Origin of the sequence: Arthrobacter sp. NPDC056691 (genome assembly GCF_042791415.1) — a bacterium.
Classification (GTDB): Bacteria; Actinomycetota; Actinomycetes; order Actinomycetales; family Micrococcaceae; genus Arthrobacter.
Genome location: NZ_JBHTXX010000001.1, coordinates 4296 through 354724, shown reverse-complemented (window position 1 = coordinate 354724; position 350429 = coordinate 4296). Strand labels below are relative to the sequence as shown.

General features: G+C 66.9%; 320 protein-coding genes, 4 tRNA genes and 2 pseudogenes. 198 read left to right on the top strand and 128 right to left on the bottom strand.

All coding sequences use genetic code 11. From position 1 onward, the window contains the following. Nucleotides 1–129: 129 nt before the first annotated feature. Nucleotides 130–1113 (bottom strand): ABC transporter substrate-binding protein, encoded by a 984-nt coding sequence (locus ACFRAU_RS01655; protein WP_377998516.1) that lies wholly within the window; start codon nucleotides 1111–1113, stop codon nucleotides 130–132. Between the two features lie 340 nt (nucleotides 1114–1453). Here ACFRAU_RS01655 and ACFRAU_RS01650 point away from each other — a divergent pair, with 340 nt between their 5' ends. From ACFRAU_RS01650 to ACFRAU_RS01640, 3 genes are all read left to right on the top strand, one after another. Next, nucleotides 1454–3997 (top strand): alpha-L-arabinofuranosidase C-terminal domain-containing protein, encoded by a 2544-nt coding sequence (locus ACFRAU_RS01650; RefSeq protein ID WP_377998515.1) that lies wholly within the window; start codon nucleotides 1454–1456, stop codon nucleotides 3995–3997. A gap of 107 nt (nucleotides 3998–4104) precedes the next feature. Continuing rightward, the gene (locus tag ACFRAU_RS01645; RefSeq protein ID WP_377998514.1) at nucleotides 4105–7179 is read left to right on the top strand and encodes a beta-L-arabinofuranosidase domain-containing protein; all 3075 of its coding nucleotides are present in this window, start codon (nucleotides 4105–4107) and stop codon (nucleotides 7177–7179) included. Nucleotides 7180–7261: 82 nt separating this feature from the next. Then, nucleotides 7262–9517 carry an immunoglobulin-like domain-containing protein gene (locus ACFRAU_RS01640; protein ID WP_377998513.1) on the top strand — a complete coding sequence of 752 codons (2256 nt, stop codon included), beginning with the start codon at nucleotides 7262–7264 and terminating at the stop codon, nucleotides 9515–9517. A gap of 137 nt (nucleotides 9518–9654) precedes the next feature. Here ACFRAU_RS01640 and ACFRAU_RS01635 read toward each other — a convergent pair whose 3' ends face one another. Then, complete coding sequence (locus ACFRAU_RS01635; RefSeq protein WP_190605760.1) at nucleotides 9655–9870, bottom strand: AsnC family protein; 216 nt, start codon at nucleotides 9868–9870, stop codon at nucleotides 9655–9657. 268 nt (nucleotides 9871–10138) lie between these two features. Between ACFRAU_RS01635 and ACFRAU_RS01630 the strand changes: the two genes are divergently transcribed. The 3 genes from ACFRAU_RS01630 to ACFRAU_RS01620 all read left to right on the top strand — a co-directional run bounded on the left by ACFRAU_RS01630 (nucleotide 10139) and on the right by ACFRAU_RS01620 (nucleotide 11855). Then, nucleotides 10139–10321 (top strand): hypothetical protein, encoded by a 183-nt coding sequence (locus ACFRAU_RS01630; protein WP_377998512.1) that lies wholly within the window; start codon nucleotides 10139–10141, stop codon nucleotides 10319–10321. Nucleotides 10322–10389: 68 nt separating this feature from the next. Then, nucleotides 10390–11301, top strand: a complete 912-nt coding sequence (locus ACFRAU_RS01625; protein ID WP_377998511.1) for an arginase family protein — start codon at nucleotides 10390–10392, stop codon at nucleotides 11299–11301. Beyond that, nucleotides 11298–11855: a GNAT family N-acetyltransferase gene (locus ACFRAU_RS01620; RefSeq protein ID WP_377998510.1), complete on the top strand. Its 558-nt coding sequence runs from the start codon at nucleotides 11298–11300 to the stop codon at nucleotides 11853–11855. Before ACFRAU_RS01625 ends, ACFRAU_RS01620 begins: the two co-directional genes overlap by 4 nt. Here ACFRAU_RS01620 and ACFRAU_RS01615 read toward each other — a convergent pair. From ACFRAU_RS01615 to ACFRAU_RS01605, 3 genes are all read right to left on the bottom strand, one after another. After that, complete coding sequence (locus ACFRAU_RS01615; RefSeq protein WP_377998509.1) at nucleotides 11821–13119, bottom strand: MFS transporter; 1299 nt, start codon at nucleotides 13117–13119, stop codon at nucleotides 11821–11823. The genes ACFRAU_RS01620 and ACFRAU_RS01615 overlap by 35 nt on opposite strands. After that, the gene (locus ACFRAU_RS01610; protein WP_377998508.1) at nucleotides 13116–13577 is read right to left on the bottom strand and encodes a MarR family winged helix-turn-helix transcriptional regulator; all 462 of its coding nucleotides are present in this window, start codon (nucleotides 13575–13577) and stop codon (nucleotides 13116–13118) included. Before ACFRAU_RS01610 ends, ACFRAU_RS01615 begins: the two co-directional genes overlap by 4 nt. A gap of 101 nt (nucleotides 13578–13678) precedes the next feature. Next, complete coding sequence (locus tag ACFRAU_RS01605) at nucleotides 13679–14515, bottom strand: helix-turn-helix transcriptional regulator (RefSeq protein ID WP_377998507.1); 837 nt, start codon at nucleotides 14513–14515, stop codon at nucleotides 13679–13681. Nucleotides 14516–14600: 85 nt separating this feature from the next. Here ACFRAU_RS01605 and ilvD point away from each other — a divergent pair, with 85 nt between their 5' ends. Further along, the gene (gene ilvD, locus ACFRAU_RS01600; RefSeq protein ID WP_377997218.1) at nucleotides 14601–16460 is read left to right on the top strand and encodes a dihydroxy-acid dehydratase; all 1860 of its coding nucleotides are present in this window, start codon (nucleotides 14601–14603) and stop codon (nucleotides 16458–16460) included. 85 nt (nucleotides 16461–16545) lie between these two features. Here ilvD and ACFRAU_RS01595 read toward each other — a convergent pair whose 3' ends face one another. Both ACFRAU_RS01595 and ACFRAU_RS01590 read right to left on the bottom strand, forming a co-directional pair. Further along, nucleotides 16546–17007 (bottom strand): MarR family winged helix-turn-helix transcriptional regulator, encoded by a 462-nt coding sequence (locus tag ACFRAU_RS01595; RefSeq protein ID WP_377998584.1) that lies wholly within the window; start codon nucleotides 17005–17007, stop codon nucleotides 16546–16548. 83 nt (nucleotides 17008–17090) lie between these two features. Beyond that, nucleotides 17091–18185, bottom strand: coding sequence for a LacI family DNA-binding transcriptional regulator (locus ACFRAU_RS01590; protein WP_377998506.1), 1095 nt, complete (start codon nucleotides 18183–18185; stop codon nucleotides 17091–17093). 117 nt (nucleotides 18186–18302) lie between these two features. Here ACFRAU_RS01590 and ACFRAU_RS01585 point away from each other — a divergent pair, with 117 nt between their 5' ends. The 7 genes and pseudogenes from ACFRAU_RS01585 to ACFRAU_RS01555 all read left to right on the top strand — a co-directional run. Next, nucleotides 18303–19241 carry a carbohydrate ABC transporter permease gene (locus ACFRAU_RS01585; RefSeq protein ID WP_377998505.1) on the top strand — a complete coding sequence of 313 codons (939 nt, stop codon included), beginning with the start codon at nucleotides 18303–18305 and terminating at the stop codon, nucleotides 19239–19241. Between the two features lie 2 nt (nucleotides 19242–19243). Next, nucleotides 19244–20191, top strand: a complete 948-nt coding sequence (locus ACFRAU_RS01580) for a carbohydrate ABC transporter permease (RefSeq protein ID WP_377998504.1) — start codon at nucleotides 19244–19246, stop codon at nucleotides 20189–20191. Nucleotides 20192–20233: 42 nt separating this feature from the next. After that, the gene (locus ACFRAU_RS01575) at nucleotides 20234–21577 is read left to right on the top strand and encodes an ABC transporter substrate-binding protein (protein WP_377998503.1); all 1344 of its coding nucleotides are present in this window, start codon (nucleotides 20234–20236) and stop codon (nucleotides 21575–21577) included. 121 nt (nucleotides 21578–21698) lie between these two features. After that, nucleotides 21699–23738: a beta-galactosidase gene (locus tag ACFRAU_RS01570; RefSeq protein ID WP_377998502.1), complete on the top strand. Its 2040-nt coding sequence runs from the start codon at nucleotides 21699–21701 to the stop codon at nucleotides 23736–23738. Between the two features lie 19 nt (nucleotides 23739–23757). Continuing rightward, nucleotides 23758–26832, top strand: a complete 3075-nt coding sequence (locus ACFRAU_RS01565) for an Ig-like domain-containing protein (protein ID WP_377998501.1) — start codon at nucleotides 23758–23760, stop codon at nucleotides 26830–26832. A 123-nt stretch (nucleotides 26833–26955) separates the two neighbouring features. After that, nucleotides 26956–27461, top strand: a pseudogene (locus tag ACFRAU_RS01560) (SDR family oxidoreductase); the annotation flags it as partial. 54 nt (nucleotides 27462–27515) lie between these two features. After that, nucleotides 27516–27611 (top strand): annotated as a pseudogene (locus ACFRAU_RS01555) (permease); the annotation flags it as partial. 43 nt (nucleotides 27612–27654) lie between these two features. On the opposite strand, the gene ACFRAU_RS01550 reads toward ACFRAU_RS01555, so the two are convergent. The 5 genes from ACFRAU_RS01550 to ACFRAU_RS01530 form a co-directional block, all read right to left on the bottom strand. Continuing rightward, nucleotides 27655–29064 carry a phosphotransferase gene (locus ACFRAU_RS01550; protein WP_377998500.1) on the bottom strand — a complete coding sequence of 470 codons (1410 nt, stop codon included), beginning with the start codon at nucleotides 29062–29064 and terminating at the stop codon, nucleotides 27655–27657. Continuing rightward, nucleotides 29057–29929, bottom strand: a complete 873-nt coding sequence (locus ACFRAU_RS01545; protein WP_377998499.1) for a GHKL domain-containing protein — start codon at nucleotides 29927–29929, stop codon at nucleotides 29057–29059. The genes ACFRAU_RS01550 and ACFRAU_RS01545 overlap by 8 nt, the downstream gene beginning before the upstream one ends. Then, nucleotides 29926–31704, bottom strand: a complete 1779-nt coding sequence (locus ACFRAU_RS01540) for an AAA family ATPase (protein ID WP_377998498.1) — start codon at nucleotides 31702–31704, stop codon at nucleotides 29926–29928. Before ACFRAU_RS01540 ends, ACFRAU_RS01545 begins: the two co-directional genes overlap by 4 nt. 440 nt (nucleotides 31705–32144) lie before the next feature. Then, on the bottom strand, nucleotides 32145–33371 hold the full coding sequence (locus ACFRAU_RS01535) for an ROK family protein (RefSeq protein ID WP_377998497.1): 1227 nt from the start codon (nucleotides 33369–33371) through the stop codon (nucleotides 32145–32147). Nucleotides 33372–33381: 10 nt separating this feature from the next. Continuing rightward, entirely contained in the window at nucleotides 33382–34665 is a 1284-nt protein-coding gene (locus tag ACFRAU_RS01530) for an FAD-binding protein (protein WP_377998496.1), read from the bottom strand. 215 nt (nucleotides 34666–34880) lie between these two features. On the opposite strand from ACFRAU_RS01530, the gene xylA reads away from it, so the two are divergent. The 4 genes from xylA (at nucleotide 34881) to ACFRAU_RS01510 (ending at nucleotide 40909) form a co-directional block, all read left to right on the top strand. Further along, nucleotides 34881–36071 (top strand): xylose isomerase, encoded by a 1191-nt coding sequence (xylA, locus tag ACFRAU_RS01525; protein ID WP_377997209.1) that lies wholly within the window; start codon nucleotides 34881–34883, stop codon nucleotides 36069–36071. A gap of 13 nt (nucleotides 36072–36084) precedes the next feature. Further along, nucleotides 36085–37554, top strand: coding sequence for a xylulokinase (gene xylB / locus ACFRAU_RS01520; RefSeq protein WP_377998583.1), 1470 nt, complete (start codon nucleotides 36085–36087; stop codon nucleotides 37552–37554). 237 nt (nucleotides 37555–37791) lie between these two features. Further along, a complete protein-coding gene (locus ACFRAU_RS01515; RefSeq protein ID WP_377998495.1) occupies nucleotides 37792–39600 on the top strand; it encodes an HNH endonuclease in 1809 nt (602 codons plus the stop codon). 457 nt (nucleotides 39601–40057) lie between these two features. Further along, nucleotides 40058–40909: a hypothetical protein gene (locus ACFRAU_RS01510; RefSeq protein WP_377998494.1), complete on the top strand. Its 852-nt coding sequence runs from the start codon at nucleotides 40058–40060 to the stop codon at nucleotides 40907–40909. Nucleotides 40910–41046: 137 nt separating this feature from the next. On the opposite strand, the gene ACFRAU_RS01505 is transcribed toward ACFRAU_RS01510, so the two are convergent. Genes ACFRAU_RS01505 through ACFRAU_RS01475 form a run of 7 tightly spaced genes read right to left on the bottom strand, consistent with a single transcriptional unit; the run spans nucleotide 41047 to nucleotide 48327 of the window. Next, nucleotides 41047–42177 carry a Gfo/Idh/MocA family protein gene (locus ACFRAU_RS01505; RefSeq protein WP_377998493.1) on the bottom strand — a complete coding sequence of 377 codons (1131 nt, stop codon included), beginning with the start codon at nucleotides 42175–42177 and terminating at the stop codon, nucleotides 41047–41049. Continuing rightward, nucleotides 42162–42860 (bottom strand): ThuA domain-containing protein, encoded by a 699-nt coding sequence (locus ACFRAU_RS01500; protein WP_377998492.1) that lies wholly within the window; start codon nucleotides 42858–42860, stop codon nucleotides 42162–42164. The genes ACFRAU_RS01505 and ACFRAU_RS01500 overlap by 16 nt, the downstream gene beginning before the upstream one ends. Nucleotides 42861–42919: 59 nt before the next feature. Then, nucleotides 42920–43924 carry a sugar phosphate isomerase/epimerase family protein gene (locus ACFRAU_RS01495; RefSeq protein WP_377998491.1) on the bottom strand — a complete coding sequence of 335 codons (1005 nt, stop codon included), beginning with the start codon at nucleotides 43922–43924 and terminating at the stop codon, nucleotides 42920–42922. Between the two features lie 26 nt (nucleotides 43925–43950). Continuing rightward, on the bottom strand, nucleotides 43951–45174 hold the full coding sequence (locus ACFRAU_RS01490) for a Gfo/Idh/MocA family protein (protein WP_377998490.1): 1224 nt from the start codon (nucleotides 45172–45174) through the stop codon (nucleotides 43951–43953). 21 nt (nucleotides 45175–45195) lie between these two features. Continuing rightward, a complete protein-coding gene (locus ACFRAU_RS01485) occupies nucleotides 45196–46098 on the bottom strand; it encodes a carbohydrate ABC transporter permease (RefSeq protein WP_377995324.1) in 903 nt (300 codons plus the stop codon). Next, entirely contained in the window at nucleotides 46098–47000 is a 903-nt protein-coding gene (locus ACFRAU_RS01480; protein WP_377998489.1) for a carbohydrate ABC transporter permease, read from the bottom strand. Before ACFRAU_RS01480 ends, ACFRAU_RS01485 begins: the two co-directional genes overlap by 1 nt. Nucleotides 47001–47004: 4 nt before the next feature. Continuing rightward, the gene (locus ACFRAU_RS01475) at nucleotides 47005–48327 is read right to left on the bottom strand and encodes an extracellular solute-binding protein (protein ID WP_377998488.1); all 1323 of its coding nucleotides are present in this window, start codon (nucleotides 48325–48327) and stop codon (nucleotides 47005–47007) included. A 280-nt stretch (nucleotides 48328–48607) separates the two neighbouring features. Here ACFRAU_RS01475 and ACFRAU_RS01470 point away from each other — a divergent pair, with 280 nt between their 5' ends. The 5 genes from ACFRAU_RS01470 to ACFRAU_RS01450 all read left to right on the top strand — a co-directional run bounded on the left by ACFRAU_RS01470 (nucleotide 48608) and on the right by ACFRAU_RS01450 (nucleotide 53602). Next, on the top strand, nucleotides 48608–49702 hold the full coding sequence (locus ACFRAU_RS01470; RefSeq protein WP_377998487.1) for a LacI family DNA-binding transcriptional regulator: 1095 nt from the start codon (nucleotides 48608–48610) through the stop codon (nucleotides 49700–49702). Between the two features lie 131 nt (nucleotides 49703–49833). Then, a complete protein-coding gene (locus ACFRAU_RS01465) occupies nucleotides 49834–51543 on the top strand; it encodes a sensor histidine kinase (protein WP_377998486.1) in 1710 nt (569 codons plus the stop codon). Between the two features lie 54 nt (nucleotides 51544–51597). Then, nucleotides 51598–52416, top strand: a complete 819-nt coding sequence (locus ACFRAU_RS01460; RefSeq protein WP_377998485.1) for an HAD family hydrolase — start codon at nucleotides 51598–51600, stop codon at nucleotides 52414–52416. Between the two features lie 107 nt (nucleotides 52417–52523). Continuing rightward, nucleotides 52524–52766 (top strand): hypothetical protein, encoded by a 243-nt coding sequence (locus tag ACFRAU_RS01455; protein ID WP_377995318.1) that lies wholly within the window; start codon nucleotides 52524–52526, stop codon nucleotides 52764–52766. A gap of 23 nt (nucleotides 52767–52789) precedes the next feature. Continuing rightward, nucleotides 52790–53602, top strand: a complete 813-nt coding sequence (locus ACFRAU_RS01450; RefSeq protein ID WP_377998484.1) for a glycerophosphodiester phosphodiesterase — start codon at nucleotides 52790–52792, stop codon at nucleotides 53600–53602. A 9-nt stretch (nucleotides 53603–53611) separates the two neighbouring features. Here the strand turns inward: ACFRAU_RS01450 and ACFRAU_RS01445 are convergent, their stop codons facing one another. Further along, a complete protein-coding gene (locus tag ACFRAU_RS01445; RefSeq protein WP_377998483.1) occupies nucleotides 53612–53902 on the bottom strand; it encodes a hypothetical protein in 291 nt (96 codons plus the stop codon). A gap of 172 nt (nucleotides 53903–54074) precedes the next feature. Between ACFRAU_RS01445 and ACFRAU_RS01440 the strand changes: the two genes are divergently transcribed. From ACFRAU_RS01440 to ACFRAU_RS01430, 3 genes are read left to right on the top strand one after another with little or no spacing between them, the layout of a single operon-like run. Next, nucleotides 54075–54302, top strand: coding sequence for a DUF6480 family protein (locus tag ACFRAU_RS01440; RefSeq protein ID WP_377995315.1), 228 nt, complete (start codon nucleotides 54075–54077; stop codon nucleotides 54300–54302). Nucleotides 54303–54325: 23 nt separating this feature from the next. Continuing rightward, the gene (locus ACFRAU_RS01435; RefSeq protein WP_377998482.1) at nucleotides 54326–56161 is read left to right on the top strand and encodes a thiamine pyrophosphate-requiring protein; all 1836 of its coding nucleotides are present in this window, start codon (nucleotides 54326–54328) and stop codon (nucleotides 56159–56161) included. Nucleotides 56162–56215: 54 nt separating this feature from the next. Beyond that, nucleotides 56216–57340, top strand: a complete 1125-nt coding sequence (locus tag ACFRAU_RS01430; RefSeq protein WP_377998481.1) for a glycerate kinase — start codon at nucleotides 56216–56218, stop codon at nucleotides 57338–57340. Nucleotides 57341–57348: 8 nt separating this feature from the next. On the opposite strand, the gene ACFRAU_RS01425 is transcribed toward ACFRAU_RS01430, so the two are convergent. Continuing rightward, nucleotides 57349–57846 (bottom strand): DUF6328 family protein, encoded by a 498-nt coding sequence (locus tag ACFRAU_RS01425; protein WP_377998480.1) that lies wholly within the window; start codon nucleotides 57844–57846, stop codon nucleotides 57349–57351. Between the two features lie 183 nt (nucleotides 57847–58029). On the opposite strand from ACFRAU_RS01425, the gene ACFRAU_RS01420 reads away from it, so the two are divergent. After that, the gene (locus ACFRAU_RS01420; protein ID WP_377998582.1) at nucleotides 58030–58578 is read left to right on the top strand and encodes a hypothetical protein; all 549 of its coding nucleotides are present in this window, start codon (nucleotides 58030–58032) and stop codon (nucleotides 58576–58578) included. Nucleotides 58579–58701: 123 nt separating this feature from the next. Here ACFRAU_RS01420 and ACFRAU_RS01415 read toward each other — a convergent pair whose 3' ends face one another. After that, complete coding sequence (locus ACFRAU_RS01415) at nucleotides 58702–60054, bottom strand: uracil-xanthine permease family protein (protein WP_377998479.1); 1353 nt, start codon at nucleotides 60052–60054, stop codon at nucleotides 58702–58704. A gap of 272 nt (nucleotides 60055–60326) precedes the next feature. On the opposite strand from ACFRAU_RS01415, the gene ACFRAU_RS01410 reads away from it, so the two are divergent. Further along, complete coding sequence (locus ACFRAU_RS01410; protein WP_377998478.1) at nucleotides 60327–60932, top strand: malonic semialdehyde reductase; 606 nt, start codon at nucleotides 60327–60329, stop codon at nucleotides 60930–60932. A 264-nt stretch (nucleotides 60933–61196) separates the two neighbouring features. On the opposite strand, the gene pgm is transcribed toward ACFRAU_RS01410, so the two are convergent. After that, nucleotides 61197–62858, bottom strand: coding sequence for a phosphoglucomutase (alpha-D-glucose-1,6-bisphosphate-dependent) (gene pgm, locus ACFRAU_RS01405; protein ID WP_377995308.1), 1662 nt, complete (start codon nucleotides 62856–62858; stop codon nucleotides 61197–61199). Between the two features lie 400 nt (nucleotides 62859–63258). Here pgm and ACFRAU_RS01400 point away from each other — a divergent pair, with 400 nt between their 5' ends. After that, a complete protein-coding gene (locus ACFRAU_RS01400) occupies nucleotides 63259–64098 on the top strand; it encodes an NERD domain-containing protein (protein ID WP_377995307.1) in 840 nt (279 codons plus the stop codon). 105 nt (nucleotides 64099–64203) lie between these two features. Continuing rightward, nucleotides 64204–64743 carry a DUF4190 domain-containing protein gene (locus ACFRAU_RS01395; RefSeq protein WP_377995306.1) on the top strand — a complete coding sequence of 180 codons (540 nt, stop codon included), beginning with the start codon at nucleotides 64204–64206 and terminating at the stop codon, nucleotides 64741–64743. Nucleotides 64744–64761: 18 nt separating this feature from the next. Here ACFRAU_RS01395 and ACFRAU_RS01390 read toward each other — a convergent pair whose 3' ends face one another. Beyond that, entirely contained in the window at nucleotides 64762–66189 is a 1428-nt protein-coding gene (locus ACFRAU_RS01390) for an amidase (protein ID WP_377998581.1), read from the bottom strand. Nucleotides 66190–66360: 171 nt separating this feature from the next. Here ACFRAU_RS01390 and ACFRAU_RS01385 point away from each other — a divergent pair, with 171 nt between their 5' ends. From ACFRAU_RS01385 to ACFRAU_RS01375, 3 genes are all read left to right on the top strand, one after another. Beyond that, entirely contained in the window at nucleotides 66361–66687 is a 327-nt protein-coding gene (locus ACFRAU_RS01385) for a rhodanese-like domain-containing protein (RefSeq protein ID WP_377995305.1), read from the top strand. A gap of 77 nt (nucleotides 66688–66764) precedes the next feature. Beyond that, a complete protein-coding gene (gene pheA / locus ACFRAU_RS01380) occupies nucleotides 66765–67745 on the top strand; it encodes a prephenate dehydratase (RefSeq protein WP_377998477.1) in 981 nt (326 codons plus the stop codon). A gap of 92 nt (nucleotides 67746–67837) precedes the next feature. Continuing rightward, nucleotides 67838–68044 (top strand): hypothetical protein, encoded by a 207-nt coding sequence (locus ACFRAU_RS01375; protein ID WP_377995303.1) that lies wholly within the window; start codon nucleotides 67838–67840, stop codon nucleotides 68042–68044. A gap of 18 nt (nucleotides 68045–68062) precedes the next feature. Here the strand turns inward: ACFRAU_RS01375 and ACFRAU_RS01370 are convergent, their stop codons facing one another. Continuing rightward, nucleotides 68063–69130 (bottom strand): diacylglycerol/lipid kinase family protein, encoded by a 1068-nt coding sequence (locus ACFRAU_RS01370; protein ID WP_377995302.1) that lies wholly within the window; start codon nucleotides 69128–69130, stop codon nucleotides 68063–68065. A gap of 55 nt (nucleotides 69131–69185) precedes the next feature. Here ACFRAU_RS01370 and serS point away from each other — a divergent pair, with 55 nt between their 5' ends. Both serS and ACFRAU_RS01360 read left to right on the top strand, forming a co-directional pair. After that, nucleotides 69186–70466, top strand: coding sequence for a serine--tRNA ligase (gene serS, locus ACFRAU_RS01365; RefSeq protein WP_377998476.1), 1281 nt, complete (start codon nucleotides 69186–69188; stop codon nucleotides 70464–70466). 124 nt (nucleotides 70467–70590) lie between these two features. Then, a complete protein-coding gene (locus ACFRAU_RS01360) occupies nucleotides 70591–71436 on the top strand; it encodes an HAD family hydrolase (RefSeq protein ID WP_377995300.1) in 846 nt (281 codons plus the stop codon). A gap of 25 nt (nucleotides 71437–71461) precedes the next feature. On the opposite strand, the gene ACFRAU_RS01355 is transcribed toward ACFRAU_RS01360, so the two are convergent. After that, a complete protein-coding gene (locus ACFRAU_RS01355; RefSeq protein ID WP_377995299.1) occupies nucleotides 71462–72061 on the bottom strand; it encodes a hypothetical protein in 600 nt (199 codons plus the stop codon). Between the two features lie 257 nt (nucleotides 72062–72318). Then, a complete protein-coding gene (locus ACFRAU_RS01350; protein ID WP_003799714.1) occupies nucleotides 72319–72807 on the bottom strand; it encodes an inorganic diphosphatase in 489 nt (162 codons plus the stop codon). Nucleotides 72808–72961: 154 nt separating this feature from the next. On the opposite strand from ACFRAU_RS01350, the gene dacB reads away from it, so the two are divergent. The 4 genes from dacB (at nucleotide 72962) to hpt (ending at nucleotide 77448) form a co-directional block, all read left to right on the top strand. After that, nucleotides 72962–74476 (top strand): D-alanyl-D-alanine carboxypeptidase/D-alanyl-D-alanine-endopeptidase, encoded by a 1515-nt coding sequence (gene dacB / locus ACFRAU_RS01345; protein WP_377998475.1) that lies wholly within the window; start codon nucleotides 72962–72964, stop codon nucleotides 74474–74476. Nucleotides 74477–74533: 57 nt separating this feature from the next. After that, a complete protein-coding gene (locus ACFRAU_RS01340) occupies nucleotides 74534–75652 on the top strand; it encodes a zinc-dependent metalloprotease (RefSeq protein ID WP_377998474.1) in 1119 nt (372 codons plus the stop codon). Nucleotides 75653–75817: 165 nt separating this feature from the next. Then, complete coding sequence (gene tilS / locus ACFRAU_RS01335; protein WP_377998580.1) at nucleotides 75818–76867, top strand: tRNA lysidine(34) synthetase TilS; 1050 nt, start codon at nucleotides 75818–75820, stop codon at nucleotides 76865–76867. 29 nt (nucleotides 76868–76896) lie between these two features. After that, complete coding sequence (hpt, locus tag ACFRAU_RS01330; protein WP_003799723.1) at nucleotides 76897–77448, top strand: hypoxanthine phosphoribosyltransferase; 552 nt, start codon at nucleotides 76897–76899, stop codon at nucleotides 77446–77448. Nucleotides 77449–77585: 137 nt separating this feature from the next. Here hpt and ACFRAU_RS01325 read toward each other — a convergent pair whose 3' ends face one another. Further along, nucleotides 77586–78419 (bottom strand): DUF559 domain-containing protein, encoded by an 834-nt coding sequence (locus ACFRAU_RS01325; protein ID WP_377998473.1) that lies wholly within the window; start codon nucleotides 78417–78419, stop codon nucleotides 77586–77588. Nucleotides 78420–78799: 380 nt separating this feature from the next. On the opposite strand from ACFRAU_RS01325, the gene ftsH reads away from it, so the two are divergent. The 11 genes from ftsH (at nucleotide 78800) to ACFRAU_RS01270 (ending at nucleotide 89531) form a co-directional block, all read left to right on the top strand. Further along, nucleotides 78800–80866: an ATP-dependent zinc metalloprotease FtsH gene (gene ftsH / locus ACFRAU_RS01320; protein WP_377996601.1), complete on the top strand. Its 2067-nt coding sequence runs from the start codon at nucleotides 78800–78802 to the stop codon at nucleotides 80864–80866. Nucleotides 80867–80876: 10 nt separating this feature from the next. Continuing rightward, nucleotides 80877–81515: a GTP cyclohydrolase I FolE gene (gene folE, locus ACFRAU_RS01315; protein WP_377996600.1), complete on the top strand. Its 639-nt coding sequence runs from the start codon at nucleotides 80877–80879 to the stop codon at nucleotides 81513–81515. A gap of 10 nt (nucleotides 81516–81525) precedes the next feature. Next, nucleotides 81526–82446 carry a dihydropteroate synthase gene (gene folP / locus ACFRAU_RS01310; protein WP_377998472.1) on the top strand — a complete coding sequence of 307 codons (921 nt, stop codon included), beginning with the start codon at nucleotides 81526–81528 and terminating at the stop codon, nucleotides 82444–82446. Nucleotides 82447–82470: 24 nt separating this feature from the next. Continuing rightward, the gene (gene folB, locus ACFRAU_RS01305; RefSeq protein WP_377996598.1) at nucleotides 82471–82830 is read left to right on the top strand and encodes a dihydroneopterin aldolase; all 360 of its coding nucleotides are present in this window, start codon (nucleotides 82471–82473) and stop codon (nucleotides 82828–82830) included. Beyond that, nucleotides 82827–83426 (top strand): 2-amino-4-hydroxy-6-hydroxymethyldihydropteridine diphosphokinase, encoded by a 600-nt coding sequence (gene folK, locus ACFRAU_RS01300; protein ID WP_377998471.1) that lies wholly within the window; start codon nucleotides 82827–82829, stop codon nucleotides 83424–83426. Before folB ends, folK begins: the two co-directional genes overlap by 4 nt. Next, nucleotides 83423–83950, top strand: a complete 528-nt coding sequence (locus ACFRAU_RS01295; RefSeq protein ID WP_377996596.1) for a DUF3180 domain-containing protein — start codon at nucleotides 83423–83425, stop codon at nucleotides 83948–83950. Before folK ends, ACFRAU_RS01295 begins: the two co-directional genes overlap by 4 nt. Next, on the top strand, nucleotides 83931–84443 hold the full coding sequence (locus tag ACFRAU_RS01290; protein ID WP_306920422.1) for a PH domain-containing protein: 513 nt from the start codon (nucleotides 83931–83933) through the stop codon (nucleotides 84441–84443). Before ACFRAU_RS01295 ends, ACFRAU_RS01290 begins: the two co-directional genes overlap by 20 nt. After that, nucleotides 84440–85996, top strand: a complete 1557-nt coding sequence (locus ACFRAU_RS01285; RefSeq protein WP_377998470.1) for a PH domain-containing protein — start codon at nucleotides 84440–84442, stop codon at nucleotides 85994–85996. The genes ACFRAU_RS01290 and ACFRAU_RS01285 overlap by 4 nt, the downstream gene beginning before the upstream one ends. Then, nucleotides 85989–86933 carry a Rossmann-like and DUF2520 domain-containing protein gene (locus tag ACFRAU_RS01280; RefSeq protein WP_377998469.1) on the top strand — a complete coding sequence of 315 codons (945 nt, stop codon included), beginning with the start codon at nucleotides 85989–85991 and terminating at the stop codon, nucleotides 86931–86933. The genes ACFRAU_RS01285 and ACFRAU_RS01280 overlap by 8 nt, the downstream gene beginning before the upstream one ends. Before the next feature lie 35 nt (nucleotides 86934–86968). After that, on the top strand, nucleotides 86969–87898 hold the full coding sequence (locus tag ACFRAU_RS01275) for a 4-phosphopantoate--beta-alanine ligase (protein ID WP_377996593.1): 930 nt from the start codon (nucleotides 86969–86971) through the stop codon (nucleotides 87896–87898). A 118-nt stretch (nucleotides 87899–88016) separates the two neighbouring features. Continuing rightward, entirely contained in the window at nucleotides 88017–89531 is a 1515-nt protein-coding gene (locus ACFRAU_RS01270; protein WP_377998468.1) for a DHA2 family efflux MFS transporter permease subunit, read from the top strand. Between the two features lie 101 nt (nucleotides 89532–89632). Here the strand turns inward: ACFRAU_RS01270 and ACFRAU_RS01265 are convergent, their stop codons facing one another. Both ACFRAU_RS01265 and ACFRAU_RS01260 read right to left on the bottom strand, forming a co-directional pair. Then, nucleotides 89633–90469 (bottom strand): alpha/beta fold hydrolase, encoded by an 837-nt coding sequence (locus ACFRAU_RS01265; RefSeq protein ID WP_377998467.1) that lies wholly within the window; start codon nucleotides 90467–90469, stop codon nucleotides 89633–89635. A 43-nt stretch (nucleotides 90470–90512) separates the two neighbouring features. After that, on the bottom strand, nucleotides 90513–91493 hold the full coding sequence (locus ACFRAU_RS01260) for an alpha/beta fold hydrolase (RefSeq protein ID WP_377998466.1): 981 nt from the start codon (nucleotides 91491–91493) through the stop codon (nucleotides 90513–90515). Between the two features lie 139 nt (nucleotides 91494–91632). Between ACFRAU_RS01260 and lysS the strand changes: the two genes are divergently transcribed. The 6 genes from lysS (at nucleotide 91633) to ACFRAU_RS01230 (ending at nucleotide 99750) form a co-directional block, all read left to right on the top strand. Further along, nucleotides 91633–93171: a lysine--tRNA ligase gene (gene lysS / locus ACFRAU_RS01255; protein WP_377998465.1), complete on the top strand. Its 1539-nt coding sequence runs from the start codon at nucleotides 91633–91635 to the stop codon at nucleotides 93169–93171. A 2-nt stretch (nucleotides 93172–93173) separates the two neighbouring features. Beyond that, nucleotides 93174–93359 carry a hypothetical protein gene (locus ACFRAU_RS01250; RefSeq protein ID WP_377996586.1) on the top strand — a complete coding sequence of 62 codons (186 nt, stop codon included), beginning with the start codon at nucleotides 93174–93176 and terminating at the stop codon, nucleotides 93357–93359. Between the two features lie 138 nt (nucleotides 93360–93497). Then, complete coding sequence (locus tag ACFRAU_RS01245; protein ID WP_307099115.1) at nucleotides 93498–93824, top strand: Lsr2 family protein; 327 nt, start codon at nucleotides 93498–93500, stop codon at nucleotides 93822–93824. Nucleotides 93825–94313: 489 nt separating this feature from the next. Beyond that, nucleotides 94314–96806: an ATP-dependent Clp protease ATP-binding subunit gene (locus ACFRAU_RS01240; protein ID WP_377996584.1), complete on the top strand. Its 2493-nt coding sequence runs from the start codon at nucleotides 94314–94316 to the stop codon at nucleotides 96804–96806. A gap of 278 nt (nucleotides 96807–97084) precedes the next feature. Beyond that, complete coding sequence (locus tag ACFRAU_RS01235) at nucleotides 97085–99205, top strand: S9 family peptidase (protein WP_377998464.1); 2121 nt, start codon at nucleotides 97085–97087, stop codon at nucleotides 99203–99205. 35 nt (nucleotides 99206–99240) lie between these two features. Then, on the top strand, nucleotides 99241–99750 hold the full coding sequence (locus tag ACFRAU_RS01230; protein ID WP_377996580.1) for an amino-acid N-acetyltransferase: 510 nt from the start codon (nucleotides 99241–99243) through the stop codon (nucleotides 99748–99750). Here ACFRAU_RS01230 and ACFRAU_RS01225 read toward each other — a convergent pair. After that, entirely contained in the window at nucleotides 99737–100021 is a 285-nt protein-coding gene (locus tag ACFRAU_RS01225; protein WP_377998463.1) for a hypothetical protein, read from the bottom strand. The two genes, ACFRAU_RS01230 and ACFRAU_RS01225, sit on opposite strands and share 14 nt — an antisense overlap. Next, nucleotides 100018–101400 (bottom strand): glycosyltransferase, encoded by a 1383-nt coding sequence (locus ACFRAU_RS01220; RefSeq protein WP_377996576.1) that lies wholly within the window; start codon nucleotides 101398–101400, stop codon nucleotides 100018–100020. Before ACFRAU_RS01220 ends, ACFRAU_RS01225 begins: the two co-directional genes overlap by 4 nt. 326 nt (nucleotides 101401–101726) lie before the next feature. On the opposite strand from ACFRAU_RS01220, the gene dhaK reads away from it, so the two are divergent. The 3 genes from dhaK to dhaM are packed head-to-tail and all read left to right on the top strand — an operon-like array spanning nucleotide 101727 to nucleotide 104124. Continuing rightward, nucleotides 101727–102728: a dihydroxyacetone kinase subunit DhaK gene (gene dhaK / locus ACFRAU_RS01215; RefSeq protein WP_377998462.1), complete on the top strand. Its 1002-nt coding sequence runs from the start codon at nucleotides 101727–101729 to the stop codon at nucleotides 102726–102728. 2 nt (nucleotides 102729–102730) lie between these two features. Further along, nucleotides 102731–103357: a dihydroxyacetone kinase subunit DhaL gene (gene dhaL, locus ACFRAU_RS01210; protein WP_377996608.1), complete on the top strand. Its 627-nt coding sequence runs from the start codon at nucleotides 102731–102733 to the stop codon at nucleotides 103355–103357. Further along, nucleotides 103354–104124 (top strand): dihydroxyacetone kinase phosphoryl donor subunit DhaM, encoded by a 771-nt coding sequence (gene dhaM, locus ACFRAU_RS01205; RefSeq protein ID WP_377998461.1) that lies wholly within the window; start codon nucleotides 103354–103356, stop codon nucleotides 104122–104124. Before dhaL ends, dhaM begins: the two co-directional genes overlap by 4 nt. Before the next feature lie 41 nt (nucleotides 104125–104165). On the opposite strand, the gene ACFRAU_RS01200 is transcribed toward dhaM, so the two are convergent. The 3 genes from ACFRAU_RS01200 to ACFRAU_RS01190 all read right to left on the bottom strand — a co-directional run bounded on the left by ACFRAU_RS01200 (nucleotide 104166) and on the right by ACFRAU_RS01190 (nucleotide 106247). Beyond that, nucleotides 104166–104642, bottom strand: a complete 477-nt coding sequence (locus ACFRAU_RS01200) for a hypothetical protein (RefSeq protein ID WP_377998460.1) — start codon at nucleotides 104640–104642, stop codon at nucleotides 104166–104168. Nucleotides 104643–104794: 152 nt separating this feature from the next. Then, nucleotides 104795–105613: an A/G-specific adenine glycosylase gene (locus ACFRAU_RS01195; RefSeq protein ID WP_377998459.1), complete on the bottom strand. Its 819-nt coding sequence runs from the start codon at nucleotides 105611–105613 to the stop codon at nucleotides 104795–104797. A 184-nt stretch (nucleotides 105614–105797) separates the two neighbouring features. After that, nucleotides 105798–106247, bottom strand: a complete 450-nt coding sequence (locus ACFRAU_RS01190; RefSeq protein ID WP_377996566.1) for a hypothetical protein — start codon at nucleotides 106245–106247, stop codon at nucleotides 105798–105800. 161 nt (nucleotides 106248–106408) lie between these two features. Between ACFRAU_RS01190 and ACFRAU_RS01185 the strand changes: the two genes are divergently transcribed. After that, on the top strand, nucleotides 106409–107131 hold the full coding sequence (locus ACFRAU_RS01185) for a hypothetical protein (RefSeq protein WP_377998458.1): 723 nt from the start codon (nucleotides 106409–106411) through the stop codon (nucleotides 107129–107131). A 131-nt stretch (nucleotides 107132–107262) separates the two neighbouring features. Here ACFRAU_RS01185 and disA read toward each other — a convergent pair whose 3' ends face one another. Next, the gene (gene disA, locus ACFRAU_RS01180) at nucleotides 107263–108339 is read right to left on the bottom strand and encodes a DNA integrity scanning diadenylate cyclase DisA (RefSeq protein WP_306920444.1); all 1077 of its coding nucleotides are present in this window, start codon (nucleotides 108337–108339) and stop codon (nucleotides 107263–107265) included. Nucleotides 108340–108668: 329 nt separating this feature from the next. On the opposite strand from disA, the gene ACFRAU_RS01175 reads away from it, so the two are divergent. Together ACFRAU_RS01175 and ACFRAU_RS01170 are read left to right on the top strand one after the other, a co-directional pair. Continuing rightward, a complete protein-coding gene (locus ACFRAU_RS01175) occupies nucleotides 108669–110282 on the top strand; it encodes a peptide chain release factor 3 (RefSeq protein WP_377998457.1) in 1614 nt (537 codons plus the stop codon). A 146-nt stretch (nucleotides 110283–110428) separates the two neighbouring features. Continuing rightward, nucleotides 110429–111613, top strand: a complete 1185-nt coding sequence (locus ACFRAU_RS01170) for a beta-ketoacyl-[acyl-carrier-protein] synthase family protein (RefSeq protein WP_377998579.1) — start codon at nucleotides 110429–110431, stop codon at nucleotides 111611–111613. A gap of 2 nt (nucleotides 111614–111615) precedes the next feature. Here ACFRAU_RS01170 and ACFRAU_RS01165 read toward each other — a convergent pair whose 3' ends face one another. Further along, on the bottom strand, nucleotides 111616–112416 hold the full coding sequence (locus ACFRAU_RS01165) for a YcnI family protein (RefSeq protein WP_377998456.1): 801 nt from the start codon (nucleotides 112414–112416) through the stop codon (nucleotides 111616–111618). Between the two features lie 117 nt (nucleotides 112417–112533). Then, a complete protein-coding gene (locus ACFRAU_RS01160) occupies nucleotides 112534–113187 on the bottom strand; it encodes a hypothetical protein (RefSeq protein WP_377998455.1) in 654 nt (217 codons plus the stop codon). A 240-nt stretch (nucleotides 113188–113427) separates the two neighbouring features. Between ACFRAU_RS01160 and ACFRAU_RS01155 the strand changes: the two genes are divergently transcribed. Both ACFRAU_RS01155 and ACFRAU_RS01150 read left to right on the top strand, forming a co-directional pair. Then, entirely contained in the window at nucleotides 113428–114057 is a 630-nt protein-coding gene (locus ACFRAU_RS01155; RefSeq protein ID WP_377998454.1) for a hypothetical protein, read from the top strand. Nucleotides 114058–114200: 143 nt separating this feature from the next. After that, entirely contained in the window at nucleotides 114201–114989 is a 789-nt protein-coding gene (locus ACFRAU_RS01150; protein ID WP_377996556.1) for a YcnI family protein, read from the top strand. 81 nt (nucleotides 114990–115070) lie between these two features. Here the strand turns inward: ACFRAU_RS01150 and radA are convergent, their stop codons facing one another. The 11 genes from radA to ACFRAU_RS01095 form a co-directional block, all read right to left on the bottom strand. Next, nucleotides 115071–116450, bottom strand: coding sequence for a DNA repair protein RadA (gene radA / locus ACFRAU_RS01145; RefSeq protein WP_377998453.1), 1380 nt, complete (start codon nucleotides 116448–116450; stop codon nucleotides 115071–115073). Between the two features lie 28 nt (nucleotides 116451–116478). After that, nucleotides 116479–117603 carry an aromatic acid exporter family protein gene (locus ACFRAU_RS01140; protein WP_377998452.1) on the bottom strand — a complete coding sequence of 375 codons (1125 nt, stop codon included), beginning with the start codon at nucleotides 117601–117603 and terminating at the stop codon, nucleotides 116479–116481. 112 nt (nucleotides 117604–117715) lie between these two features. Then, nucleotides 117716–119128, bottom strand: a complete 1413-nt coding sequence (locus tag ACFRAU_RS01135; protein ID WP_377998451.1) for an aldehyde dehydrogenase family protein — start codon at nucleotides 119126–119128, stop codon at nucleotides 117716–117718. 146 nt (nucleotides 119129–119274) lie between these two features. Beyond that, the gene (locus ACFRAU_RS01130; RefSeq protein WP_377998450.1) at nucleotides 119275–120672 is read right to left on the bottom strand and encodes an MFS transporter; all 1398 of its coding nucleotides are present in this window, start codon (nucleotides 120670–120672) and stop codon (nucleotides 119275–119277) included. A gap of 49 nt (nucleotides 120673–120721) precedes the next feature. Then, complete coding sequence (locus ACFRAU_RS01125) at nucleotides 120722–122242, bottom strand: NAD-dependent succinate-semialdehyde dehydrogenase (RefSeq protein ID WP_377998449.1); 1521 nt, start codon at nucleotides 122240–122242, stop codon at nucleotides 120722–120724. Between the two features lie 95 nt (nucleotides 122243–122337). Next, entirely contained in the window at nucleotides 122338–123153 is an 816-nt protein-coding gene (locus ACFRAU_RS01120) for an HpcH/HpaI aldolase/citrate lyase family protein (protein WP_377998448.1), read from the bottom strand. Further along, a complete protein-coding gene (gene hpaH / locus ACFRAU_RS01115) occupies nucleotides 123138–123923 on the bottom strand; it encodes a 2-oxo-hept-4-ene-1,7-dioate hydratase (protein ID WP_377998447.1) in 786 nt (261 codons plus the stop codon). Before hpaH ends, ACFRAU_RS01120 begins: the two co-directional genes overlap by 16 nt. A 3-nt stretch (nucleotides 123924–123926) precedes the next feature. Then, a complete protein-coding gene (gene hpaD / locus ACFRAU_RS01110; protein ID WP_377998446.1) occupies nucleotides 123927–125015 on the bottom strand; it encodes a 3,4-dihydroxyphenylacetate 2,3-dioxygenase in 1089 nt (362 codons plus the stop codon). Nucleotides 125016–125113: 98 nt separating this feature from the next. Beyond that, complete coding sequence (hpaE, locus tag ACFRAU_RS01105) at nucleotides 125114–126628, bottom strand: 5-carboxymethyl-2-hydroxymuconate semialdehyde dehydrogenase (RefSeq protein ID WP_377998445.1); 1515 nt, start codon at nucleotides 126626–126628, stop codon at nucleotides 125114–125116. A 22-nt stretch (nucleotides 126629–126650) separates the two neighbouring features. After that, on the bottom strand, nucleotides 126651–127355 hold the full coding sequence (locus ACFRAU_RS01100; protein ID WP_377998444.1) for a GntR family transcriptional regulator: 705 nt from the start codon (nucleotides 127353–127355) through the stop codon (nucleotides 126651–126653). Further along, on the bottom strand, nucleotides 127352–128833 hold the full coding sequence (locus ACFRAU_RS01095; RefSeq protein WP_377998443.1) for a fumarylacetoacetate hydrolase family protein: 1482 nt from the start codon (nucleotides 128831–128833) through the stop codon (nucleotides 127352–127354). Before ACFRAU_RS01095 ends, ACFRAU_RS01100 begins: the two co-directional genes overlap by 4 nt. A gap of 226 nt (nucleotides 128834–129059) precedes the next feature. Between ACFRAU_RS01095 and ACFRAU_RS01090 the strand changes: the two genes are divergently transcribed. Further along, on the top strand, nucleotides 129060–130955 hold the full coding sequence (locus ACFRAU_RS01090; protein WP_377998442.1) for an FAD-binding monooxygenase: 1896 nt from the start codon (nucleotides 129060–129062) through the stop codon (nucleotides 130953–130955). 89 nt (nucleotides 130956–131044) lie between these two features. Here the strand turns inward: ACFRAU_RS01090 and ACFRAU_RS01085 are convergent, their stop codons facing one another. Next, nucleotides 131045–131338 (bottom strand): hypothetical protein, encoded by a 294-nt coding sequence (locus ACFRAU_RS01085; protein WP_377998441.1) that lies wholly within the window; start codon nucleotides 131336–131338, stop codon nucleotides 131045–131047. Nucleotides 131339–131574: 236 nt separating this feature from the next. On the opposite strand from ACFRAU_RS01085, the gene ACFRAU_RS01080 reads away from it, so the two are divergent. Then, complete coding sequence (locus tag ACFRAU_RS01080; protein WP_377998440.1) at nucleotides 131575–133071, top strand: APC family permease; 1497 nt, start codon at nucleotides 131575–131577, stop codon at nucleotides 133069–133071. On the opposite strand, the gene ACFRAU_RS01075 is transcribed toward ACFRAU_RS01080, so the two are convergent. Next, nucleotides 133027–133755 (bottom strand): AmiS/UreI family transporter, encoded by a 729-nt coding sequence (locus tag ACFRAU_RS01075; RefSeq protein WP_377998439.1) that lies wholly within the window; start codon nucleotides 133753–133755, stop codon nucleotides 133027–133029. The two genes, ACFRAU_RS01080 and ACFRAU_RS01075, sit on opposite strands and share 45 nt — an antisense overlap. Before the next feature lie 198 nt (nucleotides 133756–133953). Between ACFRAU_RS01075 and gdhA the strand changes: the two genes are divergently transcribed. Next, on the top strand, nucleotides 133954–135291 hold the full coding sequence (gene gdhA, locus ACFRAU_RS01070; RefSeq protein WP_377998438.1) for an NADP-specific glutamate dehydrogenase: 1338 nt from the start codon (nucleotides 133954–133956) through the stop codon (nucleotides 135289–135291). 44 nt (nucleotides 135292–135335) lie between these two features. On the opposite strand, the gene ACFRAU_RS01065 is transcribed toward gdhA, so the two are convergent. The 3 genes from ACFRAU_RS01065 to ACFRAU_RS01055 all read right to left on the bottom strand — a co-directional run bounded on the left by ACFRAU_RS01065 (nucleotide 135336) and on the right by ACFRAU_RS01055 (nucleotide 138225). Then, nucleotides 135336–136295, bottom strand: coding sequence for a helix-turn-helix domain-containing protein (locus ACFRAU_RS01065; protein WP_377998437.1), 960 nt, complete (start codon nucleotides 136293–136295; stop codon nucleotides 135336–135338). Between the two features lie 153 nt (nucleotides 136296–136448). Then, nucleotides 136449–137510, bottom strand: a complete 1062-nt coding sequence (locus tag ACFRAU_RS01060) for a D-TA family PLP-dependent enzyme (protein WP_377998578.1) — start codon at nucleotides 137508–137510, stop codon at nucleotides 136449–136451. Nucleotides 137511–137634: 124 nt separating this feature from the next. After that, nucleotides 137635–138225, bottom strand: coding sequence for a TetR/AcrR family transcriptional regulator (locus ACFRAU_RS01055; RefSeq protein WP_377998436.1), 591 nt, complete (start codon nucleotides 138223–138225; stop codon nucleotides 137635–137637). 120 nt (nucleotides 138226–138345) lie between these two features. Between ACFRAU_RS01055 and ACFRAU_RS01050 the strand changes: the two genes are divergently transcribed. The 3 genes from ACFRAU_RS01050 (at nucleotide 138346) to ACFRAU_RS01040 (ending at nucleotide 141855) form a co-directional block, all read left to right on the top strand. Further along, nucleotides 138346–140301, top strand: coding sequence for a primary-amine oxidase (locus ACFRAU_RS01050; RefSeq protein ID WP_377998435.1), 1956 nt, complete (start codon nucleotides 138346–138348; stop codon nucleotides 140299–140301). Between the two features lie 9 nt (nucleotides 140302–140310). Further along, entirely contained in the window at nucleotides 140311–140814 is a 504-nt protein-coding gene (locus ACFRAU_RS01045) for a hypothetical protein (RefSeq protein ID WP_377998434.1), read from the top strand. 87 nt (nucleotides 140815–140901) lie between these two features. Continuing rightward, nucleotides 140902–141855, top strand: a complete 954-nt coding sequence (locus tag ACFRAU_RS01040) for an Lrp/AsnC family transcriptional regulator (protein ID WP_377998433.1) — start codon at nucleotides 140902–140904, stop codon at nucleotides 141853–141855. Here ACFRAU_RS01040 and ACFRAU_RS01035 read toward each other — a convergent pair. Further along, nucleotides 141839–143272, bottom strand: a complete 1434-nt coding sequence (locus ACFRAU_RS01035) for an amidase (RefSeq protein WP_377998432.1) — start codon at nucleotides 143270–143272, stop codon at nucleotides 141839–141841. The two genes, ACFRAU_RS01040 and ACFRAU_RS01035, sit on opposite strands and share 17 nt — an antisense overlap. A 299-nt stretch (nucleotides 143273–143571) precedes the next feature. Between ACFRAU_RS01035 and ACFRAU_RS01030 the strand changes: the two genes are divergently transcribed. Both ACFRAU_RS01030 and ACFRAU_RS01025 read left to right on the top strand, forming a co-directional pair. Then, the gene (locus tag ACFRAU_RS01030; RefSeq protein WP_377998431.1) at nucleotides 143572–144306 is read left to right on the top strand and encodes a DUF5058 family protein; all 735 of its coding nucleotides are present in this window, start codon (nucleotides 143572–143574) and stop codon (nucleotides 144304–144306) included. Between the two features lie 83 nt (nucleotides 144307–144389). Beyond that, nucleotides 144390–145133, top strand: a complete 744-nt coding sequence (locus ACFRAU_RS01025; protein ID WP_377998430.1) for a hypothetical protein — start codon at nucleotides 144390–144392, stop codon at nucleotides 145131–145133. A 98-nt stretch (nucleotides 145134–145231) separates the two neighbouring features. Here ACFRAU_RS01025 and ACFRAU_RS01020 read toward each other — a convergent pair whose 3' ends face one another. Continuing rightward, entirely contained in the window at nucleotides 145232–145780 is a 549-nt protein-coding gene (locus ACFRAU_RS01020) for a flavin reductase family protein (RefSeq protein ID WP_377998429.1), read from the bottom strand. 260 nt (nucleotides 145781–146040) lie between these two features. Here ACFRAU_RS01020 and pstS point away from each other — a divergent pair, with 260 nt between their 5' ends. From pstS to pstB, 4 genes are all read left to right on the top strand, one after another. After that, nucleotides 146041–147162, top strand: coding sequence for a phosphate ABC transporter substrate-binding protein PstS (gene pstS / locus ACFRAU_RS01015; protein WP_377998428.1), 1122 nt, complete (start codon nucleotides 146041–146043; stop codon nucleotides 147160–147162). Nucleotides 147163–147284: 122 nt separating this feature from the next. Then, nucleotides 147285–148217: a phosphate ABC transporter permease subunit PstC gene (gene pstC, locus ACFRAU_RS01010; RefSeq protein ID WP_377995438.1), complete on the top strand. Its 933-nt coding sequence runs from the start codon at nucleotides 147285–147287 to the stop codon at nucleotides 148215–148217. After that, a complete protein-coding gene (gene pstA / locus ACFRAU_RS01005; protein ID WP_377995437.1) occupies nucleotides 148218–149327 on the top strand; it encodes a phosphate ABC transporter permease PstA in 1110 nt (369 codons plus the stop codon). It begins immediately after the preceding gene. Between the two features lie 84 nt (nucleotides 149328–149411). Next, nucleotides 149412–150191 carry a phosphate ABC transporter ATP-binding protein PstB gene (pstB, locus tag ACFRAU_RS01000; RefSeq protein WP_377995436.1) on the top strand — a complete coding sequence of 260 codons (780 nt, stop codon included), beginning with the start codon at nucleotides 149412–149414 and terminating at the stop codon, nucleotides 150189–150191. Between the two features lie 84 nt (nucleotides 150192–150275). On the opposite strand, the gene ACFRAU_RS00995 is transcribed toward pstB, so the two are convergent. The 3 genes from ACFRAU_RS00995 to ACFRAU_RS00985 form a co-directional block, all read right to left on the bottom strand. Further along, complete coding sequence (locus ACFRAU_RS00995) at nucleotides 150276–151292, bottom strand: anion permease (protein ID WP_377998427.1); 1017 nt, start codon at nucleotides 151290–151292, stop codon at nucleotides 150276–150278. A gap of 1 nt (nucleotide 151293) precedes the next feature. Further along, nucleotides 151294–151911: a DUF47 domain-containing protein gene (locus ACFRAU_RS00990; protein ID WP_377998426.1), complete on the bottom strand. Its 618-nt coding sequence runs from the start codon at nucleotides 151909–151911 to the stop codon at nucleotides 151294–151296. Nucleotides 151912–152167: 256 nt separating this feature from the next. Next, nucleotides 152168–152827 carry a hypothetical protein gene (locus tag ACFRAU_RS00985; protein ID WP_306920479.1) on the bottom strand — a complete coding sequence of 220 codons (660 nt, stop codon included), beginning with the start codon at nucleotides 152825–152827 and terminating at the stop codon, nucleotides 152168–152170. 234 nt (nucleotides 152828–153061) lie between these two features. Here ACFRAU_RS00985 and ACFRAU_RS00980 point away from each other — a divergent pair. Then, nucleotides 153062–153134, top strand: a tRNA-Lys gene (locus tag ACFRAU_RS00980). Between the two features lie 86 nt (nucleotides 153135–153220). On the opposite strand, the gene ACFRAU_RS00975 is transcribed toward ACFRAU_RS00980, so the two are convergent. Next, entirely contained in the window at nucleotides 153221–154540 is a 1320-nt protein-coding gene (locus tag ACFRAU_RS00975) for a glutamyl-tRNA reductase (RefSeq protein ID WP_377998577.1), read from the bottom strand. Nucleotides 154541–155019: 479 nt separating this feature from the next. On the opposite strand from ACFRAU_RS00975, the gene ACFRAU_RS00970 reads away from it, so the two are divergent. From ACFRAU_RS00970 to ACFRAU_RS00930, 9 genes are all read left to right on the top strand, one after another. After that, entirely contained in the window at nucleotides 155020–156027 is a 1008-nt protein-coding gene (locus ACFRAU_RS00970; RefSeq protein ID WP_377998425.1) for a LacI family DNA-binding transcriptional regulator, read from the top strand. A gap of 96 nt (nucleotides 156028–156123) precedes the next feature. Further along, complete coding sequence (locus ACFRAU_RS00965; protein WP_377995413.1) at nucleotides 156124–156426, top strand: urease subunit gamma; 303 nt, start codon at nucleotides 156124–156126, stop codon at nucleotides 156424–156426. An 8-nt stretch (nucleotides 156427–156434) separates the two neighbouring features. Continuing rightward, complete coding sequence (locus ACFRAU_RS00960) at nucleotides 156435–156791, top strand: urease subunit beta (protein WP_377998424.1); 357 nt, start codon at nucleotides 156435–156437, stop codon at nucleotides 156789–156791. Further along, a complete protein-coding gene (ureC, locus tag ACFRAU_RS00955) occupies nucleotides 156788–158530 on the top strand; it encodes an urease subunit alpha (RefSeq protein WP_377998423.1) in 1743 nt (580 codons plus the stop codon). Before ACFRAU_RS00960 ends, ureC begins: the two co-directional genes overlap by 4 nt. Nucleotides 158531–158539: 9 nt before the next feature. Further along, nucleotides 158540–159016: an urease accessory protein UreE gene (gene ureE / locus ACFRAU_RS00950; RefSeq protein WP_377998422.1), complete on the top strand. Its 477-nt coding sequence runs from the start codon at nucleotides 158540–158542 to the stop codon at nucleotides 159014–159016. Then, nucleotides 158997–159680: an urease accessory protein UreF gene (locus tag ACFRAU_RS00945; protein ID WP_377998421.1), complete on the top strand. Its 684-nt coding sequence runs from the start codon at nucleotides 158997–158999 to the stop codon at nucleotides 159678–159680. The genes ureE and ACFRAU_RS00945 overlap by 20 nt, the downstream gene beginning before the upstream one ends. A 45-nt stretch (nucleotides 159681–159725) precedes the next feature. Beyond that, nucleotides 159726–160343: an urease accessory protein UreG gene (gene ureG, locus ACFRAU_RS00940; RefSeq protein WP_377995408.1), complete on the top strand. Its 618-nt coding sequence runs from the start codon at nucleotides 159726–159728 to the stop codon at nucleotides 160341–160343. Nucleotides 160344–160417: 74 nt separating this feature from the next. Further along, entirely contained in the window at nucleotides 160418–161203 is a 786-nt protein-coding gene (locus tag ACFRAU_RS00935; protein WP_377998576.1) for an urease accessory protein UreD, read from the top strand. Continuing rightward, nucleotides 161203–162243: a HoxN/HupN/NixA family nickel/cobalt transporter gene (locus ACFRAU_RS00930; protein ID WP_377998420.1), complete on the top strand. Its 1041-nt coding sequence runs from the start codon at nucleotides 161203–161205 to the stop codon at nucleotides 162241–162243. The genes ACFRAU_RS00935 and ACFRAU_RS00930 overlap by 1 nt, the downstream gene beginning before the upstream one ends. A 6-nt stretch (nucleotides 162244–162249) precedes the next feature. On the opposite strand, the gene ACFRAU_RS00925 is transcribed toward ACFRAU_RS00930, so the two are convergent. Both ACFRAU_RS00925 and ACFRAU_RS00920 read right to left on the bottom strand, forming a co-directional pair. After that, a complete protein-coding gene (locus ACFRAU_RS00925; RefSeq protein WP_377998419.1) occupies nucleotides 162250–162774 on the bottom strand; it encodes a hypothetical protein in 525 nt (174 codons plus the stop codon). 91 nt (nucleotides 162775–162865) lie between these two features. Next, complete coding sequence (locus tag ACFRAU_RS00920; RefSeq protein ID WP_377998418.1) at nucleotides 162866–163474, bottom strand: TetR/AcrR family transcriptional regulator; 609 nt, start codon at nucleotides 163472–163474, stop codon at nucleotides 162866–162868. Nucleotides 163475–163631: 157 nt separating this feature from the next. Between ACFRAU_RS00920 and ACFRAU_RS00915 the strand changes: the two genes are divergently transcribed. After that, entirely contained in the window at nucleotides 163632–165089 is a 1458-nt protein-coding gene (locus tag ACFRAU_RS00915; protein ID WP_377998417.1) for an APC family permease, read from the top strand. Continuing rightward, the gene (locus tag ACFRAU_RS00910; RefSeq protein ID WP_377998416.1) at nucleotides 165079–166734 is read left to right on the top strand and encodes an amidohydrolase; all 1656 of its coding nucleotides are present in this window, start codon (nucleotides 165079–165081) and stop codon (nucleotides 166732–166734) included. Before ACFRAU_RS00915 ends, ACFRAU_RS00910 begins: the two co-directional genes overlap by 11 nt. On the opposite strand, the gene ACFRAU_RS00905 is transcribed toward ACFRAU_RS00910, so the two are convergent. The 5 genes from ACFRAU_RS00905 to ACFRAU_RS00885 form a co-directional block, all read right to left on the bottom strand. Continuing rightward, complete coding sequence (locus ACFRAU_RS00905) at nucleotides 166731–167117, bottom strand: VOC family protein (protein WP_377998415.1); 387 nt, start codon at nucleotides 167115–167117, stop codon at nucleotides 166731–166733. The two genes, ACFRAU_RS00910 and ACFRAU_RS00905, sit on opposite strands and share 4 nt — an antisense overlap. Nucleotides 167118–167122: 5 nt before the next feature. Further along, entirely contained in the window at nucleotides 167123–168121 is a 999-nt protein-coding gene (locus ACFRAU_RS00900) for a carbohydrate kinase (protein ID WP_377995401.1), read from the bottom strand. A gap of 117 nt (nucleotides 168122–168238) precedes the next feature. Next, entirely contained in the window at nucleotides 168239–169033 is a 795-nt protein-coding gene (locus ACFRAU_RS00895) for an ATP-binding cassette domain-containing protein (RefSeq protein WP_377998414.1), read from the bottom strand. Next, nucleotides 169030–170076 (bottom strand): ABC transporter permease, encoded by a 1047-nt coding sequence (locus ACFRAU_RS00890; RefSeq protein ID WP_377998413.1) that lies wholly within the window; start codon nucleotides 170074–170076, stop codon nucleotides 169030–169032. The genes ACFRAU_RS00895 and ACFRAU_RS00890 overlap by 4 nt, the downstream gene beginning before the upstream one ends. A 21-nt stretch (nucleotides 170077–170097) precedes the next feature. Further along, entirely contained in the window at nucleotides 170098–171216 is a 1119-nt protein-coding gene (locus ACFRAU_RS00885; RefSeq protein WP_377995398.1) for a substrate-binding domain-containing protein, read from the bottom strand. A gap of 166 nt (nucleotides 171217–171382) precedes the next feature. Here ACFRAU_RS00885 and ACFRAU_RS00880 point away from each other — a divergent pair, with 166 nt between their 5' ends. Both ACFRAU_RS00880 and ACFRAU_RS00875 read left to right on the top strand, forming a co-directional pair. After that, nucleotides 171383–172381 (top strand): LacI family DNA-binding transcriptional regulator, encoded by a 999-nt coding sequence (locus ACFRAU_RS00880; protein ID WP_377998575.1) that lies wholly within the window; start codon nucleotides 171383–171385, stop codon nucleotides 172379–172381. 60 nt (nucleotides 172382–172441) lie between these two features. Beyond that, the gene (locus ACFRAU_RS00875; RefSeq protein ID WP_377995397.1) at nucleotides 172442–172735 is read left to right on the top strand and encodes a putative quinol monooxygenase; all 294 of its coding nucleotides are present in this window, start codon (nucleotides 172442–172444) and stop codon (nucleotides 172733–172735) included. Between the two features lie 41 nt (nucleotides 172736–172776). Here the strand turns inward: ACFRAU_RS00875 and ACFRAU_RS00870 are convergent, their stop codons facing one another. After that, nucleotides 172777–175470, bottom strand: a complete 2694-nt coding sequence (locus tag ACFRAU_RS00870) for a GH32 C-terminal domain-containing protein (protein ID WP_377998412.1) — start codon at nucleotides 175468–175470, stop codon at nucleotides 172777–172779. 225 nt (nucleotides 175471–175695) lie between these two features. Between ACFRAU_RS00870 and ACFRAU_RS00865 the strand changes: the two genes are divergently transcribed. Further along, a complete protein-coding gene (locus ACFRAU_RS00865; RefSeq protein WP_377995395.1) occupies nucleotides 175696–176034 on the top strand; it encodes a hypothetical protein in 339 nt (112 codons plus the stop codon). Nucleotides 176035–176224: 190 nt separating this feature from the next. Then, on the top strand, nucleotides 176225–178450 hold the full coding sequence (gene malQ, locus ACFRAU_RS00860) for a 4-alpha-glucanotransferase (RefSeq protein ID WP_377998411.1): 2226 nt from the start codon (nucleotides 176225–176227) through the stop codon (nucleotides 178448–178450). Between the two features lie 79 nt (nucleotides 178451–178529). Here the strand turns inward: malQ and ACFRAU_RS00855 are convergent, their stop codons facing one another. Beyond that, entirely contained in the window at nucleotides 178530–181391 is a 2862-nt protein-coding gene (locus ACFRAU_RS00855; protein ID WP_377998410.1) for an alpha-amylase family glycosyl hydrolase, read from the bottom strand. Nucleotides 181392–181551: 160 nt separating this feature from the next. Then, nucleotides 181552–182595, bottom strand: coding sequence for a lactonase family protein (locus ACFRAU_RS00850; RefSeq protein WP_377998409.1), 1044 nt, complete (start codon nucleotides 182593–182595; stop codon nucleotides 181552–181554). Between the two features lie 224 nt (nucleotides 182596–182819). Here ACFRAU_RS00850 and ACFRAU_RS00845 point away from each other — a divergent pair, with 224 nt between their 5' ends. Continuing rightward, complete coding sequence (locus ACFRAU_RS00845; RefSeq protein ID WP_377998408.1) at nucleotides 182820–183650, top strand: putative protein N(5)-glutamine methyltransferase; 831 nt, start codon at nucleotides 182820–182822, stop codon at nucleotides 183648–183650. 26 nt (nucleotides 183651–183676) lie between these two features. On the opposite strand, the gene ACFRAU_RS00840 is transcribed toward ACFRAU_RS00845, so the two are convergent. The 5 genes from ACFRAU_RS00840 to ACFRAU_RS00820 all read right to left on the bottom strand — a co-directional run bounded on the left by ACFRAU_RS00840 (nucleotide 183677) and on the right by ACFRAU_RS00820 (nucleotide 188726). Beyond that, nucleotides 183677–184303, bottom strand: coding sequence for a hypothetical protein (locus tag ACFRAU_RS00840; protein WP_377998407.1), 627 nt, complete (start codon nucleotides 184301–184303; stop codon nucleotides 183677–183679). A 23-nt stretch (nucleotides 184304–184326) separates the two neighbouring features. Further along, entirely contained in the window at nucleotides 184327–186591 is a 2265-nt protein-coding gene (locus ACFRAU_RS00835) for a DUF222 domain-containing protein (protein WP_377998406.1), read from the bottom strand. 313 nt (nucleotides 186592–186904) lie between these two features. Next, entirely contained in the window at nucleotides 186905–187372 is a 468-nt protein-coding gene (locus ACFRAU_RS00830) for a hypothetical protein (protein WP_377998405.1), read from the bottom strand. 112 nt (nucleotides 187373–187484) lie between these two features. Then, nucleotides 187485–187748 (bottom strand): GlsB/YeaQ/YmgE family stress response membrane protein, encoded by a 264-nt coding sequence (locus tag ACFRAU_RS00825; RefSeq protein ID WP_236806325.1) that lies wholly within the window; start codon nucleotides 187746–187748, stop codon nucleotides 187485–187487. A gap of 147 nt (nucleotides 187749–187895) precedes the next feature. Then, a complete protein-coding gene (locus ACFRAU_RS00820) occupies nucleotides 187896–188726 on the bottom strand; it encodes an aldo/keto reductase (RefSeq protein ID WP_377998404.1) in 831 nt (276 codons plus the stop codon). A gap of 184 nt (nucleotides 188727–188910) precedes the next feature. On the opposite strand from ACFRAU_RS00820, the gene ACFRAU_RS00815 reads away from it, so the two are divergent. The 3 genes from ACFRAU_RS00815 to ACFRAU_RS00805 all read left to right on the top strand — a co-directional run bounded on the left by ACFRAU_RS00815 (nucleotide 188911) and on the right by ACFRAU_RS00805 (nucleotide 190317). Further along, nucleotides 188911–189609: a CDP-alcohol phosphatidyltransferase family protein gene (locus tag ACFRAU_RS00815; protein ID WP_377998403.1), complete on the top strand. Its 699-nt coding sequence runs from the start codon at nucleotides 188911–188913 to the stop codon at nucleotides 189607–189609. A 153-nt stretch (nucleotides 189610–189762) separates the two neighbouring features. Continuing rightward, nucleotides 189763–189972: a hypothetical protein gene (locus tag ACFRAU_RS00810; protein ID WP_377998402.1), complete on the top strand. Its 210-nt coding sequence runs from the start codon at nucleotides 189763–189765 to the stop codon at nucleotides 189970–189972. Nucleotides 189973–190125: 153 nt separating this feature from the next. Further along, nucleotides 190126–190317 carry a hypothetical protein gene (locus ACFRAU_RS00805; RefSeq protein WP_377998401.1) on the top strand — a complete coding sequence of 64 codons (192 nt, stop codon included), beginning with the start codon at nucleotides 190126–190128 and terminating at the stop codon, nucleotides 190315–190317. A 102-nt stretch (nucleotides 190318–190419) separates the two neighbouring features. Here ACFRAU_RS00805 and ACFRAU_RS00800 read toward each other — a convergent pair whose 3' ends face one another. Both ACFRAU_RS00800 and ACFRAU_RS00795 read right to left on the bottom strand, forming a co-directional pair. Then, entirely contained in the window at nucleotides 190420–190632 is a 213-nt protein-coding gene (locus tag ACFRAU_RS00800; protein ID WP_003799328.1) for a dodecin, read from the bottom strand. A 75-nt stretch (nucleotides 190633–190707) separates the two neighbouring features. Then, nucleotides 190708–191409: a FadR/GntR family transcriptional regulator gene (locus ACFRAU_RS00795; protein ID WP_377998399.1), complete on the bottom strand. Its 702-nt coding sequence runs from the start codon at nucleotides 191407–191409 to the stop codon at nucleotides 190708–190710. Nucleotides 191410–191567: 158 nt separating this feature from the next. Here ACFRAU_RS00795 and ACFRAU_RS00790 point away from each other — a divergent pair, with 158 nt between their 5' ends. From ACFRAU_RS00790 to ACFRAU_RS00765, 6 genes are all read left to right on the top strand, one after another. Next, nucleotides 191568–193043, top strand: coding sequence for a four-carbon acid sugar kinase family protein (locus ACFRAU_RS00790; protein WP_377998397.1), 1476 nt, complete (start codon nucleotides 191568–191570; stop codon nucleotides 193041–193043). 22 nt (nucleotides 193044–193065) lie between these two features. Beyond that, nucleotides 193066–193974 (top strand): NAD(P)-dependent oxidoreductase, encoded by a 909-nt coding sequence (locus ACFRAU_RS00785; RefSeq protein WP_377993939.1) that lies wholly within the window; start codon nucleotides 193066–193068, stop codon nucleotides 193972–193974. Continuing rightward, nucleotides 193974–194843: a class II fructose-bisphosphate aldolase gene (locus tag ACFRAU_RS00780; protein ID WP_377998395.1), complete on the top strand. Its 870-nt coding sequence runs from the start codon at nucleotides 193974–193976 to the stop codon at nucleotides 194841–194843. The genes ACFRAU_RS00785 and ACFRAU_RS00780 overlap by 1 nt, the downstream gene beginning before the upstream one ends. Nucleotides 194844–195007: 164 nt before the next feature. Beyond that, a complete protein-coding gene (locus ACFRAU_RS00775) occupies nucleotides 195008–196321 on the top strand; it encodes an acyltransferase (protein ID WP_377998393.1) in 1314 nt (437 codons plus the stop codon). Beyond that, nucleotides 196318–196671 carry a GNAT family N-acetyltransferase gene (locus ACFRAU_RS00770; RefSeq protein WP_377998391.1) on the top strand — a complete coding sequence of 118 codons (354 nt, stop codon included), beginning with the start codon at nucleotides 196318–196320 and terminating at the stop codon, nucleotides 196669–196671. Before ACFRAU_RS00775 ends, ACFRAU_RS00770 begins: the two co-directional genes overlap by 4 nt. 261 nt (nucleotides 196672–196932) lie before the next feature. Then, nucleotides 196933–197241 (top strand): hypothetical protein, encoded by a 309-nt coding sequence (locus ACFRAU_RS00765; protein ID WP_377998389.1) that lies wholly within the window; start codon nucleotides 196933–196935, stop codon nucleotides 197239–197241. Nucleotides 197242–197293: 52 nt separating this feature from the next. Here the strand turns inward: ACFRAU_RS00765 and ACFRAU_RS00760 are convergent, their stop codons facing one another. Then, nucleotides 197294–197797, bottom strand: coding sequence for a hypothetical protein (locus ACFRAU_RS00760; RefSeq protein ID WP_377998387.1), 504 nt, complete (start codon nucleotides 197795–197797; stop codon nucleotides 197294–197296). A 356-nt stretch (nucleotides 197798–198153) separates the two neighbouring features. On the opposite strand from ACFRAU_RS00760, the gene ACFRAU_RS00755 reads away from it, so the two are divergent. From ACFRAU_RS00755 to ACFRAU_RS00735, 5 genes are read left to right on the top strand one after another with little or no spacing between them, the layout of a single operon-like run. After that, nucleotides 198154–199809 carry a pyridoxal phosphate-dependent decarboxylase family protein gene (locus tag ACFRAU_RS00755; RefSeq protein WP_377998386.1) on the top strand — a complete coding sequence of 552 codons (1656 nt, stop codon included), beginning with the start codon at nucleotides 198154–198156 and terminating at the stop codon, nucleotides 199807–199809. After that, entirely contained in the window at nucleotides 199806–201182 is a 1377-nt protein-coding gene (locus ACFRAU_RS00750) for a lysine N(6)-hydroxylase/L-ornithine N(5)-oxygenase family protein (RefSeq protein WP_377998385.1), read from the top strand. The genes ACFRAU_RS00755 and ACFRAU_RS00750 overlap by 4 nt, the downstream gene beginning before the upstream one ends. After that, nucleotides 201179–201733 (top strand): GNAT family N-acetyltransferase, encoded by a 555-nt coding sequence (locus tag ACFRAU_RS00745; RefSeq protein WP_377998383.1) that lies wholly within the window; start codon nucleotides 201179–201181, stop codon nucleotides 201731–201733. Before ACFRAU_RS00750 ends, ACFRAU_RS00745 begins: the two co-directional genes overlap by 4 nt. Further along, nucleotides 201730–203565 carry an IucA/IucC family protein gene (locus tag ACFRAU_RS00740; RefSeq protein ID WP_377998382.1) on the top strand — a complete coding sequence of 612 codons (1836 nt, stop codon included), beginning with the start codon at nucleotides 201730–201732 and terminating at the stop codon, nucleotides 203563–203565. The genes ACFRAU_RS00745 and ACFRAU_RS00740 overlap by 4 nt, the downstream gene beginning before the upstream one ends. A 57-nt stretch (nucleotides 203566–203622) precedes the next feature. Continuing rightward, on the top strand, nucleotides 203623–204423 hold the full coding sequence (locus ACFRAU_RS00735; protein ID WP_377998380.1) for an SDR family NAD(P)-dependent oxidoreductase: 801 nt from the start codon (nucleotides 203623–203625) through the stop codon (nucleotides 204421–204423). Here ACFRAU_RS00735 and ACFRAU_RS00730 read toward each other — a convergent pair. Beyond that, nucleotides 204362–205447 (bottom strand): FUSC family protein, encoded by a 1086-nt coding sequence (locus ACFRAU_RS00730; RefSeq protein WP_377993928.1) that lies wholly within the window; start codon nucleotides 205445–205447, stop codon nucleotides 204362–204364. The two genes, ACFRAU_RS00735 and ACFRAU_RS00730, sit on opposite strands and share 62 nt — an antisense overlap. A gap of 182 nt (nucleotides 205448–205629) precedes the next feature. Beyond that, entirely contained in the window at nucleotides 205630–207228 is a 1599-nt protein-coding gene (locus ACFRAU_RS00725) for an MFS transporter (protein WP_377998378.1), read from the bottom strand. Nucleotides 207229–207623: 395 nt separating this feature from the next. Here ACFRAU_RS00725 and ACFRAU_RS00720 point away from each other — a divergent pair, with 395 nt between their 5' ends. Together ACFRAU_RS00720 and ACFRAU_RS00715 are read left to right on the top strand one after the other, a co-directional pair. Continuing rightward, on the top strand, nucleotides 207624–208130 hold the full coding sequence (locus ACFRAU_RS00720) for a hypothetical protein (protein ID WP_377998377.1): 507 nt from the start codon (nucleotides 207624–207626) through the stop codon (nucleotides 208128–208130). 256 nt (nucleotides 208131–208386) lie between these two features. After that, on the top strand, nucleotides 208387–208647 hold the full coding sequence (locus ACFRAU_RS00715; RefSeq protein ID WP_377993925.1) for a hypothetical protein: 261 nt from the start codon (nucleotides 208387–208389) through the stop codon (nucleotides 208645–208647). A 90-nt stretch (nucleotides 208648–208737) separates the two neighbouring features. Here the strand turns inward: ACFRAU_RS00715 and ACFRAU_RS00710 are convergent, their stop codons facing one another. Next, nucleotides 208738–211326 carry an ATP-dependent DNA ligase gene (locus tag ACFRAU_RS00710; RefSeq protein WP_377998375.1) on the bottom strand — a complete coding sequence of 863 codons (2589 nt, stop codon included), beginning with the start codon at nucleotides 211324–211326 and terminating at the stop codon, nucleotides 208738–208740. A gap of 40 nt (nucleotides 211327–211366) precedes the next feature. On the opposite strand from ACFRAU_RS00710, the gene ACFRAU_RS00705 reads away from it, so the two are divergent. After that, nucleotides 211367–212449 (top strand): Ku protein, encoded by a 1083-nt coding sequence (locus ACFRAU_RS00705; RefSeq protein WP_377998374.1) that lies wholly within the window; start codon nucleotides 211367–211369, stop codon nucleotides 212447–212449. Between the two features lie 40 nt (nucleotides 212450–212489). On the opposite strand, the gene ACFRAU_RS00700 is transcribed toward ACFRAU_RS00705, so the two are convergent. The 7 genes from ACFRAU_RS00700 to ACFRAU_RS00670 all read right to left on the bottom strand — a co-directional run bounded on the left by ACFRAU_RS00700 (nucleotide 212490) and on the right by ACFRAU_RS00670 (nucleotide 218174). Next, complete coding sequence (locus ACFRAU_RS00700) at nucleotides 212490–212756, bottom strand: Rho termination factor N-terminal domain-containing protein (protein ID WP_377993922.1); 267 nt, start codon at nucleotides 212754–212756, stop codon at nucleotides 212490–212492. 2 nt (nucleotides 212757–212758) lie between these two features. Then, on the bottom strand, nucleotides 212759–213226 hold the full coding sequence (locus tag ACFRAU_RS00695; protein WP_377993921.1) for an SRPBCC family protein: 468 nt from the start codon (nucleotides 213224–213226) through the stop codon (nucleotides 212759–212761). Nucleotides 213227–213503: 277 nt separating this feature from the next. Next, complete coding sequence (locus tag ACFRAU_RS00690; RefSeq protein WP_003799274.1) at nucleotides 213504–213782, bottom strand: HPr family phosphocarrier protein; 279 nt, start codon at nucleotides 213780–213782, stop codon at nucleotides 213504–213506. A gap of 51 nt (nucleotides 213783–213833) precedes the next feature. Then, nucleotides 213834–215867: a fructose-specific PTS transporter subunit EIIC gene (locus ACFRAU_RS00685; protein WP_377998372.1), complete on the bottom strand. Its 2034-nt coding sequence runs from the start codon at nucleotides 215865–215867 to the stop codon at nucleotides 213834–213836. Between the two features lie 2 nt (nucleotides 215868–215869). Continuing rightward, nucleotides 215870–216874, bottom strand: a complete 1005-nt coding sequence (locus tag ACFRAU_RS00680; RefSeq protein ID WP_377993919.1) for a 1-phosphofructokinase family hexose kinase — start codon at nucleotides 216872–216874, stop codon at nucleotides 215870–215872. After that, on the bottom strand, nucleotides 216871–217677 hold the full coding sequence (locus ACFRAU_RS00675; protein WP_377998370.1) for a DeoR/GlpR family DNA-binding transcription regulator: 807 nt from the start codon (nucleotides 217675–217677) through the stop codon (nucleotides 216871–216873). Before ACFRAU_RS00675 ends, ACFRAU_RS00680 begins: the two co-directional genes overlap by 4 nt. A gap of 239 nt (nucleotides 217678–217916) precedes the next feature. After that, on the bottom strand, nucleotides 217917–218174 hold the full coding sequence (locus tag ACFRAU_RS00670) for a DUF6458 family protein (protein WP_377993917.1): 258 nt from the start codon (nucleotides 218172–218174) through the stop codon (nucleotides 217917–217919). A 168-nt stretch (nucleotides 218175–218342) separates the two neighbouring features. On the opposite strand from ACFRAU_RS00670, the gene ACFRAU_RS00665 reads away from it, so the two are divergent. Beyond that, a complete protein-coding gene (locus tag ACFRAU_RS00665; RefSeq protein WP_377993916.1) occupies nucleotides 218343–218960 on the top strand; it encodes an alpha/beta hydrolase in 618 nt (205 codons plus the stop codon). Between the two features lie 348 nt (nucleotides 218961–219308). Here ACFRAU_RS00665 and ACFRAU_RS00660 read toward each other — a convergent pair whose 3' ends face one another. Next, nucleotides 219309–219464, bottom strand: a complete 156-nt coding sequence (locus ACFRAU_RS00660; RefSeq protein ID WP_377998368.1) for a hypothetical protein — start codon at nucleotides 219462–219464, stop codon at nucleotides 219309–219311. Between the two features lie 86 nt (nucleotides 219465–219550). On the opposite strand from ACFRAU_RS00660, the gene ACFRAU_RS00655 reads away from it, so the two are divergent. Beyond that, nucleotides 219551–220297, top strand: coding sequence for an HAD family hydrolase (locus ACFRAU_RS00655; protein WP_377993915.1), 747 nt, complete (start codon nucleotides 219551–219553; stop codon nucleotides 220295–220297). A gap of 98 nt (nucleotides 220298–220395) precedes the next feature. Next, nucleotides 220396–222762: a glycoside hydrolase family 65 protein gene (locus ACFRAU_RS00650; RefSeq protein WP_377998367.1), complete on the top strand. Its 2367-nt coding sequence runs from the start codon at nucleotides 220396–220398 to the stop codon at nucleotides 222760–222762. A 54-nt stretch (nucleotides 222763–222816) separates the two neighbouring features. Here the strand turns inward: ACFRAU_RS00650 and ACFRAU_RS00645 are convergent, their stop codons facing one another. Continuing rightward, nucleotides 222817–224157, bottom strand: a complete 1341-nt coding sequence (locus ACFRAU_RS00645; protein ID WP_377998365.1) for an MFS transporter — start codon at nucleotides 224155–224157, stop codon at nucleotides 222817–222819. Nucleotides 224158–224218: 61 nt separating this feature from the next. Between ACFRAU_RS00645 and ACFRAU_RS00640 the strand changes: the two genes are divergently transcribed. The 3 genes from ACFRAU_RS00640 (at nucleotide 224219) to ACFRAU_RS00630 (ending at nucleotide 226497) form a co-directional block, all read left to right on the top strand. Continuing rightward, on the top strand, nucleotides 224219–224809 hold the full coding sequence (locus ACFRAU_RS00640) for a hypothetical protein (RefSeq protein ID WP_377998363.1): 591 nt from the start codon (nucleotides 224219–224221) through the stop codon (nucleotides 224807–224809). Nucleotides 224810–224954: 145 nt separating this feature from the next. Continuing rightward, complete coding sequence (locus tag ACFRAU_RS00635; protein ID WP_377998574.1) at nucleotides 224955–225764, top strand: hypothetical protein; 810 nt, start codon at nucleotides 224955–224957, stop codon at nucleotides 225762–225764. Further along, a complete protein-coding gene (locus tag ACFRAU_RS00630) occupies nucleotides 225748–226497 on the top strand; it encodes a LamB/YcsF family protein (RefSeq protein WP_377998362.1) in 750 nt (249 codons plus the stop codon). The genes ACFRAU_RS00635 and ACFRAU_RS00630 overlap by 17 nt, the downstream gene beginning before the upstream one ends. A gap of 40 nt (nucleotides 226498–226537) precedes the next feature. Here ACFRAU_RS00630 and ACFRAU_RS00625 read toward each other — a convergent pair whose 3' ends face one another. Then, nucleotides 226538–227911, bottom strand: a complete 1374-nt coding sequence (locus ACFRAU_RS00625; RefSeq protein WP_377998360.1) for a DUF445 domain-containing protein — start codon at nucleotides 227909–227911, stop codon at nucleotides 226538–226540. 50 nt (nucleotides 227912–227961) lie between these two features. Here ACFRAU_RS00625 and ACFRAU_RS00620 point away from each other — a divergent pair, with 50 nt between their 5' ends. From ACFRAU_RS00620 to ACFRAU_RS00605, 4 genes are all read left to right on the top strand, one after another. Beyond that, nucleotides 227962–228891 (top strand): glycerophosphodiester phosphodiesterase, encoded by a 930-nt coding sequence (locus tag ACFRAU_RS00620; RefSeq protein WP_377998359.1) that lies wholly within the window; start codon nucleotides 227962–227964, stop codon nucleotides 228889–228891. 12 nt (nucleotides 228892–228903) lie between these two features. After that, a complete protein-coding gene (locus ACFRAU_RS00615) occupies nucleotides 228904–229716 on the top strand; it encodes an AzlC family ABC transporter permease (RefSeq protein WP_377998357.1) in 813 nt (270 codons plus the stop codon). Then, nucleotides 229713–230024 carry an AzlD domain-containing protein gene (locus ACFRAU_RS00610; protein WP_377998356.1) on the top strand — a complete coding sequence of 104 codons (312 nt, stop codon included), beginning with the start codon at nucleotides 229713–229715 and terminating at the stop codon, nucleotides 230022–230024. The genes ACFRAU_RS00615 and ACFRAU_RS00610 overlap by 4 nt, the downstream gene beginning before the upstream one ends. Nucleotides 230025–230158: 134 nt before the next feature. Beyond that, on the top strand, nucleotides 230159–230824 hold the full coding sequence (locus ACFRAU_RS00605; protein ID WP_377993906.1) for an SIS domain-containing protein: 666 nt from the start codon (nucleotides 230159–230161) through the stop codon (nucleotides 230822–230824). A gap of 89 nt (nucleotides 230825–230913) precedes the next feature. Here the strand turns inward: ACFRAU_RS00605 and ACFRAU_RS00600 are convergent, their stop codons facing one another. Next, nucleotides 230914–231111, bottom strand: a complete 198-nt coding sequence (locus ACFRAU_RS00600; protein ID WP_377998354.1) for a hypothetical protein — start codon at nucleotides 231109–231111, stop codon at nucleotides 230914–230916. Nucleotides 231112–231376: 265 nt separating this feature from the next. After that, nucleotides 231377–231997 (bottom strand): TetR/AcrR family transcriptional regulator, encoded by a 621-nt coding sequence (locus ACFRAU_RS00595; RefSeq protein WP_377993904.1) that lies wholly within the window; start codon nucleotides 231995–231997, stop codon nucleotides 231377–231379. Nucleotides 231998–232109: 112 nt separating this feature from the next. Here ACFRAU_RS00595 and ACFRAU_RS00590 point away from each other — a divergent pair, with 112 nt between their 5' ends. Continuing rightward, the gene (locus ACFRAU_RS00590; protein ID WP_377993903.1) at nucleotides 232110–232457 is read left to right on the top strand and encodes an MTH1187 family thiamine-binding protein; all 348 of its coding nucleotides are present in this window, start codon (nucleotides 232110–232112) and stop codon (nucleotides 232455–232457) included. A 43-nt stretch (nucleotides 232458–232500) separates the two neighbouring features. After that, nucleotides 232501–233178: an O-methyltransferase gene (locus ACFRAU_RS00585; RefSeq protein ID WP_377998353.1), complete on the top strand. Its 678-nt coding sequence runs from the start codon at nucleotides 232501–232503 to the stop codon at nucleotides 233176–233178. A gap of 129 nt (nucleotides 233179–233307) precedes the next feature. Here ACFRAU_RS00585 and ACFRAU_RS00580 read toward each other — a convergent pair whose 3' ends face one another. Continuing rightward, nucleotides 233308–235461 carry an FG-GAP-like repeat-containing protein gene (locus ACFRAU_RS00580; RefSeq protein ID WP_377998352.1) on the bottom strand — a complete coding sequence of 718 codons (2154 nt, stop codon included), beginning with the start codon at nucleotides 235459–235461 and terminating at the stop codon, nucleotides 233308–233310. Between the two features lie 362 nt (nucleotides 235462–235823). Between ACFRAU_RS00580 and ACFRAU_RS00575 the strand changes: the two genes are divergently transcribed. The 6 genes from ACFRAU_RS00575 (at nucleotide 235824) to ACFRAU_RS00550 (ending at nucleotide 241988) form a co-directional block, all read left to right on the top strand. Next, entirely contained in the window at nucleotides 235824–237428 is a 1605-nt protein-coding gene (locus ACFRAU_RS00575) for a multicopper oxidase family protein (RefSeq protein WP_377998351.1), read from the top strand. A gap of 113 nt (nucleotides 237429–237541) precedes the next feature. Then, nucleotides 237542–237991 carry a signal peptidase I gene (gene lepB, locus ACFRAU_RS00570; RefSeq protein ID WP_377998350.1) on the top strand — a complete coding sequence of 150 codons (450 nt, stop codon included), beginning with the start codon at nucleotides 237542–237544 and terminating at the stop codon, nucleotides 237989–237991. Nucleotides 237992–238106: 115 nt separating this feature from the next. Continuing rightward, nucleotides 238107–238586 (top strand): Dps family protein, encoded by a 480-nt coding sequence (locus ACFRAU_RS00565; RefSeq protein ID WP_377998573.1) that lies wholly within the window; start codon nucleotides 238107–238109, stop codon nucleotides 238584–238586. Nucleotides 238587–238631: 45 nt separating this feature from the next. Next, nucleotides 238632–239846 (top strand): hypothetical protein, encoded by a 1215-nt coding sequence (locus tag ACFRAU_RS00560; RefSeq protein WP_377998349.1) that lies wholly within the window; start codon nucleotides 238632–238634, stop codon nucleotides 239844–239846. Next, a complete protein-coding gene (locus tag ACFRAU_RS00555; protein WP_377998347.1) occupies nucleotides 239840–241222 on the top strand; it encodes a PIG-L family deacetylase in 1383 nt (460 codons plus the stop codon). The genes ACFRAU_RS00560 and ACFRAU_RS00555 overlap by 7 nt, the downstream gene beginning before the upstream one ends. After that, entirely contained in the window at nucleotides 241209–241988 is a 780-nt protein-coding gene (locus tag ACFRAU_RS00550) for a glycosyltransferase (RefSeq protein ID WP_377998346.1), read from the top strand. Before ACFRAU_RS00555 ends, ACFRAU_RS00550 begins: the two co-directional genes overlap by 14 nt. Before the next feature lie 6 nt (nucleotides 241989–241994). On the opposite strand, the gene ACFRAU_RS00545 is transcribed toward ACFRAU_RS00550, so the two are convergent. Further along, a complete protein-coding gene (locus ACFRAU_RS00545) occupies nucleotides 241995–243095 on the bottom strand; it encodes a YihY/virulence factor BrkB family protein (protein WP_377993894.1) in 1101 nt (366 codons plus the stop codon). A 129-nt stretch (nucleotides 243096–243224) separates the two neighbouring features. Then, nucleotides 243225–243452 carry a hypothetical protein gene (locus ACFRAU_RS00540; RefSeq protein WP_377998345.1) on the bottom strand — a complete coding sequence of 76 codons (228 nt, stop codon included), beginning with the start codon at nucleotides 243450–243452 and terminating at the stop codon, nucleotides 243225–243227. Nucleotides 243453–243655: 203 nt separating this feature from the next. Between ACFRAU_RS00540 and ACFRAU_RS00535 the strand changes: the two genes are divergently transcribed. Both ACFRAU_RS00535 and ACFRAU_RS00530 read left to right on the top strand, forming a co-directional pair. Then, nucleotides 243656–244246, top strand: coding sequence for a hypothetical protein (locus ACFRAU_RS00535; protein ID WP_377998343.1), 591 nt, complete (start codon nucleotides 243656–243658; stop codon nucleotides 244244–244246). Nucleotides 244247–244577: 331 nt separating this feature from the next. Beyond that, on the top strand, nucleotides 244578–245447 hold the full coding sequence (locus tag ACFRAU_RS00530; RefSeq protein WP_377993892.1) for a sigma-70 family RNA polymerase sigma factor: 870 nt from the start codon (nucleotides 244578–244580) through the stop codon (nucleotides 245445–245447). A gap of 46 nt (nucleotides 245448–245493) precedes the next feature. Here the strand turns inward: ACFRAU_RS00530 and ACFRAU_RS00525 are convergent, their stop codons facing one another. After that, complete coding sequence (locus ACFRAU_RS00525; RefSeq protein WP_377993891.1) at nucleotides 245494–246438, bottom strand: glycosyltransferase family 9 protein; 945 nt, start codon at nucleotides 246436–246438, stop codon at nucleotides 245494–245496. Nucleotides 246439–246553: 115 nt separating this feature from the next. On the opposite strand from ACFRAU_RS00525, the gene ACFRAU_RS00520 reads away from it, so the two are divergent. Genes ACFRAU_RS00520 through ACFRAU_RS00490 form a run of 7 tightly spaced genes read left to right on the top strand, consistent with a single transcriptional unit; the run spans nucleotide 246554 to nucleotide 253418 of the window. Further along, nucleotides 246554–247105, top strand: coding sequence for a D-glycero-alpha-D-manno-heptose-1,7-bisphosphate 7-phosphatase (locus ACFRAU_RS00520; RefSeq protein WP_377998341.1), 552 nt, complete (start codon nucleotides 246554–246556; stop codon nucleotides 247103–247105). Next, a complete protein-coding gene (locus ACFRAU_RS00515; protein ID WP_377998340.1) occupies nucleotides 247102–248178 on the top strand; it encodes a glycosyltransferase family 9 protein in 1077 nt (358 codons plus the stop codon). Before ACFRAU_RS00520 ends, ACFRAU_RS00515 begins: the two co-directional genes overlap by 4 nt. Next, on the top strand, nucleotides 248175–249314 hold the full coding sequence (locus tag ACFRAU_RS00510; protein WP_377998338.1) for a glycosyltransferase: 1140 nt from the start codon (nucleotides 248175–248177) through the stop codon (nucleotides 249312–249314). Before ACFRAU_RS00515 ends, ACFRAU_RS00510 begins: the two co-directional genes overlap by 4 nt. Then, nucleotides 249311–250564: a glycosyltransferase gene (locus tag ACFRAU_RS00505; RefSeq protein WP_377998337.1), complete on the top strand. Its 1254-nt coding sequence runs from the start codon at nucleotides 249311–249313 to the stop codon at nucleotides 250562–250564. Before ACFRAU_RS00510 ends, ACFRAU_RS00505 begins: the two co-directional genes overlap by 4 nt. Next, a complete protein-coding gene (locus ACFRAU_RS00500) occupies nucleotides 250561–251286 on the top strand; it encodes an SIS domain-containing protein (protein WP_377998335.1) in 726 nt (241 codons plus the stop codon). Before ACFRAU_RS00505 ends, ACFRAU_RS00500 begins: the two co-directional genes overlap by 4 nt. Then, the gene (locus tag ACFRAU_RS00495) at nucleotides 251283–252656 is read left to right on the top strand and encodes a PfkB family carbohydrate kinase (RefSeq protein ID WP_377998334.1); all 1374 of its coding nucleotides are present in this window, start codon (nucleotides 251283–251285) and stop codon (nucleotides 252654–252656) included. The genes ACFRAU_RS00500 and ACFRAU_RS00495 overlap by 4 nt, the downstream gene beginning before the upstream one ends. 60 nt (nucleotides 252657–252716) lie before the next feature. Then, on the top strand, nucleotides 252717–253418 hold the full coding sequence (locus tag ACFRAU_RS00490; RefSeq protein WP_377993884.1) for an SDR family oxidoreductase: 702 nt from the start codon (nucleotides 252717–252719) through the stop codon (nucleotides 253416–253418). Here the strand turns inward: ACFRAU_RS00490 and ACFRAU_RS00485 are convergent. After that, nucleotides 253384–254688: a glycosyltransferase family 9 protein gene (locus ACFRAU_RS00485; RefSeq protein ID WP_377998332.1), complete on the bottom strand. Its 1305-nt coding sequence runs from the start codon at nucleotides 254686–254688 to the stop codon at nucleotides 253384–253386. The two genes, ACFRAU_RS00490 and ACFRAU_RS00485, sit on opposite strands and share 35 nt — an antisense overlap. A gap of 265 nt (nucleotides 254689–254953) precedes the next feature. Here ACFRAU_RS00485 and ACFRAU_RS00480 point away from each other — a divergent pair, with 265 nt between their 5' ends. From ACFRAU_RS00480 to ACFRAU_RS00470, 3 genes are all read left to right on the top strand, one after another. Beyond that, nucleotides 254954–256381 (top strand): aldehyde dehydrogenase family protein, encoded by a 1428-nt coding sequence (locus ACFRAU_RS00480; protein WP_377998331.1) that lies wholly within the window; start codon nucleotides 254954–254956, stop codon nucleotides 256379–256381. 80 nt (nucleotides 256382–256461) lie between these two features. Then, entirely contained in the window at nucleotides 256462–257994 is a 1533-nt protein-coding gene (gene rfaE2, locus ACFRAU_RS00475) for a D-glycero-beta-D-manno-heptose 1-phosphate adenylyltransferase (protein WP_377998572.1), read from the top strand. Nucleotides 257995–258100: 106 nt separating this feature from the next. Beyond that, nucleotides 258101–259150, top strand: coding sequence for a spermidine synthase (locus ACFRAU_RS00470; RefSeq protein ID WP_377998330.1), 1050 nt, complete (start codon nucleotides 258101–258103; stop codon nucleotides 259148–259150). On the opposite strand, the gene ACFRAU_RS00465 is transcribed toward ACFRAU_RS00470, so the two are convergent. Beyond that, nucleotides 259129–260070 (bottom strand): LysR family transcriptional regulator, encoded by a 942-nt coding sequence (locus ACFRAU_RS00465; protein WP_377998571.1) that lies wholly within the window; start codon nucleotides 260068–260070, stop codon nucleotides 259129–259131. The genes ACFRAU_RS00470 and ACFRAU_RS00465 overlap by 22 nt on opposite strands. A 168-nt stretch (nucleotides 260071–260238) precedes the next feature. On the opposite strand from ACFRAU_RS00465, the gene ACFRAU_RS00460 reads away from it, so the two are divergent. Continuing rightward, nucleotides 260239–260988: a 3-hydroxybutyrate dehydrogenase gene (locus tag ACFRAU_RS00460; RefSeq protein ID WP_377998570.1), complete on the top strand. Its 750-nt coding sequence runs from the start codon at nucleotides 260239–260241 to the stop codon at nucleotides 260986–260988. A gap of 28 nt (nucleotides 260989–261016) precedes the next feature. Here the strand turns inward: ACFRAU_RS00460 and ACFRAU_RS00455 are convergent, their stop codons facing one another. The 4 genes from ACFRAU_RS00455 to ACFRAU_RS00440 all read right to left on the bottom strand — a co-directional run bounded on the left by ACFRAU_RS00455 (nucleotide 261017) and on the right by ACFRAU_RS00440 (nucleotide 264063). Next, nucleotides 261017–261655 (bottom strand): LysE family translocator, encoded by a 639-nt coding sequence (locus ACFRAU_RS00455; protein WP_377993878.1) that lies wholly within the window; start codon nucleotides 261653–261655, stop codon nucleotides 261017–261019. 93 nt (nucleotides 261656–261748) lie between these two features. Continuing rightward, the gene (locus ACFRAU_RS00450; RefSeq protein ID WP_377998328.1) at nucleotides 261749–261967 is read right to left on the bottom strand and encodes a helix-turn-helix domain-containing protein; all 219 of its coding nucleotides are present in this window, start codon (nucleotides 261965–261967) and stop codon (nucleotides 261749–261751) included. A gap of 45 nt (nucleotides 261968–262012) precedes the next feature. Then, nucleotides 262013–262267: a hypothetical protein gene (locus ACFRAU_RS00445; protein ID WP_377998327.1), complete on the bottom strand. Its 255-nt coding sequence runs from the start codon at nucleotides 262265–262267 to the stop codon at nucleotides 262013–262015. A gap of 257 nt (nucleotides 262268–262524) precedes the next feature. Further along, nucleotides 262525–264063, bottom strand: coding sequence for an amino acid permease (locus tag ACFRAU_RS00440; RefSeq protein WP_377998326.1), 1539 nt, complete (start codon nucleotides 264061–264063; stop codon nucleotides 262525–262527). Between the two features lie 198 nt (nucleotides 264064–264261). Between ACFRAU_RS00440 and ACFRAU_RS00435 the strand changes: the two genes are divergently transcribed. Then, nucleotides 264262–265785, top strand: coding sequence for a DUF222 domain-containing protein (locus ACFRAU_RS00435; protein ID WP_377998325.1), 1524 nt, complete (start codon nucleotides 264262–264264; stop codon nucleotides 265783–265785). A 9-nt stretch (nucleotides 265786–265794) separates the two neighbouring features. Here the strand turns inward: ACFRAU_RS00435 and ACFRAU_RS00430 are convergent, their stop codons facing one another. Further along, nucleotides 265795–266712, bottom strand: a complete 918-nt coding sequence (locus ACFRAU_RS00430) for an SDR family oxidoreductase (protein ID WP_377998323.1) — start codon at nucleotides 266710–266712, stop codon at nucleotides 265795–265797. A gap of 230 nt (nucleotides 266713–266942) precedes the next feature. Here ACFRAU_RS00430 and ACFRAU_RS00425 point away from each other — a divergent pair, with 230 nt between their 5' ends. The 4 genes from ACFRAU_RS00425 (at nucleotide 266943) to ACFRAU_RS00410 (ending at nucleotide 271867) form a co-directional block, all read left to right on the top strand. Next, nucleotides 266943–267785: an IclR family transcriptional regulator gene (locus tag ACFRAU_RS00425; protein ID WP_377993872.1), complete on the top strand. Its 843-nt coding sequence runs from the start codon at nucleotides 266943–266945 to the stop codon at nucleotides 267783–267785. Between the two features lie 257 nt (nucleotides 267786–268042). Then, complete coding sequence (locus ACFRAU_RS00420) at nucleotides 268043–269746, top strand: urocanate hydratase (RefSeq protein WP_377993871.1); 1704 nt, start codon at nucleotides 268043–268045, stop codon at nucleotides 269744–269746. Between the two features lie 72 nt (nucleotides 269747–269818). Further along, nucleotides 269819–271465 carry a histidine ammonia-lyase gene (gene hutH / locus ACFRAU_RS00415; RefSeq protein WP_377998322.1) on the top strand — a complete coding sequence of 549 codons (1647 nt, stop codon included), beginning with the start codon at nucleotides 269819–269821 and terminating at the stop codon, nucleotides 271463–271465. Between the two features lie 165 nt (nucleotides 271466–271630). Then, the gene (locus ACFRAU_RS00410; protein ID WP_377993950.1) at nucleotides 271631–271867 is read left to right on the top strand and encodes a hypothetical protein; all 237 of its coding nucleotides are present in this window, start codon (nucleotides 271631–271633) and stop codon (nucleotides 271865–271867) included. Nucleotides 271868–271977: 110 nt separating this feature from the next. On the opposite strand, the gene ACFRAU_RS00405 is transcribed toward ACFRAU_RS00410, so the two are convergent. Further along, nucleotides 271978–272238: a hypothetical protein gene (locus ACFRAU_RS00405; RefSeq protein WP_377993869.1), complete on the bottom strand. Its 261-nt coding sequence runs from the start codon at nucleotides 272236–272238 to the stop codon at nucleotides 271978–271980. A 212-nt stretch (nucleotides 272239–272450) separates the two neighbouring features. Here ACFRAU_RS00405 and ACFRAU_RS00400 point away from each other — a divergent pair, with 212 nt between their 5' ends. Both ACFRAU_RS00400 and ACFRAU_RS00395 read left to right on the top strand, forming a co-directional pair. Continuing rightward, entirely contained in the window at nucleotides 272451–273755 is a 1305-nt protein-coding gene (locus ACFRAU_RS00400; protein WP_377998320.1) for a cation:proton antiporter, read from the top strand. Between the two features lie 74 nt (nucleotides 273756–273829). Further along, nucleotides 273830–276049 (top strand): transglycosylase domain-containing protein, encoded by a 2220-nt coding sequence (locus ACFRAU_RS00395; RefSeq protein ID WP_377993867.1) that lies wholly within the window; start codon nucleotides 273830–273832, stop codon nucleotides 276047–276049. Between the two features lie 30 nt (nucleotides 276050–276079). On the opposite strand, the gene hutG is transcribed toward ACFRAU_RS00395, so the two are convergent. Both hutG and ACFRAU_RS00385 read right to left on the bottom strand, forming a co-directional pair. Then, nucleotides 276080–277087: a formimidoylglutamase gene (gene hutG, locus ACFRAU_RS00390; protein WP_377998319.1), complete on the bottom strand. Its 1008-nt coding sequence runs from the start codon at nucleotides 277085–277087 to the stop codon at nucleotides 276080–276082. Between the two features lie 80 nt (nucleotides 277088–277167). After that, nucleotides 277168–278607, bottom strand: a complete 1440-nt coding sequence (locus tag ACFRAU_RS00385) for an NCS2 family permease (protein ID WP_377998317.1) — start codon at nucleotides 278605–278607, stop codon at nucleotides 277168–277170. A 110-nt stretch (nucleotides 278608–278717) separates the two neighbouring features. Between ACFRAU_RS00385 and ACFRAU_RS00380 the strand changes: the two genes are divergently transcribed. Next, nucleotides 278718–279347, top strand: coding sequence for a copper resistance protein CopC (locus ACFRAU_RS00380; protein WP_377993864.1), 630 nt, complete (start codon nucleotides 278718–278720; stop codon nucleotides 279345–279347). Nucleotides 279348–279411: 64 nt separating this feature from the next. Here ACFRAU_RS00380 and ACFRAU_RS00375 read toward each other — a convergent pair whose 3' ends face one another. Then, on the bottom strand, nucleotides 279412–280038 hold the full coding sequence (locus ACFRAU_RS00375) for an FAD-dependent monooxygenase (RefSeq protein WP_377993949.1): 627 nt from the start codon (nucleotides 280036–280038) through the stop codon (nucleotides 279412–279414). A gap of 445 nt (nucleotides 280039–280483) precedes the next feature. Here ACFRAU_RS00375 and ACFRAU_RS00370 point away from each other — a divergent pair, with 445 nt between their 5' ends. Both ACFRAU_RS00370 and ACFRAU_RS00365 read left to right on the top strand, forming a co-directional pair. After that, the gene (locus ACFRAU_RS00370; protein ID WP_377998315.1) at nucleotides 280484–281521 is read left to right on the top strand and encodes a universal stress protein; all 1038 of its coding nucleotides are present in this window, start codon (nucleotides 280484–280486) and stop codon (nucleotides 281519–281521) included. A 3-nt stretch (nucleotides 281522–281524) separates the two neighbouring features. Continuing rightward, a complete protein-coding gene (locus ACFRAU_RS00365; RefSeq protein WP_377998314.1) occupies nucleotides 281525–284266 on the top strand; it encodes a PEP/pyruvate-binding domain-containing protein in 2742 nt (913 codons plus the stop codon). A 39-nt stretch (nucleotides 284267–284305) separates the two neighbouring features. Here the strand turns inward: ACFRAU_RS00365 and ACFRAU_RS00360 are convergent, their stop codons facing one another. Next, complete coding sequence (locus ACFRAU_RS00360; RefSeq protein ID WP_377998312.1) at nucleotides 284306–284965, bottom strand: DedA family protein; 660 nt, start codon at nucleotides 284963–284965, stop codon at nucleotides 284306–284308. A gap of 154 nt (nucleotides 284966–285119) precedes the next feature. On the opposite strand from ACFRAU_RS00360, the gene ACFRAU_RS00355 reads away from it, so the two are divergent. Genes ACFRAU_RS00355 through ACFRAU_RS00345 form a run of 3 tightly spaced genes read left to right on the top strand, consistent with a single transcriptional unit; the run spans nucleotide 285120 to nucleotide 288269 of the window. Beyond that, a complete protein-coding gene (locus tag ACFRAU_RS00355) occupies nucleotides 285120–286262 on the top strand; it encodes an outer membrane lipoprotein carrier protein LolA (RefSeq protein WP_377998311.1) in 1143 nt (380 codons plus the stop codon). A gap of 50 nt (nucleotides 286263–286312) precedes the next feature. Continuing rightward, nucleotides 286313–287386, top strand: a complete 1074-nt coding sequence (locus ACFRAU_RS00350) for an ABC transporter ATP-binding protein (RefSeq protein WP_377998309.1) — start codon at nucleotides 286313–286315, stop codon at nucleotides 287384–287386. Further along, complete coding sequence (locus ACFRAU_RS00345; protein ID WP_377998308.1) at nucleotides 287373–288269, top strand: ABC transporter permease; 897 nt, start codon at nucleotides 287373–287375, stop codon at nucleotides 288267–288269. Before ACFRAU_RS00350 ends, ACFRAU_RS00345 begins: the two co-directional genes overlap by 14 nt. A gap of 28 nt (nucleotides 288270–288297) precedes the next feature. Here the strand turns inward: ACFRAU_RS00345 and ACFRAU_RS00340 are convergent, their stop codons facing one another. The 3 genes from ACFRAU_RS00340 to ACFRAU_RS00330 all read right to left on the bottom strand — a co-directional run bounded on the left by ACFRAU_RS00340 (nucleotide 288298) and on the right by ACFRAU_RS00330 (nucleotide 291492). Continuing rightward, a complete protein-coding gene (locus ACFRAU_RS00340) occupies nucleotides 288298–289827 on the bottom strand; it encodes a C40 family peptidase (protein WP_377998306.1) in 1530 nt (509 codons plus the stop codon). 288 nt (nucleotides 289828–290115) lie between these two features. Further along, entirely contained in the window at nucleotides 290116–290544 is a 429-nt protein-coding gene (locus ACFRAU_RS00335; RefSeq protein WP_377998305.1) for a metallopeptidase family protein, read from the bottom strand. 9 nt (nucleotides 290545–290553) lie between these two features. Next, entirely contained in the window at nucleotides 290554–291492 is a 939-nt protein-coding gene (locus ACFRAU_RS00330) for a DMT family transporter (RefSeq protein ID WP_377998304.1), read from the bottom strand. Nucleotides 291493–291733: 241 nt separating this feature from the next. Here ACFRAU_RS00330 and ACFRAU_RS00325 point away from each other — a divergent pair. The 10 genes from ACFRAU_RS00325 (at nucleotide 291734) to ACFRAU_RS00280 (ending at nucleotide 297541) form a co-directional block, all read left to right on the top strand. Next, nucleotides 291734–291806 (top strand) — tRNA-Glu (locus ACFRAU_RS00325). A gap of 93 nt (nucleotides 291807–291899) precedes the next feature. Then, nucleotides 291900–291973, top strand: a tRNA-Asp gene (locus tag ACFRAU_RS00320). Between the two features lie 48 nt (nucleotides 291974–292021). Next, a tRNA-Phe gene (locus ACFRAU_RS00315) sits at nucleotides 292022–292097 on the top strand. A 708-nt stretch (nucleotides 292098–292805) separates the two neighbouring features. Beyond that, nucleotides 292806–294401, top strand: a complete 1596-nt coding sequence (locus tag ACFRAU_RS00310; protein WP_377998302.1) for a glycoside hydrolase family 68 protein — start codon at nucleotides 292806–292808, stop codon at nucleotides 294399–294401. A 230-nt stretch (nucleotides 294402–294631) separates the two neighbouring features. Continuing rightward, nucleotides 294632–295099, top strand: a complete 468-nt coding sequence (locus ACFRAU_RS00305) for a hypothetical protein (RefSeq protein WP_377993853.1) — start codon at nucleotides 294632–294634, stop codon at nucleotides 295097–295099. 145 nt (nucleotides 295100–295244) lie between these two features. Then, nucleotides 295245–295700, top strand: coding sequence for an Asp23/Gls24 family envelope stress response protein (locus ACFRAU_RS00300; RefSeq protein ID WP_377993852.1), 456 nt, complete (start codon nucleotides 295245–295247; stop codon nucleotides 295698–295700). Further along, entirely contained in the window at nucleotides 295697–295888 is a 192-nt protein-coding gene (locus tag ACFRAU_RS00295) for a DUF2273 domain-containing protein (RefSeq protein ID WP_003799126.1), read from the top strand. Before ACFRAU_RS00300 ends, ACFRAU_RS00295 begins: the two co-directional genes overlap by 4 nt. A 14-nt stretch (nucleotides 295889–295902) precedes the next feature. Next, entirely contained in the window at nucleotides 295903–296286 is a 384-nt protein-coding gene (locus ACFRAU_RS00290) for a hypothetical protein (protein ID WP_377998301.1), read from the top strand. Then, complete coding sequence (locus tag ACFRAU_RS00285) at nucleotides 296283–296933, top strand: DUF6286 domain-containing protein (RefSeq protein WP_377998299.1); 651 nt, start codon at nucleotides 296283–296285, stop codon at nucleotides 296931–296933. Before ACFRAU_RS00290 ends, ACFRAU_RS00285 begins: the two co-directional genes overlap by 4 nt. After that, on the top strand, nucleotides 296930–297541 hold the full coding sequence (locus tag ACFRAU_RS00280; protein ID WP_377998298.1) for a hypothetical protein: 612 nt from the start codon (nucleotides 296930–296932) through the stop codon (nucleotides 297539–297541). The genes ACFRAU_RS00285 and ACFRAU_RS00280 overlap by 4 nt, the downstream gene beginning before the upstream one ends. Before the next feature lie 57 nt (nucleotides 297542–297598). Here the strand turns inward: ACFRAU_RS00280 and ACFRAU_RS00275 are convergent, their stop codons facing one another. After that, nucleotides 297599–299482, bottom strand: coding sequence for a glycoside hydrolase family 13 protein (locus tag ACFRAU_RS00275; RefSeq protein ID WP_377998297.1), 1884 nt, complete (start codon nucleotides 299480–299482; stop codon nucleotides 297599–297601). A 126-nt stretch (nucleotides 299483–299608) separates the two neighbouring features. On the opposite strand from ACFRAU_RS00275, the gene ACFRAU_RS00270 reads away from it, so the two are divergent. From ACFRAU_RS00270 to ACFRAU_RS00250, 5 genes are all read left to right on the top strand, one after another. Then, a complete protein-coding gene (locus ACFRAU_RS00270) occupies nucleotides 299609–300904 on the top strand; it encodes an ABC transporter substrate-binding protein (RefSeq protein WP_377993846.1) in 1296 nt (431 codons plus the stop codon). A gap of 7 nt (nucleotides 300905–300911) precedes the next feature. Beyond that, the gene (locus ACFRAU_RS00265; RefSeq protein ID WP_377993845.1) at nucleotides 300912–301949 is read left to right on the top strand and encodes a carbohydrate ABC transporter permease; all 1038 of its coding nucleotides are present in this window, start codon (nucleotides 300912–300914) and stop codon (nucleotides 301947–301949) included. Continuing rightward, nucleotides 301946–302845 carry a carbohydrate ABC transporter permease gene (locus ACFRAU_RS00260; RefSeq protein ID WP_377993844.1) on the top strand — a complete coding sequence of 300 codons (900 nt, stop codon included), beginning with the start codon at nucleotides 301946–301948 and terminating at the stop codon, nucleotides 302843–302845. The genes ACFRAU_RS00265 and ACFRAU_RS00260 overlap by 4 nt, the downstream gene beginning before the upstream one ends. Beyond that, complete coding sequence (locus ACFRAU_RS00255) at nucleotides 302842–303105, top strand: hypothetical protein (RefSeq protein ID WP_377993843.1); 264 nt, start codon at nucleotides 302842–302844, stop codon at nucleotides 303103–303105. The genes ACFRAU_RS00260 and ACFRAU_RS00255 overlap by 4 nt, the downstream gene beginning before the upstream one ends. A gap of 80 nt (nucleotides 303106–303185) precedes the next feature. Continuing rightward, entirely contained in the window at nucleotides 303186–304241 is a 1056-nt protein-coding gene (locus tag ACFRAU_RS00250; protein WP_377993842.1) for a LacI family DNA-binding transcriptional regulator, read from the top strand. A 54-nt stretch (nucleotides 304242–304295) separates the two neighbouring features. On the opposite strand, the gene ACFRAU_RS00245 is transcribed toward ACFRAU_RS00250, so the two are convergent. Beyond that, entirely contained in the window at nucleotides 304296–305195 is a 900-nt protein-coding gene (locus ACFRAU_RS00245) for a hypothetical protein (protein WP_377993841.1), read from the bottom strand. Nucleotides 305196–305228: 33 nt separating this feature from the next. Then, on the bottom strand, nucleotides 305229–306035 hold the full coding sequence (locus ACFRAU_RS00240; protein WP_377993840.1) for an exodeoxyribonuclease III: 807 nt from the start codon (nucleotides 306033–306035) through the stop codon (nucleotides 305229–305231). A 275-nt stretch (nucleotides 306036–306310) separates the two neighbouring features. Between ACFRAU_RS00240 and ACFRAU_RS00235 the strand changes: the two genes are divergently transcribed. From ACFRAU_RS00235 to ACFRAU_RS00210, 6 genes are all read left to right on the top strand, one after another. Beyond that, nucleotides 306311–307810, top strand: a complete 1500-nt coding sequence (locus ACFRAU_RS00235) for a CoA-acylating methylmalonate-semialdehyde dehydrogenase (RefSeq protein WP_377998296.1) — start codon at nucleotides 306311–306313, stop codon at nucleotides 307808–307810. Next, nucleotides 307810–308916 (top strand): enoyl-CoA hydratase/isomerase family protein, encoded by a 1107-nt coding sequence (locus ACFRAU_RS00230; RefSeq protein WP_377998294.1) that lies wholly within the window; start codon nucleotides 307810–307812, stop codon nucleotides 308914–308916. Before ACFRAU_RS00235 ends, ACFRAU_RS00230 begins: the two co-directional genes overlap by 1 nt. Next, complete coding sequence (gene mmsB, locus ACFRAU_RS00225; RefSeq protein ID WP_377998292.1) at nucleotides 308909–309847, top strand: 3-hydroxyisobutyrate dehydrogenase; 939 nt, start codon at nucleotides 308909–308911, stop codon at nucleotides 309845–309847. The genes ACFRAU_RS00230 and mmsB overlap by 8 nt, the downstream gene beginning before the upstream one ends. A 57-nt stretch (nucleotides 309848–309904) precedes the next feature. Further along, a complete protein-coding gene (locus ACFRAU_RS00220) occupies nucleotides 309905–310687 on the top strand; it encodes an enoyl-CoA hydratase (RefSeq protein ID WP_377998290.1) in 783 nt (260 codons plus the stop codon). Between the two features lie 71 nt (nucleotides 310688–310758). Then, a complete protein-coding gene (locus tag ACFRAU_RS00215; protein ID WP_377998569.1) occupies nucleotides 310759–311505 on the top strand; it encodes a type II CAAX prenyl endopeptidase Rce1 family protein in 747 nt (248 codons plus the stop codon). 211 nt (nucleotides 311506–311716) lie between these two features. Beyond that, nucleotides 311717–311980 (top strand): hypothetical protein, encoded by a 264-nt coding sequence (locus ACFRAU_RS00210; protein WP_377993835.1) that lies wholly within the window; start codon nucleotides 311717–311719, stop codon nucleotides 311978–311980. Nucleotides 311981–312051: 71 nt separating this feature from the next. Here the strand turns inward: ACFRAU_RS00210 and ACFRAU_RS00205 are convergent, their stop codons facing one another. Next, nucleotides 312052–312447: an ArsR/SmtB family transcription factor gene (locus tag ACFRAU_RS00205; protein ID WP_377993834.1), complete on the bottom strand. Its 396-nt coding sequence runs from the start codon at nucleotides 312445–312447 to the stop codon at nucleotides 312052–312054. A gap of 342 nt (nucleotides 312448–312789) precedes the next feature. On the opposite strand from ACFRAU_RS00205, the gene ACFRAU_RS00200 reads away from it, so the two are divergent. Next, entirely contained in the window at nucleotides 312790–313065 is a 276-nt protein-coding gene (locus ACFRAU_RS00200) for a YegP family protein (RefSeq protein WP_377998289.1), read from the top strand. Between the two features lie 18 nt (nucleotides 313066–313083). Next, nucleotides 313084–313782, top strand: a complete 699-nt coding sequence (locus ACFRAU_RS00195; protein WP_377998287.1) for a PAS and ANTAR domain-containing protein — start codon at nucleotides 313084–313086, stop codon at nucleotides 313780–313782. A gap of 49 nt (nucleotides 313783–313831) precedes the next feature. Here ACFRAU_RS00195 and ACFRAU_RS00190 read toward each other — a convergent pair whose 3' ends face one another. Together ACFRAU_RS00190 and ACFRAU_RS00185 are read right to left on the bottom strand one after the other, a co-directional pair. Continuing rightward, complete coding sequence (locus ACFRAU_RS00190; RefSeq protein WP_377993831.1) at nucleotides 313832–314338, bottom strand: MarR family winged helix-turn-helix transcriptional regulator; 507 nt, start codon at nucleotides 314336–314338, stop codon at nucleotides 313832–313834. Between the two features lie 3 nt (nucleotides 314339–314341). Beyond that, entirely contained in the window at nucleotides 314342–316129 is a 1788-nt protein-coding gene (locus ACFRAU_RS00185; RefSeq protein WP_377998286.1) for an AMP-binding protein, read from the bottom strand. 193 nt (nucleotides 316130–316322) lie between these two features. On the opposite strand from ACFRAU_RS00185, the gene ACFRAU_RS00180 reads away from it, so the two are divergent. Continuing rightward, nucleotides 316323–317456, top strand: a complete 1134-nt coding sequence (locus ACFRAU_RS00180; protein ID WP_377993829.1) for an acyl-CoA dehydrogenase family protein — start codon at nucleotides 316323–316325, stop codon at nucleotides 317454–317456. A 22-nt stretch (nucleotides 317457–317478) separates the two neighbouring features. Here ACFRAU_RS00180 and ACFRAU_RS00175 read toward each other — a convergent pair whose 3' ends face one another. The 6 genes from ACFRAU_RS00175 to ACFRAU_RS00150 all read right to left on the bottom strand — a co-directional run bounded on the left by ACFRAU_RS00175 (nucleotide 317479) and on the right by ACFRAU_RS00150 (nucleotide 322060). Continuing rightward, a complete protein-coding gene (locus ACFRAU_RS00175) occupies nucleotides 317479–318066 on the bottom strand; it encodes a DinB family protein (protein WP_377998285.1) in 588 nt (195 codons plus the stop codon). 219 nt (nucleotides 318067–318285) lie between these two features. Beyond that, nucleotides 318286–318489 (bottom strand): cold-shock protein, encoded by a 204-nt coding sequence (locus ACFRAU_RS00170; protein ID WP_003799085.1) that lies wholly within the window; start codon nucleotides 318487–318489, stop codon nucleotides 318286–318288. 183 nt (nucleotides 318490–318672) lie between these two features. Beyond that, nucleotides 318673–318993, bottom strand: coding sequence for a putative quinol monooxygenase (locus ACFRAU_RS00165; protein ID WP_377993827.1), 321 nt, complete (start codon nucleotides 318991–318993; stop codon nucleotides 318673–318675). A gap of 71 nt (nucleotides 318994–319064) precedes the next feature. Next, on the bottom strand, nucleotides 319065–320120 hold the full coding sequence (locus tag ACFRAU_RS00160; RefSeq protein ID WP_377993826.1) for a zinc-dependent alcohol dehydrogenase family protein: 1056 nt from the start codon (nucleotides 320118–320120) through the stop codon (nucleotides 319065–319067). Nucleotides 320121–320225: 105 nt separating this feature from the next. Beyond that, nucleotides 320226–320852 carry a response regulator gene (locus tag ACFRAU_RS00155; protein WP_377993825.1) on the bottom strand — a complete coding sequence of 209 codons (627 nt, stop codon included), beginning with the start codon at nucleotides 320850–320852 and terminating at the stop codon, nucleotides 320226–320228. Further along, nucleotides 320849–322060: a sensor histidine kinase gene (locus ACFRAU_RS00150; protein WP_377993824.1), complete on the bottom strand. Its 1212-nt coding sequence runs from the start codon at nucleotides 322058–322060 to the stop codon at nucleotides 320849–320851. Before ACFRAU_RS00150 ends, ACFRAU_RS00155 begins: the two co-directional genes overlap by 4 nt. A gap of 246 nt (nucleotides 322061–322306) precedes the next feature. Here ACFRAU_RS00150 and ACFRAU_RS00145 point away from each other — a divergent pair, with 246 nt between their 5' ends. Then, nucleotides 322307–322918 (top strand): heme-binding protein, encoded by a 612-nt coding sequence (locus ACFRAU_RS00145; protein WP_377993823.1) that lies wholly within the window; start codon nucleotides 322307–322309, stop codon nucleotides 322916–322918. A gap of 94 nt (nucleotides 322919–323012) precedes the next feature. Further along, the gene (locus tag ACFRAU_RS00140; RefSeq protein ID WP_377998568.1) at nucleotides 323013–323735 is read left to right on the top strand and encodes an ankyrin repeat domain-containing protein; all 723 of its coding nucleotides are present in this window, start codon (nucleotides 323013–323015) and stop codon (nucleotides 323733–323735) included. A gap of 65 nt (nucleotides 323736–323800) precedes the next feature. On the opposite strand, the gene ACFRAU_RS00135 is transcribed toward ACFRAU_RS00140, so the two are convergent. Both ACFRAU_RS00135 and ACFRAU_RS00130 read right to left on the bottom strand, forming a co-directional pair. Further along, nucleotides 323801–324478 carry a 3-oxoacid CoA-transferase subunit B gene (locus ACFRAU_RS00135; protein ID WP_377998283.1) on the bottom strand — a complete coding sequence of 226 codons (678 nt, stop codon included), beginning with the start codon at nucleotides 324476–324478 and terminating at the stop codon, nucleotides 323801–323803. Nucleotides 324479–324594: 116 nt separating this feature from the next. After that, entirely contained in the window at nucleotides 324595–325314 is a 720-nt protein-coding gene (locus tag ACFRAU_RS00130) for a CoA transferase subunit A (protein WP_377998282.1), read from the bottom strand. A 176-nt stretch (nucleotides 325315–325490) separates the two neighbouring features. On the opposite strand from ACFRAU_RS00130, the gene ACFRAU_RS00125 reads away from it, so the two are divergent. Together ACFRAU_RS00125 and ACFRAU_RS00120 are read left to right on the top strand one after the other, a co-directional pair. Next, nucleotides 325491–326285, top strand: coding sequence for an IclR family transcriptional regulator (locus ACFRAU_RS00125; RefSeq protein WP_377998281.1), 795 nt, complete (start codon nucleotides 325491–325493; stop codon nucleotides 326283–326285). 91 nt (nucleotides 326286–326376) lie between these two features. Then, on the top strand, nucleotides 326377–327291 hold the full coding sequence (locus ACFRAU_RS00120; RefSeq protein ID WP_377998280.1) for an NADP-dependent oxidoreductase: 915 nt from the start codon (nucleotides 326377–326379) through the stop codon (nucleotides 327289–327291). Between the two features lie 25 nt (nucleotides 327292–327316). On the opposite strand, the gene nadE is transcribed toward ACFRAU_RS00120, so the two are convergent. Beyond that, nucleotides 327317–328171, bottom strand: a complete 855-nt coding sequence (nadE, locus tag ACFRAU_RS00115) for an ammonia-dependent NAD(+) synthetase (protein WP_377998279.1) — start codon at nucleotides 328169–328171, stop codon at nucleotides 327317–327319. A 141-nt stretch (nucleotides 328172–328312) separates the two neighbouring features. Beyond that, on the bottom strand, nucleotides 328313–329329 hold the full coding sequence (locus ACFRAU_RS00110; RefSeq protein WP_377998278.1) for a LacI family DNA-binding transcriptional regulator: 1017 nt from the start codon (nucleotides 329327–329329) through the stop codon (nucleotides 328313–328315). A gap of 197 nt (nucleotides 329330–329526) precedes the next feature. Between ACFRAU_RS00110 and ACFRAU_RS00105 the strand changes: the two genes are divergently transcribed. The 16 genes from ACFRAU_RS00105 (at nucleotide 329527) to pyrE (ending at nucleotide 350286) form a co-directional block, all read left to right on the top strand. Further along, entirely contained in the window at nucleotides 329527–330372 is an 846-nt protein-coding gene (locus ACFRAU_RS00105; protein ID WP_377998276.1) for a sugar phosphate isomerase/epimerase family protein, read from the top strand. After that, nucleotides 330369–331379 (top strand): Gfo/Idh/MocA family protein, encoded by a 1011-nt coding sequence (locus tag ACFRAU_RS00100; RefSeq protein WP_377998275.1) that lies wholly within the window; start codon nucleotides 330369–330371, stop codon nucleotides 331377–331379. The genes ACFRAU_RS00105 and ACFRAU_RS00100 overlap by 4 nt, the downstream gene beginning before the upstream one ends. A gap of 246 nt (nucleotides 331380–331625) precedes the next feature. Next, a complete protein-coding gene (locus ACFRAU_RS00095; protein ID WP_377998273.1) occupies nucleotides 331626–333149 on the top strand; it encodes an ABC transporter substrate-binding protein in 1524 nt (507 codons plus the stop codon). A 6-nt stretch (nucleotides 333150–333155) separates the two neighbouring features. Next, nucleotides 333156–334097, top strand: coding sequence for an ABC transporter permease (locus ACFRAU_RS00090; RefSeq protein WP_377998272.1), 942 nt, complete (start codon nucleotides 333156–333158; stop codon nucleotides 334095–334097). Then, on the top strand, nucleotides 334094–335974 hold the full coding sequence (locus tag ACFRAU_RS00085; protein ID WP_377998271.1) for a dipeptide/oligopeptide/nickel ABC transporter permease/ATP-binding protein: 1881 nt from the start codon (nucleotides 334094–334096) through the stop codon (nucleotides 335972–335974). Before ACFRAU_RS00090 ends, ACFRAU_RS00085 begins: the two co-directional genes overlap by 4 nt. Beyond that, entirely contained in the window at nucleotides 335971–336855 is an 885-nt protein-coding gene (locus ACFRAU_RS00080; protein WP_377998270.1) for an ATP-binding cassette domain-containing protein, read from the top strand. Before ACFRAU_RS00085 ends, ACFRAU_RS00080 begins: the two co-directional genes overlap by 4 nt. Before the next feature lie 28 nt (nucleotides 336856–336883). Continuing rightward, complete coding sequence (locus ACFRAU_RS00075; protein WP_377998268.1) at nucleotides 336884–337753, top strand: sugar phosphate isomerase/epimerase family protein; 870 nt, start codon at nucleotides 336884–336886, stop codon at nucleotides 337751–337753. Between the two features lie 16 nt (nucleotides 337754–337769). Next, on the top strand, nucleotides 337770–338936 hold the full coding sequence (locus ACFRAU_RS00070; RefSeq protein WP_377998267.1) for a Gfo/Idh/MocA family protein: 1167 nt from the start codon (nucleotides 337770–337772) through the stop codon (nucleotides 338934–338936). Nucleotides 338937–339033: 97 nt separating this feature from the next. After that, on the top strand, nucleotides 339034–340095 hold the full coding sequence (locus ACFRAU_RS00065; RefSeq protein ID WP_377993808.1) for a LacI family DNA-binding transcriptional regulator: 1062 nt from the start codon (nucleotides 339034–339036) through the stop codon (nucleotides 340093–340095). A gap of 67 nt (nucleotides 340096–340162) precedes the next feature. Then, nucleotides 340163–341569 carry a glucuronate isomerase gene (uxaC, locus tag ACFRAU_RS00060; RefSeq protein WP_377998265.1) on the top strand — a complete coding sequence of 469 codons (1407 nt, stop codon included), beginning with the start codon at nucleotides 340163–340165 and terminating at the stop codon, nucleotides 341567–341569. Further along, a complete protein-coding gene (locus tag ACFRAU_RS00055; RefSeq protein WP_377998264.1) occupies nucleotides 341566–342984 on the top strand; it encodes a mannitol dehydrogenase family protein in 1419 nt (472 codons plus the stop codon). The genes uxaC and ACFRAU_RS00055 overlap by 4 nt, the downstream gene beginning before the upstream one ends. Before the next feature lie 268 nt (nucleotides 342985–343252). Further along, nucleotides 343253–344662, top strand: coding sequence for a glucuronide transporter (uidB, locus tag ACFRAU_RS00050; protein ID WP_377998263.1), 1410 nt, complete (start codon nucleotides 343253–343255; stop codon nucleotides 344660–344662). 49 nt (nucleotides 344663–344711) lie between these two features. Then, nucleotides 344712–345941 (top strand): D-mannonate dehydratase ManD, encoded by a 1230-nt coding sequence (manD, locus tag ACFRAU_RS00045; RefSeq protein WP_377998261.1) that lies wholly within the window; start codon nucleotides 344712–344714, stop codon nucleotides 345939–345941. Between the two features lie 28 nt (nucleotides 345942–345969). Next, the gene (locus tag ACFRAU_RS00040; RefSeq protein ID WP_377998259.1) at nucleotides 345970–348270 is read left to right on the top strand and encodes a gluconokinase, GntK/IdnK-type; all 2301 of its coding nucleotides are present in this window, start codon (nucleotides 345970–345972) and stop codon (nucleotides 348268–348270) included. 155 nt (nucleotides 348271–348425) lie between these two features. Beyond that, the gene (locus ACFRAU_RS00035; protein ID WP_377998258.1) at nucleotides 348426–349673 is read left to right on the top strand and encodes an FAD-dependent oxidoreductase; all 1248 of its coding nucleotides are present in this window, start codon (nucleotides 348426–348428) and stop codon (nucleotides 349671–349673) included. A gap of 40 nt (nucleotides 349674–349713) precedes the next feature. After that, nucleotides 349714–350286: an orotate phosphoribosyltransferase gene (gene pyrE, locus ACFRAU_RS00030; RefSeq protein ID WP_377993801.1), complete on the top strand. Its 573-nt coding sequence runs from the start codon at nucleotides 349714–349716 to the stop codon at nucleotides 350284–350286. Nucleotides 350287–350429 lie beyond the last annotated feature (143 nt).

Genomic DNA, 350429 nt, shown 5'->3' with positions numbered 1-350429 from the left:
AATAAATTCGTTTTGCGGTTAATCTCGACGCCGGGACGTTTTTGTTAAATCCTGGTTTTTTTCTGTTTTTGGGTGTGGGGGGGGGGGGGGGTCACCCGCCGCCCCACGGACGTTCAGGGGCGCCGCGGCCTAGTACGGGCGGCTGGCAAGAACCTGCTTGGCCTGCTCCTGCGTGAAGGTCGTCTCCTCGGTGACGACGCGCTCCGGCACGCTCTCGCCGGCAATAACCTTCTTCGCCAGATCCATGAGCTGGTCACCGAGCATGGGGCTGCACTCAACGATGTAGTTGATCTTGCCGTTGCTCAGCGCGGTCATGCCGTCCTTGACGGCGTCGATCGTAACGATCTTGATGTCCTTGCCCGGAACCTTGCCGGCGGCTTCGATCGCCTCGATGGCGCCGAGGCCCTCGTCGTCGTTGTGCGCGAAGACGACGTCGATGTCGGCGTTGTTCTTGAGGAAGGCCTCCATGACCTGCTTGCCGCCGCTGCGGGTGAAGTCGCCGCTCTGCGAGGCGATGATCTTCAGGTGCGGGTCAGCCTTGATGGCCTCGGCGAACCCTTCCTTGCGGTCGTTGGCAGGTGCGGAACCGGTGGTGCCCTGGATTTCGACGATGTTCACGGTGTCCGTTGCGGACTTGGAATCCTTGACCAGCCAGTCCCCGGCCTTCTTGCCTTCCTCGACGAAGTCGGAGCCGAGGAACGTCTTGTAGAGCGTCTTGTCCGAGGAATCCACGGCCCGGTCCGTCAGGATGACCGGAATCTTGGCGTTCTTGGCTTCCTTCAGCACCGTGTCCCAGCCGGACTCCACCACGGGAGAGAAAGCGATGACGCTGACCTTCTGCTGGATGTAGGAGCGGATGGCCTTGATCTGGTTCTCCTGCTTCTGCTGGGCGTCGGAGAACTTCAGGTCAACCCCGGCCTTCTTGGCAGAGTCCTGGACCGACTTGGTGTTGGCGGTCCGCCAACCGCTCTCGGCACCCACCTGGGCGAAGCCCATGGTGATCTTGCCATCGCTGGAGCCGCCGGCAGCACTGCCGGCGCCAGCCGTTCCGCCGCAGGCAGTGAGGGTCAGCATCGATGCGGCGGCCACCGCAATAAGGGATTTCTTAAACACAACATCCTCCCGGAAGCGTTAGTTACATGCAGGCGGGAGACTTCGAAACACCGCCATTGCTGCAAGTGAGCTGATGCGCTCTGCGACTCATTGTGAACGCTAACAATTGGGCCGTCAAGTAGCCCGGGTCACAATCTCGCGCTGGCCATCCATAACCTGTCGATTTTTGAGAAGGCCCTTTACAAGAGCGAAAAGATGTCGAATACTCGACTCCGGTCGGCACTTTGTTAGCGTTCACAACAAGCGGTTTGCAACGCAGCAGATCAACACGGACTGATCAACCCAGTCTGTTCAAACCGGTCGCCGGCGAACCGTTCAATGGAGAAAGGCCATCCCTTCCATGCCATCAAAACCCTCAAGTCCCGCCAAACGGACCTGCACCCTGGTGCTCACCGGGTCCCTGGCGGCCGCGCTGCTGACGCTGGCCCCCGCCCTGGGCGCCAATGCCGAGTCCGGCAGCAACCGGACCATCAGCATCAACGCCGCAGGGTCAGGTCCATCGATTGACCCGACGATGTACGGAGCCTTCTACGAGGACATCAACCAGGGCGCCGACGGCGGGATCTACGCCGAGCTCGTCCAGAACCGGTCGTTTGAGTTCAACTCTGCCGACAACCGCACCTACACTCCGATGACCGGCTGGGAAACCCTGAAGCGGGGCAGCGACGGAACGGTCGCCGTCGTCAATGACAGCAACCGGCTCAACGAAAACAACCGGAACTACCTGCAGATCGACGCCACGGCGGCCGGCGCGGGAACCGGCGCCGGCGTGGGCGTGCGCAACAGCGGCTGGAACGCCGGGCAGAAGCTCGAGGCGAAGAAAAAGTACAACTACTCCGTGTGGGCGCGCACCTCAAACCCGTCCGGTTCCACCCTCGCCGTGACGCTGGAGACGCCCGAAGGCGCCCGGCTGGACATCGCCACCATCAAGGTCAAGGGTGACCGCTGGGCCAAGTACGAGGTGACCCTGTCACCCAAGTCCTCCACCGGCGCCGGCCGGCTCACCACCCTTGTCCAGGGCACCGGCACGGTCCGCCTCGACATGGTGTCGCTGTTTCCCCAGGACACCTGGAACGGCAGGGAAAACGGCCTCCGCAAGGACCTCGCCGAGAAGATCGATGACCTGCACCCCGGCTTCCTCCGCTTCCCCGGCGGCTGCATCGTCAACACCGGAAGCTACGACACCTACTCGACCCCCAACTACACGCGAGCCCGGACCTACCAGTGGAAAGACACCATCGGCCCGGTGGAGCAGCGCCCGGCCAACCGGAATTTCTGGGGCTACAACCAGACCTACGGCCTGGGCTACATGGAGTACTTTCAGTGGGCCGAGGACATGGGAGCCGCCCCCGTGCCGGTTGTTCCGGTGGGTGTGACCGGCTGCGGCGACAGCAACCGTGCCCCGGACCAGGCCACCCTTGACCGCTACATCCAGGACACGCTGGACCTCATCGAGTTTGCCAACGGCGACGCCAGCACCCAATGGGGCGCCAAGCGCATCGCCTACGGCCACCCGGCGCCCTACCACCTGGACCGCATCTCGCTGGGCAACGAGGAGTACAAGCCGGAGTTCAAGCAGTACTTCACGCAGTTCTACAACGCGGTACGCAAGGCCCACCCGGAGATCAAGATCATCGGCAACACCGGGCCGTTCAGCCAGGGCCCGGAATTCGACGAACTCGCCAATTTCAACGCCCAGACCGGCGTGGACCTCGTCGACGAGCATTACTACAACACGCCGTCGTGGTTCCTGAACAACAACCACCGCTACGACTCCTACGACCGCAACAGCTACAAGGTGTTCCTCGGCGAATACGCGTCTCAGGGGAACAAGCCGGACAACGCCCTGGCGGAAGCCTCCTACATGACCGGCCTGGAACGGAACGCCGACGTGGTCAAGATGGCGTCCTACGCGCCGCTGATCGCCAACGAGGCCAACACGCAGTGGAGCCCGGACATGATGTTCTTCAACGGCACGTCCGTCCGGACCACCCCCAACTACGAGGTCCAGAAGCTGTTCATGAACAATGTGGGCACCCAGGTGGTGCCCAGCACGCAGGACAACCCGGCCTCCACCGTGGTGCCGATTTCGGGCAAGATCGGCCTGTCCACCTGGGCCACCTCCGCACGGTACGACGACGTCAAGGTGACCGGCAAGGACGGTGCCACCCTGTTCAGCGACGACTTCTCCGGAACGGCGGCTGCCTGGACCGGCAACGGGACAGGTTCCTGGTCCATCAAGGACGGCGGCTACGTGCAGTCCAGCACCACCGCGCAGAACACGATGGTGACCGCGGGCAGCGCCGACTGGAGTAACTACACGCTCAGCACCAAGGCCACCAAGCTGGCCGGCTCGGAAGGCTTCCTCGTCTCCTTCGGAGTCAAGGACACCGGAAACTACTTCTGGTGGAACCTGGGTGGCTGGAACAACTCAAAGTCCGTCGTCGAGAAGGCCGTCAACGGCGGCAAGACGAACGTCATCGAAAAGAACACCGTGATCCAGACCGGCCATGAATACGACATCCGGATCGAGGTCTCCGGACGCACGGCCAAGCTTTACCTGGACAACGTCCTGTGGGGCACGGTGGATGACACCCAGGCCGACCCCGTCTACTCCGTGGTCACGAAGGACGCCACGTCCGGCGACACCATCGTGAAGGTGGTCAACACCTCCGCCGACAAGGCGCCCGTGGACATCAAGGTGGCAGGCGGGGCCAACATCAGCGGCTCGGCTGCGGTGACCACCCTCACCCAGACCGCCGACGGGCAGAACCTGGCCCCGGCCGCGAGCACCTTCAGCGGCGCGGGATCCGACTTCACGTATGAGTTCGAACCGAAGTCGGTGACATTCATCCGGCTGGCGGACGCGGGCTCCCGCAAGTAGGCAACACCCCAAAGCCCTTGGCTTTGACCGGGAGGGGCCCGGCTGGATAGCGCAGCCGGGCCTTTCCCCTACGCGCCCCTTATGCGGACCATTCCTGAGGAGATCCAATGACGCATCACGTTTCCAGACGCAACATCCTTCGGCTGGGGGCGGCCACCGCCATCCTGCCCTGGCTGCCATCGCTCGCCGCGGGGGCGGCGAACGCGGAGGCCCCGGCCGCCGGTGCAGCGCTCGCCGCCGCCGCGCTCCACCCCTTCAAACTGTCCGATGTCAGCCTGGGGCCGGGCGTGTTCGCCCGGAAACGCGAGCTGATCCTGAACTTCGCCCGCGGCTACGACGAGCGGCGCTACCTCAATGTGTTCCGTGCCAATGCCGGACTGCAGCCGGTGGCCGGGGTGGTCCCGCTTCCCGCCGGCGGCTGGGAAGGGCTCGACGGCGAAGCCAACGGCAACCTGCGCGGGCACTTCACCGGGCACCACATGTCCATGCTTGCCCAGGCCTACGCGGGCACGGGGGAGGAGGTCTTCGGCACCAAGCTGCGGAACCTGGTGAATTCCCTGCACGAATGCCGCGAGGCGCTCGGCCGGGAACCCGTCATCCAGGCCACCGGCGGCCGCCTGTCCGGCACCGCCGTCGACCTCGCCCGCGGTGCGTATATCTACGGTCAGCTGCCCGCCGGCTCGGTGGACGGGCTGACGGCCATGACCTTCGCCGCATGGGTACGCCCGGCGGCAGCGGCGAACTGGGCACGGATCTTCGACTTCGGCAACGACACCAGGACGTACGCGTTCCTCGCCCAGCGCGACGGCGGCGGCCTGCCCAGGTTCGCCATCACCCGGAACTTTGCCGGCGGTGAGCAGACCATCGTGGGCGCCGCCCCGCTGCCGGTCAACGAGTGGAGCCACGTTGCGGTCACCCTGGACGGCCGGACCGGAACGCTGTACGTCAACGGAAAACAGGCCGGCCAGAACACTGCCCTGACCCTGACCCCGGCCCTGCTGGGAAGCATCGCCAACGTGTGGCTGGGCCGGTCGCAGTACAACGATCCCACCTTTGCCGGCGCCTACCAGGACGTCAACATCTGGCAGTCCGCGCTCACCGCGGCGCAGGTCGCGGAGCTGGCGGCAGCCCGCGCGTCGGACACCTCGGCCGGGAACGGCGACGTCGTCTCCCTCGCCTGCGGCGAGAGCAGCGGTTCCGTGCTGGCGGACGCTTCCGGCAAGGGCCGCAACGCCACCCTCCGGCGCACCTGGGGACTGCCCAGCCACCCCGGCTTCCTTGCGGCCTACCCGGAAACCCAGTTCATCGAGCTGGAGAGCAGGACCACGCCCGACTACCTCCGCGTCTGGGCTCCCTACTACACCGCCCACAAGATCCTGAAGGGTCTCCTCGACGCCTACACAGCAACCGCGGAACCGAAGGCCCTCGACCTGGCGGCCGGGCTCTGCGACTGGATGCACTCACGGCTGAGCAAACTCACCCCCGCGGTCCGGCAGCGCATGTGGGGGATCTTCTCGAGCGGCGAATACGGCGGCATCGTGGAGGCCATCCTGGAGACCCACGGCCACACGGGCAAGCCTGAGCACCTGGCGCTGGCCAAGTACTTCGACCTCGATTCCCTCATCGATGCGTGCGCCCAGAACAAAGACATCCTCGCTGGCCTGCACGCCAACCAGCACATCCCGATCTTCACCGGACTGGTGCTGATGTACAACGCCACCGGCGAGGAGCGGTACCTCACCGCCGCCCGCAACTTCTGGAGCATGGTGGTGCCCGCGCGCATGTTCAGCATCGGCGGAACCAGCCAGGGCGAATTCTGGAAGGAGCGGGACCGGATCTCCGCATTCCTGAACGCGACCGACGCCGAATCCTGCTGCGCGTACAACATGCTCAAGTTGTCGCGCGAGCTGTTCTTCAAGGACCAGAACCCCGCGTACATGGACTACTACGAACGGGCGCTTTTCAACCAGGTCCTCGGGTCCAAGCAGGACCAGGAGAGTGCGGAGCTGCCGCTGGCTACCTACTTCATCGGCCTGCAGCCCGGCGCCGTCCGCGACTTCACGCCGAAGCAGGGCACCACCTGCTGCGAGGGTACCGGCCTTGAGTCGGCCACGAAGTACCAGGATTCCGTCTACTTCACCGCCGGGGACGGCAGCGCCCTCTACGTCAACCTCTACATTCCGTCCACCCTCCGCTGGGCCGCGAAGAACGTCACCGTCACCCAGAAGACCTCCTTCCCTCTCGAGCAACGGACCTCGCTGCAGGTTTCGGGCTCCGGGCAGTTCGAGCTGCGGTTGCGGGTGCCGGCGTGGGCCACGGCCGGCTTCATCGTCAAGGTCAACGGTGCCCCCTTCGATGCGCCCGCCACGCCGGGCACCTACCTCAGCATCGCCAGGACGTGGACGAACGGGGACACCGTGGAGGTGGACATGCCCTTCACCCTCCGCGCGGAGCCGGCCCGGGACGATCCATCGGTGCAGACCCTCATGTACGGACCGGTGCACCTCGTGGCGCGCGACGGCCGCACCGCCCTTCTCCCGTTCAGCCTGTACGGGTCGGCCAAGCTCAATGGCGATCTCGCCCCGGCCGTCGGGCAGGTGCCTGGCAAGCCCCTGCACTTCACCCTCGCCGGCGTCGAACTGGCGCCGTTCCTCGAGGGAACCGAGGATGCCTTCCACTCCTACTTCCGGCGCGCCGAGCCATCAGTGGTGTTAGGCGGCGTGGACTCCGGGGTGGCAAACCCGGTGCGGGCCAACAAGACCACGTTGCTCGACGACGTCTGGCAGCCGGCACCGTTTGCCAACAAGCCGGAGCTTCTCCGGCGTGTCACCCAGGTGACGGACGCATGGGTTGCCGAAGGGGCGCTCAGCCGCGCGAACGCGGACCGCATTTACGGCGCGGCCCAGCGGGCGGCGTTCGGCAGCCCTGAAGGCGAAATCGACGACCTGCAGCTGATGGCGGACGCGGCGCTCGCAGCCGGCAGGATCACGGCCGAAACGGGCGACGTGCTCGGCGCCCGGCTGAAATCGGCCAGCAAGGCCCTCGCCCAGAAGACCACGGCCAAAGCGGTGCACTACCTCGGGCAGTACACCGATGGTGCCACCCGGGATATTGCCGACCAGTCGCTGCGGGACCTGCTGGTTAGCGGCGCGCAGGCGCTGGTGGCCAGGCTGAACGCCTGAGCCGGCCGGTCCGGCGTCGTCCGCTCCTATTGTTTCCAATTCCCAGCAGCGGCCTCCGGGCCGCCCGAACGAAAGTGTCTCAATGCTCCCAACACACTCACGGGCCCGCACGGGCCCGGCCATGACGGTGGCGGCCGCGCTGGCCGCTTCCGCCGCCCTGGCACTCGGCGGGCTGGTCGCCGCAGCGCCGGCCCACTCCGCCGTCGACGACGGACTGGTCCTCAAATACAACCTGACGGAAGCCGCCGGGACGGTGGCGGAGGACAGCTCCGGCAACGGCCGCAATGGCGTGATCAGCGGTGACGCCACCCCGCTGGGCGGCGAAGGCCTGCAGCTCGGCGGCACGAACGCCCACGTCCGGCTTCCTAACGACGTCATGCGCGGACTCGACTCCATCACCGTATCCACCGACGTGAAGATCGCCGCGGACCAGGGCGCCCCCTACTTCATCTGGGGGATGGGCAACACCACCAGCGGCACCGGCAACGGCTACCTCTTCACCACAGGCAACTCGTACCGGACCTCGATTGCCAGCGGCAACTGGGCCACCGAGCAGACCACCAGCGCCAACCGGGACCTGGCCCGCGGAGCGTGGAAAACCATCACCTACACCTTGAGCGGCGGCACCGCCGTCCTCTACGAGGACGGCACCGAGGTTGCCCGGAAGACCGGCGTCACCATCACGCCGGGCAGCATTGGCGGAGGAACGACGACGGCGAACTACCTTGGGCGGTCCGTCTACGCCGGCGACAAGTACCTCAAAGGCCAGGTCCGCGACTTCCGCGTCTACAACCGGGCCCTCTCGGCCGACGAGGTGCGCGAGCTCGGGTACGTGTCCCCGGAACAGCGGGTTGCCCTCGACCTGCAGGACCTGTCGCTGGGGGACACCTCCGCCGTAACAGCGGGCCTGAAGCTGCCCACTGCCGGGCCGAACGGCTCGGCCTACACCTGGTCCTCGTCGGACCCGGCCACCGTCTCAGCCCAGGGCGCGGTCACCCGCCCGGCTAACGGAACCGGAGACGCCACCGTGACGCTCTCGGCCACGGCAACATCGGGTGATGCATCGGCGTCGAAATCTTTCACCGTTACGGTGCCGGAAGACATCAGCGACGACCAGAAGGTCACTGAAGCTTCCGCAGCACTGAACGTGTGGGACGCCGATGCGATCCGCGGGAACATCACCCTGCCCACGGCGGGACTGCACGGAACCGCCGTGGAATGGAAGTCGAACGATGCCGCCGTCATCACTGCAACCGGCGAGGTCACCCGGCCCGCCTACGGGAGCAAGGCGGCCGTGCTCAACCTGCAGGCAACCGTCGCCCTGGGCAAGGCGAAGGCCAAGAAGAAGTTCCGCGTCACGGTGCTGCCGCTTCCCAAGGCCGAGGCCAAGGAGGGCTACGCGTTCGCGTACTTCACCGGCAACGATCTCGCCGGCGAGAACATCTACATGGCAGCCAGCCGCGGCAACGACGCGCTCAAGTGGGACGAGCTGAACGGCGGGAACCCCGTCCTCAAATCCGGCCTCGGCACCAAGGGCCTGCGCGATCCGTTCATCATCCGCTCCCCGGAAGGCGACAAGTTCTACATGATCGCCACCGACCTTTCCATCGGCAGCGGCACCAGCTGGGACTCCTCCCAGCGCCAGGGCAGCCAGTACATCGAGGTGTGGGAATCGACCGACCTGGTCACCTGGTCCGGGCAGCGGCACGTGAATGTCTCCCCGGACACGGCGGGCAACACGTGGGCGCCGGAAGCGCACTACGACGCGAAGATCGGCGCCTACGTCGTGTACTGGGCCTCCAAGATCTACGCGGAGAACGACCCCAACCACACCGGCGGAACCTACAACAAGATGATGTACTCCACCACCCGGGACTTCCGGACCTTCACCGAGGCCAAGGTGTGGAATGATCCGGGCAACTCGGTCATCGACTCCACCGTCATCAAGGAGGGCGACACCTACTACCGGTTCACCAAGGACGAGGGGCAGGTCTCGGGCTGCCTGGACATCATGCAGGAAAAATCGAGCGACCTGCTCGCCATCGACCTGCCCGCCACGAACCCGCGCAACTGGACACTGATGGGCAACTGCATCGGCAAGAAGGCAGGAACGGGCGGCGTGGAAGGGCCCACCATCTTCAAGTCGAACACCGAGGAGAAGTACTACCTGTTCGTCGACGAATTCGGCGGGCGCGGCTACATTCCGCTGGAAAGCACCAGCCTCGAAAACCCCGACTGGAAGCTGTCCACCAACTACGAGCTGCCCCGCGCACCGCGCCACGGCACGGTCCTGCCCGTCACCAAGACGGAGCTGGAGCGCCTGCACAGCCAGCTCTGACGCAGCCCGACTGTTGGAGTTTTTGTCCACGTAATGGCCTCTGAATGGCCTCCAACCCGCGGCATCTGGACAAAAACTTCTCCGCAGCGAGGGGGCCCCGCCTGAACTTCAATCAGTTCATGCGGGGCTCTTTGGCTTTACCTCTTGCCGTACTTCTTGTGGACGGCCTGCTTGCTGACGCCGAGCGCGTGCGCAATCGCCTCCCAGGACAAACCCGCCAGGCGGGCCCGCCGGACCAGGGCCGCCTCTGCCCGCCCGATCTCCCGGTGCAACTCGGCAACTGCCTGCAGGCCATTCACCGGATTGTCGCCGTCCATGGATCCCACTAAAGTCTTCAACCGGTCCACCTCCATTCCGTCAACGTTAGTTGACGAATCGCTTGGCGTCAACGAAGGTTGACGCCCCGGCTAACGCTAGCGACTCGCCGATTCGTCAACCGGTTGACCGATCAGGAATAATAGGTGGGGATCGAGTGTCCGGCGGAGCCGGGCACGGCCGCGAGGCGGCGCAGCAGACCGGCTGAAGGGCCGGCGTCGGACGCCTTACGCCTGGCCATTTCGGACTACCCCTGACATCAAATTTTTTTGACATCGCTCTGGAGAAAATATGCAAAGCGCCGGCATGATGGCCCTCTTCCTATCCCGCTCTGAAAGCCTGGCCACAAGCGCCCTGCCCGGAGCCCCGACCATCGTTGAGGAAGCGGCGCCCCGGCCTGCCGCCTGGACCACGTTCAGGGGCCGGACTGCCAGTTTCCTGCACCGCCTGGCGTGGGCTGTCGAGCCCAAGGTGACCGGCGGCCGCTGACCCCTTAGGGTCCGGATGTCACAGCGGGCCGCATCAAAGAACCCGGCCGTCGGCGATACACTCCAGCCATGACCCCTGCGAGTCCAACCCCCGGTACGCACCTTCGGCTTGTTTGGCCCGAGTGGCAAGGGGCGGGGACTTCCAGCGTCCGGGCGCTGGCGCCGGAGTTCCCCTTCGATGTTGCCCGCCGCGGCTATGCGGTGGGGACCAAGATCCTGCAGGCGGTGTTGCCCGAGCATGAAGGCCCGACGGCGGTGGTCCCGGTTGGGCTGGACGATGCCGGGCTCGAGGAGCGGGACGGTGTCGAGGCCAAGACTGCCGTCCTGGAACAGCTCGGTGCTGCCCTGGCACTCATCCGCGAGTACGACCCGGAGCGCATCACCACGCTGGGCGGCGACTGCGGCGTCAGCATGGCGCCCTTCTCGGCGCTGATCGACAAATACGGCGAGGACATCGCCATCCTGTGGATTGACTCCCACCCTGACATGGGAACGGCGGACAGCCTGTATCCGGGATACCACGCGATGGTGGTTTCTGCGCTGACTGGTCACGGCGACCGCGAGATTCTTGACCGGCTGCCGGCGACGATTTCCCCTGACCGGGTGGCGCTCGTCGGAATGCATGACTGGACCGACGACTCCCTGCCCGCGCTCGCGGACGAATGGGGGCTCACCGTGTTCCCGCCGGCCCAGCTGCGGACGGACAGCGCAGCCCTGGTCGAGTGGCTGCGCGGCACCGGGGCTTCGCGGGTCGCCATCCACTTTGATGTCGACACGATCGACGCGAACGAGATCCAGCTTGGCCTCGGTGCCGATCTGGGCGGCCTGACCAGCGCGCAGGCGCGCCGCGTCGTCGCCGACATCGCCGGTGAGGCGGACGTCGTCGCCCTCACCATCGCTGAGTTCATTCCCCGGCAAGTCATCCATCTGCAGCAGATTCTGGCCGGTTTCCCCCTCCTCGGGCAGGGGGTTTCTCCATGATCCGGAAGGCCGTCGCCGGAGACGCTGCCGCCCTGGCTGTTTTGGCGGCGGTCACGTTCCCGCTTGCCTGCCCGCCCGGGGCCTCGCCTGAGGACATCAGGCTCCACCTCAAACGGACGCTCAGTGAGGAAAAATTCGCGGAGTACCTCGCGGACAGCAAAATCGCCATCCTGGTGCTGGAGCAGGACGGCCGGCTTGACGGGTACACACTGCTCGTCGACCGGCAGTCAACGGACGCCGATGTGCTTCGCGCCCTCGGAGCACATCGGTCCGTTGGGCAGGACGCGAAGCGCTCGGTTGAGCTGAGCAAGTGCTATGTGCACCCGGACCACCACGGACGGGGCGCGGCCTTCACGCTCATGCGGGCCTCCCTGGACTGGGCCGCGGACCAGGGCGCGGCAAGCGTCTGGCTGGGCGTCAATAGCCAGAACGCCAAGGCGATCCGCTTTTACGAGAAGTCGGGATTCGCCAAGGTCGGGACGAAGTCCTTCGCCCTGGGCGCCTCGGTGGAGAGCGACTTTATCCTGGAGTACGCCCTCCCGGCGCAGGGCTGACTCGCGCGGCCGGCCCGGGGGTCTCGCGCTTCCTCGGGAAGGAGGCGGACAGTTGCTGCCGCCAGGTCAGCGGGTTCTTCCGGACCACCACGGCCACTGCGAGCAATCCGGCCAGCAGCACGACGGCGCCGCCCGCGGCCACCGACCAGCGGGCGCCGAAGGTGCTGCCCAGCCAGCCCATGAGCGGTGCCCCCAACGCGGTTCCGCCCTGCAGGGTTGCCAGGTAGAGGGCCAGCACCCGGCCCCTGAACTGTGGCTCCACAGAGAGCTGGATGCTCGTGTTGCAGCTGTTCAGGAAGGTCAGGGAGGCCAGTCCCACCGGGACCAGCACCGCGGCGTACAGCCAGAACGACGGCGAGACGCTGGCGATCAGTGTGAAGAAGCCCAGCCCCAGCGCCCCGCCGAGCAGGAAACGCAGCCGGGGGCCGGATCGGCGGGCAGCAAGCAGTGCTCCGGCCAGAGTCCCCACAGCCATGATGGAGCCCAGGAGCCCGAATTCGCCCGGCCCCATTCCGAACTCCGCTGTGGACATCAGTGCGTTGGTGATGGGGAAGTTCATGCCGAAGGCCCCCAGTATGCCCACGAGGACGAGGATCAGCACCAGGTCAGGACGCCGACGCACGTAGCGCAGACCTTCAACAACCTGGTGTTTGCCGCGGATTGCCAGGGTGGGGGGCCCGGATGCGCGGATCCGGGCAAGCGAGATGAGGACGGCGGCGAAACTGGCCGCGTTAAGAAGGAAGACGGGCCCGGTTCCCGCCCAGGCGATGAGGACGCCTGCGATCGCCGGACCTGTGAGCCTGGCGGTGTTGAAGGACGCGGAGTTCAGGGACACCGCATTGGCAATGTCGTCCTGTCCCACGAGTTCGGAGACGAAGGCCTGGCGCGCAGGCCCGTCAATCGCGCTGGTCAGGCCGAGGAACAAGGCGGCTGCGTAGACCTGCCACAGCTGCGCCGAACCGGTGACCACCAGGAGGCCAACCGTCAGCCCGCACAGGCCCATGGCCGACTGCGTCCACAGCAGGATCGCACGTTTGGAGTGCCGGTCTGCGAGGACGCCCGCGTACGGGCCAAGCAGGAGCATGGGAAGGAACTGCAGGGCCGTGGTGATGCCGACGGCGGTCCCGGAATGGTCCGTGAGGACGGTCAGCACCAGCCAGTCCTGTGCCACCCGCTGCATCCAGGTGCCGATATTGGACACCAGGGCGCCCCCTGCCCAGAGCCTGTAGTTGGGGTTCCGCAGTGCCCGGAAGGTGGCACTCATCGGGCGATCATCTCCTGCATGATGTGTGCGGCGCGGCTCAGGGTGAGCCGGTCCTCCGGGCTCAGGTTGGCCACGCGCTGGGCTAGCCAGGCCGTCCGCTGGCTGCGCGCTTCTTCCAGCGCAGCCTCCCCGGCAGGGGTGATACTGACCTGGACCTGGCGGCCGTCCGCCGGGTGGGCTGCCCGGGACACAAATCCATGCTCTGCGAGGGCGTTCACGATCCGGGTCATCGACGGCGCCTGCACGTGCTCCCGGTCGGCGAGTTCCCGCGGAGTGTGCGGTCCGCGGCTGTCTAGCTGGGCAAGAACCGAGTACTGGCCCGGAGTGATCACATCGCCGGTGGCCTCTACCCGGAGCCGGCGGGAGGTCTTCATGACCGCGGTCCGAAGGTCGATGGCCAGGGTGTCCGGGCCGATGGGCTCGGTATCTTCCGCGTCTGCTGCTTGGGTCGGTGGCATCTGGCGCCTCCTAAAGGTGGTGATTAGCGTCGCTAATTAGCATTGCTAACTATTGTTCCGCGAAATTGGCGGCGCGGCAAACGGGGTAGTGGATGCGGCGACTACCCTGTGGCGGACATGAGGCGCTGCATCTGGTCGGTGGCCTCGCTGCCGGGGGCCGGCGTGTAGACCACGAGGTGGAGATCGGGCCGGTCCGACGGCGAGAGCTGATGGTGCTCCAGCTGGAGTACTCCCACCGCCGGGTGGTGGAACAGCCGCTCGCGGGATTCGAAGCCGAGGATGTCGTACCGGTCCCAGCCGGCCCGGAATTCCGGGCTGGCTTCCTGGAGCCGTTCGACCTGGTACCTGATGTCCGGATCGCCGAGGCGCTGCCCGGTTTCGGCGCGGAACTCCGCCAGGAACCGCTTGCTCGTGACCTCCCAGTCGGGAAGCAGGTTCCGGACGTACGGGTCCGTGAAAACCAGCCACAGGAGATTGCGGTCCGGCGCGGGAACCGTGGCGATGTTGGGGTAGAGCGCCGCGTAAGCCGTGTTCCAGCCTGCCACGCCCCAGTCGGGGAAGAGCGCGAACGCCGGATTTGGATCCAACGCATCCAACAGGCGCTGAACGTGGGCCGGCGCCGTGGCAGCCGCGGGGCTGGCCGGAAGCGATGATGAGTAGCCGCCCAGCGACAGGACATACGCAAGGCCTGTGTCCGAAAGATGCAGGGCGCGGCAGATGGACTCCAGGACCTGCCGGGACGGGCTGATGTCCCTGCCTTGCTCAAGCCACGTGTACCAGGTGACGCTCACGCCAGAGAGGAAGGCGATCTCTTCGCGGCGAAGACCGCGTTCGCGCCTGCGGGCTATGGGCGGCAGGCCGTATTCGGCCCGGACCGCCTGGTCCCTCCGGGCCCTGAGGAAGAGGCCGAGTTCCTTGCGTCGTTCCGAACCTTGCACCGGTAAATACTATTACTCTGGTACTCCTACTACTAGTATCAGGACCGTCTTCCACTTGCCGGAAGGACCACGCAGGATGGTAACCATGCCTGCACTACGCTCTAAAACAGTCACCCACGGCCGCAACATGGCCGGAGCCCGCGCACTGCTGCGCGCCTCCGGCGTCGCCAACTCGGACATCGGCAAGCCCATCATCGCCGTCGCGAACAGCTTCACCGAATTCGTGCCCGGCCACACCCACCTCGCCCCTGTGGGCCGGATCGTCTCCGACGCGATCCTCGCCGCCGGCGCCGTGCCGCGCGAGTTCAACACCATCGCCGTGGATGACGGCATCGCCATGGGCCACTCCGGCATGCTCTACTCGCTGCCTTCCCGCGACCTGATCGCCGACTCCGTGGAGTACATGGTCAACGCCCACTGTGCCGACGCCCTGGTCTGCATCTCCAACTGCGACAAGATCACCCCCGGCATGCTCATGGCCGCGCTGCGCCTCAACATCCCGGTGGTGTTCGTCTCCGGCGGTCCCATGGAGGCCGGCCGCGTGACCCTGACCGACGGTTCCGTGCGCTCCCTGGACCTGGTGAACGCGATTGCCGACGCAGTGGACGAGTCCATCTCCGACGAGGACATCAACCTCATTGAAGAGAACGCCTGCCCCACCTGCGGTTCCTGCTCGGGTATGTTCACCGCCAACTCCATGAACTGCCTGGCCGAGGCCATCGGACTGGCCCTGCCGGGCAACGGCTCCGTGCTCGCGACCCACACCGCCCGCAAGGCGCTGTACGAGAAGGCCGGCGCCACCGTCGTCGATCTCGTGAAGCGCTATTACGACGGCGACGACGACTCCGTGCTGCCGCGCTCTATCGCCACCGCTGAGGCCTTTGACAACGCCATGGCCCTGGACATCTCCATGGGCGGCTCCACCAACACGATCCTGCACCTGCTGGCCGCGGCCCAGGAGGCAGGCGTGGAGTACGGCCTGGCCGAGATGGACGCCAAGTCCCGCCAGGTGCCCTGCCTGGCCAAGGTGGCCCCGAACGTCGCCAAGGACAAGACCTATTACATGGAGGACGTGCACCGCGCCGGCGGCATCCCCGCCCTGCTGGGTGAGCTGAACCGTGGCGGCCTCCTGCACAAAAACGTCCACTCCGTGCACTCCGCCGATCTGGACGGCTGGCTGGATGACTGGGACATCCGGGGCGGCAAGGCCACCGAGGAAGCGAAGGCGCTGTGGCATGCGGCTCCCGGTGGCGTCCGTTCCTCCACCGCGTTCTCGCAGTCGAACCAGTGGACCTCCCTGGACACCGACGCGGAGGGTGGCTGCATCCGCTCCGTGGAGCACGCCTACTCCAAGGACGGCGGACTGGCCGTACTTCGCGGCAACGTGGCCATCGATGGCGCCGTGGTGAAGACCGCCGGGGTGGACGAATCCATCTGGACCTTCTCAGGCCCGGCCGTCGTGTGCGAGTCCCAGGACGAAGCCGTGGAGAAGATCCTGAACAAGGGCGTCAAGGAAGGCGACGTAGTGGTCATCCGCTACGAAGGTCCGCGCGGCGGGCCGGGCATGCAGGAAATGCTCTACCCGACGTCGTTCCTCAAGGGCCGCGGCCTCGGCAAGAAGTGCGCCCTCATCACGGACGGCCGCTTCTCCGGCGGCACCTCCGGCCTGTCGATCGGGCACATCTCCCCGGAGGCTGCCTCCGGCGGCACTATCGCCCTGGTGGAGGACGGCGACATCATCAGCATCAACATCAGTCAGCGCTCCCTCCAACTGGAGGTCTCCGACGAGGTCCTCGCCGAACGCCGTGAGAAACTGCTGGTCAATGGCGGGTTCAAGCCCAAGGACCGGGAACGCCACGTCTCGGCGGCCCTGCGCGCCTACGCAGCCATGGCTCTGTCGGCGGACAAGGGTGCCGTCCGGGACGTTTCCCTCTTGGAAAACTAACCGGCAAAGATTGCTGAGAGGCCAGGCCCCGTTCGCTCAAGCGGACGGAGCCTGGCCTCTGTGTGTCGAATCCCGGGGTGGGGACTCAGCCTGTCCTGCCCCACAGGGCCTTGCGAAGCAATGCCCGCAATTGGCCGGCTTCATCGTCGGAAAGGGCGGCGAGCTGTTCATGTTCGCAGGCCTCGAGCGCGGCGCGGGCTTTGGTGTGGATCCGGCGGCCTTCCGCCGTCGATACGATGATCTTGGCCCGCCTGTCCTGCTTGCCGGTGGCTCGTTCCACGTGTCCCCGGCGCTCAAGATCGTCCACGAGGCTGACCACCTGGCTGGGGTCGAGGCTCAGGAAGTCGGCCAGTTCCCGCTGGGTCGGTTCCAGTCCGCTGCAGGCGACTGTCAGCACCGAGAAGGACCTTTCCCGTAGCCCGAAATCCCCGAGGGCCCGGTTGTTCAGCGCGGACCCCGCCGCGTGCAGTTTGGCCAGCAGCAGGCCGACGTCGTTGCCGATCGTGGCCGCCGCTAGCCGCGGCGTTCCGACTTTGGTGTCCTGCATAGCCACGCCAACTCCAGTAGTGCTCAAAACAATCATTGGATTTCTCAACAATCCATAATCGCATCGAGTACGGCGGGAGCCCGCTATCTGGGCCGTCCGGAAGTTCGCGGCGCCGCCGTGCTTGCCCGGACCACGAGTTCGGTGGGCACCAGCGTGACGCCAGGTTCGGTGGTGTGGGTGCGGATCTGCTGCAGGACGTTGTCGACGCACCGGTTGCCGACGTCGGCGAAGTTCTGGTGGACCGTGGTGAGCGGGGGAGCGTAGGAGGAGGCCTCGGGAACATCGTCGAAGCCGACCAGGCTGATGTCTCCCGGGACCGATTTCCCTTTTTCGCGGAAGGCCCGGAGCAGGCCCAGGGCCATGTGGTCGTTCGCGGCGAACACGGCGGTGCAGCCGGGTTCATCGGCGAGCCGAAGCCCGGCAGCGTAGCCGGAATCCGCGGACCAGTCGCCGCGGAGCACCGGCGGGACGGGCTTCCCCACGGCGGCGAGAGTGCTGCGCCAGGCGGCGGCCCGGCGCTCGCTGGCGAAGGATTCCTCGGGGCCGGCGACGTGCCAGACCGTCTCGTGCCCGAGGTCCAGCAGGTGCTGGACGGCCTTGCGTGCGCCGTCGGCCTGGTCGGTGTCCACCACGCTGTACTGTTCGCCAGCGTCGGAATCCACGACGACGACCTTCACTCCCGGGGGCAGCGTCACTGTCGCTGCGTCCAGGAGGTGGACCTCCATGATCGCGATCACCGCGTCGACGGCGAGTTCCCCCATCCGGGAGAACGCGCCCTGGATCCCGGCCTGGGTGGGGGCGGTGACCGGGATGAGAGTGATGGCGAAGTCCTGCCGGGCCGCGTGGAGCGCGATGGCCTCCAGGGTGCGCATGTTCCCCAGCGAGGAGAGCGAGAACGTGATCACGCCGATGGTCCGGAAGCTCCCGCGCTTGAGCGCCCGGGCGGCGCTGTTGGGCCGGTAGCCCAGCTCGTTCATCGCTGAGATGACCTGGCGCCGTGTGCTGTCGATGACGTCCGGGCTCCCGTTGGACACGCGGGAAACCGTTTGGGACGAGACGCCGGCGAGCTTGGCGACGTCGGCCATGGACACCTGCTGCTTGCGCCGCGGTGCGCCGCCTGCCGCCTGCCGTGCAGGGGACAAATTGTGGACCGGGGGTTGACCGGGTTCGTGCTCCATGTCACCATCGTACCAATCATGTTTGCGCAAACATTCACAAAAGTGCACATCAATGTTTACGCAAACAGAACACTTACCGTCACCCGTCAAGTGACGCAGCCCTACAGAGGACCTTTCATGACAACGACGTCCCCGCAAGTCGCGGCGCCTGCCGGAGCGGCCGCCCCGGCAGGCCGCACGAGCCGCCGTGCCAGCCGCCGTTCCTGGGCCGGCTGGTGGTTCATCGGCCCGTTCATGGCCGTGTTCGCCCTGGTTTTCCTGGCCCCGATCGGCTACTCCATCTACCTGAGCGTCTTCCGCAACCAGCTCATCGGCGGAACGGCGTTTGTGGGCCTGGACAACTACGCCCGGGCCTTGGGGGACCCGCAGTTCTGGTCCGCGCTGGGCCGGGTCTCGCTCTTCCTGGCAGTCCAGGTGCCGGTGATGCTTTTCATTGCCCTCGTGGTGGCCCTCGCCCTGGACAGCGGCAGGCTCTACGGAAGATCGTTCTTCCGGATCTCGATCTTCCTGCCCTACGCGGTGCCGGCCGTCGTTGCCACCCTCATGTGGGGCTTCATGTACGGCACCCGCTTCGGCCTGGTGGGCAACATCAACCAGGCCTTCGGCCTCAACCTGCCCAGCCCGCTCTCCTCGGAACTCGTGCTCGCCTCCATCGGAAACATCGTCACCTGGGAGTTCATCGGCTACAACATGCTGATCTTCTACTCCGCGCTGACCGTCATACCCAAGTCCCTCTACGAGGCTGCCGAGATCGACGGCGCCGGACAGCTCAGGGTCATCACCGCCATCAAGCTGCCGGCGATCAGGGGCGCCATCGTGGTGGCCGCCATTTTCTCCGTGATCGGCAGCTTCCAGCTCTTCAACGAGCCCAGCATCCTCAAGAGCCTCTCACCCAACACCATCTCGACCTACTTCACGCCCAACCTGTACGCCTTCTCCCTGTCGTTCTCGGGGCAGCAGTACAACTACTCCGCCACGGTGGCAATCATCATGGGGCTGATCACCATGGCCATTGCCTATGCCGTCCAGGTCCGCGGCATGCGAAAGGAGGGCTGACCATGAGCGTTCAGACAGCCGCCCGTCCCGGCAATGCCGGAGCAGCCACGTCCCCGGTGAAATTCCGCAGTCCGCGCCTTCGCTCCCCACGGACAGCCGGATCCCGGCGTTCCCGCCGCAGTGTGGCACTGACTCTCCTGATGGGCCTTGTCCTGCTGTACAGCCTGGCTCCGCTGTTCTGGCTGCTGGTCAACGCCACCAAAACCCAGGATGGCCTCCTGAACTCCTTCGGCCTGTGGTTCGACGGTGACTTCGCCCTCTGGGACAACATCGCCCGGACAGCAACATACGACGGCGGGATCTTCCTTCGCTGGTTCGCCAACACAGTTCTCTACGTCGTGGCCGGGGCCGGGGGAGCCACCTTCCTCGCCGTCCTCGGCGGGTACGCGCTGGCCAAGTTCGATTTTCCCGGTCGGAAAGCCGTGTTCGCCGTCGTCATCGGCGCGGTGGCCATCCCCGGCACGGCCCTCGCCGTTCCCACCTTCCTCATGTTCAGCCAGATGGGCCTCACCAACACCCCCTGGGCGGTGATCATCCCCTCGCTCATCTCGCCCTTCGGCCTCTACCTCATGTGGACCTTCGCCGCCGAGGCCATCCCCACGGAGATCATGGAGTCGGCCCGGATCGACGGTGCCAGCGAGGCACGCACCTTCTTCCAGGTCTGCCTGCCGCTGCTGACCCCGGGCATTGTCACCGTGCTGCTTTTCACCATGGTGGCCACCTGGAACAACTACTTCCTGCCCCTGATCATGCTGAAGAACCCGGACTGGTACCCCCTCACCCTGGGCCTGAACGCCTGGAACGCGCAGGCCGGCACCGCCGGCGGGGAAGCCATCTTCAACCTCGTCATCACCGGATCCCTGCTTACCATCCTGCCGCTGATCGCAGCGTTCCTGCTGCTCCAGCGCTACTGGCAATCCGGCCTTTCCGCCGGAAGCGTCAAAGAATAACGCCCGCCCCATCCTCACCGACAACGCAGTTAGAAGGAAGACATGATCAAGACCCTGACCCGCCGCGGCCTGTTGCAGAGCTCCGCCGTCGCCGCCGCACTCGCCCTCGGGCTCACCGCCTGTGGAGGCGGCGGCAACGCGGCACCGCAGCAGACGGTCAACAGCGACGCCGTCGAATCCGCCCTCCAAAAAGGCGGCAAGCTGACGGTGTGGGCCTGGGACCAGTCGCTGAAGAAGGTTGCCGAAGGCTTCGAAGCCAAGTACCCCAACGTGGACGTCAACCTGGTCAACGCAGGCACCGGCAACGACCAGTACACCGCCCTGCAGAACGCCATCTCCGCCGGCTCCGGCGTGCCGGACATCGCGCAGATCGAGTACTACGCACTCCCGCAGTTTGCCCTCAGCAAGTCACTGGCCGACCTCGGCCAGTTCGGCGCCAAAGACCTCGACGGCACCTTCACCGCCGGTCCGTGGTCCTCGGTGCAGGCGCAGGGCGGCGTCTACGGCCTGCCCATGGACTCCGGCCCCATGGCCCTGTTCTACAACAAGGAACTGTTCGACAAGTACGGCATCGCAGTGCCCACCACCTGGGATGAGTTCCTCGACGCCGGCCGCAAACTGAAGAAGGCGGACCCCAAGGCCTACATCGCCAACGACACCGGTGACGCCGGGTTCACCACCAGCATGATCTGGCAGGCCGGCGGCAAGCCGTACCAGGTGGACGGCACCAACGTCGGCGTGAACTTCTCCGACGAGGGGTCCGCCAAGTTCGCCGAAACCTGGCAGAAGCTCATCGATGAGGACCTCCTGGCCCCCATCAGCTCCTGGAGCGACGAGTGGTACAAGGGCCTCGGCAACGGAACCATCGCCACCCTGTCCACCGGCGCCTGGATGCCCGGGAACCTCGTCTCCGGCGTCGCCGACGGTGCCGGCAAATGGCGCGTCGCCCCGCTGCCGCAGTGGGAGAAGGGCGCCAACAGCAGCGCCGAAAACGGCGGCAGTTCGCTGGCCGTCCCCGCCGCCAGCAGCCAGGCAGCCTTGGCGTACGGCTTCCTGAAGTACTCCAACGTTGAGGAGGGCGTCCAGACCAGGATCGACGGCGGGGCGTTCCCCGCCACCTCAAAGGACCTCGCGTCCGAGAAATTCCAGAACACCGGGTTCAAGTACTTCGGCGGCCAGAAGGCCAACCAGATCTTCGCCGAATCAGCGAAGAACGTTCCCGCCGGCTGGTCCTACCTGCCGTTCCAGGTCTACGCCAACAGCATCTTCAACGACACCGCCGGCCAGGCCTATGTCTCCGGCACCAAGCTCAAGGACGGCCTGACCGCATGGCAGAAAGCCTCGGTCAAGTACGGCACCGAACAGGGCTTCACGGTCAAGGAATAAGGGCCCTTAACTACGCACGCATCTCCGCGGATGCGCCAGCCGGCCTGGCGCGTCCGCGGCCACCCCAAGCTTCGCGCCCAAGCTTCGTCGCCGCCCAAGCGCGCCCAAAAAGAGGAACCCCATGACCCACACCACCCGCCACCGCTGGCTGCGCTGGCCGTCCCCGGACACCAAGAGGCTGGCCTTCGGAGCCGACTACAACCCCGAGCAGTGGCCCCGTGAAGTCTGGGCAGAGGACGTGCGGCTCATGAGGGAGGCCGGCGTCAACATCGTTTCCCTTGCCATCTTCTCCTGGGCACGCATCCAGCCTTCGCGGGACAGCTGGGACTTTGCCTGGCTCGACCACATCATCGGCCTGCTGCACGCCAACGGCATCGCCGTGGACCTCGCCACCGCCACCGCCTCCCCGCCGCCGTGGCTCGCGGCCGAACACCCGGAAATCCTTCCGGTCACCCAGAACGGCGAAACCCTCTGGCCGGGCGGCCGGCAGCACTGGCGGCCCACATCGCCGGTGTTCCGCAAGCACGCGCTAACGCTCGTGCGCACCATGGCGGAGCGCTACAAGGACCACCCCGCCGTCTGCGCCTGGCACGTTTCCAACGAGCTCGGCTGCCACAACATCTATGACTATTCCGACGACGCCGCGGCCGCCTTCCGCCGCTGGCTCCGGGACCGCTACGGCACACTCGAGGAATTGAACACCGCCTGGGGGACCGACTTCTGGTCCCAGCGCTACGCGGACTGGAACCACATCTTTCCCCCGCGCAAGGCGGCGTCCTACCCGAACCCCACGCAGCAGCTCGACTTCAAGCGCTTCTCCTCGGACTCGCTGCGGGACTACCTCCGCGCCGAACGCGACGTCCTCAACAGCATCACGCCGGACATCCCCGTCACCACCAACTTCATGGTGATGGGGGAAACGAAGGGGATGGATTACGCCGCCTGGGCCGCCGACGTCGACTTCGTCTCCAACGACCACTACGTGGTCCCGGGCCCGCAGGACCATGACGAGCTGTCCTTCTCCGCGAACCTGACCGGCAACATTGCAGGAGGCAACCCCTGGTTCCTCATGGAGCACTCCACCAGCGCCGTCAACTGGCAGCCCGTGAACACGCCCAAGAAGCCCGGGGCCCTCGCCCGGGACTCGCTCACCCATGTGGCCCACGGCGCGGATGCGGTCTGCTTCTTCCAGTGGCGGCAGTCGCGCGCCGGGGCGGAGAAATACCACTCCGCGATGGTCTCGCACGCCGGCAGCAACAGCAGGCTCTTCCGCGACGTTACCGCCCTGGGCCGGACACTCGGTGAACTCGCGGGGATCACGGGCAGCCGGCGCGAGCCGGCACGGGCCGCGATCCTCTTCGACTGGGATTCCTGGTGGGCCAGCGAGCTTGACTCCCATCCGAGTGACCGGCTCCGCTACCGGCAGGAGGCGCTCGACTGGTACTCGGCGTTCCTGGCCAGCGGCATCCGCGCCGATGTCCTCCCGGTGGCGGCCTCCCTTGAGGGCTACCACCTGGTCATCGCTCCTGTCCTGCACGTGGTGCCGGCGGAACTGCGCTCCCGGCTGACCGCATTCGTCGAGTCCGGCGGGCACCTTGTCACCACCTACTTCTCCGGCGTCGTGGACCAGAACGACCACGTCTGGCTCGGCGGGTATCCCGGTGCCCTCAGCGATCTCCTGGGGATCCGGGTGGAAGAGTTCGGGCCGCTGGCCCCCGGCGAAGGGGCAACGCTCGACGACGGGTCAACCGGAACGCTGTGGGCGGACTCCGTTGCCACCACCTCAGGTGACACGAAGGTCCTGCGCCGGTTCACCTCCGGTGACCACGCAGGAGAACCGGCGGTGACCCGGCGCAGCGTGGGCAGCGGGTCCGCCGGCTATGTGGCCACGCGGCTCGGGCCCGACGGCCTGGTCCCGGTCCTGCGGGAATTCGCGGACCTGGCCGGCGTCGGGTCCGAATTGCCCGCGGACTTGCGCGGCGCCGTCGAAGTCGCCGTCCGCACGGGGGAAGACGGGCGCTTCCTCTTCCTGATCAACCGAACCGACCACGCCGTCGACATCTCGGCGGTGCCCGGAGCCGTGCTCGCGGGCACGGGACCGTCCGAAGGTACCGCCAAACTCGCCGCCCGCGGCGTGGCCGTCCTCAAAAGCCCCAAGTAATCGCACCGAAGGGAATTCAATGACGAACAGATCCAGGCGGCCCTGGGCCGTGGCCGCGGCAGGTGTCACCGCCGCGGTCTTCTCCGCAGGGCTCGTGGCGGGACCCGCTTCCGCCGCGCCCGCCACCGATGAACCCGTGCCGGCCGGCGCCGTGACCGTCCGGCCGGACCCCTCCTACCAGGGCGAGGCCTTCGAAGGATGGGGCACCAGCCTGGCCTGGTTCGCCAACGCCCCCGACGTGAAGGACTACCTCCGGGCCGGGGGTGCCGTCGAGGGCTGGTGGAAGGCCCCCGCCGGGACCACACGGGCGGACAAGGACTGGTGGGATCCGGCGAACCCGGCCGACTGGAACCTCGACGCCGACCAGACGCAGCGCTGGTGGGTGGACCGGATCAAGAAGGACATCACGCACTGGGAAGCCTTCAGCAACTCCCCGCCTTGGTTCCAGACGGTCAGCGGCTACGTTTCGGGCGGCTTCAACTCCTCCCAGGACCAGCTGCGGACCGAAAGCGTCGACGACTTCTCCTCCTATCTGGTGGGCGTCGTCAAGCAGCTCGAAAAAGCCCACGGCATCAAAATCGACACGATCGATCCCCTGAACGAACCGAACACGCCGTACTGGGGAACCAACCTCAATGCCGCGGGCCAGCCGGCCGGCGGGCGGCAGGAAGGCGCCCACATCGGCCCCGAACTGCAGCAGAAGGTGGTCCAGTCGCTGGCCAAGGCACTGGCCGGTGCCAACACCGGCGCCGTCATCAGCGCGATGGACGAGACCAACCCCTCGACCTTCGCCAGCAACTGGAACAGCTACTCCGCGGCCGCCAAGGCCAGCGTGGGGCAGCTCAACGTCCACACGTACGGCACCGGGCAGCGGACGGCCGTCCGGGACATCGCCAAGGGAGAAGACAAGCCGCTCTGGATGAGCGAAACAGGCGGCTCATGGCTGGACGGGCAGAACTTCACCAGCATGCAGCCCGGTCTTGGACTGGCCCAGCACATGGTGGACGACCTCCGTGAACTCGAGCCCGAGGCCTGGGTGTTCTGGCAGCCCGTTGAGGACTACAACAACATGAAGCCCGGCGGCGAAAGCGCCATCGGCTCCAACTGGGGCGAGATCCAGCTGCCCTTCAACTGCACTGCGGAGGACACCCTCCAAAGCTGCCCGATCTACACGAACACCAAGTTCAACACCGCCAGGAACTTCACGCACTACATCAAGCCCGGGGACCGCCTGGTCAAGGTGAACGACACGAACAGTGCGGCGGCAGTCTCCGACTCCGGAGCGACTGTGGTGCACGTGAACGACAGCAAGCAGCAGCGCCAGGTTGCCCTGGACCTGTCCGGGTTCGGTGCAATCCAGGGGAATGCCACCGTCACTCCGGTGACCAGCGACGCCTCGGGCGCGCTGGTGAAGGGTGAGCCTGTCGCCGTCGGCAAGGACAGCACCGCGGTCCTCGCGGTACCGGCAGAGTCGGTCACAACGTTCCTCGTCAGCGGTGTGCACGGCGTGGCCAAGGACGCCGCCGTGATTCAGGCGGACCACGTTTACAGCCTCCGGGGCGTCGAGAGCGGCAAGGCCCTCACCTCGGGAGCGGGCAGCGCCGCCGTCATCCGCGCCGGCGCCGGCGCCGACCAGCAGTGGAACATCCGCCGCCTCAGCGGCGGCGACAGCAGCCGTGCCCGCTACGCAATTGAAACGGCCGACGGCGGGCGGCAGCTCGCCGTCGTCGACGGAACCCCGCAGCTGGTTCCGGCGGAGGCAACGCCGGCTGACGCTTCCCAATGGACGATGTCCACCACCGGCGACGGCACCTACACCTTCGTCAATGCGGCCACCGGCAGGCTCCTCGAGGTGGGCGGGCACGCCACTGCGGACGGGTCCCCCGTGACCCTGTGGACCGCCAATTCCGGTGAGAACCAGCGCTGGCGCGTCGTCGACGAAACGGTCCAGGGGTTCCAGAACGTCGCGGCCTTCACCGTGCCCGGGACCACTCCGCAGCTGCCCGCCACGGTGGTCCCCGTTTACCGTGACGGAGCCAGAGGTGAACTGCCGGTGACCTGGGCGATGCCGCCGGACAGCCGGTGGAGCAAGCCGGGAACCGTTGACGTCCGCGGAACGGCGACCGACATCCTGGGCGTCACTCATCCGGTGACGGCCAAGGTCACCGTCGACACGCTGGTGGCGACGCTTCCGTCGAGGGCCAAGACCTACGCCGGCGGAACGCCCGCGCTGCCTGCCACCGTGACAGCGGTGACCGCCGGCGGCAGCAAGGTGGAGCGGCCGGTTGTCTGGGATGCGGCCGGACCGTTCACCCAGACCGGCGTGGCCATGGTTTCTGGCACCGCCGACGCCGCCGACGGGCGGACGCTGGCCGCCACAGTTCGCGTGCAGGTCACGGCGGGAACGGCCGACAACGTGGCCGATGACCCCGGAACCGCATTCAGTGCGACATTCACCGAGCCGGGTTACGGCACGGCGGGACTGGGCAACGGCAACCTTACCGACAAGGCCTGGTCCAACTGGAAATCGGGCACCAAGAACACCACCGACACCCTGTCCGTGGCGCTGGCCAGCCAGAAGACGGTGACGGGTGTGAAGGTCCACTTCTACCGTGACGGCTCCACCGACAGCTACGCCCAAAGCCTCCAGGTGCAGACCAAGGCGGCCGACGGCACGTGGAAGAACGCGGGCGCCGCGGTCCAGGTCCCCGGCGGCAGCCCCGCCCCGGTGGTCACGGTTCCGGTTGCCGGCGTGGACACCAAGGACGTGCGCGTGGTGCTCACCGCCCGGCCGAACACCCACATGACGGTCAGCGAAGTGCAGGTGCTGGCACAGGCCCCAGGCAAGTCCGCCGACGCCGCCGCGGCCGGCATCTCCGTCAACGGCGAGCCGCTGGCCGGCTTCGACCCGGGCGTCACCTCCTACCGGGCCGCGGTCCAGGGGCCGCGCCGGGAAATCACGGCCACCGCGGCAGACCCTTACGCCACGGTGACTGTGACGCAGGCGGACACGCAGTCCGGAACCGCCGTGGTGACGGTACGCAGTGAAGACGGAAGCCAGACCCGGACATACGAGGTCGTGTTCGGCCGCTAGTTGTTAGCCGCCCGGAGCGCAGCGGCACTGGCGGAAGCACGGCAAAAGGGCACCGGGTGCGTCCCCGAGGGACGCACCCGGTGCCCTTTTGGCCATCTCAGACCGCGTCTTCGCCAGGATCATGACGACTTCGCCCCCATCCACGAGGTTGACGACGACCTCTGGGACCGCGTCTTCCGGATCAACGTCACCGCCCTCTTGCGCCTGACCCGCGCCGTGGTCCCGCTGATGCTCGACGCCGGCGCCGGCTCCGTGGTCAGCGTCGCCTCCGAGGCCGGCCTGCGCGGATCCGCCGCCGGTGCCGCGTAGCGTCCAAGCACGCCGTCGTCGGCCTGATCAAGGACTCTGCCGTGATGTACGGGCCCAAGGGCCTGCGCCTCAACGCCGTGGCACCCGGCCCCACCATCACCAACATCGTGGCCAACGGGGGATCCCAGCTCGCGGCCGAACGCCTCGGTCAGCTGATGCAGGCCACCGTTCCCGCGCCCGCCACCGCGGCGCAGCTCGCCGCCTCCATCACCTTCCTGCTCAGCGACGACGGCACCAACGTCAACGGCGCCATCCTCGCGTCCGACGGCGCCGGGACCGTCCCGCCGTCGTCTCAACCGCCACTGCACACAAGTAGATGATCGCGGCGAATGGGCTCCCACGGGCTGGTGAACCTGATGATGAGGTTCTACGAGCAGATCGTGGAGCAGGGGGCGCACTCGGAGTTGCTAGCTACGGGCGGGGCTTTCGCTCGGCTGTATGCGGCTCAGTTCGCGGCTCCTGTGGCGGAGGCTCAAGCCCTGGCCTCAACTCGTCAACCCTGGTCAGCATGTCCTAGGATTCAAGGGCACTTGCGGCTTTCCGAGCTAACGCGATTGCCCGTCGTTTGACTTGGGGATTATCGAGCACGTCATCGTACTTCAACTGACGCATGGCATAAGCCAGAGTAAGAGCCCAGCGCTCATTTTCGCTGGTGAGCGCCTGTTCCACCCACCGTTGTGCAGCCGCGGTCCACTCGCGACAGGGACTTCCTTCAAGGAACGCATCCGTGTAAATCTCGGCGCACTGCTCTGGAGTTGGCCACTGAGATTTTCGAATGGGTGAGTCCGGATGAAAAAGCGGGGAGAGCAGAACTGTGATCGGATCAAGTAGGCGCGATGCGAAAACCTCATTGTCAAAGTCGATAAGAACCGGCGCATTCTCCGCTTCCAGAATGTTACCGGGATGAAGGTCGCCGTGCTGCGCCCCAATTCGTGTAGAGGCCCTCTTCTCACGGCGAGGAGGTAGTATGCCGTGCATTTCGGATAGCTCCAACAACTTGGGCCAGGATAGAAGTGGCTGCACCAAGTCCTCTAGATTTTTGGTGCAGGATCCCCCAACCGGAATCGATTGGATTGCATCAGTGATCACCGAAAGATGTTGCGCCGCAGATGCTTGGTTCTCATCCAGAAGCTTAAGAAGCGACGTCGGCGCTGGCCCCGCCACTTGCATCACCTGAGCACGTTTGCCGTCGCACAAGCCAGATATCAGGGCAACAGGGGCAGCCACAACTCCTGCGGGAAGAATCGTGTGTAGCCCACTTGCAGGAGGAGCTTTTGAACCGTCAGTTTGCTTGACGACCACCGATGCGACTTCATTGCCTGACGCATCTCTGATCCTGCAATGCCAAACGGGCAGATCAGTCTTACCGTCCGTTAGAGCCCTGACGGAGATGGAGTCGCCTCCGTAATGATGAGCAACCAGGCGCAGGAGTCGACGGCTGATGGTTAGATCGGCATCGTCCTCAACGAAACCGATAACTTCGAGGTCACCTAAGCTGTCAATTTCTTGCGAGAGCCGCTTTACATATTCGTCGAACTCCACCGCCTGACCTTTTTCATAGGCACATACGCGATCAAACGAAGTAGAACCAATGCTAATCGTACCGCGTTCACGGGTTGCGAATTGCTGGTGAAAGATGTCGGTATAACCTGTGAAAACGACAAAAACTGTATCCGGAAGTTCGGCGAGGAATTGCCCGAGCAGGACATCACCTACAGCATCGTTAGGTTCGTCTGTTTCTTCCTGTGGCAATTTCCTGTCGAGAATCACAAGATCGATGGGTCGATTAACGGATGCTATGCCGAGAACCGCTTCGCTGGCGTGCCCGAACGACGTAACGTCGAATCCGTGCTCAGCTAATATTCCTCTTGTAAAATAAATCTGCTGAATGTCATCTTCCACGATGATGGCGATTTTATTCATATCTACTTCCCCTGAGCGAAAAAGTGGCTGTGCCGCCAGCTGCTCTTAATTCGAATTCATATCCTAGGCGATCCGCTGCCAACTGGATCACCTGGGTGCCCAGTCCGCGATGGCCCTGCTTACTGGTTCGTCCAGAAGCGGCGACGCTTGAGAACTTGAATGACGCGCCAGAGAATCTGTTGCTAATGGTGACCCAAAAGCGGGAACCGTCGATGCTCGTTGATATAAGGACATGACCTTGCCCGTTGGGGATATCACGTGATGCGTCGGCAGCATTTTGGATGGCGTTGGCTAGAATGAGATCTAGCAGACCTCGGTCGGTGTAGATTTCATCGGACGGCTGGTCAGAACCCTCTAATTTAAACATTGAAGAAGGATATTCATCAGAGAGGCACCCTGTAATAGCTTCACTAAGCGACACAATTTGCCGAACAGGTAAACGATGAGCCGCTGCCAGGTTAGCTAGGCCATCAACACGACGCCTTAAGGCTTCGATAGCACGGTTTGTTGCACTTGCTTGAAAATCTGTCAGCTCTTTGTGGGCCGCGAGCCGAACCCATCCGATGGCTGGTTGCATCTCGTGTCGTATCATTCCCGCGAGCTCATTTAGAACTCCAGCGATTTCAGATTCAGACCCCGCTTTTGCTGCAGTTTCTTCTGGATGCAAACCTGAAGCGGAACGGATTGCATTAATGGCAAGAGAAATCGCATTTTGAATACGAGGCACGCTTTCACGTGACAAAGCTTCAGTTAGAACGCGCTCAAATTCCGGCTCTAGCTTGTTCTCCATTGCCCATTGAGCCGCCAGCATTCTTTCCGAAGGAAGGCGCGAGGCCAGGCTCGCTAAGAACTGATCACGGTTCACGTTAACAGTCCATGCGACTTATAGAACGAAGCGCGTCGACGAAATGCATCCTCGCCACCTTCCATGAGTGAAGTTATGGCTCGCACAATTTGAGGATGATCATAAGGTCCGAACCTGTCGACATATCCCCTTTTCCCATCACTCTTCAACAATACGACTTTGCTGGCCGAACCAAGGACTGGAATGTTGGCATTATGCGTTGCAATGATCGTTTGGGCTCGCGAGTCACTGCGATTATTGATGCCCACAATTACGTTTTCAACGAGGTATGCATTGTCTAAGTGGTCTTCTGGCTGATCCAGGACCAGAGCACGTGAATGCTCTGTCAGAAGGATGGGCAATGTAACCGCGCATTTCTGGCCCGTTGAAAGTTCATCGACATTCTTAAGTGTTGAACCGTCGACCAGCAAAAAGTTTGCAGAGTCATCAAGATTAACTGCTGTAAGGTTTGACAGGAAACTTGGGTCATTTAGATGGTTAAGTGCCCTGGATACTCGTTCCTCAGGTAACTCGGTGGCTGACGAAGCTGTGGCCACATCATTTGTTTCGATAAGACTCAGCAGTTGTCGAGGTAAAAGTGTTCGCGCAAAGATCTCTGCAATAGAGCTATATTTCAAACCGCTGCCTTGGAGTCCGGCACTGAGTAAGTCTCGGAAGACACTGTAATCAGCTAAGTGTTCGATGGAAACGGTGACTCGAGCCCCGAGATTTTGTGAAACCTCTGATGCCACGCGTTGACGTTTTTCATATCGTAATTCGTTTGCTGCTTCCAGCTCATTCAGGAGAGAGTCGCGCTCCTCGCGCAAAGCCGCGTAGCGGCCGTTCAGTTCTCGCAGGCGGTTCTGTTCCGCGGCCAGTACCGCTAGCTGTGACCTAATATTTCGCGCTTTAGCTGTCACTTCTCCGAGGCCACGTTCTGCATCATTGAGTTCGCTTCGAATCGGCTCGGCCTCGCCGCGCAGTTCTAGCTCCTTGCTAGCGCGGCGAGATGCAGATGCCTGGAGTGTTGCCTCAGCTTTCCTGATCGATGAAGTTACCTGATTCATGCCTTGCCTAGAATCACTGATCGTCTCCTCTACGATCGCTTTGTCTTCGCCTCCGAGCGGGATCGCGTCAAGCTCTCGGAGTTGACTGTCAAGTGTGGTTGTTAGGCGTTCAAGGTTTGACAGGACGGTAAAGGCAGCGACTGAGTGAGTTTCGCTGGTTTGAATATGCAGCAGCTCGGCTTCAATTTCCTGTAGTTTTTGTCGCTTCAAGCCCATTTCGGAAGACACGCGTCCCATAAGAGTTGCCTCTTCTGCGGCCAAAATTTCGAGGTCAGCCTGTAACAACGGCCGTTGGCGAGTTCGATCCTCCAGATCACTCAGTTCTTGCCGAAGTTCTGACAGCTGCGTTGTGATATCCGATGCAGGGTCGGAATGATCGTCGCGTGGCCCGATTTGAGCGCGCAGATCTATCAGGCGTCGGCGGCTTTCCGCGTCGGATGCAATGGCTTCGAGTTCATTTTGGCCAAGCATTAAGGCTAGGCTCGCCAATTCCGGCCTTCGGCCGCCACCCTCCGCGTCCACGACCAATCGATGAGATGTTTCGTTCTCTTCGAGGTCTAGAACCACTTCGCCATTCCCAAGCAGAGACCTAACGCGTTGAACCTCCCGCGCTGAGCGATTCTTATCGGCGTGTGGTGTGCCGAGAGCGTGCCTAATCAGCTCGAGAAGCGTAGTCTTACCTGCACCTCTGGGCCCGATGACAACGTTGAGCCCCGGATCAAAACTCACATCAATGTCAGCTAAGAAGCCACCAGTTACTCTAAGCCGGGATATCCACACTGTTCCATACTTACGTGCTTTGCTCGATCGGCCAATGCGCCACGCTGAAGGCAGGTCTTGCTTAGGCTGAATCGCTCAGGGTGCAATCGTCCCTGCCACAACAACTCGCAGTAATTGGCATGAGGCTCGCGAAAGCCGGGCTGCCGTGACTTTGAAGGTCTCCGGACGCGGCGCGAACCACCATCGGCGCCTCACCTCCTACCGGACCGCCGCCTAGGGGTCACGTCAGGCGGTCACCGCCACCGCGGCAGACCCCTACGCTGCGGTCACCGTGCAGCAGGGGAACCGGAGGCCGGAACGGCCGTGGTGACGGTACGCAGTGAAGACGGAAGCCAGACCCGGACATACGAGGTCGTTTTCGGCAAGTAGGAAGCTGGGTTCCGTCGTGGCTATTTCGCGACGGAACCCAGCCCCGTTGTCCCAAATCCGGTAGGGTCCGAGAGGAACCGGGCGAATCCCAGCTCCGCCGCGCCGATCATCATCAGGTTGGAGCCGAGTGCCGCGGGGTGCACCTTGGCCTGGGCGGCGGGGCCGTCCATCGCCTGGGACAGCAAGAGGTCGTCGAGGGCGGACGGCGCGAACGCGTAGAGGACCCCCAGGAAACCGTCGAGGATGATTACCTCAGGGTTGAAGGTGTTGATGGCGTTCCGCAGCGCGATGGCCAGGTAGCCCAGTTGCCGGGATATTTCCTCTGCGACGGCGGGGCTGCCTGACGCCCGGAGGGCCTGTTCCAGCTGGGGTGTGTCGCCGCCGCTGAGGCCAAGGAGCTCGAAGAGCCGTACTTGGGACACCTCGGTTTCCAGACAGCCTGTGGCGCCGCAGTGGCACTGTTCGCCGGCTGTGCGGACGAACGTGTGGCCCAGTTCGCCGGCGTAGCCGGAGGCGCCGCGGAGCAGCATGCCGTTGGAAATGATCCCGCCGCCGATGCCGCTGGCTCCGCCGTTGAGGTACACGAGGTTGTCCCGTCCGGCGCCGGCCCCGAAGATCAGCTCTGCCTCGGCCGCCAGTGAGGCATCGTTGGCGGCCTGGCAGGCGTAGCCCGTGGCCTCGCTCAGCATCAGGGCAACAGGCTCGCCCCGCCAGCCCAGGTGCGGTGCGTGGCGGACAGTCCCGTCGTCGGGGTTCACGAGGCCGGGCACCGCCACTCCGATGCCGGTGATCCGGTAAGAGTGCTCCAGTTCCGTGCGCATGCCCTCGATCACGGCAGCAGCGATATTGACCGCTTCCCGTGCCGTGGGAATCCGTTCGGTGGCGAACCGGATCTTCTTCTGGACAATGCCGCCGAGGTTGACCAGCCCGATGGTCACCGCGTCGATCTCCGGGTAGACAGCGAGCGCCGCAATGGAAGGGCTCGGACGCACCTCGGGGCTCGGCCTGCCCACCTGCGCTTCGCCGGTGGGTGCGGTCTCATACACCAGGCCGAGCGCCGCCAGCTGGCCGATCAGGGTTCCGACCGTTGACCTGTTGAGCCCGGTCCTTTTCGTCAGCTGCGCACGGCTGAGGACACGGTGGTGGTGGACCAGGGACGTGATCAGTGCCAGGTTGTTCCGCCGGGAGGGGTCCAGCTCGCTGGGCGGGGCGGTCGGGGCGGCCCGTTGGCGAGGGGAAGGCATCATCGGAACGATATCAGCTGCCGAAGACCTTGGTATCGAGGAAGCCGTTGCGGAACTTTCCCTCCGGATCGAGGCGACCGGCGAGGGCCTTAAACTCGGCGAAGCGCGGGTAAAGCGGCGCGAGGCGGGAGGCGCCGCCGTCGAACAGCTTGCCCCAGTGCGGACGTGCGCCGAACGGCGCCAGCTCGGCCTCGATCACCGGGAGCACTGCCTCGACAGCGGGCTGGTCCTGCCGCCAGGTGAGGTGCAGGCCGATGCAGTCGGTTCCGTAGTTGGGGCTCAGCCAGAGACTGTCCGCGGCCATGGTGCGGATTTCCGAGACCAGCAGCAGCGGAGTCACCAGAGGGGACAGCCGGCGCATCGCCTGGATGGCGTCTGCGGCGTGCTCGCGGGGGACCAGATACTCGCTCTGCAGCTCGTCGCCCTTGCTCGGAGTAAATTCCATCCGGAAGTGGGCCAGCCTGTCCGACCACGGGCCCGGGACGCCGAACTGCTGCGTACACGTGGTTCCGGGGACGCCGGCGATCGGATGCCGGGCTTCGGTTGCCGGGAGGCCGCCGTAGAAACTGGCGCGTTCCGCTGCTGCTGCCGCCTCCGTCCGGGACTTGAGCCAGGCCTGGCCGATCCGGTCCCCGCTCCAGTCAGTAAAAAGGCTGACACTGTACGCCGCAGAGGTGACGCCGTCGAAATTCTCCAGCACCCGGTCCCAGTCCAGGTCCTCGAACACTGTCTGCGCCACCGTGAATGCGGGCTCGATGTCCAGTGTCAGGCTGCTGACTACGCCCAGGGCGCCCAGGTTCACCACCATTCCGTCAAAGTCGGCGTCGCCGCGGCGGGTGGTGAGAATCCCGCCGTCGGCCGTGACCAGTTCAAGACCGGCGACGGCGGTGGCCAGGTTGCCGTTGCGGTCGCCCGATCCGTGGGTGGCGGTGGCGACGGCTCCGGCCACGGAGATGTGGGGGAGGGAGGCCAGGTTGTGCAGCGCGTAGCCCTGCCGCTGCAGCTCCGCCGCGAGCGTCCCGTAGCGGGTGCCGCCGCTCACGGTCACCGTCATGTTGGCGGCGTCCACCTCGATGGCGGGCGCGAGGTGCTCCAGCGAGACCAGGACGCCGTCAGTGTCGGCGACGCGGTTGAAGGAGTGCCGCGAACCGAGCGCGCGAAGCCGGGAAGCGCCGGCCACCAGGTCCTGAAGCTCCGGCACTGTGGCCGGTTCCCGCACCCCGGCGGCGGAGTACCTGAGGTTGCCGGCCCAGTTGTACTCCTCGGTGTGCAGCTCAGTTCCCGCTTCGCTAACCATTGCCAGCCCTTCGTTTGGTGTTTTAGAGAACATAACATCCGATTGGGCTGCTCGGGTAGGGGTTTTCCGGGTTCCTCTTTCGGCGTTGAGTCTTGAAGAAATGGTTGACAGTCCGGAAAAAGCGAATATGTTTGTTTGTGGAACATTTTACGGATCTTTCCCCCTTCGGGATTTTCTCGAGGGACAGGTCCCTCCAAACCAAACGGGAGCACTCAATGGCGATTCAGCCCACGCGTGATGACAAGTTTTCCTTCGGCCTGTGGACCATCGGCTGGGAGGCGCAGGACCAGTTCGGTTCCGCGACCCGCCCGCCGCTGGACACCGTGGAGGCCATCAACCGGCTCAGTGACCTGGGCGCCTACGGCATCACCTTCCACGACAACGACCTGTTCCCCTTCGGCTGCTCCGCGGCCGACCGGCAGCGGGAGATCGACCGTCTGACCGGTGCGCTGAAGGCCACCGGCATGGTGGTGCCCATGGTCACCACCAACCTGTTCAGCCACCCCGTATTCAAGGACGGCGGCTTCACCAGCAACGACCGCGGCGTGCGCCGTTTTGCGCTGCGCAAGGTCCTGGAGAACATCGACCTCGCCGCCGAACTGGGTGCCGAGACGTTCGTGATGTGGGGCGGGCGGGAAGGCAGCGAGTACGACGCCGCCAAGGACATCCGCGGTGCCCTCGAGCGCTACCGCGAGGCCGTGAACCTGCTGGGCGACTACGTGACGGACAAGGGCTACAACATCCGCTTCGCGATCGAACCCAAGCCCAACGAACCGCGCGGCGATATCCTGCTGCCCACCCTGGGCCATGCCCTCGCGTTCATCGAGACGCTGGAACGCCCGGAACTGGTCGGCATCAACCCCGAAACCGGCCACGAGCAGATGGCCGGGCTGAACTTCACCCACGGCATCGCCCAGGCGCTCTACCAGGGCAAGCTCTTCCACATCGACCTCAACGGCCAGCGCAGCATCAAGTTCGACCAGGACCTCGTCTTCGGCCACGGCGACCTGCAGAACGCCTTCTCGCTCGTTGACCTGCTCGAGAACGGTGGCCCGCAGGGCGGCCCCGCGTACCACGGCCCCCGCCACTTCGACTACAAGCCCAGCCGCACGGAGGACATCAACGGCGTCTGGGACTCCGCAGCCGCGAACATGCAGACCTACCTGCTGCTCAAGGAACGCGCCAAGGCCTTCCGCTCCGACCCCGAGGTGCAGGCTGCCCTGGAGGCGTCGCGCGTCTCCGAGATCAACGTTCCCACCCTCAACCCGGGCGAAGGCTACGAGCAGCTCCTCGCCGACAGGTCCGCGTACGAGGATTTCGACGCCGACGCCTACTTCGGCGGCAAGGGCTTCGGTTTCGTGAAGCTCCAGCAGCTGTTCATCGAGCACCTGCTCGGCGCCCGCTGATAGCGTGACCGCTATGTCCCTGGTTGCCGGGGTCGATTCCTCGACCCAAAGCTGCAAGGTTGTGGTGCTGGATGCGGAGACCGGCGCCCTGGTCCGGGAGGGCCGCGCCGGCCATCCGGACGGCACCGAAGTCCACCCGGACCACTGGTGGCGGGCGCTTTCCGTGGCGCTCGACGACGCCGGCGGGCTCGCGGGGGTCAGCGCGCTTTCCGTGGGCGGCCAGCAGCACGGCATGGTGCTGCTGGACCGGGACGGCAACGTCTTGCGGCCGGCCCTGCTCTGGAACGACACGCGCTCGGCGGACGCCGCCGCGGCCCTGATCGACGAAGTGGGCGCGGAGGATTATGCGAAGCGGACAGGCCTGGTGCCCGTGGCCTCCTTCACGGTCACCAAGGTCCGCTGGGTCCGCGACCATGAGCCGGACATTGCCAGCCGGGTGGCCGCCGTCGTCCTTCCCCATGACTGGCTGACCTGGCGTCTGCGGGGTTACGGCCCAACCAGTGCCAGCCCGCTGGGGCCCGACCTGGGGCAGCTCACCACGGACCGTTCCGACGCCAGCGGCACGGGCTACTGGAATCCTTCGACGGGCGGGTATGACCTGGAGCTGTTCGGTCTGGCTTTCGGCAGGGATGCCGTTGAAGCTGGGTCCGGTACTTCCGGTGATGCCGTGGTTCTGCCCCGGGTCCTGGAACCCGGTGCTTCGCCGGGTTCCGTCCACCCTGACATCGCGGGGGAGTCTGTTCTGCTTGGTGCCGGGGCGGGGGACAACGCCGCGGCGGCGCTGGGCCTGGGGGCCATGGCGGGAGACGTCGTCGTGTCCGTGGGCACCAGCGGGACGGTGTTCGCCGTTTCCGATGAGCCTCTTGGCGACCCGAGCGGAACCGTTGCGGGCTTCGCGGATGCGAGCGGCCTGTTCCTGCCGATTGCCGTGACCCTGAATGCTGCGCGGGTGCTGACGTCGGTCGCCGGACTTCTGGGCGTGGACTTCGACGAGCTGTCCCGGCTGGCGCTGGAGGCCGAACCAGGGGCGGGCGGCGTGGTGCTGGTCCCGTACTTTGAGGGTGAGCGGACGCCCAATCTGCCGCACGCCACCGCCAGCTTCTCCGGGCTGACCATTGCCTCGACCACGCGCAGCAACACTGCCCGGGCCGCCGTCGAAGGGATGCTGTGCGGACTGGCCGGCGGACTCGACGCGCTCCGCGGCCTGGGCCACCCGGCCGAGCGGCTTCTGCTGATCGGCGGTGCTGTGCAGAACCCCGCCGTCCAGCGGATTGCCGCCCAGGTTTTCGACCTGCCCGTGGTGGTTCCGAGCCCCGGCGAGTACGTGGCCCGGGGAGCTGCCGTGCAGGCGGCCTGGGCGCTGACGGGGGAGCGGCCGGACTGGAGGGTGGCGCTGGACAGTGCGCCCGAGCCCGACTTCCGGCCCTCCATTGCGGAACAGTACAGGGTGGAGCAGTCCAAGGTGGCGCAGCACGCGGGCTGAGCCCGTCGAAACCGCGGGTTGAGCCTGCCGAAACCGGAGCCTGTCGAAACCTGCGGCGCCTCTGCACGCCAACGGGCCCAACTGGGTACCAGATCAGGGCGTTCTCACCGCTGGGAACGCCCTGATCTGCGACGCAGTTTTTCGTCCTCGGGTGGATCCAAAAAACTTTTTTGGATCCACCCGCCTCGGGCGTCCGATGGGCCCTTTAATGTCAGTGCCTGTGGGCAGACTGTGTTCATGGAAGGCTTCGGGAATTCAGCACTGACAGGAGCGGCGCCGCACGGCGGCGACCTGTACGCTGCCGCTGTTCCCCAGGCCTTGCTTCCGGACGCGTTTTTTCGCTTTGACGCGATTCCCGCCGGTTGGTTCTCTGACGAGACTCTTCCGTTCGATGAGTTCGCGGACGACGGCTTCCTGGACGACGGAGTTCCATACGACGACGAGTATCCGGAATCCTTTCCAGTGGATCCGTTTCCCGAGGCACTGTTTTACGACGCGGTGTTCGCCGGCGGCGCGCCCTCCGTCGCTGATGCGCCTCGGCTGAGTCTCGACACAAGGCTCGCGGCGGCAGAGGTCATCTTGACGGCCGACCTCACCGCCGACGGTCCCGGACTGATCGACCAGACCCAGGCGCTGGAAAAATTCAAACGCTGGGCTACCGGGCAACAAGCCAGGCTTGCCGTCACCTTCGAAGCGAAACAGCGTCAGGAACAAGCTGAACTCGAAGCCGAGAGCAGTCCAGGTCATGGCAACCGCAGCGCTCTGTCGGCCGGGGACCTGGGCAAGCCACGCCCCAAAGAACAGACCATGGGCGCGGCCGAGCAGATCGCACTGGCCCGGGGCGAGTCACCACACCGCGGCGGCCGGCTGCTCGGCATGGCCAAGGCCCTGGTCACCGAGATGCCCCACACCCTCGGTGCACTGGACACCGGCCAGCTCAACGAAGAACGCGCCATGCATATGGTGAAAGAAACAGCATGTTTGAGTGTCGAGGACCGGACCGCCGTCGATGAGGAACTCGCCGCCGACACCGGAACCTTCACCGGCGTCGGAACGCGGACCGTCATCGCCGCTGTCAAGGCCGCCGCCACCCGGCGGGACTCCCGCTCCGTCACCCAGCGCGCCAGCCACGCCGCATCGGAGCGGTCTGTGAGCCTGCGCCCCGCCCCGGACTGCATGACCTACCTGACCGCGTTGCTGCCCGCCCATGAGGGAGTCGCGGTCTATGCGGCCCTGACCCGGCACGCAGACACCCTCAAAGCCGCCGGGGACCCCCGCAGCCTGGGACAGATCAAGGCCGACACCCTCGTCGAATGGACCACCGGCACGCCCGGCGGCATCACCGGCATCGACATCAGCCTCGTCATGACCGACCGCACCCTCCTCCAAGGCGATACTGAACCAGCACGCCTCGAAGGCTACGGCACAGTCCCCGCACCCTGGGCACGGGAGCTCCTCACCGATGCAGCAGCACCAGAACAAACACCAGAACACCGACAGGTGCAGGGACAAGAACCTCGGGCCGGAGGCTCAAACACGCCCGACCCAACCACCGGCCAGAAGGACGCAGGCCAGAAAGCCGTGCAGGAACTGAAGATCTGGCTCCGCCGGCTCTACACCGCCCCGCAGACCGGCGACCTCGTGGCCATGGACTCACGGCGCCGGCTCTTCCCGCCACCGCTGCGCCGCTTCATCCAAATCCGCGACAACACCTGCCGCACACCCTACTGCGACGCACCCATCCGCCACCACGACCACATCATCCCCTGGCACAACAACGGCCCAACATCCCTGACCAACGGCGCAGGCCTCTGCGAAGCCTGCAACCACACCAAAGAACTCCCCGGCTGGAAAGCAAAACCCAGACCCGGACCACGACACACCATCGAAATCACCACACCCACCGGCCACACCTACCACTCCACCGCACCACCACTACCGGGGACGTCGCTCCCCGGCTGCGGTCAGCCCGAACCGCCGGTGTGCGTCTCGCCAGCAGCAGCTAACGATCGTTGTCAGACCGGGACCACTATTCGGGCAGGATAAGCCCATGGACAATCTTCGTGAGCTTCTCCGGCCGACCAAGTCGGATTGGGCAGCGCTGCCAAGGCGTGGCTCAGGGATCCGGGTGACATTGATCGCGTGGGTCGCGGGCGCGGCCACGGTGGCCGGAGCCTTTGTGGCTGATCGGGGTTGGGAGGCTGCGCCCCCGCCGCCTCCGGACGCAGCTTTGCTACCTCTGGAAGTCGCAGCCATTGCGGCGACTCTTGCAGCTGTTTGCTTCGCGGGGTTGGGGTGGGCTGTGGGCAGGAAGGCGGTCTTCGCGTCGTTACTAGTTTTCACGGCATGCACGGCGCTTCACGCGATCGGCGGTTCGCTATCCACTCCTGTGTGGGCCGCGGGTGCCTTGGTGGGGTGGGTCTTGGCGGCTAGGGAGGTCAGGTTTTCCCTCGTGCAATTGAGGAAAATTCGCTCACTTGCGGCGCGCCTTCGGGATGGCGCCATGGTGCACGTGGGATCGAAAGCGCTGGCGGCGGAGCACCGCGCCCTGACCCGTGGACGCGGCGTCATGACGGCTCTGACAGTTGTTTCCCTTCTGTTGTGGGCGGCGTTCACAATGCAGTTGGCCAATGGCGGCGGCCGAATCACTTTGGCGCAGGAAACCATCTTTGCTCCGTCGACGGCCACCGCTGCAGCCATTGCAACAATGCTGACCGTTCTTTGGACGGTGCAGTATTGGTCGAGGTCTTGGGCGCACCGGAGGCTCTCAGGAACTGTGTGGCAGATTCCCGGTTCGGATGGGCCCGTCTGGACAGCAAACCTTGTTCGGTCGTACGGCGAAGGACTAACCCGCAGGGACAGTGAAACTCTCGGATGCATCTGCCTGGAGGAGGCAGAACGCCACGATATGGATGAGGGTCCCGAATGGACCGCCGGAACCATATCCGCCGATGACTACTGCCCCGTCCACGGAATCGACGCTGTGAACGCGTTGGACCATGGCGCCTTCCGAGATCTCGCCCGGGCCAACTGGTTGTGGGACGCCAGTTCCGCCCTCCCTCAGAGGGAAGCAGATACTCCGTATTCCGGTGCAGCGCTGCTCGCCTTTGCTGGCCATGCCTTCCGCGGAATTCCCGTATTTATGGAAGCTAACAACGTTGATGCTGTCTCCCGGTTTGTTGAGCCCGCCGTGGAACTGACGCGAGAGGAACGGGGAGGCCCACTCCAGTGGATTGAACCAGAATTCCTGCCACCCGCTGAGCACGGCGTCCTCGACGTCATAGACCTCGCGCCCGTCGGCCTGGCGGGTTCGGCGATCCGCTACCGCCACGGACGCGCGTGGCACCGTCTGTAGGCGACGCCTGGTGAATCGACGATTCCCGTTCAATACAAACGCACAGAACGAGGAAGGCTCAGTTCTCTAACGGGGCCTTCCTCGTTTCCGGCAGTCTCAACGTTTGTAGTGCAACCCGGCTGTGCGGTCCGGAGTATCTACGAGGTGACCTCCGCAACCTCCGCTGCCAGAGTCGTCAGTTCCACAGCCGCCGGACGTGGTGCCGTGCTCTGGATCTGCACCGCGGAGCCGGTCTGCGCTGAAGCAAGCACCGACTCCATCACCTCGAGTGCGTGATAGGCCAGCTGGCCGCCGGCGCGCGGCTCGGCGCCCGGCGGTGTGGCGGCGAGGTCGGCGATCCCGAAACCCCGGCCGGAATCCACGTAACCGGCCGAGACGGGAAGTGTCTGCCAGCGGTCGGCACCTTGCGGGAAGATCTGGACGTCGCCGTCGAAATGGTTCGGGTCCGGGACCACCAGCGAACCGTGTTCGCCATGGATTTCGATGTTGGGCGACTTGGACTTCACGGCGTCGAAGCTCATGAACAGGGTGGAGAGCACGCCCGAAGCGTGAACCAACACCCCTGTAACGTGGGAATCGATGTTCACCGGCACGGTCTCACCGGCACGCGGCCCGGACCCAATCGTGCGTTCGCTCCGGGTATGGCTCGCGGCCCCGATGACCGAGACCACCGGGCCCAGGAGCGTGACCAGCGCGCTGACGTAGTACGGGCCCATATCCAGCAGCGGGCCGCCACCGGGCTGGTAGTAGAAGTCCGGATTGGGGTGCCAGCGTTCGTGGCCGGGCGTCACCATCGTGGCTGTTGCGCTGATCGGCGCGCCGATCAGCCCGTCGTCGATTGCCTTGCGGGCGGTCTGGATCCCGGTGCCGAGCACCGTGTCGGGGGCACAGCCGACGGCGACGCCCGCCTCGCGTGCCGCCTCCAGCACCTGCCGCGCCTCGGCCGTTGTCGCCGCCAGCGGCTTCTCCCCGTAGACGCTCTTACCGGCGGCGATGGCCTTCAGGGCTACCTCGGCATGGGCGGCCGGAATGGTCAGGTTCAGGACGAGGTCGACGTCGGCCGCGGCCAAAAGCTCGTCGACCGAAACCGCGCGGACGCCGTCGTAATCGTCTGCAACGGCCTGGGCCCGAGCCCGGTCCAGGTCCGCCACGGCCACCAGTTCGATCTGGTCCAGCCGGCGGAAGTTGGTCAGGTACTGGGCGATGATGGCGCCGCAGCCAATGATTCCTACTCGTGTGTGCTCTCCTGCGTCTAGCGACTTGCCCACAGCAGGCCCCTTTCGATAATGGTGCGGACGTTGTTGTCCTGGAGGATGTCGACGTGGTGGCCGGGGGTAGCGACGAAGATCCGGCCCTTGCCCCACTGGCGGGTCCAGAGGGCCGGTGAGGTCACCTCGCGGTGCCAGGGGTCCCACTCGCGGACCTTCTGCGTGGTGGTGGCGAGGACGTCGATGTAGTCGTCGGCCAGCACCCAGTACTGCTCCGTGACGAGGTCAAAGTCAGTGAGGCCCTCGGTGATGGGGTGATCGGCGGCGGCCGGGAGCATGTTGACGGTGTACGGCACGTAGTTGTCCGACTGCTTGCCGATGCACTCATCAGGGTGCTTGCCGGGGTGGCAGGCGAACTGGCCGCCGATCAGGTGCAGGTAGTCCGAGTTGTTGCGGTACGAGTCGGCGATCCCGCCGTGCCAGCCAGCCAGGCCGGTGCCGTTTTCGACGGCGGCACGCAGACCTGCGAACTCGTCCTTTTCGATGGTGGTCATGGTCATGCACTGCATGATCAGGTCGACGCCGGCCATGTACCCGGCGTCTGCGTAGACCTTGGGCGATTCCTCCACCCTGACGTCGTAGCCGTTGTCTTTGAGATAGGGGATGAAGAGCTCGGTGGCTTCGAAGGGCTGGTGCCCGTCCCAGCCGCCGCGGACCACCAGGGCGGTCTTGCGTTCTGTCATGGGGTTCCTTTGCTAGGCGCCGGCCAGACGGCCAGCGGAAGTGTGAATTTGCTGCAGGTTCAGCGGGAGGCGAAGGCGGCGTCGAATGCCGCGGCCGGCGGGGCCATGGCCGCAAGGTCCTTGACCAGCTCGAGTGCCTGCGGGGCGCCAATTATCCGGTCCATGCCGGCGTCTTCCCATTCGATGCTGGTCGGTCCCGTGTACCCGATGGCGTTGAGGGTCCGGAAGATCCTGTTCCACTTCACATCCCCGTGCCCCGCGGTCACGAAGTCCCAGCCGCGGCGCGGATCAGCCCAGGCCAGGTGCGAGCCGAGCCGTCCGTTGCGCCCGTCGAGCTGGCGCACGGACTCCTTCACATGCACGTGCAGGATGTGTTCGGCGAAGTCCTGCAGGAACATCACCGGGTCCAGGTCCTGCCAGATGAAGTGGGAGGGGTCGAAGTTCAGGCCGAAAGCGGACCGGTGCCCGATGGCTTCCAGCGTGCGCTTGGTGGTCCAGTAGTCGTAGGCGATCTCGGAGGGGTGTACCTCGAGGGCGAAGCGCACGCCGACCTCATCGAAGACATCAAGGATCGGGTTCCAGCGGTCGGCGAAGTCCCGGTACCCGGCGTCGATCATGGACTCCGAAGCGGGCGGAAACATCGCCACGGCCTTCCAGATCGAGGAGCCGGTAAACCCGGTCACGGTCTTGACGCCAAGCCTGGCCGCCGCCCGGGCGGTGTCCATCATGGACTCCGCCGCCCTGGTGCGGACGCCCTCGGGATCGCCGTCGCCCCAGACCTCAGGGGTCAGGATGCCTTGGTGGCGCTCGTCGATCGGATCATCGCACACGGCCTGGCCGGTGAGGTGGTTGGCAATGGCGTAGACCCTGAGATTGTTCTTCGCCAGGATGTCCAGCCGGGACTGGAGATAGGAATCGTCCTCCGCGGCGCGGCGCGGATCGAGGTGGTCTCCCCAGCAGGCGATCTCCAGGCCGTCAAAGCCCCACTCGCCGGCGAGCCGGGCCACGTCCTCGAACGGCAGGTCGGCCCACTGGCCGGTGAAAAGGGTAATGGGTCGGGTCATCGGGGTTCCTTCTGCGCTCACGGTTCTCAGACTTTCTGCCATTGGCTGGAGTTGGCTGCGCTCGCCTCCACTGCGGCCAGCACGCGCTGGACCTGCAGGGCGTCCGCGAAGGAGGGCTCAGGCTGCGTGCCCTGCGCGATCGCGGTGACCAGGTCCACCACTTGGTGGGTGAAGCCGTGTTCGTACCCCAGGCCGTGGCCCGTGGGCCACCAGTTGCCGGCATACGGATGCTCGGGTTCGGTGACGAAGATCCGGCGGAAGCCGGCATCGGGAGACTCGGCGGCATCGTAAAAGGAGAGGGCGTTCATGTCCTCGAAGTCGAAGGCGAGCGACGCCTTGGTGCCGTTCAGTTCCAGCCGCATCGCGTTCTTCCGTCCCAGCGCGTAGCGCGTCGCCTCAAAGACGCCGACGGCGCCTGCCGCGGCAGCGCCGCCGTCGAACCCGCCGCCGTCGAACCTTGTGTCTTCAAAGCGGGCGCTAAAAATGGCGGCGTCATCCACGGTGACGGCTCCGCGCGGCGCATCCGCGCCGGCGTCGCCATGACCGCCCAGGCCCACGAGGTCCCCGGCCAGGGGACGCTCCGGAACGAACGTCTCGAGCAGTGCCGAAACGCCGGTGATCTTTTGCCCGGTGACCCACTGGGCAGCGTCAATGCTGTGCGCGCCGATGTCGCCCAGGGAGCCTGACCCGGACTTGGACTTGTCCAGCCGCCAGGTCATCGGGGCGTTCTCATCGGACAGCCAGTCCTGCAAGTACTGCGCCCGGACATGCCGGATGGTTCCCAGCCGGCCTTCGTCCACCATGCGCTTGGCCAGTGCCAGCGCAGGCGTGCGGCGGTAGCTGAACCCGCACATCGCAAACACGCCGCGTTTGGCGGCCGCCTCGGCTACGACGGTCATCCGCTCCGCTTCCTCGACGGAGTTGGCCAGCGGCTTCTCGCACAGGACATGCTTGCCGGCCTCAAGGGCGGCGATCGCGATCTCGGCGTGCGTGTTGCCGGGCGTGCAGATGTCGATCAGATCGATGTCCTCGCGGTCGATCAGGCGCCGCCAGTCCGTCTCGGTCGATTCCCAGCCGAGCTTGTCCGCGGCTGCCCTGACGCCGCTGGCATTCCGGCCGGCGACGGCGGTGAGCTGCGGCTGCAGTGGCAGGTCGAAGAACCGGGGCGCTGTCCGCCAGGCATGTGAGTGGGCGGCCCCCATGAAGGCGTAGCCCACCATGCCGACGCGGAGTGGCTTTGTGTGAGTCAAGAGTGGTCCTTTCGGGAGCATCTATTTGCTGAAGCCGGCGGTCAGCCCGCTGATCAGCTGGCGGCGGGCAACGATGTAAAGTACCAGCAGCGGCAGCGTGGCCAGCACCACCGAGGCGAGTACCGCGGGAATGTTGACGCTGAATTCGCCCTGGAACGTCCACAGCGACAGCGGCAGCACGCGCGTGGCCGGGCTCTGGGTGAGGATCAGCGGGAACAGGAAGCCGTTCCACACGTGGAGGGCGTTGTAGATACCAACCGTGATCACCGCAGGCTTGGTCATTGGCAGGGCCAGACGCCACAGCATGGCCCAGTCCGAGCAACCGTCCAGCCGCATCGACTCGAAGAGCTCATTCGGAACGTCCCGCATGAAGTTCGAGAGGATCAGGACGGACACCGGAATGGCGAACGCGATGGACGGCAGGATCAGCGCCAGCAGTGTGTCGTAGAGATGGGCGCGGGTGATCATCCAGTAAATCGGGATGATGGTGGCGTGGAGCGGAATGGCCAGGCCCAGGAGGAAGAGGTTGTTGGTCCAGTTCACGAACCGGCCCCTGCCCCGGACAATCGCGTACGCGGCCATGAAGGAGACAAACAGGGCGGGAATCACGGTTCCCAGCGTGACCACCATGCTGTTGACGAAGTACCGGGCGAAGTCGTTTTCCAGGACCAGCTTGTAGTTGTCCAGGGTGGGCTCGGCGGGCGGCAGCATAGGGTTGCTGGCGAAGAAACCTGCCTGGTTCTTCAGGCTGGTGACCACCACGTAGTAGATCGGCAGGACGATCACCGCCAGCCAGAGCCAGCCGCCGAGGCCGCCGGGAAGGTTCAGCCGGCGCCGTCCGGCACGCCTGGACTTCTGCCGGGGCTCTGCCTGCGGACGGGCCGGTGCCTCAGGTGCCGCGGGGAGCTGTGTCGTGGAAGCCATCAGGCTCCTTCCAATTGGCTGTCGTTCCGGTTCTTGCCGCCGAGGCGCTGCAGGAGCAGGGCCAGGCCCAGTCCGATGGCGATGAGGATGACGCCCAGGGCGCTCGCAGCGCCCATGTCATTGGCCTTGAAGCCGGTCAGGTACATGTGCAGCGGCAGCAGCCGGGTGCTGTAGCCCGGGCCTCCGCCGGTGAGCACGAAAATCAGGTCGAAGTAGGCAAGACTGCCCACCACCATGAGGGTGGAGGAGGTGATGATGGTGTATTTCAGCTGCGGCAGGGTGATGTTCAGGAACTGCCGGACCCGCCCCGCGCCGTCGATCTCCGCCGCCTCGTACAGCGAGGTGGGGATCTGCCGCACGCCACCTTGGTAGATAAGGGTGTGGAACGGGACGAACTGCCACGCGATGACGAAGACCACCACGAACAGGACCAGGTCAGAGTTTCCGAGCCAGTCCTGGATCAGGATGGGCACCTGAAGGCCGGGGCCCAGGCCGAAGTTCGGATCGAGCAGCGCCTTGAAGGCAATGGCGACGGCGGCCGAGGAGAGGAGGAGGGGCAGGAAGTACAGGACGGCGAGCGCTGCCCGGTACTTCTGTTTTCCGGCCGTGAAGACGCCGAGAAGCAGGCTGATCGGTGCCTGGACGATGAAGGAGAAGAACATGATCTTGGCGGTTACCAAGAGAGCGTTGCCGGTGACAGGGTCGGTAAGCACCGTGGTCCAGCTTGCGAGGCCCTCCAGCCGGATCTCGCGCAGTCCGTCCCAGCTGGTGAAGCTGAGGAGGACGACGCCGGCCAGCGGCACGACGGCGAACACCAGGAAGAAGACAAGGGCTGGCACTGCCAGCCACCCCGAGGGGCCCGCGTCGCGGACCCCACGGCGGATGGGACTGGTGGTGGTCACGCCGCTACTTCCCGATCGTGGCGTTCATCGTGGCGACGAACTGCTCGGGGGTGATCTTCTTGAGGAAGATCTGGTCAAGGTTGGACAGCATCGCGTCGCCCTGGGCCGGGCTCAGCGCCTGGTCCCAGGAGAGGGTGAAGCTCGGCGCGTCCTTGGCGAGACCGTAAATGAAGGTCAGGAAGTCCTTGTCGGGTGAGGCTTCGAGCTTGCTTTCGATGCCGTTGATCACTGGAACGGCTCCGGAGGCAATGAGGGCATCGGTATCGGCGCCGGTGAACATGCCGTCCTTGACGTACTCGAGGGCGGCCTTCTTCTGCTCGTCGGTGGCTTTCGCGGAGATCGACCAGAAGTTGGAGGGGTTGCCCACCACGTTGGCGGGGTCGCCCTTGCCGCCCTCAACGGTGGGGAAAGTGGTGAAGCCGAGCTTGCCTCCCGTGACGAAGCTGCCGGCGTCCTTCTTCATGCCCTGGTAGATCCAGCCGCCCTGCAGGACCATTGCCGCCTTGCCCGTGTAGAGCAGGGCCTGGTCCGCGTTGCTGTCCGCGGCGATGGAGGAGAAGCCGTTCACGAAGCCGCCGGCATCCACCAGTTGCTGGATCTTGGTCAGCGCCTCGGTCACTGCGGGATCCGACCACGCGTTGGGCTTGTCCGCGGCGATGTTCGCGAAGACCTCGGGCCCGCCGATGCGCTCAACGAGGTACTCCAGCCACATCAGGTCCGGCCACTTTGACTGGCCACCGAGGGAGAACGGGGCGACTCCGGCGTCCTTGAATTTGGGCACGAGTGCCATCAGTTCGTCCCAGGTCTTCGGCGGCTGCGCGCCCACCTTGTCGAAGACTTCCTTGTTGTAGTAAAGGACCACGGGCTGGACGTTGTTGTTGGGCAGGGCGTAGGTCTTGCCGTTGATCTCGCCGTTCTTCAGGACGGAAGGAAGATAGCGGTCCTTTACCCCGGGGTTCTCCTTGACGAAGGCCGAGAGGTCCTCCACCTGGCCTGCATCGACGTACGACTTCAGGACACCCCCGCCCCAGCCGTAGATAAAGGTGGGGCCTTCGCCGGCACCGACGGCGGTGCGGACCTTGGTCTTGTAGGCATCGTTGGCGAAGAAGTCCAGTTTGATGGACTGGTCGGAGTGCGCGCTGTTCCAGGCCTCGACGGATTTCTGCAGCACTGGCTGGTTTCCGCCCGTCAGGCCCCACATGGAGGCTGTACCGTCACCGCCGGCGGTGGATCCTGCAGGGCCGCTGGAGCCACAGGCGGCCAGGCTCACGGAGAGGGCGGCTGCGGAGATTGCCATCGCGACTGAGCGCAACTTTCGAGTTGTCATCTAAACATTTCCATTCATCCATCGGGCTCGACGCTGATAGCCCGGCTCTGCCTTACAGGAGCCCGCCTGGAGTCAGGCGGCACTGCCCATGAACTGTTAGTTGAGAGGTCCACCGTAGTTTCGAAATATTTCGATAAAACTTGCGGTGTGAGATAAAACATAACGAGGAGTCGTCGATGCGTCAAGGGTCAAACAGCGCATCCGAATGGCGACGGGCCGTTGACGAACCAGTAAGAAGCCTGCAGACTGAGGTCTCGAAATCTTTCGAAAAGGGAAATTGATGTCCAGGACCGAATCTCAAGGCAAGCTGACGTTGGCGGCCGTTGCGCGGGAGGCGGGCGTTTCCACGCCGACCGTCTCCAAGGTGATCAATGGCAGGGACGACGTCTCTGCGGACACTCGTGCGAAAGTGCTGACCGCGCTCGCGCGGACCGGGTACAAGTCGCCGCTGCAGAACCGCCGGAACGTCTCGGGCCGGCAAATGGTCGAGGTGGTCATCGATAACCTGGAATCCGGCTATGCCGTAGAAGTGCTCAACGGCGTGGTGGAGTCCGCAGCCGCCTCGGACATTGAGGTGCTGCTGAATGTCACAGGCAAGCAGGGCGCCTCGACCCTGACCCCGGAGCAGCGTGCCCAGCGGATCGTCGACGAGGGCCGGTGCGGCATGATCGTCGTGACTTCAGCCTTCGGGGACGCCCAGCTGGATGCCTTTCACCGGCGGAAAATCCCCGTGGTGGTCATCGATCCCCTGAATCCGCCGCCCGGGGACGTGGTCAGTGTCGGTGCGAGCAACTGGGCAGGCGGCAAGGCGGCCACCTCACACCTGCTGGAGCTGGGGCATCGCCGGATCGCTTTTCTCGGCGGGCCCGATGCGGCCGAATGCAACCAGGCGAGGCTGCACGGCTTTATGGCGGCCATGAGGTCGGCGGGGGTGGGTGTCGAAGACGACTATGTCCTGTCGGGCCAGTTCCGGTCGGAACACGGCGCGAAAGGCATGAAGCACCTGCTTGGACTCGACCAGCCCCCAACGGCCATCTTTGCCGGCAGCGACAGCATTGCCCTGGGTGTGCTCGCCGAAGCGCGCCGGCAGGGAATCCGGGTGCCTGAGGACATGAGCCTGGTGGGCTTCGACGGCACGTACCAGGCCGAGGAGTCGGTGCCGCCGCTGACGTCGGTTTCCCAGCCGCTGCAGGAGATGGGTGCCACCGCACTGCGGTTCGTCCTGCGCCAGATGCGCGGGGAGCTGCTGGACTCGCGAAGGGTGGAGCTTGCCACCCAGCTGGTGGTCAGGGAGTCCACCGCGCCGCCCCGGCAGGACAGCGACCGGGAGCACAGCGTCATGCAGCACAGCGCCCGGAAGGGATTGGCCTCGTAAGAACAGCCCGGTAAAGCCGGGATTGTCTCGCGCCAGCTTCCGCCCGGCTGCCTCTTGCAGGTTATTCTGTGACCAGTGCCCTTCAAGCAGCCGGAGGCTTTACTTCATGCTGCTCCGGGGGGAAGAGACTGATGAGTCGTGTAGCGGAACGGGACGTCCAGCCGGAGCTTCAGCCTGGCGGCGACGCTGGCACTGAACCGGCCGGTAAGGCTGATTCGGCCGGCAAGGCTGATCTGGCCGACAGGGTGGATGCATTCTTTGGCCGCCTTGGAGAGCGCGGCCGCGTCGTTGTCCGGCAGCTGCCCCTTTCGGTGACCGTTGTGCTGGTAATTGCCGCCGCCAGGGTCTTTCACCCCGAAACGCTGGCAGATCCGCGCTTCCAGCTCGCCTTGCTGGCCCATACCTCCCTTTTCGTGCTGAGCGTGGCCGTGCCCTGGGGCAGGCTGCCGAGGGGCGCCTACGCCGTGATTCCGGCGCTGGACTGCGTGGCCATCGGCTTCACGCGGGAGGCCGGCGGCCCCAACTTCAACGTTTTGAGTCTCCTGCTGGTTTTTCCCGTCATCTGGCTGTCCGTGGACCGCAACCGGGCCGGCGTCGTCCTCGCCGTGGCCGCCACCGTCCTCAGCACTCTGGTGCCGGCAGCGGCCCTCGGCACCCCGCCCACGCAGGGGTCGATGATCCGAACGATTTTCCTGCCCCTCGTCATGGCCGCGATTGCGGTCACGGCCCACGTGGTGGCGGGCACGCTCTACCGCCAGCGCCAGATCCTGGTCAGAAAGGACGAAGCCCTGGCCGAGACGGCTGCCGAGAGCATCCGCCGGCAGCGGCTGCTGGATGCTGTGCTCTCCACAGTCAATGTGGCTGTGTGGGTCGTGGACCAGGACGGAAAGGACGTGCTGACCAACAAGGCGCTGGAGACGGACGCGGCACTGTCCCGTCTTTCAGCCAACCAGCCGCGGCTGTTCCACGCCGACCGCACTACCCCGGTGCCGCCGGAACGCTTCCCGACGGCGCGTGCCGCCGGCGGCGAGACGTTCACCGACGAGCTGTACTGGGCGGGCGAGGGTGAGGAGATGCGCGCGTACTCCGTCACGGCCCGCAGCATGGTTTCCACCAATGGAAACCATGCAGGTGCCGTGATCACCTTCGCTGAAGTCACAGCACTGATCCGTGCACTGTCGGCCAAGGACAACTTCGTGGCCACAGTCTCCCACGAGCTCCGGACCCCGCTGACGTCCATCCTCGGCTACCTCGAGCTCGTCCTCGACGAGCCCGGCCACGAGGACATCGGGGAGGAACTGAGGATCGTGCAGCGCAACGCCCACCACCTGCTGGGCCTCGTGAACGATCTGATCGCCGTTGCCTCGGAGCGGATCGAACTGACCCTGCAGGACGCTGACGTGGCCACCCTGCTGGCCGGCGTCGTGGCCTCGTCTCACGCCAAGGCCGCCGTCAATGGTGTGGAACTCGTCCTCGACGTGGAGGAGCCCCTGACGGCCCGCGTCGATCCCGTGCGGATCCGACAGGTGTTCGGCAACCTGGTGTCCAACGCAATCAAGTTTTCGCCGGACGGGGGAAGGGTCATTGCCCGTGCCCACCGGGCGAACAGCAACGTTGTCTGCTCCATTGCTGACACCGGCATGGGCATGGACGGGCAGGAACAGGAGCAGGCGTTCACCAAGTTCTTCCGGTCCGCCCGCTCCCGCGACACTGCCATCCCCGGCGCCGGCTTGGGGCTGCCAATCAGCAAGACCATCGTGGAGGGCCATGGCGGTTCCATCAGCCTGCGGAGTGCGCCGGGCAAGGGGACCACGGTGACGGTGAGCCTCCCCGTCTCCTGAGGCGGTGTCTCCTGCCGCGGAGAGCATCCGGCCCGGCCCACGTAAACTGGCAGCATGCGGTTGGTAGCGAGTGACATAGACGGAACGATCCTTGGGCACGACGGAAGAATCAGTGACCGCACCGTCCGTGCCTTCCACGCCTGCCGGAGTGCCGGCGTCGAACTCGTCTTTGTCACCGGCCGCCCGCCGCGCTGGCTGCACCCGCTCGAGGAACAACTGGGCCACACGGGTACGGTGATCTGTTCGAACGGCGCCGTGGTGTGGGACCTGGAGGCGGACAAGGTTGTCTCGGCGCAGACCATGGCCATCAACGACATTTTCGAAATCCGGCGGATCATCAAGAACGTGCGCCCCACCGCCCTCTTCGCCGCCGAAACGCTCACCGGCTTCCACCTCGAGCCCGGCTTCATCGAAAACGGCTCGAGCGAGCTGCTTTCCGAATTCACCCCTGCTCCGCTGGCCTCGACGCTCACCGCGGAAGACGCCGTCGTCAAGTTCCTGGCGATTGTCCGCGAAGGCACGGCCGACGAGTTCCTCGCGGAGGTGGGCCCCGCCGTCGGGAACCTCGCATCGGTGACGCACTCGGCGCCCACCGTCGCCATGCTGGAGCTCGCTGTGCCGGGGATCAACAAGGCCGTCACTCTGGCTGACTACGCTGCCTCGCTGGGGATCGATGCCGCGGACGTCGTGGCGTTCGGCGATATGCCGAACGACATCGAGATGCTCCGCTGGGCTGGCCACGGCTACGCCATGGCCAGCGGGCATCCGGAGGCGATCCGGGCCGCCGGCCAGCAGGCGCCGCACTTTGACGACGACGGCGTGGCCCAGATTCTCGAGGAAAAGCTCGCCGCTCTGGGCCTCCAGCTGCCGTAAGCCGGCCGTCGTCTGCCTGCCACCGAACTCCCGGCTGGCAGTCAACTTGCGTTCATGTGCGCCCCATAGGGTGTGGCCTGTTGGGTGAGTGACCGATAGGGGACATCGTGGCCAGGAAAAAGACCAAAAATGCCGCCGAGGCTCCGCTGCGTCCCGTGGAGCCGTCCGCGCACTGGTCGGCGCTGCGCGAGGGTGACCGGGTCAGCGTCCGGCTGGCGCCGGGATTTGAAACCGGCGGCCGCGTATCGGCCGTCACGCCGGACCGTACCGTGGTGTGGGTGGATCTCGACGGCGGCCGCGGCCGCACGCTGCTGCACTGCAGCGACGGCGTGGAGATCCTGCCGGCCTGAGGGTGCTCCGTTAAGCTTCGGGGATGACGGGAACGCTGCCCTACTTCTCCGGACCTGTTCCCGGATCCGGAAACCCCGTGGCCATGGCACACCGCGGATTTTCGCTGGCGGGCCTGGAGAACACCCTGGCGGCGTTCCGCGCCGCCGTCGAGCTTGGTTTTTCCCACCTGGAGACGGACGTCCACACCACGTCCGACGGCGAACTGCTCCTTTTCCACGACCGCACCCTGGGCCGGGTCACCGACGGCCATGGCAGGATCCATGACCTCACCGCGGACGAGGTGCGGCGGGTGCGGATCGGCGGGACGGAGCCCGTGCCCACGTTCGACGAACTTGTGGCCGCGTTTCCGGATGCGCGGTTCAATCTTGACGTCAAGGACTGGCACTCCGTCCCCAGCGTCGTGGCCGCGATCGAGCGCCATCAGGTCCACGACCGTGTGCTGATCGCCAGTTTCTCCGACCGCCGGCGCCGCGCGGTTGTGAAGCAGCTCAGCCGCAGGACCGCAGCCTCTGCGGGCACCTTGGCGAACGCCCTCTTCCTGGTGCTGGGACCGCTGCTGTCCGTTCCCGCGCTGGGGTCTCCGGTGAGGGCCGTCCTGCGCCGGGCCCTGCACGGCGTCGATGCCCTGCAGGTGCCGGTCCGGTACCGGGCCATTCCCGTCGTCACGCCGGGATTTGTGCGCCGGGCGCATCAGCTCGGGCTGTATGTGCACGTCTGGACCATCAACAACCCCGCCGAGATGCACCGGCTGCTCGATCTCGGCGTGGACGGGCTCGTCTCCGACCGTGCCGACCTCCTGAAGGATGTCCTACAGTCGCGCGGACAGTGGGGTTAGCTAAGTGAACTAACCGCGTCCCAGGCCGGTGCCCGGGTCCTGGTCCCCTTCGGAAGGATCGGCCCGCAGTTCCTCCGGATCCGGGTCGGGGAGTCCTGCCGCGCCGATGCCGCCGGACGTGGGCGCCCCGGCTGACTCGTCGGCGGCGTTGGAGCCTTCGCTGATGGAGGAGTGGACCTGGATGCCGTCGTCCTCAGCTCCGGGCTCAGGAACATGGGCGTCATCAGTAGGATCGGACGTCTGCGCCAGGTCCTCCATCGCGTTTTCCGCTGCCTTGCCAATGCTGTCGCCGATTCCCATCAGTTTGCTCCTTCGATACGTTCCGGCGTGGCCGGACTGTGTGGCATCTGACTGTTCCGGAATTATCAGCATGCTTACAATTAGTCCAGTGTTGCCGGACCCCGGCAGCATGAGTCCGTTACAGAAGTCCGTCGCCACACCGGCGGCCTGAATCAAGGAGGACCGCAGGAACATGAGCAGCTACCACCCCGAGTATGACCCGGCCAATCCGGACCGGGACGCCGACAACAACCGGGACGCCGCGGACAGTAATGACGACGGCGGGGACTCGGCCGCCACGCCCAACCCCGACCCCTTGAACGGCAACGTCACGGGGCTCGAACCCGGCGGAGGCGTGCCGCCCGGGGAGACGCCGCCCGCAGAAGACCAGATGAGCGGCGACCAGGGGCACGACGAATAAGCGACTATCAGAAGGAGCGTGCGATGGCTGACCGGCTGGTTGCCGACGTAATGGTGGAGCGCCTCAAAGCCTGGGGCGTCAACAGGGTCTTCGGCTACAGCGGGGACGGCATCAACGGCTTCATGGGCGCCCTGCGTCGCAGCACTGGGGAGGTCGATGGTTCCGGCGTCGAATTCGTCCAGGCCCGGCATGAGGAAACGGCAGCGTTCATGGCCGTCGGGCATGCCAAGTACACCGGCCAGGTGGGCGTGGTGACATCCACCCAGGGGCCGGGCGCGGTGCACCTCCTCAACGGGCTCTACGACGCCAAGCTGGACGGCGTGCCGGTGGTGGCCATCATCGGCCAGCAGAGCCGCAGCGTGCTCGGGTCGGCCTACATGCAGGAAATCGACCTGCTCACCCTCTTCAAGGATGTGGCGGCGCAGTTTGCGCAGATGGTCAGCACCCCGGAGCAGCTTCCCATGGTGCTGGACCGCGCCTTCCGCACGGCCCTCGAAACCCGCACCCCGTGCGTTGTGATTGTGCCGCACGATATCCAGAAGGCCCCGGCGCCCGAGCTCGGCCAGGAACACGGCATCATCGTCACCGCGCCCGAATGGCAGCCCGCCAGGGTGCTGCCCCGCGATGACGACCTGGCCCGGGCCGCCGAGGTGCTGGCAGCCGGCAGCAAGGTGGCCTTCCTGTTGGGCCAGGGTGCCAAGAATGCCCAGGCTGAGGTGATCGCCCTGGCGGAACAGCTGGACGCCGGCATCACCACCAGCCTCCTGGGAAAGCCGTACATGGATGAAACGCTGCCGTTCGCGGCCGGCACCATGGGGCACCTCGGTTCCACGGCCAGCGCCCATCTGATGGGGAACTGCGACACCCTCCTGATCATCGGCTCCAACGACCCCTGGACCGAGTTCTATCCGAAACCGGGTGCTGCCCGGGCAGTCCAGGTGGATATCGACGGCCGGAAGGTTGGCAACCGCTACCCAGTCGAGGTGGGCCTCGTGGGCGATGCCGCCGAAACCCTTGCGAGGCTCGCCGGGCTGCTGAACGGCGCAGGCGGCCAGCCGGGCGGGCAGGCAAACGCGGAGGCCCGCAAGCAGTGGCGCGCGAACGTGGAGGAGCAGGTCCGCAGCTGGCGTGCCCTCGCCGAGGAGCGCTCCCGCGTTCCGGCCAAGCCCGTCAACCCCGAGCTCGTGGTCCGCGAGCTCAGCGGCCGGCTGCCGAGCAACGCCCAGGTTAGTGTCGACGTCGGGAGCTGCGTTTACTGGTACGCCCGCCAGCTGACCCTTCCGGCGGGAGTGCCGGCGCACCTTTCCGGGACACTCGCCAGCATGGGCTGCTCGGTTCCTTACGGGATCGCGGCCAAGCTGGCCCGGCCGGACAGGCCGGTGGTCGCCCTGGCCGGCGACGGTGCCATGCAGATGGCCGGCATCGCCGAGCTGGTCACCGTGGCACACCGCTGGCGGCAGTGGTCCGACCCGCGCTTCGTGGTGTGCGTCTTCAACAACCGTGAGCTGGCCGAGGTCACGTGGGAGCAGCGGGAAACCGAGTCCGAGCCGAGGTTCCCGGACAGCCAGGAAATCCCGGACTTCCCCTACGCCGGATACGCGGAGCTGCTGGGGCTGACGGGCATCCGCGTTGAATCACCGGAGCGGCTTGCCGGAGCGTGGGACCGGGCGCTCGCGGCGGAGCGCCCGGTGGTAATCGAGGTCCTGACCGACCCGGATGTGCCCCTTCTGCCGCCGTTTCCGGCCGGGGCGGAAAAGCTGGACGACATGCGGTCAGCCCTCGCCGAAGAAGGCGGATCCGGGGAGGGCGCGGCGGCATTGCTGGACGCCTATGCAGGTCAGGAGGAGTCCCGCAGCTGACCGCATGACGGAACGGGCAAGCGCATTCCCGTGTGGGAATGGCAGGATAGGGGCATGCGTATCCTCATCGCCCCTGACAAGTTCAAGGGATCCCTCACCGCCGTCGAAGCCGCCGCCGCCATCGCCGAGGGCGCGCTCCGCGTCTACCCGGACGCCGTGACCACCCAGTTCCCGGTGGCCGACGGCGGCGAAGGGACCCTGGAAGCCGCCGTCGCCGCCGGCTACGAGGAGCGGATCAACGCCGTCGTTGGTCCCATCCTGGCCCCGATCGGTGCCGCCTGGGCGCTTCGGAAGGACGGGTCCGGCGCCACCACCGCAGTCATCGAGACGGCACAGGCTTCCGGCCTGGCCCACATGGAGCCGACGCCGGAGAATTCCCTGCGGGCGCACAGCTACGGCTGCGGGCAACTCATCGCCGCTGCCCTCGACGCCGGCGCCACCGAAATCGTGCTGGGCGTCGGCGGCTCTGCCATGACCGATGGCGGCAGCGGCGCCCTGCGCGCGCTGGGCCTCAAGCCGCTCGACGCCGCCGGGAACGTGGTGCCGCTGGGCGGCGGCTCACTGGCCGACGCGGTTTCCCTGGACGTCACTGGGCTGGATCCGCGGCTCTCCGCCGTTCAGTTCCGGATCGCCGTCGACGTCCAAAGCCCGCTGTACGGACCCGCTGGCGCCGCGCACGTCTTCGGCCGCCAGAAGGGCGCCGACGACGATGCGATGGAGAAGCTCGACGCCGGCCTGCGCAACTGGGCATCCCTCCTCCGGGAGGCGACGGGCCGGGACGTCAACGTCCAGGGCGCCGGCGCCGCCGGCGGCTTCCCGGCGTCGTTCCTCGCCTTCACCCAGGCCACGCTGGAAGGCGGCTTCGCGCTGGTCGCCGGACTGACGGGGCTGGCCGAGAAGCTTGCCGACGCCGACCTGGTGATCACCGGCGAGGGCTCCATGGACTCGCAGTCGCTCACCGGCAAGGCGCCGATCGCGCTCGCCGAGGCCGCATGGGAGCGCGGCATCCCCGTGGTCGCGGTGGCCGGGCGGATCCTGGTCACACCGGAGGAGCTGGCCGAACACGGCGTGGTGGCTGCGGCGCAGCTGCTGGACGTCGCACCCAGCCCGCAGGAGGCAATCTCCGACGCCGGCAAATACCTCGCGTGGGCCACGCGCCAGGTGCTGGAAGGGGCCTGAGCGCCCGCTCAGACTCCTTCCTTCTTGGCCTGCCGGTGCAGGTGCATGGGAATGTACACCAGGAGGATGGCCAGTACCGCGAACAGAATGCCACCGGCGATCAAGCCCACCCTGCGCCCGGCCGTTACGTCGAACACCAGCGCGGCTGTTCCCACGCTGAGGGCGGCCACCCCGCCGAGGGCGATCTTGGTGATGTTGTCGGCGCTGGCCACGAGGGTTGCCTTGAGCCGCTTCCGGAACAGGCGGCGGTGGACGCTCACCGGCAGGAGGATGAACGCAGTGGTCAGCGCGGCAAGGGCCACATTCACGAGGTAGAGCGTGATTTGGAAGTCATCGAGGGTCTCAAAGCGCTGCTGGAACGGCAGTGTCAGCAGGAAGCCGGCAAGGATCTGGACGCCCGTCTGCAGGACCCGCAGCTCCTGGATCAGTTCCATCCAGTTCCGGTCCAGTTGCTCTTCGCGGGTCTCGTTCCGGCCGCTGCCGGCCGGGGCGTCCGGATCGGTCATGAAGCCTCCTCTGTCTGGCCTGCAGCGTGCGCACTTGCCTCAAACCTAGGCTCAAGTCTGCCCTAATTCAACAAATGCTAAGTTTACTGACTAGCTTTGCCTCAGGTGGTGGACTTGCTCCTCAAACCTGCGTTAGGTTCGAACAACCGGCAGCCCGAATTCCCCACCAAGCAGGAGGAACAGATGAGCCAGGACAACCAGCACGCAGCCCCTGAAGAGGAAGTGGGAGGCTACGGCACCCCCACCGTAGAACAGGAAGCCGGCGGCCAGCAGTTCGCCCAGCCGCGGGAAGAGGAAGACTTCGACGCGGCGGGCCTGAACCAGAACAGCCCGGAGGGAGAGACCTTCCAGACCGGCACGCCGAACCTCAGCCACTTCGCCGAGGAGGACCAGGACAGCTCGGGCGAGCCCGGGGCAGGACGCTTCGGCGGAACGGACGAGCAGCTGCACGCCGAGAGTGAGAGCACGGTGGCGGGCTTTGATCCGGTCCCCGGTGAGTCGCCGGTGCCGCGTGATCCGGACGCCTCACCGGGCGCGGGCGCCGAGGACGGGGACACTGCCGTGCCCTCGGCGGATGCCGAAATCGACGAGGGCAACGCTGACGAATCGGGCGCCGGGCAGTTTTCCTCGGAGCCGGACCAGGAGGCTGCGGGCATTCCGGACGGCAGCGGAAACGACCTGCCGAAGGAAAAGTCACCCAACGACGACGACGAAACGTTCGACGCCGGATAAACCCGCCCCGTCTGCTGCATTTTTGCACCACTTTGAAACCGGCGAGGCCGCGGCACCCTACCTCGAAACAGGGCGCCGCGGCCTTGCTGTTCGGGCCCAAGCCGCGAAAGTGGAGCAGAATTGCTAGCGCTTCTTGGGTTGCCTCTTTGCTGCGGCGTTGATGGCGGCCTTGGCGGCGGGCGGCAGGCCCTGCTGCTCCGTCTCCGGCTCGGCAGCAGTGCCCCGTGCCTTCGCGATGGCCCGCATGCCGTGGTAAATCACCAAGGCTGCGGCGGACCCGAGCGCGATGCCCGTGAACTTCAGGTCCCCGACGGTCCACGTGTAGTCCGCGATGCCGATGATAAGGGAGACGGCGGCCGTGGTCAGATTGACCGGGTTCGAAAAGTTGACCTTGTTCTGGACCCAGATCTTCACGCCGAGGACGCCGATCATGCCGTACAGCATGGTGGCGGCGCCGCCCAGCACGCCGGGCGGGACGGTGGCCACCAGTTCGCCGAACTTCGGGGAGAAGCTCAGCAGGATGGCGAAGATGCCGGCCACCCAGTAGGCGGCCGTGGAATAGACCTTGGTGGCGGCCATGACGCCGATGTTTTCCGCATAGGTGGTGGTGCCGGAGCCGCCGCCAAAGCCGGCGAGCACCGTGGCGGCGCCGTCGGCCATCAGGGCGCGACCGGAGACGCCGTCGAGGTTCTGGCCGGTCATGGCGGACACGGATTTCACGTGGCCGATGTTCTCAGCCACGAGGACCAGGACCACGGGAACGAACAGGCCCACCACGCCGAGGTGGAACTCAGGGGTCTGGAACTGGGGGAGGCCCACCCAGGCGGCGGCATCCATCTTGGAGTAGTCCACCTCGCCCCGGAGCATGGCCACGAGATAGCCCACCACCACGCCCACCAGGATGCTGAGGCGGCCAAAAATCCCGCGGAACAGCACACTCACCGCGATGATGGTCACCAGCGTCGCCAATGCGGTCACGGGGGCGGCGTCAAAGTTGTTCTTGGCTGCGGGCGCCAGGTTGAGCCCGATCAAGGCCACGATGGCGCCGGTGACAATCGGAGGCATCAGCCGGTTGATCCAGCCGGCGCCGAACTTCTGCACGATTGCACCGACGATGGCCAGGGCAGCGCCGGCCAGCACCACGCCGCCGAGCGCCCCGGGGATCCCAAACTGCTGCTGGGACGCCGTGATGGGTGCTATGAACGCAAAGCTCGAGCCAAGGTAGCTGGGAACGCGGCCCTGGGTGATCACGAGGAACAAAAGCGTGCCGATGCCGGAGAAGAAGAGGGTGGTGGCCGGCGGCATGCCGGTGATGATCGGCACCAGGAAGGTGGCTCCGAACATGGCCACAACGTGCTGCATCCCCACGCCGATGGTCAGCGGCCACGCGAGCCGTTCGCCGGGAGCCACCACCTCGCCCGGACGGACTGCCTTGCCGTTGCCGTGCAGCTTCCATTTGAATCCGAGCATGCTCATTGGCGGGGCCTTTCGGAGGGGAGTTTGCCCGCTCGCCGGGCTGGATCTTCAGGAGCAAGGATACCCCGCCGGACGCGGGCGCGAGAGGGCTTCCGGCCTGGGGCGTGTGCAGCACCGTTCAGCAAGGAAAGGACGCCGGTGTGTCAAACGTCACGCTGCCTATTTGGCTGTACGGGGAAGAGCGTGCCGCTAAATCCGGTTGGACCCAACGAAAGCAATCAGAACTGCCCGACGCCGCCCGCAGGGACGTCGGCCTAGTGAAAGGGGCGCGAATGACAATCGCCCATGAAGAAGCAGTGATCGATTCCGCCGCAGTGGATGCCATCTTCGCCGAAGCCCGCACCGCCAACGCGTTCACCGGCGAGGTCAGCGAGCAGCAGGCCCGCGCCATCTACGAGCTGACCAAGTTCGGCCCCACGGCCTTCAACTCCCAGCCGCTGCGCGTCACCTACGTACGCTCGGAGGAGGCCCGCGCCAAGCTGGTGCCCACGCTGTCCTCGGGCAACCGGGCCAAGACGGCCTCCGCACCCCTCGTGGCGATCCTCAGCTACGACACCGCCTGGCAGGAACAGTGGGACAGCTTCCTCCCCGGCTACAACGCCCCCAAGGCCATGTACGACGCTTCCCCGGACCTGGCCACCTCCACGGGCAACAACAACGCCCACCTGCAGGCCGGCTACTTCATCCTGGCCGTCCGCTCGCTCGGCTTCGCCGCCGGTCCGATGACCGGCGCGGATTTCGCCGCCATCGACGCCGAGTTCTTCCCGGCAGGCGACCAGAAGAGCTTCCTGGTGGTCAACATCGGCCAGCCCGGCCCCGAGGCCTGGGGTGCAGCGAAGCCCAAGTTCGCTTACGACGACGTGGTCCGCACGGTCTGATCGCCGCGCAAAAGCCCGGGGCTTATTGGGCTCCGGACGCGGAATGCCTCCGGCAATATGGGGGACATTCCGGAGGCATTCGGGACAGTATTTTTGCAGTTCAGAACTGCAAGGCATGCATCCGGGCCAATTCCAATAGTAGTCCTGTTTGGACCTGTTGAGCCGGTCCGTCCGGCCGCAGATGCGCCTGCACAGCAGCAAGAAAGCGCCGGATAACTGATGCCATCCGGCGCTTTCCGGTTCCGGGTTCAACCCAGCTGAGTCCTAGGAAATGACCCCGTCCACCAGCGCCTTGGCTTCGGCCTGGACCTGCTTGAGGTGGTCGGCGCCCTTGAAGGACTCGGCATAGATCTTGTAGACGTCCTCGGTGCCGGAGGGGCGGGCCGCGAACCATGCGTTCTCGGTGACCACCTTCAGGCCGCCGATGGAGGCGCCGTTGCCCGGCGCCTTGGTCAGCTTTGCCGTGATCGTCTCGCCGGCCAGTTCGGTGGCAGTGACATCCTCCGGTGACAGTTTGCCGAGTGCCGCCTTCTGGTCCCGGGTTGCGGCGGCGTCGATCCGTGCGTAGACCGGGGCGCCGAACTGGTCCGTGAGGCCCTTGTAGAGCTGGGACGGCGACTTGCCGGTCACAGCGGTGATCTCCGAGGCCAGAAGGGCCAGCAGGATGCCGTCCTTGTCCGTGGTCCAGACGCTGCCGTCGCGCTTGTTGAACGAGGCGCCGGCCGATTCCTCGCCGCCGAACGCGCCTTCGCCGGAGAGCAGGCCGGGGACGAACCACTTGAAGCCCACGGGCACCTCCACCAGCTTGCGGCCCAGCCCGCCCGCCACGCGGTCGATGATCGAGGAGGACACGAGGGTCTTGCCCACCACGGAGTTCGGGTTCCAGCCGCTGCGGTTGCGGTACAGGTAGTCGATGGCAACCGCGAGGTAGTGGTTGGGGTTCATCAGGCCGCCGTCAGGAGTAACGATGCCGTGCCTGTCGGCGTCGGCGTCATTTCCGGTGGCGACGTCGTAGGCGGCGGACCCGTCCGCACCAACAGACATCCGGTTGATGAGCGAGGCCATGGCCGACGGGGAGGAGCAGTCCATTCGGATCTTCTCGTCCCAGTCCAGGGTCATGAAGGCCCACTGCGGGTCCACCGTGGGGTTGACTACCGTGAGGTTCAGCTGGTGGCGTTCCCCGATTTCACCCCAGTAGTCCACGGACGCGCCGCCCATGGGGTCGGCCCCGATCCGCACACCGGCGTTGCGGATGGCGTCCAGGTCCAGGACGGAGGGCAGGTCGTCCACATAGCTGCTGAGGAAGTCGAACTTTCCGGTGGTTTCGGCCTCGAGGGCCTGGGCCAGCGGAATCCGCTTCACGCCGCGGAGCCCGTTCTCCAGCAGTTCGTTGGCCCGGTTGGCGATCCAGCCCGTCGCATCGGTGTCGGCCGGGCCGCCGTGCGGGGGGTTGTACTTGAAGCCGCCGTCGGCCGGCGGGTTGTGGCTGGGGGTGACAACAATGCCGTCGGCCTGCGGGGCCCCGGCAGGGGCGTTGCGGTTGTAGGTGAGGATGGCGTGGCTCAGTGCCGGGGTGGGCGTGTAGCCGTGCCGCGCGTCGATGAGGACGTTTACGCCATTTGCGGCCAGCACCTCGAGGGCGGAGTTCTGCGCCGGTTCGCTCAGTCCGTGGGTGTCCTTGGCCAGGAACAGCGGGCCGGTGATGCCCTGTCCGGCGCGGTACTCCACGATCGCCTGCGTGATCGCCACGATATGCCCTTCATTGAAGGACGCTTTCAGGCTTGATCCGCGGTGCCCGGAGGTTCCGAAGGCCACGCGCTGGCCGGGGTCCCCCAGGTCAGGCTTGACGTCGTAGTACGCGTCGAGCAGTGCGGTCAGGTCAACAAGGTCTTGGGGTTGGGCAACTGTGCCCGCTCGGCTAGCCATGGCACCAGCATGCCAGACGACGGCGAACGGCAACACGAAGTGTCCGGAATCCGGCCCCTGTGACGCGGAATGTCACCAATTCTTCCGGACTACTTGCATTTATCCGCGATAAAAAACTGAGTAGTGCTGAAAAGTACTTATATACCCGCCCCTGAAGGGGCTGTTACGTTCAAACGGCAGGAACGGCTGGTGCCATGTACGACGCCGGGTGTCCGGACCAGCGGAAACGTCCCGGAAGCCTGTGGCTGAATTTCAGCCGTGCCATCCGCTGGCAGGTAATTCGGCCCGTTTGGGCCGGCAATTTGTCCGGCCTTTCGGGCCGGGACATTTACAGCCGGGATTTGGTTCGTTGAATCGGGCCGGTCATTTGGAAGACGAGCGAGCAATGCAGAGGTGAACAATGGGGGCTGGAGATGCAGCATTCGAACGGACGAGGCTCGCCTCCGAACGGATCGCGCGGCTGAAGCGTGACCTCGCCCCCACCGGCCCCGTTGGTACGGGTCCTGCCGGTGCCGGCCTTGTAGGTGCGGAGCAAAGCCATCTCGTGGCCGAAAGGCTTGCCCAGCTGGGGCCGTACGGCTGGTTCCTCCTGCACGACGTCCATTGGCCCGGCCGCCCGCTGGCCCGGCTGGAGCATGTCCTGGTGGGACCCGGTGGTGTGGTGGTGGTCAGTGCCAAGAACTGGTCCGGGGATGTCGACGTCGTGGATGGCGCGCTCCGGCAGAACGGCCATGACCGGTTCCCGGCGGTGGAGACGGCGCTGGCGCAGGCCGCCGCCGTGGCCGCGGTCCTGCCGGCGCCGTGGCGGAGGCTGGTCCGGTCCCTGATCTGCCTGACGGCACAGCCGGACATGCAGGGCACCACCGGTTCGGGCATCGAGGTGCGGGGGATCGACTGCGTTGCTTCCGCCGTGACCGACCTGCCGGACGTGCTGGATGCACCTTCGGTCCTCAGGCTCTACGCGCAGCTGGGGCAGCTCCTTACCCGTCCGCAGGCGCCGGAGGCCGGCACTGTCCGGAACCCCGCGTACCGCCCGGCCGGGGGCCGCTCGGCCACACCCCGCCCGGCCACACCCCGCCCGGGCCGCGGGCGTCCTGTTCCACCGCACTACCTGTCCGGCGGGGAGCGGCGGCCGGGGACCGTGCTGCGGGTGGTGGGAAGGTCGCTCGTCGCGGGCCTCGTTTCCGCGGCACTGCTGGCGCCGCCCCTGTGGCTTTTGTGGGAGCTGCTCCCCAAGTGACCGGGCTTTCTCAAACGATCAGGCTTCCCAAGTCCTCAGGCCTCCCGAGCCATTGCGGTGGCGCCGGCGGTAATGTTCTGTTGAGGACCAAATGAGGGGAATTCCATGACAGAGCAGCGTCCCGGGTCCGGCGACGAGCAGGCACCGGACACCCACCAGCAATCGCCGTATAGCACCCAGGGCCCGGACATCCCGGCCCCGCCACTGTACGATCCGCCGCTGTATGCCCCGCCCGGCCAGCAGTACGGCGGCCAGCAGTATGGCGGCGGCCAGTATGGCGACGCCGGCCAGCAGCACAGCCAGCCGGCCAGCCCCTATGGCCAGCAGTACGGCTACCAGTACGGCCAGCAATACTCCAGCCCGTACGGCCAGCCGTCGTATTACGGCGCGGCACCCCAGCCCAAGGGCCTGAGCATCGCCAGCATGTGCTGCGGCATCGCCGTCTACCTGGGCTTCGGGGTCTTCATCCTGCCGCAGCTGGCCGCCGTGATCCTGGGCCATCTGGCGCTGCGCCGTGAACCGTCAGGCCGCGGCTTCGCCATTGCCGGCCTGGTGATGGGGTATCTCGGCCTGGTCCTGACCGTCCTCGCGATCGTGGGGCTCACCATCCTGGCCAGCGTCGCCAGCACGTCCAGCACCATCTGACCGGCTGGTACCCCCAACTCAGAACCCCAGCTGGGCTGCCACCTGCAGGAGCAGCGCCTCCGAGCCGGGCCGGCCAATCAGCTGGATGCCCATCGGAAGCCCAGCTCCCGGGCGGCCCCCGGTCCAGTGCACGGGGATGCTGACGGCCGGCAGGCCGCACACGTTGACCATGGACGACCACGGTGCGAATTCGCACTGCCTGCGGTAGTCGCCGTCGGCGTCGCCCGCCCATTCCGGTGACGGCCACCGGCCGTCACCGTGGCCCGACCCGGAGAACCAGCCCACCGGACGCGGTGTCTGGGCCAGCGCCGGCGTCAGGATCAAGTCCCAGGCTGAGTACTGCGCCAGCGTGTCGCGCTCGAATTGCCGCAGGAACGCCAGGCATTCGTTGAGTTTGGCGGCGCTCCGCTGCTGCGCCCGCCGCCGGAAGGTCCGCGTCAGCGGCGTCAGCAGCGCCTCGCGGTGCGGTGCGATCCGGGCCGCACCCACCCCGGCCGTCCAGGCAGTGGTGAACGCGTCGGGGTAACGGTTGTCGTACCGGATCTCAGCCTCGACGACGTCGTGCCCGGCACCTGTCAGCAGCCGGATGCCGGCGTTCAGCGCATCCAGTGCCTCCGGATCGGGGGTGAACGGGAAGATCCCGCCCCACGGGCTGTCCAGGCTGACGCCGATCCGCAGCGGAGCAGGAGCCCGGCTTACGGCATTCAGGTAGCCCACTCCGTCTGCGCTTCCCGCGCTGTCCGTGGCCGCGTCGGCGGGGGCCATGACATCCAGCAGCAGCGCGGCGTCGGCCGCGGAACGCGCCAGCGGCCCGGCCACCACCAGGCCGGCGGGATCCCCGCTGCTTTCACCCGCCGGGACCACGCCCCGGCCGGGTTTCAGGCCCAGCAGCCCGCATGCCGCCGCCGGAATCCGGATCGACCCGCCGCCGTCGGTTCCGGGCGCAAACGGCACCAGCCCAGCCGCCACGGCAGCGGCACTGCCGCCGGAGGAACCGCCCGAGCTCCGGCTCAGGGCGTAGGGATTGCGCGACGGCGGTGCGATGCGGTTTTCGCTGTAGGCCGTGAGCCCGAATTCGGGTACCTGGGTCTTACCGAGCGAAATGGCGCCTGCACCCCTGAGCGCCGCCGCGAGGGCGCCGTCGGCCGGTGCCGGACGCCGGTCCAGCGCTGCGCTGCCGTGGGTGGTGATTACGCCGGCAACATCGGTGAGGTCCTTGAACGCCACCGGCATCCCGTGCAACGGCGGGAGCGGCTGGTCCGGGCGGCGCCGGGCGAACAGGGCGTCTGCTGCGGCGGCCTCGGCCATCGCCCGTGGTCCGGTGACGGTGATCAAGGCGCCGAGCCTCGGGTTCGATTCCTCGATCCGCGCCAGGTAATGCTCCGTGACCTCGCGCGCGGAGAGTTCTCCGGAATGAAGCGCTGCCCTGAGCTGGACGGCCGGCATGCGGTGGATGTCTGCCAGGCGGGATGGGGCGGACACTGTGCTCCTTTGCTGTGCTCCCTTTTGAGCGGCTCGCGGGCTTCGGACCAGCGTAACCTGTGCCGGCCGGCGGGTGCGGGGGCAGTGCTGGCGATACGCTGGAGCTGAGAGCTTGAGGCCAAGGAGAGGACTCCCATGAGCGACTTCGATACCGTCACTGTGAAGGACGTCCCCGCGGACGCCACCATTCTGGACGTGCGGGAGGACTACGAATGGGTAGCCGGGCACGCTGAAGGCGCCCTGCACATCCCGATGGACCAGCTGCCCGGACGCCTGGACGACCTCGACCCGGACGAGGACCTGTATGTGATCTGCCGGACCGGCGGGCGCTCCTTCCGCGCAGCGCACTGGCTGGTGGGCCAGGGCTACTCGGCCGTGAACGTGGCCGGCGGCATGGACCAGTGGCTGGAATCGGGCAAGCCGCTGGTGTCCGACAACGGCCTCAAGCCCGTGGTTCTGTAGGCCGCATTAGCCCGGCCGCATTCGCTCGGCCCGGCCCGCCGTCGTCCTTCCCGTCCTATCCCCGCAAAGGAATATCCATGCCCGCCGCCCGCCGCACTTACACCTTCCTCGGCCCCGAGGGCACGTTTACGGAGGCGGCGCTTCTGCAGGTTCCTGATGCTGCCGAAGCCGTGCGCATCCCGTCCTCCAACGTCAACGCGGCGCTGGACAGGGTGCGGGACGGGTCGGTGGACGCCGCCATGGTGCCTATCGAGAACTCGGTGGAGGGCGGCGTCACGGCCACCCTGGACGCGATTGCCACGGGACAGGAGCTGCGGATCATCCGCGAAGCCCTGGTGCCCATCAGCTTCGTGCTGGTGGCGCGGCCCGGCGTCGGGCTTTCCCAGATCCGGCGGATCTCTACGCACGGGCACGCCTGGGCGCAGTGCCGGCTGTGGGTGGACCAACATATTCCCGGTGCAGAATACATTCCCGGTTCGTCCACAGCCGCTGCTGCAATGGGCCTGCTGGAGGACGACGCGCACTACGACGCCGCCATCTGCGCGCCGATAGTCGCCGCGGAGCAACCCGGGCTGAACGTGCTGGCCGAGAACATCGGTGACAATCCCGGCGCCGTGACGCGATTCATTCTCGTCAGCCGTCCGGGTGTCCTGCCGGCCCGGACCGGTGCGGACAAGACGACGGTGGTGGTGCCCCTTCCTGAGGACCGGCCGGGCGCCCTGATGGAAATCCTGGACCAGTTCGCCACCCGCGGCGTGAACCTGAGCCGCATCGAATCCCGGCCCACCGGGCAGTACCTGGGCCACTACTTCTTCAGCATCGACGCCGACGGCCACGTTGGCGACGCGCGGGTGGCCGACGCACTCGCCGGCCTGCACCGCATCAGTCCTGCCACGCGGTTCCTTGGCTCCTACGGCCGTGCCGATGCGCAGGCCCCCGTGGTACGGGAGCACACGACTGACGAGGCATTCCAGGCGGCGCATGCATGGGTCAAAGGGATACTCGCCAGCGACTCCCTGGGCTCGGAGACGCCGGTGGAAGCTTCGCCGTCAGCGTAGATAAATGCCCTGCGGGGCACTTCCCTGCCCCTGTTGCTGTGCGTATGCTTGCATGATCAACAAAGGGATGGCCCCAACGAAAGGAGTGGGTCATGTCGGACAAGAATGACAATGACGGCCAGGGAATGATCGTCAATCCCAAGCCCACAGCCGAGAACCAGGACTGGGACGGGGACGAGGCCGACCGTGCGGACCGCCTGCGTTTCGAAGAGGAGCAGGCCATGATCCGCGAACAGTCCGAAGCCAGGGCAGCCGCCAAGGCCGCTGCCGAGTCCGCCAAGCACGCCCAGTCAGCCTAGCCAAACTGCCCTGACGTTCTACGGGACGCGCGCGGTTTCTTCCCTGACGCGCACCAGCAGCGACCTCGGCTCCACCTGAACTGTCACCTTCGTGGCGTCGCCGGACGTGTCGCCGTCGAGCTGGGTGGGCATCGGTTCGGGGCACTTGATCACCACCTTGCCGGAGCGGTACACGCTCATGACGGGCAGGTGCCGCTTGTGCTTGAACAGGATCTTGGCATACATCGCCAGCCAGCCCACGGCGCTGCGGGGGCTCATGACCACCACGTCCAGCATCCCGTCGTCGATCATGGCCTGCGGGATAAAGTCGATGCCGCCCGGAACCAGCCCGCAGTTGGCAAAGAGGATGCTGCGGATCTTCCGCGACTGGTCAGGCTGGTCATCCAGTGAGATGGCCACCTTCTTCCGGCGCCCGGGAAGGTGACGGACGCCGGCCTCCGTGTAGGCCAGCCATCCGACGGCGCGCTTGAGGTCAGCGTTCGTGTCACCCACCACCTCGGCGTCCATGCCGATGCCGGCGATAACGAGGAACGAGTGGCTTGAGGAGTGCCCGGTGAGCGAGTTCTCGATCTTCATTCGGGCTGTGTCGATGAACCGCTGGTGGCCGAAGAGCGCGGTCTGGATGTTGCCGTACAGGTCGTAGACGTCCAGGTCCACGTTGCGGGCCAGCAGATTGCCGGTGCCCAGCGGGACCAGGCCCATCGCCACCCCGGTGTGCGCCAGGGCCTCGGCCGCCACGCGCACCGTACCGTCGCCGCCGCCCACCAGGACGACGTCGGCTCCGTACTCCAGCGCCGCCCGGACCTGGGAATGTCCCGGGTCCTCCGGCGTCGTTTCAAAGAACCGCGGCTCCTCCCAGCCGGCGGCCAAGCAGGCACGCTGGATGGTGGCACGGGCTTCATCGGCCTTGGCCTTGACGGGGTTGAGGATGACGGCGACGCGCTGGCGTTCCAGGCCGTGTTCGTGGGCCTCTTCGCGCACGGCGCTGCGGATGTGCAGGGCCTTCAGCCTGCGCACGCCCCACCAGCTGGAGACGGCGAAAGCCAGGGCTGCAGCGATCAGGACGTAAAGAAGCAGGTCGCTCATGGTGCTCCAACACTATCCCGCCCGGAGTGTCCCGCAGATTCGATACCCTTGTCTGGTGATCGACGTAAAAGACCTCAGCGAAAATCCGGACAAGTTCCGCGCCAGCCAGCGCGCCCGCGGTGCGGACGAAACCCTGGTGGACGCGATCATCGACGCCGACGCTGCCCGCCGTGCGGCGCTGATCGGCTTTGAAAACCTCCGCGCCGAACAGAACGTGTTCGGCAAGAAGGTGGCCCAGGCCAAGGGCGAGGAAAAGCAGGCGCTGCTCGCCGAGGTCCGCGAACTGGCGGGTGCGGTGAAGGCCGCCTCGGCGGAGGCCGACGCCGCCCAGGCAAAGCAGGAAGAACTGCTGCGCACCATCCCCAACCTCATTGAAGACGGCGTGCCGGCAGGCGGCGAGGACGACTATGTCGTGGTCAAGACCGTGGGCGCGCCGCGTGAATTCCCCGACTTCGAACCGCGGGACCACCTCGAAATCGGCGAGCTGATCGGCGCGATCGACATGGAGCGTGGGGCCAAGGTCTCCGGTGCGCGTTTCTATTTCCTCCGCGGCGTGGGTGCCCGGCTGGAAATGGCCCTGCTGCAGATGGCCATGGAGCAAGCCATCGAGGCCGGCTTCATCCCCATGATCACCCCCACGCTGGTCCGTCCGGAGACCATGCAGGGCACCGGGTTTGATGTAAAGCACGACGCCGAAATCTACCGACTCGCCGAGGACGACCTTTACCTTGTGGGCACCTCGGAGGTGCCGCTTGCCGGGTACCACGCGGACGAGATCCTGGACCTCTCCGCCGGCCCCATCCGTTTTGCCGGCCAGAGCTCCTGCTACCGCCGCGAGGCCGGCTCGCACGGCAAGGACACCCGCGGGATTATCCGGGTCCACCAGTTCAACAAGGTGGAAATGTTCATCTACACCACGGTGGAAGAGGCCGCGGCCGAACATGAGCGCCTGCTGGCCTGGGAAGAGCAGATGCTGGCCAAGTGCGAGCTTCCGTACCGCGTGATCGACACCGCCGCGGGCGACCTCGGCATGTCCGCGGCCCGCAAGTTCGACTGCGAAGCCTGGGTCCCCACGCAGGGTGCTTACCGCGAGCTGACCTCGACGTCCAACTGCACCACCTTCCAGGCCCGCCGCCTGAACATCCGTGAGCGTGTGTTCACCGAGGACGGCAGCCCCAAGGGCACCCGTGCTGTGGCCACGCTCAACGGCACGCTGGCAACCACGCGCTGGATCGTGGCCCTGCTGGAGCACCACCAGAACGCTGACGGCTCGGTCAACGTGCCCGCGGCCCTGCAGAAGTACCTCGGCGGGCTCCAGGTTCTTCCCGTTCTCTAAGCGGATTCTGCACAGCGGGTAAATACTCACACCGGGGACAACCTGTGAGTATTTACCCGCTGTTCACGCCCTGCTGTGCTCTGCGTCCTAGTGGGTGTCAGGGGCGTCTGCTCTACTAGGAAGCATGACTACACTGACTGAATCCTCAGCCGCCGGCATCGAAGACCGGCGAGACGCACAACAGAAGCTCATGATCGCCCTGGACGTGGACGGCACCCTCGTGGACCACGACGGCCACATGTCCGCTCCGGTCCGCGACGCCGCACAGGCCGTGGTGGCAGCCGGGCACGAGGTCCTGATCGCCACCGGACGTTCGCTCAACGCCACGCTCCCCATCATCGAACAGATCGGCCTGGACCGCGGCTACGCGGTCTGCTGCAACGGCGGCGTGACACTTCGCCTCGACCCGGGCCTGCCCAACGGCTACGACATCATCCACAAGGCCACCTTCGATCCCGGTCCCGCGCTCCGCGCCCTCCGTAAGCGCCTGCCAGCAGCCAAATACGCGCTGGAGGACGAGGACGGCAACTTCCTCTCCACCGAGCGCTTCCAGGACGCGAGCTTCGGCGTCGAGGCCATCGGTGTGGATTTCCAGACCATGCTCGAGGCCACGGCCGTCCGTGTCGTCGTCTTCAGCGCGGAGAACACGCCCGAGGAGTTCAACGAAGCCATCGGGCACATCGGCCTTGCCGGGGTGACCTATTCGGTCGGCTGGACCGCATGGCTGGACATCGCCGCGGCCGGCGTCACCAAGGCCAGCGCCCTGGAGAACCTCCGCGGCCTCCTCGGTGTTGATCCCGCCGCCACGGTTGCCATCGGCGACGGCCGCAACGACATCGAGATGCTCGGCTGGGCGGGCCGCGGCGTGGCCATGGGACAGGCTCCGGAGGAAGTGGTGGCCGCCGCGGACGAGGTCACCAAGTCGGTATACGACGACGGCGCCGCCCACGTGCTCCGCGGCCTCCTGTAGCGGGCGCCCCAGTTTAAGAGGCGCCCTAACGCACGTCGAGAATCAGCGCGAGCAGCCTGGCCGCCGCCGGCCGGGCTGCGTGCTCCTCGTTCCACTGCGACCTCGCCACAGCCTTGCTGACGGCCTGCGAGGTGATGCCGAGCTCGGCGGCAACGGTTTTCTGCTGGCCTCGCACCCCGGGGGTCATCAGGTCAAGCACGCGCCACTCGGCCTCGCTCCTGTCCCTGACGATGTAGCCCAGCAGGCGGAGCACCGACTCGGACTCGGCTGCCACGTCCGCCAGGGGACCCTCCACGGCCACGGGGATGCGCTCTTTGCTGTTGCGGAGGCGGTCCACGGCACGGCGGGCGTAGATGAGGCCGTGCCCGCTGGCGTCCTTGATCTGGTTGGGCAGCGGCTCGTTCACCGGGCCTACGCCGATCCCCACGTACCAGCTTCCGCAGCGGAGCGCGATCAGGGCCGCATCCACCGCCTGGTGCGGGCAATCCACGATGCCCTGCACCTCGTCCTCGACGGAGCGGTCAAAGTCCAGTCGCGCCGGGATATGTCGTAGGTCCTTGAGGAGATGCGGGACCCGGTCGCCGTCGCGCCGGCTGTCTGTTTGATTGATAGTCAGCGTGAACATGGTGGACATCAGACTACCCGGTGCCCACGTCGAGGCAAGCTGGGAGCCTACGGCACGTTACGGATCTCACTCCTGGCCCGAACTGGCAGCTGATGCCCTCAAAACCCGGATTTGAGGGCATCAGCTGCCAGTTCGCGCATTAAAGAACGACGGCGGTAGGTGGGGTTCTTGGCGAACCCCACCTACCTCCCCACCGCCTCCCTAACCTCGCTTCGCTCGGCAAGGGAACCCTGGCGGCGTGGGCCCAGTCGTGCTTGCTAGTGTGCTGCGGGCACGTAACGCTTGATGGAAGCCTCGAGTTCGGCTTCGGCAGCTGCGCGGTCGGCCCAGCCCTCGGCCTTGACCCACTTGCCGGGCTCCAGGTCCTTGTAGCGGGTGAAGAAGTGCTCGATTTCCTTGATCAGGAATTCGTTGACGTCGCTGACTTCCTGGATGTGGTCGAACCGCGGGTCGGCCGGAACGCAGAGGACCTTGGCGTCTCCGCCGCCGTCGTCGGTCATGTTGAAGACGCCGATCGGACGGGCCTCAACGATGACGCCCGGGTGCAGATCGAAGTCCTGCAGGAGCACCAGTGCGTCCAGCGGGTCGCCGTCTTCGCCGAGGGTGTTCTCGAAGAAGCCGTAGTGGGTGGGGTACTGCATGGAAGTGAAGAGGACACGGTCCAGGCGGACCCGGCCGGTCTCATGGTCGACTTCGTACTTAACGCGCGATCCCTTGGGGATCTCGATGGTCACGTCATGCTTCATGGAATGCTCCTCGACGATTGCTTGGTGTTCGCGGCACACGCGATGATCAACCAAAAATGGACTGTCGGTGCCGCCGACTACTATTGAGGATATAGCGAGAGGCCCAGGTTTCAGGAACTAATGGGGTAATTTCAGGACTTTGAGGACCAGCAGTATGAGCGGCACCAGGGGCACGGCCAATAGCCGCGGCAGGCTTTCCACAGGCAAATTTCACAAACTGGTCCGGAGCTGGCCTACCCTCGTCCTCACGGTGCTCCTCCTGGCACTGGCCCTTCCCGCCGGGATGCTCATTGCCCCCGCGCTGACGGGGCCGGCCCAGTCCACGGCCCAGCCGGCAGAGACCCCCGCCTGGCAGCTGGTCCCGGAACAACTGTCCGTCCCGCAGGGCATCGATCCGCTCAGCACCACGGCGCCGGTGCCGGTACCCGCCAATGTGGCGGCACGGCTGGACCCCCTCCTCAAGACCGACGGCGGCGGAACGTTCACGGCCGTGGTCCAGGACGCCGCCACCGGCAAAGTCCTTTACGACAGGGAAGGTGCCGCCAGGAGGATTCCGGCCTCCAACATGAAGCTCCTCACCGCCGTGGCCGCGCTGCGGGGGATCGGCCCCGAGGAACGGTTCAGCACCAGGGTGGTCGCCGGGCCGGCTGCCGCGGGATCTCCGGGGGCCGCAATGGGGTCAGTCGTGCTGGTAGGCGGCGGGGACGTCCTGCTCGGTGCCGGCGACTCCGCGGAGTCCAAGGTCCTGGGCCACGCTGGGCTCGCCACGCTGGCAAAACAGACCGTTGACTCACTGCGCAAGAGCGGCTTCAAGGGGCAGGTCCAGGTGCTGGTGGATGATTCCCTTTTCACCGGTCCGGCGCTGAACCCGGCCTGGAGCCCGGATGACGTTGCCGCCGGTGAGACTGCACCGATTTTCCCGCTGGCCCTCAATTCGGCGCGGTTTGACCCGGCAGACACCACAGCGCCCCGGCCCCAGGACCCAGCGATCGCCGCGGGGGAGGCGTTCGCTGCCGGCCTCAAAGCGGCCGGTGCCGCCGCCGGCCTCACCGTCGCACCCGCCGTCGTGCGTTTTGACGGAAAGACGACGACGGACGCCAAAGTCCTCGCCCAAGTGCAGTCCGCGACGGTCAGCCAGCAGGTGGACCTCATGCTGCAGACCTCGGACAACTATCTCGCCGAAACCCTGGGCCGCATGACCGCGGTCGCCGCCGGCCAGCCGGCGACGAACGAGTCGGCAAAAGCCGCCGTTCTTGGGCAGATCGCCGGGCTGGGAATCCCAACGGACGGAATGCTCGCCGCGGATGTGTCCGGCCTGGCCCTGGCCAACCAGGTGTCCGCCCGCCAGTTCTCGGAGGTGGTTCGGGCCATCACCAACGGCAAGGACGCCCGGCTCAGGGCCGCTCTGGCCGGATTCCCGGTGGCGGGGCTGACCGGCACGCTCGGTGACAGATACATCGACGAGTCCACGGCCGAGGGCGCCGGCCTGGTGCGGGCCAAAACGGGAACCCTGAACACGGTCATTGCGCTGAGCGGGTACGTGGTGGACGCCGACGGCCGGCTCCTGGTGTTCTCCTTCATCGGCAACGGCCTGACGCCGGGGGCCGAGGGCAACAAGCCGGCCCTGGACACGGCGGCCACGGCGCTGGCCGGCTGCGGCTGCAGTTAGTTCGCCGGTCAGCGAACTTAAGGCGCGCTGCAAGGCACGTATGTTCTGATGGAGCGTATGGAGTCCACTGCAAGCCAGTCATCCGCCCCTGCCCAGGCCCTCATCAACTGGGACCTCGCCGCGTCCGCAGCAGCACGGCTGGCTCCGCCCGGCCCGTCCCTGACCGCCGCCGAGATCGGCGACGCCGTCTCCCAGTTGAGGGAACTGGCAGACGCCTCCGTTCCGCACGTCCACCAGATCACCGGGCTGGAGGCTGCCCGCGACCTCCGGGACTCATCCGTCCTCGTTGTGGACCGGGCCTCCTGGGCGAAGGCCAACACGCAGAGCTTCGCCGTGATGCTGAAGCCTGCCATCGAAAAAATGCTGGAAAACCGCCGCGGCACCATCAGCCCCGGAGCCGCCACCGTCAGCGGCGCCATCACCGGCAGCCAGCTTGGCGCCGTGCTCGCGTTCCTCTCCAGCAAGGTCCTGGGCCAGTACGATCCTTTTGCCGCCCTCGCCGAAGGATCGCAGGCGCCGTCCGGCGGCCGCCTGCTGCTGGTTGCGCCCAACATCATCGCCGTCGAGCGCGAGCTCAATGTGAACCCCCAGGATTTCCGGCTCTGGGTATGCCTGCACGAACAGACGCACCGGGTGCAGTTCGCCGCGGCACCCTGGCTCCGGCACCACATGCTGAACGAGATCGACAACCTCAGCGGGCACCTGCTGGGCAACGTGGACTCCCTGATGGAACGCGCCTCGGCGGCGGCCCGCTCGCTCAAGGACCGGGCCGCCTCCGGTTCCACTCCGGGCCGCGGCGCCATCCTCGACCTCCTGCAGGACCCTGAGGAAAAGGCCTCGCTGTCACACCTCACGGCGGTCATGAGCCTGCTCGAAGGCCACGCCAACGTGGTGATGGACGCGGTGGACGCCAGCATCGTCCCGTCCGTGAAGACCATCCGGCAGCGGTTCAACGCCCGCGGCAAGGACAGGGGCGTCATCGAGAAGTTCATCCGCAGCCTGCTGGGGCTCGACGCCAAGATGAAGCAGTACAGCGACGGCGCCAAGTTTGTCCGTGCGGTGGTGGACGTGGCCGGCATGGAGGGCTTCAACCGGGTCTGGGAAGCTCCGGCGAACCTGCCCACCGAAGAGGAAATCCACAACGCCAGGATCTGGCTCGACAGGATGGGTTTCTAGGTTTCCGTGCAGCACCTCCCCAACACTGCCGGCGGTTCCCTTTCGGGCGGCCCGGTACCCGTCCCCGGCGGCCCCGTTCCCAGCGGCCCCGTTCCCGGCGGCCCCGTTCCCAGCGGAAGGCGGCGGCCGGGCCGGTTGGCGCCGGTACTCGGCACGGCCCGAAAAATGCTGCAGGATGCGCTGGCCGAAGCCGGCTATCCCGCCCGCGTCCTGGTGGCCTGCAGCGGCGGCCCCGACTCCCTGGCCCTGGCCGCTGTGGCCGCCTATTTCGCCCGGCGCGGCCACGTGGACGGCCGGCAGGTTGTCATCGGCGCGGTGGTGGTGGACCACCAGTTGCAGCCCGGTTCCGCTGATGTTGCGGCGGGAACCGCGCAGACCCTGCGGGACCTGGGCCTGGACCCGGTGCAGATCCGCACGGTCGATGTCGCGGCCACGGGTTTCGGGCCGGAAGCCGCGGCCCGCGATGCCCGCCATGCCGCACTCGACGCGGCGGCAGGGGAGTGGAAAGCCGGCGCCATCCTGCTGGGGCACACCCTCGATGACCAGGCGGAGCAGGTGCTGCTGGGCCTGGCCCGCGGCTCAGGCACGCGGTCCCTGGCCGGGATGCGGCCCGCCAGGGGGAAGCTGCTCCGGCCGTTCCTTGGCCTGCGCCGGGAGGACACCCTGGAGATCTGCAGCGCGGAGGAGCTCGAGCCCTGGCACGACCCCAGCAACGCCGATCCTGCCTTCGCCCGTTCAAGGACCAGGGTGGAGGTCATGCCGGTGCTGGAGGAAAAACTCGGTCCCGGGGTGGCCGAATCGCTGGCACGCACGGCCGCCATCCTGCAGCTGGATGCCGACTACCTGGAGGACGTGGCCAACAGCACGTACGAGTCGCTCGCTGAGTACGACGGCCCCGACACCAGCCTCCCGGAGGCTGCCCTGACCGACCTGGCCCCGGCCATCAGGTTCCGCGTGATCGCCAAGGCGGCTGCCGGCGTCGGCGGTCAACAGCCCAGCTACCAGCGCCTTTTGGCGGCGGAAGCACTGCTGCGGCGGAAGGGCTCGGCCGGTCCGGTGGAACTGCCCGGCGGGGTCAGCGTGTACCGTCTTTCGCTTGCCGAGCTGCAGGACCGGGAGCGTGCCCAGGGGCAGGGCGGGACGGAAGGCGTTCCCCGCGAGGCCGCCCGCTGTGGGAAGCTTGTATTCCGGCTTCATAAACCGTCCCGCAAATAGTCGCACCCGCATCTACACAGGAGCAATTGGTGGATTCATCCGACGTCCAGGCAGACCTCAAACACGTTCTCTACACCAAGGAACAGATCCAGCAGCGCATCACCGAGCTCGCGGCCCAGATCGACAAGGACTACGAAGGGCGCGAAATCCTTATTGTGGGCGTGCTCAAGGGCGCAGTCATGGTCATGGCAGACCTGGCCCGTGCACTGCACAGCCACATCTCCATGGACTGGATGGCTGTCTCCTCCTACGGCTCCGGCACGCAGTCCTCCGGCGTGGTGCGCATCCTCAAGGACCTCGACACCGACCTGATGGGCAAGGACGTGCTCATTGTCGAGGACATCATCGACTCCGGTCTCACGCTGTCCTGGCTGAAGACCAACCTCGAATCCCGCGGCACCGCATCGGTGGAAATCTGCACCGCCTTCCGCAAGCCGACGGCCGCCAAGGTGGAGATCGACGTCAAGTACGTGGGCTACGACATCCCCAACGAGTTCGTGGTGGGCTACGGCCTGGACTACGCCGAGAAGTACCGCAACCTGGACTTCGTCGGCACCCTGGCACCGCACGTCTACGAGTAGACGCCTCCCGCCTCCGCCGGCGGCCGCCGCATTTTTGCACCGCTTTCGGTGGCCGCGCCGCCGTCGAACCCTGACAACACGGGCTGGACGGCGGCGCGTGCTGCTTAACCCGAGCTGAAGTGGTGCAGAAATGCCGACTAGCAGGGCTGCCGCGGGGGCGTGGCCAGGGCCTGCTGGATCTGCGCCAGCATCTCTTCCGGCCTGTGCACCACATCCTCATACAGGTAGCGCAGCACTCTGTAGCCGCTGGCCGCCCCAACGTTGTTCCGGCGAATGTCCTTCTTGAACTGGGGCTTGTTCAGGTGGAAGCCCACGCCATCGATTTCCACAATCAGGCATCCGTTGAGCAGGAAATCCACGTAGCCGATTCCCTTCAGATAGACCTGGGTGCGCACATCGAAGCCGTGCCGCCGGAACAGGACCCGGGCCACCGTTTCCAGCAGGGAATCAGATCCGCATTCCACGAGGTGGAGCACTGCACGCGCTCGCCCGTTCCGCGCCCCGGGAAGAAGCCTGCGAAGGAAATCGAGGTCAATCTCACCGCGGCTGTAGGCGCATTCCACCATCACCAGGGCCTCAAGTTCGGGCAGGCACTGAAGTGCATGGAGCAGGACATCCTTCAGGGGGAGCACGGGCGGCTGCAGGGTCGAGATGTTTCCGCTGAACCTGTGGGACCGGATGCTGCGGGGCAGCCGGCGGTGGCAGGCGGCAAGGTGCGGCTGGCTGGGAGCCTGCAGGGTCCAGAGCGCATAGTGGCCCGCAGCCGAGACGCAGGTGACGGCGGCGTTGGCTTCGTAGGCCCGGACGAAGTCATCGTTCGCCTGCGGCAGACGGTAGACCCCATGCCGGCCATTCAGTATCAGCCCTGAGTCCACCGCGCGGCCAACCTCGCTTCGGCTGAAGCCTGCCCGGCGGAGGTGGGCCAGCCTGGCCACGCCACCGTGCCTGGCGAGAAATTCCGGGGGCTGCATGCCGTCCAGCGTGGCCCCGCGGTAATGCATCCCGGCAGAGGGACCCCGTCGTATGTGGATAAAGGCCTGTGCGGACAACGCAGCCCGGGCGTTTCTGCACCACTTTCGCGGCGCGGCGCGCGGCGCTGCCCGGCAATCCCGCGGGTGCTGTTTCCGGGCAGCCCGCAAAGAGGTGCAGAAACGCCGGCGCCAGCCTAAGGGGGGCGCGGGACAGTGCCGAAAGCCGCCCGACCAGCCACTACGCCCTGAGGGAACTTTTGTATTACACCGTGCGTGAATTACTCCTGACGGTGTATAGCTAGAAGCGACGCAGCACCACACGCGCGCAGTCCTCGCGCCGTGCAGCACTACCAGGAGGGACGGGGCCAGCCCCCGAACAGATGAAAGCTAAGAGTTTCTTCAAGGGCCCGGGCATTTGGATCATTGTTGTGGTCGGCATGCTCCTGCTGGCCTTTGCAACGTTGGCTCCGGGCGGCTCGACGCGCATCGACACGCAGCCGGGCCTCGAGCTCCTTGCCCAGAGCGGCAAGGTGGAACAGGCCAAGATCTTCGACGGCGAAAACCGCGTCGACCTGGTGCTGAAAGACAACCTCGTCATCGACGGCCAGGACAAGGGCAAGAACGTCCAGTTCTTCTTCGTCAATGACCGCGGCCCGGACGTCGTCAAGGCCGTGACTGCTGCCAACCCCTCCAAGGGGTACACGGACCAGCCGGTGGAGAGCAACTGGCTCTCGGGACTCTTCTCGCTGCTCGTGCCGGTGCTGCTGCTGGGTGTCCTGTTCTGGTTCCTGCTGTCCCGCATGCAGGGCGGCGGCTCCAAGGTGATGCAGTTCGGCAAGTCCAAGGCCAAGATGGTCAGCAAGGACATGCCCCAGGTGACCTTCGCGGACGTCGCCGGTGCTGACGAGGCCGTCGAGGAGCTTCAGGAAATCAAGGAATTCCTTGCGGAGCCTGCCAAGTTCCAGGCCGTGGGCGCCAAGATCCCCAAGGGCGTGCTGCTGTACGGCCCTCCGGGCACCGGCAAGACCCTGTTGGCCCGCGCTGTCGCGGGCGAGGCAGGCGTCCCCTTCTTCTCCATCTCGGGCTCGGACTTCGTTGAAATGTTCGTCGGTGTTGGTGCCTCCCGCGTCCGCGACCTGTTCGAGCAGGCCAAGTCCAACGCGCCGGCCATCATTTTCGTGGATGAAATCGACGCCGTCGGCCGTCACCGCGGTGCCGGCATCGGCGGCGGGAACGACGAACGCGAGCAGACCCTCAACCAGCTGCTCGTCGAAATGGACGGCTTCGACGTCAAGACCAACGTCATCCTGATCGCCGCCACCAACCGGCCCGACGTCCTGGACCCGGCGCTGCTCCGCCCCGGCCGCTTCGACCGGCAGGTCTCCGTGGAAGCGCCGGACCTCGTCGGGCGCGACCAGATCCTCCAGGTCCACGCCAAGGGCAAGCCGATCGCTCAGGGCGTTGACCTCAAGGCCGTGGCCAAGAAGACCCCCGGCTACACGGGTGCAGACCTGGCCAACGTGCTCAACGAGGCTGCGCTGCTGACCGCACGGTCCAACGCCAACCTGATCGACGACCGCGCACTGGACGAAGCGATCGACCGCGTCATGGCCGGCCCGCAGAAGCGCAGCCGCGTCATGAAGGAGCACGAGCGCAAGATCACCGCGTACCACGAAGGCGGACACGCCCTCGTCGCCGCGGCGCTGCGGAACTCCGCACCGGTCACCAAGATCACCATCCTGCCCCGCGGCCGCGCCCTCGGCTACACCATGGTGGTCCCGGAAAACGACAAGTACTCCGTCACCCGCAACGAACTGCTGGACCAGATGGCCTACGCCATGGGCGGCCGCGTGGCCGAGGAGATCGTCTTCCACGATCCGTCCACCGGCGCCTCGAACGACATCGAAAAGGCCACCTCCACCGCCCGCCAGATGGTCACCCAGTACGGCATGAGCGAACGTGTTGGTGCTGTCCGCCTGGGCCAGGGCGGCGGCGAGCCGTTCCTCGGCCGCGACGCCAGCCACGAGCGGAACTACTCCGACCAGATCGCCTACATCGTGGATGAGGAGGTCCGCCGCCTGATCGACCAGGCCCACGACGAGGCCTACGCCATCCTCACCGAAAACCGGGACGTCCTGGACCGGCTTGCCCTCGAACTCCTGGAACGGGAAACGCTGAACCAGGCCGAAATCGCCGACATCTTCAGCGACATCCGCAAGCGGGATTTCCGCGAGATCTGGCTGTCCAAGGAGACCCGGCCCGTCCAGATGGCCGGCCCGGTGGAGTCGCGGCAGGAGCGTGCCGAACGTGAAGCCCAGGAAGAAGCCAAGGAGGCCCGCCTCGAGGAACCGCTGGACGCGATTCCGCCGCACCCCCAGGGTGTTCCGGAGGACGCCTCCTTTCAGGGCGGAGTAACGGAAGCGGGACCAGACGGCCACCACGGCTAAGCTCTTTGGTGTGACTCACTTCGACGACGACGACCTCACCGCCACCGCCGACCCTTCGGCGGTGGACGGATCAGGCCACCACCACAAGGTGGATAGGCCCCGGATTGAAGCGGCCGTGCGGGAAATCCTGCTGGCGATAGGCGAGGACCCGGAACGCGGCGGGCTGCAGGACACGCCCAAGCGCGTGGCCAAGGCTTATGCCGAGGTGTTCGCCGGCCTGCACCAGGATCCGGGCAGCGTGCTCGGCACCACTTTCGACCTCGACCACGAGGAACTGGTGCTGGTGAAGGACATCCCGTTCTACTCCACCTGCGAGCATCACCTGGTGCCGTTCCACGGCGTCGCGCATGTGGGGTACATCCCCTCCCACGACGGCAGGGTGACGGGCCTGAGCAAACTGGCACGCCTGGTGGACATTTACGCCCGCCGCCCGCAGGTGCAGGAGCGCCTCACCACCCAGATCGTTGAAGCGCTGGTCACATTCCTCAAGCCGCGCGGAGCCATCGTGGTGGTGGAATGCGAACACATGTGCATGTCCATGCGCGGCATCCGCAAGCCCGGAGCCAAAACCGTCACAAGCGCGGTTCGCGGGCAACTTCATGACCCGGCCACCCGTGCCGAAGCCATGAGCCTCATACTCGGAAGGTAAAAAACAGACTATGGATTCCCTAGCTGCAGCACCTGGAACCGGCCCCGCAACATCACCCCTGCCCATCCTGCGCAAACCGCGGCCGGCAGCCAAGTTCGAAGCCCTGCCCACAGACCGCACGCTCGTCATGGGCATCCTCAACGTCACCCCCGATTCATTCAGCGACGGCGGCAAGCACGCGACGGCGGACACCGCCATCGCCGCCGGCCTCCGGATGTTCTACGCGGGAGCCGACATCATCGACGTCGGCGGTGAATCCACCCGCCCCGGCGCCGAGGAAGTCAGCCCCGAGGAGGAGCAGCGCCGGGTGGTGCCGGTCATCGAAGCCCTCGTGAAGGCGGGCGCCCTGGTCAGCATCGACACCACCCACGTCTCCACCGCCGAGGCCGCACTGAATGCAGGCGCGGCGATCATCAACGACATTTCCGGCCTCAGCATCGAACCCGGCATGGCCGAGCTCGTGGCGAAGACCAAGGTGCCCTACGTCCTGACCCACCGCCGCGGCGACGCCAAGACCATGACCGCCCTGACGGAGTACGACGACGTCGCGGACGACGTCGTCTCCGAACTGAACGGCGTCCGCGACAAACTGTATGCGGCCGGCGTCCTGCCGGAGCAGATCATCGTGGATCCGGGCATCGGGTTCTCGAAGACGGACGTGCAGAACTGGGAACTGCTGCGGAACCTCGACCGGCTCGACGCGATGGGCCACAAGGTGCTGGTGGGCGCGTCCCGCAAGCGCTTCCTCGGCACGCTCCTGACGGTCGCCGGCAAGGCGGCGCTCCCGGAGGAGCGCGACGCCGCCACGGCCGCCATCACCGCCATCAGCGCCGCCCGCGGCGCCTGGGCCGTGCGCGTGCACGACGTCGGACCCAGCCTTGACGCCGTCAAGGTGGCCGCCCGCATGGCGGCCCCGGACCACGGCCGCTGACCAGGAAGGCCTAGCAGAACAGCCATGGACAGGATCTCGCTGACCGGTGTCACCGCCACCGGCTACCACGGGGTGTTCGATTTTGAGCGCCGTGAAGGCCAGCCGTTTGTGGTGGACGCCGTCCTGCACCTGGATTTCAGCCAGGCGGCGGAGTCGGACGACGTCCGCGACACCGCCCACTACGGTGAGGTTGCCGGCCGGATTACCGAATGGATCACCGGCGAGCCGCTGAACCTGATCGAGGCTCTGGCGGTGCGGATGGCCGAGGGCCTGCTCAGGGAATTCAAGGTCCAGGCCGTGGAAATCACGGTGCACAAGCCGAAGGCGCCCATCGAGGTTCCCTTCGGCGACGTCGCCGTCAGCGTCTACCGGGAGCGGACATGAATCCGGCACCTGCACTGCATGAAAAGCCGGTGCATGAGAATCCGGCACCCGCCAAGACCGGCTACACGCGCGCTGTGCTGGCGCTGGGCAGCAACCTCGGGGCGCGGAACGAGACACTGTCCGAGGCCGTGGCGGACCTTGTGGACCGCCCCGAGGTACGGCTCCTGGCCGTCTCACCGATAGTGCAGACCAAGGCCGTCGGCGGCCCCGCCGGGCAGCCGGACTTCCTCAACATGGTGATTTCGGTCGAAACCTCGCTGGGGCCGCTTGACCTTCTCAGGCACTGCCAGTCGGTGGAAAACAAACACCACCGTGTGCGTGAGGTCCACTGGGGGCCGCGCACGCTCGACGTCGACGTCGTCATCTACGGCGACCTCAAGAGCGACGATCCGGTGCTAACCCTGCCCCACCCGTTCGCCGCAGTGCGGGCGTTCGTGCTCTTCCCCTGGGCCCAGATGGACCCCTCGGCCACCCTGAACGGGCAGCCGGTGGGGGAGCTGGCAGCCAGGGCCGCTGACTTCCCGGACCTGCAGCCGTTCGACGGTTTCGGGGACTTCGACGGCGTGCCCGACGGCGGGGCGGTGGAACAGCCGTGAAGCCCATGAGCCCGCTGCTGCTCGCAGTCGTGGGCATTGCCCTGGCCATCGCCGGCTGGTCCGCTGCCGTCCTGACCGTCCGCTACGGCATGGCCACGCCGGTGCTGCCGGCCACGGCACTGGTCACCATGGGCGTGATTGTTGCACTGACCCTGGTGCTGGGCATCCGCGTGCTCCGCTGGCGGAACGGCAAGAAGAAGAAAATGCTGAACCCCATCCTGGCGGCGTGGACGCTGGTCCTTGCCCAGGCCTGTGCCTACACCGGCGCGATGCTGCTGGGCTGGCACGCCGGGATCTTCCTGGACCAGTTGCGGTTCTGGAGCATCCGCAGCGGGCTGGACGTCACCTGGCTCGCCCTCGGCATGGCCGGCGGCGGGCTGGTCATGATCGTGGTGGGGCTCGTCGTCGAACGCTTCTGCAAGATCCCGCCGGAGGACGGCGAGACGGATGCCGGCGAAGGCCTTCCGGGCCACGGCAGGGGCAAGGCCAAGGGGGAAGGCGAGTATGCCTACCGCGGCGATTGATCCCCCCGGGATCACCTGGCTGCGCGTGTCCCCTAAGTACGTCACGGTCCGGCTCGTCGAGTGGGCCCTCGGCAACCTGGTCATGGTGGCCGTGCTGAGCCTGCCGCTGGTGTTCGTCCGGCTCGGCTGGTGGCGGTGGCCGCCGCTGTGGCTGGCCATCGGGGTTCCGGCCTTCATGCTGCTGCTGGCGCTGTGGCGCCTGGTCCTGATCCCGCGGCAGGTGCGTGCCATCGGCTACGCCGAGCGCGACGACGACCTCCTCATCCGCGGCGGCATCTTCTTCCAGCGTGTCATGGTGGTGCCGTACGGCCGCATGCAGTACGTGGACATCAGCGCCGGACCGGTGGAACGCGGGCTCGGGTTGTGCACCCTGAAGCTGCACACGGCCTCCGCCGGAACCAACGCAGGCATTCCCGGCCTTCCCGCCGAGGAAGGCGCCCGGCTCAGGGAACAGCTTTCGGCGCGCGGCGAAGCCAGGCTGGCCGGACTGTGAGCGCCGGCGGCCTCGCTTCCGGAAAGCCCGACGGCGAGTGGCTGCGCGTGCATCCGGCAACACCTTTCGTGCGGGGCTGGGTAGCGCTTGCCGCCATCGGCTACTTCTTCGGGCGTGACAGCTTTGAACGGATGCTGCAGGGCCAGCCGCTGATAGATGACCGCATCGCCGGCCGCGCCCCGTGGCTCCTGGGCGCCGGGGCATTGATGCTGGTGTTGTCGGTGCTCGGCTTCATCCTGTCCTGGTACTTCACCCGCTACCAGGTGGCGGAGGGCTACGTCCGGGTCAACACAGGCTTCCTGTTCAAGCAGCAGCGGCAGGCGCGGCTGGACCGCGTCCAGGCCATCGACATCGTCCAGCCGCTGCTCGCCAGGATCTTCGGCCTCGCGGAGCTCAAGTTCGAGGTCGCCGACGCCGGCGAGTCCGCCGTCCGGCTGGCCTACCTGCGCATCGGCGACGCGCGCCAGCTTCGCGCCACCATCCTCGCCCGCGCATCGGGCGTCCGGCTGGATCCCGAACACCCCGACGCAGCCGCCCCCGAGGCGCCCGAGCAGCAGGTGCTGCAGGTCCCGCCGTCGCGCCTGGTCGGTTCGCTCCTGCTCAGCGAGCAGAGCGTTTTTGTGGTCCTGGGTGCAGCGGCATCGGTGATGCTGTCAGCGCTCACCGAGAATAGGGCCTTTTTCCTGTACCTGATTCCCGCGGCGCTTGGCCTCATCGCCGCGTACTGGAACTCGTTCACCAAAGGCTACAACTTCACCGCGGCCATCTCCCCGGACGGCATCCGGCTCCGCTACGGGCTGCTCGACACGCAGGCGCAGACACTTCCGCCGGGCCGGATCCAGGCGCTGAAGGTGGCGCAGCCGCCGCTGTGGCGCCTCTTCGGCTGGTACCGGATGCAGGTCAACGCCGCCGGCTACGGGGCCGCCGGGGCCAACAACGGCGAGGCCGGTTCGCGCACCACGCTGCTGCCGGTGGGGAAGTGGGACGACGTCCTGAACATGCTGGCCCTCGTGCTGCCGGACCCGGGGACTGCCGATCCGCTGCGCGTTTTCTACCACGGTGTGAACGGGCTGGATTCCGACGCCGGATTCGTCACCACGCCGCGCCGCGCACGGCTCCTGGCTCCGCTGGGCTGGCGGCGCAACGCTTTCGCGTCCACGGACACGGCTTTGCTCATGCGCTCGGGCCGCTGGTGGCGGCAGCTCGTGGTGGTGCCGCACCAGCGGACGCAGTCGATTGCGCTGCAGCAGGGGCCCCTCGCGCGCCGGTTCGGGCTGGCGGACCTCGTGCTGCACACCACCGCGGGACCGGTGGCGCCGCGGGTGATCCAGGCGGACATCCGGGAGGCGCAGGCGCTCTTCGACGCCCAGGGAGCCCGCGCCCGCGCCGCCCGCCGGCGGCAGACGAGCGAACAGTGGCTGGCCCAGGTGGCCCGGGCCGGGCTCGCCGAGCAGGCCCCGCCGGCTGCGCTGGCCAAACCGGCTGAGCCCGTCGAAACCCTGCCCCGCGCGACTGCCCCAGCACCCCAACAGGAAGGCCAGCAACGTGGCTAAGCCAGGACGCCTCGGCGTCGGAATCATCGGAGCCGGCAAAGTGGGCGCTGTCCTCGGTGCGGCGCTCCGCGCGGCCGAGCACGCCGTCGTCGGGGTTTCCGCCGTCTCCGACGCGAGCCGGGAACGGGCCGAGACCCTGCTGCCCGGCGTTCCCGTCCTGGAGATCCAGGACATCGTGGAGCGCTCGGAACTGGTGCTCCTGGCCGTCCCGGACGATGCCCTCGGCGGGCTCGTGGAGGGGCTCGCCAAGCTCGGCGCGTGGCAGCCCGGCCAGCTCGTGGCGCACACGTCGGGCCGATTCGGCGTCGGTGTGCTGCATCCGGTCCGGGCGGCCGGTGCTGTCCCGCTCGCGCTGCACCCGGCCATGACCTTCACCGGGATGAGCCTGGACCTGACCCGCCTGCTGGACTGCACGTTCGGGGTTACTGCGGACGCTGCCATGCTTCCCATCGCGCAGGCGCTCGTCGTCGAAATGGGGGCTGAACCGGTGGTGATCGCCGAGGGCGACCGCATCATCTACCACGCGGCCCTTGCGCACGGTTCGAACCACCTGGTCACGCTTGTGGCGCAGGCTTCGCAGCTGCTGGCCGAGGTGGGCGTTGAGGCGCCGGACCGCATGCTCGGGCCGCTGCTGCGGGCCACCCTGGAGAACGCACTGGCCTCCGGTGAGTCGGCCCTGACAGGCCCGGTGGCGCGCGGGGACGCCGGAACCGTGGAGGCGCACGCCCGGGCGCTGCGGGAGCACGACGCCGGAACCGGCGGCGACATCCTCGAGGCGTACCTCGCCATGGCACGGGCCACGGCGAGGCGCGCTGAAGGGCGCGGCCTGCTGAAGCCGGATCAGGCGGACACTATTCGTATCGCGCTTGCGGGCACGGGTGACGGGGTCACCGACGACGACGGCCCGGACGAGGATGGCACCGATGACGGCCGCTGAGAAAACCGGCCGCAGGGCCAAGGGAGGACACTGACATGGCAATCCGACTCGTAACGACGGCGGACTCCCTTCGTGCACAAAGCCGGCTGCTGCTGACACAGAAGAACGGTTCGTCCCTGGGCCTCGTGCCCACCATGGGCGCCCTGCATGCGGGCCACGGGCGGCTGGCGCGGGCCGCCGTCGAACAGAACGACGTCGTGGTGGCCTCCATCTTCGTGAACCCGCTGCAGTTCGGCGAGGCGCAGGACCTGGACCGCTACCCGCGGACCCTCGAGGCGGACATGGCGCTGCTCGAGGAACAGGGCGTGGACCTGGTCTTCGCACCCTCGGTCGAGGAGATGTACCCGGGCGGGCAGCCGCTGGTCAGGGTCACGTCCGGTCCGCTGGGGGAGAAATGGGAGGGCGCGTCCCGGCCCGGGCACTTCGACGGCGCGCTTACCGTGGTGGCCAAGCTGCTGCACCTGGGCATCCCCGGCACCGGCCTTCCCGGCGGCAGCGCCTTCGTTGCCGGATCCGGCGGCGGGCTGCCGGCATACCGGGCCTACTTCGGGCAGAAGGACGCCCAGCAGCTGGCCCTGGTCCGCCAGATGGTGGCAGACCTGAACTTCCCCGTGGAGATCGTTGCCGTGCCAACCGCCCGCGCCACCGACGGGCTGGCGCTGTCCAGCCGGAACCGCTTCCTCTCCGACGAGGAGCGGGAGGCCGCGCTGGTCCTGTCCCGCGCGCTGCACCTCATCGAGGAGCGGGCGAACGCCAACGAGCCCCTTGATGTCGGCTCGGCCAGGGCCCTGATCGAGTCCCAGCCCCTGGTCCAGCTCGATTATCTCGACGTCGTGGATCCCGTAACGCTGGAGCCACTCGCCGAGAACTGCCAAGAGACTCCCTTCCGCGGTGAAGGGTTGGCACTGGTTGCCGCGAAGGTGGGCGCCGTGCGGCTGATCGACAACGTGCCGCTCAGTTCCTAAGTAACCCCCTGTGCGGGGACTGGGCAGTGTGCTGGGAATGGGCAGGGCCACTACACTGTTGGAGTCTGCAGCGGCGCTGACCGCCAGCCACCACGTCCAACTCCCCGGGGGCCCCGCCATGTCTACCAAAGTCACGTCCGATTCGTCTGGCGAACCTGCCCAGGAGCCTGCCGCTCCGGTTGTAACAACGGCCGGTGCGCCGACCTCCCCGGCCGCAGCACCGGCGTCGGACAGGATGTCCCGCGAGTCCGTGACGGTCATTGTCACGCTGCTGGTGGCCACGTTCGTGGTGATCCTGAATGAAACCATCATGAACGTCGCCCTGCAGCGGCTCATGGTGGACCTGCGCGTGGATGCCCCCACCGTCCAGTGGCTCTCCACCGGGTTCATGCTGACCATGGCCGTGGTGATTCCGACCACCGGGTTCATCCTCCAGCGGCTGTCGACGCGGTCCGTCTTCCTCCTGGCCATGGGCCTGTTCGCCGCCGGTACGGCGCTTGCCGCCGCGTCGCCCGGCTTTGAAGTCCTCCTGCTAGCACGGATCATCCAGGCCGGCGGCACCGCCATCATGCTTCCGCTGCTGATGACCACTATCCTCACGCTCGTGCCGCTGGCCCGCCGCGGCGCCGTGATGGGCAACGTCAGCATCGCCATCTCCGTTGCGCCGGCCATGGGGCCCACCGTCTCCGGGTTCATCCTGCAGCACTTCTCCTGGCGCTTCATGTTCATCTTCGTCCTGCCCATCGCGCTGGCGGCGCTGGCCATCGGTGCCAGGTTCCTGACGAACGTCGGCGAGACCGGGAAGTCCAGGCTCGACTTCCTCTCCGTGGTGCTGACCGTCCCCGCCTTCGGCGGCCTGGTCTACGGCCTCAGCCAGATCGGCGGCGGTTCCGGCACCAGCGGCGGCCCCGGCACGCTGGCCTTGGTGGCGCTGGTTCTTGGCGTCGCCGGCCTTGCCGCGTTCACGTTCCGGCAGCTCCGGCTGCAGAAGTCCGAGGCCCCGCTGCTTGACCTGCGGGCCTTCAACTTCCGGATGTTCACGGTCTCGGTGGCGCTGATGGTGGTGTCCATGGTGGCCCTGTTCGGCGCCGTGATCCTGCTTCCGCTCTACCTGCAGGAAATCCGCGGCCTGCAGTCCCTCGAGACCGGCCTGGCCCTGCTGCCCGGCGGCCTCGCCATGGGCCTGCTCGGCCCGGTGATCGGCCGGCTGTTCGACAAGATCGGGCCGTTGCCGCTCACGGTCACCGGTTCGTCGCTCATGGTCCTGACGCTCTGGCAGTTTTCAATGCTCGACGCCGGCACTCCGGTCTGGTGGATCGTCACCCTGCACGTCGGACTCAGCTTTGGGCTGGCGCTGCTCTTCACGCCCGCGTTCACCACCGGCCTCAACCCGCTCCCGCCGCACCTGTACTCGCACGGGTCGGCCATCATGAGCACCCTGCAGCAGGTGGCGGGCGCGGCGGGAACGGCGCTGCTCGTGTCCATCTTCGCGTTCGTTTCCGCGGGCTCCGGCCTCGTTGCGGGCATGAACGCCGCATTCCTGACGGCAACCGTCATTGCCGTTGCCGCCGTCGTACTCTCCACCATGATGCGGAAGACGGCAGGAGCCGAAGGCGCCCCCGCCGCCCACTGAGCGCGAGCGAACACTTAAGCCCCGCCCACCAAGCGCGAACGAACACTTAAGCCCCGGAAAGTGGGGCTCAAGCGTTCGTTCGCGCTGTGGTTACGGCGGGGCTAGCCGGCGAAGAAGTCGCTGAGCTCGGTGATGAGCCTGTCCGGTGCGCGGTTGGCGCCGTCGTGCCCGAAGCCCGGCAGGATGGTGTAGCTGGAGCCGGAGAGGACGTCGTGGATCTGGCCGCAGGCCACTCCGAAGTAGGCCGGGCTCTTCTCGCCCACGATGATGAGCGTTTCAAGCGGCAGCGCCAGGAACGGTTCGGCCGGCATGTCCGCGGCGATGATCGCCTTGATTTCCCGGACGCCGGTGCGCATCATCTCGCGCATCTGCTTGCCCACCGACGTTCCCGCCGTGAGCTTGTTGGCGAGGGTCATCATGGACAGGGGCATGCGGGAGGAGAAGGCGCTCTGGGCCTCAAGCCCGCGGAGCAGGACGGCGAGGGCGCGGTCGTCGTCCCCGGCCGCCGTCGCACGTTCGTATTCAGTGGTCCAGTCCGCCGTGACGCTGTGGTTGACGGAGACCGCGGGGTCGTACACGGCGAGCCGCTCCACCGGGAGGGTCCGCGCCGCGTGGATGGCCACGGCACCGCCGAAGCTGTGGCCGAAGACGTCGGTGCTGTCGGTGTGCTTCATGACGGCATCGAGGTCGCGGATGTCGACGTCCAGGGTGTAGTCCCCGGCCTGCTCGGAGGACGCGCCGCGGCCACGGCGGTTGAACGTGTGCACCGGCCGGCCGAGGGAGGCGCTGAGCTTCTGCGCGAAGCGGGTGTAGTCCGCCGCCGTCACCATGGAGGCCGTGACCACAACCACGCCGGAGCCGGCCGAGGCCAGTTCCTCGCCCGTGCTGAACAGCTCGAGCTTGCCGCCGTCGGGTGTGCTGATGATCTCGCGAGTCATGCTCCGAGCCTATCCGAGGCCGGCCCGTGCTGACAGCCGGCAGCTACCGGCGCCGGCGCTTCGTGCTCAGTGGCCGGACGGTTCCGTCGGTGCCGTTGAGGAAGCGCGCCATCCGGATGGCCAGGCGCTTGCCCGGCCGGATCGGCCCCTCGTGAAGCTGGCCCGGAACCACCGCGAAATCGATCGCCGGCACGGCCGACGCCAGTTGCCGTCCGGTGTCGGCAAAGTATCCCGGACTCCAGCCTCCGCTGAGCATCAGTGTGGGGGTGGTCAGTTCCGTGAAATCCGCGAGTTCCGCGTCGGCGTCGAGCACCGCCCGCATCTCCTGCACAGCCGTCGGCAGCAGTTCCCGCATTTCCGCACCGACGTTGGTCCGCGCCGACATGATGCTCAGCATCCGCAGCGCACCGAGAGGCAGATAGGACAACGGCCCGGCCGTGGCCAGCCCCTGCACCAGGTGCGCCCAGGCGTGGTTGAGCTGCCCTTCGGTTACGGCCTGCTCCAGTTCCGGCCGCCAGCGGTGGTTCAGGTTGCCGGAAAGGGACACCGCGGCGTCGTACGTGACGAGCCTGCGCAGCGGCATCTCGCGCGCCGCCTGGAGCGCCACGAATCCGCCGAAGCTGTGCGCCACCACGTCCTCCGACCCCGTCGCCTTCATCACGGCCGCCAGGTCCCGGATCTCGGTCGCGACGGAATAGTCGTCCGGCTGCGGCGCGGACCCGGCTCGGCCGCGGCGGTTGTAGCAGTGCACCGGCCGGCTCAGCAGGAGGCTCAGGTTGCGGGCGAACGGCCGGTACAGCGCGTCGGTCACCAGCGTTCCGTGGATAAAGACGACGCCGGGCGCCGTGACCGGAGCCGGGTCACCTTTTGCGGAGGTGCTGTGGGTGGAGTTGCCGCCGGGGTTGTGGGCGGGGTTGCCGGCGGCCGACGGGCCACGGTTGGCGGTGGTGAGTCCGGCGGGCCTGAAGGAGTGCACCTCAAGGCGGCCGCCGCCGTCGTCCGTCTCCACTGTCCAGGTCTCCACAGCCCGAGTCTATGCCCCACCTCCTCCGGAGTTTTTGTCCAGATAATGGCGCCAAATGGCCCCGGAAGTCCGAATATATGGACAAAAACTCCAAGGTGGGGGGTTCCGAACTCCGAGGCGTGAAGTCCCGGTAAACTTGATGACTGTGACTTCCCAAAACACCACCGCCCCCAAGAATGCCCCAGAACCGCTCGACGCCAGCGAACAGATGCGCATCCGCATGGAGAAGCGCGCCAAGCTGATCGAACGCGGGCAGGAGGCGTACCCGGTGGGTGTTGAGCGCACGCACTCGCTCGGCGAGATCCGCGAAAAGTACGCCCACCTGCAGGCCGACGAGACCACCGGGGACGTCGTGGGCATCACCGGCCGCGTGGTGTTTGTGCGGAACACCGGCAAGCTGTGCTTCGCCACGCTGCAGGAAGGCGGCGCCGACGGCAAGGGCACCCGGCTGCAGGCCATGCTCAGCCTGGCGAACGTGGGCGAGGAGGCGCTTGCCGACTGGAAGGCCCTGGTTGACCTGGGCGACCACGTTTTCATCCGGGGCGAAGTCATCTCGTCCCGCCGCGGTGAACTCTCCGTCATGGCCGAGTCCTGGTCCATGGCCTCGAAGGCGCTTCGCCCGCTGCCGGTGCTGCACGCCGAACTCAACGAGGAAACCCGCGTCCGGCAGCGCTATGTGGACCTGATGGTCCGCGACGAGGCCCGCGAGATGGTCTACACCCGCGCGGCCATCACCCGCTCCATCCGGGAGACACTGTTCCGCCACACCTACGTCGAGGTGGAAACGCCCATCCTCCAGCTGGTCCACGGCGGCGCCCTGGCCCGGCCGTTCGAAACGCACATGAACGCGTTCGACCAGAAGATGACCCTGCGCATCGCCACCGAGCTGTACCTCAAGCGCGCCGTGGTGGGCGGTATCGACCGCGTTTACGACATGGGCCGCGTGTTCCGCAACGAGGGCGTGGACTCGACCCACAGCCCCGAGTTCACCACGCTTGAATGCTACGAGGCCTGGGCGGACCAGTTCGTCATGGCCGAGCGCATCAAGGAGATCATCCTGGACGCCGCAGACGCCGTGGGGGCGGGACGCACGCTGCAGACCGAAGCCGGGGAGATCAATCTCGACGGCGACTGGGCCTGGGTTGCTGTCTACCCGGGACTTTCCGAGGCAGTGGGCCAGGAGATCACCCCGGACACCACGCTCGAGGAACTGCGGGCCGTGGCCGGGAAGCACGACGTCAAGGTCGACCCCAAGTGGGACGCCGAGAAGCTGGCCGTGGAACTCTTCGGCGAAATCGTGGAACCCACACTGCTGAACCCCACGTTTGTCTATGACTACCCGCCGTCCGCCCAGCCGCTGGCCCGCCCGCACCGCGAGGACGGCCGCCTGATCGAGGCCTGGGACCTGATCATCGGCGGCATGGAGCGCGGCACCGCCTTCTCCGAGCTCATTGACCCGGTCATCCAGCGCGAACGGCTCACTGAGCAGTCCCGGCACGCGGCAGCCGGCGACGTCGAGGCGATGCAGCTGGACGAGGACTTCCTCCGCGCGCTGGAGTACGGCGCACCTCCCATGGGCGGCATCGGCCTGGGCATCGACCGCCTGGTCATGCTCTTTACCGGCGCGGGCATCCGCGAAACCATTCTCTTCCCACTGCTCAAGCCCGAAGGCCACTGATCATGGATTACGTCGCCGTACTGCTGCCCTCGCTGGTAGTTGGCCTGCTCTTTTGGTTTGCCATGAAGTCGATCTTTAACGCGGACAAGGCAGAACGCCAGGCCGAAGCGCGCGCGCAGGCCGAAGCCGATGCCCAGGCCTCAGCCGGAGACGATTCCTCCGAACCGCCGAGTAAATCAGACAAATAGCAGGCGACTTTTAATATCGCCCGGTTATCCCCAAGGAACCATTGCGCGTTTTGACGCGTTGCCTTATTGGGGGAGATACTTCAGGTGGAAACATCCTGCTTTTCTGATTACACGTCCTTTCCAAAAGAGAGATTTTTGATGGCACAGAAAGTCAATATCGTCCTGGTGGACGATCTGGATGGGGGATCTGCGGACGAAACCGTTCGCTTCGGCCTGGATGGCGTCGGTTATGAAATTGACCTGTCCTCAGCCAATGCTTCAGAACTGCGGTCATCTCTGGAACGCTTTGTTTCAGCCGGCCGCAAAACGTCCGGCGGCCGCCCTACCCGTGCCAAGGCACCGGGTGGACGCAGCCAGGACTCTGCCCAGATACGCCAGTGGGCGCGGGATCACGGTTACACCGTAAACGCGCGCGGCCGTATTCAGGCGGAAATCCAGGAAGCCTACCAAAAGGCCAATTCCTAGGACGGCGCCCTGACAATCCGTTAGGGCGCAAAACCTTCTGAGCATATGTGTGGCGCCCCCGGCTGACGGGGGCGCTGCGCTTTAACCGGCCGATGCCGTCCGCATAAACGGAACAGCCGTTATTCGGAACCGCCGGCCACGCTAGTAATCGGGTCCGGTGGCCAACGGAATCGGAGAATGCCCTCCCGCGGGGAAACGAGCCCCGCGCCAATACCGCCGCTTTAGCGCCAACGATGTGCAAGCTAATCGCCGGCCATAGGGCATTATGCGCCGGTGATTTCCGACACTCCGTCAAGGGACGCGGGAATTGTCCGTCGGCTGGCAGCCGGATGCTATTCAGAGCCTTCTCGCGCATTGCGCCGGGAAGGCTGCTACGGCAGCTGCGCGGACCTGTGCAAGCCCCGCGGTTTCCCCTGTGGCGAACAAGCTCCCCAAGTCAGGGTTCCCCCACGTAGCATCAAAGTACGTCGTAGCTAGGAGTGTGGCGAAATGTTTGAGCGATTTACGGACCGTGCCCGTCGCGTAGTTGTGCTTGCCCAAGAAGAGGCACGCATGCTGAACCACAATTACATTGGTACCGAACACATCCTCTTGGGTCTGATCCACGAGGGTGAGGGCGTTGCCGCCAAAGCTCTTGAGTCCTTGAGCATTTCGCTCGACGGCGTCCGCGAGCAGGTGCAGGAGATCATCGGCCAGGGCCAGCAGGCTCCCTCCGGCCACATCCCCTTCACGCCGCGTGCAAAGAAGGTGCTGGAGCTTTCGCTGCGCGAAGCCCTGCAGCTCGGCCACAACTACATCGGCACGGAGCACATCCTGCTGGGACTCATCCGCGAGGGTGAAGGTGTGGCAGCGCAGGTGCTGGTGAAGCTCGGCGCCGACCTCAACCGGGTCCGCCAGCAGGTCATCCAGCTGCTCTCCGGCTACCAGGGCAAGGAAGCCACCGGCGCCGGCGTCGGCCAGAGCCAGGCAGAGGGTACCCCCGCCGGCTCTGTTGTGCTGGACCAGTTCGGCCGCAACCTGACACAGGCTGCCCGCGAGAACAAGCTGGATCCTGTGATCGGACGCGAGCAGGAAATGGAACGCGTCATGCAGGTCCTTTCCCGCCGCACCAAGAACAACCCCGTGCTGATCGGCGAGCCCGGCGTCGGCAAGACCGCCGTCGTCGAGGGCCTGGCCCAGGCGATCGTGCGCGGCGACGTGCCGGAGACCATCAAGGACAAGCAGCTGTACACGCTGGACCTTGGCTCCCTCGTGGCCGGCTCCCGCTACCGCGGTGACTTCGAAGAGCGCCTGAAGAAGGTCCTCAAGGAAATCCGCACCCGCGGCGACATCATCCTCTTCATCGACGAGATCCACACCCTCGTGGGCGCCGGTGCCGCCGAAGGCGCCATCGACGCGGCCTCGATCCTGAAGCCCATGCTGGCCCGCGGCGAGCTGCAGACCATCGGTGCCACCACGCTGGACGAGTACCGCAAGCACATCGAGAAGGACGCCGCCCTCGAGCGCCGCTTCCAGCCCATCCAGGTCAAGGAGCCGTCGGTTGCGCACGCGATCGAGATCCTCAAGGGCCTGCGGGACCGCTACGAGGCGCACCACCGCGTCACCATCACCGACGGCGCCCTCGCCTCGGCCGCTAACCTCTCCGAACGCTACATTTCGGACCGGTTCCTGCCGGACAAGGCGATCGACCTCATCGATGAAGCCGGTGCCCGGCTCCGCATCCGCCGCATGACCGCTCCGCCGGAGCTCAAGGAGATGGACGAGCGCATCTCCGAGCTGAAAATGGAGAAGGAGTCCGCGATTGACGCGCAGGACTTCGAAGGTGCTGCCGCGCTGCGCGACAAGGAGCAGAAGCTCATCACCGAGCGCTCCGAGAAGGAACGCCACTGGAAGACCGGCGGCATGGACGACATCTCCGAGGTGGACGAGGACCTGATCGCCGAAGTCCTCGCGAACTCCACGGGCATTCCGGTCTTCAAGCTGACCGAGGAAGAATCCTCCCGACTGCTGAAGATGGAAGACGAACTGCACAAGCGCGTCGTCGGCCAGGACGAGGCCATCAAGGCACTGTCCCAGGCCATCCGCCGCACGCGTGCCGGCCTGAAGGACCCGAAGCGTCCGGGTGGCTCGTTCATCTTCGCCGGCCCCACCGGCGTCGGCAAGACCGAGCTCGCCAAGGCCCTCGCGGAGTTCCTGTTCGGAGAAGAGGACGCCCTCATCACGCTGGACATGTCCGAGTACTCCGAGAAGCACACGGTATCGCGCCTCTTCGGTGCCCCTCCGGGCTACGTTGGCTACGAAGAGGGCGGGCAGCTGACCGAGAAGGTCCGCCGCCGTCCGTTCTCCGTGGTCCTGTTCGACGAAGTGGAAAAGGCCCACGCGGACCTCTTCAACTCGCTGCTGCAGATCCTGGAAGACGGCCGACTGACCGACTCCCAGGGCCGCGTGGTGGACTTCAAGAACACCGTGATCATCATGACCACGAACCTCGGTACCCGGGACATCTCCAAGAGCGTGGCCACCGGCTTCCAGTCCGGCACGGACACCCAAACCGGCTACAACCGGATGCGCGCCCGGGTCACGGAGGAGCTCAAGCAGCACTTCCGCCCCGAGTTCCTCAACCGTGTTGACGACGTCGTGGTGTTCCCGCAGCTGACGCAGGACGAGATCATCGAGATCGTGGACATGTTCGTGACGCGCCTGGAGAAGCGCCTCAAGGACAAGGACATGGGCATCGAGCTGACCAAGACCGCCAAGGTCCTCCTGGCCACCCGCGGTTACGATCCTGCCATGGGTGCCCGGCCGCTGCGCCGCACCATCCAGCGCGAGATCGAGGACCAGCTCTCCGAGAAGATCCTCTTCGGCGAACTGCACCCCGGCGACATCGTGGTGGTGGATGTGGACGGCGAAGGCGACGACGCGAAGTTCACCTTCGCAGGCAACGCCAAGCCGCGCATCCCGGAAATCGCCCCGAGCGCCTAGCCCCGAGCGCCTAGCCCCGGGCGCTTAGCCGCCAGCCGCACTCCAGCGCCAAGAGGCCCCGCCAGCCCCCGAAAGGGAGCAGGCGGGGCCTCTGCGTTGCGCCCTCCAGATCGCATGACCGGCCCGGACCCGCTTAACCGGCCTCGCGCGCGGCCGGTTGTGCTGGGGAGGGCCGGTTGTACCGTGTGTGGGGATGGGGGCAGCGAGGTCTGAAAGTACTGTTTCACTAATAGTGAACCCTCCTGTGATCCAGGGCACAGGGGGTGTTGAATCAGCACATGTCAACTGAAGATGCAGCGATCCTGCCTGAGCAACCGGCGACCCCTTTCCACGACCTCGACCACTACCTCGCGATCCCCCGCGTCAGTGGCCTGGCCCTCAGCCCCGACGGCCGGCGGCTGGTGACCACGGTGGCCACGCTCAACAGCAAGGGCACTGATTACGGAACGGCGCTGTGGGAGCTGGACCCGGCGGGCCAGAAGCAGGCCCGCAGGATCACCCGCAGTGCCAAGGGCGAAGCCGGCGCCGCGTTTGCGGCCAACGGCGATGTCTACTTCACGTCCGCCCGGCCGGATCCGGACAAGGAGGCCGACGGCGATCCCGTCAGTGCGCTCTGGGTGCTCCCGGCTGATGGCGGCGAGGCCCGCGTCGTGCTGTCGCGCGCCGGCGGCGTGGACAAGGTCATGGCGGCCAGGGACGCCACCGCGGCCTTCGTGACCGCCTCCGTTCTTGCCGGCTCCCGCGACGAGGAGGATGACGCCGGGCGACGCAAGAGCCGCAAGGACAACAAGGTGGCGGCCATCCTGCACACCGAATACCCGGTGCGCTACTGGGACGCGGACCTCGGCCCTGCCCAGCCGCGGCTCTTCGCGGTGGAGCCGGGGACGGGTCAGGAACCCGGCAAGCCCGCCACCGTGGACAGCACCGCGCCCCTTACCCTGCGCAACCTCACGCCGCAGGCAGGGTCCCGCCTCCGGGAAGCCGTCACGGTGATCAGTCCGGACGGCAAAACCCTCTACACCAGCCTGGTGAAGCCACTGCCGAAGGCGGACCTGCGCTCGGTCCTCGCCGCCATTGACGTTGCCACGGGGGCACTCCGGGTGCTCCTCGATGAGGAGGGCATCAACTTCTTCCCCGGCCCGGTCAGCCCCGACGGTGCCTCGCTCGCCGTCGTCAGTGAAAGCGACACGACCCCGCAGCAGGCACCGCAGGTCCGGCTCCACCTCCTCGACGTTTCCGGGGAAGCCGGGCCGGAGGACCTGCAGCCCTTGGCTCACGGGTGGGACCGCTGGCCCCACCCGGAGGCGTGGCTCCCGGACGGCTCCGCCTTCCTGGTTACGGCGGACGACGACGGCGCGTCGCCGGTTTTCAGGGTCAACGCGGCGGCAGGTGCCGCCCGGGGGAGCGTCACCCGGGTGACGCCGGACGCGGCGGCCTACACCGACGTCGTCGTTTCACCCGACGGGCGCAACGCTTACGCGCTGCGGAGCTCGTACGAGTTCCCCGCCGAGCCGGTCCGGATCGACCTCGGCACCGGGGACGTGACGCGGCTGCCGTCCCCGGCGGAGCGGCCGCAGACGGAAGGGGCACTGGAGCGGGTGGAGACGACGGCCGCCGACGGCACCCGCGTCCCTGCCTACCTGGCCCTGCCCGCCGGGGCTTCCGCCGAGAACCCCGCGCCGCTGCTGCTGTGGATCCACGGGGGCCCGCTGGGATCCTGGAATGCCTGGACCTGGCGCTGGAACCCGTGGCTGCTCACGGCCCGGGGCTACGCCGTGCTGCTGCCGGATCCTGCTTTGTCGACGGGCTACGGTCAGGATTACATCCAGCGCGGCTGGGGTGGCTGGGGGAAGGCGCCGTTCACGGATCTCATGGCCATCACTGATTCGGTGGTGCAGCGGCCGGACATCGACGAAAGCCGCACCGCCGCGATGGGCGGCTCCTTCGGCGGCTACATGGCCAACTGGGTGGCCGGCCAGACGGACCGCTTCAAGGCGATCGTGACCCACGCCAGCCTGTGGGCCCTGGACCAGTTTGGACCCACCACCGACGCGTCGCAGTACTGGCTCAAGGAAATGACGGCGGAAATGGCGCTGGAGAATTCCCCGCACCTGCACGTGGAGAAGATCCGGACGCCCATGCTGGTCATCCATGGCGACAAGGATTACCGGGTGCCCATCGGGGAAGGACTGCGGCTCTGGTATGAGCTGCTGTCCAAGTCCCAGCTCGCCTCCGACGGGAACGGGCAGACCAGCCACCGGTTCCTCTTCTACCCGGACGAAAACCACTGGATCCTGCAGCCGCAGCACGCCAAGGTCTGGTACGGCGTGGTTGAACACTTCCTGGCCAGGAACGTCCTCGGCAAGGACATCGCGCTGCCGGCGGATCTGGGTCTATAGGAGGCGGTGATGGCGCCCCCCGTAAGATGGGGCCTGTGACTGACTCCTTCACTGTTCGCCCCGCCCGGACCAGCGATGTGGCTGCCATCAAGAGACTGGTGGCGCCGCTGGCGGAAGAGCGAATACTGATGGCCAAGGAGACGGTGGCCTATTACGAGAGCCTGCAGGAATTCCTGATTGCCGAGTCGGCCGCGGGCGAGGTCATCGGCTGCGGCGCCCTGCATGTCATGTGGGAGGACCTTGCGGAGGTGCGCACCCTGGCGGCCTCGGATGCGTGGCGCGGCAAGGGCGTGGGGCACGTCCTGGTCGAGAGCCTCCTGAAGCAGGCCGGGGCGCTGGGCGTCTCGCGGGTGTTCTGCCTGACCTTCGAGGTGGACTTCTTCAAGCGGCACGGCTTCGAGGTGATGGCTGACCAGTCGGCGGTGGACCCGCAGGTGTACTCCGAGCTGCTGCGCTCGCACGATGAAGGCGTTGCCGAGTTCCTGGACCTTGCGCGGGTGAAGCCCAACACGCTCGGCAACACGAGGATGATCAAGGCTCTCTAGCGCCCGCCCCGACCTCCTCGCGGCCGGGCTCCTCGCGGCCGGGCTGCGGTTCCGTGTGCCCTTCCGGGTGGATGCCGCGGGGTTCGGACCGGTGGCCGCGCCTCCAGTCCGGCGGCTGCAGCTTCGGCAGGACCTTCGCCACGGCCAGCGCGGCATAGATCACCGTATTCACCGCCACGAAGGCCGCCATGACGCGGAACCAGCCGGTGAATAGCAGGGATTCGGGGAGAATCGCCCCCGCGGGTACTGCCAACCCGGCTGCTGCGATCATGCTCCGCCTGCCTTTGCCAGGTGCTTCCAGCTGGCCTCCCGGCCCGCGGACATGTCGATGATGCCCTTCACGTAGACCACATTGAGGAACATGTCGAACACCAGTTCCGGGATGACGGTCAGGGCGAGGAGGCGCGCCGGCCAGCCTCCGCGCCAGACGGTGACCATCCGCTCGAAGGAGAAAAGAACGCCCAGCCCCAGCCAGAAGGGGAACCAGATCCAGGTGTCGAGCGCGAGCACCGTCAGGAGAATCAGCAGCAGGTAGGAACTCAGGGCGATGACGCCGTAACCAAGGCCGAACTGCTGGGCCCAGTACCGGGCGGCCGGCGGTGTCAGGCCGTAAGCACCGAGGTTTTCCAGGGCGCCGCGCTGCCACCGCAGCCGCTGGGCCCAGAGGGTGCGCCACGTTGGCATGAGCTCGGTGACCACTGCGCATTCCGACGGCGAGACCATGAGCCCGCCGAGCGACTTCAGTGCGATGGTCAGCTCGTTGTCCTCGGTGAGCGCCCAGGTGTCGTAGACATCCCCGGCCACGCCGGGCAGGACCTTGCCGCGGTTCTCCGCCACGGCCCGCAGCGCGGCCGGCCGAAACACCGATGCCGTTCCCGTGAGCACAAAAACCCGGCCCCGCCGGCGACGCATGTCCCGCGCGTACCTGATGTACTCGTTGCGCTGGAACTGTCCGAGCAGCCCGTGCCCCTGCTCGCCGTAGAAGAGCCCGCCCACGGCCATGAGGGCCCTGTCCCGCGTGAAGTGTCCGATCGCGCAGGCCAGGAACCCGTCGTCGAGCAGCGTGTCAGCGTCCATCACCATGACCAGATCGTTGTCGCCCTGGCCGGGGAGCAACCGGTTCAGCGCCTGGTTCAGGGCGCCGGCCTTCTTTTGGCTGTTGCGCACCGTCTCCAGAACCTCGACGCCGGCCGCGCGTGCAACATCTGCAGTGGCGTCTGCGCAGTTGTCCGCCACGACGATGACCCGCTGCGGCGGGTGCGACTGGGCGAGAAGCGATGCAAGCGTCGAAGGCAGGGATGCGGCTTCGTTGTGCGCCGGGATGAGGACCGTGAGAGTGACCGGCCCGGCGTAGACGCCCCTGGTTTTCGCCATCACGATGCGGGGCGCCAGCGGCTGCGCCGGGTTTGCCGAACGCCGCGATTTGAGGGAAATGTGCCGGTCGGCCAGAGCGATTCCGGCAATAAGCAGGAAGGCGACGGCGATCGCCGTCGTTAGCAGCCACGGCGCCGGGGCCTCTGCGACGTAAAGTACGCCCCAGATCCCCAGCAGCATGCCGCGGCTCGGGGCGGTTACCGCCGTCGGCACGGTGGCGGTGACGGCCAGCCACAGCAGCGCGGCTGTCCCTGCCGCCGCCAGGGCGATCAGCACCCCGGCGGTTTTCTGCAGCGTGCGGTGGGGTTTGATGGCTCACTCCATCCGGTGCGGATTGACGTGGTCGGCGACCTGACCTACGCGATCGTTGCAGTGCCGTCCCGGTTTTGCCGCGGGAACTGATCAAGATCCGCTCAAAGTTGCACCACAATTTTCCTTCTGTTTTATCAATTTGTTGGATAAACTATCGGGGAACCGGAAGGGACAGCATTGGGGGCTGTCCCTTCCGCCGTTTCTGAACTACCGCGGAGCCGGTGCCGGTAGTAGGGTCAAAGCACATCCTGACCGATGTCAATGAAGCACCGAGAGCCCAGGAGCCGGCCGTGAAAAAGCTCATTAATGATCCCCGCGCTGTTGTCGATGAATCCGTGGAAGGATTCGGTCTTGCCCATGCAGACCTAGTGGCCGTCAGCGCCGACCCGAAGTACGTCACCCGCAAGGATGCCCCCGTTGCCGGCAAGGTCGGCCTGGTGTCCGGCGGCGGCAGCGGGCATGAACCGCTCCACGCCGGCTTTGTGGGACGTGGCATGCTCGACGCCGCTGTGCCCGGCGCCGTGTTTACCTCACCGACACCCGACCAGATCATCCCGGCCACGCTCGCAGTGAACTCCGGCGCAGGCGTTGTCCACATCGTCAAGAACTACACCGGCGACGTCCTGAACTTCGAGACGGCGGCCGAGATGGCCCAGGCCGAGGGTGTGGAAGTCCGCACCGTGCTCGTCAACGACGACGTCGCAGTGGAGGATTCGCTGTACACGGCAGGCCGCAGGGGGGTGGGTGGCACCGTGCTGGTGGAGAAGATCGCCGGGGCTGCGGCAGAGCGCGGCGACGGCCTTGACGCGGTGGCGGCCATCGGCGACCGGGTGAACCAGAATGTGCGGACCATGGGCGTCGCACTCACGGCCTGCACGGTGCCCCATGCCGGTTCGCCGAGCTTTGACCTCGAGGACAACGAGATCGAAATCGGCATCGGCATCCACGGGGAGCCGGGCCGGCACAAGATCGCCATGGAAAACGCCGACGGCATCACCAACCGCCTGCTGGAACCGATTCTCAGCGACCTCGGAACAGCATCGGGGGAGAAGGTGCTTCTGTTCGTCAACGGCATGGGCGGCACTCCGCTGAGCGAGCTTTACATCGTCTACCGCCGTGCCGCCCAGATCCTTTCGGAGCGGGGCCTCACGGTGGAGCGTTCCCTTGTTGGGAACTACATCACGTCCCTCGAGATGCAGGGCTGCTCCATCTCTGTGCTGCGGCTTGACGACGAGATGACTGCCCTCTGGGATGCGCCCGTGCACACGCCCGCCCTGCGATGGGGCGTGTAGCAGTGGGGCTGGACGTGACCTGGGCCGTCAAGTGGCTGACGCTGTCCGCCCAGGCGATGGCAGAACACAGGGTGGAACTCATCGAGCTGGACAGGGCCATTGGCGACTCTGACCACGGCGAAAACATGGACCGCGGCTTCCAGGCGGTCCTCGACAAGCTGGCCGAAAACCCTCCCGATACCCCCGGTGCAGCACTCAAGCTGACGGCCATGGCACTGATGTCGAAGGTTGGCGGGGCCGCCGGGCCGCTCTACGGCACGGCGTTCCTGCGGGCCGCGACCAGCCTGGGTGATGCCGCGAATGTGGACGCCGCGGCGCTCGCCGCCGCGCTCACGGCGGCGCGGGACGGCATCGTGGCCCGGGGGAAGGCCGAGTCGGGCGACAAGACGATGGTTGATGCCTGGACCCCGGCAGCTGACGCGGCGGCAGCAGCCGCGGCCGACGGCGACACGCTCGCAGTGCTCATCGCCGCGGCGGAGGCAGCCGAGGCGGGCGCCGTGGCAACTGATCCGCTGGTGGCGCGCAAGGGCAGGGCCAGCTACCTCGGGGAGCGAAGCGCCGGCCACCGGGACCCCGGTGCGGCGTCGAGTGCCCTCATTCTCCGCGCCGCTGCGGGAGCCGCCGCATGACGGTGCGGATCGTGGTGGTTTCGCACAGTGACAAGATTGCCGACGGCGCCGTGGAACTCGCGGCCCAGATGGCGCCGGATGTGATCATGGTTCCCGCCGGTGGAACCTCTGACGGCCGGATCGGCACCAGCATGGAAAAGGTGCTGGCGGCACTGGAAACTGCTGCTGGCGCCGACGGCGTGGTGGTGCTGACCGATCTGGGGTCGGCCGTGATGACGGCGGAGTCAGCCATGGAGTTCGCCGAGGGCGGCACCCCGGTGCTTCTCGCCGACGCCCCGATTGTGGAGGGCCTCGTGGCGGCCGCGGTGGCGGCCCAGGGCGGTGCCAGCGTTCATGCCGTCCGGCGCGCCGCCGAGGCCACGCACGGCTATCCCGCGTCCCGTCCCAAGGCTGAGGACCACCTCGCCGCAGGGGTCCAAACGGCAGGCGTCCAGGCCGGTGGCGGCCCGGCTGCCTCCGGCCGGGCTGCCTCCGGTCCGGCGACGGGAGAGTCTGACTTTCCGGCGGCCCCGGATGCCAGCGGCGATTTCGCGCTCGTCAACCTTGCAGGCATGCATGCCCGGCCGGCAGCCAAGATAGCCGGCGGCCTCTCGGCACTGGATGCGGACGTGACCGTGAACGGGGTGGACGGCGCCTCCATGACGGGGCTGATGACGCTGGGCGCAGGCAAGGGATCGGTCCTGCACGTGGAAGCGTACGGCCCCGACGCCGAGCGCGCCGTGGCGTACGTGGCGGGCCTGGTCAGGGACGGTTTCGGGGAACCCTGAGGGGCAGGCCGGGCTGGGCAGGCCAGGCAGTCTCAAGCCGGCTACCTGTCCTGCCTGAGGCCCGCAGCGTCCAGTACAACGGAGGCGGAGACAAACCGTCCGCACTGCTCGCCGAACGGGTAGCTGGCCTTGGGATCGAAGCGCAGAGTGCGCGTGGGCATCGGCTTGCCGGTGGTGTTCGAGCCCCTTGCCGTGACGACGATGGGGGAGTCGCCCAGGGCGTCCAGCTCCAGCATTCCGCGCAGGGTGCCGTCCGGCTTGGCCGTCGCGGAGCACGCGCCGTCGGGCCTGGAATCATCGGCGCAGCCTTGGTCTACTGCTATGGAACCCGGCACGAGGTGGAGGGTTCCCTCCTGGCATCTGCCGTCCTGGCAGGCTCTCAGGTGCAGCGTTTTCACGTCGGGCGAGTAGCCGGCCGCCACCGTGACGGCGACTCCGGGCACCTGCCCGATCGCCGGGCACGCCGTCTCGAAAGCATGGCAGCCCGAGATGAGCGCCGTCGTCGTGATTGTGGCCAAAAGTACCCCTGCCTTGCCCATACTTCAGGGTAAATCCGCACTTCGGCGGCGGAACCGGCCGGCACAAACTGGCGCCCTCATCGTTATCCGGGTCGCCGCGGTGGGTGCCGAATTGAGACCAAAAGACCGCAGGGCGGGCGGTGTCCCGAAGGTCAGGAGGGCAGCCGGTAGCCGCCCTGGTGAAGTTCGGCCAGACCGTCCGCCAGGAGGCCCGCCAGCGCCCGTTCCAGCTGCTCCGGCGCGCAGTTCAGCCGGTGCAGGGCAGCAAGCGGGACTCCGATGCCGGCGGCTTCGAACCCGAGGTCGGCCGGGGCCTGCTGGAACATCTCCGCCGGCACCGGCGCGTCGGCCAGCCGGAGTACGGCCATCACGCCGCCGCGGACCTGGCGGTCTGTGCCGTGCCACGCCTGGCCCTTGGGCGTGTACGACGGCGGCGGCTCGCCGGCGGCGAGCCAGGCGCACCGGTCGCGTACCGGGCACGCCGCGCACTTCGGCGCCCGCGCCGTGCACACCAGCGCCCCCAGCTCCATGACCGAAGCGTTCCAGCGGACAGAACCGCCGGCGTCGGACGGCAGCAGTTCCGCGGCGAGCCGCATCTCCGCGGCCGTCAGCGCGGGCGCGGGCAGGGCGGCGCCGGAAAAGAGGCGGGCGTGGACGCGCCGGATGTTGGTATCCACCACCGTCTCGCGGCGCCCATAGGCAAAGGCGGCGACGGCGGCCGCTGTGTAGCTGCCCACGCCCGGCAGGCCGAGCAGCTCGGCGTAGTCCGACGGGACCTCGCCGCCGTGGTCGCGTTCGATCGCGACGGCCGCGCCATGCAGCCTGAGCGCCCGCCGCGGATAACCCAGCCGGCCCCAGGCACGGACCGCCTCACCCGCGGCCTCCCGGGCCAGCGAGGCAGGCTCCGGCCACCGGCGCAGCCACTCTTCCCAGACCGGCAGCACGCGGACCACCGGGGTCTGCTGCAGCATGATCTCACTGACCAGCACGCCCCAGGGCGGGCAGTCGGCCGAGCGCCACGGCAGGTCGCGGGCCTCGGCCTCGAACCAGTCCTCCAGCGTGGAGTGGACGTCGGTTAACTCGGAGTAATCGGTTGTGGTTTTGATGCCAACACTCTAGTTGAAAACCCCGACGGCGGTTCCCGGCCGGGCGCCCTCAGCTTGCCTCCTGCTCCACGGGAGGCAGGCCCTCCCGCCGTCCGGGCAGCCGCCTGACATGGCCGTGCAGGGTTTCCCCTCCGCGGCCGTTGGGCGCCGGAACAGCAAGGGCAACCACGAAGCTGGCACTGTTCGGATCCTCCACCGCGCGGATGGTCAGGCTGCGCGTTCCTTCCGGTATAGAGGGCGCAAAGAACTGCAGCTGGCGGGAGCCGACGGTGGCCACCTCATCCAGCTTGTACTTTGTGCCAAAGTGGTCATGGATAACGATTTCGGGGGTTTGCGGCTCGTCGTCATTGACTGAGGCGAGATGCAGGTTCACCACGATTCCGGTGTCCCAGATCTCAACCGCAAGCACCGTGAACTCAGTCCCCTGGCTCTGATGTTTGCCAAACGTCAGCGGCAGAAGGACGCGTTCGAGGTGACCGCCAGACACGTGATCTACCATCAGTGGTCCTCTCCAACTCGGCCCGGTAAGTGGTAACCGGGATTCAATTTTAGTAAGCGTGCTGACAGTTGTCACCCGAATTTACGTCACGAATTGGACATGGTGGGGCTGGGGCGGCGTGGTGGTGCGCCAGAAACCCGGCCGTTCCTTAGCCTAGGAGGATGGGCAGGCAAGACACTCCGAACTCCGGCGCGGGCCGGAACCGGTCACCAAAAACGGCGGCACAGAAATCGGCAACCGGGAAAACGGCGCCCCGCGCGGGGCGCAAACCTAGCCCCGCCGTGTACCGCCGTCGCCGGCTCTTTGCCGGAGTGGCGCTGCTGCTGGTCCTGTGCCTGATCGCCGGCGGTGTCGCGACCCTGACCAGCCTCCTCGGTGGCGCCCAGCAGGCCTCGTCGGCCCAGGACTCCACCCAGGATGCTTCCGCGGAGGGCGCCGCCCAGACTGGCGCCACGCCGTCGGCCAGCCCCTCGGCAACCCCCTCCGCGTCGCCCACCTGCGACCAGAAGCTGGTCACGGTCAAGGCGACCACAAACAAGACGTCCTACGCCGCGGATGAAAAGCCGGTGCTGAGCCTCACGGTCACCAACGGCGGAAAGCTGCCGTGCAAGGTGAACATCGGCACGTCGCAGATGGACTTCCTGGTCACCAGCGGCTCGGACCGGGTTTTCTCATCCGCCGACTGCCAGGCCGCCAGCACGGATCTGGTCAAAACCGTCGCGCCCGGCAAGAGTGAAACCGCGAACTTCCCGTGGCCGCGCAACCGTTCCGTGCAGGGTTGCGAGAAGGTGCCGGAGGGCGCGGTTGCCGGCGGCGGCTATTACGTATTCATCGCGAAGCTTGGTGCGAAGGTCAGCCCGCCGACGGTCTTCCAGCTCAGCTGACGGTCCAGCCCGATCGGTTGCTCCGTAACGGCCCTATTGGGTGCCCAAAAGGGCTGGGCCCACGCCGGCAGGGTTCCCTGGCCGAGCTTGCGAGGCGAGGGTGCCGGTTGGGGAGGAGCAATCGACGGGATTTACAGGAACCTGTCCAGCAGGCTGGCTTCGGCCATCCGGCTGAGGCCCTCGCGGACCGTGCGGGCGCGCTGGTCGCCGATGCCGTCCACCGTCATCAGGTCGTCGATGGTCGCGGCCATGAGGTGCTGCAGTCCGCCGAAGTGGTCCACCAGCCTGTCCGCGACGGCCTTGGGAACTGCCTTGAGCCCTGAAAGGAGCCGGTACCCCCGCGGCTGCACCACGGCGTCGAGGGTGTCCACGCCGCCGGCAAACCCGATGATTCCGGCGATCTTGCTGAGGTCGATCAGTTCGGTGGGGCCAAGGTTGAGGAGCGCGCTGACCGCGCCGTCGATGTCCTCCGGGGAAGCGTTCGGCCCCGCGTAGTCACGGATGATGATGTCGCTGCCCGGACCGCGGCCCACGGTGAGCTCGTCCAGCTGGAGGGACAGGAGCCTGCCGTCCTCGCCCAGCTCCAGCACGTACTGCGAGATCTCCTCGGAGATCCGGCGCACCATCTCCTGGCGCTGCAGGGTCACCGCCACATCGCGGACGGTCACCATAGCCTCGATTTCCAGGGCGGACAGTGAGCTGGTCACCTGGTCCAGGCGGGAACGGTACCGTTCCAGCGTGGCCAGGGCCTGGTTGGCGCGGGCAAGGACCTTTTCGGAGCCCTCGAGCACATGCCGCAGCCCGTTGACGTACAGGGCGATGATCTGCATGGACTGGCTCACCGAGATCACGGGCACGCCGGTCTGGATGGCTACGCGTTCGGCGGTCCGATGCCGGGTGCCGGATTCCTGGGTTTCGATGCTGGGGTCCGGCACGAGCTGGACGGCCGCCCGGAGGATGTTTCCGGCGTCCCTGTCGCAGATGATGGCGCCGTCCATCTTGGCCAGTTCGCGGAGCCGGGTGGGTGAGAAGTCGATGCCGATGTCGAAGCCGCCCGAACAGATGGAGTCGATGGTCCGGTCAGAGCCCAGCACGATCAGCGCGCCGGTGCGTCCGCGGAGAATGCGTTCCAGGCCGTCCCGCAGTGCGGTCCCCGGGGCCACCCTCCCCAAAGTCGCCTTGAGCGATTCTTCAGGGCTGCGAGCCATAGATATTCCCTTCAAAGGTGCAGGCGGGGCCTGCAGGTTTGCCGGTTTTCACTAGTCCGCCGGCAGGATCAAAAGTAGTCGGTTTCCCGCATGCACCATCCTAGGGGTACATTACCCCAGCAACCGCACGGGCAAGCCTTAAAGTGCCCCGTCAGCGGCCTGCGGAACGGGCATCCGGAGTGCGTCCGACGACGGTTGGCTGAGGGGCACTTTTGGGCCGCCTTGGGTGCGGATTCCGGCCCTGCGATAAACTTGGAGCCTTGGCTGGCAGGTTCCGCCGCCACATTCCTCAACCAGGATCCCCCGCGGATCGCAGTGAAAGTAGCACCGTGTCCCAAGAAGTGCAGAGCCCCGCCCGAGTGCACGAGATCCACAAGCAGGCCTCGCGGCGCCGGACGTTCGCAGTTATCTCCCACCCGGACGCCGGCAAGTCCACGCTCACCGAGGCCCTGGCGCTGCACGCCAAGGTGATCGGCACCGCCGGCGCGTCCAGTGGCAAGGCCAACCGCAAGGAGACGGTCTCGGACTGGATGCAGATGGAGAAGGACCGCGGCATTTCAATCAGCTCGGCCGCCCTGCAGTTCTCCTACCGGGACACCGTGATCAACCTGCTGGACACCCCCGGCCACGCCGATTTCTCCGAGGACACCTACCGGGTGCTCGCCGCCGTCGACTGCGCCGTGATGCTGGTGGACGCGGCCAAGGGCCTTGAGACGCAGACCATGAAGCTGTTCGAGGTCTGCAGGCAGCGGAACCTCCCCATCATCACCGTCATCAACAAGTGGGACCGCCCCGGCCTGGACGCGCTGGCCCTCATGGACGAGATCACGGAGCGCACCGGGCTGCAGCCCATGCCCCTGACCTGGGCCGTGGGCATCTCCGGTGACTTCCGCGGCGTCTGGGACCTGCGCAACGACAGGTTCGCCCGCTTCCAGCGGAACAACGCCGGCGCCAGCATCGCCCTCACCGAATACTTCACGCCCGACGAGGCCGCTGAAAGCCAGGGCGGAAACTGGACGGACGCCGTGGACGAGGCGGGCCTGGTCATCGAGTCCAACCTCGCCTTCGACGTCGAGAGCTTCCACGCCGGCAAGGCCACCCCCATCCTGTTCAGCTCCGCGGCGCTGAACTTCGGCGTCAAGGAACTCCTGGACGCCCTGGTGGACTTCGCCCCGCCGGCCGCACCCAGGCCGGACATCGAGGGCACCCCGCGGGCCGTCGAGTCCCCGTTCTCCGGCTTTGTCTTCAAGGTCCAGGCAGGCATGAACAAAGCCCACCGCGACCACGTCGCCTTCATCCGCGTCTGCTCCGGGGTGTTCGAGCGCGGCATGGTGGTCACCCAGACCCGGACCGGAAAATCGTTCGCCACGAAGTACGCGCAGCAGGTTTTCGGCCGCGAACGCGAGGTCATCGACGAGGCCTACCCGGGCGACGTCGTGGGCCTGGTCAACGCGTCCTCGCTGCGCGTGGGGGACAGCCTGTTCCTCGAGGAAACCGTGGAGTTCCCGGCCATCCCGCTGTTCGCCCCCGAGCACTTCCAGGTTGCCCGTTCCAAGGACCCCAGCCGCTTCAAGCAGTTCCGCCGCGGCATCGAGCAGCTCGAGCACGAGGGCGTCATCCAGGTGCTCCGCTCCGATGTCCGCGGCGACCAGGCGCCCGTGCTTGCCGCCGTCGGACCCATGCAGTTCGAAGTGGTGGAGGACCGCATGGCGCACGACTTCAGCGCGCCCATGCGCCTGGAACGCCTCCCGTACTCCATGGCCAGGATCTCGACGGCGGACGCCATGCCGGCGCTGGCCAACGTGCCCGGCGCCGAGGTGCTGCTGCGGTCCGACGGCGAATACCTGGCCCTCTTCAACGACGTCTGGGCACTGCGACGCATCGAGAAGAACCACCCCGACCTCACGCTGGTACCCATCGGGACGCACAACCCCGCAAAGTAGCTGCACCACCGCGGGGCGCCAGCTCCCGGACGCTCTCCCAACCAACGAAGCAAGGTATCGCCGTGTCCACAAACCAGCCGTCTGCAGCAACACCTGTTCCGGGATCAGCCAGTGTTCCAGGAGCAGCCAGGGTCGTCGTGACCGGCATGGGCTCCATGAACCCGCTCGGGGCGACTGTGGCCGAGACCTGGGAGTCGATGCTGGCCGGGCGCTCGGGCATCGCCGCGCTGGAGGACGGCTGGGCTGAAGCTCTCCCGGTGCGCATCGCCGGGCGGGTCACGGCCGACCTTGGCGGGTTCCTAAGCACCCGCGAGCTGAAGCGGATGGACCGCTGCGGGCAGCTGGCGCTCGTGGCCTCCCGCGAAGCCTGGGCGCAGGCGGGGAAGCCGGGCGTCGAACCGGAGCGGCTCGCCGTCGTGATCGGCTCCGCCTACGGCGGCATGGACACCGTACTCGCCCAGGTCAGGGAGTTGGACAAAGGCGGCCCGCGCAAGGTTTCGCCGCACACCCTGACCCGGCTCATGGTGAACGGGCCCTCCGCGTGGGTTTCCATCGACCTCGGTGCCAAGGGCGGGGCCCGCACTCCCGTCAGCGCCTGTGCGTCCGGGGCCGAGGCGATTGCCCAGGGTGCCGATATGATCAGGTCCGGGGCGGCCGACGTCGTGATTGCCGGCGGCGTTGATGCCTGCGTTAACGACCTGATCATCAGCGGTTTTTCCCAGATCCGGGCGCTCTCCACGCGCAACGACGACCCGGAGCGGGCCTCGCGGCCGTTCGACCGGGACCGCGACGGCTTCGTGCTGTCCGAGGGTGCGGGGATCGTGGTCCTGGAAAGCGAGGATTACGCACGTGCCCGGGGCGCGGAAGTGCTGGGCGGCATTGCGGGGGCAGCTGTGACCTCGGACGCGAACGACATCGTGGCAGCCGATCCGGACATGCAGGTGCGGGTCATGGAGAAGGCCCTCGCCTCCGCCGGCCTCCGCGGAACGGACATCGGGTTCGTGCATGCGCACGCCACCTCGACGCCGGTGGGAGACCGGCTGGAGGCGCAGGCCATCAAGGCCATTGCCGGTGACCAGGTGCCGGTGACCTCCACGAAGTCGCTCACCGGTCACCTGCTCGGCGGAGCAGGCGCGCTGGCCGCGATCGCCACGCTGCAGGCACTCCGGACCGGCGACCTGCCCGGCACCTACAACGTGGCGTCCCTTGATCCCGAGGTGGACCTCAACGTCATCACGGGCACCGTCAGCGGCAGCACCGCGACGGCGGGACTCGTCAATGCCTTCGGTTTCGGCGGGCACAGCGCGGCGCTGGTGGTCACCCGCGCCTGACGCTAACGCTTCCTGGTCCGCAGCAGGGCGGCGGTCCCTGCGGCCAGGCCCAGCAGGCCTGCGCCGAGACCGGCAATGCCGAAAGTGTTGTCCGCGGCCGTGACCGGAGTGGTTGATGACGCCGCTGCGGTGTCTGCGGCAGTGTCCGCAGTGGCCGTGTCTGCAACGGGAGCCGCCGAGGCAGCCGCCGCATGTGCATGCTCATCCGCCCCGGCGGTGGTGACGAACGACGGAACCGGGTGCTCGGGCTCGGCCTGCCCGGCGGTTTCGGGCTGGTTCCAGTTCACCACCGTCCCGTCGGAGTAGGTCTGTGCAGCCGGCAGGGCCACGGTGGTGCCGGCCTCCGGAAGCCGGCCGACCGAGATGGAGAACGTCTGGTACTCATGCTGCCCAAGCTGATGCGCCGCATCGGCAGTCCAGGTGACCGTGGCGGCAGCCTTGGTGATCTTTGCCCCTTCCACGGTGACCGGAGCAGGCAGGGCAGCCTCGGTGATCTTTGCAGTCCAGCCGTCCATGGGCTTGACCGAAACGGACGTGAACGGCGTTGCCGTGGGCAGCGTGACAGTGACCTTGGTGGTCTTGGCGGTTTCGGACTCGTTGGGCACCCGAAAGGTCAGCTGCGAGAAGCCGCCGGCCGAGGTTGAGGCCGGGTCCACGTGGACGTGGGCGGATGCAGAGCAGACGCCCAGGGCCATGAGGCCGGCCGCCGCTGCTGCGACGGTGGCGGTTTTCAGGGCAGAAGTTTTCAGAGCACGGGTTTTCAGTGCAGAGCTTTTCAGAGCACGGGTGTTTGAGGTGGTCATGACAGGGCCTTTCGCGGGTGCCGCCGCGCTCGTGCCGAGGGGCAGCTGGGGGTGATGGATGGTCAGGCAGCGTCCCGGCACCCCCTCCGCAGGCTGGCCAGCCATGCGCGGGAGAGTTTACTGAAGGGTGCGCGGGAGGGCAGCCCGGGGCGGACCGCGAAGAGTGTCGTGCCGCAGGTTGCGGCGGAGGGCCGCGACGAAGACCGTTGGCCAGGCCGCAGGGCAGTGGCTGGCGGGGATGAACCCGGTGGGCCGGGGGAGCCGGACCAGCGGGCGGAGCCACGCCAGGAGCTGCCACAGTGCGGCCTCGCCCCTCCGCATCAGCCAGGCCGTAGCCAGCGTGGCGAGGACGTGCCCTGCCAGCATGGCGGGTGAGTTGGCACCGTCACTCATGGGCATGGATTCCATTGCGGCCGTGCAGTCCAGGCCCACGTGCCCGTCGTGCGTCAAGCCGCCGGGCAGCGGCAACTGGGCAAGCTGTAACTGGGGCAGCGGCAGCTGGGGCAGGCAGGAAGCGCCGGGGGAGAAGGCAGTGAAGGCCGTGTGCAGGGTGAGCTGGCCGGAGCCGAGCAAACCGAACAGGGCGGGGAACGATAACTGCCGCCGTGCGAGCCAGCCGGCCGGGGCCAGCAGGAACGCTGCCGCCACGGCGAGTATTCCGGTGTCCGGAAGCTGCCCGCCACCCAGCACGTGGCCCGCCACGGCCAAGGAGACCGCCACCGCGGTGACCAGGGCTGCGCGGAAGAGGCGCAGGGGACCTCGGAGATCCATCGGTGCCTCCCTCCATCAGGCCCGGAGCTGCTGTGCCACCCCGACCGTAAGCGCGGCAGCGTGGGAAAACCTTGGGTAATGCCCCGGTTGGTTAGTGCTCTGGGCGGCCCGGAAGGGTGGTCCGGAATGGTGGTCCGGAATGATGGTCCGCAATGATGGGGCCCGGGGCAGCGGCCGGGGCTGCCCGTAGAATTGCGGTGACGCCCGCGCAGCCCGTCGATCATATGGAAAGGACCGCTGATGATGCCCCGTGCCTCGTTCCGGCTTTTCCGTACCGGGCTGATCGGTTCCCTCGTTATCGGGTTTGCCGCCGGCGGGCACCTTGCGGGCGGCGGCCAGCTTCCCTCAGCGGCCATCCTGGCAGCGCTGTTCGCCGTGACACTGGTTCCCGTCGCCGCGCTGACGCGGTTCCGGCTCTCCTGCCCTGCCTTGGTCGCATTGCTTGGTGCCGGCCAATCCTGGCTGCACTGGGCCTTCGACGGTCTGGGCAGCGCGGGTGCCGCCGCGCCGGCGTCCGCTGCACTGATGCCCGGCCATGCCGACCACCCGGGCCACGCGGGGGGAGCGTTGGATCCGGCTTTCCTAAGCCCCGCCGCGGCCGGAAGTGCCCACACTGCGGCACCGGACGCCGTCATGTTCGCTGCGCACGCCGTGGCTACCCTGTGCGCCGCCGTCCTGCTGGCCCGCGGGGAACGGGTGCTGGCAACGCTTGGCTCATGGCTGCAACCGCTTTTCGGCCGGCACGAACCGGCAGTTATCCTTCCTGCCCGCGTCCTGGCGCCCTTCCCGGCTCCGGCCGTCCTCCCGCGGACGCGCGCCGGCGTGCACCTGCCAGCCCGGCGCGGGCCGCCGCTGCCTTTGGCCGCCTAGACGGGTTCCTTTCAGAGCGGGCCGTCCCCTTGAGGACGGTTCCGCTTCCCAGGCAGGGTCCGACGGCGGCGTGCAGCTACCTGCCCGTGTCGCCTTGAAGGCGCGCGGGTCCCTGACTGATTTTCCTGAAAGGCACTACCCCCATGAACACCTCCATCCGCCGTACCCTCAAGACCGCAGCAGCCGCTTGCCTTACAGCCGGTCTCTTTGCCGCCGGTGCCTCCGCCGCTTCCGCGCATGTCTCGGTTGATCCCTCCGCGACCGCCGAGGGCGGCTTTACCAAGCTGACGTTCAGCGTTCCGAATGAGTCCGAGACGGCCAGGACCAACCGGCTGGAGGTCAAGCTCCCCACCGACACCCCGCTGACCTCGGTCTCCGTGAAGCCGATGGACGGCTGGAAGGCACAGGTGGTCACCACCACCCTGCCCAAGCCCGTGGAGGTTGCGGGCGCAACGGTCACCAAGGCGCCGACCAGCGTGATCTGGACCGCGGATGCCGCCCACCAGATCGGGCAGAACGAATTCCAGACCTTCACGCTGTCCGTCGGCCGGCTCCCGGCAGCGGGCACCACCCTGATGCTGCCCGCGGCCCAAGGCTACACCGACGGAACCACCGTGAACTGGGCCGACGCTGCCGAGGCTGAACACGGCCACGCGTCCGCGACTTCCTCCTCCGGTGCTTCGACGGCCTCCTCCGCACCGGCCGCAGAAGCGGAGGAGCACCACCCGGCGCCGTCGTTCGTGGTCACCGCGGCCGAGTCCGGTGCAGGGTCCGCAACGGCGACGCCGGATGCAGCGCCGGCCGGCTCGGCAACGGAGGGCGGAGAGTCCAACGGCGGCCAGGCTGTCGGCTGGATCGGCCTGGTGGCGGGTCTGCTTGGCCTCGCCGCGGGCGCCACGGCCCTGGCCCGCACCCGGGCAGTCAAGAAGTAGCCCCGGCACTCCACCCAAAAGCAGCCCGCACCGTCCCTTGGAAGCGCCAGGGGACGGTGCGGACCACTTGTGAACGGATGCTCAGGGTTTGCCGATGAGCAGGTCCAGGACTTCGGTCAGGTGTCCGACTTCCCTGACAGAAAAGCCGGCCGGGACCGGGCCGGGACCGGTGGGGCTGGCGGGAACGACGGCGTGCGTGAAGCCAAGCCGGTGGGCCTCCTGGATGCGCTGGTTGATTCCCGGCACGGGACGCACTTCGCCGGCCAGGCCCACTTCACCGAAGGCGATGAGGCGCTGCGGCAGCGGTTTCTTCTCCTTCGCGGATGCCACCGCCAGCGCGATCGCCAGGTCGGTGGCTGGCTCACTGAGCTTTACGCCGCCCACCGTGGCGACGTACGAATCGTCCTTCTGAAGCTGGCGGCCGGCACGCTGCTGCAGCACAGCCATGAGCATGGCCACCCGCGAACTGTCCAGGCCACTGGTGGCTCGTCGCGGCTGTGAGTTCTGGGTCTCGGCAAGCAGGGACTGCACCTCGGCCAGGAGCGGCCGGCGGCCCTCCATTGTGACCGTGATGCAGGTGCCGGATACGGGTTCCTTGGTGCGGGTGACGAACAGCCCGCTGGGATCAGCGAGGCCAAGGATGCCGTCCTCGGTGAGGTCGAAGCAGCCGACGTCGTCGGTGGGCCCGTAACGGTTTTTGACCGCGCGCAGCAGGCGGAGGCGGGAGTGGCGCTCGCCCTCGAACTGGCACACCACATCCACCAGGTGCTCCAGCAGGCGGGGCCCGGCGATGGAGCCGTCCTTGGTCACGTGCCCCACCAGCAGCGTGGTCATGTTCCGGCGCTTCGCCGCGGAAATGATCGAGGCGGCCACCTCGCGGACCTGGGAGACACCGCCGGAACTGCCCTCCACGTCCGCGCTGCTGAGCGTCTGCACGGAGTCCACCACCAGCAGCTTCGGCTCCACTTTCTCCACCTGGCCGAGCGCCTGGCCAAGGTCGGTCTCCGCGGACAGGTACAGGGTGTCCGCGATGGCGCTGATCCGCTCCGCCCGCAGTTTCACCTGGGCCGCTGATTCCTCGCCGGTTACGTACAGGACGCTCTGCCCGGTCCGGGCGAACTTGGCAGCGACGTCCAGCAGCAGCGTCGACTTTCCCACACCGGGCTCGCCTGCGAGCAGGATGACGGCGCCGGGCACCACGCCGCCGCCGAGCACGCGGTCCAGTTCGTCCACGCCGGTGGGCAGGTATGCGGCGGCGGTGGCGTCGACCTCGGCAATGGGGCGGGCGGGCTCCAGAACTGTGGTGGCCGCCGTCGTACGCGCTACCGCGGCGCCGGTTTCCTCAACGGTGCCCCACGCCTGGCACTCACCGCACCGGCCCACCCATTTGACCGTGGTCCAGCCGCATTCCGCGCATTTATAGCCCGGCGCCTTGGAAACCCGGGAAGTCTTTGTAGCCATTGCTCCACAGTATCCGGCGGCTGTGACATTACAGCGGGGGGAGGAGGTCGCGCGCCTCGCGGGAATCGATGCCGGTGGCTTCGAGCAGGTCCACCATGAGCGGCCGGAACAGCATCACGACGGTTTCGCCCTCGAGTTTTTGCACTTTCAGCATCCTGGGATGCAGCCGGCCGGCGATGTCGCCGAGGTCCTGCCGGGCGCTGCGCAGGTGGGCGTGCCGGGCACCCTCCTGTACCTCAGCGAGGCCGAGTGAAAGTTCGTCCACGGCGGCCGCAGTTTCAAGCAGGACCTCGGCGATGTTTTCGGTGGCCTCGTCCGACAGGGCGGCGTGGTTGATGGAACTGGTGAGCCGGCGGGCGAAGACGCGGCTGTTGCGCAGGGCAAGGTCGATGTACTCGAGCGACTGCTCCAGCCGGTCCAGCTCGTCCCGGTGCCGCCGGTAGGCGGGCGCCAGCGTGGCCACCTCGCCGGATGCCCGGAGCGAGTGCCGCATGGCGTCCACCAGCGGCTGGCTGTTCCGTCCCCGGACCAGGGCATGCCACGCACGGGTGGAGTCGCTGTCGACCAGTGCTGCGGCGCATTCCCGCAGCACTTCGGCGAGCTCATGGAGCAGCTTCCGGACGTCCTTGCGCGGTTCCCGGCGTGGGTCCTTGGGCGCCAGGACGGTGACCAGCAGCGCCACCACGCCACCCACCACGGCGTCGATGCTGCGGGTGAAGGGGCCGCCGGCCGGCGCCGGAAGCAGCACCACAAGCAGCGATTGCAGCGCCAGTTGCGTGGTGAAGATGTTGCCGCTGTCCAGGAAGCGGGCCAGCAGGATGGAGGTCAAAAGCACGACGGCGGCCTGCCAGATCCCGGCGCCCAGCCAGTGGAGCAGCATGTCGCCCACCGCAATGCCGATGGTGCAGCCCAGGCCCACCTCCATCACCCTGCGCATGCGCAGATCGCGGGAGAAACCGAGGGCAATCAGGGCGGACGTGGCCGCAAACAGCGGCCCGGTATGGCCGAGGACGAACTCGGCGAAGGCATAGGCGCCAACGGCGCCGAACGTCATCTGGATCGCAGGGACCAGTGAATTCCGGCTCCGGACCATCCCTGTCCTGATCCGGCCGCGAAGGAAGCGTCTGCTGGCGGAGAGTCCGGTCTGGGGCATGGCTTCAGTCTATGGCCGGAGCCGTCGCGGACCGGGAACCACAAGGGCCGCCGTCGCGGTTGGCGGCGGCGGTCCCTTGTGGTTTGTTGGATGGGCTGTTCTGTTGGTCGGGTTAGCCGTTGATGATTTGGGGGATGCCGAGGTGTTTGAGGCCTTCGGTGCCGAATTCGAGGCCGTAGCCGGATTGTTTGGCGCCGCCGAAGGGGATGCGGGGGTCGACGGCGCCGTGTTTGTTGATCCAGACGGTGCCGGCCTGGATGCGGTTGGCGACGTCGCGGGCGGCGGGGAGGTTGGGGGACCAGACGGAGGCGCCGAGTCCGACGTCGAGACCGTTCGCCATCTCCACGGCTTCGTCGATGGTGGTGTAGCGGATGATGGGCAGGGCGGGGCCGAATTGTTCTTCGGTGACGAGGGGGTTGTTGTTGTCGATGTCGGCCACGAGGGTGGTGGGGTAGAAGTAGCCGGGCTGGTCGGGGTCGGGGTTGCCGCCGGTGAGGATCCGGGCGCCGGAGTCCTTCGCGGCTTGGACGAGGGTGGCGACGATGTCGTATTGGGCTTTGTTTTGGAGCGGGCCGAGGACGTTGTTTTCGTCCAGTCCCACGCCCATGGGCATGGTGTTGGCGACGGTGGTGAGTTCGTCGCAGACGGCGTCGTAGATGGTGTCGTGGACGTAGAGGCGTTTGAGCGCGGCGCAGGTTTGGCCGGTGTTGATGAAGGCGCCCCAGAAGAGGTCTGCGGCGATGGTTTTGGGGTCGGCGTCGGGCAGGACGATGCCGGCGTCGTTGCCGCCGAGTTCGAGGGTGAGGCGTTTGACGGTATCGGCGGAGGATCGAATGATGGCTTTGCCGGCGGCGGTGGAGCCGGTGAACATGATTTTGCCGATGGCGGGGTGTTCGGCGAGGCGGGCGCCGACTTCGCGGTCGCCGGCGACGGCGGTGAGGACGCCGTCGGGGAGTTCTTCGTTGAGGACCTTGATCAGGGCCAGGACGGAGAGCGGGGTCATTTTGGAGGGTTTGACGACGGCGGCGTTGCCCATCCGCAGGGCGGGGGCGATCTGCCAGATGGTGATCATCATGGGCCAGTTCCAGGGGCCGATGGCGCCGACGACGCCGATGGGCTTGTAGTGGAGTTCGGCGTAGGTTTGGCCGTCGTCGACGATGACTTCGGGGGTGAGTTCGGTGGTGGCGGTGGCGCGGAGCCAGGCGGCGCAGGCGCCGACTTCGAAGCGGGCGCCTGCGCCGTTGAGGGGTTTGCCCTGTTCGCGGGAGAGGAGCCGGGCGAGTTCCTCGGCGGAGCGTTCGACGGCGTCGGCGGCCTTGAGGAGCGCGGCGGACCGGGCGTCGTGGCCCAGGGCTGCCCAGGCCGGCTGGGCGGCTACGGCCGCGGCCACCGCGGTTTCGAGGTCTTCGACGGTGTGGACCGGCGCCTCGCCGACGACACCGCCGGTGGCGGGGTCGAAAATGGTCCGGCTAACCTCGCCGGAGCCGGGGGTGATGGACGCGAGGAGGGCATCGTAGGTTTCCAAGAGGTACTCCACTTCGAGTAGGAACGTGCGCTCGGCCGGGCGGCGAGGCGGGCATACCTAAGTGTTGTCCGTTCGCCGGGCCGCTGGCTTGTCTTTGGGTGCAGAACCCTTGACTTGGGGCGAACTGGTGCAGGACCGTGCGCAGACTAGACGCCGGCGTTCGCCTTGCCGGCGGCCGGAGCGGCCCGGCGCCGGTCAAAGACGGTGGCGCCCACCTCCTGCTCGGCCTGGTTGTTGATGCCCAGGTCGATGCCCTTGCGTTCCCGGATCACCAGGACGGCGGCCGTTGAAACGAGGGCCACAATGAGCAGGTAGACGGACACGGAGGCGGTTGTCCCGGTGGCCTGGACCAGGGCCGTGGCGATCATCGGAGCGAAGGCACCGCCGATGATGGCGCCGAGAGCGTAGGAGATCGCGACGCCGGAGAACCTGATGGAGGCGGGGAACAGCTCGCTGTAGAGGGCCGCCTGCGGGCCGTAGGTCAGGCCGAGCCCGACCGTGAACAGTGCGAGGCCAAGGAACAGCGCCCAGATGTTTCCGGTGTTCACCAGCCAGAACAGCGGGAACACCGTGACCATGAGGCAGCCGTAGCCGATGAGGTATGTCTTCTTGCGGCCGATGCCGTCTGCCAGGTAGCCGGAGAGCAGCGTGAAGATGAACCACAGGGCGGCCGAGCCGGTCACTGCCAGGAGCACCTCCGTGCGGTCCATGGCCAGGCCGGCGGGATTGGCGGCATAGCTGAGGATGTAGCCGCCGGTTGTCATGTAGCCCGCGGCGTTGTTGCCGGCGAAGACCAGAGCCGCGATGATGACCAGCAGCCAGTGCTTCCTGAACAGTTCGACAACCGGGACGCGGGTCTGCTGCTTCTTTTGGGCGATCTCCTCGAAAACCGGGCTTTCCTCCACGCTGCGCCGAACCATGAAGCCCACCACGATCAGAACGAAGCTGAGCAGGAAAGGAATACGCCAGCCCCACTGCACAAAGGCTGCACCGGGGGAGACCACGCCTGACATCAGGGCCAGCACGCCGGACGCCAGCAGCATGCCGAGCGGAACGCCCAGCTGGGGGAAGGCGCCGAACAGGCCGCGCTTGCCCCGGGGAGCATGTTCGACAGCCATCAGGACGGCGCCGCCCCATTCGCCGCCGGCCGAAATGCCCTGCAGGATGCGCAGGAGAAGCAGCAGGATGGGCGCCACGACACCGGCAGTCTCGAAGGTGGGCAGCACGCCGATGAGGGTGGTGGCGGCCCCCATCATGATCAGTGTGATGACCAGCATGGCGCGGCGGCCAAGGCGGTCCCCGAAGTGTCCGGCCAGGAAGGCGCCCAGCGGCCGGAACAGGAAGCTGAGTCCCACCGAGGCGAAGGAAATCAGGATGCCGATATCGGCGCCGGCGGGTTCGAAGAACAGTTTCGCGAAGACCAGGCCCGCGGCGTTGGCGTAGATGAAGAAGTCGTACCACTCGATGGTGGTTCCGATGATGGTGGCGAACGCTACGCGGCGGTCCGTTGCCGAGCTGCGCTGCCCCTGCTGGACAGTACTCAATGTTTTTCCTTGCTGTGGGGACACGTCGCTGTGTGGATGTGGCGCTGTGTCAGTTGGTGTAGGGGTCTGCGATGCCGATGTACTGCGTGGTGGTGTATTCGGCGATGCCTTCGGTGCCGCCTTCGCGTCCCAGTCCGGACTGTTTTACGCCGCCGAAGGGTGCAGCTGCGTTGGAGATGACGCCGGCGTTGAAGCCGACCATGCCGAATTCGATCTGTTCGGCCACGCGCAGGAGGCGGTTGAAGTCGCGGCTATAGAGGTAGGAGGCGAGGCCGTATTCGCTGGCGTTGGCCAGGCGGATCGCGTCTTCCTCATCGGTGAAGGTGGTGACGGGGGCGACGGGTCCGAAGATTTCCTGGGAGAGGATGTCGGCGTCGTTGGGCACATCGGCCAGGACGGTGGGCTGGTAGAAGTAGCCGGGCCCGTCCACGGGGGACCCGCCGATGAGGGCGGTAGCTCCGGCGTCGACGGCGGCACTGACCAGGGCGTGCACATCGTCGCGGGCGCCGGCGTCGATCAGCGGGCCGACCCGGGTGGACGGTTCGGTGCCGCGGCCGGTGGTCAGGGCGCCCATGGCGGCGGCGAACTTCCGGGTGAACTCCTGGGCTACGGTTTCGTGGACGAGGAAGCGGTTGGCTGCGGTGCAGGCCTCGCCCATGTTCCGCATTTTGGCGGCCATGGCGCCCTCGACGGCCTTGTCCAGGTCGGCGTCCTCGAACACGATGAACGGTGCGTTGCCGCCCAGTTCCATGGAGGTGCGCAGGACGTTTTGCGCGGCGTCGGCCATCAGACGCTTGCCCACAGGGGTGGAGCCGGTGAAGGAGACCTTGCGGAGCCGCGGGTCGGCCAGCAGCGGCCCGGAGACCCCGGAAGCCGAAGCGGAGGGGACGACGTTGAGGACCCCGGCGGGCAGGCCGGCGTCGAGCATGGTCTGCGCGAAGTACTGGGCGGTGAGCGGGGTGAGTTTGGCGGGTTTGAGGACCATGGTGCAGCCTGCGCCGATGGCGGGGGCGACCTTGCGGGTGGCCATGGCGAGCGGGAAGTTCCAGGGCGTGATGAGCAGGCACGGGCCGACGGGCTTGTGCTGCACGAGGATCTTGTTCTTGCCCTCGGGGGTGGTGAGGTAGCGGCCGTAGTCGCGGACGGTTTCTTCGGAGAACCAGCGCAGGAACTCGGCGCCGTAGGTGACTTCGCCGCGGGCTTCGGCCAATGGCTTGCCCATTTCCAGGGTCATCAGCAGTGCGAAGTCTTCGGCGCGTTCGGTGACCAGGTCGAAGGCGCGGCGCAGGATCTCGGCCCGCACCCGGGGTGCCGTGCGGGCCCAGGAAGCCTGGGCGGCGTCGGCCGCGTCGAGCGCGGCGACGGCGTCCGCGCTGGTGGCCGAAGCAAGGGTGGCGAGTACCTCCCCGGTGGCGGGGTCGTGCACGTCGAACGTGCCGCCGTCGGACGCGTCCCGCCACTGGCCGTTGATGAGCAGGCCGGTGGGAACGGACGCGAGGAGCGCGGCCTCACGCTCCGGTGAGATGGCGGCCTGCGAGAGGGCAGGGGAGAGTACGGGCGAAGTGGTCATGGAAAGTCTCCTCAGTGAGAGCTGGCCCAACTGACTCGCAGTTGTTGTCGTTTTGGGACCTCAAAACGACAACAACTGCGAGTCAGTTGGGTGGGTCAGTAGCTGGCGGGGGTTTCGACGGGCTCAATCACAGGCCCGCGGGGGACGTATTCGGCGGCGAGGGCTTCGGAGCCGCGGGCCAGGAGGGCGACGTCGGCGCCCACCAGGATGAAGGCGGCGCCGGCGTCGAGGTAGGCGCGGGCGGTGGCGGGGGCGAAGGCGTTGACGCCGGCGGGTTTGCCGGCCGCTTTGGCGGCGGCGAGGCAGTGTTCGACGGCGGCGCGCACCTCGGGGTGTTCCTGCTGGCCCAGCAGGCCCATGGAGGCGGCGAGGTCGGAGGGCCCGACGAAGATGGCGTCCACGCCGTCGACCTTCAGGATGTCCTCCACCGCTTCGACGGCAGCCGTGGATTCGATCTGGACGGTGACGCTGACGGTATCCGATGCCCGGGCGAGGTAGTCGGGGACCCGGTTCCACCGGGCGGCCCTGGCCAGCGCGGAGCCGACGCCGCGCACCCCGTGGGGCGGGTAGCGGGTGGCGGCCACCGCGGCTTCGGCCTCGGCCACGGAGTGGACCATGGGGATGAGCAGGTTCTGCACGCCCAGGTCAAGGTACTGCTTGATGACCACGGTGTCGTTCACCGGCGGCCGGACCAGGGTGTGGACCGGGTATCCGTGGGTGGCCTGGAGCTGGGCGAGGACGGATTCGAGCCCGTTGGGGCTGTGTTCGGCGTCGACCAGGAGCCAGTCCAGGCCGGATCCGGCGCAGAGTTCGGCGATGAGCGGGCTGCCGGAGCAGACCCACATCCCGGCCAGCGGCCGGTCGGCGCCATCCAAAACTGACCGGAAGGTGTCTTCTATTCGAAACGGCATGTGACAGTCCCCAGGGGTCCGTAGTCGGCGTGGACGGTGTCGCCCTTGTAGACCCACAGCGGGCGGGTGAAGGAGCCGGCGAGGATGATGTCGCCGGCCTTCATGGAATCCCCGTGCGCGGCGATCTTGTTGGCCAGCCAGTGGACGCCGTTGGCGGGGTGGTCCAGGACGCCCGCGGCGACGCCGGTTTCCTCCACGGTCTCGTTCTTGTACAGGATGGCGGAGACCCAGCGGAGGTCGACGGCGTCCGGGCGCACCGGGCGGCCGCCCACCACCATCGCGCCCATCGCCGCATTGTCGGAAATGGTGTCCACGATGGTCCGGCCCTCCATCTCGATCCTGGAGTCGAGGATTTCGAGGGCCGGAACCACGTAGTCGGTGGCGTTGAGGACGTCGAAGATGGTGCAGCCCGGGCCCTTGAGCCCGTCCTTCAGCACGAACGCCAGTTCCACCTCCACCCGCGGATGCGTATAGCGGTCCCACTGCACGGAGCAGCCGGTCTCCAGCACCATGTCATCGAAGATGGCGCCGTAGTCGGGTTCGGTGATGCCGGTGGCGGCCTGCATGGCCTTGGACGTGAGGCCGATTTTGCGCCCCACCAGGGTCCGGCCGGCGTCCTCGTTGCGGCGCCGCCAGAGCTGCTGTACCGCGTAGGAGTCCTCTACCGTCATGTCCGGGTAGCGGGCAGTCAGGCGGGACACAGGGGTGCGGGTCCGGCCGGCTTCCACCAGCTCGTCCGCTATGGCCTCAATCGTCTTCGCGTCCAGCATGGCTTAGACCTGCGCTCCAAGCTTGAAGCCCTCGCCGGCGGCAGCGCCGCCGTCGTCGGCTTTGCGGGTGTAGGAGAAGCCGTCAGCGCCCACGGTCACGGCCATCTCGCTCTTTTCCTCGCGGACAATGACCGGCTGGGGGTTGCCGTCCAAGTCCAGGACCAGGGAGGCCTCGGTGTACCAGGAGGGGACGACCGGGTTGCCCCACCAGTCGCGGCGCTGGTTGTCGTGGACGTCCCAGGTCACCACCGGGTTGTCCGGGTCGCCGGTGTAGTAGTCCTGGGTGTAGATCTCGATGCGGTGGCCGTCCGGGTCCAGGATGTAGAGGTAGAACGCGTTGGAGACGCCGTGCCGGCCGGGGCCGCGTTCGATCCGGTCGCTGATGCGCAGGGCGCCCATTTTGTCGCAGATCTGGATGATGTTGTGCTTTTCGTGCGTGGCGAACGCGACGTGGTGCATGCGGGGGCCGTTGCCGCCGGTCAGGGCGGTGTCGTGCACGGTCTGCTTGCGGTGCATCCAGGCGGCGTAGGTGACGCCGTCGGAGTCCTTGATGTCCTCGGAGACGCGGAAGCCGAGGTCCTCCAGGTAGGCGCGGCCGCGGGGGACGTCCGGGGTGACCTGGTTGAAGTGGTCCAGGCGGACCAGTTCGCCGGCGGAGTAGAGGTCGTAGCGCTGGGTGAGGCGTTCCACGTGCTCGGTCTCGTAGAAGAACTCGTAGGGGAAGCCCAGCGGGTCCTCGACGCGGACGGAGTCGCCGATGCCCTTGGTGAAGCCTTCCTTGCGCCGTTCAACCCGGCAGCCGAGTTCGCGGTAGTAGGCCTCGGCGGCGTCCACCTCGGCGGGGGACTTGACCCGGTAGGCGAAGGCTGCGACGGCGGCGATGGGGCCCTGGCGGAGCACCAGGTTGTGGTGGATGAACTCCTCCAGGGAGCGGAGGTAGATGGTGGTCTCGTCCTCTTCGGTGACGTGCAGGCCGAGGACGTCGACGTAGAACTCGCGCGACTTGGCGAGGTCGGTGACCACGATTTCCATGTAGGCGCAGCGGACGATATCCGGTGCCGGGACGGTGGGGGTGGGAACGAAGTTGGTCATGATGTTCTCTCTTCTTTGAAAGGGGGTTTATACCCAACTGACTAGCAGTAGATGTCGTTTTGGAGGCTCAAAACGACAACAAATGCGAGCTAGTTGGGCTAGGCGCCGAATTTGGGGGTGTGGACGGCGCCGAGGCTGATGTGCACGGCCTGCTGGTCGGTGTAGAAATCGATGGAGCGGTAGCCGCCCTCGTGGCCCAGGCCGGAGGCCTTGACGCCGCCGAACGGGGTGCGGAGGTCGCGGACGTTGTGGCTGTTCAGCCACACCATGCCGGCCTCCACGTTCTGCGAGAAGTTGTGGGCGCGGGTCAGGTTCTGGGTCCAGATGTAGGCCGCCAGGCCGTACCTGGTGTTGTTCGCCAAAGCCAGCGCCTCGTCGTCGTCCTCAAACGGGGTGATGGCGACGACGGGACCGAAGATCTCCTCCTGGAAGATCCGGGCATCGGGTGCGACATCGGCAAACACGGTGGGGGCGATGTAGTTGCCCTCCGGCAGGCCTTCCGGCCGTCCGCCGCCGGCCAGCAGCCGGCCCTCGGACTTGCCGATCTCCACGTAGGAGGCCACCTTGTCGTAGTGCTCGGGGTGGACCAGGGCGCCCACCTGGGTCTTGGGATCGTGCGGATCACCGACGACGATGTTCTTGGCCCGGGCAGCGTACTTTTCGCAGAACTCGTCATAGATGGCGCGTTCCACCAGGATGCGGGAGCCGGCGGTGCAGCGTTCGCCGTTGAGGGAGAAGACGCCGAACAGTGCTGAGTCGATCGCGGCGTCGAGGTCGGCGTCGGCGAACACCACGCACGGGGACTTGCCGCCGAGTTCCATGGAGAGGCCCTTGAGGTTGGCGGCGGCGTTGCGGAAGATCGTCTGGCCGGTGGTGGTCTCGCCGGTGAAGGAGATCAGCGGGACGTCCGGGTGCTTGACCAGGGCGTCGCCGGCCTCCTCGCCGAGCCCGTTGACCAGGTTGAAGACGCCGTCCGGCAGTCCCGCGTCCTTGAAGATCTGCGCCCACAGCGAGGCCGAGAGCGGCGTGAATTCGGCGGGCTTCAGGACCACGGTGTTACCGGTTGCCAAAGCGGGGGCCAGCTTCCAGGACTCCAGCATGAACGGGGTGTTCCACGGGGTGATGAGTCCGGCGACGCCGATCGGCTTGCGGTTCACGTAGTTAATCTGCGAACCGGGGACCTTCATGGCGTCGTCGAACTGGGCCACGATCAGGTCCGCGAAGAAGCGGAAGTTCTCCGCCGCCCGCAGCGCCTGGCCCTTGGCCTGGGTGATCGGCAGGCCGGTGTCGAACGTTTCCAGTTCGGCGAGGCGCGCTTCCTGGGCTTCGACGGCGTCGGCGATCCGGTTCAGTATGCGGGCGCGTTCGCGCGGCTTCATCCTCGGCCACGGGCCGTTCTTGAAGGCTTCGCGGGCGGCGGCGACGGCGAGGTCGATGTCCTCCTTCTGGCCGGCGGCGGCGGTGGCGTAGTTCGTGTTGGACACCGGGTCCAGGACATCGAAGGTCTTGCCGCCCACGGAATCAACGAACTCGCCGTTGATGTAGTGCTGGATGTGGGTGGGCAGATTCTCGGGAAGGTAGTGCTTGGCTGCTGTTTCTACAGGGGTCGTCATCGTTGAGGTCCTAACTGTGGTCTTAAGGATTGGGGTCTTTGAGAGTGGTTTGGGCGAGGTACGCGTCCAGGGTGGCGGAGCGGTGGAGCCGTGCTGCTTTTTCGATGGTGTCGGCGCCGGCGCCGGATTCAATGAGCTGCAGGAGCGCCTCGTGCTCCTCCACCGATTCCCGGGCCCGGCCGGGGACAAAGCGGAAGGTTGAGGACCGCAGTGATGCCAGCCGGTTCCAGCCGCGGTGGACGAGGTCCAGGATGTGCGGGTTGGGGCAGTGCTCGAAGAGCACGCTGTGGAAGTCCTGGTTGAGCCGGGTGAACCGGACGGGGTCGAAATGCTGCAGGCACTCGCGCATCTCGGCGTTCACGGCGCGGGCCCTCGCCACGTCCGCCTCCCCGATGAGGGGAGCGGACAGCGCAGTGGCCGCACCCTCCACGATGCTCAGCGTCTGCATCGTGTAGAGGTACTCGGTGGGGTCGATGCCCGCCACGGTGGCCCCGACGTTCCGTTCGAATTTCACCAGGCCCTCGGCCTCGAGCCGGCGGATCGCTTCCCGGACCGGGACCACGCTGAACCCGAGGTCCTTGGCGATGGCGGCCAGGACCAGCCGGTAACCGGGCGTGTAGGTGCCTTCGACGATCCGTGCCTTGATGGCCTGGTAGGCCTGCTCGGACTTGCTGCCGGTAGCGCTGCCAGTGACAGTGTCAGCCGTGAAGGTGGCCGTTTCAGTCATTCGCCTTGCCTGCTTCCCATTGCTTCCCATTCTTCGTACCTGGCGCGCCATGCCGCGTTGAGCGGGTAGAGCCCGTCCACGCCGTGGCCCTGTTCCACCATTTCGGCGATGAAAACCTCTTCGCGTTCCTGGGCGATAGAGTCGTTGGCGACTTCCTCGGCCAGGGCCGGCGGGATCACCAGGATGCCGTCCGAGTCGGCCACGATGATGTCGCCGGGCTGCACGGTGGTGCCGCCGCAGGCGATGGTGATGTCCGTGTCCCACGGGATGTGGCGGCGGCCCAGCACGGCAGGGTGCGGGTTGGAGTAGTAGGTGGGCAGCTCCATGGCGGCCACGGCGGAAAAGTCACGGACCCCGCCGTCGGTGATGATGGCGGCGGCGCCGCGGACCTGGGCGCGCAGGGCGAGGATGTCACCGATGGTGCCCGTGCCTTTCTCTCCGCGGGCCTCCATGACCAGGATTTCGCCCTCGTTCACGGAGTCGATGGCGCGCTTTTGGGCGTTGAATCCGCCGCCGTGCGTCTTGAAGAGGTCCTCGCGGTTGGGCACGTAGCGCAGGGTCCGGGCCAGGCCCACCACCTTGCGGTCCGGGCGGGTGGCGGTCAGTCCGTCAATGCTGACGTTGTTAAGGCCGCGCTTTCGCAGCTGCGAAGACAGCGTGGCGGTGCAGACGCTCTCCAGCTTGGCCTTCAGCTCTGGGGAGAGAACCGGCCCGACGGCGGGCAGCCCCGCCGCTTCACGGGAACCGTACGCTTCCTCCCGCTGCAGGTCATCGGCCTTGGGCCCGGCACCAAAGTCGGCGAACGCCGTCGTGCCTTCCTCCACCCGCGTCACCAGCCGGCCGGAACTCAGCTGCCCGCCTTCAGAACCAAGGGCACTCACCTCGACTTCCAGCACATCGCCGGGTACGGCGACGGAGGCGCCGGCGGGCGTGCCGGTGAGGATGATGTCGCCCTCTTCAAGGGTGAGGAGCTGGGACAGGTCCGCCACGAGCCGGGCGAACGGGAAGAGAAGGTCCGCGGTGGTGTCGTCCTGGACCAGTTCGCCGTTGTGCCAGGTGCGGACCCGCAGTTTGGCGGGGTCGACGGCGTCTGCCGGGATCAGTGCCGGGCCAACCGGGGTGAAGCCGTCGCCGCCCTTGGACCGGAGGTTGGAGCCCTTGTCCGCGTAGCGGAGGTCGTACACGCCGAGGTCGTTGCTGGCGGTGACCGCGGCGACGTGGCTCCACGCGTCTTCGACGTCGACCCGGCGGGCCGCCTTGCCGATGATGATGGCGATCTCGCCCTCGTAGCCGAGGAGTTCGCAGCCGGCCGGGCGTTCGACGGCGCCACCGGTCAGGGACAGCGAGGACGACGGCTTCAGGAAGTAGGAGGGCTGCGCCGGGGTCCGGCCGCGCTGGGCCGCCCGGCTGGGGTAGTTGATGTGCACCGCGATCACCTTGCGTGCTGCTGCCAGGGTGTCGCCGTTGACCTGCTCCAAAGCGTTCTCCTCATCAGGTACGAAATCGTATACGAAACATACTGGACCGCTTCCGGCTACTTCGTCAACCCCCGTTTTTCGGGGAAGGAAAAGCTGCTTGTAACCCGGGTCTCATGTGACGTACAGTACTGAAGCATAACCACGATTTCTATTATCGAACCACCTGTTCGAATATGGAACACCAAATTTGGCGAAAGCCAGCCACACAGTGAAGTGAGGAAAGCCCGTGCAGTTCCACCACCACGGTTACGTTTCCGGTGACCCGCGCATCCAGCCCGCCGCCGGCGTCGGCATGAACCGCCCCGAAGAGCTGCCCGACGAGGTCGACGTGCTCATCGTGGGCTCCGGCCCCGCAGGCATGCTCGCGGCCGCCCAGCTCTCCCAGTTCCCGGACATCACCACGCGCATTGTGGAACGCCGGCCCGGGCGCCTCGCGATCGGCCAGGCCGACGGCATCCAGGCACGCAGCGTGGAGACCTTCCAGGCCTTCGGCTTCGCCGAGGAGATCATCGCCGAGGCCTACCGGATCACCGAGATGGCGTTCTGGAAGCCAAGCCCGGAGAACCCGAAGCACATCTACCGCGCCGCCCGCGCGGTCGACGACGAAATGGGCATCAGCGAATTCCCGCACCTGATTGTCAACCAGGCCCGTGTGCTGGACTACTTCGCCCGGGTCATGGCCTTTTCCCCGACCCGAATGACCCCCGACTACGGTTACGAGTTCCGCAGTCTCGATGTCACGGAGGCGGGGGAGTACCCCGTCACCGTGACCCTCGTCCGCACCGCCGGCCCGGACGCAGGGCAGGAGCGCGTTGTGCGTGCCAAATATGTGGTGGGTGCTGACGGCGCGCGCAGCAGGGTCCGTGAATCGATTGGCTGCACGCTCGCCGGCGACCAGGCCAACCACGCCTGGGGCGTCATGGATGTCCTCGCGTCCACCGACTTCCCGGACATCCGCACCAAGTGCGCCATCCAGTCCCACGACGGCGGCAGTATCCTGCTGATTCCGCGTGAGGGCGGCCACCTGTTCCGCATGTACGTCGACCTCGGCGTCGTGCCTGAGAACGACAACGGCGCCATCCGCAAGACCACCATCGACCAGATCATCGCCCACGCGAACCAGATCCTGCAGCCCTACACCCTCGACGTCCGCAACGTGGCCTGGCACAGCGTGTACGAGGTGGGCCACCGCCTCACCGACAGGTTCGACGACGTCCTGCCCGCCGAACGGGACACCCGCACGCCGCGGGTGTTCATCACCGGCGACGCCTGCCACACGCACAGCGCCAAGGCCGGCCAGGGCATGAATGTGTCCATGCAGGACGGCTTCAACATCGGCTGGAAGCTCGGCCACGTGCTCGAGGGCCGCAGCCCGGAGTCGTTGCTCGCCACCTACTCCGCGGAGCGCCAGGTGGTCGCGAAGAACCTCATCGATTTCGACAAGGAATGGTCCACCCTGATGGCCAAGAAGCCCGAGGAGTTCGATGACCCCTCGGAGCTCGAGGACTTCTACGTGCGCACCGCCGAGTTCCCGGCCGGCTTCATGACCGAGTACTCGCCGTCGATGATCGTAGCCGAGGCAACGCACCAGAACCTGGCCACTGGCTTCCCTGTCGGCAAGCGCTTCAAGTCCGCGCCCGTACAGCGGGTGTGCGACACCAACCCGCTGCAGCTGGGACACCAGGCAAAGGCAGATGGTCGCTGGCGCATCTACGTGTTCGCCGACCCGGCCGAGGCCGGCGCCGCGTCGCCGACCGCTGACTTCGCGCAGTGGATGGAGAAGTCGCCGGAGTCGCCGCTTGCGGCCACGCCTGAGGGTAACGACGCCGATGCCTGGTTCGACGTGAAGGTCATCTACCAGCAGGACCACAGGGACATTGACATCAATGCCGTCTCGGCGGTGTTCAAGCCGGAGGTGGGGCCGTTCAAGCTCACCAACCTGGAAAAGGTGTACGGCACCGACCCGAAGGCCGACATCTTCGACCTGCGCGGCCTGGACCGCGGCGGCGTCGTGGTGGTGGTCCGACCGGACCAGTACGTGGCGAACGTCCTGCCACTGACCGCGACGGCGGAGCTCGGGGCATTCTTTGCGCCGCTCCTCCCGGCCCGCGCGCACGGATAGCCGCGGGCTGCTCAGCCACCACGCGTGACAAATGGACTGCCGGGCCGGCAGTTCTGTTTAAGGCGGCGGGCTACTTCGGGCCGTATGCCTCAGCGAAGCCCCCGGTGCGCCGCCCACATCCCGGCAGCGTGGCTGGCAGCTTCCGCGATCAGGGCGGTGAGCTCCGGCCGGTCAGGCACGCGGAACGAAACGTATGCTCCCCGGCCGCCGGCGAGGGGCCGGCCGTAGGCCTTGGCGGCAAGGTGGCCGTCGGGCAGGAGCCGGACGTTCAGCGTGGTCAGCGTGAACTCTTCGCCCCTTCGGCTGTCCGTCCAGCGGAGTGCCGCCGGAATGGTGACATTGATGGCCAGGGCGCTCACTTCGAGAGCGGGATCGCTGCTCATTGCCACATGGTCTCACGGAGGCGGCGTCCAGCGGCAGCAACCTGCTTGACCGGAGGCGAGCATCCGCGGGACCCTCTGAGATGAGACTCCTGAAGGACACGACCAGTGCGCTGAGGCACAACAACTGATCGCTGCCAGACAAGCCCTATCCGACCGGGACTGCAAAGCTGGATTCAGCGGTGCGAGGCCATTGCCGGCACCCCTCTCCAACGCTCATGACCGTTAAGAAGGATCCAATGAGTATTTCAAATTCCGAGCCCCGGACTGCAGAAGCAAAACCGCGCAAGGAGCAATCCACCGCCCTCCGCGCGGGCAGCATCGGCGTCCTGGGCATTCTCTTTTTCGTTCTTTCCGCCCAGGCTCCGCTGACCGGCATCGTCGGCGCAGCGCCCCTGGCGGCTGCACTCGGCAATGGCGCCGGGGCACCGGGCGCCTACCTCATCGTGGGCATTGTCATTGTCATCTTCGCCGTCGGCTTCGTCGCCATGAGCCGGAAGGTGCAGGCCAACGGCGCCTTTTACGCCTACATCACCGCCGCCTTCGGCAGAAAGACAGGCACAGGAGCTGCCTGGCTGGCACTGCTGGCGTACAGCACGGTGCAGGCCGCCATGTACGGACTCTACGGCGTGGCCTTCTCCGGCCTACTGGCCTCGGCCGGCGTGACCGTTCCATGGTGGCTCCTTGCCGGTGCCACCATGGCAGGCGTGCAAGTGCTGGGATCGAAGAACATCGAACTCGGCGCCCGCGTCCTGGCGTTCCTTGTGGGCCTGGAAGTGGCGATTCTGCTGCTCTTCGGATTCACCGTCCTGCTGAAGGGCGGCGGCCCGGAAGGCCTCAACGTGGCAGCCTCGTTTTCCCCCGAGGCGATCGCAAGCGGAGCTCCCGGCGTTGCCATCATGTTCGCAGTGGCCTCCATGTTCGGCTTCGAGTCGACGGCCATCTACTCCGCCGAGGCCAAGGATCCCCACCGGACGGTGGCGCGGGCAACGTATCTCTCCGTAGGCATCATCGCGGTGTTCTTCGCCTTCATTACGTGGATGCTGGTGAGCTTCTACGGACCCTCACACGTGATCGACGCCGCTGGAGCCGCCCTGGAGTCAGGAGACGCGACCTCATTCGTGATCGGGCCCCTGGTCGAGTTGTTCGGCCCCTGGGCCGGCGTGACTGCAGGCATTCTCCTGGTGACGTCCCTCCTGGCGGGCATCGTCGCCTTCCACAACGGCATTAACCGCTACCTGCACTCGCTGGCCCTGCGCGGTTCCCTGCCTGCTGTCCTGGCCCGGACCAACAAGCACCGCGCACCCGCGTCGGCAGCCTGGGTCCAGACCACCGTCGCGGTGCTCCTTGTGAGCCCGTTCGCAGTGTTGGGGATGGACCCCGTGCTGACCCTCTTCTCATGGTTCAGCGGGCTGGCTGTTGCAGCGCTGCTGGTGCTGTACATGCTCTGCTCCCTGGCCGTCGTCGTATTTTTCCGCCGCGAACGGGTGTCCGGGCAGCTCTGGCAGACCGTGATCGCGCCGGCCGTTGCTTCGCTGCTGCTGGCCTGGGTTCTCTACCTGGTGGTCAGCAACTTCACGTCCCTCATCGGCGGGAGCGCCGAAACGGCCACCGGACTGCTGGTGGCCGTCCCGGTGATGTTCCTGGCCGGGGTGCTGGCGGAAATCGGCGTGGAGAAACGGGGCCGCACCTCAGGGCTTGAGTTCGCCGATGAGGCTGCTGTCAGCGGCAACTAAGGGCCCGTCGTCGGCTAACGGTTCGTTAGGGACGACGACGACGGCGGGCTGGCCGTGCAGCCCGCCGTCCCGCCGGGCATCCCGGCGGCCGTCCCTCCGGGCGAGGCCGCCGGCGAGCAACAGCAGTGCCGCGATGCAGGCCGCGGCTATGCCGGCCAACGCGGGGTCACGCGGCCATTGCCCGGTCATTCCAAGCAGGGCCGGCACCGTTGCCGTGGTCTGGCTGGCCAGAACCAGGGACCAGCCGATCAGCGGCGACAGCCGGCTCCGACCGAGCGCCAGCGAGAAGAAGAACAGCATCCACAGGTAGGACCAGCAGAGCCACAGCACCGCCAGCAGCGGGTCCTCAGGGAACCAGGCTGCGGCGAGCAGAAGGCCGCACCCGGCCACCATGCCGCAGAACCAGCCGAGGCCATTGGACCCCAGCGCCAGCAGGAAATCCAGGCCGACGTAAACGTAGGTCAGGCCGAACAGGAACATGCCGGCCGCCGAAAGCAGCAGCTGCGGGCCGCCGTCGTTAAGGCCGGAAGAGGCCGAACTCAAAGAGGCAACGCCCAGGGCAAGCTGGATGGTGCCTATGACCAGGCTGAACACGGCAGCGTCGCGGCGCGGAAGGTGCCCGAGCGGTGCTAGCCCGTTGACAAGCAGCGCTGCACCGGAAAGGAGGAGGCACACGTACGCCATCAGTGTGCCTTCCTGGCGCACGACATTGAACGCCCGGATCTCATAATACGGAAATTAACTGTCACAATACGGAGAATAGAGGATAGCTGCCCTCCCCGCTACGCGGCTGCGGTCTTAATCGGTTAAGTTGAAAGCTCAACAATATGCAGGCGCAAAGATACACTTTGACGGTTGCTCGCGGAAGTAAGGGACAGATTCATGGATGCACGGCTGGAGGCGGTCAGGGATACGGTCCTGGCGCGGAATCCCGGCGAGGCGGAGTTCCACCAGGCGGTGGTCGAGGTGTTCGAAAGCCTCGGCCCGGTTCATGACCGGCACCCCGAGTTCCTTGAAGCCGCCATCCTGGAACGGCTCTGCGAGCCCGAACGGCAGATCATCTTCCGGGTGCCGTGGACCGACGATTCCGGCCGGGTCCAGATCAACCGCGGCTTCCGCGTGGAGTTCAACTCGGCGCTGGGCCCCTACAAGGGCGGCCTCCGGTTCCACCCGTCCGTCTACCTCGGAATTGTGAAGTTCCTCGGCTTCGAGCAGACCTTCAAGAATGCCCTCACCGGCATGCCGATCGGCGGGGGCAAGGGCGGTTCAGACTTCGACCCCCGCGGCCGCAGTGACGCCGAGGTGATGCGGTTCTGCCAGTCGTTCATGACTGAGCTGTACCGGCATATCGGCGAGTACACGGACGTGCCTGCCGGCGACATTGGCGTGGGTGGCCGGGAAATCGGCTACCTCTTCGGGCAGTACAAACGCATCACCAACCGCTACGAATCAGGAGTCCTGACCGGCAAGGGCATCTCCTGGGGCGGTTCCCTGGTCCGGCCGGAGGCCACAGGGTTCGGCACGGTGATCTTCACAGAGGAGATGCTCAAGACGCAGGGCTCATCCTTCGACGGGCAGCGCGTGGTTGTTTCCGGCTCCGGCAACGTGGCCATCAATGCAATCGCGAAGGCCCAGGTGCTCGGCGCCAGCGTGGTGGCGTGTTCCGACTCCTCCGGTTACGTGGTGGATGAGGCCGGGATCGACGTCGACCTGCTCCGCGAGGTGAAGGAAGTGGACCGCGGCCGCCTGAAGGACTACGCGGAACGCAGGGGCGGCGTCTCCTACGTGGACGGCGGATCCGTGTGGGACGTCGACGCGACGGTGGCGCTGCCCTGCGCCACCCAGAACGAGCTCGACGGCGATGCTGCCGCCCGCCTGGTGCGCAATGGCCTCCTCGCGCTCGGTGAAGGCGCCAACATGCCCTCCACCCGGGACGCCGTGGCGGTGTTCCAGGAGGCGGGCGTGCTGTTCGGGCCGGGCAAGGCCGCCAACGCGGGCGGCGTGGCCACTTCGGCGCTTGAAATGCAGCAGAACGCGAGCCGGGACTCCTGGTCCTTCGAGCACACGGAACAGCGCCTCACGGACATCATGGTGGGAATCCACCACCGCTGCGCTTCCACCGCGGATGAGTACGGCGAACCCGGCAACTACGTGCTGGGCGCCAACATCGGCGGCTTTGTCAAAGTGGCGGACGCGATGCTCGCCCAGGGTTTGATCTAGGGCTTGATCTGGGGCTGGGCTGGGCTGATCTGGGCGCCGGCTGCTTAGGCGCCGCGCCGCCAGTCGGTGGGTGATTCGCCGAAGGCGTCCCGGAAGGTGCGGCTGAAGTGCGCCGCGTCGAGGAATCCCCACCGGGCCGCCACGGCTCCCACGGAGGTGCCCGAGTGCAGCGGGTCCCTGAGGTCCCGGCGGACGCGCTCGAGCCGGCGGCTCCGGATCCAGCTGGCAACTGTGGTGCCGGATTCGTGGAAGACGTTGTGGAGGTGGCGGGTGGAAACGAAATGGGCCGCGGCAATGCCGGCCGGCGACAGCTGCGGGTCGGCGAGGTTCGCCTCAATGTATTCACGGACCGACGTAGCCAGCAGCGCTTGGGGCTTCATGCTGTCCGCAGCCAGGTCCAGTTCCGAATGAAGCATTGTGGAGACGAGGTCAAGCGTGTTGGCAGCGAGCCGGGAACCGCTCGGCCCGCTGAGTGCCTCCAGGTTGCCGGCGAGCTGCGCGATGAACGGCCCCACAATGCCCGCCAGGCCCGTCCCGCCGGCCAGGCGGACGGCCGACAGCTGTCCCACGTAATCCGGCGGCAGCGACAGGGAGTCATGCGGGAACATGACCACCATCATGCGGGCCGCATCTTCGAACGCCAGTGTGTACGGGCGGTTGGTGTCGTAGATGGCCAGGTCGCCGGGACGGAGCACGGCCTCGCGGTTGTCCTGGATGAGGAGCCCGGTGCCCTCCAGCTGGAGGTTGAGCTTGAAATAGCGCTGGTCCGACTGCGCCAGAAGTGCCGGTGTGCGGTGGACGCTGTGTCCCGAAGCCGAAACTTCCACGATGCACGTGCGGTCCAGCACCCTGGAACGCATGCGGCCGCGGAATTGCTCGGGCCGCTCCGTTTCGGCGGCCAGCGGCACAAAGGACTGCGCTACGAGGTGCCTCCAGTGGTCAAAGGAGGTGGCCACGCTGGACGTGAGGGCCTGGTCCGCGGGGTGGGGCGTGGTTGCTGGCATGAACGTTCCTGACGCCGGTCGGCTATCTGAATAGGGTCCCCAACACTGTGTCCTGGAACACAGTCATTTCAGGTTAGCGGCCAAATTCGGCCCTGTCATCTTTTTTCAACACATGGCGAAAAAAGATTTGGTGAACACAGGCGGTCGGGCCGATTACTTGTTCTTGCCCCGGGCTGCCACCACCCAGCGGTCCACGAGTTCGGCACCGCGAACCACGGCGACGTCGTCCACCAGGTTCATCGCAAGGCACACGTGGTTGGGGATGACGCGCAACCGGTCCCCGATGGCAGGCGCAGTATCGGGCCCGTGCCACTCGACAGTTGCGTGGTGCTCCGACAGTGCGGTAATCCGGGCGTCGGGATAGTCCATCAGCCGCCCGAAGCCGCTTGCCCACGCGGGCCGGTCGCTGCCGAGAACCTTGCTGCCGGCGTCGATGATGAAACGTGCCGGTCCGTCCGCGGGGGCCGCATGGTGGCTGACCACGGTGGCTGCCACTGCCAGCGCGATGTCCTCGAGGGCGCACCGCCCCAGTTCCAGCTGCTGGGCGTCGCCAAAGACATACACCCCTGGACGCACCTCGGTGGCAGCTGAATTCCCGGTCAGCATCGCCGTCGGCGTGGAGCCGCCGCTGCGGCAGGTGACGTCGAATCCTGCCGCGGCAAGAACCTCGGACGCCTGGTCCAGCGCCTGCTGCTCCTGCCTGGCGGCCTCGATGGGCATGCCCGGCGCATAGCTGTGTCCCGGGAAGGTGAAGACTCCCTCGACTTTCAGCCCTGCGCGCGCCGCCGCCTCGGCGACCGGGACGACGGATTCCGGGTGGACGCCGCTGCGGTGGTGGCCGCTGTCGACTTCCACCAGAACGCTGACGTTCCCAGCCGCCTTCCCGAGCCCGGATCCCAGCGTCGTTGCACCCTCCACGGAGTCCACGCCGACGGCGATCTGCGCAGTCTGCGACAGGCGCCGGAGGCGGTTGGCTTTGTGCGGCGAAATCCAGAGGGGGTAGGCGATGAACAGGTTGTCCACTCCGGCAGCTGCGAACACTTCAGCCTCGCCGATGGTTGCCACCGTCAGTCCGGAGGCTCCGGCTGCGATCTGGCGGGCGGCGATTTCGGGAACCTTGTGGGTCTTGGCGTGCGGGCGCAGGCTCAGGCCCCGCGCCCGGACGGCTGACGCCATCCGCTCGATATTCCGGTCGAGTATGTCGACGTCGATCATGATGTCCGGTGTATCGATTTCCTGCGGGATGGTCACTGTCGGGGTCTCCTGGTTGCGGGTCGGTTCCTGCGGTCCGCGCGGGTCCGCAGCGAGTGGGGGTCTTCAGGCTCGCGGGGTGAGCCGGCTAGCGGGTCAGCAGGGAAAGGAAGCCCTCGAGCTGCCCGTCCAGTCCGAGTTCCGTCTGGCCCTCGGGAAGCAGCGCGGCCGCGATCTGGGCACCCAGCAGCATGTTGAGCAGCTGGCCGGCCAGGCTGGCGTCGTCGACGGCGGTGCTCACGTCCCCGCTGTCCCTGGCCTCCGCAAGGTGGCGCCGGATCGTATCCAGCCACTGCTGCATGGATTCCCGGTGGATCTGCGCTTTGCCGGGATCGTTGATGGCCTTCTGCCAGAAGGGGATGACGATCCGGGCTTCATTGATCCTTTCCTCGTCCAGCGGGAGCACCTCGACGCAGAAGGCCCGCAGGGCCGCCAGTCCCGACAGTCCGGCGGTGACTTCGGCGATGCGCTCGTTGGTCCGGTTGAAGACGTGCCCGAACGCGAACGTCAGCAGCGTGTCCTTGGTGGGAAAGTATGGTTTGAGCGCACCGTTTGCAAAGCCTGCCTCGGTGGCAATTTCCCGCATCGTGGCGCTTTCAATGCCCATCCGGGCGATGATCCGCCAGGTCGCATCGACGAGTTCCAGGCGGCGCTCGTCGTGGTCAACAATCTTTGGCACGCGGCCGCTCCCCAGTAAATATTTTCGCCCAGCCTCTTGTGAGCCATCTTACGTTCGCTTATTCTCTACAACTATAGAAAATAAAAATCCGACCCGCCAGGGTCCCGGACGAAGGCCGCCATGACGCTCTCCATCACAGAAACAGCCAGCCCGTTCCGCCTTGCCTCAGCCGCGGACATCGGCGCGGTGCAGGGCATTCTTCGTTCCGGGGGCCTCCTTGGCCCGGAGAAGCGCATTGCCTACCTGGGCCTGCTGGACCCTGCCCGTGGAACCGACCCGGCCCGTGAATCCGACCCGGCCCGTGAAACCGCCAGCGAGGCGGAAGACCGGCGGTTCCGGGTCTTCATCCACGACGTCTCCGGCGCCCGTCCCCAGGACGTCACTGTCTCGGTCACCAGCGGCACGGTGATCGCCGCCGTCGAACTCGACACCGCGGCCACCGGCGAACTGCCGGTCCTGGAAGAGGAGTTCGAGGTGGTGGAGCAGTTGCTGGCCACGGACGGGCGGTGGCTTGAGGCCCTGGCCGCGCGGAACCTGGACGCCAGCAAGGTCCGGGTTGCCCCGCTGTCAGCGGGTGTGTTCGAGTACCCGGAGGAGAAGGGCCGCCGCATCCTCCGCGGCCTCGCGTTCGTGCAGGACTTCCCCGAGGACAGCGCCTGGGCTCACCCGGTGGACGGGCTCGTGGCGTACGTCGACGTGGTCAGCAAGGAAGTCACCCAGGTCATTGACCTGGGCCCAATGCCAATCCCGGCAGAGCATGGCAACTACACCGATCCCGAGCTCACGGGTCCGCTCCGCACCACCCAGAAGCCCATCAGCATCACCCAGCCCGAAGGCCCCAGCTTCACCGTGACCGGCGGCAACCACATCGAGTGGGAGAAGTGGAGCCTCGACGTCGGCTTTGACGTCCGGGAGGGCGTGGTGCTGCACAACATCGGCTTCCGGGACGGGGACCGGCTCCGGCCCATCATCAACCGCGCGTCGATCGCCGAGATGGTGGTCCCGTACGGCGACCCGTCCCCGATCCGGTCCTGGCAGAACTACTTCGACACGGGGGAGTACCTCGTGGGGCAGTACGCCAACTCCCTCGAACTGGGCTGCGACTGCCTTGGCGAGATCACCTACCTCAGCCCCGTCATCAGCGACGGCTTCGGCAACCCGCGCGAGATCCGCAACGGCATCTGCATGCACGAGGAGGACTGGGGCATCCTGGCCAAGCACAGCGACCTCTGGACCGGGATCAACTACACCCGCCGGAACCGCCGCATGGTGATTTCCTTCTTCACTACCATCGGCAACTACGACTACGGCTTCTACTGGTACCTCTACCTCGACGGCACCATCGAGTTCGAAGCCAAGGCCACCGGCGTCGTCTTCACCTCCGCCTTCCCGGAAGGCGGCTCGGACAACATCTCCCAGCTCGCCCCGGGCCTGGGGGCGCCGTTCCACCAGCACCTCTTCAGTGCGCGCCTGGACATGGCCATCGACGGGTTCACCAACAGGGTGGAGGAGGAGGACGTGGTACGCCAGGCCATGGGACCGGGCAACGAGCGCGGCAACGCGTTCTCCCGGAAGCGCACCGTGCTGGCCCGCGAGTCGGAGGCCGTCCGCGAGGCCGATGCCCGCACCGGCCGGACCTGGATCATCTCCAACCCCGAATCCCGCAACCGCCTGGGCGAACCAGTGGGCTACAAGCTGCACGCCCACAACCAGCCCACGCTCATGGCAGACCCAGAGTCATCCATTGCCCGCCGGGCGGCGTTTGCCACCAAGGACCTGTGGGTCACCCGGTACGCCGAAGACGAGCGCTACCCCACCGGCGACTTCGTCAACCAGCACTCCGGCGGCGCGGGCCTTCCCGCCTACATCGCCCAGGACCGCGACATCGACGGCCAAGACATCGTTGTGTGGCACACCTTCGGCCTCACACACTTCCCGCGCGTCGAGGACTGGCCCATCATGCCTGTGGACACGGTGGGCTTCAAGCTCCGCCCCGAGGGCTTCTTCGACCGCAGCCCGGTCCTGGATGTGCCCGCCAACCCGAACGCACAGTCGGGATCCCACTGCCATGGCTAGGCACAGGCCGTGACTGCCTTGCCGGGATGGGGCCGGTCCACCGGTCCCATCGCCAGGTCCCGTCATATCCTGCACTCCCGCGCCGTCTCGGCCGTGACCGCCGCTTCCTGCGGGGTGCATCTGTGGCTGGTCGCCGGGAACCACCACAGTCCGTGGCTGAGCGCCGTGATGCTCGGGATGGTCGGGGTCTGCCTGCCCTGCGCCGTGCACCTGTGGCGCGGCGGCCGGGATAGCGCCCTGCGTCAGGTGATGGGCTGCGCCCTGGCCATGACAGCCGTGCACGCGGTCCTGCTGCTTAGCGGCCCCGGCTTCTCCGGGGGAGGATCGTCCGGGCACGCCCATTCCGGGGCGGCCGCGTTGCCAGTGCCGGGAGCCGGCTCGTCCGGCTTGTTGGCGTCGGGGGCCGAAGGCCTGCTGGCAATCATCGTGCTGGAAATTACGACGGCGTTCCTCGCCGCGACGCTGCTCGCCCGCCTTCGCTCCGTCCCCCGGACAGCGGCGCCGGTTCGATGACACCGACAGGGTGGAGGTGGGCCCCGCCTGTTCCATGCTGGAATGGAGCCCCGGCGGAGGGCCTGTTTTGCGGATGACGGAGTGCGAATGATCCTGCTCGATTCACTGGAGCGCCAGATTGTGGCTGCCCTGCAGCTGGATCCCCGCTGCCCGTGGCGGAAGATGGCCGCCGTCCTCGGCGAGCCGGAGCGCACCGTCGCCCGGCGCGGGGCGCAGCTCCTGGAATCCGGCGCCGTCGCCATCGCCGCCGTCCGGCCGCATCCGGCGTCGATGCTGGTGGAAATGCGCTGCACCCCGGGCACGGCCCGCGCCGCTGCCCAATCACTGGCGCAGCGCTCTGACACCACGTTCGTCTATACCGTCACAGGCAATGGGGACTGCGTGGCCGAGATCCTCACCGATCCTGACCGGATGGGGGACATCCTCTCCGACGAACTGCCCTCCACAATCGGCCTGCGGCACTCCGTGAGTTATCCGGTGCTGCGGTATTTCCGGACCATCCAGGGCTGGCGGCCGGAGATGCTCACGGCCGAGCAGGCCGACGCGCTGCGCTCGCCGGTTGCTTCAGATGCGGGCGTGTTCGCAGTCAGGCAGGCCCTGAACCGGCAGGACACCGAGCTCGTGGAAGCCCTCTGCGCGGATGGACGCATCAGTTTCGAGGCCCTGGCGCGGCGGGTCGGGGTCTCGGAAGCAACAGCCCGCCGGCGCTGCGAATGGCTGCTTGCCAACAACCAGGTCCAGCCCCGCGTGGTGGTGGAACCTGCTGCCCTGGGGCTCGCCGTCGAGGCGCTGCTGTGGATCAGGGCTGCGCCGCACCAGGTGGAGCAGCTCGGCAAGAGCCTGGCCGGGCTGCCCGCGGTGCGCTATGCGGCAGCGCTCGCCGGTGGCTACCAGATCGTGGCGGACGTGACCGTGCCCGACCTGCCGTCCCTGTACCGCCTGATAACGGCTTCCGACTGGGCGGCACAGGCCGCCGGCGTGGACGTGTCCGTGCTGCTGGATGCGCGCAAGCGCGGCGGACGCATCATGCGGGCTGGTTGAGGCCCGCCAGTTTGGGAGCGACGGCGGCGTAGTGCGTCTGCTGCTCGAACGCCCTTGCCCAGCGCAGCAGCTGCACGTCGGTGTAGTGGTTGGAGGCCAGCTGCAGCCCGATGGGCAGGCCCGAGCTGCTGAACCCGGCAGGCAGGCTCAGCACCGGCAGGCCGGTGGCGGAGAGCAGGCACGCCGACCGCATCCAGTCCAGGTAGGTTTCCGAGGCCACGCCGGCCACCTCCTGCGGGTAGCGCAGCGACGCATCGAACGGCAGGACCTGCGCACACGGGCTGGCAAAGATGTCGTAGCGCGTGAAGAAGTCCTGCACTTTGTGTTCCAGCCGGGTGCGGGCAGCGTCGGTGGCAATGATGTCCTCGGCCGTGAGGGCCAGACCCTTGGCGACGTTCCACCGCACCTCCGGCTTGATGAGGTCGCCTGATTCGGCGACCAGCCCGCCCAGCCCGGCGGCGAAATCCATTGCGCGGGTGTTGCCGAACACCAGATCCGCCTCGCTGAAATCCGGGCACGCCTCCTCCACCACTGCTCCAAGTTCCTCAAACACTGCGAGCTGGCGTTCCAGGTGGTCGGCGATTTCCGGTTCAACCGGAACCCCGATGCCAAAGTCCCGGGACCAGCCGATCCGGATGCCGCGCATGTCGGTCCCAAGCCCGGCCCGGAAATCGGCCGGATCGATCACCTGTGGGTGCGGCACGCGCGGATCCCGTCCAGCGGTGACGGACATGAACAGTGCGATGTCATCCACAGTGCGCGCCATCGGGCCGGTCCGCCCCAGCCAGGACCAGGCGTTGAGATCGGACGGCATCGGAATCACGGCCTGGGACGGCCGGAATCCGACGATGTTGCAGAAGGACGCGGGGATCCGCAGCGAGCCGCCCATATCGCTGCCGTCACCCATTGCCTGCACGCGGGCTCCGACGACGGCGGCCACCCCGCCGCTGCTTCCGCCTGAGCTAAGCGCGGGCGCATAAGGATTGGTAGTGGTGCCGAAGAGCTCGTTGAACGTGTGCGAGCCTGCCCCGAACTCGGGAACGTTCGTCTTTCCCGTGCTGATCACGCCGGCCGCCTTGAGCCGGGCGATGATCAGGTCGTCCCTGGCCGGCACGAAGTCCTTCAACACCACCGAGCCCTGGGTGGTCCGCATGCCGGCGGTGTTGTTGGTGTCCTTGTGGGTCAGGGGCAGGCCATGCAGGGGCGGCAGTTCGGCGCCCGAGGCAGTGATTTCGTCGGCGCGGGCTGCCAGCTTGGCTGCGCCCTCGGCGTCGAGGGTCACCACCGCGTTGAGCCGGGGATTCACAACGGCAATGCGTTCGAGGTGGCAGTCAAGGGCCTCCCTCGCCGAGATTTCCCTGTTCCTGATGGCGGCGGTGAGCTCGACGGCGGAAAGTTCGCTGATGGCGTCAGACATGGTGCTCCTTCGGGCGGCGGTTGAAGACTGCGCGGTTGTACCCTGCACAGTTGTTCTTCCCTGAAGTGTGGTGGACCGGAAGCGGGAGCGGAAGGCATCAGCAAATGAATCCGCAGCATGACTGATCCGGCCAGAATTTTGGCCGATTCCGCCATCCCTTGCCGTCCCGGACCGGTGTCCCGGACAGTATTCCTAACCTGCTGGCCGATCCGGTCGGAGGAACAGATTCCGCAACGCAGCGGTCCTGCCCGCGGTATCAGCATCGCCGGCCCACAGCGGGCCACAATCAGGAGGCTCCCATGCACGCATCCCTGGCACCCACCGGCTCCACGGACATCCTTGCAATCGCCAATGCCCCCGTCCTCTGGCTCTGCGTGGCAGGCGTCTTCGGCGTCATCGTGATCCAGTCGCTGATCTTCCTCAGGGCAGTGCGCCGGGCGGCACCCTCGGTGCAGATGACACCACGGGACATCAGGACGTCATTCCGGTCCGGCGCTGTCTCGGCGATCGGCCCCTCACTCGCCGTCGCGCTCGTGGCCATCGCGCTGCTGGCACTCTTCGGCGCACCCGCCGTGCTGTCCAGGATCGGACTGATCGGCTCTGCTGCCTACGACGTCTCGGCGGCCGGCATCGCTGCCGGCACCCTGGGAGCCAAGCTCGGCGACGAGAGCTACACCCAAAGCGTTTTCGCGGTGGCGTTCTTTGCCATGAGCATCGGCGGAGCCATGTGGATGATCGCCACGCTGATCCTCACCCCGCTGCTCCGCCGCGGCGACGCCAAGGTCCGCGCGATCAACCCGGCGGCCATGGCCATTGTCCCCGCGGCGGCCCTTATCGGAGCCTTCGCGTGCCTGGGCTTCACGGAGCTGCCAAAGTCCGGTACCCACGTGGTCACCTTTGCCGTGTCCGCCGCCGTAATGGCGCTGTCCCTGCTGCTGGCCAAGGCACTCGACAGGAGCTGGCTGCGGGAGTGGGGCCTGGGCATCTCGATCGTCGCCGCCCTCGCCGCCGCACTTGTCACGTCCGGCGCCTGACCCGCGCGTCCGCCTCAGCGCGGCCCGTCAGAACCCGGACCGGACCAACCCAGATCCCCTTAATACCGGACAGGAATCCAGTTATGACCGCCACCAGCACCGCACCAGCCGCCACGGACCAAGCCATGGCCGAGTTTGACCGCACCACCTCGCGTTGGGGACGCGCCACCATGATCGCGGGCCTGCTGGTCTCCGTCGCCGGCCCCCTGTACCTCGTCTTCGCCGGCGGACTGGACATTGCGCCGGCGCAGCTCTGGATCGCCTTCGCCGCCGTCGCCGCCACCTTTGGGATCATCTGGATCGTCGAGCCGCTGACGTACTACCCCATCCTTGGACCGGCCGCCATGTACCAGGCCTTCATGATCGGCAACATCTCCAACAAGCTGCTGCCAGCCGCCCTGATCGCGCAGACCAACATCGGCGCCAAGCCCGGAACCCGCCGCGGCCAGCTGGCCTCCGTCGTCGCCATCTGCGGTGCGGCCGCCGTACACCTGGCCTCACTGGTCCTCTTCGTGGGGCTGCTGGGGAGCTGGCTCATCAGCGTTATTCCGCCTGCCGTCATGAATGTGACCCGCCTGTATGTGCTGCCCGCGGTCCTCGGCGCCGTGCTGGTCCAGGCCATTGTCTCCATGAAGCAGCCCAGGACCACCGTCATCGCCCTGGCCGTGGCAGCCGCCGTCGTCTTCCTTGTCCTCCCGGCGGTTCCGGGACTGGCCATGGTCTCCACCGCCATCGCCGTCCTGGGAACGGTGCTGCTGGCGTGGTTCCTCCGGGACAGGCGGCCTGCCACGGCCAGCCGCCCGGCACAGCCGTTGCACCTCGAGTAAACCGACACCCCACGAAAGACGCTGGGTGCGTTCTGCCGGTCAGTCCCGGTGGAACGCACCCTTTTGCCGTGCCAGTGGCTACGCGTGCCATTGAGTATTTACGGTGCCAGCCGGCGGAACTCCGAACCGAAGTGCACCAGCGGGTCCGGGGCCTCGGACAGTTCCGCGCTGCTGCCCATGGCCAACACCTCGCCCACAACCAGCAGGTGGGTCGCGGCAGAATGGACGGAAACGGTCCGCAGCTCGAAGTAGGCGAGGCAGCCGTCGATAACCGCGGCTCCTGTGGCCGGTCCGCGGCGGAACGGGACCTGCGCCAGCAGCCCGTGCAGAGGTGTCCCCGGACTGGCCAGCCACGTCGCCGTGCCCTCGTGCTTGCCGGAGAGAACGCTCAGGGCCCAGGTGCCCGCCTCCTCCACGGCCTCGCCAATACGGGACTCCGCGTACAGACTGACCAGCATGGTGGGCGGGTCGTAGGACACAGAGAGGAATGCGCTGACCGTCGCGGCGTAGTCCCTGTTCCGCAGCCGGGTGGAAACCACAGCGACGCCGGCGGTGATGTCCGAACTCAGCCTGCGGTAGAGGTCCACGTCGGCGTCCAGCCGACCCTCACCCAACCGGTGTGCCTCCAGCGGCCCTGAAGTTTCCATGAGCCCCATCGTGCCACGTGGGGCGGTTGTTAACGCTGTTAAGAGTGTGACGAAACCACTACGGCTGTGGCGCACCTAACGCAATGGCAACCCAGCATCTGTAAGCCAATGGCCCGCCGTCGTTAACCATCCGTTCATCTCGCACCCCAAAACTTGTTACCTGCGGCCCTTAACTTCAGTGAAGGTACAAAAAGTACGCATCTCACGTTCGGACGTCTCCGGTCCGCACCGCATCAGAAACCCTGGAAGGGGTACACCCAGTGAAGGCACTCCGCTTCAGCCGCCACGCGGCAATCGCTGTTATCGCCGCTGGCGCACTCGCGCTCACCGCCTGTGGTTCAGACAATGCCACGAACGCCGCCCCGGCAGGCAGCGCCTCCGCCGCCGGCACCAAGGTCACCGGCACCCTGACCGGCATCGGCTCCTCCGCGCAGGGCGCGGCCATGGACGTCTGGAAGACCAACTTCGCCTCCGCCAACCAGGGCGCCACCGTACAGTACTCCCCGGACGGCTCCGGCGCCGGGCGCAAGGCCATCCTCGACGGTTCGGCACAGTTCGCCGGCTCCGACGCCTACCTGAAGGATGAGGAACTGGCTTCCGCCAAGAAGGTGTGCGGCCCCGAGGGTGCCATCGAGATCCCCGTCTACATCTCGCCGATCGCCATTGCGTTCAACCTGCCGGACATCACCGAGCTGAAGCTGGACGCCCCCACCGCGGCCAAGATCTTCCGTGGCGAAATCGCCAAGTGGAACGACCCCGCCATTGCCGCCCTGAACCCGGACGCCAAGCTCCCGGACCTCGCCGTCACCCCGGTGAGCCGCTCTGATGACTCAGGCACCACCAAGAACTTCACCGAGTACCTCTCCGCTACGGCTCCCGATGTCTGGAAGGACAAGGCCGACGGCATCTGGCCTGCATCCCTCAAGGGCGAGAACGCCAAGGGCACGTCCGGCGTCGTCAAGACCGTTACCGACACCCCCGGTGCCGTGACCTACGCCGACGACTCCGCCGTTGGCGGCAAGCTGGGCATCGCCCAGATCAAGGTCGGTTCCGAGTTCGTCAAGATCTCCCCGGAAGCCGCCTCCAAGGCAGTCGACGCCGGCAAGGCAGTTGAAGGCCGCGCCGACACCGACGGTGCCATCAAGCTTGACCGCACCACCACCGAAGCCGGCGCGTACCCGGTGGTCCTGGTTTCCTACCACATCGTCTGCTCCACCTACGACAAGCAGGAAACCGTCGACCTGGTCAAGGCTTTCGAGACCTACGTAGTTTCCGAAGAGGGCCAGAAGGCTGCCGCCGAGTCCGCCAAGTCGGCTCCGATCTCCGCCGCCCTGGCCGCGAAGGCCGTCAAGTCCATCGAATCCATCAAGGTCAAGTCGTAACGTCTTGTCCTGAACGCCGAAGTTCCCCGCCCAGCCGCCAGGCAGGGCGGGGAACTTAGCCGTGTAACCCGCGGTTCAGCACGATCCACCTCTGACGCATCACCAACACCGAAGGGCCGGGTATGACCACCACCTCCCTGACCAGTTCCCGAGGCGCCGGCCGCGCCGGGGACAAAGTCTTCTCCGGAGCGGCCCTCGCAGCAGGCTGCCTGATCCTTGCCGTACTGTTCGGCGTGGCGCTCTTCCTCGTCATCCAGGCGATTCCCGCCTTCACCGCGCCGGCCGCGGACATCCAGGGCGGCGAGGGCTTCTTTGCGTACATCTGGCCGATCGTCGTCGGTACCCTCATCGCGGCCATCATCGCCCTGGCCATCGCCACGCCGGTGTCCATCGGCGTCGCGCTCTTCATCTCGCACTTCGCCCCGCGCGGCCTGGCCTCGGGGCTCGGCTACGTGATCGACCTGCTCGCCGCGATCCCCTCCGTCATCTACGGTGCCTGGGGCGCCGCCTTCCTGGCCCCGCAGATTTCGCCCGCTTACGGCTGGCTCGCCGCGAACATGGGCTGGCTGCCCATCTTCCACGGTCCGGCCTCCGCCACGGGCAAGACCATCCTGACCGCCGGCATCGTGCTGTCCGTCATGGTGATCCCCATCATCACCTCGCTGTCCCGCGAGATCTTCCTCCAGACCCCCAAGCTGCACGAGGAAGCAGCCCTCGCGCTGGGCGCCACGCGCTGGGAAATGATCAAGATGTCGGTGCTGCCCTTCGCCCGGCCGGGCATCATCAGCGCCGTCATGCTGGGCCTCGGCCGCGCCCTGGGTGAAACCATGGCCGTGGCGCTGGTGCTGTCCTCCGGTGCGCTCACGGCCAGCCTGATCCAGTCCGGCAACCAGACCATCGCCGCCGAGATCGCCCTGAACTTCCCGGAGGCCAGCGGCCTCAAGGTGAGCATGCTGATCGCCGCGGGCCTGGTCCTGTTCGTGATCACCCTCGCCGTCAACATGATCGCCCGGTGGATCATCAGCCGGCACAAAGAATTCTCGGGAGCCAACTAAATGACCTCCACCCTGACCCCGGTCCGCAAGCGGTCCGCCCTGACGAAGGGCCAGCTGCCCAAGTACGCCCCCTACGTGGTCCTGGGCGTCGCGCTGGTCCTCGGGGCTGCCATCCTTGCCCTGATCGGATTCAACGCCTTCGGCTGGGGAGTTGTCTCCGCCATCCTGTTCGCCGCGGGACTCGTCGGATGGAGTGCCGCCGTTGAGGGTGCGCGCAAGGCCAAGGACAAGCTGGCAACCTGCCTCGTGGTGGGCGCCTTCCTCGTGGCACTGCTCCCGCTGATCTCCGTCATCTGGACCGTCGTGGTCAACGGCGTTCCCGGCCTGCTCAACCCCGGCTTCCTCGGCACGTCGATGAATGGCGTCACCGGGGTGTTCGACAACCGGGCCGCGGAAGGCACCGGACCCGTCATCGGCGGCATTTACCACGCCCTCATCGGCACCGTGCAGATCACCCTGCTGGCCACCGTCATCTCCGTTCCGGTGGGCCTGCTAACGGCGGTCTACCTCGTCGAATACGGCAACGACCGCCCGCTGGCCCGCGCCATTACGTTCTTCGTGGACGTCATGACCGGCATCCCGTCCATCGTCGCAGGACTCTTTGCCGCCGCGTTCTTCTTCGCGGTGGTGGGGCCCGGCACCAAGACCGGCGCCGTCGCCGCCGTCGCGCTGTCCGTGCTGATGATCCCGGTGGTGGTCCGCTCCAGCGAGGAAATGCTGAAGATTGTCCCCAACGAGCTCCGCGAGGCCGCCTACGCGCTGGGCGTCCGCAAGTGGCGGACCATCCTCAAGGTGGTCATCCCGACGGCGATCTCCGGCATTGCGTCCGGCGTCACCCTGGCGATCGCCCGGGTGATCGGTGAGACTGCACCGATCCTGGTGACCGCAGGGTTTGCGACGAGCATCAACAACAACGTGTTCGGTGGGTGGATGGCCTCGCTGCCGACGTTCATCTACACGCAGATCCTGAACCCCACCTCCCCGTCCAACCCCGACCCGTCCTCGCAGCGGGCGTGGGGTGCCGCCCTTGTCCTCATCATCCTGGTGATGCTGCTCAACCTCGGCGCCCGCCTGATCGCCCGGGTCTTCGCACCGAAGACCGGCCGCTAGGCGTCCCCGGCCATACCGGATCGTATTTCGGCTCGGGAAGCCGGGAATTAGACTTCATTTCATACCAGCAAGTTAAGGAACATCATGTCCAAGCGCATCGACGTCAAAGACCTGAACGTGTACTACGGCAATTTCCTGGCCGTTGAGGACGTCAGCATCAACATCGAGGCCAAGTCCGTTACCGCGTTCATCGGCCCCTCGGGCTGCGGCAAGTCGACCTTCCTGCGCACGCTGAACCGCATGCACGAGGTGCTGCCGGGTGCCCGCGTCGAGGGTGAGGTGCTGCTCGACGGCGACAACCTGTACGGACCCGGCGTGGACCCGGTGACGGTGCGCTCCCAGATCGGCATGGTGTTCCAGCGGCCCAACCCGTTCCCCACCATGTCCATCCGGGACAACGTCCTGGCCGGCGTGAAACTAAACAACCAGAAGATCTCCAAGGGCGAGGCAGATGCCCTGGTGGAGCGCTCACTTCAGGGCGCCAACCTCTGGAACGAGGTCAAGGACCGCCTGGAGAAGCCCGGTTCGGGACTGTCCGGCGGCCAGCAGCAGCGTCTCTGCATTGCCCGCGCCATTGCCGTGGAGCCGCAGGTGATCCTCATGGATGAGCCGTGTTCCGCGCTGGACCCGATCTCCACCCTGGCCGTTGAGGACCTCATCAACGAGCTCAAGGACCAGTACACAGTGGTGATCGTGACCCACAACATGCAGCAGGCCGCCCGCGTCTCGGACAAGACGGCGTTCTTCAACATCGCCGGCACCGGCAAGCCGGGCAAGCTGATCGAGTTCGCCGAGACCAGCACCATCTTCAACAACCCGAGCCAGAAGGCCACCGAGGACTACGTCTCCGGCCGCTTCGGATAACACACAAGCCATCGATTGCTCCGTAACTGCCCTTTTGAACGCCCAGAAGGGCAGCTACGGAGCAATCGATGTTTAACGCGGGTTTCAGATGCCGATCAGCGGGGAGAGCGCCAGTTCGAGGACGAAGGCCCCCGCGGCCGTGGCTGCCGGCGTCAGGACCCACAGCGACAGGATCCGGGTTACCAGTTTGCGGTGGATGGTGGCGAACTGCTGGTTTTCCCCGGCGCCCAGCACTGAGGACGTGACCGTGTGGGTGGTGGACACGGGCCAGTGCAGCCCGATGGCGCCAATAAACAGCAGGAGCGCACTGAAGCCCTGGGCCACCACTCCGCGCAGCGGATCGATCCGGGTGAGCCGGTAGCCAATGGTGTGCGAGATGCGCCAGCCGCCAAACAGCGTGCCCGCCGTGATCGTTGCCGCGGACAGCAGCGCCACCCACAGGGGAAGCGAGCCGCCGTCGGAATAGCCGGCCGCCAGCAGGGCCAGGATGAATACGGCGCTGACCCGCTGGCCGTCCTGGAGGCCGTGGCCAAAGGCCACGGCGCCGGCGGCGATGGCCTGGGCGGACCGGAACCGTTTGTTGACCACGCTCGGCTGGGTGTAGCGCGCAGCCCAGGTGACGGGAAACACCAACAGGTAGGCGGCGATGAAGGCAACAACAGGCGAGAGGACCAGGGGGAGAACCACCTGGAACAGGAGCGACTGGTCCACGCCGCCCACCGAATTGCCGCCCACCACCACGCTGGCGGTTCCGGCCCCCGCCAGTCCACCCACCAGGGCATGCGTGGAGGAGGACGGGACGCCCCGCCACCACAGGAAAATGCCCCAGGCGCACGCGCTGGCAACGCCGGCGGCGATGATGGTCAGGCCGCTGTCCCCCCGCGGGAGGGCAACCCAGTTCTGGCTGATGGCCACGGCCAGTCCGGCGCTCAACAGGGCGCCGATGAGGTTGAAAAGGGCGGCCAGCAGTACTGCCACGGTGGGGGTCAGGGCGCGTGTGCGCACGGCCAGGGCCACCGATGTGGACACGTCGCGGAAACCGTTGATGAAGGAAAATGCCGCGGTGAGGAGCACCACCAGGGCGAAGATGAACAGCGTCACCTCAGGATTCCTTGACGATGATGCTGCCCACCAGGGTTGCGATCCTGCGCATGTCCTTGGTGACGTCCACCAGCTGGTTGGCGATGTCCCGATTGCGGGCATACTGGGCTGACTTCATGTCCTTGAGCATGTCCGCGACCCATACGCGGTGCGTGCTTTCGGCCCGCTTGGCCAGGCGCAGGACCTCGATCCAGTAGTCCTCAAGGTCGTCCAGGTTGTTCAGCCGGCGCATGGCGTCGGCCGTGAGCTCGGCCTGGCGGCTGATGATCTCCAACTGGTCGGCGGCGCGCTTCGGCAACCGGTCCAGGTTGTAGAGCGCCACCAGCTCGGCCGCGGCGTCCAGCTTTTCAATGGCTTCGTTCAGGCTCTGCGACAGGGCGTACATGTCCTCGCGGGGGAGGGGATTCACGAAGCTGGTGCGCATGTGGGTCAGGAGGGCGAAGTGCAGCTCGGCCGACTTTGCCTCGTGGTTGTGCATGTCCTCCACCAGCCGGTTGTGTTCGGTGGCCGGTGCGCCCAGGATTTCCGCCATGGTGGCGCTGGCAAACACGATCTGCCGGGCCAGCTGCGAAAGAAGGTTCAGGCCTGCGGGTTCCTGGGGAAAAAGGCGCAGCTTCATGAGTACCGGTCTCCGGTGGATCGTCAGGGCGGGACGCCGCGGGAGTCTTTGACTTGACGTCCGAGCCGCAGCTAGTCAGTACTTTACCGGCACCTGCGTTGGGGCATAAAAATGGTGCCGAACCGGATACGCCTCTCGGCGGTAGGCCGCTCTAGGCGGCTAAATGTTGAAGCCCGGGGGTTTCGCGGTTCGGCACCTATTTCAGTGTTCTACTTTGGCTGGGCCAAGTCAACATTGACAGATCGGGGCTGATGGGTCAGTCAAGCTCACCCAGCCGCCAGGCATTGGCAGCGTGTTCCAGGTCCTCTGCGGTCTTCACGAGAAGGTGGGAGTTGCGCGTCAGCTTGCGCGCGTGGCTCTCGTTCGAGTGCTCCGCGCCGTCCGCCAGCGTGGCCTGGCCGAGCGCCACCACGCGGCAGAACGCGGCGGACCGCTCCAGCGCAACGTCGAAGTCGCCGTCGAAGGCTCCGGACAGGATGGCGTCCGCCATGTTCTTCATTTCATCGGCGCCAGGCGGCTCTGCCGCACCGGCCACCACGTTGGAGACCTGGGCGGTGTCCTTGCCCGCCTTGAAATATACGGAGATGCGCTCGGGATCCTGCACCGTTGCCGCGCGGAGGGCATACAGCCGCCACAGCGCGCCGGGCAGCGAGCGGGCCGGGCTTTCAGCCCACATTTCCGCGATTGCCTCAAGGCCCTGCTCGTCGGCCAGCTTGACCAGCCGTTTGGTGATGACGGGATCATCGCTGTCCCGCCCGTGGCGCACCAGGGCCTGGGCGGCCAGGTGCGCGGCTTCCGAGACACGCGCCGGGTCGGCGCCGCCTGCGAAAGGCTCGAAATCAATGGGCGCAAAAGGCTTCGGTTTGTGGTGCCGCTCCGCCCCGCCCGGGCCGCTGGTTCCTGCTTTCTGGCTCATGGTCCCACGCTACTCCTGCATGGAACCGGAATCGAGCGTCCTCTGCAGTGCCCGGTTGGCTTCCAGCCACAGCCCGAAAGCCGTGCCGCCTCCCGGCAAAGACACGTTCGACGGCGGCGGCGGGGCGCCGTCCTGAAGTCGCCACCGTCTGGGGTACAGTATTAAACGTTCAGAAATGGACTGGAACTGTTTCGCGTGTGCAGGCTTCTGAAGCCCGCATTCCGCAGGCAGTTTGGGCCTTTAGCTCAGTTGGTAGAGCATCGGACTTTTAATCCGTGGGTCGTGGGTTCGATCCCCACAGGGCCCACTCTTTTAGCGAAGAGTGGAAAGTCCCCGGATTCCTGGCAACAGGAATCCGGGGACTTTTTATGTCTGCGGCCAAGGTTCAGCGGCTTAGCTCGCTGCCGGCAGGGAGCCGTCCGGGGCCTGTTCGCCTTGACGCGCCCGTGCTGGGCAGCCCGGCGGGCCCGTTTCCGCTGCGGCGGGACCGGCCTCCTTAGCTGCCGCGGCTGCAGCCACGTCCAGCCCGAACAGCGTTTCAAGGGCTGCGGTGTATTCATCCTGCCGGCCCTCTGCCGCCAGCTCGCGCGCCCTCGACGTGGGCACGTGCAGAAGTTGCCGCACCACCCGCCGCAGCGCGAATTCCACCGCTTCTGCCGTGGCCGTGCAGCCGTGCTGGCTCTTCACCTTTGCCACTTCACCGGCCAGCACCGCCTGCATGTGCTCGCGCAGCACAACGATCGCCGGATCCAGAAGCCGCGCCAGCCGGTCCTCCTCAAACTTCAGGGCGGCCTGCCGGACCAGGTCACCAGCCTGCCGGACGACGTCGGTTTGTTCACGCGGCGAGGCCAGCCGCACGTGCTCCAGAGTGATGAGGTCAAGCCCGGGCAGTTCGCCCAGTTCCGGTTCAAAGTCCCGGCTGAGGGCGAGGTCGACGACGACGGGCGGGCCGGCAGCGCCTTGCCCGAAGGCCAGGAAGTCGTCGGCGCTGAGCCTGGGGCCGCGGCCGCTGCAGCCGATCACCACATCCGCGCCGCGGACGGCAGCCGGCAACTCCCCGGAGGTCAGGCCGGTGGCGCCCCGGGCTGACGCAAACGCCCCGGCCCGTCCGGACCAGGAAAAAACGGACACCGCCGTGCACGCCCTTGCCGCCAGAAGCGCAAGGGTGGAGCCGGCGTAGGCGCCGGTGCCGATGACCACCACGGAGAGGCCGGACAGGTCCCGGCGTCCCAGCCCGGACAGGGCGAGGTCCAGCGCCACTGAGACCATGGAGCGGCCGGCCTCACCCAGGGCCGTCAGGGAGCCAACGTCGCGGGCAGCCCGGGAGGCTGCCTGGAAGAGCCGGACCAGTGGACCGCTGGCCGACCCGCTTTCCTGGGCCGAGGCCAGGGAGCGTCGCAGCTGCCCGGCGATTTCCCGTTCGCCCACCACTGCCGAGTCGAGCCCGGCACCCACCGAGAAGAGATGCTCGGTCATGGCGGTGCCCGTCAGGCAGTCAAGCGTCCGGCCGAGTTCCTCGGGGGAAACAGCCGAGCATGTGCTGATGGCATCCAGGACGCGCTTCCTGGTGGTGTCCGGGTCCGCGCCCGGAGCAACGTCGCAATAGACCTCGAACCTGTTGCACGTGGACAGCACAACCGCGCCCGCCACGCCGTCCAGGTTTGCAAGGACGTCCGAAGTGATACGGACAGGCCCCGAACCGAGCGTGGCCAGGAACTCGAGGCCGGAACCCCGGCCCTCCTCGCCGCCAACCGGTTCGGGACCCCCGTCCCCGCGCCGGGAAGCTGTTCCCCGGTACGGTGTGCGGGCATGATGGGAAACCACAAGAGCAAACTGCCGTTCTGACGGGGTTAATCCCTCGATGGATCCCCCTGCACCCTGCAACAATTCGGCCCCCTTCAGCCGCAACGTTCCCCATCCTGTCCTGCCGCGCCACTTGGAGGCCGCCCCGGGTGGTGGCACCCGCTTAACGCTTACGAGGCCACCGCTTCCGGACCGGTCCCGCCGGTGGCCGCCGCTAATGAGGACACCGCCGGTTGTCGCTGGGACCAGGCGCCGTTGCCTGGCCCCAGAACCAAGAGACCTTGCAGCAAGGGTGGGGGACCCACCTTGGGAAATTCTTGGCGGGCGGGGCGGTCTGCATTCTGCAACGATGTACCTGAGAGGATCGTCTGCCGCGAAAGGGACCCTGCATGGCCGTGACAATGAACGATGTTGCCCGCGCGGCCGGAGTTTCCCTGAAAACCGTGTCGAATGTGCTCAACAACTATGAGTTCATCAGGCCGGCCACCCGGCAGAAGGTGCTAGATGCCATCGCCGAGCTCGGGTACGAGGCCAACCTGACGGCCCGGAGCCTGCGTTCCGGAAAGTCCCGCATGCTGGGCCTGGTGGTGTCCGACCTTTCCGTACCGTATTACGCGGAGCTCGCTTCCAGGCTCATGACTGTGGCGGCGGCCCGGGACTACCGCGTCCTGGTGGAGCAGTCGGCGGCGACCCGGGCCAACGAGCTCACGGCCCTGCAGGGGTCCCTGAGCCAGCTGACGGATGGGCTCCTGTTCACTCCGCTGGTGCTGGACGCGGACGCCGTGGCCGCCGCCCGGCGGGGAACCAAGCCGCTCGTCATGCTCGGCGAACACATCGACGACCCCCGGTTCGACCTCGTCACCATGAAGAATGTCGGCGCGGCCAAGGCCATGACAGCCCACCTGCTTGCGGGAGGCCGGCGTCGTATTGCGGTGATCGGGGCCTCCTCCGGGGACCGGAGCGGTTCGCCCGGACTTCGGCTGGCCGGATACCGGGAAGCGCTGGCCGAAGCGGGAGTGGAGTTTGATCCGGCCCTGATTGTGCCTGCGGAATGGCGCCGTGACGGAGGTTCATCGGCAGTCGCACGGCTCCTGGACGGTGGCCGGCCCTTCGACGCCGTCTTTGGATTGAATGACGCCCTGGCCCTGGGTGCGATGCACGAGCTGCTGCTCCGCGGGGTCAGGGTGCCGGGGGACGCGGCCGTGGCCGGGTTTGACGACATCGATGAGGCGCGGTTCTCGTCCCCGTCGCTGACCACTGTTGCTCCCGGCATGAACCAGATCGCCGAGCGGTCCGTGCAGCTGCTGATCGACCGGATCGAAGGGGCCGAGAAGGCCGCCGGGGGCGTGCACGTGAAAGCAGAATTCGAACTGAGGGTCCGTGCCTCAGCCCCATAGATTCCCAGCCTGACCTGACACTCCGGAAACGTGGTTGAAACGAACGGGGCTTAGTCTGGGTCCCACGCCGACCCGTAGGCCGTTGAAGGGATCCCCATGCATCTGTTGCCTCGTGAGCAGGAAAAGCTCATGATCGTGGTCGCCGCCGACCTCGCCCGCAGGCGCCAGGCGCGTGGACTCAAACTCAACTACCCGGAAGCTGTGGCCATCATCAGCTACGAGCTGATCGAGGGTGCCCGGGACGGCCGCACCGTTGCCGAACTCATGAGTTCCGGCACCACGCTGCTCAGCCGCGGCGACGTCATGGAGGGCGTGCCGGAGATGATCCACGATGTCCAGGTCGAGGCCACCTTTCCGGACGGCACCAAGCTCGTCACCGTCCACAATCCCATTCGGTAGGGACCGCCATGATTCCTGGAGAGTACGTCCTGCGTCCTGAGCCGCTGGTCATCAACGCGGGCCGGGAGGCGATCGACGTCGTCGTCCTTAACACCGGTGACCGGCCCGTGCAGGTGGGCTCGCACTACCATTTCGCGGAGGTGAACCCGGCCCTGGAATTGGACCGCGACGCCGCCTACGGGCGGCGCCTGGACATCCCCGCCGGCACCGCCGCGCGGTTCGAACCCGGCGACAGGAAGACTGTCCGGCTGGTTCGGCTGGCCGGCAGCCGTGAGGTCTACGGCCTCAGCAACGCTGTGAACGGCCGGCTCGACCGGGATGGCACCAACCACCACGGCGCTAACCAGACAGGGGGAACCCAGTGAGCTTCGAATTGTCCCGCCGGCAGTACGCGGACCTGTACGGCCCGACGACGGGCGATGCCATCCGCTTGGCGGACACCGACCTGTTCCTCGAGATCGAGAAAGACCTCACGAATTACGGCGAGGAAATGGTGTTCGGCGGCGGCAAGGTCATCCGGGACGGCATGGGCCAGGACGGCCAGGCCACCCGGGACGGAGGACCTGACGGCGGCGTGCCGGACACCGTCATCACCAACGTTGTGGTGCTTGACTACACCGGCATCTACAAGGCGGATGTCGCACTGAGGGACGGCCATATCTTTCGGATCGGCAAGGCCGGAAACCCGCAGATCGCCGACGGCGTGGACATCGTCATCGGGGCCAGTACAGAGATCATCGCGGGGGAACGCAAGATCCTCACCGCCGGGGGAGTGGACACACACATTCACTTCATCTCCGCGGACCAGGTAGCCACGGCCCTCTGCAGCGGCGTGACCACCATGGTGGGCGGCGGTACGGGACCTGCCGAAGGCACCAAGGCCACCACAGTTACCCCCGGCAAATGGCACATCCAGCGCATGCTGCAGGCCGCCGACGGGCTTCCCGTCAACATCGGCCTGCTGGGGAAGGGGCATGCCTCCGCCGTCGAGCCGCTGGCCGAGCAGATCCGCGCCGGCGCGGTGGGCCTGAAGGTCCACGAGGACTGGGGGTCCACCACATCCTCCATCGACACCTCACTGAAGGTGGCAGACGAATACGACGTCCAGGTGGCCATCCACACGGACACGCTGAACGAATGCGGCTTCGTGGAGGACACCATCCGGGCCATCGGCGGGCGGGTCATCCACACGTTCCACACCGAAGGCGCCGGTGGCGGGCACGCGCCGGACATCATCAAAATCGCCGGCCTGCCGAACGTGCTTCCCGCCTCCACGAACCCCACGCTGCCCTACACCCGCAACACCATCGAAGAGCACCTGGACATGCTCATGGTGTGCCACCACCTCAACCCGGACATCCCGGAGGACGTGGCATTCGCGGATTCCCGCATCCGCGCCGAGACCATCGCGGCAGAGGACGTCCTGCAGGACCTCGGCATCTTCGCCATCACCTCGTCGGACTCCCAGGCCATGGGCCGCGTGGGCGAGGTGATCACCCGCACCTGGCAGGTGGCGGACAAGATGAAGAAACAGCGCGGCGTCCTGAAGGACCCCGCTGGTGCTGCCCACGGAACCGCGGACAGCGACAACTTCCGGCTGAAGCGCTATGTGGCCAAGTACACCATCAATCCGGCCATCGCCCAGGGCATGGCGGACTGTATCGGCTCCGTCGAGGAGGGCAAGTTCGCCGACCTGGTGCTCTGGGACCCGGCGTTCTTCGGCGTGAAGCCCGAGCTGGTCCTCAAGGGCGGCCAGATTGCCTACGCCCTGATGGGCGACGCCAACGCGTCGATTCCCACACCCCAGCCGCGCACCATGCGGCCCATGTTCGGTGCCCACGGCAAGGCCCTGCAAAAGTCGTCCATCACCTTCCTCTCCCAGGCAGCCATCGATGCCGGCGTGCCGGCGGAACTGGGCCTGGAGAAGGTCATCCGGCCGGTCTCCGGCATCCGGGCCCTGACCAAGGCGGACCTCAAGTACAACGACGCCACGCCCAACATCGAGGTGGACCCTGAAACGTATTCGGTGACCGTGGACGGCGAAGAGGTCACCTGCGAACCGTCGGACGTACTGCCCATGGCGCAGCGGTACTTCCTCTTCTAGGAGCTACAGATGATCATCGAGAAAGTCCTCGGCAACGTGCACGACCAGGCCGTGGAGTCCTACTTCGGACTGCACCGGGAGAAGGTGGTGCTGCCCAGCGCACAACTGCTCAAACGGATCCAGCGGGTCACCACCGACCACGGCAACGAGATCGGCATCAGGCTTCCTGCCGGTTCGGCCGACCTTCGCGACGGAGACGTGCTCCACGTGGCTGCAACCAACATGATCGTGGTCTCCGTGCTGCCCACCGACGTCCTGGTGATCGCACCCCGGACCATCCACGAGATGGGTGTCGTGGCACATTCCCTCGGCAACCGGCATCTGCAGGCACAGTTCTTCGAGGCGGCCTCGGAGTACGGCGCCGAGGTCATGGTGTGCCAGTACGACCACACCGTCGAGGACTATCTCAAACACGTCGGAGTGCCCTACGACCGCCAGGAACGCGTCATGCCAGTGCCTTTCCGCCATGCCGAACACAGCCACTAACTCCTACCAGCTCGCACTGCGGCAGCTGACTGATTCCGGGCTTCCTACCGGGGCGTTTGCGCACTCGCTGGGGTTTGAGACGTACATCGACCGTGGAGTTGTGGTCGATGAGGAGTCTTTCGGGGTGTGGCTGGGGGCGTTCCTCTCGCAGCAGCTGACCTATTCGGATGCGTTGGCCATGCGATTCTTGTATGAGGGCGTCCCTGTGGCTGAGCTGGACGAGCTGCTGACCGCGCAGCTTTTGCCGCGGCAGGTGCGGGAGGCCAGCGTCAAGATGGGGAACCGGCTGCTCGAAATCGGCACGGAGGTGTTCCCGTCACCGGAATTGTCGGAGTACCGGTCGCTGGTGAGCGGGGGCCGGGCCGCCGGCCATCAGCCGCTGGCGTTCGCCGTCGTCGCCCGTTCCCTGGGGGTTCCCCCGGCGGAGGCGACAGCCGCGTATCTTTTCGCGGCCGTCACGTCCCTGACGCAGAACGCCGTCCGGGCCATCCCGCTCGGGCAGAACGCCGGCCAGCGGGTGTTGCGGAACGCGCACGACGCCGTTGCTGCCGCCGTCGAGCGGGCCGCCCGCCTGACGCCGGACGACTTCGGGGCGGTCAGCCCCGGACTGGAGATTTCACAGATGAGGCACGAACGGCAACGTGCGCGCATGTTCATGAGCTAACTGTGCTTTTTTACTGAACTGTGTTTTTTTACTGAGGAGGACAACATGAGTGAACCCATCAAGATCGGCATCGGCGGACCCGTCGGGGCCGGGAAGACCCAGTTGGTGGAGCGGCTCACGCGGCACATGAGCGCGGAGACCTCCATGGCCGCCATCACCAACGACATCTACACGATCGAGGACGCCAAGATCCTGGCCGCCAACGGCATCCTGCCCGAGGACCGGATCATCGGCGTCGAGACCGGCGGCTGCCCGCACACCGCCATCCGCGAGGACACGTCCATGAATACGGCCGCCATCGAGGAGCTGAAACAGCGGCACCCGGACCTGCAGGTGATCTTCGTGGAGTCCGGCGGCGACAACCTCTCCGCCACCTTCAGCCCCGAACTGGTTGACTTCTCGATCTACATCATCGACGTCGCGCAGGGCGAGAAGATCCCGCGCAAGGCCGGCCAGGGCATGATCAAGTCCGACCTCTTCATCATCAACAAGACAGACCTGGCCCCGCACGTCGGCGCCGACCTCGCCATCATGGAACGGGACTCGCGCGAATTCAGGGGTGCCAAACCGTTCTGCTTCACCAACCTCAAAACGGACGAAGGCCTGGAGCACGTCATCAACTGGATCCGGCGCGATGTCCTGATGCTCGACCTCCAACCATGAGCACGACGGCGACGGTGCAACCGGCGCCTTGCGGTGTGCTTGAGCTCGTCATCAGCGAACGTGGTGGGCGTTCCATTGCGTCCCGGCAGTTTCACGAAGGTGCACTTCGGGTACTCCGGCCGCACTATCTGGATGAGTCCGGGCAGGTTTGTTATGTGGTGGTGAATCCGGGCGGGGCTTACTTGGGGGCCGATCTTTACGTTGTGGACGTGGAGGTGGGAGACGGGGCGGACCTGCTGCTCACCACGCAGTCTGCGACCAAGATCTACCGGACCCCGGACTCATTTGCCGAGCAGCGGATGACCGTCCGGCTGGGGGAGGGCTCGCGGCTGGAGCTGGCGCCGGACCAGGTCATCGCCTACCGGGAGGCCAGCTACCGGCAGAACACCCACATCACGGTCCGGCCGACGTCGAGCCTGGTGATGGCCGAGGTGGTCACGCCGGGGTGGTCCCCGGACGGCGCGTCCTTCCGATATGAGGAACTGCGGCTCCGGAACGAGATTCACGTGGAGACGGATGGCGGCACCCGGCTGCTCGCCCTGGACAACCTGCTGATCCGCCCGCCGCTTGACGACGTCACCGGCACGGGCTTCATGGAGGGCCACAGCCACCTGGGCTCGCTGGTGGTGGTGGACGCCCGCGTGGACCAGGCGCTCGCCGACGAACTGCACCGGCTGGCCGAAAAGTTCGATGTCTACACAGGCGTCTCGCTCAGTGCCACAATGGACGGCATCACGGCGCTGGTGCTCCGCTCCCTGTCCAACAGCACCGAAAAACTCAATACGCTATTGGGTGGCTGCAGCGGCCTTCTCCGCCAACGCTGGTACGGCCAGGCGCCCCTGAACCTGAGGAAGTACTGATGACTGCCTTAACCCAGTTCGCCACCATGTACCGCGAGCGTGAGCAGTTGCCGCTCCGGACGCGCCTGCTGGCCACCTTTGGTGCGGTGGGATTCCTCCATCTTGCCGCCGTCGTGCTTCTGGTTGCCGGCACCGCTGCATCGGGGCAGCCGCTGGCGTTCGGACTGGTGCTCACGGCCTACCTGGCCGGCATCAAGCACAGCTACGACTGGGACCACATCGCCGCGATCGACAACTCCACGCGGAAGTTCGTGGCCCAGCGGCAGGATCCCACGAGCGTGGGATTCGCCTTCAGCCTGGGGCACAGTTCGGTGGTGATCCTGGCCGGGGCACTGGTGGTTTCCGGAGTTTCGCTGGTGGGCAGGTTCATGACCGGGGGCAGCACCGGGAACCTGGTCCTGGGGCTGATCGGCAGCGGCGTCTCCGGGCTGTTCCTGCTGGCCATGGGGATCTTCAACGGGTCGGCATTTCTGGGCGCCGCCAGGTCCTACCGCAGGGTCCGCGGCGGCGGAACGGTGCTGCCCGGGGAACTGGAAGCCAAGGGCTTTGTGGCCCGACTCATGGCCCGGCCGCTGTCCAGGGTGCAGCGTCCCAGGAACGTGTACGTGATCGGATTCCTGTTCGGGCTCGGTTTTGATACCGCCACCACCATCGGGCTTCTGGTGATGACGACGGCGGCTTCCCTGGCGGGTGTTTCCCCCGCCGCGCTGCTGGCGTTGCCGCTCGCATTCACCGCCGCCATGACCCTGTGCGACACGACCAACGGCGTGGCCATGATGCGGATGTATAAGTCGGCCATCCACGATCCCCTGCGCAAACTCGGGTTCAACGCCGTCATCACCGGGCTCTCGGCACTGTCTGCGCTTTTCGTCGCCGTGATAACCCTGGGCGGCTTCTTCAGCGAGGCGTTCGGGCTGAAGGATCCGCTCACCGCCTGGCTGGGCGGCATCGAGCTGGGCGACGCCGGGCTGCTGCTCGTGGCTGCATTCCTGCTGCTGTGGGGCGCGGCAACGCTGCGCGGGCGTCGGAAAACCGCCTAATCCGGCTTAGTCCGCGTCGGCCACGATCCGCTTGTAGAGTTCCTTCAGCCCGCCCACCGTGCCGATGACCTGGCCCAGCATCAGTCCGTCCATCACGGCAAGGCTGCACAGCTTCACGATGTCCGCGGGGACCCACAACGCCACAATCCGGCTGCGAAAGATGCTGAACAGGATGTAGGCCACCAGGATGATTCCGCCGAGGATATCCAGTTTGCCCACCACAGTCCTGGCGGCCCGGTCCCATTCCAGCCGGAACATGCGGCTGGCCACGAGTCCGACGGCGATTCCTCCCACCAGTGCCGCCACCGCCGGCGGGACCGCCTGGGGAGTGGCCAGGAAGAGCTCAACTATGACCACCACGAGTAGCACCACAAAGATCACCGCAAAAATCCGCATCCGCGTCCGGATCTTTCTGTCGACGTGGCGCCGGGCAACCTCCCGCCGCTCGCCCCGGGGAATGCGGGTGTGGGGGCGGGAGCCTTGGGCGGGTTTGCCGCCGTGGTCTGCGCGGCGGCCGTCCGGGTGGCTCATGCGGCCCAGTCTACGCCTGGGCAACGGGGCGCCATACGCACAAGCGCCGTATACCGGCGGAGCGCCAAGTGGGCTAAGAAGGCCTAGCTGCCTAGCTGCCGAGCTTCGCGCGCAGGCCGCCAATGACCACGTCCAGGCCAAAGTCGAAGGCGTGCCCGCCCCGTTCCCCCGATGGCCCCGCATTGCCGAGCGCGCGCTTCAATGTGGGGTAGCCCTCCGCCGGCGGGTCCCACACCACTTCCGGCGCCGCCAGGTCCAGGGCCGCGCCGAGGGCAAAGCTGTCGATGGTGGAGATGGCTGCCACGACATCACGCCCGCGGAACCCCGCGCTCTCCAGGGCCAGGGCCAGGTCCTCGTAGAGGCCGATGACCGCCGGATCCGTGATGGACTGCAGCACCAGCAGCGGAGCCAGCCGCGGATGGCGGGCAAAGGCGTCCCGGTACGCGCGGATCAGGACCCGCAGCGCGACTTCCCATTCGCTGTGGTCCACCGGCGGGTACGGCTCCTCGGTGATGATCCGGTGCCGCAGCAGTTCCAGGATCTCGTCCCGGCCGCTGACGTGGTTGTAGATGGAGGACTGGCTGACGCCGATCTTTTTCGCCAGCTTCGGAAAGCTGAAGTCGCCGCTTTCATCGACCAGTTCCAGCGCGGCGGTGGTCAGGGCCTCCACGGATATCAGCGGGAGGAGCGGGCGCCCCATGGAATCTCCTGTCTGCAGCTCTGGAACATCGGAACCCAGCCTAGTCTGCGCCTCCTGCCGGAGCCGCTTTTGCGAAAGGTATTGTGCTCCGCGCCACACGCCCGCATACTAAAACGAAAGCCTTTCGTTTAGTCGGGCTTCCAGAAAGGACGGACCAGTGCCGGATATCCAAACCAGACCTCCGGCGTCGTCTGCGGACGGCGCCCTCAAGCGCAATGCCCTGGGCACGGGCGGCATCGCCTTCCTCGTCATTTCGGCGGCAGCGCCGCTGACCGTCATGGCGGGCGTTGCCCCGGTGGCCATCAACGTCGGCGGCATTGGCGCCCCGGCCGGCTATCTCCTGGCAGGCCTCGTGCTCACCCTCTTCGCCGTCGGATTCATGGCCATGACCCGGCATGTGAAGGCGGCCGGCGGTTTTTACACCTACATTTCACTGGCCATGGGCAAGACGGCGGGACTCGCCTCAGCCATCCTGGCGATCGTCTCCTACAATTGCCTGCAGATCGGCGTCTATGGCCTTTTTGCCGTCCAGACCCACGACATGCTCAAGGTGGTCTTCGGGCTGGACGTGTCCTGGCCGGCGATTGCACTCGCCGCGGTGGCCGCCGTATGGTTCCTCGGCTACCGGGGCATTGACGTCGGCGCCAAAGTGCTTGGCGTGCTCCTCGTGGCCGAGACCGGCATCCTGGCCGTGATGGGGGTGGGCATCCTCGGCAGCGGCGGCGCGCACGGAATCAGCGTGGGCTCCTTCAGCCCGGAGAACGCGTTCGGGCCGGGCGTCCTGGCCATCCTCGGCATCTGCTTCGCCGCCTTCATGGGCTTCGAGTCCACCGTGCTGTACCGCTCGGAGGCCCGCGACCCGGACAGGTCGGTGCCCCGCGCCACGTATATCGCCGTCGGCTTCATGTCCGTGTTCTATGCCTTTATCGTCTGGGCCGTGGTTCAGGCCTACGGCGAAGACCGCGCCGCGGAAGCCGCCGGGGAGCTGGCCGGCGGGATGTTCTTCCAGACCATCAACCACTATGTGGGCCCCTGGGCCGAGGTGGCGATGTACATGCTGATCGTCACCAGCGTCTACGCCTCGCAGCTGGCATTCCACAACGCGATCAACCGCTACGTCTACATGCTGGCGCGCGACGGCGTGCTGCCGGCCTTCCTGGGGCAGACCCACCCGAAGTTCAGGTCGCCGCACCGGGCCGGCCAACTGCAGACGCTCCTGGCCGCCGTTGTCATCACCGTGTGCGCCGTCCTGAACGCCGATCCGTACCAGCAGCTGCTGATCTGGGTGAACACCCCCGGGATCTTCGGCATCGTCGGGCTGCAGGGCCTGGTGTCGGTGGCGGCCTTCCTCTACCTGCGCCGGAACCCCGACGCCGTGACGCACCGGCTGATGGTCCCGCTCAGTTTGGCGTCGGCCATCCTGCTCTTCGGCGTGGTGCTGCTGATCGGGATCAACATCGAACTGCTCACCTTCGCCGACGCGCTCACCAACACCGTCCTCATATTGGTTACCCCGCTTGTCTTTGTCGCCGGACTCCTGACCGCCCGCTGGGTACGCCGCCACCGGCCGGAAACCTACGCCCAGATTGGAAGCTTCGAAACCTATGAATCCTGACGTGATCATCCTCGCCGGCACCGTCCACACGATGGACGGCATGCCCTCAGGGAGCCCGGCGCCGCAGGCCGTTGCCGTCCGGGACGGCGTGTTTGCCGCCGTCGGAAGCCGCGCGGATGCGGCCGGGTGGCCGGCCGCGGAGGTCATCGACTTCGGCGACGCCGTGCTGACCCCCGGCCTTGTGGACTGCCACATGCATCCTGTTTTCGGGCTGGAACTGACCCGCGGCAGCGACCTGTCCGGCGCCGCGGACCTTCCCGCGGTGCGCGCACTTCTGCGTGCCGCGGCAGCTGAAACAGCGCCAGGCGAGTGGGTACGCTGCTGGGGGCTGGACCCCAACGTGTTCGGATCCGCCACCGCCCACCGCGACCTGATTGACGACGCCGTCTCCGGACGGCCGTGCCTCATCCGGCTGTTCGACGGGCATTCCGCGCTGGCCAGTTCCCAAGCCCTCGAAATCGCGGGGGTCACCGGTCCACGCTCCTTCGACCAGGCCGCCGAGGTGGTCTGCGACGGAAGCGGCAGGCCCACGGGGCTCCTGCTGGAGGCGGCCGCCGTCGACCTCGTTGCCCGGGTGATGCCCACCGAGTCCTTCGCGGAACGGAAGGCGCGGCTGGCGGAACTGCTCACGCAGTTCTCACGGTCCGGGCTGACCGGGGCACACGTCATGGACTGCAACGACGATTCGCTGGAGCTTTACCGGGCGCTCGAGGAAGAGACCGACGGCGGCCTCCCGCTCCGGCTGCGGATCTCGCCGTGGTGCATGCCCGGCAGCGGTGAACCGGAATGGCGCGTGCTGGCCGGGCAGGTCGGCGCCGGCGGACGGCGCTGGGAGGTGGCCGGCATCAAGCTGTTCGTCGACGGCACCGTGGACAACGGCACGGCCTGGCTGTTTGAGCCCGATGCCTACGGTGAGTCGGTGGCACCCTTCTGGCCCCGGCCCGAGGAGTATGCCGAAGCCGTGCGGTACTTCGCCGGACGCGGCATTTCCACGGCCACGCACGCGATCGGCGACGCCGGGGTGGCCGCCGTCCTGGACGCCTTCGAGTCCCTGCCTCCGGGCACAGGGGCCACTCCGGCGCCGCGGGGAGTGCACCGGATCGAACACCTCGAGACCGTTCCGGACGACCTGATCAGCAGGTTCTCCCGGTCCGGCCTCATCGCCAGCATGCAGCCCACGCACTGCACGCACTACTCCCGCGCCGACCACTCCGACAACTGGTCCACCCGGCTCGGCACGGAAAGGGCCAACAACGCCTGGCGCTGCGCGGACCTCCGTGCCGCAGGAACCACCCTGGGGCTCGGCTCCGACTGGCCGATCGCCCCGTTCGAACCGCTGCCCATCCTGGCGGACGCGCAATTACGACGGCGGTCGGGCCGCCCGGGTGAGCAGCCGGTTGTTCCCGGCCAGGCCCTCACGGCCCTGCAGGCGCTCGAAGGCTACACGTCGCACGCCGCCCGTGCTGCGGGGGAGTGGGGCGTTTCCGGGTCCGTCACTGTAGGCAAGCGCGCGGACTTCACAGTGTTCGACGTGGATCCGCTGGCCGTTGCGCCTGATGACCTTGCAGCGGCCCGGGTCCTGGCGACCTTCGTGGACGGGCAGGTGCAGCACTCCGCAGCCAGAACCGGCCTGCAGTTGCGTTAGGCGGTGAGGGGCTCCAGCCGCCTGCGCAGGAGGCAGAACTCGTTGCCCTCAGGGTCGGCCAGGACGTGCCACTGTTCGTCGCCGGTCTGCCCGACGTCGGCGGGACGGGCGCCGAGGGCGAGCAACCGCTCCAGCTCGGCGTCCTGGTCCCGGTCGACAGGGTTGACGTCGATGTGCAGGGGGAGCCTGCCGGTCCGCGGGTTGCTGCTGGGGCTCAGGATGATGGTGGGCTGCAGGCCGCCGAACCCGGCGCCGGGCGGGCCGATCTCGATGGACCCGCCCTCCCGGTCGAGCTCGACGTAGCCGAGCACCTCGCTCCAGAACCGTGCGAGCAGTTCGGGGTCGGCGGAGTTGAGGACAAGTTCGCTGATACGGCATGCCATGGGAGTCAGTGTACGGCGGGCACCGCCATCTGGCCGGGCATACTGTCCTCGGGCAGGTCCGCCAGGAGCTCGGCCTCCGTGGGCGGATTGGCTCCTGGGCGGCGCACTGTGATCGCGGCGGCCTTCGAGGCCGTGCGCCCCAGTGTTTCCAGCACGGCAGGCGCCAGGCCGTCCGATCCGCGCGCCAGCAGTCCGTAGATCAGCGCCGCCATGTACGAATCCCCGGCGCCAATGGTGTCGGCCACCGCGGACCGGATGGCCGGCACCACCAGCTGCAGCTCCGGAGTGGCAAGCAGCGATCCTTCTGAACCGCGGGTGACCACCGCCAGCCCCGCCCCCAGCTGGAGGATCCGTGCCGCGGTGTCCTCCAGCTGCAGGTCCGGGTAGAGCCAGCGGGCATCCTCGTCGCTCAGCTTGACCACGTCCGTGAGCGGAACCAGCTCCTCGAAGATGGTCCGCGCCTCGGCCTGGCTGCCGAGCAGTGCCGGGCGGATGTTGGGATCGTAGGTGACCAGGCATTCACGGTGCGACTGCTCCAGGAGGGTCCTGACGGCTGCTGCGCCCGGAGCCAGGAAAGTCGCGATCGAGCCGGTGTGGAGCACCCTGGGCAGGGACGCCGGGGCCACCGCCGGCAGTTCCCAGCGGATGTCGAAGTCGTAGCTGGCGGAGCCGTCGGCAGCCAGCGTCGCGGTGGCCGTGGCCGTCCGCGCCTGTGTCCGGGAGCCGGGCAGGAGCGCGACTCCGGCGCGCTGCAGGTGTGCCTCGATGGCCCGGCCGCGGCCGTCGTCGCCGATCGAGGTGAGGAGCGCTGTGCGGATGCCGAGCAGGCCCAGCCCGTAGGCAACGTTCGACGGCGATCCGCCGGGGTGCTCGACGGTTCCGTTCGCGGACGCAACGACGTCCACCAGTGCTTCACCGATGACGATGACTTCCGGAGTCGCTGTGCGGGTTCCGGAGTAAGCAGTTCCGGCGTTGGATGTGGGGATCACGGTGGGGCCTTTCATGGAGCTGTCCGCGGGGCGGCTTCGGCCCGCGGACGGGGGTTGGTGCTGGGCTTTCGGGTGCTGCTTTGGCGGGTTGGGCTCCCGGTTAGGTGCCGGGCTGTGGGCAGTGCCGGCTTGTCAGGCCGTGGCGGCGCCGGTCATGATCGCCACAGCGTCGGTCATGCTGTGCGACTGCGGCGTGATGGTGGCGGCGCACTTTCCGAGCCGCTGGATGTGGATGCGGTCCGCCACGTCGAACACATGGGGCATGTTGTGGCTGATCAGGATCACCGGCAGGCCCCTGTCCCGGAGGTCCCGGACCAGCTGCAGGACCTGGTTCGATTCCCGGACGCCGAGGGCCGCCGTCGGCTCATCGAGGACAACCACCTTGGAACCGAACGCCGCGGCGCGGGCCACGGCCACCGCCTGGCGCTGGCCCCCGGACAGGTTTTCCACCGGGACCGTCACGTCCTGCAGGGTGGAAATGCCCAGCCGGGTCAGTTCCTCCTTGGCCTTGCGGCGCATGCCCTTGGTGTCCAGGACGCGGAAGAGCTTGCCCAGCGGGCCGGCCAGCCGTTCTTCACGGCCGAGAAACAGGTTGGAGGCGACGTCCAGCGCGGGTGACACCGCGAGGTTCTGGTAGACGGTCTCGATGCCGTGGGCACGGGCGTCCTGCGGCCGCTTGAAGTGCACTGTCTGCCCGGACACCTTCAGCTCGCCGGAGTCCGGGACCTCGGCGCCGGTGAGGCACTTGATGAGGGTGGACTTGCCTGCGCCGTTGTCGCCGATGACCGCGAGGACTTCACCCGGGTAGAGGTCCAGGCTGACGCCGTCCAGGCCCACGACGCGTCCGAAGGTTCTGACGAGGTTGCTGGCCTGCAGGATCGGCTGCCGAACCGCCGTGCCGGACGGCTGGGTTTCAGTGGCGGTCATGATTTCACCTTTCGGATCCACTGGTCGATGGACACAGCGAGGATGATGAGGACGCCCACGGCGAGTGTCTGGTACAGCACGTCGAGTCCCGCCAGGGACAGGCCGTTGCGGAACACGCCCACGATCAGCGCGCCGAGGAGGGATCCCCAGACGGAGCCGCGGCCGCCGAAGAGGCTGGTTCCGCCAATCACGACGGCGGTGATGGAGTCGAGGTTGAGGTCCACGCCGGCGTTGGGGCTGGCGGCGTTGGTGCGGCCGATCTGGAGCCAGGCACCCATGGCCAGCACGGCTCCGGCAGCCAGGTAGACGCTCATGAGGACGCGGTTGACGGGAATGCCGGCCAGGCGCGCAGCTTCCTTGTCATCCCCGACGGCGTAGACGTGCCGGCCCCACGCTGTCTTGCCCAGGATGAAGGCAACAGCGCCGTAGAGCAGGAGCATCATGATCACGCCGGTGGAGATGCGGACCGGGCCCAGCGGGAACGTGCTTCCGGTCCAGGTGAGCAGGCCCGGCATGTTGGACCCGCGGACGGTGGAACCGCCGGAGTACAGCAGGGTGGCGGCGATGAAGATGTTGAGGGTTCCGAGGGTGACGATGAACGGCGGAAGCTTGAACCGGGTGACGAGGAAACCGTTGAGGGCGCCCGCCCCCAGGCCCACCACCAGGCCGGTCAGCAGGGCGAGCGGGCCGGGAAGGCCGCCGCCCACCGCCAGCTGCGCCACCACCATGGAGGAGAGGATCATGACGGCGCCCACGGAGAGGTCGATTCCCGCGGTGAGGATGATGAGGGTTTGCGCGATCGCCAGCGTTCCCACCACCGAGACCTGCTGGGTGATCAGGGAGAGGTTTTCGAACCGCAGGAACCGGTCGTTGAGTAGCCCGAAGATCACCACCGCCACGAGCAGCACGATGGCGGGACTGAGTGCAGGGTACCGGTGCAGGACGTTGCGGATGCGGCTGAGCGATGTCTGGCGGTCGAGGAATTCCTCGGCGAGGTCGGCATGGCCGGTGGCGGGCGGGCCGGCTGTCTGTTGCTGGGTCATGTTCGCTCCTGTCATGTCCGGTTACTTGCCCCAGCAGATCTGGGAAGCTTCCGACGTCGTGATGCTCTTGACGCCGTCGGCGGCCTTGTCCGTCACGAGCTCCACGCCGGTGTTGAAGAAGTCCAGGCCCTCGGAGTTGGACGGCTTCTGGCCGGTCTTGGCGAGGTCGGCGATGGCCTTGACGCCGAGCTCGGCCATCTTGACCGGGTACTGCTGGGCGGTGGCGCCGATGATGCCGGACTTGACGTTGTTAACGCCGGTGCAGCCGCCGTCCACCGAAACCACCAGGACGTCCTTTTCCTTGCCGGCGGACTTCAGGGCCTCGAAGGCGCCGGCAGCAGCGGGCTCGTTGATGGTGTAGACGACGTTGATGTTGGGGTTCTTGGCGAGCAGTGTCTCCATCGCGGTGCGTCCGCCGTCCTCGGCGCCCTGCGATGCCTGGCTGCCGACGATCTCGTAGTCGCCGCCCTTGCCGCCCGTGTACTTGCCGGTCTTGGCCTCGTCGCCGTTCTTCTTCTTGTCCGCGGTGTCGATGCCTAGCCCGGCGAGGAAGCCCTGGTCGCGGTTGTAGTCCACCGAGACCACTTTGTCGTCGAACAGGTCCACGAGGGCGATGGTGGCCTTCTTGCCGCCCAGCTGGGCGGCCGTCCACTTGCCGATCAGCTCGCCGGCGGCGAAGTTGTCTGTGGCGAAGGTGATGTCCGCAGCGTCTGCGGGGTCCGGCGGGGTGTCCAGCGCGATGACGAACAGGCCTGCGTCCTTGGCCTTCTTCAGCGCGTCGACCACGGACGGGCCGTTGGGCGTGATCAGGATGCCTTTGTCGCCCTTGGAAATAGCGTTTTCGATGGCCTGGATCTGGGTGTCCTCATCGCCGTCGGCCTTTCCGGCCGCGAGCTTGAGGTCGACGCCGTCCGCCTCCGCCGCCTTCTTGGCTCCGTCCTGCATGGAAACGAAGAAGGGGTTGGACGTGGTCTTCACGATCAGCGAGACGCCGACCTTTTCGGACGAGGAGCCGCCGGTGGTGGTGGTGGCGGTGGAACTTCCGCCGCAGGCGGTGAGGCTGAGCGTGCCGAGGGTAAGGACTGCGCCGATGGCGAGCAGGCGGTGAGTGACGGTCCGCGGGGCTGTGGAACTCAACATTGAATCTCCTCCGGGTTGTGGCATCTGAGCATGCCTGACAACGATGTCAGGCATCATGTAATCAATGTCACAGGATAGAGTCAAGGCAAATGCAATGATGAAGGACGGATTAATGACAACGATGTCTAATCGTTACCAGGCCGAGGGGGCCAAGAGCCGCCCCACCATGCGCCACGTCGCGGCGCTGGCAGGCGTCGGGATCAAGACGGTGTCCCGCGTAATGAACGATGAGCCTGGCGTCTCGGAAGCCACCCGGCAGCGTGTCCTTGGCGCCTCGCAGCAGCTGAACTACCAGCTGGACATGGCGGCGGGCAGCCTGCGGCGCGCCGGCCGCCAGACGCTTTCGATCGGGCTCCTGCTGCCGAGTGTCGCCAACCCGTTCAGCAGCGAGATCCACCGCGCCATGGAGGACGCCCTCGCGGCCCGGGGCATCGCGGTCTTCGCTGCCAGCCTGGACGATGACGCCGAGCGGGAGAAGGCCCTGGTGACTGCCTTCCTGGGCAGGCGCGTGGACGGGCTGGTGCTCACTCCCATCGCCAAGAGCCAGGCGTACGTCATTCCGGAACATTCCAGGGACCTGCCGATCGTGTTCATCGACCGCGAACCGGTGGGCATCGAGGCTGACGCCGTGGTGACGGACAACGCCGTCGGCGCCGCCAGGGCGGCGGCCCACCTGATCGCGCACGGCCACACCCGGATCGCATATATGGGTGACCGCGCCGATATCCAGACGGCCCGCGAACGGCGCCGCGGGTTCGTCGAGGAACTTGGCCGGGCGGGGATACCCACGTCAGCGGTTCCGGTCCGCGAAGAGCTCCACGACGAGGAGTCAGCGCGCCTGGCCACCCTGGAGCTGCTCAGGGCCGAAGACCCGCCCACGGCCATCTTCTCGAGCCAGAACCTGGTGACGTTCGGCGTCATGCGGGCCCTGAAGGAGCTGGGCCTGAACAAGCGCGTTGCCCTCGTTGGCTTCGACGACTTCACCCTCGCGGACATGATGGAACCGGGCGTCACCGTGATTGCGCAGCACCCCGACCGGATCGGAAAACTGGCCGCCGAACGCCTGCTGGCCCGAATCGACGGCGACCCCGGCGCGGCGCAGACCTACGTGGTCCCCTCCGAGCTCATTACCCGCGGGTCCGGGGAGTTGCGGCCGCCGGAATGAATTGGCCATCGAATCGAAGCTAACTACCCACCCGAGCAAACCCATCCCGACAGGAGAACCATGACCAAGACGCTCTACGCCGAATTCACCGTCAAGCCCGGCAGTGAAGCCCGGGTTGCCGAAATGATGCGGGAACTTACCGAGCTGGTGCGCAACGAGCCCGGCAACCAGCTGTTCCTGCCGTACACCCGGGAAAGCAACCCCCGCGAGTACTTCGTGTTCGAGGTCTATCAGGACGCGGCAGCCTTCCAGGAGCACATCACGGCGGACTACGGCGCCCGGTTCAACGGGGAGCTAACCGACCACATCGAGGAGGACGGCTCGGTGCTGACCTGGCTGCAGCCGGTCCACTAGGCCGGCTGCAGCCGGTCCACTAGGCCGGCTGCAGCCTGCCTTTACTTCCGGGTCTTGGCCGGCACCTGCGCCGCCTGGAACATGGGCTGGCTCAGCGGCGTGACAGTCAGGGACTTCAGCCGGGCCGTTCCCCCTTCGGCGAAGAGGGCCACCTGGTTGGCGCCTTCCTGTGAAATGCCCCCCTGTGAAGGGACCTGTCCCGGGAAGACCTGGTCCGTGATGGTCCGCAGGCCGTTCTGGGCGAATACCTCCACCGAGGACCGGTCGACATAGATTCGCAGCGTCACGTTGCCGCTGGCGTCCACGGCCACGGGGGCGGAGTCAACCGAGGCGAAGAGCGGATGGAAGTCTGTGATTCCGGAGTTGCTCCGGTCGACATACAGCTCGCCGGTTGCCTTGTCGTAGCCGATGGCGGTCGACTTGCTGCCGTTCCCCAGCACGGTAATCCCGGCCTTGGACGCCGATCCGGGGGAGAAGGTCACCTCGATCCGTTGCACGTCGCCCGAGGCAGCGGCCGGCAGTGCGTGCGTGCCGGCGGGAATGCTGCGGGCCCGTTTTTCGGCGTAGCTTTCCTTTGTGCCGAGGCCATCCACCTGCTGGACGGCCTTCTGCGTCAGGCGCGGGCCGATGGCCGTTTGCGTCAGGGCCACTTCGCGGGGCAGCGACATGGCACTGCGCCAGGGTGAGGTTGGAATCGTGTTGGCGTAGTCCCAGTTGTTCATCCAGCCGAGCATGATGCGCTTGCTCTGCGGCAGGTTGTTGAAGGACACGGACGCGTAATAGTCCCGGCCGTAGTCCAGCCAGTCGTAGGTCTGGACCCGCGGCGTGGCCGGCCGCGGTGAGGCGATGAACTCGTCCGCCAGGATGTGGCCCCAGCCGAAGCGGTTGTTGTCCACCACCCGGATGCTGGCCTGCCGCCCCCTGAACTCGGAAACGTTCCACGACGCCCAGTCCAGGACCTCGCTGTTGGCCCCGGTGGCCGTCCTGACCACCTTGCCGTCCACCACGAGGTTGACGGTGGTTTCGTCTGAGCGGGGGACGGCTGCCTGGTCGGTCAGCATGACGTGGTCCAGGGTGAGGTGTCCCCAGCCGCCGGTGGCCTGGTCCACGATCCGGAGCTGTGCCTGCTGCCCGGCGAACTCGGACACGTCCCAGCCCTTCCAGTTCAGGGCGCCGGCGTCATCACCGGCGAGGCTGCGCACCACATTGCCGTTCACCAGCAGCTGGGCTTCCAGGGTCTGCCCGGAGCCCGCCGTCCGGTGTCCGCCGCCCACCAGCATGCTCATGAAGTTCCGGTTGACCGTGAACGACGGCGACGTCAGGGTTCCCTGCCGGTCGTCGCCGGGTGCGCCTCCCGTGTCGAACGTGTTGATCCGCTTGGCGCCGATATAGAAGTCGCCGCCGGAGGTTGACGGCTGGAACACCGGCGCCAGATCCCCGGTTCCCGTCCACCCGGCGTCGGCCAGGGTGGAGCCGTCCGGGACCTCAAAGCCGTTGAACAGCAGGTCCCCGGGTGGCGGGGTGTTGTCCAGCTTGTCCGAAACGCGCGGATGCTGTCCGCCGCCCACCAGGAAGTTGAGATAATCACTGTCCACGGTGAACTGCGGCGAGTTCATCGACCCCAGCGGCCAGTCGCCGTCGTTGAATGAATTGATCAGGCCGGCGCCGCCAAAGCCGGTGACGCCGTTCTGCCCCGCGAGGGTGCCGGCCGCGGGTGTCCCGGCAAACGGGCCGTCCTTCGGGTTGCCCGCTTCGTTGTTCACTGTCCAGCCGCTGTACGAGCCGTCGTTGAAGCCTGCCAGGGGAGTGCCTGCGGGCAGCGCGTCACTGGCCTTCGTGGTTTCCGACGTGAAGGTGGTGCCGTCGAAATTGCCCACGAAATACTGCCCGGCCGAGCCTCCGGCCACGCCTCCCGGGTTGATGTTGACCACCATCACCCACTTGACGTTGGCGGGGTCGCCGTCGACGGCAAGCGGAAACAGGTCAGGGCATTCCCAGAGGCCGCCCGTGGCGTTCGCCGGGCCGAACTCGCTGAGCTGCGTCCAGTCCTTGAGGTTGCCCGACTTGTACAGCAGCACCTTGTGCTCAGTGGCCTCGACGGCGGCCATCACCCAGTAGCCGCCTCCGCCGGGCAAGTCGAACCAAAACACCTTCGGGTCGCGGAAGTTCGCCGAATTGCGGTTGAGCACCGGGTTGCCGCTGTACTTGGTCCAGGTCTTGCCCTCATCGAGGCTGTAGGCGAGTGACTGGGCCTGCAGCCCCCTGTAGGGCGAGGCGTCCTTGTAGGCGCTGGTGAAGACCGCCACCAGCGGAGGGTTCGCGGCAGTGCCAAGGCCGGAGCTGTTGTTCTTGTCCACCACGACGCTGCCGGAGAAGATGTCCTGCTGGTCGTCGGTGGCGATGGCCAGGGGCTGCTCCTTCCAGTGCACCAGGTCCGTGGACGTGGCGTGTCCCCAGGACATGTTGCCCCACTGGTTGCCGGACGGATTGTGCTGGTAGTAGAGGTGGTAGACGCCTTTATAGAACACCATCCCGTTGGGATCATTCATCCAGTTTTGCTGCGGCGTGTAATGGTAGGCCGGCCGGAACTGCTCGTCTCCTGTAGTCCCCGCGGCTGTTGCGGTTTCCGCTCCGGCCAGTACCGCGGCCAGGCTGAGACCCGCCACGGTCAGTGCGGTGCATAGCTGTAGTCTGCCGAATTTTCTCTGCTGCATTGTGCCGGTGCCGCCCTTCATCGCGCGTGCCTTCCCCAGGTTGAGGATAGACAACGTTGTCAGTGACTGGAACGCTAGGGGATGTCCACAAGACAAGTCAACGGATTCGACAAGCCCTGGATCAGGGTTCAGCTAGGCCCTTCTGGGCCTCCTGTGAATCAGTCCTGTGACGTCCCCTGGCTGGGACACCGTTGTCATGTTCCCGCCGCCGGAGTTCGCGGGAAGCACCGTTGTTAGGGTGGAATCATGAAACGCAGCCTGCTTGCCCTGTCCATGCTTCCTGTCCTTGTCCTGCTGGCGGGTTGCGCCCAGGCCGAGGAAGCAGCCAAGAATGCGGCGAGCTCCGCGGTGTCCCAGGCTGCCAACGCGGCAGCCGAGCAGGTGAAGGGCCAGATCTGCACCCTGATCGAGGATGGCCTGGTGAGCGCCTCGGACAAGGCTGCGCTCGCGGGTCTCGTCGCCGGGGCCGAGACGGCCGGCGTGCCCGCCGAAATCACCGGACCCCTGAAAGCTATCGCCCAGGCCGGCGACCAGGTTCCCGGAGATTCTGTCCGTGAGCTCCAGAAGGCCTGCGCTGCCGCCTGAGGTCTGGCCGCGGGAAGTCCAGCACCACGGCATCAGCATCACCGCAGAGAAGTTTCGGCCCACGGCCGCCCGGGTCACTCAACGCAGCCTGCAATAATCGGAATCAGCAGTTGCGGGGGCGCTGAAAACGGCCGGCCGTGACGGGCAACAGCGTTAGTTTCGGGCCGATTACAGCAGACGAGGCGGACATATGAAGGTTCCCAGCCAGCAGCACGTGACTACCCATGAAATCCCTTCCCCTGAAACGCCTGAAACACCGGTGGGCAACGGAAGGCCGGTAACCAGTGCCGCAGTCAATCCGGAGCAGCTGCGCTGGCTGGCGGAGGCGTACGGGGTTGGCACGTCCTACCAGGGGTGGGACGGGCAGCCGCACGAGGTTGCAGCCGAGACCCTGATCCGCGTCCTGGCTGCCCTGGGAGTCAACGCCCTCACCGATCAGCACATTGAGCGCGAACTGGCCGAGGCGGAACTGGCGCCCTGGCGCCGGATGCTGCCGCCCGCCGTCGTGCTTCAGGAAGGCACGCCGGGGCAGGTGGCGGTCCACGTCCCGCACGGTTCGACTGCCCGACTGTGGGCCATCACCGAGGACGGGCGCGAGCTGGAGGCCGTCCAGGAGGACGTCTGGGTGGAACCCCGGGAGGTGGACGGCGTTCTGACCGGACGGGCCACCTTCGCCGTCCCCCAAAACACGGGCCTGGGGTGGCACACCTTGCGTGCCGAGGCAGCCGGAGTGGTTGCCGAGGCCACCCTGGTGGTGACTCCCGCCCGGCTGTCCACGGCAGCCGGGCTTGAGCAACGCAGGGGCTGGGGGCTGGCGACCCAGCTGTACTCCGTCCGGTCCAAACGGTCCTGGGGTGTGGGCGATTTTGCCGACCTCGCCGAGCTCGCAGCGGTAGCCGGGGCGCGCGGGGCCGACTACGTGCTGGTGAATCCCCTGCACGCGGCCGATCCCGTGCCGCCCCTGGAACCGTCGCCGTATTCACCGTCGACGCGCCGGTTCTTCAACCCGCTGTACCTGCGGATCGAGGCCATCCCGGAACTGGCGTACCTGAAGCCCAAAAAGCAGTCTCTCGTCCACAGCCTCATGAAGCAGTCGCGGAAGCTGAACCAGGACGCCACGCGGCTTGACCGGGACAAGGTCTACTCCGCCAAGCTGGCGGCGCTTGAGCTGATCTCGGGCGTCCGCCGGTCGCCGTCGCGGCAGCTCGCGTTTGAGGACTATTGCCGGAGGGCCGGTGCAGGCCTGGATGACTTTGCCCTCTGGTGCGCCATCCGGGAGGACCTCGACGCCGACGACCCGTTCTGGGCCGACCCAACGGCTGCGCTTGGCTCGCCTTTGGCGGAGCGGCTCAGGGGTGAGCTGGCGGAACGGATCGAGTTCCACCGCTGGCTGCAGTGGCTGTGCGACGAGCAGCTCGAATCTGCCCAGCAGTCCGCCCGCAACGCCGGCATGCGCCTGGGCGTGGTGAATGACCTTGCCGTCGGCGCAGATCTCCAGAGTTCCGATGCCTGGACGCTGCGCGGCGTCCTCGCCGCCGGAGTCAGCGTCGGCGCGCCCCCGGACATGTACAACCAGCTGGGTCAGGACTGGCATCAGCCGCCCTGGCACCCCACCCGTCTGGCCGAAGCCGGGTACAAGCCGTTCCGGGAGATGCTCGCAACGGTGCTGCGGCATTCAGGAGGCATCCGGGTGGACCACATTCTCGGCTTCTTCCGGCTCTGGTGGGTGCCGGAAGGGAACTCTCCGGTGGACGGCGCCTACGTCCGTTTCGACCACGACGCCATGATCGGCATCCTCGCCCTGGAGGCTCACCGTGCGGGCGCCGTGGTGATCGGCGAGGATCTGGGCACCTTTGAGCCGTGGGTCCGGGACTACCTTGCGGCCCGGGGCATCCTTGGCACCTCGATCCTGTGGTTTGAGAACGACGGCGACGCCCCGCTGCCGCCCGAGCGGTACCGGGTGCAGGCGCTTTCCAGCGTGAACACCCACGACCTGCCGCCCACGGCCGGCTACCTCGCTGGTGACCACGTGACGCTGCGGAACGCGCTGGGGCTCCTGGAGCGTTCAGCGGAGGAGGAGCGCCTCGAGCACAACGCCAAGCTGGAGAAAATGATGGACCTGCTCCGGCAGCGGGGCCTCCTTTCCTCCAGCGACGCCGGCTCCGAACAGGAACGGATCGAGGCGTTGCACCGACTGCTCGCGCAGACCCCGTCAGTTCTTCTGGGGGTGGCGCTCGTGGACGCGGTCGGCGAACGGAGGGTGCAGAACCAGCCCGGAACTACCTCAGCGCAGTACCCCAACTGGCAGGTGCCGTTGGCCAACTCCGATGGGGAATCCGTGCTGATCGACAGCCTTGACGGGGACGGCAGGTTCAACTCCCTGCTCGCCGCGGTCGAGGAGGCAATGCGGTCCTGAGACCCGGGGCCTGGGGCGGCCGCCCGGCGGGGCGTGAGCCCGGGGCTACTGCCTGGTCGGCGGTGAGCCCCGGGCGTGCCTATCCGGCCGTGATCACGTGCGAAGCGTGGCTGTACCGGAAGGTGACCGGTCCGCCGTCGTGGTTCAGCACGATATTGGAACCGTTCGGGGCGCCATCCTGGCCGAAATTTTCATTCCAGGAGCCGTTGATGGCCGCCTTGAATTCGTACTGCCCGGCCGGAAGGTCTGCCGTGAGCTTCCACAGCCGGTCAGCCGGATCGAAGGTCATGAACGCGGACTGGCACGCCGGCTGCCAATCATCCGGGCAGCCCATCTCGCTGTTCAGGCTTCCCGCCACAGTGACCGAGTCAGGCTGCGGCGCGGCGCCCACCACCACTGTCCGGACATTGCTCATCACGTTCGATCCGTCGAGCTTTGCCCGGTACCGCACTTCCGTGCCGTCGGCGAGGTCCAGGGCAGCCAGGTCGTCTGCCACCGTGTAGGCCGGCGACGAGTCATCTTCCGAGCCGATGGGGGTCCATGGCCCGCCTGCGATGCTGCGTTCGAAGCGCACCACATGGCTGGCCTTTTCCGGATCCGCGGTGGCCACCACTTCCACGTTCCCCTGGACGGTGCTGCCCTCGGCCGGCTGCTGGATCGTCAGCACCGGGTCCGGCACCACAGCGGACCGGGAAGTGCTGACCGACGTGCGGCCGGCGTTGTTCAGGACCACAGCCCGGTACTCCACCGCGGCCCCGGGGTTCAGTCCCGAGACATCGTGGAAGACGCGGTAGGGGGCGGTGTCGTCGGTGCCCACGCGCTCCCATTTGCCGCCCGGCGTCCTGGCCTCGAAGGTGACCTCGTAGAACGAGGTGCCGTCGACGTCGGCCGTCACCTGGATGCGGCCGTTGTCCCCGGCGGACGTGCCGGCGGCGGCGGAAACGGGAGCCTGCAGGGTTACGGCGGGGGCGGTCTTCTCGCGGGGGATTCGGCCGGAGGACTGGTAGACGACGGCGGACAGTGGCGGCACCGTGACGGTCAGTTTGCCGTCGGCCGAGGTCGTGGATTTTTCGGCGGCGTTGCCGTAGAGAAGGCGGTAATTGCGTTTAGCGATGTAGGTGGGAACGGCCGCGGTCTGTGGCTTCTCGCTGTTGTTCAGGGCCACCACGTACTCGCGCTGGTCCTTTGCGTCCGTGCGGGAAAAAGCGTAGATGCCGGGCCCGTCCGAGGCGTAGCGGTTCTGGTGGGCGCCTTCGCGCAGGGCGGGGTGCTCCTTGGTCAGCTGCGCGAGTTCGCGGATCTTGGCGTAGAGCGGGTGGCCGGTGTTGAAGTTGTCAGTGGCGTGCGTGGCGTCCGTGCCGAGGAGGTCGTCGTCGAGATAGTCGGGCACTTTGCTGGCGAACAGGGTCTGGCGGGCATCCTGGTCCCCGCCGGGCCCCGTGAAGCCCTGCTCGTCTCCGTAGTAGACCACGGGGTTTCCGCGGGAAAAGTACATCAGCTCGTGGGCGAGTTCGTCGCGGGCCACGCGTTCGGCGTCGTCCGCGTCCGGGTTGTCAGCGCTGATGAAGCTGCCGATCCGGCCCATGTCGTGGTTTCCCAGGAAGGTGGGCAGCTGATAGACGTTGGAATCCGCATCGGTGTACCAGTCGTCGGCAGTGAAGAAGGCCTCGAGCTGTTTCGCGTCCTGGCTTTTCGAGGCGAAATTGCGTGCGGCATCCTGGAACGGGAAATCGAGGACCGCCTGCATCTCATTGCGGGTGGTGAACTGGCTGGTGAAGCTCTTGGACGTGTCGAAGACCTCGCCAAACATGAAGAACTCGTCCTTGCCGTGCTCCTTGGCGTAAGCAAGTACGTCGGGCCCGAACTGCTGCCAGAACTCGTCGTTGACATGCTTCATGGTGTCGATGCGGAACCCGTCCACGCCGAAGTCACGGATCCACGTCTCGTAAATGTCCGTCATGCCGGCCACGACCGCCGGGTGTTCGGTGAACAGGTCGTCCAGGCCGAAGAAGTCTCCGTAGAAGGAGTTCTCACCGGCAAAGGTGGTGTCCCCGCGGTTGTGGTACAGGGTCGGGTCATTGAGCCAGGCCGGAACCTTGAGGTTCTGCTCCGTCGGATCGAGCACCGGCGTGTACGGGAAGGAGGTTTCGGCGTCGAGCTTTGGGAAGTCCGCGCGGCCGGCGAAGTCCCGGTCATCGAAGGCTTCGCCCGAGGCGGTGCGGTACGGCTCCTTGTCCTTGGAGACGTAGCCGGTGCGGGCGCCCTCCTGGTAGCCGATGACGTCCGCGGTGTGGTTGGTGATGATGTCGAAGTACACCTTCATACCGCGGGAGTGCGCCTCGTCGATCAGTGCTTTCAGTTCGGCGTTAGTGCCCAGGTGCGGATCGATCTGGGTGAAGTCCGTGACCCAGTAGCCGTGGTAGCCGGCGGAATTGTCCTCGGGCTGGACCGCCTTGTTCTTGAAGCTCGGGGTCAGCCAGATCGCCGTGGTCCCGAGCCCCTGGATGTAGTCGATCTTGTCCAGGAGCCCGTTCAGGTCCCCGCCGTTGTAGAAGCCCTTGCGGGTGGGGTCGAAGCCGGAGACCATCGGATCCGGTCCCAGCCCACCCTGGTCGTTGCCGGCGTCGCCGTTGCTGAATCTGTCCGCCATGACGAAGTAGAAGTTCTCGCCCGTGACGGGGGTTCGGAGCGAATGGGCACCTTTTCCTGGTTTGGTGTCCGACGGCGGCCCCGGGTTTTTGTTGGCGTCGGCGGCTTGGGTGGGTGCTGCGGTTGATGCCGCATGCGCGGGCGGGGCGGCTTTGATTGTCGGGGCTGCCTGTGCGGGCAGGGCCGATGCAGCCAGCAGGGCGAGCGCGCCGGCTGCCGCCAAAGGTGCCCGGGTGGGCTTGAGGGGACCGCCGGTGCGGCGCGGGGAATTCAGGCGAGGGACGGTGAACATGTTGGACCTTCCGCGAAGCAACGCTGCTTGTCCGGGTGGGGAAGCCCGGAAGCCGTTGGTGGTGCCGACTCGTCCAGGCAGGTCCGATCACCAACGGCAGCTCCTGTGATGGGGCCGTATTGGCAATGACTAATCCTGTATTGGCCTTGTCGATTGCGGCTTAGCTTGCCACAATCAGGGCCGTGGGGGAACCCGCGACGAGACGCTGAAGGGGGCCTTCCGGGAGGCCGGTCTGGGCGTTGAGGTGGAAGGTTGTGATGTCGTGGGAGCGCTCATGGGCCACGTGAAGGTATTGGCCGCGGACCAGGTGGTGACGGGGCCAGTCGCCGGCGCTGGCGAAGTCGCCGAGCGGGCGAGGCAAACTGCCCTCCGCCGTCTGCGTTACCTCCAGCACGCTGATGCGGTTGGATCCACGAGTGCCGACATAGGCGAACCGCCCGTCCGCCGACAAGGCTATTTCGGCCGCGGAGTCGCCGTCCTTGGCACCGTCCGACGTCGCGGGCCCCTGCCCGACCAGCTCGAACTTTCCCGACACCGAGGCGGCCCGGGCCGCAAATACCTCGATGGAGTACTCGGAGACCACGAACACCGTTCCATCGGTGTGCTGCACCAGGTGGCGGGGGCCGCTGTCCTTCGGCAGCATCACCTCGTGGTCCAGCGCCAGGCCTGTTTTGGGGACGTGGTTCCAAACGCGAAGGAGGTCGTGGCCGAGGTCCGTGGTCATGATGCGGCCGTCGGCGAGTACCAGGCTGGCGTGGGCACGGCTGGGTCGTTCGTCCCGGTGCGGGTCGCTGGATGGTGCCGCCGGAAGGCGGCGGGCGATCCCGCCGTCGTCCGTCAGTTCGTAGAGCAACACCTGGCCATCGCCCCAGCAGGCGACGATCAGGAATTTGCCTTGCGGATCGACGGTGACGTGGCAGGCAGCTGCGCCGGCCGCCCAGGGCTCGCCGACGGCTTCAAGGCCGAACTCTCCCCGTCGCCGGTACGCCTGAACGGTTTCGGCCTTCTCGGCGACGGCGTAAACCATTGGGAGTTGCCGGTGCGCGGCAACGAACGACGGGGAGTCCGCCTTTGCAGCAGTACCGCGCCAGGTGAGCGTTCCATCAGCGTCGGCCGATACGGCTCCGATCCCGGCCCCGTGGCCGCCGCTGTCCGCGGTGTAGGAGCCGGTCCAGATAAGCGTGTGGTTTTCGCTGTGGGTCATCGTTCCATCCTGCCAATATTTGCCGGATTCGGCGTCGGATAACATGGATTTTTGCAGAGCCGATTTCAGTGCGGGCACGTTGAGAAGTGCCAAGTTAGTACCCGGGAGGTGAGAACAATTCACGCAATGCCAGCTTGGGTTCTTCCTGCCCGCCGCCCTATGGACCGCCAAGGCTAGTCGGACGAATGCACGGAGCGCCCATCGTCGAACCGAAGGACGCATCCATGCCTGTTCAATCACCGCCGTCCCGTTCCGCCGTCACTAGCAGGCTGCGCGCCGCCGGCTGTGTCTTTGCCGAGGACGAAGCGGACCTCCTCCTTTCCGCCGGTCTTGCCCCGAACGAGCTAATCATTGCCGTGCGGCGGCGGGTCGACGGGTTTCCGCTCGAGCACATTCTGGGCTGGGCCGAATTCTGTGGCCTGCGGATCAGGGTAGAGCCTGCCGTCTTTGTGCCGCGCCGCCGGACGGAACTGCTGGTCCGTGAGGCCGCTGGACTCCTCGGCGTCGTGGCCGGGCCAGCTGGCACCGCCCCGTCCGCAGTGCCATCGACTCCGCCGGTTGTTGTTGACCTGTGCTGCGGCTCCGGAGCCGTAGGCACTGCGCTTGCGGCACTGGTGCCCGGCATTGAGGTGCACGCATCCGACGTCGACCCCGCCGCGGTGCAGTGTGCCCGCCTCAACGTCCTGCCCGTGGGCGGTGCGGTCCACGAGGGCGACCTCTACTCGGCGCTGCCTGCCCGGCTCAGAGGCAACGTTGACGTCCTCGCGGTCAATGCGCCGTATGTGCCCACAGCTTCCATCAGCAATATGCCGTACGAAGCCCGCGTTCACGAACCGCGGGTGTCGCTCGACGGAGGGCCCGACGGCCTCGACACCCAGCGCCGGGTGATCGCGGAAGCCGCGGCCTGGCTCAGGCCGGGAGGGCACCTTCTCATCGAAACGAGCCGGCGGCAGGCTCCTCTTACAGCAGCGGCCATGGTCTGTGGGGGACTGAGCCCGAGAACCTCCACGTCGGCTGAATTGGACGGGACAGTCGTGATCGGGAAGCTGCTGTAACTCCCGGGGCTGTTGGTTTTGGCGAGCTACGTGCGCCCGCCGAGGAAATCCTGTGCGCCACGCAGAGCCAATTCATTGCGTAGCGCGGTGAGCCGGGCGACGATCGCTTCAGCTGTCGCCAACCGTTGTCGCGCACGGTCTTTTTTCTGGGTCAGAGAGTCTTCCTCTTCATCCGGGAGCCATTTGTAGTGAACGAACGCGTTTCGCCAATTTGCAACATCACGAATGCCCCTTAGGAGGTCCGCGTCCAGCCCCTGCCCGAACATGAGCGACCAGATAATTCCTGTCTTATGGTGCATGGGTTGCTTGATAAGCGACATAGCTTCCGAATGCTCCAGATCTGATTGTTCGGCTTTCCAGATGTACATCCAGTTCAGCCAATGCTCGATCCAGGTGGCATAGAACATGATGGCAAAGTCGATGTCGGAGGCTTCGGCGAACGCCCGAGCTTGCTTCAACAATGAGTCCTGGTGGTCCGGAATAAGGCGAAATTCCACGCCGTCAGCGATGATCTCGCGCAGTTCTGTCGTCAGCGCCAGCTGGAATTCGGCTTCTGTCATTCCACGAGGGTCTATGCGTCCTTCGGCGACGAGACTGGCCGCCAGCGAATCAATCAGTGATTTGGCGAGCACGTCGCCGTCGATATCCTCCACGGATTCACATCCCGCTTTCAGGTTCATGTTTTGTGGTGGTGGTTTTGTCGGGGTTGTTGGCGGGGGTCGATGTGGGGCGGTGGGATGAACCAGGGGATGCCGTTTTTGACGTGGATTTTCCATTGTTCTTTGTGGATGAGGTGGTGGTGGTGGGTGCAGAGGAGGACGCCTGTGTCGGTGCTGGTGGGTCCGCCTTGTGACCAGTAGGTGGTGTGGTGGGCTTCGCACCAGGGTGCGGGGATGGTGCAGTTGGGGAACGCGCAGCCTTGGTCGCGGGCGGTGAGGGCTTTGCGGATGTGGGGTGGGAAGACGCGGGTGGTGCGGCCGATGTCGAGGATGCGTCCTTGGCTGCCGAGGAGGATGGGGATGATGTCGGCGTCGCAGGCGATTTTGCGGATGGTGGAGGCGGTGACGGGGCCGGTGTAGGTGAAGGTGCCGCTGCCGGTGGGTGCACCAGTGAGGGGTGTGGGGCCGGTGCCGGGCAGCGCCGTTCCGGTCCGGTTGATGCCGGGCGGGGTGCCAGAGGGGGAGGTGCCGGGCGGGGGGTGGGACTCGCTGGTTTGCCAGGTGCCGGGCAGGAGTTGGGGTTCGCTGGTTTGACGGGTGTCTGTGCCGGTGGGGTGGTTGGTGCTGCTGACCTGCCAGCCGTCTGTGCCTGTTGACTGGTTGGTGGGCCGGGGGCTGTCTGTTGGCCGGGTGCCGGGGCGGTTTTTGTTGTAGCGGGGGCCTTGGGCGGCGGTGGTTTGGATGCTGTTGAGGAGGTCGTGGTAGCTGATGGTGACCATGACCTGGGGGCGGAGTCCTCCGGTGGTGGGCAGGGTGCCGGTGGCGAGGGCTGCCTTGCAGCCGCCGACGAGGCCGTCGAGGCGTTGTTGGGCGAGGGTGCGGCGGTCCAGGTCCGGGAGCGGGGTGGGGGCGTTGAAGGCCGCGTCCGGGTCGACAGCGGCGGCGCTGTCGGTGGTGGTGGTGTTGTCGCTGGTGTCGTCACTGCCGCTGGCACGGTCGTGGCTGCCGGCGTCGTTGCCGGTGCCGTCGGCTTCGGTGCCGGCGCTGTCCGTGCCGCTGGTGGCGTTGGTGGAGTTGGGGGTGGTGGTGCGGGGGTTGGTGGCGGTGTTCATGGCGGTGGTGAGGACTTCGTATTGGTCGGTGGTGGCGCGGATTTCGAGGTGGTGGAGGCCGCCGCGTTTTTTGTGGAGGAAGACGCCTTGGCGGTGGTGGAGGGTTTCTTCGGAGGGTTCGGTGCCGTCCTGGTCGAGGGCGTCGATCCAGCGGTGGGCGATGCGGGTGAGGAAGTCGTGGTCGTTTTCGATCGCGGTCAGGGTGAGGTTGTGTTCCATTTCGGCGATCGTGCCGGGGTTGGGGATGTGGCGGACTTTGTCCAGGGCGGTGGTGATGATGGTTCCGGCGCGGGAGGCGATGATTCCGGCGGTGAGGGCGGCGGCGGTTTCTTCGTGTTCGGGGGGCATGGGGCGGCCGGCGAGTCCGGTGCGGGGGAGGGTGGCGTGGGCGAGGGCGAGGCGGCGGCGGGCTTCGGTGGTGCTGATCCGGAGCCGGGTGCGGAGGAACTCGGCGGTGTTCCTGGCTCCGTCGTCGGCCGGGGACCAGGCCACCGGGCGGGCACGGGGTGCCGGCGTGGCGGTGCCTGTGCCGTCTGCCGTGGTGCCGGGGGCCGTGGTGCCGGGGGCCGTGGTGTTGGGGTTGTCGGTATCAGAGGAGACTGCGGCTGCCGTGGCGCTGGCGGGTTCAGCGGTGCTGGCCGCGGCGGGTTCGGGTTCGGGGTCGGTGCCCCAGCCTGTGGTCCAGCCGGCGGCGCGGCTGGCTGCTCCGGCGGCGTTGATCGCCTCGGCCCGGGTCCGGTCCACCGCAGCGGCGGCCTGCAGCTGGAGGTATTCGACCCGGCGGGAGAGTTCCTCGGTCAGTTCCGCGAAATCGGCCGCCTGGAGGAAGTTGGCAGCGGCCAGTTCCTCGGGCGCCGCAGCGGTGGCGGAATCCAGCAGCGCCAAGGACGCCACCAGACCAGGAGTGGCACGCGCCGGGGATGCAGGCTCAGCGGATGCTTGGCCGGCGGAACCGGAATCAGCCGCGAACCCGGCGGCAGCACCGCCGTCGGACGCCGGGGCGTCAGAACGGAACCCGGCGGCAGCACCGCCGTCGGACGTGTCCTTTGCTGGGGTGCCAGCGCCGGGAACGCTGCGTAGCCCGCGGCCGCGCAGCAGGGCAGCAGCACTGACGCCCGGGACATCAGTCCCGGCCCCGACATTCGCTCCATGCTCCCCAAGAGCTTCCATGGAACAAGTCTGATGAGGGGGTCTGACATTTAATGGTGTGACCGGGGCCATGCGGGCCCCGAAGCCGGCGGCAGCACCGCCGTCGGACGAAGATGTGTCCGCAACGGCGGTGCCAGTTCCGGCATCAGCCGGGCACCCGGAAGCAGGAGCGTCTGGCAGGGCAGCACGCAGGCCGGGCAGTGCTGCCCGGCCTGACATACCGTCTGCGTTTTCCCCCATGGCTTCCATAGGAAAACATTGTCAAAGGGGTCTGACATTTTTCAGCTCTGGCCCACACCGCCCGGGATGCAGGCGAAAGCAGCCAACTCTGGAGCTATTGCCTGTCCGGATTCACGTTTGTGGCGGCGCCGTCGGGAGTGGCGCCGCCCTCGTCCGACCAGTCCTGACCCGTGCTGTCATTGAGCGCCGGATCGGACTCCACATCGGAGGTTCCAAGGTTGACCGTTTCCGGGTGTGTGCTGTGGGCGGGGACGTGCCCGCTGTCAGCAGAGGCACCGGCAGAAGCAGAGCCAGTAGAAGCAGTATCAGCGTGTGTATCGTGATGCATGGCTGAGCTGAGCACCGTCCCAGCCCGGCGCGCGGCTTCAGCCAGGTGGTCACCGACGTCGGGGGCCTTTTCCTTGACGGCTTCGGTTGCTGCCGTGACCTTGTCCTGGACCGGCTTGCTGTCCCAGATGCCTGCGGCCCGCGCTTTGAGTTTGTCGTACGCTGCCCGGCCCGACCTGGATCCGAGCACGTAGCCTGCAGCGAGTCCGGCGCCGAAGAGAAGTTTGGATTTCATGATGATCTCCTGCTCTTGAGGGGGATCTGTACGATTTGGAATCGGCCCGGTGGGCCTGGGGCGGGAAACCGGCCCCGGGCGGTTCCCGGAGCCGGTTCCGGCACTCTTCTGTCTAGCGGGCCGTGCGCTTGGTAATCATGCCGTAGACCAGCAGGACGATCAGCGCGCCGCCGATCGCCAGCAGCCATGTGGACAGCGAGAAGAACTCGTTGATGCCCACGTTGAAGAGCGCGCTGCCGATGAAACCACCGAGAATTGCGCCAACCACGCCAAGCAGAAGCGTGATGAAAATGCCGCCGCCCTGCCGGCCGGGGAGGATGGCCTTAGCAATGGCTCCGGCAATGAGGCCAAGAATCAGAAATGCGAAAAAACCCATCTTTTATCGTTCCTTCTTCATCTAGAGGAGTTACCCGGATTGCCGGGTACGCTTCGTCCTTCTGCTCAATACTAATCATGCTTACTATTTTTTTGCCAGTCGGCTTCCGGTGGGAAGGGACTGGCAGCGCACGCCCGGGCCCAGGCCTTAGTGGCCCTGGACGTCGGAATTTACTCCCGCCTCGGGGCCTTCGTCGAGGGTGCTGATGGCCGTCAGGTCCTCCTCATCCAAAGCGAAATCGAAGACATCGATGTTCTCTTTCATCCGGTGGGGATCGGCGGACTTGGGAATGGCCACGAGACCCTGCTGGACGTGCCAGCGCAGGACCACCTGGCTGACGGTCCGGCCGTGTTTGCCAGCGATTCGGGTCAGCACGGGCGCGGACAGCAGCCCCGAACCCGCACCCAGCGGGCTGTACGATTCGGTGGCGATCCCGTGCCGCTCGTTGTAGGTGCAGTCCGCCGAGCGGGTCACTGACGGGTTGATCTGGATCTGGTTAACGGCCGGCACAACGTAGGTCTCCCACATGAGCTTTTCCAAATGGGCGGCCTTGAAGTTCGAGACGCCGATCGACCGGACTTTCCCTTCGCCCTGCAGCCGCTCAAAGGTCTTCCACGTGGAAATGAATTCTCCGCGGCGGGGGAGCGGCCAGTGGATCAGCAGCAGGTCCACATAATCCAGGTTCAGGCGCCTCAGGGACCCTTCAAGGCCGGCCGCGGCCAGATCTTCACCTTGGAATTCGCCGTCCAGCTTAGTGGTGATGAAGAACTCCGCCCGGTCCAGGCCGCTGGCACGGATTCCGGAACCGACGCCGGACTCGTTCCCGTAGCGCACGGCCGTATCGATATGCCGGTACCCGGCTTCCGCAGCCCGTACGACGGCGTCACGCACCTCCCGGTCGTTCAGCGGCCAAGTGCCAAGGCCGATCTGAGGTATCCGGTTGCCGTCGTTCAGCTCGATGACTGGTGCGAGTGCCATGCGGAAGAGTCTTTCCTATCGGTGGCAGTTTGCCCAGACCCCGTTTGCTGCCCTAACGGCACGTTTTGCTATCTTCCGAGGTCAGCCCTCGAATGCTCATGAGCAGTCTGTTGTTACGATGAGCGCAAGGAGGCATATGCAGGTCTTGCTCGGTAGGCGCGCTTTGGTGGACGTAGGCGTTGCCATGGCTGGTTTCCTTGTGTCCGGGGGCTGGATCCTGACCGTTGCAGGGGCTGGAGCAACGTACTTCCTTGCCGCCATAGCTGCCGGGTTGGCGGTGATGGGAAATGCTGCGGCTTCCATCCTCAACCGCAAGCCCCGGCTGACCACGGCTGCGGACCGCGTTACCCTGATTCGGGCTGTCTTGGTGGCGTGCTGCGCGGCGGCAACGGTCCCGGCGATGTTCGGTGGGACTGGGCCCGGCATGCAGGTGGTCGTGCTGGGTGCGGCAGCTTTTCTTCTTGACGCGGTGGACGGGGCCGTTGCGCGCCGATTTGCCTGTGTGAGCCCGGCGGGAGGCCGGCTGGACGTCCAGACCGATGCAGCGCTGGTGCTTGTGCTGTCGTGCGCAGCTGTGCCCATCACCGGCCCCTGGGTGCTGTCTATCGGGGTCATGTGGTACGCGTTCGTCGCGGCCGGGTGGTTCCGGCCTCAACTGAAACGCACGCTGCCTATTAAGAGACTGCGAAAGGTCATTGGCGCCTTCCAGCCCTTCGCCTTGCTGTTGGCACTTACGCCGGGGGTGCCCGGTGGAATCAGCATGGCCGCGGTTTTTCTGGCGCTCGTGGCCCTGGTGGCCTCGTTTGGCCGGGACGTCGTCGAACTGGAGCAAAACCACCGCAAGTGGACCGGCCGGCATTCCAGCACCGAACTGGTGAACTGACGGCGCCCGGTGAACTGGCGGCACGCCCGGACTAATCAAGGAGGGTCGCTCAAGGGCTGGGTGCTCTGGACTAACTATGCCGGCGCTGGTAATCCTTGGAGTGGCCTGGCAGGACAATAATCCCGGCCCTTCCAACAGCTAAGGATCCAGACCATGAGCGAAACGCCCGCCGATCCGGAGCAGAACCCGACGAACCAGCCGAAGGACGGTACGCCCGAAGGATTCCCCTTCGACCCTAATCAGGACCCGCCCCAAGAGGAACCCGCAGTTCCGCACCAGGACAACCCGGGACCGCCCACGGGTCCGGACGGCGAACCTGATGAGCCGGCGCTGGAGGATCCCCAGCGCCCGCCCGCCCGGTAGCACCTGAGGCCACGCTTAGGCGGCCCTGTGCTGTGCTGATGCCCAGCCGGACGGCCGGATTCTATCCATTCGTCCATTGGGCCGGTGTGGCGCGTTTCCTAGCCTTGGAGGAGAACTTCTCCCAGCCCTCCGACCCAAGGATGACCTTCAACGATGAAACGCATCGCACTGCTTCGGGAACGCCACACACCCTCCGCCTCGACTGGAACCCATTGCCCGGCGTCGGGACTGTGGGCCCCCGCCGACTCGCCGGACGAGGCGCACGCCTTCTTTGAAGGACAGGTATTTCCGGCATTCCGCGGGATCGCCACCGTGTGGCGCCGGAGTGCTACCGGCCAGGACTAACCAAGTAGGGCGGTGCCGGCTGAATGACAGCCGGCACCGCCCTAGTTAATCTGCCAACGCGCGGTCAGTCCCGCCGGCGCGCGCGTGAGATCACGGTGCGATCTAGTCCCGCTCCAGGCGGAATCCGAGCTTGAGAGTGACCTGCCAGTCCGCCACCTGCCCGTTCTCGAGGTGGCCACGGATTTCCTTGACTTCGAACCAGTCCAGGTTGCGCAGGGTCTTCGCGGCGTCGGAAATGCCGTTGCGGACGGCCGCATCGACGCCTTCGGTCGAGGTTCCGACAATTTCAGAAATGCTGTAGGTGTTATTAGACAACTTCGCTCCTCGTGATCGCCATCGATACCCGGCTGCGGGCCGTTCCTGCAGAGTATCGGACGGGACGCCTTGGGACTAGGCTTCCAGCACGTAGCTTCTGAGGTCGTCGAGGGTCTGCTGCATGTGGGCGTCCATGGCATTGCGTGCCTGCTGCGGATCGCGGGCAGCCAGGGCCTCGTAAATGTTCTGGTGGTGCCCGATCGCATGCTCCTGGATGTCAGGCACCTTCGAGGTTTCGGTCCGTCCCTTCTCCAGAACGCGGTGCAGCGGCTCGAAGAGGACTGCCACGAACACGTTCTCGGACGCGTGCAGAATCTGATCGTGGAAAGCCAGGTCGGCGGCAACAAAGCTTGCCACGTCGTTTCCCTGGTGCGCCTTCCGCATGTCCGCCACGCAGTCCCGAAGGCCCTCGAGCTCGGCGTCGGTGATACGGTGGGCCGCCAGCTCGCAGGCGCCCGTTTCCAGCATCCGCCGTAGCTCGATCAGCTGGACCGCGGCGGCCGGGCCGTTCTGCCCCTCGGATGCGGCCCGCAGCACTGCCTCAAGGGACGACCACCGGTTTAGTGGATTCACGAACGTCCCGCGGCCCCGTTCCACACTCAGGATGCGCTGCGCCTCAAGGGTCTTCATCGCCTCCCGAACTGTCATGCGGCTGACGTCGTGCCGTGCGCTGAGTTCCAGTTCTCCCGGCACGCTGCTGCCCGGCGGAAACTCGCCGGAGATAATGCGGTCAAGGAGTTCGTCGGCGACGACGCCCACCAGTGATTTGCGTGCCATTTTTTCCGTTCAGCGTGTGCGGCCTTTTACGGCTCGGGATATCTGCCAAAAAGTGTACTTGCGCACGTGCTGTGCGTTATGCCACACTAGCACCAAAGAACAGATGTCTGACATCTGACAAATGTCCGTAAGACAGTTTCGACACAACGGAGTGCACAGTGCCCCTCGAATCCGACGTTCTGGCCGCCTTTCCCGCCGAGCTCCAGATCCCTGCCCGGCAGGTCGCAGACGCTGTTGCCGCTACGGCCGCCACATCCCCCCGCGTCCTCGTGGTGCTCGATGACGACCCCACCGGCACGCAGTCTGTTGCGGACCTGCCTGTGCTCACCCGCTGGGAAGTCGAGGACTTCCAGTGGGCTCTCCATCAGGGTAAACCGGCCGTGTACGTGCTGACGAACACCCGCAGCCTCGACCCCGAAGAAGCGGCCGCCCGCAATGAAGAGGTGGTGCGCAACGCCCTGGCCGCTGCCCGCGACGGCGAAGGGGACATCAACCTGGGTTTTGTTAGCCGCAGCGACTCTACCCTCCGCGGGCACTTCCCCCTGGAACCGGACGTCATTGCCGCCACGGTGGCAGCCGAAAGTGGCGAGGCCACCGACGGCGTTGTGATGGTTCCCGCATTTCCCGACGCCGGCCGCATCACCATTGGCGGCGTGCACTACACCCGCGGCCCGGAGGCCGGCCAGCTGACCCCCGTTGCCGAGACGGAATTCGCCAAGGACGCCACCTTCGGCTTCGCCAACTCCGAGATGGCCAAGTACGTGGAAGAAAAGTCGCAGGGGCGGTTTGCCGCAGACTCCGTGATCGTGCTGGATCTGAACACCATCCGCGCCGGCGCCGCCACCGGGCAGGCTGAGGTCTCGGCCAAGGCCATCGCCGACGCCATCGAGCCGGCCACGCAGTCCACGCCCATTGTGGTGGACATCGTCACGGAAAACGACATGCGGGCCTTGGCTCTGGGGCTGGAGGAGGCCGAGCGCCGTGGCAAGAAGTTGCTGTACCGGGTTGGCCCACCGTTCATGCGCGCCCGGATCGGCCAGGACATTCGGCCTGAGCTCAGCGGCGAGGAGGCCTACGCGGGCAACACCCCGTCCGAAGCCGGCGGCCTGATCGTCGTGGGCTCCCACGTGGGCGTGACCACCCGGCAGCTCAAGGTGCTCACCGACCGGCACAGCCGTGCACGCATTGTGGAGATCGACGTCGAAAAGCTGCTGGACGAGGATGCACCCGCCTACCTCGAGCAGACCGTCGACGCCGTCGTGGCGGCCTTGCGCAGCGGCGACGTCATCGTCCACACGAGCCGCCTGCTCATCAAGACCGACGACCCGGCCGACAGCCTGCGGATCGCACGCACTGTGTCTGCCGCCGTCGTCGCCGTAGTGAACCGGACGCTGAAGACCTTTCCGCCGCGGTTCGTCATCGCCAAGGGTGGCATCACGTCCTCGGACGTTGCCGCGCACGGCTTGGAGATCCGGCACGCGATCGTCCGCGGACCCATGCTGCCTGGCATCGTGAGCCTCTGGGAGCCGGTCGACGGTCCCGCCAAGGGGATCCCGTACATCGTCTTTGCCGGCAACGTGGGCGATGACGAGTCGCTCGCCCAGGTCACCAGCAAGCTCAGCAACACTTTCTAGACTTTTCAACGGAGAACACACTATGACCTCGAATTACACAGTCACCGTCCTCGGACTGGGCGCCATGGGACTGCCCATGGCCACCCGCCTCGCCAGCCAGCTGACCGTCCACGGTTTCGACATCGCCGAACCGCGCCTGCGCCTCGCCGAAGAAGCCGGCGTGCAGACCTTCGCTTCCGCCCGGGACGCCGCCCAGGACACTGACGCCCTGCTGCTCGCCGTGCGCAACAGCGAACAGCTCGACGACGTCCTGTTCGGGGAGAACGGGGTGGCCTCCGTGCTGAAGCCGGGCGCCGTCGTCATCCTGACCAGCACCGTGGGCACGGAGGCCATTCCGGCCGCTGTCGCCCGCCTGGCGGAATTCGGCGTCGGGCTCGTGGACGCCCCGCTGTCCGGCGGGCCAAAGCGTGCCGGCGAAGGCGACCTGCTGATCGTCGTCGGAGCCGAACCCAAGGCGCTGGAGTCGGCACGTCCGGTCCTGGAGCTGCTCGCCTCCACGTTGACTGTCGTGGGCGACAAGCCAGGCGACGGTCAGGCCTTGAAGACCGTCAACCAGCTGCTGTGCGGCATCCACATCGCGGCAGCCGCCGAGGCCATGGCGCTGGCCGACGCGCTGGGCCTGGACCAGGCGAAGACCCTGGCCGCCCTCGAGGCGGGTGCCGCGGGCTCCTTCATGCTGTCCAACCGCGGACCGCGCATCCTGGAGGCCTACACCGAGGAGGGCGCCGAGGTGCTTAGCCGCCTGGACATCTTCGTCAAGGACATGGGCATCGTGGGCAAGGCCACGCGCAGTGCTGGCCTGGCGACGCCCGTTGCCGCCGCCGCCGAGCAGCTGTACCTGCTGGGCCAGGCCCATGGGCTGGCAGCCGCCGACGACTCTGCCGTCATCAAGGTGGTTGCCCCTACCAAGCGCACCGCCGGGGAAGGCTGATGCGGGCGCAACTCGATGAGCTGGTGGTCTCCGCACTCAAGCGGGGGTCGGCCGTGCCGGCGTTTACGTGCTACGACTTCACCACGGCACTGGCGGTAGTGAGCGCAGCGGAGGAGGCACAGCGCGGCGTCATCCTGCTGGTGGCGCCCAAGACCGCCGGCACCGCCAACGGACTGCGGCTCATCTCCGCGCTCCGGGGACTGGCCGACGCCGCGTCCGTGCCGGTTGCTGTGCAGCTCGACCACGCCTCCGATCTTGAGGTCATCATTGCCGCCGTCGAGGCGGGCGCGGACTCCGTTCTGGCAGACGGCTCGGCGCTGCCCTACGAAGAGAACGTCGCGCTGGTGTGTGCGGTGCGCTCCGCGCTTGAGGCCAAGGAGCATGCCGGTGTGGTGCTGGAGGCCGAACTCGGCGGCCTGGCCGGCGATGAGGACAGGGCCTTCGGCGCCGAAGGGGACGCCGGGGGCAACGAGGTCGCCGGGCTTACCGACTCCGCCCAGGTGGAGGACTTCGTGGCACGGACGGGCGCACAGCTGCTCGCGGTGGCCGTAGGCAATGTCCACGGGAAGTACAAAGGCGAGCCGCGGCTGCGCTGGGATGTCCTGCAGGACATCGCCGTCCGGACACACATCCCGCTGGTGCTTCATGGCGCTTCCGGCATTCCGGCGGACGATCTGGCCAAGGCGCCGGCCATGAACGTAGGCAAGGTCAACTTCAACACCGAACTCCGTACGGGCGTCCTCGCCACACTCGAGGAACAGCTTCCCGCGCACCGGGCCGATGGTGAGAACCTGCAGGGACTCCTGGCCCGCTGGAACACCACCGCGAAGGACTTCGGCACGAGCACGCTGGCGATCCTCAGCCGCTGACCTTGGAGTTTTTGTCCACGTATCGAGAGTTCGGGGGCCTTTAGAGGCCAATACGTGGACAAAAACTCCGGCGCCGACTTGTGGAGCAGGCGCCCACATGTGGGGCAGGTTGGCGCACAATGGAATGCACAATGATGTAAGCGAGTTCCAGTGGTGGGGGCGCCATGAAGAATTCCACGGAGCCGGAGCCGGGGGCAGACGTTGCCGTGCCCGCCCGCGACCTGGCCATCGATCTCGCACGCTTTGGCTGCCTCGTCCTTGTGGTGGTGGCGCACTGCATGATGACCAGCCCGGTGCTGCACCCCGACGGCACTGTCACGACAGAAAACACCCTGGCCGAGCAGGACTGGTTCGAGCCGGTCATTTGGATCTTCATGGTGATGCCGCTGTTCTTCGTGGCCGGGGGCATCACCGGGGCCCAGTCCTGGCGGCGCATGCAGACGCGCGGGGGCAGCGGCTTTGAGTTCGTCCAGTCCCGGCTGCTGCGGCTGGTCCGCCCCGCGGCGGCCCTGCTGGCGGCAATGTTCGTCGGCCTGTGGGGTGCGCTGCTGGCCGGTGTGGATCCGCAGGTGGTTCAGCTGCTGGCCAGCGGGGCCGGGATGCCGCTGTGGTTCCTGGCTGCCTATCTGGCGGCCCAGCTGAACATTCCGCTCCTGGTGAGGCTGCACCGGCGTGCCCCGTGGCTGACGCTCCTGGGGCTGGTGGCGCTCGTGGTGACGGTGGACTGCCTCCGCGGCGCCTTCCCGACGTTCGCCTACATCAACATGGTGTTCGTCTGGTGCGCGGTGCAGCAACTCGGGTTCTTTCTGGCGGACGGCTGGCTGGACCGGTGGAGCAGGTCCCGGCTGGTGGGGCTGATCGCCGCCAGTAACCTGCTCATGGTTGTCCTGGTGGTGCTGGGCCTGTACCGGGACAACATGCTGGTGAACCTGAATCCGCCCAACCTCAGCCTGGTCCTGCTCGGCGTCTCACAGGCGGCGGTACTGCAGCTCGGCCGGCCGTTGCTGAACGCACTCGCCGCCGTGCGCTGGATAAGCGCGGTTGTGGCCGTTGCCGGCCGCCACGCCATGACGGTCTACCTCTGGCACCTGCCGCTGCTGGCGGCCATGACCGGTCTGCTCCTGCTGACGGACTTTCCCAAACCGGCTTCGGGCACCCCAGAATGGTGGTGGTCGCGCCCGCTCGTTTTCCTGGGCGTGGTCCTCCTCCTGCTGCCCGCGGTTCTCCTGTTCGGGCGGCTGGAGGAACGGCCGACGCCGGCCCTGCACTCCCGGGGCCGGGCACCGGCCGCCGTGGTGACCGCCGCCGTCGTCGTTTTTGTTCCGGTGGCTGACGCCGCCGTCAATGGCCTGACGCTGGGACTGCTGGGCGGCGGCGCCGCCTGCTTTGCGCTGGCCGTGCTGTTGCTGGGCCGTGTTCCCGCACCCGGCACGCGACCATTGCCAGCACAGCCATTAAGTGCCAATGTCGAACCATGACGGAGAAGACGGCAGCCACCGAGGACCATTTCACCCCGGACGTCACCACGTTCCGGAACGATGCGCTCCACCGCTACGAATTGCACGTTGGCGGAAAGCTGGCGGTGGAAGTCAGGTTCGTAGACAAGCCCGGCCATGTGGATTTCATCCATACGGAGACGTCCGAGCAGTTCCAGGGCCATGGCCTGGCCAAGGTTCTCATCCACTTCGCGCTCGACGATGTTGTGGCGTCGGGCAAACGGATCATTCCGCATTGCCCGTTTACTGCCCGCTACCTGCGCAAACACGAGGTGTACACGCAGTGCATTGACTGGCCCGAGGCGGCCGCGCCCAAGCTGCTCGGCACCTGACGCCGCCTCCGGGGTCCCGTGCCGTGACCCCGCGGTACTTGTGCCCGCGATACTTGTGGCCGCGGGCACATTTCCGTACGATCGGGCAGGGCTATGCAGTTGGCCTTTGGACTCTCTTTTTAGGGATCTCTTTGAATCAAAAACTGCGTGTGCCGGTGCGGGTTGAGTATCGCCGGCGCATCACTCCGGATTTCCGTGAACCGACGTGTCTGATCCCCACGGGGGCGGGCGATGACTGACGGTTCCTTGACTGATGGTTCCTTGACTGACGTTGCCATGACTGACGCTGCCATGACGGACGAAGAAGTGCTCCGCCTCCTGGACGGATGCCTGAATGCTGCCGTGGATCCTGCTGCAACCCTCGCGGCAGTCCCGGACGCGGAGCTGGCCCGGCTGGCGGACGGGCTGTACCGGCATTTGGATACGCCCAGCCCTGCTTTCGGCGCCCCCTTCTGGTATGTCCAAGTCACCGCGGAACTCCGGCTGCGCCGTCTGGCCGAGGCCGGGCCGTCCCGCCCGGCCGGCGCTGCCCCGGAGGATCCAGTGGACAGCGAAGTACCCGCCGGGTAGGCGGGCTGGGCTGGCGCGTGGGGCTTAAGTGTTCGTTCGCGCTTTGTGGGGATTACGACGGCGGGGGCTGCTTTGCGCGGTTCCGTTGCCATTGCGCTGCGTGCCAGAAAAGCAGGCCGAGGGCTCCGACCAGCCCGGCGAACAGCATCTGCGGCGCGAACGTGATCCACATGTAGCTCACGGGCATGACCTGCGGTTCGGTGCCGGAGTTCAGGGACTCCTGCGCAAGCGTGAAGACTCCGAACGGCGACACCAGCAGAATCGCCTCGAGCACCCACAGCGCAACGATGAATGGGTTCACGGACAGGCGGCTCCGCTGCCCGATGTCTGCCGCCTCGTACGGCGCAAACCCTGGTTGCTCGAACCCGACAGTTGGCTGTCCGGCAGCTGGCTGCCCAGCATGCGGCTGCCGGGTGCCCGGTTGTTCCGGCCCGAAGCCCGCCTGCCCGAAGCCCTGCTGCCCATTGCCCGGCGGGCTGAATTCCGGCTGCCCAAATCCTGGGCCGCCCTGGCCGGCCACCGAAGGGCCGATACGGCTGCCACCGGCAGGCGGCATGCGCCCGTATCCTGTGGGATTTCCCTGCGAATCCACTTCCCGAAAATTGATCGGATCATGCTCACTGCCGGACATGTCCCCCTGCTTCCTGCTGCGGCTGAAGCCCCGTGCCAGAAATCGCTGTGCCAGAAACTCTACCCCGCCTGACTGACCCTGTCGCGGGCGGACATTATGAGGTTTTCCGCGTCCTTGCGAAAGTCAATGACAACGGGTGACGCCGAAGATCCTCGGGATTCCGCGGTTAAAGCGAATTAGATCATGAAAGTTTGACTAAAAGGTGCGCCTAAGTAAGGCTTACCTTGCTTGGCGCCCATGGCTGGTGCCGGTCTCACATCACGCCGACAAAAGGATGACCTATGACGCTGCTGCCTGACGTGGATGAACCACTCGTGGACTTCGATGCCGGAGCCGGTTCCCGCGCCCAAAGAACGTCTGCCCAGGACCCGGTCGCCCAGGACCCGTCCGGCCTGGACTTCGGGTCTGGCGTGGAACTAGCCCTCGCCGCCAGCAACCAGCTGTTCAACGCCCGGAATGCCCCGCGCTACGTGGCCCAGGTCCTCCAGGGCGTCAACGCCGTGGCCACCAAACTCGAGCGCACCTCGCAGCCGTTCACCGGCGTCGGCCCGGCCGAGATGAAGGCCCGCGTGGCGGCAGTGGACCTCGACCGGCCGCTGCCGGACACGGCGGCCGCCCTCGAGGAACTGCAGCACACCTACCTGCGCGACGCCGTGTACTTCCATGACGCGAAGTATGCCGCCCACCTGAACTGCCCGGTGGTCATTCCCGCCCTCGTGGGGGAGGCGGTGCTCTCGGCCGTGAACTCCTCGATGGACACGTGGGACCAGAGTGCAGGCGCGACGATGATCGAGCGCCGCCTTATCGATTGGACGGCAGAGCGCCTTGGCCTGGGCAACACGGCCGACGGCGTGTTCACGTCTGGCGGCAGCCAGTCCAACCTGCAGGCGCTGCTCATTGCCCGCAATCACGCGGTGGCGACGCTGCGGCAGGATCCGGCGAACGGGGGACTGCGTCTTCCGCTGCTGCTTGAGAAGCTGCGGATCTTCACCTCGGTGGACAGCCACTTCAGTATCCAGAAGTCGGCCGCCATGCTGGGGCTGGGGTTCGACGCCGTCGTGTCCGTAGCCTGCACGGCGGACCACCGGATGGATCCGGCATCCCTCGCCAGCGCGCTGGCCACGGCCTCCGACGGCGGCCTGATTCCCATGGCGGTTGTGGGGACGGCCGGGACCACTGACTTCGGCGCCGTGGATCCGCTGGCCGAACTGGCCGCCCTCGCCGGTGCCTATGGCGCATGGTTCCACGTTGATGCCGCGTATGGTGGCGGGCTGATGGTCTCCAACCGCCACCGCCACCTTCTGGACGGCATCCGGCTGGCGGACTCCGTCACGGTGGACTACCACAAGACCTTCTTCCAGCCCGTCAGTTCCAGTGCGCTGCTGGTGCGCGAGGGTGCAATGATGCGCCATGTCACCTACTACGCCGACTACCTGAACCCGGAAACTGCGGCGCGCGCCGAGATCCCCAACCAGGTGGACAAGAGCATCCAGACTACACGCCGCTTTGACGCCCTCAAGCTGTGGCTGACCCTCCGCATCATGGGCGCCGACGCCGTGGGTGCGCTGCTCGACGAAGCAATCGACCTGGCTGCCCGCGTGGGCCCGGTCCTCGCGGCGGACGACGACTTCGAGCTCGCGGCCGAGCCGCAGCTGAGCACGCTGGTATTCCGGTACCGGCCTGTCCTGGCAGATGGAACGCGGCTGCCGGAGGACGCCGCCGATGAGCTTAATCCGGCCATCCGCTCGGCCGTGTTCGCGTCGGGCCAGGCTGTGGTGGCGGGTACGAGGGTGGCCGGACGCCACTACCTGAAATTCACGCTCCTCAACGCCGAGGCAACGCTGGAGGACATCCGCGGGATCATCGACCTGCTGCGGAGCTCGGGCGAAAGACTGCTTGCCGCCGGCCCGGCCGCACGGACCGAGGCACACGCATGAGCAGTACCTCAAACACAGGCCGCGTTTACGACTTCGCCGGCGTCGGCGTCGGGCCTTTCAACCTTGGTCTCGCCGCCCTGAGCGAACCGATCGAAGGCCTGGACGGCGTGTTCCTCGAGCGCCGCGAATCGTTCGACTGGCACCCCGGCATGATGCTGGAGCCCGCCCACCTGCAGGTGCCGTTCATGGCGGACCTGGTGACCCTGGCGGATCCGACGTCCCCCTACTCGTTCCTGAACTTCCTCAAGCAGACCGGGCGCCTCTACCGCTTCTACATCCGCGAAAACTTCTACCCGCTGCGGGCCGAGTACAACCAGTACTGCCAGTGGGTGGCCGGCCAGCTGCCGTCGGTCCGGTTTGGCACGGACGTCACCGACGTGACGTACGACGACGGCGTGTACACGCTTTCGGTGGAGGGCCAGGCAGGGCCGGAGGTGCTTCGCGCACGCCGGCTGGTGCTTGGCACCGGAACATCGCCGTATGTCCCGGACGCGTGCCGCGGGATCCTGGGGGCCGGCGGGCTGGTCCTGCACAACGCGGAGTACCTGGGGCGGAAAAGCGAACTGCAGCAACGGCGGAGCATCACCATCGTCGGCAGCGGCCAGAGCGCGGCCGAGATCTATTACGAGCTGCTGCAGGACATCGACGTGTACGGGTACCAGCTGAACTGGGTCACCCGCTCCGGCCGGTACTTCCCGCTGGAGTACACCAAGCTCACGCTGGAGATGACTTCGCCGGAGTACGTTGACTATTTCCACGGGCTCCCGCAGGACCGGCGTGACGCACTCATCAAGAACCAGAAGAACCTCTATAAAGGCATCAACTCCGAGCTCATCGACGCGATCTACGACCTCCTGTACACCAAGAGCCTCTCGGGATTGGTGGACACCCGGCTGCTGACACACTCGGCGCTCACCGGCGCGTCGTGGGATCCTGCCGCAGGTTCGCACACCCTGCAGCTGCGGCACGAGGAACAGTGCGCGGACTACTCGCTGGAGACAGAGGCGGTTGTCCTCGCCACCGGCTACGTTTACCGCGAGCCGAAGTTCCTGGGCGGCGTGCAGAACCGCCTTGCACGGGACAGCGCCGGAAGGTTCGCCGTGCAGCGCAACTACAGCACCGGCGTCGAACCAGGCGAAATCTTCGTGCAGAACGCCGAACTCCACACCCACGGCTTCGTCACGCCGGACCTCGGCATGGCCGCCTACCGCAACTCCTGCATCCTCCGCGAGATCCTGGGCCGCGAGGTCTATCCCGTGGAGCGAAGCATTGCCTTCCAGGAGTTCGGCGCTCCTTCTGCGGTGCTTCCGTCGCCCGTGCCGGCGGACGTGGCTGTGCCGGCCGGAGTAACCGCGGCGGAGGTGCCCGCATGAGCTTTACATTCCGCTGCCTCGATCCGCAGGCCGACGCGCCGCTCCTCCACAGCTGGGTCACCCGCCCGTACGCCTCCTTCTGGGGGATGCTGAACGCGACCGTCGAGGACGTCGTGGGGGAATATGCCAGGATCCAGTCCAGCGGCCACCACCATGCGCTGCTGGGGATCGACGACGGCGTTCCCGCCTTCCTGATGGAGGAGTACCTGCCGGAGTCCTCGCCGCTCAACAGTGTCTATGCCGTCCAGCCGGGCGATATCGGCATGCACCTGCTGGTGGCTCCGCCGCAGGCGACGCCCCGCAACGGGTTCACTGCCGACGTCATGGAGTCGGTCCTGGAGCGGCTCTTCCAAAAGCCCGGTGTGGAGCGCGTGGTGGTGGAGCCCGACGCCCGCAACACCAAGATCCACGTGCTCAACGCGCGGTTGGGCTTTGAGCCTGCCGGTGAGGTGAACCTTCCGGACAAACAGGCCCTCCTCAGCTTCTGTACGCGCGAAGCGTTCCACGCCGCCCGTTCGTCAAAACCGACCATCCAGGGAGCATCACTGTGACCACCCTTGACTTTGAATCTGCCGTAACCGCAGGCAATGCGGCCACGCACCTCGCGCCGGAACGCTGGGCCGCTGCCAACCGGCACCTGGTCCGCAAGGCGCTCGCCGAGTTCTCGCACGAGCGGATCCTCGTTCCGGAACCGGTTGGCGGCAGCGGCGGCGGGTACCGGGTCCGGAGCGACGACGGCACCGCCGAATACCGCTTCTCCGCCCGGGTCCTGCAGCTGGACCACTGGTCCGTCGAAGCGGCTTCCATTACCTGCTGCCGCGACGGGCAGGACGCCCCGCTGGACGCGCTCACCTTCATCACCGAGTTCTCCGGCACCCTGGGCATCCGCCAGGAAATGCTCCCCGTCTACCTTGAGGAGATCAGCAGCACCCTCTCGAGCCATGCCTACAAACAGTGGGTGGGCCAGCCGTCCTCGGCCGAACTGGCAGCCGGTGTGACGCGCGGAGCGGACGCGGCCACCGACTTCCAGACGATCGAACGCAGCATGACCGAGGGGCACCCGTGCTTCGTGGCCAACAACGGCCGGCTGGGCTTCGGCATCTCTGACTACCGTGCCTTCGCCCCGGAGGCAGGAGCCCCGGTGCAGCTGGAATGGATTGCGGTGCACCGCAGCAAGGCGGTCTTCACGTCCAGCGAGGGGCTGGAGTACGCCGCCCATCTGGAAGCCGAACTGGGGGCAGGCGCCCTGGCCTTCTTTGGTGCCGAGCTCGGTGCCCTTGGCCTGGACCCTGACCAGTACCTCCTGATGCCGGTGCATCCGTGGCAGTGGGAGAACAAGCTGACGGTCACGTTCGGGGCCGAGATCGCCCAGCGGCACATCGTCCACCTCGGCATCGGGGCCGACAGCTACCAGGCCCAGCAGTCCATCCGTACCTTCTTCAACACCGCCGCACCGCAGAAGACTTACGTGAAGACTGCCATGTCCGTCCTCAACATGGGGTTCATGCGCGGGCTGTCGCCGCAGTACATGAAAGCGACCCCGGCGATCAATGACTGGCTCCGGGACCTGATCGACGGCGACGGGGCACTGCAGGGCCGCGGGCTCGCCATGATCCGCGAAGTGGCGGCCATCGGCTACCACAACGGCTACTACGAGGCTGCCGCTGCGAAGGGCTCGCCGTACCGCAAGATGCTTTCAGCCCTGTGGCGGGAGAGCCCCCTGCCGTTGCTCAAGGACGGGCAGCAGCTCGCCACAATGGCCTCGCTCCTGCACGTCGACGCCGCAGGCAAACCCATGGTGTCCGCGCTGATCGAGCAGTCCGGGCTGGAGCCGGGCGCGTGGCTGCGGCAGTATTTCGAGGCGTACCTGGTGCCGCTGGTGCACTGCCTGTACCGCTACGAGCTCGCGTTCATGCCCCACGGTGAGAACGTGATCCTGGTCCTCGAGAACGGCGTGCCAGTCCGCGCCGTCATGAAGGACATCGCCGAGGAGATTGTGCTGATGGGGGACCGGCTCGACCTGCCCGAAGCGGTGTCAAGGATCAAGGCGGACATTCCGGACGGCGACAAGGTCCTGTCCATCTTCACCGATGTGTTTGACTGCATCTTCCGTTTCGTTGCCGCCCTCCTGGAGGAAGACGGCGTGCTCAGCGGCGGGGAATTTTGGCGCACCGCGGCGGAAGCCGTGCGCAGCTACCAGGCCGAGCACCCGGAACTCGCGGAGCAGTTTGCCCGCCACGATCTGTTCGCACCGGATTTCGAGCTGTCCTGCCTGAACCGGCTGCAGCTGCGCAACAACCAGCAGATGCTGGACCTGGCCGACCCGTCCGGCGGCCTGCAGAAGGCGGGAAGGCTCGCGAATCCGCTGGCCAAATTCGCCTGACGGCCGGCATGGGCCGCGGGGCTGAGTTCAGCGGTGCCGCGGGCTTAGGCTGTTGGCATGACCAGCACCGCCAGACCCACAGCCCTCATCACCGGCGCCACCGCGGGACTGGGCGCCGAATTTGCCCGCCAGCTTGCCGAGCAGGGGCACAACCTCGTGCTCGTGGCACGTGACACGGCACGGCTCCAGGCCACAGCGGACGAGCTGCAGCGGCGGTACGGAACCACGGCTGAGGTGCTGACCGCGGACCTGACCGACGACGGCGGCGTGGCCGCCGTCGTCGGACGCCTTTCCGACCCCTCACGGCCGGTGGACATGCTGGTAAACAACGCCGGGATCGGGCTGCTGCATAACTTCGACGAGAACCCGATCGAGGACGAGAGGAAGCACCTGAAGCTGCATGTGCAGACGGCCATGGAACTCAGCCATGCCGCCCTCCAGGGCATGCTGGCGCGCGGCTCCGGCCGGATCATTAACGTGGCCAGCGTGGCGGCTTTCCTTCCCCGCGGCTCGTACTCGGCGGCTAAGGCGTGGCTGCTCAGCTTCAGCCGGTGGGCGAACCTCGCCTACTCACCCCGGGGGGTGAAGGTCACCGCCGTCTGCCCCGGGTTTGTCCACACCGAGTTCCACGACCGGATGGGGATGGACAAGTCCGTGGCCCCGGGCTGGACGTGGCTGCGGCCGGGGCGCGTGGTCCGCGAAGGGCTGGCTGACAATGAGCGCGGGAAGGCCGTCTCCATCCCCACCAAGCGCTACAAGGTGCTGGCGGCCGTCGCCCGGATGGTGCCGGACAGGTTCATGGCCGGGCCGCCGCGCCGGCCGCAGGTGCCGGGAGCCGGTTCCGGCGCGAGCGGATAAGCACCACGACGAGAATTCCGACGCCGGCTCCCACCACGGTTTCGACGGCGCGTTCGACGATGAGTACCTGGGGGTCGGCCGGCGCTGCCAGCTGGGTCATCAGCAGGATCACCGGAGTGAACCAGACCATCGCCAGCCCGTAGTGCCGGGTCATGAACAGCTCCGTGCCGAACTGGAAAACGATCACCAGCAGCGCCAGCACCGCGGCCTCGGCTCCCGGGAAAAAGTGCAGCGGAGCCCATGGCCCGGGAAGAAGTACGACGGCGACCACCACCAGCCCGAGGAACGTCCCCATGATCCTGTGGATGCCGCGGTGGACGCTGCTGGGCAGGTCGGCGCCGGCCAGCGGGACCGCGGCGGCCGCCATCGCCCAGTGCGGGTGGCCGCTACCGGTCAGGACGCCGATGGTGCCGGCGGCACCCACAGCCAGCACGTAGCGGGAAGCGTGAAGGGCGGCCCGGCGGCGGATGGCTCCCCGCAGCCGGGCGGACGGCCGCGCCGCGCCGCGGCGCCAGGCCCTGCCGCGGACCCAGCCGCCGAAGCCCACCAGCAGCGAGAAGGCGGCGGAGCCGGCAGCGATGAGAAGGGCAACGTACCAGGGCACGGCGGCGGGAACGGAGGCGCAGGCGCCCAGGGCGAGGATCCCGAAGAACGGGCCGTTGGGCCGGAGATGGACCTTGTCCGAATAAAGGGAACCCACGCCCGCCAGGAGGGCTTCGATGCCAACGAGCCACCACGAGTGCAGGCCGTTGACGGACAGGACCACGCCCACGGTCACGCCGGAAAGCAGGACCAGTGCCGCCTGGAGCTGGTGTTTGAGCCGGAGCTGGTGCGGCTCCGAACGGCCGTACATGCCGGTGAGGGCGCCGAACACGGCGTAGATGGTGAGCTCCGGCCGGCCGAGGAGCAGCAGGACGAGGGAGGGGATGGCCACGCTGATAGCCACGCGCCACGCGGAGAGGTGATCGTTGTTGGCGGGGCCGAGGCTGTGCAGTTGCCGCAGGTGGTGCACTACAGACTGCACCGGCACGACCCCTTTCACCCTATGAAGGTAGCACCGCCGCAAGGATCTCACCGCGGGCTGCGTCACAAAGTGAGGCAGGCAACAGGGCTGGGCCCGGCTGGGCAGAGCAAAGGCCCGCCCCGCCCTTCTCCTTTAGGGGAGCGGGGCGGCGCGGGCCTTCAACCCGGGCGCGGGGACCGACGTCAGGTGCCGGCGGGCACCTTGTTCAGTTCGTCGTCGAGTTCCTTATGCAGTTCATCCACGGTCTCGAACGGCAGTTCGTCGAGGTCGAGCAACGGGTTCTCATCCTGGGTGGCCACTAGTTCGCGGGCCTCCGCCGCGGTGTCCACGCTGGGCATGGATCCGGGCAGCGGGCGCTGGGCGGATTCCTTGAGGAAGTAGATGGCCACGGCACCAACAGCCGAGGTGGCCATCAGGTAGTAGGCAGGCATCATGTCGTTGCCGGTGGCGTTGATGAGGGCGTCCACGATGAACGGCGTGGTGCCGCCGAAGATTGCCACGGAGAAGTTGTAGGCAATGCCCATGGCGCCGTAGCGGCTGGCCGTGGGGAACTGCGCCGGCAGCGCCGAGGCCAGGTTCGCAACGTAGAAGGTCACGGGGAACGCGATCAGGGACAGCCCGGCCAGCGTGGACCAGATGCTGCCGATGCCGATTAGCATGAAGGCCGGGGCGGCCAGGACAACGGTGCTGACGGCGCCGATCCAGAGGACCGGGCGGCGGCCGATGCGGTCGGAGAGCTTGCCGGTCAGCGGGATGCAGAGACTCATGACCACGAGTACCGGGATGGTCAGCAGCGTGCCGTGGACCGGGTCGTAACCCTTGGATTCGGTGAGGTAGGTCGGCATGTAGGACGTCAGGGCGTAGCCGGCGGTGTTGGCCGCTGCCACCAGGACCATGGCCACGATGATCGAGCGCCAGTAGGCCTTGACGATGCCCACGGGGCCCTTGGCTGCAGCGTTATCACCGGCGGCAGCATCCTTGGCGAGTTCCTCCTGGGCGTCCAGGGTGGCCTGGAACTGGGGTGACTCCTCAATCTTGCTTCGGAAGTACACGGCGATGAGGCCGAGGGGACCGGCGATCAGGAACGGCAGGCGCCAGCCCCAGTCCTCCATGGCGGCCTGGCCCAGCGTTAGCTGCAGCACGGACACCAGCGCGGCACCCAGGGCGAAGCCGAGGTAGCTGCCCATGTCCAGGAAGCTGGCGAAGAAGCCCCGGCGCTTGTCGGGCGAGTACTCGCTCACAAAGGTGGTGGCACCGGCGTATTCACCGCCGGTGGAGAAGCCCTGCACGAGCTTAAGCACCACCAGGAGGGCCGCTGCCCACATGCCGATCTGCGCGTAGCCCGGCAGCAGGCCGACGGCGAAGGTGCTCGCCGCCATCAGCATCAGCGTGGCAGCGAGGACCTTCTGGCGGCCCACCTTGTCGCCAAGCCAGCCGAAGACCACGCCGCCGAGCGGGCGGGCGATAAAGGTGGCAGCGAACGTGCCCAGGAGGAACAGCGTCTGCACGCTCTTGTCCGCTTCCGGCAGGAACACGGGCCCCATGGTGGTGATGAGGTAGCCGAACACGCCGACGTCGTACCACTCCATGGTGTTGCCCACGATCGTGCCGCCGAGGGCCTTCTTGAGCATGGGCTGGTCGACGACGTTAACGTCGGATACCTTGAGCCGGCGCCGCGCGAGCAGCTTTGGTTTCTTCGCACCCTGGGGTGCGAACTGGTTGGTTCCGCTGGCGTTCCTGGCGCCTGCTGAAGAGTCGGTCGTGCTTCGGTCTGTGGGCATTTGGGCAACTCCTGTGGAGGTCATTTGCTTGCGACTTGTAGCTGCCCCGCTCCGGGCAGGCCTTCAATTTTACGGGATTTCCATGGAATTTGAGAGCTGGGTGCCGTATGATCGCCCGCTTTAGGGGTCCAAACGGGGCCCAAATCAGATTTGTTTTGGCCGATCTGGCCCCGCCATCCTGCGGATTTTCTGTGGGGGAGGCGATCGTTATCAAACCTTTTTCTGTAACGGGGCTTTTTGGGCCCGATTTTCCGCCAAAACCGGCCACCGTGGGCGGGCCGAAGCCAGCTTTGCCGGGCGGCCTGTAGCAGCCACGGAGAGGTGCCGATTGAACCGTTCAACCGCGGTGCTCGTCTCACTTGTTAGGTCATAACTTCCAGACAGGGGTGTTCGCCATGGACTACGAGATCAGCGGTCTGCCGATGCATGTGTTGCTCGTCCACTGCACGGTGGTCTTCGTTCCGCTGGCAGCCGTTTGCACGCTGCTCAGTCTTCTCTGGCCTGCCGCCCGACGGCGTTTGGGGATCGTCACGCCGCTGGTTGCCCTGTTGGCGCTTGTCCTGGTGCCGGTCACCATGGCAGCCGGCGCGTGGCTGCTGGACCGCGTTGATACCACGCCACGGATCCTTGCCCATATGCAGATCGCCGGGACGCTCCTGCCCTGGGTGGTGGGCGTGTTCCTCGTGGCCCTGGCCCAGTGGCTGTGGTTCCGCTACGGCGGAAGGCAGGCAGCGGGGATGAGGCGGCGCATGGGCACGGCCGGGTCCCGCGTCGTGGCGATTGTCGCCGTCGTGGTCGCCCTGGTGCTCTGCGGGGGTGCGGTGGCCACCGTGGCGCTGATCGGGGAATCGGGGTCCAGGGCAGTCTGGGAAGGGTTGTTCCGGAGCGGCGCTGAGGACTAAGAAGGTCTCTTCCCGGACGGCGTGATTCTGCCTAAGGTGGACCCATGGGAACACTGATCTTCGAGTAGTGGACGCGTCGTGGCGGCCATAGTGTGGCCGCCGTGCCCGGCATTCGCCGCGCAATCAACCCGCCCGTTCAGGTTTCTGCGTTCACAATGCTTCTTCGCTGGAGCAGGGCCTCTTGCTATCCAACAACGGCGGAACCACCGATCTAAATATGGGGAACACTTCATTTCATCGCGGAAAGGAAGAACAAATGGCCGACTCCTATAACGGAAGCAGCATCAAGCCGGATGTCGCTGCGCACCTGGCGGAATCGATGGAAAGGCCGCCGCTGCCCACGCCTGAGACTCTCGCCGTTACCGCGGCAATGGGAGGGGCAAAGCAGTGGCCGGATGGCAACGGCAAACGGCGCCACCCCAAGGAACACGGCGCAAGCCCCGGCCGCCTTGGCCAGGGCGCTGGGGTAACGGCAGTCCACCGGACCAGCCGCCCGCAGATGCCGCACTCGTCCTGACCAGCTGAAAACACGAAAGACAGCCTGACGGCGCCCGATGTTCGGGTGTCGCCAGGCTGTTTCCGTCAGAGCCGCGGCAGGACTGGTCCGTCAGGGGTGCGGGGACTCCATCACCACGTCCGCCGGTTCCTTGTCCAGCCGCCAGCCCCGCCACACCGGGTGGCGGAGCTTGCCGCTCCCGGTCCACTCACCGAAGGTCACCTCACCCACCAGGTCGGGGTTCACCCAGCGCGCGTCCGCCGCGTCCGCCGACGGAACGTCGTCGAACGGGGACGTCTTCCGCGCCAGACGCTCCACCTGTTTACGCAGCTCCTCCAGTTCACGCATGCTGAAGCCGCTTCCCACGCGGCCCACATAGCGAAGCGCCCCGCCCTCCGGTATGCCCACAAGGAGGGAACCCACGGAGTTGGACCGGTCGCCCTTGCCCGGACGCCAGCCGCCCACCACCACTTCCTGGGTCTGCTCGATCTTGAGCTTGAGCCACGTGTGGGTCCGCTGCCCGCTCACGTAGCGGCTGTCCGCCCGCTTGGCCATCACGCCTTCCAGTCCCAGCTCGCGGGCGCTTTCCAGGATGTGTTCCACCCGCTCGTCCAGGGTCTCCGACAGTTCCACTGGACACTCGCCGGGTTCGAAGAAACCAGCCAGCCGCTCCCGCCGCTTCCGCAGGGACAACCTCCGCAGGTCGTCGCCGCCGTCGGCCAGCAGGTCGAAGAGCATCATCCGTACCGGGATGGCGGCGCGTGCCCGTTTCACGTCGCCCGGCCTGGTGAGCTTCATCCTTCCCTGCAGGAGCCCGAAGTCGGGCCGGCCGGAAGGCCCGACGGCGATGATCTCGCCGTCTGCGATGAAATCCTGCGGCGGCCAGCAGCTCCTGTCCGTAAATTCGGGATAGCTGGCCGACATGTCGTTGCCATTCCGGCTCAGGAGCCTGATCCGATCGCCGTCTGCCACCACCAGCGCGCGGATCCCGTCCCACTTGAGTTCGAAAAGCCAGTCGCTGCCGTGCAGGTCCGCCGGGGTGCCTGCGGAGGCGAGCATGGGGGCCGGGTCCTCCTGGAGGGTGTCCTTTCGGGGCGCTGCGGGCCTGGAAGCCGCCGTGCGGGCCGGGCCCACCTGTTCCTTGCTGACGGCCGGTTCCTTGGGGCTCGCCGGATCTTCCGCGCCAGCCGTCGGATCGGTCCCGGCGGGTTTTTTCCGCGTGCCCGGGACCCTGTCCATCAGATGGATGAGCCATTGCGACTCCTCGCCATGGCCCTTTCCGGTGTGGATCAGGGCGAACCTCCTGGTGCCGCCCAGTCCGCCGCCCTCACGGCCCGTCAGCGTGGCAATGACTTCCTTTCCGTTGACCCATTTTTCAAGCTCATAGACCCCCTTGTCCCAGATGCCCACGCTGCCAGCCCCGTACTCGCCCTTGGGAATGTCGCCCTCAAAATCGGCGTAGTCCATGGGGTGGTCTTCGGTCTGTACTGCCAGGTGGTTCTTGTCCACCGACTCCGGCACGCCCTTCGGCAGCGCCCAGGAGACAAGCACGCCCTCGTGCTCCAGCCGGAAGTCGTAGTGGAGCCGGCTGGCGTGGTGCTCCTGGATGACAAAGATCTCCTTGCCCGCCTGCGCCGAAACGCCGTCGGTTTTTGCCGCGTGGTGCTCCTCCGCCGTGAACGGCTCCGGCGTCTTGCCCTGGTCGCGCAAGGACCGGTACCTGTTCAGCCGGGGATCCGCGTGCCCGCCGCCCCGCGGCTCTGCGGTTTTCGGAGGTGCGGAGGTGGCGTGGGCGGGGCCGGGGTGGCCGATGGCCGCACTGACCGGGGCGAAGGGGTCCTTGCCGGCCGCCACCCGGCGCATGACCTCCTCGTAGTCCAGGTGCTTGAGCGACGGCGAACTCAATTCCCGCCAGGTCCGCGGAGCCGCCACCGTGGGGTGCAGGCGCCCGCGGAGCGAATACGGAACGATGGTGGTTTTCGCGGCGTTGTTCTGGCTCCAGTCCACCAGGACCTTTCCCGTCCTGAGGGTCTTCTTCATGTCACTGACGGCCAGGTCCGGGTGGTCGGCCTCCAGCGCGCGGGCCAGTTCACGGGCGAATGCTGACACCTCATCCGAGGTCTGCGTCCCGCTCAGGACGGCATACAGGTGGATCCCCTTGCTTCCGCTGGTGACCGGAACGGGATCGAGCCCCACGTCGCGCAGGATGGTCCGCGCGAGCTTGGCCACCTCCACGCATTCGGGCAGCCCTGCGCCGTCCCCGGGATCGAGGTCCAGGACCAGCCGGTCGGGAGGTAGGGCGCTGCCGTGGGAGTCCACCGTCCACTGCGGCACGTGGATCTCCAGAGAGGCGATCTGCGCCAGCCAGGTGAGGGTGGCCGGGTCATTGACCAGCGGGTAGTAACTGGTGGTGGTCTTGTGCCTGATGGCTGCGCGCGGCACCCATCCCGGGGCGGAGTCGTCCAGGTTCTTTTGGAAAAACATCTCGCCGGGCCGGTCTTCGGTTCCCACCCCGTGCACCCACCTTTTTCGGGTTGCCGGGCGGTTTCTGGCGGCAGGGATCAGTACCGGGGCCACAGCGGCGTAGTAGGCGATGACGTCGGCCTTGGTGGTGCCGGTGGCGGGATACATCACCTTGTCGAGGTTGGTCAGGGTCAGTTCGCGGCCGCCGACCCGCACGCGTTCCTTACCGCCGGCCATGGGGCTTCACCTCCGGCCTTGTGTGCTGTTGACTTGTCCCATGAGAGCCATCTGGAAAGGCGCCATCGCGTTCGGGCTGGTCAACGTCCCGGTGAAGGTCTACAGCGCCACCGAGGACCACGACATCAGCCTCCATCAGGTGCACAATGCCGACGGCGGCCGGATCCGCTACCAGCGCCGCTGCGAGGTCTGCAGCGAGATTGTTGACTACTCCGACATTGAGAAGGCCTACGAGGACGACGGCCGGACGGTGATCCTCACCAAGGAGGAGCTCAAGTCCATTCCCGCCGAGAACAGCCACGAAATCGAGGTGGTGCAGTTCGTGCCGTCGGATCAACTCGACCCCGTCATGTTCGAGAAGAGCTATTACCTGGAGCCGGACTCCAAGTCTCCCAAGGCCTACATGCTGCTGCGCAGGGCACTGGAGGATACCGAGCGCGTGGCCGTGGTGCAGTTCGCGCTGCGGGACAAGACCCGGCTGGGTGCCCTGCGGATCCGCGACGACGTCCTGATGCTGCAGGCGCTGTTGTGGGCGGACGAAGTCCGGGAAGCAGCGTTTCCCGCCCTGGACACGTCCATCCGCATCTCCGCGCAGGAACGTGAGATGTCCGCCGCCCTGGTGGAGTCCATGGCCTCTGACTTCGAGCCCGAGCAGTTCACCGACGACTACCAGGCACAGCTTCGGCAGCTTATTGAGGCGAAGCTGGAAAAGGGCGACGCGCTGGACACGGAGGAGACGTTCGGTGCCGAGGCCGAGGGTGGCAACGGCGAAGTGATCGACCTGATGGAGGCCCTGAAGCGCAGCCTCGACAAGAAGCGCGGGGGAGGGGCTGCCGCACAGAAACCGTCCGAAGACGGGTCGGACGAGGATGAGCCGTCCGGGCCGGCCGCGCGCGGCGGCCGCGGCAAGACTGCGGGCGCGTCGAAGACAAGCACTGCTGCTAAGACCAGTACTGCCTCTAAATCCGGCACGGCGTCGAAATCCGGCGCTCCGTCTGGGACCGGCACTGCGACGAAGACCGGCACCGCCGCCAAAACCGGTGCCGCTGCCAAGTCCGGCACGGCGTCCAAGACCGGTACCGCAGCCAAATCCACGGCGAAGACCGCGCGGAAAGGCGCCTGAAAGGACGGGCGCCCCGCCGCGCGGCTGCATGTGCACCCGCTCAGGAGTTCCGGAGTGCAGAGATGAGTTCGCTCTTTTTCTTGCCTGAATACCCCTTGAGGCCGATCTCCTTGGCTTTGGCCTTGAGCCGGTCCACGGTCCAGTCCTCATAGTCGCCGGACTTGCCGCCCTTGCGGCCCACCTCGGAGCGCCCCTTCTTGGCTGCTGCGTTGGAGACACGGGCCGCTTTTTGCTTCGAGGCCCCCTCGTCGCGGAGCTCTTCGTAGAGTTCCGGATCCTTCAGGCTGGGGTTCTTCTTCTCTGGCATGGCTACCTCTCTACTTCGCCCCGGTCCACAGCGGCACGCCAGGCGCCGGTCTCGATGCCGCGGGTTTCGATGAATTCCTTGAACCGCACCAGGTCGGCGGACACCTGCTGCTCGTCAACGTGGGCAGCGGCCCCGGCCCTCTCCAGCAGGCTCTCCGGCTCCCATTCGAGTTCCACGTTCACGCGGCAGAGGTCCTGGCCCAGGTTCTCGAACGTGACCCTGCCGGCGTTGCGGGGCTTGTCCTTGCTGACCCAGGCGATGCACCGGTCCGGGGTCTGTTCCAGGATCTGCGCATCGTATTCGCGCTTGACGCCTGCCACGCTGGTGCGGAAATGGAGGGAGGTTTCGTCGATCTGTTCGACGGACTCGACGCCCTTCATGAAACGGGGAAACGATTCGAACTGGGTCCACTGGTTGTAAGCGGTGCTGACCGGTACCTCGACGTCCACGCTTTCCTGCAAGGTTTCCACTCTGTCATCCTCCTTCAGCACGGCTGTTCCGCCGATCCATCGAATGGCTGGGCACAGTTCCAAGCTAGTGGGGCGCAGAATCAAAAACAAGAAACTACTAAGTTTGCTTACTTCTGCGGAACGGGCCGCTGATCAGGCGTGATGTCCGCGGACGGTGGCGGACCAGCGGCACGGTGCCACCAAAAGGGCAAAAACTGTCCGGAAACGGCAACGGCCGGCCTCCGCAGCAGTCCCTCGGGGAGTTGCAGCGGAAACCGGCCGTAAGAACGTGCGGTGCCTATTCGGCGTCGTGATCCGTTTCCAGGATCTGGACCAGACGTTCGAGGGCGGCGTCGGCGCCGTCGCCGTCGGCCCGCAGCACCACAACGTCGCCGTGGGATGCGCCAAGGCTCATGAGGGATAGGATGCTGGCGGCGTCCATGGCCTCGTCGGCCGGCTCCCCTTCGCGGGCGATGGTGATGTCGAGGTCAAACTCGCCCGCGGCTTCGGCGAAGATGGCGGCGGGGCGGGCGTGCAGGCCTACGCGGCTGGCGACGGTTGCGGTACGTTCGGACATTTCTGCTCCTTGCAATTGCAGTGCGGGTTGGAATGCTGAAACAGCGGGGGGTCAGACAGTTACAGGGACGGACTCCACCGTATCAACGGCCTTGCGGGCAGCCCAGCGTTTGAGGGCCACCACGATGAGCGCCGCCACCACTGTTCCGGCCAGGATGGACACGATGAACATCATCACGTTGCCGATGGCGAAGAACACGAAGATGCCGCCGTGGGGTGCCTGTGACGTGACGCCGAAGGCCATGGTGAGCGCGCCAGTGACTGCGCCGCCGACCATGCTGGCGGGGATGACGCGGAGCGGGTCGGCTGCCGCGAACGGAATGGCACCCTCGGAGATGAAGGAGGCACCCAGCAGCCAGGCCGCCTTGCCGTTTTCACGCTCGGCCAGGCTGAAGAGCTTCTTGTCCAGGACCGTGGCCAGGGCCATCGCCAGCGGCGGCACCATGCCGGCCGCCATCACGGTGGCCATGATCTGCCAGGGTGCCTGGTTGGTGGCGCTTCCGGCACCGAGGCCTGCGACTGCGAAGGCGTAGGCCACCTTGTTGACGGGCCCGCCGAGGTCGAAGCACATCATGAGGCCGAGGATGATGCCCAGGACGATCGCCGAAGCGCCGGACATGCCGGAGAGCCAGGTGTTCAGTCCGACGGTGATGGCGGCAATCGGTCCGCCAAGGAACAGGAACATCGCGCCAGAGGCGATGATGGAAGCCAGCAGCGGAATGATGACGACAGGCATCAGGCCACGGAGCCAGCGCGGCACTGACCATGTTCCGATCAGGTGGGCGATGTAGCCGGCGAGCAGGCCGCCGACGATGCCGCCGAGGAAGCCGGCGCCCATGAAGCCGGAGACTGCACCGGCCACGAAGCCCGGTGCAATGCCCGGACGGTCGGCGATGGCGTAGGCAATGTAGCCGGCCAGGGCAGGAACCAGGAAGCCCATGGACAGGGCACCGATCTTGAAGAAGACGGTTCCGAGGTACAGGGCGAGGTTGCCGTCCGGAAGGTTGACCAGGGAGTTGTTGGCCAGGATGTCGTTGGCCTTCGTGCCCAGGGCGATGTCGAAACCGGCCAGCAGGAAGCCCAGCGCGATCAGCAGACCGCCACCAGCCACGAACGGGATCATGTAGCTTACGCCGGTGAGCAGTGCCTTCTTCAGCTTCTGGCCGATGTGCTCGCCCTGTTCGGCGGCTTCCCGCTCGGCCTGCTCCTCCGCGCCGAAGTGCGGAACGCGGTGGGCGTGCGGGTTGTCCGCCGCGTCCAGGGCTTCCTGGACCATCTTGGCCGGCTCGTCGATGCCGCGCTTGACCGGTGCGTTGATGACCGGCTTGCCGGCGAAGCGCTCCTTGCCGCGCACGTCCACGTCGACAGCGAATATCACCGCGTCGGCAGCGGCGATGACCGCCGGGTCCAGCGGCTTGGCGCCGGAGGAGCCCTGGGTTTCAACCTGCAGGTCCACGCCCACTTCCTTGGCCGCGGCCACGAGGGAGTCCGCTGCCATGTAGGTGTGCGCGATGCCGGTGGGGCAGGCCGTGACGGCGACGATGCGCCGGGTTCGACTGGATGCAGCGCTGCCGCCAGCGGCAGCGCCGGTGGCTGCAGCCGGGGCTGCAGCCGTTTCGGGCGCGGCAGCCGGCTTGTCCGCGAGGGCGTTGTCCACGAGCTCCACGATTTCTTCCCGTGAGGCGGCCGCGCGGAGCGCACCCGTGAAGTCTTTCTTGATGAGCGAGCGGGCGAGCTTGGACAGCAGCTTCAGGTGCTCCTGGTCGGCGCCGGCCGGTGCAGCGATGAAGAAGATGAGGTCGGCCGGGCCGTCCTTGGCGCCGAAGTCGACGGGCTGGGAAAGGCGTGCCATGGCGAGGGTTGGTTCGGTCACGGCGGCCGAGCGGCAGTGCGGGATGGCGATGCCGCCGGGAACGCCGGTGGCCGTCTTCTGCTCGCGGGCGAAGGCATCGGTGAAGAGGCCTTCCACTTCGCTCGCACGTCCGTTGGCGGCAACACGGCCGGCCAGGTGCCGGATCACGTCCTCGGGCGAATTGCCCAGGTTCTGGTCAAGCTCGACCAGGTCCGCGGTGATGAGCTGAGTCACTGTCAATCCTTCCGGAGGGCCGTGATGGTTACGGCGTCGGGGGTTGTTTGGTGGACTGCCGGGACGGTGGAGCCCGGCAGGGAAGCGGCGGCGGCGCCGTGCGCCACAGCCTGGCGGAGGCAGTCAGCCGGGGCGGCACCCTGGCTGGCGGCCAGCAGATAGCCGGCCAGCGACGAGTCACCGGCGCCGACCGTACTGACTGCGGTGACCGGCGGGTGCGTGGCCAGCCACGCGCCGTCGGCCGTCACGAGGACAGCGCCCTTTGAACCGAGCGTTGCCAACACGGCCCCCACACCGGAACGCACGACGGCGGCAGCTGCCGCCGCGGCAGCATACGGGTCCGCTTCGAGTTCCTCAGCCGTGTTCACCGAGGAAAAACCTGCTGCCGCGGCCAGTTCCGCGAGCTCCTCGGCATTGGGTTTGAGCAGGTCCGGTTTTCCGGACACTGTGGTTGTTGCCGGAGATTCGCCGGCGACGGCCGCTGCCAGGGGAGCGCCGGAGGAGTCGACGGCAATCATTGGTACGCCGGCCCCGGCGTCGGCATTGCGTAGCCGACGCGTGACTGTGGCGTAGAAATCAGCCGGGACGCCGGGCGGGAGCGATCCCGCCAGGACCACCCAGCTGGCTCCGCGTGACCGTTCCAGGAGCAGGCTGATCAGCGCCTCCTGGGCGTCCTCCGCGAGGACCGGGCCGGGTTCGTTGATCTTGGTGGTCACACCGCCGGGCTCCGTCAGTGCCACGTTGGTGCGCAGCGGTTCGTGGATGTCCAGGGATGCGAAGGGCACGCCCTCTTCCCGCAGGCCGGCAAGTACGGGATCGGATTCGGCGCCGGGCAGCACCGCAAGTGTCTCGAGGCCGGAGGTCACGAGGGCACGGGAAACGTTCACTCCCTTGCCGCCGGATTCCTGGCGGACCGAGACTGCGCGCTGCACCTCGCCCCGCTCGAGCGGGCCGGGCAGAGCCACCGTCCGGTCCAGGCTCGGGTTGGCTGTGAGGGTGACAATCATGCGACTACCACCTCCACGCCGGCCTCGGCGAGGGCCGCAGCTAGTTCGGAACCGGGTGTGCGGTCAGTGATCACGGTATCCAGATCTTTCAACGAGGCGAACTGGACGAGCGTTTCCGCTTCCAGCTTGGACGAATCGGCCAGCACCACAATGCGGCGCGCCGAATGGACGAAGGCAGCCTTAACAGCTGCTTCTTCAGAGTCGGGTGTGCTGAGGCCGAAGCTTGGGTGAATGCCGTTGGTCCCCACGAAGGCGATGTCGGGACGCAGCTTGCCGGCGGCTTCCACTGTGCCCTGGCCCACCGCCGCCTGCGTGAGCCCGCGGACCCGGCCGCCCAGAATCTGAAGGGCGATGCCGGGGGTGCTTGCCAGCTTGGCGGCGATGGGAACGGCGTGGGTGATGACAAGGAGTTCCTGGGCCGGATCGGCCGGCTTGGCCGGAGCTGCGGCGCCGCGGCGGGCGAGGAGGTCGGCGAGGACTTCGGTGGTGGAACCGGCGTCGAGGAGGATGCTGCCGGAGGGGCCCTTCGGGAGGAAGCCGAGGGCGGCCTCGGCGATGCGGAGCTTCTGCGCCTGCCGCTGGATGGTCCGCTCGAGGATGCTCTCCTCTGTGGTGCTGAAGCGGTCTGCGGAGACAGCCCCGCCGTGCACGCGGCGCACCGTGCCGGCCGACTCCAGGGCCGCCAAGTCCCGGCGGACGGTTTCGGTGGTGATGCGGAAGCGCTCGGCGAGGTCGGTCACGCTGGCGCGGCCGCTGGCTGCAACGAGCCCGGCGATCTGCTGCTGACGCTCCTCGGCAAACACATACCCTCCATTGCGTAGTTACTGCTGCAGTGCGTCGGCACTGCCTTCATGGACCCCCTCGGAGATCAGTGACGGCTGTCACAAATCTGCAAGTACTTGACTTTATCTTCGTTCATGTTGGTTTGTCAACGAAAAAACCACAAAAAACCAAAGGCCGGACCAGACCCGAAGGTCCAGCCCGGCCGTGTCTGGCGAGTCCACTGCCGCCCGCCCCTTCTGCGCGGTTCTACCGGCCGTTTCTACAGTCCGTTGTCGCGGCTCTCGTTTCGGGTAATCCTCTCGCCGGTGTTGGGGTCCACGACGGAACGCGTCTCGCTGACGCGGCGACTCCTGCCCGGGGCGGCAATGACAAGCGAGGCAACGAGGCCGATCACGCCAACGGCCATCAGGATGTAGCCGATCAGCGTCAGGTCCACGTTGGGGATGAGGCCCGGTGTGATGGCCCAGGCGAGGATGGCGCCCAGGGCGATGAGGAAAATGGCGGAACCGATTCTCATGACTTGCTCCTTGCGTTCGCGGACTTCCCGCCATCTGGATTCGTGCGGTGGGTCCTGCGTCATTTGCTAAGCATGCTGTCAAGCGTCAGGCTACATCCCGGTAACTCCCGTTTCAATCAAATCCGCAGGTCAGGGGCGGCCTTAGCGGCGACTCGCTAGGCTGATCGGATGGAGACGGTTGTATGGTCCAGGCCGGAGGAGGAACGCGCCGGCACCCCGCTGCTGGTAATGATGCACGGCTACGGCACGGACGAATCCCGGATGGTCAATCTCTTCGACTATCTCCCCGGGGAATTCACCTGCGCGGCGCTCCGGGCGCCGATGCCAATCGCGAACGGCTACGGCTGGTTCCTGCTCGACTATTTCCTGACCAACGATTTTGCCGACGTCATTTCGGCGGCCAACTCCGTGTTCTCCTGGATCGACTCGGCCAGGGCGCTCCACACCAGCGTGAGCCTGCTGGGCTATTCCCAGGGAATGGCCATGGCGAGCACACTCCTGCGACTGCGGCCGCAGGACTTCCCTGCGGTAGTGGGGCTTTCCGGGTTCGTCATGAACAACGACCTGCTGGCCCTCGGTGAGTCCCTGGACGAGCGGCCCCCGTTCTTCTGGGGACGAGACCGGGCCGACCTCGTCATCAACGGGGACGCAACGGCCTACACGGAGGAATGGCTGAACGCGCACACCAGGCTCACGGCGCGGACGTATCCGGGCATGGGCCACGCCATGTCCAAGGCCGAGATGGTGGACGTCAGCGCGTTCCTGAGGCACTACGTCCTGGGCTGAAACCGGGTTCCGGCCCAGGCGGAAAATAAAAACAGTTGCAGGGTAAATCTGCAAGCGCTTACACTCTTCTTCGGCCGGTACGCGGCCAGCAGGCGTCCCCTCGGCGGTGGGCGGCTGGCAGTGCACGACTCATAGTGTTCGAAAGGGCAGGACCGCGCCATGCATCCTTGCGCCACCCGTCCCGCGGGGATGTTCCGCTGGCTTGCCCTGAACCGCCTGCACGCTCATCATGGACGTAGGCAAAAAACCGTGCGCCCGCGCATTGACGCGTTCTGCCTGGCCCGCGACGCCGCGGTGCAAATGGCGGAACCCCGCAAATTCACGCGCCGGACATAGCCCGGCCGGTACCTAACCGACCTGCCGCGCACGAAGTGGGGCGCCGTCACCGGCCAGGGCAACGCCGCCCGGTCCGCAGGAAATGCCGGCCTGTCCTTCAAACTGCAGCACCACCTCCCGGAAACCATTCGGGCCCGCGGCGCCCGGAGCGGCAGGTTCTGCAGGCACACCGCACTCTTTGGTCACCGGCGACCACGTTCCTGGTAATTCCCAACCCATTGCTGTCCGAACCCCGAAAGGACACGGAACAAAGCATGACCGAAACCCTGAATACCAGCGCTGGCAGCCGGCCGAACAGCTGGACCGGCGCCGCCGCCATCCTCTTTGACCTGGACGGCGTGCTCACGCCAACGGCCGTCGTCCACGAGCGTGCCTGGCAGGAGCTGTTTGACGGCTACCTGGAAACCGTCCCCGAAAAGGACGGCTACCAGGAGAGCGACTACTTCGACCACATCGACGGCAAGCCGAGGTTCGACGGCGTCCGGGACTTCCTGACGTCCCGCGGCATCACCCTTCCGGAGGGCCCCGCCGACGACGATCCGGACAACATCACGGTCCAGGGCCTGGGCAACCGGAAGAACCGGATTTTCAACGACATTGTCAGCGCCGGCGTGGAACCGTACACGGGTTCGGTGCGTTTCCTGGAAGCCGTGCTGGACCGCGGACTGAAGGTCGCCGTCGTCTCCTCCTCACGGAACGCCCCCTCGGTGCTGCGCGCGGCAGGGCTGGCGGACCGTTTTCCGGTGGTCGTGGACGGCGTCGTGGCCGCTGAGGAAGGGTTGCCCGGCAAGCCGGACCCCGCAACCTATGAGTACGCCGCCCGGCTCCTGGAGCTGCCCAGCGAGCAGTGCGTCGTCGTCGAGGACGCAGTGTCCGGCGTGCAGGCGGGCAGCGCGGGCAGCTTCCACTCCGTCATCGGCGTGGACCGCGGGGCAGGGCGGCAGACGCTGCTCGACGCCGGCGCCACCCTCGTGGTCAGCGACCTCGAGGAACTTCTCTAGTCCCGCGGTTTCCACACAGCGGCCTGGCCGCCAACAAGGCCCCGCCAGCCCCAACAGAATTTCCAGCACCACTTTCGACCGTCTAAGGAACGCCACTCATGGCACTCATCACCGCCGACCGCGTCCGCTTCCCCAGCGATCCCTGGAAGCTCGTGGAGACGAGCCACCAACCCGGCGACGCCGGGACGCTCGAGACGCTCTTTGCCCTTGGCAACGGGCACCTCGGTGTCCGGGGTGCCCACTGGGCCTCAGCCGATGCCGAGCTTCCCGGCAGCTTTGTAAACGGCTTCCACGAGATCTGGGACATCAAGCACGCCGAAAACGCCTTTGGCTTCGCGCGCACGGGCCAGCGCATCCTCTACATTCCGGATGCCAACAACTTCACGGTCGTCATCGACGGCGAAATGCTCAGCCTCGCCGAATCCACAGTGCTGGACTACCGGCGGTCCGTGGATTTTGCCACCGGCATCTACGAGTGCAGCATCGTCTGGCAGTGCCGTTCCGGCGCCACGGTGACCACGGTGGAGCGCCGGGCGGTGGGCTTCGAAGCCCGCGGCAGCCTGGGTATCACTCTGGAGGTTTCGGCAGACCGGGCAGTCTCCGCCGACGTCACCTCATCCGTCACCAACCGGCAGGACCAGCCGGTGGAGGACCATTCCACGCACGACCCGCGCCGGGCGGGCCGGCACGCCGGCCGCGTGCTGCTGCCCCTCAGGATGGAGGGCGGTGACGGCTCGCTGCGCCTGTCGTGGGAGGCTGCCGAGTCCAAGCAGCGGGTGGGGATCGCCGTCGACCACTGGACTTCAGCCGGCCACCAGCCCTTCGACACCCTTGTCGACCAGGACGACAGCAGCGTCCGCTATGTGCTGGCGATTGCCGCCGACGAGCCGTTCCGGCTCGAAAAGAGCGTCAGCTACGCCGTGGCCCGCGGCACCCGGACGGGCCTGCCCGGCGCTGCGGACGTGGAAGCGGGGGAGGACCCTGCCGACGCCGCGGAAGCCGGGCTGAAGCCGACCGGCGACGTCTTCGCCGAAAGCGAGGCGCACTACGGGAGCTACTGGGCGTGCGCCGACATCCAGGTGGGTGGCCAGCCGGAACTGCAGCAGGCCATCCGCTGGAACCTCTTCCAGCTCGCGCAGGCCACCGCCAGGGCCGGCGTCGCCGGCATTCCGGCCAAGGGCGTCACTGGCTCGGGCTACGACGGGCACTACTTCTGGGACCAGGAGGTTTACCTCCTGCCGTACCTGACGTATACAAACCCCGACGGCGCGCGGCAGGTTTTGGAGTTCCGTCACGAGATGCTCCCGGATGCCCAAATCCGAGCCAAGGAGCTCAGCGTGGACGGCGCGCTGTTCCCCTGGCGCACCATCAATGGCCTGGAGGCCAGCGCGTACTACGCTGCCGGCACGGCGCAGTTCCACATCGCCGCCGCCGTTGCCTTCGCCACCAACAGGTACGTCTGGGCCAGCGGCGACTCGGAGTTCCGCGCCGGGATGGGCGCCGACCTGCTGATCGAAACCGCCCGCATGTGGGTTTCCCTGGGCTTCTTCGGCAAGGACGGCGCGTTCCACATCCACGGTGTGACGGGGCCGGACGAGTACACCGCCGTGGTGAACGACAACCTCTACACGAACGTCATGGCCCGGTTTAACCTGCGGGCCGCCGCCGCGCTGGACCACCCGGCAGTCGATGACGCCGAACGGGAGCTGTGGGAGGCGGCTGCGCAGCGGATCCAGCTGCCCTTCGACGAGCACTACCAGGTGTACTCGCAGGACAACGACTTCATGACCCTTGAGCCGTGGGACTGGACGACGCCGCGCTCCAAGTACCCGCTGCTGCTGAACTTCCATCCGCTGGTGATCTACCGCCACCAGGTGCTGAAGCAGGCGGACACGGTGCTGGCCATGTTCCTGCAGTGGCAGGAGTTCACCGCCGAGGAAAAGCGCAGGGCCTTCGATTTCTACGATCCCATCACCACGGGGGACTCCACGCTCTCGGCGTGCGTCCAGGGGATCATGGCCGCCGAGGTGGGTTACCGCAAGGCTGCGCTGGAACACTTCACGAATGCCGCGTTCATCGACCTGGACAATACCCACGGGAACACGATCGACGGCGTCCACATTGCGTCCACCGGCGGGGTGTGGAGCTCCCTGGTGTGCGGCTTCGCCGGACTCCGCGACCAGGGACCCGTGCCCTTCTTTGATCCCCGGCTGCCCGAAGAATGGGAGACCCTGCGCTTCCACCTGAAGCTGCAGGGCCGCCCGCTCCTGGTGGAGCTCGACCAGGGCGCCATCACGCTGACCGTCCTGGACGGCGAAGCGCTCGACATCGACGTGCGCGGGGTCCGGTTCACAGTGGCTTCCCAGCCGGTACGGGTCCCGCTGGAACCGGTGCACGTGCCCGAGCCCTCGGTGTTCCCGAGCGGGCCGCCGACGGCGAGCATCCCGGTGGTGCGCGCGCACTAGTCGAGCGCCGTCAGGTGGCGGCCTCGGCGGTGCCGCGGCTTGCCGGGGCCTCGGCTAGGTGGTGGCCTCGGCGCCGGCGGGCAGGGTGCCCTGGCGGTCGAGCGGATGGGCGATTTCGTCCACTGACATCCGGGCCGCCAGCAGGGCCACCACCGCCATGACCGGGCACACCCCGCCCGCCACCAGGAAGATGAGCCAGATCGGAAGTACGGCGGCGGCGGGACCGGCCAGCGCCATCGACACCGGCATCAGCGCCAGTGACACGAAGAAGTCCAGGCTGGAAACCCGCCCCAGCAGGTGCGGCGGCACACGCCGCTGCAGCAGTGTTCCCCAGATGACCATGCCCACACTGCCCGTGGCGCCGAATATGAAGAGCGCCAGGGCCAGCAGCCAGAAACTGTCCATGAGCCCCACCGCCGCGAGCGGCAGGGTGCCTGCTCCCCAGCACACCATCATGACGGTCAGGTAGCGGCGCGGGAGCGGGACGGACGCCGTGACCAGGGAGGCGACGGCGCTGCCCACTCCCATGACGGCCAGCAGGAAACCGAACATGCGGCTGTCGCCGCCGAGCTGGTCCCGGGTCACGAAAGGCAGGAGCACTTCGATGGGCCCGATCAGGAACAGCACCGAAATGCACGCCCACAGCAGTGTCCAGAGCAGCCACGGCGTCCGGACGGTGTAGGTGACGCCCTCGCGGAGGTCGGCGAAAAAAGACGTCTTGGCTGGTGCCGTGGGGGCACCATCCGCCGCGTCGCCAGAGCCATCCCGGCGGGCACCGTGCCCCCGCCCGCCGGGGGCCTCGAGAGCATGCTGGCCGAGGAAGTTCAGGATGATGAACGCCAGCAGGTGGCACACGGCAACGCCGGTCACGGCGTGCGACGGCGACAGCGCGGCCACGACGACGCCGGCCACGGCAGGACCGGCCGCCTGCTGAAGCGTGGGGCGCAGGGTTCCTTCCATGCCGTTGGCGGCCAGCAGGTCCTCCGGGGGCAGGATCCGCGGCAGAATCGCAGAGTACGCCGGGAAGAAGAACGCCGCCCCGACGCCAAGGACGAAGGCGCCGGCCACCAGATGCCAGAGCTGAAGCCAGCCCGCCATTGCCAGCCCGCTGACCGTTGCGATCACGGCAAGGTTGATGCCCTCGACGGCGATGATCAGCAGCCGCTGCGGAACCCGGTCCGCTGCGATGCCGCCGGCAAGGACGAAGGCCACGAGACCCACGCTGCCTGCGGCCGCCACGAGGGACAGCTCGAGCGGACCGCCGCCGATGTGGATGACCTGGTAGACCATGGCCACGGCCCACATGCCCGAACCGAAGATGGAAATGGCGAGGGCGCCGATCAGCACGCGGTATTCGCGGTGGGAAAAAGGGCGAAGGGCGCGGGGGAGGGGCACACCGCAATCTTAGGCCGAGCCTCTGCCGCGTGGAACGTGCGCGGCGGGATAGGCTCTAACCATGGGGAACACACCGGCCCGGCCGGGGCGGCGCAATGTGGCGCTGATCGGCGCAAACTTCGGCCTTGCCCTGCACCCGGTGGACCGGAACGGCGTTCATATTCCCGGCGAACCCGCCAGTTGTTTCGCCTCATTCTGGGTGGCTGACTGGTCCCGGTGGGGAACCGGAACGGTCCTCATGGTAGCCACGCTCCAGGGCTGGCGCAGTTACGGCTCCAACGAATTCTTTGCCTCCTCCCTCGCCTCGGAACTGACGCGCTTCTTTCCGGAGGCCGCGCGCTTTCCACTCGGCGCGGTCAGCCACACCCGGGACGAATTCGACGTCGAACTCGACCTTGAGCGCGGGTTCCGGGCGACCGGGCGGCGGGCTGCCCTCGAAATTTCCGGGGTGCTGGACCGGCGGCAGTTCTCCGCGCCCGACTTCCAGTTGGGTCCCGCCGGCGCCTCGATGAGCAACGTCTACCATCCGTGCAGCGGAGGCAAGCTCTCCGAGTTCGGCGTCGAGTGGCCTGGCGCCCCCACTGTCTACCCCGGTCCCCGCGGGCCGTCCTCCTCCGCCTACATGGCGGTGGCCGAGTCCTGGTCGCTGTGACCGTCCGGGCGCTGTGACTGTGTAAGTGCTGTGGCGGGCCGCCCCGCGACCCGGTGATCAGCATGCTTGGTATGTTGGGGTGTGGCCTAGTGTTAAGGCCAGACGGCGGCCTCCGGCTGCCGGTTGTTCCGAGGTAGAGGTGATGATGGCCAAGAGACGCAACCCCGCGATGAGAATCGCGCAGGAAACAGCCCACAACGCCGTGTTCGACGCCCACGGCAATCCCAAACCCGGTGTTCACAACGTGCTGCTGCGGGCCGTGGAGATCCAGCGCCCACTGGTGGTCGCGTACATCCGCCGGCTCCAGCGCCGCAACCCGCGGGCGTCCGCCGCCCAGCTCGCGGACATCCTCGAACGCGACTATCTCCGTGCCGTGACAGGCGGCGGAGCGCTGGTCGGGGCCACCGCCGTCGTTCCCGGAGTCGGCACTGTGGCGTCCCTGGGCCTCTCCGCCGCCGCTACGGTGGGCTTCCTCGAGGCGACGGCCCTCTACGCCACCTCGCTGGCCGAACTGCACGGGATCCGGATGACGGACCCGGAGAAAGCCAGCACCCTGGTGATGGCCGTGATGCTCGGCGAAGAGGGGACCGCGCTGCTTGGTTCGCTCAGCGGCCAGGCCATGGGCAAGGGCAAGGGTGCCAGCCAAGCCTGGGGAAATGTGCTGGCGGGCAAGATGTCGTCATCGGGGTTCGGGTTCATCCGCGAGCGCATCCAGAAAGCCTTCCTGCGAAACCTGCTCAGGCGGCAGGGAACCGCCCTGCTCGGACGTGCGCTGCCGTTCGGCATTGGGGCCGTGGTGGGCGGTGCCGGTAACCTCATGATGGGCCGGGCCGTCGTCGTTAACGCGAAAGAGGCCTTTGGGCCGATGCCGGACACCGTACCGGGCGAGCTCACAGCCGGGGGAGCATCGGCACCCGGCATAACGGAAGGTAATACGGGTGGATCTGAACGCTGACCTCGGGGAGTCCTTCGGCTCCTGGACCATGGGTGATGACGCGGCCATGTTTGAGCTCATCACCAGCGCCAACGTGGCCTGCGGCTTCCATGCCGGAGACCCCGTGACGATGCTGGACAGCTGCCGCGCTGCCTATGAACTGGACGTCAGGGTAGGCGCGCACGTTGGCTACCGTGACCTCGCCGGCTTCGGACGGCGCTCCCTGGACATGTCCTTCGACGAACTGTTCGGCGACGTGCTGTACCAGCTCGGGGCGCTGGACGGAGTAGCGCACGCCGTGGGTGCCTCGGTGGACTACGTCAAACCGCACGGCGCCCTCTACAACCGGACATTCCACGACGCCGGGCAGGCTTCCGCGCTCGTGGCAGCCATCCAGGCCTACGATCCCGGCATGCCTGTCCTGGGGCTTCCCGGGTCCGAGCTGCTGAAGCAGGCCAAGGACGCCGGGCACCCCGTCTTCCGTGAGGCGTTCGTGGACCGCGCCTACCTGCCGGACGGGACGCTGGTGCCGCGCTCGCAGGAGGGTGCCGTGCTGCACGACGTCGGGCCGATCGTTGAGCGGGCAGTCCGCATGGCGCTCAAGGGCGAGGTGGTTGCAGTGGACGGAACCGTTGTCAGGGTGGACCCGGATTCCCTGTGCATCCACGGCGACACCCCCGGCGCTGTGGACATGGCAGCTGCCGTCCGCGCCGGCCTTGGGGAAGCCGGGGTGGAACTGACGCCGTTCGCCTAAGCCCGCCACCGGTCCACCCGGCGGTTGGCCGGGCGGCCCGTCAGCCGAACGTCAGGTGGGCCACCGTGAAGATGGCGAGCCCGGCGAGGGACCCCACCACTGTGCCGTTGATCCGGATGAACTGCAGGTCCTTGCCCACCTGGAGCTCGATCTTCTGCGAGGTTTCCTCAGCATCCCAGCGGGCCACCGTATCCGTGATCACCGCTGCGATGTCCGACCGGTACGTGCGGACCAGGTAGCCTGCGGCGTCGCCGATCCAGGCGTTGACCTTGCCTGCCAGCTCTTCGTCGTTGACCAGCCGGGTGCCGAAATCGCGGACAGCGGCCTTGAACTTCACGGTCAGCTCGCTGTCGGGATCGTCGACGGCGGTGAGCAGTGCCCCCTTGATGGTGGCCCAGGTGCGGGACGCCAGCTCCCGGACCTCAGGATCACCGAGCACCTGGGCTTTGATGCCCTCCGCGCGGGCGATCATGGCGGGATCGTGCTGCAGGTCCTGGGCCAGGTCCGTCAGGTACTTGTCGATGGACAGCCGGACCTGGTGCTGCTGGTCGTCCTGGACCGCGCGGGTGAATTTCAGCAGCTCGATGTAGACCTTGTCGCCCACCAGGCCGTCCACGAAGCTGGGCACCCATTGCGGGGACCGCTCCGTGACGAGCCGGCTGACCGTCTGGTGGTTTGCGGCCACCCAGTCCGCTGCCCGGTCCACGAGGAGGTCCACCAGCTTGTGGTGGTGCCCGTCGGCGAAGATCCGCTCGGCCATGCGTCCCACGGGCGGTCCCCACGGGGGTGCCAGGAGGTGTTTGCGGACCATGCCCTCGATAACGGCCTGGACGTCGTCGTCGTTCAGCACCTTGAACGTGCCCCGGATGACGGCCGCGCCCTCCTTGGCCACGCGCTCGGCGCCGCCCGGGCCCGACAGCCAGCTCCCCACCTTGCCGGAGATGTTGATGCTGGCCAGCTTGTCCTGGACCACCTGTTCGGAGAGGAAGTTGGTCTCCACGAACTCGCCCAGGGACGCACCGATCTGGTCCTTGCGGCGCGGGATGATGGCGGTGTGCGGGATTTTCAGCCCCATGGGATAGCGGAACAGGGCCGTCACCGCGAACCAGTCGGCCAGCGCGCCCACCATGCCGCCTTCCGCCGCGGCCCGGACGTACTCCAGCCACGGGTACTGTTTCTGCAGCGCGAAGGCGACGACGAACACCACGGCCATGGCGATGAGCAGGCAGAGGGCCACCAGTTTCATCTTCCGGAGCGCGGCCGCCTTTTCGGCGTCGCCCGCCGTGGGCTCACGTACGACGGCGGGACGCGCCGGAGTGCGGCCCGCCCGTCCGCCGTTCCGTTCGGGGCTTTCCGGGAGTTTCCGTTCCTCCGCCGCATCTGGCTGGGTGGTTGGCTCAGAGTTCACCTGCATGTGCCAAGCCTAGTCCCGCTATGGCGGCCGCGGTCGGCTAACGTGTGACCATGACAGCCGACGAGTCAGCCCTAACCCGTCCCCTGGTCTACGCCCACCGTGGTGCCAGCGCGGATTTCGCCGAGCATACCCGTGCCGCCTACCTCCGGGCGCTCGCCGACGGCGCGGACGGCGTCGAGTGCGATGTGCACCTGACCCGAGACCAGCACGTGGTCCTGCTGCACGATTCGAACCTGGACCGGACCTCGGACGGCACGGGTCCTGTGGCCGAACGGACCGTCGACCAGCTGCGGCTGCTGGATTTTTCATCCTGGAAGGGCGTCCGGATCCCCGAGGCCTACGGGCCCAGGTCCGAACAGTTCCTGACCCTGCAAGACCTGCTGGATCTGCTCCGGGCTGCCGGGCGGGAGATCGGGCTGGCCATCGAGCTGAAGCACCCCAGCCCCTACCAGCTGAAGCTGGAGGACAGGGTGCTGGAGGTGCTGCGCGAGGAAGGCTGGGACGCCGCAACATCCAGGCTGGGCAACATCCGGGTGACCTTCATGAGCTTCAGCCCCGACTCTGTCAGGCACCTCCGCAAGGCCGTCCCGGGGGAGTTCCTCTGCCAGCTCGTGGATGACGTGAACGTCACCGGAATCCGCGAGGAACTGGGGCTGGGGCCTTTCACGGGCAGTGCTGTGGCCAACGTGATGAAGGCCGCACAGCTGGAGGGTGAGCGGATTCTCAACGACGGCGAAGTGGCAATTGCCGGGCCCGGCATCGACTACATCCGCCGGCACACCGGTACTGTGCGGCGCTGGCTGGATGACGGCCGGCGTTTCCGGGTCTGGACGGTGGACGACGAGGACGACGTGGCGCTGTGCCGGGGGCTCGGCATCCAGGAAATCACCACCAACCGGCCGGCGCAGGTCCTGGCCCAGCTCCAGCAGCCGGCCATGGCGGCAACGTCGGCCGCAGCCCGGGCCCAGCCGCCGCTGTGATTGAGTGGTGGCATGCCCATCACCTGGCCCCCGAAACTCCTGCGTTCCCCTGCGGTCCGTGTTGGCCTGTCCATCAGCGTCGCCACCGGGCTGTACGGAGTGTCCTTCGGTGCGCTGTCCGTGACCTCTGGCCTGGACTTCTGGCAGACCATGGCGCTGAGCCTGCTGCTGTTCAGCGGCGGCTCCCAGTTCGCGTTCATCGGGGTGGTTGCCGGCGGCGGCTCGGGTCTTGCCGCCATGGGGGCCGCCACCCTGCTGGGAATGCGCAACGGCATCTATGGCATGCAGCTCAACGTGCTGCTCCGGCCGAAGGGGTGGCGCCGGTACGCCGCCGCCCACGTGACCATCGACGAGTCCACGGCCACAAGTACCGGGCAGTCGGATCCTGACGAGCAGCACAGGGGCTTCTGGGCCGCGGGCATCGGGATCTTTGTACTCTGGAATCTCTTCACCGCAGTGGGTGCCCTCGCCGGAGGTGCGCTGGGGGACCCCAGGCAGTGGGGGCTCGACGGCGCAGCCGTGGCGGCCTTCCTAGGCCTGCTCTGGCCGCGGCTGAAGGGACGGGAGCCGGTGGCAATCGCCGTCGTCTGTGCCCTCGCAACGGTGCTGGCTGTGCCGTTCGTCCCGGCAGGCGTCCCCATCCTCATTGCCGCAGTGGTGGCGGCCGCCATCGGCTGGGTTAGCCACGGGCGCCAGGACGAAGGGCTTGAACCGGATATCGACCCCTACGCGGAATGGCATCCCAGCCATCATCCGCGTCCCAGTCATCAGCCAGGCCCCGGTCATCACACGGACAACGGGACCAACTCCGGAGGTGCCGAGTGAGTCTGTGGGTGTGGTTGCTGCTCGCCTGCCTCTTCGCCTATGCCTGGAAACTGGTGGGCTACCTTCTCCCGGCCAGCCTGCTGCAGAACCCCAGGATGTCCCGGATAGCCGGAACCATGACCATCGGGTTGCTGGCGTCCCTGACGGTCGTCAACTCCCTGGCCAGCGGGCAGGCGCTGGTTCTGGATGCCCGGCTTGGCGCCTTGGCTGCGGCTGCCGCGGCCCTGTTCCTTCGGGCGCCCTTCCTGGTGGTTGTGCTGGCAGGGGCGGGAGCCGCTGCCTTGCTCCGGCTGGCTGGCTGGAACTGAGCCGGTTGAACTGAGCCGGCCGGAGCTGAGCCGCTTGAAACTGAACCGGCCGGAACGGCCAGCCGGGCATCGTCGTCGTAAGAGTGATGTGGATCACGGCCGTTGTATCCTCGAATGAAGAGGAGTGGTAAAAAATGAAGGCCGTCAGCAGACTGTCCCGAACCCGCGCCACGGACGCGCCGTTCGAAATGAAAGCCCCGGTGGACATCGTCCTTGAGCACCTTCGGCAGGTAGGGCCTGCGGTAGCCGCGCTGCGGAATGAATCCTCGCGCCTGGCCGGCTGGGGCGAGGAACTGGCCCGCCGCCTGCTTTCCGGGAACCGCCTGGTCACAGCCGGAAGCGCCGGTTCGGCGGCGGAGGTGCAGCAATTTACCGCGGAGCTGTTGGGGCGCCATGCGGGTGAGCGCCAGCCGTTTTCCGTCATCGCACTGCGGCCCGGCGTGTCAGCAGGGGCTGCGCCGGTCAGCGCCATCGAAATTGCGCAGGGGCACGCGGACGAGGTTGCCAGCCAGGTGCGCGCCCATATCCGTTCCAACGACATTCTTCTGGCGGTCTCCGCCAGCGGGCACCGTCATGGCCTGCTGGAGGCAACGGCGGCAGCGCGGGCAGTCGGCGCCACCGTCTGGGCCGTGACGGGGGCAGCCCCCAACCCGCTGGCCCAGGCGGCCGATGAAGCTATCTGCATCAATTCGCCCAAGCCCCAGGTGCGGGAAGCGCAATTGATTGCGCTGCAGGCCATGAGTGAGTGCCTGGCTTCGGCCCTGCACGCCTTGGCGGCCCGGCCGGAGCCGCGCAGGTGAGGGCGATGCGCAGCTTCAGCCCGTTGGTGCAGCGTTAGCCGGTCGGTGCAGAGTTTGCCGGCACGGCTGGTGGATCCGGGCGGCTGGACCTACGCGGCGCCATAAGCGTCCGGGGAAAGGGGCGCGGTCCGCCGTGCGAGTTCTTCGGTGGCCAAGTCATACCAGTCCTGGGCGCCGAACACAGGGGCCGGCGTATCGAGGTTCCGGTAGAGCGCGTCCACGATGATGCTGAGCTCATCGGTGGAGGCCGCGGTTATTGTCGTTTCAGGATCCGTTGAATGTCTCATGAAGTGCGCTAGCTGTGAGCGGTTCATGGTGCCACGGCCGGTCTGAATTGAACACGTGCAGGGAATGACATGGTGTGCTCCGTATATGGAACTTCCCGAGGCTGACTTCCTAACCCGCCGGTGTGCCCAGCTTACTGTGCACGGGCGTTGTGCGGAATATGCGGGTCCGTCATTCCGGACCCGCCCCGCCCCGCCACTGGAACTGCCACGCCTGCTCGAACGGCGTTCGCTGCTCGAACGGCGCTCGCTGCTCGAACTGCAGGCGCTACTCGAACTGCGAGCCTGGGAGCGGCACCTGCGGAGGCAGCGGCCTGATGGGCCGTTCCGCACGGATCGCGTCCTCCACAAGGGCAGCCGGCCGGCGCCAGGCGTCGGAGCCGGGCTCCATGGTGTCCACCACGCCGATCAGCATGGCCAGCAGCCGCACCATGTCAGTCAGTGAGATGTCCACCCGCAGGGTGCCCTGGTCCTGGCCGCGGTCAAGGAGCACGCCAATAGACTCGATCAGGCTTCCGGTAATGCCGGTGAGCAAGTCCCGCCGGCCGGCAACGGCGCCGAGCAGGTTGGCATTGTCACTGGCTGCAGTCATCACTGCGTCGATAACCCGGAACAGGCCCTCGGCCGCATCGCTGCCCGCAAGGGCGACGTCGATGACCGGGTCCACATTGAGCCGGAGCTGGCGGTTGAGGGCTGCCAAAACGAGCTGTTCCTTGTCCGAGAAATTCCGGAACAGCGTCGCTGGACCCACTCCGGCCGTTGCGGCAATGGTCTGCAGCGGAACGTCCGGGCCGTACTGCCGGAAACACTCGCGGGCGGCGTTAATGATCTTGTCCACATTGCGTGCAGCGTCAGCACGGAGTGGCTTGCGCTCTACTGCGAGGTTCATGAATCCAAGGTTAGCAACGCTGTGTCAGCCTGACTCCGTTACCCGTTGGTAGCGCCGAATATGACACAGAACACGTTCCGGGCGCCACATTCGGCCGTGTCAGACTGGACCCATGTTGCTTGCATTTTCAGTCGCCCCTTCCGGTATTCCCGCTGATCCTGCCTACGCTGCGGCGGGGGCCGGGGACGCATCAGTGCATGACGCCGTGGCGGCTGCCGTCAAGATTGTCCGGGAGTCCGGGCTGCCCAACAAGACGGATTCCATGTTCACCACCATCGAAGGCGAATGGGATGAGGTGTTCGACGTGGTGAAGCGCGCCACCGAGGCCGTGGGGAAATTCGGCAGCAGGGTGTCCTTGGTGATCAAGGCCGATATCCGGCCTGGCTATTCCGGCGAGCTCACCGCGAAAGTCGAGCGCCTGGAAGGCGCCCTGGACGGTCCCCGGGCCGAAGGCGACTGACGGGAATCTGGCCCGGCCGGTTGCTTGCTGGAAGACTGTGCCCATGTTTGAGCACAAGCCGCGGCCCGAGTGGGCGGCCGTAGAAGAGTACCTGTCCGACGTCGTCGTCCACCCCGACGATGCCGTCCAGCGCGCCGTCCGGTCCGCCGAGGAAGCCGGAATGCCGCCAATCGAGGTGACCCCGAACGCCGGAAAGCTTTTGAAGCTGCTGGTGGCGGCATCCGGTGCCCGCAGGGTGCTGGAGATCGGCACGCTGGCCGGGTTCAGCACCATCTGGATGGCACAGGGAATGCCCGACGACGGCCGGCTGGTGACGTGTGAATACCTCCAGAAACACGCCGATGTGGCCCGCGCCAACGTGGACGCGGCCGGAGTGGGCCACAAGGTGGAAATCCGGACAGGCGCTGCCCTGGACACGCTCGCCGCCCTCGAAGCCGAAGGTGCCGCCCCGTTCGACTTCGTCTTCATCGATGCGGACAAGGAAAATAACCCGCAGTACCTGGAGTGGGCGGTGCGGCTGGGCAGGGCCGGAACGAGCATCGTGATGGACAACGTCGTGTGGGAGGGTGTGGCGCTGGACCCGTCCATGGATGAAGTCAACGCCCCCGGAATCATCGCTGCGTTGAAGATGATGGGTGAGGATAGCCGGCTGGACGCCACTGTCATCCAGACCGTCGGGTCCAAGGGCTGGGACGGCTTCGCGTTGGCCGTGATCCGCTAGCCATGCCATGCGGGAGCTGCGCCGTCCGTAGGCAGCCCCCAGACCTGTCCCACCCACAGCGAGGCACCGCCCGCGTACTGGATGTACGCGGGCGGTGCTTCTTGCTGGGCGCTCTTATCGCTGCGGCAACTACTGGATCGAGCTCATCGCGTTCCAGCCGGTACCGGCGGCAGCCTTGCTGACGAGGGTGGTTCCGTTGCCGCGGTAGAGGAACAGGCTTCCCCGGGTATCGCGGGCGATGATGTCCGCCCTGCCGTCACCGGTGAAGTCGCCGGGAGCCACCAGGGAGCTGAAGCCGCCCCAACCGGCGCCGATCTGGACCCGGGCGAGGAACCCGCCCGCACCGTCGCCCCGGTAGAGCCAGAGGCTGCCGGCGGCGTCCCTGGAGACGATGTCGGTCTTGGCATCACCGTTGAAATCGGTAGGCAGGATGGCGTTCTGGGTGTTCCAGCTGCTGCCGATCTGGATCCGGCCTGAGAGGCCGCCGTTACCGACGCCGAGGTAGGCGAAGAGCCCACCGGCGGCGTCGCGGGCCACAAGGTCAGGTTTGCGGTCGCCGTTGAAGTCCCCACCCGCGCTGAGGCTGGTGAAGGAGTTCCACCCGATGCCGATCTGGGTCCGGCCCGAGAAGCCGCCGATGCCGTTGCCCTTGTAGAGGTAGAGCAGGCCGGTGGAGGACCTGGCGATGATGTCTGCCTTGCGGTCATTGTTGAAGTCGCCTGCGCTGATGATCGACGTCATCGAGTTCCAGCCCGTGCCGACTTTGGTCCTGGCGAGGAAGCCGCCGGTTCCGTTGCCGCGGTAGAGCCAGAGCGTTCCGGTGGAATCGCGGGACACGATGTCCGCCCGGCCGTCACCATTGAAGTCCTGCACCTTGCGGTACGGGGCGGTGACGGTGGTGCCGATCTGCACGGTGCGGCTGGCCAGTGGGCTGACGTTGCCGGCCACGTCCGTGCCGCGGACCAGGAAGTTGTAGGTTCCGCTGACCTGTCCGTCCCACGTCTTCGGGGAAGCGCAGGTCGGATCCCAGACCGTGTTGGTGGGCTGGAGCTGGCATTCGAACCGGGCTTGCGGGTCACTGCTCGTGAAGCTCAGCGTCGGGGTGCTGTCCAGGCTGGGCGTGGACGGGAACGGTGCCACGATCGACACCGGGGGAGCAATTGTGTCCACCGTGAACCTGAGGGTCCCGGAATTCTGTCCGCCGGCCACAGCCTGCACGGAGTGGGGGCCATTGGCCAGCGCCGGCAGCGTCAGTGAGTACGAGGAGCCGGTAACCGTGGCCGCCCGGGGAGCGCCGCCGTCGACAATGAGCTGAACGGGGCCGGCGGTTCCCGCCGGCAGCGTGCCCGTGATGGTAGGCGTTGCCACCCTGGTGATATTGTCCGTGTTGGACCGACCGCTGTCACTGGCCGCAGCCAGGTCGGGCGTATTCGGGCCTCCAACGGAATCGGTCGCGATCAGGCCCTGGACCGTGAAAGTGTTCACGGTGAGGGTGTTGACCCCGGCTCCGCCGGCATTCGGGCCGACGACGCGCACGAAGTTGTTGCCCGAGGGGGCGCCAGTGACTGTCCGCGCAGTATTGATGTCACCGAGGGTGCCCGGTGCAGCACCCTCCTGGCGGAGGAAGGTCGCGGTCGTACCCCTGCCAAAGTCCCCCAGGAAGGCAGCGCCGACGCCGGCCCAGTCGCACGGAGTGGTGGCGGACGGTGCGCAGATGCCCTGGTCCAGGGTCTGGTTGATCACGCCGGTAGCGTCCGCCGTGAAGGTGTGGAGGCCATAGGGGTGGGTGATGGTGTAGCTGGCGTTCGGCGTCAGGCCGTTGAGCCGGAACCGTAGCCGTCCGAAGCCCATCTGTTCGCCGTCGACCACGGCTCCGTTGACATGGGCGCCCTCGAGGGCAGCCTCGTACAGGCGCAGGTTGCCCGCCGAAGCCTCGGCTCCGAACCAGAAGGCTTCCTCCGGGAAGTTGTCCGGGTAGGACGCCGGCGCGCTTGGGTCAGGCGGCTCAGAGAGGCAGCCCTGCCCGCCCTGGTAGCAGAACTGCAGCCGGACGGTACCGTCCGAAAACCAGGTGGGGAACCCGTTTGCGGGGTCAACCGGGCCCATTCCGGCCGTTTCCGCGTGCGCGGGAACAGCGCCGATAGGTGACAGGGCGGCGGCAAGAAGTGCGCCGGCAACGGCCGGGGCAAAGCGCCCGGCGGTAGTGAGGGGCCTAACCTGCGCTGGCCGGGAGCGCTTGGCTCCGTCAGGCATCAAAGGCCTCATCGCGGAATGCGAAGACATGGTAACTCCTTTTTGGACACTCGATTTGTGGCCCCCAGTACCTTCAAGGCCAAGCCGGGAGGTGCGTTCCCAACTGCGTCAAGAGTGGACGCGGCACCTTGGGCAAAGGTCGGATTTAGCCGGTGGGGAGCGGCGCCTGAACGGCCCCAAGTTCGGGTGCGTCCCCTGCAACCACCCCGGAATGGTGCGGGCTCCGGGTGAGGAAGCCGAATTAGACCATCGATTTGAGGGGGCCCAATTGAGGGTGCTCCCTCAGAACCCCCACTGCTCCCAGCCTGATCCGGCTTTTTCCAAGTAGGCCGGGACATCCTCGAACTATCCCATTTGGTCTCGAACCATCCCTATCGAAAGGAGGCCCGGTAATGACCGTGTCCAGACGAAATGTCCTGCTACTGGGTGGCCTCGGCGTTGTTGGAGCAGGCGCCCTTTCGCTCCCGCGGGGCGAGGTGGAGGCCAAGTCTGCCAGCAGGCTGAGCAGCGCAGAGATGCCCAAACTGTTTCAGTCGGCGTTCGTGAAGCCGCCGGTTCTGGCTCCGGACAAGGTGGAGGTGGACCCCGCCGACGGCAAGCCCGTCAACTACTACACCCTGACCGAGAAGGCAGCCATGGCGTCCATCCTGCCGCGGCTCCAAACACCGATCCTGGGCTACAACGGGATTTTTCCCGGTCCCACGATCAGCCTGGACCAGGGCACCAAGGCGGTGGTCCGGGTCCGGAACCAGCTTCCCGCAACGCATCCGAACGACGGTCACGTGCTCTCCACGTCCACGCATCTGCACGGTTCAGCCTCGCTGCCCCAGTTCGACGGATACGCCAGTGACGTGACCCACCCTGGCTTCTTCAAGGACTACCACTATCCGAACTTCCAGCCGGCCCGCACGCTCTGGTACCACGACCACGGGGTGCACTTCACCGCGCAGAATGCCTACTCCGGCCTGGCCGCGCAGTACCACATGCACGATCCGCTGGAACGGCAGCTGCTCCCGCAGGGCGACTTCGACGTACCGCTCATCATTTCCGATGCGATGTTCGCCGCGAACGGCGCACTGGGCTATGACGACAACACGCACTCTGGCCTGTGGGGTGACGTCATCCTGGTCAACGGCAAGCCCTGGCCGGTCATGAAGGTGCAAAAGCGTATCTACCGTTTCCGGGTCCTGAACTGCAGCATTTCCCGGTCCGTGCGGCTCACGCTGAGCACCGGGGATCCGCTCATCATCGTGGGCACCGACGGCGGCCTGATTCCCACGGCGCAAAAGGTGGCGAACTACCGGCACGGCGGGGCAGAGCGGTACGAGGTGCTCATCGATTTCCGCAAGTACAAGACCGGCCAGCGGATCGAGTTGCGCAACCTGTCCAACCCGAACAACGTTGACTACGACTTCACCGGCAAGGTCATGGCCTTCGACGTCACGGACGAGCCCGTCAACACCAGCGACCCCACCTGGAACACGGTTCCCGTCCAGCTGGCGCCCGCGAACGAGGTCATGGCGTTGACCGAGAAGCGGGCCACCAAGGTCCGGAAGTTCCGGGTCAAGCGGAACGACGTCACCAACATGTGGACCATCGACGACGACAGCTGGCAGGACGTCATTGCCAGCGGCTACAAGAAAGTGGCCGCGGAGGTGGACCTGGACGCCGTCGAGGTCTGGGAAATCGAGAACAGGTCCGGCGGCTGGTTCCACCCCGTGCATATCCACCTCGTGGACTTCAAGATCCTGAGCCGCAACGGCAAGGCACCGTTTCCGCAGGAACTCGGGCCCAAGGACGTCGTCTATGTGGGCGAGGGCGAGACGGTCCGACTGCTCATGAAGTTCGGTCCGCACCGCGGCCGCTACATGGTGCACTGCCACAACCTGCCCCACGAGGACCACGACATGATGGTTCAGTTCCGGGTAGGGCTGAAGGAAACCGACAACGATCCCAACGACCCCATGACGGCGGCGCTGCCCCAATGGGACGGCTAGCGGCGCACAGGGCGACCCCAAAATCCGGGGCAGTCCCTGAGGGCAGAGCCGTCACCCAGAACCCTGCCGGGTCCGCCCGGCAGGGTTTTCGGGGGAGAACAATTACGACGGCGGTGCTGGTGGCCGCCGGTCTGCTCGCCTCCCGCCTGTGGCTGGTGGAGCCCGTGACGGTCAGCTCCGAAAGCATGGAACCGGCACTGCCCAAGGGCAGCACGGTGCTGATGTTCAAACCGGGGCCGGCGCTGGGAACCCTCAGAACCGGAGACCTGGTGGTGTTCACGAGCCCGGAGGACGGGAACCCTGCTGTGAAGCGGGCCGTTGCCTTCGCCGGCCAGACCGTTGCCATCGAGGACTCGGTGCTGGTGGTGGACGGGGTTCCGCAGGCCGAGCCGGGGATCGATCACAGCCGCATCGACGGCACCTACTTTGGTCCGGTTACGGTGCCCGCCGGCCACCTCTTCGTCCTGGGTGACAACCGGGCGGGCTCCATCGATTCACGCACCTACGGGAGCGTGCCGCTGGAATCGCTGCGGGCCACAGTGCTGTGGCCCGTCGGCCGTTGATGCAGCGCTAAGTCCCTTACCCGAAGGCAAAAGGTAAGTATGCTGGGAATCATCCTGGCGGGCTGCCCGGCCGGCCAGGCACGTAGAAGCATCGGTGACGGCAGCGGAGGAAGACATGAAGGCATCCGAGACTCTGGCCGGCAATCTCCAGAAGGTCCTCACCGACCTGATTGAGCTGCACGTCCAAGGCAAGCAGGCACACTGGAACCTGGTGGGCACCAACTTCCGCGACCTGCATCTGCAGCTGGACGAAATCGTGGACAGTGCGCGGCTGCTCGCCGACCAGACCGCTGAGCGCATGCGTTCGCTGCATGCACTTCCGGACGGCCGCAGCGCCACTGTCTCGTCCGGCACCGGGCTGGACCCGTATCCTGCCGGCCTGACCGTCACCAAGGACACCGCCAAGCTCATCACCGCGAGACTGGAACAAACGGTCAAGACCATCCGCGATGTCCGCGATGAGGTCGATGAAGAAGATCCCACGAGCGCGGACCTCCTGCACGAGGCCATCACCCGGCTGGAACAGCTGGCCTGGATGGTGAACGCGGAAGTGATGCCCGCCTCGGCGTCCGTGACCGCACCGGAACAGGGATAGCACGGCCATGACCCGGCCCCGCCCCCGACAGTCAGTGGACGCCGCATGAACACTTCGCACCGTCAGTGGCAGCCCGTCCGATTCGGCCCGACGCCGGCCGGGAAGACCGGCGTCGAACCTGTGCCGGAAACCGGACCTGGGCTTGACGCCGAACCTGAACTAAACGTTCAGCAGCTGCTGGACCGGGTTGCCTCGGCCGTGGGGGACGTCCCGGCGCTGCTGGCCATCGCCCAGCAGGCCGGCCGTTCCGCGCCGAAGCCCGGTGACGGGCGGACTGTGCAGCTGTGGGAACTGCTGGCGTCCGTGGCAGCGGTGGACGTGGCCGCCGCCAGGGTCCTGGAGCCGCATCTGGATGCCGGCGCCATCCTGTCCCAGGCGGGAACACCGGAAACATTTACCGGATCGTGGGGAGTGTACGCAGCCGAGGCCGCGGGCACGCGGCTAACGGCCGCGCCAGCATCACCGTCCGCTGTACAGCTGACCGGCTCCAAGCCCTGGTGCTCGCTGGCCCAGTTTGTGGATCATGCCGTGGTGACCGCGCACGCCGAAACGGGCGGCCGGGCCGCTTTTGCCGTCGACCTGAGGGCCGCCGGCGTCACGTGTGACGTGCCGGAATGGACCAGCCGCGGACTGCGCGAAATTCCCAGCGGAACAGTCCACTTTGACCGGGTACCGGCTGTACCGCTCGGCGGCGACGGGTGGTACTTCCAGCGACCCGGCTTTGCGTGGGGCGGCATGGGCGTTGCCGCGTGCTGGCTGGGCGGCGCCGTGGCACTCGGCCGGCTGTTCGAAGCCGCGCTGCTGCGGGGCGCCAGGTCACAACGCGAGCCCGACCAGGTAGCGCTCGCCGCCCTTGGCGAAGTGGACCGGATCCTGACGTCCACCAGCCAGTATCTCGCCCGCGCAGCTGACGCCGTGGACGCTGCCCGGGCCGGCGCCGCCCAGACCGGCGCCGCCCAGGCGGGCCCGGAATCCGGCCCGGAAGGGGCCGCCGGCGAGCCCAGCACCGAAGGTGCGGTCCAGCTCAGCGGTGCCGTTGGCGGGTGGAGCGAGGCGCTGCGTGTCCGGGGAACTGTTGCCGCCGCCGTCGAACGCGTTCAGCTCCTGGTGAGCCAGAACCTGGGCCCCGGACCCCTGGCCTTCGATGAACGGTACGGCAAGTGCATGGCTGACCTGTCCCTCTACGTGCGGCAGCACCATGCCACGCGTGACGACGCCCAGCTGGGCGTGCTCACCCTCAAGGGGGAGCACGCGTGGTGACGTTCTCGCACGCGGATGCCGGCACGCATGAAGATGCATGGGCAGCCAGCGGCCTTGGCACGGTCGGCGAACTGCCGCTGGATTCCGCCGAGCTGTCAGGGACGGAGTTCGTTGTCCTGGTGGCCCACCCGGACGACGAATCCCTCGGCGCCGGAGGGCTGCTTGCCCGCCTCGCGTCCTCCGGTGCACACGTTGAGGTGCTCCTGTGTTCGGCGGGGGAGGCGTCCCACCCGGGGTCGTCCACCACCACCCCGGAGCAGCTTGCCGCCGTCCGCCTGGAAGAGTTCGCAGCCGCCATGGCCGCGTTCGGGCTGGCTGAGAGCTGGCAGTTCCTGAACCTGCCGGACAGCGGGCTGGCCCAGCACCGCGCCATAATTGCCGAACGCCTGGCGGACGTCATTGGAAATCGGGATGTGGTCATTGTTGCCCCGTACCGCGCGGACGGGCACATCGACCACGACACCCTGGGATCCGTGGCGGCGGAAGCCGCCGCAGCCGGAAGTCACGGGCTGCTGGAATATCCCATCTGGTACTGGCTGTGGGCCACGCCTGGGGACAGCGCCTGGCGGAACTGGGTGCGGCTGCCCCTGAGCTTCGGTGAACAGCGGACCAAGCGTGCGGCCCTGCACGCCCATGCCTCCCAGTTGCAGCCGCTCTCTGACCGCCCTGGCGACGAGGCGCTGCTGTCAGAGCAGTTTCTTGCCCACTTCTCCCGGCCCTTTGAGGTCTTCGCCTGGCACCCGCCGGTGACCGGAAGGCGGGGCGCCCGGGACGCCGAGGCCGTCTTTGACGACCTGCACCGCGGCGCCGAGGATCCCTGGAGGTACCAGGACAGCTGGTATGAGCAGCGCAAGCGCAGCCTGACGCTCGCCGCGCTCCCTGAACAGAAGTACGACGCCGGACTGGAGGCCGGCTGCTCGATCGGCACCCTGGGTGCGGAGCTGGCACAGCGCTGCGGGAGGTTCCTGGCCGTGGACGCCAGCGGCACCGCCGTGGCGCGGGCCGCCGAACGGCTCGCCCGGCACCCGGGCGCTGAAGCCATGCAGCTGACCCTGCCGGAACAGTGGCCGGAGGGCAGCTTTGACCTGATCGTGGTCTCCGAGATGGGCTACTACCTCGCGGCGGCCGAACTGGACGAGCTCTTCACCCGGATCTCCGAGTCCCTCATGCCGGGCGGAACGCTGCTGCTCTGCCACTGGAGGCATCCGGTTTCCGGATGGGAGCTCGACGGCGACACCGTGCACGCGCTGGCACGGAGCCGGCTCGGGTGGCCGCCCGCGGGTTTTTACCGCGAGCGGGACTTCGTCCTCGAAACCTTCATCGCGCCAGCGGCCGCGCTCTCTTCCAGGCCGGGAGCCGCACGTGACGCCGGCTAGTTTCCGGCCGGTGATCAACCGGGTGGAGGTGGTGATGCCGGTCCATGACGAGGAGCACCATCTTGGACCCTCCCTGCACGCGCTCGGCGCCGCGGCTGAAGCGGTGCGGCGGCATCACCCCGCAATGGCCGTGGGTATCACTGTTGTCCTGGACCACTGCACCGATGGTTCGCCGGATATAGCGGACCGCTTTGCCGGGTCGTGGGCAGGATCAGGCGCCGGACCAAGCACCGGCGTCCGGGTGCTCCACCGGAGGTTCCGCAACGCGGGCGCCAGCAGGGCGGCGGGTGTGGCGGCAGCCCTGGGGGAGGCTGGCACCGGCCGTCTGCAACGCACCTGGCTGGCCAATACCGATGCCGATTCCAGGGTTCCCGAGGACTGGCTTGTGCGCCAGCTGGAGATTGCGGATGCCGGCTGGGACGTGGTGCTTGGTTCCGTGGAGCCCGACTCCGCAGGGATGGATCCCGAGCTTGTGCGCAGCTGGCGCCTTCGGCATCCGCTCGAGGAGGGGCACGCCAATGTTTATGGCGCCAACCTCGGCGTGCGCGCCTCGGCATACCGCCAGGCTGGCGGATTCCCGCCGCTGCGCTCGTCCGAGGACCGCGCCCTGGTGGAGCAGCTGCGGCGAAGAGGCTTTGCCGTCACAGCCACCGACACCACCCGTGTACTGACCTCTGGGCGTACTGTCGCCCGGGCGCCCCACGGTTTTGGCGCCTACCTTCGTGCGCTGGGTGTTGAAACGGCTGCCGCCCTCCGGAGCAGCTGACCCGGGTCAGCTGCTTTTGCTGTCGCTCTGCTCCTGGCCGTCGGCCTGGTCGCTGTATTTCTCGCGCAGTTCGCGTCCCAGCCGGATGTCTTCCTCTTCCTTCTCCTGGAGCTTGTCGCTTTTCTTGGTGTCGCGGGGCGGAAGCTGGAGTGTTTCCTCGGCTTCGATGCCCGCCTGCAGCTGCCGGCCGCGTTCCATCTCGGCGTCGAACTCCGCACCAAAAAGCAGGGACATGTTCAGGATCCAGAGCCACAGCAGCATGACGATCACGCCGCCGATGGCGCCGTACGTCTTGTTGTAGTTGCTGAAGTTCCCCACGTAGAACCCGAAGCCCACCGAGGCCACCACGAAGATCAGCAGGGCGATGAGGGAACCAAGGCTCATCCATCGGATCTTGGGCTGGCGGACGTTGGGAGTGGCGTAATAGAGGATGGCGATCACCACGATGACCAGCGCCACAATCACCGGCCACTTGGCGATGTTCCACACGGTCAGGAACACTCCGCCCAGCCCCAGGGCATTGCCAACGGCTTCAGCCACCGGACCGCTGATGACGAGCATTGCGGCGAGCAGCGCAACGATGATCAGGGAAATCAGCGTCACGCCGAGCATGGTGCCGCGCAGCTTGACGAAGCCCCGGCCCTCATCAATTTCGTAAATTCGGTTCATCGCCCGGCCGAACGCGGTCACATACCCCGAAGCCGACCACAGGGCTGTCGCGAGACCAATGAACAGTGTGAAGCCGGCAGCCGGTGAGGTGGTGAGCTCCTGGATCGGCGCGCGGATCATCTCCACCGCCTGCCCGGGTGCGATGCCCTGGACGATTTCCAGGAGCGCCGCCGTCGTCTTCTCTGCCTGTCCAAAGATGCCGAGCAACGAAACGAGGGCGAGCAGTGCGGGGAAGAGCGAGAAGATCGCGTAATAGGTAAGCCCGGCGGCGAGGTCGGGGCACTGGTCACCCGTGAATTCACGCAGGGTCTTGCGGAAAATGTACTTCCACGACGGCTTGTCCACGTCCGTGGGACTGTCCGGCTTTCGCGCATCATCCGGGGCAGGCGCGCTGGCCGCCTTTGCTGTGCTGGTTTCCGGGGCTTCTTTCGTAGCCATGAAGCATCCTTTCGTTCGCGGGCAGGACGCGTTCCGGCGTCGCGGATCGTTTCCCGCCCGCTATCAGGGTTTGGGCTCGCGGGGCGCGCTTTAGGCCGCCTCAGGTTCGGGTCGTTTTTGGTCCTCCGCCTACAGTCCGGGCGCCCTGGGTGGGTTGCGGCGGTCCAGTGTGAGCGGGTCGCTCCCCAGCGGGTCGTCTGCGGGTTGCTTCCCACCCAGCGGATCGTCCGCCATCCGGGTGTCCGATTGCGGGGTCTCGGCCAACTGGCCGGAGGCCAACGGGTTGGGTTCGTGGCTACCACGGTGCGCGCCGGGCGGGGGAGCGCTTGCGCCCTGCGGCCGTTTGTTCTCCGTCATGGTCGATCCCTCTCCAGCATGTGGGGTTGCCGAGTGCAACCGGCAACCACTCGCCATAAAATAGTAAGCATGGTTACTATTAGATCGTAAGTACCCTGATTGCCGCTAGTTCAATCGGCCGCCCTCCGTCAGCGTTACGCCGGGTGCAAGTGGCCGGACCTGCCGGAGAATGACGTGCTGGAAAAGAGAGAGGTGGATCCGCGGTGGACCCAACTGCCTGGATTTGGATCGTCGTTGTAATCGTCGTCATCGCGCTCATTGCGGTGCTTCTGATGTCCAGCCGCAAGCGCCGGGAGGCGTTCCGGCAGAAGCGCGATGAACAGAACCGCCAGCACGCTGCCGAGATCCGCAGGAAGGCGGAGAACGCCGACCTTGAGGCGCGCGAAAACGAAGCCCGGGCCATGCACGCCAAGGCCGACGCAGAGAAGGCGCAGGTCGAGGCGGCGCGTCTTCGCCAGGAGGCGGAGCAGCGTCAGTCGTCTGCGCAGGACCTGCGGACGGACGCCGAGAAGCACCAATACAAGGCGGACGCCCTCGACCCGGACGTGGACGCGAACGGCAACCGGCGCGACGATGCACGCACAGATGCCGGGCGTGACGATGCTCGGGCTGCCGACACCAGGACCGGCGATGCGCGCAACGCTGACGCCCGGGATCCGGGTGAGCGGGACGCTGGCCGACGAACCGGCGATGTGCATGACGCCGACGTGCGCAATCCTGATGCGCGCACCGCTGATGCCCGCCCGGATACCGACGCCGCCACGGATACGCGGCGGAACACCCCGCGCGAGTAGCCGCCGTCGGCCTTTACGCCCCGTAGCCGGCGGCCCGGGAGCTGGCAACTGGCCATGAGCGCTCTGACGCTGTGCCGCTGTTTGAGTGGAGGAGACGCCGGTACGCCGGCGCCTTTTCGGAGCGTAGCCTGGCCACGCTAATACACGTGGAATGCCTTCCGTCCGTTGCCGTGGAAAGTTCCGGTCAGATCGCCGGACGGCGGGCCGTGACCGTGGTGCTTCGTTCGACCCTATCGTTTCGGAGCCGTTGTGTAATAAGCACGCTTATGATTTCCTTCTTCTAAGTCTTGCCGCAGGCTTTCTCGACCCCCGATCGAAGGAACCGACGACAATGCCAGAAACCCCGCCCTCCTTGTCCGCGTCCTTCCCTGTGCATACAGCACCCCACTCAGCCCGCCAGCCGGCAGCGCCGTTCAGGGTCCCGTTCGCCGCCCAAACGGGGCGGCTGCACGATGCCTTCCAGAACCAGTTGGTACTCAACTACCTGGACCTGGCGGAGTCGCTCGCCTCGCGGTTTGCAGCCCGCGGACGGGAGCGCTCAGACCTGGTGCAGGTGGCCTACCTGGGGCTCGTCAAGGCCGCCCGCGGCTTCGATGAGGAGAAGGGCGAAAGCTTCCCGGCGTACGCAGCCCCCACCATCAGCGGCGAACTCAAGCGCTTTCTCCGGGACCGGTGCTGGACCGTCCGGCCGCCGCGGCGCATCCAGGATGTGCGGACGCAGCTCCTGCACACTGCCCCGGACCTGTCCCAGTCGCTGGGCCGCGTTCCGTCGGCGCAGGAACTGGCCACCGCGCTTGGCGTTACCGCGGCTGAGGTCCGGGAAGCGCAGGCAGCAGGCAGCAGCATGCATCCCGACTCCCTGGACAGCCCCGATCCGTGGGGCGGGCCGAGCATGGGCGAGGCATTGGTCTCGCCGGACCAGCCGATTGAGCACCTCGAGGAACTCGTGTGCCTCAATGAGGCGATCCAGGAACTGGATCCTGACGACCGGGAGATGCTTTACCGGCGGTACTTCCGCGAGGAGACCCAGGTGGAACTGGGCAAACGCTTTGGCATTTCCCAGATGCAGGTGTCCCGGCGGCTTTCCCGGATCCTGGTCTGGTTGCAGCGCCGGCTGCTCGACGAGGAGGGCCAGCACGGGGAGGGCCAGAGCGCTGACACCGAAAATGGCAGGGGCAGGCAGCGCCAAGCGAAGCGGTGACAGTGCCCGCGGCGCCAGTGATTGGCAGCGGTCGGGCCAGCGCGGGTCAGGCGAGCCGGAGCTGCCCGACAGCCGCCAGGACATCCTCCACCGAAACCGCCAACAGGGCGGGATCAGGGGTTGCCGCGAAGGTGTCGCCGCGGCGCGCCTGAGCATCGGTCAGCACGATGTGCGGTCCCGGCGGCGGCCCCCAGACCTCGGCCGGGGCGGGACCGAAAAGCACCACTGAAGGCCGCGAATACGCTGAGGCGAGGTGCGCCGCGCCGGTGTCGGCGGACACCACAAGCCGGGCCTCCGCTATGGCGGCCATGAACCCGGCCAGCCGCAGCCGCCCCGCCAGAACGTGTTCCTCCGGGAGCCCGGCCAGCCGTGCAACCTCCAGCGCCCGCGGCCGTTCGGCCGAGCTGCCGGTGAACACCAACTGGTGACCATCCGCCGCGAGGGTGCGGGCCACTTCGGCAAAGCGGTCCTCGGGCCACAGCCGGCTGCCGTAGGCGGCCCCCACGTGCAGCACGGTGGCGCCGGGACAGGGGCTGGAAACAGCAGGCGGCAGGAGCCGGAAATCGTCAGGTTCTGCGTCGATGCCATGCCACTGCAGCAGCCTGGTCCACCGCTTTCGCTCATGGATTTCCTCCAGCCAGGCCGGGCCGGGCCGTTCGGCGGTACGGTGCCCGAGGACCGTCCTGGGCCGGACGGCCGCGAGCCGCGCCTCGCTTTCTGGTCCGCTGCCATGCAGGTTCACGGCCACGTCCACTGTGCCTGCCTCGACGGGAATCGGAACATCCAGGCCATGGGTCGGAAGCAGCTCGTAGCCGCCCACCAGAGCCAGTGCGTCTTCCAGCCAGCCCTGCGCTGCGTAGAGCAGGCGGTGTTCCGGATAGGCGCGCCGCAGGGCACGGAGCGCCGGCACAGCAACGAGCAGGTCGCCCAGCTTCAGGGCACGCAGGACCAGCAGGACCGGTTGCTCGTGCGTGCCGTTCGGTGCTTCCACTGCCGTCCTTCTCCTCCCCGGGTTTGCTCTCCCAGAGTGCCTGTCGAGGAGTCTAGCCGAGAAGAAGTCAGCGGCCGGTTGTTTAGGTCTCTGCCGGCCGGGGAACGGAGGGGGTATGGCAACTAACGCTTTGACGCTCAAGGCTGTGCTGTTCGACCGGGACGGGACACTCGTGGTTGACGTGCCGTACAACGGCGACCCTCAGCTGGTCGAGCCCTGCCCCGGCGCGCGGCGGGTACTCGACGAACTGCGCAGCCTGGGCCTGGCCACCGGCGTCCTGAGCAACCAGTCGGGCATTGCCCGCGGCCTCCTGACTGCGGAGCAGGTGGACAGCGTGAACGCCCGGGTGGAGGACCTGCTGGGTCCCTTCGACGTATGGGAAGTCTGCCCGCATGGGGCCGGCGACGGTTGTCCGTGCCGGAAGCCGGCGCCGGGCATGATCCACAGCGCGTGCCGGCGCCTTGGCATCGACCCGTCCGAGGCGGCGTTCATCGGTGACATCGGCAGCGACATTCAGGCGGCCGCAGCGGCCGGTGCGAGGGGCATTCTGGTTCCCACTCCTCAGACCAGAGCCGAAGAGGTCAAGGCTGCCCACGAGGTTGCCGCGGACCTCGAGCAGGCCGTTGCCCTGCTGCTTCAGGGACTGCTGCTTCAGGGGCGGGCATGAGCAAGGTCCTGGTGGCCCGGCTGGACAGCGTCGGTGACGTCCTCCTGTCCGGCCCGGCAGTCCGGGCCGTGGCGAATGGACGGCGGGCCGACGGCCGCAGCCCCAACGACGTCGTCGTGCTTTGCGCGCCGCAGGGCCAGGCGGCAGCCTCGCTGCTGCCCAACGTGGCCGACGTTTTTGCCTGGGATACCCCATGGATCAGCAATCCGGCACCGCAGGTGACCGGCCCGCATCTGGACTCGCTGGTGGGCTTTGTCCGGAACTCCCGCATCACCGAGGCGGTCATCCTGACGTCCTTCCACCAGTCGCCGCTTCCCCTGGCGCTGCTCCTGCGGTTGGCGGGCGTGGAGCGCATCACCGGGGCCTCCACCGACTACGCGGGATCACTCCTGGACGTCCGGCTGAAACCCGGCGAGGACTTTCCCGAGGACCAGCCGGAGTCCGTGCGGGCGCTGGGCATCGCCCGCGCGGCCGGCTTCCAGCTCAAAGCCGGGGACGACGGAAAACTCACGGTCAAGGACGCACCGGGCGTGCGCCACTTCGTCGGTGACGGCCCCTACGTGGTGGTCCATCCCGGGGCAACGGTGCCGGCACGGGCATGGCCGCCGCTCCATCATGCGGCTGCCGTGGAGCTGCTGGAGGGTGCAGGTCACAAGGTGGTGGTGACCGGGGGACCGGGCGAAACCGCCCTTACTGCAACGGTGGCCGGTCCCTCCGCCATCGATCTCGGCGGACGGACGGACCTGTCCACCCTGTCCGGTGTCCTGGCCAACGCGGACGTCGTGGTCACGGGAAACACGGGACCCGCCCACCTGGCCGCCGCCGTCGGAACCCCCGTGGTGAGCCTGTTTTCCCCGGTTGTGCAGGCCGTCCGCTGGGCGCCCTACGGCGTTCCGCTGGAATTGCTGGGAGACCAGAACGCGCCGTGCCGGCTCAGCCGCGCACGCATCTGTCCGGTACCGGGACATCCCTGCCTGAGCTCGGTTTCGCCGGAGCAGGTGGTGGAAGCGGTGGAACGCCTGTTGAGCGGGGTCTCCTCGCTCAGCACACGGAGAAAGGTCCGGAAACAATGAGAATTTTGCTCTGGCACGTGCATGGGTCGTGGACGGACGCCTTTGTCCGCGGCGGGCACGAGTACCTGTTGCCGGTCCTGCCCGGCGGCGGCGCCTGGGGACTGGGCCGCGCAGGCCGGGACTGGCCCGCTTCCGCGCGGGAGGTGGTGCTCGCGGAGTTGGACGCCGGCAGTATTGACGCCGTCGTGCTCCAGCGGCCGGAGGAAGCCGCGGAGGCGGCACGCATCCTGGGCCGCCGGCCCGGCGTCGACCTTCCCGCCGTGTACGTGGAACACAACACCCCCAAGGGCGATGTTCCCTTCACCGTGCATCCGCTCGGGGAGCAGCGCGACATCCCGATCGTCCACGTGACCCATTTCAATGAGCTGTTCTGGGACAGCGGCCGCGCTCCGACCAAGGTCATCGAGCACGGCATCGCGGACCCCGGGTACCTCTACACGGGCGAGGTTCCCGAGTTGGGCGTGGTGGTCAACGAACCGGTGCGCCGCGGACGCGTAACGGGCACGGACCTGCTGCCCCGCTTCGCCACCGCGGCCCCGCTCCAGGTCTTCGGTATGGGCGGCGGCGGCCTGGCCGAGGCCACCGGCATTCCTTCGCCGCGCCTCACCGTCCGGGGTGACCTGAAGACCGCGGAGCTCCACCGGGAACTGGCACGCTGCCGGGCTTACCTGCACCCATTGCGCTGGACTTCCCTTGGGCTGGCGCTGCTGGAGGCGATGCACCTCGGCATGCCGGTGCTGGCGCTGGCCGCCACCGAGGCGGCACGGGCCGTGCCGCCTGACGCGGGCTGCATCTCCACCGACGTGGAGGAACTACGCCGGTGTGCCCGGCTGCTGGTCAACGACCCGGAGGAAGCACGACGGCGGGGCAAGGCTGCGCGGGAGGCAGCGCTTGAGCGCTACGGACTTGAGCGGTTCCTCGCCGACTGGGATGAGGTGCTGGCGGACCTGGCGCCGGCGCGACCGGGTCCTTCGGAACCGGCGCCTTCAGAACGGGCGCGTTCAGTTCAGGCGCCATCAGCTGAGGAGAGCAGGTTGGGCCGAGGGTCTTCGGAGGGGGTGGCATCGGGGGATGCAGCTTTGAAGGGGTCCGGATCGGATGCCCTGTCCGCGGCGCGAGAAGGGAATACCCATTGAAGATCTCAATGATTTCGGAACACGCCAGTCCTTTGGCAGCGCTTGGAGGAGTGGATGCGGGCGGCCAGAACGTCCATGTTGCGGCACTGTCCTCGGCACTGGCCCGGCGCGGCCACCGGGTGACGGTCTACACCAGGCGTGACGCGCCCGGCCTGCCGACGAGGGTCCGGGTGCATCCCCGGCTCGAGGTGGTCCACGTGGACGCCGGCCCGGCCGAACATGTGCCCAAGGACGATCTGTTGCCCTTCATGACCGCCCTTGCGGACGGCGTGGTCCAGGACTGGGGCGACTCGCCGCCGCACGTGGTGCACGGCCACTTCTGGATGTCCGGCGTCGCCGCGCTGGATGCCGCACGCCGCGCGCCGGGCGGTTTCCGCGTGCCCGTGGTGCAGACCTTCCACGCGCTGGGCACCGTCAAGCGCCGCCACCAGGGCGCAGCCGACACGAGCCCCGCCGAGCGGCGCTTCCTTGAACCGTCGGTGGGCCGGTCGGCGGACCGCATCGTGGCAACCTGCTCTGACGAGGTCTTCGAACTGAGGGCCATGGGGATCGACACCCGCCGGGTCTCCATCGCCCCCTGCGGCGTGGACCTGGACCTCTTCTCCAGCGGCGGCCCGGCCGCCGCTGCGCCCCGTTCCCACCGGATCCTTTCCGTGGGCCGGCTGGTTCCGCGCAAGGGCGTGGACCTGGTGATCCGCGCGCTGCCGCATCTGCTACAGGCGGGGTTCGACGACGTCGAGCTGCTCATAGTGGGCGGCGGGGCGGACACGAAAGGGCAGGATCCGGAGGCACGCAGGCTCCTGGACCTTGCCCGTGAGCTCGGCGTGGCAGAGCACGTGGAGCTCCGGGGCCAGCTGCCCAGGGAGGCCATGCCCGGCATGTTCCGCAGCGCGGATGCTGTGGTCTGCACTCCCTGGTACGAGCCCTTCGGCATCGTTCCCCTGGAGGCGATGGCCTGTGGCATTCCGGTGGTCGCCGCCGCAGTGGGCGGCCTGACGGACAGCGTGGTGGACCGCGGAACCGGCCTGCACGTGCCGCCGAAGGACCCCGAAGCCATAGCGGAAGCCGTCGGCACCCTGCTGGCCAGCCCGGACCTTCGGGCCGAACTCGGGCAGGCCGGCGAGCGCCGCGCGCAGGCCCGCTACTCGTGGAACCGGGTTGCCGCGGAAACCGAAAAGGCCTACCAGTTGGCCATCGCCGGAACTGCGGACGCCGGCAGCCTGGAACCGATGGAAGGAGCGGCACTGTGACGCCGGAATCCCTGCGGGAGGCTGAGCTTCCCGCCTTGCCCCGGGGCGCCGCCCCGCCCGGTTTGTCCACTGCGAACCCCGTCGGGCACCAAGCCGCCCTGCACGAGGCCGCCCTGGGCTCGCAGCAGGCCGTGCGGACCCACCTCGAAAACGTCCTGCCCGCCCTGCGGTCCCTGGAAAGCCAGGCCGACAGGCTGGCCGGCTGGGGCATGGAGTTGGCCCAGCGCCTGCTCAGCGGGCAGAAGCTGCTGGCCGCCGGGAACGGCGGGTCCGCCGCCGAGGCGCAGCACCTGACCGCGGAACTCGTGGGCAGATTCGACGGCGAGCGGATGCCCTTTTCCGCGATCTCCCTGCACGCCGAAAGTTCAGCAGTCACGGCTATCGCCAACGACTACGGCTACGCCGAGCTCTTCGCCCGGCAGGTCCGCGCCCACGGCAGGTCCGGGGACATCCTCGTGCTGCTGTCCACCAGCGGCCAGAGCCCCAACCTGCTCCGTGCAGCCGAGGCGGCAGCCAGGCTGAACGTGACCACGTGGGCCCTGACGGGGCCGGCGCCCAACCCGCTGGCGTCCTGCTGCGACGATGCCGTGGCCATCGATGCCATCTCGGCCAATGCACAGGAAGGCCACCTGATTGCGCTGCACGCGATGTGCCGCGCCTTCGAAGCCGAAGTGGCCCGCAGGGGCCAGGGCATTCCCGGGCCGGAGGCTGAGCGCGGATGAGGATCACGGTGGTGGGCGACGTCCTGCTGGACGTGGACCTTTCCGGTGAAGCAACCAGGCTGTGCCCCGACGCGCCCGTGCCGGTGGTGGACGTCTCCGATGTCCGGCGCCGGGCCGGCGGCGCCGGGCTCGTGGCCCGGATGCTGGCCCACGACGGCCACCGCGTCACCCTGGTGACGGTTCTATCCGACGACGACGCCTCGCTGGCACTCGAAGGCGCGCTCGCCGGCGTCCGGGTGGTGTCCGGGCCCTCAGGCGCGAGAACGCCGGTGAAGACCCGGGTCCGGGCTGGCCGCCAACCGGTGGTGCGGGTGGATGAGGGATGCGGGCAGCCGGATGTTCCGGCGGCCACACCAGGCATGCTCCGGGCACTGGACCAGGCCGAAGTGATTGTCGTGGCCGACTACGGCAGGGGCGTTGCCGCTAACCCGGAGATCCGTGAGCTGCTCGAGGCCCGCGCCGGCGATATTCCGATCGTGTGGGATCCGCATCCCTCCGGCCCCGTCCCGGTGCGCGGCGTGGCCGTGGTGACCCCCAACCTGTCCGAGGCCGCCAGGGCCGCGGATTCCGGCACCGGAACGCCTGCGGCGATTGCCGCCGTCGGCAGCACCCTCGGCACCACGCTGCTGGAGCGCTGGCAAAGCCAGGCGGTTCTCGTGACCATGGGGGAGCTGGGTGGCCTGCTGTCCCAGCGCCACACTGCAGCGGTGACCATTCCGGCCCCTGCCACCAAGGTCACCGATCCCTGCGGCGCCGGTGACCGGCTCGCGGCCAGCCTGGCCGTGCATCTTGCGGAGGGCCGCTGCCTGAGCGACGCCGCCGAACTGGCCATCGATGAAGCGGCCGCCTTCCTCGGCGCCGGCGGGGTGGCCTCCCTGCCGGACCGCCACCGGCCGGTCTGGCACCACAGCCGCGAGGAAGACGCCGTCGGCCTGGCCCGGAGTGTGCGCTCCGACGGCGGAACCGTCGTGGCCACCGGCGGCTGCTTCGACCTGTTGCACGCCGGCCATGCCCGCACCCTGGCGGCGGCCAGGGGCCTTGGCGACTGCCTTGTCGTCTGCCTTAACTCGGACGAGTCGGTGCGGCGGATCAAAGGCGAGCAGCGTCCCATCGTGAGCCAGGAGGACCGGGCAGAACTTCTGCGGGCCCTCGAATGCGTGGACGCCGTCCTAATCTTCGGGGAGGACACCCCGGAGGCCTGCCTGGACACACTGCGGCCGGACGTCTGGGTAAAGGGCGGCGACTACCGCGCCTCGGAGCTGCCCGAAGCCGGGCTGGTCGAGAGCTGGGGCGGCCGCTGCGTGACGGTGCCGTTCCACCAGGCCCGGTCCACCTCTGTCCTCGCGGATGCGCTGGCGAAGGTCAGCTGAACTGCAGGGGCAGCTGAACTGCAACAAGATCCTGAATCAGACCCGACTGAAAGGAACACCATGACTGAATCGACTATCCGGCCCGGCCGGGTCCTGGTAACCGGCGGTGCCTCCGGACTGGGGGCCGCCGTCGTCGACGCCGTGCTGAAAGCCGGGGGAACCCCGGTGGTGCTGGACCGGGACATCCGGAACGTCGCCGCGGCGAAGGCGTACGAAGTGGACGTCTCGGACCGCGTTGCCGTGACCGCGGCGGTGCAGCAGGCAGCGGAAACCCTCGACGGGCTCGATGCCGTGGTCACCGCGGCCGGCATCGACCGGTGCGGGAAGCTGGAGGACGTGGCCGCGGAGGAATGGGAACGCGTCATCGGGGTCAACCTGATGGGAACGGTGTCCGTCGTAAGGGCCGCCCTCCCGTATCTTAAGGAGTCCCGCGGGCGGGTGGTCACCATCGCGTCCACGCTGGGCAAACGGGCACTGCCCGAGGCCACCGCCTACTGCGCCTCAAAATTCGGCGTGGTGGGCTTCAGCCATTCCCTGGCGGCTGAGACGGGCGGCGAAGTCGGCGTGACCACCATGATCCCCGGCGGCATGAAGACCCGCTTCTTCGACGACCGCGCCGAGCAGTACAAGCCGCAGGACGACTCACGCCTGAACGACCCCGGCAACGTGGCGCAGGCGATTCTGTTTGTCCTCTCCCAGCCCACCGGCTGCGAGGTCCGCGAGATGCTTATCTGCCATGAGGAAGAGGGCTCATGGCCGTGAGCTGGAGTACGTCACCGTAAACCTCAGACGGTTCGATGGCCTTCACGGTGGACTCGTCATGCGGGCACCGTGGAGCCGTCCACCCGACTTGCGTGACGTCCACGCCGCACACCGGACAGCGCGTGACCCAGCCCAGTCGGACCCGGTGCCTGCTGCGGCCCAGCGGCGCGGCGTTGATGGCATTGCCGGCCCAGTAGATGCCCACCGTTGGCGCCCCCAGGGCCTGGGCCAGGTGGCGCGGTCCGCTATCGTTCGCCACCACGACGGCGCTCGCCGCCAGCAGCGCGGCGAGCTCACCGAGGCTGAGTTTGCCGGCGAGTGACTCGACGGCCGGACGGGCTTCAGCGGACTCGCTTTTCCGGGACCCTGTGTTGACCTGTTCGGCCCCAGGGTGTTCTGCCTGGGAATGTTCGACGGCGAGTTCCACGACTGTCTCGGCCAGCTCCTTTTCGCTGCTGTCGCCCACCACAAAGACCCGGAAGCCGTCGTCGGCGGCCCTCCGGGCCACCGCGGCGAAGCGTTCGGCAGGCCAGCGCCGGCGCAGATCCGTGGCGCCCGGATGGATCACCAGCACGCGGCCGTACCCGGGTGCGTTCCCCAACGGCAGGCCCTGCCGTGGTCCGCCGCTGTTGGCTGATCCGTCGTTGCTGAGCTCCGGCCCGCCGTTCCCCAACAGCGGTTCCTGCGCGAGCTGCCGGCCAAACTCCGGCAGTGCCTGGAGCCGGGCCTCCAGCTCACGCGGAGGGGCCCCGGCGAAGCCCGCCACCTCGAGGGCCCGGAGCGGCTCGTGCTGGTAGTAGACGTAAGGCACGGTCCGCTCGAGCGGGGCTGCGTCCGGGGTTCTGGTGCCCACGGTATGGCGTGCGCCGAGGCCGAGCAGGAACGGATTTGAGTACCGGCCGCCGCCGTGCAGTTGGACGGCCAGGTCAAAGTTCCTGGCGCGCATCCCGGCAAAGAACCGCTCCAGTTCGTGGTGGTCTTCCGGCCCCGGGCGGACCCCTTCGGCAAACGGCAGAACCACGGCCTCATCCGCGGGCCCCACGGTCTGGGACAGCAGCTCAGCCTGGACCGGCGTGCACAGCAGGGTCACGCTGGCTTCCGGGTAGGCGGCCTTCAGCGCTGCCACCGCCGGCAGGGCATACATCAGGTCACCCAGCCCGCCGCCGCGCAGGACGGCAATGCTGGAAACACCGCTGAAGGCCTCCAAGACCGGGCCGATTCCGTGGCCCGTGATGCGTGCTCCGCCGAAGTCGGCGTTGAAGAGTTCCATGTTGTCAGCCCTCTCGGTTCCGGATCGTTGAGGTCGGGATGCGCTCAGGTCGGGATGGGTCATGTGGAGCCACCCTACGGTGCGTCGGCACTGTAGTGCCAGCTCAGAAAACCCGGTCCCTAGACTCAACAAAACCTGTCATGCCAGCTCTGAAACTCCTGTACCCGGGCGTGTGTAAACACGTCGATACCGGGGTACGGATCACCTCAGAGAGGGCGGGGACTCAGGTCCAGCTGCCCCAGGCCAATCCCCAGTGAGGAGCCACATGCAATCGACCATGACCAGCGAGCTGGCCAATGCGGAAGACGTGCTCACCATCCTGAACCCGCGAACAGGGGACGCTGTCGGCAGCCTTTCCGTCGCCGGCGCGAATGATGTGGCGGGAGCCGTGGCGGCTGCCCGCGCTGCCCAGCCCGGCTGGGCGGCGACGCCCGCGGCGGAGCGGGGCAAGCTGCTGCGCGAGGCCGCCCGGGTGCTGGAGGCGGCCGCCGCCGGGCTGGCCGAACTGAATGCGCAGGAGACCGGCCGCCCGGTGGAGGAGGCCCTGGCAGGCATTGCTGCCGGAGTTTCGACTCTGGAGCAATACGCGGAACTGGGGCCAGTCCACCGCGGGCACAGCCTTCGCGGCAACGTGCTGGCCGCGGACTACACCATCGCCGAGCCCCGAGGGGTGGCCGTCCTGCTGACCCCGTGGAACGATCCCGCCGCCGTGGCCTGCGGACTCATCGGGGCTGCCCTGGTCACCGGGAACACCGCCATTCACAAACCGAGCGAGCGATGCCCCCACCTGGGAAAGCTGCTGGGGGAGGCGCTGGCGCCGGTCTTTCCGCCCAACGTGCTGGTGACGCTCACGGGAGGGGCCGACGTCGGAACCCTCCTCACGCAGGAGCCGGACGTTGATATGTTCGCCCACGTGGGCTCCAGCGCGACCGGTGACCGGATTGCGCGGGCGGCGGCGGTGACGGGCGCGTACGTCATCAGGGAAAACGGCGGGAACGATCCACTGCTGGTGGATGCCGACGTCGATCCCGGCTGGGCCGCGGAGCAGGCGGCGATCGGGGCTTTCAGCAACAGCGGGCAGATCTGCACGTCCGTGGAGCGGATCTATGTCCACCGGTCCATCGCCGAACAGTTCTGCCAGGCGCTCGCCGGGCAGGCCCGGGATCGCAACACGGAACATCCACTCGCGCCGCTCGTGGATATCCGGATGCGGGACACGGTCCACCGACACGTGGCCGAGGCGGTGCAGTTGGGCGCGCGGGCGATGGAGGGCGGGACCATTCCGGACGGGCCAGGCGCCTTCTACCCGGCCACGGTCCTGGTGGACTGCACCGACTCCATGGAAGTCATGACCGAGGAAACGTTCGGCCCGGTCGCTCCGGTGCGCGTGGTGGACAGCTTCGAGGAAGGGCTCGCCCTCGCCGCGGCCGGCCGGTACGGACTGGCCGCAACCGTGCTGACCGGCAGCATCGCCCACGCCCAGCAGGCCGTCGCAGCGCTGCCAGTGGGGACCGTCAAGGTCAACGAGGTGTTCGGCGGCGCGCCGGGCGGGGCCGCCCAGCCCCGGGGGGTAAGCGGGCACGGGTTTGGCTACGGCCCCGAACTCCTGGATGAATTCAGCCGGGTCAAGGTGGTCCACATCGCAGCGCCTCCCATCCCTGCAGCTCGTGAAACCAACAGGGCAGTGTCGTGACGGCCGCGGCATCCGGCGTCGGGGGACTCCCGGGGGACGACGGCGGCCGGGAGTTGTCCGGCCCGCAGCATTTCGAACCGATGCTTTCAGAATCAGTGCCGTCAGCACCGGTGCTTTCAGAACAGCGTGGCCTTGCCGCGTGGCTTCCCCGGCGGCTGGCCCAGGAGGGGCCTGCCATCACCGTCGTGGGCGACTTTATGCTCGACGGCTGGTGGACGGGCTCGATCGACAGAATGTGCCGCGAGGCCCCGGCTCCGGTGGTGGACATCGCCCGGCGCGACTTTGCCCCCGGCGGCGCCGCCAACACCGCCATGAACCTGGCCGCCCTCGGCGCCCGCGTCAGCGTGGCCGGAATTATCGGAAAGGACGACGCCGGCGCGGAACTTAGGCGCCAACTGGTCGCCGCCGGGGTGGACACCACCCTCCTCGCCGGGCACCCGGACATGGTCACCACCACCAAGATCCGCATCAGCAGCGGCGGCCAGGTCCTCCTGCGCTTCGACGACTCCGCGGCAGCCGTCCCGGGCGACGCCCTGGCGAGGTTCGAGACGGCGGTTCCTGCCGCCGTCGGACACCAGGACGCGGTGGTGATCTGCGACTACGGAACAGGGGTCCTCGCGGAACCGGTCCGCGGCCGGCTCATCGAATCGCTGTCGGGACGGGGCCAGGAAACGCTTGTGGTGGTGGACGCGCACGATCCCCGCCCATGGGCAGGACTCGAACCGGACCTGGTCACGCCCAACGCCCAGGAGGCGGCCGGGATGCTGGGCCTCCGGCTGGGCGGCGGGCCCGAGCGCGCAGATGTGGTGACCGCGCACGGCGGCGAGTTGCTGCAGGCGACGGGAGCACGCGCCGTCGTGGTCACGCTGGACCGGGACGGCACCGTCCTCATCACGGCCGCCGGGAACCCGCACCGGACCTGGGCACGGCCCGCCACCGAGAAGCAGGCCTCCGGCGCTGGCGACACCTTCGTGGCGGCGCTGACCCTGGCGCGGGCCGCGTCGCTGCCACTGACGGCCAGCCTGGACCTGGCCCAGGCCGCCGCGGATGTGGTGGTCCACCATCCGGGGACATCGGTGTGCGGCACAGACGAGCTGGGCCGGTACCTGGAAAGCTTCGCGGACACCGCCCTGACTGCCGACGAACTGGAGCGGCACATCCGTGCCCACCGCAGCGACGGCCAGCGGGTGGTGCTGACCAACGGCTGCTTCGATGTCCTTCACCGAGGGCATACGCGCTACCTGAATCAGGCCAAGCAGCTGGGCGACATCCTGGTGGTGGCGCTGAACAGTGACGACTCCGTCCGCGAGCTCAAGGGACCGGGCCGCCCCATCAACAGCGTGGCCGACCGGGCCGCCGTGATCGCCGCCCTGAGCTGCGTGGACTACGTCACCGTCTTCGATACCCCGACGCCGATTCCCCTGATTGAACAGCTGCGGCCGGAAATCTATACCAAGGGCGGTGACTACACGCCGGAGATGCTGGCCGAAACGGAAGCCGTGGAGGCCTACGGAGGCACGGTGACCATCCTCGACTACGTGGCCGAGCGCTCCACCACGGCGATTGTCCAGCGCATCCGCAACGGCGAAGGGGCGCCTGTGCCGGAGGGGTAGCTCCCGCTGATCGAACGTGCGGGCTCAGCGGGCTGGCGGGGGAGTGGGATCAAGCGCTCCCTGCTGTCAACTAGGCTTGAAGCATGACGGAAGCGGCGGAGAACTGATGGCACGGCGCACCAAGTCAGGCGGGAAATCGGGACCCAAATCCGGCAGCAAATCCGGCGGCAAAAGAGGCACGGCAGCGGCCTCCGATGCGCTTGAAGATCCAAGGCAGGCCCGTCCCGGCGGAGTTCGGGCAGACGGACCCGCCGAGGGCGTTTACTACATCGACACCGGCGACTGCGAGCTGATTGCCGACCAGGACAACTCCACCGGCTGGCTCCTGCGCATCAACGGCGTGATGAGCTCGCACATCGACCTTGCCGATCCGCTGTTCCTCGACTTCGAGTACATGCGGTGGATGTCCGCGCTCATCGAATCCCGCTGGCCGCCTGAGACCAAGCCCAGACTGCGCGGCCTGCATCTGGGCGGCGGAGCCTGCTCGCTGGCCCGGTACTTTCATGCCGCCTATCCGGACGCCCGGCAGGTGGTGGTGGAACTGGACGGGAAGCTTGCCGAGTACGTCCGCGGCTGGTTCGACCTGCCCAAGGCCCCGCTGCTGCGCCTGCGTGTCGGCGAGGCCCGTGCTGTGACGGAAACCCTCACCCCGGACACCCGTGACTTCATCATCCGGGACGTCTTCGCCGGCGCGGTGACACCCCTTCCGCTGACCACGGCCGAGTTCAACGGGCATGTGCGCAGGGTGCTCGCCCCGGGCGGCATTTACGCAGTGAATTCGGGCGATGGTCCGGAGCTGAAGAATGCCCGGGAGGATGCCGCCACCATCGCGGCCGCGTTCGAGCACACCCTCATCATCGCTGACCCCGCCATGCTGAAGGGGCGCCGCTACGGCAATATGGTGATGGCCGGCAGCGACCAGCCGTTCGACGACGATCCGCAGCTCGCGCGGCGGCTCCTGGGCGGGGCGGTGCCGGCGCACATTTGGAACGACGCCAAGGTCCGGGCCTTCGCCGCCGGAGCCCAGGTGCGCCACGACCCCGTGCCGCGCGCAGACGCCCAACCCAGCACGGACGCTGCACTAACCGATCCAGGAACTGCGGTCGATCCAAGACCCACCGCCCGCACCGGATCTCAGCCTTTAGCCAGCAGCTGATCCGCGCCCCCGGCTGAGCCGCCGCGACCCTGCCCGAGGAGCCACTCCCGGTGCGCCGTGGTTTGTTCGCGCAGTGCGGTCACCACGGCGGCGACGGCCGGACGGCGCATGGAGTCGGGGCGCAGGACCATCCAGTAGGGCAGCCGTTCGGCGATGTTCCCGGGCAGCAGTCGCACCAGGTCCTCATGCCGATCGGCCATGAAACAGGGGAGGAACCCCACCCCGGCACCGGCCCGGGTGGCCTCGACGTGCACGAACACGTTGGTGGAGCTCACACCGTCGCGCATGGCAGGCACCAGCCGCCGTGGCGCATCAAGATCGTCCACCTGCAGCATCGAGTCCACGAAGTACACGAGCGGATGAGCGGTCAGGTCCTCCACTGTGTCAGGCATTCCATTGGCCTCGATGTACGGGCGGGACGCGTACATCCCGAGCTCGTACTCGCCCAGCCGGAACGCTTCGGCCCGGTGCACCTGCGGCTCGCCCACCACCACCTCGATGTCCAGTCCCGAGCGCTGCTGGAGCGCCCGGCGCGTGACGGTGACAATCTCGACGCTGAGCCCCGGGTGATCCCTCCTCAGCCGGGCCACCGCCGGGGCTGCGATGTACGCGCTGAAACCATCGGTCGCCGTCATGCGTACGACGCCGGTAATCGGGTCAGGCGCGCGGCCTGACGGTCCCAGCGCACGCACCGCGGTCTCCACCTGCTCTGCCACCAGCACGGCTTGGGCCCCGAGCTCGGTCAGCTCCCAGCCCCCGGACGCCCGGGCTAGGACACGGCCGCCCAAGGCCTTCTCCAGTGCGGCAATCCGGCGCGAAACGGTGGTGTGGTTCAGGCCCAGGACCTGGGCCGCCGTCGTGAACTTCGCCGAGCGTGAGACGGCGAGCAGCACCAGCAGATCATCCGGGTTGGCATCCATATCTGCAATTTTGCACGAATCCAGTGCCCGATTGGTCATTGAACCGCGTTCCTTCTGCAGGAATACTCGGGTGAATCGGAAGTGCCGCACGCGTTGGAGTGAAAGGCGTGCAGCACGTGTCAACGTGGACACTTTGAGGAGCAGACTGTGGACGCACAAGGACCGGGCGTGGAGAAGAACCTGAACGGCCGCAAGGCCCTGGTCACCGGCGGTGCCAGCGGCATCGGCGCGGCGTGCGTACGGGAACTGGCCGCCAGGGGAGCCAAGGTGGTGGTGGCCGACGTCGACGAACTTGGCGCCGCGGCCCTCGCCGATGCGGTGGGCGGGACGTCCTGGGCCGTCGACCTCCTGGACGTCGAGGCGCTGGCCGCGCTGAGCCTGGACTGCGACATCCTGGTGAACAACGCCGGCATCCAACAGATCAGCCCGATTGAGGACTTCGATCCCGTGGCGTTCCGGCGGATCCTGGCGCTCATGCTCGAAGCACCGTTCCTGCTGATCCGGGCCGCGCTGCCGCACATGTACGCCAACGGATTTGGGCGCATCATCAACCTGTCGTCGGTGCACGGCCTCCGGGCCTCGCCGTTCAAAAGCGCCTATGTCTCGGCGAAGCACGGTCTTGAGGGACTGAGCAAGGTGACGGCGCTCGAGGGCGGCGAGCACGGGGTCACGTCCAACTGCATCAACCCCGGCTATGTGCGCACCCCGCTGGTGGAGAAGCAAATCGCGGACCAGGCACGTGTCCATGGGATTCCGGAGTCCGAGGTGCTCGCGAAGGTGATGCTTACCGAGTCCGCGGTGAAACGGCTGGTGGAACCCGAGGAGGTGGCCTCGCTGGTTGCGTGGCTGTCCTCCGACGCCGCCGGAATGGTCACCGGGGCCAGCTACACGATGGACGGGGGCTGGTCCGCCCGCTAGCGCGGTGGTTGAAGCCTGTCGAAACCAATCAGCTCTTACTACCCGTCAGTGCAAGGGTGCCCCCGAGCCCGATCATCATCACCCCGCCGGTAGTCGTCACAGCCGCCACCCGACGGGGCGAGCGGGCGAACCACTGCCTCGCTGTGCCGGCGGCGAGTGCCCAGACGCTGTCCGAAACCAGTGCGATGGCCAGGAACGTGGCACCCAGAAGGGCGAGTTGAAGGGGAATATCGCCCGCTGAATGATCGACGAACTGGGGGAGGACCGCCACGAAGAACACCACCGACTTCGGGTTCGTGGCCCCGACAACGAAGCCTTCGCGCAGAATCCGCCGCGTGGTCGCGGGCCTGGTCGGATCCGGGCCGCCCGCAGGACCGCCACGGCGGTGCAGCACCGCCTGGATTCCCAGATAGATGAGGTAGGCCGCGCCGGCAAACTTCACCACGGTGAACAGCAGCACCGACTCAGCCAGCACCACGCCGAGTCCCAAGGCCACCCCTGCGATCTGCAGCAGTTCCCCGGCCGCATTGCCAAGGACACTGAGCAGACCGCCGCGCCGCCCCAAGGCCAGCGACCGTCCGATAACGAACAGGACGCTTGGGCCCGGGACGGCGATCAGCAGTGCGGAGACCAAGGCAAAGGCCAGGAGATTCTGCAGCGGGAGCATGCCTGATGGTAACGCCGGCGGCCGGCAGCCAGCCAGCACCGATGAGCGCCAAACCGCCGCCGGCCCAGGCCGTCATTGCCTCACCGCATGTGCTCAGCTCCGTGGACCTGGTGGATCCTCCATGGCAGGGCTTCCAGAAGCCCGGATGTACTCCTCCACAGCCGACTCCGGCACGCGGTAGGACTTGCCGAAGCGGTCGGCAGCCAGCGTTCCGGCCCGGACCATCCGGTAGACGGTCATTTTGGACAGGCGCAGGGCCGCGGCGACCTCGGCAATGGTGAGGTAGGAGGTGGGGAGGTTGGCGATGGACATGGGATCGGCTCCTGTTGGTCGTCGGCTGGACTGGCGGTGACCCGCCTAGTCCGGCCGCCTCAGTTGCCGGTAGTCGTAGAAGTACACCCGGTCCGAGGACCGGATCCCGATTGACCGGCCGTTCTTGACCACCACAGTGCCTTCGCGCCGGCCATTGAACGGATCGTCGCCCACCAGGACATCGCCGACCTTGTATGGAATTGCGGCCCTGCGCGCCCGCTGCAGGGTCTGGGCCAGGAGACCGGGTGACCGCCCGGATTGAATATTTGGCGCCGGTGCCCCGGCTTGGATTTCCAACATGAGGACCACTCCTTCACAGTGTGACCAATCGTCGAATCACTGGCGGCGCGGGTCCGGGTCATCATCCGGGGTCAATGCCCCAGCCGGCTGGCACCGTGTAGTCCACTGTAGGAAGGAATCACATGCGTCACACGAGTAACATCTACCTCATTTATCACATCAGGCACTCGCGTAACAGCCATTAACTACCTGTCTTGTCCCATTTCTACTACTTGTTTTTGCCAATTCCAGCGCGGCGCGGCACTTTCGCGGGAATCCTACTCAGTTTTCGCGACCACCGGCAGCGGTGAGGTCTCATCCTCAAGGTGGGCCCGGCGTCGTCCGCTGCCTTTGACCCAGAGGCGGTAGGCGGCCACCAGCAGCCCCAGCCACACAGCCCCGACATAGAGCGCCACGCGCGTGTCCTCGAAGAAGCCAAGCACGGCGATCACCAGCCCCATGAAGCCGATGGTGAGGACGGATGCCGCTGGCCACCACGGCGAGGGGAACTCCGACGCCGGCAGGCCCTTGCGTGCAATCTCGCGTTTCATCGCCACGTGGGAGGCGAGAATCATGACCCACACCCAGACCGTGGCGAAGGTGGCGATGGAGGCGATGAGCAGGAAGACGTCCTCCGGGATGACCGCGTTCAGCACCACTCCCACCAGCAGGATTCCGGTCATCATCACCACGGTCATCCACGGCACGCCATGCCGCGAAACCCGCCCGAAGCTCTGCGGTGCGTGCCCCTGCTTGGCCAGGCCGAAGAGGATCCGCCCGGCGCCGAAGATGTCGCTGTTGATTGCAGACAGTGCGGCGGTGATCACCACGGCGTTGAGGATGTGGGGTGCGGCGGGAATGCCCAGGCCGCTGAAGATCTGGACGAACGGGCTGCCGCTGCTGCCGATCTCGTTCCACGGGAAAAGGCTCATGAGCACGCCCAGGGTGAGGACATAGAACAGCAGGACCCGGACCGGCACTGTGTTGACGGCCTTCGGGATCACCTTCTTAGGGTCGGCCGCCTCGCCGGCCGTGATGCCGATGGTTTCAATCCCGCCGAAGGCGAACATCACGACGGCGAACGAGGCCAGGAGCCCTTCGAAGCCGTGGGGGAAAAGGCCGCCGTGCTCCACGAGGTTGCCCAGGCCGGGGGCGGCCGAGGCGTCGCCATTCTGGAAGCCGAATGCGAGGATGGCCGCGCCGCCCGCGATCATCGCGATAATGGCTGAAACCTTCACCAGCGTGAACCAGAATTCGAGTTCGCCGAAGACCTTTACGCTCAGCAGGTTCAGGGCCGCGAGGAGGAAGATGATGGCCAGGATCCAGACCCACCGCTCCACGGATGGGAACCAGAAGCCCATATAGATACTGAACGCGGTGACGTCGGCGATGGCCACGATCGCCATTTCGAAGACGTAGGTCCAGCCGGTCACGAAGCCTGCCAGCGGGCCAAGGTAGCGGCTGGCGTACTGCCCGAACGATCCCGAGACAGGGTGCCGCACGGCCATTTCCCCCAGGGCGCGCATCACCATGAACACGGCGGCGCCGCCGATCATGTAGGCGAACAGCACGGCGGGGCCGGCCTTTTGGATGGCCGAGGCCGAACCGTAGAACAGGCCGGTGCCGATGGCGGAGCCCAGCGCCATGAAGCGGATGTGGCGGACGTTCAGGCCGCGGTTCAGGACGGTCGCGACGGCGGTTTCGACGGCTGTTTCGACAGCGTTGCGGGCGTTTCGGGCGTTTCCGACGGCGGTGGCGTCATCGGTGGAGGTGCTGTCAGGCGCCGCCGTTTCGGCTGTTGTTTGGGCTTGTTGCATGCCAATACCTTCTCGTCATTGGGAGGGGGATCGCTATCCAGCAGACCATGTCCGGGAGGTCTGTGATGAGGCTCACGGGCTCTTGGTGTCTTCGATTTCAGACTGTGCGCCGCACGGGAATCTAGGGCGAACGGACAGTTGTGACCCCCTCCACCGCCGCGCGGTAAGAATGTCAGTGGCCGGTGAGATGCTTCGGGTATGGAAAGCAGTGCAGCTGTGGAGACGATGGAGGCCATCGACGCCTCTACTTCTGCACTGGCTGCTTTCGTTGATCTCGCCACGGGAAACGTCCCCGTGACGGGTGGCCAGGCGTCGGGCGCGGCTGATCCGCTGCGGGACCAGGCCGACGCCCACCTTGACGGTTTGGCCGAGCTGGCCAAAGTGGAGGCCCGCCTCGCTGCCCTGAAGGTGCAGCTCGTCGCCGGCTACGCCAACGCTGAGAAAGCCATGACGCCGCCGGCCGCTTCCCCGCAGGACCGCACCGTCAGGGACATGGCCGTGACCGCCGAAGTGGCGGGTGTCCTGACCATCAGCGAACGCGCCGCGGGTGCGCTGCTGTCAGAGGCCCATGTGCTGACCACGGACCTGCCGCTGACGCTGTCCGCGCTCCGGGCCGGCACCATTTCGTGGCAGCACGCCCGGATCATGGTGGAGGAGACCGTGAATCTTGACCCCGCCGGGGCGGCAGCGTTGGCGGCGCATTTCCTCGACCCCGCCGCTCCGAACGCGGCGCGGGGCATGCAAGCTGGCGACCTCGTCCCGTGCCGGTTCCGGGCGAAGGTCCGCACCTGGCGGGAGCGGCACCACCCGGTCAGCATCGAAAAACGCCACGCCCGCAGCGCGGCGGACCGGCGGGTGGAATATTGTCCGGATCAGGATGGCATGGCCTGGTTCTCGGCCTACCTGCCCGCGGACCAGGCTGCGGGGATCTGGGACCGCAGCACCGCCGCAGCCCGGGCCATGCAGGGACCGGGCGAGGCCAGGACCCTCACCCAGCTCCGCGCCGACGTCGCCGCGACCTGGCTCCTCACCGCAGGCCTCGAACACACGCCGGCCGGCACCGCAGCAGCCGACAACGGCGCCGGTGACGAAGGTCCCGCCGGTTCCCGGTCGGCCAGCGGTGTGCCCTCGCCCGCGGCGCAGGTCCTGATCACGGTGCCGGCGCTGTCCCTGCTCGGCCTGACCGAGGAAACGGCCATGCTCGACGGCTACGGGCCGATCCCGCCCTCCATGGCCCGTGCGCTCGTCGCCGACGGGGCATCCTCATTCCGCAGGGTGCTCACCGACCCCCGTGACGGCGTGCCCCTGGAAATCGGACGAACCAGCTACCGGATCCCGAAGCCGCTGCGCCAATGGTTGAGGCTCCGGGACGCCAAGTGCTCGTTCCCGGCCTGCAACAACCACTCCCTGGACAACGACGCCGACCACCTCCTGGCCTGGGCACGCGGCGGACCCACCGGGATCAGCAACCTCGGCCAACCATGCCCTAAACATCACCGGCTCAAACACGGCTCTACCTGGACACCCACCGCTGCCAGCGCCAACGACCCACCCGGCTGGACCTCACCCACCGGCAGGCATTACCCCAGCGAACAACCCGACTGGGAACCCCCACACTGGCCACCACGGATACTGGCCATACTCGCGTGCCTTGACACAGGCACGCGCGAAACGGCCGCTTCTCCCGGCGACGTGCCGGAGGCAGGCCGTGCAGCGGCCTAAACGAGCGCCTCAGCGGTAGCCCGTTGCGTCGGCGGGCAATCCGGCGTCCAGGACCTCCGCCAGGTAGCGCCAGCAGTCGGGCCTGGAGCCGTCGACGTCGGTGAAGCCGTACTCCTGCGCCAGGCCGCCGGAGGAGAACGAGCCGCCGGTCCGTCGGTGGACGTCGGGATCGGCGGCGAGGGCGGCGACAGCCCGGCCCACAAAGCGCGGGCTTTCCGAGATGGCGGCGAAGTGCGGATTGGTCGCGGCGGCATCGCGCCACTTGGCTTCGGTCACGCCATAGTTTTCGAGCATCATTTCCGAGCGCATCCACCCCGGCGTTAGCGCCACAGCCGTGCACCCGAACGGCCTCAGCTCCTCGGCCTGGCTGAAGGCGAGCCGCAGGACGGCGGATTTGGCAAGGTCGTAAAACGCGGAGAGCCGGTAATGCGCCGCGTTGTAGTCGCGCGTTCCGTCCGTCATTTCCACCACCAGTCCTCCCGGCCGCCGGATGAGCAGCGGCAGCGCGTAGTGGCTCGTGACCAGATGCGTGTCGACGGCGCCGTGCAGCATCCGCAAACCACCGTGAAGGTCGTGTTCCCACAGGGGCGTGTTCCACTGGATGAGCTTCTCGCCGCCCCAAATATCATTCACCAGGATGTCCAGCCGGCCGTGCTCGCCGTCGATGCGGCGGACCAGCGCTTCCACCTCAGTGGCGTTGAGATGGTCCACCGCCACGGCGATGCCGGTCCCGCCGGCCGCGCTCACCATGGCTGCCGTTTCATCGATGGTTTCCGGGCGACGGTAGTCGGACGTCTGGCGCTTAGTGGTGCGGCCGGTGCAGTAGGCCACTGCCCCGGCCTCACCCAGCGCCACAGCCGTGCCGCGACCTGCCCCTCGTGTGGCACCGGCCACCAGAGCCACCTTGCCCTTCAGCGGAAATTCCATGGACAAACGCTACCTCCGTGCGCGGGAAAGCGGGATGATGGGGGCTGGCAAAGGAAATGTCCGGTATTCCAGACAGTCGTGCTGCTGGAGGAGGGCTTCGGGGAGTGGATCAGGCGCAAGCTTAAGTACGGGATACCGGACACCTTTCGGCGAAAACCCGAAGAGGCAGAATCCCGAACGGACAGTCAAACAACGGGCAGTCAGCCAAACAAACGAGGCCTGGAGGGCACATGGCAGGCACGACGGCCGCCACGGCGGCAAAACGGCCGGAATCAGCGGCGCGGCCGGACTCAGCGGTCAAGGCTAAGGTTCCAGCCGCCGAAAATACCTTGCGGATTCTCAAACTGTTGGCTTCCAAGCGCGGGCCGATGGCGGCGTCGAACATTGCCACGGCACTGGGGCTGCCCCGCTCAAGTGTCTACCACCTCCTGGGCGTCATGGAGGCGAACGGCTTCGTCCTGCACCTGCACGAGGAGCAGCGCTACGGCCTCGGCATCAGCGCCTTCGAGCTCAGTTCCGCGTACTCGCGGCAGGAACCGCTGTCCAGGCTGGGGCGGCCCATGCTGGCATCCCTCGTTGATGTCCTAGGCGAAAGCGCACACCTGGCGGTCCTGCACGGCCGGGATGTGCTCTACATCGTGGAGGAGCGCGCCAAGAACCGGCCATCCCTGGTGACCGACGTCGGTGTCCGGCTGCCCAGCCACCTCACCGCCAGCGGCCGGGCCATCCTTGCCGCGCTGCCAAAGTCACAGGTCCGGGCGCTCTATCCGAACGCCGCCGCCTTCTCTGCCCGGCACGAGGTGGAGGGCGCCATCATGAAGTACTCGGCACTGTCATCACACCTGGACCAGGTGCGGCAGCGTGGCTACGCCACGGAACACGGGGAAGTGACCCCGGGCTTTGGTTCAATCGCCGCCGCTGTCACGGATCACCTTGGATGGCCGACGGCGGCAGTCGCCGTCACGTTCTTGGAAGACAAGCTGCCGGAGGATCAGTGGCCGGTGCTCGCCGCCCGGGTCCAAAAGGTCGCCGACGAGCTCTCGGTGCGCATCCACGGCCGCCCGGCGAAATAGGCTGCGCCCAGCACCAGCCCAGCTGGGTAGCAGCACAGGGCGTTCCCAGCGCTGGGAACGCCCTGAAATGCTACCCAGTTGGGTCTGGGATACCAGACAGCACCACCTGGAAACCCCTGTCTCACCCGGTCTAGAGGGGCTTTAGTTGATACAGAAGCACTTCCGCTCAAAATGCTGACTCAGCAACACCACAGAATTCCTGCACCACACAACATTCCTGCAACGCAGCAACATTCCCGCTATACGAAGGAGCCACCATGGCACCCGCCGATTTCACCACCGGTGCCCGCCCGGTCAAAGCAGCCCGCGGCACCGAGCTCACCGCCAAGTCCTGGCAGACCGAGGCACCCCTGCGCATGCTCATGAACAACCTCGACCCTGAGGTTGCCGAACGCCCGGATGACCTGGTGGTCTACGGCGGCACCGGCCGGGCCGTGCGTTCCTGGGCTGCGTTCGACGCCATCACCCGCACCCTGGAAACCATGGACAAGGACGAGACCCTGCTGGTCCAGTCGGGCAAGCCGGTGGGCGTCTTCCGCACCAACGAATGGGCCCCGCGGGTGCTGCTGGCCAACTCCAACCTCGTCGGCGACTGGGCCACGTGGCCCGAATTCCGCCGGCTCGAGGCCGAGGGCCTGATGATGTACGGCCAGATGACGGCCGGCTCCTGGATCTACATCGGCACCCAGGGCATCCTGCAGGGCACGTTCGAGACCTTCGCGGCGATCGCCCGCAAGCTCACCGGGGACAGCAACGGCACGCTCGCCGGCACCCTGACCCTGACCGGCGGCTGCGGCGGCATGGGCGGCGCCCAGCCCCTCGCCGTCACCCTCAACGAGGGAGCCTGCCTGATTATCGACGTCGACGAGACCCGCCTGCGCCGCCGCGCCGGCAAGCGCTACCTCGATGAGGTGGAAACGGACCTCGACGCCGCGATCGCCAAGGTCCTGGCGGCCAAGGAAGAGCGCCGCGGCTGGTCGGTGGGCTACGTGGGCAATGCCGCCGAGGTCTTCCCGGAACTGCTTCGCCGCCACAAGGCCGGCGAGCTGACCATCGACATCGTCACCGACCAGACCTCCGCCCACGACCCCCTGAGCTACCTGCCGGAGGGCATTTCCGTGGACGAATGGCACCGCGAGGCCGAGGCCGATCCGGAAGGCTTCACCAAGAAGGCCCAGGCGTCGATGGCCAAGCACGTCCAGGCCATGGTCGAATTCCAGGATGCCGGCGCCGAGGTGTTCGACTACGGCAACTCCATCCGCGACGAGGCCCGCAAGGGCGGCTACAGCCGCGCGTTCGAGTTTCCCGGCTTCGTCCCGGCCTACATCCGCCCGCTGTTCTGCGAGGGCCTCGGCCCGTTCCGCTGGGTTGCCCTCTCCGGCGACCCCGAGGACATCGCCGTCACGGACAAGGCCATCAAGGAACTCTTCCCGGACAACAAGCACCTGCACCGCTGGATCGACGCCGCCGGTGAGCGCGTCGAGTTCGAAGGTCTGCCGGCCCGTATTTGCTGGCTGGGCTACGGCGAACGCGCCAAGGCCGGGCTGCTCTTCAATCAGCTCGTCAAGGAGGGCAAGGTCAAGGCCCCGATCGTCATTGGCCGCGACCACCTCGACTCCGGCTCCGTCGCCTCCCCGTACCGCGAGACCGAAGCCATGGCCGACGGCTCCGACGCCATCGCCGACTGGCCGCTGCTCAACGCGCTGATCAACACCTCCTCCGGCGCCACGTGGGTCTCGATCCACCACGGCGGGGGAGTGGGCATCGGCCGCTCCATCCACGCCGGCCAGGTCTCCGTCGCTGACGGCACCGACCTCGCCGCGCAGAAACTGGAGCGGCTCCTCACCAACGATCCCGGCATGGGCGTCATCCGGCATGTCGACGCCGGCTATGACCGCGCCGTCGACGTCGCCAAGGAACGCGGCGTCCGGATCCCCATGAACGAAGGAACCACCAACTAACTCGCATTAGATGTCGTTTTGAACGCCCAAAACGACAACAACTGCCAGTCAGTTGGGAAGAAGGAAGAAGAAATGACTCTCCCCACGACCTCCCTAACCTCGCAAGCTCGGCCAGGGAACCCTGCTCGCGTGGCCCCAACCCACCAACCGCTCACCGTCACCCTCGGTGCCAGCGGTGCCACGCCCGAGGACGTCGTCGCCGTCGCGCGCCACGACGCCAAGGTGACCATCGCCCAGGAAGCCCTGGACACCGTCGCCAACGTCCGCGCGCACATCGACGAACTGGCCCACAGCGACGTGCCCGCGTACGGCATCTCCACGGGCTTCGGCGCGCTGGCCAACCGCCACATCCCGGGCGAGCTCCGCACCCAGCTGCAGAAATCGCTGATCCGCAGCCACGCTGCCGGGATGGGCCCCGCTGTGGAACGCGAAGTGGTCCGCGGCATCATGTTCCTGCGCGCCAAGACGCTGGCATCCGGACGCACCGGCGTCCGGCCCGTGGTGCTGCAGACCATGGTGGACGTGCTCAACGCCGGCATCACCCCGGTGGTCCGTGAGTTCGGTTCGTTGGGCTGCTCCGGCGACCTCGCACCGCTGTCCCACTGCGCCCTGGTCCTCATGGGTGAGGGCGAAGCAACCGGCCCCGACGGCGAACTCTACGGGGGCGCCGGCCAGCGCACGGTTGCCGACCTCCTTGCCGCACACAGCATCGAACCCGTGACCCTGGCCGAGAAGGAAGGGCTGGCGCTGGTCAACGGCACTGAGGGCATGCTGGGCATGCTCCTGATGGCCATCGCGGACATCCGCCAGCTGCTCACGACGGCGGACATCACCGCCGCGCTCAGCGTCGAGGCGCTGCTCGGCACAGATCAGGTGTTCCTGCCCGAGCTGCACGCCGCCCTCCGCCCGCACCCCGGCCAGGCTGCCAGCGCCGACAACATGCTCCGGGTCCTGTCCGACTCGGCCATCGTGGCGTCGCACCGCGTGGGCGATTCCCGGGTCCAGGATGCCTACTCCCTGCGCTGCGCACCCCAGGTTGCCGGCGCCGTCCGGGACACGGTCGAGCACGCCGAACTCGTGGCCTCCCGTGAACTCGCGGCAGCCATCGACAACCCCGTGGTCCTGCCCGACGGCCGGGTCAGCTCCAACGGCAACTTCCACGGCGCCCCGGTGGCGTATGTTCTCGACTACCTGGCCATCGCCGTCGCGGACCTCAGCTCCATCGCCGAACGGCGTACGGACCGCATGCTGGACCCGGCCCGCTCGCACGGCCTGCCGGCGTTCCTGGCCGCGGATCCGGGCGTGGACTCGGGTCTTATGATCGCCCAGTACACCCAGGCCGGGCTGGTTTCGGACAACAAGAGGCTCGCGGTGCCCGCGTCCGTGGACTCCATCCCGAGCTCGGCAATGCAGGAGGACCACGTATCCATGGGCTGGCACGCTGCCCGAAAGCTCCGGAAGGCAGTGGAGAACCTGCGCCGCGTGCTGGCGATCGAGCTGGTGACGTCGGCCCGGGCTATCGACATGCGTACCCAGCTGTCCGGGGGCCAGCTGACGCCGGGACCCGCCGGGGCGGCTGTCCTCGAAACACTGCGGACCGTCGTCGCCGGCCCGGGCACGGACCGGTTCCTCTCACCCGAGCTCGAGGCCGCCGACCGGCTGGTCGCCTCCGGTGCGGTGCGGGCGGCAGCCGAATCCGCCGTCGGAAACCTCGCCTGAGGGTGAACATTGTGCGCCGCCGGCAATGATTTGCCGGCGGCGCCGAAATAGTCTGCAACCCGCCGGAAATAGGCCGGAGAGTGTAGTAGAACTAAAGGTGTAGTGAAAGTCACATCAACGATGCTGTGGCGTAAGAAGAACATCCACAAAGGGGTAGAAGTTCAAATGAAAGCACGCGGGGCAGTCCTGTCCAGACGCATCGCACACGCAGCTACGGTTTCAGACTGGGGATCGCTGCACGTGGGCGAGCGGATTGAGATCATCAAGCATGCGCACGTTATTGCGGCAGGCGAGGTGGAGGAAATCTCACGGAGCGGCAACGTGCTGTGGCTGATCTGTGGCGGAGCGCATGAATCCCAGCTCTTTATGAAGTCCGACGGCGTGCAGGTGCGCCGGATGTAGTCCGGCTGAAGCCCTGCGGAGCACGCGCAGCTGAAATCAAAAAGCCCCCGACCTTGGATCATTCGGCCGTTTGGCCAGCATGAGTCCAGGATCGGGGGCTTTTTCGCGTGTTAGGCTGCGATGTCCTCGTGTGTTTCACCGAAGGGGACAGACTCGTCGAGGGCCACCGTGTAACGGCCTGGCTCAAGGCGCGTGACCTTGATGCCGCAGGTGCCTTCCTGGGCAGCCGTTTCGATCAGCGCTTCTACCGCGTTTTCCAGGCCGTCGTGGACCTGGTCGGCACTGGTGAACGCCAGGTCGATGGACCGGGCATCCGCGGAGCGAGACGCGCTCTTAGGAGCGGTTGGGCGCTCCATGGTTGCTGTGCTCATGTACTGACTTTCTGTGATTCTTGCCGGGGGGCAGTAGACCATTCTACCGGGAACCGGTCCAAAGGTAAGATGACTGTCATTTGACAAGACGTTTGACATGTCTGTGACTGGGTTTGTTTTGGGTGCGCCCATCCGCGGCGTGCCCTCCCGGGTGCGTGAACGGGCGGCTAGTGTTGGTCAGGTCTGAGAGGCCGACGGCGCAGGAGGCGACCGTGTTTGAAGGTGCCAGCATCATGTTCGCCGCGGCGGGCGTCGCGGTCTTTGTTGCCGCCATCCTGCCCAAGGCCTTGCGCAGTGCCCCGATCTCCATGCCGATGGTCTTCCTGGGCGCTGGCGCCGCCGCCTTCGGCCTGCTTCCCAACCTCCCGGACCCGAACCCTGTCCAGCACCCCGAGCTGACCCTGCACCTGACCGAGCTCTGCGTGATCATCTCGCTGATGGGAGCCGGGCTGGCGCTGGACCGCTCGGTGGGCCGGCGGAACTGGGCCACCACCTGGCGGATGCTCGGGATTGCCATGCCCCTGTGCATGCTGGGCCTGACGCTCCTCGGGCTCTGGCTACTGGGACTGGGACTCGCCGCCGCGCTCCTCGTTTCCGCTGCCCTGGCGCCCACGGATCCGGTCCTGGCCTCCGAGGTGCAGGTGGGCGAGCCCGCCGACGAGGAGGAGGGCACCGACCAGGAGGACGAGGTCAGGTTCGCACTGACCTCGGAGGCAGGCCTGAATGACGGGCTGGCCTTTCCCTTTGTGTACCTGGCCATTGCCATGAGCCTCGTGGGGACCGCGCCGTCGGCCTGGTTTCCGGAGTGGTTCGGCGTGGACGTCCTGTGGCGCATCGGCGTGGGCCTGCTGCTGGGCTACTGCACGGGCAAGGTGCTGGCCCGGCTTTTCTTCTCCGCCCGGCACGACAGCATCCGGCTGTCCAACCACTCCGAGGGCTTCGTTGCGCTGGCCGCCACCTTCCTGGCGTACGGCGTCACACAGATGATCGAGGGCTACGGCTTCATTGCGGTGTTCGTCTGCGCCGTGACCATCAGGGCAGCGGAGCGCACCCACGGCTACCACCGCATTCTTCACTCCTACGTGGAACAGCTCGAGCGGCTCCTGACAGTTGTCATCCTGGTCCTCCTGGGCGGAGCGATCGCGAGGGGCCTGCTGGCCGGCGTCGGCTGGGCCGAGGTGGGCGTGGCCGTGGCCTTCCTGATCCTGGTCCGTCCGCTGTCCGGCTGGCTGGCGCTTGCCCGGGGCAAGACCGGTCCCCGCGAACGGATCGCCATTTCCTTCTTCGGCATCAGGGGCATCGGGTCCCTGTACTACCTTGCCTACGCGCTGGGCCAGGGCAGCTTCGGGGACCAGGCCCAGCGCCTGTGGAGCATCATCGGACTGGTAGTGGCGGTGTCCGTGGTGCTGCACGGGGCCACCACGGCGCCCGTCATGAAGCGCCTGGACCGGCTCCGCGAACGCAGGGCAGCCGAGAAATTCGGTGACGAGGGAAAGGCGCCGCACACCCCGGTCTGACCCTGCGAAGCACGAATCATGCCGGGAGCGGCGAGTATTCTACTTTCCGGCCGATGATGTGGTGAGCTTGGATCATGGCAGGCAGAAGGTTGATATCCCGTTTGGCTCTTGCGCTGGCAAAGTTGCTGGGGTTCGTGGTTGTCAGCTGCCTCTGCGGGGTCCTGGTGGCCAGCTTCCTGGTGCCCGGGGCCGCCCTCGCCGGCACCTCGGTCAGCAAGTCGATTTCCTACTTCAACAGCCTGCCCACCGAACTCGCGGTGCCCGCCCCGTCGCAGACCACCCGCATGCTGACCGCGGACGGCAAGCTCATCGCCACGTTCTATTCGGAGAACCGGGTCCGCGTTCCGCTGAAGCAGATGTCCCCGTTCATCCGGAAGGCAGTCGTCGCCATCGAGGACAGCCGCTTCTATGAGCACGGCGGCGTGGACACGCAGGGCGTCCTGCGCGCGCTGACCAGCAACCTGACCCGGGGTGACCGGCAGGGAGCCTCAACCCTCACCCAGCAGTACGTCACCAACATTGTGAACGAGTCCCTGATATCCGAAGGCCGTGAGGACCAGGTGGTGCTCAGCGGGCAGAAGACCATGGGGGACAAGCTGCGCGAGATGCGCCTCGCGATGGCGCTGGAGAAGAAATTCACCAAGGACCAGATCCTTGAGGGCTACCTCAACATCGTCTTCTTCAACCGCAGCGCGTACGGCATTGAGGCTGCCTCCCAATATTTCTTCAGCGTTCCGGCCAGCAAGCTGACACTGCCCCAGTCGGCGCTGCTCGCGGGCCTGGTGAACAGCCCCAGCTTCTACGATCCCGTGACCAACCCCAAGAACTCGCTGAAACGCCGCAACCAGGTCCTCGGCGAAATGCTCAAGCAGAAGATGATCACCAAGAAGCAGCATGACGCCGCAGTGGCCTCCGGCGTCGGCCTGAAGGTCAGGCCCTCGCGGCAGGGTTGCGCCGCGGCCACCATGGCCCCCTACTTCTGTGACTACGTGACCCATCTCTTCCTCAACAACCCGGCCTACGGCGCGGACACCGAGGCGCGCGAAAAGCGGCTCTTCCGCGGCGGGCTCACCATCACCACGACCCTGGACAGCCGGCTGCAGGCCAGGGCACAGTCGCAGGTCAACGCCACCGCCGGCGCCAATCCGAACAAATGGGGCGCTTCCCTGGTCACGGTCCAGCCGGGCACCGGCAAGGTCCTGGCGATGGCGCAGAACACGGTGTACCTGCCGCAGCCCGGTAAGTTCGACACCCAGCTGAACTTCAACGTGGATGCCAAGGACGCCAACGGCAACGACCTCAACGGCGCCGGCGGGTTCCAGCCGGGGTCCACCATGAAGCCCTTTACCTTCGCCGAGTGGCTGCACCAGGGCAAAACCATGAGTACAGTGGTGGACGCCTCCAAGCGCGAGTACCCCCTGGGCTTCCGCTGGCGGTCCTCGTGCGGCAAGGTGGCAGGCGGCTACAGCACCAAGCAACGCAGGGCAGGACTCGAAACGGCGGACGACCTGCAGAACGCCTCAGAAGGCTACTACCGCAAGATGCCGGCCGACTACGGGCTCTACAACTCCATCAATACGGCCACCTTTGCCGAGGCCGCGCAGCTGGACTTCTGCGGGATCCAGAACATGGTCAACGCTGTCGGGCTCCGCAGCGGGCTGGACGGAACGCCGGTCAACATGCACCAGCTGGGCAACCTGCTGGGCGGCACCGGGGTGGCCCCGCTGACCATGGCCAACGCCTTTGCCACCTTCGCGGCCGATGGCCGCCACTGCGAGCCGGTGGCCCTGGCCGGGGTGGCGGACATGGCGGGCAAGAAGCTCCCGGCGGAGGCCCAGGACTGCAGCGACGCCGTGGACAAGAACGTGGTCCGCGGCGTTAACAAGGCACTCCAGGACATGCTCAACAAGGGCTCCGGCATCTACATCAACCCCAAGGTGCAGAAAACCGTGCCGGTGGCGGCCAAAACGGGCACCAACAACAGCAACAGCGCCACCTGGGTGCTGGGGTACACCTCTGGTTTGGCAACTGCCTCGTTCTTCGGGGACGCGCTGGAGGGCCAGCAGCGGCCCGGCAGGAACCTCACCATCAATGGCAAGTTCTACGACCGCATTGACGGCTACATGATCGCGGGGCCGCAGTGGGCGAACTACATGCTCCAGGTGGCGCGGCTCTATCCCGCCGCTGCATTCCCAAAACCGCCGGCGTCGATCGTCAGCAAGCCCGCGGCGAAGCCCAAGGCGCCTGCCCGGCCTGCCCCGAAGCCCACAGCCAAGCCCAAGCCCAAGGATTAGCCGGGCCGGGCTGGGCCCAGGGATTGACGCTCAGCCCAGCAGGATGCTGACCAGCCGCGCCGCTACCCGGGCAGTCCGGTTGTCGATGTCGAATGCCGGGTTCAGCTCGGCCACGTCAGCGTGCAGCAGTTTGCCGCTGGCCACGACCTGGCGGCAGACGGCACTGATGACGGGCAGCGGAACGCCGTACGCGGCCGGTGCGCTGACCCCCGGAGCCACCGCCGCCGGCAGCACGTCCAGGTCGATGGTCAGGTACAGGACGTCGATTCCGCTGAGGAAGTCCGCCACGAAGGCCCCGGCCGCGCCGGCGGTGCAGTCCTCGTCCAGCAGGTACTTCACCCCCAACTCATCGGCAGTACTGAACAGTGCGCGGGTGTTGTTGGGTTCGGAAATTCCGACGACGGCGTACGACAGTTCGCGCCCCTCGGCCGCTTCCGCGCGGGCCATCTGCAGGAACGGGGTCCCCGAACTGGGGACCGGCTCATCCCGCAGATCGAAGTGGGCATCAAGGTTGAGGACGCCCAGCCGCTGGCCGTCGCGGACCGCCCTGGACCCTGCCACGCCGAGGTAGCTGGCATACGCGGTTTCGTGGCCGCCGCCCAGCACCATGGTGAGGCGGCCGCCGTCGAGCAGTCCCGCAACGGCGGCGCCCGCCCGGGCCTGGCCCGCCTCCAGCTCGCCGTCGCGGACCACGACGTCGCCGGCGTCGGCGACTGGCCGATCCGAATGGTAGGCAAGGGGGCCGAGCGCACTGCGGATCGCTGCAGGGGCGGCCGCGGCTCCGGTCCTGCCCTTGTTTCGGCGCACGCCCTCGTCGCTGCAGAAGCCGAGGATCACCGCAGGGCGGGCGGTGGCGTCAGTGCCGGCAAGCGGGGGCACCCTGACGGGCGGATCGGCGCGCAGGGGGCTGCCGTCCTGCTGGCTCTGTGAATGAGGCGTTACCGCCTGCCACCAGCGGCGGTGGGCGTCGCCGTCGCCGTCGTCACGGCCCGTCCAGGGGCGGGGCTGAGCGTCGACGGAGAGCGCGGGAAAGTCCATGCTTCAAGCTCACCGCACGGTGCTGGCCAAAGCCAGCAGCGCCGCCGTCGTGATGTCTGGAATACCGGAAACCCGGCCTGCTACATGCCCAGTGCCTGCTCAATCGGGCCGATGCCGAAGAACAGGACGAAGGCCGCCGCGACGGCCCACATCAGCGGGTGCACTTCGCGGGCACGGCCCTGGAAGGTGCGGATGAGGGCGTAGGAGATGAAGCCGGCACCCAGGCCGTTGGCGATCGAGTAGGTGAACGGCATCAGCGTGAACGTGAGGAAGGCGGGCAGTGCAATGCCCCAGTCCTGCCAGTGGATTTTGCCGATCTGGGCCACCATCATGAAGCCGACCACCACCAGCGCGGGGGCCACGGCCTCGAACGGTACGAGGTTGATCAGCGGGGTGAAGAACATGGCCACCAGGAACAGCAGCCCGGTCACGATCGAGGCCAGGCCGGTCCGCGCGCCTTCGCCGATGCCTGCGCCGGATTCGACGAAGATCTGGTTGGAGGACACGGAGGCGCCGCCGCCCACAATGGCGCCGAGGGCATCCACCTGCAGCACGCGGTCAACGTTGGGGATGTTGCCGTCCTTGTCCACGGTTCCGGCCTCGTTGGCCAGGCCCACCATGGTGCCCATCGCGTCGAAGAAGATGCTGAGCAGGATCACGAACGCCAGCAGCGCAGCGGCCACAATGCCCAGGTGGCCGAAGGCCCCGACCGGGTTGGCCTTGCCGATCAGGGAGAGGTCCGGAGCTGACCATTCGGTGAATTTGGGGGCAACAAGGGACCAGCCCTGCGGGTTAAGGTTCTTGCCGTCGAAACTGGGACCGATGTGCAGGGTGAACTCGAGGATGACCGCCAGGACGGTGGAGGCGACGATGCCGATCAGGATGGCGCCCTTGATGTTGCGCACCAGCAGGGCGATGGTCAGGATCAGGCCGAACACGAACACCAGCGTCGGCCAGCCCAGGAGCTTGCCGTCAAAGCCGAGGCCCACCGGAACGGTGGTCCCGGCCGCATCCGGAATCCGCCGCACGAAGCCGGCGTTGACCAGGCCGATGAGGGCGATGAACAGGCCGATGCCCACCACGATGGCCGTCTTGAGCCCGTCCGGAACGGCCCGGAACACGGCGGTCCGGAACCCGGTCAGGACCAGGATCATCATGGTGACGCCGGAGAGGACCACCAGTCCCATCATGTCCGGCCAGGTCAGTCCCGGGTTGGTGGCCACTGTCACGGCCACGAACGCGTTGACGCCCAGGCCGGTGGCCATGGCGAAGGGGTGCTTGGCCCACGCACCCATGAGGATGGTCAGGATACCGGCAACGAAGGCGGTGACGGCAGCGACTGCCTGGAAACCGAGTGTGGCGCCGGAGGAGTCTGCCCCGGACAGGATGAGGGGGTTGAGCACCACGATGTAGCTCATGGCGAAGAAGGTGGCAAAACCGCCGCGGATCTCGCGGGAGAAGTTCGACCCCCGTTCGGAAATCTTGAAATACCGGTCCAGTGCAGAGCCCTGCTTGAGCATTAGTCCTCCGGTGAGAGTGTGGGGTTACTTGAATCCTAGTAGGTTGCCGGGTTTCGATGAGGCAAATTCGCCTAGTCTGTAAGGAAGTCAACACGAGGAGTAGTCCGCCCATGCGTTTCACCCGCCAGTTGCTGTCCGCCGTCTTTGGCGCCCTCGCGCTCGTCGCCCTGCTCCTTACTGCCGGGCCGGCTTCCGCGCATGATGTTGCCGAGTCAAGCAGCCCGGCCGACGGCGCCACCGTGCCAACGGCTCCGGCCAAGGTCTCGATCACCTTCAACAACACCCCGCTGGGGCTCGGCTCCGAGGTCAAGGTGACGGATGCCGCCGGAACCGACTGGACCGACGGCAAGGTGGAGATCGTGGACAACGTCGCCTCGCAGAAGCTGCGGGAAGGTGCGCCTGCCGGGAAGTACACGGTGGTGTGGCGCGTGGTGAGCTCGGATTCCCATCCCATCGAGGGCACGTTCGCCTTTACCGCCACGGCCGCTGCGGCGGGGGCGACGTCGGCGCCGGTCCAGACGGTCGGTACGCCGCAGCCTGGCGCCACGCAGGCCACAGCAAAAGCGCCGGATTCTTCGGAGCCCTTCCCCTGGAGCATCGTGGTGTTCGCGGCCGTGGCTCTCGGCCTGCTCGTCACCCTCGGTGTTCTGGCCCGCCGGAGGCTCGGCGTTGGCGACGAGTCTGACGGTGCAGATGACAATGACGGTACCGGGCAGGGCCCGGGCGGGCGCGAGGCGTAGCCGGGCGCGAGGCCCGGGCCGGGGTTGCCGGGGACTCGCACCCGCTTTCGAGAGCCGCGCCGCTTTAGAGAGCGGCGGCAGGCAGCGCCGGGAAGCTGCCGGTCAGGATCGACGGCACGCTGTCCGGGTAGACCTTCGCCGAGATGGCCTGGCCCACCACCTTTGCCTGCCGCAGCACTTCCTTCGGCGTAGGCGTGATCATCTCACCCACGCCGACCAGGTAGATGCCGATGGCGCGCATGGCCGCGACGAGGTTGGTGCCTATGGAAATGCCGAGGTCCGTGAGCATGCGCCGCAGCTGGCTGTGGGCACAGCGCGTGAGCACAATGTGGTCGGCCAGCAACACGCCGTCAGGGGTATGCACGGCCCAGCGGTGCAGAGAGGCCTCCGCCCCCGGCCCCATCTTGTCCAGCAACACGGCAGACGTGTCGCTGCGGATGTCCAGCTGGTGGCTTGAAGCGTAGTTGCGCAGGTGCCGGAGGATTTCGTTCCGTTCCTGGATTGACCCTGCCTCGGTGTCGTCGCACCGCTGGTGCGCGGATTTCTGGGATTGGCCGCCGGGGGATTCCAGCCGGCTGACAATGATTGAATCAACTCCCCGGCGTCGGAGTTCCGTGGCAATGGCCAAACCGGGAAGTCCGGTGCCGATGACCACAGTGGTGGTCCGTTCTGCGCCGCTGAGACCAGGCATGCGTGACACTTCACTTCCTCCTCGAGAATTTCGAAGCGCAGGGCATCATCGCCCATGCACCGTCCACTGCCCCAGCAAGCAGACACAACCCATCTCCGGCTGTGCGGTGGAGCACAATCCGGACCGATGGTGCCTCGACATTACAGAATTTTTTGGTCGCTGGATACCCCTCCCGAAACATTGGTTTGCCGGGCTTTGCACAGCGTCACCAGAGCACCCCAGGCAGTGCCGGAAGGGCACCCGGAAGGGGCGGAAAACAGCCCACCCGCAGGACCCGCAGAGCCCCGTGGGGGCTGCTTGCTAACAGGTCGCCGACCGAGAATAGTTGGACTCAAAGGCAGGCTGTGCATAACCGGGAACCCGACGGCCTGCCGGTGACGGCTAGGCGGGCTGCTTCTGGCAGAATAGCCGCATCATCAGGCAGTATCGCGAGGAGGCGGACCGAATGGACGCACACGAATTGCATCCCGACCCGGCACGGGATGGCGGTGCCCGGCACGCAAGACCCGAAGGGATCGTGGTCGGCGTCGATGGTTCGGACCATGGCCAGTGCGCCCTCGTGTGGGCTGCCCGTGAAGCCGAACGCCGCCGTCGTCCCCTCCATATTGTCACCGCCTACTCGGTGCCCATCTTTGCCGCATCCGGACTCGACGGCGGCTATGCCACCGTGGACGACTCGGTGATCCGCGAGGGCGCCGAGGCGATCCTGCAGCACGCAGTGGACAAGGTGTCCGGCTACAACATCAACGTCAGCGCCTCGGTCGAGAACGGTGACGCTTCCGGCGTCCTGCTCGACCTGTCCGAGACCGCCGAACTGCTGGTTTTCGGGACGCGAGGGCGGGGCGGCTTCGTCGGGCGGCTCCTCGGCTCCGTGAGCAGTGCGCTTCCGGCTCACGCCAAATGCCCCACTGTGACGGTTCCGCTGATCTGCTCCGACCGCCTGGGCGAGACCACCCAGGACAAACACATCCGCGCTGAGCAGGCCAAGTCCGGCCACGGCCCGGTGGAAAAGGTAGTGGCCGTGGGCGTGGACGGGTCCGAGCAGGCCCGCGTCGCAGTCCTGGAAGCCGCGGAGCAGGCCGAACGGCTGGGTGCACCGCTGCGCGTGATCTGCGCCGTGCCGCAGTACAGCGGATCCCTTGCCTGGGTTCCGGCCCCGCTGGACCGGGAAGCGCTGTTCGCCGAGATCCAGGTCCAGCTGAAGGCCGGAGTGGCCTGGCTGCAGAGCCACTTCCCGCGGCTGGCCATCGAGACCCGGCTGCTGGACGGTTCGCCCGTGGATGTGCTGGTGGAGGCCAGCAGGCACGTTGAGCTGATAGTGGTGGGAACCCGCGGCCGCGGCGGCTTCACCGGCATGCTCCTGGGCTCGACGTCGGACGGCGTCCTGCACCATGCCAAGAGCCCCGTGATGGTGGTCCCGGACCGGGAAGACCCCCGGCTCGCCGACCGCGTCAGCTTCGGACCGATGCTCGGTGCCTCGTAGCGCATGAGCGGGCTGGTGCTCGGCCTCGGGGACCTCAGCGGCTCCATGCTGCCCCAGGTTGGCGGCAAGGCCGCCAACCTCGGCGAGTTGCTGTCAGCCGGCCTCCCTGTGCCCGACGGGTTCTGCCTGACCACCGAGGCCTACGTCCGGGCTGTGGAGCCGCTGGGGCTCGGCGAGGTGCACAGTGCCCTTCAGGACACCCCGGCCGATGACCTGGAATCCCTCGCGGGCCTGGCTGCCAGGGCCCGCGGCCTGATCACCTCGGCAGAACTTCCGACGGCGATCGCCGGGGAGCTACTCACGGCTTACCGGGCGCTGGACGGCGTGCCCGTCGCAGTCAGGTCCTCGGCCACGGCCGAGGACCTTCCCTTCGCCAGCTTCGCCGGCCAGCAGGACACTTATCTGAACGTCATAGACGCCGTGGCGCTGCTGGACGCCGTCCGGAAGTGCTGGGCTTCGCTGTGGACCGACCGGGCGGTGGCGTACCGCGCCAGCCGGAACATTGACCCCGCAACGGTGGCTCTCGCCGTCGTCGTCCAACGCATGGTGAACGCCGAGGCGGCGGGCGTGATGTTCACCGCAAACCCGGTTACCGGCAGGCGCCGGGAGGCCGTGATCGACGCGAGCCCCGGGCTTGGCGAGGCGGTGGTGTCCGGCGCCGTCAATCCTGACCACTTCGTGGTGGATACCGGGTCCGGGGCCATCCTGCAGCGCCGCCTGGGGGACAAACGGACGGCTGTCCGGCCGTTGCCCGGGGGAGGCACCGAACTTGTCGAGCAGAGTGCGGAGGACCAGCAGTGCCTGACCGACGCGCAGATCCGGGAACTCGCGGTGCTGGGGAGCAAAGCAGAGGCCCACTACGGCGCCCCGCAGGACACGGAGTGGGCGCTCGACGGCGGCGGAAAGGTCTGGCTGACCCAGTCCCGGCCCATCACCACGCTTTACCCGCAGCCGGAGAAGGCCCCGGACCGGCGCGGTCCGGGGGAGGAGTTGCGGGTCTACCTGTGCTTCAGCCTCGCCCAGGGCCTCACGCGGCCGCTGACCCCGATGGGGCTTGCCGCCCTCCGGCGGGTCGGCTCGTCCGTTGCGGCCGCCGCCGGCTTTGACGTTCCCGACCCCCGCAACGGGCCGCCGCCGTACGTCGAAGCCGGGCAGCGCATCTTCGTCGACCTGACCGCGGCCGCGCGGAGCACCGTGGGCCGCCGGCTCATCCCGAGTGTCTTCGACGTCATGGAGGCCCGCTCCGCAAAAGTCCTGCGCAGCGTGTTTGGCGACCCCCGCCTCTCCATCACCCGCCGCACGCCATGGGACCTCCTCAGGCACGTGGTCCCCATCGCTGTGCGGTTCCGCGTGCCGGAAGCAGCGGTCCGGGCGCTGGTCCGTCCCGAGGCGGCCCTCAAGCGCCTGAACCGCTTCACCACGGAGTTCAACGCGACGCTGGAACTTCCCCAGGGAGCTTCCCCGCGCGCGCGGCTTGACCACGCCGAGGGGATCCTCCCGCGGCTCTTCCCTAACCTTCCGGCAGTGCTCCCGTTGGCGGGCCTGGGCTTCGCAATGCTCGGCCTCGCCGGGAAACTCCTGGGTGCCGGGAAACTGTTTGGTGCCGGGCCGGACGGTGCCGGGCCGGACAGCTCCGGCCAGGACAGCGCCGGGCCGAAACGAAACATCGACCTCCAGCCCGTGCTCCGCGGCCTGCCCAACAACGTGACAACCGAGATGGACCTCGAGCTGTGGCGGGTGGCTACACAGATGAAGTCCGACACCGAATCGCTGGCCGTGCTCACCGGCCATCCACCGGCAGTGCTGGCGCAGCGCTTCGCCGCCGGCGACTTGCCGGCCGTGGCCCAGTCCGGCCTGGCAGGATTCCTCGCGCGGTTCGGGCACCGGGCTGTCGCCGAGATCGACGTCGGCATGCCCCGCTGGCGGGACGACCCCACCCATATCCTTGGCGTCCTCGCCAACTACCTCCGGCTGGAGGACCCGGAACGCGCCCCTGACCGCCAGTTCAGCAAGGCGGCAGCCGAGGCCGAGGCGCAAATCGAGCGGCTCGTGGCGGAGGCCCGTTCGCGGGGACGAGTCCGGGCCGTGGCCGTCCGGGCGGCGCTGCGGCGGGCGCGGCTCTTCGCCGGGCTGCGCGAGCTTCCCAAATTCCAGATCGTCCTGGCGCTGGCGGAAGTGCGGAAGCAGCTCGCCGAAGTTGGTGCCGTGCTGGCGGAACAGGAACGGCTCGCCCGGGCCGACGACATCTTCTTCCTGGACTTTGCCGAAGCGAACCGGGCCCTGGATGGTGCCGACATGCAGGATCTCGTGGCGCAGCGGCAGGGGGCCTATTACCTGGAACTGGAGCGGCGCCACATTCCCCGGATGCTGCTCTCAGACGGAACGGAACCCGAAACGCTGCTTGCCACCGTCGGAACCGCGGCTGCCGGGGCGATGTCCGGGAGCCCGGCGTCGGCGGGGACGGTGACAGCGCCCGCGCGCGTCATCCTCGACCCCGTAGGTGCCCACCTGGAACCGGGGGAGATCCTCGTGGCGCCGTCGACCGATCCGGGCTGGACCCCGCTGTTCCTGACGGCGGGCGGCCTGGTGATGGAGATGGGCGGCCCTAATTCCCATGGCGCGGTTGTGGCCCGGGAATACGGCATCCCCGCCGTGGTGGGCGTCGCTGACGCCACATCGCTGCTCAGGACGGGCCAGGAAGTGACGGTCGACGGCGGCGCGGGCACTGTGGTGCCCGGCGCCTGAGAGCCCGGGGCTACTGACGGGGGCTACCCGGGCCCGGAACTACTTCCGGTCCTTTGCAGGCCTTCCGCGCCGGATGTGCCGGACCACGAGCCAGACCACGAAGATGGCCAGGGCGGCGTAGACGGCGTAGTTGAGGTAGCGCGAGTACTGCTCCACCATCGCGTATTGGCGCCCCAGCAGCACACCGAAGCCGATCAGGGCGCCGTTCCAGATGCCGCTGCCGGCAATCGTGAAAATGCTGAAAGTGCCGAGGTGCATCCTTTCGGCGCCCGCCGGCAATGAAATGAGGCTCCGCACGCCGGGCAGCAGCCGGCCGAAGAAAATCGCCGATCTGCCGTGGCGGCGGAACCAGCCGTCCGCTTGCTCGAAGTCCTCCCGGTCCACCAGCGGCAGCTTGGACAACCAGCGGATCGAACGCTCCAGCCCCACCTTCGCGCCCAGGAAATACAGCGCAAGGGCGCCCAGATACGCCCCCAGTGTGCTGGTCACGAAGACCAGGACCAGATTGAGGGAGCCCTGCCGGGTCAGGAATCCGGCGAGCGGAAGAATCACTTCGCTGGGAATCGGCGGAAACACCGTCTCGAGGAAGGTGAAGAGCCCCACGCCCCATTCCCCGAGCGAATCGATCGCCTGGGCAGCGAAGCCCACGATGCCTGTCAGTTCATCGGCCGGACTGGCGGTGGCACCGGGAATGCGCATGGGGCGGAGGCTCCTGGAATCTGGAAAACGGCGTCCCGTCCAGTCTGGCGCACGAGTCGCGACAGGGAAAGCAGTCAGCCCGGCCGGGGGCTGCCACATAAGGGGCCGAGGCGTACCCTGAGGGTATGAGCTGCGACGTCGGAGCGGAGTTGACATGACTGCCATCTGGCTGCGGTGGACACCTGCCGTGGCCGTACCTGCTGTTATTGCTGCCGGAGTCCTGGCGGGGTCCCTGCCTGCGAGCGCCCGGGATCTGTTGCCGGAGAAGACACCGGCCCAGGTGCTGGCGATGATCGGGCAGCACCAGACCAAGTCCTTCTCCGGCACCCTGGAGCAGTCCTCCGAACTCGGACTGCCTGATGTTCCCCAGGTGGGGCCCAGCTCGGGTGCCGGCACGGGCTCCCTCGCCGAGCTGCTTACCGGGCCGCACAGCGCCCGCGTCTATGTCGACGGGGCAACCAAGGCCCGCATCCAGGTGATGGACCGGATGGCCGAGCGCGACGCCGTCCGCCAGGGCAACGAGGTGTGGCTGTACAACTCCAAGGACAACACAGCCACGCATGTCACGCTTCCCGCGGCGGCAGCGAAGGAATCCCGCAGCCATGACATGCCGGAAGGCGTGGCAACGCCGGAGGAACTGGCCGCGAAGATGCTTGACAAGCTGGACAGCAGCACCGAAGTGGCGGTGGCCGGTGACACCGAGGTGGCAGGCAGGGCCGCTTATAACCTGGTCCTCACGCCGCGGTCGGACGTCACCCTGGTGGGCTCGGTGGCTGTGGCCGTGGATGGTGAGAATGGCATGCCGCTGAGCGTGGAGGTGCGGGCGCGCGGGCAACAGGAGCCCGCCTTCAGGACCGCGTTCTCCAGCCTGACGCTTGGAGCCCCGGACGCGGGACTGTTCAAGTTCTCGCCGCCGCCGGGCGCCTCGGTGAAGGAACTTGCGGTGCCGTCGACGTCCCACGGCAAGACGGACCACGCCGATAAGGACCTGGCTGACAGGAATTCGGGCAGCAAGGACCTCCGCGGACACACCCCAACGGTCACCGGAACCGGCTGGGAACGGATCGTCGGCATCCCGGCTCCCTCCGCTTCCGCCCCGTCCGCGTCCCCTGAGTCTGGAAAGCAATCCGTCGACAAGCTGCTCAATGATCCCCTGCTGCGCCAGGCGACAGTGACCGTCCCAGGCGGCCGGGCCATCTCCACATCACTGGTCAACGTCCTCCTGACCGACGACGGCCGGACGTTCGTAGGTTCCGTGCCCCTTGAGCGGCTCCAGGCCGCCGCAGCCGCGAGGTGACAGCGGCTGGCCGCGGCCCGGGTTCCGCAACTGACGCACTGGCACCTGCATTGGAAGCTGTCACGCGCGTTTTCGGGGCAGCCGGCACGCCGGCCATAGCGACGCTGGCCATAGAGACGCAGGGCCTGAGCAAGCGCTTCGGCCACCAGTTGGCGGTCAACGGCATCGACCTCGCCGTCCCCCGGGGCTCAGTCTTCGGCTTCCTCGGGCCCAACGGTTCCGGCAAGACCACCACCATCCGCATGATGCTCGGCCTGGCGGCCCCCACCGCCGGAGAGGTCAGGGTCCTGGGACTGGACATGCCTCGGCAGCTGGATGAGGTCCTGCCCCGGGTCGGTGCCCTGGTGGAGGGCCCGGCTTTTTATCCGTTCCTCTCGGGTGCGGCAAATCTGCACCGCTTTGATGCCGCGGACCGCCACGCCGCACCGTCCAGCCGCCGCGCGCGGGTGGCGGAAGCACTGGAACGCGTGGGGCTTTCCCACGCTGCCCGGAAGAAGGTGCGGGCCTACTCGCTCGGCATGAAGCAGCGGCTGGGAATCGCCAACGCGCTGCTGGCCAGGCGCGAATTGCTGGTCCTGGACGAACCCACCAACGGGCTGGATCCACAGGGCACACGCGAGGTCCGGAACCTGGTGCGGTCACTCGCCGCCGACGGTGCCACCGTGTTCGTCTCGAGCCATCTGCTCGCTGAAGTGGAGCAAATCTGCACCCATGCGGCGATCATGAGCGCGGGCCGGCTGGTGGCGCAGGGGCCCCTGGCCGAACTCCGCCAGGCCGGCACCGCTCAGCTTCGCCTGGTGACGCCCGACGCCGGTACGGCCTCGGGCGTTTTGGCGCGGTTTGGTTTGTCCCCGGTTGTGGGACATCCCGACGGCGCGGACGCCGTCATCACGTCAAGCCTGCCCGTTGGCACGGGGCCCGACCGCATGGCAGGGCTCTCCGGTCCAGCTGAGCACCCGGCGCCGGCAGGTGAACCATCCGCGAACGGGGCTGTGGCACCGGAAGCGATCGTCGCTGCCCTCGTTGCCGACGGGGTGCGTGTCCGCGGGTTCACGGTGGAGCGTGGCAGCCTGGAAGACCGGTTCGTGGCCTTGACGGGGGAGGGCTTCGATGTCGCGCAGTGATCGGCCGCCAGTGCAGGAGTTCGCAACACAGGGACTGCCAGCCCCGGCGCCGGGGACCAGGCACCGGGCGTCCAGCGGTTCCCTGCTCGCCTCGGAGCTGAAGCAGCTGTTCCGCCGCCGCAGGACCCAGGCGATGCTGCTGGCACTGGCCGCCATCCCGGTGCTGATCGCCGTCGTCGTCCGCGTTTCCTCAGCTGTTCCCCCGGGGAGGGGGCCCGCTTTCCTGGACCGGATCAGCCAGAACGGCCTGTTCGTGGCAGTCACCGCGATGCTGGTTTCAGTGCCGCTGTTCCTTCCGCTGACCATCGGCGTGGTCGCGGGGGACACCATTGCCGGGGAAGCCGGACTGGGCACGCTGCGATACCTGCTGGTGGCCCCAGCCGGAAGGGTGCGCCTGCTGCTGGTCAAGTATGCCGGGGCAGCGGTTTTCTGTATCTCCGCCCCGCTGGCCGTGGCACTTGCCGGAGCCGGCATCGGCTGGGCGCTCTTCCCGGTGGGGCCGGTGGCGCTGCTCTCGGGCGACCTGGTGGAACCGGACGAGGCGCTGGCCAGGATGCTGCTGATCGCCGCGTACCAGGCTGTTTCGCTGCTGGGTCTGTCGGCCATCGGGCTGTTCCTGTCCACGCTGACCGACGTGCCTGTGGGCGCCATGGCCGCCACCATCATCCTGTCCGTCGCATCCCAGGTGCTCGACCAGTTGCCCCAGCTGGAGTGGCTGCACCCGTGGCTGTTCACGCACTACTGGTTCGGCTTCGCAGACCTGCTTCGCCAACCCATCGGCTGGGACTCGTTTGGTGACAACGCCCTGTTGCAGGCTGGCTACATCGCAGTGTTCGGCGCGCTCGCGTACGGCAGGTTCGCGAGCAAGGACGTCCTGTCCTAGTTGGGACTGCTCCTGCCAGAAGCCTGGGTCAATAGCGTGCCGCGACCGGGTGGAGCTGCATGCCTGCCATCATGCTGAGGTCCGTCACGGTGATGCCCGCGGACGGGTTCAGTGCCTGGACCACCTTGCCGCCGCCCAGGTAGATCGCCACATGGTAGAAACCGGGGGCCGATCCCCAGACCAGGAGATCACCGGGCTGCGCCTGGGACAGGGGCACATGGACTGGCGCTTGGGCGAACTGCTCAGCTGCCGTGCGCGGAAGTTGCTTTCCAATGGCTGCGAATGCGTTCTGGACCAGGCCTGAACAGTCGAAGCCGTACGCGCCGGTGCCGCCGAACTGGTAGAAGTACGGGGAGCCCACCTTGCCCATTGCCACCGAAATGGCCGCCTGGTTGGAACCGCCCGGCGACGGCGCCGGCAGAACCGGTGCCGGCTGAACCGGTGCCGGCTGAACCGGTGCCGGCTGAACCGGTGCCGGCTGAACCGGTGCCGGTGCGGGGGCCGGGGCAGGACGTGCGGGCGCGGGAGCCGGGCGGGCAGGGGCCGGAGCCGCAGGCGAAGGTGCTGAAGGAGCGGCAGGTGCCGGCGCGGCCTGGGCAGGCGTCCGGGACGGTGCGGCAGCGGCCCGTTCCGCTGGGGCCGCACTCCCGCCGCCGGAACCGGCAGCATTCGCAGCTGCCGCCTTGTCTGCGGCCTCCTGGGCCGCGGCGGCACGTTCCGCGGCCGCTGTCACGGCGGCGAGCCGGGCCTGCTGGCGTTGGCGCTCCAAACCGTCCACGCGGGCCGACTCAAGCGCCGCCGTTGTGTTCCGAAGCGAGGCAAGCTGCCCCACGAGGACAGTCCGCTGTGCCTTGGCGTCCGCCACCGCCTTCACCTGGGCTGCATTGGCCTGGTCTGCCGCTGCCTTAAGCGTCTCCGCGGTTTTCGCGGCGTCGTCTGCCGCGCGGCGGGCCTCGGCGGCAGCAGCGGTGAGTGATTCGGCGGCCGCGGCGGTGGTTTCGGCGGCGGTGAAGGCCCTGCTCCGGCCGGCCGTGAGGGCCTGTAGGGTTGCGGCCTTGGCCAGGACGTCGCCCGTGCCGGTGACCAGGCCGCTCAGCTCCGGATTGAGGCCGCCGTTCCGGTACAGGTCGCCGGCCAGCTGCCCCACGGCCTTACGGCTCTTGGACTGTTCCTTGTCCGCGGCGGCAGCCCTGGCCGTGGCCACGGCGGCCGCGTCCGATCTCGTGTCCAGCTCCACGAGGGCATTGCTGTAGGCGTTGTTGGCCTCAAGTGTCCGTGCGAACGTGACCTCCTGGGCCGCCGCGGCGTCGGCCAGGATGCCCTCGATGTCGGCGACCTTTGCCGCCGTCTTACTTTCGCTGGACTTGGCCGCTGCGATGTCCGCGGGGGACGGGAGTTCCGGCGCCGCCGGAACCGTCAGCGCTGTTGCACTTGGGACCGATGCCGGCGGCGTGAGCGCGAATGCCCGGTCAGCCCGTGCGGGCGAGGCAAGGGTTCCAAAGAGGACGACGGCGGTGCACAGGACGGCCGCTGTGCGGCCGGGGCCGGTCAAACTCATTCATAACCTCGCAAGTCAGGGCGGGGCGAACGAGTCGGGAGGCAGCACGGAAGCGCCCCTCTGAAGATGCCCAGCCCTCTGAGGTTAGAGGTCAGTTTGTCACTTTGGCAACACTGATCACATCAATAACATAAACAACATCAGTGTCATTTGAGCGGAGGCGCGAGGGCGTGTCGCGGGAACGTTGCCCCGCGTGGGTGACGAAAAAGTGTCGAAGCCGGAGAGCGGAGGCCCGAGCACCCGGGCCTGGTTGGCCCCTGGCTGTGGTCATGTCCCCTGCCTGCAAGGCTAGTCCCAACCCAGTTCGTGAAGCCGCTGGTCGTCGATTCCGAAGTGATGGGCAATCTCGTGGATCACCGTTACCGCCACTTCCTCCACCACGTCCTCGCGGGAGGAACAGATGTCCAGGATCGGCTGGCGGTAAATGGTGATGCGGTCCGGAAGCGATCCCGCGTCCCACCAGGAGTCGCGCTCGGTCAGCGGAAATCCCTCGTACAGTCCCAGAAGCACCGTGTCCGGGTCCTCGCCGGGCTGCGGGACGTAGTCGTCGTCGATGAACACCGCCACGTTGTCCATGGCCCGCGCCACCTCGGCCGGAAGCTGGTCCAGGGCGTCGCTGACGGCGGCTTCGAAGTCGGCCTCGGACATCTCGAATCCGGAGGGATCGCCGGCCCCGTCCGGCACAATCGGGAGGCCGGGCGGCAGGTTTGCGGGCATATCCAAACTTTAGCGGGATCTCCGCCGGGTCAGCCCGACACCGAGGAGGCAGATGGCGCCGCCGATGAGCCCCCAGATGGTCGGGATTTCACTGAGCACCAGCCACGAGATCAGGACCGTCGTGCCCGGCACCAGATACGTGGTGGCCGCGAGCTTGCCGGCATCGATCAGTGAAAGGGCGTAGGCCCACGTGGTGAAGGCGATGGCGGTGGGAAAGATGCCCAGATAAACCAGGCCAAGCGTGGCGGGCAGGGGCGCCGCCTGCAGTTCCTGCCCCAACTGGCCGGCGAAGGGCAGGCAGCAGACCAGGCCCACCATGATGCCGAACCAGGTGGCCTGCCCGGCCGGAAACTTCCGCAGCACGGGCTTCTGGATGATGACGCTGACCGCGGCGAGTGCAGCAGCGAGGAGGCAAAGCAGCACACCTGCAACGTCCGCCGTCGAACGCGTCCCCGATCCCAGCGCGATGACCGCGACGCCGCCGAACGCCACCAGGCTGCCGATAATCAACCAGCGGGGAAAGCCCTCCTTGAGGATGATGCCCGCCATGACGGCCACCAGGATGGGGTTCACGTTGATGAGCAGCGCGCTGGTTCCGGCGTCGAGCGAATGTTCCGCGGCGTTCAGCGCCACGTTGTACCCGGCGAACCACATGACGCCGTAGGCGAGAATCGGCCACCATTCGCGTCCTCGCGGCAGCGCCCGCAGCTTGGGCAACACCACTGCGCCGAGCACGACGGCGGCGATCGTCAGCCGCCCCAGCGTCAGGGCTCCGGGGGAGAAGCTTGGTCCGACGGCGCGGATGCCCACGAAGGCGGAGGCCCAAAGCACCACCGTCACGACGACGGCGGCGACGCCCAGCTTGTTGACGCTCTTCCGGGGTTCCTGGGAGGTGCGCGCTTCGGGGGAGTGGGGCGGGAGGGGGCTCGTGCCGGCGGTGGATGCCATGGTGCCAATCTAATCCCGTTCCGCGCGCCCTGGCTGGCGGAAATCGGCCATGTCTAGCCAAGAAGCTGCCATTGTGTCGGGCCCTGATTTGCTTGGCGTCTGGGCGGTCTGCGGGCCGATTTTGGATATTCCGGGGATAGGCTCTATAGTTTTACAGGTCCAGTTCGGAGGAACACGAAAGGACAAGAACGAAAGGCTTCGGCCCTTTATTTTTGCCCTTGTTCAGCCAGATTGAGTCCAGGCCCCCATCGTCTAGCGGCCTAGGACACCGCCCTTTCACGGCGGCGGCACGGGTTCGAATCCCGTTGGGGGTACGCAAGGAAGTGGTCAAAGCAGGCAAGAAAGTCTGGTAGGCTGGAGTCCTTGAAAAAACGCGGTAGCGATACTGCGGAAGCAAGAAATAGCAAGGCCCTGTAGCGCAGTTGGTTAGCGCGCCGCCCTGTCACGGCGGAGGTCGCGGGTTCAAGTCCCGTCAGGGTCGCTTTGATTGCCGGGAGAAATTCCGGTTGTCATGGTGACATGTCACCTAGGCTCTGTAGCTCAGTTGGTAGAGCGTTCGACTGAAAATCGAAAGGTCACCGGATCGACGCCGGTCGGAGCCACCAGCTAAAACCCCGCTGTTCCATTAGGAACGGCGGGGTTTTTTCGTTCCCCGGGTTTTGCGGGTTCTCCGCCCCGGCTTCCCCGCGCTGGCTACACCTGGTTCCACGCCTTTTCTGCCCCTGGTGACCTCCTCGCCTTCCCCGTCTTGGCCTGACCCGCCAGTGGACGTGGAAGGCCGCCGCGAACCCCGCGTCGCCCGCCGGCGCCATGTCCCATTGGCGCGCATGTCTCATTGGCTACCGGCGAATGAACCGTCGTGGGGCACTTTGGAGGCGTCGGCGTCGTCATTCGCCCCGGCGTTCGGGTGTTGGCCGTCAAAGAGCCCCTTTTTGGCAGGCCGGGCCGATGGCCACAGATGTGATCAACGCCATTGATGACGCGTTTATGAAGTCACGTTTGGTTCCGGTCCTGAAGTGGGGCACGCGCGCGCAAACGAGATGTAAGCGCTTGCACCCAAGGAGGGCCAACCAGAGATTACCCCCGAAAACCGTGTTGAACTCGGCTGACAACGTTGTCTACCGTTGGGTGTGGGCCGCGAAATGTATGACATTTCCGATCGCCCAACGCGGGGTCCTACCCAAACCCCGCTATCTCCCTCGACACAACGGCGTCCTCGATGACGCATGCCGTGTCAGCGGGGTCTCTGGAGTCCGGGGGACAAGGGCAGCTGCCCGTCTTCCACGAACGTAACTCCGCGAGAAGAGCAAAAAATGCACAAGCACCCCAACACCCCCCGGATGCTGCGGTGGCGCCCTGCCGCCGCAGCTCTGGTGGCCACTGTCGCCGCCACGGCATTCCTCGCCGTGCCCTCGGCGCAGGCCAACGAGCCCTCGGATCCGCCGTCCAGCACCCAGATGCCGGCGCCGACTCCGGGCTTCCCCCTGCCGACGCCCCACACCCAGGCAGCCCATGACCCGGCGTCGGACTTCACCTCGAAGTGGACCCGTGCGGATGCCAAGCAGATCATGGCGCAGAGCGACTCCAAGGTTCAGCCGGGCAAGAACTCGATGAGCCCCGACGTCACCATGCCGGAGATCCCCGAGAACTTCCCCGCCATGAACGATGACGTGTGGGTCTGGGACACCTGGTCGCTGACCGACGAGAACGCGAACCAGATCAGCTACAAGGGTTACGACGTGATCTTCTCGCTGGTCGCTGACCGGCACGCAGGCTACGGCTTCGACCAGCGCCACTGGAACGCCCGCATCGGCTACTTCTTCCGCAAGACCAACGCCGACCCGGCCAAGGACAAGTGGAACTACGGCGGACACCTGTTCCTGGACAACACCTCCATCGGCAACACCGAATGGTCCGGCTCCACCCGCCTCATGAAGGGCGACCAGGTGAACGTGTTCTACACGGCCACCACGTTCTACGACGTCAAGGAGCGCAACGCCGGCGGCGGCGGTATCGCCCCGGATGCTGTCATCGCCAAGGCACTCGGCAAGATCCACGCTGACAAGAACGGCGTGACCTTCGACGGCTTCCAGCACACCAAGCTGCTCGAGCCGGACGGAAAGCTCTACCAGAACAAGGCGCAGAACCCGGGCTTCGCGTTCCGCGACCCGTACACGTTCGCCGACCCGGCACACCCCGGCAAGACCTTCATGGTGTTCGAAGGCAACACCGGCGGCAAGCGCGGCGACTACCGCTGCAAGAACGAGGACCTGGGCTACGCCAAGGGTGACCCCAACGCCGAAAACCTCGACGAGGTCAACAGCAAGGGCGCCTACTACCAGACCGCCAACGTGGGCCTGGCCGTGGCAGACAACAAGGACCTGACCAAGTGGCACTTCCTGCCGCCGCTCCTGTCCGCCAACTGCGTCAACGACCAGACCGAACGTCCGCAGATCTTCATCCAGAATGAAAACGGCAAGAACAAGTACTACCTGTTCACCATCAGCCACCAGTTCACCTATGCGGCCGGCATGCGCGGACCCGACGGCGTCTACGGCTTCGTGGGCGACGGCGTCCGCTCCGACTACCAGCCGATGAACAACAGCGGCCTGGCCCTGGGCTCCCCGACGGACCTGAACCTGCCGTCAGAGTCACCGGAGGCTCCGACGCCGAACCAGAACGGCCGTCAGTTCCAGGCCTACTCGCACTACGTGCAGCCGGGCGGCCTGGTCCAGTCCTTCATCGACAACGTGAACGGCGTCCGCGGCGGCTCCCTGTCGCCCACCGTGAAGATCAACTTCCGGGACGGCGTGTCCAAGGTTGACCGCACCTTCGGCAAGAACGGCCTCGGCCCGTTCGGTTACCTGCCAACCAACGTCCATGTTGGCGGCAACGGCCTCTACAAGTAAGCCGTCACTGAATCAGTAAACAGAAGGCACCCGGACCAGGTCCGGGTGCCTTCTGCTGCCCACGCCTCTCCGTATATACAGGACTTCTTTCGGGCAGGACTGCAAAGTGCACCCGGCCTGTCAACTTGGAAAGAGGCGCACCGGCCGGGCTAGACTCGCACGCCGGGGGACGGGGCAGGCGTCTGCGGCTGCCCAGCCAGGCCGCCCCAGGCGGCAAAACCACTCCAGGAATGGAAACCGTGAAACATCTTGCCCGCCCGCTGTACGCCACCGCCCTTCTCGCCGTAGCGGCACTTACCGCCTGCTCCGCGCCCGCCTCCGGCAGCGCGCCATCGGCGTCTGAAACGCCCACGACGGCGGCCAGCAGCGCCGCTCCGACCGCATCGGCGGGTGCCGCTTCCGGTCCGTACGGCGGCTACGGCTCGGCGGCCGAGGCCTGCGCCGCCATCTCTACGCAGGCTACCGGAGCGTCCCTGCTGCCCCTCTCCGCTGCGCAGGGCAAGACGGCGGAACTGGAACAGAAGAAAGCCGAACTTGCCGAGACGGCCCAGCGGGTCCCGGAGGCGCTGAAGGCGGACTTCGCGCGGCTGAACGAGGTGGCACTGGCCGGTCTCTCCGACCAGAGCGTGTATTCCAACGGCAAGTTCGAAGCCGCGATGGCCCCCGTGACAAGCTGGCTGTCCTCGAACTGCCACTGACCCGGCGGGCGGAAAGCAGGCGCCGGGCTCCGCGGGGAACGCGGTGCCCGGCCCCCTGACGTTGTCCCGGCCCCCGGCGTCGTCCTGGCCCCTGGCGTTGTCGGGCCTAGGGGATAGGGTTGTGTTCAACAGAAGGGGAGTGCTGATGGAATACCAGAATCCACAAACCGCCGCCGTTCGCGCGGACCCTGCTCCAGTGCCGGCCGCTGCCGGCGGGCGGACCGTGATCTCCGAGACCGCCGTGGCCAAGGTCGCCGGTATTGCAGCCCGGGCCGTGCCCGGCGTGTACTCCCTGGGGACCGGCTCCTCCCGGGCGCTCGGAGCCATCAGGGACGCGGTGGGCAGCTCCGATCATGCCGCGGGCGTGCACGCCGAGGTGGGCGAAACCCAGGTGGCCGTAGACATCACCCTGGTGGCGGTCTACGGCGCTCCGCTGCATGCCCTGGCCAACCAGGTGCGGGCAAGCGTATATGCAGCCGTCGAGAAACTGGTGGGCCTGCAGGTCATTGAGGTCAATGTCGAGATCAACGACGTCTACATTGCACCGCCGGTGAAGCCTACGGGTGCGCCCGCCGTCGCTGAGAGGGAGGCGGTCCTGTGAGCCCCACCGTGGTTGGAATCGCCGTCGGCGCCTTCGTGGCGTTCATGTCACTACAGTTTGGCCTCTGGGGCTTCCTGATCTCCTTGCTGTTCATGGGCATCGGTGCGCTTCTGGGCCGCGCCGCAGAAGGGAAACTGGACCTGCGCAGCGTCATTGATGCCATCAGCGGCCGGCGCTCATCCTCATGAACCGGGCGGCCGACATGAACCGGGCAGCCGAACCAGCGAGGCCCGGCCGGCAGTACAGCGGTCACAACAGGATCAGCACCCAGGCCCTCACAAGCCTGGCCAAGGCTGCCGCCGCAGAGGCCCTGGGCATTCATGCCCATGACGTGCGCGCTGACTGGTCGGACGACGACGGCCTGCTGGCTTTGTCCCTCGTGGCCCCCATCAGGATTCCCAGCCTTACCGCCGTACTCCGCGACCCGGGACGTGTCTCGGCTCTGGGCGGCTCCATTTGGGACAGGACGGTGCACGCCAAGACCGACATTCTGACCAAGGTCACCGAACTCAGCGGTGCGAGTCTGAGCAGGGTGGATATCCGCATCAGCGGTGCCCACGTCACGGAAGAGGGCAGGGTGCGGTGAGTTCCGTCGTCGAACAGCAGCATGAGGCCGGCGGGGACCCGGCGCAGGACGGCACCGGGGCAGCCCACGCCGCCACCATCGACATGCGGAGCGTCCTGCACCGCGAGACCCACGCCTCCCGGGCTGTGGCATCGGTCATCGCAGGATCCCTGGTCATCGTTCTCTGTCTTTACGCGCTCCTTGAATCGGCGGTACGTGCCATCGGCCAGCCGCCCTGGCTCATCGATCCGCAGACGGCAGCCGAACGCATCGTGGCCCTCCCGTCGGGCGTACCGCCTCTGCTGCTGGGTGCCGCCGGAGCCGTGACCGCCGCAGTAGGTCTCTTCTTTTTCCTGAGCGCGGTCCTGCCCGGGCGCCGGGCCAGGCATCTGCTGGCCGACCGGCGGATTGCCGTTGTGGTTGATGATGAAGTCATCGCCGCGGCACTTGCCCGGAGCGCGCGCCTGGCGGCCAATGTCACGCAGGCACAAGTCATGGTGGTGGTTTCCCAGCGACAGGTGGTGGTCAACGTGCGCCCCACCTCCGGTGTGCCGGTCAGCGAAAACGACATCCTGCAGGCGGTCGAGGACGAACTGCAGGCGATGGGACCAGCTCCCATGCCACAGGTGACCGTCAACCTGTCGACTTCCGGGGTGGTGGGCGCATGAACGGCACGCCCAGGCTTCTCAACCGGGTCCTTCTCGGCATTCTTGGCTTCAAACTGCTGGCGATCGGCGTGCTGCTGGTACTCCTGGCGGCCGTCCCCGCCGTCGCGGCGTGGTGGCACTCCTGGTCCAAGAGCGTGTCGGACAATGCCACCGCGGTCTTCGAGGGGACCCAGTTCCCCGGCCGTCAGGGGAGTTGGCTGTGGATCGTCCTGGCCCTCGCTGTGGTGCTGCTGATCGGCCTCATGGTTGCGTGGATCGCCCAGCAGGGCAAGGGCCGCACCGACCTTCTGCTGGCGGCAGAGGACCCGGGCGGTGTTCCCGGAGATATCCGGATCGGCGGCGGAGTTGCCGAGCAGGCACTCAAGAACGCCCTGGCCGACCGTCCGGAGCTTGCCGGAGCCACGGTCTCGATCTACGGCGTGAAGGGCCAGCCCGCGCTGAAGCTCCGGCTGCACCCACGCCCGGGTGTCCCGCCGCAGGCCGTCGCGGCCGAGGCTGCGGACCTCATTGACGCTCTGAGCGCCGTGGTGGGCCAGCGGACACCGGTCGTTGTGCATATCGCGGCCGGCGCGCGGACCCGCTTCAGCCGCGCTGAGCGGGTCCGCTAGCTCTATTTTTCAGAACTCTGACAGCCAGAAACCGGTAGCCCGAAACGGCCGGGCAATCTATCCGGCCACCAGGTACGCGGCGCTGTTGGGCGCAACGACCGCGTCATCAGCGCCTGATTCTCCGGCGCTGGAGAGCGCCACCCGGTATCCGTCGGGGACGGGCGCAGGCTTCGCCCCCGTGTTTGCGATCACCAGGACGTCCCGGTTCAGGAATGCGAGAACGCCCAGTTGGGGATCGTGGTTGTCCGCCCAGCAGAATGTTCCGGATCCCAGCCTGTGGCTCCGGCGCGTGGCAAGCGCCGAGCGGTACAGCTCCAATGTCGAGCCTTTGACGCCGTCCTGCCGGTCGGCAGCCAAATCTTCGAAGGATTCAGGCTGCGGCAGCCAGGGCGCGGCCGGGTCCTGCGCGGTGGACGCCTCGGCGAAGCCGTACCCCGGCGCTTCGGATTTCCAAGGCAGCGGCACCCGGCAGCCGTCGCGCCCCCGTTCGATGCCGTTGGTCCGGAAGAACGTCGGGTCTTGCCGGGCTTCTGCGGGCAGGGTGGTGTGCTCAGGGAGGCCAAGCTCCTCGCCCTGGTAAATATAGGCGGAGCCGGGGAGGGCCAGGGACACCAGCGTGGCGGCCCGGGCGCGGGACAGGCCCAGGACGGCGTCGGGCTGTTCGTCCTCGGCGGCAATGCCTTTCGGGAAGGTCGTGGGGTCCTGAAGGCCGAAGCGGCTCGGGTGGCGCACCGTGTCATGGTTGCTCAGGACCCACGTGGACGGCGCCCCAACGGACGCGGCCGCCTCGAGGGAGTCCTCGATGGCCACGGCCATCCGCTGTGCGTTCCAGCCGGCCAGGAGGAAGTCGAAGTTGAAAGCCTGCTGCATCTCGTCCGGGCGGATGTAGCGCGCCAGGCGCTCCGCGGGTTCAACCCATGCCTCGGCCACCAGCATCCGGTCGCCATCGTACCCGGCCAGGACCCTGTTCCAGTCGCGGTAGATGTCATGGACGCCGTCCTGGTCAAAGAACGGCGACGGCGGATACAGCGGCGACACCGGCTCGTGTTCCGTGCTCACGGCGGCGTTCCCGGCGCTCGAATCGGTGCTCGCCCCCGTCCCGGCAGCGGCCCCGGTACCGGCCGGGGAAGCGTGCGCCGTATGCGGTTCAACTGCCTCGCCGTGGGCGCCCGGGGGATCCGTCACGTGGGCGGCTTCGGCGGATCCTTCCACCATGGCAGCCACGCCTTCCCAGTCCGGAAGGCCGGCCTCCTTCACCATCCCGTGGGCCACATCCACCCGGAAGCCGTCCACGCCACGGTCCAGCCAGAAGCGCAGCACGGAACGCATCTCCGCCCAGACCTCGGGGTTTTCCCAGTTGAGGTCCGGCTGCTTCGTGTCGAACAGGTGCAGGTACCAGTCGCCCGGGGAGCCGTCCGCATTCGTGGTGCGCGTCCAGGCCGGTCCGCCGAAGATGGATTTCCAGTTGTTGGGGGCGATGTTGCCGTCGCCGGAGCCGGGAACCTCGTCCTTCCCTGGCCGGAACATGTAACGCTCCCTGGCGGCCGAACCGGGTTCCGCGGCGAGGGCCTCCTGGAACCACACATGTTCATCGGACGTGTGGTTGGGCACCAGGTCCACGATCACTTTCAGCCCGCGGCTGTGGGCCCCGTCCAGCATGACGTCGAAGTCGGCCAGCGTGCCGAAGGCCGGATCCACCTGCCGGTAATCGGCGACGTCGTAGCCGCCGTCGGCCTGCGGGGACCTGTAGAACGGCGAGAGCCAGACGGCGTCGACGCCGAGCTGCTGCAGGTAGGGCAGGCGCGCCGTGACGCCGGGGAGGTCACCCATGCCGTCACCGTTCCCATCGGAAAAAGAACGCGGATAAATCTGGTAAACAGCCGCGTGGGCCCACCAAGCTGCTGTCTCGGAAGCCGGCGTGCTGATCGGGCGGTGGGTCATGGTTGCCTCTCCGGTAACAATTAGGTGTAAACGCTTGCATATCTTCGGGCAACGTTACTAGTGTGACAGTCACCACATCAACCGCACGACTGATTTCCATGTCACTCAGCGAGGAGTCTCCAGCCAATGAAAACCCCTAAGTTCTTACTCCCGGTTGCCACTGCCGGCGTGCTCGCTCTGACCCTGTCTGCCTGTGGCGGCGGCGGCGGGGGCGGCACCACGGGCGGCGGCGGCGGGGGCGGCGACGCCGCCAACAACCTGGACGGCCGCGGTCCCATTACCTACGTTCAGGGCAAGGACAACAGCAACGTCGTCCGCCCGCTGATCGAGAAGTGGAACGCCGCCCACCCGAACGAGAAGGTGACCTTCAAGGAGCAGACGGACCAGGCGGACCAGCAGCACGACGACATCGTGCAGCACTTCCAGGCCAAGGACGCCAGCTACGACGTCGTGGACGTTGACGTCGTGTGGACCGCGGAGTTCGCGGCCAAGGGATGGCTCCAGCCGCTGAAGGACAAGATGGCCTTCGACACCAGCGCCATGCTGAAGCCGACCGTCGACAGCGCCACGTACAAGGGAACCCTGTACGCGGCCCCGCAGACCTCCGACGGCGCCCTGCTGTACTACCGCAAGGACCTGGTCCCCACAGCGCCGAAGACGTGGGACGAAATGATGGGCATGTGCTCCATCGCCAAGCAGAACAACATTGGCTGCTACGCCGGGCAGTTCAGCAAGTACGAGGGCCTGACCGTCAACGCGTCGGAGGCCATCAACTCCGCCGGCGGCTCCGTCCTGGATCCGGACGGCAAGCCCAGCCTGAACACCGATCAGGCCAAGGCAGGCCTGGAGAACCTGGCCAAGGCCTACGCCGACGGCAACATCCCGAAGGAAGGCATCACCTTCCAGGAGGAGCAGAGCCGCCAGGCGTTCCAGAGCGGAAAGCTCCTCTTCCTGCGCAACTGGCCCTACGTCTACAACCTGGCCACCACCGAGGGTTCCTCGGCAGTGAAGGACAAGCTGGGCATCGCCCCGATCCCCGGCAAGGACGGCCCCGGCGCCTCCTCGCTGGGCGGCCACAACCTCGCGGTCAGCGTTTACTCCAAGAACAAGGCCACTGCCCTGGACTTCCTGAAGTTCATGACGTCCGAGGAGACCGAGAAGTTCTACGCCACCCAGGGTTCACTGGCTCCGGTCCTGGGCAGCCTCTACACTGACGCTGCCTTGGTGAAGAAGCTCCCGTACCTGCCCGTGCTGAAGACCTCCATTGAGAACGCCAAGCCGCGCCCGGTCACGCCGTTCTACCCCGCGGTCACCAAGGCGATCCAGGAAAACGCGTATTCAGCCATCAAGGGCGAAAAGCCCGTGGACACTGCACTGTCTGACATGCAGAAGTCCATCGAATCCGCCGGTGCAGGATCGTAGTTCTGTCATGGCAACCGAAGTAGGCTCGACGCCGGTCAAGGCACCGGCGTCGGGCGGCACCCCGGTCCACCACGGCCCCAAGGGCGTGGGTGAGGACAACAAGATTCTCAGTCAGGGCAGGTGGGCCTCGTGGCTCCTGGCCCCGACCATCATCGCCCTTGCCGTTGTGATCGTGTACCCGATCGTCAGCGCAATCGTGATGTCCTTCCAGAAGGACGCAGGCCTTGATCCTGCCACCGGCCTGTTCACGGCAGGCGGCCCGGCAGGCGTCCAGAACTACGTCAACTGGATCGCCCAGCAGTGTTCTGCCCCCGCCGGCGGAACGGTGGCGTGCCCGCCTGGCACCCTGGGTTCCCAGTTCTGGTCGGCCACGGCAACCACGTTCTTCTTCACCGTGGTTACCGTCGCCTTCGAGACCGTCCTGGGTTTCTGGATGGCCATGATCATGGCCCGCACCTTCAAGGGACGGAGCATGGTCCGTGCCGCAGTGCTGGTGCCGTGGGCCATCCCCACCGCCGTCACCGCGAAGCTCTGGTTCTTCATCTTCGCCTTCGAAGGCATCGCCAACAAGCTGTTCAACACCTCAATCCTGTGGACCGGCAGCGAATGGCCGGCCAAGTGGGCAGTGGTCATCGCGGACGTCTGGAAGACCACACCGTTCATGGCCCTGCTGATCCTGGCCGGACTTCAGATGATCCCGGCCGAGGTCTACGAGGCAGCCAAGGTCGACGGCGCCAGCGCCTGGCAGCGCTTCCGGCTGATCACCTTGCCGCTGGTGAAGCCGGCCCTGATGGTGGCCATCCTGTTCCGAACCCTGGACGCGCTGCGCATGTTCGACCTCCCGTACATCCTGACGGGCGGCGCGAACAACACCACCACGCTGTCCATTTTGGTGATCAACCAAATCAGACAAGGGTTCAATGTCGCCGCGGCGTTGTCGACCATTACCTTCATCATCATCTTTCTTGTCGCGTTCATCTTTGTCCGGTTCCTCGGCGCAAATGTTGTTGAACAAAGCGGCGCCACCGGTAAGGGGAAGAAATGACCGCCGCGACATCCTCCGCCACAAGCCTGCGCGCGGAGCAGGACCGAGGCCGCCGCAAGGCCCAGAACAGGGAGAAGTGGGCGCAGGGCAGGACCTACATCAGCGCTGCCGTCATCCTGATCTGGTGCCTCGCACCGGCGTACTGGATGGTGGTGACGGCGTTCCGCGAGGTGGGCTTCACCTACGACACCTCGATCCTGCCCAGCCATGTCACGCTGGACAACTTCAACACCGCGTTCGACACCTCGTTCGGGAACAGGTTCGGCCAGGCGCTGCTCAACAGTGTCTTCATCGGCGGCGTCGTCACGCTCGTGTCGCTGATCATCGGTGTGTTCGCGGCCTACGCGCTCGCACGGCTGAACTTCCGGTTCAAGTACCTGGTGCTCGGCTTCATCCTGGGCGCATCCATGTTCCCGGGCGTTGCCCTGATCACGCCGCTGTTCCAGCTGTTCACCAACATCGGCTGGATGGGCACCTACCAGGCGCTGATCATCCCGAACATTTCGTTCGTCCTGCCACTGACGGTGTACACCATGACCTCCTTCTTCCGGGAGATGCCGTGGGAGCTGGAGGAGTCGGCCCGGGTGGACGGCTGCACGCAGGGACAGGCCTTCCGCAAGGTCATCATGCCCCTCGCCGCACCGGCCATCTTCACTACCGCGATCCTGGCGTTCATCTCTTCCTGGAATGAATTCCTGATCGCCAGCCAGCTGTCCAGCGATGCAACCCAGCCGGTAACGGTGGCCATCGCCAACTTCGCCGGGGCCCAGCCGAACCAGGTCCCGTACACGGCCATCATGGCTGCCGGCACCATTGTCACCATCCCGCTGGTCATCCTGGTGCTGGTGTTCCAGCGCAAGATTGTGGCAGGCCTGACGGCGGGTGCTGTCAAGTGACGGACGGAGCAGCACCACAGGGCAGGAAACCGGCTCCGATTGCGCCCAAGCGCGTCCGGTCCGGCGAGGATTTCGACATCATCATCGGATTCCTCGGTTTCTGGGCCGTGGTGCTGCTCATCGCCACAGTCTGGATGGAGCTGACGGCGCAGCCCGCCGTCGGCTGGGCGCTGGGGCTGCTGGCCACCCTGCTGGCACTGTATGGCATGGTCAGGCTGCGGAGGCGCCTTCCTTCGCGCACGGCCACGCGGCGGAAGTGAGGCCGGCCGGACTAAAATGGATTCTTGCCGCCGGGCAAACAGCATGGCGGAAATCTGAATGAGGGGTTGGAGGGGACATCGTGGCGCGCACTACTGAAAGGGCACAGCGCGGTGGCCACTCAGGAGTCAGCATCGAAGACGTGGCCGCTGCCGCGGGTGTGTCGACGGCAACCGTGTCCCGCGCCGTCCGCGGCCTGCCGCGCGTTTCGCCGGCCACCCGGGAAAAAATCCTTGAGGTGGCCACGGCACTGGGCTACGTCGCCTCGTCTTCGGCGTCCGGCCTGGCCACCGGCCGCACCAAGACCATCGGGGTGCTGGCTCCCTTTGTGAGCCGGTGGTTCTTCTCGAAGGCCATTGAGGGCGCGGACCGCGAGCTGCACGCCCGGCAGTACAACCTTTCCCTCTTCAACCTCGGCGGACACGGCAGCCACCGCGAGCGGCTCTTCAGCAAGACCATGGTCTACAAACAGATCGACGCCCTTCTGGTGCTGTGTATGGCGCTGACGCGGGATGAGCTGGACCACCTGCAGAAGATCGACATTCCGTTGGTGGTGGTGGGTGGCCACGTCGAGGAATGTGCCTACATTGGCATAGATGACTACGCGGCGGCGTCCACGGCCGTCAAGCACCTGATCGAACTCGGCCACCGGGACATTGCGCTGCTGCACGGCGACGACGAAACGGACCTCAACTTCGATGTTCCCCGGGTCCGCATCCTGGCCTTCCAGGACGTCATGTCAGCCGCGGGCCTGGAAGTCCGGCCCGAGTGGGACGAGTGGGGGGACTTCACCGTGCGTAGCGGGCAGGAGGCATTCCGGCGGCTGTGGGCCCAGCCAGGCGAGAAACCGACTGCCATCTTCTGCGCGTCCGATGAGATGGCCATGGGGGTCATTTTCGAAGCGAACCGGGTGGGCGTCCGGGTGCCCGACGACCTGTCCGTGATCGGCATCGACGACCACGATTTTTCCGACGCCATCGGCCTCACCACAGTGGGGCAGCGCCCGGACGAACAGGCCGAGCTTGGCACCAAGATGCTGCTCGACGAACTCCTGGGCATACCCGGGTCGGTGCGGTCCTCCGTCGCACCGCACCGCCTGATTGTCAGACGCACGACGGCGCCGCCCCGGTCCTCCTGACAGCCCGCCTGAGTCTTTGGAAGAGCCGGGTGCCGGGCCAGGAAGACTGCCGGTTTACGAGGCCCGGGCCAGCTGGCGGATCGGGATCCAGCGCGAAGCGAGGCGGCGGTAGGCGGCGGCCGCGCCTGTCATGTCTCCCTCTGCGAGGCACTCGATGCCCAGGCGCACGTCCATGGGGGAGTCGTCAGGGTAGACCTTGTCCGCCACCGCGCCGTAGTCCAGCTCCACCATGGAGTCCGCGTGGAAGAGCTCCAGCCATTCGGTGAGCTGCGTGAGATCGTCCAGCATGTCCAGGTCAGGCGCGGCGAGGGCCAGGTTCGCCACGGCGTAGCGCACCCGGTCGAGGGCGTCGGAGATCGGCGTCCACACGCGGACGGTGAGGATCCTGCCGCCGGCCTCGACGACGTCCTGCGGATCGGACTCAAGGAACAGCGAGAACCAGCTGAAGGGAATGCCCCAGGTGGAGGCACGGGTGTGCACCCGGGTGATGCCGTCGCGCGCGTTGACCAGGTCGATGCGTTCCTGGTGCCTGTCCCGCTGCTCCTCGGGGATGAGCAGCTCGGCCAGGGGGCCGTGGATGCCCTCGATCAGCGCGTTTGCCGCCAACCCGGCCCGAAGCACCAGCTGGCTGGGGCAGTAAAGCAGCGCGACGCCGTCGGCCGTTTCCTCCGCCGAGCCTTCCTTGCCGTCTTCCTCCACGGGGACGCCCGGGGCGCGGGTGACGCGCACCAGGTCCGTCCGTCCGGTGGGGAACGGATCGCCGCCGGGCCTGGTGATCCGGCCCAGGGAAGCCAGCAGCTCCGCGTTTTCGACGGCGGCGCGGGACACCGCCCGCTCGCCGGCTGACTTGATGGCGGCCCGCTGGTCCTCGGGAAACGCGTCCAGCGGCTCATAAACGCGCAGCGTGGAGGAGAACGGGAGCCCGGCCTGGCCCCGGTAGAGGTTGCCCGTCATGAATGCCTGCCTGTCATCAGCCGTCAGCCTCCATCAGTCGGTCAGTTCCACAATCACCGGTGCGTGGTCGGACGCGCCCTTGCCCTTGCGCTCCTCGCGGTCGATCGACGCGCCGGAAACCCGCGAGGCGAGGGCCGGCGAGGCGAGGATGAAGTCGATCCGCATGCCTTCCTTCTTGGGGAAGCGCAGCTGGGTGTAGTCCCAGTACGTGTAGACGCCCGGGCCCGGCGTGTGGGGGCGCACCACGTCGGAGTAGCCCACGGACTCGAAGGCGCGGAACGCGGCGCGTTCCGGTTCGCTGACATGGGTGTAGCCCTGGGTGAGGAACAGGTCGATGTCCCAGACGTCGTCGTCCGTGGGTGCGATGTTCCAGTCGCCCATCAGGGCGACCTGCGCGGACGGGTCCCCGGAGATCCAGCCGGCGGCGTGGTTCTTCAGCGAATCAAGCCACTTGAGCTTGTAGGGCATGTGCTCGTCGTCGAGGGAGCGGCCGTTGGGGACGTAGAGGCTCCAGACGCGGACGCCGCCGCAGGTTGCAGCCATGGCGCGGGCTTCCTGGACGGGATCCTTGCCTTCCTTGCCGAAGTGGGGCTGGTCGGTGAACCCGCGTTCGACGTCGTCCAGGCCCACGCGCGAGGCGATGGCCACACCGTTCCACTGGTTGACGCCGAAGTGCGCCACCTCGTAGCCCATGCGCTCGAAGAGCTCCCACGGAAAGTTGTCGTCCTTGCATTTGGTTTCCTGGATGGCCAGGACGTCACAATCGGAGCGCTGCAGCCACGCCTCAACACGGTCGGCACGGGCACGCAGCGAGTTCACATTCCAGGTAGCTATCTTCACAGTCCTAACTTACCGAACTTGGACGCGGTTGGGACTCCCGCCCGGTGGCGGCGCGGTGCCGTCCGGACCGCGTCCGGACCGCGTCCGAAACGGGGCACTTTGACGCGGGACACGCCGGGATTTGGCGTCCGGAAGCACGGTTTGCGCGTCAAAGTGCCCCACGACGGCGGCAGCTCACCCCGTGTGCCGGCCCCGCCTGGGGGGCTCTGGAATTTAGTAGGAAGTCCGAGTAGATTCAGCACCAGAGATGACCGGGGTCATGCAAAGGAGCATCCATGGTTCGCGAACTTTCCCACTACATTGGCGGCCGGCGGGTCGACGGCACGTCCGGCCGGTACGGCGATGTTTTTGATCCCTGCACCGGAGAAGTCCAGGCCAAGGTGCCGCTGGCGTCCGCGGAAGAAGTCCGCAACGCCGTCGAAAACGCCGAAAAGGCCCAGCCGGAGTGGGGCGCCATGAACGCCCAGCGCCGCGGCCGCATCCTGCTGAGGTTCGTGGACCTCGTCAACGACAACATGGACGAGCTCGCCGCCCTCCTGTCCTCGGAACACGGGAAGACCCTCGCCGACGCCAGGGGCGACATCCAGCGCGGCATCGAGGTGGTGGAGTTCGCAGCCGGAGCGCCGCACCTGCTCAAGGGCGAGTTCTCCGACGACGCCGGTTCGGGCATCGACGTGCACTCCATGCGCCAGCCGCTGGGCGTTGTTGCAGGCATTACGCCGTTCAACTTCCCCGCCATGATCCCGCTGTGGAAGTCCGGCCCGGCGCTCGCGGCGGGCAACGCGTTCATCCTCAAGCCGTCCGAGCGCGATCCGTCCGTGCCGCTGCGGCTGGCCGAGCTCTACTCCCAAGCCGGGGTGCCGGACGGCGTGTTCAACGTGGTCAACGGCGACAAGGAAGCTGTGGATGCGCTGCTCGAGGACAGGCGCGTGCAGGCGATCGGCTTCGTGGGTTCCACCCCGATCGCCCAATACATCTACGCCACGGCGGCGGCGCACGGAAAACGGGCCCAGTGCTTCGGGGGCGCCAAGAACCACATGGTCATCATGCCGGACGCGGACCTGGACATGGCCGCCGATGCCCTGATCGGGGCCGGCTACGGGTCGGCCGGCGAACGCTGCATGGCAGTTTCCGTGGCCGTCCCTGTGGGGGAGGAGACCGCGAACAACCTTGTGGCGAGGCTGCAGGAGCGGATCAAGTCCCTGAAAGTGGGGCACAGCACGGCCAAGGACTCCGACTTCGGGCCGGTGGTGACGCCCGCCGCCAAGGAGCGGATCGAGGGTTACATCAAATCCGGCGAGGAGGAGGGCGCCTCGCTCCTGGTTGATGGCCGCGGCCTGGCCGTGGACGGCTACGACGGCGGCTTCTGGATTGGCCCCACGCTGTTCGACAACGTCACCAAGGACATGAAGATCTACCGCGAGGAGATCTTCGGCCCCGTGCTCAGCGTCCTCCGCGCGGCCGACTACGACGAGGCCCTGCGGCTCTGCAGCGAGAACGAGTTCGGCAATGGGGTGGCCATCTTCACCCGCGACGGGGACGCGGCCCGGGACTTCGCCAGCCGGGTGCAGGTGGGGATGGTGGGCATTAATGTCCCCATTCCGGTGCCCATCGCCTACTACACCTTCGGCGGCTGGAAGGCGTCCGGCTTCGGCGACCTCAACCAGCACGGCGCCGATGCCTTCCGTTTCTACACCAAGACCAAGACCGTGACCTCACGCTGGCCCTCCGGCATCCGGCAGGGTGCCAGCTTCATCATGCCGGAAGGAAGCTGATGACTGAACCTGCCCCGAACGGGACGCCGGCAAACCCGGCGCTTACTGAAGAACTACCTGAACACGAGGTGCTGTTCGAACAGCGGGGCAAGCTGGGGGTGGTCACGCTCAACCGGCCCAAGGCAGTCAACGCGCTCACGGCCGGCATGGTCACCGCCGTTCTGGAACAGCTCACCGCCTGGGCGGACGATGACAGCGTGGCCACGGTGCTGGTCCAGGGCGCCGGCGACCGCGGCCTGTGCGCAGGCGGGGACATCGTGGCCATCTACCGCGACATCCTTGCCGGCGGGGACGAAACCGCCGGCTTCTGGGCGGACGAATACCGGCTGAATTCACTGATCGAGCGGTTCCCCAAGCCCTACGTGGCGTTCATGGACGGCCTGGTGCTGGGCGGCGGCGTGGGCATTTCCGCGCATGGCTCCCTGCGCATCGTCACCGAACGGACCCGGACCGGGATGCCGGAGACCACCATCGGGTTTGTGCCCGACGTCGGCGGCACCCTCCTGCTCTCACGCTCACCGGGGGAGACGGGCACCCATGCCGCCCTTACCGGCGCCCACCTGACCGGGGCGGATGCGCTGTTCCTGGGGCTCGCCGACCACTTTGTCCCGTCCGGCAGCCTCGCCGCCCTCGCGGCGGCACTGGAAAACGAAAGCGCGGAAGCCGCCGTCGTACGCTTTGCCGAAAAGCCGCCCTCCTCGGCGCTGGCAGCGCAGCGGGACTGGATCGACGCCTGCTACGCAACGGACGACGCCGAGGAAATCATCCGGCGGCTGCGCGCCGCGGGCGGGGAGGCTGCGGCGGCCGCCGACACCATCGAGACGAAGTCGCCCACCTCCGTCAAGGTGACTCTGGCGTCACTGCGAAGGTCGCGCGGGCTGACGCTGAACCAAGTGCTGGCCGAGGAATACCGGGTGGGGCTGCATTGCCTCGCCGGACCGGACTTCCGGGAGGGGATCCGGGCGCAGGTGGTGGACAAGGACCGCAACCCCCGGTGGCAGCCGGCCACGCTGCAGGAAGTGCACGCGGACGACGTTGGGCGGTACTTTGCGCCGCTGGGGGACCGGGAACTGGTTCTGTGGGAAAAGGAGTCGGACCATGCCTGAAGAAGCAACCCAACCTGAGGAAGCCAAACCGCGAATTGCCTTCCTCGGATTGGGCCACATGGGCGGTCCCATGGCGGTCAACCTGGTCGAGGCAGGCTACGGGGTCATCGGCTTCGACGTGGTGCCCGCGGCGCTGGACGCTGCGCGCGGGCACGGCATCCCCACGGCCGCGAGTGCCGCGGAAACCATCCCCGGAGCGGACATCGTGCTCACGATGTTCCCGAGCGGGCAGCACGTGCTGGACGCATACAGGGGCGTGGACGGGGAGCCGGGACTGCTGGCCGCCGCGGCACCGAACACCATGTTCCTGGACTGCTCAACCATCAACGTGGACGAGGCGCGGGAGGCCGCCAGGCTGGCACTCGACGCCGGGCACCGCTCCGTGGACGCGCCGGTTTCCGGCGGCGTGGTCGGGGCGGAGGCCGGCACGCTGACGTTCATGGTGGGCGCACTGCCGGAGGACTTCGAGACCGTGCGGCCCCTGTTCGACGTCATGGGCAAACGCGCGGTGCTGTGCGGAGAGCATGGCGCCGGCCAGGCGGCAAAGGTCTGCAACAACCTCATCCTGGGCGTCTCGATGATCGCCGTCAGCGAGGCGTTCGTGCTCGGGGAGAAGCTGGGGCTGACGCACCAGGTCCTCTTCGACGTTGCGTCCGCGGCGTCCGGACAGTGCTGGGCCCTCACCACCAACTGTCCCGTCCCGGGCCCGGTGCCCACAAGCCCGGCCAACCGGGACTACCAGCCGGGGTTCGCCGGAGCCATGATGGCCAAGGACCTTCGGCTGGCACTGAACGCCCTGCAGTCCACCGGCGTCGCCGCGCGGATGGGCCCGCTGGCCTCCGAAATCTACGACGCCTTTGCCGCGGAAGGCGGGGCCGGCCGGGATTTCTCCGGCATCATCACCGACATCCGGGACAAGTCAGGACAGTAGGCTTAGTTTCAGGACGCACCAACGTTTCAGGACGCACCAACCACGTGAGGGGCATGGATGACGCACGACGACTACGGGAACATTCTGGTGGAGCGCCGCGGGCGCGTCGGCCTCGTCACCCTGAACAGGCCCGAGGCACTGAACGCCCTGGACAGGACCACCCTGGAGGAACTCGTGGCCGCGGTTTCGGCCATGGACACGGACCCCGGCGTTGGCGCCGTGGTGATTACCGGCTCGGTAAAGGCCTTCGCCGCGGGCGCCGACATCAAGGAGATGGCGGACAAGGGATACCTGGAGATGTACGACGCCGACTGGTTCCGCGGGTGGGAGGACCTCACCCGGCTGCGCATCCCGCTGATCGCCGCGGTGTCCGGATTCGCGCTCGGCGGCGGCTGCGAGCTGGCCATGATGTGCGACTTCATCATCGCCGGCGACAACGCCAAATTCGGCCAGCCCGAGATCAACCTCGGCGTTGTGCCGGGCATGGGCGGATCCCAGCGGCTCACCCGCGCCGTGGGCAAGGCCAAGGCGATGGACATGATCCTCACCGGCCGGTTCATCGGCGCGGACGAGGCAGAGCGCTCCGGCCTGGTGGCACGCGTGGTGCCCGCCGCGGATACCGTGGAGGAGGCGCTGAAGGCCGCGGAGGTCATCGCGTCCAAGTCGAAGCCGGCCGCCATGCTGGCCAAGGAAGCGGTCAACGCTGCCTTCGAGACGGGACTGGCGCAGGGTGTGCTGTTCGAACGGCGACTGTTCCATTCGCTCTTCGCCTCGGAGGACCAGAAGGAAGGCATGGCTGCTTTCGCTGAGAAGCGCCAGCCGGAGTTCAGGCACCGGTGAGCTCCGGGCTGACCGGGGAACGCACCGTGAAGGGGACTTCCCTGCGCGTTGTCCCGGCAGCCATGGTCTCGATGGCCGGCTTTGTCCTGTTCGCGCTGGACCAGAGCCTGCCAGGCTACGCGCTGCTCGCCGCGGCGCTCGTGGTCGCGTCACTGGTGGACCGCCTGCTGTTCCGCGATCTCGCCCTGATTGCCGCCGGGGTGGCCATCATCAGTGCAGTGCCCATCACCACCGACGTCAGCACGTCCCACATGCTCGTGATGGGGTCGGCCATGATCGCGGCCGTGGGGATCCCCTACGCCGTCTCACGGTTCGTCACCAAAGAGCACGCGGTGGTGTTTCCGGTCCGGACCGGGCAGAAATGGACACGTGCGGAGAAATGGTACCTGCCCGCCGTCGTGGTGATCGGCTATGCACTGCTGCCCGTTTACATGATCAGGACCGGGGTCTACATGAACTGGCCCGCCGTGCACGATCCAGAGGGCATCGCGCGGCTCTTTGTCGGCACCAATGCCCTGGGTATCTGGGATGAGCTCTTCTTCGTCTGCACCTGCTTCGCACTGCTGCGCCGCCATCTGCCTGACTGGCAGGCCAATCTGCTGCAGGCGGTCCTGTTCACGTCCTTCCTGTGGGAACTGGGATTCAAGGCCTGGGCGCCGTTCTTCATCTACCCCTTCGCCCTGCTGCAGGCCCGCATCTTCACCGCCACCAAGTCGCTGTCGTACATCGTGAGCGTGCACCTGCTCTTCGACTTCGTGCTGTTCCTGGTGCTGCTCCACGCGCACAACAGGGCGTGGATCGACATCTTCCTGTACTGACCCCCCGAGTCCATTCCACCCGCCGCCTCCGGAGTTTTTTGTCCAGATATCGGCCTCTAAAGGCACTTTAACTCGTGATACGTGGACAAAAACTCCACAACGGAATCCTGAAATGGCGCCGGGATTTCACCCGCAGTTAATCGCGATGCCCTAACCTTGCACTTCAGGCAAAAGTGTTTATTCAGGCAAGCGTCCGAAAAGGGGAACGATCGTGGCCGACATCGCTGCTGTACTGGGACGGCTCACCGCGGCCGAGCTTGAAGAAATCCACGCCACAGGCCCGCAGGGGCACTTGAGCCGCAGGATCGTTGAGGCGCTGGACCGGGCTGCCGGCGGTCCGGGCGGCGGCCGCGGCTACTATGTTCCCGCCGGAAGCGTCAGTGGAACAGGCAGCCCGCACGTGGTGCTGAGGAGCGATGTTGCAGCCTGGCTTTTCGGGCACGCCGCGCCGGCCGCCGTCACCGATCCCGCCTGAAAGCCGAGGATCCCGCCGGAAAGCCGATCCCGCCTGAACGCCGGGGATCCCGCCGGAAAGCCGAGCCCGGACTAGCCTGCGGCCTGTGCCGCGGGCGTAAGGGCGGTAGCTGGCGCTGAGCCTGGGGCGTCGTCAGGTACGCCGTTCTGCTGCCTCAGGCCGCCGTCGAGGATGGTGCCCAGCAGGCCGCGGGCCGCTTCGAGGACTTCACGTACTTCGGGGGACGTTAGTTCGTAGAACAGGCGGCCATCCTTCCGGGATGGAACGATCAGCCGCTGGCGCCGCAGGATGCCGAGGTGCTGGGAGAGGTTCGAGGCTTCAAGGCCGGTGCAGTCCCGCAGGTTGCTCACCGCCACCGGACCGCTGACCAGCATCTCCAGGACCATGATGCGTGCAGGGTGGCCCATGGACTTGAACAGGTCCGCCTTGACCTCGGTGTGGATCACGCCGTCGGGCATATCACCCATTATGGATCCCTTCACTGTTCCTAGACAGGTCTTGCTTGTCACGTATTGCCCGGCCTGCCAAATTGGTTCCCCAAGGCGTACAGACCTAAGTATAGAGACAGAACGGTCTGTCTCCGAGAAACGCGGTGAACTTTTGCCTGCGAGCCCGTTCAGCGGGGCCGCGAAGGCAGGGCAGTCGCCGCGGACAGGCCTTGCCAAGAGCCCGCAACTGGTTCACAATTTCATAAATTCCTCAATTGCTGCCCCTGCTCACCCGCGGGAGCGGTAAGGAGAGAAACCTCAGCTGCTTCCGGCGACGACGGTGTCCCGGACGCCTCGTGTTCCCGTATCCAGGAGGGCTAAATGGCTGGCACGTTCGAACTCTTCATCGACGCAGAGGCTTCATTCAGGTTCCAGCTCACCGCCCCGGACGGCACCGTGATGGCCGTGTCCCGCCCTTTCCCCAGCAAGGCCGCTGCTGTTGAGGGCATTGCCGCCGTACGTGAATATGCGGGAATGGGGCACGTGAAGGAGTTGCCCGCGGCACCGGCGGAGCGACCCTTCGGTGCCCGCTCCCACACTGCCGTCCGTCCCCTGTCCAGGCGCATGCCCCTCCAGTGCCAGGGGATGGCCGGGTAGGGCGGCAGGGGCGCCGCGATGAGCCTTCCGAAAACCGTGCGGGCGTACTCGAGCGTCCTTGGGCCGGCAGATTGTGTTGCCGGCACGTTCCACTATGACGCCATTTCCGGGCGGCTCGAGTGGTCCGATGAGCTGTACACGCTCCACGGGTACCGACGCGGCGAGATTGTGCCCACCATGGAGCTTCTCTACGCCCACAAGCACCCGGACGACAGGGACCGCTGCCACGACATTTTCATGGCGGCCTGCGGGGCGGGCGGGTTCTTCTGCAGCTACCACCGCATCATTGACGCGCGCGTGCGGGAACACCGTGTCCTCACCGCCGGCGAGGCGCTCTTTGGGGACGGCAGGCTCGTCGCTGTTGAAGGATTCATTGTTGACCTGACCAGCACGCTGCACTGGGAGACGGAGCGGGCGGCGCGTGAGGCCGTTGAAGGTGCCCTTGGCACGCGGAGCACCATAGAACAGGCCAAGGGCATCCTCATGGGGATCCTGCGGATTGGCTCGGAGGCCGCTTTCGACCTGCTGGCCAAGTACAGCCAGGACACCAACATCAAGGTGGCCAGCACTGCTGCCGACCTCGTGCAGCTCGCCAACAGCCCCCAGCAGGCGGCTTTGCTGGACACGTTCGTCCAGGAGCTCCGGCGGCCGTCGGCAGGCACTGCGGACATCGGTGCGGACTTCCCTGCGGACAAGGACGGCGTACCCAGCGGATAGCTGCAGCGCCGCCGGTCACGCAGCGCCGCCGGTCACTCGGTGGAGCGGGTCAGTCCGTGAAGTCACCGGCGCCGCGGCGGAAGTCGCCCAGGATCCGGATGAGCTGGCTGAGGTCCTCCTGGCCGAAGCCGGACCGGGCGAAAACCTCGGCGTTGAGCACCGCCGTCGCCCGTTTTGCCAGCGTGCGGCCCTCGGCCGTGAGCTCGATCAGGGTGGTGCGCCCGTCGGTGGGATGCGGTGAGCGCACCACCAGCCCCGCGGTCTGGAGGCGGTCGACGGCGTTGGTCACCGAGGTGGGATGGACCTGGAGCAGGGCGCTCGCCTTGTTCATGGGCAGGGCGCCGCTCCTGGCGAAGCTGAGCAGCGCCAGCAACTCGTAGCGGGCGAAGGTCAGTCCGAACGGCTTCAGCGCCCCCTCGATGCGGGCCAGCAGGATCTGCTGGGTGCGCATGATGGCAGTGATGGCGGCCATCGGGGCGGCGACGTCACCCCAGCCATGGCTCTCCCAGTTGCGCTGTGCATCGGCAATAGGGTCGCGGGGCAGCGGAGGGCACACGGCTCAGCCCTGGCTTTTCAGGCCCGGGAAATCCGTTTCCGAGTATTCCGTGCCCAGGCCGAGAGGACTGCTGGCCGCGCCGTGCTGGGTGCCGTCCGCGTGGCGGAGCTCCTCGCTGTGCCGCATTTCCTCGCTGTGCCGCAGCTCGACCCGGCGAATCTTGCCCGAGATGGTCTTTGGCAGCTCGGCGAACTCCAGCCGGCGGATGCGCTTGAAAGGCGCCAGGTGGTCCCGGCAGTAGCGCAGGATCTCCTCGGCGAGCTCGGGTCCCGGTTCGTGGCCGGCCGCCAGCACCACAAATGCCTTGGGCACGGACAGCTTCAGCGGATCCGGGGAAGGGACGACGGCGGCCTCCGCTACCGCCGGGTGTTCGATGAGCACGCTCTCCAGCTCGAACGGGGACAGCCGGTAGTCGGAGGACTTGAAGACGTCGTCGTCACGGCCCACGTAGGTGATGACGCCGTGCTCGTCCCTGCTGGCCATGTCGCCAGTGTGATAGTAGCCGCCGCGGAAGGCTTCAGCCGTCTTTTCCGGGTCGCCGTAGTACGACTTCATGAGCCCGGCGGGACGGGGGTCCAGGCGCAGGCACAGCTCGCCGTCGTCCGCTTCTTCTCCCGTCGCCGGATCGACGAGGACCACGTCGTACCCCGGCAGGGGCTGGCCCATGGCGCCGATCTTGACCGGCTGGCCGGGGGTATTGGCCACCTGCACGGTGGTCTCGGTCTGGCCGAAGCCGTCGCGGATGGTCTGGCCCCAGGCCCGCTGGACCTGGCCGATGACCTCCGCGTTGAGCGGCTCGCCGGCGGACACAACCTTGGTGGGCGGATTCTCGAGGAGGCTGAGGTCGGCCTGGATGAGCATCCGCCAGACGGTGGGCGGGGCACAGAAGCTGGTGACCTTCTCCCGGTCCATCTGCTCCATGAGGGCCTTGGCGTCGAAGCGCTCGTAGTTGTAGACGAACACGCAGGCCTCGGCAATCCACGGGGCGAACAGGTTGGACCAGGCGTGTTTCGCCCAGCCGGGGGAAGCCACGTTCAGGTGCACGTCGCCCGGCTCCAGTCCGATCCAGTACATCGTGGACAGATGGCCCACCGGATAGGAGGTGTGGGTGTGTTCCACGAGCTTGGCCTTGGAGGTGGTGCCCGAGGTGAAGTAGAGGAGCAGGGTTTCGTCCGCCAAGGTGGGGGCATCCGGCGTGAAGTCGCTGGGGGCGGCGGTGGAGTCTGCATAGTGCAGGGCCTCCGCAGTATTGGTGGCGCCGGCGGCACCTGCAGTCCGGCCGGCGTCGGGGATTTCGATGAGCCGGTAGCTGCCGGGCACCTCGGCAAATTTGCCGAGGTTGGCACTGCCGACGGCGGCCCAGCCCGCTTCGCCGCGCTCCACCCGGTCCTTCAGGTCCGCGGGTCCCATGAGGGTGGTGGTGGGAATCAGCACGATGCCCAGCTTGATGCCTGCCAGCACGAGTTCCCACAGTTCCACCTGGTTGCCCAGCATGATGATCATGCGGTCGCCGCGCTTGACGCCCTGGCTGCGGAGCCAGTTGGCCACCTGGCCGGACCGCGCCGACAGTTCGGCGAAGCTGCGGCGGGTGGCCGAACCGTCCTGTTCCACGATCACCAGCGCGGGGTTCTGGCCGGTGGCAGGACCGGCCGCGATGGCGTCGAACCAGTCGAGTGCGAAGTTAAACTCTGCTGGCCGCGGCCATTCGAAGCTGGTTCTCGCCTGCCGGTAGTCCTGGCGCAGGGCGAGCAGCTGGTCGCGTGCGGCACGGAAGTCGTCGGTGACTGTCATTGGGCACCTTTCGCCTGGGGATTCACGTCCTAGTGATCCACATCACTGTGCAATATACTAGGACATCCAAGGGTTTGGAAGAGCGAAGGGATCTATGCCCGTGCAGCCACAACGACGTGACAACGGACAGCCCACAGAGGTTACAGCGGGGGAACCGGGGAACGCGGCGCCACCGTTTGCCGATGCGGATCTTATGTATGTTGCGGACCTGCTTCCGCCTGCCGAGCGTTCCCGCTATCTCGAGATCCGGGACTTCCTGCAGTCAAGGGTCCGGGCCCAGTCCATCGAATACTGGAACCGGGAGGAGTTCCCGTTCGGGCTGCTCGCGGAGCTGGGAAAGTACGGGCTTGGGGGGCTGCAGACGGACGGGACATCCACGCTCTTCAAGGGCCTCATGTACGTTGAGGTCGCCCGGGCCGACGTGTCCCTGTCCGCGCTGGTGGGCATTCACAACGAACTGATCGTCGGCATGATTGACGCCCTGGGGTCGGAGGAACAGAAGCAGCGGTGGCTGCCTGGCCTGACCGCCTTCACGCAGCTGGGGGCCTTCGCGCTGACCGAGCCGGAGCACGGCTCGGACATTGCAGGCGGGCTGGCCACCACGGCCCGGCTCGAGGGCGGCGAATGGGTCATCGACGGTGCCAAACGGTGGATCGGTGCCGGCACGATCGCCGACTTCGCACTCGTGTGGGCACGGGACACGGCCGATCAGCAGATCAAGGGCTTCATCGTCGAAACGGACCGGCCCGGCTACACGGCGACCAAGATCAGCAACAAGATCGGGCTGCGGATCATGCAGAACGCAGACATCGCGCTGGACGGCGTCCGCATCCCGGAAACCAACATGCTGCCCGGCGCCACGGATTTCACCAAGGCCAACGAGCTGCTGCGGGATTCCCGGGCCTGGGTGGGCTGGCAGGCTGCGGGGATTCAGCTGGCGGCCTTTGACGTTGCCCGTTCCTATTCGCTGCAGCGCCGCCAGTTCGGCAAGGAGCTGGCACGTTTCCAGCTCATCCAGCAGCAGCTCGCCGAAATCCTCGGCAATGCGTCTGCCTCGCTGGCCCTGATGTCGCAGCTGGCCCGGATCCAGGAGGAGGGCAGGCTGGAAATGGCCCAGGCGGCGATGGCCAAGGCCACCACCACCCGGCTGGCCCGCGCGTCCGTGGCCATGGGCCGGTCCCTGCTGGGCGGCAACGGCATCAGCAGCGACTTCGAGATGGGAAAACTCTTCGGCGACGCCGAGATCCTCTACACCTACGAAGGCAGCTACGAGATCAACTCACTGATCGTGGCCCGCGCAGTCACGGGGAAATCGGCCTTCGTCTAGCGCGGCCTGGCGCATCAGGGCCTCACTCGGCCAGCGCGGACGCTTTCCGCGCCGCGGCCTCCAGCTGCCCCACATAGGCGGCCTGCTCCACGGAGCCCCGCTGTGGAAGGTTGGGGTCGTTGGGCCCCTGCCCGGCCGAGCCGTCAATAAGCTCGCGGATGATGTCTGCGTGGCCCAGGTGCTGGGCCGTCTCGGCGCACATGTGTACCAGCATCTGGTGCAGCGTCACATGCCTGCGTTCCTCACGCCACCAGGTCACAACTCCGGGAGCGTCCAGGGCCAGCTCTTCGATGGTGGCATCGGTGTGCGCCGCTGAGAAGTGGTGCAGCTCCACGATTTCGGCCCGGGTCTGCTCCGGTGTGGCCCACATGTCCGCGTCCGGCTCGGCCCCGTCGGCGAACCAGGGCAGCTCCCGGTCACTGGGCCGTCCGAACACCTCGCCGAAATAGCCCAATTCCACGCTGGCCACATGCTTGACCAGGCCCAGGAGGTTGGTGCCGGTGGGCGTCATCGGCCGGCGGACGTCATATTCACCCAGGCCGTCGAGCTTGGCGAGCAGCTGCGCGCGCCGTGTCCGCAGGTAATGGTGCAGGGTCGCTTTTTCATCCATGGCGGCACTCTACCGGGCAGGCGGAGACCAAATCCTGAAATCGCGGCAATTCTGCACCACTTTGCCCGGGCCGGGCCTGGTTCCGGGCGCGAAACGGCGTGGCGCAGCGCGTGGAACGGTCCCCGCAGCCGGTGAAAGTGGTGCAGAAATGTCCTGCCAGGAAACCAAAAACTCCCCTGTGCGTGCAGGGGCACGGACAGGGGAGTCTTTGGAAAGCCGTTACAGCGGGCGAATGTTCTCTGCCTGCGGACCCTTGGGGCCCTGGGTCACTTCGAATTCGACCTTCTGGTTTTCATCCAGGGAGCGGTAGCCGCTGGAGGCAATTGCCGAGTAGTGGGCGAATACATCTGCCGATCCGTCATCCGGAGCGATGAAGCCGAAGCCCTTTTCGGCGTTGAACCATTTAACTGTGCCTGTTGCCATTGCTACTTCCTTTGTAACCCTTTTCTGGACCTGCTCCGACAGCAGGCAGAGACGGAAACTGTTGTCCGCTGTCTCCAACCTATGGGCCATCCGCCGGGCGTGCAATACCTGCCGTCATCAGGAGTCCCACCTGTAACGGGAGATTTTGTCCCCAAACGTCACTTGGAGGCGCCGTTTCCTGCCCTAGGGTGTGGTCTCCGGCTCCTGTCCGGTGTCCTCCCACATCACGTCGAGATTGCGGAAAACCGGCGGACCGTCACACAGCGCCGCCATCTTCGCGGCGAAGTCGGACGTTTCAGGCCGGTTGGAATTCTCCATCGCCGACTCGTAGGAGTCGAACTCCACGATGGTGAAGTACGTGCCGGGCCGGTCCCGGTCAGCGGTGGCGCTGATGCGGCGGAACGTCGGCGCGCTGGTTCCCTCGGTTCTCGACGGGCGGCCGAGGGCTTCGACCTCTTCGATGCGTGAGGTCTGGAATTCGATGATCTGCACAAACCCGGCCATGACGGCTCCTCAACGGCGGTGGTGTCTGATGCGGATCACGGTAGCCCCCGTGCCGGGCCTGCGCAACCGTTCTACGGCGTCAGGAGCACCTTGATGGCCCGGCGCTCGTCCATCGCGCGATAGGCTTCCGGTGCCTCCTCGAGCGGCATCTCGACGTCGAACACCCGCCCCGGATTGATGGCGCCGGAGAGCACGTCCTTGAGCAGCTCGGGAATGTACGTGCGGGCAGGAGCCATTCCGCCGGACACGGTGATGTTCTTGTCGAACAGGTAGCGCAGCGGGATCTCCGCTCCGCCTGTGGGGACCCCGACGAAGCCCAGGGCGCCGCCGGGACGGACGGAATGCAGTGCCTGCTCCATGGACTCCTTGGTTCCCACGCACTCAAGCACCGAGTCGGCCAGCACTCCGCCGAGCAATTCGCGGACCTTGGCGACGCCGTCGTCCCCGCGCTCCTCCACAATGTCCGTTGCACCGAATTCTCGCGCGATGGCCTGCCGGTCGGCGTGGCGGGACATCGCGATGATGCGCTCGGCGCCGAGCCGCTTGGCCGCCAGGACGCCGCAGAGCCCCACCGCGCCGTCGCCCACCACCACAACGGTCCGGCCGGGGCCCACCTGGGCGCTGACGGCGGCGTGGTGCCCGGTGGCCATGACGTCCGAGAGGGTCAGCAGGCTGTTGCGCAGCTTTGCGTCCGGCTCGCCGACATCCGGCACCTTGACGAGCGTCGATTCAGCGAGCGGGACGCGCACAGCCTGGCCCTGGCCGCCGTCGACGGCGAATCCCGCGTCGTCCTTTCCGCCCCAGCCGGCGAGGTGGTCGCAGGCGACGGTGACGCCGTTGAGGCACTGCGGGCACTGTCCGCAGCTGACCACGAAGGGGGCGATGACAAAGTCGCCCGCCTGAAGCGAAGAAACGGAAGAGCCTGTGCTTTCCACGACGCCGACGAATTCGTGGCCGATGGCGGAGGCATGGCGGACCGGCTTCACGCCACGGTACGGCCACAGGTCCGAGCCGCAGACGCAGGCGGCCGTCACGCGGACCACGGCGTCCGTGGGGAGCTGGACGGCCGGGTAGTCGCGGTCCTCCACCCTGATGTCTCCGGGTCCGTGGATGATGGTGGCGCGCATGGCTGCTCCTCTCGAAAGGGCGGGGCTGGACGGGATCGAGTCTAGTCCCGGGGACGGCCGCCGCCGTCCTGACCCTGTTTCGCTCTGGAATCGCCCCGGCTGCTGTTAGCGCATCCCCTCGCGGCGGATGGCGGTGGCAATGGCCGCGGCCCGGGTCTCCACGCCCAGCTTGGCGTAGATGTGGGCGAGGTGGGTCTTGACGGTGGCCTCGGAGATGAACAGCCGCTGCCCCAGCTCCCTGTTGCTGAGCCCCTCGGTGAGGAGACTCAGCAACTCGGCCTCCCGCGGGGTCAGGACCTCGTCAGGATTGCGCAGCTGCTGGAACAGCCGGGAGGCCACCGGCGGGCTCATGACGCTTTTGCCCTGGACGGCGCCGCGGACGGCAGCGAAGATCTCCTCCGGTGCGGCGTCCTTCAGGAGGTAGCCCATCGCCCCGGCATCCACGGCACGGACAATGTCGGCGTCGGAATCGTAGGTGGTGAACACCAGCACGGCCTGTCTGCGGTTGCGCTCGCGGAGCTTCCTGATGGCCTCGATCCCGTCCATGCCCGGGCCCATCGCCAGGTCCATCACCACCACGTCGGGGGAGTGTCCCTCCACGGCAGCCAGGGCTTCCTCGCCGGAGGTCGCCTCGGCAACCACCTCGATGTCCGGCTGCGTACCCAGCAGGGCCTTCAGCCCGCTGCGGACCACGAGGTGGTCATCCACGAGGAGCACGGTGATGGCGCTCATCCTTCCCCCTTCACTGGCAGATGCTTTGCTGGCAGCTGCGCCGCCACAACAGTTCCCTCGCCCGGGGCGCTTTCCACCGAGAAGGCGCCGCCCAGCTGCTCCACCCGCTGCCGCATCGCCCGCAGGCCGTATCCTCCGGCGTCCGACGGCGGTGCTACCGCCGCCGGATCAAAGCCCGTGCCGTCGTCGTAAATGTCCAGCGTGACCGCCTCCGGCAGGAAGCCCAGGGTGATGGTGGTGGTGCTGGCAGAGGCATGAAGTTTGACGTTCGCGGCGGCGCTTTGCACCACCCTGAGGAGTGCATGGCGGACCTCGGCGGCAACTGCCCGCGGTTCGCCGGTGACCAGCAGCCTGGCGTCCGGCACGTACTGCGAGGCGGCCTGCAGCAGGGCGTCCGGCAGCGGCGAGGCGTCGAGGCCGGGCGAGGCCAGCTCGTGAACCAGGCTGCGCGTGTCGGAGAGGTTCCGGCGCAGTAGTTCGCTGGCGTGCCGAAGATCCTGCCGGGACGCCGGCTCCGGCCAGGCACGGTTTGCGGCCTCGAGCAGGAGCAGGCTGCTGGCGAGGCCCTGGGTCACGGTGTCGTGGATCTCCCGGGAGACACGCTCGCGCTCCGCGATGGTGCCGGCGCGGCGCTCGCTGGCGGCCAGCTGACCCTGGGCGAGCGACACTTCGTGGTGCAGGCGCCGCTGCTCGGCGGCGTCGTGCTCAATGCGGTCGTAGATCAGGGTCAGCAGGACACCCACGGCCAGCGGTCCCAGAAGCATGGCCAGATCGCTGCCGTCGCTGAGCCGGAACAGTCCGGCGGCGGTGGCTGCCGCCGTCGCCCCCGCCGCCGCGTAGGCGACCGCCCCGGTGAAGGAGATACGGCACAGGAAGAACAGGGCAAACGAGCACCAGGCGAAACTGGGCGCGGAAACCACCAGCACGGCCCAGACGGCCACGAGGATGAACATCCACAAGGCCCAGGGACGCCCTCGCTGGGCGAGGACGGCGATGACCGTGTAGAGGGCGCAGGCGGCAGCCGCCAGCGCAAGCACCAGCAGGTTGTCCTGGGCGCTGTGCCGCATCACATAGCGCACCACCGAGGCGACCATGAGCACGGCGAAGCCCAGGTGGACCGCGGCGTCGATCCGTCCCAGCCGGCTGGCGGGAACCGGGCCGGTGCGTGCGGGAGGAAGTTCCGGTGCGGCGGTGGGGGCTGAAGACATGGCGGGTCCGGTTCCGGTGGATGGCGTGCTACGAACCATGCTATTGCCCGTGCCCTTGCTGGTCTCTCAGCCTTTTGGCTGATACCGCCAGCCAGAAGGACCAGCCAGCCCCAACTGATGGCCTGATGCGCCCCCGCCGGCGCAGGTCCACCATGGAAAGGTAGCCGTTTGGCTGCGCCCGCAGTCACCGCATCCCGGACCCGACAACAACACCGGCCGCTCGCCGCCCACCGAAGGAGAACCACCGTGAAGAAGTCCCAGAAGATTTTTGCCGCCGCGGCAGCCGGAGCGCTCGTCATCACCGCCGGTGCCACCGCCGTCGCCAATGCCGGGTCAGGGTCTTCCCCCGCGGCGGCTTCCGTGCAGCCCGCGTCAGCCGCGGTGCAGCCGGCGGCAGCCCAGGCAGCCGTGCCCGCCGCTGATGTCCAGCCGGGTACGGACAACGTCGTCGCCCAGAACCGGATCACCGTGGGCGCCTCGGCGAAGGCGGTGGGCGCCGCGCTCGCCAAGTGCCAGGCCGACAAGCTGCCGTTCGTCACGGTTGCCCTGGTGGACCGGTTCGGCACCGTGCAGGCACTCCTTCGCGGCGACAACGCCGCTGAGCACACCATCGAATCCGCCAAGCAGAAGGCGTACACCGCCGCGGCGTTCGGAAGCCCCACCAGCGAACTTGCCAAGCGCATTACCGGCAACGGCCCGAGCATCGCTGACCTTCCCGGCACCCTCTTCCTCCCGGGCGGCGTCCCGCTGAAAGTGAACGGCGTTTCCGTGGCGGGCATCGGCGTGGGCGGTGCCCCCGACGGCAAGCTGGATGAAGCCTGCGCCGAGGCCGGCGCCGCCGTGATCGCCGCCAAGTAGGGTGCCGGCTGTGGTCGGGTGCGGTCCCGACGGCGTGCACAGGGAACAGCGCGACGGCGGCCGGCAGGCTGCCGCTCTTCCGCTCGCGGGGCTGATGGTGCTGGTGGCGTCCCTGCTGGCGGGGTGCGCTTCCGGCACCCCGTCGGCGGGCGGCCCGGCCCCGGCCAGTTCCGGCCCGGCCAGTTCTGGCCAGGTCAGTTCTAGCCAGGGCGCCTCGGCGACGGAAAGCCCGACGGCGGGGGACGGCTTCGGAGCTAGCGGCACCATGCGGCCGCCGTCGTCCGCTCCCGCCGCAACGCGTCCCTCCCTGTCCCCGACGGAGCAGCGGAAGCTGGACCAGCGGCTGGTCCTGGCCGCGAAGGCCAATGACTCGGCACTCGTGGCGCAGCTGATCCGCGGCGGCGGCGACGTGAACGCCAAGGACGCCATCCAGGATTCGGCCTTCCTGTACGCCGGTGCCGAGGGCTTCAACGAGATTCTGCGGCTGACCCTCGCCAACGGTGCGGACGTCAGGAGCACCAACCGTTTCGGCGGCACTGCCCTGATCCCGGCCAGCGAGCACGGGCATGTGGAGACCGTGCGCATCCTCATTGCTGCCGGAGTCCCCGTCAACCATGTGAACAAGCTCGGCTGGACCGCGATGCAGGAAGCCATTCTTCTGAACAACGGAGGGCCGAGGCAGCAGGACGTGGTCCGGCAGCTGCTCGATGCCGGCGCCGACCCCGACATCCGCGACCCGCAGGGCAGGACGGCCTTGCAGAACGCCGAGCGGCTCGGGTTTGCTGAGATCGCCCGGCTGATCCGCGGACGGGGCTGACCCGGACTGGCCCAGGTTTGGGCCGCAGGCAGCCGCCGGTCACGTCTCCGTGGCGGCGCAGCCTGTCAAAGCTGGGCCGGTTCGGCTAGCAGCCCCGCGGCCACGGAGAAGTCGGCGTCCGTCGTCTCCCGGATCTCATCTACCGTGATGCCGGGGGCGAGGCGGGTGAGCATGAGCTGCCGACCGCCGTCGTTCTTCCTTGGGAGGTCGAAGACGGCGAGGTCGCTGATGATCCGGTCCACGACGCTCATGCCGGTCAGGGGCAGGGTGCAGTGGGGAACGATCTTCGCTGAGCCGTCCTTGGCGTTGTGTTCGGTGAGGACAACGACGCGCGGTGTGCCGGCGACGAGGTCCATGGCGCCGCCCATGCCCTTGACCATCTTGCCGGGGATGGTCCAGTTGGCGAGGTCGCCGGTGCCGGAGACCTGCATGGCGCCGAGGATCGCGACTTTCACGTGCCCGCCGCGGATCATGCCGAAGGACGTGGCGGAGTCGAAGATGCTGCCGCCGGGCAGGATGGTGACGGTCTGCTTGCCGGCGTTGATGAGGTCGGCGTCTTCCTCGCCCTCGTAGGGAAAGGGGCCCATGCCGAGCAGCCCGTTCTCGCTCTGCAGCACGACGCGGACGCCGTCGGGCAGGTTGTTGGCCACCAGCGTCGGGATGCCGATGCCAAGGTTGACGTAGTCGCCGTCGTTCAGTTCTTCGGCCGCGATGGCAGCCATTTCGTTCCGGGTCCAGGCCACGGGGTCTCCTTGGGTCAAAAAGGTCAGGTCAAAAACGGGGCTTAAGTGTTCGTTCGCGCCGGGTGGGGCGCTGGGGAGGGGGGCTGCAGGTGCTTGCTCAGGCTGCAGGTGCGGGCTCAGGCAGGCACTGCAGCTTCAGTGCGGGAGCGGACCGTGCGCTGTTCGATGTCCTTGACCCTGTTGCTTGCCCGGACCAGGTGCTGCACGTAGACGCCCGGCGTGACGATGTGGTTCGGGTCCAGCGCACCCGGTTCGACGATGAGCTCCGCTTCTGCAACGGTGACGGTGCCCGCGGTGGCCACCACCGGGTTGAAATTCCGGGCGGTATGGCGGTAGAGCAGGTTGCCGTCCGTGTCGGCGGTGTGGGCGTGCACCAGTGCGACGTCGGCCCGGATGGCGCGTTCCCGGACGTACGTTTCGCCGTCGAACACCTCATGCGGCTTGCCTTCGGCCACCAGGGTGCCCACCCCGGTTTTGGTGTAAAAGGCCGGGATGCCGGCGCCGCCGGCGCGCAGCCGCTCAGCCAGGGTGCCCTGCGGGGTGAACTCCACCTCGAGGACGCCGGCGAGGTACTGCTCGGCGAACAGCTTGTTTTCGCCGACGTACGACGCGATCACCTTGCGGACCTGGCCGGCCTCGATCAGGATGCCCAGGCCCTTGCCGTCCACTCCCATGTTGTTCGACACCACGGTCAAATCCCGGACGCCGGAATCGCGGACGGCCTCGATGAGGTCGGCCGGAATCCCGCTCAGGCCGAACCCGCCCACAGCCAGGGTGATTCCGTCCCGGAGGACATCGTGCAGGGCCTCGGCGGCACTGGATTTCAGTTTGGACATCGCATCTCCTCGTTGAGCTGTGCCGCAGTCCACTTTATGGACGCTGATTCTGACTGTGGAGCGTAAGCGGCCTCTTGTGGCAGTGTCAAGGACTGTTTGTCGGGTACTGAACGGGCTTTTACACTGTGGACGATAGGCTGATAAGTGTCCACAATATGGATAAATGAGGAGTAATTGTGAATCAGTCACCGGTCCAGGGCGCACAGGTCGTGAGCCGTATCGCGGGCCTCCTGCGCATCGTCGGACGCAAGCCGGAGGGGAGCCCGCTCGTGGAGCTGGTGCGGGACTCGGGGCTGACCCGTCCTACTGTGCACCGCCTCCTGACATCGCTCGCGGCCGAGGGGCTCCTGGACCACGACCCCCTGAGCGGGAACTGGGTGCTCGGCCCCGAGGCCCTGCTGATGGGCTCGGTGGCCGCGGCGCGTTTCCCACTGGAGGACCTGGCGAGGCCGAGTCTTCGCCGGCTCGCCGAGGAAACGGGCGAGAGTGCCTTCTTCTCGATCCGGCGGGGCGGCGAGACCGTGTGCCTGCTGCGCGAAGAGGGCAGCTTTCCCGTCCGCTCCTTCGTGCTTCACGAGGGTGTCCGGTTTCCGCTGGGCGTGGCATCGGCCGGAACGGCGATCATGGCGTTCCTGCCTGAGGAAGAGCAGGAGCAGATCCTGGGGGACTGGGTTGCCCACGCCGGCAAGTACGCCAACGGGCACCCGAAAGACGTGGTCCGGAACAACCTGCACCAGAGCCGCCGGCTGGGCTACTCGGTGAACCCGGGCCTGGTGCTGGAAGGCAGCTGGGGGATGGGCGCGGCGGTCTTCGACCAGGCCGGCCGGCCGTCGTGGGCTCTGTCCCTGACCGGAATCGAACCACGTTTCCGAGAGGACCGGCGCGAACTGCTGGGGCGGCTCCTGCTGGAGGAGGCCCATCGGCTCACTGTACGGCTCGGTGCCGGCGGCCAGCGCAGGCGGCAGAACTAAAAACTGTTGTGATGCCTGCCGGGCGTGCCTACCCTTGCAGAAGAGTCCTTCCCCTTGGAGAAGCCTGGACAGCATCGAAGGAGCCAGAGCCATGAGCACGCGGGTCTACTTTGAGGAATACGGCGATCCGCAGGTCCTGAAGGTGGGTCCGGAGAATCTGGCCGAGCCGGGTGACGGCCTGGTGCGGGTGGAGTTCCGGGCGGTCAGCGTCAACCCCGTGGACTGGAAGCTCGTGGCCGGGTACCTGAAAAAGTGGGTTCCCCTGGCCTTTCCGGCCGTGCCCGGCAGCGAGGCGGCCGGCGTCGTCACCGCCGTCGGGCCCGCCTTTGAGGGCTTTGTGGTGGGTGACGAGGTCATCTGGAACGGACGTCTGGGCGGCTACCGGACGGAAGCCGTGGTGCCGGCCGACCAGCTGACCCCGTTGCCGGCAGGCGTGGACTTCGAGCAGGCGGCATGCATCCCGGTGGCGGGGGGCACTGCGTACTCGGCCCTGAAGCAGCTCACGGTGGGCGCCGGGGACACGGTACTGATCCATGGCGCCGCCGGCGGGGTTGGCTCGGCGGCGGTCCAGATCGCGCAGGCCTTCGGCGCACGGGTGATCGGCACGGCGTCGGAGGCCAACCAGGAGTACCTCAGCGAGCTGGGCGCAGAACCCGTGACGTACGGCCCCGGGCTTGCGGACAGGGTGCGCTCCCTGGCCGATGCAGCAGGCACGGTCACCGCCGTCCTGGACACTGTGGGGAGCGAGGATTCCTTGGCGGCAACAGCCGAACTGCTCCAGGGGGCCGGCCGGGCGGTGACCACCGTTCCGGGCGAGCGGTCATCCGCGGCCGGGCTGGCGGCCGTCCACCAGCTCGAGGGCCGGGTAGCGGAAGTGGGGACGCTCGCCGCCGATGGGCAGATCACCTTCACTATCGCGCACCGGATGCCGCTGATCGAGGCCGCCGACGCGCTGGCAATCAGCCGCGTCGGCCACGGCCGGGGAAAGATCCTGCTGCTGCCCTAGCCCCGGCCGCCCGCGGATACCCGCGTCAGAGTCCTGCCCTGGCCTCTTCCGGGCCCTCGTGCTTCCACCAGGTGTCGAAGATGCTGACCGGAACGGTGCGCTTGTGCCGGGTCCGCAGGTATTTCTGCTCGATCAGCTCTGCTGCGCTGTCGCCGACGTCGCGGCCCTCGAGGTAATCGTCGATCTGGTCGTAGCTCAGGCCCAGTTCGTCCTCGTCGGTGCGGCCGGGCCGGTCGTCCAGGAGGTCGGCGGTGGGGACCTTCTTCCACACCCGCTCGGGGGCACCGAGGTGCTCCAGCAGGGCCCGGTTCTGCCGCTTGTTGAGGCCGAACAGCGGCAGGATGTCGGCCCCGCCGTCGCCGAACTTGGTGAAGAACCCGGTAACGGATTCAGCGCCGTGGTCGGTGCCGATCACCAGGTAGTTGTGCTCACCGGCCAGGGCGTACTGGGCGATCATGCGCGTGCGGGCCTTGGTGTTGCCCTTGTGGAAGTCGGAGATCCCGTTGCCGACAGTCTTTTCGAACTCGTCCTCGAAGCCGTCCACGGCCGCGGAAATGTTGAAGGTCCATTCCTTGGAGGCCTTGATGAAGTCCAGGGCAGCCTGGGCGTCCTCCTCGTCGTGCTGGACGCCGTAGGGGAGGCGGACCGCCACGAACTGCGCGTCCGTGCCCTCGGCCCGCAGTTCCTCGACCGCCAGCTGCGCGAGTCGCCCGGCGAGCGACGAATCGAGGCCGCCGGAGATGCCCAGGACAAAGCCCCTGGTGCCGGTGGCCTTGAGGTATTCCTTCAGGAAAGTGACGCGTTTGCGCACCTCCTCTGCGGGATCGATCTGGGGCTGGACGCCCATTTCTTCGATGATCTTGGCTTGGAGTGTGCGCATGAGACTCAGCCTAGTCAGCGCGATCCGCGAGGCTCAACTGTTTCCGCCGGAGCGCCGGAGCGCCGCGGCGCCTGAGCGCCGGGGCGCCGGGGCGGCGGAGCCACGGGGCGGCGGAGCCACGGCCGGCTGCCCGGCCGGCGGCTATGCCGGTGCCGGGCCGGTGGAGCCACGGACCGTCAGATGCGTTGGCATGACGGAGCGGCTGCGCGTGCCGCCGCCGGCGAGCGGGTTCAGCTGGGCGAGCAGCATGGATACCGCGACGCGGCCGGCCTGCTCGATAGGGGAGGCCATGGTGGACAGCGGCGGGTTGCAGAAGTCGGCGCCGAAGATGTCGTCGCAGCCCACAATGCTCATATCCTGCGGCACGCTGAGGCCGCGTTCGCGCAGGCGCTGAAGCATGCCGATGGCGATGAGGTCGTTGAAGACGATGCACGCAGTCACGCCGCTGTGCACAGCGGCATCCGCGGCTGCGGCGCCGGACTGCGTCTTGGGTGCGAAAGGCCCGAGCCTGCGCACCTCCACGCCGCGCTCCTCAGCAGCTTCGGACAGCGTGGCCCACCGCCGGGTGCTGGACTGCGAGGTTGTAGGTCCGGCGATGTAAGCGACCCTGCGGTGGCCCAGCGAGATGAGGTGGTCCAAAGCCTGCAGGGTGGCGGCAGGCGTGTCGATGATGACGGCGGGAACCCCCGGAACGTCGCGGTTGATGGTGACCAGGGGAATCTTCGCGGCTGCGGCAAGGAGTGCGTCGTCGCTGAGGCGGGAAGCCGTCACCACCACGCCGTCGGCGCTTTTGCGCAACTGCTCCAGGGTGCTGGCCTCGACCTCGTCCGACTCCTCGGTGTCCACGAGCAGCTGTGTGTAGCCGGCCGCCTTCAGCTGCAGCTGCGTGCCGCGGATGAGGTCGAAGTAGAAGGGGTTGGTGATGTCAGGGACCATGACGCCCACGGCACCGGTGCGGCCGGAGCTGAGTGCCTTGGCCTGCGAGTTCGGCGTGTAGTTGAGTTCGACGGCGGCGGCCTGGATCCGCTGCCGGGTGCGGACGTTGACGCGGTCCGGATTGGTCAGGGCCCGTGACACTGTTGACGCGGCGACGCCGCACAAAGCGGCGATGTCATGGATCGTGGCAGGCCGGTCTGCTGCCACTGGTTGCGTCGCCATGGGCGTTCCTCTCTGAACGTCGGATCTCCGACTGTGACCGCTGCCACAGCTTGAAACAAGAATGGCATATTTGCCATCCTATGGCAATCGGTTGTCAAAAGATGCCATACTCGCTAGACTCGTGGGCAAGACATTTCTGTGAACTGCATCACCGCGCCCTGCGGCAGGAAATGCGCCGGGACTACCAAGGAGATTTCGTGACTCAACCCAATGCTGTGTGGAGCCTGTCCGGTTTCGGCGACGAAGTAGACCCCGATCCCGCCATTCAGGCCGCGGTGCTGCTGGCCCTCGGCGCCAGCCACATCGAAGTCCGCAGTGCGTGGGGTACCAACGTGTCAGAGCTGGACCAGGGCGCCGTGGAGCGGCTCAAGGCCATTTTGGATGAGAAGGGCCTCAAGGTATCCGCCGTCGCCAGCCCCATCGGCAAGGTGGACGCCAGCCTGCCCGTGGAGCATGAGGTCGCCCGGCTCCGCCAGATCATTTCGGTAGCCAAGGGCCTGGACGCCAGGTATGTGCGCATCTTCTCCTTTTACCGTGCGGAGGGGCAGAGCCAGGAAGATATCCGCGCTGCCGTGATGGAACGCATGGCGGCCCTGGCGGGGGAGGCCGCGGCCGCGGGCATCGTCCTGCTCCACGAAAATGAAAAGGGCATTTACGGCGATACCCCGGAGCGGGTCCTGGACATCATGGAGACCGTCGACTCGCCGGCCCTGCGCATTGCGTGGGACAACGCCAACTTCGTCCAGGTGGGCGTCAAGCCCTACACCGAGGGCTACGCCATGCTGCGTCCCTACCTCGAGTACTTCCAGGTCAAGGACGCCATGGCCGCCACCGGTGAAGTGGTCCCCGCCGGCGAAGGCGACGGGGAACTGGACGCCACCATCGCCGCACTCAAAGCCGACGGCTTTGCCGGCTTTGCCTCGCTGGAGCCGCACCTGGCCAGCGCCCACGAGCTGGGCGGATTCTCCGGGCCGGTGGCCTTCGGCATCGCGGCCCGCGCCTTTGCCGGCCTCGCCGCAAAGAACGGAATAAAACTCTCTTGAGCACCACGGCAGCAGTCATCGGCTGCGGTGACGTATCGAGCGTCCATTTCGGCGCGCTTGCGTCCATGGACGACGCCCGGCTGGTGGCCGTCTGCGACGCCGACCCCGGCCGGTTGGAGGCGGCGGTAGCCGCCCATGGCGTACCGGGGTACGCGAACCACCTGGACCTGCTCGAGAAGGTGAGGCCCGACGTCGTACATGTCTGTACACCGCACCACCTCCACGCGTCGATAGCGGCAGACTGCCTTGAGCGCGGTATCAACGTGATCGTCGAGAAGCCGCTTGCGCATACGCAGGAGGCGGGCCGGCGGCTGATCGAGGCGGCCGAACGCAGCCCGGCGAAGATCGCGGTCTGCTTCCAGAACCGCTACAACGCGACGTCGCAAGCCATGCGAAGGATGCTCGACGACGGCCGGCTGGGCCAGGTGCTCGGCGCCTCGGCCACCGTGATGTGGCACCGCTCCGGCGACTACTACCGCGACCGCCCGTGGCGCGGCACCTGGGCTGAAGGCGGCGGCGGCCTGATGATGAACCAGGCCATCCACACTGTTGACCTGCTGCAGTGGCTGGTGGGCGATGTGGCCAAGGTGGAAGGACGGGCAGCAACGCGCTCGCTGGGCGGCGTGATCGAGGTGGAGGACACGGCCGAATTCGCCGCAGAGCATGAGAGCGGTGCCCGAAGCGTCTTCTACGCAACGCTGGCCAACGCCGTCAACGCCCCGGTCACGCTGGACATCATCACGGAGGCAGCCACGCTCAGCCTGCGCGGCGACCTCACGGTCAGCTACGCCGACGGCTCGGTGGAGGTTATCCCTGAGCGGGTGCTCGAAACCGGGGGGCGCTCGTATTGGGGTGTCTCCCATGAGCTGCTTATCAAGGACTTCTACGCCACGCTGGATGACCCGGCGCCGTTCTGGATCAGTCCGGCGGAAGCAGCGAAGTCGCTCCGGATCGTCAAGGAGATCTACGCCCAGAGCTACCCGGAGCTGTCTGAGCGCGTCGGCTGAGCCTTGCCCCGGCGTCGTCGCGAAAGTGGCCGGAAACCGTTGCCGGTTTCCGGCCGTTTTCGTGCCCGACGCAACGGCCGCCGGTGCCCTGGCGGCCGGCTTGGCAACAATTCTCGAAACTTTTGACAATCGGTTGCCAAGATCGAATAGAGTCCGTACTGTAAATCCCACACCCCAGATATGTGGTGCACACCACACCTCTTCGCTCTGACTTACCTCAGACCAAAGACTCAGTAGGAGCCGACAATGAAGTTAGGTCCCAAGGCGGCAGCAGCCGCCCTCGTACTCAGTGCCTCGCTGGCACTCACCGCATGTGGCGGAGGTGCCGGTGCGGGCTCAAGCGCCGGCACCGCGACGGCGCTGACCATCGGCACCATCCAGGACGTGCGCTCCTGGGACCCGGCGCAGGCCCATGTGGGACACGTCCTCCAGCCCTACCAGGCCGTTTACGACACACTGATCCTGCGCCAGCCGGACGGCAAGCTCAGCCCGATGCTGGCCACAGAGTGGAAGTACAACAACACCAACACCAAGCTCACCGTGGACCTGCGGACGGACGTCACGTTCAGTGACGGCGCAAAGTTCGACGCCGAGGCTGCCAAAGCCAACATGGACCACTTCAGGACGGCCAACGGCCCTCAGATGGCCCAGCTTGCCTCCGTCAAGGACGTGAGCGTGGTGGACGCCGACACCATCGACATCAACCTCAGCACCCCGGACCCGGCGTTGGAGTACTTCCTGAGCCAGGCCGCCGGACTGATGGGCAGCCCCAAGGCGCTCGGCACCGAGGGCATCAAGACCGAACCGGTCGGCTCCGGCCCCTACGTCATGGACAAGGCGGCGTCGGTCAAGGATTCCCAGACGGTATTCACTGCCCGCAAGGACTACTGGAACAAGGATCTGCAGAAGTACCAGAAGCTGACGTTCAAGATCCTCACCGACCTGACCGCCCGCACCAACGCACTTGTCTCGGGCCAGGTGGACGCAACCATCCTGGACCCCAAGAACGGCAAGCAGGCTGAAGGCGCCAAAATGAAACTTGCTGCCAACGAGGTTGACTGGCAGGGACTGCTCCTCCTGGACCGCGACGGCGCCAAGAACCCGGCGCTGGCCAACGTAAAGGTCCGCCAGGCCATCAACTACGCCTTCGACCGCAAGACCATCCTCGACCAGGTCATGCTCGGCCAGGGCACCCCGACATCCCAGCCGTTCGGCAAGGCCAGCGGAGCCTGGACCGAAGAGCTGGAGAACTACTACAGCTACGATCCGGCCAAGGCCAAGCAGCTTCTCAAGGAAGCTGGCTACGAAAACGGCGTCACCCTGGAAATCCCCGGCGTCCCCGGCTTTGAAACCCAGATTTCCGTGATCCAGCAGCAGCTGGCGGACGTGGGCATCACCCTCAAAGTGGGCGCCGCGCTGACCAACACGTTCACGTCCGACGTCGCCGCGCAGAAGTTCACCACCATGTACTTCTCCCTCTTCCAGGGCGAGCCGACGGTCGCCGTCAACCAGATTGTTTCCACCAAGGCGCTGTACAACCCGTTCAAGAACACCACGCCCGAGCTGCAGGCCAAGATCGACGCTGTCCAGAAGGGCGGCGCAGAGGCAGGCAAGCTGGCCCAGGAAGTGAACAAGTATGTGGTGGAGCAGGCATGGTTCGCACCGCTGTTCCGCGTGAACCAGATGTACTACCACAACTCCAAGGTGAACGTCACGCCGCAGATCCAGCAGGCCGTTCCGTCCATCTATAACTACTCACCCGCCAAGTAGGACGCCATGATCAGGTTCATTGCGAAACGGCTGGGCAGCGGGCTGGTGGTGCTGTTTGTTGTCTCGGCGCTCACCTTCTTCCTGCTGTACATGTCCAGCGGAAGCATCGCCCGGAACATCCTGGGCGACCAGGCCACCGTTGAACAGGTGGCGCTGAAGGAACACGAGCTGGGGCTGGACCAGCCCCTCGTGGCCCGGTACTTCGCCTGGGTGGCCGATGCCCTGGGCGGGAACCTCGGGGCTTCGTGGTTCACCTCCGAACCCGTGGCCAACTCCCTGGCCACCCGGATTCCGGTGACCATGACCATGGTTTTCGCCGCAATGATCCTGATCGCCATCTGCGCAGCGCTGATCGGCGTTGCTGCAGCCGTCAAGCGCGGCTGGGTGGACAGGACCGTCCAGGTCGGTGCCATCATTGGCGACTCCGTACCGGGGTTCGTGATTGGCGTCGTCCTGGTCACCCTCCTGGCCATCCAGCTGGGCCTCTTCCCGGCCACCAGCACCATTTCACCCGAATCCGGACCGGACGCGTGGGTCTACTCCATGGCCCTTCCGGTGATTGCCCTGCTGGTCAATGGAGTCACCGGCGGCGCGCAGCAGATCCGCAGCGCCGTCATCAAGCAGCTTGAGCGGGACTACGTCCGGACGCTGCGCAGCCGCGGCATCGGTGAGCGCGAGATCCTGTTCAAGCACGTGCTGCGCAGCGCCGCACCGGCCGGCCTGACCGTGCTGAGCCTGCAGCTGATCGGCATGCTCGGCGGGGTGGTGATCATCGAGCAGATCTTTGCCCTGCCCGGCATGGGACCGCTCGCGGTCGCTGCCACGGGCCAGTCGGATCTTCCTGTGGTGATGGGCGTGGTGATGTACACGGTGGTCGTGGTCATTGTGGTGAACCTGCTGGTGGACATTCTTAATGGCTGGCTCAACCCGAAAGTGCGTGTGTCATGAGCGATTCCGTAGAAACCGCGGCAGTGGCCGCTCCCGTGCCTTCCACGCACACCGGGCAGAGCGGTACAGTGGTCCGTTCCACCGTCATCCGCCGCCTCCTCGGGAACCCCCTCGGCATCGCAGCCCTGGTGATCCTGGTGACCATTGCGCTGCTGGCCCTTCTCGCTCCGGTCCTGGCGCCCTTTGACCAGAACCACGCAAACATCGCCAAGACGCTCGCGTCACCTGACTCCGTAAACATCCTGGGAACCGACAGCGCCGGGCGCGACGTCTGGAGCCGGCTGCTGTTCGGCGCTCAGCTGACGCTGCTTTCCGCATTGCTCTGTGCCGGTGTTGCCATCGCCATCGGGCTGCCCGCCGGCCTGATCGCCGGCTACTACGCCGGCAGGTTTGAGGCTGTGTCCAACTGGATGGTCAGCATCCTCATGAGCCTGCCCGGCCTGATCGTGCTGCTCACCATCCGCGCGGCGTTCGGACCTTCGGTGTGGATCTCCATGATCGCGTTCGGCGTCCTCATCAGCCCGTCCTACTTCCGGCTGACCCGCACAGCGGTCCAGTCGGTGCGCAACGAGCTCTACGTTGATGCCGCCCGCGTTTCGGGACTCTCGGACCTCAGCATCATTGCCCGCCACATCTTCTCCGTGGTCCGGGCGCCCATCATCATCCAGACCGCGGCGATTGCCGGCGTGGCCATCGCCATCCAGTCCGGACTTGAGTTCCTGGGCCTGGGCGATCCCACCAAGGCAACCTGGGGCGTCATGCTTTCCGAAGGGTTCAAGAACGTCTACCTGAACCCGACGCTGCTCTTCTGGCCCGCGCTTGCCATGGCACTGACCATCGGCGGGCTGGTCCTCCTCGGCAACGCCATCCGAGACGCCCTGGAAGACGGCGAAAAGATTAAGCACCGTAAGAAGCCGTCCCCGGTCGCGAATGCTTCTGCTGAACGCCCGACGGCGGAAGCCGCCAAGGCGCGTACGGTACGTGCCGCCGGCGGAAAGTCAATGGCCGCCGTCGACGCCGGAACCGAGCACCACCTCGTGAAGGTGACCAATCTCGGCGTCGGATATCCCCAGGCGGACGGGTCCACGAAAAAGGTGGTGGACGACGTTTCGTTCCACGTTGACCGGGGCGAGATCCTGGGCATCGTGGGTGAATCGGGTTCAGGCAAGTCCCAGACCGCCTTCTCGATCCTGGGCCTGCTGCCGGACAACGCCCGCATCGTGGCCGGCTCCATCCAGTTCGACGGCAACTACACCGTGGCGCCGGGCGAGGACCGGGTCAGCCAGGAACGCCTGTCCAGGCTGCGGGGCAAGCGGATCTCCTACATTCCGCAGGAGCCAATGAGCAACCTGGACCCGGCCTTCACCATCGGCTACCAGCTGGTTACTCCCATGGTGCGGGTCCTGGGGATCTCCAAGGAGGAGGCGACCGCCCGCGCGCTGAAGCTGCTCACCGACGTCGGGATCGTGAACCCGAAACGGACCTTTGACGCTTACCCGCACGAGGTCTCCGGCGGCATGGCCCAGCGCGTACTGATTGCCGGCGCCATCAGCTGCGAACCCGACCTGGTGATCGCCGACGAGCCCACCACGGCCCTGGACGTCACAGTGCAGGCCGACGTGCTGGACCTCCTGCGCGAACTGCAGCAGCGGCTGAACATCGGCGTCATCCTGGTGACCCACAACTTCGGCGTGGTGGCGGACCTCTGCGACCGGGTGGCCGTCATGCAGAGCGGCCGGCTAGTGGAGGAAGGATCCGTCCGCGACATCCTACGCAACCCGAAGGAGCAGTACACCCGGACGCTGCTGGCGTCCATGCTGGAAGGCAAGACACCCATGTCCATGCTTGTATCCAGCCAGAAGGAGCCGGTCGCATGAGCACCGTGGAAATTAGGGAAATGGAGCCACTCCTTGAGGTGGACAACCTGGTGGTCGAGTACCCCAGCAAGAAGTTCCGGGCCAGGCCGTTCCGGGCGCTGACGGACATCAGCATCCGCATCGGCCAGGGCGAGACCCTGGGCCTGGTGGGCGAGTCAGGTTCCGGCAAGACCACGCTGGGCCGGGCCGTCCTGGGCCTCGCCCCGGTGACCGGAGGCAGGATCATCTTCGAAGGCCAGGACATCGGCCACGCCACCCGCAAGCAGCGGCGGACCCTGAGCCGCGACCTGCAGGTGGTCTTCCAGGATCCGTATACCTCGCTGAACCCGGCCCTGGAAATCGGCGACATCCTGGCTGAGCCCCTCGGCGTGCAGGGCATGGAGCAGGCGGCAGCCCGGAAGCGGGTCAAGGAACTGCTGGACCAGGTGGGCCTGCCATCGGACGCCATCCACCGCCTGCCGCGGGAATTCAGCGGCGGCCAGCGCCAGCGCGTTGCCATTGCCCGGGCCCTGGCGTTGTCTCCGAAGCTGATCGTCTGCGATGAACCCGTCAGCGCCCTGGACCTGTCCACGCAGGCAAAGGTTCTGGACCTGTTCCTGCAGATCCAGAAGGACACCGGGGTTTCCTACCTGTTCGTCTCCCACGACCTGGACGTCGTCCGGCACATCAGCCACCGGGTGGCAGTGATGTACCACGGCGAAATCGTCGAACAGGGCCCGGCAGGCATTGTCACCACGGATCCCGACCACCCCTACACCCAGCGGCTGCTGCTCGCATCCCCGGTCCCTGACCCGGACCGCCAGAAACAGCGCCGCGCAGACCGGCACCGGCTGCTGGAGATCCAGCGGCAGCAGAACGAACAGGCCGGCGTCCCCGCCTGAGGACACCGGCACCAACGAAAGGACCACCATGGCAAACGCAGCCACCATCGGCGTGCAAGCGATGATGCTGAAGGACAGCTTCACCGAACTCGGGGCGTTCGAAACGCTCCGCAAGGTCAGCGCGATCGGCTACAACGCCGTCGAAATTTCCCAGATTCCCATGACCGCGGAGAACGTGGCGGAACTTGACCGCGCCCGGAGTGAACTCGGCATGGACATCGCAGCGCTGTCTGTTGCCATGGAAACCCCCAAAGGCATGCCCGGTGACTCCCTCAAAGACCACTTCGACAAAGTCGTGGACGACGCCAGGACGCTGGGCTCAAAGCTGCTTCGGATCGGCATGCTGCCCTTCCCCGCAATGAAGTCCATCGACGCGGTGGTGGACTTTGCAAAGCTGGCCAACGAGTACGCCGAACGCCTGCAGGAGCACGGCATCGGCCTGTACTACCACAACCACCACATCGAGTTCGCGAAGTTCGGCGGCAAGTACATGCTGGACATTATCGCGGAGAACTCGCCGGCCATGGGCATGGAAATCGATGTCCACTGGGTGCAGCGCGGGGGCCTTGACCCGGTCCGGACCCTGGAGAAGTATGCCGGACGCACCGCCACGGTGCACCTCAAGGACTACCGGATCGGGCAGCTGCCGGAATCGGCCTTCGGGCTGCTGGAATCCGGGGACGTGGCAGGATTCATGGCCGAGTTCAAGGATGTGGTCCAGTTCGCCGAAGTGGGTGAGGGCAACCTCGACTTCCCGTCCATCATCCCGGCCGCCCAGGAAGCCGGAGCGCGGTACCTGCTGGTGGAGCAGGACCAGCTGTACGGCCGCACTGTCTGGGATGCACTGCAGACCTCCTACGACAACCTGGTGGCCATGGGCCACGCCGACCTTTTCTAGATAGGGAGATCCATAAATGAGCACGAAAGTACGCCTCGGCATCATTGGCCTGGGCCAGCAGGGCGGCATGTACGCGAAGTTCATCGCTGACGGCGCAGTCCCGAACATGGTGATCGGCGCCATCTGCGACACCGACCCCGCCAAAAAGGAACTGGCCGCTTCCCAGTACCCGGACGCGCCCTTCTACGACGATTACATCGCCATGCTGGAAAGCGGCGACGTGGACGCCGTCGTCACCTGCGTCCCGCACTTCCTGCACCCGGAAATGGGCATCGAGACGCTCAAACGCAACATCCACGCTCTCGTGGAGAAGCCGGCCGGCGTGTACACCAAGCAGGTCAAGGAGCTCAACGAGTTTGCCGCCGGCAGGCCCGAGCTCTCCTTTGCGATCATGTTCAACCAGCGCAACAACCCGCTGTACCAAAAGCTGAAGGAGATCGTCAGCAACGGCGAGATCGGCGCCATCCGCCGCACCAACTGGATCATCACCAACTGGTGGCGGCCGCAGGGCTACTACAACTCCAGCGAGTGGCGGGCCACCTGGGGCGGCGAAGGCGGCGGCGTCCTGGTGAACCAGGCCCCGCACCAGCTCGACCTGTGGCAGTGGATCTGCGGCGTGCCCAAATCCGTTTATGCAAAGGTGGCCTACGGCTTCCGCCGCGACATCGCCGTCGAGGACGAGGTCACCGCGGTGGTGGACTACGGCAACGGCGCCACCGGCGTTTTCGTCACCGCCACCCATGACCTCACCGGCACCGACCGCTTCGAGATTCTGGGCGACCAAGGCAAGATCGTCGTCGAAAATTCCAAGACCGCTACCGTGACCCGCCTGAAGCAGCCCGAGCGCGAGCTCAGCGACAGCATGGGCATGGACGATGTCCGCAAGCTCTTCATGGGCGAGCTGAATCCCGAGGAGTACTACACCACCGAGGTGATCGAGTTCGAGTCCGCCTGGGGTGCGCAGCACTCCGGCGTGCTGGAGAACTTCGCCGCCAACATCCTGGACGGCACCCCGCTGCTGGCTCCGGGCTCTGACGGCATCAGCGGTGTCCGGCTCGCCAACGCCATCCACCTCTCCAGCTGGACCGGCACCGAAGTGGGCCTGGACTTTGACGAGGACGAGTTCCTGGCGGAGCTGAACAAGCGCATCGCGGCCGAGGGCAAGTTCCCCGAGCGCTCGTAAACCATTGCCCAACTGACTCGCAGTTAATGTCGTTTTGAGGGCTCAAAACGACATTAACTGCGAGTCAGTTGGGCGGGTTCCTCGTTAGGATGGGGCGGTGACTGAACCCAAGACGCCGGAAGCTGCCGCACCCACAGGCCCGGCCAGGAAGCACGCCCGGAACGGCAAGTCCAACGCCACCATCTACGACATCGCCAAGCTTGCGGGTGTCAACCCGTCCACGGTCTCGCGGGCGCTCAGCAAGCCGGGCCGGGTCAGCGCCAAGACCCAGAAGCTCATCGAGGACGCCGCGGCGGAACTGAACTACCAGGTGAATCCCTTCGCCCGTGCCCTGCCCACGGGCCGCACCAACACGTTCGGGCTCATCGTCGCGGACATCACCAACCCGACGTTCTTCGACATCATCCGTGGGGCGGAAACCACTGCCACGCTCCGCGATTACACCCTGGTGCTGGCAGAGTCGGCCGAATCCGCCGTCACCGAGCTCACGGCCGCCCGGCGGATGATGACGACGGCGGACGGACTCATCCTTGCCAGCCCCCGCATGGACGACGACGACATCCGCGCGCTGGCCGGCGACAAGCCCGTGGTGGTCATCAACCGCGAGGTCGACGGCGTGCCCTGCGTGGTTCCCGATGTCAACAAAGGCATCAGCGAGGCGGTGCGCAGCCTGGCCGCCAACGGACACAGGAAGGTCGCATTCGTCGCCGGACCGCCGCAGTCCTGGATGTCCGCCCGCCGCTGGGAAGGCGTCCAGGCCGCCTGCGAATGGTCCCGGCTCGAGGCCGTCCGGCTGGAATCCGGCAAGCCAACGGTCGACGGCGGCAGGCAGGTGGCGCGCGACGTGCGCGACAGCGGCGCCACGGCCGTGCTGACGTACAACGACCTGCTGGCCATCGGCCTCATGCAGGAACTCCAGGCCGCCGGGGTGGTGGTGCCGGATCAGATCAGCATCGTGGGCTTCGACGACATCTTCGGCGCCGACTTCACCACGCCGCCGCTCACCACCGTGCGTTCACCGCTGGGGGAGTGCGGCTCGGGCGCCACCACGCTCCTCCTCGACCTGCTGCACGGCAGCGCCGAACCGGCGGGCATCCTGCGCGTCGAGACCGAGCTGGTGCTGCGCGGCTCGAGCGGAAGGCTCCTTCCCGCGCAGTAACAGAAACCCGATGGCAATTTTTGGCAACCGGTTGACAAAACACTGGTGCACGCCGGACCATTGACGTATGTCACAGTCGATTGCCGCCAACCCAGACCGGCTCCTGCCCGCGGACCCGGGAACGCGCAGCATTGCGCGCGACCTCCTGCAGCGCGTCCAGGACCTCCCCATCATTTCCCCGCACGGGCACGTTGACGCCGCAGTCATCGAGCACAACACGCCCTTCCCGGACCCGGCAGCGCTGCTGGTCAGCCCGGACCACTACGTCACCCGCCTGGTCCACGCCAGCGGAGTCCCGCTGGACCGGCTGCGCGATTCCGAGGCGTCCCAGCCGGACTCCCGCACCGTCTGGCGCGAGTTCTGCCAGGCCTGGCCATTGTTCGAGGGCACCGCCTCCGGCTACTGGCTCCGCACCCAGTTCAGCAGCGTCTTCGGCCTCCAGCAGGAGATCAGCGCCGGGACTGCGGATGCCAGCTACGACGCCATTTCCGCCAGGCTCGTGGAGCCGGGCTTCCGGCCCCGCCAGCTCTTCAAGGACTTCAACATCGAGGTGCTGGCCACCACGGACGATCCCCTGGACAGCCTCGCCAGCCACAAGGCAATCGCCGAGGATCCCACGTTCCATGGCCGCGTGCTGCCCACGTTCCGCCCGGACGCCTACCTGAACATCGCGCACCCCACCTGGTCCGCGAACGTTGACCGGCTGATCGCGGCAGCGGGCGACGGCGCCACCGGCTATGCCGGTTACCTCACCGCCCTGGAGAACCGGCGCCGCTACTTCGTGGACCACGGCGCAGTCTCCGCCGACCACGGTGTCCGGACCCCGGTCACGCTGAAGCTCGACGACGCCGACGCCGCACGGCTGTTTGACCGCGCCCGTTCCGGCGAGGCGACCGCGCAGGACCGCGACGCGTTCGAAGCCCACATGATGTACCAGATGGCGCGGATGTCCGTGGCGGACGGGCTGGTCATGACCATCCACCCGGGCTCGTACCGCAACCACCACGAGCCCACCTTCAACACGTACGGCGCCGACACAGGCCACGACATCCCGTTCGCCGTCAACTACACCGAGGCGATCCGCCCGCTGCTGCAGGACTTCGGCACCGCCAAGGACTTCCACCTGGTGCTCTTCACCCTGGACGAGACTGTGTTCTCGCGCGAACTCGCGCCGCTGGCCGGCTTCTATCCGTCCGTCTACCTTGGCGCCCCGTGGTGGTTCCTGGACGCCCCGGACGCCATGCTGCGCTTCCGTTCCGCCGTCACCGAGACCGCCGGGTTCTCCCGCTCCTCGGGCTTTATCGACGACACCCGCGCCTTCTGCTCCATCCCCGCCCGCCACGACGCCTCCCGCCGCATCGAGGCCTCGTTCCTGGCCCGGCTCGTTGCCGAGCACCGCGTCAGCGAGGAACGCGCCCACGAACTGATCGTCGACCTCGTGGACGGATCGCCGCGAAGGGTCTTCAAGCTGTGACCGCAGGACTGCAGGCCGAACAGGAAGCCGCCGTGGACCTCCCCAGGCTCAACCGCACCCTCCGGCCGTCAGCCAAGCCCCCCACCCGCATCGTGCACCTGGGGCTGGGCGCCTTCCACCGCTCGCACCAGGCCTGGTACACGCACCGGGCCGGCGATGCCGCGGACTGGGGCATCGCCGCCTTCACGGGCCGCCGCCCCGACGCGGCCCTGGCCCTCGCGGAACAGGACGGGCTCTTCACGCTGGTGGAACGGGCGGGCGCCGGTGACTCCTTCGAAGTGGTCGGCAGCATCGTCGAGGCCGTGGACGGCGCCAACGTGCAGCGGCTGGCGGAGCTGGTCTCCGCCCCGGAGACCGCCGTCGTCATACTGACCGTCACCGAGGCCGCCTACCGGCTGGGCACCGACGGGCAGCTGGACCGCAGCGCTCCCGACGTCGTGGCCGACCTGGCGCTGCTGGCTTCCGGCAGCGGCAACCCGACGACGCCGCTGGGCCGCCTGGTCTTTGCCCTCGCCGCCCGCCGGTCCGCCGGCGCCGGTCCGCTCGCGGTCGTCTGCTGTGACAATCTCTCCAACAACGGCACCGTGGCGCACAACGCCGTGGCGGGCATCGCCGGGGCATGGGACCCTTCGCTCGCAGCGTGGATTGACGCCAACATCAGCTTTGTCAGCACCTCGGTGGACCGCATCACGCCCCGCACCACCGACGCCGACGTGGCGGCCGTCGCAGAGTCCTGCGGCTACCACGACACCTCGCCGGTAGTAGCCGAGCCCTTCGCTAACTGGGTGCTGAGCGGGGACTTCCCCGCAGGCCGGCCGCGCTGGGAGGACGCCGGTGCCGTCTTCGTAGCGGACATCGAACCCTATGAAAACCGCAAGCTGTGGCTCCTGAACGGTGCGCACTCACTTTTGGCCTATGCGGGGCAACTACGGGGACACACCACCGTGGCAGAAGCTCTCCGGGACAATTCCTGCCTGCACGCCGTGGAACAGTTCTGGGATGAGGCCGAAAGCAACCTGCACGGAGCGGACCTCCAGATCCCCGCCTACCGGGAGGCCCTCCTGGCCCGCTTCGGCAACACCCGCATCGCCCACCACCTGGCCCAGATCGCCATGGACGGCAGCACCAAGCTGCGGATGCGGGCTGTGCCGGTGCTGCAGGCCGAGCGGGCCGCGGGCAGGTCCGGGGCTGCCGCAGCCCTCATGATCGCTGCCTGGATGGACTTCACCGCCGCGGCGGCAACGGTTCAGGATCCGCTGGCCGATGAGATTGCCGCCGCCAACCGGCTTAGCGGCACCGGGCGGATCCGGGCCCTGCTGGGCCTGGTGAATCCGGCGCTGGCCGGGGACGCCGCCGTCGTCGGCATGATTGCCGACCTGTGCGGAACGTTCGGGGAGCCGGCTGTCTCCCCTTAGCCCCCTGCGCACATGCGGCTCTGCCCGGCTCCCGGACCATGGGGACCGGGCAGTGCTGTTTCGGGACGAGTGCTGTTTGATGGAACTTTCAACAAATATTTGGCAACCGCTTGCCATTTGATTGCCAAGTGATTAGGATTACAACAACAGCAAAAGCTGGCATCCCGGGAATCAGACCCACCGGACACCCAGGCTTTCCACAGCACCAAGCATTTTTCACATTTTTCGCCGGCTCCACAGGGGCGGCACCGGGTAAAGGAGCCCAATCATGAAAAAGCTGAACAAACTCAGCATCGTCGGCTACGGCGCCGGTGATGCAGCCAACAATCTCGCCTTCACCACTGCCACCATGTTCCTGCTCGTGTACTACACCGACGTGGCGGGAATCTCGGCTGCTGCGGCAGGTACGCTGCTGCTGGTCGTCAGGATCTTTGACGCGTTCGCCGATGTCTTTGCCGGCCGCATGGTGGACCGCACCTTCAGCAGGCGTTTCGGTAAGTTCCGTCCGTTTATCATGTTCGGCTCCATCCCGCTGCTGCTCCTGAGCGTCGCGACGTTCTCCATCCCGCAGCTGGGCGAGTCGGGAACCCTGCTCTATGCCTACGTGACGTACGCGGCCCTCGGCCTGGCCTACAGCCTGGTCAACATTCCCTACGGCTCCCTCGCCGGCGCCATGACCCAGGATCCGGGGGAGCGCGCCAAGCTGGGATCGGCCCGCATGGTGGGCGGCCTCCTCGTGGGTTCGGCCCTCGGCATCTTTGTGGCACCGCTAATCAAGCCCGGCGCCGACCTGCAGGCAACCTTCACCACCATCACGCTGGTGTTCGTGGCGATCGGCGCCGCCCTCTACTTCTTCACCGTCCTGACCGCCAAGGAACGGGTCCACCGCGCCGTCCCCAACGTCTCGGTCAAGCAAAGCCTGGAAACCCTGAAGGGCAACAAGCCCCTCCTGATGCTGTGCGTCAGCTCCTTCTTCTTCCTCTCCGGCTACCTGGCACTGACATCAGTGCAGCTGTACTACCTGCGCGATGTCCTGGGCCGCCTTGATCTGTATCCGGTGCTGTCCATCATCCAGCTGGTGTGCACCTTTGTGCTGGCCGCGGTTATGCCCAGGCTGGTCCGGTCCATCGGCAAGAAGGGTGTCTACATCTACTCGTCGATGCTGACCGTCGTCGGCGGCGCCATCATCTTCTTCACCCCGGCCAGCCAGGTCTGGATCGGTTTCGGCGGCCTCGTGATCAGCCTCGTGGGCGTCCTCGCCGTCAACATCGTGGTGTGGGCGCTGGAAGCCGACACCGTGGAATACGGCGAATGGCGTACCGGAGTCCGGACCGAGGGCATCACCTACGCGCTGTTCTCGTTCACCCGCAAGACCGGCCAGGCCGTGGGCGGAGCGCTCGCCGCGTACGCCCTGGCCCTGGGCGGCTACAAGTCCGGCGCCGTGCAGACCGCGGACGCGGTGTTCGGCATCCAGCTCGCCGCCGGCGCCATCCCGGCCGTGCTGACCATCCTGGCCGTCCTGGTCATGTCCAAGTACAAGCTGACGGACGCCATGCACGCCGAGATCCTCGCCGAAATCCGCGCCCGCCGCGAAAGCGGCGATGCCACCAAAACGGCCGGCGACCCCAAAACCGTCAATACCGCCGTCGAGCGCTCCAGCGCCGCATCCACCAACTGACCGCCCGCCAGCTGAAACCCTGAACCTGTTCCCTCCGAAAGGACCTGCTGTGAAAATCATTGCCGCGGAAGTCTTCGTGACAAGCCCGTCCCGCAACTTCGTGACCCTGCGGATCACCACGGAGGACGGCGTCACCGGCATCGGCGACGCGACCCTGAACGGCCGCGAACTCGCCGTGGCCGCCTACCTGAAAGAGCACGTCGCGCAGCTGCTGATCGGGAAGGACCCGCACCGGATCGAGGACACCTGGCAGTTCCTGTACCGGTCCTCGTACTGGCGCCGCGGCCCGGTCACGATGGCCGCGATTGCCGCCGTCGACATGGCGCTGTGGGACATCAAGGGCAAGCTGGCCGGCATGCCGGTCTACCAGCTCCTGGGCGGGGCGTCCCGCAACGGGCTGCGTGCCTACGGCCACGCCTCCGGCTCGGACATCCCCTCGCTGTTTGATTCGGTCCGCGAGCACCTGGAACTCGGTTACAAGTCGGTCCGGATCCAGACCGCCGTCCCCGGCATCAAGGCTGTCTACGGCGTCGCCGCCCAGGCCCAGGCCTCGGGGGAGCGCTACGACTACGAACCCGCCGGCCGCGGCGCATTCCCGGTGGAGGAGGACTGGGACACCCGTGCCTACCTGCGCCACCTGCCCACCGTGTTCGAGGCGGTCCGGAACGAGTTCGGCCCGGAACTGCCGCTGCTGCACGACGGCCACCACCGGATGACTCCGATCCAGGCCGCCAAGCTGGGCAAGGCGCTGGAACCCTATGACCTGTTCTGGCTGGAGGACTGCACCCCGGCCGAGAACCAGGAGGCGCTGCGCCTGGTCCGCCAGCACACCACCACCCCGCTGGCCATCGGCGAAATCTTCAACACCGTGTACGACTACCAGACCATCATCAAGGAACAGCTGATCGACTACGTCCGGGCCGCCTCCACCCACTTCGGCGGGATCTCGCCGCTGAAGAAGGTCATGGACTTCGCCGCCCAGTACCAGATCAAGTCCGGCTTCCACGGCCCCACCGACATCTCCCCGGTCGGGTTTGCGGCGCAGCTGCACGTGGGCCTGGCCATCCACAACTACGGCATCCAGGAATACATGCAGCACTCGGACAAGACCAACGAGGTCTTCGAACAGTCCATGACGTTCAAGGACGGCTACCTGCACCCGGGCGACAAGCCCGGCATCGGCGTCGAATTCAACGCCGACGCCGCCGCCGCCTACCCGTACCAGCAGGCCTACCTGCCCTACAACCGCCTCGTCGACGGCACCGTCCATGACTGGTGAACACGCCATGACCGGGAAGGAACCGCTGATGAGCACCAGGCACCGCATCATCGTGATGGGAGTCTCCGGCTGCGGCAAGACCACCATCGGTGACCTCGTGGCCCGCGAACTCGGGGTGCCGTTCCTCGACGGCGATTCGCTCCACCCGGTGGAGAACGTCGCCAAGATGGCGGCCGGCGCGCCCCTGACCGACGAGGACCGCTGGCCCTGGCTCGCCACCGTGGGCAGCGAACTCGCCAACGCCGGAAACGGCGGCCTGGTGCTCGCATGCTCGGCCCTGCGCCGCAGCTACCGCGACGCCATCCGCAAGCAGGCGCCGGACACGGTTTTCCTGCACCTGCACGGCAGCAACGAGGTACTGAGGTCACGCACTGAAGGCCGTTCCGGCCACTTCATGCCGCCTGCACTGCTCGATTCGCAGCTGGCAACGCTGGAACCGCTCGACGACGACGAAGCCGGCTTCGTCGTCGACATCGCCGCTCCGGTGACCCAGGTGGTGGCCGAAGCGCTGGCGGGCATTGCCGCCGTCGCCGATGCCGCCGTTTCCACGGGTGCCGCCGTCGGTGCCCCGGGCACCCAACCGCGCCAGTTCGACGTCGACCTCCAGGCAGCGCCGTTCAACCTCGACGACGCGGCCGTTGCGTGGGTGGAATCCACCCTCGCCGGCATGTCCCTCGAGGAAAAGATCGGCCAGCTGTTCATCAACCACAACAACGACTACTCCCCGGAGTACCTTGACGGCGTGCTGGACACGTACCACGTGGGCGGCATGCGCTACCGGCCGGGCCCCTCCGCCGCGGTGCAGGAACACATCCGGTATGCACAGTCCAAAACCCGCATCCCGCTGCTGGTGGCCTCCAACCCGGAAATGGGGGGAGCCGGGAGCTGTGACGACGGAACGTTCGTGTCGACGCACCTGCAGGCCGGCTCGCACCCGGACAAGGCCATCGCCCGGCAGATGGGGCAGGTGGCCGGGGTGGAAACCGCGGCCCTGGGCTGCAACTGGGCCTTCGCGCCGATCGTGGACATCCACTACAACTGGCGGAACACGGTCATTTCCACCCGGGCCTTCGGCAACACGCCGGAGATCGTGGTGGAGCGGGCCAAGGAGTACTTCGACGGCATCAGCGAGTCACCCACCGTCTGCGCCATGAAGCACTTCCCCGGCGACGGCATGGACGAACGCGACCAGCACGTGGTCACGTCCTACAACACCCTCGGCTACGAGGACTGGAACCGCAGCTACGGGCACGTGTACCGCGAGATGATCGGGCACGGCGTGCAGTCCATCATGATCGGGCACATCGGGGCGCCCGAGCTGACACGGCATTTCCGCCCGGGCACGGCGGACAAGGACATCCTGCCCGCCACGCTGTCCCCGGAACTGCTGCAGGACCTGCTCCGCGGCGAACTGGGCTTCAACGGGCTGATCCTTACCGACGCCTCGCAGATGATTGGCCTCACCCAGGCCATGAAGCGCAAGGACCTGGTGCCGGCCACCATCGCGGCCGGCTGCGACATGTTCCTGTTCTTCCGCAACCCGGCCGAGGACTTCGGATACATGCTGGACGGCTACAAGTCCGGCGTCATCACCGAGCAGCGCCTGCACGACGCACTGCGACGGATCCTGGCCCTCAAGGCCTCGCTGGGCCTGCATCTCAAGCCGGCCGCGGAGCTGGTCCCGCCGGCGGAGGCACTCGCGGTGATCGGCAGCGAGGCGCACCGTGCCATCGCCGCCGAAATCGCGGACAAAACCGTCACCCTCATCAAGGACACGGCCAACAACCTGCCCATCACGCCGGAGACGCACAAACGGATCCGGCTGTACGGCATCTCCGGCGGATCGGACTTCACCCGGGCTGACCCGCTGGCCTACCTGGACACCGTCAAGGCCGAGCTGGAAAGCGCCGGCTTTGAAGTGCACCTGTTCAGGACGGCGGACCAGCGCGAGGCGGCGGGGGAGACCGGTGTGAACTTCATGTCGGTCATCTCCGAGGAGGCCACCGGCGACTACGCGGACAAGTACGATGCCGCCTTTGTGTTCGCCAACGTGAAGGGCTTCGCCCAGGAGGCAGCCATCCGGATTAAGTGGTCCACCCCGATGGCCGCGGAGATCCCGTGGTACGTCACCGAGGTCCCCACTGTGTTCGTCTCGCTCAACCAGCCCAACCACCTGATTGACGTGCCGATGGTCAAGACCGCCATCAATGCCCACGCCGAGTCGCCCGAGGCCATTCGGGCGACCATCGAAAAGATCATGGGCAAGTCGGAATTCCAGGGAACGTTCAACGACAACGTTTTCTGCGACTCCTTCGACACCCGGCTCTAGGTCGTTCCCGGACTGACGACACGCAAAATGGGCTGGCGCGACGGGAATTCCCGTAGCGCCGGTCCGTTTCTGCGTCGCAGGGATTTTTGCGCGTCGCGGGGACATTCCCGTAGCGAGCGTATCCACCGCGATTTCCCAGGCGTACCGTATGGCTCATGGAGACTACCGGATGTGTGGTGGTGGGCGGCGGGCCCGCCGGCATGATGCTGGGCCTTTTGCTCGCGCGGGCCGGCGTCGAGGTCACCGTCCTCGAAAAACACGGCGACTTCCTCAGGGACTTCCGGGGCGACACCGTCCACGCCTCCACCATCCGCGTCATTGACGAACTCGGGCTCGGCGCCGAGTTCCGTGATCTGCCGCAAAGCCGGCTCCGCAACCTCGCCTTCCCGACGCCCGGCGGCGGCCTGATCACGCTCGGCGATTTCTCCGGCCTGAAGCCGCCGTACAACTACATCGCCATGATGCCGCAGTGGGACTTCCTGAACTTCCTGGCCCGCAGCGCCGCCGAAGAGCCCTCGTTCACACTCCTGATGGAGCACACCGCGACGGAGTTGATGTACGACGGCGGCCGGGTCACCGGCGTGCGGTACCGCACCAAGGACGGCACCGGGGGTGCCCTCCGAGCGGACCTTGTGGTGGCCACAGATGGCCGGCACTCGGTGCTGCGCCAGGCCGCAGGGCTCAAGTCCAGGGAGTACCCGGTGCCCTTCGATACCTGGTGGTTCAAGCTGCCGCGCTTCGCGTCCGAGCAGGGCGAGGTGGCCGGCATCGTTCCCGCCTTCGGGGAGCGCGCCGGCTTGATTGCCCTGTTCCGGGACACCTATTACCAGATGGGCTACTTCGCCCAGAAAGGCTCCGGCGACGGCATCAGGAGCGAGGGAGTGGAGCGGTTCCGGGAACGGGTCGCCGCGCTGCGGCCGGACCTCGCCGACCGAGTCGATGCCATCCGTTCCCTGGACGACCTCCACTGGCTGGATGTCCGGCTGGACCGCCTCCATCGCTGGTACGTCGACGGGTTGCTGTGCATCGGGGACGCCGCGCATGCGATGTCCCCGGCCGGCGGGGTAGGCATCAACCTGGCCATCCAGGACGCCGTGGCTGCCGCAGCCCGGCTCGCCCCTGCCCTGCTGCGCCGCAAAGTCACGGTGAAGGACCTTGCGGCGGTGCAGCGGCGCCGGATGCCGCCCACTGTCATCATCCAGACCGTCCAGCGGGGCATGCACCGGGCGGTGTTCATTCCCCTATTCAGTGGGAAACGGTCCGGCGCGCCTCCCTTCATGCAGTTCGTCGGCCGGCGCTTCCCGGTCATGCGGCGCATCCTGCCGCGGCTCATCGCCATCGGCCCGAGGCCTGAGCACGCCCCGGCATTCGCCCGCCGGGAGGCACCGCGGCCCACTGCCTAGGCGGTCCGTCACAAACCGGTCAGCCACTAAACTGGACCCCATGACTCCCACGCTTGACGCCGCTGCTGCCCGTGCCCGACTTCTGGAACTGATCAAGGAGCTCGCGGTTGTCCGCGGCAAGGTCATTCTCTCCAGCGGGGCCGAGGCCGACTACTACATCGACCTGCGCCGCATCACACTGCACCACGAGGCGTCGAAGCTCGTGGGCCAGGTCATGCTGTCCCTGATCGACGACGCCGGCATCGACTTCGAGTGCGCTGGCGGCCTCACGATGGGGGCCGACCCGGTAGGCACCGCCGTCATGCACGCCGCCACAGACGCGGACCGGGCCATCGACGCGTTCGTGGTCCGTAAGGCGCAGAAGTCCTACGGCATGGGCCGGCAGGTGGAGGGCCCCTCGGTCGAGGGCCGCAAGGTCCTGGTGCTCGAGGACACCTCCACCACGGGCGGCTCGGCCCTGACCGCCGTCGAGGGCGTCCGCAACGCCGGCGGCAACGTCGTGGCTGTTGCCGTGATCGTCGACCGCGACACGGGCGCCAAGGAAAAGATCGAAGCCGAAGCCGGCGTGCCGTACCTGTTCGCCTTCAGCAAGGACGAGCTCGGCCTGGGCTGATACTGCGGCGAAACTAACGCCTGGGGCGGACGACGGCGGGACCTACCCCCCTCGGCCGCGGCGCTTTTTTGCCCCCGGGCACGGGTACCAGCCACCGGCCCCTTGTGTTTCCCCGGCCGACTGTGGGGAGGGTGATTCAGGGG

Coding starts and splice junctions, on each gene's coding strand:
- ACFRAU_RS00875 (WP_377995397.1), top strand. CDS start 172,442: ATGACCAAGACGCTCTACGCCGAATTCACCGTCAAGCCCGGCAGTGAA.
- hpaE (WP_377998445.1), bottom strand. CDS start 126,628: ATGACGACCCCTGTAGAAACAGCAGCCAAGCACTACCTTCCCGAGAAT.
- ACFRAU_RS01435 (WP_377998482.1), top strand. CDS start 54,326: ATGGCTGACCGGCTGGTTGCCGACGTAATGGTGGAGCGCCTCAAAGCC.
- ACFRAU_RS01570 (WP_377998502.1), top strand. CDS start 21,699: ATGACCCACACCACCCGCCACCGCTGGCTGCGCTGGCCGTCCCCGGAC.
- ACFRAU_RS00180 (WP_377993829.1), top strand. CDS start 316,323: ATGTATGTTGCGGACCTGCTTCCGCCTGCCGAGCGTTCCCGCTATCTC.
- ACFRAU_RS00775 (WP_377998393.1), top strand. CDS start 195,008: ATGAAGAATTCCACGGAGCCGGAGCCGGGGGCAGACGTTGCCGTGCCC.
- ACFRAU_RS00655 (WP_377993915.1), top strand. CDS start 219,551: ATGACCGAAACCCTGAATACCAGCGCTGGCAGCCGGCCGAACAGCTGG.
- ACFRAU_RS00245 (WP_377993841.1), bottom strand. CDS start 305,195: ATGACGGGCAACCTCTACCGGGGCCAGGCCGGGCTCCCGTTCTCCTCC.
- ACFRAU_RS01635 (WP_190605760.1), bottom strand. CDS start 9,870: ATGGAGGTGGACCGGTTGAAGACTTTAGTGGGATCCATGGACGGCGAC.
- ACFRAU_RS00905 (WP_377998415.1), bottom strand. CDS start 167,117: ATGGCATGCCGTATCAGCGAACTTGTCCTCAACTCCGCCGACCCCGAA.
- ACFRAU_RS00850 (WP_377998409.1), bottom strand. CDS start 182,595: ATGACCCACAGCGAAAACCACACGCTTATCTGGACCGGCTCCTACACC.
- ACFRAU_RS01550 (WP_377998500.1), bottom strand. CDS start 29,064: ATGAATAAAATCGCCATCATCGTGGAAGATGACATTCAGCAGATTTAT.
- ACFRAU_RS01040 (WP_377998433.1), top strand. CDS start 140,902: ATGATCCTGCTCGATTCACTGGAGCGCCAGATTGTGGCTGCCCTGCAG.
- ACFRAU_RS00990 (WP_377998426.1), bottom strand. CDS start 151,911: ATGAAGCTGCGCCTTTTTCCCCAGGAACCCGCAGGCCTGAACCTTCTT.
- ACFRAU_RS01035 (WP_377998432.1), bottom strand. CDS start 143,272: ATGTCTGACGCCATCAGCGAACTTTCCGCCGTCGAGCTCACCGCCGCC.
- ACFRAU_RS00735 (WP_377998380.1), top strand. CDS start 203,623: ATGACCAGCACCGCCAGACCCACAGCCCTCATCACCGGCGCCACCGCG.
- mmsB (WP_377998292.1), top strand. CDS start 308,909: ATGCCTGAAGAAGCAACCCAACCTGAGGAAGCCAAACCGCGAATTGCC.
- ACFRAU_RS00670 (WP_377993917.1), bottom strand. CDS start 218,174: ATGAGAATCGGTTCCGCCATTTTCCTCATCGCCCTGGGCGCCATCCTC.
- ACFRAU_RS01625 (WP_377998511.1), top strand. CDS start 10,390: ATGACCCCTGCGAGTCCAACCCCCGGTACGCACCTTCGGCTTGTTTGG.
- ACFRAU_RS00945 (WP_377998421.1), top strand. CDS start 158,997: ATGCCGAACACAGCCACTAACTCCTACCAGCTCGCACTGCGGCAGCTG.
- ACFRAU_RS01085 (WP_377998441.1), bottom strand. CDS start 131,338: ATGAGCAGCGATCCCGCTCTCGAAGTGAGCGCCCTGGCCATCAATGTC.
- ACFRAU_RS00085 (WP_377998271.1), top strand. CDS start 334,094: ATGAGCGATTCCGTAGAAACCGCGGCAGTGGCCGCTCCCGTGCCTTCC.
- ACFRAU_RS01440 (WP_377995315.1), top strand. CDS start 54,075: ATGAGCAGCTACCACCCCGAGTATGACCCGGCCAATCCGGACCGGGAC.
- ACFRAU_RS00855 (WP_377998410.1), bottom strand. CDS start 181,391: ATGTTCACCGTCCCTCGCCTGAATTCCCCGCGCCGCACCGGCGGTCCC.
- ACFRAU_RS01100 (WP_377998444.1), bottom strand. CDS start 127,355: ATGACTGAAACGGCCACCTTCACGGCTGACACTGTCACTGGCAGCGCT.
- tilS (WP_377998580.1), top strand. CDS start 75,818: ATGCTGCAGGATGCGCTGGCCGAAGCCGGCTATCCCGCCCGCGTCCTG.
- ureG (WP_377995408.1), top strand. CDS start 159,726: ATGAGTGAACCCATCAAGATCGGCATCGGCGGACCCGTCGGGGCCGGG.
- ACFRAU_RS01465 (WP_377998486.1), top strand. CDS start 49,834: ATGAGTCGTGTAGCGGAACGGGACGTCCAGCCGGAGCTTCAGCCTGGC.
- ACFRAU_RS00440 (WP_377998326.1), bottom strand. CDS start 264,063: ATGCAACAAGCCCAAACAACAGCCGAAACGGCGGCGCCTGACAGCACC.
- ACFRAU_RS00795 (WP_377998399.1), bottom strand. CDS start 191,409: ATGGCACGCAAATCACTGGTGGGCGTCGTCGCCGACGAACTCCTTGAC.
- ACFRAU_RS00770 (WP_377998391.1), top strand. CDS start 196,318: ATGACGGAGAAGACGGCAGCCACCGAGGACCATTTCACCCCGGACGTC.
- ACFRAU_RS00405 (WP_377993869.1), bottom strand. CDS start 272,238: ATGAGCACAGCAACCATGGAGCGCCCAACCGCTCCTAAGAGCGCGTCT.
- ACFRAU_RS00665 (WP_377993916.1), top strand. CDS start 218,343: ATGGAGACGGTTGTATGGTCCAGGCCGGAGGAGGAACGCGCCGGCACC.
- ACFRAU_RS00540 (WP_377998345.1), bottom strand. CDS start 243,452: ATGACGGAGAACAAACGGCCGCAGGGCGCAAGCGCTCCCCCGCCCGGC.
- ACFRAU_RS01185 (WP_377998458.1), top strand. CDS start 106,409: ATGGGCAGGCAAGACACTCCGAACTCCGGCGCGGGCCGGAACCGGTCA.
- ACFRAU_RS00490 (WP_377993884.1), top strand. CDS start 252,717: ATGACTGAATCGACTATCCGGCCCGGCCGGGTCCTGGTAACCGGCGGT.
- ACFRAU_RS00420 (WP_377993871.1), top strand. CDS start 268,043: ATGGCACCCGCCGATTTCACCACCGGTGCCCGCCCGGTCAAAGCAGCC.
- ACFRAU_RS00360 (WP_377998312.1), bottom strand. CDS start 284,965: ATGCGCATTCCCGGTGCCACCGCCAGTCCGGCCGATGAACTGACAGGC.
- ACFRAU_RS01190 (WP_377996566.1), bottom strand. CDS start 106,247: ATGGTAGATCACGTGTCTGGCGGTCACCTCGAACGCGTCCTTCTGCCG.
- ACFRAU_RS00760 (WP_377998387.1), bottom strand. CDS start 197,797: ATGCCGCCTGCCGGTGGCAGCCGTATCGGCCCTTCGGTGGCCGGCCAG.
- ACFRAU_RS01140 (WP_377998452.1), bottom strand. CDS start 117,603: ATGCCCCAGACCGGACTCTCCGCCAGCAGACGCTTCCTTCGCGGCCGG.
- ACFRAU_RS01500 (WP_377998492.1), bottom strand. CDS start 42,860: ATGACAGAACGCAAGACCGCCCTGGTGGTCCGCGGCGGCTGGGACGGG.
- ACFRAU_RS01425 (WP_377998480.1), bottom strand. CDS start 57,846: ATGACCGATCCGGACGCCCCGGCCGGCAGCGGCCGGAACGAGACCCGC.
- ACFRAU_RS00200 (WP_377998289.1), top strand. CDS start 312,790: ATGGCTGGCACGTTCGAACTCTTCATCGACGCAGAGGCTTCATTCAGG.
- ACFRAU_RS01165 (WP_377998456.1), bottom strand. CDS start 112,416: ATGACCACCTCAAACACCCGTGCTCTGAAAAGCTCTGCACTGAAAACC.
- ACFRAU_RS00545 (WP_377993894.1), bottom strand. CDS start 243,095: ATGGCTACGAAAGAAGCCCCGGAAACCAGCACAGCAAAGGCGGCCAGC.
- ACFRAU_RS00600 (WP_377998354.1), bottom strand. CDS start 231,111: ATGAGACATTCAACGGATCCTGAAACGACAATAACCGCGGCCTCCACC.
- ACFRAU_RS01060 (WP_377998578.1), bottom strand. CDS start 137,510: ATGATCGACGTCGACATACTCGACCGGAATATCGAGCGGATGGCGTCA.
- pstB (WP_377995436.1), top strand. CDS start 149,412: ATGTCCAAGCGCATCGACGTCAAAGACCTGAACGTGTACTACGGCAAT.
- ACFRAU_RS01075 (WP_377998439.1), bottom strand. CDS start 133,755: ATGGCGTACGTGTGCCTCCTCCTTTCCGGTGCAGCGCTGCTTGTCAAC.
- ACFRAU_RS01340 (WP_377998474.1), top strand. CDS start 74,534: ATGGAGTCCACTGCAAGCCAGTCATCCGCCCCTGCCCAGGCCCTCATC.
- ACFRAU_RS01390 (WP_377998581.1), bottom strand. CDS start 66,189: ATGCCGGCCGTCCAGCTCAGGGCAGCGCTTCATTCCGGAGAACTCTCC.
- ACFRAU_RS01445 (WP_377998483.1), bottom strand. CDS start 53,902: ATGGGAATCGGCGACAGCATTGGCAAGGCAGCGGAAAACGCGATGGAG.
- ACFRAU_RS00485 (WP_377998332.1), bottom strand. CDS start 254,688: ATGGAACTCTTCAACGCCGACTTCGGCGGAGCACGCATCACGGGCCAC.
- ACFRAU_RS00705 (WP_377998374.1), top strand. CDS start 211,367: ATGAGAGCCATCTGGAAAGGCGCCATCGCGTTCGGGCTGGTCAACGTC.
- lysS (WP_377998465.1), top strand. CDS start 91,633: ATGACTGTGACTTCCCAAAACACCACCGCCCCCAAGAATGCCCCAGAA.
- ACFRAU_RS01575 (WP_377998503.1), top strand. CDS start 20,234: ATGATCAAGACCCTGACCCGCCGCGGCCTGTTGCAGAGCTCCGCCGTC.
- ACFRAU_RS01615 (WP_377998509.1), bottom strand. CDS start 13,119: ATGAGTGCCACCTTCCGGGCACTGCGGAACCCCAACTACAGGCTCTGG.
- ACFRAU_RS00510 (WP_377998338.1), top strand. CDS start 248,175: ATGAGAATTTTGCTCTGGCACGTGCATGGGTCGTGGACGGACGCCTTT.
- ACFRAU_RS00370 (WP_377998315.1), top strand. CDS start 280,484: ATGGACGCACACGAATTGCATCCCGACCCGGCACGGGATGGCGGTGCC.
- uidB (WP_377998263.1), top strand. CDS start 343,253: ATGAAAAAGCTGAACAAACTCAGCATCGTCGGCTACGGCGCCGGTGAT.
- ACFRAU_RS01290 (WP_306920422.1), top strand. CDS start 83,931: ATGCCTACCGCGGCGATTGATCCCCCCGGGATCACCTGGCTGCGCGTG.
- ACFRAU_RS00150 (WP_377993824.1), bottom strand. CDS start 322,060: ATGTCTTCAGCCCCCACCGCCGCACCGGAACTTCCTCCCGCACGCACC.
- xylA (WP_377997209.1), top strand. CDS start 34,881: ATGGCGATTCAGCCCACGCGTGATGACAAGTTTTCCTTCGGCCTGTGG.
- ACFRAU_RS01640 (WP_377998513.1), top strand. CDS start 7,262: ATGCTCCCAACACACTCACGGGCCCGCACGGGCCCGGCCATGACGGTG.
- ACFRAU_RS00445 (WP_377998327.1), bottom strand. CDS start 262,267: ATGTTGGAAATCCAAGCCGGGGCACCGGCGCCAAATATTCAATCCGGG.
- ACFRAU_RS01510 (WP_377998494.1), top strand. CDS start 40,058: ATGGTGCACGTGGGATCGAAAGCGCTGGCGGCGGAGCACCGCGCCCTG.
- ilvD (WP_377997218.1), top strand. CDS start 14,601: ATGCCTGCACTACGCTCTAAAACAGTCACCCACGGCCGCAACATGGCC.
- pstC (WP_377995438.1), top strand. CDS start 147,285: ATGACCACCACCTCCCTGACCAGTTCCCGAGGCGCCGGCCGCGCCGGG.
- ACFRAU_RS00195 (WP_377998287.1), top strand. CDS start 313,084: ATGAGCCTTCCGAAAACCGTGCGGGCGTACTCGAGCGTCCTTGGGCCG.
- ACFRAU_RS00890 (WP_377998413.1), bottom strand. CDS start 170,076: ATGACCCAGCAACAGACAGCCGGCCCGCCCGCCACCGGCCATGCCGAC.
- hutG (WP_377998319.1), bottom strand. CDS start 277,087: ATGGACTTTCCCGCGCTCTCCGTCGACGCTCAGCCCCGCCCCTGGACG.
- ACFRAU_RS00585 (WP_377998353.1), top strand. CDS start 232,501: ATGTTTGAGCACAAGCCGCGGCCCGAGTGGGCGGCCGTAGAAGAGTAC.
- ACFRAU_RS00220 (WP_377998290.1), top strand. CDS start 309,905: ATGACGCACGACGACTACGGGAACATTCTGGTGGAGCGCCGCGGGCGC.
- ACFRAU_RS00175 (WP_377998285.1), bottom strand. CDS start 318,066: ATGGATGAAAAAGCGACCCTGCACCATTACCTGCGGACACGGCGCGCG.
- ACFRAU_RS01125 (WP_377998449.1), bottom strand. CDS start 122,242: ATGACCACTTCGCCCGTACTCTCCCCTGCCCTCTCGCAGGCCGCCATC.
- ACFRAU_RS01150 (WP_377996556.1), top strand. CDS start 114,201: ATGAACACCTCCATCCGCCGTACCCTCAAGACCGCAGCAGCCGCTTGC.
- ACFRAU_RS01350 (WP_003799714.1), bottom strand. CDS start 72,807: ATGAAGCATGACGTGACCATCGAGATCCCCAAGGGATCGCGCGTTAAG.
- ACFRAU_RS00205 (WP_377993834.1), bottom strand. CDS start 312,447: ATGGGTGATATGCCCGACGGCGTGATCCACACCGAGGTCAAGGCGGAC.
- pstA (WP_377995437.1), top strand. CDS start 148,218: ATGACCTCCACCCTGACCCCGGTCCGCAAGCGGTCCGCCCTGACGAAG.
- ACFRAU_RS00720 (WP_377998377.1), top strand. CDS start 207,624: ATGGACTACGAGATCAGCGGTCTGCCGATGCATGTGTTGCTCGTCCAC.
- ACFRAU_RS00265 (WP_377993845.1), top strand. CDS start 300,912: ATGGCAACCGAAGTAGGCTCGACGCCGGTCAAGGCACCGGCGTCGGGC.
- ACFRAU_RS00185 (WP_377998286.1), bottom strand. CDS start 316,129: ATGACAGTCACCGACGACTTCCGTGCCGCACGCGACCAGCTGCTCGCC.
- ACFRAU_RS00690 (WP_003799274.1), bottom strand. CDS start 213,782: ATGTCCGAACGTACCGCAACCGTCGCCAGCCGCGTAGGCCTGCACGCC.
- uxaC (WP_377998265.1), top strand. CDS start 340,163: ATGTCACAGTCGATTGCCGCCAACCCAGACCGGCTCCTGCCCGCGGAC.
- ACFRAU_RS01370 (WP_377995302.1), bottom strand. CDS start 69,130: ATGAGCGACCTGCTTCTTTACGTCCTGATCGCTGCAGCCCTGGCTTTC.
- ACFRAU_RS00635 (WP_377998574.1), top strand. CDS start 224,955: ATGGCCAAGAGACGCAACCCCGCGATGAGAATCGCGCAGGAAACAGCC.
- ACFRAU_RS00590 (WP_377993903.1), top strand. CDS start 232,110: ATGTTGCTTGCATTTTCAGTCGCCCCTTCCGGTATTCCCGCTGATCCT.
- ACFRAU_RS00260 (WP_377993844.1), top strand. CDS start 301,946: ATGACCGCCGCGACATCCTCCGCCACAAGCCTGCGCGCGGAGCAGGAC.
- ACFRAU_RS00450 (WP_377998328.1), bottom strand. CDS start 261,967: ATGTCCATCGCCAACCTCCCCACCTCCTACCTCACCATTGCCGAGGTC.
- ACFRAU_RS01270 (WP_377998468.1), top strand. CDS start 88,017: ATGTCTACCAAAGTCACGTCCGATTCGTCTGGCGAACCTGCCCAGGAG.
- ACFRAU_RS00575 (WP_377998351.1), top strand. CDS start 235,824: ATGACCGTGTCCAGACGAAATGTCCTGCTACTGGGTGGCCTCGGCGTT.
- ACFRAU_RS00280 (WP_377998298.1), top strand. CDS start 296,930: ATGAACGGCACGCCCAGGCTTCTCAACCGGGTCCTTCTCGGCATTCTT.
- ACFRAU_RS01590 (WP_377998506.1), bottom strand. CDS start 18,185: ATGGAGCACGAACCCGGTCAACCCCCGGTCCACAATTTGTCCCCTGCA.
- hutH (WP_377998322.1), top strand. CDS start 269,819: ATGACTCTCCCCACGACCTCCCTAACCTCGCAAGCTCGGCCAGGGAAC.
- ACFRAU_RS00885 (WP_377995398.1), bottom strand. CDS start 171,216: ATGTTGAGTTCCACAGCCCCGCGGACCGTCACTCACCGCCTGCTCGCC.
- ACFRAU_RS01240 (WP_377996584.1), top strand. CDS start 94,314: ATGTTTGAGCGATTTACGGACCGTGCCCGTCGCGTAGTTGTGCTTGCC.
- ACFRAU_RS00095 (WP_377998273.1), top strand. CDS start 331,626: ATGAAGTTAGGTCCCAAGGCGGCAGCAGCCGCCCTCGTACTCAGTGCC.
- ACFRAU_RS00495 (WP_377998334.1), top strand. CDS start 251,283: ATGAGGATCACGGTGGTGGGCGACGTCCTGCTGGACGTGGACCTTTCC.
- ACFRAU_RS00340 (WP_377998306.1), bottom strand. CDS start 289,827: ATGAGTTTGACCGGCCCCGGCCGCACAGCGGCCGTCCTGTGCACCGCC.
- ACFRAU_RS00355 (WP_377998311.1), top strand. CDS start 285,120: ATGACTGCCATCTGGCTGCGGTGGACACCTGCCGTGGCCGTACCTGCT.
- ACFRAU_RS01050 (WP_377998435.1), top strand. CDS start 138,346: ATGACGCTCTCCATCACAGAAACAGCCAGCCCGTTCCGCCTTGCCTCA.
- ACFRAU_RS01580 (WP_377998504.1), top strand. CDS start 19,244: ATGAGCGTTCAGACAGCCGCCCGTCCCGGCAATGCCGGAGCAGCCACG.
- ACFRAU_RS01265 (WP_377998467.1), bottom strand. CDS start 90,469: ATGACTCGCGAGATCATCAGCACACCCGACGGCGGCAAGCTCGAGCTG.
- ACFRAU_RS01120 (WP_377998448.1), bottom strand. CDS start 123,153: ATGCCGTTTCGAATAGAAGACACCTTCCGGTCAGTTTTGGATGGCGCC.
- ACFRAU_RS01385 (WP_377995305.1), top strand. CDS start 66,361: ATGAGCGACTTCGATACCGTCACTGTGAAGGACGTCCCCGCGGACGCC.
- ACFRAU_RS00785 (WP_377993939.1), top strand. CDS start 193,066: ATGACCTCGAATTACACAGTCACCGTCCTCGGACTGGGCGCCATGGGA.
- ACFRAU_RS01400 (WP_377995307.1), top strand. CDS start 63,259: ATGGGGGCTGGAGATGCAGCATTCGAACGGACGAGGCTCGCCTCCGAA.
- ACFRAU_RS00040 (WP_377998259.1), top strand. CDS start 345,970: ATGAGCACCAGGCACCGCATCATCGTGATGGGAGTCTCCGGCTGCGGC.
- radA (WP_377998453.1), bottom strand. CDS start 116,450: ATGGCTACAAAGACTTCCCGGGTTTCCAAGGCGCCGGGCTATAAATGC.
- ACFRAU_RS00290 (WP_377998301.1), top strand. CDS start 295,903: ATGAACCGGGCAGCCGAACCAGCGAGGCCCGGCCGGCAGTACAGCGGT.
- ACFRAU_RS00810 (WP_377998402.1), top strand. CDS start 189,763: ATGAGCGAAACGCCCGCCGATCCGGAGCAGAACCCGACGAACCAGCCG.
- ACFRAU_RS01530 (WP_377998496.1), bottom strand. CDS start 34,665: ATGGTTAGCGAAGCGGGAACTGAGCTGCACACCGAGGAGTACAACTGG.
- ACFRAU_RS00815 (WP_377998403.1), top strand. CDS start 188,911: ATGGCTGGTTTCCTTGTGTCCGGGGGCTGGATCCTGACCGTTGCAGGG.
- ACFRAU_RS00130 (WP_377998282.1), bottom strand. CDS start 325,314: ATGTCCAAACTGAAATCCAGTGCCGCCGAGGCCCTGCACGATGTCCTC.
- ACFRAU_RS00430 (WP_377998323.1), bottom strand. CDS start 266,712: ATGGAATTTCCGCTGAAGGGCAAGGTGGCTCTGGTGGCCGGTGCCACA.
- ACFRAU_RS00080 (WP_377998270.1), top strand. CDS start 335,971: ATGAGCACCGTGGAAATTAGGGAAATGGAGCCACTCCTTGAGGTGGAC.
- ACFRAU_RS01595 (WP_377998584.1), bottom strand. CDS start 17,007: ATGCAGGACACCAAAGTCGGAACGCCGCGGCTAGCGGCGGCCACGATC.
- ureE (WP_377998422.1), top strand. CDS start 158,540: ATGATCATCGAGAAAGTCCTCGGCAACGTGCACGACCAGGCCGTGGAG.
- ACFRAU_RS01355 (WP_377995299.1), bottom strand. CDS start 72,061: ATGTTCACGCTGACTATCAATCAAACAGACAGCCGGCGCGACGGCGAC.
- ACFRAU_RS00270 (WP_377993846.1), top strand. CDS start 299,609: ATGAAAACCCCTAAGTTCTTACTCCCGGTTGCCACTGCCGGCGTGCTC.
- ACFRAU_RS01620 (WP_377998510.1), top strand. CDS start 11,298: ATGATCCGGAAGGCCGTCGCCGGAGACGCTGCCGCCCTGGCTGTTTTG.
- ACFRAU_RS00345 (WP_377998308.1), top strand. CDS start 287,373: ATGTCGCGCAGTGATCGGCCGCCAGTGCAGGAGTTCGCAACACAGGGA.
- ACFRAU_RS00750 (WP_377998385.1), top strand. CDS start 199,806: ATGAGCAGTACCTCAAACACAGGCCGCGTTTACGACTTCGCCGGCGTC.
- ACFRAU_RS00715 (WP_377993925.1), top strand. CDS start 208,387: ATGGCCGACTCCTATAACGGAAGCAGCATCAAGCCGGATGTCGCTGCG.
- ACFRAU_RS01485 (WP_377995324.1), bottom strand. CDS start 46,098: ATGGCTTCCACGACACAGCTCCCCGCGGCACCTGAGGCACCGGCCCGT.
- ACFRAU_RS00920 (WP_377998418.1), bottom strand. CDS start 163,474: ATGGGGCGCCCGCTCCTCCCGCTGATATCCGTGGAGGCCCTGACCACC.
- ACFRAU_RS00560 (WP_377998349.1), top strand. CDS start 238,632: ATGAACACTTCGCACCGTCAGTGGCAGCCCGTCCGATTCGGCCCGACG.
- folP (WP_377998472.1), top strand. CDS start 81,526: ATGGATTCCCTAGCTGCAGCACCTGGAACCGGCCCCGCAACATCACCC.
- pyrE (WP_377993801.1), top strand. CDS start 349,714: ATGACTCCCACGCTTGACGCCGCTGCTGCCCGTGCCCGACTTCTGGAA.
- ACFRAU_RS01535 (WP_377998497.1), bottom strand. CDS start 33,371: ATGATGCCTTCCCCTCGCCAACGGGCCGCCCCGACCGCCCCGCCCAGC.
- ACFRAU_RS01650 (WP_377998515.1), top strand. CDS start 1,454: ATGCCATCAAAACCCTCAAGTCCCGCCAAACGGACCTGCACCCTGGTG.
- ACFRAU_RS00410 (WP_377993950.1), top strand. CDS start 271,631: ATGAAAGCACGCGGGGCAGTCCTGTCCAGACGCATCGCACACGCAGCT.
- ACFRAU_RS00090 (WP_377998272.1), top strand. CDS start 333,156: ATGATCAGGTTCATTGCGAAACGGCTGGGCAGCGGGCTGGTGGTGCTG.
- ACFRAU_RS00425 (WP_377993872.1), top strand. CDS start 266,943: ATGGCAGGCACGACGGCCGCCACGGCGGCAAAACGGCCGGAATCAGCG.
- ACFRAU_RS01450 (WP_377998484.1), top strand. CDS start 52,790: ATGACGGGAACGCTGCCCTACTTCTCCGGACCTGTTCCCGGATCCGGA.
- ACFRAU_RS00170 (WP_003799085.1), bottom strand. CDS start 318,489: ATGGCAACAGGCACAGTTAAATGGTTCAACGCCGAAAAGGGCTTCGGC.
- ACFRAU_RS00835 (WP_377998406.1), bottom strand. CDS start 186,591: ATGGAAGCTCTTGGGGAGCATGGAGCGAATGTCGGGGCCGGGACTGAT.
- ACFRAU_RS00465 (WP_377998571.1), bottom strand. CDS start 260,070: ATGGATGCCAACCCGGATGATCTGCTGGTGCTGCTCGCCGTCTCACGC.
- xylB (WP_377998583.1), top strand. CDS start 36,085: ATGTCCCTGGTTGCCGGGGTCGATTCCTCGACCCAAAGCTGCAAGGTT.
- ACFRAU_RS00985 (WP_306920479.1), bottom strand. CDS start 152,827: ATGAGCCAGAAAGCAGGAACCAGCGGCCCGGGCGGGGCGGAGCGGCAC.
- ACFRAU_RS00070 (WP_377998267.1), top strand. CDS start 337,770: ATGAGCACGAAAGTACGCCTCGGCATCATTGGCCTGGGCCAGCAGGGC.
- ACFRAU_RS01495 (WP_377998491.1), bottom strand. CDS start 43,924: ATGACCCGACCCATTACCCTTTTCACCGGCCAGTGGGCCGACCTGCCG.
- ACFRAU_RS00755 (WP_377998386.1), top strand. CDS start 198,154: ATGACGCTGCTGCCTGACGTGGATGAACCACTCGTGGACTTCGATGCC.
- rfaE2 (WP_377998572.1), top strand. CDS start 256,462: ATGCTTTCAGAATCAGTGCCGTCAGCACCGGTGCTTTCAGAACAGCGT.
- ACFRAU_RS00925 (WP_377998419.1), bottom strand. CDS start 162,774: ATGAGCCACCCGGACGGCCGCCGCGCAGACCACGGCGGCAAACCCGCC.
- ACFRAU_RS00895 (WP_377998414.1), bottom strand. CDS start 169,033: ATGACCGCCACTGAAACCCAGCCGTCCGGCACGGCGGTTCGGCAGCCG.
- ACFRAU_RS00310 (WP_377998302.1), top strand. CDS start 292,806: ATGCACAAGCACCCCAACACCCCCCGGATGCTGCGGTGGCGCCCTGCC.
- ACFRAU_RS01160 (WP_377998455.1), bottom strand. CDS start 113,187: ATGGATCTCCGAGGTCCCCTGCGCCTCTTCCGCGCAGCCCTGGTCACC.
- nadE (WP_377998279.1), bottom strand. CDS start 328,171: ATGCGCACACTCCAAGCCAAGATCATCGAAGAAATGGGCGTCCAGCCC.
- ACFRAU_RS00165 (WP_377993827.1), bottom strand. CDS start 318,993: ATGGCCGGGTTTGTGCAGATCATCGAATTCCAGACCTCACGCATCGAA.
- ACFRAU_RS00595 (WP_377993904.1), bottom strand. CDS start 231,997: ATGAACCTCGCAGTAGAGCGCAAGCCACTCCGTGCTGACGCTGCACGC.
- ACFRAU_RS01195 (WP_377998459.1), bottom strand. CDS start 105,613: ATGCTGCAGCAGACCCCGGTGGTCCGCGTGCTGCCGGTCTGGGAAGAG.
- ACFRAU_RS01460 (WP_377998485.1), top strand. CDS start 51,598: ATGCGGTTGGTAGCGAGTGACATAGACGGAACGATCCTTGGGCACGAC.
- ACFRAU_RS00930 (WP_377998420.1), top strand. CDS start 161,203: ATGACTGCCTTAACCCAGTTCGCCACCATGTACCGCGAGCGTGAGCAG.
- ACFRAU_RS00375 (WP_377993949.1), bottom strand. CDS start 280,038: ATGCCTGGTCTCAGCGGCGCAGAACGGACCACCACTGTGGTCATCGGC.
- ACFRAU_RS00805 (WP_377998401.1), top strand. CDS start 190,126: ATGAAACGCATCGCACTGCTTCGGGAACGCCACACACCCTCCGCCTCG.
- ACFRAU_RS01585 (WP_377998505.1), top strand. CDS start 18,303: ATGACAACGACGTCCCCGCAAGTCGCGGCGCCTGCCGGAGCGGCCGCC.
- ACFRAU_RS01565 (WP_377998501.1), top strand. CDS start 23,758: ATGACGAACAGATCCAGGCGGCCCTGGGCCGTGGCCGCGGCAGGTGTC.
- ACFRAU_RS01475 (WP_377998488.1), bottom strand. CDS start 48,327: ATGACAACTCGAAAGTTGCGCTCAGTCGCGATGGCAATCTCCGCAGCC.
- ACFRAU_RS01155 (WP_377998454.1), top strand. CDS start 113,428: ATGATGCCCCGTGCCTCGTTCCGGCTTTTCCGTACCGGGCTGATCGGT.
- ACFRAU_RS00970 (WP_377998425.1), top strand. CDS start 155,020: ATGGCCGTGACAATGAACGATGTTGCCCGCGCGGCCGGAGTTTCCCTG.
- ACFRAU_RS00615 (WP_377998357.1), top strand. CDS start 228,904: ATGCCCATCACCTGGCCCCCGAAACTCCTGCGTTCCCCTGCGGTCCGT.
- ACFRAU_RS00230 (WP_377998294.1), top strand. CDS start 307,810: ATGACTGAACCTGCCCCGAACGGGACGCCGGCAAACCCGGCGCTTACT.
- ACFRAU_RS00330 (WP_377998304.1), bottom strand. CDS start 291,492: ATGGCATCCACCGCCGGCACGAGCCCCCTCCCGCCCCACTCCCCCGAA.
- ACFRAU_RS00275 (WP_377998297.1), bottom strand. CDS start 299,482: ATGACCCACCGCCCGATCAGCACGCCGGCTTCCGAGACAGCAGCTTGG.
- ACFRAU_RS01030 (WP_377998431.1), top strand. CDS start 143,572: ATGCACGCATCCCTGGCACCCACCGGCTCCACGGACATCCTTGCAATC.
- ACFRAU_RS00830 (WP_377998405.1), bottom strand. CDS start 187,372: ATGAAATCCAAACTTCTCTTCGGCGCCGGACTCGCTGCAGGCTACGTG.
- ACFRAU_RS00515 (WP_377998340.1), top strand. CDS start 247,102: ATGAGCAAGGTCCTGGTGGCCCGGCTGGACAGCGTCGGTGACGTCCTC.
- ACFRAU_RS00625 (WP_377998360.1), bottom strand. CDS start 227,911: ATGCAGGTGAACTCTGAGCCAACCACCCAGCCAGATGCGGCGGAGGAA.
- ACFRAU_RS00395 (WP_377993867.1), top strand. CDS start 273,830: ATGGCAGGCAGAAGGTTGATATCCCGTTTGGCTCTTGCGCTGGCAAAG.
- ACFRAU_RS00120 (WP_377998280.1), top strand. CDS start 326,377: ATGAGCACGCGGGTCTACTTTGAGGAATACGGCGATCCGCAGGTCCTG.
- ACFRAU_RS01225 (WP_377998463.1), bottom strand. CDS start 100,021: ATGATCGCAGCAGCCGGGTTGGCAGTACCCGCGGGGGCGATTCTCCCC.
- ACFRAU_RS00605 (WP_377993906.1), top strand. CDS start 230,159: ATGAAGGCCGTCAGCAGACTGTCCCGAACCCGCGCCACGGACGCGCCG.
- ACFRAU_RS00780 (WP_377998395.1), top strand. CDS start 193,974: ATGCGGGCGCAACTCGATGAGCTGGTGGTCTCCGCACTCAAGCGGGGG.
- ACFRAU_RS01250 (WP_377996586.1), top strand. CDS start 93,174: ATGGATTACGTCGCCGTACTGCTGCCCTCGCTGGTAGTTGGCCTGCTC.
- ACFRAU_RS00865 (WP_377995395.1), top strand. CDS start 175,696: ATGAAACGCAGCCTGCTTGCCCTGTCCATGCTTCCTGTCCTTGTCCTG.
- ACFRAU_RS00580 (WP_377998352.1), bottom strand. CDS start 235,461: ATGTCTTCGCATTCCGCGATGAGGCCTTTGATGCCTGACGGAGCCAAG.
- ACFRAU_RS00520 (WP_377998341.1), top strand. CDS start 246,554: ATGGCAACTAACGCTTTGACGCTCAAGGCTGTGCTGTTCGACCGGGAC.
- ACFRAU_RS00745 (WP_377998383.1), top strand. CDS start 201,179: ATGAGCTTTACATTCCGCTGCCTCGATCCGCAGGCCGACGCGCCGCTC.
- ACFRAU_RS01420 (WP_377998582.1), top strand. CDS start 58,030: ATGAGCCAGGACAACCAGCACGCAGCCCCTGAAGAGGAAGTGGGAGGC.
- gdhA (WP_377998438.1), top strand. CDS start 133,954: ATGGATGCACGGCTGGAGGCGGTCAGGGATACGGTCCTGGCGCGGAAT.
- disA (WP_306920444.1), bottom strand. CDS start 108,339: ATGGCTCGCAGCCCTGAAGAATCGCTCAAGGCGACTTTGGGGAGGGTG.
- ACFRAU_RS00910 (WP_377998416.1), top strand. CDS start 165,079: ATGAATCCTGACGTGATCATCCTCGCCGGCACCGTCCACACGATGGAC.
- ACFRAU_RS00160 (WP_377993826.1), bottom strand. CDS start 320,120: ATGCGCGCCACCATCATCCACGGACCCGGAGACATCAGGGTGGAGGAC.
- ACFRAU_RS00385 (WP_377998317.1), bottom strand. CDS start 278,607: ATGCTCAAGCAGGGCTCTGCACTGGACCGGTATTTCAAGATTTCCGAA.
- ACFRAU_RS01470 (WP_377998487.1), top strand. CDS start 48,608: ATGTCCAGGACCGAATCTCAAGGCAAGCTGACGTTGGCGGCCGTTGCG.
- ACFRAU_RS00620 (WP_377998359.1), top strand. CDS start 227,962: ATGACAGCCGACGAGTCAGCCCTAACCCGTCCCCTGGTCTACGCCCAC.
- malQ (WP_377998411.1), top strand. CDS start 176,225: ATGAAGGTTCCCAGCCAGCAGCACGTGACTACCCATGAAATCCCTTCC.
- ACFRAU_RS00820 (WP_377998404.1), bottom strand. CDS start 188,726: ATGGCACTCGCACCAGTCATCGAGCTGAACGACGGCAACCGGATACCT.
- ACFRAU_RS00565 (WP_377998573.1), top strand. CDS start 238,107: ATGAAGGCATCCGAGACTCTGGCCGGCAATCTCCAGAAGGTCCTCACC.
- ACFRAU_RS00710 (WP_377998375.1), bottom strand. CDS start 211,326: ATGGCCGGCGGTAAGGAACGCGTGCGGGTCGGCGGCCGCGAACTGACC.
- ACFRAU_RS01515 (WP_377998495.1), top strand. CDS start 37,792: ATGGAAGGCTTCGGGAATTCAGCACTGACAGGAGCGGCGCCGCACGGC.
- dacB (WP_377998475.1), top strand. CDS start 72,962: ATGAGCGGCACCAGGGGCACGGCCAATAGCCGCGGCAGGCTTTCCACA.
- ACFRAU_RS00640 (WP_377998363.1), top strand. CDS start 224,219: ATGGGGAACACACCGGCCCGGCCGGGGCGGCGCAATGTGGCGCTGATC.
- ACFRAU_RS00380 (WP_377993864.1), top strand. CDS start 278,718: ATGCGTTTCACCCGCCAGTTGCTGTCCGCCGTCTTTGGCGCCCTCGCG.
- ACFRAU_RS00480 (WP_377998331.1), top strand. CDS start 254,954: ATGCAATCGACCATGACCAGCGAGCTGGCCAATGCGGAAGACGTGCTC.
- ACFRAU_RS00965 (WP_377995413.1), top strand. CDS start 156,124: ATGCATCTGTTGCCTCGTGAGCAGGAAAAGCTCATGATCGTGGTCGCC.
- ACFRAU_RS00140 (WP_377998568.1), top strand. CDS start 323,013: ATGGTGCTGGTGGCGTCCCTGCTGGCGGGGTGCGCTTCCGGCACCCCG.
- ACFRAU_RS00700 (WP_377993922.1), bottom strand. CDS start 212,756: ATGCCAGAGAAGAAGAACCCCAGCCTGAAGGATCCGGAACTCTACGAA.
- ACFRAU_RS01395 (WP_377995306.1), top strand. CDS start 64,204: ATGACAGAGCAGCGTCCCGGGTCCGGCGACGAGCAGGCACCGGACACC.
- ACFRAU_RS01375 (WP_377995303.1), top strand. CDS start 67,838: ATGTCGGACAAGAATGACAATGACGGCCAGGGAATGATCGTCAATCCC.
- ACFRAU_RS01025 (WP_377998430.1), top strand. CDS start 144,390: ATGACCGCCACCAGCACCGCACCAGCCGCCACGGACCAAGCCATGGCC.
- ACFRAU_RS00470 (WP_377998330.1), top strand. CDS start 258,101: ATGGCACGGCGCACCAAGTCAGGCGGGAAATCGGGACCCAAATCCGGC.
- pheA (WP_377998477.1), top strand. CDS start 66,765: ATGCCCGCCGCCCGCCGCACTTACACCTTCCTCGGCCCCGAGGGCACG.
- ACFRAU_RS00300 (WP_377993852.1), top strand. CDS start 295,245: ATGGAATACCAGAATCCACAAACCGCCGCCGTTCGCGCGGACCCTGCT.
- ACFRAU_RS00680 (WP_377993919.1), bottom strand. CDS start 216,874: ATGATTGTCACCCTCACAGCCAACCCGAGCCTGGACCGGACGGTGGCT.
- ACFRAU_RS00870 (WP_377998412.1), bottom strand. CDS start 175,470: ATGAAGGGCGGCACCGGCACAATGCAGCAGAGAAAATTCGGCAGACTA.
- ACFRAU_RS01410 (WP_377998478.1), top strand. CDS start 60,327: ATGACAATCGCCCATGAAGAAGCAGTGATCGATTCCGCCGCAGTGGAT.
- ACFRAU_RS01235 (WP_377998464.1), top strand. CDS start 97,085: ATGTCAACTGAAGATGCAGCGATCCTGCCTGAGCAACCGGCGACCCCT.
- ACFRAU_RS01415 (WP_377998479.1), bottom strand. CDS start 60,054: ATGAGCATGCTCGGATTCAAATGGAAGCTGCACGGCAACGGCAAGGCA.
- hpaD (WP_377998446.1), bottom strand. CDS start 125,015: ATGACCAACTTCGTTCCCACCCCCACCGTCCCGGCACCGGATATCGTC.
- ACFRAU_RS01170 (WP_377998579.1), top strand. CDS start 110,429: ATGGGCTCCATGAACCCGCTCGGGGCGACTGTGGCCGAGACCTGGGAG.
- ACFRAU_RS00155 (WP_377993825.1), bottom strand. CDS start 320,852: ATGAGCGCCATCACCGTGCTCCTCGTGGATGACCACCTCGTGGTCCGC.
- ftsH (WP_377996601.1), top strand. CDS start 78,800: ATGAAAGCTAAGAGTTTCTTCAAGGGCCCGGGCATTTGGATCATTGTT.
- ACFRAU_RS00075 (WP_377998268.1), top strand. CDS start 336,884: ATGGCAAACGCAGCCACCATCGGCGTGCAAGCGATGATGCTGAAGGAC.
- ACFRAU_RS00880 (WP_377998575.1), top strand. CDS start 171,383: ATGCGCCACGTCGCGGCGCTGGCAGGCGTCGGGATCAAGACGGTGTCC.
- ACFRAU_RS00215 (WP_377998569.1), top strand. CDS start 310,759: ATGGCCGGCTTTGTCCTGTTCGCGCTGGACCAGAGCCTGCCAGGCTAC.
- ACFRAU_RS00335 (WP_377998305.1), bottom strand. CDS start 290,544: ATGCCCGCAAACCTGCCGCCCGGCCTCCCGATTGTGCCGGACGGGGCC.
- ACFRAU_RS00725 (WP_377998378.1), bottom strand. CDS start 207,228: ATGCCCACAGACCGAAGCACGACCGACTCTTCAGCAGGCGCCAGGAAC.
- ACFRAU_RS00900 (WP_377995401.1), bottom strand. CDS start 168,121: ATGAAAGGCCCCACCGTGATCCCCACATCCAACGCCGGAACTGCTTAC.
- ACFRAU_RS00365 (WP_377998314.1), top strand. CDS start 281,525: ATGAGCGGGCTGGTGCTCGGCCTCGGGGACCTCAGCGGCTCCATGCTG.
- ACFRAU_RS01080 (WP_377998440.1), top strand. CDS start 131,575: ATGAGTATTTCAAATTCCGAGCCCCGGACTGCAGAAGCAAAACCGCGC.
- ACFRAU_RS01360 (WP_377995300.1), top strand. CDS start 70,591: ATGACTACACTGACTGAATCCTCAGCCGCCGGCATCGAAGACCGGCGA.
- ACFRAU_RS01325 (WP_377998473.1), bottom strand. CDS start 78,419: ATGCAGCCCCCGGAATTTCTCGCCAGGCACGGTGGCGTGGCCAGGCTG.
- ACFRAU_RS01275 (WP_377996593.1), top strand. CDS start 86,969: ATGGCAATCCGACTCGTAACGACGGCGGACTCCCTTCGTGCACAAAGC.
- ACFRAU_RS00960 (WP_377998424.1), top strand. CDS start 156,435: ATGATTCCTGGAGAGTACGTCCTGCGTCCTGAGCCGCTGGTCATCAAC.
- ACFRAU_RS01020 (WP_377998429.1), bottom strand. CDS start 145,780: ATGGAAACTTCAGGGCCGCTGGAGGCACACCGGTTGGGTGAGGGTCGG.
- dhaM (WP_377998461.1), top strand. CDS start 103,354: ATGACGGTGCGGATCGTGGTGGTTTCGCACAGTGACAAGATTGCCGAC.
- pgm (WP_377995308.1), bottom strand. CDS start 62,858: ATGGCTAGCCGAGCGGGCACAGTTGCCCAACCCCAAGACCTTGTTGAC.
- ACFRAU_RS00825 (WP_236806325.1), bottom strand. CDS start 187,748: ATGGGTTTTTTCGCATTTCTGATTCTTGGCCTCATTGCCGGAGCCATT.
- ACFRAU_RS00530 (WP_377993892.1), top strand. CDS start 244,578: ATGCCAGAAACCCCGCCCTCCTTGTCCGCGTCCTTCCCTGTGCATACA.
- folK (WP_377998471.1), top strand. CDS start 82,827: ATGAATCCGGCACCTGCACTGCATGAAAAGCCGGTGCATGAGAATCCG.
- ACFRAU_RS01645 (WP_377998514.1), top strand. CDS start 4,105: ATGACGCATCACGTTTCCAGACGCAACATCCTTCGGCTGGGGGCGGCC.
- ACFRAU_RS01610 (WP_377998508.1), bottom strand. CDS start 13,577: ATGCCACCGACCCAAGCAGCAGACGCGGAAGATACCGAGCCCATCGGC.
- ACFRAU_RS00235 (WP_377998296.1), top strand. CDS start 306,311: ATGGTTCGCGAACTTTCCCACTACATTGGCGGCCGGCGGGTCGACGGC.
- ACFRAU_RS00845 (WP_377998408.1), top strand. CDS start 182,820: ATGCCTGTTCAATCACCGCCGTCCCGTTCCGCCGTCACTAGCAGGCTG.
- ACFRAU_RS00650 (WP_377998367.1), top strand. CDS start 220,396: ATGGCACTCATCACCGCCGACCGCGTCCGCTTCCCCAGCGATCCCTGG.
- ACFRAU_RS00435 (WP_377998325.1), top strand. CDS start 264,262: ATGGAAAGCAGTGCAGCTGTGGAGACGATGGAGGCCATCGACGCCTCT.
- ACFRAU_RS00455 (WP_377993878.1), bottom strand. CDS start 261,655: ATGCTCCCGCTGCAGAATCTCCTGGCCTTTGCCTTGGTCTCCGCACTG.
- ACFRAU_RS00305 (WP_377993853.1), top strand. CDS start 294,632: ATGGAAACCGTGAAACATCTTGCCCGCCCGCTGTACGCCACCGCCCTT.
- ACFRAU_RS01630 (WP_377998512.1), top strand. CDS start 10,139: ATGATGGCCCTCTTCCTATCCCGCTCTGAAAGCCTGGCCACAAGCGCC.
- folB (WP_377996598.1), top strand. CDS start 82,471: ATGGACAGGATCTCGCTGACCGGTGTCACCGCCACCGGCTACCACGGG.
- hpaH (WP_377998447.1), bottom strand. CDS start 123,923: ATGCTGGACGCGAAGACGATTGAGGCCATAGCGGACGAGCTGGTGGAA.
- ACFRAU_RS01245 (WP_307099115.1), top strand. CDS start 93,498: ATGGCACAGAAAGTCAATATCGTCCTGGTGGACGATCTGGATGGGGGA.
- ACFRAU_RS00110 (WP_377998278.1), bottom strand. CDS start 329,329: ATGGCGACGCAACCAGTGGCAGCAGACCGGCCTGCCACGATCCATGAC.
- ACFRAU_RS01065 (WP_377998437.1), bottom strand. CDS start 136,295: ATGCCAGCAACCACGCCCCACCCCGCGGACCAGGCCCTCACGTCCAGC.
- ACFRAU_RS00035 (WP_377998258.1), top strand. CDS start 348,426: ATGGAGACTACCGGATGTGTGGTGGTGGGCGGCGGGCCCGCCGGCATG.
- ACFRAU_RS01430 (WP_377998481.1), top strand. CDS start 56,216: ATGCGTATCCTCATCGCCCCTGACAAGTTCAAGGGATCCCTCACCGCC.